Genomic DNA, 446905 nt, shown 5'->3' on the forward strand with positions numbered 1-446905 from the left:
GATCCTGCAGGCACTCGTGAGCATCCTCATCGCCGCCGGACTTTCGCCGCCGGCTGCGATCCTGATCGTCGCCGGCGCCGCCGGCGTGATCGGCCTGGTCCTCTTCCTGATGGGACAGAACCGTCTCGACCCGGCCGGGCTGTCGCCCGACCGCACCTTCAACTCGCTGTCGCGCGACAGCCGCATGGTCAAGGAGACCCTGACATGACATCGAGCGCCCAACTGCAGCGCGAAGCGGACAGCGTCCGCATCGGCCTGGCCGACACGCTGGGCCAGCTGCGCGACGGCATGGCGCCGTCGGCCCTGTCCGGTGAGGTCATCAGCCTGGTCAAGGAAAGCGGGCTATCCCTGGTGAAGAGCCTGACCGACCAGGCACGCGCCAATCCCGTTCCGGCGCTCTTGATCGGTGCCGGACTGACGATGCTCCTGACCCGCACCACGGGCAGCGACGTGATGGGTGCCGCTACCTCCGCGATGAAAAGCGCCGCCGCCACGGGCGCCGAGGCCGCCAGAGGGACCGCGTCCGCAGCGGCCGGTGCGGCCTCGGGTGTCGCTTCGGCAGCGGCCGGTGTGGCTGCTGCGGCGGCCGGCATGGCTTCGGGCGCGGCATCCAAGGCCTCGACCGCCGTCGGCGATGCCGCTGCCCGGATGTCGGATGCGGCGGGCACGGCGGCGCATACCGTCGGCGACGCCGCGCGGACCCTGCGCGATCGCGCGGGCCACACTTTGGCCGACGCGAGTCATGCGGTAACCGATACCATGGCCGATGCGCACCGCCGCGCCGAAGACGGGTATGCGTCGGCCCGCGATTCTGTCGCGAGCGGCGTCGACGCCGGTCGTCACCAGTGGGAGGCCGGCGAGGAACAGGCGCGGGCATTGGCCGAAGAGGCCGAAAGAAAGGCGAGGAAGATGGCTGACGAGGCACGCGACACCGTTTCACGCCTGCTCGACGAGCAGCCCATCCTCATGGCCGCGCTGGCATCGGCGCTCGGCGCCGCCGTCGGCGCCGCTTTGCCGATGTCCAAGACCGAGAAGGATCTCGTTGGGCCGGCGGGTGCGAAGGCGATCAACGCCGGGCGCGACGCGCTGTCGGGCGCCGCGAACGTTCTGCGCCAGGAAGCCTCTTCCGCCGATCTCGGCGGCAAGGTGGGCGCCCTCGCGGACAAGGTCATCGAGAGCGTCGCGAAGGGACCGTCAGAGAAGGGATCGACAGTCAGCGGGTGACGCCGCGCCGGGGAGGAGGCATTGTACGGACCTCCTCCCGATTGCCCCCGAGTTGAATGTCCAAGTCCGTGCCTACGCCGACGAAAACGCCACTGAAGGGCCGCAAGATTCTCATCGTCGAGGACGAAGCGACGATTGCCCTCAATCTGGCCAAGACCATCGAGCGTGCCGGAGGAATTGTCATTGGACCGGTCGCCTCGGTGGCGGCCGCGCACGCCGCGATGGCTGACCACCGGCTAGACGGCGCCCTGCTGGACATTAGGCTGCGCAGCGAGACGTCCTTTCCGCTCGCCGACGTGCTGGCCGCGCTCGGCGTGCCGTTCGTCTTCGTGAGCGGCCTTTCAAGCGCGCTCATGCCTTATACGCATCGCGACAGGCCGCGCTTCGACAAGCCCTACAAGGCCGACGATGTGATCACGGCCCTGGCGAGCCTGCTACCGAAAGCTTCCTAGACACGCCGTCGAGCCAGCGCCGCGCCGGTGCGATCTCGTCGAACACCTTCATGGGCCGCTTTGCGACGGCCGCGGCTCCCAGGATTCGGATCATGTTCTCGGACTGGTCGCGTCTCATGACGACCGCAAGGGCCCCCACCGCGCTCATTTCATGCTGACTGCGGATACGGACGGCAACACCGATCAGCTCTTCGGGGCTCATCGCCGCCCGGCCGCGCGTGCCGTCGATCAGCTTGTCGAAGTTGAGGACGCCGGCGGCTTCGATGCAATCGAAGAAGGCGCGGGCGTCGTCGGCCGTCACGTCGCCCTCCGCCACGATGTCGACCTTGCGGGTCTCCGAGTCGATGGTCCATCGAAGCGGCATCTCAACCCTCCTGCCTCTCCAGCCACCGCCGGGCGGCCCTGACACTACCGAAGAGCCGCATCGGGCGATCGGCGGCGGCCAGGGCGCCCAGCACCCGGGCGAAAGTGTCGCTCTGAACCGGTCCCATGACGATGGCGAGAGGGCCCATGGGACCCGTCAGGTGGTAGCCGCGAATGCGTGCGCCCAGGGAAAGAACCTCCTCCTCGGTCAACGACGAGGTCCCTTCCGTCCCATCGAAGAGCTTCCGATAGTGGTTGGCGCCGGCGGACGCGATCGCCTCGAAATAGGCCTCGAAGTCATGCAGCGTGACCTCGCCCGAGCTCACGCCCGTCACGGTCCGCTGTTCCTGGTCGATGGTGAGGTGAATCGGCACGGCGTTCCCTGGAAACCCTATCGGATGGCCATTCGGAGGAGCAACCTCCCAATGCACGGGGCGTTGACGTGCAAGCCGATCATGAGCAGCAAGCATGTCGCCATCGCACTGGGTGCGCAGGAGTACGAGATCCTACGGGCGATCGCGCGCGGCGAGGGTGGGGCAACGCCTGCCTCGCGCCTCACGTCCACGCAGCGCCTGCGGTTCGAGATGCTGGGATTGATCGAGGACCGCGCGGATGGGGTGCGGTTGACCGCGCGCGGAAAGAGCATGGCAGCAACTCCGGAACGTTTGCCGGCGATCACGAGCGAGGCGGCGCAGGCGACACCCCGCGACCGCCGCGGAAGGCGCCTCGGACTGCGGCGACGTTCTCCATTCTAGACATTCGGCGAGATCGGTCGTCCGTTCAAAGTAGACGTTCGTCGAATAGCGCGATTCGCCCGGACGACGCGATGACTTTTAATGGGTGGAATTCGCAGTCAGAGCGAAAAGGACGCATCCCCTCGCCGGGGACGCGTCCCGGTGGCCCGCCTACCAGTAGGTCGGCACGTTGTAGTACTGATCGACGCGGCGACCGTAGTCCGGCGTCCAGCGGAAATCCTCGTCCATGTCGTAGGTCGGCGCATCCTCGAGGACCTTCTTGTCGAGGTCGACCACATAGCCACCCTTGGTCTCGTCGTAGTTCAGGGTCGACCAGGGCAGCGGATGGTACTTCTCGCCGATTCCGAGGAAGCCGCCGAACGACATCACGGCGTAGATCGCCTTGCCGCTCACCTTGTCGATCATGATGTCGTCCACCGTGCCGAGCTTCTCGCCCTTGCGGTTGTAGACGTCCGTTCCCTCCACCCGGTCGGCGGCGATCAGGGTGTTGGGGCTGATGCGGGTAACGTCGGGCATGGTTCACTCCTTTGCTGCGGTTGACGCTGCGGGGTGAACGTCAGCCTCCGGGCGGAGTTGCCACCGTATCCGGCCACCGCGAGATGATCCGGGTCACGATATCGTCGACCCGCGCCGCCAGGATCCGCTCGCCCTTGAAGGCGCTGGCGCGCGAAGGGTCGCCGGTGGCCGCCGTCTGCTCGAACGGACCGGAGGCGACCAGTGCGGCCATGCGCACGCTGCGCGGCTCGAGCGCCAGCATGACCGAGGTCTCGCGTTCGTCGGCGTGGCCCCCGGCCGGGACATCAAGCCAGGATTCAGCGGCGCGGCCCAGCTGCCGCATGTGCAGCACGAGGAGATCGTCGGCCGCCAGCGTCTCCAGCGGCGCTTCGGTCGAGACGCCGGTGTTGAGCAGCACGATGCGGCGGACGCCCTGCTCGCGCAGGCCGGCCAGCAATTCCCCGAGCAGCGCCAGGAAGGTCCCGACCGAAAGATGCTGGCTGCCCGCGAACGTCGTGAAGGCGGGGTAGTACCCCATGCCCAGGACCGGCGCGACGACGACGGGCAGCCGCTCGAGCAGCCGTTGTCCCAGCGCCCGCGCGGTCACGGCGTCGGTCTTGAGCGGCAGATGGAACCCGTGCGCCTTGGCTGCGGCGCCGATCGGGATCACGACCACGGCGCCCGCCGAGAAGAGCGCCTTCGCTTCCTCCCAGGTGAGGTCCTCCAGCCAGACGCCGGCCGGCCCGCTCACGGGCAGCCTCCCGTCGACGACGGCATCAGCTCTCCCACGGCAGCTTGACGCGCGGTCCCGGTTGCCGGCCGGGAACGATCATGCGGCGCCAGCGCGCGGCCGGCGCCCGGTCGTCGTACAGGATGCGGCCGCCGACCATCGAGACGCCGAGCTGCTGCCACAGCGAGGCGAGGTCCATCGGCTCGGCGCGCGTGAAGTGGCGATCGACCAGCTCGGTCATGACCCGCGTGCCGGTGGCCCGATCGCAGGCGGCTGCGTACTCGCCGAGACCCACGCGACGCGGGCCGTCGAGGCCGCTCGCCAGCGCCCCGGCGAGGCAGTCCTCCAGTCCCATGCGGCCGTCGGTGGCCCGTCGCAGGTCGAGATCGGCCAGCAGCATGAAGATGGCGCCGCCCCAGTAGTTCTGCGCGCCCTGGGCCTGCGCCAGGCCGACCGAGAAGGCGCCCACGCCGCGCGGCATGTTGGCGATCCACTCGTGCCAGACCTCCTCCTCCGTCTTCCAGCCGGCGCGGGCGCGGATGATCGGCTCGACGTAGGTCGCGGCCCCTTCCATGAACCAGGTGCCGCGGCCCCGGGCATCGCGGATGAAGGGCATGCCGGTGTGGATCAGCTCGTGGGTCAGCACCCAGTCTTCGAACAGGATGCGGCGGTCGACGGCGCTGCCGAGCTCGACCATGACGCTCACGCCGCCGCCCGAGACGGTGCGGCCATAGCCGACGCCGCGCCGGCCGGCCATGGGCACCAGCCCCAGCAGTCCCTGTCCTGTCGTGAAGCCGTGCCAGTAGTGCGACTGGGCCTGGGCCGTGCGGGCGACCCAGTCGAAGACGTCGTCGCGGCGGGCAGCGTCGATGCCGTCGAGCAGAGCGACGCGCAGCACGCCGGTGGACGGCGTCGCGCCCGGCCGCATCGAGCCCGGGGCGGCGACCGGCAGCTCGCGGTAGGACAACCGCCCCAGCGCCGAGTAGCCCGCGAAGCGGACGGAGGTGCCGGCCAGCCGCCAGGCATCCCCGACCTTCGGCAGTCCGGCGGCGAACTCGAGGCCGGGTGCGGCGGACATGCGGATGTCGATGACCGGCGGGCGGCCGTAGCCCTGAGGCTCGAGCAGCCAGGCGCCGAGGATGGCCAGGACCCCGTGGCCGCGGGCCACGGCGACCCGGGTGGAATCGACGGAGCGGGCAAAGCCTGAAAGATCGAAGCGGTAGGTCGCCTGCGCGAGCCCGTCGCGCTGGTCGATCCTGAGGTCGTGCACGAAACGCGCCGCCTGGCTCTCGCCGGCCACGAACTCGAGCGGCCGGTCGGCCCGGCAGGCGTAGGCGATGTCGAGCGCCAGGCCCTCACCCTCGGTAAGGCGGCCAGCCACCGTGCAGTCGGGCGCGGCGACCGGCTGGGCGGCGGCAGAGCCTGTCGCGGCCACGGCCAGCAGCGCGGCGAGGACGGCGCGACGAACCATGCCGGAGGCTAGCATGGTCGGGGGCGGCCGCCACGACGGCGCGCGTTCACGTTTTGCGGCGCCGCCACCCGCGCCGCACCGGCTTCCGCGGCATCGCTGCTTGCTGGCCCGTTGGCGGCGATGTAACCATCCGCACAGGGGAACCAACTCCAAAAAGCAGGCATCCAGATGAAGCGCAGACTCCTTCTCGCCGCCACGGCGGCGATGTTCGCCCTGCCGGCCGCGGCCCAGACCAAGTGGGACCTGCCGGCCGCCTACCCGGCCACGAACTATCACTCCGTCAACCTGCAGAAGTTCGCCGACGCGGTGAAAGCCTCGAGCGGCGGCAAGCTCGAGATCGTGGTCCATCCCGGCGCCTCGCTGTTCAAGGCGCCCGAGATCAAGCGCGCCGTGCAGACCGGCCAGGCGCCGATCGGCGAGATCCTTGTGTCGAACTTCGAGAACGAGGATCCGATCTACGGCATCGACGTGATCCCGTTCCTCGCCACCTCCTTCCCCGAGGCGAAGAAGCTGTGGGCCGCGCAGAAGCCCGCGCTGGAGAAGAAGGCGGCCGCCCAGGGCATGATGGTGCTGTTCGCCGTGCCGTGGCCGCCGCAGGGTCTCTACACCAAGAAGGAGATCAACCAGCTCTCCGACATGAAGGGCCTGAAGTTCCGCGCCTACAATCGCGGCACCTCGCGCATCGCCGAGCTGGCCGGCGCGCAGCCGATCACCATCCAGGCCGCCGAGCTCAGCCAGGCGCTGGCGACCGGCAAGGTCGATTCCTTCATCTCGTCGGGCGCGACCGGCGTCGATTCCAAGGTCTGGGAGCAGCTCACGCACTTCTACGACACCCAGGCCTGGCTGCCCAAGAACGCCGTGCTGGTGAACAAGGCGGCCTTCGACAAGCTCGACGACGCCACCAAGAAGGCGGTTCTGGCCGAGGCCGCCAAGGCCGAAGCCGCCGGCTGGGCCGAAGCCGAGAAGCTGGCGCAGGGCTTCCTCGACACGCTGGCCAAGAACGGCATGAAGGTGCAGCCGCCCTCGCCCAAGCTCGCGGCCGAGTACAAGGAGCTCGGCAAGAAGCTCACCGACGAGTGGATGCAGAAGGCCGGCCCCGACGGCAAGGCCGTGATCGGCGCCTACAGCAAGAACTAGGCGGCCGCCGCGTGCGGTCGGCGCTGAGGCGGCTCTACGAGCTGGCGGGGATCGTGGGCGGCATCTTCATGGTGCTGCTCCTCGCCTTCGTCCTCTACTCCGTGGGACCCGGGATCGGGCTCTGGCTCGACCAGACTTTCGGCCTGCCCAATCCCTTCCCCTACGTCGCCCGCTCGGCCGACGAGTTCGCCGGCTACGCCATGCTCGCCTCGGCCTTCCTGGCGCTCGCCTCGACCTTCGGCCGCGGCGAGCACATCCGGGTCACGCTGTTCCTGCAACGGCTGCAGGGCCGGCCGCGGCGGCTGGCCGAGATCTGGTGCCTGGCGCTGGGCAGCCTCCTCTCCGGCTACCTGGCCTGGTTCTCGATCCGGCTGTGCTGGCAGAGCTGGCAGATCGGTGACGTGTCGACCGGCCTGATCGCCTTCCCGCTGTGGATCCCCCAGGTCGGGATGGCGGCAGGTGCGGCGATCTTCTTCCTCGCGGTGGTCGAGCAGCTGGCCGTCGTGCTGGCCGGCGGTGCGCCGATGACCGAGCCGTCGGCCGAAGAAGCCGGCCACCTGGAGCGCTGAACCGTGGGTGGCATCGACGCCCAGATCGCCCTCCTCGCCATCGGCGCGCTGTTCTTCCTGTTCGGCACCGGCGTCTGGATCGGGCTCAGCATGATCGGCGTCTCGATCGCCGTGATGTGGCTGTTCGCGCCGGCCAAGCCGGCCGGCGACGCCATGGCGACGGTGATCTTCTCGGATTCCTCGTCGTGGACGCTCACCGCCCTGCCGCTCTTCATCTGGATGGGAGAGGTGCTGTTCCGAACCGCCATCTCCGAGGAGATGTTCCGCGGCCTGGCGCCGTGGATGGGGCGACTGCCCGGCCGCCTAGTTCACACCAACATCATCGGCTGCTCGATCTTCGCCGCCGTGTCGGGCTCCTCGGCCGCGACCTGCGCCACGATCGGCAAGATGACGGTGCCCGAGCTGCGCCGCCGCGGCTATCCCGAGTCGATCGCCATCGGCAGCCTGTCGGGCGCCGGCACGCTCGGCCTGCTGATCCCGCCGTCGCTGATCATGATCGTCTACGGCGTGCAGGCCGAGGTCTCGATCGCCAAGCTGTTCGCCGCCGGCATCCTGCCGGGCATCCTGCTGGCCGGCCTGATGATGGCCTATGTCGCGGGCTGGTCGCTCACCCACCCGGACCGCATCCCGCCGCCCGATCCGCCGCTGCCCTTCCTGGTCAAGCTGCGCGAATCCGGCGCGCTGATCCCGGTCGTGCTGCTGATCCTGCTGGTGCTGGGCTCGATCTACGCCGGCATCGCCACGGCGACGGAATCGGCGGCGTTCGGCGTGCTGGGCTCCTTTGCCATCGCCGGCTGGCAGCGGCGGCTGACCTGGCGCAACCTTTGGGAAAGTGTGATGGGCGCGACGCGCCTCACCTCCATGATCCTGCTGATCCTGGCCGGCGCCTCGTTCCTCAAGCTCGCCATGGGCTTCACCGGCCTGCCGCGCCATCTCGCCGAGACCATCGCGGCGCTGCACCTGTCGCCCGCCATGCTGATCGTGGCGATCGGCCTGCTCTACATCGTGCTGGGCTGCTTCCTCGACGGCATCTCGATGGTGGTGCTGACGGCCGCCATCGTGCTGCCCATGATCGAGGAGGCCGGCATCGACAAGATCTGGTTCGGCATCTTCATCACCATCGTCGTCGAGATGGCGCAGATCACGCCGCCGGTCGGCTTCAACCTGTTCGTGCTGCAGGGCATGACCGGCAAGTCCATCTTCTGGATCGGGCGCGCCTCCCTGCCCTTCTTCCTGATGATGAACGTCTGCCTGGTGCTTCTCTACCTGTTCCCGGGCCTGGTCGACTGGCTGCCCGGCCTGATGATCAGCGCCCCTCGATAGGCCGCCTTCCTCCGGGGGGGGCCGGCGGATCAGCCGCCCCGTCGTTCATTTCGGCGGCTCGGGCCAGGCCTTCTGCGGTCCGCGCGCCGCCTCGTACCAGCGCGACAGGCGCATCACGCCGCAATCGTCGAAGCGCCGCCCGGCGATCTGCAGGCCGATCGGCTTGCCGTCCTGCGTGTAGCCGCAGTTGATCGAGGCCGCCGGCTGCTCGCTCATGTTGTAGGGCATGGTGAAGGCGATGTGCTCGAGCGGCCGCTTGACGTCGTTGGTCGGCGTCTCCCATTCCGCCGGATAGGTCGGCACCGGCGACACCGGCGACAGGACATAGTCGAACGGTTGGGTCGCCCGCGTCGTCGCGGCCCGGATGGCCATGTAGTTGTTGACGGCGCGGATCACCGTGGCGCCCGAGACGTCGGCACCGCCACGGCACCAGTCGGCGATGAAGGGCAGCACGCTCGCCTGCCTGGCATGGCTGAGGCCCGAGAAGTCGACCCAGCTCCGCACGCGCCAGAACAGGTCCTGCAGGTGCAGCATCTCCGCCGTCAGGAACGGCGCCAGCGGCTCGACGGAGGCGCCGGCGGCGGCGAAGGCCCTGGCCGCGGCCTCGACCGCCGCCCTGACCTCGGCGTCGACCGGCAGGCCGGGGCCGGCGTCGAGATGCAGGCCGATCCGGAGACCCTTCGGCTCGAGCGGACCGGCGGCCCAGTCGATGTCGGCCGGCGGCAGGCTCATGTGATCGCGCGCGTCGGGCCTCGAGAGTTCGGCCATCAGCAGTGCCGAATCGGCGACGGTCCGAGTCATGGGCCCGACGGCGCGGCCGAAGTACGGCGGGTCGACCGGCACGCGCCCGAGGCTCGGCTTCAGGGTGAAGATGCCGTTCCACGAGGCCGGCAGGCGCACCGAGCCGCCGATATCGGTGCCGAGGTGCAGCGGCCCGTAGCCGGCCGCCGCCGCGGCGCCTGCGCCCGCGCTCGAGCCACCGGGGTTCCAGGCGAGGTTCCACGGGTTGCGGGTGAGCGGATGGAACGAGCTGCGGCCCGACGACAGCATGCCGTAGTCGGGCATGGTGGTCTTGGCGAGGATCACGGCGCCCGCCTCGCGCACCCGCGCCGCGGCCGGCGCGTCCTCCGCCGCCGGCACCAGATCGGTCGCCGCGGTGCCGAGCGGCACGGGCACGCCCCGGGTGGCGATGTTCTCCTTGATGGTGATGGGCACGCCGTCCAGCGCCCCCTGCGGCTTTCCCGCCTGCCAGCGCTTCTCGGAGTCGCGGGCGGCCTTGCGGGCGGCGCCGAAGTCGGGCGCATACAGCGCCTTCAGCCGGGGCTCCCAGGCCTCGATGCGGGCGATCGCGCCGTCGACGGCCTCGACCGGAGACATTTTTTTGGATTTGAAGGCGGCGAGCAGCTCGGCCGCCGTCAGGTCATGGATTTGAGTCATGCGGGGAACTTACACGAAATTCCCCCACCGCCCTCTCTGTCTCGTCCCCGTACCGGGACCGGCGCGCGGCCTATGCGTCCTGCAAGACCGGGGCCGCCGGGGCCGGAGCCGGCGCGCTCGCTTCCGGCGGCGCAACGACGCCCAGGAGTCGCAACCGATGCAGGTCGATCCTGCCCGGGCTGCGTGCCCTGGCGAGCTCCACCCGGATGGCTCTGATCAGCTCCGCCTTCAGCTCGGGGTTCTGCGCGAGATAGGGCGGAACCTTGCTGTCGTAGCCGAAATTGATGACCTCGAAGCCGAACTCGTCCTTCTTCCTGATGAATTCGGGGATCTCGTGGACGTTCTCCACGACGATCGTCATGTGCCCCAGGATGATGATCTTCGAGTTCGCTTCCTTCTTCGCCTCGATCATGCGCTGGATGTTGCGGATGACCTTGTCGAAGCGCGAGCCGGCGTTGACGATCTCGTGGATCTCCTTGGTCGCGGCGTTGAGCGAGAACGAGATGATCTTGCAACTGAGCGCGACCTTCCGCGCCATCTCCTCGCTCAGGGCCGTTCCGTTGGTGAGGATCGCCATCTTGGCGCCATGGCCCGCCCAATGATCGATGAAGCGCTTCGCCGACTTCAGGATCAGCGGCTCGCCGCCGAGCAGGGTCACCGTCGGTTCGGATTTCGGAATCTCGATGTTCTTGAGGATGATCTCTTCCGTGATCTCGATGCGACTGTCGTGGTTCTGCGAGCACATGATGCAGCGGATGTTGCACTTCTCGCCGAAGCTCACCATCACCCGCTTCAGGTCCTGGTCGTACTCGTGGTCCACGGCCGGGTCGACGGTGGACGCCTGCGGCAGATTGCAGGTCTTCATGCAGGCGAGCGTTCCGTCCAGCTCCTGGCGGCGGAACTCCTTCAGCCGCTCGCCGCCGTAGATGTCCCTCAGGCTGGTCTTGTAGATGTTGCCGACGACGTCGGGCTGCAGGTGGCAGCAGGGAAAGACATCGCCGTTTTCCTTGATGTACAGGCTGTCATGGACCCAGGCGCATCGCTTTCTGTCGGTCATCAAGCGCTCCGGGGGAGAGTCAATCTCCCGATTCTGGTTGGAATTTGCGCGGCGTGCGTGCTCGGTCTGCGAGCCTAGTCGTCACCGGCATGCGGTTCAAGGTTGAGTCGACGACGCGACGGACGGCGGCGCCGCCCATCCGCTCATCGAGGCGTTCACCTTCGCCGCCCCGTTTCGAGTCGGTCGGCGATGAATTTCGTCAGGACCGGCGCCACGAACAGCACGGCGATCATGCGAACCGTCTGCATCGCCATGACGAAGGACACGTCGACGCTGGTCGAAGCGGCGATGATGGCGATCGAGTCCGACCCGCCGGGGCTGGTCGCCAGGTAGGCGGTGAGCGGATCGACGCCGGCGCCCCAGACCATCAGCACGGCGATGGCGCCGCACAGCGCGATCAGGACCAGGGTCGCGCCGAGGATCAGCGGCAGCACCTTCGCGGCATGGATCAGCAGCGGCCGCGTGAAGCGCAGGCCGACGTTCCAGCCGACGAAGGCATAGCTCGCCGCCAGAAGCCAGGTCGGCAGCTCGATGGTCATCAGCCCGAAGTGCGTCAGCACGATGCCGGCGACCAGCGGCACCAGGAAGGCGCCGGCCGGGATGCGCAGCCACCGCGCGACCAGCGGGCCGATCGCCGCCAGCGCCAGCGTCTCGGCCAGCGACAGCCAGTCGACGGGCGGGAACCAGACGATGGCGCTCGGCGCATGGGCCGGGCTGACGCCGAACAGGCGCGCCACCAGGGCCGCGACGGCGGCCACCAGCACGACGCGCAGATACTGCATGAGAGCGACCAGGCGGGCGTCGGCGCCGTACTCCTCGGACATCAGCGTCATGACCGAGGCGGCGCCGGCGCTGCTGCCCCACAGTCCCGTCGTGCCGGGCAGGAGTTGCAGGCGCGTGATCACCACGCCGAGCAGGCTCGAGGCCGCGACGACCAGCACCACGCCGGCGGTGAACAGGACCCAGTGGCGCAGCACGTCGTCGACGATCGACAGCGGCACCATGCGCGCGATCAGGCAACCGACGATGCCCTGTGCCAGCACGAAGGGTGTCAGCGGAAAGCGCACCTTGCCGCCGCTCGCCGACAGCACGATGCCGGCCAGCAGCGGGCCCAGCAGCAGGGCGGCCGGTGCATGGATCCACAGCAGGAAGCCGCCGAGGCCGACCGACAGCGCGATCAGCACGGCCCAGGGGGCCACCGCACCGCGCCATGACTCGAGCTTACTGGGCAAACTCCTCCGCCTCGCCGTTCATGCCGCGGATCGTCGCCATCAGCTCCGTCGCGGCCGCCGCCAGGCGTGCATCATCCGTGCCGCGCAGCACCAGCGAAACGCTGGGCTTGCCGTCGCGGAATGCAGGGTAGCTGCCGATGTCGAGATCCTCGTAGCGCTTCTGCAGGACGCCCAGTGGCTCGGCGATGATGCCCTCCGGCAGGTTGGTCCGCACGCTGCGTGAGAGGACCGGCGTGCCGCCGACGAGCCGGTGCTTCATCGACTGGAACATCGCCTCGGCCACCTTGGGGATGCCGGCGAACGTGAAGACGTTCTCCATCTGGAAGCCGGGCGCCACCGAGACCGGGTTGTCGACCAGGACGCCGCCGTGGGGCACCCGCGCCATGCGGCGGCGGGCGGGCGTGAACAGGGCCGGGTCGCCGTAGTGGCGGGTCATGCGGGCGACCGCCTCGGGATGCTCGGAGATCCCGACGCCGAATGCCTTGGCGATGGAATCGGCGGTGATGTCGTCGTGGGTGGGGCCGATGCCGCCGGTGGTGAAGACATAGTCGAACGTCCGCCGCACCTCGTTCACGGTGGCCACGATGGTCGCCTCGATGTCGGGGATGACGCGGCATTCGCGGACCTGGACGCCGAGCTTGCCCAGCTCGGTGGCGAGGTACTGGACGTTCGAATCGCGGGTCCGGCCGCTCAGGATCTCGTTGCCGATGACCACGATGCAGGCGGTGACGGTTTTTGTCGGCTCGGACATGCGGCGCTCTTTTTCCTTCTGATTCAGGACATTAGCGGAGGCCCCGCGGGCGGCCAAGCGCCGCCCGGCCTTGTTAGCGCCCATGTCGCATGCCAAATAGGGGTCATGAGCAGCCCCCGCGATTTCGTAGACGACAGCGCCGACTACTGGCGGCGCGACGAGCGCACGATCAAGATTCACGGGCCCGAGGGCTTCGAGGGCATGCGCCGGGCCGGCCGTCTGGCCGCCGAGACGCTCGACTTCATCACCCCGCATGTCCAGCCCGGCATCACGACCGGCGAGCTCGACAAGCTCTGTCACGACTACATCCTGGACCACAAGGCGATCCCGGCCCCGCTGGGCTACCGCGGCTACCCGAAGTCGATCTGCACCTCGATCAACCACGTGGTCTGCCACGGCATCCCGTCCGACAAGCGGCTGCAGAACGGCGACATCGTCAACATCGACGTCACGGTGATCCTGGACGGCTGGTACGGCGACACCAGCCGCATGTTCTATGCCGGCGACGTGGGCGTGAAGGCCCGCCGCCTGTGCGACGTCACCTACGAGGCGATGATGCGCGGCATCGCCGCCGCCAGGCCCGGCGGCCATGTCGGCGACATCGGCCATGCCATCCAGACCTTCGTCGAGGCGCAGCGCTTCTCGGTGGTGCGCGACTTCTCGGGCCACGGGCTCGGCCGCATCTTCCACGACGCGCCCAATATCCTGCACTACGGCAAGCCCGGCACCGGGCCGGTGCTCCGGCCCGGCATGTTCTTCACCGTCGAGCCGATGGTGAACGCCGGCACGTGGCAGGTGAAGATCCTGAGCGACGGCTGGACCGCCGTGACGCGCGACAAGCAGCTCTCGGCACAGTTCGAGCATTCGGTCGGCATCACCGAGACCGGTGTCGAGTTCTTCACCCTGTCGCCGAAGGAGCTGGCCAAGCCGCCCTACGACCTCGGCCAGGACGTCACCGCCGACACGAGGCAGGCCGCCACCGCCTGACGGCGGATCGCACGATCGGCCCGCAACGAGCGGCCCGTCACGAGCGGCTGTAACGCCGGGCCCCGCCGCCTCGTCTCTGGGGCGTGACCCGACGAAAAGAAGCCCGCGACCCCACCGCCGTCGCCCCGCCCCCCGGACTGCGCGAATCGCAATCCCTTGCTGCCGCTCCCCTGGCCCGCGGTCCGCTGGTCCGATGGCGAGGCTGGGATCATCCCAGCCGCATCCGAGACCGCGCACTGGCGCTCGGCATGGAGCCGCTGGCCGACGACGAGTTGCTCGAGCTGCTGCTGCTCTACTCGCTGCCCCGCGTCGAGGCCCGGGCGCTCGCCCGCCGGCTGCTCCAGCGCTTCGGCACGCTGGGAGACGTGCTGGCGGCGGAGGCGGGCCAGCTCGCCGACTTCGACCTCGAACCGCGGACGGTCGTGCATTTCAAGGCGATGCGCGACGCCGCCCGGCGACTGGCCGGCCGCGCGGTGCGCGACCGGCCGGTGCTGACCAACTGGCAGCAGCTCATCGACTATTGCCACGTGGCGCTGGCGCACGAGCTCACCGAGCAGTTCCGCATCCTCTTTCTCGACCGCAAGAACGTGCTGATCGCCGACGAGCGCCAGCAGCGCGGCACGATCGACCACACGCCGGTCTATCCCCGCGAGGTCATCAAGCGGGCGCTGGTGCTGAACGCCGCGGCGCTGATCCTGGTGCACAACCACCCCTCCGGCGACCCCCGCCCCTCACGCGACGACATCGAGATGACGCGCGAGATCAAGGCCGCGGCGGAGACGCTCGGCATCGCCCTGCACGACCATCTCGTGATCGGCCGCAGCGGCCACGCCAGCTTCCGGGGGCTGGGGCTGCTGTGATGATCCCGGCACTCATTCGGCGAATGAACGCCAGCTACGGCTTGAAGCAGTGCTCGCGATGCCATTGGAGGAAATGCGGATGGGGCCGTTCCACGGGCCTAAGGGGTGGACGAGCGTAGCCGTCCTTGTAGACCAGGGAACGTACGCTCTCTTGATCGTTGACGCGCGTCGAGATCAGGATTTCTAGAGTGTCGGATAGTGAGATCAGCCCCCTGTCGAACATCCAATGTGCGGTCCCGGAAAGCGCAAGGCCGTTGCTGACAACGTCAGGGCCATTCTGCTCGACCGGCCGGATATGGGCGGCGTCGACTTCGGCACGACCACCACCGTTTATCAGCCTCAGCCCGGTGACCGCACACCGCTCGTCATAGGCTCGCAGGACTGTCCGACGAAAGATGCGGTCGCGCACGATCCGGGACGAGACATAGCTGATGCGTTCCCGAACCTGTTCCAGCACGGAGGGAGTCTCCATCTCCCGCAAGCCGGGGAATGCAGGAGCGTCGCCGATCCGCGGCAGAAAGGGCGCTTCCTCGCGCAATCCCAGGCCGACGATCCGGTTGAAGTCGCTCGACGAGAGGGGGCGAACCGCCGATTGCGCACGTCCGGAGATCCGGCCCTCGCTGTTGAGGACACCGCGTTCCGTGACCCCTTCGGCGCCACTGAATGGAACAGGGTTGGGAAAATCGAGGTAAGTGCCCGGCTCGATGAGAGCGAGATACATGCCCGGAGTCGCCGTATCCGGGATGACCCGCTCCACCTTCGCAATGGCGAAGTAACCCCGCGTAGCCTCGACCTTCCGCGGCTCGTAGTAGACGATCCAGTCACCGGTACATCCTTCGACGCGCCCGAGGTACTGGCGAGGAAACTGATAACGCTCCGCCGGGCTGTCGTCGTAGATCGAATCCGAACGATGAATGAAAACGCCGAAGCCCATTTCGATACCAGTCCCAGGCAATCGTCGTGGCGAAGGGTCGCAAGCGAGGACCCTGCCGCGCAAGGAGCCCCGTCGCAAGGGCAAGCAAGTCGATGGAAGGAGCCGGACCGACAGGGTTGACTTTGCCCGCCGGGGCCGACTTTGGTGGACCCAGAGACGGCAACGACAAGACGGGGAGACAGCGATGGTTCCGGCCGGCCAGCCCTGCGCGCGGATGGCGCTGCGATGAGCGACGCGCCCACCGACACGTTCGAGCAGAGCGCGGCGGCGCCCTCGCCCTTTCCCGCGATCGCCGACTATGCCTTCCTCTCCGACTGCCACACCGGCGCGCTGGTGGCGCCGGACGGCTCGGTCGACTGGCTGTGCGTGCCGCGCTTCGATTCGCCCAGCGTCTTCGGCGCCCTGCTCGACCGGCAGGCCGGCAGCTTCCGGCTGGGCCCGTTCGGCGTCACGGTGCCCAACGTGCGGACCTACGAGCCCGGCACCAACACGCTGGTCACGACCTGGAACACCGGGTCGGGCTGGGTGGTCGTGCGCGACACGCTCGCCATGGGGCCGCGCATCGGCCCCGACAAGGTCACCCCCTTCACTCGCCCGCCGGCCGACAGCGGCGCCGACCACATGCTGGTGCGCACGGTGCAGTGCATCGACGGCCAGGTCGAGATCGAGCTGGCCTGCGAGCCGGTGGGCGACTACGGCCGCACCGCGTTCGACTGGGCCCTGCTCGACGGCAACAACCAGGTGGCCGACGGCGTCGCCGGCGACGTCAAGCTCCGCCTGCGCAGCAGCATGCACCTCGGCGTCGAGGGCGGCAGCATCCGCGCCCGCCACATGCTGACGACCGGCGAGGAGCTGTTCTGCGTCCTCACCTGGGCCGAGAACTTCGAGGCGCCGGCCACGGTCGACGAGGCCAATGCCCGCATGGTGGCGACGACCCGCTTCTGGCGTTCGTGGCTGTCGCGCGCCCGCATTCCCGACCATCGCTGGCGCTACGCCATCATGCGCTCGGCGCTGGTGATCAAGGGCCTGACCTACATGCCGACCGGCGCCACGGTGGCGGCGCTCACGACGTCGCTGCCGGAAACGCCGGGCGGCGAGCGAAACTGGGACTACCGCTACTGCTGGATGCGCGATTCGACCTTCACCCTGCAGGCGCTGCACTGGCTCAACCTCGACTGGGAATCCAACGAGTTCATGGAGTTCGTGGCCGACCTGGTGCCCAACGAGGACGGCGCGCTGCAGATCATGTACGGCATCGACGGCCGCCGCGACCTCACCGAATCGACGCGCGACGACCTCTCGGGCTATGCCGGCGCCCAGCCGGTGCGCATCGGCAACGGCGCCTTCAACCAGCGCCAGAACGACGTGTTCGGCGCCGTGCTGGGATCGATCCTGCTCCATTCGCGGCGCAGCCAGCGCCTGCCGCGGCGGCTGTGGCCGGTCGTCCAGTCCCAGGCCGAGTGCGCGGCACGGGTGTGGAAGGAGCCCGACCAGGGCATCTGGGAGGCGCGCGGCGCGCCGCAGCACTATGTCTCGTCCAAGCTGATGAGCTGGGTGGCGCTCGACCGCGCCGCCCGGCTGGCGGCGATCCGCGGGGCCCCCGACCTGCAGAAGCGCTGGCAGGGGATCGCCGACGAGATCCGCGCCGACATACTGGCGCACGGCTTCACCGCCGACGGCGTGCTGCGCCAGCACTACGCCACCGATTCGCTCGACGCCTCGACGCTGCTGGCCGCACTGTTCGGCTTCCTGCCCGGCACCGACGAGAGGCTGCGCAAGTCGGTGCTGGGCGTCGCCGACGAGCTCGACGAGCACGGCTTCGTGCTGCGCTACCGCACCGAGGAGACCGACGACGGGCTGACCGGCAAGGAAGGCACCTTCCTGATCTGCTCGTTCTGGATGGTGTCGGCGCTCACCATCATCGGCGAGACGCGGCGCGCGCTGGAGCTGATGGAGCGGCTGATCCGCGCCGGCTCGTCGCTCGGCCTCTACGCCGAGGAATTCGACGTCACGACCGGCCACCACCTCGGCAACTTCCCGCAGGCCTTCTCCCACCTCGCGCTGATCGAGGCGGCGTCGCGCATCATCTTCCAGGAGCGGCTGGGCGAGTTCACCTGAGCCGCCGCCGTCACAGCGGGTCGAGGCGGAAGACGTTGTAGCGCCAGGCGCCGAGATCGATGTAGAGGCCGGGCTCGCGCATCTCGTGCCCGTCGCGCTCGTAGACCTCGTCGCCCATCAGGTCGACGAGCCGGAACGGGCAATCGGGCAGCCCGGCATCCGCCAGCGACAGGCGGCACTGCGCCTGGTGGTCGGAGAAGTTGACCACGACCACGCGCCAGCCGCCGTCCGGCGTCCGCCACAGGCAGGCGACGAAGTCCTGCCAGGTCGGATTGCCGTCCCAGGCGGAGCGCGGCGCGAGCGCCGACCAGGCGCCGTCGCGGAACCCGCCGCCGCGCATGACCCGGAGCAGCCGCTCGTAGAAGGCGGCGACGGCGGCATCGCGCGGCTCGACCGGCCCGCGCCGCAGATGCATCGGGACGTGCACCCGGGCGCCCTCGAACTGCCCCTCGTAGAAGAAGCGAAGGCCGGGCGACAGGAAAGCCACGATGGCGGCGGCCCGGTGGCGCGGCCAGGGGAAGGCCGCGGCGGCGCGGGCCTCGTCATGGTTCTCAAGGAAGCGCGCCAGCCGGTCCTGGTAGGCGGGATCGGCCGCGAGATGGGCACGCAGCGCACCAGCGTCCTCGTGCACCAGCCGGTCGTAGAGGCGCTTGTCGTAGCACCAGTCGAAGCCCTGCTGCTGCAGGGTCCATTCGAGGTCCCAGTAGGCCTCGGCCAGGAAGGCGAAGCCTGGATGGACCTGCCGCGCCGCGGCGATCGCCTTCGGCCAGAAGGGCTCGGCCGACGTGCCCCAGGTCCGCCGGAAGACGTCGGGCAGCAGCAGCATCGCCATGTCGCAGCGCACCCCGTCGCACTGCCGGGCGATCGCCGACAGCACGGCGACCTGGGCCGCCTGCAGCGCGGAGTTGGCGTAGTCGAGCTGCAGCGTGTCCGCCCAGCCGGGATAGTTGGGATCGCGCCCGTGCGCCAGGATGCGCGGGCCGCGCCCGGTGTCGATGCGGCACCAGTTGGCCGGCGCCGCCGCCAGCGCCTCCTCGGTGCCCGCGACGTAGTACTCGGGATGCGACCGGGTCCAGGGATGGTCGAGGGCGGTATGGTTGCCGACGAAGTCCAGCATCAGACGCAGGCCGCGCGCCGCGAGGCGGGTCCGGAAGGCGGCGAGCGCCTCCGCCCCGCCCAGCGCCTCGTCGACCTCGTAGGCCGCCACCGCGAAGCAGGAGCCAGCGATGTCCTCGTCCGACAGGTCGGGAAGCGTCTCCCGGAATTCGGCCCGCCAGCCTGCGTCGCTGCGCGACACCGCCCGGCTGGCGAGGCCGGTCCGCCAGACGCCGAGCAGCCAGATCCAGTCGAAGCCGCGGCGTGCGAAGCCGTCCAGCGTGGCATCGTCGATGTCGGTCAGCGTCACCGGCCGGCCGGCCTCGGCCGACAGACGCTGCAGCCAGACCCGGGTGTTGATCTCGTAGAGCGTCGGATAGCGCGTCGAGACCCGGGCGTCGGGGTCAATCACCGTGCAGCTCGGCGATCATGTTGGCGACCAGGGCGCTCCAGCCGGTCTGGTGCGAGGCGCCCAGCCCGCTGCCGTCGTCGCCGTTGTAGTATTCGTGGAAGAGGATGTGGTCGCGGAAATGCGGATCGCGCTGCATCTTCTCGTAGCGGCCGAACACCGGCCGGCGGCCCGACGCGCCGCGCCGGAAGATGGCGATCAGGCGGTTGCGCAGGTCGTCGGCGATCTCCTTCAGCGTCTTGTGCTGGCCCGACCCGACCGGGCACTCGACGCGGAAGCCGTCGCCGTAGAAGCCGTAGAACTTGTTCAGGCTCTCGATCAGCAGGTAGTTGACCGGCATCCAGATCGGCCCGCGCCAGTTGGAGTTGCCGCCGAACAGGTCGCTGTCGGACTCGGCCGGCACGTAGCGGACCTCGGACCGGTAGCTGCCGTACTCGAAGACATAGGGATGCTCGAGATGGTAGCGCGACAGCGCGCGCACGCCGTAGTCGGACAGGAACTCGTTGGCGTCCAGCACCCGTTCCAGCACCTTGCCGCCGCGGAAGGCGCGCACCATGGCGAGCAGGCGCGTGTCGTCGGCGCCGGGCGTGTTCCAGCGCGACACCAGCGAGGCGAGCTTGGGCCGGTATCGGAGGTACCAGTCGCGCCACCGGGTGAAGGTCGGCATGCGGGTGAGCAGATCGGCCTCGATCGTCTCGACCGCGAAGATCGGGATAAGCCCGACCAGCGAGCGCACCCTGAGCGGCGTCGCCTCGCCGCTGTCGAAGGTCAGCCAGTCGTAGAAGAAGTTGTCCTCGTCGTCCCACAGGCTCAACCCCTCGCCGCCGAGGTTGGTCATGGCGCCGCCGATCATCAGGAAATGCTCGAAGAACTTGGTCGCGATGTCCTGATAGGCGTCGTCCTCCTGGGCCAGCTCGATGGCGATGCGCAGCATGTTCAGGCAGTACATCGCCATCCAAGAGGTGCCGTCGGACTGGACCAGCGAGCCCTTCACCGGCGGCGGCGAGGAGCGGTCGAACACGCCGACATTGTCCATGCCGAGGAAGCCGCCCTGGAAGATGTTCAGCCCGTGCGGATCCTTGCGATTGACCCACCAGGTGAAATTCAGCAGCAGCTTGGTGAAGATCCGCTCGAGGAACTTGCGGTCGCCGCGGCCGCTGCGCCGCCGCTCGTCCTCGTAGAGCCGAAGCGCCGCCCAGGCCTGCACCGGCGGATTGACGTCGCTGAAGTTCCATTCGTAGGCCGGCAGCTGGCCGTTGGGGTGCATGTACCAGGACTGGCACAGAAGGACGAGCTGGCGCTTGGCGTCCTCGATATCGAGATGGGCGAGCGTGACGAGATGGAACGCCCAGTCCCAGGCCGCGAACCACGGGAACTCCCACTTGTCGGGCATGGACAGCACGTCATCCATGTTGGCGTGCGTCCATTCGCGGTTGCGGCCGGACAGGCGCGAACGCGGCGGCCGGGGCTGCGCGGGATCGCCCTCCATCCAGTCGGTCACGTCGTACTTGAAGTACTGCTTGGACCACAGGATCCCGGCATAGGCCTGGCGCTGGATCAGACGCAGGTCGGCGTCCGCGACCTTGGCCTGCAGGACGCCGTAGAACGCATCGGCCTCCGCCTTGCGCGCCTCGACGATGCCGTCGAAGCCGGCGAAGCACGCCGCGTCGATCATGCCGCGGCTCAGGCGGGCGCGAACGACGGCGGCGCCGCCGGCCTGCACGGTCAGGCGATGGATGGCCGCCGCCTTGGTGCCCCGGTGCGAGCCGGTGGCCTCGGCCCGGCCGCCGACCACATAGTCGTTCAGCCCGTCCTTGAAGCGACGTCCCGGCGCGGCCACGCCGTAGAGCTTCGTGACGTTGGTGTCGTTCTCGCAGAACCGGATCTCGTCCGGCGCATCGAAATGCATGGCGTAGGGGCCGAGCTTCTCGTGTGTGACCGCGACATGGTCGCCGACGCGCTCCAGTCCGGGGCGCGCCTTGCCCTCGGCCCAGCTCCAGGTGTTGCGGAACCAGATCTGCGGCAGGACATGGATCGTCGCCGCGTCGGGACCGCGATTGTGCACGGTGATCCGCATGAGTATGTCCTCGGCGTCGGCCTTGGCGTACTCGACCTCGACGTCGAAGTAGCGGTCCTCGTCGAAGATGCCGGTCTCGATGATCTCGAATTCCGGGTGGCGGCGGTCGCGCCGGGCATTCTCCTGGATCAGCTCGTCGTAGGGATAGGCGGCCTGCGGATACTTGTAGAGCATGCGGGCGTAGCTGTAGGTCGGCACCGCATCGAGATAGTAGTAGAGCTCCTTCACGTCCTCGCCGTGGTTGCCCTGGCGATTGGAGAGGCCGAACATCCGCTCCTTCAGGATCGGATCGCGGCCGTTCCACAGCGCCAGGGACAGGCAGACATGCTGGCGCGCGTCGCAGAAGCCGGCGATCCCGTCCTCGCCCCAGCGGTAGGCGCGGCTGCGCGCCTCGTCGTGGGAGAAATAGTTCCAGGCGTCGCCGTCGGCGCTGTAGTCCTCGCGGACGGTGCCCCACTGGCGCTCGCTGACATAGGGGCCCCATTTGCGCCACTTCTGGCGGCGCGCATCGGCCTCCTCGAGGCGCAGTCGTTCGGCATCTTGGTCGGGCATGGCTGGTCTCAGGCGGAAGGGCCGCGCATCAGGTGCGGGCGACCTCGGCGGATGCGCCGAGCTGGCGGATGATCTCTTCCGCGACCTGCCCGGGAGGCGCGTCGATGTCGACCGTCAGAGGATCCTCGTCGGGACCGGGCTCGTCCAGCGCGTCGAACTGGCTCTGCAGCAGGGTCGCCGGCATGAAGTGCCCCTTGCGCCCGGCCAGGCGCTCGGCGATCACCGCGCGGCTGCCGCGCAGGTACACCAGGCGCACCTCGGGCCGGTCGCCGACGACGATCCGGCGGTAGGCCTTCTTCAGGGCCGAGCAGGTGACGATACCGGGCTGCTCGCGGGCGCGCTGGCCGTCGATCCAGGCCGCCACGGCCTCCAGCCAGGGCTGGCGGTCCTCGTCGGTCAGCGGCACGCCGGCATGCATCTTGGCGACGTTCGATTCGGGATGGAGCGAATCGCCCTCCTCGAAGGGCCAGCCCAGCCTGGCCTGCAATTCGCGGGCGATCGTGGTCTTGCCCGAGCCCGAGACGCCCATCAGCACCAGGACCGGCGGGCCGCCGCGATGGCGCCGCGCGGCGTCGAGGCGGCGCACGCCCCCGGCATCGGCGACGAAGACCGAATCGGCGCGGCCGGTGAACAGGCCGCTTTCCACCACCCCCACGATGCCGCCGATGCGCGCCTCCAGCGCCGCCGGATCGGCGATGGCCGGGAACCGGCAGTCGAGGATGCGGTTGCCGCCGTCGGTGACGAAGGGCTCACCGGCCGGCGTCAACCGGAGCGCGGTCCGGGCGCCCAGCGCGTCGAGCGCGGCCTGCGTGACCTCGAGGCCGAAGGTGACGACCTCGACAGGCACCGGCGTATGGGCGCCCAGACGGTCGACCAGCTTGGCGCCGTCGACGACGATGGCCAGCCGCCGGCTGGCGGCGGCCACGATCTTCTCGCGCAGGAGCGCACCGCCCAGCCCCTTGATCAGGTTGAGCGTGCCGCGCTCGACCTCGTCGGCGCCGTCGATGGTGAGATCGATGCGGTGGTGCTCGGCGAAGCTGGTGAGCGGGATGCCACCGGCGCGCGCCTGCGCCGCGGTACGCTCGGAGGTCGGGATGCCGATGAACCGCAGGCCCTCGCGATGGCGGCGGGCCAGCGCCTCGACGGCGAAGGCCGCCGTCGAGCCGGTGCCGAGGCCGACCACCATGCCGTCCTCCACCAGGCCGACCGCGGCCTCGGCTGCTTCGCGCTTCAGCGCGTCGCGTTCGGAATCTGCAGAGGGAGAGCCGCCGCTCATGGCCTGGCCGCCCCCGCCTCGGCACTGCTGCGGATCGCCGCGATGGCGGCGCCGTAGTCCTTGCTGTCGAAGATGGCGGAGCCCGCGACGATCGCGGTCGCCCCCGCCGCGGCAGCCAGGCCGGCGGTCTGGTCGTTCTCGCCACCGTCGACCTCGATCACCGTGTCCAGCCCGCGGGCCGCGCACATCGCCCGCAGCCGGCGGATCTTGGGCAGCATCTCCGGCAGGAAGCTCTGGCCGCCGAATCCGGGATTGACGGTCATCACCAGGATGATGTCGCAGAGATGCAGGACGTACTCGATCATCTCCGGCGGCGTCGCCGGATCGAGCACGACGCCCGCCTTCTTGCCGAGGCCGCGGATCTGGCCCAGCACCCGGTGAAGATGGATGGTCGAGCCGGGCTCGGCCTGGACCAGCAGATGGTCGGCGCCGGCCTCGGCGAAGGCCGCGACGTAGCGTTCGGGCTCGACGATCATGAGATGGACGTTGAGCGGCTTGGCGGTCGAGCGGCGGATCGCGCGCACGACCAGCGGCCCGATGGTGATGTTCGGCACGAAGCGGCCGTCCATGACGTCCACATGGATCCAGTCGGCGCCCGCCGCGTCGACGGCGCGCACCTCCTCGCCCAGGCGGGCGAAGTCGGCCGACAGGACCGACGGCGCGATGAGCACGCGCCCCGCCATCAGCCCTCCCCCGCCGCCGCCCGGTCGACGAACCAGATCAGCTCGCCCACCGGCTTGACCCGAGACGCCGGAACGGTGCTGGTGCCGGCGCGGATCGCCTCGAACATCGCCGTCTTCTCCTTTCCGGCGAGCAGGAAGGCGACCTTGCGGCTGCTGTCGATCACCGGATAGGTCATGGTGATGCGCACTTCCGGCCGGCCGTGCGACACGGCCGCGACCCAGCGCTTGCGTTCCTCCAGCACCGGCTCGCCCGGCAGCAGCGACGCGGTGTGGCCGTCGGGTCCCAGCCCCAGCAGGGTGATGTCGAACAGGGGCCGCTTGGGATCGAGCGTGTCAGCTCCGTAGGCCTGCTGCAGCGTGCGTTCGTAGCGCGCCGCGGCATCGTCCGGATCGCCGTCGGTCGGGATGGGATGGACGCTGGCCGGCGGGATGGGTGCCTTCGACAGCATCGCCTCGTTGGTCATGCGGTAGTTGCTGTCGGGATGGTCGTGCGGCACGAAGCGCTCGTCGCCCCAGTACCAGGCGACGCGATCCCAGGGAAAGCGGTCGCGGAAGCGGTCGGACGCCAGCAGCCCGTAGAGGGCGCGCGGCGTCGAACCGCCCGAGAGCGAGACCCGGAACGGACCGGCGGCGGCCAGCGCCTCGGCGGTCATCCATTCGGCGACGTGGAGGGCCAGCGCGGCTGGATCGGGGAGCGTGTCGACGCGTGCGTCCTTGTTTGCCATGTCGTGCCTCAGGCCAGGTTGCCGAGAATGAAACGCTCCATCGCCTTGGCGAAGCCCTCGTCGTTATGCGAATCGGTCACCGCCGCCGCCTTCGCCTTCACGTCGTCGGGCGCGTTGCCCATGGCGATGGCGAAGCCCGACTTCACGAACATCGGCACGTCGGTCGGCTGGTCGCCGATGGTGGCGATCTCGTCCGCCGGCACGCCGAGATGCGCCGACAGGTAGTCGACGACGGCGCCCTTGTTGGCGTCCCGGTTGGTGATGTCGAGATAATAGGGCTGCGAACGGTTGGCCGTCGCCCTCTCCCCGAAGGCGGCGCGGGCATCGGCCTCGCAGCGCTGGACGCGCTCCAGGTCGTCGCTCACGCCCACGATCTTGGCGACACCCGTGAGGTCGACGCCGACGTCGGCCACGACCCTGGGCTCGAACTTGACCGTCCAGGCCTCGCGCACGACGTGCGGCGCATCGGCCTTGCTGATCAGCCAGTCGTTGCCGCGATAGACCCAGACGTCGAGCCCGTGGCCGCGGATCAGGTCGAGGGCGCGGGCCGCGACGTCCTCGGGCACGGTCTTCTCTTCCAGGATGGAGCGGTCGGGCCGGATGAACAGCCCGCCGTTGAAGCCCGCCGTCGGCGTGTCGAGCTGCAGCGCGTCGAGGATCATCGCCATCCCCATCGGCGGACGGCCGCTGGTGATGGCGAAATGGATGCCCGCCTGCCGCACGCTCCTGACCGCCGCCCTGGCGCGCTCGGTCAGGACCTTCTGCTCGTCGACCAGCGTGCCGTCGACATCGGCCAGCACCAGGGAGATTTTCCGCTTCTCTGCCATAGCACCCTCTGCTTCCCGGTCAGTCGAGTGGCCGCCAGGCGCGCCCGTCGCGCGCCAGCAGCTCGTCGGCGGCGGCCGGGCCGTCGCTGCCGGCCGCATAGTTCCCGAAGTCCTTGGGCGGCGTCGCCGCCCAGGCATCGAGAATCGGCTGCACCGCCGCCCAGCCCGCCTCGATATTGTCGGCACGCTGGAACAGCGTGGCATCGCCCATCATGCAGTCGTACAGCAGCGTCTCGTAGCCGGTGTTCGGCGCCATGTCGAAGTAGGACTTGTAGCCGAAATCCATGCGCACATTGTCGAGGCGCACCGTCGGGCCCGGCCGCTTGGCGGCGAACTCGAGCGCGATGCCCTCGTCCGGCTGGATGCGCACGATCATCCAGTTCGGGTTCATGCGCTCGACATGGGTGCCGCGGAACAGCGTGAAGGGCGCCTGGTGGAAGCGGATGGCGATCTCGGTCCATCGCTGCTTCATGTACTTGCCGGTGCGCAGGTAGAAGGGCACGCCAGCCCAGCGCCAGTTGTCGATCTTGAGCTTCCAGGCGATGTAGGTCTCGGTGGTCGAGGTCGGCGAGACGTCGGGCTCCTGGCGGTAGGCCTTGGCCGGCTGGCCGAGCACGGTGCCGGCGGCATACTGGCCGCGCACCGCGTCGCGCTGGATGCGCTTGGGGGTCATCGGCCGGATCGCCTCGATGACCTCCGCCTTCTTGTCGCGCACCGCGTCGGCGTCGAAGGAGATCGGCGGCTCCATGGCGGTCATGGCCAGGAGCTGGAACATGTGGTTCGGCACCATGTCGCGCATGGCGCCCGTCGCCTCGTAGAACTTGCCGCGATGCTCGACGCCCACCGTTTCCGCGGCGGTGATCTGGACATGGTCGATGTGCTGGCGGTTCCACAGCGGCTCGAACAGGCCGTTGGCGAAGCGCAGCGCCATGATGTTCTGGACCGTCTCCTTGCCGAGAAAATGGTCCATGCGGAACACCTGGTGCTCGTTCAGCGTCTTCAGGATCGAGGCGTTCAGCGCCTTGGCCGAGGCGAGGTCGTGGCCGAACGGCTTCTCGATGACGACGCGCCGCCACTTGCCCTCCGGCTCCTTCGTGAGGTCGGCCGCGCCGAGGGACGCCACCACCGGCCCGAAGAAGCGGTCGGCGACCGCCAGGTAGAACAGGTGGTTGCCGCCGGTCCCCTTCTTCTCGAGCCCGGCCAGGTGCTCGCCCAGCTTCTTGTAGATGTCCGGCGTGGTCAGGTCGCCCTGCAGGTAGGTCATCCGGTCGGTCAGGAACTTCCAGGCCTTGGCGTCGATATGGTCGGCGCTGAACTCGCCGCCGCCCTTGGCGACGAAGCCCTGCATCGACTCCGTCAGGTTCTTGCTCCACTGCTCGGCCGAGATGTCGGCGCGATCGACGCCGACCAGCTGGAAGCCGTCCGGCAGGCGGCCCGAATTGACCAGGTTGTAGAGCGCCGGCACGACCAGGCGCTTGGTGAGGTCACCCGCCGCGCCGAAGATCACCATGGCGCAGGGCGGCGCCTTGGGGGCCTTCTCCATCTGCGCCTGCTTGCCGTCTGCCGGCTTGTCCTGCCTGGTTGCCATGGCCGCGCGGCCTCCTTCCCTGTCCGATGTCACTTGCGTCCGAGCATCTCCAGCGCGGCCTCGACGACCTTCTCCGGCTCGAACCCGTACTTGCGCTGCAGTTCCTTGAGCGGCGCCGAGGCGCCGAACGCCTTCATGCCGATCACGCGGCCCTGGTCGCCGACATAGCGCTCCCAGCCCATGGCCGAGGCCTGCTCGACCGCGAGCCGCAGCTTCACCGCCGGTGGGAGGACCTCCTCGCGATAGGTCTGCGGCTGGTGCTCGAAGACGTCCCAGGACGGCATCGAGACGATGCGCGAGCGCACGCCCTTGGCCGCCAGCGCCTCGTGCGCCTCGACGATCAGCGCCACCTCGCTGCCCGTGGCGATCAGGATGATCTCCGGGTTGCCGTCCTTGGCATCGGCCATCACATAGGCGCCGCGCGAGACGCCCGCCGCCGAAGCATACTTGGTGCGGTCGAAGGTCGGCAGCGGCTGGCGCGACAGCGCCAGCACCGCCGGCTGGTGGCGGAGCTGCAGGATATGGCGATAGGCCTCGACGACCTCGTTGGCGTCGGCCGGGCGCATCACCGACAGGCCGGGAATGGCCCGGAGCGAGATCAGCTGCTCGACCGGCTGGTGGGTCGGCCCGTCCTCGCCGTCGCCCATCGCGTCGTGGGTGAAGACCATGATGGTCGGCAGCTCCATCAGCGCCGACAGCCGGATGGCCGGCCGGGCATAGTCGCTGAAGATGAAGAAGGTGCCGCCGAAGGCGCGGATCTTGGACAGCGACAGGCCGTTCACGATCGCCGCCATCGCGTGCTCGCGGATGCCGAAGTGCAGGTTGCGGCCGCCGTAGCTGCCGGGCTCGAAGTCGCCCGCGCCCGCGAACTTCAGCGTCGTCTTGTTCGAGGGGCCGAGATCGGCCGAGCCGCCGATCAGCCAGGGGACGTTCTGGGCCAGCCTGTTCAGCACCTCGCCCGAGGCATCGCGGCCGGCGATGCCCTTGGCGTCGGCCTTGAAGACCGGCAGGTCGCGATCCCAGCCCTTCGGCAGCTCGCGCCGCTGCATCTGGTCGATCTCGGCGGCGAGCTCGGGATACTTCTTCGCGTAGGCCGCGAGCAGCGCCTCCCATTTCTGCCTTGCCTCGGCGCCGCGCTTGCCGATGCCGGCATCGAACGTCTCCATGACGCCGTCGGGCACCAGGAACTTCGCATCCTCGGGCCAGCCGTAGGCGCGCTTGGTCAACTTGACCTCGTCGTCGCCCAGCGGCTCGCCGTGGGCGGCCGCGGTGTCGACTTTGTGCGGCGAGCCGTAGCCGATGTGGCTGTCGAGGATGATCAGGGTCGGTCGGTCGGTGGTCTTGCGGAAGACCTCGAGCGCATCCTCGATGCGCTGCAGGTCGTTGGCGTCGCCGACCCGCAGCACGTTCCAGCGATAGGCCTGGAAGCGCGTCGCGACGTCCTCTGTGAAGGTGATGCTGGTCTTGCCTTCGATGGTGATGTGGTTGTTGTCGTAGATCCAGCAGAGGTCGCTGAGCTGCAGGTGGCCGGCGATCGACGCGGCCTCCGAGCCGATGCCTTCCATCAGGCAGCCGTCGCCGCAGACGGCGTAGACGTTGTAGTCGAACAGGGCGAAGTCGGGCTTGTTGTAGCGGGCGGCCAGCCACTTGCGGGCGATCGCCATGCCGACGCTGGTGGCGATGCCCTGGCCGAGCGGACCGGTCGTCGTCTCGACGCCCGATACCCAGTGGTATTCCGGATGGCCCGGCGCTTTGCTGTCGAGCTGGCGGAAATGGCGGATGTCGTCGAGCGTCACCGATGGCTTGCCCAGGTTCTCGTAGTCGGCGTTCACCGCCTGGGTGCGGGTCAGGAACAGCATCGACCAGAGCAGCATCGAGGCATGGCCGTTCGACAGCACGAAGCGGTCGCGGTCGGGCCAGATCGGGTCCTTGGGGTCGAAGCAAAGGATCCGGTTCCACAGCGTGTAGACGAGCGGCGCCAGCGCCATCGGCGTGCCGGGATGACCCGACTTCGCCTGCTGCACGGCGTCGATCGACAGGGTGCGGATGGTGTTGATGGCGAGCTGGTCGCGCTCTTCCTGGTTCATGGCCGTGCTCCCCCGCCTCAGCTCCCGGCCTTCTTCTCGACGTGGCCTCCGAACTCGAAGCGCATGGCCGAGAGCAGCTTGTCGGCGAAGTCGGCCTCGCCGCGCGAGCTGAAGCGTTCGTAGAGCGCCGAGGACAGGACGTGCGCCGGCACGCCCTCGTCGATTGCCGCCTTGATGGTCCAGCGGCCCTCGCCGGAATCCGACACGCGGCCCTCGAAGCCGGCGAGCTGCGGATCCTTGATCAGCGCCGAGGCCTGCAGGTCGAGCAGCCAGGAGGCGATCACGCTGCCGCGCCGCCAGACCTCGGCAATGTCCGGCAGGTTGAGGTCGTACTGGTAGTGCTCGGGGTCGCGCAGCGGCGTGGTCTCGGCGTCGATCGCATGGCTGCGCTTGCCGATATTGGCCGCCTTGAGCACGGCCATGCCCTCGGCATAGGCCGCCATCACGCCGTACTCGATGCCGTTGTGCACCATCTTCACGAAGTGACCGGCGCCGTTGGGGCCGCAGTGCAGCCAGCCCTCCTCCGCCGTGCCGCCCGCCTTCTCGCGGCCGGGCGTGCGCGGAATGTCGCCGCGGCCCGGCGCCAGGGTGGTGAAGATCGGCGACAGGCGCTTCACGACCTCGGGCTCGCCGCCGACCATCATGCAGTAGCCGCGGTCGAGCCCCCAGACGCCGCCGCTGGTCCCGACATCGACATAGTGCAGGTCCTTCGGCGCCAGCGCCTTGGCGCGGCGGATGTCGTCGATGTAGTAGGAATTGCCGCCGTCGATGACGATGTCGCCCTTCTCGAGCAACGGCTCGAGCTCGGCGATCGTCTCGTCGACCACCGCCGCCGGCACCATCAGCCAGATCGCGCGCGGCTTGGCGAGCTTCTTCACGAACTCGGCGAGCGAGGCCGCGCCGACCGCCTTCTCCTTGGCCATCTCGGCCACCGTCGCCGCCGAGCGGTCGAAGACGACGCATTCATGGCCGCCCTTCAGCAGCCGGCGCACCATGTTCGCTCCCATACGGCCAAGGCCGATCATTCCCAACTGCATGGCTCACGCCTCCTCGAAGAGATCAACGAATTCCCGGTAACGCGCCGCGATGCGCTCCGCCGCCTGCTGGCGGGTCGCCTTGCCGGCCTTCCAGTCGACCAGCGGGTCCCAGAACACCGTGCGCCCGACGGCGAAGCCGACGAAGCCCGGCACCCTGGCCGCGATGCCCAGCCATTCCCGCACCTTGGCATCGTCCTCGCCGCGGCCGAGCACGATGCAGCCGACCGTGTCGCGGCCGCCCGCCCGCGCGGTGGCCACCACCGCGGCGCAATCCTCGGCGCGGTCGAGGCCCTCGATCTTCCACAGATCGGGCTCGACCCCGGCCGCCTGCAGCTGGGCGATGGCCTCGACCATGAGGTGCGGCCGAAGCTGCAGGTCGTAGGCCTTGCGGTCGCCGGCCAGCCGGTCGAGCTGCGCCTTCTCCGGCGGCACCAGCAGCTCGAACATGAAGCGGCTGCGGCCGGTCCCGGCGAGATGGTCGGACAGCCGCTTCAGCCGCCCGGCCTGACGCCGGTTCAGCGCCGCGTCCCCCTCGGGATTGTAGCGCACCAGCACCTTGCAGAAGGTCGGGTCGAAGGCCGCGATGTGGCTGGCGAAATCCTCGCCATACTCGAAGTCGAATTCTTCCTGGCCGCTCTTCTCGGCCGGGCAGGCCGTGGTGACGCCGTGCCCGGCGGCGGCGCGCAGGATTGCCGCGCCGAACTGCTCGTCGACCAGGATGCCCGCCTTGGCCGCCGGCGCGCCAGCGGCCAGCGCCGCCCGGAAGCCTTCGTAGATGATCATCTTGGCGTCGGCGATCTCGGCGGTCTGCCGGGCGTCGAGCGGTCCACTCCAGCCGAACAGCCCCCGCTTGAAGGAGCCGCGATGGTCGAACGGCAGGATGTAGAGCGGCCGGTCCCAGCCACGAGGCATCAGGCGGCGCCCTTCATCTTGCGGTAGCGCCGGATCAGGGCGTTGGTCGAGCTGTCGTGCGCGAGCGGCGGCTCGCCGGGCGCCTCGAGCTCGGGAATGATCTTCTGGGCCAGCGCCTTGCCGAGCTCGACGCCCCACTGGTCGAAGGAATCGATCTGCCAGACGGTGCCCTGGGTGAACACGCTGTGCTCGTAGAGCGCCACCAGCTTGCCGAGCGTCGCCGGCGTCAGCCGGTCGACCAGGATCGTGTTGGACGGCCGGTTGCCCTCGAACAGGCGGTGCGGCACCAGCCAGTCCGGCGTGCCCTCCGCCTTGACCTGCTCCACCGTCTTGCCGAAGGCCAGCGCCTCGGTCTGGGCGAAGACGTTGGCCAGCAGCATGTCGTGGTGGCGGCCGAGCGGGTTCAGCGTATGGGCGAAGGCGATGAAGTCGCAGGGGATCAGCCGCGTCCCCTGGTGGATGAGCTGGTAGAACGAATGCTGGCCGTTGGTGCCCGGCTCGCCCCAGTAGATCGGGCCGGTATCGTAGTCGACGCGCCGTCCGTCGCGCGTCACGTGCTTGCCGTTGCTCTCCATCGTGAGCTGCTGGAGATAGGCCGGGAAGCGCTTGAGGTACTGCTCGTAGGGCAGCACGGCGACCGTCTGGGCACCGAAGAAGTCGTTGTACCAGACCGACAGCAGGCCCATCAGCACCGGCAGATTGCGCTCGAACGACGCGGTGCGGAAATGCTCGTCCATCTCGTGGAAGCCTGCCAGCATGGCGCGGAAATTGTCCGGGCCGACCGCGATCATGGTCGAGAGGCCGATCGCCGAGTCCATCGAGTAGCGGCCGCCCACCCAGTCCCAGAAGCCGAACATGTTGGCCGTGTCGATGCCGAACTTCTCCACCTCGCCGGCATTGGTCGAGACGGCGACGAAGTGACGGGCGGTGGCCGCCTTGTCGCCGCCCAGGCCGGCGAGGAGCCAGTCGCGCGCGGTGTGCGCGTTGGTCATGGTCTCCAGCGTGGTGAAAGTCTTTGACGATACGATGAACAGCGTCTCGGCCGGATCGAGCCCGAACACGGCCTCGGCGAAGTCCGTGCCGTCGACGTTGGACACGAAGCGGAAGCCCATGTCGCGCTGGCTGTAGTGGCGCAGCGCCTCGTAGGCCATCACCGGCCCGAGGTCCGAGCCGCCGATGCCGATGTTGATGACGGTGCGGATGCGCTTGCCGGTATGGCCGTGCCAGGCGCCGCTGCGCACCCGGTCGGCGAAGGCCGCCATCTTGTCGAGCACGGCGTGCACCTCCGGCACGACGTTCTTGCCGTCATGCAGGATGGTCGCGTCGCGCGGCGCGCGCAGCGCGACGTGCAGCACCGAGCGCTTCTCCGAGACGTTGATCTTGTCGCCGCGGAACATGGCGTCGATGTTGTCGCGCAGGCCCGACTGCTCGGCGAGCTGCATCAGCAGGCCGAGCGTCTCGTCGGTCACGCGGTTCTTGGAATAGTCGAGGAAGACGCCCGCCCCCTCGACCGAGAGCCGCTCGCCGCGCCGGGAATCCTCGGCAAAGAGCTGGCCGAGCGTGCGGCCCTCGATCTCCTTGTGATGCTTCTTCAGCGCCGACCAGGCCGGCCGGTTGCGCAGGATACGGACTTTCATCGTGCTTTCCCTGATCGACGTGACGGAGACGGGTCGGCCGGCTGCGGCGGCGTCAGCCCGCCTTGCGCATGGCGCCCCGTTTGGAATCGATGCGCTCCATCAGGTCGTTCCACGACTTCACGAACGATGCCGCGCCTTCGTCCTGCAGGCGCTTGGCCAGCGCGTCGACATCGACGCCGGCCTTGGCGAAGGCCGCCAGCACCTTCTCGCAGTCGCCGCCGTCGGCGGCCAGCGGCTGGCCGACCTCGCCATGGTCGCCGAACGCCTTCAGCGTGCCTTCGGGCATGGTGTTGACGGTGAAGGGCGAGGCCAGATCCTTGACGTAGAGGATGTCGGAGGCCTTGGGATCCTTGGTCCCGGTGCTCGCCCACAGGAGCCGCTGGGCGCGGCCGCCGACGTTGGCCACGCGCTGGAAGCGCGGCGAATCGAGCAGGTCGCGATAGGCCTTGTAGGTGCGCTCGCCGATGGCGATGCCCAGCTTGTTCACGAGCTCGGCCGGCACCTCCTTGGCCACCGCCACGTCCCAGCGGCTGATGAACACCGAGGCCACCGAGGCGACCGCCGGGTTGAGCCCCTTGGCGATCCGGCGCTCGACGCCGCGCAGGTAGGCGTCGGCCGCGGCGAGGTACTGCTCGCGCGAGAACAGCAGCGTCACGTTCACCGGCACACCGGCGAAGATCGCCTCCTCGATGGCCGGCAGGCCCTCGGGCGTGCCCGGGATCTTGATGAAGAGGTTGGGCTTGCCGGCCCGCTTGTGCAGGTCGAGCGCAGCCTTGAGCGTGCTGTCGGTATCGTGCGCGAGCAGCGGCGAGACCTCGAGCGAGACGAAGCCGTCGACGCCGTCGGTGCGCTCGTGGACGGCCTTGAAGAGGTCGGCGGCGCGCGTCAGGTCGGCCAGCGCCAGCTCGAAGAAGACCGCCTCGCCCGATTGCGAGGCCGGCGCCTTGAGCGCGACGTCCTGGTCGTACATCGCGCTGTTCTTGATGGCGTTCTCGAAGATCGTCGGGTTGGAGGTGAGCCCCGTCACCGACAGCTCGTCGATATAGCGCTTGAGCGTGCCGTTGTTCAGCATGTCGCGCGTGATGTTGTCGAGCCAGAGGCTCTGGCCCAGGTCATGGAGCTTCTTGGTCGGATTCATCCCGTCACCTTCTGGCTGGAGTTCGGCTCGCGCGCTGGCGGTCGCAGCCGCGCGGGGTCGTGGTTGAGCAGATCGCCGATCCGCTCGATCGTGAGATCGGCCGGCGGCAGCGCCGACACGACCTTGGCATCGTGAGCGTAGTGTCCCTGGCGCGGGAACACGGTGGTCACGCGATCCTTCCAGATGTCCTTGACCGCCGAAAGGATGCGCAGCTTGTCGTCGACCAGCACATAGTGGTCGGCGGGAAAGCGGCGCTCGACGTCGAACAGCGCCTCTTCCTTGTGGATGTAGATCAGCACGTTGCCGTCGACCGCGTCGGCGAGGCCGGCATGCTCGACCTTGCGCGGCTGGAACACGACATCGCCGTCCGACAGAAGCACGGTCGTGCCGTGCTCGCGCAGATGCTTCAGCACATCGAGTGCACCGGGATAGAGCTTCCCCGCGAACGGATAGTCGATCAGGTAGTGCGACATGGCGAGCAGCTCGATCTCCGTCGGGTGCTCGACGCGATAACGCTGGAGCGCCCCGATGTAGTCGCGGTAGCCGAGCTCGGTGAAGAGATCCTCGAGGATGCGCCAGTAGCGCTCGCCGGCGGAGGCGCCGTAGGTCTGCTCGATATGTGCGCGCAGGTCCTGCTGGATGGCGTCGTTGTCGAGCAGCGTGTTGTCGACATCGACGAGGAAAACGATCGGATGACGCAGCGCCATGCGAGACCTCCCGGCGTACTGCGGCACGCGGCGACCCGGTGCGCACGACAAGTGACAAGTAAAAGACAAACCACGCCGGAAACAACGCCCCCGACGAGACCCAGCGACCTTTCCGTGAGCCTCGATGTCGGCTCTTTTGTGGCAGCAAGACCGGCAAGCTATGCACTCGATTCCATAGACGCGCAAGCGTCGCATGGAGCAGTATCGCGGCCGTGGCGCGACGACCGCCGCGGTGCGGGCCGGCACGCCGGCGGCAGTCCGAACGGAGCATCGATGGCAGGCAAGATCCATGTCGGAATCGGAGGCTGGACGTTCGAGCCGTGGCGCGGCGTCTTCTATCCCGAAGGCCTCACCCACAAGCGCGAGCTGGAGTATGCCAGCCGTCACCTGACCTCGATCGAGATCAACGGCACCTACTATTCGAGCTTCAAGCCGGCGAGCTGGATCAAGTGGCGGGAGGAGACGCCGGACGGCTTCGTGTTCGCCGTCAAGGCTTCGCGCTTCTGCACCAACCGGCGCGTGCTGGCCGAGGCCGGCGAGTCGATCCAGCGCTTCTTCGCCCAGGGGATCGAAGAGCTTCGCGACCGGCTAGGCCCGGTGAACTGGCAGTTCATGGGCACCAAGAAGTTCGACCCCGAGGACTTCGAGGCGTTCCTCAAGCTGCTGCCGCGCGAGATCGGCAAGCGGCCACTGCGCCATGCGCTGGAAGTCCGTCATGCGAGCTTCAAGGACCCGCGCTTTTACGACCTCGCCCGCAAGTACCGGGCGGCGATCGTGTTCGCCCACGACGACGATTTTCCCGAGATCGACGAGACGACGGCCGACTTCACCTACGCCCGGCTCATGGGGGCCGAGGAGAAGGTCAAGACCGGCTACAAGCCGGCCGACCTCGATGCCTGGGCCAAGCGCGCCAAGGCCTGGGCCCGGAAGGGCGACGCCTTCGTCTACTTCATCTCGGGCGCCAAGGTCCGCAACCCGGCAGCGGCACAGGCGCTCATCGAGCGCGTTTAGCCGGCGGAGCACGAGAAATGGTTCAGGCGTTTCCGGCGGCGTTGCGACTCGAGCAGATCGAAGGCGACGGCGCCTCTCTCCATACCCGCGTCGGCGGCACCGGCCCGGCGATCGTCATGCTGCACGGCTTTGCCGACACCGGCGACATGTGGGCGCCGCTGGCGCAGGCCGTCATCGACCGCCACACGGTCGTCGTGCCCGACCTGCGCGGCATGGGCCTGTCCTCCCAGCCGGCCGGCGGCTACGACAAGAAGACCCAGGGGCGCGACATCGCGCGCCTGCTCGACCGCCTCGGCGTCGACAAGGCCGCTCTCGTGACCCACGACATCGGCAATATGGTGGGCTACGCCTTCGCCGCGCAGTTCCCCGACCGCGTGACGAAGTGGGTCGTCATGGATGCGCCGCTGCCGGGGATCGGCCCATGGGACGAAATTCTCAAGAACCCGCTGCTCTGGCACTTCAACTTCCGGGGACCCGATGTCGAGCGGCTGGTCCAGGGCCGCGAGCGCATCTACCTGGACCGCTTCTGGAACGAACTGTCGGCGACGCCCGCCTCGATCGACGAGGAGACGCGCCGGCACTATGCCGACCTCTACGCGCGGCCGGGAGCCATGCACTGCGCCTTCGAGCAGTTCGCCGCCTTCGCCCGGGACGCCGTCGACAACAAGGAACTCGCCGCCGGCGGCAAGCTCGCGCTTCCGGTCCTGGCGATCGGCGCCGACAAGTCGTTCGGCACCGCCCAGGCCGACGTCATGCGCTTCGTGGCAAGCAACGTCACGGGACAGGTCATCGCCAACTCCGGCCACTGGCTGATGGAGGAGCAGCCGGCGGCCACGGTCGAGGCCATCACCGCCTTCCTGAGCGCCTGAGGCTGAAGGGCGACCGGCCGCACTGGCTTGACGGGCGGGTCGTGACCGCCATATAGTTAACTTTATGGTTAACTATCAGAGCGCGGCGCTCGATCGCACCTTCGCCGCCCTGTCCGATCCAACGCGGCGCGCCCTGCTCGCGCGTCTCGACGAAGAGGACGGGATCACGGTGAGCGAGTTGGCGCGTCCCTTCCCGGTCTCGCTGCCGGCCATCATGAAGCATCTCGACGTGCTGTCGGACGCCGGGCTGATCGAGAAGACCAAGTCCGGCCGGACGGTGACCTGCCAGCTCAGGGCCGAGCCGATGAAGCAGGCCATGACCTGGCTGCAGCACTACGAGCGCTACTGGACCGAGCAGCTCGACCGCCTCGCCGCTTTCCTGGAGGAAGACGATTCATGGCCAGCAAGCCCAGCCTCGCCCTCGAGCGGCGCTTCAAGGCGACGCCGACGCAGCTCTTCGAAGCCTGGACGAAGCCCGAAAAGATGATTCGCTGGTGGGGGGTCACCGACCACCCCAGCACGCCGCGGGCGGAGACCGACCTGCGGGTGGGCGGCCGCTTCCGCGTGCAGTTCCACACGCCCGACGGCGAGCACCAGAGCGTGAGCGGCGTCTACCGCGAGATCGTGCCTGACCGCCGGCTGGTCTTCTCCTGGGCCTGGCAAAGCACGCCGGAGCGGGAGTCCCAGGTAACTGTCGACCTCAGGTCGGACAGCGACGGCACCGTGCTCACCCTCACCCACGAGCAGTTCTTCGACGAGACGGCACGCGACAACCATCGCCGCGGCTGGACGCATGCCCTCGACAACCTCGAAAAGGTGTTCCCGTGACCCTCGACGATTATCGCGCCCCGGTCGGCATGACGGACCCCGGCGCGCGGGCCGGCTTGCTCGACGGGCTTCCGGCCGATGTCGCGACGCTGGCCGGCATCGTGCAGGGCGTCCTCATCCACGAGCATGTCGCGCCGGCCTACGGCGTCACGCTCACGCCGCCGCAGCATGCCCAGGCGCACCAGCGCGGCATCGCGACGGTCCTCGACTGCATCGCCCGCCAGGACAGCCGCGCCCTGCCGCAGGCTCGGCCGGCCGGCGAGCGCGTCGTCGGCGTCTGCCGGCACTTCACGCTGCTCCACGTCGCCATGCTGCGCCGCCAGGGCGTGGCGGCACGCGCCCGCTGCGGCTTCGGCGCCTATTTCCAGAAGGGCAGGTTCATCGACCATTGGGTGACCGAATACTGGTCGGCCGGCGAGGACCGCTGGATCCTGGTCGACGCCCAGCTCGACCGGCAGCAGCGCGACCTGTTCGGCGTCACCTTCGACCCGCTCGACGTGCCGCGCGACCAGTTCCTGGTCGCCGGCGACGCCTGGCGCCTCTGCCGCGACGGCGCCGCCGATCCCGCAACCTTCGGTGTCCTCGACATGTACGGGCTGTGGTTCGTCGCCAGCAACGTCATCCGCGACGTGGCCGCGCTCAACAACCGCGAGATGCTGCCGTGGGACGTGTGGGGCGCCATGACCGCAAACGACGCGGAGATCGACCGCGCCTTCATCGACGGGCTGGCCGACCTGTCCCGCGCCCCCGACGGGCAGGACGAGGCGCTGCGCGCGGCTTACGAGGACCCGCGGGTCGCCGTGCCGGGAACGGTGTTCAACGCCGTGCTCCAGCGGCCCGAACCGGTGGGCTGACGCCAGCGAAATACAGCACGAATGAGCGGAATTTCCCGCTGCCCCGGCCCGGCCGGACTGTTGTAGACTGGCGGTCAACGGAACGCAGGAGGGATCGGATGCCCGCACTTTCGTTGGACCACTGGAATATCTACTGCAAGGACCTCGACGCCACGGTGCGCTTCTACGAGCGCTACGTCGGCCTGACCAACGGCGACCGTCCGCCGTTCCAGTTCCCCGGCGCCTGGATGTACGCCGGTGACAAGGCGATCCTCCACATCGTCTCGGAAACCGACCGCCAGGATCATGGCAGCGGCGCCATCGACCATGTCGCCATCAACTGCTCGGACATCCGCGGCACGATCGACACCATCAAGAAGGACGGGCTGCCGTTCGAGGTGCGCAAGGTGCCGGCCCGTCCGCTGCAGCAGGTGTTCGTGCACGATCCGGACGGCGTGATGATCGAGCTCAACTTCTGGCACGAGGCCGACGTCCCCGAGATCAAGCAGTCCGGGATGGCGCCGGTCTCGCGCGAGGAGCTCGCCAAGAAGCAGCTCGCCGGCGCCAAGTAGGGCGCCCAGCAGGACGAGGCCGCACCGACCGCCGCTCAGTCGAAGGTCGGCGTATCGCGAAGCCGCCGGAGATAGTCCGGCGGCAGCAGGTCGTGCCCGGCCAGGAGATGGGCCAGATAGGCGCGCGTCGGGCGAAGCCCCTCGGCCGTCAGCCGGGCCACGTAGGTGACGGCCTCGACCGTCGTGCCGCTGTCGCCGCGTACCACCGGAACGATCCGCCGCTCGTAATGACCGTCGGCCACGCCCTCGTAGCGATCGAGGATGGCGAAGCCCGCGGGCGGCAGCAGGTTCAGCGTTCCGTGCACGACGTCTCCCGTCGCGGCGACGATGTTGCCGGCGCCCGCGCCCGGCGGCGTGCGGGCCCGCTTGTCGAAGACCAGCCGCCAGCCGTCGAGCCGGCCCGCGACGCGCTCGCCGCACGCCACCTGCCCGGGCCGCAGGCGATCCACGAACAGCCGCTCGGCGCTCATGTTGGAGCCGTAGGCGAAGTACCAGCTCAGGCCACCCGCCATACCCGGATCCCCTCGTCATAGCCGCGGATCGCCATCGGCCCTAGATCGGTCGCGGCACCGGCCTCGATCGGAACGCGGCTGTGCACCGAGCTCGAGACCAGGAGCTGCGACCCGGTCTCCTTGGTGAGCTGCTCGAGCCGCGCCGCCAGGTTCACCGTGTCGCCGATCACCGTGTACTCCTTGCGCTGCGGCGATCCGACCGTCCCGGTGACGGCTTCGCCGAGATGGATGCCGATGCCGATGCGCAGCGCCCATTGCGGCCGCTCGGCGTTCCAGCGCTCGACCGCCGCCAGCATGTCCCGGCCGGCCGCGAGCGCGTTCGACGCCGCGCGCGTATCGGCCAGCGGCGCCCCGAACAGGGCGAGGAAGCCGTCGCCCAGGAACTTGTTGATGATGCCGTTGTGGTGATCGACGATGTCGATCATCCGCGCGAAGAAGTCGTTCAGCAGCGCCACAGTGTCCGCGGCGGGCCGCTGGCGGGACATCGCCGTGAAGCCCCGGATGTCGAGGAACAGCACGCAGACTTCCCGCATCTCGCTCGGCGGCTCGGCCTGCGTGGCCAGCAGCCGTTCGACCACCGCCGGCGACACGTGCTGGCCGAACAGGTTGGTGACGCGGTCGCGCGCGGCACCGGCCAGCACCGCCTTGTCGAACTGCCGGCGAAGGCTCAGCGCCACGATCCCCGCGACGATGCCGCCGACCAGCAGCACGAGGCTGCGGCTGAGATTGTACATCAGCGAGTACTGCGGCTCGTCGGAGAACAGGTCGAGAGGCAGCAGCCAGATCACGAGAAGCCCCTGCTCCACCGCCGCGACCAGCCCGGTCCAGGCCGACAGCCAGAAATCGAGCCGCAGCGTCGACAGCAGGATGAACACGAAATAGAGCAGCGGGGGCCAGAATCCGAAGACCGTCTCGGGCGCCATGTGCCGGCTGAGCTCGAAGATGATCACGCTCGGCAGGCTGGTCTCGATCAGCGCATTGGCGAAGCGCGCAGGCCGGGGGAATTCCCGGCCGGCCGCCGCGCGCCGGCTGAGAACGTACAGGACGACCAGCTCGTAGAGAGCGAAGGGCCCGATCAACGCCAGCGGGGTCCACCATTCGAGGGACCCCTGGAACATCCGCTCGACGAAGCCGGGAACCAGGTTGACCGCGCCCATGGTCGCCGCCAGCAGCGCCACCAGGACCACGGCCAGGACCCGCACGCGCTCGACTTCGTTGCGCACGATCTCGCGAGCCAGCTGCTTGGCATAGCCCTCAGGAAGCGCCTCGGCCATCGCCGACCAGCCTAGAACATTGTCGTTCCAACGGGAATCGGGGCCGCGGACCGGCGTCGCAGAACGGCCCGCCGGACCGCGGCGACCGCCGAGGCTCCACAAGGACCGGCCGGAATGCTAGGAACGGCCATGGCATTGATCGAGGTCGCGCGCGACGTGCAGGGGAAGGCGATGAACCTCGCCCTGCGCATGCCGATTTCGTGGATCAACATCCTGTCGGGCGCTCCCGTCACGGTCGACGGCCGCACGCTCGACGCCCGCACCCAGTGGTTCCTCCAGCTCCTGGCCCGCAACGGCCAGCCGCCGATGCACCTGATGAGCGTCGTCGAGGCGCGCGCCGCCTACGACGCCTTCCTGCCGATCCATGGCGGCCGTCCCGCCCCGGTCGGCGAGATCGTCGACCGCACGATCGCGGGACCTGCCGGGCGGCTGCGCATCCGCCTCTACCGGCCGGCCGGCGCCGTGGCCCGGCTGCTGCCCACCATCCTGTACTTCCATGGCGGCGGCTGGACGATCGGCAGCCTCGAGGGCTACGACCTCGCCTGCCGCTACTTCTGCGCCCGCAGCGGCTGCGCGCTGCTCGCCGTCGACTACCGGCTGGCCCCCGAGCACAAATTCCCGGCGGCGATCGACGACGCGGTGGCCGCCTACGACTGGCTGGCGGCCGAGGCGGTGGGACTGGGGATCGATCCCGACCGCATCGTCGTCGCGGGCGACTCCGCCGGCGGCACGATCGCCACGGTCACCGCGCGCCTGGTGCGCGAGCGGCCGAGGCCACCCTGCCTGCAGTGGCTGATCTATCCGGTCACCGATCTCGCCTGCGACAGCGCCTCCTACACGAGCTGCGGCGAGGGCTTCCTGCTGACGCGCGCTTACATGGAATGGGTGCGCGGCCTCTACCTCGCCAACCCGGCCGAGGTCGACGATCCGCGCGTCTCGCCGCTCAGGGCGGACGACCTCGCGGGCGTCGCGCCGGCCCTGATCTACACGGCCGGCTTCGACCCGCTGCGCGACGAGGGCCGCGCCTATGCCGATCGGCTCTCGGCGGCCGGCGTGAAGACCGTCTACCGCGAGTTCGATTCCCTGATCCACGGCTTCGCCGGCATGCGCGGCGCGTTGCAGGCCGCGGCGCGGGCCATGGACGACATGGTGGCGGGGCTGCGTCACGAGCTGGCGCTCCTGGGGCGATGAGGGCCGACGATGAGCATGAGTGAAGGCGCCCGCGGCGAACCGCGCGAGCGCTCGAGCCGGCGGGAGCAGAACAAGGCCGAGAACCGGACGGCGCTGCTCAAGGCGGCACGGGCCGTGTTCGCCGAGATGGGCAGCGGCGCGGCCAGCGTGCGCGACATCGTGCGGCGCACCGATCTGGCCTCGGGCACGTTCTACAACTACTTCAAGGACAAGGACGAGATCTTCGAGGCCGTGGTCGGCGAGCTGACCGGCGAGTTGCTGAAGCGGCACAATGCCGGCCGGGCGCAGGCCGACAGCGTCGAGGAATTCTTCCGCCGCCATTACGCCGTCTATTTCGACTTCATCGCCGAGGATGCCGAGCTCCTGGCCCTCGCCCAGAAGAACTTCACCGCCATCCGCACCCTGCTCGACAAGCCGGACGTGCGGGCGCTGGCGCTGGCACTGAACGACGACATCCGCTCGGCGATCGCCCGCGGCGTCCTGCCCAATGTCGATGTATCCTACCTGGCCGCGTCGATGGCCGGCGTCGCCTTCGAGATCTCGGTGGTCATGGTGGCGCGCGACCCGGTCGATCCGGCCGCCGCCACCGACTTCGCCACCCGACTGATGATGGGCGGCTTCCAGCACCTGCCCCGCCGGGGCTGAACGCCGCCGGGGCCCATCGCCCCGGCAGCCGCAGCGTGGCGGATCGCAAGCGGGTCGCGGCGCCTACGCGCCCTTCACGATCGTGTTGCTCAGCACGCCGATCTTCTCGATCTCGACCTCGCAGACGTCGCCCGCCTTCAGCCAGGGCTGCGGCTTGCGCGCCATCGCGACGCCCGAGGGCGTGCCCGTGATGATGATGTCGCCCGGATCGAGCGTCATGACCTTGCTCAGCTCGTGCACCAGCGTCGGCACGTCGAAGATCAGGTCGTCGGTGTTGCTGTCCTGCATGACCTTGCCGTTGACGCGGGTCATGATGCGCAGCGGCGCGCCGCCCGGCGGCAGCTCGTCCGGCGTCACGATGTCGGGGCCGAAGCCGCCGGTGCCGTCGAAGTTCTTGCCCAGCGTGAACTGGCCGCCCGACTTGCGCTGCCAGTCGCGCACCGAGCCGTCGTTGAAGCAGGCATAGCCGCCGATCACGCCGAGCGCCTTCTCCTTCGGCACGTTGCGGCACTTGCGGCCGATCACGACGGTGAGCTCGGCTTCCCAGTCGAGCTCCTTGGAATGGCTCGGCACCGGCATCTTGCCGTTGTGCGGCACCAGCGTGTTGTTGAAGCGGCAGAACACCACCGGATAGGCCGGGATCGGGCTGCCGGTCTCCTCGGCATGCTTGCGGTAGTTGAGGCCGATGCAGAGGATCTTGCCCGGCGCCGGGACCGGGCAGAGGTACTTGGCCGACTTCGCCGAGACGGTGGCGCCGGCCTTCGGCTTGGCGCAGGCCTTGGACACGGCGGCCTGCAGCTTCTTTCCGCCCATCAGGATCTCGACGACCGACTTCGGCCCGCGCGGCATCTGCTTGCTGAGGTCGATGATCTTGCCGTCGCCGGTCTTGACGCCGACGGCCGGCTTGCCGCCGCTCATGATGGTGCAAAGTCGCATTGATTCCCCCCTCGAAAGATCGCGTACTCGGTCGGCGCGTAAACTCCTCCCTCCGTCATCGGCGGTCAAGCGCGACACGATTTGCTAGGATCATTCGATGCGATTCCTGCTCGCCCTTCTCGCGATCCTCGTCGCCTCTCCCGCCGCCGCGCAGCTCGTGGTGCCGCTCACCTCGTCCGACGGCCGCGTCGCCTGCACCCAGGGGATGACCGGCATCGGCCGTCCGGCGGCCTGGGAGGCCGTGGCCGACCGCGAGGCGATCGGCGGCTGGGCGCTTGCCGAGACGGCGGCCGACCCCAGCGACCTGCGCTTTCCCCTGTGCGTTTCGGAGCAGGCGGTGACCCGCGACATCGACGCTACCCTGCGCTTCAAGCCCGTGAGCGGCACGCGCGCGCAGGCCGCCGGCCTGATCTTCCGGGCGCTCAGCGCCAACGACTACTACGTGGTCCGGGCCGACGCGCTCGACAACACGGTGCGCCTCTACCGCATGGACGGCGGCAAGCGCAGCCAGCTCGCTGCCAAGGAGGCGCCGGTCACGGCCGGAAAGTGGCACACACTGCAGGTCGTGGCCGTCGCCGACCGCTTCGAGGTCTCGCTCGACGGCAAGAAGCTGTTCGACGCCACCGATCGCAGCCTGCTGCAGCCGGGCGCCATCGGCGTCTGGAGCCAGGCCGACAGCGTCACCCATTTCGGGCCCCTGCTGGTCAGCCCGCCGCCGGCCCGCTGACCAGGAGTTCGCGGACGGCGTGGAGGTCGGTGACGACGCGCGAGCAGAGCGCCGCGATCTCGTCCGTCGACGCGATCAGGTCGGGCACCATCACTGTCATCATGCCGGCCGCCGCGGCCGAGCGGACGCCGTTGTGGGAATCCTCCAGCGCCAGGCACAGTTCCGGCGCGACGCCCAGCCGCTCCGCTGCCCGCAGGAAGGGATCGGGTGCGGGCTTGCCGGCGGCATAGTCGCCGTGCGCCACGATGGCGTGGAAGCGCGGAGCGAGGCCATGGCAGGCGAGGTTTGCCTGCACCGTGGCGTGGGACGACGAGGTCGCGATGGCCCGCGGCAGGCGCCTCTCGTCCAGGAGATCGAGCAGCTCGGCGGCGCCGGCCTTCAGCGCCGGGCCATCGGCCGCCAGCGCCCGGAAGTGCCGGCCCCAGGCGCCGACCAGCGCCTCGAGCGGATAGTCGGCGCCGTAGTGATCGAGCAGGAAGCGGTGGTTGACCTCGCGCGACCGGCCGACCAGCTGCAGGAAGACGTCGTGGCTCATGGCGCAGCCGAGCTCGGCCGCGGCGGTCAGGATCGCGGCGCCGTACAGCGCCTCGGTATCGAACAGCAGGCCGTCCATGTCGAAGACGACCGCGGCGGGCGGGCGGGGCAGGCTCATCGACGGGCCGCGATCAGCGCGTGCGCCAGCTCGACGAAGCCCGCGCCCGAGCGCGCCGTCGTGATCCAGCGCGGCAGCCGCTCCATGTCGGCGGCGAAATCGCGGACGTTGGCCACGCCCACGGCATTGGGGAAGTAGCCGAACATCGGCGCGTCGTTGGGCGAATCGCCGGAGAAGACCCAGCGCGACCGGTCGGCGTCGAGATCGACCCCGAACAGCTCGCCCATCATCAGGCGGCTGGTGGTGAGCTTGTCGTAGTCGCCGAACCAGCCGTTGACGTGGATCGAGCTCACCTTGGCATGGGCGCCGTGCTTCTCGAAGATCGCCACGATGCGATGGATGTCGGCGTGCGGCAGGGGAGCGACGTCCTCGCAGAAGTCGATGGCGAGGTCGGCGGCCCGGTAGGGCTGGTCGGAGGCGATGCCGGCGCCCGGCACCTCGCGCAGCACCTCGGCGCGCACCGTCTCCAGCCGTCGCCGGCCCTCGGCCCGCGTCGCCTCGTCCTGCACGAAGCGGGTCCGCAGCCGGCCGCTGTCGGCATCGTGCCACATCCAGAAGGCGCCGTTCTCGCCCACCACCGCGTCGACCGGCCAGAAGCGGGCGATGTGATCGCACCAGCCGGCGGGCCGGCCGGTCACCGGGATGACGCGCAATCCGGCCGCCTTCAGGGCTTCGATCGCGCCGTAGGCCTCGCCGGTCAGCCGCGACCGGGTCGAGACGGTCTCGTCGATGTCGGTCAGGACGCCCCGGACGGCGGCCAGGACCTCGCGCGCGCACCCGGCCAGGGGCGTCATGGTCTTCTCCATGGCGACACTTCTTAACATGGCGCCGCCCGGCCTTCGGGGCTAAAAGCCCGCCCATGCTTCCCCGCTACACACGACCGCAGATGGCGGCCATCTGGGCGCCCGCCAACCGCTTCCGGATCTGGTTCGAGATCGAGGCGCACGCCTGCGACGCCATGGCGGAGCTGGGGATCGTCCCGGAGGAAGCCGCCCAGGCGATCTGGGAGGGCGGCCGCAAGGCGATGGACGCGCTCAAGGCCGACCCCGACGGCAATGTCGAGAAGATCGACGCCATCGAGCGGGTGACCAAGCACGACGTCATCGCCTTCCTGACCTGGCTCGGCGAGTTCATCGGCCCGTCGTCGCGGTTCGTCCATCAGGGCATGACCTCCTCGGACGTGCTCGACACGAGCTTCGCGGTCCAGCTCACCGAGGCCGCCGACATCCTGCTGGCCGACCTCGACCGCCTTCTGGCGGCCCTCAAGAAACGGGCGCTGGAGCACAAGGACACGCTGACGATCGGGCGCAGCCACGGTATCCATGCCGAGCCCACGACGTTCGGCGTCAAGCTGGCTGGCCACTTCGCGGCCTTCACGCGCAACCGCGCGCGGCTGGTCGCGGCGCGGGCCGAGATCGCCACCTGCGCCATCTCCGGCCCGGTCGGCACCTTTGCGAACGTCGATCCCCGGATCGAGGAGCATGTCGCGGCCAAGCTCGGGCTGGCGGTCGAGCCGGTCTCGACCCAGGTCATCCCGCGCGACCGCCATGCCGCCTTCTTTGCGGCGCTGGCCGTCACCGCCGCCTCGGTCGAGAACCTCGCCACCGAGATCCGCCACCTGCAGCGCACCGAGGTGCGCGAGGCCGAGGAGTTCTTCTCGGCCGGGCAGAAGGGCAGCTCGTCGATGCCGCACAAGCGCAATCCGGTGCTGACCGAGAACCTGACCGGCCTGTCGCGCGTGGTGCGCAGCGCGGTCGTGCCGGCGCTCGAGAACGTGACCCTGTGGCACGAGCGCGACATCTCGCATTCCTCGGCCGAGCGCTACATCGCCCCGGACGCGACGGTGACGCTGGATTTCGCCCTCAATCGGCTCGCCTCGGTGGTCGAGCAGCTCGTGGTCTACGGCGAGCGCATGAAGGGCAATCTCGATTCGCTGGGCGGCCTGGTCTTCTCGCAGCGCGTGCTGCTGGCGCTCACCCAGAAAGGCATGAGCCGCGAGGATTCCTACGCCGCCGTGCAGCGCAACGCCATGGACGCCTGGCGCGGCAACGCCTCGTTCCTGGCGCTGTGCCGCGCCGACAAGGAGATCCGGCAGTTCCTGTCGGACGACGAGCTCGTCGCCCTGTTCGACATGGGCTACCACACCAAGCACGTCGACACGATCTTCGGGCGCGTCTTCGGCTGACGCGCCGTCCGGAGCCTCCCCGGGGTAAGGCTCCCGGAGCCCGCTTCTAGCGGACCTCCTTCATGAGCTGGGCCTTGGCGTCGGTCAGCATGCGCTCGGCCTGACGGCGGATCGTGTGCTCCTCGACCGGATGGCCGGCCGCGGCGAGGTCCGTCATCAGCTTCTCGATGACGTCGCTGTCGCCCGGCTTCTCGAGGTCGGCCATCACGACCTCCTTGGCATAGGTCTCTGCCTCGGCCCCGACCTTGCCCATCAGGCCGGCGGCCCAAAGGCCGAGCAGCTTGTTCTTGCGAGCCGTCGTCTTGAACTGAAGTTCCTGGTCGTGCTCGAACTTCTTTTCGAAGGCTCTTTCGCGATCGTCGAACGTAGTCATGGCCACTCCGGTTTGGCTCGCGTCCGCTATATAGCGACGCGACGGCCGGCTTTCCACCTCCGCGGGGTGGTGGCAATGTCGCCGGCAAAGGGAGGAAAAGGTCTCATGTCCTTGGAAAAGCTGCGGAATTGGGTCGGTCGCACGCAGGTCGCCGAGGATCTGGCGGCGCCTTTTCCCGTGCGCGCGCTGATCGCCACGCTCGACGAGCCCGATCCCGAGCCGCGCGCCGGCGATCCTCTGCCCCCGCTCTGGCACTGGCTCTACTTCCTCGAGGCGGCACCGATGTCGAAGGTCGGCCCCGACGGCCATGCCGAACGCGGCGACTTCCTGCCGCCGGTGCCGTTGCCGCGGCGAATGTGGGCGGGCAGCCGCTTCACCTTCGACGGCCCGCCGCTGAGGATCGGCGAGCCCATCCGCCGGGTTTCGGCGATCAAGTCGGTCGAGCCCAAGACCGGCTCGACGGGCTCCATGGTGTTCGTCACCGTGTCGCACACCGTCTCGGGGCCTGCCGGCACCGCCTTCGTGGAGGAGCACGACATCGTCTACCGCGAGGCCGCCAGGCCGGGAGAGCGGCAGCGCGAGGCCAGGCCCGCGCCGGCCGACGCCACCTGGAGCCGGACGATCGAGGCCACGCCGGTGCTGCTGTTCCGGTTCTCGGCGCTCACCTTCAACGGCCACCGTATCCACTACGACGAGCCCTACGTCACCGGCGTCGAGGGATATCCCGGCCTGATCGTCCACGGTCCGCTGATGGGTCTGGTCCAGATGGAGCTGGCGCGCCGTTCCAGTCCCGGACGCACGCCGGCCAGCTTCGAGTTCCGTGCCCTGGCGCCGGTCTATGCCGGCGCGGCCTTCTCGGTCGGCGCCCGCCGCGAGGCGGACGGATCGCTCTCTACCTGGATCGCCGACCGCAATAGCGGCCTGGCGCAGCAGGGCAAGGCCACCTTCCGCTAGCCGGTGCGACGGCCCGAATGGCATCCGGCCGACGAAAAGGGTTGATTCGGACCGGCGGTTTTGATTCCTTGCCGCGACCGGCCGCATCGGCCGCGTGGCGGAATCCCATCGCCGTGCCCGAATCGATCCTTCCCCTCCCCCGCCTCGGCGGCAGCGCCCTGGAGCGCCAGCTGGCAGCGCAGCGCGCGCGCCGGCCGGCCGACCCGCTCCTGTCGCTGGTGGTGCCCGTCTTCAACGAGGAGGAATCGATCGACCTCTTCCTCGACACGGTGCGGCCGCTGATGGAGCGCGACGGCTTCCGCTTCGAGATCGTGTTCGTGAACGACGGTTCGCGCGACGACACGCTGGCCCACCTGCTCGACCGCGGCATGGGCGACCGGCGGCTGCGGGTCGTCAACCTGTCGCGCAACTTCGGCAAGGAGGCGGCGCTGACCGCCGGAATCGACCATGCCAGGGGCGACGTGATCGTGCCCATGGACATCGACCTGCAGGACCCGCCGGAGCTCATCGAGCCGTTCATGGCGCGCTGGCGCGAAGGCTACGACATCGTCTACGGCGTCCGCAGCCTGCGCGCCTCGGACACGGCGGCCAAGCGCCTGTCGGCGGGCTGGTTCTACCGGGTGTTCAACAGCATGTCGCCGGTGCGCATCCCGGAGAATGTCGGCGATTTCCGGCTGGTCGACCGGCGCGCCGTGGAAGTGCTGCGCCAGCTGCCCGAGCGCAACCGCTTCATGAAGGGCCTGTTCGCCTGGGTGGGCTTCAACGCCGTCGGCGTGTCCTACGAACGGCCGCAGCGGGCGGCGGGCGAGAGCAAGTTCAACCTGTGGCGGTTGTGGAACTTCGCGCTCGACGGCGTAGTGAGCTTCTCGACGGCGCCGCTGCGCGCCTGGTTCTACGTCGGCGTCGTGATCGCCGCCGTCGCGGTGCTCTATGCCGTCTTCATCGTCACCCGGGTATTGCTGTTCGGCATCGACACGCCGGGCTACGCCTCGCTGCTGATCGCCGTCTTGCTGATGGGCGCCATCCAGCTCCTGTCGCTGGGCATCATCGGCGAGTATCTCGGGCGCCTGTTCCTCGAGGTGAAGGGCCGGCCGATCTACGTGGTCGAAGGGGTCTACGAGGACGGGAACGTAAGCCCGCCGGCCGCCTGAGCGCATGGACCTCAAGGAAGAGGACATTCTCGGCGCCGACATCGGCCGCCACTGGTACTACCGCTCGAAAGCCGCCGCCCTGCGCCGCCTCGTCGGGCCCGTGCATCCCCAACGCATCCTCGACGTCGGCGCGGGCTCGGGCTTCTTCTCCCGCCGCCTGCTGGCCTCGACGGCGGCCCAGTCGGCGCTCTGCGTCGACACCGGCTACGCCGCCGACCGCGACGACAGCGAAGCCGGCAAGCCGGTCCTCTTCCGCCGCGAGACGGGCGCGACCGACTGCGACCTCGTGCTGATGATGGACGTGCTGGAGCATGTCGACGACGATCGCGGGCTGCTGCGCCACTATGCCGGCTGCGTGCCGGCGGGCGCGCATTTCCTGGTGACGGTGCCGGCCTTCGGCTTCCTGTGGAGCGGCCACGACGTCTTCCTGGAGCACAAGCGCCGCTACACGCTGCCCGCTCTCGAGACGGCGATGCGCGAGGCCGGCCTCGAGGTCGTGCGCGCCGCCTACTATTTCGCCCTCGTCTTCCCGCTAGCTGCCGCCGTGCGGCTGGCCGCGCGCGGCAGCGACCGTCCGGAGAGCAGCCTCCGGCGCCACGGCGCCGTCGTGAACGGCCTGCTGACCGCGGCCTGCGCCGCCGAGCTGCCGCTCTTTCCCCTCAACCGGCTGGCCGGCCTGTCGGTCTTCGCGCTCGGCCGCAAGCCGGCCTGAAGGTCTTCAGGCCGGGGGACTCAGGCCGCCGCCATCGAGTCCTTGGCGCCGATTCGCCGGCGCCGCGCGTTGATCTCCCGCAGCGTCACCAGCATCTCGTCGGCGACGACGTCGCCCGGAATGCCGTCGCCCTCGGCCTCGAGTTCCTTCATGTCGACCCACACGGCGTAGAGCGGCGCGGTGCGCGACGTGATGATGCCGGCGTGAAGCAGGGTCTTGATCAGGACCCGGAAGATGTTGGTGCTGTCCTTGAGCTGCTCGCGCCGGTCGTTGTCGCTGAACGTCTCCTTGACCGCGTCGCGCACCCACTGCCAGTCGAGCCCGTACTTGGCGTAGATGACCTGCTTCTGCTCGGCGTTGATCAGGTTGAACAGCAGCACCTGGAAGATCTGGGCCGACCAGTCCTCGACCTTGCGGTGCTCCTCCTCGTTGAGATGGCGGATGGTCTTGGCGGCCCACAGCCGGCCGAAGCGGTGGTGGAACGCCTCGTCGCTCATCACGAGCTGCACCAGCCGGCGCAGGACGGGGTCGTTGGTGCGGGCGTTCAGGGTGGCGAACGAGCCCATCGCCAGCCCCTCGATCAGCATCTGCATGCCGACCACCTTCTTGTAGACCTCGGGCGTCGAGACCAGATCGGCGAGGACGCTGGCGATCGTCTTGCCGACCGGCAACGGGTCGCCCCACCGCCGCGCGATGTAGCGCGTGAAGCCGGTGACGTGGCGGGCCTCCTCGCGCGCCTGGTTGGCGGCGTATTCCTGGGCGCCCGGATCGAGCAGGATGTGGCAGAGGCTGGCCGACAGGGACAGCGCGCCCTGCTCGCCGTGCAGCAGGTTGGAGACCGACCAGTGGGTCACGTCGTTGGCGAGCTGGATCTTCTGGCGGTCGTCCAGCCGGTCGGCGACGGCCGAGCGCAGCTCGACGATATTGTCGAGCGGCAGGATCGGCGTCGTCTCGAGGTCGAACGGCTGGTCGAAGTCGATATAGGCCTTGTCGAGAGGGTCCCAGAAATGGTCATGGGTGGCCGAGATGATGGCATCGAACGCGTCGCTGCGGCGGCCGTAGCGCGGCACCTCGAGCATGGCCGGAAAATCCTCGGGGAGGACGGCGTCGTAGGCCTTGTCGTATGTGATTTGCTGGGCCATGTGGGGCCTCCGATCAAAGGTGGAATATGACGCTTGCGTCACCTTTTTCAATGGATTTTTCCCCAATCCCGGCGCATGGGACTTCCGCCATAGTCCGGCCCAATCGGGGGCGGCGTGCGCCGTCCCCCCAGGAGTAGAGAATGTCCCGCCGCCGCCGCATCTACGAGGGCAAGGCCAAGACCTTGTTCGAGGGGCCAGAGCCCGGGACCATCGTCCAGTACTTCAAGGACGACGCGACCGCGTTCAACAACCAGAAGAAGGGCACGATCACCGGCAAGGGGGTGATCAACAACCGCATTTCCGAGTTCCTGATGACCAAGCTCGGGGAGATCGGCGTTCCGACGCATTTCATCCGCCGCCTGAACATGCGCGAGCAGCTCATCCGCCAGGTCGAGATCATCCCGCTCGAGGTCGTGGTGCGCAACGTCGCCGCCGGCTCCTTTGCCCAGCGCTTCGGCCTGGAGGAAGGCACGCAGCTGCCGCGTTCGATCATGGAGTTCTTCTACAAGAACGACGGGCTGAGCGATCCCATGGTCACGGAGGAGCACATCACCGCCTTCGGCTGGGCGACTCCGCAGGACCTCGACGACATCGTGGCGCTGACGCTTCGCATCAACGACTTCCTGTTCGGCCTCTTCCTCGGCTGCGGCATCAAGCTCATCGACTTCAAGATCGAGTTCGGCCGCCTATATGAGGAGGACATGGTGCGGATCGTCCTCGCCGACGAGATCAGCCCGGATTCCTGCCGTCTGTGGGACCTGCGGACGAACGAGAAGATGGACAAGGACCGCTTCCGCCGCGACCTCGGCAAGGTCGAGGAAGCCTACCAGGAGGTGGCGCGGCGGCTCGGCATCCTGATCGACCAGGGGCCGGGCGACGTGCGCGGCCCCACCACATTGCAATAGGACGCTGCGGCAGAGGCGAGATGAAAGCCAGAGTTCACGTAACCCTCAAGAACGGCGTGCTCGACCCCCAGGGCAAGGCCATCGGACATTCGCTCAACCGGCTGGGCTTCCCCGAGGTCGGCGACGTCCGCCAGGGCAAGTTCATCGAGCTCGAGCTCGCCGAGACCGACAGGGAGAAGGCGCGGCAGCGGCTCGACGAGATGTGCCGCAAGCTGCTGGCCAACACGGTGATCGAGAACTACTCGATCGAGGTGCTGGGCTGATGAAGGCCGGCTTCATGTTCCTCTCCCCCTTCGGGGAGAGGCCAGGTGAGGGGGAGCAGCGCGAAAGCCGCCTCCTTCATCACCCCCTCACCCAACCTCTCCCCGAAGGGGGAGAGGAGAATGAGGACGGAGTAGCGCACCCATGAAAGCAGCGGTGCTGGTTTTCCCCGGCTCGAACCGCGAGGGCGACGTCGCCCACGCGATCGAGCGGGTGAGCGGGCGCCGGCCGGAGATGGTCTGGCACGGCGACGGCGACTTCGCCAAGACCGACCTGATCGTCGTTCCCGGCGGCTTCTCCTACGGCGACTACCTGCGCTGCGGCGCCATGGCGGCCCAGTCGCCGGTGATGGCCGAGGTCAGGCGCCGCGCCGCCCAGGGCGTGCCGGTGCTGGCGATCTGCAACGGCTTCCAGATCGTCACCGAGGCCGGGCTGCTGCCGGGCGCGCTGATGCGCAACGCGCACCTGAAGTTCGTGTGCAGCGACGTGCACCTCAGGGTCGAGACGAGCCAGAGCCTGTTCACGAACCGCTACCAGGGCGGCCAGGTGATCCGCGTGCCGGTCGCGCACGCCGAGGGCAACTACTTCGCCGACGACGACACGCTGCAGCGCCTCGAGGATCGCGGCCAGATCGCCTTCCGCTACTGCGCGCCCGACGGCACGGTCGACGGAAGCGGCAATCCCAACGGTTCGATCCGCAACATCGCCGGCATCTTCAACGAGACCAAGACGGTGATGGGCCTGATGCCCCATCCGGAGAACGCGGTGGAGCCGATGTTCGGCGGCACCGATGGCCGGGCGCTGTTCGAAGGCCTGATCGACGCCCTGACATGACCGACGCCGTCACCGCCGCGGAGCGCAATCCGCCCGTCAAGCTTCCCAACGAGCCGGCGATCACGCCGCAGATCGTGGCCGAGCACGGCCTGTCGCCCGACGAATACGAGCGCGTGCTGGCGATCATGGGCCGCACGCCGACCATGGTCGAGCTCGGCATCTTCTCGGCCATGTGGAGCGAGCACTGCTCCTACAAATCGTCCAAGGTCTGGCTGAAGAAGCTGCCGACCACGGCGCCGTGGGTGATCCAGGGTCCGGGCGAGAATGCCGGGGTGATCGACATCGGCGACGGCCAGGCCGCCATCTTCAAGATGGAAAGCCACAATCACCCGTCCTTCATCGAGCCCTACCAGGGTGCGGCGACGGGTGTGGGCGGCATCCTGCGCGACGTCTTCACCATGGGCGCCCGGCCGGTCGCCAACCTGAACGCGCTGCGCTTCGGCGACCCCAGCCATCCCAGGACCCGGCACCTCGTGTCGGGCGTCGTCGCCGGCATCGGCGGCTACGGCAACTGCATGGGCATCCCGACGGTGGGCGGCGAGACCAACTTCCATCCCGCCTACAACGGCAACATCCTGGTCAATGCCATGACCGTGGGCATCGCGCCCAGCGACCGCATCTTCTATGCGGCGGCGGCGGGCGTCGGCAATCCGCTGGTCTATGTCGGCTCCAAGACGGGGCGCGACGGCATCCACGGCGCCACCATGTCCTCGACCGAGTTCAACGAGGACAGCGAGAGCAAGCGTCCCACCGTTCAGGTCGGCGATCCTTTCGTCGAGAAGCTGCTGCTCGAGGCCTGCCTGGAGCTGATGGCGACCGACGCTATCGTCGCCATCCAGGACATGGGGGCCGCCGGCCTCACCTCCTCGTCGTTCGAGATGGCGGCCAAGGGCGGCCTCGGCGTGGTCGTCGAGCTCGACAAGGTGCCGATGCGCGAGACCGGCATGAATCCCTACGAGCTCATGCTCTCTGAGAGCCAGGAGCGCATGCTGATCGTGCTCAAGCCGGGGCGCGAGGCGCTGGCGCGCGCCATCTTCGAGAAGTGGGAGCTTGATTTCGCCGTCATCGGCCACCTCACCGACACGCAGCGGATGGTCCTGTCGTGGCACGGCGACATCGTCGGCAACATCCCGATCCCGCCGCTGGTCACCGAGGCGCCGGTCTACGAGCGGCCCTGGACGTTGACGCCGCTGCCCGCCGTGCTCGATGCCGCCCGCGTGCCGGCGCCTGCGGACTGGAAGACCTCGCTGCTGGCGCTGATGGCGTGTCCCGACCTCGCGAGCAAGGCGTGGATCTGGCACCAGTACGACCACCTGATCATGGGCAACACGGCGATCCGCCCGCAGGACGGCGACGCCGCCCTGGTGCGCGTCAACGGCGGCCACAAGGGCTTGGCCATGACCTCCGACTGCACGCCGCGCTACGTGCAGGCCCATCCCGAGACCGGCGGCCGCCAGGCCGTCGCCGAGGCGTGGCGCAACATCACCGCCGTCGGTGCCCGGCCGCTCGCCGTCACCGACAACATGAACTTCGGCAATCCGCAGAAGCCGGAGATCATGGGCCAGTTCGCCGGTGCCGTCATGGGCATGGCCGAAGCCTGCACCGCGCTCGACTTCCCCGTCGTGTCGGGCAACGTCTCGCTCTACAACGAGACCGAGGGCCGGCCGATCCTGCCGACCCCGACCATCGGCGCCGTGGGCGTCATCGACGACATCGCCAAGGCCGTCGGCTCGCGGCTGACGCAGGCCGGGCTCGGCCTCGTGCTGGTCGGCGAGACCGCAGGCTGGCTCGGTCAGTCGCTCTATCTGCGCGAGGCCTGCGGCCGCGAAGAAGGTGCGCCGCCGCCCGTCGACCTCGCCGCCGAACGCCGCAACGGCGATTTCGTGCGCTCCCAGATCCAGCGGGGCCGCGTCGAGGCCTGCCACGACCTGTCCGACGGCGGGCTCCTGGTCGGGCTCGCCGAGATGGCGATCGCGGGCGGCACCGGCCTGGAGATCGCGCTGCCGGCCGGCGCCGTCCCGCCGCATGCTTTCCTCTACGGCGAGGACCAGGCCCGCTACCTCGTCGCAACGGGCTCGCCCGACGACGTCCTGGAGGAAGCCCGGGCCGCCGGTGTCCCGGCCGTCCTGCTGGGCTATTCCGGCGGCGCCGCGCTCACGATCAAGGATGTGGTCTCGCTGCCGATCGCCGAGATCAAGGCGGCCCATGAGACCTGGCTGCCGACCTACATGAACACCACAGAGTGAAGCAGGAGGACCGCCATGCCGATGGCCGCCAATGACATCGTCCACCTGATCCAGCAGGGCATTCCGGGCGCCGAGGTCGAGATCCAGGATCTGGCCGGCGACGGAGACCACTATGCCGCCACGGTTATTTCCGCTGCTTTCGCCGGCAAATCCAAGATCCAGCAGCACCAGATGGTCTACGCCGCCCTGGGTGGCCGCATGGGCGGTGCCCTGCACGCCCTGAAGCTCACCACCATGGCGCAACGGCCATGAGCGCCCTATATTCGCAGAAGCCCCGCGCCCGGACGTGACCGTCCCTGAGAGGCGCTTCAGGAGATCGACATGAGCGAACCCCAGGTGTTCGACCGCATCCGCGACGAGATCGCCAAGAACGACGTGCTGCTGTTTATGAAGGGCACGCCGGTCTTCCCGCAGTGCGGCTTCTCGGCGGCGGTCGTCGAGGTGCTGAGCGACCTCGGCGTCAAGTTCCACGGCGTCAATATCCTCGTCGACCCGGAACTGCGCCAGGGCGTCAAGGAGTTCAGCCAGTGGCCGACCATTCCCCAGCTCTACGTCAAGGGCGAGTTCGTCGGCGGCTGCGATATCGTGCGTGAAATGCACGAGACCGGCGAGCTGCAGCAGCTGATGAAGGAAAAGGGCGTCACCCTGGCGACGGCCGCCTGAGTCCCGGTCCTACGCGAACGCGTAGGACGCCATCGACAGGTTTCCCAGCGTGAAGCTGCGGTGCAGGGCGCGACCGCGCGCGCCCTCGCCCGCCGCACCGAAGGCCACGGGCAACGGCAGCAGGTGCTCGTCGCTCGGATGGGCCTCGCGGGCATGGGGCGCCCGCGTGCGATAGTCGGCCAGTGCCGCCGCATCGCCTTTCTCCAGCGTGTCCGCCAGCCAGTCGTCGAACGCCCGCGCCCATGGCTCGGGCTCAGAATCGCCCGGTCCGCGCACCAGCGCGCGCAGATTGTGAGTCGCGCTGCCCGATCCCATCACCAGCACGCCCTCGTCCCGGAGCGGCGCGAGCTTGCGGCCGAGCTCGATATGGTGCGCGACGTCGAGGCCCGACTGCACCGAAAGCTGGAAGATCGGAATGTCCGCCTGCGGCCAGGCGAGCTTGGCCGGGACCCAGGCCCCGTGATCGAGCCCGCGATGGGGATCGTGCGCCGCGCCGATCAGGCGGGCGATGCGATCCGCGAGCTGCGGCGCGCCGGGCGGATCGTAGCGCAGTGCATAGAGCGCTTCCGGAAAGCCGTAGAAGTCGTGGATCGTCTCGGGCCGGCGCGCCGTCGACACCGCGGGCACGTCGGTGTCCCAGTGCGCCGAGACGGCGACGATCGCGCTCGGTCGCGGCAGCATGTCGCCCAGCGATGCGAGGAACGCCCGCGCCGGCCGGTCTTCCAGGATCAGCATCGGTGATCCGTGCGACACGAAGATCGTTGGCATGGACATCGCTTTATTCCTCGGGCGTCCCGTGGCAGCCTCTGTGCAATCGGGGTCCTGAATTTGGGAAAGGCAGGTAGCATGTTGCATATTTTACGGAGTTTGGCGCGGCTCACGGCGGTCCTTGCCGTGCTGGCGGCGGTTCCCGCCGGGGCCCAGACGCTGAAGATGGTCGCCCACTCCGATCTCAAGGTGCTGGATCCGATCTGGACGACGGCGTTCATCACCCGCAACCACGGCTACATGGTCTACGACGTCCTGTTCGCCGAGGACGAGAACCTCAAGGTCCAGCCGCAGATGGTGGACAAGTACGAGGTCTCGCCCGACAAGCTGACCTGGACCTTCACCCTGCGCGACGGCCTGGAATGGCATGACGGCAAGCCCGTCACGTCGGAGGACTGCATCGCCTCGATCAAGCGCTGGGGCGCCCGCGATTCGCTCGGCCAGCAGCTGATGAAGTCGGTCGGCGAGCTGAAGGCGGTCAACGACAAGACCTTCACCCTGGTGCTGAAGGAGCCGTTCGGCCTGGTCCTCGAGGCGCTGGGCAAGCCCTCCTCCAACGTGCCGTTCATGATGCCGAAGCGGGTCGCCGAGACCGATCCGTTCAAGCAGATCGACGACTACACCGGCTCGGGACCGTTCATCTTCAAGAAGGACGAGTGGAAGCCCGGCGAGAAGGTCGTCTACGTCAAGAACACCAAGTACAAGCCGCGCTCCGAGCCGCCCTCGATGCTGGCCGGCGGCAAGGTGGTGAACATCGACCGCCTGGAGTGGATCGCCATCACCGATCCGCTGACCGCGGTCAACGCGCTGCAGCAGGGCGAGGTCGACCTGGTCGAAGCGCCGGTGCCCGACCTCTTCCCGGTGCTCAAGGAAGACAAGAACATCGAGCTCTACGGCTGGAACGCGCTGGGCAGCCAGATGATCATGCGTTTCAACCATCTCCATCCGCCCTTCAACAACGTGAAGGCGCGCCAGGCGGCGATGTACGCCATCGCCCAGGAGGACTTCCTCCGCGCCCAGGTGGGCGATCCCGGCATCTACCGCGTGTGCAACGCGCCGCTGATCTGCGGGTCGCCCTACGAGAAGAGCTACGGCGACCTGCTGATCAAGCCCGACTACGAGAAAGCGCGCCAGCTGCTGAAGGAGAGCGGATACGACGGCAAGCCGATCGTGATGATGCAGGCGACCGACCTGCAGTCGGCCAACCAGCTGCCGCCGGTCGGCAAGCAGGCGCTGGAGAAGGTCGGCTTCAAGGTCGACCTGCAGGCGATGGACTGGCAGACCGTCGTGTCGCGTCGTGCCAAGAAGGATCCGCCGGACAAGGGCGGCTGGGACATCTTCTACACGACCACCGTCAGCATCGGCACCGAGAACCCGGCGTCGAACTCCTTCACCAGCGGCGGCTGCGAAAAGGCCTGGTTCGGCTGGCCGTGCGATCCCGAGATGGAGAAGCTGCGGACGGCCTTCGCGCGCGAGACCGACCCCGCCAAGCAGAAGCAGCTGGCGATGGCCGTCTCGGACCGCGTCATGGACCAGGCGACCTACATCGTGCTGGGCCAGTACAAGGCGTTCGGCGCCTACCGCAAGGACCGCATCTCGGGCTGGCTCGCCGGTCCGGTGCCGGTCATGTGGAACATCAAGAAGAAGCAGTAGGAGCACGACGGGTCCGGCTGGCGGCAGCCGGACCCTCAGCTTCCGCCGCCACGATGGTAGCCGCACCGGCGGCTACATCATCCCCGGCTCGCCGAGATCGCTGCCGTCGATCATGCGGCTGTACCGAAACGGATGGGGATCGACGATCGGCGGATCGCCGCTGATCAGGTCGGCCGCGAGCCGGCCGGCCGCCGGGCCGATGCCGAAGCCGTGGCCGCTGTAGCCGGTCGACAGGAAAAGCCCCGGCAGCGGATCGACCGGCGAGATCACGGGAATGCCGTCGGGCGTCGAATCGATCAGCCCGCCCCAGCTCGCCTCGACCTCCAGCCCGGCCAGGGCCGGATAGTTGGCCGCCAGCCGCGTCAGCCCCATCTGCACCAGCGCCGGATCGGCCGGCGGGTCGAGCGTGCGCACGTGCTCGAACGGCGAGACACGGTCGAGCGACCAGCGCTGCAGCGATTCCGGCCCTTCGAAGAAGGACCGTCCGACCGAGATGCTGAGCAGGCTGCGGCGCTTTCGGAAGGTCGGCCAGAACGAGCGGGCATAGAGCAGCCCCTGCGGCGAAAGCTCGAGCAGGCCGCGCCCGCTCAACCCCACCGAATAGCCGCCGTCCAGCCGGCGGCGGATGGTGACATCGGGCATCGACAGGCCACCCTCCACGACCGCGGGCGCCGCGCGCGTGAAGAACGACGTCGAGCGCACGCCGGCCTGCGGCAGGCGCAGGCCGTGATGGCGACAGAACATCGATGTCCAGGCGCCGCCGGCGACCAGCACGGCGCCGGCCCTGATGCGGCCCCGTTCGGTGACCACGCCCGCCACCTTGCCGGCCTCGATGTCGAGGCCGCGCGCGGCGCAGTTCTGGTGGATGGTGGCGCCGCGGCGGCGCGCGCCCTCGGCGATCAGTGGCCCGGCCAGGCCGGGCTCGGCCCGGCCGTCGCTCGGCGAATGCACGCCGCCGATCCAGTCCACGGTGCTGCCCGGCGTCATCGCCCTGGCCTCGGCCGCGCTCAGCACGCGGCTGTGCATCTGGTAGTCGCGGGCCTTCAGCGTCCAGGCCTCCCACAGCGCAAGGTCGGCCGGTCGCGTGGTGACGTAAAGCAGCCCGGTGCGGCGGAAACCCGTGTCGCCGTCGAGCTCGGCGGCGAGCTCGTCCCAGAGCAGCAGGCTCTTCTGCGCCAGCGGCAGCTCGCGCAGATCGCGATGCTGCTGGCGGCACCAGCCCCAGTTCCGGCTGCTCTGCTCGCCGCCGACGACCCCCTTGTCGATCAGCGCGACCGACACGCCCTTCTTCGCGAGGGCATAGGCGGCGGTGCTGCCGGCCATGCCGGCGCCGATCACGACGACGTCGGCCCGGTCGGGCAGCCGGTCGTCACTGGGGATACGCAGAAGCGGCGGGGACATCCGGCAGGTATAGCGCCTGCCGGATGCGGCCGCCGCTGCGTTACGCAGCCTGGGCGACGGGCTGCTCGCGCCAGCGGCGCGCCGACTGGGCGACCCGCTGGCCCAGCGCCTCCATGGTCCGGAAGTCCGAGGCGGCGATGCCCTCGACGCCCTGGTCGGCGTTGGCCTGGGCCATGGCGCCGACCGAGGCGCCGAGCCGGTTGAGATCCTCGGCCGACCCCTTGGAATGGTTGAAGCCCGGCGGCAGGCCGAGCCCCACCCACACCATCCCGTGCTGAAGGGCGAGCGTCAGGAGCTGGTAGAGCGTGTTGTGCTTGTCGCCGTTCCACGACGCCGACGCGGTGAAGCCGGCGGCGAGCTTGTTGCGCCACGCCCCGTCCATCCAGCGCTTGGATGTCCAGTCCTTGAACCTCGCGAACTCGGCCGACACGCCGCCCATGTAGGTCGGGCTGCCGAAGACGATGGCGTCCGCGCCGTCGAGCTCGGCCTGCCGCGCCTCCGCCTCGGCGACGGGGACGAGGCTGACCTGGGTGCCCGCGACGGCCCTCGCGCCCCGGGCGACCGCCTCGGCCAGGGCCTGGGTATGGCCGAAGCCCGAGTGATAGACGATGGCAATGCTGCTCATGACCCTTCCAATCCTTTGGTTCGACTGGAGAAACGGCAATGCCGTTTCCCGAATTCAGTCGGTTACATGTAGTGACTGGAAAGATCTGGGATGCGCTCTATATATTCACCAGTAGGTACCAATTCGTAACCAATCGGATTCTTTTCATGGACGCCACGAACACCCGGACCAAGGAGAGCGCCTCCTGTCCCATGGACTTCATCCTGCGCATGCTGATGGGGCCCTGGACGACGTACATCCTCTACAACCTCAAGACCCACGGGCCGCAGCGCTTCGGCGAGCTGAAGCGTCGCGTCGCGGGGATCTCGGCGAAGATGCTGACCGAGCGCCTGCGCACCCTCGAGGGCGCCGCTCTGGTGCGCCGCGACTACGAGGCGACCATCCCGCCCAAGGTCACCTACTCGCTGACCCGGCGCGGGCACGAGCTCGACGAGGTGATGGGCAAGCTGGCCGAGATCGGCACGCGCTGGGAGGCCGAGGACGCGGCTGCCCGCTCCTCGCGCTCGGCCGAGCTGAAGGCGGCTGAATAAGCAAAGAGTTGCTTCACATCCGCTCCTTCATGATGGCCCGATAAAGGGCTGCCCGGCCGTGGATGTCGATCCTCCCGATAGCATTGAATAGCCGGATCATGAGATCGCATATGCGTGCCTTCGGTTGCTTCTCGAGGCCTTCGAAGGACAGAAGTTCCTCTTGAGTGAAGGGAGGGTCGGCGAGTGCGACGACCTTCCTGTACTCTGCGGCCACCGCTGCCTGGTCGGGCAACGGGTACTTTGCCGCGTCGCTTGTCTTATATGCCGCTAGGACTGCTTTCTGGCCCGCCAATATTGCGGCTTTAACGTGCGGATCGGCGGGATACCTGTTCACGCCTCCAAGGACGTAGTCGGCGCAAGCTTCAGGAGAAACGCTGGCAAAAGCCCGGAGCTCGGGAACGACCTGAGCTCCCCAGGCGGCAAGCGCCTCATCGGACCCATGAATCGCCACCGGCAATATGTGCTTTGCATAGACACTCAGGGCGAGCGCGGTGACGATTTCGGCGAGCTTGGCTCGGTCGTTTTCGTGCTGGCGCAACGCCTCCAACATTTTCGATCGGAATTCACGTTCGATAGTGGGACTAAGGTCGATCATCTCGCCCATGGCCGGATAGCCTGCCACGATCGCCTTGTGAATCTTCGACCACGCGTAGTCGTCACTTGTCGCGACAAGTACGCGCTCGACCAACGGGCGTACGACACCCAAGGCGGTGCCTGGCAGGATGATCGCCAAGATGATGAAGCCGGCGCGAGCCCAGACCGATTGTCCCTTCGTCTTGAGTGCGACAAAGGCCACGGCAGCGGCGATACCGATGATCGTCAGCATTCCCCAGAGGAAAGAGTCGGTCATGGCCCTTCGGCAAGTACGCGCCTTGGCTACTTCGGGACGTTCAGGTGGCCCGGCACGAAGCTGAGGTCGATGAACTTCTTCGGATCGGCGTCGCGCGATACCTGCCCCGTCGACTGCCAGAAGGCGACCTGCTTGTAGATGTCGCCAACGTCGAGCCGCCCCAGGGGATCGATGTAGGGCAGGCCCAGCGCGACGCGTTCCGGCGGCTGCTTCAGGACGCGCGAGAGGATGCCGATCATCTCGTCGTAGTTGGGCCCGGGCACGAGCTTGCCGTTCTCGCGCTTGCCGAACGCCTCGTGATACGCGGCCGCACCGCGCAGGTAGCCGGTCAGGAACTTCTCCACCAGCGGCCGGCGCTCGGCAACGGTCTTGGGCGAGGTGAAGACCGCACCGAGCTGCCAGGGCACCTCGTCGCCCACATAGGCGATCGGCTTGCCGACGCCTTCCGATTCGACCTGGCGGAAGGTCGTGATCGGGAACACCGCGGCATCGACCTGGCCGCCCTTGAAGGCCGCCACCATGTTGGGGATCGACTGCAGCGGCACGACGGTGAGCCGCTTGGTGTCGACGTCGTGCTTGCGCGACACGACCTCCAGCGAATAGTGGACCGACGAGCCGACCGTGGTCACCGCTACGCGCTTGCCCACCAGGTCCTTCACCGAGCGGACGCCGGCATCCCAGGCCGCATTGGTGACCGCGATCACATTCAGCTGGTAGCCCGGCCGCTCGGCGCTCTGAGCCGCCACGACGACCAGGCCGCCCTTGGCGGCGAGATTGTAGAAGCCGGCCGTGAAGGCCGTGACGCCGAGATCGGCGTCGCCCGAGACCACGGCCAGCGGCACCTGGGCCGCAGCCTGGAAATCCTTCATCGACAGGTCGAGGCCCGCTTCCCGGAACCATCCCTTCTCCTGGGCGATGAAGATCGGGCCGGAGGACGACAGGCGGATCAGCGCGATCGACGCCTTGATCAGGTCCTGGGCACGCACGCTCGGCGCAATGGCGGCGGCGGCCAATCCCCCCAGTGCCACCCGGCGGGTAACAGTCTTGCGAAACACGGAAACCTCCCGTTCTTCCTTGGCGCGGAGTATGGTCCGTTTCGTTCATGAATCCCATCGATTGCGACGTCCTGGCGAGCGGCGGCGGAATGGCCGGCACGGTCGCCGCCATCGCCGCCGCCCGACAGGGCGCGCGGACCGTGCTGTTCGAGCGCCACGGCTTCCTGGGCGGCGCCGCGACCGCGGGCGCGGTCGGCCAGTTCGTCGGCTGGGAGACGCGGGCCGGCCGCCGCGTGATCGCGGGCCTCGCCGAGGAGATCGTGCAGCGCCTGCAGGCGCTGGGCGGCAGCTTCGGCCACGGTCACTTCGTGATGTCCACCGGCCATCTCATGGACCGCGTCGAGTACGACACCGAGATCCTGAAGGTCGTGCTCGACGAAATGGCGCACGAGGCCGGCGTGCGCGTGCTGCTGCACGCCCAGCTCGCCCAGGCCGCGCGTCGCGGCCGCGCGATCACGGCCGCGAGCGTCCTCACCAAGGGCGGCCTGCTCGAGATCCGCGCCCGCGCCTTCATCGACAGTTCGGGAGACCTCGACCTGATGGCGCGGGCCGGCGCACCGTTTCTCGAGCTCGAGAGCGGCGAGAGCCTGCAGCCCGCCACGATGATGTTCCGCCTGGGACCGATCGACTTCGCCGCCTTCGACGGCATGACGGCCGAGGCCAAGGCCGACCTCGCCGCCCGCGGCGTGGCCGAAGGCGCCCTGCCGCGGGCCGCCCTGCACTGCAGCCGCGTGCCCGGGACGGACGATGGCTGGTTCAACGTCACCCGCGTCGCCCTCGACGCCAGCGACCCGTTCGCCCTGTCGGACGGCGAGCGCGAAGGCCGCCGCCAGGCGCTGGCCGCCGCCCGCTTCATCGTCGCCGCCGTGCCGGGCTGCGCCGGCGCGCGGCTGGTCTCCTTCGCGCCGCAGCTCGGCATCCGCGAGACGCGCCGCATCGCCGGCCTCGCCACCCTGACCGCCGACGAGCTGCGCCACGGCGCGGAGTTCGTCGACACGATGGCGTTGGGCGCCTACCCGATCGACGTCCATCACACGGGCGACGCCAACATCACCTTCGAGGAGCTGGGGCCCGACCATGTCTACGCCCTGCCCTATCGCATCGCCGTGCCGCGCGGGCTCGACAATGCGCTGGTCGCCGGCCGCGGCCTGTCTGCGACGCACGAGGCGCACGGCGCCATCCGGGTCATGCCGACGGCGATGGCCGTGGCGCAGGCGGTCGGCACCGCCGCCGCCCTGGTGGCGGCCTCCAACCAGCCGACCGCGGAACTCGATCCCGCCACGCTGCGCGAAAAGCTGCGCGCCGCCGGCGCGATCCTCTGACGCCTCTGCGGGGCGCGCCGCTTCCTACTTCTTGGAGACGCCCCAGAAGGTCGTGATGGGCGGCGGGACCGGCCGGGTCTCGATGTTCGAGCGCACCACTCCGACCCCGAACCATTCGCCGAGCGGCACGTGGGTCACGATCTGCATGGCGTAGCGCTGGACCTCCTCGGCCACCGCCTTCTTCTCGGCCTCGGTCGTGGCGGTGACGAACTTGTCGCGCAGCTTCTCCATGCCCTCGTCGCAGGGCCAGCCGGAGCGGGCCTTGTCGCAGGTCGCGGCGAGGTATGGCGTCATCAGGGGATCGAGGATGTCGAGCTGCACCCAGCTCGTGCCGAAGGCGTTCCAGCCGCCTTCGGACGGCGGCCCCTTCTTGGTGGTGAGGCGGGCCACCATGCTCTGCCAGTCCATCGGCTGGACCTCGACCTTGAACCCCGCCTTCTCGAGCTGCGCCTTGGCGACGGGGGCGAGCTGCTTGATGACGCCGAGATCGCTGGGCTGCGGGATGACCACGGGGGTGCCGTCGTAGCCGGCCTCCTTCAGCAGTTCGCGCGCCTTGGCGGCATTGCCCTCGATCAGCCCCTCCATGCCGGCGGTCGTGGCAAGCGGCGTGTCGCAGGTGAACATCGCCTTGCACACCCGGTAGAACCGCTTGTCGCCGATATTGGCCTGCAGGAAGTCCTCCTGGTTCAGGGCATAGGCCACCGCCTGCCGCACCTTCACGTTGTTGAACGGCGGCGTCAGCCAGTTCATGCGAAAGACGTATTGGTTGGACGTCTTGTTGGCGATGACGCGGACGTCCTTGCTCTTCTCCAGAACCGGAAGATGGTCGTAGGAAACGGCCTCCAGCATGTCGATCTCGCCGTTGAGCAGGGCGTTGAGCTGCGTCTCGGCATCGGGGATCCACACCCATTCGACGCGGTCGACGTTCACGACCTTGCCGCCGGCCAGGCCCGAGGCCGGCTCGGGGCGCGGCTTGTACTTCGGGTTCTTGACGTAGACGACCTTCTCGCCCGGCTTCCATTCGTCCTTCTTGAAGATGAAGGGCCCCGATCCGACCGGATCGTCGATCGCCTTGAAGGCGTCCACCTCCGCCAGCCGCTTGGGCATCATGAAGGGCACGACGACCGAGGGCTTGCCGATCGCCTCGAGCAGCGGCCCGAACTTCTGCTTCAGCACGATCTGGAACGTCGCGGGATCGACGATCTTGTACTCCTGCACCGCCTGGGCGAGCTTCTGGCCCATCGAATCGCGCGCCGACCAGCGCTTCAGCGAGGCGATGCAATCCTCGGCGGTGACGGGCGTGCCGTCGTGCCATTCCAGCCCGTCGCGCAGCTTGAAGGTCCAGGTCAGCCCGTCCGGGCTGGTCGTCCAGCTGTCGACCATCTGCGGCTGGACCTTGAGGTTGCCGTCGACCGCGAACAGAGTGTCCCAGATCATGTAGCCGTGGTTGCGCGTGATGTAGGCGCCGCTCCAGATCGGATCGATCGCCTTCACATCTGAGTGCATCACCACCTTGAGCGTCTGCCCCCAGACCGGGGCAGACAGGACGCTCGTCAACGCGACAACAGACGCAACCACCAACCGACGCATGGAACCATCCCCTACATGGAGGATGGAACCTTAGGACGGTTGGGGCCGACCTGTCACCGGATCAACTCAGGAAGCCGAAATACCGCGGCAGGACGAGGACAATCTCCGGCCACAGGATGCACATTGCCAGGGTCACGACCTGCAGCAGCACGAACGGAACGATGCCGCGGTAGATGTGCGCCAGCGTCACTTCCGGCGGCACCGTCGCCTTCATGTAGAATAGCGCGAACCCGAAAGGCGGTGTCAGGAAGGCGGACTGGAGGTTCACGGCGATCAGGATCACGAACCAGACCATGAAGTCCTTGTTTTCCGCGATATGGGGCGTGAATTCGATTCCCTTCAGAATCGGCGCGAAGATCGGCAGGACGATCAGGCAGATCTCCAGGAAGTCGAAGAAGAACCCCATGAAGAAGACCAGGACCATGACGAAGATCAGGATCTCCCACCCCGTGTCGATGCCCGCGGCCGTCAGCAGCTCGGCGACGAGGTCGTCGCCGCCCAGCGCGCGGAAGACGAAGGAGAACAGGGTCGCGCCGAAGATGATGAAGAAGACCAGGCCGTTGGTGAGCGCCGCGCCCTCGATCACTTCCCGCATCATCTTCATGTTGAGGCGGCGGTTCCATGCCGCCAGCAGGAGCGCGCCGGCGCAGCCCGTGCCGCCCGCCTCGGTTGGCGTGGCGAAGCCGCCGAAGATCGAGCCGAGCACGACCATGATCAGGAAGGCCGGCGGCAGGAAACTGCGCAGGACCATCGACGCCAGCTCGCCGGCGGTCTGTGGCCCCTCGTGGGCCTCGAGCGGCGGCGCCTTGCTCGGATTGAAGGCGGCGAAGATGCAGATGTAGACGAGGTAGACGCCGGCCAGCAGCAGGCCGGGAAGAACGGCGGCGGTGAACAGCGTGCCGACCGAGAGGGTCATGATGTCGCCGATGATGACCAGCATGATGCTGGGCGGAATCAGGATCCCCAGCGTGCCGGCCGAGGCGATCGTGCCGACCGAAAGTTCCTTCGAATAGCCGCGTGCGAGCATGGTCGGAAGCGCGATCAGGGTCAGCATGATCACCGAGGCACCGACGATGCCGGTGGTCGCCGCCATGATGGCGCCCATGATGGTGACCGACAGGGCGAGACCGCCGGGAATCCGCCGGGTCAGCACCTGCAGCGCCCTCAGGAGCTCGTCGGCCACGCCCGATTTCTCCAGGATCGTGCCCATGAACACGAACATCGGTACGGCGATCAGCACCTGGTTCTGCACCGCCTGCCCCCAGATCCGGGGGATCAGGCTGCCGAGCTGGGCGGCGCGGAACAGGTCGAAATACATGCCCAGCACGGCGAAGCCGAGCGCGACGCCGCCAAGGACGAAGGCCACCGGGTAGCCCACGAACATGACGACCGTGAGCGCGAGGAACATCAGGATCGAGAGGTGATCGGCAATCCATTCCATGGTCGCCTCCCCTCAATGACTGGTGACGGGCTGGACGGCCCGTTCGGCCAGGTCCGGCGGACCGAACAGCTGGACCAGCTTGCGCATCAGCACCGAGGCGACGGCGAAATCCAGGAGCACGAGGCCGAGGAAGAGCGCGCCCTTCATGATCCAGCGGAAGGGCAGCCCGTTCGGCGCGTCGGACGTCTCGCCCTGCATGAAGGAGACCTCGAAGAACTCGAAGGCGAAGTAGCTTGCGACCAGACAGTAGGGAATGGCGAAGATCAGGATGCCGACGACCTCGAGGATAGCCTGCCGGCGCGGCCCGATATTGGCCGTGAACACGTCGATGCGGACGTGGACGTTGCGGACGTAGCAGTAGCCGAGCCACGACAGGAACAGGAGGCCGTGGAGGTGCCATTCGAGCTCCTGGAGCGGCGTCGAGCCGAACACCGGCAACTGGAACCCGACCTTGCGTGTGACGACGTCGAAGCAGATCACGATCACGAGAGCGACGAACAGCCATCCGAAGAGGTGTGCAACGCGGGCGAGCACTCGATCGATGGCATCACTGATACCAAGCAGGACTTGCATTTCCGTTTCCCCGACTCGACGCAAACCCTCTCGCGGCGGCGCATGCCGGGCGAAGAGGGAGAAGCACTACATTGTTCAAGGGTGGTGCAGACGTGAGAGGCGCGGCCGCATGCGGCCGCGCCCCGTCCCGACTACTTGAGGTAGCCGCGATCCTTCCAGATCGCATATTCCTTGCGGAACTTGCTGAGCGAGTCCCAGGCCTTCTTGAACTCGGGGCTCTTCGCCGCCTGCTCCGCGGCGACCTCGTTCCAGGCCTTCTCGAAGGCGGCCAGCATCTCGGGGCTCCAGGTCTTGAGCTCGACGCCCTTGCTCTGGATCTCGAGCATGGCCTTGGGCTGCAGCGACTCGCCGAGCGCGATGCCCTTCAGGACGGTCTGGTCGCAAGCCGCCTCGACCAGCGCCTTCTGGTGCGCCGAGAGCTGGTCCCACTTGCCCTTGTTGATCATCAGGTCGCCGACCGTCGCCTGCTGGTGCCAGCCGGGGAAGTAGTAGTACTTCGCCACCTGGTAGAAGCCGAGGCTGAGATCCATCACCGGCATGGAGAACTCGGTGGCGTCGATCGTGCCGAGCTGCAGGGCCTGGAAGATCTCGCCGGCCTGCAGGAGCTGCGTCGACACGCCGAGCTTCTGCATGACGTTGGCGCCGAGGCCGAAGAAGCGCATCTTGAGGCCCTTCAGGTCGTCGAGCGTCTTGATCTCCTTGCGGAACCAGCCCGACGCTTCCGGCGGGATGAGATGGCACATCACCGAGTGGATGTTGTACTTTCCGTAGAGCTCCTGCATGAGCTTCTCGCCGCCGCCTTCCTTCATCCAGGCGAGGTATTCGGGAATGCCCGGCCCGAACGGCACGGTCGAGAACACGGCGAACGCGATGTCCTTGCCGGTCCAGTAGCCCGGCGTCGCCCAGGCCGCGTCGAGCGCGCCGGACGATACGGCATCGAAGGCCTGTCCCGGCGGCACGAGCGACCCGGGCTCGAAGAACTTGATGTCGATGCTGCCGGCGGACAGCTTCTTGATCTGGTCAACCGTGTAATTCGCATCCGGCCCCAGGAGAGCCAACGTGGACGCGAAATTCGACTGCATCTGCATGCGGACTTTCTTGTCCTGCGCAGACGCCGAGCCCGCCATCACGGCGAGCGAAGCTGCAACAGCCACACCTCCCAGCTTCCCAATCAAACGCATATTCTTCCTCCCGTTGCGTAAAGCCACGCGAGGGACGTGAGACGTCGATACGCCTACTCTACAAACTCCTTGGAAATAGATGCCTCCGTCCGTCGCTCCCTGAGCCCGGCGGACGTTCGTCGTCCTGCCGGCGACCCGCCGTCGGTGGCGGGCCGATATTGCTTACAACTGCTTTACCGTTGCAGCCGAGCAGCGGAATGTCAATCGACTATGCCAGGCGATAAATCCTGCTCGCCGTACCGTGAAACAGGGCGTTTCTTTCCGATTCCGACGCGCCGCCTGCGAGGCGCTTGAAGGCATTCCACAGCACGCCGTAGCCCGACGTGATCTTGTCGACGGGAAAGTTGCTCTCGAACATGCATCGCTCGGCGCCGAACAGTTCGATGCAGGTTTCCACCCAGGGCTTGAAGGCCCCGGCCAGCTCCTCCGAGGATGGCGGGGCGGGACGCGCATAGAAATCGAACCAGCCCATCGCCATGCCGAGGCCGCCGACCTTCACCGTGACGTTGGGCCGGCGTGCGAGCTCCGCCATCGACTTCTTCCAGGTCGCGAACACCTCGTCGTGCCGCGCGGCATAGGAGGCATAGCCCAGCGGCCCGCCGACATGGTCGAGCACGATCGACGTGCCGGGGAAAGCCGCCGCGAGGTCGGCCACCTCGCCGAGCTGCGGATGGTACGCCCAGGCATCGAAGGTGAGATCGCGCCTGGCCAGCTCGGCGAAGCCCTCGCGCCAGGTGCGATCGGCCATCAGGCCCGGGGTAGGATTGGTACGCGTGGCTCTGATGCCGGGGTCGCTGTCGAGGCCGGTCTGGTAGCGGATGCCGACGAAGCGGCCGTTGCCGGCGGCGATCTGGGCGTCGAACACCGGGCCGGCCTTGGCGCCCAGGCGCAGGTCGACATGGCTCACGATGGCGGCACAGGCCCGCAGGTCGCCGTAGAGGCCGCTGGCGCTCATCGCGGCGACGCCATTGGCGAACTCCGTCTCGCCGGCGCAGCGCAGCTCGGACGGACCGTCCTTGCGGTACATCGAATGGCAGTCGACGAACACGGTGGCGACGATGTTGTGGCCGCTCCGCGTGTCGGCCAGCAGGTCGGGAAAGAGATAGTCGTTGCCCGGCCGCTGCCAGAGATGGTGATGCGGATCGACGATCGGCAGGCCGGGGTCGATTGCCTCCTCGGTCACCTTGGCGACCCAGGCATTGTCGACCGGCACGACGTTGCCCAGCATCGCGGTGGCTGTACTCATCATGTCCTCACAAGGTCGGTTCCCTGTCGATCATTGAGACATGCGCGGCGACCACTTTCCACCCTGCATCGGGAAAGCGGACCCAGGTCTGCATCTGGCGGCCGATCATGTCGTGGCCGCGCACCTTGTAGACGAGCGTGACGGTGGCGACGTCGCGGCCGACGGTGACGATGTCGAGCCGCAGGCGCTTCTCCTTCGTGCCGGGGCCGGGCGGCCGGGCGACCCGGTGGGCATGGATGCGGTCGAAGCCGTAGCCGTGCTCGTAGTTCGCGAGCCGGATCGCATGCGGGCTGTTCCAGAAGGTGGCGTCGAGCACGTCGACATCCTTGTCGATCAGCGCCTGCTCGTAGCGTTCGAACAGGCCGCGGACCTCCTCGACGATCTCCGGGATGTTCGGCGTCATGTCCCTCACTTCTGTCTCTCCCTGGCCGGGTTGCCCACCACCGTGGCGCCCGGCGGCACGTCACGGGTCACGACGGCGCCGGCGCCGACGATGGCATCGTCGCCGACCTTGACGCCCGGCAGGATGATCGCGCCGGCGCCGATCCAGACATTGGCGCCGATCCTGACCGGCCGGCCGAGTTCCAGGCCGGCGCGCCGCTGCGCGGGATCGCGCGGATGATCGGCGGTCAGGATCTGGACGCCGGGCCCGATCTGCGTGCCGTCGCCGATCGTCACCGCGACCACGTCCAGGATCACGCAGTTGAAGTTGAGGAAGACGCCCTTGCCCAGGCGGATGTTGTAGCCGTAGTCGCAGTGGAACGGCGGGCGGACATAGGCGCCCTCTCCCACCTCGGCGAGCAGCTCGCGCAGCAGCGCCGCGTGGTCCCGCTGCGTCCGGGCGATCGAGGCGTTGTAGCGGTCCATCCACTCGGCGGCGCGGCGTGCATCCGCCGCCAGTTCCTCGCCGGTCGCGACATAGAGCTTGCCCGCCAGCATCTTCTGCTTCTCGGTCGCCACCGGCCCTCCCCGCCCGGACGTCAGCCGCCCTTTGCCTCGAGCGCCCGGGCCACCGCGACCAGCGTCGCATCGCTGCCGCGCGGCCCGATGATCGACAGGCCGACGGGCAGGCCGTCGACGGTCGCGCCCGGCAGATTGACCTGCGGATGGCCGGCCAGCCCGCCCTGCGCGCAGAGGCAGGTGATGCGGTCGCGCAGCGGATCCAGCACCGATAGGGGCTGGCCGCGCAGCGGCGCCGGAAATGGCGTCGTCGGCAGGCAGAGGATCGTCCCGGCGGGCAGCAGCCAGGCCATGCGCCCGCGCGCTTCCTGGCGCATCAGGTTGGCCCAGACACGGTCCCCCTCGGGCGTGAGCGATGCCATCACCAGGCCGCGCGCGACCGAGAAGGCGAAGCGCGGGTTGCGCTCGTCCAGCCACTCCCGGAACGTGTTGTAGGCCTCGACCGGCTGCAGGGTGCGCTGCGCCCGGGCCCAGACCGACAGGCCGGGCGGCGCCATGATCTCCTCGCGAGCGGAGCCGACGAGGTCCGCCAGCCTCGCCACCATCGGCTGGAGCGCGGCGGCGACCGCGGCATCGGCGAAGCCGAAGGCGTCGACGGCGATCACCAGCCGGTCCGGCAGCGCGGCTGGAATCTCCTCGCCCAGCAGGACCGAGGAGACGCGGGCGAAGGTGGCGGCGTCGCGGGCGAACCAGCCCGTCGTGTCCGACGTCGGCGCCTGCGGCATCATCCCGGAGACGTCGATCCGCCCGTGCGTCGGACGGATGCCATAGAGGCCGCTGAAGCTCGCGGGCACGCGGACCGAGCCGCCGGTGTCGGTGCCCAGCGCGGTGTCGCACAGCCCTGCGGCGACGGCGGCCGCCGATCCCGAGGACGACCCGCCCGGCACGCGTCCCGGCGCGCGCACGTTGACCGGCGTGCCGTCGAAGGCGTTCTCGCCCAGGATGCCGAGCGAAACCTCGTCGGTGATCGTCTTGCCGATCAGGGTGGCACCGCCGTCGAGCAGGGTCTGCACCGCCCAGGCGTGCCGGGTCGGCACCGGACGGCCGGTCGGCCAGTCGTGATTGCCGCCGCCGGTCGGCACGCCGGCGACATCGAACAGGTCCTTGGCCGCGAAGGTGAGGCCGGCCAGCGGCCCGCCGGCACGACCCTCGACACGGGCTCGCGGCCCGGGGACGAAGGCGCCGATCTCGTCGGGGCTCATCGGCGGACCCGCGCCACGCAGCGCCGCGCAGCGAGCGGGCAATCGACGGGGACGCGCCGCCGCCGGGGCGGCGCGGTGCCGGCAGGGATCATGGGACTACTCCGCGGGGGTTGGGTGAGGCTGGGGGCGACGGCGCCAGGAGAAGCGCATGCCGGTCAGCTTGTCGAACCAGATATAGACCACCGGCGTGATGAAGAGGGTCAGCAACTGGGACACGAGCAGGCCGCCGACCACCGTGATGCCGAGCGGCTGGCGCAGCTCGGCGCCGGCGCCGGCGCCCACTGCGATCGGCAGCGCGCCGAGCAGCGCGCAGGCCGTGGTCATCATGATCGGGCGGAAGCGCAGCACCGCCGCCTCGACGATCGCCTGCTCGGCGGGCGCCCCCTGCGCCCGCCGCTCGATGGCGAAGTCGACCATCATGATGGCGTTCTTCTTCACGATGCCGATCAGCATGACGACGCCGATCATGGCGATGACGCTGAGGTCCATGTTGAACAGCATCAGGATGGCCAGCGCGCCGATGCCGGCCGACGGCAGGCCGGACAGGATCGTGAGCGGATGGATGAAGCTCTCGTAGAGGATGCCGAGGATGATGTAGATCACCAGCACCGCCGCCAGCAGCAGCATGCCCTGGTTGGCCACGGCCTGCTGGAAGACCTGGGCGCTGCCCTCGAAGCTGGTCGTGATGAAGCCCGGCAGGCCGATCTCGACGGCGGCGGCGTTGATGTCGGCGACCGCCTGGCCGAGCGCGACGCCCGGCGCCAGGTTGAAGGAGATGATGACCGAAGGGAGCTGGGCGATGTGGTTGACCGTGAGCGAGGTCGGCTTGTCGCTGCGCTTGGCGACCGTGTCGAGCGGCACCAGCGCGCCACTCGGCGTCCGCACCTGCAGGCGGCGCAGGATCTCGTTGACGTCGGCGTACTTCGGGTCGGCCTCGAGGATGACCTGATAGGTGTCGTCGGGCGCGTAGATGGTGGACACCTGGCGGCTGCCGAAGGCCGAGTAGAGGACCAGGCGGATCTGGTCGACCGACAGGCCCAGCCGCGAGGCCGTGTCGCGGTCGACGTCGATCACCGTCGAGCGCGCCCTCACCTGCAGGTCCGAGTTCACGTCCATGATGCTGGGGATGCGCCGCATGCGCTGTTCCATCTGGGGCGCGAAATCGCGCAGGGCGGCGAGGTCGCTCGACCGCATGCCGAACTGATACTGGGCGCGGGTCTGGGTCGTTCCGAGGTTGATCGACTGGACCGGCTGGAAGAAGACGTTGATGCCGGGAACGGTCGCCGTCGCGCGCCGCAGGCGCGCGATCACTTCCGTGGCGGTGGCGGTCCGCTCCGGCTTGTCGCGCAGCATGATGAACAGGCGTCCGGAGTTCACGGTCGCCGCGGCATTGCCGCCGCCGACGATCGACAGCACCGACTCGACGTCGGGGTCGCGCTTGACGATCTCGGCGAGGGCTCCCTGGCGGGCGACCATGGCATCGAACGAGGCGTCGTCCGGACCGACCGTCGAGCCCGAGATCTGGCCGATGTCCTCCGAGGGGAAGAAGCCCTTGGGGATGGCCTGGAACAGGACGCCCGTCAGCACGAAGGTGCCCAGGGTGATGGCCAGCACCAGCCGCGGCAACGCCACCGTGCGCTTCAGCGCCCAGCCGTAGCCGTCACTCAGCTTGGTGAAGCTCCACTCGAAGGCGCGCAGCAGGAAGTTGTGCTTCTCGTGATGGTCGACCGGCTTCAGCATGCGCGAGCACAGCATCGGGGTAAGGGTCAGCGACACCACGCCGGAGATCAGGATGGCGAAGCTGATGACCAGGCCGAACTCGTTGAACATGCGGCCGACCACGCCGCCCATGAACAGGACGGGGATGAAGACGGCGACCAGCGACAGGGTCATCGACACGATCGTGAAGCCGACCTCCTTGGAGCCCTTGAACGCGGCCTCCATCGGCTTCTCGCCCGCCTCTATGTGGCGGACGATGTTCTCCAGCATGACGATCGCATCGTCGACCACGAATCCCACGGCGAGCGTCAGCGCGAGCAGCGAGATGTTGTCGATCGAGTGGCCGCAAACGTACATCGCCGCGAAGGTGCCGATCACAGAGATCGGCAGCGCGATGGCCGGGATCATGGTCGCCCGGACGCTGCGCAGGAAGAAGTAGATCGCGACGATGACCAGGATGGCGGCGAGGATCAGCGTGAACTCGACGTCCTCGATGGCGTGGCGGATCGGCACCGACCGGTCGGCCAGCAGCTCGATCTCGACGCCCGACGGCAGCTCGGCCTGGATGGCGGGCAGCATCGCCTTCACGCGGTCGACGACCTCGACCGTGTTGCCGTCGGGCTGGCGGTAGACGCCCAGCACGATCGCCCGGGTGCCGTTCAGCCAGCTCGCGACCTTGTCGTTCTCGACGCTGTCGACGGCCGTCGCCACGTCGGAGACGCGCACGGGCGCGCCGTTCTGCCAGGTGACGATGACCGGCATGTAGTCGGCCGCCTTGTTGATCGGACCGGTGGCGTCGAGGATCGAGCTCTGGCGCTGGTCGGCGATGGCGCCGACCGGCTTGCTCGAATTGGCGTTGACCACCGCCGTCTGCAGCTCCTGCAGGGTCAGGCCGCGCACGGCGAGCTGGTCGAGGTTCGCCTGCACGCGCACGGCGTACTTCTGCGAGCCGAAGATCAGGACCTGGGCGACGCCGGGCAGCGTCGAGAGGCGCGGCAGGATCGACCGGTTGGCGAAGGCGTCGATGTCGGACAGGCGCGCCTGCGACGAGCGGAGCGCGAGGAACATCACCGCCCAGTCGGCCGGATTGACCTTGCGGAAGCTGGGCGGCGTCGTCATCTCCGGCGGCAGCCGACGCATGGCCGAGGAGATGGCCGACTGCACGTCGAGCGCCGCGCCGTCGATCGAGCGGTTGAAGTCGAACTGCAGGACGATGGAGGTGTTGCCGAGCGACGAGGTCGAGGTCATCGCCGTCACGCCGGCGATGGTCGAGAACTGCCGCTCGAGGATGGAGGCGACCGAGGCCGCCATCGTCTCCGGGCTGGCGCCGGGAAGCTGGGCGGAGACCTGGATGGTCGGGAAGTCGACGCGCGGGATCGCCGCGACGGGGAGCTGCTTGTAACCGAAGGCGCCGGCCAGGACGAAGGCCGCCATCACCAGGATGGTCATCACCGGCCGGCGGATGCAGAGCGCTGAGAGCATGACCGGTCGTCGACCTTTCTTTCCGCTGGATCAGCCGCGTGGCGGCGCGTTCGCTGTCGTCGCTTCGGGGGCTCCGGGACGGATCACCACGTTGGCGCCGTTCACCAGCCGCAGCTGGCCGTCGACCACGACCTGCTCGCCCGCCGAGAGCCCCTTGGCGATGACCGATTCTCCGTCCTGGGTGCGCTTGATCACGACGTTGCGCAGTTCAGCGACATTGTCCTTCACGACGAACAGGTAGGGCCCGTTCGGGCCGAGCTGGATGGCCGGCGCCGGCACGGCGATGGCGTCGGGCTCGACGCCCAGGATCACCTCGACCTTGACGAACTGGCCCGGCCACAGGCCCTCGTTCGCGTTGGCGATCCGGGCCTTGGCGGTGACGGTGCCGGTGAGCGAGTCGACGGTGTTCTCCAGGAACGCGATCGTGCCCGACTGCCGGGTATCGCCCACCACCGCGTTCACCTTGACGTCGCCCCTGGCCATCGCTGCCCGGATGTCGGGCAGGAAGACCTGCGGAACGGCAAAGGAAACATAGATCGGATCGATCTGGTTGATGGTCGCCAGCGCGCTCGTGGCCGTGTTGTCGCCGACGCGGACGACGGTGCCCGCCTTGCTGGCGATCGAGCCGATGCGGCCCGACACCGGCGCCTTGATCTCGGTGTAGGTTATCAGGGTCATCACGCTGGCCTTGTTGGCCTCGTCGGCGTCGAGCTGGGCCTCGGCGGCCTTGAGCGTGGTGATCGCCGTGTCGCGGCTGACGACCGTGCCCGCGTTCTTGGCAAGCAGCTCCTCGTAGCGCGCCACGTCGCGCCGGGCCTGGGCGACCTGCGCCTGGTCCTTGCGGATCTGCGCCTCGATCTGGCCGAGCTGCGCCCTCAGTGTCCGTGAATCGAGCTCGAACAGCAGGTCACCCTCCTTGACGAGGGCGCCCTCCTCCACCGCGACCTTCATGATCTGGCTGTCGAGCCGCGACTTGATCTGGATCGAGGCAATGGCCTGCACGGTGCCGACCGCCTCCAGGAGGATCGGCATCGCCTTTTTGCTGACCTTCGAGACGACGACCGGAACCGGCCCCCCGGGATTGAGGCGGCCGCGCCGCCCCTGCGGCTGCGCCGAGGCAGCCGGGCTCGCGGCGCCGGCGGAACTCGCGGCGGTGCCCAGGCCCAGGCGCTGCGCGACCTCGTCGCGATAGAGGTAGGCCGCTCCGCCGATCCCACCCACGATCAGCGCGAACACCGCCAGACGGACAATCCGCATTCCAGAAGTCTCCAGACCCCAGCCCCGCACGAGTATAGGCGGCGGCCGCCCCGCGGGACAGACGGAACCGGTCGTCCCGCCCAACCCGAAAGCAAAAAACCCGCCACAGGGCGGCGGGTTTTCGTTGCTGTCGCGGATCGGGTTGCCCGGTCAGCGGCTGTAGTACTCGACCACCAGCGAGGGTTCCATCTGGACCGGATAGGGCACGTCGGCCAGCTTCGGGCCACGCACGTAGGTGCCCTTCATGTCCTTGTGATCGACGGAAACGTACTCCGGCACGTCGCGCTCGGCGGTCTGGGTGGCTTCCAGCACCCGGGCCATCTCCTTGGCCTTGGACGTCAGCTCGATCACGTCATTGTCCTTCACCAGGTAGGACGCGATGTTGACGCGGCGGCCGTTCACTTTGACGTGACCATGGCTCACCAGCTGGCGGCTGGCGAACACGGTGATGGCGAACTTCATGCGGTAGACGACCGCGTCCAGCCGGCGCTCGAGCAGCTCGACCAGGTTCTCGCCGGTGTCGCCCTTGCGGCGCACGGCCTCCGTGTAATAGCGGCGCAGCTGGCGCTCGGAGACCGAGCCGTAGTAGCCCTTCAGCCGCTGCTTGGCCATGAGCTGGAGCCGGTAGTCGGTCGGCTTCTGGCGAGCCTGGCCGTGCTGGCCGGGACCGTATTCGCGCTTGTTGATCGGGCTCTTGGGACGGCCCCACAGGTTGACCCTGAGGCGGCGGTCGATCTTGTACTTCGAATTCTCGCGCTTGCTCACGCGCTCGCTCCATCGTTGTGCGCCCGGCCTGCCCGGCCGATGACGCTGTTGTCCGGATAGGCCTGGGTCCGATCGCCAACCATTGCGGCCGGCCGAAATCGGGGCGGGATGAAGGCCCGGGGGCCCGCAACCACGTTCTCCGGAGAAGGCCGGGAACATACTGGCGGCGGCGGCTTAGTCAAGCCGCCGTTCGGCCAGTGAAATCAACGGGTTAGATCTCGACCAGCACGACCTCGTGGGTGATCTCCGCCGATTTGCGCACCATGGCGGTGGCCGAGCAGTACTTTTCGTCCGACAGGCTGACCGCCCGTTCGATCAGGGAACGGTTCAGGCGGCGGCCGCGCACCGTGTAGACGAGCTTCACCGAGGTGAAGACCTTGGGATGATCCCCGGCCCGCTCGGCGACCAGGGAGACCTCGACGCCCTCGATGTCCTGGCGCTGCTTGCGCAGCATGGCGACGACGTCGATCGCGGTGCAGCCGCCCATGCCCATCAGCAGCACTTCCATCGGCCGCGAGGCGAGGTTGCGGCCGCCGATGTCGGGCGCCCCGTCCATGGTGATCGTGTGTCCGCTGCCGCCCTCGGCGACGAACAGGGCGCCATCGACCCAAGAGACCTTGGCGGTGGTGGAGGCGGAAGGAGGCATCGGGGCTCCGTGAGGGATGCGTGGCGGCGGCGAGCCTACATCCCCCACGGAGCGGTCGGCATCAAGCGGTCAGCAGAAGGCCGGGGCGATCCCGGCCAGCCGCCGGGCACCGGCGGCGGAAAGCCGGCCGACCGTCTCCAGGAAGCGGGGATGGCTCACGCCCGCGCCGATGAAGGTCCAGCGCTGGGCCTGCAACTGCTGCTGTTCGATCCGGGCATGCTCGGCCTCGCCCAGGCGGCGGCCGCCGGCCTTCATCAGGGCCGCGAGGTCGAGCAGCACCTGGCGCTTCAGCTCCTCGTCGAAGAGGGCGACGATCTCGAGATAGCCGTCGAGGGCCTTCGCGATGCCGGGCTCCGGCACGCCCCATGCGAGGTTGGCGACCAGCGCCGCGTCGAACGTGGCGTGCCTTGCTTCCTCCATCCAGTGATGGCGCAGCAGCCGGGCGAAGGGCCGGTCGATGCCGCGCTCGTCGCGGATACAGCCTTCATGGTGGCGCTCGGTCATCCCGTCGAGATGCAGGACGAACAGCGCCACCGACAGCGGCGCGTGCGCCAGCACCGCCCGCGAGAAGGTCTCGGCGGGCCCGACGACGTCGCATTGCGTCCCGAAGCCGTCGCGGACCGCGGCGGCGCAGCGGCGGAAGAGGTCGATGTGCTCGGCTTCCTCGTCGGCAACGCGCTGGAGGGCGCGGCAACGCATCCCGTCGCCGTCGCGGCGTGTGCGGGCCTGGTCTCGCAGGAAGGGCGGGATGACCCCTTCGGCAAGCCCAACGAGGTGGAGGTAGCCATGGCCGCGGATCTGGTTCAGCAGCAGCCGCTCGCGGCCCGACAGGCTGTCCAGCGCATCGACGCGGGCCAGCGACTCGGGCAGGAAGCGCCGGTCAAAATCTGGCCGCTTTTCGCCGCCGATAATGTCCTCGGCGCGCCAGCCGGCGCGCGGCGAAGACGCGAGGGCCGGTGCCGTCGCAGAGATGATGTCGGTTCGCATCGCAGCCTCCAGACGTCGCGTCGTTGCGCGATGGGCAAGATATGAAAGCGAGCCGCACCCGCCACTATCCGCAAACCGCCCGATGTCCCCGGCGTCGCGGATTGCCGCGGACCGTTGCCAAGGAGACACGATGATCCACCGCTCCGTCCTCCCGATCGACGATCGTCCCCCCGCTCCCGACCTCGGCCGCGCCACGCGGTTCATCGACGACCATCTCGACGACGCGCTCAGCGTCGCCACCGTGGCGGCGGTCGCCGGCGTTGCCGGACGCACGCTGCACAAGCGCTTCCTCGACCGCCACGGCACGACGCCGATGCGCTACGTGCGCGACTGCCGCCTGGCGCGGGCGCGGGCGGCGCTGCTGTGCGCCGGGCCGCAGGACAGCGTGACGTCGATCGCGCTCCACTGCGGCTTCCGTCATCTCGGCCGCTTCGCGGTCGCGTACCGCCGGCGCTACGGCGAGACGCCGTCGCAGACGCTGCGCCGCGACCACGCCTGACAGCGGCGTCCGCGTCGCCCGCTATTCCTCGTCGTGCTTGTGCTTGGCGAGGAACTTGATGACGCCGTGGAAGGTGCGGACCTCCTGCTCGGTCATGGCCGCACGCTGCAGCAGGGCGCGCAGGTTGTTGACCATCGCCGGCCGCATCGCCTGGTGGCGCAGGAAGCCCGATTGGTCCAGCGACCGCTCGAGATGGCCGAACAGGTTCTGCAGCTCCTCCTTGGTGGCCGGCCGCGTCGAATGGTCGGACATGCGCTCGACCGGCGAGGCGTCGCCCGCCATCGCCCACTCGTAGGCGACCAGAAGCACGGCCTGCGCGACGTTGAGGGACGAGAATTCCGGGTTGAGCGGGATCGACAGCGCGGTGTCGGCCAGCACGATGTCCTCGTTGACGAGACCCGTGCGCTCGGGACCGAACAGGATGCCGACCCCCTCCCCCGCGGCGATCCAGTCGCGCATCTCGCCGGCGGCATGCCGCGGCGTCACGATGCGCTGGGCGAGCTCGCGGTTGCGCGCGGTCGTCGCCAGCACGCGCTCGAGATCGGCGACGGCCTCGGCCACCGTGTCGAAAACCTCGGCCTGCTCCAGCACCACGTCCGCCCCCGAGGCGGCGCGTTGCGCCTTGTCATTGGGCCAGCCGTCGCGCGGCGCCACCAGGCGCAGGCGGGACAGGCCGCAGTTCAGCATGGCGCGCGCCGCCATGCCGATATTCTCGCCGAGCTGCGGGCGGACCATGATGATCACGGGCGTGGCCGACGGTATCGCGCGGCCCTTCGAGGGACGTCCCATGGGCGCCCTTCTAGAGCATGAGGGCTCGGGCTGGAAACAGCGGCCCGTCGAGCGACCAGTCGGGCGGCTCGTCGGGCGGCCCGTCGGTCGCCTAGCGCGCCAGCATCTGCCGCCGCATCAGGAAGAGCAGCGGGATCACCGCCAGGGTGCAGACGGTCATGACGCGGAAGTCGTTCAGGTACCCGATCATGGCGGCCTGGCGATTGATCTCGGCGTCCCACACCGCGAGCATCTGAGCCTCCGCGCCGGCGCCGGCGCGGCCGAACGGCCAGCCGGCGCTGTAGGGCGTGAGCTGGCCGACCAGCTCGGCGCGGTTCTCCTGCGTGTTGCGCGCCAGCAGCGAGACCAGCACGGCGATGCCGATCGAGGCGCCGAGATTGCGCAGCAGCGCGTTCACTGCCGCGCCCTCGGTGCGCAGCCGGGCCGGCAGGGTGGCGAAGGTGAGCGTGGTGAGCGGCGGGAAGACGAGGCCGAGCCCGAAGCCCAGCAGCACGCCGTTCCACACGATGCGGCTCTCGCTGACCTCCAGCGTGAACAGCGTCATGTCGTGGAGCGACAGCGCGCACAGCAGCAGCCCGATGGCGATCAGCCAGCGCGCGTCGAAGAGGCCGATCAGGCGCGCCGTCAGCATCATCGCCACCATCATGCCGGCGCCGCGCGGGGCGAGCACGATGCCGGTGGTGAACACCGGATAGCCCTTGAGCTGCTGTAGGAAGGGCGGCATCAGCGTCGCCGTCACGATCAGCACGAGGCCGGCCAGCGCCGTGAACACCAGCCCGACCGACAGGTTGCGGTCGCGGAACAGGTCGCGCGACAGGAACGGGTGCTCGTCGGTCAGGACGTGGATCAGGAACATCGCGAAGGCGACGCCGGCCACCAGCGTCTCGACGACGATCTCGATCGAGTCGAACCAGTCGAGTTGCTGGCCGCGGTCGAGCATGAGCTGGAAGCTGCCGATGGCGATGGCGAGGAACGCGAAGCCCAGCATGTCGAACGGCCGAGGCCGGTCCGACAGGCTGTCGCGGACCAGCAGCAGGACGCCGGTGGCGCACATGATGCCGACCGGCAGGTTGACGTAGAATACCCAGCGCCAGGTGAACTGGTCGGTCAGCCAGCCGCCCAGCGACGGGCCGAGGATCGGCCCGACCATGGTCCCGACCCCCCACATGGCCATCGCCTTGCCCTGCTCCTCGCGCGGGTAGGTGTCCATCATGATGGCCTGCGACACCGGGACCAGCGCGGCGCCGAAGCCGCCCTGCAGGGCGCGGAACAGCACGAGCTGGTCGAGCGACTGGGCGGCGCCGCACATCATCGAGACGATCGTGAAGCCGACGACGCAGGTCGAGAGCGTCCGGCGCAGGCCGAACCGCGTCGCGCAGAAGCCGGCGAACGGCGTCATGATGGCCGAGGCCACGATGTAGGACGTCACCACCCAGGAGACCTGCTCCTGCGTGGCCGACAGCGAACCCTGGATCGACGGCAGCGCGACGTTGGCGATGGTGCCGTCGAGCGCGTGCATGATGGTGGCCATCATCACCGTCAGGGTGATCAGGCCCCGCCGGCGGCGGACCGCCGGATCGACCGCGGTCACGGCGCCCCGCTCAAGGCTGGGCCGATGCCGACGCGCTCGACAGGCCCAAGGTCTTGCCGAGGTCGGCGATCAGGCCGCCGAGCGAGCGGCTGTGGCCCGTGTCGATGTCGACCGTCGTGCTCATGCCGACGCGCAGCGGCGGATCGCCCTCGCGGCAGTCGACCGAGATGCGGACCGGGATGCGCTGCACGACCTTGACCCAGTTGCCCGAGGCGTTCTGCGGCGGCAGCACGGCGAACTCCGCGCCGGTCGCCTGCGAGATGCTCGCCACCTTGCCGGTGCAGGCGGCGTCCGGATAGGTGTCGACGTGGATGACCGCCGCCTGGCCCGGCCGGACCTTCGTCAGCTCGGTCTCCTTGAAGTTGGCCTCGATCCACAGGTCGGTGTCGGCCACCACCACCATCACCGGCGCGCCGGCAGTGGCGTAGCTGCCGGGCACCGGCCGCTTGGACACGATGCCGTTGATCGGCGATTCGACCGAGGTCCGCCGCAGCTGCAGCAGCGCCTCGTCGCGGGCGGCGATCATCTGCCTCACCCGCGGATGGTCGTCGGCCTTGATCTTGGGATCGCCGGCCAGCGACGCCTCGATGCGCTGCAGGTCCTCCTGCGCCGCCGAGATGCGCTGGCGCGCGACCTCGAGGCCCATGCGTGTCTCCTCGAGCTTCTGGGTCGAGGCGAACTTCTTCTCGGCGAGGTCGGACTGCCGCTCGAACTCGGCCTGGGCGAAGTTGAGCTGGCTGAGCGCCGCCTTGATCTCCTCGCGCTTGGTCCGCCACTGCGCCCGCAGGCCGCGGATCTCCGCCCGCGTCGTCTCGATCTCGGCGTCGATCTTGGACAGCGCCAGCCGGTAGCTCTGGTCGTCGAGCTTGAACAGGAGCTGGCCGCGCGACACGCGCTGGTTCTCCTGCACCGGCACCTCGACGATGATGCCGCTGAGCTGCGGCGCCACCTGGACCCGGTCGCCCTTCACGTAGGCGTTGTCGGTCGACACGTAGCGACCGGCCGACAGCCAGACGAAGAGGCTGGCGACCAGCACGACCAGGGGCAGCGACCACATGACGGCGCGCGCCAGCACGCGCCGTCCCACCCGCCGTCGCGGGATGGCCGCGACCGGCGGCGGCACCGTCTCCGCAGGGGAACGGGCGTCCAGATGTTCTCCGTCTCTCACCTATATATGGTCTGCCGCGGCCCCAGCCGGGTCAACCGGCGGGCGAAACATGGCTGCTACAGCGGGATGAGATGAGGTGGAATCGCTTGCGATTCCGCCTCATCTCATCCGCGCGCACGAATGTCGCAGGTTGCCGGAGGGCACGATGAGATTGGCTGTTTCCAGCCAATCTCATCGTGCTTTAGGCCGGTTGCGCCGGGTGGGCCCCGTCGCGGAACAGCTTGTAGGTGATGGCGTCGTAGAGCGCGTTGTAGGACGCATCGACGATGTTGGGCGAGACGCCGATGGTCGACCAGCGACGCCGGGAATCGGCGCTCTCGATCATGACGCGCGTGGTCGCCGCCGTGCCGCCCGCGGCGTCGAGAATGCGCACCTTGAAGTCGACCAGCCGCATGTCCTCGAGCTCGGGATAGACCGGCAGCAGGGCCTTTCGCAGCGCAGCATCGAGAGCGTTCACCGGGCCATTGCCCTCGCCCACCTCCATGGCCCGCCGGCCGGCGACGTCGAGCTTCACGGTCGCCTCCGAGAGCGCGATGCGCTGGCCGCGGGCGTTGACGCGGCGCTCGGCCAGCACCCGGAAACTGTGCAGGGCGAAGTAGTCGGGCACGGTGTGCAGCTCATGGCGGGCCAGCAGCTCGAAGGAGGCGTCGGCGCCGTCGTAGGCATAGCCCTCGGCCTCGCGCTCCTTGACGATCTCCAGCAGGCGGCCGACCGCCGGGTCCTTCGGGTCGACCTCGAGCCCGATCTGGCGGAAGCGGGCCATGATGTTGGAGCGACCGGCCTGGTCGCTGACCACGATGATGCGCTGGTTGCCGACCGTCTCGGGGTCGACATGCTCGTAGGTGCGCGGGTCCTTCTCGACCGCCGAGACGTGCAGCCCGCCCTTGTGGGCGAAGGCCCGGGTGCCGACATAGGCGGCGCTGCGGTTGGGCACCACGTTCAGCCGGTCGTCGAGCAGGCGCGACAGGTGGGTGAGCCGCTGCATCGCGCCATCCTTGAGGCCGGTCTCGAAGCCCATCTTCAGGACCAGGTTGGGGATCAGGGCGATCATGTTGGCGTTGCCGCAGCGCTCGCCCAGCCCGTTGATCGTGCCCTGGACCTGTCGCACGCCGGCGCGCACGGCGGCCAGCGTGTTGGCGACGGCGTTCTCGGTGTCGTTGTGGGTGTGGATGCCGAGCCGCTCGCCCGGAATCTTCTTCACCACCTCGCCGACGATGCGCTCGACCTCGTGCGGCAGCGTGCCGCCGTTGGTGTCGCACAGGACCAGCCAGCGCGCGCCCGCCTTCTCGGCGGCGGCCAGGCAGGCCATCGCATAGTCGGGATTGGCCTTGTAGCCGTCGAAGAAATGCTCGGCGTCGAACATCACCTCGTCCATGCGGCCCTTCGCGTAGGCGAGCGAATCGGCGATCATCTCGAGGTACTCGCCGCGATCGACCTCGAGCGCCACGTCGACGTGGAAGTCCCAGGTCTTGCCGACCATGCAGACGTTGCGCGCCCTGGTCTGCAGGATGGCGGCGAGACCGGGATCGTTGGCGGCGCTGCGGCCGGCGCGCCGCGTCATGCCGAAGGCCACGAACTTCGCGCTCTCGAAGGCCGGCGGGTCGGCGAAGAAGCGGTCGTCCGTCGGATTGGCGCCCGGCCAGCCGCCCTCGATGTAGTCGATCCCCAGCAGGTCGAGCTCGCGCGCGATCGCAGCCTTGTCCGCGACGGTGAAGTCGACGCCCTGGGTCTGGGCGCCGTCTCGCAGGGTGGTGTCGAAGAGATAGAGGCGGTTGGACGAGGTCATGGCGGCGGCATCATAGTGAGCCAAACGCGCGGGAGATACGCCGGATGACCACGCCCACCACCATCACCGAACTGCGCTCCTCGCTCCTCAAGGTGCCGTGGCGGGGCGCCGCGCCGGCGGCCGGCATCCTGTCGGCGCCGGTGCGCGACATCTACGTGCTGGAGATCGAGACCCAGGGCGGGCTGATCGGCATGAGCTACCTGATGCCGCTGCGCGGCGGCCTCGAGACTCTCGATGCCTGCATGAAGGAGCTGATCGCCCCGCACGTGATCGGCCGCGACGCGACCGAGGTCGAGGCGATCTGGCAGACGCTCTACCGCAGCAACTTCTGGCTGGGCCGCATGGGCGTCACCGTGTTCGCCCAGAGCGCCGTCGACATGGCGCTGTGGGACATCGTCGGCAAGCGTGCCGGCCTGCCGCTGTTCCGGCTGTGGGGCGCCGCGCGCACGTCGATCCCGGCCTACGGCTCGGGCTGCTTCCGCGGGCTCGGCCGCGACGGCATGATCGCGCGCGCCAAGGAGTTCACCGCGCAGGGCCTCACGGCGATCAAGATGCAGGTCGCGCACATAAGGCCGTGGCGCGAGGACGTGCTGAACGTCAAGGCGATGCGCGAGGCGATGGGCGGCGGCGTCGAGATCATGATCGACGTCAACATGGGCTGGGACGCCGACACCGCCATCCAGGCCGGCCATCGCATCGACGAGTACGATCCCTACTGGCTGGAGGAGCCGGTGGTGGCCGAGGACTTCGCGGGCTACCGCCGCATCGCGGCCGCGCTCAAGACCCGCGTGGTCGGCGGCGAGAGCCACTTCACGCGCAACGACCTGCGACCGTTCTTCGAGACGCAATCCGTCCCCATCCTGCAGCCCGACCCGATGCGCGGCGGCTTCACCGAGCTGCGCAAGATCGCCGCCGCCGCCGAGCCCTGGGGCATCCGCCTCGCCCCGCATCTCTTCCACGAGACCATGGTCCATGTCCTGGCGGCGATCCCGAACGCCAGCTACCTCGAGTACATGGACTGGAACGACGATCTCTGGATCGAACCGATCCTGCCGGCCCGGGACGGCACGATGGCGCCGCCCGAGCGGCCCGGCCACGGCCTCGCCTTCCGGCCCGAGATCCTGAAGGACTGCCGCGTCGGCGGGCAGCGGATGACGGGTTGAGGCGCTTCCGCCGCCGGTTCGGATTCGCATTCGCGCGCGGTCGAGGGAAAGGCTCATAACATTTTGATTCTTCGCGGTTTTCCGGCAGTCTGATCGTCGCGTCCCTGTCGCTCGAATCGCGACACAACGACAAGGCGACGCTCTCCGCAAATAACTCTGGTTATTATACGCGGAAGCGTTGGGCGATCAAGTGCATCGGCAGCGACCAGCGCCGTCGGTCACTTGCACACGTTCCGGATCGCCCGCCATTCGGCGTCGGTGAAGGCGGGCTTCCCGGTCGCCGGCCGGCGCGTCGCCTCGATGCGCTCCTGCGTCGGCGGATGGCTCGACCAGATGCCGGCGGCGGCCGCGCGGTCGGCGGGCTCCTTCTCCATCAGCTGCTCGAAGAAGCTCGACACGCCGTCGGCGCGCAGGCCGAGCGCCTCCAGGAGCTCGATGCCGGTCTTGTCGGCGTCGCGCTCGAAGGCGCGGCCGTTGCGCATGGCCAGCAGCAGATTGCCGCCGGTGGCCAGCGTGCTGACGAGATCGGAGTAGCCGCCGCTTACCAGCCTCACCAGCAGGTCGACGCCGTACTGCCGCCCCAGCCCCTTTACCGAATGGTAGTGCACGACGTGGCCCAGCTCGTGCGCCAGGACGCCGGCCACCTGGTTGCGGTCCCTGGCCCGGTCGATCAGCTCCGAATAGAAGACGAGGATGCCGCCCGGCAGGGCGAAGGCGTTGACCGGGCCGCCCTCGACGACGTGCACCGTGATCGGATGATGGTAGTCGGCGGCCTCCGCCAGGTCGTTGGCCAGCCGGTTGAGCGCCTTGAGCCCGGCCGCGCCGTGGCACTCGTCCTTGTCGGCCACCAGCTCGTCGAACACGCTCTCGCCCAGCGCCGCCTGCAGGCTGTAGGGCAGCAGCGGGGCGGCGTACTCGCTGCCATAGTCGACGGCCAGCCAGAACAGGCCAACCAGGGCAACCAGCGTGGCGCCGAACCCCAGGACGCGCCGCCCGGCCGGCGCCGGCGACTCGGCCAGCGGCGCCAGTTGCGGCACCAGCCCGGCCAGCTCGCGGCGCAGCGCCGGGTCCTCGACGATCAGGCGCGCGTCGGAGCCGCGGCAGGCGATCGGCGGCACCGCCTCGTGCCCGAGGTCGCCCAGCAGCACGATGTCGGCGATCGGCCAGCGCGCCTGGATCGTGGCATCGGCCGAGCGGAACAGCACCAGCTCGGCCGCGGTCGCGCGCACGCTCACCGCATGCACCGCTGCGGTCGTGCCGTCGTAGAAGCGCGCCTGCGTGGCCACCGTCAGATTCCGCTCACGTCGAACATGTCGAGCAGGCCCTCGCCGAAGCGCGGCCCGCGGTCGCCCGGCTGGCCGATCGCCGGGCCGTCGGGCGCGCCGTACAGCCACAGTTCGGCAGCGATCAGCTTCAGCGTGCGGTGCAGCACCCAGGGCCAGCCGAGACCAAGCGTCAGCACGACGATCAGGTAGTTGAGGACCAGGAAGCCCCACATCTGCCGCGTGGTGATGGCGGTGGCGAACAGCACTCCGCCGGCGCGGCTGCGCGCCACCAGGTAGCGGAACAGGTAGGCCTGCCACCAGCAGCGAAGCGGCAGGATCAGCAGGCTGAACAGCAGGTAGACCCCGATCGCAGCCGCCAGGATCACCAGCACGGTGCGCAGGCCGGGCTGCGAGAACAGCGTGCCCAGCTCCTCCTCAGTGAGGCCGAGCCCGCCGAAGGTGCCGCCGATCGCCGCGAACAGCACGCCGGCCGCCACGATCCAGGCCAGGATGTTCAGGAAGTAGTAGCCGATGTAGCGGCCGTAGATGTCGCCGGCATGGCCCGCGAAGGCGAAGGGCAGCGTGCCGAAGCGCACGTTGGAGATCCGCGGCCGCGCCAGGTTCACCGACACGACCGGCGTCAGGAGCTGCGCGACCATGCCGTTGGCGACGGTGAGGAAGGTGGCGAGCATGCCGTAGCGCCAGGCCGAGCCGGCCAGCCCGCAGCGGATGCCGCGCCAGCGCGTGCGCGTCAGCCGGTAACGCAGGCCGGCATAGTGGCCGACATAGGCGAGCGGGAAGCCGAGCACCAGGATCGACAGCGAGAAGGCGTCGAAGACGCCGAACGACGAGAAGGGTCGCTCGTCCAGCAGGTGGACCCAGACCAGGTACATCGCGCCGGCCAGCACCGCGAGCACGCCCAGGACCAGCAGGAAGCCGATCAACAGCTCGATGCCGCGGCCGCGATACTCGAAACGGTCGCCCAGGATGGCGAAGTGGTTCCACAGGTAGCGCCGGATGCGGGTGCGGCCCCAGAAGCGCGACCAGCCGAGCGTGACCAGCATCAGCACGAGGTGGCGCAGGTAGATGGCGTAGAGCTCGCCCAGCCTGCCGTCATAGACCGGCCGGCTGGGCGTGAGGTCCGGCGCCGGCTCGGCCGCCGGCCCGGCGGCCGTCACCGTGGCAGGGACAGGCCGCGCCCAGGGCGAGGACGAATCGCTCACCGGCCGCGGTCCCAGCGGGGCAAAACCGCGGACTCTTTCATGCTGCAATGCAACATCGTTTGAGGTACGCAGTCTAGGGAAACAAGCCGGCAGCCGCCACCATGACCGAAACCGCCCCCGCCAAGCCCCAGCGCGCCAGTCCTCCGAAGGATCGCCCCTGGCTGATCCGCACCTATGCCGGTCACTCCACGGCGGCCAAGTCCAATGAGCTCTACCGCACCAACTTGGGCCGCGGCCAGACCGGCCTGTCGGTCGCCTTCGACCTGCCGACCCAGACCGGCTACGACTCCGACCACCCGCTGGCCAAGGGCGAGGTCGGCAAGGTCGGCGTCCCGGTCAGCCATCTCGGCGACATGAAGACCCTGTTCGACGGCATCCCGCTGGACCGGATGAACACGTCGATGACCATCAACGCGCCGGCGGCCTGGCTGCTGTCGCTCTACATCGCCGCCGCCGAGGCCCAGGGCGTCGAGCGCGCGAAGCTGCAGGGCACGACGCAGAACGACATCATCAAGGAGTACCTGTCGCGCGGGACCTACATCTTCCCGCCCGAGCCGTCGCTCAAGCTGACGGCCGACACGATCGGCTTCACCTATCGCGAGGTTCCCAAGTGGAACCCGATGAACGTCTGCAGCTACCACCTGCAGGAGGCCGGCGCGACGCCGGTGCAGGAGCTCGCCTTCTCGCTGGCCAACGCCATCGCCGTCCTCGACACGGTGCGCGCCCGCGGCCAGGTGCCCGAGGCCGACTTCCCCCAGGTCGTCGGCCGCATCTCCTTCTTCGTCAATGCCGGCATCCGCTTCGTCACCGAGATGTGCAAGATGCGGGCGTTCGCCGAGCTGTGGGACACGCTCACGCGCGAGCGCTACGGCGTCGCCGACGCCAAGCAGCGCCTGTTCCGCTACGGTGTGCAGGTGAACTCGCTCGGCCTCACCGAGCAGCAGCCCGAGAACAACGTCTACCGCATCCTGCTCGAGATGCTGGCCGTGGTGATGAGCAAGAACGCGCGCGCCCGCTCGGTCCAGCTGCCGGCCTGGAACGAGGCGCTCGGCCTGCCGCGGCCGTGGGACCAGCAATGGTCGCTGCGCCTGCAGCAGATCGTGGCCTTCGAGACCGACCTGCTGGAGTACGGCGACATCTTCGACGGCAGCAGCGAGATCGCAGCCAAGGTCGAGGCGCTGAAGGAGGAGGCCACCGCCGAGATGGCGCGCATCGCCGACATGGGCGGCGCCGTGGCCGCCATCGAGGCGGCCTACATGAAGCAGCGCCTGGTCGAATCGAACCTCAAGCGCCTGGCCGCCATCGAGGCCGGCGAGCAGACCGTGGTCGGCGTCAACGCCTACACCGATGCCGAACCCTCGCCGCTGTCGACCGGCGAAGGCGCCATCCTGACCGTCGACGCCGCGGTCGAGCGCGAGCAGATCGAGCGGCTCAGGGCCTGGCGCGCCGGCCGCGACGCCAGCGCCGTCGAGGCGGCGCTGGCCGATCTCGCCGCCGCGGCGAAGGAGGACCGCAACGTCATGCCGGCCTCGATCGCCTGCGCGCGGGCCGGCGTCACGACCGGCGAATGGACCGAGGCGCTGCGCGCGGTGTTCGGCGAGTATCGCGCGCCGACCGGCGTCGCGCGTGCCGTCGGCGTCAGCGACGGCCGCCTCGACGCGACGCGCCGCGAAGTCGATCGGGTGTCGCGGCGGCTCGGCCGGCGCATCAAGATCCTGGTCGGCAAGCCCGGCCTCGACGGCCATTCCAACGGCGCCGAGCAGATCGCCGTGCGCGCCCGCGACTGCGGCATGGAGGTCGTCTACGAGGGCATCCGGCTCACGCCCGAGCGCATCGTCAACGCCGCCCTCGAGGAGAGCGTGCACGTGGTCGGCCTGTCGATCCTGTCCGGCGGCCACGTGTCGCTGGTCGGCGAGGTGCTGGACGGGCTGCGCGCCGCCGGCATCGGCGACGTGCCGGTGGTGGTGGGCGGCATCATCCCGCCGGCCGACGCCGAGGCCCTGGTCGAGGCCGGCGTCGCCCGCGTCTACACGCCCAAGGACTTCGACCTCACCCAGATCATGCGCGACATCGTCACCGTCGTGGACGGCGCCTGGAAGGAAGCGGCCTGATGTCGTCCTGAGCGCAGCGAAGGACCTCATCGCCGCCTGCTGCCGGCATGAGATCCTTCGCTGCGCTCAGGATGACAGAGTGGCTGTCGCGTGCAGCATCGGGTCGACGACGGCGTGGCCCTGGTCGAGGCCGGCGTCGCCAGCGTCGACATGCCCAAGGACTTCGACCTCGCGCCCGCCACTCCGGTGGCGCTCTCCTCATGCCCCTCCCCAAGCTCAGCTTGGGGAGGTGGCCCGAAGGGCCGGAGGGGTCAGGGGCTTCCATGATGCTCATGACCCCTCCGTCCGCTTCGCGGACACTTCCCCACGCTTCGCGCAGGGAGGAATCAAAGGACCGCCTCGGAGTCCTCAGCCCTTCAGCGTGGCTGTCGCGTGCAGCATCGGGTCGACGACGGCATGGCTGAACAGCCAGGCCTCGGCGTGGGCGAGGCTGCCGTCGCGGCGGATCACGCGCGACAGCGCCAGCACGTCGGCCTCGTGCGGGGCCTTGAGCACCGTCACGCTGAGATGGGTGAGCGTCGCCTGCAGGCCGGCGGCGGCGCGCAGCGAGGTGTCGACCAGCGACAGCAGCGCGGCGCTCGACCAGGATTTCTCGCCCGACACGAGGGAGAAGCGCAGGCGAATATCCTGGTCCTGGCATTCCTCGACGAAGACGTCGTGACGGTCGGCTTCCGGCAGGGTCCTGTCGAGGAGCGCCTGCAGTTCTTCTTCGGTCATCGCGGCCAATGTCGCAGAGGCGGCGCACAGTGTCATCCCGAGCGCAGCGCTCGGGATGACAGGTCCGGCTTGGCCGGCTATGTGCCACCGCCATGTCGTTCCTCGACCATATCGCCCGCTGCAACAATGCCGATCTCGGCCAGTTCGAGCCGTGGTTCATCGGCGACCGCCGCGCCGGCTTCCTGCATCGCGACTTCGCGCCGGTCGTCGCGACGCGCCCCGATCTTTTCACCCGCCGCGACGGCGGCTGGCACCTCGCCGCCCGCCTCGACACGCCGGACCGACGCACCGACGCGGTGCGTGCGTTCCTGCTCGAGCTGCGCGACCAGGGACAGTTCGCGAAGCTGTGGCGCGAGGAAGCCTATCCGGTCGGCTGGGCCTTCACCGATCCGCCGCTGATGCTGATGGAGCGCGCTGCCGTCCCGTGGTTCGGCGTGCGCGCCTTCGGGCCGCACATGACGGGCTATGTCCGCCGCCGCGACGGGCTTCACCTCTGGGTGGCGCGTCGTTCCTATTCCAAGCCGACCTTCCCGGGACAGCTCGACAACACGGTCGCCGGCGGCCAGCCGGCGGGCATCGGCCTGCACGACAATCTCGTCAAGGAATGCCAGGAGGAAGCATCGATCCCGCCGGCGCTCGCGCGGCAGGCGCGGGCGGTGAGCTACATCAGCTACCTCAACCAGTCGGGACCGCAGCTCAAGCCCGACCTGATGATGTGCTTCGACCTCGAACTGCCGGACGACTTCACGCCGACGGCGAACGACGGCGAGGTCCATGCGTTCGAGCTCTGGCCCGTGCGCCGCGTGTTCGAGACGGTGCGCGACACGACGGAGTTCAAATACAACTGCAACCTTGTGTTGATTGATTTCTTCGTCCGCCACGGACTGCTGTCGGCCGACGATCCACAGTTCGTCGCCATCGTGTCGGGCCTCAGAAGAGAGTATACTGCGCTCAACGGAATCGGCTGAGCGACGGCACGTCGCTACGAATACGTTGCCGGCTCGGCGCGGACTGGCGAAAGGTGGCAGCCCTCATGCCACGGTGGGTTCGTGTTGCTCTCGCCTCGATCGTTGCCTCGATCCTCGTCGGCACCCTGCCGACCCGGGCACAGGACGGTCACGCCGGCGGCCACGGATGGCGCGGCATCGGCCACACCGAGAACCACGACTGGTACCAGGACCTGCGGCAGCCGGGGACCGGCTACTCCTGCTGCAACGGCTCGACCAGCACGGCGGAGGGCGACTGCCGTCCGACGCGCGCCTATCTCGGCGACGACGGGGTGTGGCGCGCCCTGCTCGACGGACGCTGGGTGCCGATCCCGCCGCGCGTCGTTCTGCAGCAGCTCGCGCCCGACGGACGCAGCCACATCTGCGCCAACAAGAGCGGCATGATCTACTGCTTCCTCGGCGGCTCGCCCAGAAGCTGAGACCCGGCGGCCAGCCGGCCCGGACGAAACGTTCCGCCCTTGCCTTTTGCCCGGCGCGCGTGCGCGTGCGAAGGTAAGGCGAGAGAGCCGAGGGGACAGTGGTGGCGCGGGACGGGCAAGGGCTGGAAGTGAGCAACGCCGGGACAGAGGCGATCGCTTCCCTCGACTTCCTGCGCGACGAGTGGCTGGGCTTCGGCAGCCGGCTGGCCGATTTCGTCGCCGCCGCCGAGCGCGAGGAGCGTTGCGTCCTGCTGCCCGTCCTCGCCGCCAACCTCGTCCTGTCGATGAATTCGACGGAAGGCCGGACGCTGGCGGCCCGCCATCTCGCGCGCGCACGTGCACTCGCCGCCGGCGCCAACGAGCGCGAGCAGGCGTGGCTCGCCGCCACCGAGGCCTGGCTCGCGGGCGAGACCGACCGCAGCCTGCGCCTGCACGAGGACATGGTCGCGCGCTGGCCGCGCGACCTCCTCGCCGGCAAGCTCGGCCAGCTCCACGCCTTCAACGCCGGCGATGCCGAGGCGCTCCTGCGCATCGGCGAGCGCCTGCACGCCGCCGATCCGGAGGGACGCTTCGTCGGCGGCCTCCATGCCTTCGGCCTCGCCGAGTGCCACCGCCTCGATGAGGCGGAACAGGTCGCGCGCCAGGCGATCGACCGCGACCGGCGCGATCCGTGGTGCCACCACGCCGTCGCCCACTGCCTGGAAGCGCGCGGCCGCCTGCTCGAAGGCGTGGCCTTCCTGGAGTCGATGGCCGACACCTGGGAAGGCTGCAACTCCTTCATGTACACCCACAACTGGTGGCACCTCGCGCTGCTCCTGATCGATCTCGACCGCACCGACGAGGCGCTCGACCTGTTCGACAGGCGCATCTGGGGCATCGCCCCCGACTTCTGCGAGGACCAGATCAACGCCGTCTCGCTGCTGGCGCGGCTCGAGCTGCGCGGCATCGACGTCGGCGGGCGCTGGCGTGCCGTCGCGGACCATCTCCGGACGCGGCTGCACGAGCACTACGTGCCCTTCCTCGACCTCCAGTATCTCTACGGCCTCGCCCGCGCCGGCGAGCGCAGCGCCGTGACCGAGATGCTGGCGAGCCTGGAGGACCGCGCCGAGGGGGCGCGGCCGTTCGAGCGCGAGGCCTGGGCCGACGCCGCCGTACCGGCCGCGCACGGCATGGCGGCCTACGCCGCCGGCGACCATGGCGAGGCGGCGCGCCTGCTCGGCCAGGCCATGCCGCATCTCCAGAAGGTCGGCGGCAGCACGGCCCAGCGCGCCCTGTTCGGCGCCATCCATCTCGGCGCCCTACGCCGGGCCGGCTGGAACGATGCCGCGCTCGCCCGCCTGCAGGCCGACGAGCGCGAGCGTCCGTCCGTGCCGTGGACCAAGCGCGCGCTGGGCGACCTCTACCGCCGGGTCGGCCGCACCGAGCAGGCGCTGGCCGCCGAGTTCCAGGCCGAGCAGCTCGCCCGGCGCTACGCCAGGGAGCAACCGACATGAAGGACCTGACCCAGCAGAGCGCGGCCGGGCTGTCGCACCTCTACCGCAAGGGCAAGGCCTCGCCGCTCGAGGCCATGAAGGCCGTGCTGGCCCGCACCGCGACGGTCAACCGCACGATCAACGCCTTCTGCACGGTCGACGGCGACGCCGCGCTCAAGGCGGCGCGCGCCTCGGAGCGGCGCTGGCAGAAGGGCAAGCCGCTGTCGCCGCTGGACGGCGTGCCCGTCTCCATCAAGGAGCTGGTGCGGGTCAAGGGCTGGCCGGCCTCGATGGGCAGCAGGCTCACCGACAAGACGCCGGCTGATGCCGACGCGCCGGCCGTGGCGCGCCTGCGCGAGGCCGGCGCCATCGTCTTCGCCCAGAGCACCAGCTCGGAGTACGGCCACAAGGGCGTGACCGATTCGCCATTGCACGGCATCACGCGCAATCCCTGGAACACGGGCCGCACGCCCGGCGGCTCCTCGGGCGGCGCCGGCGCGGCGGTGGCGGCCGGGCTCGGCCCGCTCGCCATCGGCACCGACGGCGGCGGCTCGGTGCGCATCCCCTCGAGCTTCAACGGCCTGGTCGGGCTCAAGGCGACGTTCGGACGGGTGCCGGCGTGGCCGCCCTCGCTGACCGGCGACCTCGCGAACACCGGCCCGATGGCTCGCACCGCGCTCGACTGCGCGCTGATGATGAACGCGATCGCCCGGCCCGACGCGCGCGACGCCTGGGCCCTGCCGGCCGACGAAACCGACTACGCGCGCAAGCTCGACGGCAAGCTGAAGAAGCTCAAGGTCGGATTCGTGCTGCGCTTCGGCGACCATCCGCTCGACATCGAGGTCGCCGCCCTCGTCACCCGCGCGGCGCGCCAGTTCGAGGCGCTGGGCTGCAAGGTCGAGGAGGTCGAGGCGCCCTTCTCCTACGCCGAGGCCGGCCGCGCCTTCGTCATCCACTGGCTGACCGCCCTGCAGCGGCTGCTGCGGCTCTTTCCCGAGAGCAACCACGACCAGTTCGATCCCAGCCTGCTGGCCGGGGCGAAGGCCGGGCTGCGCTACTCGATGCAGGACCTCGTCGAGGCGCAGGTCACGCGGCGCGAGCTCGCGATCGCCTGGAACCTCTTCTTCGAGAAGTACGACCTGCTGCTGTCGCCGACCGTCGCCGTGCAGCCCTTCGAGGTCGGCAAGAACCTGCCCGACGGGCCGGACGGCAAGGGCAACCCGCTGTGGTCGCCCTACACCTCGCCGTTCAACCTCAGCCGCCATCCCGCCGCTACGGTGCCCTGCGGCACGAGCCGCGACGGCCTGCCGATCGGCCTGCAGATCGCGGCCGCCCACTATGAGGACGGGCTCGTGCTGCGCGCCGCCGCGCGCTATGCCGAGGCCCATCCGCTGAAATTCCCCGTGCTTCCGGAGATGATGTGATGACCGATCTCGCGATGCTGCCGGCCCACCAGCTCGTCAAGCTCTACAAGGCGCGCAAGGCCTCGCCGGTCGAGGCCACCAAGGCCGCGATCGCCCGCATCGAGGCGTTCAACCCGCAGCTCAACGCCTTCCAGCATCTCGATCCCGACGGCGCGCTGCGCGCCGCGCGAGCCTCGGAGAAGCGCTGGAAGAAGGGAGGCAAGCGGCTCTCCGACATCGACGGCGTGCCGATCACCATCAAGGACATGGTGCTGACCAAGGGCCTGCCGACGCGCATGGGCAGCCTCGCGACCGATCCCGACGGGCCGTGGACCGTCGACGCGCCGGCGGCCCAGCGGCTGCGCGAGGCGGGCACGGTGCTGCTCGGCAAGACGACCTCCCCGGAATACGGCTGGAAGGGCGTCACCGATTCCGGCCTGTTCGGCGCCACGCACAATCCCTGGAAGCTCGGCCGCACGCCGGGCGGCTCGTCGGGCGGCGGCGTCGCGGCCGAGGCGGTCGGCATGGGCACGCTGGCCGTCGGCACCGACGGCGCGGGCTCGGTGCGCATTCCCTGCTCCTTCACCGGCCTGTTCGGGCTGAAGCCCACCCAGGCGCGCGTGCCGCTGTGGCCGCCGTCGGCCCAGGGCACCCTGTCCCATATCGGCCCGATGACGCGCACCGTGCGCGACGCGGCGATGATGATGAACGTCATGGCCCGCCCCGATCCGCGCGATCCCTACGGCCGGCCCGACGACGAGGAGGACTACCTCAAGGGCCTCGACAAGGGCGTGAAGGGCCTGCGCATCGCCTACTCGCCCAACCTCGGCTTCGTCGAGAAGGAGAAGATCGACCGCGACGTCGCCGTCGCCGTCGAGAACGCGGCTCGGGTGTTCCGCACGCTCGGCGCCAAGGTGGTCGAGGACTCGCCCGACCTGATGGGGCTCGACCCGCGGCGCATCCTGAACGCCCACTGGCAGTCCAACGTCGCGATCCTGCTCAAGAGCTTCAGCGAGGAGAAGCGCGCGGTCATGGACCCGGGCCTGGTGAAGGCCGCCGAGCACGGCGCCCAGCTCGGCCAGGAGGCCGTGGTGACGGCGATCCACCAGCGCCAGCAGGTCGCCGCGATCCTCAACCAGTTCATGGCGAAGTACGACCTGCTGCTGACGCCGACCATGCCGATGACCGCCTTCGCCGTGAACGAGAACGCGGCCTGGGGCGGCGACGGCGTCGACATCGGCTGGACGCCCTTCACGCTCACCTTCAACCTGACGCGCCAGCCGGCCGCGACCATCCCCTGCGGGCTCGATCGCGAGGGGATGCCGATCGGCCTGCAGATCGTCGGTGGCCATGCCCGCGACGCGCTGGTGCTGCGGGCGGCGGCGGCCTACGAGCGCGTGCGGCCGATCCCGGCGCCGCCGATGGCGCACCAGATCTGACGACAAGGGCCGGGGCGGCCCGCAGCGGCCGGCCTGTCGACGCCGGTCAGCCGATGATCAGTCGACCTGGCCGTAGAGCTTGCGGCACTCGTAGGTGAGCTGGTTGGTGCGCTGGTCGCCGCACGGCTTCTGGCGCTCGAAGTGCAGCGCGATGGCGTAGAAGGCGAAGGCACCGGCGATCCAGACCATGATCGAGATGGTCAGGGCCTTCTCGAACGTCTCGTCGAGCTTGCGGGCGATCCCGCCGGACGGCGACAGCGCCGCGAGCCAGCGGATCGCGACCAGCGTCAGCGGAAAGGTCATGGCGCCGCACGCCAGGAAGAGCAGGAGGATATGCCCGATCGCCATTGCGGCCGGCAAAATGCGTGCGGCGGCCGGACCGGTCAAGAACCTGCGACCGTCTGGCCGCCCGATATATACTCGGCCCCCGCAAGGAGATCGCGATGGCCCGGCTGCAGCGCCGTACCATGATCCAGCTCGGGCTGGGGGGCGGCCTGCTGGCCGGCCTGGCAGGACTGGCCGTCGTCGCCGGGCAGCGCACCGCGCTGGGGCCGACCGACGCCGCCGGCTTCCATCCCGTGCCGTGGCCCTTCGCCGCCGATGCCTGGCCCGACGGGCGGGCGTGGGCGAGCGAGTCCCTCGACGTCTATGTCCGCCTGAAGCAGGGACTGTGCAGCGACTGCGAGACCGGGATCGTGAGCGACGAGGCCGTCGACCGCGCGGTCGACATCGACCGGCTCGATCCGCGCTTCCGGGCCGCCGGGCCGGGCCAGCGCGTCCGCATCACCGACCTGTTCGGTCGCGCCCGCCTCTACCGCCACCGCCGCCGCAACGGCTCGCCGCGTCTCGCCGAAGGCATCGTCGTCGCCTACCGCTGCGATCTCGTCGTCGCCATCGTCGACGGCAACATGGCCGACCCGGCGCTGCGCCGGACCGCGCACCGCTTCCTCGAATCGAACACCGTGCAGGTGTGGGTGAACCGGCTGCTCGAAAGCGGGTGACGCGAGCGCCGCCCCCCGCCTGGCCACGTCCGCCCCTACCGGCCCTGGCCGGCGGCGAGCTTGTCGAAATCCTTCCTCTCGAGCGCCCAGGAGACGGCCAGGCCGACGATCACCGCCCAGAAGGGCGCGCCGATCGAGAAGATCCGCACATTGGCCACCGTCACCAGGAACGTCACCGTGGCGCCGAGCGTGAAGGCGCCGCTGAACGACACCACGAAGGCGCGCTCGAGGACGCGCAGCAGCGCGAGGCCGGCCAGCGTCGCGATGAAGACCTTGGGGGTTGCCAGCATCACCCGGGTGAAGACCGGCGCGAAGAGCCCGAACAGCAGCGCCAGCAGCGAGACCATGACGCCCGCCGCGTAGTGCCTGTCCCTGTCGCCGGCGCTGGAGATGATCGCGTTGACCGGCCCGGTCAGGCAGGTCGACACCGTGCCGAACAAGGCGGCGATCAGGGAGCCCAGGCCGCAGGCTGCCGTGACGGCGTTGACCGGCGGCTTGTGGCCGGCCGCCTCGAGGATCACGAAACCCTGCGCGTTCTGGGCCGCCAGCACCGTGATCGCGAGCGGCAGGACCAGCTCCGCCATGGCGGCCCACGAGAAGGCCGGCATGTGGAGGTTGGGCCGGGCCACGGTGAGGGCCGCCAGCCCCTGCGGGTCGAACGTGCCCGAGAGGGCGATCGCCGCGACGCCGACGATCAGGGCGCCGATCAGCGGCGGCATCAGTCGGCCGATCCGGGCCCACGCCGAGAGAGCCACGAACGCCACGGTCATGGGCGCGGCGATCATGACGCCGTCGCGGATCGCGAAGACCAGGTCGAGGCCGAACTGCAGGAAAACCCCGGCCACCATCGCCATGACGATGGGCATCGGCAACCGGCTCATGCAGGTGCGGACCCAGCCGCTCAGCCCGAGGACGAACATCAGCGCGCCCGTCGCGAAATAGGCGCCGACGACCTCGGCCAGGCTGAGATGGTCGAGCGCCTGGCCGACCAGGATGGTGCCGGGAATCGTCCAGAAGAAGACCAGCGGCTGGCGATAGGCCAGGCAGAAGATCATCGAGATCACGCCGTTGACGACGAAGCAGCCGAACAGCCAGGACTCGACGTCCGACTGGGACAGGCCGCCCCTTGCGCTCGCGGTCAGGATGATCGCGACCGGGGCCGACGCCGCGAAGATGAAGCCGACGATGGCGTTGACGACGTAGACGCCGCGAAAGCTGCCCAGCAGGTGACGCAGGTCGACCGCGAAGGCGGCAGGTCGCTCGAGACTCATGGCGGGACTTGCACGGCGAATGGGAGGGAATACCGACGGTCCAGCCCTCCGGACGTCATCGGAGCGCGGACCTCCAGGTCCGCCTCATGATCATGAGCGGACCTGGAGGTCCGCGCTCCAAAGAAACACGTCGTGCGCCCATGAACCGTCGAACGCCCCTACCCCCAGACCTCGCGCGCGACCTCGACGCAGCGGGCGAGCTTGGCCCATTGCTGGTCCTCGGCCAGCAGGTTGCCCTCCTCGGTGCTGGCGAAGCCGCATTGCGGCGACAGGCAGAGCCGGTCGAGCTCCGTGTACCGGGCCGCTTCCTCGATGCGGCGCTTGAGCTGGTCCTTGCTCTCCAGCTCGCCGGTCTTCGACGTCATCACGCCCAGCACGACCTGCTTGCCCTTGGGCAGGAAGCGCAGCGGCTCGAAGCCGCCGGCGCGCTCGGTGTCGTACTCCATGAAGTAGGCGTCGACGTTCATGCGGTTGAACAGGATGTCGGCCACCCGCTCGTAGCCGCCCTGCGCCATCCAGGTCGAACGGAAGTTGCCGCGGCAGAGGTGCATGGACAGCGTCATGCCGGGCGTGCGCCCGGCGCAGGCCGCGTTCACCAGGTCGGCATAGACGTGCAGCAGGCTCTCGGGATCGTCGCCGCGGCCGCGCAGGTAGTCGCGCTGCGCCTCGTCGCAGAGATAGGCGACATAGACCTCGTCGAGCTGCAGGTAGGTGCAGCCGGCCTCGCCGAAAGCGCGGACTGCCTTGCCGTAGGCCTTCCCGAGATCGTCGAAGAACGGCGCCATCTCGGGATAGGCCGACGTCTCGATCGCCTGCCGGCCGCCGCGATAGTGCAACGCCGTCGGCGACGGGATGGTCATCTTCGCGACCGGCTGGCCGGGCGTCGCGGCCGCGACCTCCTTCAGGAAGCGGAAATGGTCGAGCATGGGATGGCCGGCCGGGAAGTCGATGCGCCCGTGCACGTGCAGTCCCTCGGCCTTGGTCTGGACGCCCTTGAACTGCAGGCCCTGGGCCACGCTCACCAGCTCGACGCCGTCGAGGTGGCTCAGGAAGTCGTAGTGCCACCACGAGCGGCGGAACTCGCCGTCGGTGACGGCCCTCAGCCCGATCCCGGCCTGCCGGGCCACCAGCTTGCGGATCTCGGCATCCTCGACCGCCTTCAGCTCGGCCGCGTCGATCTCGCCGGCCAGCCTACGCGTGCGCGCCGCCTTGACCGGCGCCGTGCGCAGGAGGCTGCCGACCTGGTCGGCGCGGAACGGCGGGGCGGTACGCTGCATTCGGCTCTCCTTGAGGACGAACCGCTAGGCCGCGACGCCGAGCGCGCTGCGGATCGAGGCGTGGAAATGCACGAGCGACGGCTCGTTGCGGCCGTAGACCACTTCGTCGACGGCGCCGGATTCGAAGCCGATCTGCATGCGCTCGCCCAGCGGGAAGTCCTCCTCCAGCACGGTGCGGATGGCGATGTCGCGGTTCTTCTCCCAGTAGGCGTCCGGCTTGTCGGTGTCGTGCGGCTTGTAGATCGCCAGCTCGACCTCGCAGCGCCCGGGATCGTCGCGGTCGGGGAAGGCGCGCCAGACCTCGATATGGTCGACCTGCCAGATCACGATCGTGTTGGGGAAGAGCTGGTAGATCGAGATGACGTGCGGTCGAAAGTTGCGCTCGCCTTCCGGCAGCGGCCGCAGCGCGTCGATCGAGGTGCGGGCGACGCACATGCGGCCGTGCAGGCCCGCACCGTCGAAGGTGCCGACGTTGCCGATGAAGTACGGCGCGATCGTCTTCCGGTGCAGATGCGGGATGTGATAGCCCTCGAGGAACGTGTCGACGGCGAACTTCCAGTTGATGCGCGGCGTCACGCGGTCGACCGAGTGCAGCGGATAGGTCGCGAGATCGAGGGCGGCGAGGTCCTGGGCGATCAGGCCGAGATCGCCGTCGACGTCGAGCGTCGCGCTCTCGCCCTCGGCGAGCGGCGACGGGCGCGCAAACAGCAGGCCGTGGCGCTCGACCGCCGGCAGCCGCACCAGCCCGTGGCCGGCGACATCGAAGCCGGCGAAGCCCACCTTGTCGGTGGTGCCGAGCAGCTTGCCCGCCGTGTCGTAGGTCCAGCCGTGATAGGGGCAGACGAAGGCGCGGGCATTGCCGCAGCCCTGCGCCACCGGGGCGCCGCGGTGGCGGCAGATGTTGGCGAAGGCGCGGACCGTCCCGTCGGCGCCGCGCACCAGCAGCACCGGCAGGCCGGCCACGTCCTCGGCGAGATAGTCGCCGGGCTTCGGCAGGCGCGTCGACAGGCCCATGAAGATCGGGCGCGACCGGAACAGCCGGTCGCGCTCCAGCGCCGCCCGCTCGCGCGAGGCGTAGGCCGATACGCGATTGTGGAAGATCGCGTCGGCAAGGTCGGTCGTGCGGCCGTCGATATGGCCGAGCAGCCGCCTCCCGACGGCCAGTTGTTCTTGCTTGTTCATGGCCCAAGCTTAGTCACATGTCCCTCTCCCCCGCTAGGGCCCTCGCGCGGGAGAGGAGCAGGTTGTTGCGCCGCCGTCAGCGCACGCTCGACCACCGCCGCCGGCGTCATGCCGCTCTCGCGCATCGCGCGGATCGTCATGTCGCGGTCGCGCTTGGCGAAGCGCCGGCCCGACGGATCGGTCAGCAGCGGGTGGTGGGCATAGAGCGGCGGATCGTAGCCCAGCAGGCGCTGGAGCAGGCCGTGGGCGTGGGTCGAGGGCAGCACGTCGACACCGCGCGTCACCAGGGTCACCCCCTGCAGATGATCGTCGACCGTCACCGACAGGTGGTAGCTGGTGGGCGTGTCCTTGCGGGCGATCACGAAGTCGCCCAGCAGCAAAGGCTCGCCCTCGACCCGGCCCAGCGTCTCGTCGACGAAGTGATAGGGTCCGGCCTGCGCGGCCGCGCGCGCCGCGTCGAGCCGCAGGCAGTGCTCCTGCCCCGCGTCCAGGCGGGCACGACGCTCCTGTGGCGTGAGCCGCCGGCAGGTTCCGGGATAGAGGGGGCCGTCCGGTCCCAGGTGCCGGGCATGAGGCGCATGCGCCGACGCCGCGATCTCGCGCTCGATGTCGGCGCGGCTGCAGAAGCAGGGATAGACCAGGCCCATCCGGTCGAGCCGGTCCAGCGCGCGTCCATAGTCGGCGAAATGCTCGGACTGCCGTCGTACCGCGCCGTCCCAGGCGAAACCCAGCCAGGCGAGATCGGCCAGGATCGCCGTCTCGAACGCCCGCTTGCAGCGGCGGATGTCGATGTCCTCGATGCGCACCAGGAAGGTGCCGCCGGCCTCGCGCGCGCGGTGCCAGCCGGTCCAGGCCGAGTAGGCCGAGCCGAGATGCAGCTCGCCGGTCGGGCTGGGGGCAAAACGCGTCACCACGCTCATCTTCGGACGTTACAGCGGCTTCGAGCGGCGTGCTATGCGGAGGCATGGCTTCCGTGACTCTCGACGCCGCCAACCTCAAGAAGGCGATGCGCCACCTGGCGAAAGTCGATCCCGACTTCGCGCGCGCGATCGAGGAGGTCGGCCATCCCGAGCTGCGCGTCGTGCCCTCGGGCTTCGGCGGACTGATGCGCTCCATCGTCGGCCAGCAGGTCTCGGTGCACGCCGCCCGCAGCATCTGGCTGCGCCTCGAGGCGGCCGTGCCCAGCATGGAGCCCGCCACCTTCCTGCTCCTGAGCGACGAGGAGCTGCGCGCGGTCGGCCTGTCGGGCGCCAAGATGCGCTACGGCCGCAGCCTCGCCACCGATATCGTGGCCGGCCGCATCGACTTCGCGGCGCTGGACGGTCTCGACGACGAGGCCGCCATCGCCATGCTCTGCCAGGCCAAGGGCATCGGCCGATGGACCGCCGAGATCTACCTGATGTTCGCGCACGGCCGGCCCGACATCATGCCGGGCCTCGATCTCGGGCTGGTGATCGCCGCCCAGCATCTCAAGAAGCTGCGCACGCGGCCCGATGCCAAGCGCCTCGTCAAGATCGCAGAGCAGTGGCGTCCCTGGCGCAGTGCTGCGGCGCTGCTGCTCTGGCACTATCGCCGCAACATGCCGGACTGGAGCGCCCGCGAGCCCAAGGCGGAACCCGAGAACAAGAAGCCCGCGATCAAGAAGCCCGTGCTCGAGAAGAAGGTGAAGGCGAGATGACCCAGCTCGACGGTCCCAGCCACGGCCCGCAGGCCGGCGGCAAGCCCGGCCACATGGTGATCCTGCTGCACGGCTACGGCGCCGACGGAAACGACCTGATCGGGCTCGCTCCCGTGCTGGCGCCGCTGATGCCCGACGTCGTCTTCCATGCGCCCAACGCGCCCGAGCGCTGCGAGGGCAGCCCGTTCGGCTATCAGTGGTTCCCGGTGTCGCGCCTCGACCCGGCGCTGGCGCTGGCCGGCGCCCGCAGCGCCGCGCCGGTGCTCGACGCCTATCTCGACGACAAGATGGCGGAGCACGGGCTCGACGAAAGCAGGACCTGCCTGGTCGGCTTTTCCCAGGGCACGATGATGGCGCTGCATGTCGGCCTGCGGCGGCCGAAGCCGCTCGCCGGCATCGTCGGCTTCTCCGGCATGCTGGCCGGCCCCGAGGTGCTGCCCGCGGAGATCCGCTCGCGGCCGCCGGTCCTGCTGATCCACGGCGACCAGGACGAGCTGCTGCCCCATGCGCTCAGCGAGCATGCCGCCGAGCTGCTGCGCCAGAACGGCCTCGGCGTCGGCCTGCACATCGCCCAGGGAATCGGCCACGGCATCAACGACAGCGGCCTCTCGCACGCCGCGCGCTTCCTGTTGCAGGCGCTCGACCTGCCGATGCCGGCGCGGTGACGGCAGCGATGGCCGAGGGACTGTGCAAGCCGGGCTTCGAGCGGGTCGCCGAGGCTTTCGAGCGGAACTTCGCCGAGCATGGCGAGGTCGGCGCCTCGGTCTGCCTGACCGTCGGCGGCGAGACGGTGGTCGACCTGTGGGGCGGGATAGCGGACCGCAAGGCCGGGACGCCCTGGACCCGCGACACGGTCTCGGTGGTCTTCTCCTGCACCAAGGGCGCCACCGCGCTCTGCGCCCACGTGCTGGCGAGCCGCGGCGCGCTCGACCTCGAGGCGCCGGTCGCCGAGCTGTGGCCGGAGTTCGCGCAAGGCGGCAAGGAGCGCGTCACCACGCGCATGATGCTCGACCATTCCGCGGCGGTGCCGGCGCTGCGCGACAAGGTGAAGGACAGCGGCCCCTACGAATGGGACTACATGACCGGCCGCCTCGCGGCCGAGGCGCCGTTCTGGGAGCCCGGCACGCGCAACGGCTATCACGGCTTCACCTTCGGCTGGACGGTGGGCGAGATGGTGCGCCGCGCCTCGGGCCGCTCGCTCGGCACCTTCTTCCGCGAGGAGATCGCGGCGCCCCTCGGGCTCGACTTCTGGATCGGCCTGCCGGAGGCGATCGAGCCGCGCGTCGCGCCGGTCATTCCCTACGTCTACAAGGCGAAAGAGGCGAAGACGCCCTTCATGGTCGATCTCTCGACCCGGAAGGACTCGCCGGCGGCGCTGTTCTACTTCAACGTCGGCGCCTGGCACTCGGGCGGCGCCAACAGCCGCGCCGGCCGCGCGGCCGAGATCGGCGCGGCGAACGGCGTCACCCATGCGCGCGGTCTGGCGGGGATGTACGCGCCGCTGGCGACCGGCGGCGGCACGCTGGTCGATGCCGCCACGCTGGCGCGCATGGGCGAGGTCTCGATGGCGACGCACGACGACGCCACGCTGCGCATCCCGACCCGCTTCGCGCCGGGCTTCATGAAGTCGATGGACAACCGCCGGCGCAGCGTCGGCGCCACGCTGTTCGGCCCCGATGTCGACAGCGTCATCCTGGGCAGAGCGGCCTTCGGCCATGTCGGCGCCGGCGGCTCCCTGGGCTTCGCCGATCCCGCCGCCGGCCTGTCGTTCGGCTACACGATGAACCGCATGGGCCCCGGCCTGCTGATGAACGAGCGCGGCCAGTCCCTGGTCGACGCCGCCTACCGCTCGCTGGGCTACAAGGACAAGGACGGCGGGGTGTGGGCGAGGTGACGCGAGCACCGGCGGCACGACCCCGAAAGGTCCCTCGCTTCGCTCGGGATGACAGGCGCCCTGCGATCGACATTCGCTGTCATCCCGAGGGCGAATCCAGAGGGACCTTTCGCCTGTTCCAATGATCCCCGTCCTGCGTCCGTTGAAGGATCCCGCCGTCGCCACGGTGTGGTCCGGACTCGCCGCCTCGACGATCGGCGAGGACCTGTTCCGCGTCGCCGTGGTGTGGATCGCGGCGGAGCAGATCGGCAACGCTGCCGGCTACGTCAATGCTGCCCAGTACGGCGCCATGCTCGCGGTGGGGCTGCTCGGCGCCTCGCTGTTCGACCGCTGGCGCGCCGATCGCGCCATGATGGGCGCGAAGTATGCGAGCGCCCTGCTCGCGCTCCTTCCCGTCGCCGGCTTCTATGTCTGGGGCGTCTCGATCCCGGTGCTGGTGGTCTCGGTCATGGGGCTCGCCGGCCTGCGCATGATCTTCACGCCGGCACTGCAGTCGGCCGTGCCCGTGCTCGTGAAGGACCGCGAGGCGCTGCAGGCCATCAACGGCCTGTTCGACGCGACCTGGCGGCTGGCGCGGCTGATCGGCCCCGTGCTCGCCGCGGTGCTGAACACGCTCCTGCCCGTGATCCATTTCCTGTCGGTGACGGCGCTGGGATTCCTGCTGTCGGGTCTAGCCGTGTGGGCGGTGCGCGACCGCGTCTTCGACCCGGCGAGCAAGCCGCGGCCGGGTCGCGGCGGCTGGCGCGGCGCCTGGGATGCCCTGCTCGACGGGGCGCGGCTGATGACGAGCGAACGCACCACCGGCGCGCTGCTGCTGATCAACGCCCTGGCCAACGGACCGTGGAGCGTCGCCCTGCAGCTCGCCATCGCGCTCATGGTGGTGGAGCACGACCCGCACCTCTTCGGCTTCCATGGCCTGGCGGCGCTCGGCCTGATCGTCGGCGCCACCGGCATGGGCGACGTCATCGGCAACCTGGTGGCGGGCAGCGTCCGCTTCCGCCGACCGCTCTCGACGATGTTCCTGGGCTACGTCGCCATGGGCGCGGGCTTCGCCCTGATCGCGATCGCGGCCTGGGGCCTGCCCAATCCCTGGAAGCTGCCGGCCATGATGCTGGCGGGCCTGGTGGCCGGCTTCGGCGGGCCCTTCTACTTCATCCCGATGATCACCCGCATGCAGACGACGTTCCGCGGCGCCGAGATCGCGCGCGTCTTCCGCCTCAGGCTGGCCGTCATGGCGGGCTCGATGCTGCTCTTCAACCTGGGCGCCACGCCCCTGTTCGACCGGATCGGCCCGACCCATACGGAGTTCTATCTCGGCCTGTTGCTGCTGGCGCTCGGCCTTGGCGGCCACTTCTACTTCCGGCGACGCGAGGGCGACCGGCAGAATTTTCCCGAAAACGTCATCTGATTCCTCTTGCGGGAAACGCTGTGTATTGATAGCGTCCGATGAGTACACGGCGTTACCCTTAACCAGCGACAGGAGCGGCGCCATGGCGAAGCCCTTCCCGACCGACAATCCCTTCCTGCGCGGCTACTACGGCCCGGTGAACACCGAAGCCGATGCGGCCCACCTGCACATCAGCGGCGAGATGCCGAAGGAATTGTGCGGCACGCTCTATCGCAACGGCCCCAACCCGCAGTTCGCGCCGCGCGGCCCGTACCACTGGTTCGGCGGCGACGGCATGATCCACGCCTTCCACATCGAGAACGGCAACGTGGCCTACAAGAACCGCTGGGTGCGCACGCCCAAGTGGGTGCTGGAGAACCAGGAGGGCGAGGGCCTGTCCGGCACCTTCGGCAACCCGCGCTACACGGACCCGCGGGTGATGGCGCTGAACTCGACCATCGCCAACACCAACATCGTCTGGCACGGCGGCAAACTCCTGGCGCTCGAGGAGGCGCACGCGCCGATGTCGCTCGATCCGGCGAGCCTGATGCCGGTCGGCCCCAAGGACGGCGGCTACGAGACCTACGGCGACAAGCTCTGCGGTCCCTTCACCGCCCATCCCAAGCTCGATCCCGTGACCGGCGAGATGGTGTTCTTCGGCTACTCGGCCAAGGGACGCTTCACCAGGGAGGTGAGCGTGCAGAGCGTGACGCAGGACGGCACGATCACCCGCGCCGAGATCCTGGACGGCCCCTTCCCCAGCATGATCCACGACTTCGCCGTGACGCGGAACTGGATCGTCGTGCCGATCTTCCCGCTGACCTCGTCCATGGAACGCGCCATGGGCGGCCTGCCGCCCTTCGCCTGGGAGCCGGACAAGGGCACGCACATCGCCTTCATCCCGCGGAACGGCTCGGTTGCCGACGTGAAGTGGATCACCGCGCCGGCCTGCTACGTCTTCCACCCGATGAACCACTACGAGACCGACGACGGCAAGGTCGTGGTCGACGTCATGAAGTTCGACGTGGCGCCGCTCTTCCCGCTGCCCGACGGCCGGCCGTCGAGCGAGCGCACGCCGCAGGCGCGGCTGTTCCGCTGGACCTTCGATCCGGCGGGCCAGGCCAACACCTTCAAGGAGGAGCAGATCGACGACCGGGCGGGCGAGTTCCCGCGCTTCGACGAGCGCTTCTGCATGAGCGACTACCGTCACGGCTGGATCGTCTCGGGCAACGTCGTCGACACCAAGACCAACGAGCCGCGGCTCGACGGCATCACCCACTACGACCTCAAGACCGGAAAGAGCGCCACCTGGGCGGCCGACGCCGCCGACCGCTGCGGCGAGCCGATCTTCGTGCCGCGCTCGCCGGACGCCGCCGAGGGCGACGGCTGGGTGCTGACCGTGGTCTATCGCGGCGCCGAGGCGCGCTCCGATCTCGCGGTGTTCGAGGCGACCGACGTCGCCAAGGGCCCGGTGGCGCTCGCCCATCTCACCAGCAAGGTGCCGGCCGGCTTCCACGGCAACTGGCGGCCGGGTCCTCTTTAGGATCACGCCTCCCCAGGCAAAGCCTGGGGAGGTGGCGCGAAGCGCCGGAGGGGCCATGAGCAGCACGCTGCTACCCATGCCCCTCCGTCCGCTGCGCGGACACCTCCCCAACTTCGTTGGGGAGGAGGACAGCAGGAGTGCTCACATGATTGTCGTGCACCATCTCGAGAACTCGCGCTCGCAGCGCGTGCTGTGGATGCTGGAGGAGCTCGGCCTCGACTACGAGGTCAAGCGCTACAGCCGCGAGCCCACCCTGCAGGCGCCGGCCGCGCTGCGCGCCGTGCACCCGCTCGGCAAGTCGCCGGTCATCACCGACGGCGACCGCACCCTGGCCGAGTCCGGCGCCATCCTGGAATACCTGGTCGAGACCTACGGCAACGGCCGCTTCGTGCCGCCGGCCGGTTCGCCGGAGAAGCTGCGCTACACCTACTTCCTGCATTACGCCGAAGGCTCGCTGATGCCGCTTCTGTTCATGAAGCTGGTGTTCGGCCGCCTGCCCGAGCGCGTCCCCTGGGCGATGCGGCCGGTGGCGCGCCTGATCTCGGCCGGCGCCGACAAGACGCTGCTGGGGCCGCAGATCGGCACCCACTTCGCCTTCCTCGAAAGCGAGCTCGCCCAGCGCGACTGGTTCGCCGGCGCCGACTTCACCGCCGCCGACGTCCAGATGAGCTTCCCGATCGAGGCCGCCGCGGCCCGCGTCGGCTTCGCCGGCCGGCTGCCGCGCCTGCACGGCTTCGTCGAGCGTCTCCAGGCGCGGCCCGCCTACCGGCGCGCGCTCGAGAAAGGCGGGCCCTACACGCTGCTCAAGTAGCGTGCTACGCCCCCAGTCGACGAACGAACCGAGCTTTCAAGGAGCGAAACCGATGGCCCTGCCGGCACTCTTGCGCGAATCCCTGTCGATACCGGTCGTCGGCGCGCCCCTGTTCATCGTCTCCAATCCCGACCTGGTGATCGAGCAGTGCAAGGCCGGCATCGTCGGCTCCTTCCCGGCGCTCAACGCGCGGCCCAAGGAGCTGCTCGAGGAATGGCTGAAGCGCATCACCTCCGAGCTCGCCGAATACAAGGCGAAGTATCCCGACAAGAAGGTGGCGCCGTTCGCGGTCAACCAGATCGTGCACAGCTCCAACGACCGGCTCGGGCACGACGTCGAGCTCTGCGAGAAGTACAAGGTGCCCATCCAGATCACCTCGCTGCGCGCGCCCGACGACGTGGTGAAGTCGGCCAAGCGCTACGGCTGCCTGGTGTTCCATGACGTGACCAACGTCGCCCACGCCAAGCGCGCGCTGCAGGCCGGCGTCGACGGGCTGATCCTGGTCTGCGCCGGCGCCGGCGGCCATGCCGGCCGCCTCTCGCCCTTCGCCCTGGTGCCCGAGATCCGCCAGTTCTACGACGGCTGCCTGCTGCTCTCCGGCTCGATCGCCAACGGCGCCTCGGTGCTGGCGGCCCAGGCGGTGGGCGCCGACCTCGCCTATATCGGCACGCGCTTCATCGCCACCCGCGAGGCCGGCGCCACCGACGCCAACAAGCAGTGCATCATCGATTCGAGCGGCGAGGAGATCGTCTACACGAACCTCTTCACCGGCGTGCACGGCAACTATCTGAAGCGCAGCATCGCCGCGGCAGGCCTCGACCCCGAGGACCTGCCGGTCGCCGACAAGAGCAAGATGAACTTCGGTTCGGGCGGCAACTCCAAGGCCAAGGCATGGCGCGACATATGGGGCGCCGGCCAGGGCGTCGGCCAGATCTTCGACGCACCGCCGGCCGCCGAGGTCGTGGCCCGGCTGAAGGCCGAGTACGAGGCGGCGCGCGCCGCCCTGTTCGCCGGCGAGCCGGTGCCGACGCGGCTCAAGGAGGCGGCCGAATAGCCGTCCTTTGCCAATGAGGCACGCTCCCTGCTAGGGAACGCCCCGCATGATCCGCCGCCTCTACGACTGGGTGCTCCGGCTCGCCGCCCACCCGCGCGCGCTCTACGCGCTGGCCATCGTCTCCTTCGCGGAAAGCTCGTTCTTTCCCATCCCGCCCGACGTGATGCTGATCCCGATGGTGCTGGCCAACCGGCAGCGGGCCTTCACCATCGCGGCCGTCTGCACGGTGAGCTCGGTGCTGGGCGGCCTGTTCGGATACGCGATCGGCTACTACTTCTTCGAGACGCTGGGCGAATGGGTGGTCCGCGCCTACCATCTCGAGGCCGGCCTCGCCGCGTTCCGCCAGGGCTTCGAGGAATGGGGCACGTGGATCATCCTGATCAAGGGCCTGACGCCCATCCCTTACAAGCTGGTAACCATCGCCTCGGGCGCCGCGCACTTCGACCTCTTCACGTTCGTGTGGGCGTCCATCGTGTCGCGTGGCCTCCGCTTCTTCCTCGTGGCAGCCTTGCTGTGGCGCTTCGGGACGCCGATCCGCGCCTTCGTCGAGGAGCGGCTGACGCTGCTCACCTGGCTGTTCCTGATCGCGCTGGTCGGCGGCTTCGTCGCCGTCCGCTATCTCTTCTAGGCAAGGTCCTTTCCAGGCAAGTTTCATGGCCGTCGCAGACCGTCTTCCGCTTCCCAGCCGGCTCGGCCTGTTCGCCGCGCTGGGCAGCGGCGCGCTGCTGGGCGGCGCCTACTTCTTCCAGTTCGTCGTCGGCCTGCCGCCCTGCGCCATGTGCTACTGGCAGCGCTATCCGCACATGGTGGCGATCGCGGCCGGACTCGCGGCGCTCGCCGCCTTCGCCGCGCCCCGGCTCGCCTTCCTGCTGGCCTGCGTCGCCATCGCCGCCCTCGCGGTCACGGCGGCGATCGGCGTCTTCCATGCCGGCGTCGAGTACCGGTGGTGGCCCGGCCCGCAATCCTGCACCGGCGCGATCCCGACCGGCCTGTCGGCGGAGGAGCTGAAGAAGGCGCTGTTCGGCGCCAAGATGGTGCGCTGCGACGAGATCCCCTGGTCGCTGTTCGGCATCTCGATGGCCGGCTGGAACGCCATCCTGTCGGGCGGGCTCGCGATCGTGCTCGCGACCGTCGCCCTGCGCGAACGGGAGTCCTGGCGATGAAAACCGGCGACACCCGCAATCCCGGCGATCCCGATCCTCGCACGCTGGTCGAGCGCACCATCCGCGTCGACCAGGCGGGCGAATTCGGCGCCGTGCGCATCTACGAGGGCCAGCTCGCGGCACTGCGGCTGACCGGCCGCGCCGGCGGCGAGGCCGGCCGCAAGATCGCCCACATGGCCGCCGCCGAGCGCGAGCACAACCGGACCTTCGACCGGCTGCTGGCCGAGCGCCGCGTGCGGCCGACCGTACTGTCGCCGCTGTGGCACGTCGCGGGCTTCGCGCTGGGCGCGGCGACGGCGCTGATGGGCGAGAAGGCGGCGATGGCCTGCACCGTCGCCGTCGAGGAGACGATCGACGAGCACTACGCCCAGCAGGCCGCGGCGCTGGGCGACGACGAGGCCGAGCTGCGCGCCACGATCGAGAAGTTCCGCGCCGAGGAGATCGAGCACCGCGACACCGCGCTGGCCGCCGGCGCCGAGCAGGCTCCCGCCTATGGGGCACTCACGGCCGCAGTCAGGGCGGGCTCCCGGCTAGCCATCTGGCTGTCGACGCGGTTCTAGACGGCTGCTACTTCCGGTCGTATCGTTGCGGCTTCCGCAATCGGCGGATGGAGGCGACCATGCGTAGCCTGGTGCTCACGATCCTCATCGCCCTGCACGGCACGGCAGCGCTCGCCGAGGACCAGCCGACCGTCTACCGCGGCGCCTGCGACGGATCCGCGGCGGTCAGGCTCGACAAGGATCACTTCGTTGCCGCCAACGACGACGAGAATTCGCTTCGGATCTATCGCTTCGGCAATCCCGCCCCTCTCCCGTCGGTGGTGGATCTGAATGACGCCCTGAAGCCCGATCACAAGAAGGGCAAGTTCAAGGAGGTCGACATCGAGGGAGCGGCACGCATCGACGATCGCATCTACTGGATCGCCTCGCACGGCCGCACCGGCAAGGGGAAGAAGGATCCCTCCCGCCATCGCTTCTTCGCCACGGATGTCATCTTATCGGGCCCGTCGGCACCATCGGTCCTTCCGGCCGCACAACCGTACACTGACCTCCTGAAACATCTCATCAAGCTTCCGAAGCTTGATCTCGATGAGGCTTCCGAGCGCGCTCCCGAGGACGAAGATGGGCTCAACATCGAAGGACTCGCCGCCGCACGCAACGGAGGGCTGCTGATCGGCCTGCGCAACCCGTTACCGAAGGGCAAGGCGATCGTCATTCCCTTCATCAATCCGGACGCCGTCCTCGACCGCGGCGCCGCGCCCGAGTTCGGCAATCCCGAGAAGCTCGATTTGGGAGGACGTGGCATCCGTAGCATCGAGTTCATCGGCGACCGCTATCTCATCGTTGCCGGGCCCTTCGACGATGGCGACCACGATTTCGCGATGTACAGCTGGTCCGGCAAATCCGGTGACCAGCCGCAACCCGCCAGGGCCGTCGCTGTCGGCCCCGTGAGGCAGGAGCTGCTGTTCAGCTTCAAGCCGGAAGCTCTGTTCGCCACGGCGGATGACAAGGTGGCCTACCTGCTGAGCGACGACGGGACCGGCGCCTGCAAGGATGAAAAGGACCCGGGCCGCAGAACCTTCCGCGGGATCGCCGTCCGGCTCGTCGACTAGCTCTGCTCGAGCTCGCTGTCCCAGTACAGGAAGTCGCGCCAGCTCTCGTGCAGGTAGCCGGGCGGGAAGGCGCGTCCGTTCTCCTGAAGCTCCTGCGTCGTCGGCTCCGACGGATGGCGTTGCAGGAACATGCCCGATTCGCGCAGCAGCTGGTTGCCCTTGCGCAGGTTGCACGGGCTGCAGGCGGTCACGACGTTGACCCAGGCGGTGCGGCCGCCGCGCGACTTCGGGATCACATGGTCGAAGGTGAGCTCGTTGGTCGCGAAGTCGCCGCCGCAATACTGGCAATGGAAGCGGTCGCGCAGGAAGACGTTGAACCGCGTGAAGGCCGGCCGCCGCGCCGCCGGCACGTATTCCTTGAGCGCGATGACGCTCGGCAGCCGCATCTCGAAGCTCGGGCTGTGGATCGTGCGCTCGTACTCGGAGATCACGCTGACGCGGTCGAGGAACACCGCCTTGACGGCGTCCTGCCAGGACCAGATGGACAGCGGGAAGTAGGACAGGGGCCGGAAGTCGGCGTTGAGCACCAGCGCGTGGCAAGACTCAAGGCCCGGCGTCACGGCTAGCCTCGCCGCCGCGGAGCGGGTCTACTCGGCAGGTCGATTCGGTCAAGCAGCCGGTCGAACATGCCGCGCATTGTGGCAAGGTTTTCCGAAAACACAACATGTCGGAGCGCGGTTCATCGGAACGCCATCCAACGATAATATCTTCATCATACGAGAAGGAGGATCGCGCCCGTGGACACTCTCACCGCCGACCGTCGCGGCGCTGCCGCGGACTTTCCGCTGCCCGCCGCCGACCTCGAGTCGCTGGGCTTCCGCCGCCAGCAGATCGACCGCTTGGTCGCGCTGATCGAGCGCCACATCGAGGAGGGCCACTATCCCGGCTGCCAGATCGCGCTGGCGCGCCACGGCAGGCTCGCCCTCTTCCGCAGCTTCGGCGACGCCGCGACCGAGCCCGACCGCCGCGCCGCGGCCGACGACACGCTGTGGCTGCTCTACTCCAACACCAAGGTGGTGACCGCCGTCGCGCTGTGGGTGCTGGCCGAGCGCGGCCTGTTCTCCTTCTCCGACCGCGTCGCCGAGCACGTGCCGGAGTTCGCCCGCCACGCCAAGGGCGACATCACGATCCTGCAGACCATCACCCATCAGGCCGGCTTTCCCAACGCCGTCGTCCCGAAGCCGGCCTGGGCCGACCACAAGCGACTGCGCGAGGTCGTGTGCAACTTCGCCCTGGAATGGTCGCCGGGCTCGAAGGTGCACTATCACGGGCTGAGCGCCCACTGGACGCTGGGCGTGCTGATCGAGGCGCTGACCGGCCAGGATTTCCGCGACGTCATCCGCGAGACGGTGGCCGAGCCGCTGGGGCTCGGGCGAGAGCTCTTCGTCGGCCTGCCCGAGGCCGAGTTCGCGCGCGCCGCCGACATGCACGAGCCGGTGCCCCGCGGGCGCGGCCAGGGCCGCGGCATGCGGCGCGACGCCGACGCGAACTCGCCCGAGTGGCGCAAGGGCGGCGCGCCGGGCGGCGCGGGCTACGGCACGGCGCGGGCGATGGCGGCGCTCTACCAGATGATGCTGCAGGGCGGCACGCTCGGCGGCACGCGGCTCGTCTCGCCGCGCACGCTGCAGTACGCGATCCGCAACCACACCGGCGACCGCGTCGACGCCTTCATGGGCATGCCCATGCATCGCGGGCTGGGGCCGCACCTGCGCGGCACGACGGCCAACGTGCGCGGCCTGGGCGGCCTCGCCCATCCCGGCGTGTTCGGGCATGGCGGCGTCGGCACGTCCTACTGCTGGGGCGATCCGGAATCGGGCGTGTCGTTCGCCTACATCACCAACAACCGCATCCCCGATCCCTGGCACAGCCGCCGCCTCGACCTGGTGGCGAACCTGGTGCACGCCGCCATCCTGCCGGACGGTCCGGCCTCCTAGCGGCTGAGCCGCTCGCGCTCGCCCGCCTCGGCGCCGAGCGCGGCGGCGGCCAGGACGAGGGCGGCCGCGGCGAAGGCCAGCACGGCGGCATAGCCGTCGGTCCAGTCGTGCAGCAGGCCGCCGATCCACGCGCCGAGAAAGCCGCCCAGGCCCATGCCGATGCTGATGAAGCCGTAGATGCGGCCGAAGTGCGCGCCGCGATAGCGCAGCGTCGCCAGGGTCGAGATCATCGGCCCGCGCGAGCCCATGCTGCCGCCGAACAGCAGCACGTAGAGCCACAGCCACAGGTCGTCGTCGGGGCCGCGCACCAGGGCGAGCGCGCCGACGCCCAGGATCGAGCAGGCATAGGCCAGCAGCGCCGCCAGCCGCCGGCCGCCGCGATCGGCCAGCCACGAGAAGCCGATCATCCCGAGCGGCGTCAGGAAGCCCGCGACCGCCAATGCCCGCGCCGCATAGGCGCCGTCGAGGCCGCGCTCCAGCAGATAGACCATCGCCTGCGGCACGATGGCGAAGATCCCGAGCGACGTGAGGCCGAACGACAGGGTGAGCGCCCAGAACGGCCAGTCGCGCACCGCATCGCCGAGCGTCGGTCCGCTCGCCTTGCCGCCGCCGGCGCGGACCGGCGCCAGGCCCGGCGCGCCGCGGGCGATCTGCCGCCACGGCAGCAGGAGCAGCAGCGGCACGAAGGCGGCGCTCACCAGCGAGAAGACGGTATAGGCATGACGCCAGCCGTCGGCGGCGATCATGTGCTGCGCTGCCGGCAGGACGACCATGGCGCCGACTCCGGCCGCCGACCAGGCCACCGCCAGCGCGACACCCAGGCGATGGGCCGGGAACCAGCGGCCGAGGAGGGAGGCGCTGAGCACGCCCGACAGCGAGGCGCCGGCGAAGCCCATGACCGCGCCCAGCCCGAGGTAGAGATGCCAGATCTCGGTGGCATGGGCGGCGCTCGCCGTGGCCAGCGCCGCCGCCGTCATGCCGGTCACGGTGAGCGCGCGCAGCCCGAAACGGTCGAGGATCCAGCCGGCGATCGGCGCACCGGTGCCACCCACCAGGAGCGCGAAGCTGTAGACCACGGTGACGGCGCTGCGGCTGGCGTCGAAGGCGCCCTGCAGCGCCGGCACGAAGACGACGAAGGAATCGCTGATCGAGCGGCTCGCCACGCCCAACACGAAACACAGGGCCACCAGCGCCCAGGGCAGGAAGCGACTCATCGGCTTCACCCTTGCATCGCCGGCCGCCGGTCGGCAAGTTTCGCGCCCGCGAAGGAGACATGCGCGTGAACGACACGTTGACCATCGAGCGCCGCTTCAACGGCCCGCGCCTGTCGGGCAACGGCGGCTATGTCGGCGGCCTGCTGGCCGGCCGCCATGCCGAGGCGTTCGGCGGCGACGGCACGGTCGAGATCACCCTGCGCGCACCCATCCCGCTCGACCGTCCGCTGCAGGTCGTCCGCGACGGCGAGGCGCTGATGCTGCGCGACGGCGACACGCTGGTCTGCGAGGCGCGCGCCGGCTCGGTGGCGCATCTCGCGCCGCCGCCCGCGCCCGCCGACTGGGCGGAGGTGATGCGCCGCGGCGAGCAGGGCGGCTCGCCCGAGGACAGCGACTTCCACGACTGCATCGTCTGCGGCCGCAGCCGCGCCGTGGGCGACGGGCTGCGCGTCTTCGGCACGGCGGGCCCGCAGCGCGGCTATTCCCTCTCCTGCTACCTGCCGCACGCCAACCATGCCGACGACACGGGCCGCATCCGGCCCGAATTCGTCTGGGGCGCCCTCGACTGTCCCGGCGCCTTCGCCGCCCAGGATCCCGACGACATGCGGCCGGCACTGACCGGACGCATGACGGCCAGGGTCATCGAACCGCCGCGGGTCGGCGAACGTTGTGCCGTGGTCGGATGGAAGATCGGCGAGGACGGCCGCAAGCTCTACTCCGGCACGGCGCTGTACACGGAGACCGGCCGCCTCTGCGCGCTCGGCACCTGTACCTGGATCGTGCTGCGGAGCTGACGGCCACTGGCCAGGAAGGCCCGGATGCGACTCGTGCTGGTGGGCGGCGGACACGCCCATGTCCATGTGGTGAAGGAATTCGGCGCCCGGCCCGCCGCCGGCGCCGAGCTGGTGCTGGTCGGGCGCGACGTCCGCACGCCCTATTCCGGCATGATCCCGGGGTTCGTGGCCGGCCACTACACGTTCGACGACTGCCACATCGATCTCGCCCGCCTGTGCCGGAGCGCGGGCGTGCGCTTCCTGCACGCCGAGGCGGTCGGCCTCGATCGCGCGCGGCGACAGGTGCTCCTGAAGGAGGGCGATCCCCTGCCCTACGACGTGCTGTCGCTCGACGTCGGCTCCGCCCCCAATCTCGGCGGGATCGACGGGGCCGACGCATGGGCCATCCCGGTGAAGCCGATCGCCGCGCTCGGGCGCCGCTGGCAGGCTTTCCTGGAGGACATCGCCGGGCGGACCGGTCCGCTCGCCATCGTGGTGATCGGCGGCGGCGCCGGCGGCGTCGAGCTGGCGCTCGCGATCGACCATCGCCTGCGCCGCGCCGCCCCCGGCGCGACGCTGCAGGTGTCTCTCGCCACGAAGGGCGAGATCCTGGACGGCCAGGCCGCGGCGGCGCGGCGCCGCCTGCGCGCGATCTTCCGGCGCCGCGGCATCGGCCTGCACGAGCGGGCGGCGGCGCGGCGCATCGAGCGCGACGCGGTGATCCTGGCGGATGGACGGTCGCTCGCCGCCGATGCGGTCTTCGTCGTCACCGAGGCGAGCGCCGCGCCCTGGTTCGCCGATACCGGCCTGCCGCTCGACGAGCGCGGCTTCCTGGCACTCGCCGACACGCTCGCCTCGACCGGCGATCCGCGGATCTTCGCCGCCGGCGACTGCGGCACGGTGCTCGCCCATCGCCGGCCCAAGGCCGGCGTGTTCGCCGTGCGCCAGGGTCCGCCGCTCGCCGCCAACCTGCGCCGTGCTCTGGCCGGCGAGGCGCTGCAGCCCTACGTGCCGCAGCGACGCTACCTCTCCATCCTCGGAACCGGCGACGGCAGCGCCGTGGCGACGCGCGGCGAGTGGGCGATCGAGGGACGATGGATCTGGTGGTGGAAGGATTTCATCGATCGGCGCTGGATGAACATGTATCGTGAGTCGTGAGAAAGACGGGGAACCACGACATGGCAAAGAAGAAGACACTCTCGGACTCGATGGGCGAGGCCGTGACGACGGTCGAGACCGCGCTGGTGAAGGCCGGCCGGCAGGCGGTGGCGGCGGTCAACCGCAGCCTGAAGACCACCAAGAAGACGGCGAAGAAGAAGACCGCGAGCAAGAAGAAGGCGGCGAAGAAGGCCACCAAGAAGGCAGTCGCCAAGACCAAGCGCACCGTGCGCAAGGCCGCGAAGAAGGCCAAGAAGGCGACGAAGAAGGCCGTGAAGAAGGCGAAGAAGGCCACCAAGCGGCGGTAGACGTCGTGACTTGAGCGGCACGGAGTGCCGCGCACCCGGCAAGGATTCAGTGCTGGGGGCGCGCCACTCCGTGGCGCGTCATTGGAGCGCGGACCTCCAGGTCCGCCCATGACCATGATGCGGACCTGGAGGTCCGCGCTCCGACAGCTTCAAAAGCTCGAAGCGGCGAGTCTTCTCGGATGACGAGCCCTAGCCGCGCGCCTTCTTCCACGCCTCGAAGTCGCGCTTGGCTTCGTCGCCGGCGACGGGGAAGAGGCCCTTGAGCGAGCGGCCGCGGGCGACCTCGGCCTCGCAGAACTCCTCGTAGTGATAGGTGTCGAGCGCCTCCTGGGCGACCGCCTCGACGATGTCGGGCGGGATCACCAGCACCGCGTCGCGGTCGCCGACCACGATGTCGCCGGGATAGACGGCGACGCCGCCGCAGGCGATCGGCAGCTGCAGGTCGGCCGGGCGGTGAGCGATGGGGCTGGGCGGCGAGGACGGCCGGCGGTGATAGGCCGGCAGGCCGGTCCGGAACACGCCGTCGGTGTCGCGGAAGCCGCCATCGGTCACGATGCCGGCGGCGCCGCGCGCCTTCAGCCGCCCGACATAGAGGTCGCCGGCCGAGGCCGCCCGCGAATCGCCGCGCGAATCGATCATCAGCACGTGGCCGGGCGGGCATTCCTCCATCGCCTGCGGCTGCACGGTCGAGCGGTTCTTCGAGCTCGGCCCGTCCTTGTCCTCGCGCGACGGGATGAAGCGCATGGTGAAGGCGATGCCGACCAGCTTCGGCTGCTCGGGCCGCAGCGGCCAGACGTCGAACAGGGTCATGCTGCGAAGCCCACGCCGGTTCAGCACGCCGGTGAGCGTCGAGGTTCCGACCCGGGCCAGCGCCTCGGCGAGGTCGGATGAAAGAGCGGTCATGAAGGGTCTCCTCCCGGTTTTGCCGGAGTGTGGCACGGCGGCAGGCGCCGCCGAAACTGTCATGGCCGGGGAGATGTGGCATCATCGCCGGATACAAGGAGCCCCATGCGCGTCGAAATCCTCTGCACCGGCGACGAGATCCTGACCGGCAAGACCATCAACACCAACTACAGCCACATGGCCCGCCGCCTCGGCGAGGCCAGCCTCACCGTCCACTGGGGCACCACGGTCGGCGACGACCGCACCGCCCTGCTGCAGGCCTTCCGACAAGCGGCCGAGCGGGCCGACGCGGTGATCGTGAACGGCGGCCTCGGCCCCACGGTCGACGACCTGTCGCAGGAGGTGGCGGCCGAGGCCTGCGGCGTGCCGCTGGTCCTCAGCGACTACTGGATGACGCGGATGACCGAGAGCTACGCCCGCCGCGGCCGCGTCATGCCGCCGAACAACAGGAAGCAGGCGATGCTGCCGGAGAATGCCGAGTTCATCGACAATCCGATCGGCACGGCCTGCGGTTTCGCCGTCACCATCGGCCGGGCGCGCTTCTTCTTCACGCCGGGCGTGCCGCGCGAGATGCGCCGCATGCTGGACGAGCAGGTGATCCCGCGGCTGCTGAAGCTGGGCGGCATCACCGGCGTGACGAAGCTCAAGCGCTTCCATTCCTTCGGCATCGGCGAATCGCGGGCCGACAACATGCTGGGCGACATGGCGGCCTTCCAGAACGGCGCCATCAAGCTCGGCTTCCAGGCCCACTATCCGCAACTCGAGACCAAGCTCGCGGTGCGCGGCGACAGCGAGGCCGCGGTGGCGGCGACCCTGGCGCCGGTCGAGGCCGAGGTCCGCCGGCGGCTCGGCAACTTCGTGATCGCCGAGGACGACCAGACGCTGGAGGGCGTGGTGCTGGCGGCGCTCAGCGACCGCGGCCATACGCTCGCCACCGCCGAGATGGTCTCGGGCGGCCATCTTGCGTCGCGGCTGGCGCCGCTGCCCGGCGCCGAGCACGTGTTCCGCAGGGGAATCGTGACGCGCGATCCGGGCGAGCTCGGCGTCAACGGCGTCACGGTCGAGGCCGCCGAGGCGGTGAGCCACCGCCTGCGCGAGGAGGGCCGCACCAGCCACGCGCTCGCCCTGCTGATCGACCTCGACGAGGGTTCGGACCGGCCCGACCTCGGCGGCACGATCTGCATCGGCATCGCCGACGATCGCGGCGCGGTCTCCCGCCCACGCCCGCCTGATCGGCGGCCGCGACTGGGTGCGCGCCGGCGCCGTCGAGATGGGACTGGACTGCCTGCGCCGCCACCTGCACGGCCTGCCCGTCGACGAGCGCATCGACTTCGAGCGGCGCTAAGGCGCCATTGGTTCCGCTGCCGGCAGACGCCGTCGTGGTTGCGGCAGGCCGGAGAAAATATCGTCTGCATCCGCGCCCGGCCGCGAGGCGTAAAGAGGACATGCTGACAATTGTCCCCCGTATCGCCGATGCGCTGGAAGGCCTGCTGGCCGTTCTGCTGACGCCGCGCCATGCGCCGGCGCCGGCGACCTACACCTGCGAGTCGCGCTCGCGGGCGGCGGCCGGGCGGGGGCAGGCGGGCTCCCTTTCCCTGCAGATCGCCGTTCTGGCCGCCGCGGCGGTTCCCGTGGCCGCCGGCGCCTGGGGCGTGATCAGCGCGCTCGGCGCCTCCCGCTCTGGGCTGGCCAGCCACGAGCGCTACCTGTCGGGCCTGCTGCTGGCGATCGGGCTCGCCTTCTGGTCGACCTTGCCGGCCATCGAGCGCAAGACCGCGCGGTTCCGCCTGCTGGCGGCGCTCGTCGTGGTCGGCGGCCTGTGTCGCCTCGCCGGCGTCACGACCGGCGATGCGCTTGCCGCGCCGACGGCCGCCGCCCTCGTGATGGAGCTGGCGGTGACGCCGCTGCTCTGCCTGTGGCAGTCGCGCCGAAGCCGCGCGTGACGCCTGCGCCGAAGATGGCGCCCTGCATGGCGTAACCGCTGCCGAACGTCTTGATATGGTTCGCCGAGAGGCGCTGCGAGAGATAGTCGCCGCTGAGCAGGCCACCGAGACACGCCACCGACGCCGTCCGGTCCAGCACCTGACGGCCTACGCCCCGACCGCGGGATCAGGGCGGTGTGACATCCGCCTTGTCCCAGCCCTTGCCCGGATCGAAGCGGTTGATCGCGGCGGCCGCGGCCTCCGTATCAGGACCGAGGTCGCGCTCGTAGACGACGCCGTCCTGGTTGACCATGAAGGTCATCACGCCGGTGTCGTCGTAGACGACCGGCCAGGCGATGACGGCGAAGCCGCCGATCATCCGGCCGTTCACGAGATAGTCGTGGGCGCCGCCCGGCGCGTCGGGTCCCTGGGCGTAGAGCAGGCGGAAGCGATAGCCGTAGTAGCCGTGCGCGTTGCCGTTCTGGCCCCGCGACTGGGCGGTCGCCACCGCCGGCCCCAGCGGGCTCTCGGTCTCGCCCGGCGCCGTCTCCCAGTAGAGACCGTCCTTCCTGCCCGGCGTGCTGAGCAACCGCCGCGCATAGACCGGCGCGCCGACCTTCATCGGATCGAGCTGGGCGTAGTCGCGCTGGGCATCGACGATCGCCAGCAGCGTCTGGATCACCGACAGCTCGTCGCGGCCGATGCGCCGCGCCGTGACCTCGCGGCGGCCGGCCGCGACGTCGTAGCGCCATTCGCCGGCCTGCCGGACGATCGGGATCGGCGAGACCCAGCCGGTCGTGCCGACATGCACGCTCGCAGCGTCGCCGTCGACCACCACCTTGTGCTCCTTGTCCCAGGCCTCGAGAAACTTCTCGCGCAGCCGGTCGTGGTCGTCGGCATCGCCCAGCACGGAATCGAACCAGCCGGGCCCCAGCATGCCGTCGATCGCCGCGCGGTCGCCGCGGCGGATCGCATCGGTCAGCGCATCGGCCGCCGCCTGGGCGGTGGCGAAGCCGCGGAGATGGGCAGGCTGCGCGGTCGCCCCGGCGAACGCCAAGACGACCAGCAGGAGGGCGGCGATGCCGCGGAGCAGCGCGCTCATCGCCGGCCCCCGCGGTGGCCGCCGGCGCGGGGATGGCCCTGCGCCCGCGCCTGCTGGGCGCGGCCGCGCGCGGCCTCGCGGTTGACGCGCTGGCCATGGTCGACGCCGCGGATCGCCCCGCCGCCGTGCGAGACGCCGGCGGCGCGTCCCTTGAGGTCGGGATGCTGACCGGCGGGACGGTTCTGGACACGGTTCTGGATCTGCGGATGGCTGCCGTCGCCCGGGTGCGGCCCGTTCGGCCGGGTCGCCGGATGCGGCGCGTTGGCCCGTGCCGCCGCCTGCTGCCGCACCTGGCCGCCGCCCGCCGGTCCCTGCCTTGCGGGAGCGTCATGCAGCCGGCCGCGGAATTCCTGGCGCTGCGCCGCGTTGGGCGCGTGCTGCCCGTAGCGCTCGCGCGCCGCCGTGCTGCGATAGGCGACGCCCTTGCGATGCCCGGGGTCGTGCTGCCAGGTGCCGTTGCGGACATTGGCGGCGTTGAACGTGCGGTCGATGTTGACCGCGCGGTTCACGTCGACGTTGACGTAGCTGTTGCCACGCCCCCAGTTCCAGCCGCCGAACAGGGCCGAGGTCGCGGCCACGCCGGCGCCGAACAGCAGCCCGCGGGCCAGCGCCGATCCGTAGCCGTAGCCCGCCGGCGGCGGATAGGACACGGGCGGCGCCCCGGGATACGGCCACGTCCCGTAGACCGTGTTGGAATCGTAGGCCGGCACGTAGACGATCTCGGGACTGGCCGGCTCGATGACGATGGTCCGGTCCGCGCCGTCGCCCTGGCTCGTGACCTTCTGCTCCTTGCCGCTCTGGAGCGTGCCGGCATCGGCCGCACGGTTGCGCAGGCGCTGGATGGAATCCGCGACGTCCTGCTGCTGGGCCACCATGGCGTCGCCGATATTCTGCATCCAGTCGAGATGCTCGCTCATCTGCGCCACGACCTGGGGAAAGGCGACCAGCGACTTCACGCTGACGTCCCAGCTCTTGTCCTTCGCCGCGGCAACGGCGGCATCGCCCTTGAGGCCGGGATTGGCCTTCAGCCAGCGGCCGGCATCGACGACCTCGAGCGGATAGCTCGCCGCCATCAGCGTCTGGGCCAGCAGGGGATCGGGATAGAGCGCGATCGGGGCCAGCATCTGGTCGAGCTGCTGGTCAGTGAATGGCTTGTCGGCATCCTGGGCCGCCGCGGGACGGAGCCGCGGCAGGATCAGGGCCGCCGTGATCGCCATCATCATGATGCGACGGTTCATGGCCGTTTCCCCCGTGGCGTCCGCCGGCGATGCAGCCGGTGCGGGACGCGCACCCGAAGATGGGCTCCCGCCTGCACCGCTTCGACGTACAATCAGGCTATCGGTCGATAAGGGCGCCGTATTGGACCGGCCGGCGCCGGCAGACGACCGTGCACCCGCTGGCGACGCCACCGTCGCGGAAGGAGCCATCGTGGACGCGCAGCATGTCATCCTCCTCGCCCTGAAGGTGGCGATCGTGGGCACCGTCTTCGGCTACGGTCTGAAGGCCAGCGCGCGCGATTTCATCGATCTCGCCCGGCGTCCCGGGCTGATGCTGCGGTCGATCCTGGCCGTGCTGGTGATCCTGCCGGTCATCGTCGTCGTGCTGGTGAAGCTGCTCGACCTGCGGACGGCGACCGAAGCGGTGCTGGTGGCGCTCGCGATCTCGCCGGTCCCGCCGCTGCTGCCGCGCAAGCTCACGAAGGCCGGCGGCCTGCCGTCCTACGCGCTGGGGCTGATGATCGTGCTGGCCCTCGTCGCCGTGGTGGCGATCCCGCTCGCCGTCGAGATCCTGGCGCACGTCTTCGACCGGTCGCTGTCGGTCTCGGCCGGCACCATCGCCCGCATCGTGTTCGTGATGATCGTCGTGCCGCTGGCGGCGGGCATGGCCGTGCGCGCCTTCCTGCCGCGCGCGGCGGTCGTGCTGGAAAAGCCGGTGCGCTGGCTGTCGACCCTCCTGCTCGCCGTGGCCGCCCTGCTGCTCTTGGCCGGCAGCGTGGGCGCCGTCCGGCAGGCGCTGGGCGGCGGCACGGCGATCGCCCTGGTCGCCTTCGTCGCGATCGGGCTCGCGGTCGGCCACGTGCTGGGCGGCCCCGAGCCGGAGCACGCGACCGTGCTCGCTCTGTCGACGGCGTCCCGCCATCCGGCCATCGCGCTCGCGATCGCCGCCGTCAACTTCCCCAACGAGCAGTTCGTCGGGATCATCGTGCTGTACCTGCTGCTGAGCGCCGTGGTCTGCCTGCCCTATCTCGCCTGGCAGCGGCGCCGGTCAGGCCCGGCCGACGCGGGCTGAACGCGCGACCGCGCGACGGGCTCAGGTCTTCGCCGCCGCCATGGTCGCGGCTTCGCACCTGCGGGCGGCCTCGCGAAAGGCCTTCAGCGCCGGATGCTTCATGCGGTCGTGCCGCCACATGAGGGCCTGCTCCGTGCACAGCCACGGCGCCGAAAACGGCAGGGGCACGAGGTTGAGTCGCTCGGGCAGCATCGGCAGCGAGGCACGGGCGGCGATCCCGAGCGCGTCGGATCCCGCCACGACATCGCCGATCCCCAGCCAGCTGGTGCACAGGACCGACGGGACGTAGTGCCGGCCGTCGGCGGACAGGGCGCCGAGCGCGGAGGTCGCGGGCAGGTGCAGCGCGATCCGCCGCGGCAGGAGCGGCCCGACCAGGGAATACCGGGCGATATCGTCGATCGTGACCGACGGCCGGGCGACGAGCGGATGACCGGCCCGGCAGACGAACATGCCGGCCCGCCGCGGCAGGCGGCCGACGACGATCTCGTCGTTGCCCTTGAGGTCGCTCGCCTCGCCGACCGCGATGTCGAGCTCCGAAGCCATCAGGGCATCGGGGAGCTGATGCCACGGATGCTCGGTGCTGCGGATGCGGAGCCGGGGATGGGCCGCGCAGACCTCGCCGATCGCCCGGCCGAGCCAGACCTGGGTGGCGAAGGAGCCGGCGCCGATGCGGAACTCGCCGATCTGGAGGCCCTGGAGAAGGGCGACCTCGCGCCTCGCCTCGGCGACTTCCGAGACGATGCGGCGCGCACGGACGAGCGCCACCCGGCCGAACTCCGTGGGAGCGCACTCGCTCTTGCCACGCTCGAACAGGCGCGCGCCCAGCTCGGCTTCCAGGACCTGCAGGGCGCGGGTGAGGGCCGGCTGCGAGATGCCGAGCGAGCGCGCCGCCCGCTGGAAGCTGCGATGGGTATCGAGGGCGAGCGCCATCTCAAGTCGCCGGATCATCCTGCCGTCGGTCTCCCTTCGATGTCGCCCCGGACGATGGTATCGGCCAGGCGCCTGATCGCAAGCCATCCCGGATCGATCCGCCGGGATTGAACGGGACTGAACAATCGGCGCCGCGATCCTGGGCTATCCGCTGCACGGCTGCGGGGCTCGACCAGGGCGATCGGGGCCGAAGCACCAATATCCGCCGAAGCGCCCAACGGTCGCCCGGTCTCTCCGCAGGAAGGTACCACGACGTGAGTATCGCATTCTCTGGCCCGACGTCGCGACGCCGGGTACTCCGCATGACCGCCGGCGGAGCCTGTGCCGCCATTGCCCCGGGCTGCGCGACGCCTGCCCGCGGCCCCGCGCTGCCGCGCGACAAGCTCCTCGAGGCCAGCGTTCTCGGCCTGCCCAACGAACGCTTCTATCCCGTCCTGGGCAGCGAGGCGCTGGCCGCGGAGTTCGTTGCCGCCGGTGAGCGTCAGATGGCTCGGCAGGGCGTCGCTTCCCTCGCCGAGCTGAAGCTGGATCTGCTGGCCGTCTCCGGTGGCGGCGAGGACGGCGCCTTCGGCGCGGGCCTGCTGTGCGGCTGGACCGAGCACGGTGACCGTCCGACGTTCGACGTCGTCACCGGCGTCAGTACCGGTTCCCTGACGGCGCCGTTCGCCTATCTCGGATCCGGCTACGATCCGCAGCTGCGCTATGTCTATACCGGCATCACCGCCGCCGACGTGCTGCGGGAGCGCGGCGTGACGGCGGCGCTGTTCGACGATGCGCTGGCCGACAACGCGCCCCTGTTCCAGACCATATCGCGCGTCCTCGACGACCGGATGCTGCAGGACATCGCCCGCGCCTACCAGTCCGGCCGCCTGCTGCTGATCGGCACCACCAACCTCGACGCGCAGCAACCGGTGATCTGGAACATCGGGGCCATCGCCGCCAGCGGCCATCCCAGGGCGGCCGACACGATCCGGCGCATTCTGCTCGCCTCCGCCGCCGTGCCCGGCGCCTTCCCGCCGACCCTGTTCGACGTGACATCCGGCGACAAGAGCTACCAGGAGATGCACGTGGACGGCGGCGCCTTCGTCCAAAGCTTCCTCTATCCCGCGACCCTGACGACCCAACGCCGGCAGCGGATGGCGGCGCACCGCCCGGTCGCGACCGCAACCGCCTACATCATCCGCAACGGTCGGCTGGACCCCGACTGGGCCGACGTGCGCCGCGAGATGCTGGGCATCACCGGCCGGGCGATCTCCACCATGATCGTGGCCAGCGGCTACAACGACACGGTGCGCATCTACTACACGACCCAGCGCGACAAGGTGGCCTACAACCTCGCCTACATAGGCCCCGACTTCACCGGGAAGCTTCCCAAGCCGTTCGACCAGGACTACATGCGGGCGCTCTACGACTACGGATACCAGCGGGCACGCAACGGCTATCCCTGGGCCAGGAGGCCGCCGCTGGTCGAGTGACCGGCGGCGCAGCGGCTCGTTCGAACATTTTCGTGATCGGCTTGAACGGCCGGGGTCCGCGTGATCTCATCGCCCGCTGCCCGGTTGCATTCGTCGTATGTCGTGCACCGGCAACGGCCACTCGCCGAGCGACAGTTGGCGGTGAAGCGCGCGCGGCGTTCCGCCGGTCTGCTGGCGGCACGGATTACGACACGTCCAGCGTCGCGAAGCTGTTCACGGACAAGGCCGACCGGCGATGGCCCACGAACCGACATCTCGACCACTCGACTGAGGAGGAACCCATGACGCCGATCATCCGCCGCACCCTGCTCGGCCTGCTGGCCGTGGCACCCCTGGCCCACGTCCCCGCGGCCTACGCCGTCGACGCCCTGCCCGATGCCAGTTTCGTGGGCTTCGCGCAGACCGTGAACGACTTCGAGGTCCAGTCGGGCCAGCTCGCGCTCAGCCGCTCGACCGACGAGCGCATCCGCGGCTATGCCACGCGCGCCGTCGCGGAGTATCCCAAGGCGGCGCAGTCGCTGGCCCGCAACCGCAGCGAGGCGGGCGTGACCCTGGCGCCGGACGAGACGGTGCGGAAGATGGCCAACGACGCGATGGCGCGCCTCAACACGCTGCAGGGCGCGGCGTTCGATACCGCCTACGCCAACGCGCAGGTCGCCATCCAGACGGCTGCGGTCGCCCAGTTCGGCGCCTATTCGCAGAACGGCAAGAGCGGTCCCCTGCGCCGCTACGCGCAGGAAGTGCTGCCGCAGTCGCAGAGCTTCCTCGAATACGCCAAGCGCATCGCCGGCGGGCGCTGACGCGCGAGACGACCGGCGCGGCTGCGCCTTGCGCACGGCCGCGCCGGTCGGGCATCCTGCCCGCCATGCGTGCCGCGGAAGCCCTGCCCTGACGCTCTTCCACGGCTGGCGCGTCGTCGCCGTCTGCTTCGTCGTCGCCTCCTTCGGCTGGGGGCTGGGCCTGTTCGGCTCGAGCGTCTACCTCCAGGCGGTCACCGCCGCGCACGGCTGGGCCGTGGCCGAGGTCGCCTCGGCCATCACGCTCTTCTTCCTGGTGAGCGCCGCCGTGCAGCGCACGGTCGGCCGCAGCATCGACCGCTGGGGCCCGCGCCCCGTGCTGGCCCTGGGCACCGTCTCGATCGCGGCCGGCGTCGCGCTGATCGGCCAGGTGCAGGCGCCGTGGCAGCTCTATCCCTGCTTCGTGCTGGTCGGCATCGGCTGGTCGACGCTCTCGACCACCGGCCTCTCGGCGACAGTAGCGCCGTGGTTCGAGCGCCACCAGGGTCGCTCGATCACGCTCGCCCTGATGGGCGCCAGCATGGGCGCGATCGCGGGCGTGCCGCTGCTGCTGCTTGCGCTGGCGCGGCTCGGCCTCGGGCCGGGCCTCGCGACGGCAGCGCTCGTGGCGGCCCTCGTGCTCCTGCCGCTGATCGGCCGGGTGCTGCGCTTTCGCGGACCGGCCGACCTCGGCCTGCGGCGCGACGGCGATGCGCCGGCGCAGCCGGGCACACCGGCCGCCGCGTCCGCTCTCCCGCTTCCGCCGCCGCTCGGCGATCCGTCCGTCAGCCCGCCGGCGGTCCGGCGGGCGCTGCTGTGGAGCGCGGCGGCGGGCTTCGCGCTGGGACTCACGGTGCAGATCGGCTTCATCACCCATCACCTCGCCCTGGCCGCGCCGGCGCTGGGCGCCGCGGGCGCGGGCCTGCTGATCAGCGCCACCGGCGTCACCGCCTTCGCCGGCCGCCTGGTGCTGGCGCGCATCGTCGACCGGGTCGATCCGCGGCGGCTCGCCGCCGTCATCATGCTGGTGCAGACCGCGGCCCTTGCCGCGATCGCCCTCTTCCCCTCCGCCGCCGTGCTGGTCGCGGCGAGCCTGGTCTACGGCTACGGCATCGGCCACGTCACGACGCTGGGACCCGTCGTCGTCCGCCGCGAGTTCGGCGCCGCCGCCTTCGGCGCCACCTACGGCAGCGCCGCCACCGTCATCCAGCTCGTGTCGGCGCTGGGCCCGGCGCTGTTCGGCGTCCTGCGCGATGCCTTCGCGGGCTATGGGCCGGTGCTGGGGATGGCGGCCGCGGGAACCGCGATGGGGGCGGCGGTGCTGATGGGAGGACGGCGGAGCGTGCGGCGCGTTCCGTCGTCTTGACCGGAGCGCGAAGCACGTAGCGATGCAGCGACCCGACGTCAGTTCGTCGGGGGTCGATCCGACTGCCTGGGATTGACCAGCTTGGCTGCGGCCGGCCTTGAACCCGGCGCCTTCGGATCGCCTGCCTTCGGATCGGTCACCTTGCCGTCCACGGCCTTGGCATCCGTCGGCTGGGCGTCCGCTGCCTTCATGTCCGCGGCCGGATCGGCCGGCTTCGGCTCCGCCTCGTGGGCGGCCGAGGACATGTAGAGGTATTCGTCGCCGCCCGCGGCGCGGCCTTCCTTGAAGACGGCGGTGGCGCGAGCACGGTCGCCGGCCTTCCAGAAGGCTTCCGAGACGTCGCGGTAGACGATGCCGGTGGCGCTCGCGCGGATCGCCGGGTCGGTCAGGCTGAGCGCCCCCTTGGCCTGGATGAAGCTGCCCTCCCCGCCCGTCCTGTCGCCGCCCATGATCTGGTAGCCGGCCAGCGCGCCGTAGGCGAGCGCCAGCGTCCCGCAGTTGACGTTGGCGCTGCGCGAGCACTGGTCGGGCCCCGAGAAGCGCTCGACCTCCTTGCGCGCCAGGCTCACCGCCGTCTTCTGGTCGCCGTCCTCGGACGCCTTCAGGGCGGCTTCCTGGTAGGAGGCGCTGGAGCCGGCGCAGGCGGCCAGCAGCGCGGCGCCCGCCCCGATCGCGACAAGGTTCCCCAGCCTCCCGCCGCGGCGGCGGCCCCGGGACGAGCCCGTCATGTCCGTACCTTCAACAGAATCCCCCAGCCCCGCCCCTCCGGTCGCTTCTGCCCCGGAAGATGGCGCGTCGGTCACGTTCGATGGTCCTGGCCACAGGCAATAGAACGCCGGACACGGTCGTGTCTAATGGTCCCGCCTCGACAAGCCGCGCGGCCGGGCGGAAACTCGCCGTCCGACCAGCCGGGAGGGAAACAATGGCCGACATCAAGGACTGGGCCTTCAGCCACGATCTCGCGAGCGACGCCACATGGACGCCGGGACTGCGCGAGATCTTCGAGTACCGCGACCTCGCCATCAAGAGTTCGACCAGGGGCGACTATGTCGCCCACGTCATCCGCCACAACGGCAAGGAGATGAAGGACGAGGTGCAGCAGTGGCATGTCCACGACTGCACCTTCCAGATGGTCTACGTGCTGAACGGCTGGGCCACCTTCGAATATGCCGGCCAGGGCGTGCACACGATCCGCAAGGGCGACTGCATCAACCAGCGCCCGGGCATCCCCCATCGCGAGATCGCCTGCTCGGACGATTTCGAGGTGCTGGAGATCGTGGCGCCGGCCGACTTCAAGACGCGGGTCGTGGACGCGCCGCCGGAGAGCCGGCAGGCGGCCGAGTAGACGCCGTTTTCAACGGAGCACGGTGCCGCCGCCCAGGCCGCGCTGACACGGCGCGCGTTACGCGAAGGGAGCTCGATCATGGAGCTGACACGCCGACGGACGATGCGTCTGGTGCCGGGCGCCCTGGTTTCGGCCGGGCTCGCCGGAGGAGCCGTGATGGCGTCGCCATGGCGGCCGGCGTTCGCCCAGGCCGATCCCCTGCCCTCGTGGAACGACGGCGCCGCGAAGCGGTCGCTCCTCGATTTCGTCGCCCGCACGACGGCACCGGGCGGCGCCGACTTCGTGGCGGCGCCCGAACGGATCGCGGTGTTCGACAATGACGGCACGCTGTGGACCGAGCAGCCCTTCTACTTCCAGGCCGCCTTCGCCATCGACCAGGCGAAGGCGATGGCGCCGCAGCATCCCGAGTGGAAGGACAGGGAGCCGTTCCGCTCGGTCCTGGCCGGCGACATGGCGGGACTGGCCGCGACCGGCGAGAAGGGCCTGCTCGAGCTGCTGGCCGTCACCCATGCCGGCATGACCGTCGAGCAATTCAACCGATCGGTCACCGACTGGATCGCGACCGCGCGGCATCCGAAGTTCGGCCGGCCCTACACCGACCTGATCTTCCAGCCGATGCTCGAGCTGATGGCGCTGCTGCGCGCCCACCAGTTCAAGACCTACATCGTCTCGGGCGGCGGCATCGAGTTCATGCGGGCCTGGACCGAGAAGGTCTACGGCATCCCGCCCGAGCAGGTCGTGGGTTCCTACGGCGTCGTGAAGCTCGAGCGCCGCGACGGCCAGCCGGTGCTGGTCAAGGAGAAGGCCGTCGACTTCATCGACGACGGACCGGGCAAGCCGGTCGCCATCAACCACTTCATCGGCCGCCGCCCGGTCCTCGCCTTCGGCAACTCCGACGGCGACCTCGAGATGCTGCAGTACACGGCCGCCGGTTCCGGCCCGCGCCTCATGGGCCTGGTCCACCACACCGACGCCGGGCGCGAGTTCGCCTACGACCGGCAGAGCCACTTCGGGAAGCTCGACAAGGCGCTCGACGAGGCCCGGCAGCGCGGCTGGACCGTGGTCGACATGAAGGCCGACTGGAACACGGTCTATCCCTTCCAGAAGAAGTGAGCGCCAGGAACGTGTCCATGAGCGAACCTGGAGGTCCGCGCTCCAAAGACGCGCCACGGCGTGGCGCACTCCGTGCCGCTCGGGGGTCTTGCTACGCCTGTAGGACGCCGAGGCCCTTGAGCCGATCGATCTCGGCGGCCGAGTAGCCGGCGTCGCGCAGCACCGCCTCGGAATGCTGGCCGACCGCGGGCGCGCGGGCCGGGGCGACCTTGGTCTCGCCTTCGACGTGGAAAGGGCTCGACACGGTGAGGCCGGCGCCGTCGGCGAAGGGCACCAGGGCGCCGATGAGGCGGGACTGCGGATCGTCGCCGGCCTCGTCGACGGACGCGACCGGGCCGAAGGTGACGCCCGCCTTCTCGAGGATCGGCCGCCACTCGGCGAGATCGCGGGTGGCGAAGATCCGCTCGAGGATCGTCGTCAGCGCCGGCGCGTTGGCGCGGCGCTCGGCCTGGGTGGCGAAGCGCGGATCCTCGGCCAGGTGCTCGGCGTCGATCGCCTTCAGGAAGCTCGCGAGCTGGCGGGCCTCGTTGTGCAGGGCCATCAGGAACCAGCGGCCGTCGCGGCAGCGATAGTGGTTGGCGAGCGCGCTCGGCGTCGCGCGCCGCGGCGGCCGGTGGGCAACATGCTCGCCGAACAGGCGGTTCTGCACATAGCAGCCGTTGGCCCACAGGCCGTTCTGCAGCAGCGAGGTCTGGGCGACGCCGCCTCGTCCCGTCTTCTCGCGGCGATAGAGTGCGGTCACGATGGCGGCGTAGAGCGCGGTCGCGGTCGGATGGTCGCCCATGCCCGGCATCGACCGCACCGGCTCGGTGTCGGGCGTGGCCCGCACCATGTCCATCAGCCCGGTGCGCGCCCAGTAGGCGGTGGCGTCGAAGCCGGTGCGGCCGGACTCGGCACCGACCTCGCCATAGGCCGTCATCGAGCCGTAGATCAGCCGCGGGTTGACGGCCAGCAGATCGGCGGCGGCGATCTTGAGTCGTTCGCGCACCGGCAGCGGGAAGTTTGTGATGAAGATGTCGGTGGTGGCGAGCAGCCGGTGCAGCACGGCGAGGCCGTCGGCCTGCTTGAGGTCGATGGCGAGGCTGCGCTTGTTGCGGCTGGTGAGCTGCCACCAGTAGTCGGTGGTCCTGCCCGGCACGGGTGGCGAGCCCCGCCACGGATCGCCGGCGCCGGGCGGCTCGAGCTTGATCACCTCGGCGCCGAAGTCCGAGAGGATCGTGGCTGCGGCCGGCCCGGCGATCCAGCTCGCGCAGTCGATCACCCGCAGCCCGGAAAAAATGCCCTCAGCCATCCGTCGCCACCTTCCTCGTCGCCGGGTCTCGCCTAACGCCCCGGACCCTCCTACGCTCTGCCGGCAGGATCGGAGAACCGGCCGCCTCAGGAGGACGCCCATGGCTACAGCCTATCTCATCGTTCGGGCAAGACTGGTGCACCTGTCCGACCGCGAACGGCTCGACGCCTGGTACGGCAAGGAGCACCTGCCCAGCGCTTTCAAGGGCTTCAAGGCGCGCCGGGCGTGGCGCTGCTGGAGCAGGACCAACCCGCTGGTGCACATCGCGCTGTACGAGTTCCCCAGCGTCGAGGAAGCCGAGGCCATCCTCGATTCGCGGGCGCTGGCCGAGCAGATCGCCGAGTTCGACCGCGCCTGGCCCGGCGTCACCCGCACCCGCGAGATCGTCGAGGTCGCCGACGAGCTGACGGCCGCAGCCGACGCCTGACGCCCGAGCACCTGACGCTTGACCCCGGGACTTGAAGATTCCTCTCGACTGCCCCACATAAGTCTTATTAAGATATATCTTAGTCATATCCAAACACGTCAAGAAAGGACGCAATGAGATCCCATCATCACTCCCACGGCCGGCCGTCCGGCCCGCACGGTCACCGCCACGGCCATCGCCACGGGCGCGGCGGCTGGGGCGAGCGCGAGGACGGGCAGGGCCGCCGCCGGCGCCTGTTCGACGCCGGCGAGCTTCGGCTCGTGCTGCTGCGGCTGATCGCCGAGCAGCCGCGCCACGGCTACGAGTTGATCCGCGCCATCGAGGCGCAGACCGGCGGCAGCTACGTGCCGAGCCCCGGCGTGGTCTACCCGACCCTGTCGGTGCTCCAGGACATGGGCCAGATTGCCGAGGCCGAGGCCGAGGGCGCGCGCAAGCCGTTCGCCGTCACGGCCGAAGGCGAGGCCGAACTCGGCGAGCGCAAGGACGATGTCGAGGCGCTGATGGCGCGCCTGTCGCAGCTCGCCAGCGAGCGGCGGCATACCGAGCACGGGCCGGTGCGGCGCGCCGTCGAGAACCTGCGCAATGCGCTGCGCTACCGTCTCGAGCGCGACGACGTGCAGGCCGAGACCGTGCACGAGGCCGCCGCCATCCTCGACGAGGCCGCGCGCCGCATCGAGCGCCTCTGATCCCCCAACCGAAAAGAACCAGGACCATGACGCATTCCCACGTCCGCGTGCCGACGGCGCACGCCAGCCGCTACCTCCAGCAGCTCTGCAAACACTGGAGCCACAATCTCGCCGTCTCGTTCGACGAGCGGCAGGGCACGGTGACCTTCCCGCGCAACGCGCGCGGCGCCGACTGGCCGGCCGATGCGACGCTTCGCCTGCAGGCCCATGAAGAGGGGCTGGATTGCGACCTCGAAGCGAGCTCGGACGGCCAGCTCGAGGCGCTGAAGGGCGCGGTGGCCCGCCATCTCGACCGCTTCGCCTTCCGCGAGGCGCCGCTCGCCTTCGACTGGCGCGACCGCTGACCCTGGCCGTCACGGGGCGAGGCCCGGCCGCACCCGCATGCCGTTCAAGAGCAGCAGAATGGCGAAGGCCGCCACGCTCAGCCCGCCGAGCAGCGCGAACGTCACCGGTGCACCGATGCGGGCCATGAGTTCCGCCAGGATCGGCGGAGCCAGGGCATTGATCAGGTTCATCGGCAAGGCGATGGTCGCCATCGCCGCGGCATAGTCGGCCTTCCGGAAGAACACGAGCGGCATCGTGGCCCGTGCCACGGCGAAGGCCCCGCTCCCCACGCCGAACAGCGCGAGATAACCCGCGACGGACAGCGTCCCGGCTCCACCGATCCAGATTGCCACGAGGCCCAGCGGGATCATCGCTCCCGAGACGATCGCGGTCGACAGCCCGTCCCATCGCCGTCCGCCCAGGAGATCGATCAGGCGGCCGCCGACCTTGGCGACGCCGAGGAGCGACGCAATCGCCACCGCGCCGGCCAAATCCATGCCCATGGCTTGCAGTAGCTGAATGCCGACGGCCTCGATGCCGAAGGTGACGAAGCTGTTGAGGGCGATGGCGGCGACCAGCAGGACGAACACGCGACCGGTGCGGCGCCGTCCCTCCGGGGGGACCGTTTCCGTCGAGCCTTTGGTCTCCGGCAGACAGAGCCGGGTCATCGGACAGATCGCCAGGACCATGATCGCGGCGTAGATCAGCGCGACCCCGCGCCATCCGACCAAGCCGCCAAGGAAGCCGGTGATCGGCCAGAAGACACTGCCGGCAAGGCCGGTCACCAGCATCAGGGTCCCGATCAGGGTGCGCGCCCGATCCTCGGCATAGTCCGCGACATAGGCGTAGGCCGAGGTCGTCAGGAACAGGGCGCCACCCACACCCGTCAGCGCCCAGGCCCCCCAGAACAGCGCGATGCCCGGCGAAACCGCGAGGAGCGCGAGCCCGAGACCGATCGTGCCGGCTCCTGCCGCCATGACCTCGCGCGTTCCGAAGCGACGGAAGGCGCGGCCCGCCCAGGGCGCCGCGAGTCCCATCGTGACGTACATCACCGAGGTCCCGAGAAACACCGAGGGCAGAGAGCATCCGAATGTCGCGGCGACCCGCGGCGCCATCACCGGCAGGAGCCCGACCATGCCCCAGCCGGCGATCTGGGTCAGCGCGAGGATGAACAGGACAGGAAGGTGACGCGGCATCGTGCGGTCGTAGGCCGGCAATATGACAGACCCGACTCGCAGATGCGAATAATTCGCAGTGCCTGTTGATCGATCCGCCGGTCGCGCAACAACCTCAGGACGGGCGTGTCTGCGCCAGCCTGAGCGAGTCGAGGAAGCGCGTCGCCGCGGCCCGCGAGGCCGGGTCCTTCTTGGCCGTGACCAGCAGGCGGTAGAGGCGATCCTTGACGATGTAGGTGCGCATCATGACGGCGGCACCCTGGGCGTCCTCGATGTCGAGCGCGTAGCCGTCCCAGCCCTGCAGGGCGACGGGCTCGTCGCGCACGTAGGTGAACTTGGCGCGCGGGAACGCCTTCTCGGCCTCGCCGCGGCCGAGGTCGCGGGCCATCTGCCTGCTGTCCTGCTTGGAGAACCAGCCGGGCGAGTAGTCGACATAGTCGAAGTCGAACATCTCGCCGTCGCGCTTGGACGACCAGGAGAGCCGCTCGGAGGCATGGCCCTGCTCCTTCTCGGCGGCGCGGCTTTCCTTGACCGGCGACGGCATCTCGATGCGGAAGCTGAGGTCGCGGCCGACCACGGTCTGCCAGGCTTCCGACGGGTCGGCGGTCTGGGCGGCGGCGGGCCGGGTGACAGCGGGCAGGGCCGCCGACAGGAGGGCGAGGACGAGGAGACGGCGCTTCATGATTTGGGTACGAGATCCTTTCGGCCGGACCATTCCCAGGCGAGGCCGGTGCGGGAGACGCCGAGCAGCAGCCCGTGCAGTTCCCTGGGATGCACCCAGCCGCCATCGGGATCGGTGGCCGCGTCGTCGCCGCGCGGCGTGTAGCGCGCGTCGGCCTCGAGCAGGCGGTCCCGGATGGCCGGCCAGTCGTGCGTTTCGACATAGCACATGTAGAGCGAATCGCCGTGCTTCTTCACGAAGCGTCCCATCGCCTGGACGTCGTCGGTCGCCTGGCTGAGCTCGATGCGGTCGAGCCGGTTGGGCGGATCGAACAGGGTGAGCGTGCCGACATAGCCGAAGCGTTCGCTGCCGATCTCGCTGAAGCGCGACGGGTCGAGGCCGAACAGGCCGGCATAGACGGCGGCGACGCGACGCCAGTCGCTGGCCAGCGTGTTGGTCGTCTCGTAGAGGAACGAGACCGGCCCGACGCGCGGCCGGTAGGTGCTCCCGGAGATCACGAGGGGCAGGCCGAACGTCGTGTCGGGCGCCAGGTAGAGCTGCTCGCCGTCGCGGTCGTAGGCGACGCCCAGCCCCTGCCAGCGCCGCGCCATGCCGTCGAGATCGGCGGTGCAGTAGCCGGCGGTCATGAGCCCCTCGCCGCGCCGCGCGAGGAAATCCTGCGCCAGTCCCGCGCCGTCGGGTTCGCACAGCTCGAACTCGCTTTCGCCCACGGCCAGCACGGTCCGCCGGGCCGCAAGATGGCGGCTGTGGTCACGGCGCGCCACCTCGGCACCGAGCAGCCGCCCGAAGCGCTGGGCCGCCCGGGCCGCATCCTGCACGGCGATCTGCACGCGGTCGCAACGGTCGAGCATTGCCCGACGATAGCTCAGTAGGCGTGGTCGCGGAACAGCGGCGCGAAGGAGCCCTTCCACTCGCCCTGCCACTTGGCCAGCAGCTCGTCGGCCGGCGCCAGGCCGCTGGCCACCGCGCGGTCGAGCGGCGCGAGATAGGTCGTCTCGTCGTTGCCCTCGGCATCGAGCCGCTTGCGCGCCCTGAGCCCGGCATGGGCGATCTCGACGACCTCGCGCGCCCATTCGGCGAGCGGCCGGTCGCGGAAGACGGTGGCGAGGCCGCTGCGCGGCGTCTCGGCGCGCAGGAAGTCGTGCTCGGCGCTGGTCCAGTCCTTCACCAGGTCCCAGGCCGCGTCGAGCGCCGTCTGGTCGTAGAGCAGGCCGACCCACAGGGCCGGCAGGGCGTTGAGCGCGGGCAGCGGACCGGAATCGGCGCCGCGCATCTCGAGGTAGCGCTTCAGGCGCACCTCGGGGAACGCGGTGGTGACGTGGTCGGCCCAGTCGTTGACGGTCGGCAGCTCGCCCGGCCGCGCCGGCAGCCGGCCCTTCATGAAGTCGCGGAAGCTCTGGCCCGACGCGTCGATGTACTTGCCGTCGCGGTAGACGAAGTACATCGGGACGTCGAGCATGTAGTCGGCATAGCGCTCGAAGCCGAACCCGTCCTCGAACACGAAGGGCAGCATGCCGCAGCGATCGGGATCGGTGTCGGTCCAGATGTGGCTGCGATAGCTCTTGAAGCCCGAGTCCCTGCCCTCCTTGAACGGCGAGTTGGCGAACAGCGCGGTCGCGAGCGGCTGCAACGCCAGCGAGACGCGGAACTTCTTCACCATGTCGGATTCGGAATCGAAGTCGAGGTTGGTCTGCACGGTGCAGGTGCGCAGCATCATGTCGAGGCCGAGCTTGCCCTTCTTCGGCATGTAGTCGCGCATGATCTTGTAGCGGCCCTTGGGCATCCAGTGCATGTCCTCGCGCGTCCATTGCGGCGCGAAGCCGAGCCCGATGAAGGCGGCGCCGATCTCCCCCGCGACCTCCTTGACCTCGTCGATGTGCTGGGCGTTCTCGGCCGCCGTCTCGTGCAGCGTCTCGAGCGGCGCGCCGGACAGTTCGAGCTGGCCGCCCGGCTCCAGCGTGATGTTGGCCTTGTCGCGCTGGAGCGCGATGATGTTGTTGCCCTCGGTCATCGGCTCCCAGCCGAAGCGCGTCATGCCCTCGAGCATGGCGCGGATGCCGTCGCTGCCGTCATAGGCCAGCGGCTTGAGGCGCGCGTTGAAACCGAACTTCTCGTGCTCGGTGCCCATGCGCCACGCGGCGCGCGGCTTGTTGCCGGCCGCGAAGTATTCGATCAGCTGCCGCCGATCCTCGATCGGCGCGCCGCCGCCCGACGGTGGTGCGGACATAGAACTCCACTCCTCGCTCACCCCGCAGCCTCGGCCGGGAGCGGTGCGGCCGCATGAGCAAAACTCACGCGAGCACGCGCCTGGTTCATGACATTCGATTCCCCGTCTCCCACACGTCCGGGGGCGAGCGCAAGCGGTCAGAGGGCGACGCGGGATGTGCGATAATCGGCCTTGAGTCGGGGTGTCGGGCGCTGCCAGTCGCCGACCAGCGCCTGCCAGCAGGTGAGCGCCGCCAGCGCCGCGGTGTCGGCGCGCAGGATGCGCGGCCCGAGGCCGACCGCCATAACATCGCTTATGCGACGCAGGTGCGCGAGCTCGCCCGAGTCGAAGCCGCCCTCGGGCCCGATCAGGATCGCCCATGGCGCGGCGCGCGCGGCGGCATCGAGGCCGGACAGCGCCGTGGCGATCGGCGGACCGCCGCCGGTCTCGTCGCACACGAGCAGCCGGCGGCCGGCCGGCCAGCCGTCGAGCAGGGACGCGAGCGCCGCCGGCGGCCGCACCTCCGGCACGCTCAGCCGCTCGGTCTGCTCGGCCGCCTCGACGGCGTTGGCGCGCAGGCGCTCGACGTTGACGCGTTCGACGATCGTGTGGTGCGTCAGCACCGGCTGCAGCACGGCGACGCCGAGTTCGGTCGCCTTCTCCGCCACGTAGTCGATGCGCGCGCGCTTCAACGGCGCGAAGCAGAGCCACAGGTCGGGCTCGACGGCCTGCTCGCGCGTGCGCTCGCCGACGCGAGCGACCGCCGCCTTGCGGCCGCGGGCCTCGAGCGTCGCCCGCCATTCGCCGTCGCGCCCGTTGAACAGCAGCAGCGGCGCGCCGTCGGCGCGGCGCATGACGTGGCGCAGGTAGTGCGCCTGCGCCTCGTCGAGCGCCACGTCGAGGCCGGCCGCGAGATCGGCGTCGACGTGGAGGCGCGAGAGGCTCATGGAGTTTGCCGGACCATCGCGGCATGATGCCGCCATGACCGCCGAGCGGACAACCGGCTTCACCGACATCGATCACGGCCACTGGTCGCTACGCTACCTGCCGCCCTGGATGCGGCCCTACGGCCGGCTGGCGCGCTGGGACCGGCCGATCGGCATCTGGCTGCTGATGCTGCCGTGCTGGTGGTCGGCGGCGCTCGGGGCCGCGCCCGAGTGGGCGCGCCTCGCCGGCTGGATGGCGCTGCTGGCGCTGGGCGCGCTCGCCATGCGCGGCGCCGGCTGCACCTGGAACGACATCGTCGACCGCAAGGTCGACGCCCGGGTCGAGCGCACGCGCGGCCGGCCGCTGCCCGCCGGCGAGGTCACGGTGCGCAACGCCCTGATCTGGATGGTGCTGCAGGCGCTGGTCGCCGCCGTCGTCCTGTTCAAGCTGAACAAGTTCGCGGGGCTCGTCGCGCTCCTCTCCCTGGTCCTGGTCGCGATCTACCCGACCATGAAGCGCTTCACCTACTGGCCGCAGGTTATCCTCGGGCTGGCCTTCAACTGGGGGGCGCTGGTGGGCTACGCGGCCGTCACGGGAACGCTGTCCTGGGCCACGTTCGCCCTCTATGTCGGCGGCGTCGCCTGGACGCTGGTCTACGACACGATCTACGCCATGCAGGACCAGCGCGACGACGCGATCGTGGGCGTGCGCTCGACCGCCCGCCGCTTCGCCGCAGCGCCGCGGCGCTGGCTCACCCTGTTCGCGGCGCTGGCGATGGCGGCGTGGACGGCAGCGGGCCTGCTCGGCGGGCTGCAGGCCGGCTACTTCGTGCTGCTGGCCGGGGTCGGCCTGCACCTCGTCTGGCAGATCGCGCTGCTCAAGCCGAACGACCAGGCCGACTGCCTGATGCGCTTCAAGTCGAACGCCTGGCTCGGCCTGCTGCTGACCGCCGCGGTGATCGCCGGCCACGCGGCGTGATGGCCCGCCTGCCGGCCGAGCCCGAGGCCTTCATCCGGGCCAATACCGCTCTCGAGGCGCCGGCCATGGTGCCCGAGTTCCAGCTCTGGCTGGCCAGCGAGTATGTGCCGATCTGGCAGGCCACCGAGGCCTGGCTGGAGGAGCAGAACGTCGACCCGCCCTACTGGGCCTTCTGCTGGCCGGGCGGCCAGGCGGTCGCGCGCTACCTGCTCGACAATCCGCACGAGGTGCGCGGCAAGCGCGTCGTCGACTTCGCCGCCGGATCGGGCGTGGCGTCCATGGCCGCGGTGCGGGCCGGCGCGGCCTCGGTGGTGGCCAACGACATCGACGCGCTGTCGCTGGTCGCCACCCGCCTCAATGCCGAGGCCAACGGCCTCCGCCTCGCGGTGAGCGCCGAGGACTGGCTGGCCGCGGCCGAGGGCGAGCCCGAGGCCGACGTCGTGATCGCGGGCGACGTCTGCTACGAGCGCGAGATGTCGGCGCGGGCGCTGGCCTGGCTGCGCGGCCATGCGCGGCGCGGCCGGCTGGTGCTGCTGGGCGACCCCGGCCGCAACTACTTCAGCGCCCAGGCTCTGGAGGAACGCGCGCGCTACGAGATCCCGACCTCGCTGCAGCTCGAGAACCGGGGGATGCGGGAAACCGTGGTCTGGCGGGTCCTGCCCCATCCCTGAGCGGTCCTTCCCCGCCGCCACATTTCCTTAACTGTTCTTTCACAACCATTTCGGGCTATCACGTCCGGGCATGCCAAAGGCAACCATCGGGCCTCAGGATTTCGCGGCCCTGTACGAAGGCTTCACCGCTCCGGTGTCGCGCTTCGACTGTGGCCGAAAGTGCGCCGGCCTGAACGGCGGCGAGCCGGTCTGCTGCTCCACGCAGAACGCCGTGCCGGTCGTGCACAAGGTCGAGTTCGACCTGCTCAAGACCCGCACCGACCTGTGGTCGAAGTTCAAGCCCTACGACTATGCCACCAAGCAGATCGTGGCCGAGCTCACCAGCGACTGCATGGCCGTGCACTGCAAGGGCGTGCGCTTCTGCGAGCGCGACAACCGCACCATCGCCTGTCGCGGCTTCCCCTTCTATCCCTACATGACCCGCCAGAAGCAGTTCGTCGGCATCGGCACCTACTGGGTGTTCGAGGACCGCTGCTGGATGATGTCGAACCTCGAGATCGTCGACCGGACCTTCGTCGAGCAGTTCGTGGCGACCTACGAGGCGCTGTTCGTGAAGGACCACAGCGAATTCACGACCTATGTCGATTTCTCGGCCTCGGCCCGGCGCGTCTATTCGCGCTGGAAGCGGAAGATCCCGCTGCTCGGCCGGCAGGGCGAGCTGCTGATCGTCGAGCCGTCGACCGGCGAGATCCGTCCCGGCACGCGCAAGGACTTCCCGAAGGTCGCGCCCTTCCGCAACGAAAGGGAGTATCGTGCCGCGATCAAGGAAGCGGGCGGCGAGGTCCCGGCCGGAGGGCTGCGTCCCGCCTGACCCGCACGGGAGTAGCGCATGATGCGACGTACGGGACTGTTCCTCCTCCTCGCCCTGCTCGCGGGCCCCGCGGCGGCCGAGGACATCGGCTCGGTCGGCTATCGCTTCAAGTGGCTCGGGCCCAACGACAAGATCGTCATCCAGGCTTTCGACGATCCCGACGTTCCGGGGGTCACCTGCTACATGTCGCACGCGCGCACCGGCGGCATCAAAGGCGCGATCGGGCTGGCCGAGGATCCGGGCGAGGCCTCGATCGCCTGCCGCCAGGTCGGCCCGGTCGACGAGAGCCGGCTCGCCAAGCTCGAGAGCCCGCACGAGGTGTTCAGCGAGCGCGCCTCCTTCATCTTCAAGTCGACGCAGGTGACGCGCTTCTGGGATGCCAAGCGGCGGGCCCTGATCTACCTCGTCTACACCGACCGCATCATCGAGGGCAGCCCGCGCAACTCGATCAGCGTGGTGCCGCTCGGCGAGCGCTGATCGCCGCCCCCTGCCGGGAAGGCCTCGGCGGTGGAGACTTCAGCGGTAGAGGCCTAGCGATAGAGAAACGTCCCCAGCAGCACCCAGCGCGCCGCGTCGGGGTGTCCGCGCCGCACGGCGAGCGGCGTCGTGTAGTGCCAGAACGGCAGGCGATAGGCCGTCACGGTCGGCGGCCCGGCCACCGGCACGATCTCGCTGAAGTGACCGGCCCGGCTGTAGACCAGCCACTGGTGCGCGACGCCGGGATCGCTCAGCCCGACATGCAGGTCGATGTACCCGCCCCGCGCGTCCCGGTTCTCCGGATGGTGGTCGTTGTGCGGCCCGGCATAGTCGCCGGCCCCGTAGCGCAGCACCTGCAACCCCCACCCGGCGGCCAGCCGGCGGCCGGCCAGCGCCTCGGCGAAGGCGCGGAACGAGGCCGAACGCATCATGCGCACCAGGCCGATCCGCTCGGCTGCCTTCACGCCGGGCTCGCGCCGACTCTCGAAGTAGACCGTGGAGGCCCGGCTGGTCTTGGGCAGGAGCTCGGCATAGTCGTGGCGCATCTCCGAGATCGTCTCGGGCGGAATGGGCCTCGCCATGCGTTCCATCGAATCCGCCAGCGCCTGCTGCAGCACGCGGCGCACGCGCTCGGCGCGGGCGCGGTCGAGCAGGTCGGTGCGCGCCAGGAAGCGCGTCCGCGGCTGGGCGAGAGCGCCGCACAGCGGATGGCTGCCCGCCAGGACGCGCCGGCCGGCGGCGCTCAGCAGGTCCTCGAACTCGGCCGGGATCGCCGCGGCGATCGCGGTCCGCGCCCGGCGGCTCACGCGAGGTGCCGCTCGGCCTCGGCGATCCATTGACGGTCGGCGGGATCGAGCCTGCTCAGCTGTCGTCCGTAGGTCTTCACGGCGTCTCTGAACGCCTCCTCGGCAAGGGCCCGGTCGCCCAGGGCCTTCATCATCAGCCCATAGCGGACCTGGGCCTCCGGTCCAAGCGCGTAGCCGATCAGCGCGCGGTACTCGTCGGCCGCCTCGCGGGTGCGGCCAAGCATTTCCAGGTTGCGGGCGTAGAGCATGTGGCCCTCGCGCGACTGGTAGCCCGGGTTGTCGCGCTGCAGGGCGTCCAGTGCATCCAGCGAGTCCTGGAAGTCGCCCCGTCCGAAGAGGGCGCGGGACAGGCCGATCAGGAGGGCGGGATCGCTGGCCAGCGGGCCGACCAGCGCCGAGCGATACAGGCCGACGGCGTCGTCCCACTGTCCCCGCCGCACGCATTCCTCGGCGAGCCGGCGCTTGTTCTCGGCGGTGTCGGCGGTCTCGAGATTGGCGGCATGCGCGCGCAACCGCCGATCGGGGTCGAGCGTGTCGACGACCCGGGTTGCCGTGGTGCGCGCCAGGCGGCTGTCGCGGGCAGCCGGCAACACTTCCAGCAGCAGGTAGGCGACCGAGCCGATGCCCGGCAGCATCACGAGGATCAGCAGCCAGTAGTTGATGCGGCCGGTCTTGATGGCGTGGAAGATGCAGCCGAAGTAGAGAAGCGCGCCGAGGATGCCCAGGATCGGCATGTTGCAGCCCTTGGTGGTTGGCGCCGATCTAGCACGCCGTCCGGTTGTATTGAACCGATTTGATTCGGTCGGGCATGACCACTATGGAACGCGCCATGCCCTATGCCTCGCTGCGGGACTTCGTCGCCCGGCTGGAACAAAACGGCCGGCTGGTCCGCGTCGCCGCACCCGTGTCGCCTCACCTCGAGATGACGGAGATCCAGACCCGGCTTCTGGCCGAGCAGGGGCCGGCGGTGCTGTTCGAGAACGTGGTGCGGGCCGACGGCACGCGCTCCGACATCCCGGTCCTGGTCAACCTGTTCGGCACGGTCGAGCGAGTCGCCTGGGGCATGGATCGCGAGCCGGCGCAGCTCCGGCAGGTCGGCGAGACGCTGGCCTTCCTGCGCCAGCCCGAGCCGCCGGGCGGCTGGCGCGAGGCGCTCGACATGCTGCCGCTGCTGCGCACGGTGATGGCGATGAAGCCGCGCACGGTGGGCTACGGTCCCTGCCAGGACGTGGTGCTGACCGGCGACGACATCGACCTCGGCCGCCTGCCCGTCCAGACCTGCTGGCCGGGCGAGCCGGCGCCGCTGATCACCTGGCCGCTGATCGTCACCCAGGGGCCCGATCCCAAGGGAGACCGTCAGGACAACTTCAATCTCGGCATCTACCGGCTGCAGGTCACGGGGAAGAACACGACCCTGATGCGTTGGCTGAAGCATCGCGGCGGCGCCCAGCATCACCAGCGCTGGAAGGGCGCGGGCAAGCGCGAACCGCTGCCGGTGGCGGCCGTGATCGGCGCCGATCCCGGCACCATCCTCGCCGCCGTGACGCCGGTGCCCGACACGCTGTCGGAATACCAGTTCGCGGGGCTTCTCCGCGGAAAGAAGGTCGACCTGGTCGACTGCAAGACCGTGCCGCTCAAGGTGCCGGCCGAAGCCGAGATCGTGCTCGAGGGCCATGTCAGCCTCGACGACTACGGCGACGAAGGCCCCTACGGCGACCACACCGGCTACTACAACAGCGTCGAGCGCTTCCCGGTGTTCACCATCAGCGCCATCACCATGCGGCGCCAGCCGATCTACCTCTCGACCTTCACCGGCCGGCCGCCCGACGAGCCCAGCGTGCTGGGCGAGGCGCTGAACGAGGTGTTCATCCCCCTCTTCCAGCAGCAGTTCCCCGAGATCGTCGACTTCTGGCTGCCCCCCGAGGGCTGCTCCTACCGCATCGCCGTGGTGTCGATGAAGAAGGCCTATGCCGGCCACGCCAAGCGCGTGATGATGGGCGTGTGGAGCTATCTCCGGCAGTTCATGTACACCAAGTGGGTGATCGTGGTGGATGCCGACATCGACGCCCGCAACTGGAAGGACGTGATGTGGGCGCTGTCGACACGCATGGACCCGGCGCGCGACATCACGGTGATCGAGAACACGCCGATCGACTATCTCGACTTCGCCTCGCCGGTCTCGGGGCTGGGCTCCAAGATCGGCCTCGACGCGACGGACAAGTTCCCCGGCGAGACCAACCGCGAGTGGGGCCGGCAGATCCGGATGGACCAGGCCGTGGTCGACAGGGTCGACGCCAAGTGGGGTGAGCTGGGGTTGCCGGGCAGCGGGAAGAAGATCTGGCGTTAGGTCGAACAACGTCTAGCGCATGCCAGGGATTACCGACTCGGCCACGAGCCGCCGCCCGACCGCGGCATCCTCTTCCGACGCCCCGCGCGTGGCGCCGCTGATCGCCACCTTGTCGAGGCCCAGCGCCGCGAGCTCCTTCAGGCGTTCGACGCAGCGCTCGGGCGGACCGACGATGGCCATGCGGTCGACGAAGTCGTCGGTGAGGGTCGTGGCCTGGCGTGAATCTCCCCGCGTATGGGCCTTCATGTCGTAGTTGCTGATCAGCTTCTCCAGCACCTTCTGGTCGCCGGCCGAGGTCGGCACCTCGGTCTTGCCGTGCATCACCGCGAAGCGCGCGAAGGTCGTCAGCCCGCCGCGCACCAGGCTGCGCGCCACGGCGATGTCGGGGTGGCAGCCGAGGTTGAGGTAGGCGCCGAAGGCCAGCGCCGCGGGATCGAGGCCGGCGTCGCGGCGCGCCTTGCGCGCAAGCTCGATGCCCCAGCGCAGGCGGTCGACGTCGGCGCCCAGCGCGAACATCACGCGGTCGGCGTGGCGCGCGGCCATGGCGATCACCTTGGGGCCGCTCGCCGCCACCTCGACGGGCACCTTGGGCCCGCCGGCGATCCAGGCGATGCGGCTCGCGGGCGGCGCGTCGTGCAGGTGCAGGCCCGACAGCGGCGGCGCCACCTCGGGCGGGATGTCGATGTCCGCGAAGTCGACGGAGTCGCCCGCGAGATAGGCTTGGAGCTGGACCAGGTAGCGCTCGAACGGCGCCAGCCGGGCCGGCGCGCGGCCGAGATGGGCGAGTGCCGAGTCGCCGCGGCCGATACCCAGCACGGCGCGGCCGCCCGACACGCGGTTGACGCTGGTGATGGCGGTCGCGGTCGCCGCGGCATGGCGCGTCACCGGATTGGTGACGCCGGTGCCCAGCCCCAGCCGCGTGGTGGCGGTCGCCGCCAGGGCCAGCGCGACATAGGGGTCGCCCGACAGGTTCTGCGAATCGACCACCAGCATTCCGTCCCAGCCGGCCGCCTCGATCTCGCGCGCGCTGCGGGCCGCGCCGCGTGCCGACGCCACCGTCGTCATCCAGAGCTGCACCTTGTTCCTCCCCCGTTGCGGACTACCGCCGCAGCAGCGCCCACAGTACCACCGCATCGATGGCGAGGTGCAGCGCGACGGTGAGCGGCAGGCGCAGGACCATGCCGTCCGACGCGAAGGCCTGCGCCAGCTGCGGACTGGCGAACGAGAAGGCTTTCGCCTTGGCACGGATCTCGTCGCGCACGCCGGTCACCAGACGGGTCGCCGGCAGCAGGACGCCGAGGTTGGCGAGGAAGAACACACCGGCGCCTATCGCCAGCGCCGTGCTCTGCGAGGCATCGAGCCCGCGACCCGAAGCGAACAGCCATCCCCCCATGGCCAGGATCGCCACCGACCAGTAGGTCCAGTAGGCGTTGATGCGGCTCTCGAGCCGCTCGTGCAGATCAAGAAGGTCCTTGAGTTCCACGCCTTGTCCCTCCGTGCTATTGCCGCCTCCGGCTTTAATGTAAACTGGCTTAACATGGGCTGGAAGAAACGGGAGCGCGAGCCGCGGGGTTACCATCATGGCAACCTGCGCGAGGCGCTGATTCAGGCGGCGCGCGAGCTGATCGCCGAGAAGGGCCCCGCCGGCTTCACCTTCGCCGATGCCGCCCGCTCGGCCGGCGTCAGCGCCGCCGCCCCCTATCGTCACTTTCGCGACCGCGAGGCCCTGCTGGCCGACGTTGCCCGCGAGGGCTTCCAGCGCTTCGAGGCCATGCTCGCGACCGGCTGGGCCGGCGGCAAGCCCGATCCGCTCACCGCCTTCCAGAATGTCGGCAAGGCCTACCTCGCCTTCGCCAGGGCCGAGCCCGCCTACTATGCGGCGATGTTCGAATCGGGCCTGCCGCCCGACCTCAACGCCGACTTGCGGGCCGCGGGCGACCGCGCCTTCGGCGTCCTGCGCACGGCGGCCGACGCCCTTGTCGCCCTGCTGCCGCCGGGCAAGCGTCCGCCCGCGCTGATGATGAGCCTGCATGTCTGGGCGATGGCGCACGGCATCGCCTCGCTGTTCGGCCGCGGCGACGCCGGCCGGCGCTCCCTGCCGATGACGGCCGAGGAGCTGCTCGAATCGCAGATGCTGATCTACCTGCAGGGGCTCGGGCTCTCCGAAAAAGTCTGAGCGGCCCTTGACTCCCCGAGCCAGAATACCCAATGTAAATGTCGTTAACATTTACATCCGTTAACACCGCAAACGAGGGAGCCCCGCCATGACGGGCCTGATGGAAAGACTGGACGACCTGCCCAAGCCTGCCTGGATCGCCCTGGTGGTTCTCGGCTTCATCGTGTTCTGGCCGATCGGGCTGGCCCTTCTCATCTACCTGAAATGGAGTGGACGCATGTTTTGCTCTCGCCACGGCCGCTACGGCCAATGGTACGGGCCGGAAGGCCGCGAAGCGCGTCGCGAGGCGCGCGAGGAATGGCGGGCCTGGAAGCGCCGCCATCGCTGGGGCGGACAGGGCAGCGGCAACGTCGCCTTCGACGAGTATCGCGAGGAGACGATCCGCAAGCTCGACGAGGAGCAGCGCGAGTTCCGCGACTTCCTCGATCGGTTGCGCGCCGCCAAGGACCGCGCCGAGTTCGACCAGTTCATGGCCGAGCGCCGCAACCGCCCGACCTCCCCCGAGCCGCCGGCCCCCTCTCCCTCCGCCTGATCGCCGGCGCCTCACGAACCCCTCCCGACGCAAGCCGGGAGGGGTTTTTCGTTGCGCGCGGCCTCAGGCCGTCTTCGTCGCGCCCGACTTCAGCATCGCGTCGATCTCGGCGGCCGTGTAGCCCGCCTCGCCCAGCACCTCGACGCTGTGCTCGCCCAGGCGCGGCTGCAGGCGCGTCACCTCCGGCTGGGTCTTGCTGAAGCGCGGCGGGATGTCGGGCATGCGCAGCCGGCCTTCGGTCGGATGGTCGACCTCCTTCCAGAAGCCGGTCGCCTCGAGCTGCGGATCGACGAACAGATCCTCCAGCGTGTTGACCGGGCCATGCGGCACGTTCGAGGTCTTGAGCAGCGCCACCCATTCGGCGTTGGTCCGCGTGGCGCAGATCTCGGCCAGCGTCGCATAGTAGTGCTCGACATTCTTCAGCCGGTTGGCGAGCGAGGTGAAGCGCGGATCCTTCACAAGATCCTCGCGTCCGATCAGGCCGCAGAACTCGCGCCAGTGGCCGTCGGTGTAGGGCAGCAGCGCGAAGTAGCCGTCCTTCGACGGATAGGGCCGCCGCTCCTTGTTCAGCACGCGCTTGTAGCCCGCCGATTCGAGCGACGGCCGGAACGTCTCGCCGTAGAGATGCTCGACCATGACGAAGGACACCAGCGTCTCGTACATCGGCACCTCGACCGACTGTCCCTTGCCGGTGCGCTCGCGCGCGAACAGCGCCGCGAGCAGCGCCGACACGACGCCGTTCGAGCTGGTCTTGTCGGCGACGATGGTCGGCAGGAAGCGCGGCTGCCCCGCCACCACCGTCTGCAGCGCGGCAAGGCCCGATCCCGCCTGGATGATGTCGTCATAGGCCGCCTTCGGCCCCATCGGGCCGGCAGCGCGGTAGCCGTAGGTCGCGAGATAGACCAGCCGCGGATTGATCTTCTCGAAGGCCTCGTACTCGACACCGAGCCGCTTGGCGGGCTCGGGACGGTAATTGTGCATCAGCACGTCGGCGGTCTCTGCCAGCTTGAACAGCGCGTTGCGCCCGGCCTCCTGCTTGAGGTCGAGCACGATCGAGCGCTTGGAGCGATTGCAGCCGAGATAGAAGGCCGCCATGCCGGGATTGCGCGCCGGGCCGAGCTGGCGCGTCGTGTCGCCCTCGGGCGGTTCGATCTTGATGACGTCGGCGCCGAGATCGCCGAGCTGCTGTGCCGCCCAGGGACCCAGCACGACGGTCGTGCAATCGAGAATCCGGACGCCGGCCAACGGACCCGCCATGAACGCTTCCTCTCCCAGAATGGTTGCCGCGCTCTAGCATACACGATGGCGGGCGGGCCACAGATCGGTCACTGCCGCCGCCGCGGATGCCGGATGGATGTCGAGCGTATGCCTTCATGTCGGGAGAACGCCGCATCGTCTCCCCGAAAAAACTGGAGGGTCTCATGCGTGGATTTGCCTGGAATACCGTACTGGCCGCCCTGCTCGCGGGCGGCAGCCTGCTGGCGGCCGGTGCGGCCCATGCCGGCGACCGCTGGGACAAGCGGGACCGCTGGGATCGTCACCACCACCACGATCGCGGCTGGCACAAGGGCTGGCACAAGGGCGGGGGCCCGCGTCGCGTCATCGTCGAGCGCGAGCCGGTGATCATCGAGCGGACCCGCGTCGCGCCGGTCTACGTGGCGCCTCCGATGATGCCGTCCTACGGCTATGGCCCGCCGATGGACCCGAGCGTGAACTTCAATTTCAGCTTTCCGATGCGCTGACCGGGGACGGTCCCGCCCCGCACGCTCCGCCGGATGGTCCCGCCATCCGGCGGTTGACTCCTGCCCGCGCCCCCCTATTGTGGCGCCCATGCTGCGACTGACGACGCTTCGACTTATTGGCTGATCCGCCGCCCCGGACCCAGGGAAACCTGGAAAGGGGCCCTGCGGATCGCTCGTCGTTCGTCTCGATCACCCACCAGTCGCCGCCAGCCTTCCCGCTTCCATCGCAGTGTTTGCCCAACAGCCCTTTGGCGTGCGCGGCGCGAGGAGTTCCACAATGTCATCCCAGAAACCCATGATGCCGACCGCGGGCGAGAAGTACGTTCCCTTCAAGCCCATCGACCTGCCGAACCGACAGTGGCCGTCCAGGGTCATCACCAAGGCGCCGATCTGGTGCGCGGTCGACCTGCGCGACGGCAACCAGGCGCTGATCGAGCCGATGGACTCGGACCGCAAGACGCGGATGTTCAAGCTGCTCTGCGAGATGGGCTTCAAGGAAATCGAGGTCGGCTTCCCGGCGGCGTCGGAGACCGACTTCGACTTCGTGCGCGAGCTGATCGAAAAGAAGATGATCCCGGACGACGTCACCATCCAGGTGCTGACGCAGAGCCGGCCGGAGCTGATCGAGCGCACCTTCGAGGCCTGCCGCGGCGCCAAGCGCGCCATCGTCCATCTCTACAACTCGACCTCCACGCTGCAGCGCCGCGTCGTGTTCGGCCTCGACTATTCCGGAATCATCGACATCGCCGTCTCGGGAGCGAAGCTCGTCAAGCAGCTGGCCGATGCCGATCCCGACACCGAATGGGTCTACGAATATTCGCCGGAGAGCTTCACCGGCACCGAGCTCGAGTTCGCGCGCGACATCTGCGCTGCGGTCTGCGACGTCTACCAGCCGACGCCCGAGAAGAAGGTCATCATCAACCTGCCGGCGACGGTGGAGATGGCCTCGGCCAACGTTTATGCCGACCAGATCGAGTGGTGCCATCGCAACTTCAAGTACCGCGATTCGATGATCCTCAGCCTGCATCCGCACAACGATCGCGGCACCGGCGTGGCGGCGGCCGAGCTGGGCTACATGGCGGGTGCGGACCGCATCGAGGGCTGCCTGTTCGGCAACGGCGAGCGCACGGGCAACGTCGACCTGGTCACGCTCGGCCTCAACATGTTCACCCAGGGCGTCGATCCAGAGATCGACTACTCGAACATCAACGAGATCCGCCAGACGGTCGAGTACTGCAACCAGCTGCCGGTCCATCCGCGCCATCCCTATGGCGGCGACCTCGTCTTCACCGCCTTCTCGGGCTCGCACCAGGACGCCATCAACAAGGGCTTCAAGGCGCTCGATGCGTCGAACAGCAAGGTCTGGGAAGTGCCCTACCTGCCAATCGACCCGGCCGACCTCGGCCGCAGCTACGAGGCGATCATCCGGATCAACAGCCAGTCGGGCAAAGGCGGCATCGCCTATATCCTGAAGACCGACTACGGCATCGACATGCCGCGCCTTCTCCAGGTCGAGTTCTCCAAGGTGATCCAGCAGATCGCCGACGAGACCGGCAAGGAGATCCAGCCGGCGTTGATCTGGGACACGTTCCGCAAGGAATATCTCGAGCGGACGACGCCGGTCGAGTTCTTCAGCCACACCACGGTTCCCGAGCCCGGCCATCCGGACGTCCGGCTGATCGACGCCAAGGTGCGGTTCAACGGCGAGGAGCGCAGCGTGACCGGCCGCGGCAACGGCCCGATCGCCGGTTATGTCGACGCGCTGGCGCAGAACTGCGGCGTCGGCATCCGCGTGCGCGACTATCATCAGCACGCGACCGGCGCCGGCTCGGACGCCCAGGCCGTGAGCTTCATCGAGGCCGAGACCAGCGACGGCCGCGTCCTCTGGGGCGTCGGCATGGACGCCAACATCGTCACGGCATCGCTCAAGGCCGTGACCTCGGCCGCCAACCGCGCGGTCGCGCACTGAGCGGGCGCCGGCCTTCGACGGCCGGGTACGCCCGGCCGCCGAAGACGGCTATGCTGGCGGCGTGTCGATGATCCGTCATGGCGCCGCGCCGCGGCCCGCCGCGAATGCCAACCTGGCCCTGCCGCCGGATCCCTCCTCGCCCCTGCGGCGCCAGGAAGGTCCGGCGATGCGGGCGGTGCGCCACGTCTGGAACGTCGCGATCTCGCTCATGCTGGGGGCCATGGTCGGCCTCGTCGGCCACTCCTTCGCGGCCGATGCGCTCGGCCGGCTGTGGCCCGAGGCGAGCTTCGTCGCGGACTTCGCCCGCGCGCTGTTCTGGACGCTCGGCATCGGCGCGTCGGGCATCCTGTTCTTCTCCTACTATCTCGACGACACGGGGCGTTAGCGCGTAGAACCGCGCCATGGCCAAAGCGAAGAAACCCGCTCCCCGCAAGCCCGCCGCCCGCAAGGCGGCCGCACCGAAGACCGCCCCCCGGAAGGCGGCGCAAAAGTCCAGGAAACCTGCAGGCCGCACGCGCGCGCCGGCGGCGCCCGATCCCAACCTGCTGGCCGATCTCATGGGCTGGGCCAAGGCGGCCGGCGCGGACGCCGCCGACGCGCTCTACGTCAACGGCGAATCGATCTCGGTCGCCCAGCGCATGGGCAAGCAGGAAAAGCTCGAGAGCAGCGAGGGCCGCGACCTCGGCCTGCGCGTCTTCGTCGGCCGGCGCCAGGCGTTCGTGTCGACCACCGACTTCTCGCCCGACGCGTTGCGCACGCTGGCCGGCCGCGCCGTCGACATGGCGAAGGCCGTTCCCGAGGACCCGGTGTGCGGCATCGCCCCGGAAGAGCTGCTGGCGACCGACTGGCCCGACCTCGACCTCGACGACAGGCGCCGCCCGTCGGCGCGCAGCCTGCTCGCCATGGCCGCCGAGGCCGAGGATGCCGCCCGCGCCGTCAAGGGCGTCACCAATTCGGAAGGCGCCGAGGCGGGCTGGGGCCGCACGACGGTCGTGCTGGCCGCCAGCAACGGCTTCTCCGGCTCGTACCGGCGGGGCGGCTATTCTCTTTCCTGCTCGGTGCTGGGCGGCGAGGGCACGGGGATGGAGCGCGACTACGAGTGGTCGAGCGCCGTTCATCTCGAGGACCTGATGGCGCCGGCCACGGTCGGCCGCAACGCCGGCAAGTTCGTCGTGCGCCGCCTCAACCCGCGCAAGGCGAAGAGCGCCCGCGTGCCCGTCGTCTACGATCGACGCGTCTCCGGCGGGCTGCTCGGCCACCTTGCCGGCGCCATCAACGGGCGCGCGGTGGCACGCGGCACGTCCTTCCTCAAGGACATGATGGGCAAGAAGATCTTCGCCAGCGGCATCCGCATCCTCGACAACCCGCTGCGCAAGCGCGGCCTGGGCAGCCGGCCGTTCGACGCCGAGGGACTGCCGACGAAGCGGTATGCGGTGATCGACGACGGCCGGCTCACGACCTGGATGCTCGACCTCGCGGCCGCCCGCCAGCTCGGATTGAAGCCCACCGGCCATGCGGCGCGCGGCATCTCGGGGCCGCCCTCGCCCACCACCTCGAACTTCTACCTCGAGAAGGGCAAGGCGAGCGTCGCCGAGCTGATCGGCGACATCAAGAGCGGACTGTACATCACCGACCTGATCGGCTTCGGGGTCAACGGCGTGACCGGCGACTACAGCCGCGGCGCGTCGGGCTTCTGGATCGAGAACGGCAAGCTCGCCTGGCCCGTCAGCGGCATTACCGTCGCCGGCAATCTCAAGGACATGTTCCGCCGCCTGACGCCGGCCAACGACCTCCAGTTCAAGAGCTCGACCAACGCGCCGACGGTGCGAATCGAGGGGCTGACCGTCGCGGGCTCATGATAGTGTTGGACATGTTTCGCCTGTCCCGCCGGTTCGCGATTGCCCTCGCCACGACGTCCTCCGTCCTGGCCAGCCCCGTCCTCGCGCAGAGCGACTTTGCGTCCTGCCTGCAGGACATCAAGGCCGAGGCCATGCGGCAGGGCGTGGACGGCTCCGTCGCCGACCGCGCCTTCCAGGGCCTGACCCCCGACCGCAAGGTCGTCGACCTCGATTCGCGCCAGCCGGAATTCTCGCTGACCTACGCCAAGTATGTCGGCAACTCGGTGTCGGCCGACCGCATCGCCCGGGGCCAGCAGCGGCTGGCGCAGAACCGGTCGATCCTCGACACGCTCCAGGGCCAGTACGGCGTGCCGCCGCAGTACATCATGGCGTTCTGGGGCATCGAGACGAACTACGGCGGCTACATGGGCGATTTCCTGGTCGTCCGCTCGGTGGCGACGCTGGCCTGCATGACCAAGCGCCGCGAGTTCTTCAGCAACGAGACGGTGCAGGCCCTGCGCATCCTGTCGCTGAACCACATGACCAGCCCGCAGATGCGCGGCTCGTGGGCCGGCGCCATGGGCAACATGCAGTTCATGCCCTCGACCTTCATGAAGTGGGGCGTCGACTACGACCGCAACGGCCGCATCGACCTGTGGCACAGCCTGCCGGACGCCTTCGCCTCGGCCTCGAACTTCCTGCGCGGCATCGGCTGGAAGCCCGGCCTGCCGGCTGCCGAGGAGGTGTTCCTGCCCCAGGGCTTTCCGCTCGACCAGGCCGACACGACGATCGAGAAGCCGGTGAGCGCCTGGGCGGCCATGGGAGTCCGGAAGGCCGGCAACGCCGCGCTGCCGACCGTCGACGCGCCGTCGTCGATCCTCCTGCCGGCCGGCTTCCGCGGTCCCGCCTTCATCCTGTATCCCAACTTCAAGGCAGTGATGAACTGGAACCGCTCGACGCTCTATGCGCTGGCGGTCACCATCCTGGCGCAGCAGATCGCGGGCGGCCCGCCGGTGATGCAGATGCCGCCCGCCGACGACGAGCCGCTGTCGCGCGAGACCGTGATCGACATGCAGAACCGGCTGGCACGGCTGACGCTGTATACCGACGAGATCGACGGGCTGCTCGGCCCCAAGACGCGGTCGGCGGTGCGCCTGTACCAGAAGCGGATCGGCATGCCGGCGGACGGCCATCCGACGCCGGAGTTCGTGCGCCGCCTGCAGCAGCAGCGCTAGAGCGGCTGGCGATAAATCGGGACCGCGCAGGCGGTCGCGATTGTCGGAAACGCCTCAAGTCGGACAACCCCGCCTTCGGCATCGAGCGTTCGGCCGATCCCGACCGAACGCTCCATGCTCTCGTCCCGCTCAGGCGGACCGATACCCGCGTACGGCAGCGCGACCGCGCCGGGCGACCGACCGCAGCAGCCGCTCGGCCGACCGCGCGGGCTTGGTGAGCGCCCGCACCATGGACGGGCGCTTCTCGCAGTAGAACTTGCCGTCGCCGGCCTCGAGCACGAGGTTCTTCTCGTGGGCGAAGCGATGGACGGCGCGCACCACCCCCGGCCAGCCGGGCGCGTAGTCGTCCCCGAAGATGGCGCCGCCGTCGACCACCAGGTCGTAGAACAGCGCCAGGTCGAAGTAGACTTCCTCCTCCTCGTGGCCGGCATCGATGTAGAGCGCGTCGAAGGTCACGCCGAGCCGGCGCAGGACGCGCGCCGCTGCGGTCGAGGTGATTGGGAAGGGCGAGATCGCGTCCTCGGCGCCGGCGCTGCGCACGTTGTGGACGAACTGGCTGAAGAGGTTGGGATAGCCGCCGGTCAGCCGCAGGTGGGTCCTGAGGTCGGGCTCGAGCCACAGCGTGTCGTTGGATCCGAGCCAGGTGTCGATGCAGACGAAGTGGGTGTCGAGGCCGAGCTCGCGGGCGAGCGCGTGCATGTGCAGGACAGAGGCGCCCTTCCAGGTGCCGATCTCGCAGACCATGCGCGGGCGGTGGCGCTCGAAGACCTTGCGGAAGATCGGATGGTCGGAGTGCCAACCCTGAAGATCGACCGACCGGTCCGGTGGAATATCCGAATAGCAGCTGCCATCGATGCCAATGGCCGCCAACGGCCGGACCTTCTGCGGACCCAAGATCGCCTGCTCTCCCCAACTGGACGGGACAATGTCAGCCCGGACCCGGTGCGTCCAGCCGCATGCGCGCAACGAGCTTCCGTGGACGCCGGCCGGAGCCGCGCGGCGGCCGGCGGAGAGGGCCGATCAGGCCGGCTGCAGCAGGCGCACCGTGGCCCGGCTCAGCCCGATCGAGACCGGCAGGGTGAGCGCGTTGTCGCCGTCGATCTGGACCGGCTGGGCGCGACTCTCGCCGGCGTCGCTCAGCACCGAAACCCTGACCTCGCGGCCGGCGATCACGCGGTAGCCGGTGGCGCGCGGCAGGCAGCCCATCAGGAGGGCGAGCCCGTAACGGAAGGTCTGCGACCGCCCCCAGCGCTCGAACAGGCAGACGTGCAGCAGCGGCTTGTCGAGCGCCGCCTGCGGCGCGACCACGTAGGGCCCGGCATAGTGGCGGCTGTGGGTCACGATCACGGATGACGCCTCGTGGCGCACGCCGTCGATCTCGACGGCATAGCGCACCGGCTTGTAGCGCCGCGCCTCGATCAGGGACCGCCAGACATAGGCGGCCTTGCCCCAGCGCCTCTTCAGGGGCGGGCTGACGCCCGCCACCACCTTGGCGTCGAAGCCAGCGCCGGCCATCAGCGAGAAGCAGCGCGCGTCGGCCTCGTGGACGGCCTCGCCGGGCTGGATCGCCAGCGCCCGGCCGGCCACGATCGTGCGGGCGAGCTCGGTCGCCGAGGAGCCCAGCCCCAGCTCCTGGGCCAGCACGTTGGCCGTCCCCAGGGGAACGATGGCGACGGCCGGCCCCTCGGCGGCACGGCCCGCCAGCCCGTTGATCACCTCGTTGATGGTGCCGTCGCCGCCGGCCACCGCGATCACCCGGTAGCGCCCGGCATCGCAGGTCGCCGCCAGCCGGCGCGCGTCGCCGGCCGCGCGGGTTTCGACGAGGTTGACCGTCCAGCCCTCGGCGCGGACATGTGCCGCCACCGCCTCGACCAGTCCCCGGCGACGCCGGCCGGCCGTCGGATTGACGATCAGCAGCAGGTGGTTCGAAGCAACGACGTTCATCGAAGGGTCACACTCGATTCACGGCTACGCAACCGGTCACATACACAATCCGCTGCGTCCCGTGCAATCGCGCACGACAGATTTTGTGCCGACCGGCCCCTTATCCACATGACCGTCATCGAGCGCCACACGCAACCTGCCCGCCACCGGACCATCTTCCTGTCCGACATCCATCTCGGCACGCGCGGCTGCCAGGCCGAGTTGCTGCTCGATTTCCTGCGTCGCAACGAGAGCGAGACGCTGTACCTCGTCGGCGACATCGTCGACGGCTGGCGGTTGAAACGCTGGTGGTACTGGCCGCAGGCGCACAACGACGTCGTTCAGAAGATCATGCGCAAGGCCCGCAAGGGCACCAACGTGATCTACATCCCCGGCAACCACGACGAGGCGGCACGGCAGTACTGCCAGCTCACCTTCGGCGAGGTGCGGGTCGAGGAAGAGGCCATCCACACCCAACCCGACGGCCGCAAGCTGCTGATCATCCACGGCGACCAGTTCGACGGCATCGTCCGCTACGCCCGCTGGCTCGCAATCCTGGGCGACTGGGCCTACAACGTGGCGCTGCGCATCAACACGACCTTCAACTGGGCCCGCCGACGGCTCGGCCTCCCTTACTGGTCGCTGTCGGCCTACCTCAAGCACAAGGTCAAGAACGCGGTCCAGTTCATCGACAACTACGAGCAGGCCGTGGCGAGCGAGGCGCGGCGCCGCGGCGTCGACGGCGTCGTGTGCGGCCACATCCACCACGCCGAGATCCGGACCATCGACGGCATCCTCTACTGCAACGACGGCGACTGGGTGGAGAGCTGCACGGCGCTCGTCGAGGACTTCGAGGGCCGCCTGCGCATCGTGCGCTGGGCCGAGGAAGTCGCCCGCCGCGACGCCGTGCTGCCGCGCTTCGAGCCGCAGCCGGCCCGGTTGGCGGCGGAGTAGACGCTTGCGCATCGCCATCGTCTCCGATGCCTGGCGGCCGCAGATCAACGGCGTGGTGCGCACGATCGAGACCGTCGCCCAGCTGCTGCGCGCTGCCGGCCACGATGTCGAGGTCTTCGGTCCGGACCGCTTCCGCACCCTGCCCTGCCCGACCTATCCCGAAATCCGGCTGTCGCTGTTCCCGGGCGCACGGCTTTCGCACATGCTGAAGCTCTATGCGCCCGACGCCATCCATCTCGTGACCGAAGGACCGCTGGGCTGGGCGGCGCGCAGCTTCTGCCTCGCCCGCAACATCCCGTTCACCACCGCCTACCACACGCGCTTTCCCGAGTACGTGCATGCGCGCATCCGGCTGCCGGTGTCCTGGAGCTACGCCTTCGTGCGCCGCTTCCACGCCCCGTCGGCGGCGGTGCTGGTGGTCGCCCAGTCGATCCGCGACGAACTCGCCGCCCGCGGCTTCCGCAACCTCGTGCCGTGGTCGCGCGGCGTCGACATCGCGGCCTTCCGGCCGCGGCCGCACAACCCGGCGGCCGGGGAGCGGCCGATCTGGCTCTATGCCGGCCGCGTGGCCATCGAGAAGAACATCAAGGCCTTCCTCGACCTCGAGCTGCCGGGCACGAAATGGGTGGTCGGCGGCGGCCCGCAGCTCAAGGAGCTGAAGCGGCGCTACAAGGACGTCCGCTTCTTCGGATCGGTCGACACCGAGGAGCTGAGCGAGCGCTACGCCGAAGCCGACTGCTTCGTCTTCCCCAGCCGCACCGACACGTTCGGCCTGGTCATGGTCGAGGCCCTGGCCTCCGGCGTGCCGGTGGCGGGCTATCCGGTGCCGGGCCCGATGGATGTCGTCACCGTGCCGGGCGTCGGGGCGATCGACGAGGACCTGCGCACGGCCTGCCTCGCCGCCGTCAACGGCGATCCCGAGGCCTGCCGCCGCCACGCCGAGACCTTCACCTGGGAGCGCTGCGCCACGCAGTTCCTCGATACGCTGCGCCCGATCGCGCGCAGCGTGTGGCAGCCCCTGAAGCGGCGCGTGCTGCCGGACGCCGCGGCGTCCTGAGGCGGCGGCCCGACCGCCATTGACCTCCGCTCCGGCCCCTCCCATGTCGGAGGCAACGGAGGACGGCATGGCGGCTCTCAACCACATCATCGTTCCGGCCCGCGACAAGAACGCCTCGGCGGCTTTCCTGGCGGGCATCCTGGGCCTCGAGGTCGGCGACCCGTGGGGACCGTTCCGGCCGGTCCAGACCAGCAACGGCGTGACGCTCGACTTCGTCGATTCCGGGGACGTGCGGACCCAGCACTACGCCTTCCTCGTCGACGACGCGGAATTCGATTCGGCGTTCGGGCGGGTGAAGAAGGCCGGCATCGCCTTCTACGCCGGCCCGCACAAGGAGGGGCCGGGCGAGATCAACCGTCACTGGGGCGGCCGCGGCGTCTATTTCGAGGATCCCGACGGCCACCTGCTCGAGCTGATCACCAGGCCCTACGGCAAGCTCGACCAGCTCGCCTCCGGCTGACGGAAGCCGCCATCGAACCTACTGGGCGGCACGCGTGCCGGCCATGACGCCGGCGCGGCCGGGTCCCGGCGGAGTCTCCTGGATGCCGCAGGCCGGGGCGCCCACCGGCTCCTGCACCTCGACGAAGCGCATGTCGCCCGGCGACACCGGCATCGAGAAGGAGCCGCCGCCGTTCGGGCCGCGGCACCGCAGGACATGCCAGCCCGGGCCCAGCTCGACGCGGGCCCAGGTCATGGGCCCGAGCTGGCTGACCATCTGGGGACCGACCCCCACGTTGATCGCCGGCCCGACCGTCGCGGGATAGTAGAAATAGACCGCGCCGAGGCCGGCCGGCGCCGGATTGAACTGCTTGCCGGCGATGTCCTGTCCGGGCGACGCCGTCGCAACCTCCGTCGCCGCGCAGCCGCCGAGGCCCACGATCATGGCAAGAGTGCCGAGCGCGCCACGATACACCTGGAACATGGTCTCAACCGTTCGGCGGCTCGCCGGCCTTGATCCACGCCTGGTAGAGCTTCTTCGTCTCGTCATTGGGCGGATAGGTGCCGGGGATCGGGATGCCCTGCGAGACACGGATGGCGACGAACTTCTCCAGCCGCTCCTGCTCGAAGGAATCGCGCGCCACCTCGTCGGCGAGATGGCGTGGCACGACGATGGCGCCGTCCTCGTCGGCGACGATGACGTCGCCGGGATAGACCGGCACGCCGCGGATGCCGACGGGCGCCTGGACCTCGACCGGATGCAGGTGGTTCATGCTGGGCGGCGCGGCGGCCGCCGAGCAGTAGACCGGGAAGCCGTCGATCCTGGAGATCACCGGCGTGTCGCGCATCGCGCCGTCGCTCAGCACGCCGGCGACGCCGCGCACCTTCAGCCGCAGCGCCAGGATGTCGCCGATCGTGCCCGACCTGGTGTTGCCCTCGGTGCCGATCACCAGTACCGCGCCGGGCGGCGTCTCCTCGATCGCGGCGCGCTGGGCCGACGGCGGATCGGCGGGCGTCGGCGGCTTGTCGAGGTCCTCGCGACCGGGAATGTAGCGCAGCGTGAAGGCGGGCCCGACCAGGCGGGTCGCCTTGGGATTGAGCGGATGCACGCCGCTGATCGACGTGTTGCGGAAGCCGCGCTTCAGCATCTGCATCGAGACGGTGGCCGTGCTGGCATACAGGAAATTCTTGGTCGTCTCGGCCGACAGCGGCTCATGGCTCATGGTGTTCCCCCGAAAGTGACTTTCATCCCGAGGGCGAGACCCGAGGGACCTTGCTTGCCCCGCAAGGGTCCCTCGCTTCGCTCGGGATGACAACATTCAGTTCATCGGGGCTGGTGCGTCACAGCAGCGAGCCCTGGCTGCCGCCGCCGTCGCGGCGGCGCGGGGGTCCGGCCGATCGCGGCGCCGCGGCGGCAGCGCCGTCGGTGACCCGGGCGCCGATGCGGCCGTCGGCGAACTCGATGGCGAGCGTATCGCCGGCCCGGGTCTGCGCCGCCGCGAGCACCGGATGCCCGTCCTGGTCGCGCACCAGGGCGAAGCCGCGCTGCAGCACCGAGCGGAACGAGTAGCTCTCGAGAAGTTGGCCGAGCTGGTCCAGCCGGCGCTCGCCGCCTTCGATCAAGGCGGCGCCGCAGCGCTGCAGGCGTCCGGCATACTGCTCGATGCGATCGGCGCTGCGGTCGATCTTCTGGCGGGTATCGCCGACATACCGGCGCATGGCGCCTTCCAGCACGCGGGATTCGGCAGCGAGCGCCTGCTGCTTGGCGATCAGGACGGCAACCGGGCTCGCCAGCCGGGCCGCCGCCAGCGCGTGCTCGCGCCGCTCGACCAGCCGGTGCATGGCGAGCGCCAGCCGCTCGCCGCCGACGTCGAGGCGCTGCTGGCGCTCCTCGATCAGCCGCAGCGGGTCGCCCAGCCCGCGTGCCAGACCGCTCACCGCCAGCCCCGCCTCGCGCAGCAGCCGGTTCATGCAGGCCATGGTGCGCTTGCCGAAGTCGAGCGTCTGGGTGAGCAGGTCGGCCCGCACCGGCACGGCCATCTCGGCCGCCGCGGTCGGGGTCGGCGCCCGGCGATCGGACACGAAGTCGATCAGGGTCGTGTCGGTCTCGTGGCCGACGGCGGAGATCAGCGGGATGGTCGACGCCGCGGCGGCCCGCACGACGATCTCCTCGTTGAAGGCCCAGAGGTCCTCCAGGCTGCCGCCGCCGCGCGCCACGATCAGCACGTCGGGTCGCGGCACGGCGCCGCCCTCGGTCAGGCGGTTGAAGCCGGCGATGGCGGCCGCCACTTCGCCGGCCGCCTTGTCGCCCTGCACCGCGACCGGCCAGACCAGCACGTGACGCGGGAAGCGGTCGGAGAGGCGATGGAGGATGTCGCGGATCACCGCCCCCGATGGCGAGGTCACGACGCCCACGACTTCGGGCAGGAACGGCAGCGGGCGCTTGCGGTCGGCGTCGAACAGGCCCTCGGCCGCGAGCTTGCGCCGGCGATCCTCGAGCAGTTTCAGCAGCGCGCCCTCGCCCGCGAGCTCCAGCCGGTCGACGATGATCTGGTAGCGCGACGAGCCGGCGTAGGTCGTGAGCCGGCCGGTGGCGATCACCTCCAGCCCCTCCTCGATGCGCAGGCCGAGGCGCGGGATGGTGCCCTTCCAGCAGACGCCGTCGATCACGGCGTTCTCGTCCTTCAGCCGGAAATAGCAGTGGCCGGAGCGGGGAAAGGACGGCTGGCTGATCTCGCCGCGCACGCGCACGCGCGGGAAGGCCTGCTCGATCTCGCGCTTCAGCGCGAACGACAGTTCCGAGACGCTGAACTCCGGAACGTTGCTCGCAACCTGCTCGGACGCCGTCGATTCCATGGGCGCGACGCTACACCCGCGCGTCGATGCGGGCGAGCGGACCCTTCCAGGACAGCAGCTTCGCGTCGGACGTCACGAGCCTTGCCTTGAGCCTCAACGCCGTCGCGACGATGAAGCGATCCGCCGGATCCGCATGGAGATCGGCGAGAGCAACCGATTCGATCGCGACCTCGCCATCCAGGGGAACCTCCTCGATGCCAAGCTGGAGGGCATCGATGCGCCACTGGTCGACGGATTTTGCCAGCACGACGCGGTTCTTCGCGACCAGAACGGCAACCTCCCAGACCGATGCGGCGGAGATCATCACGCGGCTCGTGCGCAACGCCTCATCGATGCTCTCGACCGCCCGAGGCCCAATGCGGTCATTGCGCTCCAGCAGCCAGAGAAGCGCGGTGGTATCGAGGACGACGCTCAATCCTTGAGCACCTCCCATTCGACGTCGGGCGGCTCATCGAGATCGCCCAGCACCTTCACCGAGCCCCTCATGGCCCCAAGGAGCGTCGCCGGCTTCTGGACAAACGGCACGATCTCCGCGACCGGCTTGCCATTCTTGGTGACGATCACCCGCTCGTGGGTGGCCGCGACCTCGTCCAGCACGCCCAAAAACTTCGCTTTGCACTCCGAGGCTTTCATGGTTTTTGTCATGGCTGAACCTGCGATGTGACCATGGTCATGACCAATGGTCATATTGCCGGAAAGAGCCGTGATTTCAAGGGGGTGGCAATGCGGGTCCTCGTGGTGGGCGGCGGCGGCCGCGAACATGCCCTGTGCTGGGCCCTCTCGGCCTCCCCGCTGTGCACGAAGCTCTTCTGCGCGCCCGGCAATGCGGGCATCGCCCAGGTCGCCGACTGCGTCGCCGTCGCGGCCGAGGACATCGCCGGCCAGGTCGAGCTCGCCCGGCGGGAGAAGATCGATTTCGTCGTGGTCGGACCGGAGGTGCCGCTGTCGATGGGGCTGGCCGACCGGCTGGCCGAGGCCGGCATCAAGGTCTTCGGCCCCTCGCAGAAGGCCGCCCAGCTCGAAAGCTCCAAGGGCTTCACCAAGGACCTGTGCCGCCGGCACGGCATCCCGACCGGCGCCTACGAGCGCTTCACCGATGCCGACCGGGCCGCCGCCTACATCGAAGCGCAGGGCGCGCCCATCGTCGTCAAGGCCGACGGGCTGGCCGCCGGCAAGGGCGTGGTCGTCGCCGAGACGGTGGCCCAGGCGGTCGAGGCCGTGCGCGACATGCTGTCGGGCAACCGCTTCGGCGCAGCCGGCGCCTCGGTGGTGATCGAGGAGTTCCTGGTCGGCGAGGAGGCGAGCTTCTTCGCCCTGTGCGACGGCGAGCACGCGCTGCCGCTGGTCGGCGCCCAGGACCACAAGCGCGCCTTCGACGGCGACAAGGGCCCGAATACGGGCGGCATGGGCGCCTACTCGCCGGCGCCGGTGTTCGACGCCGCCATGCAGCAGCGCACGATGGACGAGATCATCCGGCCGACCGTGCGCGCCATGGCCGAGGCCGGCATGCCGTTCAGGGGCGTGCTCTATGCCGGCCTCATGATCACCGCCCAGGGGCCGAAGATCTTCGAGTACAACTGCCGCTTCGGCGATCCCGAATGCCAGGTTCTGATGATGCGCCTGAAGTCGGACCTGCTGCCGGCGCTGATCGCCTGCGCCGACGGCGGGCTCGGGCATTTCGACCTGCGCTGGTCGGCCGACACGGCGCTCACCGTGGTCATGGCGGCCCGGGGCTACCCCGACTCCTACGGCAAGGGCAGCGAGATCCGCGGCCTCGAGGCGGCGGCCAAGGTTCCCGGCGTCCAGATCTTCCATGCCGGCACGACGTTCGGCGGCGATGGACGGAAGGTGCTGGCCAACGGCGGCCGGGTGCTGAACGTCACCGCCATGGCACCCACCGTGCAGGAAGCGCGGGATCGCGCCTATGCCGCCGTCGACCGGATCGACTGGCCGGAAGGCTTCTGCCGGCGCGATATCGCATGGCGGGCCATCGAGCCGCGCCCGTGACAGGCCGCGCGTCCCGGCGCTAGTTTCGATCCATGCCTGACGCCCCCGACCTTTCGCAGCGCCTCCTGGCGCAGCTTCGCTTTCCCTGCGGCGACGTTCCCGAGCCCGGCGAGATCAAGAACGTCGCCCCCGGCATCTACTGGCTGCGCATGCCGCTGCCCTTCCAGCTCAACCACATCAATCTGTGGCTGGTCGACGAAGGCGACGGCTGGACGATCGTCGACACCGGCATCAACACCGAGGCGACTCGCGGCCTGTGGGAGACGATCTTCGCCGACCGTCTGGCCGGCAAGCCGGTGACGCGGGTCATCGCCACCCACCTCCATCCCGACCATGTCGGCTTGGCCGGCTGGCTGTGCGAGCGCTGGGGCGCCTCGTTCTGGATGACGCTCGGCGAGTACATGAGCGCCATGGCCGCCCGCAACGACTTCGTCGAGAACGAGGACATGCGCGCCGCCCATCTGGCGCGCAACGGCGTGCCGGCCGAGCGCATCAGCCTGTTCCACCGCCACAAGGGCGGCTACGCCAAGGGCGTGGTGCCCCTGCCCTCGACCTTCCAGCGGCTCATCCACGCCCATCCGATCACCATGGCCGGGCATCGCTGGGACGTCATCGTCGGCCGCGGCCACGCGCCCGAGCACGCCTCGCTCTGGTGCCCCGAGCTCAACGTGCTGATCGCCGGCGACCAGGTCCTGCCCAAGATCAGCACCAATGTCGGCGTGTGGCCCAACGAGCCGCGCGCCGACGCGCTGACCTGGTTCCTCGACGGCTTCTCCCGCTTCCGCCGCCTGCCGGCCGACGCGCTGGTGCTGCCCAGCCACGGGTTTCCCTTCGTCGGCCTGCACACGCGTCTCGACCAGCTCGTGGCCCATCACGACGCGCGCCTGAACGACATGACGGCGGCCATCGCCCATCGCGGCGCCGAGGGTGCCACCGGCTGGGACATGGTGCCTGTCCTGTTCCCGCGGCACCTCGACAACAACCAGATCGTGTTCGCCTTCGGCGAGACGCTGGCCCATCTCCACTGCCTGGAGACGCGCGCCCGCGTGCGGCGAGAGGTCGTCGACGGCGTGCACCGCTTCGTGGCCCTCGTCGATCCCAACGTCCAGCCGCCGGCCGACGACAGCGACGCCGAGGTCATGGATATCGGCCCGACGTAGACGGCGCCGACCTCCTCCTCTCCATGCGTGTCGATCTGTTCGATTTCGCGCTGCCGGACGACCTGATCGCCCAGCGGCCCGTCCAGCCGCGCGACGCCGCGCGGCTGCTCGACGTCACGGCGGACGGGCTGCACGACCGCACGGTCCGCGACCTGCCCGGCCTCCTGCAGCGCGGCGACCTGATGGTGTTCAACGACACGCGGGTGATCCCGGCGCGGCTGAGGGGCGTGCGACGCGGCACGGCGGGCCGCCAGGACGTCGCGGTCGAGGTGCTGCTGATCCGCGACCTCGGCGCCGGCCGGTGGCTGGCCTTCGCGCGCCCGGCCAAGCGCCTGCGGCCGGGCGACGGGCTCGCGTTCGGGGATCTGGGCGCCGCCGTCGAAGCCAAGAAGGACGACGGCTCGATCGTGCTCGCCTTCGAGGCGACCGGTCCGTCCTTCGCGGAAACGCTGGCGACCACGGGCACGGTGCCCCTGCCACCCTATATCCGCGGCGGCGTCGCCGACGGACAGGACCGTGCCGACTACCAGACCCTGTTCGCCCGCCGCGACGGATCGGTGGCCGCGCCGACAGCCGGCCTGCATTTCACGCCGGACCTCATGGCTGCGCTGGCCGAGGCCGGCATCGGCTCGGCCGGCGTGACGCTGCATGTGGGCGCCGGGACCTTCCAGCCGGTCCGCGTCGACGACACTGACCGGCACGCCATGCACGCCGAATGGGGCGAGGTGCCGGCGGCGACCGCCGACGCCATCGCCGCGACGCGCGCCGCCGGCGGCCGCATCGTGTCGATCGGCACGACGGCGCTGCGCCTGCTCGAAACCGTGGCGCGCGACCACGATGGCGCGGTCGCTCCCTGGACGGGCGAGACCGACATCTTCATCACGCCGGGCTTCCGCTTCCGCGCCGTCGACCTGCTGCTCACCAACTTCCATCTGCCGCGCTCGACCCTGTTCATGCTGGTCTCCGCCTTCGCCGGGCTGGAGCGCATGCGGGCCGCCTATGCGCATGCGGTGCGCGCGCGTTACCGCTTCTATTCCTACGGCGATTGTTGTCTGTTGCGGCGATGACGCTTTCCTTCGAGCTCGCGGCGACCGACGGCACGGCGCGCCGCGGACGGATCACGACCGCCCACGGCACGATCGAAACGCCCGCCTTCATGCCGGTCGGCACGGCGGGCACCGTCAAGGCCATGCTGCCGCGGTCGGTCGCCGAGACCGGCGCCGAGATCGTGCTCGGCAACACCTACCACCTGATGCTGCGGCCCGGCGCCGAGCGCGTCGCCGCCCTGGGCGGGCTGCACCGCTTCATGAACTGGCCCGGCCCGATCCTGACCGATTCCGGCGGCTTCCAGGTCATGTCGCTGAAGGAGTTGCGCAAGCTCGATCCCGACGGCGTGACCTTCAAGTCGCCGATCGACGGCGCCAGCCATCGGCTCACTCCCGAGCGCTCGATCGAGATTCAGAACCTGCTCGACGCCGACATCACCATGTCGTTCGACGAATGCACCAGCTGGCCCGTCGCCGAGGACGTGGCCGCAGCGTCCATGCGCTTGTCGATGAAATGGGCGGAACGCGGCCGGCGCGCCTTCGTCGAACGGCCGGGCTACGGCCTGTTCGGCATCGTGCAGGGCAGCACCTTCCCCGACCTGCGTGTCGAGAGCGCGAAGGCGCTGACCGGCATCGGCTTCGATGGCTACGCGATCGGCGGGCTCGCCGTCGGCGAAGGACAGGAAACGATGTTCTGTGTCCTCGACGTGACCATCCCGATGCTTCCCCAGGATCGGCCGCGCTACCTGATGGGCGTCGGCCGGCCGGCCGATATAGTGGGCGCCGTGAAGCGCGGAATCGACATGTTCGACTGCGTCCTGCCGACCCGCGGCGGACGCACGGCCCAGGCCTTTACACGTCGTGGCGAGCTCAACCTGCGCAATGCGCGGCACCGCGACGACCCGCGTCCGATCGACGAGCATTGCGCCTGCCCGGCCTGCCGCGACCACAGCCGGGCCTATCTGCACCACCTGATCAGAAGCGAGGAGATCCTCGCCGCCATGCTCCTGACCTGGCACAACCTGCAATATTTTCAGGACATCATGCGCGGCCTGCGGGGCGCCATCGAAAGCGGCTCGCTCTCGGCCTGGATCGCCGCCTTCGAGGACGAGCAGGCGCGCGGGGACATCCAGCCATTATGACGGAGCGTAGACGATGCCGAACGAGGCGCTGATCGTCATCGACGTGCAGAACGACTTCTGCGAGGGCGGCGCGCTGGCCGTCCCGGGCGCCGGCGCGGTGATCCCCCTGGTCAATCGCCTGATCGGGCGGTTCGATCACGTGGTGCTGACGCAGGACTGGCATCCGCCGGGCCATGCCTCGTTCGCCAGCGCGTGGTCGGACGCGCAACCCTTCGCCACCGCGCAGTTCACCTACGGTCCCCAGACCCTGTGGCCGGACCATTGCGTCCAGGGAACGCCGGGGGCGGCATTCCACCCCGAGCTCGACGTCACGAAGGCCCAGATGGTCGTGCGCAAGGGCTTCCACCCCGGCATCGATTCCTACTCGGCCTTCCGCGAGAACGATCGCATGACGCGCACGGGACTGGACGGCTACCTGAAGGCGCGCGGCTTCACGCGCCTGGTGATGTGCGGCCTCGCCCTCGACTATTGCGTGGCCTGGTCGGCGATCGACGCCCGGCAGGCCGGCTTCGACGTCGCGGTCGTCCAGGAGGCCACGGCCGCCATCGACCTCGACGGCAGCAAACGCCGCATGCTGACCGAAATGCGTCAGGCGGGGATCAACCTCACCCTTACCGCCTGACCGGTCCGTCGCGGCGCGTCAGACGCGCTCGAGCGCCAGCGCGATCCCCTGGCCGACGCCGATGCACATCGTGCACAGCGCCCGCTTGCCGCCCGTGGCCTCGAGCTGGTTGAGCGCGGTGATCATCAGACGGCCGCCCGAGGCGCCCAGCGGATGGCCAAGCGCGATGGCGCCGCCGTTCGGATTCACGTTCTCCGCGTCGTCGGGCAGGCCGAGCTGGCGCAGCACGGCCAGCGCCTGGGCGGCGAATGCCTCGTTGAGCTCGACCACGTCGAAATCGCCGATCGCCATGCCGAGCTTGGCCAGGAGCTTCTGCGTCGCCGGCACCGGGCCGATGCCCATCACGCGCGGCGGCACGCCGGCCGACACGGCGCCCAGGATGCGCGCGCGCGGCACCAGGCCGTTCGCCTTGGCCGCGGCTTCCGAGGCGATGATCATGGCGCAGGCGCCGTCGTTGATGCCCGAGGAATTGCCCGCCGTGACCGAGCCGCCCTCGCGGAACGCCGCCGACAGCTTGGACAGGGTCTCCATGGTCGTGTCGCCGCGCGGATGCTCGTCCTTCGAGACGACCGACTCGGTCTTGCCCTTCTTGACGCAGATCTCGACGATCTCCTTGTCGAAGAAGCCGCGGTCCTGCGCGGCCTTGCAGCGGCGCTGGCTACGGTAGGCGAAGGCATCCTGGTCGGTGCGGCTGATCTGGTGCTCGGTGGCGACATTCTCCGCCGTTTGTCCCATCGGATCGATGCCGTAGGCGGACTTCATCTTGGGATTGACGAAGCGCCAGCCCAGCACCGTGTCCTCGAGCTTCATGCTGCGATCGAACGGACCTTCCGGCTTGCCCATGACGTAGGGCGACCGCGTCATGCCCTCGACGCCGCCGGCGATCATCATGTCGGCCTCTCCGAGCTTGACCGCGCGTGCCGCGTGGCCCGCGGCCTCGAGGCCCGAGCCGCACAGGCGATTGACGGTGGCGCCCGCCACCTCGACCGGCAGGCCTGCCAGCAGGCCGGCCATGCGCGCCACGTTGCGGTTGTCCTCGCCCGCCTGGTTGACGCAGCCATAGATCACGTCGTCGACCGAGCCCCAGTCGACACCGGCATTGCGCTTCATCAGCGCCTTGATGGGATGGGCGGCGAGGTCGTCGACTCGCACGGCGGCGAGGCCGCCGTTGTAGCGACCGACGGGGGTGCGAATGGCGTCGCAGATGAAGGCTTCGGTCATGCGGGCTACTCCGGGCACGTTGCTCCTGCCCGGTTAGCATCCGGCCCCGGCGCTCGCCAGTGCAGGTTCGGCAATTCCTACGGGCGGAACCGGCGCGCAAAGACGGCGTGCTGGGCGTAACCGCGGAACGGCCGGTCGAAACGCGCCAGGCGACCCTCGGCGGGCGCCAGGATCCGCAGCTCGGCCTCCAGCTCGTCGCGCGGACGAACATGGAAACCGCGCAGCCAGCGCCGCAGGCCCGCCCGGAAGAACGCCGGCAGGCGCTCCTGGCCGCCGAAGTCGACGATGTGGAGCTCGCCGCCCGGCTCCAGCCAGGCCAGAGAGCGGCGCAGCGCCGCGCGCCATTCCGGAATCATCGACAGGCTGTACGACAGGAAGATGCGCGAAAAGCCCGGCTCGCCGAACAGCAGGGCCGGGTCGAACGCCGTCGCATCGCCGCGCGCCAGCACGATGCGGCCCTCAAGGCCGGCGCGCCGGACCTCGCGGCGCGCGGTGGCCAGCATCTCGGCCGACAGGTCGAGACCGTAGAAGCGCGCCTGCGGCCAGGCGCGCGCGGCAGCGACGAGATTGCGGGCCGTGCCGCAGCCCACTTCCAGGACCCGCCCGCCGGCGGACGGGGCCAGGCCGTCGATCAGCCGGTCTCGGCCCAGCAGGTAGTACTTGCGCGTGATGTCGTAGAAGTGGCGCTGCCGGCGATAGATGCGGTCCATCAGGACCGCTTCGGCGGCGCCCATCTCAGTCGGCGAGGACGTAGAGATGGAAGCCACCGTAGATCGCCGAGCGATCGCGTTCGGTGAAGGCCCGCGAGCGGCTTTCCTCGTAGCGCCAGCGCGCCAGCAGCGTCGGGTCGAGGCGGCCGGGCAGCAGCGAGGGCTCGGCGGCGGTGCGGAAGATCACCCGCGCGCCCGGCCGTGCCGTGCGCGTGATCTCCGCCCACAGCGCATCGAGCTGGCCGTCGGTCATCCAGTCCTGGGCATCGAGCAGCACGTAGCGGTCGCGCGAGGCGTCGGGGCAGCCGGCGAGATACTCGGTGATCGACCGGTTCATCACCTCGACGCGGCCGGCGCGGCTGCGCACGGCGTGGAAGTTCTCGCGCCGCAGGTAGGGCGGCAGCGGCCCGCTGGCATTGTCGGCATAGGCGCGGCCGAAGGCCTGCCACGCGAAGTAGTTGTCCTCGAGGCTGAAGCCGCAGGCCAGCCGCTCGACGCGTGCCCGCAGCACGTCGCGCATGGGGCTGCCGCCGGCCAGGGCCTCGTACTGAGCCGGCGGAATGCCGAGCCCGTAGAGGGACAGGCGGTTGTCGGTCGCCCAGCGCACCGCCGGCTTGTCGAACAGCGGCGCCAACATGGTCTCGAAGAAATGGCGCTGCTCCTCGAGCGTGCGTGCGCTGAGGAGCTGCCGCAGGTCGACGCCGTAGAGGCGGGCGGCGGCATGGCTGAAGCCGATGAAGCGGCCCAGCACGCCGTGGCGATAGGCGTTGCGCGCGAACATCGAGATGCGGCGGCGTCCGCCCTGCTGGAGGCTGCGACCCCCCCAGTAGGCGCGGCTGGCGGCATCGAGATGCGGCGCGACCAGCCTGTCGTAGGCCGAGACATTGGCCGCATCGTCGGCCGCCCCGAAGAAGCGGTAGAAGTCCTGCCACGTGGCGAGGCGCGCCGCGGCGGTGAGCTTCAGGCGATTGAGCGCCACGTGGGCGAGGCTGAGATCGAGCGCCGTGATGCGCGCCGGATCTGCGGTCAGGTACGAGAGGACGTTGCAGCCGCCCGAGGCGATGGCCACGACATGGCTGTCGGGCCCCAGCTCGAGGGCCTCGAGGTCGATCTCGGGGTCTTCCCAGATCTGGGCGTAGACGAGACCGCGGAACAGCCGCTCGAACAGCCGCTCCAGCATGCCTTCGCGGGACAGCACGCGATGACGACGGACCGCCTGCTGGAGGCGAACATGGCTCTCGGCCCGCGAATAGACCAATCCAACGACCTCGACCGATTCAACCTGTGAATCATACGCAGCCTCGGTGCCAGTTTGATGACAGGAGCCACCGCGACCACTTGACGGGATGACCGGTTAGAGAGACGGTTGCGGCCATGACCGCTCAGGCCTTCGCCGTCTTCGATTCGCCGATCGGCCCCTGCGGCATCGCGTGGAATGGGCGGGGCATCGTCGGCTTCCACCTGCCGGGGGCCACCGAGGCACGCACGCGCGCCCGGCTGAGCCAGCGCTTCGCCGATGCCGCCGAAGCGCCGCCGCCGCCGGGCGTGCAGCGCGTCATCGATCGTGTCCTGGCGCTGCTCGCGGGCGAGGCGGTCGATCTCTCCGACGTGCCGATCGTGCTCGACGGCGTGCCCGACTTCCATCGCCGGGTCTACGACGTCGCGCGCGCCATCCCGCCCGGCCGCACCATGACCTACGGCGAGATCGCCCGGCGCCTCGGCGCGCCGCACGACTCGCGCGAGGTCGGCCAGGCGCTGGGCCGCAACCCCATCGCCGTGATCGTGCCCTGCCATCGCGTGCTGGGCGCCGACGGACGCATGGGCGGCTTCTCCGCGCCGGGCGGCGTCGCCACCAAGCGGCGCATCCTCGAGATCGAAGGCGCGGCGGCACTCGGCGCCGGACCTCTGTTCGCCGCGCCGCCGGCGCGATGACGGATTTCGCCTTCTCGCCACGACGCGCGATCACCCACCTCCGCCGGGCCGACCCCGCGCTTGCCGCCGTGATCGACTCCGTGGGTCCGTTCCGCCTCGAGCTGAAGGCGTCGCGCAGCCTGTTCGGTGCGCTGGCCGAGGCGATCGTCTACCAGCAGCTATCGACCAAGGCCGCCGCCACCATCTACGGCCGGGTCGAGGCGCTCTTTCCGCACGCCAGGAGCGGCTTCACGCCAGCCGATATCGCCGGCGCCACCGACGAGTCGCTGCGCGGCGTCGGCCTGTCGCGCGCCAAGCTGCTGGCCCTGCGCGACCTTGCCCGGCGCGTGGCCGATCGCGAATTACCGACCCTGGAGGAGGCAATTCTCCTCGACGACGAGGCGCTGATCGCCCGCCTGGTCGCGGTGCGCGGCATCGGCCGCTGGAGCGCCGAGATGTTCCTGATGTTTCGCCTCGGACGTCCCGATGTCCTGCCGGTCGACGACTACAGCCTGCGCAAGGCCTACGCCGCCGTCTTCCGCAAGCGCAAGCTTCCCTCGCCCGAGACCCTGCAGAGAGCGGGCGAAAAATGGCGCCCCTATCGCACGGTGGCGAGCTGGTATCTCTGGCAGATGCTGAACGGCAATTCGCGACCCAAGAGCGCAAGCCCGCCATGACGCCGCCAGCCACTGGAGTGACACGATGGCCATGACATAATCGCGTCATGGCCCTTCCCTTCTCGAACACCGTCGACCGCACTCTCGAACGCCTGCGCAGCGCCTTCGTCGACACCGCCCGCGGCGCCCGCGAGGCGGTCGGCGCGCCGCTCCGGCCCGACCTTCCCGACGACGACATGCCCCGCCTGCGCAGTCGCATCGATGCCTGCCTCGCGGGCAAAGGCGGCGACACGGCGCGGCGGGCCCGCGCCGCGGCGCTGGGTCAGGCCTACCTCTCGCTGTCGGCCGCCGGCCGCAAGAAGTTCCTGCTCACGCTGGCTCACGAATACGGGCTCACCCGCGAATCCGCCCAGGAGGCCGTCGAGCGATGGCGCGCGTCCAAGGAGCCGCCGCGGGCCCTGCGCCGTGCCCTCGAACCCCCGGCGGTGCGCCTGCTGCGCGAGTTCGTCGGCGTGCCGCAGGGCGTGAAGTTCGTCGTCGACCTCAGGGCCGAACTGCTGGCGATGGGCAAGACCGACGCGGCGGCGCGGGCGCTGAGCGAGGACCTGCGACCTCTGCTCGGCGACTGGTTCGACGTCGGCTTCCTCGACCTCGTGACCATCGACTGGAAGGCCCCGGCCGCCCTGCTCGAGAAGCTCGTGGCCTACGAGGCGGTGCACGCGATCCGTTCGTGGCGCGACCTCAAGAACCGGCTCGACTCGGATCGCCGCTGCTTCGCCTTCTTCCATCCGCGCATGCCCGACGAGCCGCTGATCTTTGTCGAGGTGGCGCTGGTCGACGGCATGGCCGGCAACATCCAGCGCCTGCTCGACGCCAAGGCGGAGACCAGCGATCCCGAGGATGCCAACACGGCGATCTTCTACTCGATCTCCAACTGCCAGCAGGGGCTGGCCGGCATCAGCTTCGGCAACTTCCTGATCAAGCGCGTGGCCGAGCACCTGGCCCGCGAGCTGCCCAACATCAAGGATTTCGCCACCCTCTCGCCGATCCCGGGCCTGCGCCATCACATCGACGGCCGCCTGAAGGCCGAGGGCGATTCGGCGCTGACGCCGGCGGAGATCGCCTCGCTGGTGCCGGTCACCAACGAGGCGGCCGGCGCCGCCGCCGTCCGCACGCTGCTCGACCGGCCGAGCTGGTGGGAGGTGCCGGCGATCAACAAGGCGCTGAGGCCGATCCTGTCGCGCATGGCCGCGCGGTTCCTCACCGCCACCGACGGCCGCGGCCGCGCGCTCGATCGCGTCGCCCATTTCCATCTCGGCAACGGCGCCGTCGTCGAGCGCCTGAACTGGCTGGCCGACACCAGCGCCAACGGCCTGCGCCAGTCCTATGCCATGATGGTGAACTACCGCTACAAGCTGGGCGACGTCGATGCCAACCACGCGGCCTACGAGGCTGGCAAGGTCGTGGCCAGCCGCGAGGTCCGGGCGCTGGCGCGCGCCAGCTAGGCTAGCCGCAAAGGAGGAACCCGGCGGGTCGCCGGGTTGAAGCGGCGACGGCGCCTGCTACCCTGCCCCGCACGACGCAGCGGAGGGCGGCCATGAATCGCTTCTTCCTCGACACGCGCGAGCTCGGTTTCGAGCCGCCCCAGCGGGCGTTTGCCCGCTTCGACCAGTCCGAGCCGGTCGAGACGACGGAGGCCGACGAGGCGCTGGTCGCGTTCGAGGCGGTCGATGCCGACTGGCTCCGCCACGCGCCGGCCTTCGAGCCGGCCGCTCCCCCAGCGTTCAGCCGGCGATGGGCAGCCTACTGGCGCCATATCGCGGAACCCACGAGGCCGCCGGACGATCCCTATGCGGAGACGCCGATCTTCCGCCTGGAGACGACGATCGGGCGCGACCGTCCGCTGTTCGACGAGCTGGCGAAATACGGGCACGAGCCGCGATGGAAGATGTTCGAGCGCGCGCCCGACGGCCCGTACGAGGTCGACGTCTTCGGCGGCCTGTTCACCGCCCCGATCGCGGCGCGCTACCACGTCCACGACGTGCCGCAGCCGACCGAGGCGCTGCTCGACATCGTCTTCGACATGGACACGTGGCCGGACGCCACCGACGACGATATCGAGAACGCCCTGCGCAGCAGCGCCGCGGCGGACTACCTGGCGGTCTACGACATCGGCCAGGGATCGGCGAACGGACTGCTCGACGGGTCGCGGGAGCCGCGCCTCTACTTCGATCTTGGCTGCGGGGTCTACCGCAACGCCCACACGACGCCGACGCCCCTGCGCTACTGCTGGTCTGCCGACCCGCCGATCGTGCTGTCGCACTGGGATTCGGACCACTGGGCCGGTGCGAACAAGGACACCAACGCACTCGGCCGCACCTGGATCGCCCCGCGCCAGAAGATCGGTCCGATCCATTCCGGCTTCGCCAACGGCATCCTCCAGGCCGGCGGCAGGATCCTCGTCTGGGGCCCGACGGGCGCCGCCACGATCACGGTCGGCGGCAGCGGCCGGCCGGTGTCGATCTCACGCTGCACCGGCTCCGGCCGCAACGGCAGCGGCCTCGCCGTGACGGTGGAGGACACGCACACCAACCAGGGCTGGCTGCTCACCGGCGACGCCGGCTACCACGAGCTACGCCAGCCGCCGGCGGCCAACCTGTCGGCCGTCGTGGTGCCGCATCACGGCGCGGACATGGGATCGCGCAGCCAGCCGCCGTCCCCCGGCGCGGCCGCCGCCTACCAGCGGCTGCTCTACTCGTTCGGCGACGGCAACCGGCACGGCAAGACCGGCGTCCAGCATCCCACCGCCAACGCCGTGAACGTCCATCACGCTGCCGGCTGGCATCACGGGACCTGGCAGGGCACGGCCGCTCCCGGACACACCGTCGCCGGCCACGACGTCGTGGCGACGGCCGCCCACCAGGCCGGGCATCTCGGCGGCGTGATCGTCGGCTGGTCCGCCGCGCCCAATCTCTCGGCCGCGCACTGCGGCGCGGTCCTCGGCACGCCCGCGACCTGCAGCCTTTCGCTCGACCAGAATTGACGGGCTACTTGTTCAGGTACTCGAGCTTCAGCCCGGGCCGCGGCCACTCGAAGCTGACCAGCTTGCCGGTCATCGACAGGGTGGCGAAGGCCGTGCGCAGATCCTTGCCGCCGAAGCAGACGTTGGTGACCATCGGGTCGGGCAGCTTGAACTGCGTCACCGACTGGCCGTCGGGCGAGATGTCGGAGACCGCGCCGGTGATCAGCGTGGCGACACAGATGTGACCGGCCGAATCGACCGCGAGCGAGTCGAACATCTGGTAGCCGCCGAGTCCCGCGATCACCCGGCCCTTCTCGCCGCGATAGGGACCGTTGGCCGACTTGATCTCACCCGGCGCCGACAGGTCGAAGGCCCAGCAGCGCGCCGTCGGCGTCTCGACGACGTAGAGCGTCTTGCCGTCGGGCGACAGGCCGCAGCCGTTGGGCCGCTCGAGCGGAAAGATCTTCTCCTCGATCTTCGAGCCGTCCGCCTTGGCGTAGTAGACCGCGCCGCGGTCGCTGTCCCGCTCGCGCGTCTTGCCGAGGTCGGTGAACCAGAAGCCGCCGGCGTCGTCGAACACCAGGTCGTTGGGACCATTCAGCTTCTTGCCGTCGCAGGAATCGTAGAGCGTCTCGAACTTGCCGGTCTCCGGATCGACCACCTGGATGGAGCCGCCCTTGTAGTCGTCCGGCTGGGTGCCCGGGAACAGACGGCCGTCCGGGCGCTCGATCCAGTTGAAGCCGCCATTGTTGGTCACGTAGATCCTGCCCTTGGGGCCCATCGCGGCGCCGTTCGGGCCGCCGCCCAGCGTGGCGATCACGTGCTGCTTGCCGTCGGGCATGACGCGGGTCAGCGTCTGACGCGCGATCTCGACCAGGATCACCGAGCCGTCGGGCATGGCCACCGGGCCTTCGGGGAAGCGCAGGCCCGAGGTGATCTCCTTGTGCGGCGTGGTCATGCGGGTCTCCTCCCCTGCTTTCGTTGCGTCTATCGGCCCTTGAAGGCGGGCTTGCGCTTGGCGAGGAAGGCCGCGACGCCTTCCCTGAAATCCTCGCTGCGGCCGAGCTCGCGCTGGAAATCGCGCTCGAGGTCGAGCTGGCGGTCGAGCGGCTGGCCGGCGGCGCGGTTCATGGCCTCCTTGATGCGGGCGAGCGACAGGGTCGGCCCGTCGGCCAGCCGGCGCGCCACCTCGGTGGCGGTCGCCATCAGCGCATCGTCGTCGACCACGTCCCAGATCAGGCCCCAGTCGCGGGCCTGCTGGGCGTCGATCTTCGGCGCCAGCATGGCGAGCGCGCGCGCCCGCTGCTCGCCCACCAGCCGCGGCAGGAACCAGGTGCTGCCGCCGTCGGGCAGCAGGCCGATGCGGGCGAAGGCCTGCAGGAAGCTCGCCGATTTCGCGGCGATCGCGATGTCGGCGGCGAGCGCGAAGCTCATGCCGACGCCGGCCGCCGGACCGTTGACCGCCGCCACGATCGGCTTGGGCATGGCGCGCATCAGCCGGATTACCGGATTGAAGAACTTCTCGAGGGCCGAGCCGGAATCCGACGCCTCGCCGCTGCCGCGGTCGGGATCGCTCAGGTCCGCGCCGGCGCAGAAGCCGCGGCCGGCGCCGGTCAGCAGAACGGCCCGCACCTGGGAGTCGGCGGCCAGGGCCTCCCAGCAGTCCTTGAGCTCGGCGATCATGCGGCGCGAGACGGCGTTCAGCTTGTCCGGCGCGTTCAGGGTGAGCGTCGCCAGCCCGTCGTCGCGGGCCACCAGGATCGTGGAATAGCTCATCGGCTCAGCATCCCTTGAAGGCGGGCGGACGCTTGGCGAGGAAGGCGGCGACGCCTTCGCGGAAGTCGGCGCTGCGGCCGAGCGCACGCTGGCTGTCGCGCTCGAGGTCGAGCTGCTGGTCGAGCGTGTTGGTGGCGGCGGCGCCGATCGCCTTCTTGATCGCAGCATAGGAAAGCGTCGGCCCCGCCGCCAGCTGGCGCGCGATCTTGAGGGCCTCGTCCATCAGCGCGGCATCGTCGACGGCACGCCAGATCATCCCCATGCGCTCGGCCTCCTCGGCCGGCACCGGGGCACCCAGCATGGCGAGCGCACGGGCGCGGGCGTCGCCCACCGTGTGCGGCAGGAACCAGGTGCCGCCGAGATCGGGGATCAGCGAGATGCGCACGAAGGCCTGGTCGAAGCGGGCCGAGCGGGCCGCCAGGACGATGTCGCAGGCCAGCGCCAGGTTGGCGCCGCCGCCCGCCGCCACGCCGTTGACGGCGCAGACGATCGGCTTGGGCAGCTCGCGCATGGCGCGGATCATGGGATTGAAGATGCGGTCCATGTTGGCGCCGAGATCGGGCGGCTCGGCCGCCTTCGAATCGACCGTGCCGCCGCCCGCCAGGTCGGCCCCGGCACAGAAACCGCGGCCGGTGCCCGTCAGCAGCACGGCGCGGATGTCGGCGTCGTCGCGGGCGCGCGCCAGCTCGCGGTTCATCGCCTCGATCAGCCCGTTGCTCATGGCGTTCAGCCGGGCCGGGCGGTTCAGGACAAGGGTGAGGATGCCGCTCTCGAGGACGGCGATGACGGGTGTTCTGTCCATGCGGGAGACTTACATGCCGGGCGCCGGCCGCGCCATCCGGTCGCGTCGCATCGCGGCACGCCCTCCCGTATCGAAAGATTCCATGGCCAAGATCCTGATCCTCGTCGGCACCGAATCGGGCAATGCCCAGATGGTGGCCGATGCGCTGAAGCCGGTGCTCGAGCAGGCGGGACACACGGTCGACGTCAGCGAGACGGCGGTCGCCGCCGCCGACCTGGTGAGCCACGAGGTGCTGCTGGTGGTCTGCGCCACCCACGGCTCGGGCGACATCCCGACCAACATCCTGCCGCTGGCCGAGACGCTGGAGCGCGAGCGCCCGGACCTCTCGGGCCATCGCTACGGCGTGATCGCGCTGGGCGACATGACCTACCAGGACACGTTCTGCGGCGGCGGCAAGAAGATGGACAAGGTCTTCGAGCTCTGCGGCGCGCGCCGGCTCGGCGACCGTCTGGAGGTCGACGCCTCGACCCAGCCGCTCCCCGACGAGGAGGCGCTGGGCTGGGTCGAGGGCTGGAAGGTCCTGGTCTGAGCATCCGCGCCGGCGCGGTCAGTCCGGCAGGGTGAAGATCTCGGCGGGCTGGGGAATGCCGCGCAGGCGATGCTTGCCCAGCGACTTCAGGGACACCATGCAGGCGTCGTTGAACTCGGCCGAGGCGCAGACCGGCACGCCCAGCGCCTTGGTCAGGCCCTCGAGCCGCGAGGCCCGGTTCACGGCCGGACCGATGACCGTGAAGTCGAGCCGGTCCTCGGTGCCGACATTGCCGAAGGTGACCGGCCCGACATGCAGGCCGACGCCGAAGCGCACCGGCTCGCGGCCGGCGGCGGCGCGCGCCTCGTTGGCGGCGGCGACGTCGCCGATCAGCCGCCGGGCGGCCGCCACCGCCTGGCCGGTGACGATCGGCAGGAACAGCGCATCCTCGGCGGGGAAATAGGCCATCACGCCGTCGCCGATGAACTTCAGGATCTCGCCGCCGTTGGCCGCCAGCGCATCGCCCACGAGCTGGAGGTAGTTGTTCAGCAGGTCGAGCATCTCGCCGGCCGGCATGCGCTCGTTCATGCCGGTGAAGTCGCGCAGGTCGGAGAACCACAGGACGGCGTTGATCTCCTCACCCTCGCCACGGCGGATCATGCCGTTCAGCACGCGATTCCCGACCTGATGGCCGAGATAGGTGTTGGCCACCGTCTCGGCGACGCTGTGCTCGATGTGCATCTCGACGATGGCGCCGATCAGGTCGACCAGCCGCGCGAGGTCGGCCACGTCCTCGTCGGTGAAGCCCGGCCGACTGTCGGTGGCGAAGGTCATGACCGGCACCGGCCCGTCGCGGCGGATGCGCATCGGCATGGCGAGATAGTCGATGCCGCCCTCGGCCTTGAGCTCGTGCAGCACGATGTGGTCGGCGTCGGTGATCTCGTCGAGGCGATGCCGCACCGTCTTGCCCTGCTCGCGCGCCGCCTGCATGGGGCTGCCGATATAGGCCGGCGTGAACTGGATGCCGTAGCGCCGGGCGATCTCCTGCACCGGCTCGCCGCGCCGCCACATGAAGCCCATGGCCTGGAGCTGGGGATGGATGAGCTGCAGGCCGATATAGGCCCGCCAGACCGGGATGCCGACCGCCTGGATGCGCTGCATCAGCTGCTCGAGGAAGGAAGCCGGACGGCGCACCAGCCGGCCGTCGCGCGCCAGCCACTCGGCGACCGGCGCCAGCCGGTCGCCCACGGACAGGCCGGCGTTCAGGAGCCCACCACCGCCGCCACCTCTTCCGTCGAGGTCCGATAGACCTTGCTGTTCGAGAGGTCGGCGATCCGGTCGATGTTTTCCGCCACGTCCTCCGGCGTCGGCGCCCGGCCTTCGATGCGCACGCCCGGCGCCTCGCGATACTCGATGCGCGCGAAGAAGCCGGCGCCGGCGCTCCAGATCTCGCCGGTGCGCTGGCACTGCTCGGAGCAGAGATAGGCGACCATGGGCGAGACGTACTCGGGCCTGATCTTCTCCAGGACCTCCGGCGTCAACAGGCTCTCCGTCATGCGGGTGCCGGCGACCGGCGCCAGCGCGTTGACCAGCACGTTGTACTTCTGGCCCTCCAGCCGGAGCGAGTTCATGAAGCCCACGACCGCGAGCTTGGCGCCGCCGTAATTGGCCTGGCCGAACGTGCCGTAGATGCCCGAGTTCGACGAGGTGACGACGACGCGGCCATAGGCCTTGGCGCGCAGGATCGGCCAGGCCGCATGGGTCACGTAGGCGGTGCCGAGGAAGTGCACCTTCACGACGAAATCGAAATCCTCGATCGTCATGTTGTGGAAGGTCTTGTCGCGCAGCACGCCGGCATTGTTGACGACGATGTCGAGCGTGCCGAAGGAATCGACGGCGGTCTTCACGATGTTGGCGGCGCTGGCCGGTTCGGCGACCGAATCGTAGTTCGCCACCGCGACGCCGCCGGCCGCCTTGATCTCGTCGACGACCTTGTCGGCCGCGGCGTGCCCACCGCCCTTTCCGTCCACCGCCCCGCCGGGATCGTTCACCACCACCTTGGCGCCGCGGCTGGCCAGCAGCAGCGCATGGGCGCGGCCGAGGCCGTTGCCGGCGCCCGTGACGATGGCGACTCGATTGTCGAAGCGGATGGTCATTCTCTGGCTCTCCAATGTTGGACTCTCGCGGCGGTTTTCAACCCGTGTCCCGCCGTCCCGACACCGCGCGACCGGCGCGGCTCTTTTTCAACCCTTCTGCAGGATCACGACCGAGGCGACGGCCTCCTCCATGCCGATGACGCCGCCGCCATTCTCGGCCAGGGCGATCTCCGCACCCTCGACCTGGCGCGGCCCGGCCTCGCCGCGCAGCTGGGTCGCCAGCTCGGCCAGCATGGAAAGACCGGTGGCGCCGACCGGATGGCCCTTGGACACGAGCCCGCCCGAGGTGTTGACCGGCAGCGTGCCGCCCGGCCCCGTGGCGCCCGATTCGACGAAGCGGCCGCCCTCGCCCTCCGGGCAGAAGCGCAGCATCTCGCACTGGTAGATCTCGCAGAAGCTGGTGGCGTCGTGGACCTCGGCGACGTCGATGTCCTGCGGTCCCAGCCCGGCCATCCTGTAGGCCTTGTCCGAGGCGGCGCGGGTCAGACCGGGCTCGTCGAGCTTCCGGTACTTGCCGCCGGCGAAGCCGACGCCGGCGATTCGCACGGCGCGCTCGCGCACCGCCGCCGGCAATTTCTCCAGATAGTCCTTCGAGCAGAGCAGCGCCGCCGCCGCGCCGTCGCCGATCGGCGCGCACATGGCGCGGGTCAGCGGATAGGAGACGGGGCGGTCCTGCAGCACCGATTCGGTGGTCATCTGGAAGCGGTACTGGGCCTTGTCGTTCAGTGCGCCGTAATTGTGGTTCTTGGCGGCGCCGGCGGCGATCTGCTCCTGCGTCGTGCCGTACTTCCACATGTGCCACTTGGCCTGCATGGCATAGGTGTCCATGAAGATCGTGCGGTCGTCGCCCGGCGCGAACTTCGAGCCCACCATCTCGCCGACGCGGTTCATCTCCTCGACCAGCCGGTCGTGCTGGCTGGTAATGTAGCCCTGATTGAACAGGCCGGCGGTCCGCTCGGGCGCGTCGGGGCTGAACAGCTTCTCGATGCCGATGGCGAACGACAGCTCGTGGGTGCCGGCCAGCACGTCCTTCCAGGCGCCCATGAAGGCGGTCGAGGCGGTGGCGCAGGCATTCTCGACGTTGAACATGGGGACCCGCTCGGGGAACAGGCCCTCCTCGACGAGGGGCTGAAAGAGCGCTTGGGCACGGATCGAGTTCTGGCCCCAGAAGCCCATGCCGCAATTGCCCATCCAGCCGGCCTCGATATCGGCACCGGTCTTCATGCCGGCATCGGCCAGGGTGCCGAGATAGGCCTCGCGGGCGAGGTCGCCGAAGCTCATGCCGGGGTGCTTCTTGAAGGCCGTCGTGTAGGCGCCGATCACATAGACATCACGCATGAGCGTTCCCTCGGTTGGCTTTCGCGGCATTTGAGCGTATCCAAACAGCCTAATCCAGAGCATCGAGCGTTCGGTCGGAATCGGCCGGACGCTCGATGCCGAAGGCGAGGCCTGTCCGACTTGATGCGTTTCCGATAAATCGGGAGCGCGCGGGCGGTCCCGATTAATCGCAAGCCGCTCTAGGAGAACCGACATGGCCGTCGCGGCCCAGGCAAAGCCTCCCCAGGTCGACGTCACCATCGCCGAGCTGAAGCAGATTTTCGGTGACCGGCTGAGCACCGCCCCGGCCGTGCGCGAGCAGCACGGCAAGGACATTTCCTTCCACGAGGCGCATCTGCCCGACGCCGTGGTCTTCGTGGAGTCCGCCGAGGAGGTGCAGCAGGTCGTGCAGCTCTGCGCCCGGCACAAGACGCCGATCATCGCCTTCGGGACGGGCACGTCGCTGGAAGGCCATATCAGCGCGCCCAACGGCGGCATCTCGCTCGATCTCAGCCGCATGAACAAGGTGCTGGCGGTCAACGAGGCCGATCTCGACGTGGTCGTGCAGCCGGGTGTCACCCGCAAGCAGCTCAACGAGTACATCCGCGCCACCGGCCTGTTCTTCCCGATCGACCCCGGCGCCGACGCCTCGATCGGCGGCATGACCAGCACCCGCGCCTCGGGTACCAATGCCGTGCGTTACGGCACCATGCGCGAGAACGTCCTGTCGCTGCAGGTCGTCACCGCCGACGGCCGGCTGATGCGACTCGGCCGCCGCTCGCGCAAGTCGAGTGCGGGCTACGACCTCGTGAAGCTGTTCGTGGGATCGGAGGGCACGCTCGGCATCATCACCGAGATCACGCTCCGCCTCTACGGCATCCCCGAATCGATGGTGTCGGCGACCTGCGCCTTCGACACGCTCGAGGGCGCGGTCAACACCGTCATCCAGACCATCCAGTCGGGCATCCCGGTGGCGCGCATCGAGCTGATGGACACCGAGACGGTCGACACGGTGAACAAGTATTCCAAGCTCGACCTGCCGCTGAAGAGCACGCTGATGCTGGAGTTCCACGGCACCGAGGCCGGCACCCGGGAGCAGGCCGAGATGGTGCAGGCGCTGGCCGAGGAGAATGGCGGCGGCCACTTCGCCTGGACCAGCCAGGCCGAGGAGCGCAGCAAGATGTGGCAGGCCCGCCACGACGCGGCGTGGGCCGCCAAGGCGGCCAAGCCCGGCTGGGGCATGTGGGCGACCGACGTCTGCGTGCCGATCTCGCGGCTGGCCGAATGCATCCTCGAAACGCAGAAGGACATCGTGGCGAGCGGCCTCTATGCGCCCATCGTCGGCCATGTCGGCGACGGCAACTTCCATCTCACCATGATGGTCAATCCCGACGACCCGACCTACCTCGGCCGCGCCGAGGGGCTGAACGACCGCATGGTGGCGCGCGCCCTGGCGCTGGGCGGCACCTGCACCGGCGAGCACGGCGTGGGCATCGGCAAGATCAAGTTCCTCTACGAGGAGCATGGCGAGGCGATGTCGCTCATGCGCTCGATCAAGAAGGCGCTCGACCCGGACAACATCATGAACCCGGGCAAGATCATGGGGCCGATCAATTGAAGCTCCACGAGGAGTTTCCGGTCGGCAGTATGACATGATCGGGCAATAATAACTATTGTTATTATCTTAGCTTTTTTCGCACCGCACAGGCCCGCGGAGAGATGCCGGCACTGCCGGCACCCTGCGCCCGGCATCGCCCTCTCACACGTCGAGTCGATAGAACGCGGCGGCATTCTTCCAGAAGAAGCGGTCCCGATCGGCCGGTGATCGATCGCCGAGCATCCGGTCGAGCGAGCGGACGAGCGTGTCGTAGTCGATCCTGAGGCCGGCCACCGGGAAGTTGCTCGCGAACATGCATCGCTCGATGCCGAAGATCGCGATCGCGTCCGTCACGACGCGGCGGTTGGACTCGTACTCCCAGGCGCTGTCCTTGAGGCCGAACTCCGAAACCTTCACGTGGACATTGGGCTCGCGGGCCAGCACTTCCATGGCCCGCCGCCACGCCGCGAGCCCTTCCTCGCTGCGATCCCAGGGAAAGCCGGTATGGTTCAGCACGATCGGCACGCGCGGGAACTGCCGCGCCACCGCGGCAGCTTCGACGAGATGCCAGAACGGCACGCGCAGGTCCCACGACAGGCCGTACTTCTCGAGCAGCGCGAAGCCGCGCAGCCAGTCGTCGTCCTGCATGGTTCCCGGCGCCCCGGGGGTCGCGGCATCGGGGCGAAGCGCCGTCACGGGCTTGGACCGGATTCCCCGCACGAGCGGGAACTGCGCCTGCGCGGCGATGATCTCCTCGGCATCGGCGGTGTGGAACCAGGCGTGCGCGACGATGGCGCCGGGAAAGCCGAAACGCGCGCTGATCCCGGTCAGCCACTCGGTCTCGGCGACCTGGCGGGAGCGGTCCATCTCGGCCTCGCAATGCACCGTCGTCAGGACGTTGTGCGCCTCGCAATCCCGCAGATAGTCCGCCGGCAGATAGTCCCGCCGCAGCGCGTCGTACGGCCCCAGGAAGAAATGAGGCTCCGGCTGGTCGCTGAGGAACGGGTAGCGATTGGCCTCGAGGTCCCACAGGTGATGGTGCGCGTCGATGAGCGTGACCGCCCCTGGCGCCGCGCTCCATCGGCCGCTGATCGTCTTCATGGCGTCTGCCCCTCCCGCCGCGCCGCCCGCACGAGCAGGCCCAGCATGCGCGAGAGTCGGCCCGACGTCACACCCGCAGGGCCCTCTCGAACGCAAAAAGGGCCGGCGATCGCCGGCCCTTCCGCTTGCAGGCCAGCGGCCTCAGAGGGCGGCCTGGACCATGATCTCGACCTTGAGCGCCGGATTGGCGAGCTTGGCCTCCACGGTCGCGCGGGCCGGTGTGTTGCCGGGCGACACCCAGGCGTCCCACACCTCGTTCATCTGGCTCCAGGTGCCGATGTCGGTCAGCCAGATGTTGGCCGACAGGATCTTCGACTTGTCGGTGCCGGCTTCCTTCAGGAAGTGGTCGATCTTGTCGAGGATCTGCTTGGTCTGGCCCTTGACGTCGGCCTTGGTGTCGTCGGCGGTGAGGCCGGCGAGATAGACCGTGTTGCCGTGGACCACCGCGCTCGACATGCGGGGACCGGCGTTGACGCGCTTGATGCTCATGTATCTCTCCTCCAGCGAAAACGGCGCCGACCATAGGGCAGTTTCCCGGGCGGTGGAACCGAACAAACCTCGGCCCTACACTGAGAGAATGGAGGGGAGATGAGCAAGGAAATCCGCGGCATGCTCCTGGGACTGTGCATCGTGATCCTGGCGGTCGCGGCCTATGTCCTGAGGGATCGGCCGGCCAGGCCGACGGAGGCGCCGGGCGGTCCGGCGCCGACGAGCCAGCGCCCCTCGCCGTAGCGGCGGACAGGTGTTCCCGCTCGCCGCCAGACGAGCCTCCCCGCTCAGGATGCAGACTGCATGGGCGGCTGCGGCGTCTCCGTTGCCTGCCATTGCCGGGGATTGTCGTTGGCCGGCAGGCGCTTGCCGCTCCGGCGCATCGCCCTCTCGACCGCCGCAATCAGCCGGGCGCGGTCGACCGGCTTTTCGACGATTGGACGATTTCTGTGCCGCTCGGGTACCTCCCGCCAGGGATCCGGCGTGAGCATCACGAAGGGCACGTCCGCCAATGCCAGCAAGTCCGACGCCGGCAGCGGAAACCGTCTGTCGATATCGAGATCGACGATGGCGCAGTCGAGCGGTCCGCGCTCGATCAGCCGCTGGATGTCGGCGAGAGCCACCGCCGGGCCGATGACCCGGAAGCAGGCTTCGAGCAGCACTTGCTGCAGTTCGAGCGCCATCATCGCCTCGTCCGAGACGACCAGGATCTTGCCACGCGGCAGGTCCGCGGCAGCAAGCGCGGCGCGAGCCCACGCAGGCGGGACCCTGCCGCAGGGCGATGGCTGGACCTGGAGGGCGTCCCCTGCCCAGGAGAATTGCCGGTTCCACCTACTGCCCATCGTGGAAGCGGCAGACGCGAAAGTCATATCTCACCTCCTCTTGGAAATGCGGCGAAGGAAGCAGCCGGACGCCGCCGTCGGCGCCCGGCCAGGAGCGGGAGCTATTGCTGAATGATGGTGCGTGGGGCTGCCTGCGCCTCGATCCGGATCGGCCGCGGCTTCTTCTCCTCGGGCAGCTCGCGCTGCAGGTCGATGGTCAGAAGCCCGTTGAGCAGCCGCGCTCCCGTCACCTTGACGTGGTCGGCGAGCTGGAAGCGCCGCTCGAAGTCCCGGCCGCCGATACCGCGATAGAGGTACGCGGCGCCGTTGTCGCGGCTCGGCTGGCCCTTGCCGGTCACCAGAAGCTCGTCCTCCTTCTGAGTGACGTTGAGCTCGGCTTCGGTGAAGCCGGCAACCGCCATCACGATGCACCACGCATCATCGCCGGACTTCTCGATGTTGTAGGGCGGATAGCCGCTGTGGGCGGGCTGGGCTGCCATCGAGTCCAGCATGTCGAAGATGCGGTCGAAGCCGACCGTGGCGCGATAGTAGGGAGCGAAATCGAAGTCGGTACGCATTGTCATCCTCCTCTTGAGCGATGGTTTGCGACCGGCCCCCGCAGGGCGGCCGGCCTTGCGAGGCGAGCCCCCGCGGGCTCGCCGATGTCGATCTAGGAAGGCGCCGTCGGCCGTCAAGTCCCCTGCATCGGACCGCCGTCATTGCGGTCGGCCATACCAGTAGGACGATTCGGCCGCGGCGGGAGCGACGATCGGCAACGACGTGACCGTCGTCGTCTGCCAGGCCTGCAAGGCCTGGGCGCCGGCGAGGACGATGAGCGCAGCCGCCACGAAGATGGCCGCCAAACCTGCGAACAGATGCATGCGCGCGTCGGCACGGAAGCGGAGGGAGCCCCCGTGAAGGCTCCCTCCCGTCCCCCGCTGCCGCCTCCCCTCGTGCTCAGAAGGCCGAGCCGGCTGCGCCGCCCGCCACCCCGCCCTTGTCCTCGGGCCTGGGAGCGTCGGCGACCAGGGCTTCCGTGGTGATCAACAGCGACGCAACGGATGCGGCATCCTGCAGTGCAGTGCGCACCACCTTCGCCGGGTCGATCACGCCCGCCGCGACCATGTCCTGATACTCGCCAATGGCCGCGTTGTAGCCCCAGCCGTACTCGTTCCGATCGAGCAGCTTGCCGACGACCAGCGAGCCGTCCTCGCCGGCATTGACCGCGATCTGCCGCGCCGGCACCTGGATGGCGCGGCGCACGATCTCGACGCCGGCGCGCTGGTCGTCGTTGGCCGTACGGACCTTGTCGAGCGCCTTGGTGGCGCGCAGCAGCGCCACGCCACCGCCCGGCAGGATTCCTTCCTCGACGGCCGCGCGAGTGGCGTGCAGCGCGTCGTCGACGCGATCCTTCCTTTCCTTGACCTCGACTTCCGTGGCGCCGCCGACGCGGATGACCGCGACGCCGCCGGCGAGCTTGGCCAGCCGCTCCTGCAGCTTCTCGCGGTCGTAGTCGGAAGTGGTCTCCTCGATCTGCGCCTTGATCTGCGCGACACGGCCGTCGATGTCCTTCCTGGCCCCGGCGCCCTGCACGATCGTGGTGTTGTCCTTGTCGATCATCGCCTTCTTGGCCCGACCCAGCATCTCGAGCGAGACGTTCTCGAGCTTGATCCCGAGATCCTCGGAGATGCAGGTTCCCCCGGTCAGAATGGCGATGTCCTCCAGCATGGCCTTCCGGCGATCGCCGAAACCCGGTGCCTTGACCGCCGCGACCTTGAGTCCGCCGCGCAGCTTGTTGACCACCAGCGTCGCCAGCGCCTCGCCTTCGATCTCCTCGGCAACGATCAGCAGCGGCTTCCCTGTCTGCACGACCGCCTCCAGCACGGGCAGCATGGCCTGCAATCCGGTGAGCTTCTTCTCATGGATCAGCACATAGGGGTCTTCGAGCTCGACCCGCATCCTGTCGGGGTTGGTGACGAAATAGGGCGACACGAATCCGCGGTCGAACTGCATCCCCTCCACTACTTCCAGCTCGGTCGCGAGGCTCTTGGCCTCCTCGACGGTGATCACGCCGTCATTGCCCACCTTGGCCATCGCCTCGGCGAGCTGGCGGCCGATCTCGGCGTCGCCGTTGGCGGATATGGTGCCGACCTGGGCAATCTCGTCGTTCCTGGTCACCTTGCGCGCGTGAGTCCTGAGGTCCTCGACGACCGCGGAGACAGCGAGATCGATGCCGCGCTTGAGGTCCATCGGATTCATGCCGGCGGCCACCGATCGGGCGCCTTCCCGGACGATGGCCTGGGCGAGGACCGTCGCGGTCGTGGTGCCGTCGCCAGCCAGATCGTTGGTCTTGCTCGCGACCTCGCGCACCATCTGGGCGCCCATGTTCTCGAACTTGTCGGCGAGCTCGATCTCCTTGGCGACCGTGACGCCGTCCTTGGTGATGCGCGGCGCGCCGAAGCTTTTCTCGATCACGACATTGCGCCCCTTGGGGCCGAGCGTGACCTTGACCGCATTGGCGAGGATGTCGACGCCGCGCAGCATCCTGTCGCGCGCTTCCGTCGAGAACTTCACTTCCTTGGCTGACATCTGACCCTTGCCTCCTTTCTCGGGTACGGGATGCGTAACTGGTTGGAGAGACTCAAGCGGCGCGGCGAAGGGCAGGCTTCTTGTCGAGCACGCCCATCACGTCGCTTTCCTTCATGATGAGAAGCTCCTCGCCGTCGATCTTGACCTCGGTGCCCGACCACTTGCCGAACAGGATGCGGTCGCCGGCCTTCAAGTCCATGGCGATGAGCTGGCCGTGTTCGTTGCGCGCGCCGGGGCCGACGGCGACGACTTCGCCTTCCATCGGCTTCTCCCTGGCCGTGTCGGGGATGATGATGCCGCCGGCCGTCTTCTCGTCGGCCTCGAGTCGGCGCACGACGACACGGTCGTGCAGCGGGCGGAGATGCATGCAAATCCTCCTGGTGCAGAACAATGGTCATGTGTGCCTCGACGGCGGTCGCCGCCGGGGCAGAAGGCGATCTAGAAATCCGTTCTGGGGGCTTCAAGGTTCTGCCACAAAATTTTTAGGCGCCGCCGGGAACTCACGTCGGAGGCGCCATTCCGGTTACTGAAGCCAGGTTCGAGACGCTGCGCCGGAACGGTGGGACCGTCGTCTGGCAGGGTCACTTGAAAGGCCGCCACCATCGACCAAATCGCCGTCGACGGTCTTCCGTCCGGAAGACCGTTTTCGTGCATTCAAGGACGAGGAGCATGGGCACCGACGAGATCTGGATGGGCCGGCCGATCGACGACATGACCCGGGACGAGCTCGCCGCTGCGCTCAAGGCGGCATCGCGTCTCCTGCGCTCGGCGCCGCCGGTCGACCGGCCGGAGATGACTGTCAGGCAGACAGGGGGCGGAACGACGGTTGGGCGGGCCTTCAACTGGGCGTTCATGCCCGCCGGGCACTTGTGGACCGAGGAGGATCGGGCGGCCATCCAGTGCCGGCTGGATGCGTTCGCGGGGAGCCATGGCCTGGACGGCGCGACCGTCCATTTCGCTCCCGATCGGCTCGATGTCGAGGTTCCCCGACCGCTCGCGGTCGAACAGGTCTGGGCTCTCCAGCAATGGCTGGAGGCCGAGGGCGAGACGCTCGACGTCAGCCAGGTGCCTTGAGGTCAGCCGCGATCCCCCTTTGGCCGGACGAGCCAGCGCCCCCCCGCCCGGCCCCCCGGGGCCCTAGATCGCGGCCACCACCATGATCTCGACCTTCATCTTCGGATCGTTCAGCCGGGCCTGGACGGTGGCGCGGGCCGGAGTCTGGCCGGGCACGACCCAGGCGTCCCAGACTGCGTTCATGGCCGCGAAGTCGGCGATGTCGGCCAGCCAGATCACGGCCGACAGGATCTTGGTCTTGTCGCTGCCGCCCCTGGCCAGCAGCGAGTCGATCTCGGCCAGGGCCTGCTTCACCTGACCCGCGAGATCGAGCGAGGTGTCCTCCGGGATCATGCCCGAGAGGTACAGGCGACCGTCGTGGACCGTGGCCTCGCTCAGCCGCGGGCCGGGATCGATGTGGACGACGGTGGTGCTCATGGCGAAGGTCTCCGGTCGATGGCGATGATGTGGATCGGCGCTTCGTGGCCGACGATGGGCTGCAGGCCGAGATCGCGGCAGCGCGCCCTGATCTCGTCCGGCAGGGGATTGGAGCGCTCCGCCTCGTCGAGCGCCTCGCGGCTCAGCAGGATGCCGGCGTGGAATTCGCGGGTCATGTTCTCCAGCCGGCTGGCGACGTTCACCGTGTCGCCGAGCGTCGTGAACTCGAGCCGATCGGCGATGCCGACATTGCCCTGGATGACCGGTCCCCAGTGCAGGCCGATGCCGACCGTGGTCGCGGCCTTGCCGAGGTCGATGCGCTCGTCCTTCCACTGGTCGATCATGTCGAGGATCTCGACGGCGCAGAACAGCGCGTCGCGCGCCGCATAGGGCGCCTTCTCGGGCGCGCCGAAGACGGCCATCAGCCCGTCGCCCAGGAACTTGTCGATCGAGCCGTCGTGCTGGAAGACCACCGGCACGATGCGCCGGTGGAAGGCGCGGATCACCGTGATCACCCTCTCCGGCGTGACGGCCTCCATCCGCCGCGTCGAGCCGATCACGTCGACGAACATCACGGCGGCGTCCTGGGCGCGGCCGGCGCCGAGGCCGCGCGTGTCTGATGCCAGCCGCTCGACGATCTTGGGCGAGAAGTAGCGGCCGAGATTGGCGCGCTCGGTCTCGGCCAGCACGGCGCGCTCGACATGGCGCCGGGCCCGCCAGATCGCGGCAGCGATCAGCCCGGTGGTGATGGCCAGCAGCACGAGCTGGTTGACCATGAACAGCAGCGGGTCGATGCCCTGCACCTCGGTGAGCTGCCGCAGCAGCGACAGCGCGTCGGGCGCGGTGAAGCCGCGGAAGGAATCGACATGCTCGGCCGAGTGCAGCACGAAGCCGAAGGAGGCGAGCTGGCCCACGAAAGAGGCGGCGCCGGCCACCAGCACGACCCTGACCGAGAAGGTGAGTGCGCTCGCCGCGACATAGGCCGCGAGGTAGAGGAAGGCGGAGCGCCGCAGCCAGGACTGGAGCGCCCAGTCGTACCAGTTCGTCTCGGGATAGTGGGTCGCCAGCACGATGATCGCCACGTCGACGACGGCGCAGACGCCCTGGATCGCCAGCATGTGACGGCTGTTGCGCGTCGCGTAGCCCAGCCAGCCGACCAGGAAGAAGACGGCGATGGCGGCCAGCAGGAAGGGCAGCCGCCCCCACGACGAGGACAGCACCACCCAGATGAAGACCACGCCGAGCGCCAGCACGCGCGCCTTGAAGGCGAAGGCGAAGCCGGAAAGCTCCTCCTCGTGGAGGCGTTGCAGCCAGCCCGGCGTCGCCCGAGGGTCCGGACCATTGGGGTCGTTCGACACGGGCCGGACCCTAGAGCTTGAGGCAGAGAATTGCACGCGGACTGTCGCGCGATGACACATGGTGCGAATCTCGCGCTGCGTCGTTGAAGGCTCTTGCCCGCGTCGGCGGGAAGTCGGAAGAACATGACTTGCAGCGTCCGCCGTCCGCGCGTCATCCGTCCTTGAACCCGGCAGCCATGATCGCACCGCTCAGCCTGACGAATGTCATCAGCCTCCTGTCCGCAATCATCTGCCTGTCGATGATCGCCAGCCAGACGACCGGGCGGGTGCAGAGCGTATCCCGCCTCGCTCTTCCACCGGCACTGGCGGTTGTCGTCGCCTTGATCCTGCTCGCTGGCGTGTTCGATGCCGGCTTCGTCAGCGACGGCCTGTGGGTCATCGGCGCGATCGTGGGCTTCATTCTCGGGCGTGTGCGTGGACAGATGCTGTCGATGGAAATCCTCCCTGCCGCCCGGTCGATCCGCGCCGCCCAGACGGCCGACAATCTCGTCGCGGCGCTCATGTTGCTCGCGCTCACGTCCACCGACTTCATCTCGGCCGCGCTGCGGCACCCCCTGCTTCAGCCCGGCCTGGTCGCGATCGGCGGCGCCGTCTGCGCGGGCTTCCTCGCGGGGCGCTTCCTGGCGATCGCCCTGCGGGCCGATCCGGTCGCCCGCCTGAGGAAGGGCCTGCGATAGGGGCCGTTCGGCCCAGTCCGGCCCCTCGATCCATTCCGTCCGGCAGACGAAACAACCTTTCGCACGCGCTTCGCCAGCCCATTGTCCGCGCCATCGGGTTACAGTCGGGCAGGAGGCACAGTGCATGACCGATGAAGAGGCCGGCCGCGTTCGCGACTTCGTGGGCTACGGACGCCATCCGCCCGACCCGCGCTGGCCGGGCGGCGCGCATGTCGCGGTCAACTTCGTCATCAATTACGAGGAGGGTGGCGAACGGTCCGTGCCCGACGGCGACCCGGCCTCGGAGGCCGCCCTGACCGAAGGGTCGACCGCCACCTTCGCCGGCCGCGACCTCGGCGCGGAGAGCATGTTCGAGTACGGCAGCCGCGCCGGCTTCTGGCGGCTCCATCGCATGTTCACGCGGCGCAACCTGCCCTGCACCGTGTTCGCCATCGCCCGCGCGCTCGAACGCAATCCCGAAGCCTGCGCCGCCATGCGCGAGGCGGGCTGGGACGTCGCGGGCCACGGCTACCGGTGGGAAATGCACGCCACCATGGCGCCGGACCACGAGAGGAAGCAGATCGAGCTGGCGACGGAGAGCATCACGCGTACCATCGGCACGCGGCCGGCCGGCTGGTACAGCCGCTATGCGCCGTCGATGCAGACGCGCAACCTGCTGCTCGACGCCGGCTACGAGTACGACAGCGATTCCTACGACGACGAGCTCCCCTACTGGCTGAAGGTGGGAAGCCGCACCCAGCTGATCGTCCCCTACTCCATCACCCACAATGACGTGCGCTTCCAGCGCCAGGGCATGACCTCGGGCGACGAGTATCTCGCCTACATCAGGAATGCCGTGCAGTGCGTGCTGGAGGAGGATCCGCCGTGCATGCTGAGCTTCGGGCTGCACAACCGCATCATCGGCCATCCCGGCCGCGCGCTCGGGCTCGCCCGGGTGCTGGACTGGCTCGCCGACCAGCCCCGTGTCTGGGTGACGCGTCGCGTCGACATCGCCCGGCACTGGCGGAAGGTGCACCCTCAACCAGCGTAAAGTGTCATCCTGAGCGCAGCGAAGGATCTCATGGCGCCCGCCAACGCCATGCCGGTCGAAATGGCATGAGGTCCTTCGCTGCGCTCAGGACGACAGGAAAGGAAGACGTATGACCATCCGCCGCCCGCTCGACGGCATGCTCGTCCTCGATCTGGGGCAGATCTACAACGGTCCCTATTGCGGCCTGCAGCTGGGCTTCATGGGCGCCCGCGTGCTCAAGATCGAGCCGCCGGAAGGCGACGTGGTGCGCCGGCGCAAGCGCGAGGTCGAGCCGTGGCCGCTGGTCATGCTGAACTCGAACAAGGAGTCGGTGGTCCTCGACCTCAAGCAGCCGCGCGGCAAGGAACTGTTCCTCGAGCTGGTCGCGAAGGCCGACGTGCTGATCGAGAACTTCGCCGCCGGCGTCATGGACCGGCTGGGCCTGGGCTACGAGACCCTGCGCAAGCTCAATCCCCGCCTGGTCTATGGCGGCAGCTCGGGCTTCGGCCTCGACGGACCCTATCGCGACCTCGCCGCCATGGACGTCACCATCCAGGCGATGAGCGGCATCACCAACGCGACCGGCGACGCCGACGGGCCGCCGACCAAGGCGGGCGCGGCGGTCTGCGACTTCCTGGCCGGCATCCATCTCTGCGCCGGCATCCTGGGGGCGCTGGTCCAGCGCGAGCGCACCGGGCAGGGCCAGAGGGTCGAGGTCGCCATGCACGAGGCGGCCGTCACGGCGCTCGCCTCGGCGATGGGCGCGGTGATGGACGGCGACACCGGCGTTCCCGACCGCACCGGCAACCGCCATCCCGCGCTCGCCATGGCGCCCTACAACACCTATCCCTGCAGCGACGGCTACGTCGCGATCTTCACGGCGGCCGAGCGCCACTGGCATTCGATGTGCGCCATGCTGGGCCGCCCCGAGCTGGCGAGCGATCCCGAATTCGGCAACACCGTGGCGCGGGCGAGGAACATGGCCGCGATCGACGACATCGTCGGCGCCTGGACGATCGGGCGCACCAAGGACGAGGTGGTGCGGCTCCTGAACGACGCCCACGTGCCCTGCGCGCCGGTGAAGACGGCCCGCGAAGTGTCGACCGACCCGCACCTCGAGGCGCGCGGCTACTGGGTCGACGTCGATCACCCGCGCCGCGGCCGCACCCGTGTGCCGATCTCCGCCATCCGCCTGCACGCCGGCGGCAGGCCCGAGATCCGCAGCCCGGCGCCGACGCTGGGCCAGCATACCGAAAAGGTGCTGACCGACCTGCTCGGCCTGAAGGCCGCCGAGCTGGCCGAGCTCAGGGCCGCCCGGGTCACCGAACCGGTGACGGCGAAGAAGAGCTAGTCTCGTCGGACCGCGGGGCACCGGGCCCGCTCTTGTCATCCTGAGCGAAGCGAAGGATCTCATGCCAGTTGTTGAACTGGCGGCGATGAGGTCCTTCGCTTCGCTCAGGACGACAGATATGAGCCGGCCAGAGGGGGGATGCAGGAGGAAACCTTCGCGGTTCGCCCCCACGCCTAGCCTTTCCCCTAGGGGAGAGAGGAACATGATTGCTGCACCTGCGGCAATGAACGCCTAACCCGGGACTTCCATCGTGGCGCGGTCATGATTCATGCTCTTCTCCCAGATCATCGGGGCCAATGACCAAGTCAAGCAGGCGAGTTCGATGTACTGGGTCGTTCAGGACAAGATGCGAGAGAGCGGCGGGGATCGAACCTTGCGGGAATTGCTGCCGCGCTGGGGCATTCCGCACAGCTATCACGACGTCGTTCCAATCGTTGGCGAACTGCGTCCGGATGTGAACCCCGAAGGAAACGTGATCGTGATGGGCTCATACTCGATGCGTCACGCCGCGAAGGCGAAAGGTTGGATTCCGGGCTGCTTCGATGTTGGACATATCACGCACGACGACTACCTGGCCCGGTGGGGCGACGACCTTCTGAACGCCTCGGCACGGGTGTGTCGGTTCGAGGATGCGCCGAGGCACATCATGGACGAATTCTTCGTTCGGCCGACGATAGACTCAAAGGCATTTGCTGGTCAGACCTACAGCCGGGAAGAGTTCATGAGCTGGCACGCGAAGGTCATGGCGCTCAACGATCCCGGCGCGTTCGTGCTGCCCGATACCGAGATCATCATCGCCCCGATCAAGGACATCGCCCATGAATATCGATGCTGGATCGTGGACGGCCGGGTCGTCACGAGTTCGTTGTACAAGCGCGGCGACGATCAGCATCAGGTCCTGATGCAAGGACGCATCGATGACGAGGTCATCGACTACGCCAGCAAGTTCGCGGCGGGGAGCTGGCAGCCGAACCGCGCCTACGTGCTCGACCTGTGCCTATCGTCGAGTCGACCCCGCGTTCTGGAGGTCAACACACTGAATGCTTCGGGGTTCTACGCCGCCGATATCGCCAAGCTGGTCCAAGCCCTCGAAGCAATGGTCTTTTGAGAGGGGACTTCGCCTTCATGTTCCTCTCCCCCAAAGGGGGAGAGGAACATGAAAAGAAGTCAGGAGCGTTCGCGGATGTCGGAGAACTTAATCTTCGGCGACTTCTCGGCGATGTAGCCAAGCTCCCAGGCGTTGCGCGCCAGGAAGACGGGCGAGCCGTCGCGGTCCTCGGACATGCCGCCGCGGTTGGCGGCCATGAAGGCCTCGAGGTCGGCCTTGCTCTCGGCGGAGATCCAGCGCGCCGTCTCGAAGGGCGCCGGCTCGAGGTCGATCTTGACCTGGTACTCGGCCTCGACGCGGGTCTTCAGCACGTCGAGCTGCAGCTCGCCGACCACGCCCACGATATGGTCGCCGCCGATGACCCGGCGGAACACCTGGGTGACGCCCTCCTCCGCCAGGTCGTCGAGCGCGCGGCGGAGCTGCTTGGACTTCATCGGGTCCTCCAGCCGCACGCGGCGCAGGATCTCGGGCGCGAAGTTGGGGATGCCGGTGATCTTCACCGTCTCGCCCTCGGTCAGCGTGTCGCCGACGCGCAGCACGCCGTGGTTGGGCACGCCGATGATGTCGCCCGGCCAGGCCTCGTCGACGATCTCGCGCTCGCGGGCGAAGAACAGGATCGGCGAGTTCACGGACAGGGTCTTGCCGGTGCCCATCTGGGTAAGCTTCATCCCGCGGCGGAACTTGCCGCTGCACAGGCGCAGGAAGGCGATGCGGTCGCGGTGGTTGGGGTCCATGTTGGCCTGGACCTTGAACACGAAGCCCGCCACCTTGGGCTCGGTCGGCTCGATGGCGCGCGGCTCGGCCGGCTGCGGCCGCGGCGGCGGCGCCCAGGCGGCCAGCGCGTCGAGCAGCTCGCGGACGCCGAAATTGTTGTACGCGCTGCCGAAGAACACCGGCGACAGATGCCCGGCGCGATACGAGTCGAGGTCGAACGCCGGGTAGCCCGCCCGCACCAGCTCGACCTCCTCGGCCAGCCGCGGATCGTCGATCGTGTAGTTCTCGATCACTTCGCCGATGCGGTCGCGGTCCTTCGAATCGAACACCAGCATGCGGTTGCGCGCGAGGTCGTAGGTGCCCTTGAAGGCCTGGCCCGAGCCGGTCGGCCAGGTCATGGGCGCGACGTCGAGCGCCAGGGTCGAGGCAATCTCGTCGAGGAGCTCGATCGGGTCCTTGGCTTCACGATCCATCTTGTTGATGAAGGTGACGATCGGCACGTCGCGCAGGCGGCAGATCTCGAACAGCTTGCGCGTGCGCGCCTCGATGCCCTTGGCGGCGTCGATCACCATCACCGCCGAATCGACGGCGGTCAGGGTGCGGTAGGTGTCCTCGGAGAAGTCCTCGTGGCCCGGCGTGTCGAGCAGGTTGAAGACGGCGCCGCCATACTCGAAATGCATCACCGAGGTGGTGACCGAGATGCCGCGCTGCTGCTCGATCTTCATCCAGTCCGACCGCGCGCGCCGGGCCTCGCCGCGCGCCTTCACCGCGCCAGCGACGTGGATGGCGCCGCCGAACAGCAGCAGCTTCTCGGTCAGCGTCGTCTTGCCGGCGTCCGGATGCGAGATGATCGCGAACGTGCGCCTGAGGCCGGCGGGATGGCCGGCCAGGCGGGCGTCGGCAGCGGGAAGGACGGTGGAATCAGGCACTTCGGCGGTTTCCGGCAGGGGTGCGAGGGGGTAGCCGAGGCAGCCCGGAGCGTCAACCTCACGCGCCCTGCGTCGCCTGGCCCTTCACCAGCAGCCCGTCGACGAACACATCGGCCAGCCGCAGTACCGTCTCCTGCCAGTCCGGCCGGTCGTAGGCGTAGCAGAGACCGATCAGCGCATGGAGCAGGTCCTCCGGCCTGACGTCACGGCGGACCTGCCCCGCCGCGGCCGCCCGCGCCAGGATCGTGCCGACCGCGCCGGACAGGCGCTGCGAGGAATAGGCCCAGAGATCGGAGCGGCCGTCGGCGACCAGCGCCAGCGCCGCCAGCATGCCCTTCTTGGTGGCAACCAGTTGCACGATCGCCCGTATCCATCGCCGCAGGGCATCGACAGGCGGCACCTCTTTCGCCAGGCTCTCGGCGAGAGCCGCGAGTTCCTCGACCTCGTGCCGGTAGACGGCCTCGAACAGCGCGTCCCGGGTCGGGAAATGCCGGTAGAGCGTGCCGATTCCCACTCCGGCGCGCCGGGCCACCGCTTCGAGGCTGGCCTCCGGGCCGCCGGCGCCCAGCACCCGGGCGGCGGCCTTGAGCAGCCGCTCCCGGTTGCGGACCGAATCCGCCCGCGGCTTGCGCGCCGCTTTCTCTTTTCGCACGGCCTTCACGACGAGGTCCCCGAGCCGCCCTTGAAAACGGAGGGTGCCTCCACATATTTTCCGGATCGGGCCACCGCGGGGCCGTCCTTGCCCCTGCGACACCACCAACACCGATGGGAGCTACAACGTGTCATTCCCCCTCACACTAACGGTGAATGGCGTGAAGCGGAACGTCGTGCTCGACGATCCGCGCGTCACCCTTCTCGACCTGCTGCGCGAGCGACTCGATCTCACGGGCACCAAGAAGGGATGCGATCGCGGCCAGTGCGGCGCCTGCACGATCCTGGTCGACGGACGGCGGGTCAACGCCTGCCTGGCGCTGGCCGTCAGCCACGACGGTGCGGAGATCAAGACGATCGAAGGTGTCGCCGAGGGCGAGCGCCTGCATCCGGTGCAGGCGGCCTTCATCGAGCATGACGGCTTCCAGTGCGGCTTCTGCACGCCGGGCCAGATCATGAGCGCGCTCGGCCTGATCGCCGAGGGCCAGGCCGGCAGCGACCCCGAGCGGATCCGCGAGGCGATGAGCGGCAATCTCTGCCGCTGCTCGGCCTATGCGGGAATCGTCGAGGCCGTGCTCGACGCGCAGAAGAAACTGGCCGAGGGCAGCCGCAGGAGCGCAGCATGAAGAGCTTCGACTATGTCCGGCCGACGACCGTCGCCGAGGCCATCGCCGCCATGGCATCGCCCGGCGCTGCCTTCCTTGCCTCCGGCACCAATCTCCTCGACCTGATGAAGACCGGCGCCGCACGCCCCGGGCGGCTGGTCGACATCACCCGCCTCGCCGGCCTCGACCGGATCGAACGCCTCGCCGACGGCGGGTTCAGGATCGGCGCACTGGTGCGCAACGCCGACCTCGCACACGACGCCGCCTTCTTCCGGGCCTTCCCGGCCGTCGCCGAGGCGCTTCTGTCCGGCGCGTCGGCGCAACTGCGCAACGCCGCCACCGTCGGCGGCAACCTGATGCAGAAGACGCGCTGCGCCTACTTCTACGACCCGGCCAGTGCCTGCAACCGGCGCGACCCGGGCTCCGGATGCGACGCGCTCGAGGGCGAGAACCGGCTGCACGCCGTGCTCGGCTGGAGCCCGTCCTGCATCGCCGTGCACCCGTCCGACTTCTGCGTGCCGCTGGTGGCGCTCGATGCCGCCGTCGAGATCGAGGGACGCGACGGAAGGCGCGAGATCGCGCTCGAGGCGCTCCACCGCCTGCCCGGCGATGCGCCGGCGCGCGAGACCGGGCTGGCCCCCGGCGAGCTGGTGACGGGTCTGCACCTTCCGGCGAGTGCCGCTGCCTTCGCAAGCCACGCCCGCTATCTCAAGCTGCGCGAGCGGACGTCCTATGCCTTTGCCGTCGTCTCGGCGGCGGCGGCGCTCGACATCGAGGACGGCACCATCCGCGCGGCGCGGCTGGCGCTGGGCGGCGTCGCGGCCAAGCCGTGGCGCGCCCGCGCCGCCGAGCAGGACCTGGCCGGCGCCAGCCCCGGGCCGGCCGCCTTCCGCCGCGCCGCCGAGGCGGCGCTCGCCGATGCCCGGCCGTCCGGCGACAACGGCTTCAAGATCGAGCTGGCCCGCCGCCTCGTCGCGCGCGCCCTGTCGCTGGCCGCACGCGGCACGCCGCAGCGCCTGCCGGCGCTGCCCGGCTCGCCCTTCTCCTCCCACCCCGGAGCTGTCTCGTGACCCTTGCCCCTACGCCCGCCGCCCTGCCCGCGTCGTCGCCGCACGTCCGCCACGGCTCCAGCATCGGCCAGCCGCTGACGCGCCGCGACGGCTTCCTCAAGGTCACCGGGCAGGCGCGCTACGCGGCCGACCATCATCCGCCCGGACTGCTGCATGCCGTCATCGCCGTCAGCACGATCGCGCGCGGTCGCGTGACGGCGCTCGACGTCGCGGCGGCCAAGGCCCATCCCGGCGTCGTCGAAGTCATGACGCCGGCCAACCGGCCGCCGCTGGCGCTCGACCCCGACGCCAAGAACGATCCGTTCATGTTCAAGCTCGAGCTGCTGCAGGACGACCGGGTGCGGTATCCCAACCAGGCGATCGCCGTGGTGATCGCCGAGAGCCTGGAGGCGGCGACCGAAGGGGCCGCGCTGCTGGCGCCGCGCTATGCGGCCGAGCCGGCGCGCGTCGGCTTCGGTGACAGCGAGCCCTACGTCCCGCCGGCGGTCGGCATGGGCATGCCGGCCGAGGTCCACCACGGCGACGTGGCGGCGGGCCTGGCGGCGGCGGCCACGCGCGTGGAGGCGACCTACGACACGCCGACGCAGTACCACAACGCCATCGAGCCGCACGCGGTCGTGGCGACCTGGGACGGCGACCAGCTCTCGCTCGACATGCCGAGCCAGGGGCTCGAGCTGGCGCGCGGCCGGCTGGCCGGGCTGCTGGGCTTGGCACCGGAGAACATTCATATCCGCAGCCCGTTCCTCGGCGGCGGTTTCGGCTCGAAGGGATTCGCCTCGGGCCCGCAGGTGCTGGGCATCCTGGCGGCCAGGCTGGTCGGCCGACCGGTCAAGCTGGTGCTGCGCCGCGACCAGATGTACGGGCCGGTCGGCCATCGCTCGCCGACGCGTCAGCGGCTGCGGCTCGGCATGACGAAGGACGGTTCGCTGAGCGCGCTGGAGCATCGTGCGACGGTGACGACCAGCACGTACGACGACTTCTACGAGCCGGCCGCCGGCATCTCGCACGCGCTCTACGTCAGCCCGGCGATCGCGACGGCCTACCAGGCCGTGCGCCTCGACACGGCCACGCCGACCTTCATGCGGGCGCCCGGCGAAGCCACCGGATCGATCGCGCTGGAAAGCGCCATCGACGAGGCGGCCGCCGCCTGCGGCATGGACCCACTCGCCTTCCGACTGCGCAACTATGCCGAGGTCGAGCCGATCTCGGGCAAGCCCTTCTCCTCGAAGGCGCTGCGCGAGTGCTATGCAAGAGGCGCCGAGCGCTTCGGCTGGGCGGGCCGGCCGCAGCCGCCGCGCCAGATGCGGGACGATGACGGGTTCCTGGTCGGCTGGGGCGTCGGCACCGCGATCTTCCCCGCCTTCATGTTCCAGGGACATGCGCGCGCCGTCATCCGCCGCGACGGCAGCGGGCTGGTCGAGACCGGCGCGCACGACATGGGCCAGGGCGCGTGGACGGCGCTGGCGCAGATCGCCGCCGACGGGCTCGGCCTCGACCTCGAGCGGGTCGAGTTCCGCTCCGGCTCCTCCGACCTGCCCGATGCCGGCCTCGCCGGCGGCTCGTCGCACACCGCGACCGCGGGCCTCGCCATCCACAATGCCGGCGGCGACGCGATCGCGAAGCTCGCCGCGCTGGCGACCGGCGACCGGCGATCGCCACTGTACGGCGCCGGCAATGCCGGCGTGATCGCCCGCGACGGACGCCTGCACCGCCGCGACGACGAGTCCAGGAGCGAGGCCTATGCCGACATCCTGGCGCGCGCCGGGGTCGACAGGATCGAGGGGAACGGCAGCGGCGCCGCCGACCCCGCCAGCCAGGAGCAATGGTCGATGCATGCGCACGGCGCGGTGTTCGCCGAGGTCAAGGTCGATCCCGAGCTCGGCCAGATCCGCACGACCCGGCTGGTCGGCGCCTTCGCGGCTGGCCGGGTGATCAACCCGCGCCTGGTGCAGAGCCAGTACCATGGCGGCATGATCTGGGGCGTGTCCTTTGCCCTGCACGAGCATGCCATCATCGATCGCCGGTCGGGCCGCGTGCTGAACGCCGACCTCGCCGAGTATCACGTACCGGTCAATGCCGACATCGCCTCGCTGGAGGCCCTGCTGGTGCCCGAGGAGGACCGCCACGTGAACCCGCTGGGCATCAAGGGCGTGGGCGAGATCGCCATCACCGGCACGGCCGGCGCCATCGCCAACGCGGTCTGGCACGCCACCGGCGTGCGCGTGCGGCGCTTCCCGATCAAGCTCGAGGACCTTCTGGCCGCCGGCGCCTGAGCCGGCTGCCCCGTCGCGAGAAAGGGATCCGTGGTCCCGCGGTCCGCTCGTCAGTCGCTCAGGCGGTCCGCTCGACTTCCTGGGCCGTCGGGACACGGCCCTCGGGCGTGAGCGCGTCGACCACCTGCGGCAGCCGCTCGCTCAAGCCGGCCAGCAATTCCTCGCGCGACAGGCCGGTGCGCTCGCTGAGAAACGCAAGCTGCTCCGCGGTCAGCACCTTCGAGAGGTCGTTCGGCGAGACCTGCTGGTTGGGGCCGCGCGAGACCCACGAGTCGACCGTGTCGGCCTTTCCCGCGCCCTGGAACTGACGGACGAGGTCCATCAGACCGCCGGTCAGCAGCGCGCCGATCACGCCCTTGGCCGTCGGTCCGCCCGTCGCCGACGGCTGGAAGAAATCGCGCAACCTGTCGGCAAAGTCGGGCTCGGCGGCGGCCGTCTGGCCCGCCTTTTCCGGCCTGCCCGCCGTGTTCAGCTTGCGGTAGGCCAGAAGGCCCAGCACCGCCATGGCGATGGGAGACAGGCGTCCCGAGGAGGTGGAGCGGCCGCCGCCGAGGATGTCGAGCAAGCCCATGGGACGTCCCTTTCGCGCAGATGTTCGAGGTCGAAGCGCGGCTCAACGTCGTGCCTGCGCAATCGTTGCCTTCGCCGCTCTTCTGCCCCATTTCCGCCGCGTCGTTTCCACAACCCGAGAGCGACTGCGCATAAAAGCCCAAATCCGGTCGAAAAAACCGCCAATGCCGCATCCGACAATATTGTCAATGTCTTGGATCGCAACGCTCAACCAAAACCTGCGTTGGCTGACAGAGGGCGTTGAAAAACGCCGACAGTGCGAAAGAACCGGAGCATCAGTCATGGATCGCTTTGCCCTCGAACACAATCTTCGCGACGCGATCGCGCGGGTCGCGGCGGGACAGCGGGCGTTGATGGAGCAGCGCGCGCAGATTCGCGAGCTCGAGCGGAACGGCTTCGACGCCTCGCCGGCGCGGGCCCTGCTGCAGGTCTACCAGCAGTCGCAGGAGATGAACCTCTTCGACCGCACTCGCCTCGCCGGCCTGATGGAGATGGCGCTCAGCGACACGTCGACGTCCGACTACGACGATCGCGATCTCTTCGAGGACGATTTTCAGACCTACCGTCAGGCGGCCTAGCCGCCACCGAAACCTGGGCCCGCAGGGGCACATGGCGGAGGGACCTTGCCCACGACGTTTCCCCCCAACGCGTCGGAGCAAGGTCCCTCGAGTCGTCCGGCGGTTGAGGTCCGGCGGCGAGGGCGATGAAATCCTTCGCTGCACTCAGGACGACAGACGGCGCGCGGCAGTCGCGTCTCCTGATTCCGGCATGACGATCAGATCCGTGTCCTCAGGCGGCGGCGCTCCCGCCTGCGTCAGGAGGCAATGCACCTGCCCGCGATGATGGGTCTGGTGATTGAAGAAGTGAGTCACGAACCGCCAGCATGGCCCGCTCCTCGTGCCTCCGCCGCTGGCGACGTAGCTCAGGTCGGCGGCGAGCCAGTCGTCGCTCAGCGAGATCGCCCATCGCTCGATCTCGTCATCGAGCGCCTGCCGCAAAGCCCGGAGTTCCTGCCATTCCTCATAGAGCGAGGCCGAATCCGGAATGCCGACCGTTGGTTTCGGCCGGGCGGTGAAACGGCTGAGCCATAGCTGGTCGGCCCAGGCGAGATGGCTCAGCGTTCCCTGGATCGACCCGAAGAACGCGCCGCGCTCACGGCGGCGCTCGGCGTCGGAAAGGCGATCGGCCGCGGCGTAGAGGCTGCCGTTCTGCCAGCGGCCGTACCGCGCGAGAAGGCGGGCGTAGTCCGCGTCGATCATGCCTGCCAGGCCGCCGCGCGGTCGAGCAGGCGGCGGGCGCGGATGACGATCGGCAGGTCGATCATGGCGCCCTCGAAGGCGACGGCCCCCGCGCCTGCCGCGGCGGCGGCGTCGAAGGCGGCGATCAGCCGGCGGGCGCGGTCGATCTCGGCGGCCGAGGCGCCGTATTCCTCGTTGATGATCGGCACGTGGGCGGGGTGGATGCAGGCCGCCGTGGTGAAGCCGAGTGCCCGGCCGCGCCTCAGGCCCTCGCGATAGGAGACGAGGTCGTCGATCTTCGCGAGCTGGCCCATCGAGCCCATCGGCAGGATGCCGGCCGCCCGCGCCGCCGCCAGCCCCTGCATGGCGAAGACGTACATGCTGTCGGCCGAGGGCGTGGCGCCGAGCTCGGTCGCCATGTCCTCTCCGCCCACCGACATGCCGGCCATGCGCGGCTCGGCGGCGATGGCGAAGAGATGCGGCAGCGCGGCCGGCGATTCGATCAGGACGAGGAAGCGGGTGTGGCCGACCTCCATGCCGAGCGCCTCCTCGCGCGCCGTCACCAGCTCGGCCAGCAGCCGCACATGCTCGGGACCCATCACCTTGGGCAGCATCAGCGCCGCGACGCCCGGCATCACGGCCGCGGCGATGTCGGGCACGGCAAGCTCGAGCGGGCGGTTGATGCGCACGACGACGTCGGCGCCGCCCTGCGCCACGCGCGGCACGGCGGCGGCGATGGCCGCCCGCGCCTCCTCCTTGTGCGCCGGCAGGATCGAATCCTCGAGGTCGAGGATCAGGGCGTCGGCGCCGCGGGTATGGGCCTTGGCGACGAAGCGCTCGGCCGTCACCGGCACGAACAGCAGGGATCGCCACGCGGGAAGAGGCCGGGCCATGAAATCACTCCTTCGATCTGTGCGGCCGGGAGACTACACGCATCGCCCGTGGGCGGGCAGCGTGGAGGCTGCGGCGTCGCTGCCCTGCGAAAGGACGGGCGACGATGCGCAAAGCTCTCTAACATGCCGCCATGGACACCGAACGCCTGAAGCCCTTCGTCGACGCCTTCTGGGAGGACTCGATCCTCCCCTCGATCACCGAGTACATCCGCATCCCCAACAAGTCGCCGGCCTTCGATCCGCAATGGGTCGAGCACGGCTACATGGAGGATGCCGTCACGCTGATGGAGGGTTGGGCGCGCCGTCACCTCGAGGCCTTTCCCGGCGCCACGCTGGAGGTCGTTCGCCTGCCCGGCCGCACGCCGCTCATCTTCATCGACGTGCCCGGCGACAACGACGACACGGTGCTGCTCTACGGCCATCTCGACAAGCAGCCCGAGATGGTCGGCTGGGCCGAGGGCATGGGCCCGTGGATCCCGGTGCGCAAGGACGACAAGCTCTACGGCCGCGGCGGCGCCGACGACGGCTATGCGATCTACGCCTGCTTCGCCGCCCTGCTCGGCCTGCGCGAGCAGAAGGTGCCGCGCGCGCGCTGCGTCATCATGATCGAGGGCTGCGAGGAATCCGGCAGCTACGACCTGCCCTTCTACGTCGACCACCTGATCGACCGGATCGGCGACCCGTCGCTGGTCGTCTGCCTCGACTCCGGCTGCGGCGACTGGGACCGGCTGTGGCTCACCACCTCCCTGCGCGGCATCGCCTCTGGCACGCTCACGGTGCGCGTGCTGACCGAGGGAGTCCATTCGGGCGACGCGTCGGGGATCGTGCCCTCCTCCTTCCGCATCCTGCGCGGGCTGCTGTCGCGGCTGGAGGACGAGGCGACCGGCGAGTTCAAGCTGCCGGACCTCTACGTCCAGATCCCGCCGCAGCGCATGGCCCAGGCCGAGGCGGCGGCGCGCGTGCTGGGCAAGGAGGTCTACACCAAGTTCCCCTTCGCCGGCGCGACGCGGCCGATGGTCGACGATCTCGGCCAGATGGTGCTGAACCGCACCTGGCGGCCGCAGCTCGCGACGGTCGGCATGGACGGCTATCCGACGCCCGGCAATGCCGGCAACGTGCTGCTGCCCTTCTCGACGGCCAAGCTCAGCGTGCGCACGCCGCCGACCCTCGACGCCAGGCAGGCAGTGCAGGCGATCAAGAAGGCGCTGGAAGCCGATCCTCCCTATGGCGCCACCGTCGAGTTCGACGCCGGCGAAGGCGGCCAGAGCGGCTGGCACGCGCCGCCGCTCGCGCCGTGGCTGGAGACGGCTGTCGGCCAGGCCTCGCAGGAGGCGTTCGGCCAGCCGGCCGCCTACATGGGCGAAGGCGGCACCATCCCCTTCATGGGGATGCTGGGCGAGAAGTTCCCCAACACGCAGTTCGTCATCACCGGCGTGCTCGGCCCGCACTCGAATGCCCACGGGCCCAACGAGTTCCTGCACATCCCGACCGGCAAGCGCGTGACCGTCGCGGCGGCGCGCCTGATCGCGGCGCACTACGAACGAAAGAAGTCATAGGCAAGATCGTCGTCCCGACCGGAGCGAAGCGAAGCGGAGGGACCTCGTCTCGACGATTGGATGCAGGATTGTCGAACGAAGGTTCCTCCGCTGCGCCTCGTTTCGCTCGGCTGCGGTCGGAACGACGGCATCAGTGCACCGCCCCTTCGGTCAGCGCTGCAGCTCCTCGCGCAGCATCTCGAGTTCCAGCCATTCCGTCTCGGCCGCGTCGAGCTCGGCCTGGGCCGCCTCGAGGCGCGCGGTGCCGGCGGTGAACGCCTTGGGATCGCGCGCATAGAGCCCGGGGTCGGCGAGCGTGGCGCCGATCGTCGCCATCTCGGCCTGCAGGGCCTCGATCTTCCTGGGCAATTCGGCGAGCTGGCGCTCGCGCTTGTAGCCCAGCCGCTGCTTCGGCGCCGCGGCGGCGGCCGGGGACGGCGACCTCTCCTTGCGGGACGGCGCGGTCGCAGCCGCGGTAGGCGGCGCTGGGCGCGGGCCGCGCTGGACAAGGTAGTCGCTGTAGCCGCCGGCATACTCGATCGCCGAGCCGTCGCCTTCGAGGGCGATGGTCGAGCTCACCAGGCGGTCGAGAAAGTCGCGGTCGTGGCTCACCAGCAGCACGGTTCCGTCATAGTCCGACAGCGCCTCCTGCAGGAGATCGAGCGTGTCGGCATCGAGGTCGTTGGTCGGCTCGTCGAGGACCAGCAGGTTCGACGGCGCGGCCAGCGCCTTGGCCAGCAGCAGCCGGTTGCGCTCGCCGCCCGAGAGCGTGCGCACCGGCTGGCGCGCCTGCTCGTCGCGGAACAGGTATTCGCGCAGGTAGCTCATCACGTGCATCGGCCGGCCGCGCACCGACAGATGGTCGTTGCGGTCGGCCAGGATCTCCCACGGCGTCTTGTCGGGATCGAGGGCGACGCGGCGCTGGTCGATCACCACCGGCACCAGGTTGGCGCCGAGCTTGACCGAGCCCGTGTCGGGCGCCAGCTCGCCGATCAGCATGCGCAGCAGGGTCGTCTTGCCCGCGCCGTTGGGACCGATCAGGCCCACCCGGTCGCGGCGGAAGATGCGGGTCGAGAAGTCGCGCACGATGGTGCGCTCGCCGAAGCGCTTGGAGATGTGGCGGGCGGTGATGGCGAGGGCACCCGACTGCTCGGCCGGGCCGGCTTCGATGCTGGCGCGCCCGGTCGGGCCGATCTGATCCCGGCGCTGCTTGCGCAGCTCGTTGAGCTGGCGCAGCCGGCCCTCGTTGCGGGTGCGGCGGGCGCGGATGCTCTTGCCCGCCCATTCGGTCTCGCGCTCGATCAGCCGGTCGAGCTTGTGCCGCTCGGTCGCCTCGCGTTCCAGGATGCCGGCCGACCATTCGTCGAACGCGGCGTAGCCTTGGTCGAGGCGGCGCACGATGCCGCGGTCGAGCCACAGCACCGCGCGCGCGAGGTTGGCGAGGAAACGCCGGTCGTGGCTCACCAGCACGTAGGCGCCCTTCCAGGCGCCGAGCTTCTCCTCCAGCCATTCGATGGTCGGCAGGTCGAGATGGTTGGTCGGCTCGTCGAGCAGAAGCACATCGGGTTCGCCGACCAGGGCGCGGGCGAGCGCCGCGCGGCGCGCCTCGCCGCCCGACAGCTCGGCGGGATTGCGCCCGCCGTCCAGCTTCACGTCGTCCAGGATCGCCGCCACCCGCCAGTCCGCCGGCCCGAGCGCATCGGGAAGCGCGGCGGCGACATAGTGACCGACCGTGGGATGGCCGCTGAAGTCCGGCTCCTGCGGCAGGGTCGCGACGGTCGCCCCGGGCTGGGCGAAGCGCGTGCCCGAGTCGGCGATCGGCACCCCGGCCAGGATGCGCAGCAGAGTCGACTTGCCCGCGCCGTTGCGGCCGACGAGGCACAGGCGCTCACCGGGCGCGATGCCGAGATCGACGCCGTCGAGGATCGTCTGGTCGCCCAGCGAGTAGCGGATGCCGTCGAGGGCGAGGAGCGGAGGAGCAGCCATCGTCGAGGCGGCTACATGACCGAACCTGTCCACATCGGCAAGGGCAAGTCTCAGGGTAAAGTCGCGCGCATCCTGCGGGCCGTGCAGGCGGCGGCAGTGGAGGCGAAGCATGGTGATGGGACTGACGACCGGCCTTTGGGTCAGCGCGCAGGTGCGGATCTGCGATCGCGCCTTCATCCCGGCCACCGTCGTGCGCCGCGGCGATCCCGACGTCGGCACCGTGCTGCTCAAGCTCAACCGCTTCGAGGCCGGCGTCACCGTCTATACGCAGGCGAGCTCGATGGACGAGGGCGGCGCGTGGAGTCGCGGCACCGGCCCCACGCCCGTGACCGAAGCCGAGGCCGATGCCTACATCGCCCGACAGGTGGCGCGCGATCCCGACGTCTGGGTGCTCGAGATCGAAGACCGCAAGGGCGCCTACGTGCTCGACGGAAAGATCGTGTAGGGCGGTCGCCGACTTCGTCGCGCACGACGTCGTTGCGGCGCGGCGCGCCGCCAAATCGTCACGACTCAAGGTGGGCTTTGCCACAGATCGCTTCGCCGTCGGCGCGTACGAGTCGCGCCAGGCGTGACGATGCGACGACGGCAGGAGCCTTCGGCATCGAGTGATGCATCGGCGAACGTTGTCGGCGCCCGGCACCGCCCGCATGGTCCGATCGGGACCATGCATCGTCCTCAAACGACGGAGCCTCTCATGACCAAGGACAACGTTGCGGAAATCCAGCTCGTTCGCGATGGCATGCAGCCTGTGCTGAAGGTCACCGTGCCCAAGGGCACGCGCCTGGTCGATACCGTGAAGCTGCAGCCCGCCTTGTCGGACATCCTCGGCAAGCTCAAGGGCTGCCTGCCGTGCAATTCCGGCGTGCCGATCTGGTTCCACGAGCGCGAGGAGATCGAGAACCTCGCGAAGATCGACCTCGAAACCATGAAGCGCATCTGACGCGAGGCATCATGCGCCCCGCCGTCGAGACTTCCCGCATCGCGCGCCCCGGGGTCATCCACCCCGGGGCAGGAGCGTGCCGCGATCCCCGACCGCAGACCGGCCGGGCGGGCGTCGGGCTGCTGTTCAACGGCGCGCTCGGCGACCTGCTCGAGGTCGAGCCCGACGCCGTCGACTTCCTGTCGATCATCCCGGAACGGTTCTGGCAGGATTTCGGCCGCAACCGGCCGGACCGGTTCGCGCCCCTGCCCGACGAGGTCGAGCTGCTCGACCGGCTGGCGTCGCGCCACCGGCTGGTGGCGCACGGCGTCGGCCTGTCGATCGCCAGCGGCTCGACCTTCGACGTCGACCATGTGCTGCAGCTCGCGGCCTGGCATCGCCGCTACCGCTTCGCCTGGATCAGCGAGCACCTGTCGGCGGTGCGCGTGCGCACCGAGGAGACGCCCGACCATCATGCCGGCCTCACCCTGCCGCTGGCCTGGGATCACGATCTGCTCGACCTGCTGAGCGAGCGCGTGGCGCGCGTGCAGGACATTCTGGGCGCCCGGCTGCTGCTCGAGAACGGCGTGGTGCACACGCCGGTCCCCGGCAGCGACATGAGCGAGGAGGAATTCCTCAACGCCCTGGTCCGGCGCACCGGCTGCGGCCTGCTGCTCGACCTGCACAACCTGCACGTCAACGCGGTCAATCTCGGCCTCGACCCCGACCGCTTCCTGGACGGGCTCGACCTCGACGCCGTGGGCGAGATCCATGTGGCGGGCGGCAACCGGCTGTTCGGCGCCTATCTCGATTCCCATGCCGGCGCCTGCCCGGGCGAGGTCTGGCGGCTGCTCGACCGCGTGGCGCCGCGCTGCGCGAACCTCGAAGGCGTGACCTTCGAGTTCCACGAGACCTACTTCCCCGGCCTCGGCGCCGACGGCGTGCGGGGCGAGCTGCAGCGCATGCGCGCCGCAGTCAACGGATGAGGCCATGCCATGTCGATCGCAGACTTCCAGCGCGCCTTCGCCGACCTGATCGCTTCCCCGTCGCGCTGCCTCAGGCTGCGCGACGGGGCCGACGACGCCTTCGCCGGCTATGAGCTGACCGCTCTCGAGCGGCTGCGGCTCGGGGCGATGGCGCGCGACGAGGCGATGTCGGTCAACTGCTCGCTCTACCGCGTCAACCGCCTGATCCCGGTCTATTCGGTGCTGCCCCACTCCTGCCGGCTGCTCGGCGACCGGCTGATGGTCGAGCTCGAGGCCTTCTGGGCGGCCTCCCGGCACGCCACCCTGCAGTATCGCTGGGAAGCCTGGCGCTTCGGCCTGTGGCTGCAGCGCCGGATCGACGCCGGCCTGCTGCCCGGCGGGCCGGTGGAGGACGCGATCTGCCTCGAGATGGCGATCTTCGATACCCAGGCCGCCTCGCGCGACGGCGCCGACGCCTCGGCGCGACGCCGGATCGTGCGGCTGCGCCACGAGCCCGAGGCCCTGCTCGACCCGGCGCTGGCGCCCGACGAGCTGGTGCCCTCCGGCGACGAGATCGCCGTGCTGGTCGACGCCAGCGGCCCGCATCTCGCGGTCGGACGGGTGTCCCGCGACGGGATCGCGGCGTAGGGCCGCGAGGCCGGCCGGGCGCTACTGCGCCGGCAGGACGCTCAGCGGGTCGACCGTCTTGCTGCCGCCGCGGCGGACCTCGAAGTGCAGGCGCGGGCTGGCCACGCCGCCGGAATCGCCGGCCTTGGCGATGACCTGGCCCTTGGAGACCTTGTCGCCCTTCTTGACCAGCAGCGCCTCGTTGTTGCCGTAGGCGGTGATGTAGCCGCCGGGATGCTGCACCAGCAGCAGGTTGCCGAGATGGGCCACGTCGCTGCCGGAGTAGATCACGGTGCCGCCGTCGGCAGCCTTCACCGAGGCGCCGGTCGTGGCCTGGATGTCGATGCCGTCGCTCTTCTGCCCGCCGGGCGCGCTGCCGTAGGGCGTGATGACCTTGCCGTGCAGCGGCCAGGCGAAGCGCGGCGGCGTCGCCGCGACGGTGACGCTCTTGGCCTCGGGAGGCTTGGCCTCCACGGTCTTCGTCTCGCGCGGGGCGAGCGGCGTCGGCTCGCCGGCGGCGGGCGCCGGCGCGGCGGATTTCGGCGGCTCGCCGCGACCGGGCGGCGGCGCCAGCGCCTCGCGCTTGACCGGTCCGGGCGGCGTGGCCGCCGGCGTCGCGCCGCCGGTATTGTCGGCGACGAAGCGCGCGCCCGGCAGCTCGAGGTACTGGCCGGGCTTCAGCGTATAGGGCGGCTTCAGCTTGTTGCGGTCGATGATGGCGTGCTCGGACACGCCATAGCGCTGCGACACGCTGGCGACCGTGTCCTTCTCGTTCACGACGTAGACCGGCACCGCACCGGGCCCGGCGCCGGAACCGGGATACTCGATGGTGCCGCCGGGGGTGCCGAAGGGATTGGAGCAGGCGCCGAGCGCGACCGAGAGCGCCGCCATTGTACCCAGCGTGCGCATCCAGCCGGCCCATCGCGAGGGGAAGCGAGGGGCTGTCTTCATGAACCCATTCTACTGCATTCGGATTCCGGCGGGAATCGGGCTGCCGCGATTAGTTGGGGCCGATTCGCGGCCGCTGCCGGCGCTCGTCGCGCGGGCTCTCAGGCGGCGTTGATGGCGGCGAAGGCCTCGAACGCGTCCTCGACGAGGCTGACATGGTGCAGCATGGCGGCGTGGGCCGCCGCGGCGTCGCCCGAGACGATGGCGCGCACGACCGCCTCGTGCTCCTGGTTGGAGCGCAACAGGCGGCCTTCCATCCAGAACTGCGCGCGCCGGAACGGGCCGACCCGGCGGCGCAGGCTCATCGCGTACTCGGCGAGCGGCGCGTTGTGGGCACCGGCGTAGATCGCCTCATGGAAGGCGATGTTGGCATCGGAATAGGCGTCGCGGTCGCCGGCCTTGGCCAGCGCCATCATGGCCTCGTGGCGGGCCTGCAGGCGGCGGCGCTCGATCGGCGTCATGCTGAGCGCCGACAGGCGGGCGCAGGTCGCCTCCATCTCGGCCATGGCGACGAACAGGCTCTCGACCTGGTCCGGCGTGGCCTTGGAGACCACGGCGCCCTTGCGCGGGCGCATGTCGATCAGGCCGCTGGTCGCGAGCTGCCGCAGCGCCTCGCGCACCGGCGTACGCGACACGCCGTGCTGCTGCGCCAGCCCAGCCTCGTCCAGGCGCTCGCCGGGCTTCAGGCTGCCGTCGAGAATGCCGTCGGCGATGGCGCTGGCGAGCTTCTCGGCAAGGGTCGGATTGTCCGCTTGCATCCTCGGTCCTGCATACAAGATCGATGCCAACGTAGGCAAATGTGCGCCAGACTGCTCATATCGAGTGCAATTCCGCCCGATTGCATGCAATTCGGGCGGGCCGTCACGCCTCCGTCAGGATGGCCAGCGCCTGGGAATAGGCCACTTCGGCCCGCGCCTTGAGCTCCGGCAGGGTGCAGCTGCCGATCGGGTGCTGGACCTTGGCGAAGGGATAGTCGGGAATCCCCAGCACGCGCGCGATGTTGCGCGCGGTGACCTCGAAGGGAGTGGTGCAGATCACCACCGCCCGCTTGCCGAGCTGCTCGAAGCTGATGCCGTCGTGCAAACTGCACGTTGAGCAGGAGCCTCAATCCCCCAGGCCGGTGATGAGGAAGTCGACCTCCGGCGCGACCTGGACCAGCGTGTTCGAGGGTGCCGGGGCGCTGGCGTTCTTCTTCGAGGCCAGGCGATGGATGGTGCAGCCGTGGCGCTGCACGAAGAGCTGGGCGACCTCGTTCAGCATCTCCTCGGCGTTGAGCTTGCCGTTCTCCAGGATGCCGATCCGCGCGCCGTCGAGGCGGGCGAGCGCGGCGGCCCGCGTGCGCTTGCGCGTCGCCATGGTCGCGGTCGGGGCGTAGAGCTGCATGGATCGTCCTCCTATTTGGCGTTGGCCAGCGGCCGGATGGCAGCGTGCTGCATGATCGAGCCACGGCCGCGGCTCCACGACGGCAGGAAGCAGGAATGCCCGCCGGCATCGCCGCCGCCCAGGGTGATCAGGATGTCGTCCGGCCCGAGGCCGCGATGGAAGAAGCCGGGCTCGGCCAGCGCATGCGCGCGCTCGCCGTGCTGGGCATCGTACTCGCGGTCGCGATGCTTGCCGACGCCCTTCATGCCCTCGACCGAGCGGCGCGCCGCCGCGAACAGGAACTCCTGCGCCCGCCGCCGCGTCCAGCCGGCGGCGGCGAGGATCTGCATGTGCTCCGGCGCCAGGATCACCACGCTCTGGCCGAGGGTGATGCAGCCGTAGTTGGCCATCGTGTCGGCCACCGAGCCCAGCACCTGCTCCGGCGTGTTGCCGCCGTGGTTCTCGATGTTGCAGAAGCCGCCCGCCGCATAGACGGTGACGCTCGACGTCCCCTCCGGATAGCCCTGCTCGCGGCAGAGCGGCGGCCAGGGATTGCCGCGCATCCGCTCGGCGGCGCACAGGCTGTACTTGCCGGGATTGCCCTGGGTGGACTTGTCGGAAATGCCCGGGATCATCTGGAAGACGTTGCGCAGGATCAGGCGCACGGCGCGGCCGATGCTGGCGTTGGGCCGGTTGCCGGGGCCGAACAGGTTCACGTCGGCGTTCATGCCGATCTCCTCGCCGACCGGACCGCTCACCAGCACCAGCGGCGCCGAGCCGCCGGTGCTGGCGGTCGAACCGTGGAAGTTGAAGTCCGGCCGGTTCATCGCCTCGAAGGCCGCGACCAGCACCGGGAAATACGCCGGCAGGCAGCCGGCCATCACCGCGTTGACGGCGGCGGCGTGCAGCGACAGTTCGAGGCCGGTCGCGGGATGCGTGGCGATGACGGTGGCGGCCGGCCGGTCGTCGGCCGCGAGCATGGCGTGCACGCGATCGACCTGCGGCGGCACGACGGGCAGGCCGTCGGTCCAGCCCTGGTCGAAGCAATAGTCGATGGCGGCGAGCAGGTCGTCCGGCACCTCGTGGATGCGGGCTGCTGCGGCGGGCATTCCCTGATCTCCCCGTTGTTGCGGTGAAATCCTAGGGCCGCCCGGACTCGGTGTCATCCGAGCGTAGCGAGGGACCTTGCGGTCCAGGAAAGGTCCCTCGCTTCGCTCGGGACGACAGTCGTCATCGCCCGGTGCGAAGACTATCCCTGCCCCAGCTCCGGGAGCGCGCCCGGGACCAGCGGCACGAAGCGCACCGGCATCAGCGTGTCGCGCTGCAGGCCGCGCTCGCTCTTGACGATGCGCTCGACCACCTGCGCCGTCGGATCGCGGCCGACCGGGACGATCAGGATGCCGCCCATCGCCAGCTGGTCGATCAGCGCCTGCGGCCGCTCCTCGGCGGCGGCCGTCACGATGATGCGGTCGAACGGCGCCTGGGCCGGCCAGCCCTTGCTGCCGTCGCCGATGTCGAACACGACGTTGAAGATGCCGAGATCGATCAGCCGCTTCTCGGCCTCGCGCGACAGCGGCTTGAAGCGCTCGATCGTGTAGACCCGCCGCGCCAGCTTGGCGAGGATCGCGGCCTGGTAGCCCGACCCGGTGCCGATCTCGAGCACCTTCATGCGCGGGCCCACGCGCAGCGCCTCGGTCATGGCGGCGACCACCAGCGGCTGGCTGATCGTCTGGCCGAAGGAGATGGGCAGCGCCGTGTTCTCCCACGCCCGCTCCGAGAAGGCCGGCGTCACGAAGCGCTCGCGGTCGACCGCGGCGATGGCGCCGAGCACGCGCTCGTCGGAGATGCCCGACTGCTGCAGCTCGGCGATCAGGCGCTGCATGGCCGGGACGTTCATCGCGCCCCTCAGTCCGAAGCGGGATCGGCGGCGAACTGCGCGGCGAGCTTGCGCCGCGTCGCCTCGTGCGTGAGGTCGAGATGCAGCGGCGTCACGGAGACGTAGCCGGCGCGCACCGAGGTGAGATCGCTCTCCTCGTCGTGCTCGTGCTCGCCCGGCGCATAGGCGATCCAGTAGTAGGTGCCGCCGCGCGGGTCGGTGCGCTCGACGATGTGGCCGCCGAAGCCGCGCACGCCCTGGCGGGTGACGCGCACGCCCTTGACCGAAGACGGCGCCACGTCGGGGAAGTTGACGTTGATCAGCACGTTGCGCGGGATGCCCATGGCGAGCACGCGGCGGGCGACGTCGGCGCCGAACTCCGTCGCCGTCTCCCAGCGCGGTCCCTGGGGATGGGTGTAGGGCTGGCTGAAGGCGATCGAGGGGATGCCGAGCAGGCAGCCCTCCATGGCGCCGGCGATGGTGCCCGAATAGGTCACGTCGTCGGACATGTTGCCGCCGCGGTTGACGCCCGACAGGACGATGTCGGGCTTGCGGTCCTTGAGCAGATGCTTGACGGCGAACAGCACGCAGTCCGTCGGCGTGCCTTCCAGCGCGAACTTGGTCGTGGTGAGCTGGCGGGCGCGCACCGGATGGGTGAGCGACAGCGAATGGCCGGCGCCGCTCTGGTTGTACTCGGGCGCCACCACCCAGACGTCCTGCGAGAGCTGGGTGGCGATGTCGATCATCGCCTCCAGCCCGGGCGCGTTGATGCCATCGTCGTTGGTGACCAGGATGCGCTTGCGCGCGATGTCTGCAGCCTTCATTTCCGCGCCGCCGCGGGCGCCGGCAGCGCCGTCAGCCCGCCCATGTAGGGAAGCAGCGCCTCGGGAATGGTCACCGATCCGTCCTCGTTCTGGTAGTTCTCGAGCACCGCGATGAGGGTGCGGCCGACGGCCAGGCCAGACCCGTTCAGCGTATGCACGAAGCGTGTCCCCTTGCCTTCCTTCGGGCGGAAGCGCGCATTCATGCGCCGCGCCTGGTACTCGCCGCAGTTCGAGCAGCTCGAGATCTCGCGATAGGCGCTCTGGCCGGGCAGCCAGACCTCGATGTCGAAGGTCTTCCGCGAGGCCGGGCCCATGTCGCCGCCGCACAGCACGATGGTGCGGAACGGCAGGCCGAGACGCTTCAGAACCTCCTCGGCGCGGCCGGTCATGCGCTGATGCTCGGCATCGGACTGTTCGGGCGTGGTGATGCTGACCAGCTCGACCTTGGGGAACTGGTGCTGGCGGATCATGCCGCGCGTGTCCTTGCCGGCGGCGCCCGCCTCGGAGCGGAAGCAGGGCGTGAAGGCCGTGAAGCGCAGCGGCAGGTCCTTCTCCTCGACGATGGTGTCGTTCACCAGATTGGTGAGCGGCACCTCGGCGGTCGGCACCAGCCAGAAGCCGTTGTCGGTGTGGAACATGTCCTCAGCGAACTTCGGCAGCTGGCCGACACCGTAGGCGGCGGCGTCGCGCACCAGCAGCGGCGGGTTGACCTCGGTGTAGCCGCCCTCTTCCGAGGTATGCAGGTCGAGCATGAACTGGGCGATCGCCCGCTCCAGCCGCGCCAGGTGCTTCTTCAGGAACACGAAGCGCGCACCCGAGATCTTCGCGGCCGAGGCGAAGTCCATCATGCCCGTGGCCTCGCCCAGCGCGACATGGTCCTTGGGCTGGAAGGCGAAATTGCGCTGGCTGCCGACGCGGCGCAGCTCGACGTTGCCGGTCTCGTCGGTGCCGTCGGGAACGTCGTCGAACGGCAGGTTGGGCAGGACCTCGAGACGGTGCGTCAGCTCCTCGTCCAGCCGCTGGGCCTCGGCCTCGCCCGTCTTCAGGGTCGTCTCCAGCGCGGCGACCTCGGCCATCAGCGCGTCGGCGGGCTCGCCCTTGGCCTTGGCCTGGCCGATCTGGCGGCTGAGCGCCTTGCGTCGGGCTTGGGCAGTCTCGCTCTCGGAGATGGCGGCGCGGCGGCGCCTGTCGATCTCGAGCAGCTCGGCCGAGAGCGGCGGCAGATTTCGCTTCTTCAGGCCGGCGTCGAAGGAAGCGGGGTTCTCGCGGATGAATCGGATGTCGTGCATGGGTCAGCCGCCGGCCGCGTCGGCCTGGTTCTCGGCCTCCTCGGCCTTGCGGTCCTCGGCGGCGCGCCGCTTCTCGATCGAGCGGCCGATGATGATGCTGATCTCGTAGAAGGCGAGCAGCGGCACGGCGAGCGCGATCTGGCTGATCACGTCGGGCGGCGCCAGCACGGCGGCGATGACGAAGCAGACGACGATCGCATAGCGCCGCTTGGAGCGCAGGCCGTCCGTGGTGACGATGCCGACCCGGACCAGGAGGGTGAGCAGCACCGGCATCTCGAAGGCGAAGCCGAAGGCGAAGACGAGCTGCAGCACGCGCTCCAGATAGTCCGAGGAGCGCAGCGTCTTCTCGATGTCGGGCGGCACGTACTGCGTCAGCATGAAGTTGATCACGTACGGCATCACCACGTAGTACATGACCACGCAGCCGGCATAGAACATGAACGGCGTCGCCACCAGGAACGGCAGGAACGCGCGCTTCTCCTTGCGGTAGAGGCCGGGCGCCACGAACAGCCAGATCTGCACGGCGATCAGCGGGAAGCCCACGATCAGCGACACGAAGGCCGACAGCTTCACCGTGACGAAGAAGAACTCGAAGATGTCGAGGACGACGACCTTGTAGCCGTCGCTCATCGCCGGCTGGATCAGGAACGAGAAGATCGGCTTGGCGAAATAGAACGTGATGAAGAAGACCGCCAGGAAGCCCAGCAGGGCGTAGATCAGCCGCTTCCGCAGCTCGACCAGGTGGTCGAGCAACGGCATCGGCTTGTCGTCTTCGGGTCCGTCGTGAACTTCGGTCAAGGCAGGCGCTCGGAGCGTGAGGGCCGGGTTATGCCGCCCTTTGAGGGGCAATTCAAAGCGCTAATTGGCGCCTATCCGGCGGCGACGGCCTTGGCCGGCTTCTCTTCCGGCGGTGGCGACGCCTCGGCGACGGGCGCCGGGACCGACTCGGGCGGCGTGTCGACGGAGACTTGCGTCTCCGCGGGTGCCTCCGCGACGAGGGAAGCCGGTTCCGCCGCGGGCTGCGGCTCGGCGGCGATCTGCGGCGCCGATTCCGGTTCGGCCAGCGGATTGTCGAACAGGCTCTTGCCCTCGGCGATGGCCTTCTCGCCCTCGGCCATCCCTTCCTGGATCGCGCTCTTGATCTCGCGCGTCGGGTCGAGCGACTGCAGGTCGAGACCGGGCGCCGATTCGAGCTGCTTCTTCACCTCGTCCAGCTCGGACTGGCGCACCATCTCGTCGACATGGCCACGGAATTCCGCCGCCATCCCGCGCGCCTGGGACATCCACTTGCCCCAGCTGCGCAACAGGCTCGGCAGCTCCTTGGGGCCGATCACGACCAGCGCGACGATGGCGATGACAAGGAGCTCCGGACTGTCGATACCGAACATCGGCGTGCAAGGCCTTCGTCAGGGCGACGAGGTCGGCCCCTCCCTCAGACCTTCGCGGCGTTGTCCTGATGATGGACCTGGCCGTTCGGCGGGGTCGTCGTGGTCTGGGCCGAGATCGGCTTGGCGGCGTCGCCGGGCTGGCCGGCCTGCTGCGGAGGAGTCTCCTCGCCGCTGCCGCCGACGCCCTTCTTGAAGGCCGAGAGGCCCTTGCCGAAGTCGCCCATCAGCTGCGAGATCTTTCCGCGACCGCCGAACAGTAGCAGCACGACGGCCAGCACGATCAGCCAGTGCCAGATGCTGAAGCTACCCATCTTGAAATGCTCCCAAAAACGTTTGCTGTCGGCGCCGCCCGATTATGGCACCTCGCCGGAAGGCCCGGCAACCTGTCGAATAAGGCGCTTTAGAGGCCTAGCGACCCGATTCGTCGGCAGCGAGAGGCTCGTCTGCCTCGTCGTCTCCCGGTTCGAGCGGAAGATCGGGCTCTTCAGGACGGAATATGGGGGGCTGGACGCGCGGGTCCAAGAGGCCGGCGGCCTTCAGTTCCTCCTGGCCCGGCAGGTCGTCGAGACCCGACAGGCCGAAATGCTCGAGGAAGAAGTCGGTCGTGCCCCACGTCACGGGCTTGCCCGGCGCGCGCCGGCGCCCCATCGGCCGGATCCAGTTCTGCTCGAACAGCAGATCGAGCGTGCCCTTGCTCAGGCCGACGCCGCGCACCTGCTCGATCTCGGCGCGCGTCACCGGCTGGTGATAGGCGATGATGGCCAGCGTCTCGACCGAGGCGCGCGACAGTTTGCGCGTCACCGGCCGCTCGATCTTGAGCTTCTCCGACAGGTCCGGCGCGGTGCGGAACGCCCAGCCGCCGGCGACCTGCACCAGATTCACGCCCCGCCCGGCATACATCTCGGCAAGGTCGGCGAGCAGCCGCCTCACGTCGGCGTCGTTGGGCAGCCGGTCGGTCAGCTCCTTCTCGTCGAGCGCCTGCGCGCCCGCGAAGATCAGCGCCTCCAGCAGCCGCAGATGCTGCGCATGGTCGGGCGAGACGACGTCGGTGACGCCCCCGGCCGGCGCCGCGGCCGCTTCGGGCGCAGCTTCGGCCACACCTTCGGTCGACGCTTCGGTCATCCCTTCGGTTTCGGGATTTGCCGGAGCTTCGGCGGCCTCGTCGGTCGGTTTCTCGGTTTCCTGCTCGGACATGGGTCCGGTCACCCCTGCTCGGTACGCCTGCGAAAGAAGATCGGGCCGAAGCGCTCGGTCTGGCGGATCTCGACCGATCCGTCCTTTGCCAGCTGGAGGCCGGCGACGAAGGTCGAGGCCATGGCCGACCGGCGCCGGCTGGGATCGGTGAGGCCGGCCGGCAGGAAGGCCTCGAGCGACTGCCAGTCGATCGCGATGCCCAGCATGCGGCCGAGCCGCTCCGCCGCCTCCTCGACCGAGAAGAACTGCATCGGCTCGATCTGGTAGGTGTCGGCGTCCTTGGGCTTGAGCTGGTGGCCGTAGGCGGCCAGCAGATCGTAGAGCTTCACGTCCCAGACGGCGCGACGCACGACCACGACGCCCTCGGGCTGGCCGCGCGAGAAGACGTCGCGGCCGAGCTGCGGGCGGGCCATCAGGCGAACGCCGGCCTCCTGCATGGCCTCCAGCCGGCGCAACTGCCATTGCAGGGCGTCGGCCATCTCCTGGCCCGAGGGCTCCTCGCCGGGCGGCGGCTCGGGCAGCAGCAGGCGCGACTTGAGGTAGGCCAGCCACGCCGCCATCACGAGATAGTCGGCCGCCAGCTCCAGCCGCATCCGGCGGGCCTGGCCGATATGGGCCAGATACTGGTCGACCAGCGCCACCATCGAGATGCGCCGGAGATCGACCTTCTGGTCGCGCGCCAGGGTGAGCAGGAGGTCGAGCGGACCCTCGAACCCCTCGAGGTTCACGATCAGCTCGCCCTCGCCGGGCGCGATCACGTCGGGACCGGCGGTGGCGAAAGTGTCGGCGGCGGGGCTCTGGGCGTCGCTCATGCAAGACCCGTTTAGTCCAGCGACGGCGGCCCCCGCCACTGTATTTGGCCGAGCCTTATCCCCATTCGGGCAGCAGCCCGGCCAGCCGTCGGGCGGCTTCCGCCGGTCCGGAGGTGCCGGGTGCCGCGCGATGGCGGTCGAGGCAGGCGCGGCCGTCGGCCAGGCGCCGGGCGGCCGCCGGGGTCATCGGACCGACCCGGCCGGCGATATCGGTCATCTCGTCCCGGCGACCGTTGCAGTGGAGGGCGATGTCGCAGCCCGCCGCCAGCGACCGTTCCGCCCGCTCGCCGAGCGACCCGCCCAGCGCCTGCATCGACAGGTCGTCGGACAGGAGCAGGCCGTCGAAGCCGATATGGCCCCTGATGATTTCCTTCACGCCATGTGCCGATACCGTGATGGCGGCGTGCGGATCGATTGCGTCGAACAGGAGATGCCCGGTCATTGCCCAGGGCAGGTCGGCCAGCAGGGCGAAGGGCCGGAAGTCGGTGCGCTCCAGCTCCTGGCGGGATGCCGTCACGCGCGGCAGCGCCTCGTGGCTGTCCACGGTGGCTCGGCCGTGTCCCGGAATGTGCTTCACGATGGGCATCACGCCCTCGTCCATCAGCCCCTCGGCGGCCGCCCGGCCGAGTGCGGCGACCGCCTCCGGCCGGTCCGAATAGGCCCGGTCGCCGATCACGGCGTGGGTCTCGGGAAAGGCGATGTCGAGCACCGGCAGGCAATCGACGTCGACGCCGATGGAGGCACAGTCCGCCGCCAGCAGGCGCGAATTGAGGCGGGTCGCCTCGAGACCGCGCTCGGGATCCCGGTGATAGAGGTCGCCGAGCAGGCGGGCCGGCGGCGCCTTGCGCCAGTGGGGCGGCCGCAGCCGCGCGACACGCCCGCCCTCCTGGTCGATGAGCACCGGCGCGTCGGCCCGCCCGACGGCCGCGCGCAGGTCGTCGGTCAGCCGGCGCGTCCGTTCGGGCGTGTCGACGTTGCGGGCAAACAGGATGAAGCCCAGCGGATCGGCGTCGCGGAAGAAGGCGCGCTCCTCAGCCGTGAGGTCGGGGCCGGCGCAACCGAAGATGACGGCTTTGGCTGGGCTCATCGACGCGTCGCCATGGGGTCCCGGCGCGCCGGCTAGCGCGCCGGCGGCACCGTCACGCAGTCGGCCTTGCGGCTCTTCAGCTTGCTGCAGACGCTTTGCGCCTGCTTCTCGTCGAGCGGCCCGGCCTGCACCCGATACCAGGTCCCGCGGTCCCCGAGATCGACGCGCACCGCCTGCATCCGAAGGTTGGCCATGACGTCGCCGTGCGCGCTCTGCAGGCGCGCCCAGGTCGACTTCGCCTGGTCCTCGTTCTTGACCGACGCCACCTGGACGCGCCAGCCGCCGGTCGGACCCGAGAGGTTGTCGATCAGGCTGGCGATGCTGGGACCCGCCTCGGTGGTCGGCGCGGGCGTGGTCGCCGCTGCGGCGGGCGCTTGCGCGGGCGTCGTCGAGACGACCGCGGGCGTCGCCGCCTGCAGCGGCGTCGGGGTCTTGGCGACTTCGGTGTCGGGCGGCTTGGGCGCCGCCAGCGTGGGCAGGCCGTTGGCCGGGAGGCTCGGGACCACGGGCCCCGGCAGCAGCTTCTCGGGCTGGGTCGGGACCGTCCCCGGCGCCAGCCGGTTGAACACTTCCTTATCCTGGTTGGGCACGACCAGGCCGCCGGGATTGTCGGGCTTCACCCGGGACGGCGTCTCGGGGGCCTGCACCACCAGGGGCTCGAGGCCGCGACCGCCGGCCCGGACGTCCTGGTTGTGCGCCCACCAGACGACCGAGCCGAAGCTCGCGATGGCGGCGACCGAGACCATGACGGTCAGGATCTGGCCGCGCCGTCGGTTGACGCGCATCAGCAGAGAATCGCGCGGCGGCGGCGGAATCGACTCGGGTTCGTGCGCGACGGGCCTCGGCGGCGGATCGAGCCGCATGGCCACCGACTCGTTGGGTCGGTAGATCGTTGGACCGTCGCCGGAGGGGGACCGGCGGATAGGCATGTTCTTATCTCATTTCCTCGACGGGTGTTACGCCGAAGACCTTAAGACCCGATCCTATCACAAATCCGATTCCCTGTACCAACGCCAGACGCGCCCGCGTGAGTTCGGCGTCGCCTTCGACGACGAAGCGCAGGCCCGGCTCCTCGCGGCCGCGGTTCCAGTGGGCATGGAAGGCGGCGGCGAGGTCGTAGAGGTAGAAGGCCAGCCGATGCGGCTCGTGGGCGGCGGCCGCGGCCTCGACCTGGCGCGGCCACTGGGCGATCAGGCGCACCAGGGCGAGCTCGCCGGAATCGGCGAGGCGGTCGAGAGGCGCCTCCGCCAGCCCGTCGGTCGAAACGCCGGCGGCCAGCGCCTGGCGCATCACCGAGCGGGTGCGGGCGTGGCCGTACTGGACATACCAGACCGGGTTGTCGCGTGACTGTTCGGTGGCCTTCACCAGATCGAAGTCGAAGGCGGCGTCGTTCTTGCGCGTCAGCATGGTGAAGCGCACGACGTCGGGCCCGACCTCGTCCAGCAGGTCGCGCAGGGTGACGAAGGTGCCGGCACGCTTGGACATGCGCACCAGCTCGCCGTTCTTCATCACCCGGACGAGCTGGCAGAGCTTGACGTCGAGCGCGCCCTTTCCCTCGGTGATGGCGCTGACCGCCGCCTTCATGCGCTTGACGTAGCCGCCGTGATCGGCGCCCCAGATATCGATCATGTCGGCGAAGCCGCGCCGGAACTTGTCGTGGTGATAGGCGATGTCGTTGGCGAAATATGTCCAGCTTCCGTCCGACTTCTTGAGCGGACGGTCGACGTCGTCGCCGAACTTCGTCGCCCGGAACAGCGTCTGCTCGCGGTCCTCCCAGTCGTCGGGCTTCTGGCCCTTGGGCGGTTCCAGCCGGCCCTGGTAGATCAGGTCCTGACGGCTCAGCTCCTGGAAGGCGCGCTCGACCGCGCCCGAATCGACCAGCGCGCGCTCCGAGGAATAGACCTCGATCTCGACGCCGAGCGTGGCGAGGTCGGCCTTGATCTCGGCCATCAGGGTCGAAACGGCGAAGTCGCGCATCGCCGGCAGCCAGTCCGACTCGGGCCGGTCGATCCAGCGCGCGCCGTCGCGCCGGGCGATCGCCGCGCCAACGTCCTTCAGGTACTCGCCGGGATAGAGGCCCTCGGGGATGGTGCCGATCGCCTCGCCCAGCGCCTCGCGGTAGCGCAGGTAGGTCGACTGGCCGAGCTTGTCGACCTGCGCCCCGGCATCGTTGATGTAGTATTCCTTGGTGACGGCATAACCCGCCTTGGCCAGCAGGTTGGCGAGCGCATCGCCCACCACCGCGCCGCGGGCATGGGCGACGTGCAGCGGCCCGGTCGGGTTGGCCGAGACGTACTCGACATTGACCCTTGCCGCCTGCCCCATCGTCGAATCGCCGTAGGCGAGCCCCGCCTGCAGACAGTCGCGCAGCCGGTCGCGCCAGAAGCCGTCGGCCACCTTGAGGTTGATGAAGCCCGGTCCCGCCACCGATCCCTCGATCACGTCGGGATTGGCCTTGAGGCGCGCAAGCAGCGGCTCGGCGATGTCGCGCGGCTTCTTCTTCGCGGCCTTGGCCAGGACCATCGCGGCGTTGGTGGCGATGTCGCCATGCGCCGGATCGCGCGGCGGTTCCGCGGTGATGGCGGAGAAGTCGAGCGCATCGGGCAGGTCGCCGGCCGCCTGCATGGCCCTGAGCGCGGCCTCGACCTCACCGATGAAATGGCGGTAGGGATTCATGGGCGGGGTATTGCCTATTCAGGGAATTTTGTCACCCGGCCCCCTTTGTCGTCCTGAGCGAAGCGAAGGCCTGCCCTCAGCATCGTCGAAGGGACCTCATTGCCGTTCGCAATCGGCATGAGATCCTTCGCTTCGATCAGGATGACGGCGGGGGTGTCTTCAGCACCACCACGCCGGCTTGCCTCAGTTGTAGAGATCGAACAGCCGGCGGTGCTCGTCGAGGGCGTAGCGGTCGGTCATGCCGGCGATGTAGTCGGCGACGATGCGCGCCCGGGCCGGCCGCTCGGCGGCCTCGGCGCGCTCGCGCCACGGCGGCGGCAGGCAGTTGGGCTCGGCGAACAGGAGCCCGAACAGGTCCATGACGACGCGGCGGGCCTTGGAATGCGAGCGGTTGAGATGCCAGTGTTCGTACATGCGGCCGTACAGGAACTTCTTCACCGTGCGGTCGGTCTCGGCCATCGACTCCGAGAAGGCCGCGACCGGCCGTCCCAGGGCGCGGATGTCGGCGACCGTGCTGGGTTTGGCCTCGGCCAGCCGCCGCCGCGTCTCGGCCAGCACGTCCTCGACCATGGCGTTGATGACGCGCCGCACCGCCTCGTGGATCAGCCGCGTATCGTCGAGGCCGGGATAGCGCCCCTCGACCAGGGTGAACATCTCGCCGACCAGCGGCAGGCCCTTGAGGTCGGCGATGCCGAACAGGCCGGCGCGCAGCCCGTCGTCGATGTCGTGGTTGTTGTAGGCGATGTCGTCGCTCAGCGCCGCTATCTGCGCCTCCGGCCCGGCATGGCCGTAGAGCTCGAGGTCATGGTCGCTGCAGTACTCGACGATGGCGGCCGGCAGGTCGTCGAGGGTACGGCCGTCCTTCAGCAGCGGGCCGTTGTGCTTCACCGCCCCTTCGAGCGTCTCCCAGGTGAGGTTCAGCCCATTGAACTCGGCATAGCGCTCCTCGAGCTTGGTCAGGATGCGCAGGGTCTGGGCATTGTGGTCGAAGCCGCCGAACGGCTTCATCGCCGCGTGCAGCGCCTCCTCGCCGGCATGGCCGAACGGCGTGTGGCCGAGATCGTGGGCCAATGCCACCGCCTCGCCGAGATCCTCGTCGAGATGCAGGGTGCGGCAGATCGAGCGGGCGATCTGCGCCACTTCCAGCGAATGGGTCAGCCGGGTCCGGTAGTGGTCGCCCTCGTGATAGACGAAGACCTGGGTCTTGTGCTTCAGCCGGCGGAACGCCGTCGAATGGATGATGCGGTCGCGGTCGCGCTGGAAGGGGCTGCGGCTGGCCTCGGGCTCGGCGTGCAGCCGCCCGCGGCTCTGCCAGGGCAGGCTCGCATAGGGCGCCAGCGCCTCGCGTCGCCACAACTGCTCGGCCACTCCGCGACCCTCCCTGAAGGCGTGCGGCGCGGTTGTACGCTGTCCCAACCGCCGCAACAACCGGCGGCGATTCAGGCGGCGTGCCTATTTCACGAGAGTGACGGGCACCTTCACGTGGGCGATGACATCCTGCGCCACCGAGCCCAGCAGAACCCCGGCAAGGCCGGTATGGCCGCGCGTGCCGAGCACGACCAGCCCGGCGCCAAGCTTGTCGACGAAGTCGCTCACGACCTCGCCCTGGCGGCCGACGCCGATATGGACCTTGGCCGTCACCCCGGCGTTGCGCGCGAGCGCCTCGGCCGAATCGAGGCACTTGCTGCCTTCCTCGCGATGATGGGCGGCGATCTGCTCGCGCGACACGAAGGTGGCGATGGCGCCGCCGAGGTTGGGCTGGACATTCAGGAGATGGAGCTCGGCGGCGAGCCCGGCCTCGACCAGATCGAGCGCGTGCCGGACAGCGCGGTCGGAGGTCGCCGAGCCGTCGACGGCAACCAGGATCGACTTCATCTTCGCCATGATCCTACTCCTTCCCGTCGGCCGCGAGATCGACCGGCGCGGCGTGACGCCGGGCGCGGGCGCGCCGCTGCAGCCAGTAGCCGACCACGACGGTGATCACCGCGCCGCCGATCTCGAACACGGTCTTGGCGTGCGGGATGGCCGCCGCCAGCTGTTCGGCATAGGCCGGATCGGTGGCCACGACTTCGCCCGAGATATAGCCCAGCAGCGCACCGCCGGCGATCACGATGATCGGAAAGCGGTTCAGCAGAAGCATGATCAGCGTCGCGCCGAAGATGATCAGCGGGATGCTGATGATCAGGCCGAGCACGATCAGGGTCGCGTCGCCGTGCGCCGCCGCGGCGATCGCGATGGCATTGTCCAGGCTCATGACGGCGTCGGCGATGACGATGGTTCGCACCGCGCCCCACAGCGATCCGGAGGCCTTGACCCCGTCGCCGTCCTCCTCTTCCTCGCCCTGGACCAGCTTGATGCCGATCCACAGCAGCAGCAGGCCCCCGGCCAGCTTCAGGAAGACGATCTTCAGGAGCTGGTCGACGATCAGGACGAAGACGATTCGCAGGATGATGGCGCCGGCGCTGCCCACCAGGATGGCCGGCTTCTGATGCCGCTTTTCCAGGTTGCGGCAGGCCAGGGCGATGACCAGCGCGTTGTCGCCGGACAGCAGGATGTTGACCAGGATGATCTGGAGCAGGCCGCTCCAGAAGACGGGCGTCAACTCGATTCCCATGATCCCGTCTGCTCCGTGTACCCTGCGCGACCGACCTTCTTTGCGCCGGGCAGAGGTGTTAGTGCAGCGCCTGACGCCGGGCAAGCCAAACCGGACAGGACAGGGGGACCAGATCGCATGGCGAGTGGCGCGGGATACAACAGGATGTTCCCCGTCTCATGGACGGAGCTGCATCGGGACGCCCGGGCCCTGGCCTGGCGGCTGGCCGACCTCGGGCCGTTCAAGGGCGTCGTGGCCATCACCCGTGGAGGCCTGGTGCCAGCCGCCATCGTCTCCCGCGAGCTCAACATCCGGCTGATCGACACGATCTGCTGCTCCACCTACGACCGCATGGAACGCGGCGCCAAGGTCGAGCTCCTCAAGGGCTCGATGGCCGAGCAGGACCAGGGCGAGGGCTGGCTGCTGGTCGACGACCTGGTCGATACCGGGGTCACCGCCCGCGCCGTGCGCGCCCGGCTGCCCAAGGCCCATTTCGCCACGGTCTATGCAAAGCCGTCCGGGCGGCCCACGGTCGACAGCTTCATCACGGAGGTGAGCCAGGACACCTGGATCCTTTTCCCCTGGGATCAGGAGGCTGTGATGGCCAAGACGATCGTCGAGCTGAAGGGTACGCAGTGATGGGGCACGCCCTGCCGATGGAGGTCACGCTGTCATCCCGAGCGCAGCGAGGGACCTTTCCCGTGGCCCAAGGGTCCCTCGCTGCGCTCGGGGATGACAGTTTTCGGAGACTGACATGAAGTGCTGGACCCTCCCCGCCGCCAAGGGCATCGACTCGCTCAGCCTGGCCGAACGGTCCGATCCGGCGCCCGGCCCGCGGCAGGTGCTGGTCCGCGTGCGGGCGACATCGCTCAACTACCGTGACCTGATCACGGTCGAGGGCCAGTACGCCCGCGCCGCGCCCAAGCCCGACCTGATCCCGCTGTCGGATGGCGCCGGCGAGGTGGTGGCGACCGGGCCCGGGGTCACCCGCTTCAAGCCCGGTGACCGGGTCGCCGGCTGCTTCATGCAGCGCTGGGTCGGCGGGACCATCGACGCGGCGGCGCAGGCCTCGGCCATGGGCGGCGCCATCGACGGCATGCTGACCGAGCTCGCGGTGCTGGAAGAGGACGGGACCGTCCGCCTGCCGGACCACCTCGGCTTCGAGGAGGGCGCCACCCTGCCCTGCGCGGGCGTCACGGCATGGAACGCGCTGGTCGAGATCGGTGGGCTCAAGGCCGGCGAGACCGTGCTGGTGCTGGGCTCGGGCGGCGTGTCGGTCTTCGCCCTGCAGTTCGCCCGCCTGTTCGGCGCCCGCGTCATCGCGACCTCGGGCTCCCCGGCCAAGGCCGAGCGCCTGAAGGCGATGGGCGCCGAAGCGGTCATCGACTATCGCGCCACGCCCGACTGGGACCGGGAAGTGATGCGGCTGACCGGCGGCCGCGGCGCCGACATCACGGTCGAGGTCGGCGGCGCGGGCACGCTGCCGCGCTCGTTCCTGGCCACCCGCCTGGCCGGCCGGATCGCCGTCATCGGCCTGCTGACCGGCCAGGGCGCCGAAGTCGATCCCATGCCGATCCTGCGCCGCAACCTGCGCGTCCAGGGCCTCTACGTCGGCAGCCTGCAGATGTTCGAGGCCATGAACCGCGCCATCGCGGCCGGCGGTCTCCGGCCCGTCATCGACAAGGTGTTTCCTTTCGCCGAGGCGAAGGCGGCCTATCGCCATCTCAAGAGCCAGAACCATTTCGGCAAGATCGTCATTTCTCATGGGTAAGTTCGTCATCCCGAGCGTAGCGAGGGACCTTTAGGACCTCAGGAAAGGTCCCTCGCTACGCTCGGGACGACAGCAGTGCAGGAGAGCCAATGCAGAACCTCTGGTCCGACAGCGACGCGAAAGACGCCATCGCCCGCCACGCCGCCAAGGGAATCGGCGAGGACCTGGCGCTGCGCGTCTACACGACGCGGCTGCTGGGCGGCGAGCCGCGCCTGGTGCTGCACGGCGGCGGCAACACCTCGGTGAAGACCAGGGTCGCCGACATCACCGGCCAGCCGGTCGAGGTCCTGTGCGTCAAGGGCAGCGGCTGGGACATGGGCACGATCGAGGCGCCCGGCCTGCCGGCGGTGCGCCTGGAGCCTCTGCGCGAGCTGGTCGGGCTGCAGGCGCTGAGCGACGAGGACATGGTGAACGTCCAGCGCTGCAACCTGCTCGACGCGAAGTCGCCCAACCCGTCGGTCGAGACGCTGCTCCACGCCTTCCTGCCGCACAAGTTCATCGACCACACCCATTCCAACGCCGTGCTGGCGCTGACCGACCAGCCCGACGGCGAGGCGCTGGCGGCCGACGTGTTCGGCAAGCGCGCCGCGCTCGTGCCCTACGTCATGCCGGGCTTCGCGCTGGCCAAGAAGACCACCGAGATCGCGGCTGCCCATCCCGACGTCGAAGGGCTGGTGCTGCTGAAGCACGGCATCTTCTCGATGGGCGCGACGGCCGAGGAAGCCTATGGCCGCATGATCGACCTCGTGACGCTCGCCGACCAGCGCCTCGCCAAGGCGACGCGCAGGATCTTCCCCGGCGCTGCGTTGCCGTCGCGGATCGCGCCCGTGGCCGAGGTGGCGCCGATCCTGCGCGGGCTGATCGCGCTGCCGTCCAGGGACGGCGGCCGCGAGGCGGCCAGGCGCTTCGTGCTCGAGTTCCGCACGGGGCCGGAGATCCTGGCCTATGTCGGCGGCAAGGAGGTCGCGCGCTACAGCCAGCAGGGCCCGGTGACGCCCGACCACGCCATCCGCACCAAGGGCGTGCCGCTGGTCGTGCCGGCGCCGGAGGCCGGGAAGCTCGAGGCCTTCAGGACGGAGGCGAAGGCGGCGCTCGATCGCTACGTCGCCGACTATCACGCCTATTTCCAGCGCCACAACGTGCGCCAGATGCCGGGCAAGACGGAGCTCGATCCCCTGCCCCGCGTCGTGCTGGTGCCGGGTCTCGGCCTGTTCGGCCTCGGCAACACGTCGAAGGACGCGAAGATCGCCGCCGACCTCGCCGAGACCACGGTCGAGGTCGTCGCCGACGCCGAGCGCCTGGGCACCTACGAATGCATCCCCGAGCCCGACATCTTCGATATCGAGTACTGGTCGCTGGAGCAGGCCAAGCTCGGCGCGGCCGCCGAGAAGCCGCTCGCCCGGCGCGTCGCCGTCGTGACCGGCGGCGCGTCCGGCATCGGCGCGGCGACGGCGGCGGCGCTGGCCCGCGAGGGCGCCGAGGTCGTGGTGCTGGACCGCGACGTCGCAAAGGTGAAGGGCGTGGCCATCGCCTGCGACGTCACCAGCCCCGACGCGGTGCGCGCCGCCTTCGACACGGTGGCCGCGACCTACGGCGGCGTCGACATCCTCGTGTCGAACGCCGGCGCGGCCTGGCAGGGCCGCATCGGCGAGGTCGACGACAAGGTCCTGCGCGAGAGCTTCGAGCTGAACTTCTGGGCGCACCAGAGCGTGGCGCAGAACGCCGTGCGCGTGATGCGCGCCCAGGGGCTGGGCGGCTGCCTGCTGTTCAACGCCTCCAAGCAGGCGGTGAATCCGGGCCCCGACTTCGGTCCCTACGGGCTGCCCAAGGCGGCGACGCTGTTCCTCAGCCGCCAGTACGCGCTCGACCATGGCGGCGACGGCATCCGCTCCAACGCCGTCAACGCCGACCGCATCCGCTCGGGCCTGCTCACCGACGAGATGATCGCCGAGCGGTCGAAGAAGCGCGGCCTGAGCGAAGCCGACTACATGGGCGGGAACCTGCTCGGCCTGGAGGTCACGGCCGACGACGTGGCCGAGGCCTTCGTCGCCTTGGCCAAAGCACGCAAGACCACGGGTGCGGTCGTCACGGTCGATGGCGGAAACATTGCCGCGGCGCTGAGGTGACGGTCAATCCGGCAGGCCGGCCTTGCGCAGACCATCGCCCAGCCGATCGCAGTCCGCCGCCCTTGCGAACGGCAGGCGGTCCAGGGAGGCGACCGTGGTGTCCGGCATGACCCGCCTCAAGTCCGCGCACACGGCCCTCGCCTCGGCGAGCCTGCCGGTCTGGGCCAGGCTCGCCGCGTAGACCATCAGCCCGAGCCACCACTCCGGAAGGAGCTGAACGGCGAGAGCGGCGTTCTCGATGGCCGGCGCGTGATGCGAGGCGAGGTACTGCGCCAGGGCGAGGCCGAAATAGCGATGGGGATTGAGCGGGTCGCCGGGGTTGATCCTGAGCGCGAGCTGATTGTTGGCGATGGATTCGTCAGGCTTGCCGCCCCACGCCAGCACCGTACCCAACGTGCCATAGGCCAGCGAAAAGCTCGGGTTGATGTCGAGCGCACGCTGCAGGGACACTACCGCACGTTCGTGCTGCCTCGCCATCAGATGCGCCAGCCCCAGCACCCAGTGCGAGTACTCGTCGGCGTCCTCGGCGACAACGGCGCGCTGGGCGAACGTCATCACGCGTTCGGCCGCCGCCTGGTCCCAGGGTATGTGGCCGCGATAGGCTTGATGCCACGTCGCCGCCGCGAGCAGCCGGCAGGCCTCGCCATTGGCCTGATCGGCCTCCAACGCCCTCTCGGCGCCGGCGATCGCCTCGCTCAATCCGGCGGCGGTGGCCCGATACAGCCGCTCCCACGAGCGTGCCAAATTTCCGACCGGGGCCGCCGGGCGGGACGCCACCCTGCCCCCGCTGACGATCAGTTGCACCTGGACCGACGCGATGACGCATCGGGACAGGTCATCCTGCAGTTCGAACGAGCCGCCGCCGCGACGGTCGAACGTCGCCGCCCAGAGCTGGTGACCGGTCGACGTCTCGGTGAGCTGCACGGTGAGTCGCAACCTGTCGTCGGCCTTGCGAATCCTGCCGCTGACGACGTAGTTCACTTGAAGCTCGCGACCGACGGTCGGCACGTCGATCGCCCGGGCCTTGTAGGTGAACATCGTGCTGCTGGCGATGACCCAGAGGGCGCGGATGCGGGACAGGCCCGTGATGACGTCCTCCGTCAGTCCGTCGGTGAAGCGCGCGAGATCGGCATCGGCGTCTCCGCCAACGGCCTCGAGGGGCAGCACGGCGATAGATGGGCGTGATTCCGGCGCTGCCGGATTCACGGCCTCCGCTTCGCCGGCGGCCGTGGCGCTCGCCGCCGGCGTCACCGGAACGTCAATCACGTAGCCACGCCGCGGCACGGTCCTGACGATCCGTGGGCCACCCTTGCCGAGCGCTCGACGAACCTCGCTGATGCACTGCGCCAGCGACTCGTCACTGACGGCCACACCGGGCCACACTGCCTGCATCAGCTCGTCCTTGCCGACAACTCGGCCGGCCTGCTCCAGCAGGTGGCGAATGACGTCGAAGCTCTTGGGGCGCAACGCTATCTCGCCGCCGGGTCCCAACAGCCGCGACCTTGCCGTGTCGAGCGTGAAATCGTCGAACTGGAGCAGCTTGGTCACCTTCGTCCGGCCGAAACGGCGGGCGACTACACCCTCCGGAAAGTTTCAGGCAAATTTAAGCAACTCCTGAACACGCCTTCAAGACGGCCACCCGCGCCGCTTGTATCTGCCTCGCCCGCACCCGGTGCCCCCGGGAGGGCGAAGACGAACGATGGAGCTGGACCATGATTGCGCTTTCCGAATTCTCGTGCCCGGTCGACGCGGGCGTCGTCCTGCGCGGCGTCCAGAGTCGCGGCACCGACGGTGACCCGTTGATCCTTCTGCACGGCTACAGTGATTCCTGGCGGTCCTATTTGCCTCTGATGCGCGAGCTGCCGCCGTCGATGCGGCTGGTGGCGTTCTCGCAGCGCGGCCATGGTGACTCTTCGAAGCCGACGGCAGCCTACGGGACCGAGGTCATGGCGCGCGATGTCGCGCGCGCGATGGACCAGCTCGGCATTGCCCGCGCCGTTGTCGTCGGCCATTCCATGGGCAGTTTGGTTGCCCAGCGCTTGGCCCAGGACCACGCCGACCGGGTGAGCCGGCTCGTGCTGATCGGCGCCTTCGCCTCGCTCAAGGGCAATGTAGGCGCCGAGGCCCTGTGGCGCGATGCGATCTCGACCATGTCCGATCCGGTGCCTCCGTCGTTCGCCCGCGAATTCCAGTCGAGCTGTCTTGCCCGGCCGGTGCCGGACGAGTTCCTGTCGGAGGTTGTCGCGGAGAGTCTCAAGCTTCCGGCGCATGTCTGGCGGAGCGCCCTCGCGGCCGTATTGAGCGAGGACCGAAGCCACCTGCTCGGTCGGATCGCCGCCCCGACCACGATCATCTGGGGCGACCGCGACGCCTTCTGCGGCAAGGCCGAACAGGAACGGCTGGCGCGATCGATCCCCGACGCGCGGCTGGTCGTCTACGAGGGCACCGGCCATGCGCCCCACTGGGAAGAGCCGGCGCGCGCCGCGGCGGACCTCGTGGCGACGGTATCGGCCTCCGCCACCCCACGGGCGGCAGCCTGACGAACCCACCGCCTTTTCCGGCGGATCCACTTCAGCACAGAACACAACGGAGTTTGCAATGATCAAGGACCTGCAGGGACATGCGCTCTCTGGCGCGACCGCCGATGCGGCAGCCGCCTACGAGGGGGCCGTCCAGGCCTTCAATCTCTTCCAGGGCGATCCAATGGCACTGCTGGAGCAGGCCATCGAGGCGGCCCCCCGCTTCGTCATGGCGCATGTCTTCAAGGCGCATCTGCTCAACCTGTCGACCGAGCCGGCGGCCGTGGCTCAGGCGCGGGCGATCGTCGCCGAGGTCAAGGCGATGCCGCTCAACGACCGCGAGACCGCACACGTGGCGGCGCTCGGCCATCTCGTTGCCGGCAACTGGACCGCCGGCGCAGTCGCGCTCGACCACCACAGCATGCGCTTTCCGCACGACCTCGTGGCATTGCAGGTCGGCCATCAGGCGGACTTCTTTCGTGCCAATGCCCGGAATCTGCGGGACCGCATTGCCCGCGCCCTGCCCGCCTGGTCGAGCGACATTCCGGGCCATTCGATCCTGTTCGGCATGTACGCCTTCGGCCTCGAGGAGTGCGGCGACTACGCTCGGGCCGAAGAGGCCGGCCGGCAGGCGGTAGCCCTGCAGCCCCTCGACTGCTGGGCGCACCATGCCGTCGCGCATGTCATGGAGATGCAGGGCCGCGCCGAGGATGGCATCGGCTGGATGGTGTCTCGCGAGCCCTACTGGTCGGGCGATGCCAACTTCTTCAAGGTGCACAACTGGTGGCACCGGGCGCTGTGCCACCTCGATCTCGGACAAATCGACCAGGTGCTGGCGCTGTATGACGGGCCGATCCGCAAGGATCGCAGCGCCGTCGCCGTCGATCTGATAGATGCGACCGCGCTGCTGTGGCGGCTGCATCTGTCGGGCCACGATGTGGGCGATCGATGGGGAGAGCTGGCGACGGCCTGGGACGACCATGCCGATGCCACCACCTATCCGTTCAACGACTGGCACGCCGTCATGGCCTATCTCGGCGCCGGTCGCCTCAAGGATGTCGCCCGCATCGCCAGGATCTACCATGAAGGAGCGGCAACCGGGCGCGAGGCTGACGCCTGGGGACGCGCCACGGCGCGGCCGCTGGTCGAAGGGTTCAACGCGTTCTGGCACGGCGACCATCGCACCGCGGTCGAGCTTCTGCATGGCGCCCGGTTCATCGCCAACGGCTTCGGCGGCAGTCACGCCCAGCGGGACATCATCGACTGGACCCTGATCGAAGCGGCGTTGCGAGGCGGCCTGCCGGAAGTCGCGGAAGCGTTGGCCCACGAACGACTCGCCACCAAGCCTCGCAGCCCCGTCAACCTGGCTTTCCTGGCCCGCAGCCAGCGGTCGAGCAACGCGCACCCGAAGGCCGCCTGAACAGGCCGGGCGACCGCCGGCCATCCCGCCCTGCGCATCGCAGGCCCGGATGTCCGGCGGGCCGTCCGACCGCTGCAGCCCAGACCTGCGGTATCGGCCTTTCGCGACGCGCGCATCTGTTGTTCACTTCGGCTGGTGCAGTTCGATCCGATCACTCGCCATATCGGCGCCCGCATGACGGGAATTGACGCGCGTCGTCCGCTGACGCCGCCCGAAGTCGCCGCCATCGAGGCGGGTCTGGACAAGCATGCCGTCCTCGTGCTGCCGGGCCAGGACATCACTGACGAGCAGCAGCTCGCCTTCACAGCCAACTTCGGCGCCTTCCAGGAGGGCGCCAACTCGACCGAGCGCCGCCACGAGCTGCGCCTCGACCCGGCCTTCGCCGACGTCTCCAACCTCGACCGGTCGGGCCGCCGCCTCGACCGCGACGATCGCCGGCGCATGGCCTCGCTAGGCAACCGGCTCTGGCATTCCGACGCCTCGTTCCGCGTCGTGCCGGCGCGCTACTCGATCCTGAGCGGCCGCATCGTCGTCACCAAAGGCGGCAACACCGAGTTCGCCGACATGCGCGCCGCCTACGACGCGCTCGACGATGCGACCAGGGCCGAGGTCGAGGACCTGGTCTGCGAGCATTCGCTGATCTTCTCGCGCGGCCAGCTCGGCTTCGAGAACTACAGGGACGAGGAGCTCGCGGCCATGAAGCCGGTGCGCCACCGTCTGGTGCGCACCCATCCGGTGACCGGGCGCAAGTCGCTGTTCCTGTCGGCCCATATCGGCGGCATCCTGGGCTGGCCGCGTCCCGAGGCGATGGCCTTCGTGCGCGACCTGATGGAGCACGCAACCCAGCCCGTTTTCGTCTATGCGCATCGCTGGACCCAGCACGACCTCGTCATGTGGGACAACCGCACGACCATGCACCGCGTGCGCCGTTTCGACGACCTGAACAGCGTACGCGACCTGCGTCGCACGACCACCAGAGGTGACGGCCCGACGGCCGAACAGGAGGCTGCATGACCGTCCTTCCCAAGCGCCGCGTCGGCAAGACGGAGCTCGAGGTCACCACGCTGGGGCTGGGCGGCGCGCCGCTGGGCGGCTTCCGTGCCACCATCCCGGACGCCGAGGCGCTGGCGCTCGCCGATGCGGCGTGGGACGGCGGCGTGCGCTTCTACGACACCTCGCCGTTCTACGGCTATGGCCGCAGCGAGCTGCGCATGGGCGCGGCGCTGCGCGAGAAGCCGCGTGGGGAGTTCGTGCTCTCGACCAAGGTCGGCCGCGTCCTGCATCCGATGAAGCCCGGCGAGAAGAAGCCGCCCGAGTTCCGCGAGAACGGCCTGCCCGGCTTCGCGCCGGTGTTCGACTACAGCTATGACGGCGTCATGCGCTCGCTGGAACATTCGCACCTGCGGCTGGGACTGGCGAAGATCGACATCGCGCTGATCCACGACGTCGACTTCTGGACGATCAAGGACCGCGCGATCCTCGACGAGCGCTTCAAGACGGTCATGGACTCGGGCTTCAAGGCGCTCGATGAGCTGCGGAAGGCGGGCGTCATCGGCGCGATCGGCGTCGGCATCAACGAATCCGACACCAGCCTGCGCTTCATCCAGGCCGGCGACTTCGACTGCATGCTGCTGGCCGGCCGCTACACGCTGCTCGAGCAGGGCGGTCTGGCCGAGTTCCTGCCGGAGTGCGTGAAGCGCGGTGTCTCGGTCATCCTGGGCGGGCCGTACAATTCCGGCATCCTGACCGGCGGCGTGCAGCCCGGCGCCACCCATGACTACGCGCCGGCGCCGTCGGCGCTGATCGACAAGGCGCAGAAGATCGAAGCCGTGTGCCGCCGCCACGGAGTCGAGCTGGGCGCGGCGGCGCTGCAGTTCCCGCTGTTCCACCCGGCCGTCTGCTCGGTCATTCCCGGCGCGCTCGGCGTGGCGGAGGTGAAGCAGAACATTGGCCGCCTGTCGGCGCCGATCCCGGCCGAGCTGTGGAGCGAGCTGAAGCGAGAGAAACTGCTCGAGGCCGGCGCACCGACGCCGAACTGACCTCAGCCGGGCGCGGCGGAAACGACCAGGGCGCGGATGCGGCCCTCGACGGGACCGCGCCCGAACCGCTGCTCGAGCGCCGCCGTCGCATGACCGGTGGCCTCCTCGAGGCGCGCAGCATCGCGCGCCTCGATCTCGGTGCGCAGCGGCGTGCCCTGGCACAGGGCGACGGCGACATCGCGGGCCGAGGATGCCCGGCTCACGGCCTCGACCCGGATGTCGGCGAATCCGGCGGCGGCGACATCGTCGCGCAAGCGCTGCGGATCGTGATAGCCGTGCGGCGTCCGCGCCATGAAGCGCGGCGGATCGTCGGGAAAGACCTCGGCCAGGGCAGAGGTGGCGACGTCGGTGAACTGGTTCACCGAGATCGAATCCCAGACGCTGAACAGCAGGCGGCCCTGCGGCCGCAGCACCCGACGGGCCTCGCGGTAGCCCTGCACCCGATCGGGGAAGAACATCACGCCGAACTGGCAGGCGACGACGTCGAAGCTCGTATCGGGAAGACCCAGCGACAGCGCATCCGCCTGCTGCCAGGTGACGGCACCCGCCGATTGCCGCCGCGCCGCGAGGTCGAGCATCGGCTGGTTGAGGTCGGTCGCGACGATCCGGGTCGCCGGCGGCAGCACCGCCGCCAGCGCCCGCGTCAGCACGCCCGTGCCCGCCGCCGTTTCCAGGACATCGCTCGGGGCTCGCGCCGCAACCCGGCGCGCGAGATCCGCCGCGAAGGGCTCGAAGAGCATCGGCACCATCAGGCGGTCGTAAATTTCGGGAATCGAACCGGCGAACACTTTGTCGGTGGCAACCATCGGTCGCTCCGTCACCTGGTCCTCGAATGCCTGATACTATCGCGGCGGAGGAACGACATGAAGATCATCGACGCCCAGATCCACATCTGGTCACAGACCGTGACCCCACCCAGCGGCCTGCATCGCAAGGTCGAGACGTTCACCGCCGAGGAGGCGCTGAAGGAGATGGACGAGGCCGGCGTCGACGCCGCCCTGATCCATCCGCCCTACAGCTGGGATCCGACCTCCAACCAGCTCGCGCTCGACGCGGCCCGGAAGTACCCGGACCGGTTCGCGGTGATGGGCCAGTTCGACTTCGACGATCCCGAGAGCCGCGAGAAGATCCGGACCTGGCGCCAGCAGCCCGGGATGATGGGGCTGCGCTGGGCCCTGCTCTATCCCGACCAGCAGAAGGCCCTGCACGAGGGCAAGCTCGACTGGGTGTGGCCGGCGGCGGAAAAGGCGGGCGTCCCCGTCGCCACCATGGCCGGGCTCTTCCTGCCGCAGTTCCGCCGGATCGCCGAAGGCCATCCGAAGCTGAAGCTGATCATCGACCATTGCGGCCTGCTGCGCCTCGAGAAGGACGAGGCAGCCTTCGGCAACCTGGACGAACTCTGCGCGCTGGCCCGGCTGCCCAACGTCGCGGTCAAGGCAACCGGCGCGCCTGGCTACTCGACGCAGAGCTACCCGTTCCGCAACCTGCACGACGGGCTGCACCGCATCTTCGACGCCTATGGCCCGGACCGCTTCTTCTGGGGCACCGACATCACCCGCATGCCCTGCAGCTACCGCCAGTGCGTGACGATGTTCACCGAGGAGCTGCCGTGGCTGAAGGGCCGCGACCTCGAGAAGGTGATGGGCCGCGGCCTCGCCGCCTGGATCGGCTGGGACTACCGGTTCGACTGACGCCTACTGCGCGACCGGCAGGATCCGGCCGCGGATCTCGCCGTCGGGATACTGCGTGGTGAGGATGGTCACGGACCAGCGGCCGGCCAGGACCTCGGCGGCCTGCTCGTCGGTCAGGGTGACCCCGTCGCGGATCGTGTAGTCGTAGATCGGTATGTTGATCGGCGCACCGCGGGGGCCATTCGGGTCCATCGGCGCCGGTCCCTGCAGGTATCCCATGGTCATGGGGCTGCTCAGCCCCACGAGGTTCATGCGGTATTCCAGCACCTTGGTCGATGGCCGGTACGTCGCCTCGAACCAGCCGCTGGCGCGGCTCTGCGTCGGCGGCACCTCGTTCGCGCCGTAGAGAGTGGCGCGCAGCTCCGTCTTCGGCACGCGCGGCTCGCCCATGTAGAACGAGCAGGACGCCGCCAGCAGCAGGCCGAGGACGAGGACCGGACGGACGACAGCGGACATGCGGCGATGAAGCTCCCCTGCCCAACATACGCAGCGGAGAGCGCGAGCCTCCCTCGCCGACGGGCGGGACCACTGTAGCCGCGGACTGACCGACTGTCGCAGTCCGCGCGGCGTCCCGAACGGCCTGCCTTCGCCCACCCGGCCGCCTTCGGACGTGCCGTATCGCTGGGCAAACCAGGGGGACTGGCCGGGCGGACGGCACAGGAGGATGATCCGGTTCAGGAGGAACGCGCCCATGAAATACGACGTCATCTCCGCCGATGGCCATGTCGACCTGATCTGGCTGCCCCCCGACCTCTTCACGGCCAACGCCTCGGCGGCCTTCAAGGACCGCATGCCGCACGTCGTCGACGGACCGAAGGGCCCCGAATGGGTGAGCGCCAAGGGCGCCAAGTTCGGGCTGATGAACGGCATGGGCTCGGCCGGCCGGGAGTACGTCCCGGGCGTCATCCACCGCTCCGACCGCATGGCCTCGACCGGCCTCTACGACGACGGCAGGAAGGGCATCCGCCGCCTCACCGAGCCCGATCTTCGCCTCAAGGACCAGGACCGCGACGGCGTGCAGGCAGAGGTCCTCTATGGCGTCCTGGGCTCGAGCGGCCGGCTCAACGACCCCGAGGCGGCGTTGGAGATGCTGCGCATCTACAACGACTGGCTGCACGATTTCTGCAAGGCCGCGCCCGATCGGCTGATCGGCCTGGCCAACATTCCCAACTACGACATGCAGGACTCGGTGGCCGAGGCAATGCGCTGCGCCAAGCGCGGCGTGCGCGGCTTCGACATCGCCAACCGGCCTGACATGACACCGCTGTGGGACGAGCACTGGGAGCCGCTGTGGAAGTTCGGCCACGAGACCGGCATTCCCCTGCACTTCCACACGATCGGCGGCCGCTCGCCCGACACCAGCCAGATGCCGCACCACATCGTCCGCCGCGTCCAGGCCGCGCACATCACCAACTTCCAGATGCACATGAGCTACATGCTGATGTCGCTCATCTATTCCGGGGCGCCGGAACGCTATCCCAACCTCAAGATCGTCATCGGCGAGGCGGGGCTGGGCTGGATCCCCTACGTGCTGCAGCACATGGACCTCGAATGGGAGGACCAGTTCCAGGACCTCGACCTCAAGATGAAGCCGAGCGAGTACTGGCACCGGCAGTTCTTCGCGACCTACCAGACCGATCCGGTCGGCATCCGCCTGCTCGACCTCCTGGGCGAGGACAATGTGATGTGGGGCTCCGACTATCCCCATCCCGACGGCATCTGGCCGGATTCGCAGGAGTTCCTGGGCCGCGAGCTGTCGGGCGTCAGCCCCGAGGCCCGCCGCAAGATCACGCGCGACAATGCGATGACGCTCTATCGCCTGGGAAATTGAGCACGATGTCCTGCTCCTCTTCCCCCTAGCGGGGGAGAGGAACTTGAGCCATGACATCGAGTGCCCGTCATGAGCCCGCGCCTGCGCATCGTCCTCCTCACCGTCTTCGCCATGCTGGCCTTCGCGGGCAACTCGCTGCTGTGTCGGGCGGCGCTGCGCGACACGACGATCGACGCGGCGAGCTTCACCGCCATCCGCCTCGCCTCCGGCGCCGTCGTCCTGGTCATCCTGCTCCGGCTGCGCGGCCGGCGCCCGCTCGAGGGCGGCAGCTGGCCGATGGCCGCCATGCTGTTCGCCTATGCCGCCTTCTTCTCCTTCGCCTACCGCGAGCTGACCGCCGCGACCGGCGCCCTGCTGCTGTTCGGCGCCGTCCAGCTCACCATGATGGGATGGGGACTGTGGCGCGGCGAGCGCATCGCCGGCCTGCGGCTGGCCGGGCTCGTGGTGGCGGTCGCCGGCCTGGCCGGGCTGCTGCTGCCGGGCCTCGCCGCGCCGCCGCCGCTGGCCGCCGCCCTGATGCTGGCGGCCGGCATCGCCTGGGGCATCTATTCGCTGCTCGGACGGGGCGCCGGCGAGCCGGTCGCGGCGACCGGCGGCAATTTCCTGCGCTCGGTGCCCTTCGCCGCCGCCCTGATCCTGACGGCCTTCGGCCGCGAGACCGTCGACCATGCCGGGCTCGCCTACGCCGTGCTCTCGGGGGCCGTGACCTCGGGCCTGGGCTACGTCCTGTGGTACGCGGCGCTGCCGGCGCTCGCCGCCACGACCGCCGCCATCATCCAGCTCAGCGTGCCGGCCATTGCGGCCCTCGGGGGAGCAGTGCTACTCGCCGAGCCGCTCACGACGCGGCTGCTGCTGTCGTCGGTGGCGGTCCTGGGCGGCATCGCGCTCACGATCCGAAGGAAGGGTTGAAGAAGAACATGTTCGAAGTCGCCGAGCGTCTGCGCAACGTCAAGGTGTCGGCCTCGGCCGCCATGACCCGGAAGGTGCGCGAGATGCGCGCCCAGGGCGTGAAGATCGTCGGCCTGTCGTCGGGAGAGCCCGACTTCCCGACGCCGCCGCACGCCATCGAGGCGGCGCACAGGGCGGCGCTGGCCGGCGACACCAAGTACCCGCCGCAGGACGGGGTGAAGCCCCTCAAGGAAGCGATCCAGCGCAAATTCAAGCGCGACAACAATCTCGACTATGCGATCGACGAGATCATGGTCTCCAACGGCAGCAAGCAGATCATGTACGACGCGCTGATGGCGAGCGTGAACCCGGGCGACGAGGTGATCATCCCGGCGCCCGGCTGGATCTCCTATGCCGACCAGGCGACGCTGGCCGGCGCGAAGCCCGTGCCGGTGTCCTGCCCCGAGAACAACCAGTTCAAGCTGCGCGCCGCCGATCTCGATGCGGCGATCACGCCCAGCACCAAGTGGGTCGTGCTGAATTTCCCGAACAATCCCACGGGCGCCGTCTGCTCGCGCGCCGAGATGCGCGCGATCGCCGACGTGCTGCTGGCCCATCCCCACGTCTTCGCCATGGCCGACGACGTCTACGAGCACCTGACCTATGACGATTTCGGCTTCTGCACGCTGGCCGAGGTCGAGCCGAAGCTCAGGGACCGCACGCTGACGGTGAACGGCGCCTCCAAGGCCTATGCCATGACCGGCTGGCGTGTCGGCTTCGCCGGCGGCCCCCGGCCGATGATCGCCGCGATGACCAACATGCAGGGGCAGATCGGCTCCGGCATCTCGACGATCAGCCAGGCCGCCGCCACCGCCGCGCTCGACGGGCCGCAGGAACTCCTGAAGGAGCGCGCCGCCGACTACCAGAAGCGGCGCGACGAGGTCGTCGACATGCTGCGCCAGGCGAAGGGCCTGACCTGCCACAAGCCCGAAGGCGCCTTCTACGTGTTCCCCAACATGGCGGGCTGTATCGGCAAGACCACGCCGGCCGGCCGGACGATCGCGAACGACACCGATTTCGTGACGGCGCTGCTCGAGGAGAAGCACGTCGCAACGGTGCAGGGCGCGGCCTACGGCATGAGCCCGTACTTCCGCATCTCCTACGCCACGGACATCGCCAGCCTGCGCGAAGGCTGCCGGCGCATCCAGGAATTCTGTGCGGATCTGAAGTAGGAAAAAGGGCCGGCCGGGGGCCGGCCCTTTCGCAGGGCCGCCCTAACGGGCAAGCGCCGCCTGGGTCGTGAGCTCGCGGACCGCGGCAACCTGGTTGCGCAGGTTGATCTTGCGGCCGCACAGCGGCCAGTGCCACGGCTCTTCGAGATCGAAGATCATGTACTTCGCGAGCGATGCGGCACGATCGTAGTCGTGCGCGAGCTCAGCCGCTTCCGCGCGGCTGAGCTGCGTGCCGTCCCGCTTCATCTGATAGGAGATGACGGTCGGCAGGCTGAACTGCAGGCGCCCCAGATAGGCGCCGCGCCCGCCGCGGATCGGACGGTCGGACGGTCCCCACCCGCCGCTCTCGCAATGCGCGAGTTCGCGGATGATCTCTTCCTTGCGATCGTCGATCGCCTTCTGCTGAAGGTCGACCGGCGGCTCGAAGCCCGATGTCTTGGGCGGTGTTCCTCCCAGGATGTTCTGGCATCCCGAGACAAGGAGCGCGGCGGCAACGAGGCCTGCGCCAGTGGTGATGGATCGTTTGATAGTCACAACCCGCCCTTGCTGCCACGATTCCGACGCCGACGTAAACCCTTTGTCGCCATGATTCACATGCGCCCTGCAGGTCGGTCAAAATGAGAACACCGCGCGAACCTGCAGCCGTGCGAACCGCGCCGCGGATTCCGATCGCGGCAAAAAACTGTTTGAGCGTGGTGACTTATCGCTTCGCGCTGAAATCGCGAACGAGCGAGCGAACCGTCAACCGACCTGTCGCGAACGTCCCTGCCAGTACCGGGCACGAAGAATTTTTTTGTCGACTTTTCCCACGGCGGTCAGGGGAAAGCTGTCGACGAACTCGATCTGCTTGGGCGCGTGCGTGCTTCCCTTGCGGTCCTTCACGAGCTGAACGAGCGCCTCGGGCGCAGGCCGCGCGCCCGGCCGCGCGACGATCAGGGCGGCAACCGCTTCTCCCCACTTCTCGTGCGGCACGCCGATCACCGCTGCCATCGCGACGTCGGGATGCGACGACAGCACGTCCTCGACCTCGCGCGGAAAGACGTTGAAGCCGCCGGTGACGATCATGTCCTTCTTGCGATCGACGATGTAGAGATAGCCACGCTCGTCGGCGCGCGCGATGTCGCCGGTGTGCAGCCAGCCGCCGGCAAATGCCTCCTCGGTCTGCTCCGGCCGCTTCCAGTACCGCTCCATGGCGTGCGGCGCGCGCACGCAGATCTCCCCGGCCTCGCCCGGCGCCACCTCGCGATTGTCTTCGTCGCGCAGCGTGACACTGCAGCTCGCCACGGGAAAGCCGCAGGACGCGAACAGCTCCGGCCGCGACGCATCATGATCGGCCTTGCGCAGCACGCTCACGGGATAGCACTCGGTCTGGCCGTAGAGCTGGCTGAATACGGGGCCGATCCGCTCCAGCCCTTCCAAGAGTCGCGTCGGCGACATCGGCGAAGCGCCGTAGAGGATCAGCTCGAGGGACGAGAGGTCGGTCCGGTCGAGCCGCGGATGATCGAGCGCGACGTAGACCATCGTCGGCACCATGAGGGTGCAGTTGATGCGCTCCCGCTCGATGGTGGCCAGGAACTTCTCCGGCTCGAAGCCCCTGAGCAGATGGATGGTCCCGCCCTTCAGCAGCGACGGCACGACCTTGGTGCCCGAGACGTGGGTGATCGGCGCGGCCGCGAGATAGCGCGGCACGGCGGGCAGCTCGAAATCCGACGCCACGGCGAGCGTCATGGCGGCGGTCGAGCGGTGCCGCCGGATCGCCCCCTTGGACTTGCCCGTCGTGCCGCCGGTGTAGTTGATGACGGCGAGGTCGTCGGCATCGGCGAGATCGACCGGCGTGGCGCTGCCGACGCGCTCGGCGCTGGCCACGAGATCGCGGCCGAAGTCGGCCCGGCCCATGGTGAGCACGACCGTGAGCGCGCCGGCACGGGCCGCGAGCTCGGCCCCGCGCGCGGCGTGCGTGGCGGGGTCGACGACGAGAACGGTGGCGCCGGCGTCATCGATGACGTCGAGATGGTCGTCGAGGGCGCCCAGCGGGTGAAGCCAGGTCGTCACAAGGCCGAGTCCGGACGCCGCCACGCCGGCGCACCAGCTTTCGGCACTGTTGGCGCTGAGCAGCGCGACCGTCTGCCCCTTGCGCAGCCCGGCCGCCGCCATCGCCGCCTGCAGCCGGCCAATGAGATCGTAGGCGCCGCGATAGGTCAGGCCGCCCCCGTCCCAGACGAAGGCGAGCCGTTCGGGAAAGCGCGCCAGCGCACGCAGGACCATCGTCGTGCCGGTGGGACTGCCGGCGATCACCTGGCTCATGGGGCCGCTTGTAGCACGGCCCGCCCCGCTCCGGAGGGGCCCCTATCTCAGGCGGCCGTCCGCGGGGCCGTCCCCGCCGGTTCGCCGCGCAGCCGGTCGATGCCCAGCCACTTCATGAGCAGGCGCTCGTAGGCCGGCTCGCCGGCCCCGCTCCGCACCTTGTGCAGGAAGTACTTCTCGAACCCGATCTTCGCCGCATGAACCCAGTAGCCGCGCGAGGACCAGTTGACGTTGCGCGGCGGGATCTGCGGCAAGGCCACGAATGCCACGCCGTCATTGCCGAAGTCGGCGAGGCAGACCGCGTTCCACGACGCCTCGCGCACCGGCGCCTCGCCCTCGATCAACGCGGCGATGTTCTCGGCCGTGGCCGTCACCATGGACTCGATCATGTAGCCGGTCTTGGGCACGCCGACCGGCACCGGCGTCTGCTCGTACGGCGGGATGGCGATGCAGACCCCGACGCCGAACACGTTCGGGTAGGTGGGATTGCGCTGCTTGCGGTCCGTCAGGACGAAGCCGCGCGGGTTGGCGAGTCCTGCCGCGCCCTTGCCGTCGTCGCCCATCAGGCAGGGCACGCCGCGGAAGGCCGGGATCATCATGGTCAGCCGCGACGGCAGGCTGTGCTGGCGCACCACGCTGCCATCCGCGCCAACCTCCGTGCACTCCACCTTGTCGGCGCCGATCGAATCGACGCGGGCATTCGTCACCCACTTGATGTCGTGATCGCGCAGCACCGATTCGAGCAGGCCCTTGGTGTCGCCGACGCCACCGAGGCCGAGATGGCCGACATAGGGCTCCGACGTGACGAAGGTGATCGGCACGCGATCGCGAATCCGGCGGCGGCGCAGGTCGGTGCTGAGCATCAGCGCGAACTCGTAGGCCGGACCGAAGCAGGAGGCGCCCTGGACGGCACCGACCACGATCGGCCCGGGCTCGGCGCAGAAGGCGTCCCAGCGCTCGGCTGCCCGGGCGGCATGGTCGACGTGGCAGATCGAGATCGTGTTGGCTTCGGGCCCGAGGCCCGGAATCTCGTCGAAGGCGAGCGCCGGCCCGGTCGCGATCACCAGGTAGTCATAGGAAATCCGGCGGCCATCATTGAGCTCCAGCGCATTCTCGCCGGCCAGCACCCGCCGCGCGCCGACCGACTCGAAGCCGATCGCCAGCCGCGCGAGCGTCGACGGCAGGTGGACCTTGATGTCGTCCGGCCGGCGCCAGCGCAGCGCCACCCACGGATTCGACGGGACGAAATGGAACCACTCGGAGTCCGAGACGACGACGAGCTCAGCCTTCCGTCCGACCTTGGTGCGCAACTCGTAGGCCATCGAGATGCCGCCGATGCCGGCGCCGAGCACAACGATCCTGGGCATGCGCTCCTCCATTCGTCGTTGGGCGCAGGATGGCCATCCGGCCGATCTGCGCATTGATGTGCATCAATTTGCCTCGGGCCCGGTCACGTCATCGTCGGGCCATGGACAGTCGCGAGCCACCGAACACGGATGCCGCGCCGGCGGCGGCAGCCTCTGCGTCAGTCGAACGCGCACCCCGCCTTCAGGCCGAGTCGCTTGAAGATGATGGCGGCTGGGCAGAAGCCGGTGAACGACGCCTGCAGCAGGTTGAGGCCGACGAAGGCCGTGAACAGCAGCCAGTAGGGGCTGTACAGAACGGCGAGCACCAAGCTCAGCAGGATCATGATGCCCGCGAGGGCCATTACGGCACGATCGATCGACATAGGGTCCTCCTTCCTTTCTCAGCGACGGCGCGCCGGCCGGCAAAAGACGTCGTGCAGGACCTCGATCAGTCTCTTCACGCCGCTGTCGGCCAGCGAATAGTAGATGGTCTGGGCCTCGCGCCGCGTCGTCACCAGCTTGGCGTCGCGCAGCTTGGCGAGATGCTGGGACAGAGCCGACTGGCTGATCCCTGCGATCCGCTCGAGCTCGCCGACCGAACGCTCGCCCTCGACAAGCTCGCACAGGACGAGCAGCCGGCTCTCGTTGGCCACCGACTTCAGGAAATCGGCCGCGTCGGCGGCGCGCTCCTTCATGGCTTCTATATTCATGCTTGCTAAATTAGTTTTCTCTCATATATGTGTCAAGTCCCTTTCGCCGGCAGGCGAGAGGGCACGCAGAGAGGAACGGAGAATGATCCGCACATCCGTCGTCGCCGTCCTGGTCCTGGTGGCCGGCCTGTCCGCCGCGCTGGCCGCCGACCAGACGGTCGTCCGCCGCGAGGTCGACGACCGCAAGGCGGTCATCGCCACCATCGAACCGATCCGCGAGCTGCGCGCCCGGGCGCGCATCGGCGGCACCATCACCAAGCTCACGGTGCGCGAGGGCGACCGCGTCGCCGCCGGCGATCAGGTGGCCCTCGTGGTCGATCCCAAGCTGCTGCCCCAGCTGCAGGCGCTCGACTCGCGCATCCGTGCGCAGGAGGCGGCGCTGGACCAGGCCCAGATCGACTACGGCCGGATCCAGCAGCTGCGCGCCTCGGGCACGGTCTCGCAGGCTCAGCTCGACCAGGCGCGGACCCGCCTCGACGTCGCCGAACGGACACTGCAGGCCCTGCGGTCGGACCGCGAGGTGGTCGAGCAGCAGTCGACCGAAGGCGCCGTACTGGCGCCGGGCGACGGGCGCGTCCTCTCGGTCCCGGTGGCGGTCGGCAGCGTCGTGCTGCCCGGCGAGACCCTCGCCACGCTCGCGACCGACAACTACATCCTCCGCCTGCAGCTTCCCGAGCGCCACGCCCGCTTCCTCAAGGCCGGCGACACGATCCTGGTCGGCTCGCGCGGCCTGCAGGCGCAGGACCGCGAGGTCCTCCGGAAGGGCCGGGTCGTGCTCGTCTATCCGCAGATCGACCAGGGACGGGTGATCGCCGACGCGATCGTCGACGGGCTGGGCGACTACTTCGTCGGCGAGCGCACCCGGGTCTATGTCGCGACGGGCCGGCGCGCGGCGCTGGTCGTGCCCGAGGACCATGTCTACCGCCGCTTCGGCGTCAGCTACGTGAGGCTCGCCGACGGCACCGAGGTGCCCGTGCAGACCGGCCTGCCGGTCGACGGCGGAATCGAGATCCTGGCGGGCGTCAAGGAAGGCGACGCGCTGGCCCGCCCATGAAACCCGGACTCTCCGGCGCGCTGACCCGCGCCTCCATCGACTCGCCCCTGACGCCGCTGCTGCTGCTCGTCTCCCTGGTCATGGGCGCGCTGGCCCTGTTCGCGCTGCCGCGCGAGGAGGAGCCGCAGATCAGCGTGCCGATGGTCGACATCATCGTCACCGCCAACGGCTACAAGGCGGCCGACGCGATCGAGCTCATCACCAAGCCGCTCGAGGACATCGTCAAGGGCATCAACGGTGTCGAGCACACCTATTCCTTCACCCAGGACGACACCGTGCTGGTCACGGCGCGCTTCTACGTCGGCACCGACGAGGACGACGCGCTGCTGCGCATCCACGAGAAGATCCGCGCCAACATCGCCGACCTCCCCAAGGGGATCCCGGAGCCGCTGATCATCGGTCGCGGCATCAACGACGTGGCGATCCTCACCCTGACGCTCGAGCCCAAGCCCGCCGCCGCCGAGCGCTGGACAGACAACGGCCTGTTCCAGATCGCCGACGAGCTGCGGCACGAGCTGGTCAAGGTCGACGACGTGGGGCTGAGCTACATCGTGGGCGGCAGCCCCAACCAGATCCGCGTCGAGCCCGACCCGGAGCGCCTGGCGCTCTACGGCGTCACCCTCAACCAGCTGGTCGACAAGGTCGCCAACGCCAACCGCTCCTTCCTGGTCGGCGCCTTTCGCCAGCTCGACAAGAACACGCCGGTCGTGGCCGGCCAGACGCTGCAGGGCGTGCCGGACATCGGCCTCCTGCTCCTGACCTCGCGCGACGGCCGGCCGGTCTACGTCAAGGACGTGGCGACGGTCGTCGTGGGCGCGGCCGAGACCGGCCATCGCAGCTGGAACCTCACGCGCACCGCGTCCGGCGAGCTCGAGCGCCGGCCGATGGTGACGGTGGCCTTCGCCAAGCGGCGCGGCGCCAATGCCGTCACCGTCGCCGACCACCTCCTCGAACGCCTGAAGACCGTGCAGGGCCGCCTCGTGCCCGACGACATCTCGGTGACCGTCAGCCGCAACTACGGCGAGACGGCGACCGAGAAGGCCGACGAGCTGCTCTTCCACCTGGCGCTGGCCACCGTCTCGATCGTCCTGCTGATCACCGTCACCATCGGCTGGCGCGAGGGGCTCGTGGTGCTGGTGGTGATCCCCACCACCATCCTGCTGACGCTCTTCGCCTCCTGGCTGATGGGCTACACGATCAACCGCGTCAGCCTGTTCGCGCTCATCTTCTCGATCGGCATCCTGGTCGACGACGCGATCGTGGTGGTCGAGAACATCGTCCGGCACTGGCTGGCGAGGCCCGGCGCCGATCTCAAGGAAACCGCGGTCGAGGCCGTGGCCGAGGTCGGCAACCCGACCATCGTGGCGACGCTCACCATCATCGTGGCGCTGCTGCCCATGATGTTCGTGAGCGGGCTCATGGGTCCCTACATGAGCCCCATCCCGGCCAATGCCTCGATGGCCATGCTGTTCTCCTTCTTCGTCGCCGTCATGATCACGCCCTGGCTGCTCTATCGCCTGGCCGGGCGGCACTTCGCGCGCGCCGCCGCCGGCGGCCACGCGGGACACGCCGAGGTCGGCGCGCTCGGGCGCTTCTATCTTCGCGCCGCGCGCCCGCTGCTCGCGGGCCGGCGGCGCGCGCCGGTGTTCCTTGCCGTCGTCGCCGTCGCCACGGCCGCCGCCTGCGTGCTGTTCGCGACCCGGGACGTGACGGTCAAGCTGCTGCCCTTCGACAACAAGTCGGAACTGCAGGTCGTGGTCGACCTGCCGCCGTCGAGCACGCTGGAGGAGACCGAGCGGTTCCTGATGGCCGCCGCCGAGCGGCTGAAGGACCTGCCCGAGCTGACGTCGCTCCAGCTCTATGCCGGCACCGCGGCGCCGTTCAACTTCAACGGCCTGGTCCGGCACTACTACCTGCGGAGAGACCCGGCGCAGGGCGACCTGCAGGTCAACCTGCAGCCCAAGGGCGAGCGCGCCCGCGCCAGCCATGCCATCGCCCTCGACGTGCGCCAGCGCCTGACGGCCCTGCCCCGACCGGCCGGCACCCGGCTCCGGGTGGTCGAGGTGCCGCCGGGCCCGCCCGTCCTGGCGACATTGCTGGCGGAGGTCTACGGGCCCGACGAGGCGTCGCGGCGCGAGACGGCGCGCCGCGTGCGCCAGGCCTTCGAGAAGGTGCCGTTCGTCGTCGACATCGACGACACGTTCACCCCGCCCGGCGAGCGCCTGCGCTTCTCGATCAACCACGAGAACCTCGAGTTCTACGGCGTCGAGGAGCAGGCGGTTTACGACACGATCGCCGCCCTGATCGGCGGCGTGAAGGTCGGCTACTCGCAGCGCGGCAAGGGCGCCAAGCCGATCGAGATCGCGGTGCGCCTGCCGCGCAGCGCGGAGTGGCTGGGCGAACGGATCCTCAGCACGCCGCTCCCCGCCGGCGGCACCCGCCAGCGCGGCGCCAATGTCGAGCTGGGCGATGTCGTCACCGTCGAGCGCGAGCCCGCCTCCTACACGCTGTTCCGCCGCGACGGCCGGTTCGCCGAGATGGTCCAGGCCGAGGTGGCGGGCCGCTTCGAGGCGCCGATCTACGGCATGCTGGCGGTCGAGGACGAGATCGCCCGCCTCGACTGGGGCAAGGGCGGCCCGCCGGCGTTCCGCTACCACGGCCAGCCGACCGACGAATCCAGGTCGACGCTGCTGTGGGACGGCGAATGGGAAGTGACCTACGTCACCTTCCGCGACATGGGCGCGGCGTTCGGCGTCGCCATCCTCGGCATCTATCTGCTGGTAGTCGCCCAGTTCGGCTCCTACCGCCTGCCGCTGGTCATCCTGACCCCGGTGCCGCTCACGCTGATCGGCATCGTGCTGGGCCACTGGATGCTGGGCGCGGCCTTCACCGCGACGTCGATGATCGGCTTCATCGCGCTCGCCGGCATCATCGTGCGCAACTCGATCCTGCTGGTCGACTTCATCCAGCACCGGCGGGCGGAGGGCGTCGCCCTGCGCGACGCGCTGCTCGAGGCGGGCGCCATCCGCTTCAAGCCGATCTTCCTCACCGCAGCGGCGGCGATGATCGGCGCGGCCTTCATCCTCACCGACCCGATCTTCCAGGGCCTGGCGATCTCGATGGTCTTCGGCCTCGCCTCCTCCACCGCGCTCACGGTGCTGGTGATCCCGGCGATCTACGTCTGGCTGCGCGACGACGGCAAGCCCGTCTCCGGCGCATGACCCGAAGGCTGATCACCGTCCAGGCAACGTCGCGACCGTTCTGGCATTATCGTCAACCCCACCGAGGTGCGCCGTGACCGATTCCGTCATCGTCCCCTGCCCCGCCTGCAACACGCTGAACCGCGCGCCGCGCGACAAGCTCGCCGCCGGGAGCGGCAAGTGCGGCCAGTGCGGCGCGCCGCTCTTCGAGGGCCATCCGCTGGCGCTCGACGCCGCGAGCTTCGACACTCATGCCGGCAAGGGCGACGTCCCCCTGCTGGTCGACTTCTGGGCGCCGTGGTGCGGCCCCTGCAAGGCGATGGCGCCGCAGTTCGAGAAGGCGGCCGGCCGGCTCGAGCCCGGCGTGCGCCTGGCCAAGGTCAATACCGACGAGCAGCAGGCGCTGGCCAGCCGCTTCCGCATCCAGGGCATCCCGACGATGGTGCTGATGCACCGCGGCCGCGAGATCGCGCGTCAGTCGGGCGTGATGGATGCCGGCCGCATCGAGAGCTGGGTGCGCGGCGCGCTCGGCGGCTGAGGGCCTCGCCGCCACATCTCCGGCGCGCGCCCGTGCGCCGCGCACCGGACGGCGACGGACCTCGTTCAGCCCTTGGCCGGATGCACCTTCATCCAGTGGCGGGCGATCTCTTCGCGGGTCGCCACCCAGACCTTTGGCTTGGAGGCGACATAGTCCATGAAGCGCGCCAGGGTGGCGGCCCGGCTCGGCCGCCCGCCCAGCCGGCAGTGCAGGCCGATCGACATCATCTTCGGGAAGCGGGCGCCTTCGGCATAGAGCAGGTCGAAACTGTCCTTCATGGCCTGCAGCCAGCCGTCGCCCGCCGTGAAGCCCGGCGGCACGCCGAACTTCATGTCGTTGACCTCCAGCGTGTAGGGGATCACGAGATGCGGCTGGCCCTCGACGCGCAGCCAGTAGGGCAGGTCGTCGTTGTAGGAATCGCTCGAGTAGAGGAAGCCGCCGTGCTTGATGACGGCCGGCAGCGTGTGCATGCCGAAGCGGCCGGTGTACCAGCCGACCGGCGGCTTGCCGGCGCTGTCGGTGATGGCCTTCACCGCCTTCTTCATGTGGTCGAGCTCCTGCTCGAGCGTGAAGTCCTTGTAGTTGATCCAGCGGTAGCCGTGGCTCGCCACCTCGTGGCCGGCGGCGGCCATCGCCTTGCCAGCGGCGGGGTTCAGCTCGAGGGCGCGGCCGACCGCCCAGGAGGTGAAGCGCATGTTGCGCTCGGCGAACAGGCGCAGGATGCGCCAGAAGCCGGCCCGGCTGCCGTACTCGTACATCGACTCGGTCGACAGGTCGCGTCCGCCCATGATCGGCGGGTTGCCCGGCGTCTCGGTCAGGAAAACCTCGGAGCCCGCGTCGCCGTTCAGGATCGTGTTCTCGCCGCCTTCCTCGTAGTTCAGGACGAAGCTGACCGCGATGCGGGCCTCGCCGGGCCACTGCGGATCGGGCGTTTCGGCACCGTAGCCGACGAGATCGCGGTCGAGGAAATTGTGCATGCCAGGGCCTCCCGTTGAAGCGCGACTATGGGGCCGCTATAGACCGGCCAACAAGAGGAGTGGATGCATGAGCGGTGCCAAGGGCGGCGCCAGGGCGGTGCGCGAGGATCGCCTGTGGCAGCGGCACGCCGACATGGCAAAGCTGGGCGGGACGGCAAAGGGCGGCGTCAATCGCCAGGCCCTGTCGGCCGAGGATGCGGCAGCGCGCAACCTGCTCGCCTCCTGGGCACATGCGCGCGGCTTCTCGGTCTTCACCGACGCCATCGGCAACCTGTTCGTGCGCCGCGAAGGCGCGGACGCCACGGCCGTGCCGGTGATGAGCGGCTCGCACATGGACAGCCAGCCGACCGGCGGCCGCTTCGACGGCATGTACGGCGTGCTGGCGGCGTTCGAGGCGCTGGAGGCGATGGAGGATGCCGGCGTGAAGACGCGACGCCCGGTGATCGCCGTCGCCTGGACCAACGAGGAGGGCTCGCGCTTCCAGCCCGGCGCCATGGGCTCGGCGGTGTTCGCCGGCCGCTATGCTCTGGACGACATGCTGGCCGCGAAGGACTGGGAGGGCATCGCGCTGCGCGACGCGCTCGCCTCGACGCTGGCTGCCGCGCCGGCACCGATGCGGCCGGGCAAGCCCGGCTTCGCGGTCGCGGGCTATGTCGAAGCCCATATCGAGCAGGGTCCGCGGCTCGAGAACGAGCACAAGACGATCGGCGTCGTCACCGGCATCCAGGGCAGCCGCCGCTACATCGTGCAGGTCGACGGCGAGGAGGCGCATGCCGGCACGACGCCGCGCGCCGCGCGCAAGGACGCCTTCGCCGCCGCCACGCGCATGGCGGCGGCCATGTATGCCGCCACCGCCGACGAGGGCGACACGCTGCGCTTCACGATCGGCCGCGTCGAGGTCCATCCCGGCTCGCCCAACACGGTCCCGGGCCGGGCCGGCTTCACCATCGACCTGCGCCATCCGTCCGACGAGATACTCGAGGCGCAGGAAAAGGCGCTGCACGAGATCGTCGCCCGCGAGGCGGCACCCTGCGCCGCGCGCATCGAGCGCGTCACCAACGTGGCGCCGACCGATTTCGACCCGGCCGTGATCGACCTCGTGCGCGCCCGGGCCAAGGCGCTGAAGCTCCCGAGCATGGACATGCCCTCCGGCGCCGGCCACGACGCCATGCACATCGCCACCCTCTGCCCCGCTGGCATGATCTTCGTGCCCTGCGAGCGCGGCATCAGCCACAACGAGATCGAGAACGCCACCCCGGGCGACCTCGCCGCCGGCACCAGGGTGCTGGTCGCGGTGCTCGAGGAACTGGCCAATCGCTGAAGCCCCTGTCACCCCGAGCGCAGCGAGCGGCCTTGAGGCCATGAGCAAAGGTCCCTCGCTGCGCTCGGGATGACAGCGGTGTCGTCACATCAAGAAAGCCGACCGCAAGGAAGATCATGCCCAGGAAAATCGATTCCGATCTCGTCGCCATCCTGTCCGACCTGATCGCGCTGCCCAGCCCCTACCCGCCCGGCACCTCCGTCGAGATCTGCGCCTATGCCGCCAGGCGCCTGAAGAAGGCGGGCTACAAGGTCGAGATCGCGGCCAAGACCAAGGGCGTCGACAACGTCGTCGCCCGATTGAAGGGTAAGGCGAAAGGACCGGTGGTGGCCTTCAACGCCCATGTCGACACGGTGGGCGTGGGCGAGCGCGCCAACTGGAAGAGCGATCCGTTCAAGGCCCTGGTCAAGGGCGGGCTGGTCTACGGGCTGGGGGCCGGCAACTGCAAGGGCAGCATGGCGGTGCAGCTCTGGCTGGCCGAGGAGATCGCGCGCCGCGGCGGCCCGCAGAAGGGCGAGCTCGTCTTCACCTTCGTGGCCGACGAGGAGAATCTCGGTCCCGACGGCATGGCGTTCCTGCGCCAGACCGGCAAGGTGCGGCCCGACGCGCTGATCCTGGGTGCGCAGACCGAGAACAACCTGATCGTCGCCGAGCGCGGCGTCATGTGGGCGAAGATCACGACCAAGGGCAAGGCCGCGCATGCCGGCAACCCGGCCGGCGGCGACAACGCCATCCTGCGCATGATGCGCCTGGTCGGCGCCCTGCAGGCGCACTACGACAAGGTGCTGCCGAAGCGCGTCTCGGGCGCCATGAAATCGACGGTGAACGTCGGCATGTTCCACGGCGGCCACAACACCAACGTCGTGCCCTCGGCCTGCACGGTCGAGATCGACCGTCGGCTGCTGCCCGACGAGAAGGTCAAGGACGCGTTCCGCGAGCTGAAGAAGGTGGTCGACTCGGTCGGCGAGCCGAAAGCCATGTACGCCGTCGAGTTCCTGACCGGCACCAACGGCTTCTTCGCGCCCGAGAACGGCCAGGCGGTGGCGGCCTTCGAGGCGGCGGTGAAGCAGTGCGCCGGCCGCAAGGTGAAGTTCCTCAATGCCACCGGCGTCAGCGACGGCCGCTATTACGCCGACGACGGGATCGAGATCATCAACTTCGGCCCCGGCTCCGGCGCCCAAGGCCATGCCGCCAACGAATCCGTCCCGATCAAGGCGATGGTCGAGGCGGCGGAGATCCAGCTCGAAGTGGTGCAGCGGCTGACCGGCATTGGCCGCTGACGGCGCGGCCCGTTCGAGAATCACTCACCCTGAATCGACCCCGAGATTCCGGGTGGAGCCCACGGCCGGCGGACGCTAGGTTGCCGGGTCTCGAACGGGCAAGGGGAGAGGGTCAGGATGACGGTTGTGTGGGCACGGCGATTCGCCCTGGCTGCCTTCTGCGTGGTCAGTGTCGCGGCAATCGACGTCAGCGCGCACGTCCGCACACCCGACTATGGCCAGCTCGGCCGTCCAATCGACACCGTGCTGCCTGCACCGGAGAGCGCCGGCCCCCTGGAGCGCCGCGCCGAGGCGAAGACCACCCCCGCCGTGTCCGGCACCGGCTGCACCTTCTCGCGCGGCAGCGAAGGAACCCTGGGCGACGGACTGTCGACTGCCGGCCTGTTCGGGCCGCCGCCGATCGCCGAGCTCGACCTCGCGAGTGCGCAGGCGGCCGGATTGACCAGCCAGGAGATGATCGTCGCGCTGGCGGCGGTCGCGACCTCCTTCCCCGTCATCCGCGTCGCCCACGGAACGACGCGCGACGGCGTCCCCTGCCCGCTCTATGTCTCCGTGGAAACGGAAGACGGCCCGCCGCGAATGCTCTGGCGGTACACGCCGGACGACGAGCCCGAAGGCTGGTTCGACGAGGATGGGCGACGCCTGGGCGGACCCGCCCTCGCGGCGCCGCGACCGGGCTCGCGCCTGTCCTCGCCGTTCGGGCCGCGCCGCTACTACGGGCGTGCGTCGGGCAGCGGCTTCCACAACGGCATCGACTACGAATCGCGCATCGGGCAGCCGATCCTCGCCGCGGCCGACGGCGTCGTCGAGCTCCGCGGCCCGCACTTCGAGTACGGCCTCACCGTCAAGATCCGCCATGCGGCGCACTTCACGACGCTCTACGCCCACATGGCGCGCTTCGCCACGAACCTCGCCGTGGGCACGCGGGTGCGCAAGGGCGAGATCATCGGCTATGTCGGCATGACGGGACGCTCGACCGGCGCGCATCTGCACTTCTCGACCATCGTCAACGGCAAGTTCACCGATCCCGCGCCCTACCTGTCCGATCGCGGCCCGCGCGCGCTGAAGCCTCGCGCCCTCGTCGGCTTCCGCCAGTGGCAGGACGACGTGCGCGCCGCGGCGCAGGAGATACGCGGCCGCGAGCGTCGCCCGCCCGTCCAGGACGACGGCTGGACGAGCCGGATGTGATCTGCGGCGCCAGGAGCGCGAGGCGTTTTCCGGCATTTCCGGCATTTCCGACAGGGAGCCTTGTGGTTCCCTGACATCACGCCCCCAAGGGATTGGGGCTTCTCCGCCCTCCAACGATTGAGACCACCCCCGAGCCCGAACCGTCCGGACGCGAGCGGCCGGACGGCAGCCGCGCGCCGGCTGTTCCCGATCTCGCTACCGATCGACGATGAATAGAACGGCGGCGCGCAGAAGCGGCGCGCCGATCGGATACTATAACTTACGTATAGGTCGATCAAGCACTACAGTATAGATCGGCTAGCCTCGTCCTCGCAACGCGACGCTCACCGGCGCATCCGGAAACCCGTTGAGAGAGCCCGACAGACAAGCCAAGCTCGCGTCTTCCAGGGAGAATCGCCATGCCGATCTACGAACGCGGGAAGGTCCGCATCCACTACGAGGAGATGGGCTCGGGCTTTCCGCTGCTGGTGATCCCGGGCGGCGGGCTGAACGCCACGGTCGCGGGGCTGGACACGAGCCATCCGTTCAACGCGATGAAGGAATTCGCCGGCGACGGATTCCGCTGCATCGCCGCCGACCTGCGCAACGCCAATCCCGGCCAGTCGTCGGGTCCGCTCGAGATCGACCGGCCGTGGGATGCCTTCACCGACGACCATATCGGCCTGATGGACCATCTCGGCATCGGCCGGTTCATGGTGCTGGGCTACTGCATCGGCCAGCCCCTCATCTGGAACCTGATCAAGCGTGCGCCGGACCGCGTCGTGGCCGCCGTGCTGACCCAGCCCAGCGGCCACCGCCCCGAGCTGCCCGACCAGTTCTACCAGAACAACATGAACAACTGGGGCCCGGCCTTCGTCGAACGCCGCCCCGACGTCACGATCGACCAGGTGAGCCAGTTCCTGGCCAGGATGTACCGGGCCAACGCCGATTTCGTGTTCACCGTGAGCCGCGACTTCGTGCGCAGCTGCCGGATCCCGATCCTGGTCCTGCCCGACGACATCCCGCCGCATCCCTACGCCGTGGCGATGGAGGTGGCGATGCTGGCGCCCAACTCGCAGGTCAGCCTGTACCCCTGGAAGGACGTGCCGGAGAAGATCCCGCTGGCGGTGCGCCACATCCGGATGTTCCTCAAGGCCAACCGACCGGCAGCGGCAACGATGGAGCAGCGGGCGGCGGCGGACTGACGCCGCCGATCAGGGCGCCGGCTTCACCCGGCCGCCCTTGTCGACGATCACCTGCAGCGTCTCTCCCTCGCGCGTCGCTCGGGCGTGCCACAGCCCGCTGCTGTCGCGCGACAGCTCGGCCACCTCGGTGTAACCCAGCCGCTCGAGCTTCGTGCGGATCACGTCCAGCTCGGTCGCTTCGGCCCCGGATTCGATCGGCTTGACCGCGAGCGGATCGGCCGGCGGCTTCTGGTCGGACTGGGCCGCGGCCGCGCCGGCCAGTGCGAGCGTCGCGAGAACGGTGAGAAATGCCTTCATGGAGGGCTCCCGGATATGACGAGCAACGCCGCTCTCATCGGGACGTTGCTTGCGCCATCTCGCGGCCGCGCGGATTCTCCCGTCGGTTGCTTACCTCCCATTCCTCTCCCGTGCTAAACTTAATTATGGCCGACAGTCCCGAGAACCTGGCTCTTACCCAGCTCCGCGCCATTCGGGGCGACATTTCGGATGTCCAGAGCACGCTGGGCGACATCAGACGGCGCCTGGCCAATCTCGAGAGTGGCCAGGCCTCGATCATCCAGCATCTTGGCAACCTCGCCGCAGCGGATGCCCAGCAGCAGCTTGCCACGGACGGCCTGACTGAGCGGCTGGTCCGGATCGAACGCCGCCTCGACCTGCGCGACGCGTAAGGAGAATCGGCTTAGGCGTCTGAATGGAGAGACGACCCTGTTAAAGAGTCGAGTGCTCTCTTGAAGCGATCGCGTCGCGCCACGGTCAAATCGGCTTCAAATTGCCCGCTCGCCATTCCTTCAGAACCATCTTCGCGTCGAACTCCATGTGGCTTTCGGGTCCGGACGCAACTTGCTCAAGCACGGGAATGGCGAGCTCCGCCCGTATTGGAAGAAGACTCGTGGCTGACGCGACCCTCACCCAGCCATTTGAATGGGCGAGCAACGCAGACAAGGGTTCCTCGCCCCGGTCGGAGCTGCGGCGTACTTTCCGATCGCCTTGGTCATGCGGTCAGCGGCTGCATTGCCTCGCTTGAAGTCGCCACTTTCCGTGCAACGACCATGTTCGATGGCGTCTGCGGCAAAGCGCTCTGCCCAATCGGCCATGGATCGCTCCGGCCCGTTGACCTTCTTCACGCCGTCCTGTCCGCCTTCAGCCCCAGCTTCTTGATCGTCTCCTCGCGCATCACGAACTTCTGGATCTTGCCGGTGATGGTCATCGGGAATTCCGGCACGAACTCGATGTAGCGCGGGATCTTGTAGTGGGCGATCTCGCCCTTGCAGAAGTCGCGAATCTCCTCGGCCGTGGCGGTGCTGCCCTGGTGCAGCTTGATCCAGGCGCAGATCTCCTCGCCGTAGCGCGCGTCCGGCACGCCGATCACCTGCACGTCCTGGATCTTGGGATGGCGGTAGAGGAACTCCTCGATCTCGCGGGGATAGACGTTCTCGCCACCCCTGATCACCATGTCCTTCAGCCGGCCGACGATGTTGACGTAGCCTTCCTCGTCCATGGTCGCGAGGTCGCCGGTGTGCATCCAGCCGGCATCGTCGATCGCCTCGGCGGTCTTCTCCGCGTCGTTCCAGTAGCCCTTCATCACCGAGTAGCCGCGGGTGCAGAACTCGCCGGTCTCGCCGCGCGGCACCGCCCGGCCCTCGCCGTCGACGATCTTGATCTCGATGTGCGGCAGCACCTGGCCCACGGTCGAGACGCGGCGCTCGACCGGATCGTCGGTGGCGCATTGCGTCGACACCGGCGAGGTCTCGGTCATGCCGTAGGCGATGGTGACCTCGCCCATGTGCATCTGGCTCTGCACCTTCTTCATCACCTCGATCGGGCAGGGCGACCCCGCCATGATGCCGGTGCGCAGGCTCTTGAGGTCGAAGCTCGCGAACTCGGGATGGTCGAGCTGGGCGATGAACATGGTCGGCACGCCGTAGAGCGCCGTGCAGCGTTCCTCGGCGACGGCCTTCAGCGTCGCCAGCGGATCGAAGGCCTCGGCCGGATAGACCATGGTCGAGCCGTGGGTGAGGCAGCCGAGATTGCCCATCACCATGCCGAAGCAGTGGTAGAGCGGCACGGGGATGCACAGCCGGTCGTCGGGCGTGAGCTTCAGCCCCTCGCCGACGAAGTAGCCGTTGTTCAGGATGTTGTGGTGGCTGAGCGTGGCGCCCTTGGGATGCCCCGTCGTGCCCGAGGTGAACTGGATGTTGATGGCGTCGTCGAACTGCAGGCGGGGCGCGATCTCGGCCAGCTTCACGCGTTCGGCATTGCCGCCGGCGCCCGCGACGTCGTCGAAGTTCAGCATGCCCGGGGTCTTCTCGGCGCCGAGCCGGATGACGTGCTTCAGATGCGGCAGCTTCCCCGCCTTCATAAGGTCCGAGGTGATCTCGAGATAGTTCGAGGTCTTGAGCGCCGGCGCCAGGATCAGCGCCCGGCACTCGACCTTGTTCATCGCGTATTCGAGCTCGGCGCGCCGGTAGGCCGGATTGACGTTGACCAGCACCAGGCCCGCCTTGGCGGTGGCGAACTGCGCCAGCGTCCATTCGTAGCGGTTGGGCGCCCAGATGCCGACCCGGTCGCCGCGCTCGAGGCCGAGCGTCAGCAGGCCAGCCGCAAGGTCGTCGACCCGCCGCCCCAGCTCGCCCCAGGTCCAGCGGATGTCCTGGTGCTTGACCACGAGCGCCTCGCGGTCGCGGTGGGTCTCGACGGTGCGGTCGAAGAAGGCGCCGATGGTCTCCCCGATCAGCTTCTTGGTCGACACGCCGTGATCGTAAGAGATTTTGGGCGTAGCGTGAGCTTTCGTCATGCCAGGGAGCTTAGCCCTCCATGGCAGATTTGAAATCATGAAACTCGACTTCGTCACCGTGGACGTCTTCACCGACCGCCCCTTCGGCGGCAACCCGCTGGCCGTGCTGCCCGACGCGCGCGGCCTCTCGACCGGGCAGATGCAGGCCATCGCCGCCGAGTTCAACCTGGCCGAGACGACCTTCGTCCTGCCGCCCCGGGATCCCGGCCACACGGCCGAGGTGCGCATCTTCACGCCCCGGGCCGAGATGCCGTTCGCCGGCCATCCCAATGTCGGCACCGCCTTCGTGCTGGCGCGCCGGGGCACCTGCCACGGCCGGCCGGTCACGGGCGACCGGCTGGTCTTCGAGGAGAAGGCAGGGCTGGTGCCGCTCGACCTCACCCGCGAGAAGGGTGCCGTGGTGGCCGCGCGGCTGGCGGCGCCGGTGCCGCTGGCCCTGGGCGAGGAGATCGCGCCCGAGATCGTGGCCGCGATCTGCGGGCTCGAGCCCGGCGACATCCGGACGGCGACGCACCCCCCGGTGATCGCCTCCTGCGGCAACAACTTCGTGTTCGCCGAACTTTCCTCGCGCGCGGCGCTGGCCCGCGCCGCGGTGCGCACCGACCGGATGGCCGAGCACCTGCCGATGGCCCGCGCCGTCGGCGTCCATCTCTACGTGCCGGCGCGCGAGCACGGCGTCGAGATCCAGTCGCGCATGTTCGCACCGCTCTACGGCGTGCCCGAGGACCCGGCGACCGGCAGCGCCAACGTCGTGCTCGCCGGCCTGCTGGCGCATTTCCGGCCGGAGCAGGACCTGACGCTCGCCACCACGATCGGCCAGGGCTTCGACATGGGCCGGCCGAGCCTCCTCGACGCGGCGGCGGAAAAGAAGGGCGGGACGGTGGTCGCGACCTATGTCGGCGGCCGCTGCGTGCCGATGATGGCGGGGACGATCGACCTCGGGTGAGCGCGGTGGAGACACCGGGTCAGGACGCGGCCCCCGACGACGGCAGCCTCACCTCGGCTGGCGCAGGGCGGCGACGGTATCGGCGATGCCGGTCAGCCGGGCGTTGTCGGCGATAGCGCGGATGCGCGCTTCCAGCGTCGCGAGAGAGCGGTCCAGGTCGCAGCCCGCGCGGACGAGCCACTTCATGTTGTCGAGCTGATACTCGATCTCGAGCGCCTCGGTCACGTAGGCTTCGCGGGTGCGGTCGATCTTCGCCGCCTGGGCCTGCAAGGCGCCGGCATAGGCCTCGCAGACCGCAGCGGCATCGAGATCGAGCTGCCACAGGGTCTCCAACTCGGGCAGGCGGCCTTCCCGCAGCAGCGTCGCGGCATCCCGATTGCGGCTCGTCACCGCGCGCGCCCCCTGGAGCGCACGCTCGAAATAGGAACTGCCCGGCGCCAGGAAGTCGAGCCACTCCGCCAGCGGCGAGTCGGGCCCGAGCTTCACGAAGCGGGCTTCCTCGGCTTCGGCGGCTTCGCGGCCGCGCCGCGCCATGTCCTCTTCGTACCGGCGCTGCTGCTCGGCCCGTGCCGCATCGCGCTCGGGGTTGGGCATCGTCTCGATCCAGCCGATCGCCAGCGGCACCGCCGTCAGCAGCAGGATCGCGCCGCCCAGCACGGCACCGGTCGCCGCCGGCGGCAGGACGCCGTGCGCGGCCGGCAGGCGGGCCCACAGCGCGTAGAGCGCCAGCAGAGGCGGCAACAGGAACGGAGCCGCCATCAGCCAGCGGCCGCGCTCGCCGGCATAGGTCGTCGCCACGGCGGCGGCGACCGCAGACAAAGGCAGGAGAATCACGACCGCCGCCGCTGCCCAGAACGGCAGGCGGCCGTTGAACCAGGCCAGCACGAACAGGCCGGCCAGCACGAGCCACAGCAGGAAGCCGATGACGGCCGCGAAGCCCATTGCCATGCCGCGGCCGGCCGCATCGGTCCCGCGCAGCCCGGTCAGGTTCGCGGTCATGCCGACATAGAGAAAGGCCGCGACCAGCAGCAGGACGATGGTTCCGTAAGGTATGCGCACGCGATCTTCCCGCTGGCTGGAGCGACGGTCGCCGGGACGGCTCATGTTCCCAGCGGCAGCGCGGCGCCCTGCTTCACGGTGCGCAGCGCGAAGGAGCTGCGGATCTGGGCGATGCCCGCGATCTTGGTGAAGTCCATGACGAAGCGCTCGTAGGCTTCGAGGTCGGGCACGACGATCCGCAGCAGGTAGTCGCTGTCGCCGGTCATCAGGTAGCATTCCATGACCTCCGGCCGGGCGGCCGCGGCCCGCTCGAAGGCCTGCAGGGCCTTCTCGACCTGGGTCGACAGCGACACGCTCATGAAGACGTTGACCGCGAGGCCGACCGACTTGGCGTCGACCTGCGCGGCATAGCCCTTGATGACTCCCGCCTCCTCCAGCGCCTTGACCCGCCGCCAGCACGGCGAGGAGGACAGGCCGACCTGCTGGGCGAGGTCGGCGTTGCTCAGGCGGCCTTCCTTCTGCAGCCGGCCGAGGATGCGCCGGTCGATCGCATCGAGGGAGATCATTGCTCCAATTTCCTCCCTTTGGCGCAATTCTACCCTATACAGCGGATTTCGGGGGCCGAACGCAAGGATATTCCCCGGGTTCGGGCGTATGCCCTCAGCATGACGACCATCGCTCCCGTGCACCGTCTGAGGCTCCTGCGCGAGCTGGAGCGCAAGGTCCTGTGGCTGAGCGCCTGGACCATCCACCATGCCAACCATGTGCGGCCGAACCGCGACGGGCTGAAGGTCGGCGGCCACCAGGCCTCCTGCGCCTCGCTCGCCACGGTCATGACGGCGCTCTACTTCTCGGTGCTGAAGCCCGAGGACCGGGTCGCCGTGAAGCCCCACGCCTCGCCGGTGTTCCACGCCATCCAGTACCTGTTCGGGCATCAGACCCAGGAGAAGCTCGAGCGCTTCCGCGGCCTGGGCGGCGCGCAGTCCTATCCGTCGCGCACCAAGGACGTCGACGACGTCGACTTCTCGACCGGCTCGGTCGGGCTCGGCGTGGCGATGACCCTCTTCTCCTCGCTGGTGCAGGACTATGTGCGGCTGAAGGAGCTGGGCGACGGCAAGCGCCCCACCGGCCGCATGGTGGCGCTGGTCGGCGATGCCGAGCTCGACGAGGGCAACATCTTCGAGGCCCTGCTCGAAGGATGGAAGCACGACGTACGGAACCTCTGGTGGGTGATCGACTACAACCGCCAGAGCCTGGACGGCGTGGTCAACGACCGGCTGTTCGGCCGCATCGGCGAGATGTTCGAGCTGGTCGGCTGGCGGGTCATCACGCTGAAGTACGGCAAGCTGCTGGAGACGGCCTTTGCCCAGCCCGACGGCGAGCACCTGCGGCAGTGGATCGACGACTGTCCCAACTCGCTCTACTCGGCGCTGGTCTTCAAGGGCGGCGCCGGCTGGCGCGAGGCGCTGACCCGCGACCTCAACCAGTATCCCGGCATCCGCCGCATCCTCGACCAGCACGACGACGACTCTCTGCACCGGCTGATGACCAACCTCGCCGGCAACGACATGCAGGCCGTGCTCGACACGTTCGAGGGCGTCGAGGGCGACCAGCCGACCTGCTTCATCGCCTACACGATCAAGGGCCAGGGCCTGCCCTTCGCCGGCCACAAGGACAATCATTCCGGCCTGATGACCCTCGACCAGATGGCGGGCTTCAAGAAGGGCATGGCGATCGAGGACGGCCGCGAATGGGACCGCTTCGCCGGCCTCAAGGCGACGCCGGACGAGCTGCAGGCCTTCCTCGACGCCGCGCCGTTCAATGCCGAGGGACGGCGCCGCACCGAGGCGCCAATCGTGCCGCTGCCGGCCGCGCTGCCGCGGCCGGCCGACCGCGAATCGAGCACGCAGGCGGGCTTCGGCAAGATCCTGAACGCCATTGCCGCCGAGGACAGCGAGCTCGCGCGCCGCATCGTCACCACCTCGCCCGACGTCACGGTCTCGACCAACCTCGGCGCCTGGGTGAACCGGCGCGGCCTGTGGGGCCATGCCGAGGCCGAGGACGTGTTCCGCGAGCTCAAGGTCGTGTCGGCCCAGCTGTGGCGCAAGACGCCGCGCGGCCAGCACATCGAGCTCGGCATCGCCGAGAACAACCTGTTCATCCAGCTCGCGGCGATGGGGCTCAGCCACCAGCTCTTCGGCGCCCGCCTGCTGCCGATCGGCACGCTCTACGATCCCTTCATCGCCCGCGGCCTCGATGCGCTGAACTACGCCTGCTACCAGGATGCGCGCTTCATGATCGTGGCGACGCCGTCGGGCGTGACGCTGGCGCCCGAGGGCGGCGCGCACCAGAGCATCCACACGCCGCTGATCGGCATCGGCCAGCCCGGCCTGCTCAGCTACGAGCCGACCTTCGTCGACGAGCTGTCGGTCATCATGCGGCACGGGCTCGACTACATGCAGCAGGACAAGGGCGGCTCGGTCTACCTGCGCCTGTCGACCCGCAGCCTGCCGCAGCCGCAGCGCACGCTTTCGCCCGCCGAGGAGGCCGACATCGTGGCCGGCGGCTACTGGTACGCGGCGCCGGAGCCCGGCGCGGACGTGGCCATCGTGGCGATGGGCGCCGTCACGCCGGAAGCGATCGAAGCCCACGCGAGCGTGGCGCGGGACTTCGCCGGCGCCGGCCTGGCTGTGCTGACCTCGCCCGACCGCCTGCACGCCGACTGGCTTTCCGCCCAGCGCGAGCGCGGCCGTACGGCGGGCCGGGTCGACCGCAGCCCGAGCCCGATCGAGCGCCTGCTCGCTCCCCTGTCGCGCGACGCCCGCCTGGTCACCGTCCTCGACGGCCATCCGCTGGCGCTCAGCTGGCTGGGCTCAGTGCGCGGCCAGCGCACGATCCCGCTCGGCATCGAGGCGTTCGGCCAGTCCGGCGACATCCCCGACCTCTACCGCTCCTACCGGCTCGACGCGGCGGCGATCGTCGACGCGGTGGCGCGGGGCATTTAGGCCCCGACGTCGTCTCGCTTTACCTTGCCGGCCCTCATCATACCGGGCATATTACCGGTTATAGTGGAGGCCGACATGGGAAAGACGTCCCAGCACCGCGCCGTCGACAACTACCGCAAACGCCTGACGAAGCAGGGCATGGCTCGCTTCGAGGTCGTGGGCCGGGTGTCCGATCGCGAACTGATCCGCTCCGTGGCCCGACAGTTGGCCGCAGGAGGCGAGGAGGCCGACCGCCTGCGCGCAGCGGTCGAGCGGACGATCTCGGGAGAGGCCGACCGGAAAGGCGGCATCCTGAAGGCGCTGCTGGCATCGCCGCTGGCGGGGACCGACCTCGACCTGACCCGGCCGCGCGAAGAAGGACGCAAGATCGACCTTTGACGCGATACCTGCTCGACACGAACATCATCAGCAACCTCACGAAACCCGCCCCGTCCTCCTCGCTCATCGCCTGGATGGCCGAGCAGGCCGACGGCGACCTCTTCATCGCCTCGCTCACCCTTGCCGAACTGCGCCGAGGCATTCTGGAAATGCCGGCGGGCAAACGACGCGACCAGCTCGACGCCTGGTTCGACGGCCCGGAGGGGCCGCAGGCCCTCTTCAGGGAGCGCATTCTGTCCTTCGACGAGAAAGCCGCCCTCGCCTGGGCCCGGTTGATGGCCGACGGCAGGGCGACCGGACGGTCGCGCAGCGGCCTCGATGCGATCATCGCCGCCGTCGCCGACGTCAACGGCTGCACCATCGTCACGGACAATGAGAAGGATTTCCCCGGCCTGGAGATCATCAATCCGATCCGTGGCCCGGTCTGACGGTCGGGCAGCAACCTTCGGAATCCCTCCAGCTTGACCTGAGCTCCTTCAGCCCCCTATCTCCGGGCGCATGAAGGTCGACGGCACCCCCTACCGCACGATCTGGCTCGGCGCCGACGGGACGACCGTGCAGGTGATCGACCAGACCCTCCTGCCCCACCGGTTCGTCGTGCGTGACTGGCGCACCATGCAGGACGCCGAGCGCGGCATCCGCACCATGATCGTGCGCGGCGCGCCGCTGATCGGCGCGGCGGCGGCCTATGGCATGGCCCTTGCGATGGCAGCCGAGCCGTCCGACGCCATGCTCGCCCAAGCCTACGACACGCTGCTCGCCGCCCGCCCGACCGCCGTCAACCTGCGCTGGGCCCTCGATGACCTGCGCGCGCTGCTGGCGCCCCTGCCCGCGTCCGAGCGGCGCGAGGCGGCCTACCGTCGCGCTGCGGAGATCTGCGACGAGGATGCCGAGATCTGCCGCCGCATCGGCGAGAACGGGCTCGGCCTGATCCGCGAACTCAAGCCGCGCGGCGATCGCCTGCAGGCGCTCACCCACTGCAATGCCGGCTGGCTGGCCACCGTCGACTGGGGCACGGCGCTGGCGCCGATCTACCAGGCGCACAATGCCGGCATCCCCATCCACGTCTGGGTCGACGAGACGCGGCCGCGCAACCAGGGCGCCAGCCTGACGGCCTGGGAGCTCGCCAAGCACGGCGTGCCGCACACGGTGATCGCCGACAATGCCGGCGGCCACCTGATGCAGCGCGGCCAGGTCGACTTCTGCATCACCGGCACCGACCGCACGACGCGCCGCGGCGATGTCTGCAACAAGATCGGCACCTACCTGAAGGCGCTGGCCGCCCGCGACAACGGCGTGCCCTTCTATGTCGGCCTGCCCTACCCGACCATCGACTGGACGCTCGACGACGGCGTCGACATCCCGATCGAGGAGCGCAGCGCCCGCGAGGTCTCCCACATCGCGGGCCGCACCGCGGCGGGCGAGGTCGTCACGGTCGACGTGCTGCCCGAGGGCAGTCCGGCGGCCAATCCGGCCTTCGACGTCACCCCGGCCCGGCTGGTCACCGCGCTGATCACCGAGCGCGGCGTCTGCGCGGCCAGCGAAGCGGGCCTCCTGTCGCTCTATCCCGAACAAGCCCGGGCGGCGTGACCCTCACGCCGGCCGCCCGGGCAACCGCCGGGCTCGGCTTCACCCAGATCGTCGGCTGGGGCACCACCTTCCTGATGCCGGCGGTGCTGGGCCGCCAGATGGGCGACGATCTCGGCATCTCGAGCGAGATCGTGTTCAGCGGCATCACCGTGATGTTCGGCATGGGCGCGGTCTTCTCGCCGCGCATCGGCCGCGTGATCGATCGCACGGGGGCCCGCCTGATGATGGCGGCCGGCTCCGTCGTCTACGCGCTGTCGCTGGCCGCGCTCGCCTACTCGCAGGGCATGGTTTCCTACCTCCTGTGCTGGGCCGGGCTGGGGATCGCCTCGACCCTGGCGCTCAGCACGCCCTCCAGCATCGCCCTGGCCCAGGTCGCCGGGCCGGGCGCCCGCCGGGCGATCGGCATGCTGGCCATCATCGGCGGCTTCGCCTCGACGGCGTTCTGGCCGCTCACCGGCGCGCTCGACGTCGCGGTCGGCTGGCGCATCACCCTGCTGATCTACGCCGGCATCCATCTGGTCGGCTGCGCACCGGTCCATCTGCTGGTGCTGCCGAGCCGGCCGCCGACCCATCCCGTCGCCGCCACGGCCGCGCCGGCGCCGACCGGGGTGCCGCCCGAGCACCAGTCGCGCGTCTACCTGCTCCTGGCGCTCACCCTCACCAGCGGCGCCTTCGTGTTCACCGGCGTCATGGTCCACATGATCGAGATCCTGCGCGGGCTCGGCCACGCGCCGGCCGTGGCGGTGTTCCTGGCGTCGATGATCGGGCCCACCCAGATCACCATCCGGCTCTTCGAGCTGCTGTTCGGCCATCGCTACTCGATCATGAACTCGGCGGTGTTCGGCTCGGCCATGCTGACCGGCGGACTGGCGCTGGCGCTGCTCGACGGCAGCAGCTTCGTCGTCGCGCTGGTCTGCGTGGTGGCCTACGGCTTCGCCAACGGCCTGAAGGCCGTGCAGCGCGCCACGCTGCCGCTGGCCCTGTTCGGCCGCAGCCAGTTCGGCGCCTACATGGGACGGCTCGCCCTGCCGCAGGGCATCGTCTCCGCCTCGGCACCGCCCATCCTGGCCTTCGCGATGGCCAACTACGGCACCTCCGGCGCGCTCTGGCTCACCTTCGCGGCCGCCTCGGTGTCGCTCGTCACGATGGTCCTGCTGGCCCGGCTGGCGCGCGCGATCCGCTGACTCAGACGGAAGCCGCACTCCGCAGGACCATCCCCGGTCGCGCCAGGCTGTCCTCGCCGTTCTCCTGGATCGTCTGGCCGTTGACCAGCGTCGCGACATAGCCCTGCGCCTTCTGCATCAGCCGCGCGGCGCCCGTCGGCAGGTCGTGCACGAGATGCGGCCGCTCGAACGACAGCGCATCGAAGTCGATCAGGTTGACGTCGGCCCGGAAGCCCGGCCGCAACTGTCCGCGGTCGCGCAGGCCGAACAGCCGGGCGGTGTCCGCCGTCTGCTTGCGGACGACGAGCTCCAGCGGCAGCCGGGGACCGCGCGCGCGGTCGCGCGCCCAGTGGGTCAGCATGAAGGTCGGCATGCCCGCGTCGCAGATCACCGTGACATGGGCGCCGCCGTCGCCGGCGCCGATCACGCTGCGCGGATCGGCCAGCATCTCGCGATGGGCATCGAGATTGCCGCGTGCATAGCCCAGCAGGTGGTAGCTGATCATGCCGCTGCCGTCGTTCGACAGGAGGATGTCCAGCGCGACCTCGCGCGGGTCGCGCTGCTCGCGGGCGGCGATCGCCTGCACGGAGCTCTCCGGATGGGGCTCGTAGTCGACGAGCTCGTCGACCCGGTACATGTATGGCCAGGGATTGCGGAACAGGCCCTGATACTCCTCGTTGCCGTCGCGCGGCCGTCCTTCGGGCGGGCCGATCGTGGCCTCCTGCGCCACCTGCCGCCGCAGGGCCGGGTCCTCGGCCAGGCGGCGCAGCATCTCGGCGCGCGGCAGCGCCTGGAGGGCCTTCAGGGTCGGCGAGCCGTGAAAGGGGTGGAATCGGCTGGCGAGCGAGAGAAGCGAGCCCGTGCTGCGCCCGAACACCTGCGGCACGACATGCGCGCCGTGGCGCTCCGCCGCCGCGCAGGCGGCGAACTGATCGCGCCACGATTCCGGCCGGACCATGTTCTGCGGGCAAAGGAAGGTCACCGTCACGCCGAGTCGCGCCGACATGTCGTTCATCCAGGCGATCTCGGTGTCCTGCGCGGCGAGATCGTCGCCCGTCAGCCCGGCCGGCGCCACCTGGACCAGCCCGTGACCGCTGCCCGCCACCGCCGTGCACAGCGCCTCGAGCTCGTCGAGGGCGGCGAAGGTGCCGGGCACGCGCTCGCCGTCGATCGCGCGATGAACCAGGGTGCGGGAGGTCGACAGGCCGAAGGCACCCGCCGCCTGCGCCTCGCCGACCAGGTCTGCCATGGCCCGGAGGTCCTCGGCGCTGGCCGCCTGGTTCCGCGCCCCGCGCTCGCCCATCACATAGGCCCGCAGCGCGCCGTGCGGCAGCATGGCCCCGACATTGAGCGCGTGCCGCCGCCGCGCCAGCGCTCCCATGTATTCCGGGAAGCTCTCCCAATCCCACTGGATGCCGTCGGCAAGGGCGGTGCCGGGAATATCCTCGACACCTTCCATCAGCCCGATCAGCCAGCCGCGCTTCTCCGGCCGGACCGGGGCGAAGCCGACGCCGCAATTGCCCATGACGACCGAGGTGACGCCGTGCCAGAACGAGGGCGCGAGCTGCGAATCCCAGGTCACCTGGCCATCGTAGTGGGTGTGGATGTCGACCCAGCCCGGCGTGACCAGCAGGCCGTCGGCCGGCAGCGTGCGCCGGGCCGGGCCGGTCAGCCGGCCGACCTCGACGATACGGTCGCCGGCGATCGCCACATCGGCGGTACGCGACGGCGATCCTGTGCCGTCCACGACAGTCCCGCCCTTGATAAGCAAATCGTACATGCGTCCTCCGTCAACTCTCGTCCCGGACCCGGTGCGCTCAGGAAATCGACAGGCCGCCGTCGACGACGATGTCGGCGCCCGTGACGTAGGACGCCGCATCCGAGGCGAGGAACAGCACCGCCTGCGCCACCTCCTCGACCCTTCCCTCTCGCCCCAGCGGCACGTTCGCGACCAGGCGCGCCCGCCAGGCCGGATCGACGGACCGGGCGGTGCGCATCGGCGGCATGACCCCCGGATGCACGGCGTTCACGCGGATGCCGTCGGCGGCATAGCGCAGCGCCGCCGAGCGCGTGAGGCCGACGATCGCCGCCTTCGAGGCGCCGTAGCCCGGATGAAGGCCGGCCTGGCCGCGAAAGGCGGCGATGGATCCGATGTTGACCACCGCGCCGCGCTTGCGCCGCTGCATCAGCGGCGCGACGTGGCGCAGGCCGAGGAACGCGCCGCGCGCGTTGACGGCCATCAGCCGATCCCATTCCTCCTCGAGCATCGGCTCGGCGGCGCCGATGGTGCTGATGCCGGCATTGTTCACCAGGATGTCGATCGGGCCGAGGCTCGCCTCGACGCTTTCCGCGGCGCGCCGCCACGCCGCGCCGTCCGTCACGTCGAGCGGCAGGAACACGGCCCGGCCGCCGGCAGCGGTTATGGACTCGGCCACGGCCCGTCCCGGCGTCTCCAGCATGTCGGCGACGGCGACCGCCGCACCCTGTTCGGCGAACAGCCGAGCCTGGGCTGCGCCCATGCCGCCGGCGCCGCCACTCACCAGGGCCACCTTGCCGGCCAGCGCCGCCGTCACGCCGCTTCGCCTTTCCAGCGCAGCAACAGCGCCTCGGCGCGCACGACCACGAAGTTCAGCCCCAGGCCGATCATGGCCAGCACAAGGATCGTGCCCAGCACGCCTTCGGCCCGGAAGCTTGCGGCATAGAAGGCGATGCGCTGCCCCAGCCCCATGCGGGCCGAGATCATCTCGCCGACGACCACGGCCAGGAGCGAATAGACCACGCCGAGCCGCAGGCCGCCGAAGATCGACGGCACCGCGCCCGGCAGCATCACCTTCCAGAAGAGCTGGCGGTCGGTGGCGCCCAGGGCCCGCATGGTCACGATCAACTCGCGGTCGAGCGAGCGGATTCCTGCCTCGGTGTTCAGCATCAGGATGAAGAACACCAGGCTCACCGACAGCGCGATCTTCGATCCCTCGCCGACCCCGAACCAGATGATGAACATCGGCGCCAGCGCCACCCGCGGCAGGACGTTCAGGATCGTCAGGAAGGGATTGCTGACATCGGCCGCGAAAGGGAACTGCATGCGCACGATGCCGGCGGCGATTCCCGCCGCGGCGCCGAGGGCGAAGCCCGCCAGCGTCTCGCGCAGCGTGACGAACACGTGCGGCCAGATGCTGCCGTCCCTCACCTCCTCGGCGAGGAACTGCGCGATGGCCCGGGGCTGCGAGAAGAAGAACGGATCGATGAGCTGCGCATCGACCGCCCACTGCCAGGATCCCAGGAAGACCGCGAGGACCAGCGCCCGCGTCGTCCAGACCCAGGCGGTCCGCCGGCGGCGGCGCGACAGGCGGTCGGCCTCGCTCCGCGCCAGCGTGTCGAGGACGCGGTCGGCACTCTCGGCATGGACGCTCATGGCGCGGCCTCCCCCGCCTTCAGGGCCTGCCAGACCTGCTCGCTGAGCTTCAGGTAGTGGCTGTCGAAGCGGATGCGCTCGGGATCGCGCGGCCGCGGCAGGTCGATCGTGATGTCGGCCTGAATGCGTCCGGGACGGCGGGTCAGCACGATCACGCGGTCGGAAAGCGCGACCGCCTCGGCGAGGTCGTGGGTCACGAACAGGACGGTCTTGCGGTCGCGTTCCCAGATGCGCAGGAACTCGCCCTGGAGCATCAGCTTCGTTTGGGCGTCCAGCGCCGCGAAGGGCTCGTCCATCAGCAGCGTGTCGGGATCGACGGCCAGCGTGCGGGCGATGGCCACGCGCTGGCGCATGCCCTGCGAAAGCTGCCACGGATAGGCGTGGCCGAACGACTTCAGCCCGATCATCTCGAGAAGACGGGTGCCGACCGAGGCGCGCTCAGCCGCCGACACGCCGCGCAGCTCGAGCCCGACCTCGATGTTGCTGCGTGCCGACCGCCAGGGCAGCAGGCCGTCGCGCGCGAACATGTAGCCGGTGCGCCGCGAGGGTCGCAGGATGCGCTCGCCGTTGACCGTCACCGTGCCGGCCACCGGCTGGAGCAGGCCGGCCGCCATGTTGAGGATCGTGGTCTTGCCGCAGCCGCTCGCCCCGACCAGGGCGATGAACTGGCCGCGCGGCACGTTGAACGACACATTGTCGAGGGCGAGCATCGGCTTGCCGTCGGGTGTCGGGAAAGCGTGCGAGACGCCTTCGACCGTGATGGCGAGGTCGAGCGTGGCGCTCGTCGGCAAAACGGCGTCCATGCCGGCCTAGGTCCGTGCGTCCCTGCCGCCCAGCGCGCGGTCGGCAAGGTCCGCCGGCGCCTCGCGGCCGACATCGGTGAAGGCCCGCTTCACGGCCTCGACGCTGGGCGCAAAGATCGTCCTGCGGTTCTCCCGCGCCCAGTCGTTGGAGGCGACGAGAGAGGTCAGCGAGTCCTGGAACTGCGGCATGACATAGCGCGCGAAAAGCTCGTAGCTGCGCATCGTATCCTCGCGGTTCGCCCATTCGTGGGCGCGGAACAGCACCCCGCCGAACCCGCCCCCGCTCAGGCCGTGGAGCCTGCGGATACCACGCGCCACCAGATCGGGCGACCCGACCAGCGTCGTTCCCATCTTCACGCCATCGCGCAGCGGATCGTCGGACCGGCCCGCGGGACGGCCGAGCGTGCGATCGAAATAGTCGAGCGTCTCGGCGCGCTCGCCGCGGCGGACCTGCGCCAGGGCGGCCTCGTCGTCCTCGCCGACATGGACGTTCACGACGATGCGCCACCTGGCCCGGCTCATCGACTTGCCGTGCTCGGCCGCCGTGTCCTCGGCGATCTGCCATTGCCTGGCCAGCGCCTCGGGACCGCCCGGCAATCCGGCGCCGATCGACAGAACGCCCAGCCCGTGCCTGCCCGCCGCCATCATGCCGAACGGCGTGATGGTGCTGGCGACGACGATGGGGAAATGTGGCCGCGTATAGGGCGCGAGGTGGAGGCGCGCCTCCTTGAGCTCGAACCAGTCGGTCCGGGCGGTCACCGGCTCCTTGTTCATCAGCAGGCGCATGATGACGTCGAGCGCCTCTTCCATGCGCTTGCGCTGCAGCTCCGGCGGGATGTTGAGCATGTAGGCGTCGGAGGTGAGCGCCCCCGGCCCGCAGCCCAGCATGGCGCGGCCGCGGGTCATGTGGTCGAGCTGCACGAAGCGGTTCGCGACCATCAGGGGATTGTGATACGGCAGGCTGGTCACGCCCGAGCCCAGCATGATGCGCCGGGTCCGCGCCGCCGCCGCCGCGATCATCAGCTCGGGCGAGGAGACCAGCTCCCAGCCGGCCGAATGATGCTCGCCGATCCAGACCTCGTCGTAGCCCAGCCGATCGAGCCACTCGATCAGCTCGAGGTCGCGCTCGAGGGCGAGAGTCGGGTTCTCGCCCAGGCGGTGGAACGGCCCCAGGAAGATGCCGAATTTCATGGCCTCGTCCGTCATCGGACCGCTCCTTCCCGTCGTTTCGTCAGTGCAGGTACTTCTTGGCGCCGGACCACGCGAGCTGCTCGCAGGTCTGGACCTGATCCGGCTTGATCAGGCCGTTGTCGACCTGGAACTTGCCGACATTCTCGGTGCCCTTGCAGTTGAACTTGACGTCGAAGGCCTTGCCCAGACGCGTCAGCACGCCCTTCATCTGATCCGGCGTCAGCGCCTTGTTGTACTTGGCCCAGACCGCGGCGACCTTCTCGGCATTGGCGGGATCGCGCACGAAAGCGATGGCCTCCTCCTGCGCCGCCTGGAAGCGCTTCATCATCTCCGGGTTCTTGTCGGCATGAGCCTTGGTCGTGTGATAGACGCTCGACGTCCAGGTCGCGAACTCCGGGATCGTCTTGTCGACCAGCAGGTCGAGCAGCACCTTGCCGCCCAGGTTCTCCAGCACGGTCTGCACCGGCTCGATGGCCATCACCGCGTCGAGCTGGCCCGCCTTGAAGGCGGCAACGGCATCCGGGCCCAGGCCGACGGCGAGGAAGGTGGCATCCTTCTCCGGATCCATGCCGGCGTCCTTGAAGAAGCGGCGCGCGAAATTGTGGCCGTCGGAGCCGATGGCCGGGACGCCGATCTTCTTTCCCTTGAGGTCGCGGATCATCGCCGGATAGCCGGCGGCCTTGCTGGGCGTCGGCACGTCCTTGTTGGTGATGACCGTCCAGACATGGGCCGGATAGTTGTCGATGATCGCCACCAGGTCGCGGCCGCGGCTGTTCACCAGCATCATGTTGCCGGGGCTGTTGCTCATCAGGTCGACGGCACCGCTGAACAGAGCCGCCGTCGCCTCGGGGGCGGCGCGGAAATCCATCAGCGAAACGTCGAGCCCGTGCTTGGCATAGATGCCGAGATCCTTGGCGACGTAGGCGGGCACCGCGACCAGCGACCCGGTATAGACCGCGACGTTCGCCTTCATCGGCTGGGCCGACACGGCCGTCGGCAGCAGTCCCAGGGCCGCCACGGCGGCCAGCATCGTTCTTCTTCTCATCGTTCTTCCTCCCGTGCTTCTTGCGTCAATTGCCATCATCCAGGCGCACCGCACCCTCCCGCGCCAGCGCCTCGATCTCCTGTCCGGTGAAACCCGCGCCGCGCAGGATCTCGCGCGTGTCGCGGCCGAGCCGCGGCGCCGGAGTCACCGGCGCCGAGTCCAGTCCGGTGAATCCCTTGCCGAGCTGCAGGAACATGTCGTCGAGCCGTTCGACGCCGAGGTCGACATGCCGGCCTGCCTGCGCCTCGTTCAGGAACTCGCCCATGCGCCGCACCCGGGCCGCCGGCACGCCCGCCGCGTTCAGCCCTTCCTCGAGGGTTGCCGCGTCGCGACGGGCGAAGGCGGCATCGAGCCGCCGCCCCAGCTCGGCGGCGTCGACAGGCACGACATTCGACGTGGCGCCGTCGCCGACCTGCGTCACCAGCGCGGGATCGTCCGCCACGCCGACCAGGCCCAGGGCGTCGCACAGCGCCGCGAACTGCCGCCGCGTGTTGGCGGCCACTGCCAGCCAGCCGTCGCGGCAGCGGAAGGTCGCGGCTCCCGGCGAGCCGCTGAAGCCGCGGTTGCCGGGACGCGGCCCGTCCCGCTCGGTCGACAGGACCCGGCTGGCCAGCGGCCGCATGAGCTGCACCGCGGCCTGGGCGAGCGAGGTATCGATGTGGCTGCCGACATTCTCGCGGCCGCGACGATGCAGCGCCGCCAGCACCGAGAGCGCTCCCAGCATGCCGGTGGCGATGTCGACGACCGGAAATCCGACCTTGGTCGGCGGATCGTCCTCGCCGCCATTGGCCATCATCATGCCGGTGAGCGCCTGCACGACCTGGTCGTAGGCGCCATAGCGGCTCCACGGCCCTTCCTGGCCATAGCCCGAAATCGACAGGTAGACGATGCGCGGGTTGACGGCTCGCACGGCCGCATAGTCGAGGCCGAGCCGCGCCGCCGTGCCCGGGCGGAAATTCTCGATGAAGACGTCGGCATCCCGCGCCAGGTCCAGCAGGAGGTCGCGCAGTCGGGGCTGCTTGAGATCGATGGCAAGCGACGTCTTGCCGGCGTTCAGCGTGGCGAAGGTGTTGGCCATCGTCTCGCGGCCCGGCTCGACGTAACGCATGACGTCGGGCGCTCGCGGGTTCTCGACCTTGAGCACATGGGCGCCCAGGGCGGCGAGGTACATCGACGTCACGGGGCCGGCGATCACGTGGCTGAGATCGATCACCCGGACGTCGGAGAGGCTCTGCGAGGCCATTCGTTTCCTTCCCTGGCCCCGAGGCTAGGGAACTCACTGATAATGCTGTAATACCGTTTTTGGATATCGTGATATCGGATGCCTATCACATGGACCATCTGAGGCTGCGCGCGCTCACGCTCGTGGACATGCTGGCGGAGACCGGGTCGCTGCATCAGGCGGCGCGACGGCTCAACACCTCGCAGCCCGCCCTGTCGGTGATGCTGCAGGAAGTCGAGCGCACGCTGGGCGGACGGCTGTTCGAGCGTTCGCGCCGGGGCCTCGTCCCGACCGAGCGCGGCGACCATATGATCCGCCAGGCGCGCCTCATGCTGGCCGACCTGCGCCGCATCCAGAGCGAGTTCGCCGCCGGGGACGATGGGCAGGCCCTGCTGCGCATCGGGGCACTGGCGCTGGTGATGCTCGAGATCGTGCCCCGGGCGCTCGCGCAGCTGCGGCAATCGCATCCCGGCATCCGCGCCGAGTTTCATGAGGGTGCGGCTTCCGACCTTCTCGCGACCCTGGCCGACGGTGGGCTCGACCTCGTGGTCGGCCGGATGCTGCCCGAGTTCGCGGTCAACCAGGACCTGGTGCCGTCGTTCCTGTTCACCGAATCCTTCTGCATCGTCGGGGGCAGCCATCATCCGCTGGCGAACCGGCGCAGGATCTCCTGGCAGGATCTCGAGGCCGCCGACTGGATCGAGGCGCCCAGGCACACCGCCCTGCACGATTTCTTCGCCGAGGCCTTCCTGCGGCGCGGCCTTCGCCCGCCCCGGCCGATCTACCAGTCGGCCTCGTACGCCTCCTGCGTTGCCATCCTCTCCGCATCGGACTGCCTGATGCTGGTGCCCCGCGAGGTCGGCCGCCATTTCGCCGGCCAGCGCCGCGTCACCATCCTGCCGGTGCGGATCGACGAGGGGTCCTTTGCCTTCTCCCTGATCACCCGCAAGTCGCGGGCGAGCACGCAGGCAATGCTGGCGTTCGAGGCCAGCGTGCGACAGGCTGTGCGCGGCAGGAGTCGCTCATGACCTTCGTCCGCCTCTCCATCGTCGCCCATGTCGGCTGGCTCGAGTTCGATCGCCCACCCGTCAACGCCTTCACGCGCGAGATGGTGGAGGAGACGCACGACGCGATCGCCGCCGCCCTCGCCGATCCCGGCGTCCGCGTCGTGGTGCTGGCGAGCGCGGTCGACCGCTACTTCAGCGCCGGCGCCGACCTGAACGTCTTCAAGGGCATCGGCCGCGACGGCATGCGGCAGTGGGCGACGCGCTGCCACGACATCGTGCGGCTGCTGCGCGGCTCGCCCAAGCCGCTGCTGGCCGCCATCAACGGCACCGCGGTCGGCGGCGGGCTGGAGATGACGCTGCACTGCGACCTGCGCTTCGCCGCGCGCGACGCCCGGCTCGGCCAGCCCGAGATCAACATCGCCTTCATCCCGCCGATCGCCACCACCCAGGCGCTGGCCCGCCTGATCGGCCGGCCGCGCGCCATCCGCTACCTCTTCGAGGGCGGCCTGGTGCCGGCCACCGAGGCGCTCGCCTGGGGCCTGGTCGACGAACTGGTCGAGCCGGCAGCCCTGCGCGCGCACGTCCAGGCCTATGCCGGGTCGCTGGCCGGCAAGTCGCCGAGCGCGCTGGCCGCGATCCGCCGGACCGTCACCCTGGGCGGCGGCATGGGTTTCGACGAGGGCATGGCCTACGAGATGGAGACGGTCGTCAACCTTGCCGGCACACCGGACTTCGAGGAAGGCGTCGACGCCTTCCTGGCCAAGCGCAAGCCAACCTGGAAGACACAATGACCGCTATTGCCCCCGTCGAATCCCTGGACATCCAGATCATCGTCGACAACGTCACCGATTCGCTGTCGTCGGTGCCGTCCTTCATCGAGACGGAGACGGCCGGCCTGGCGCGACGGCGCGGCGGCGCCTGGGTGCTGGGCGGCGGCTGCCTGTGCTGCGCCGCGCACGGACTGTCCTGCCTGCTCACGATCAGGAGCGGAGGACGGAGCCACTCGGTGCTGTTCGACACCGGGCCGGAGGATCGCGTCTTCGAGCAGAACGTGTCGCGCCTCGGCCTCGACCTCGGTCCCGTCGAGGCGATGGTGCTGAGCCACGGCCACTGGGACCATGCCGGCGCCATGCTGCGCGCGCTTCAGATCGCGCGCGACCGCAACGGCGGGCGCCGCATTCCCTGCTACGTCCATCCCGACATGTTCCGCAGCCGCGCCGCCCGGCTGCCGGACGGCTCGTTCCGGCCGATGGAGGACGTGCCGTCGGTCGCCGAGCTGGAGGCGCAGGGCGGCACGGTCGTGTGCACGCGCGAGCCGCAGTCGGTCGCGGGCGGCACCGTCTTCGTGAGCGGCGAGATCCCGCGGCGCACGCCGTTCGAGACCGGCCTGCCCGGCCAGCATCGCCGCACCGAGGACGGCACGGGCTGGGAACCCGACGAGCTGCTGATCGACGAGCGCTTCGTGGCGGTGAACGTGCAGGGCAAGGGACTGGTGGTCCTGTCGGCGTGCAGCCATGCCGGCGCCGTGAACGTGCTGCACCACGCCCGCGACTGCTTCCCCGGGGTGAAGCTGCACGCCGTGCTGGGCGGCCTGCACCTTTCGGGCACCAACGAGCGGGTGATCCCGCAGACCGTCGAGGCGCTGCAGGGCTTCGGCCTCGACGTCGTCGCCGCCGGCCATTGCACCGGCTGGCGCGCCATGACGGCCCTCGCCAACGCCTTCGGCGAGGGAAAGCTCACGCCGCTGGCGGTCGGCAAGCGGCTGAGGTTCTAGCAACGGGACCGCCTCACCCTGCTCCTCCGGGTGAGGTCATGGTCACGCCGGGAAGATGTCCTTGCGCACGATGGCGTGGACGCCCCAGTTGCCGTCGACGACCTGGGTGATGCCGAAGTCGACCGCGATCGACATCAGGCTGATCGCCTCGTCCTCGGTCAGCCCCTTCGCCGTCATGAGGAAACGCCGCATCTTGCGGAACGCATCGCGCATGGCGAGGTCGATGGAGGAGCGGCGGAAGATCTCGGCCTGGGCGTCGGGCCCGAGCTCGGCCAGGTAGTTGGGATGGCTGAAACCCTGCAGCACCCATTCGTCCGCGGTCTCGATCATCGGGAAGTCGAGCCCCTCGAGCGGCGTGCCCTCGAGCGCGTTCGCCTTGTGCAGCACGAGCTGGAAGGTGCCGGTCAGCGAGCATTCGATGGCGGTACCGCAGAGCTCGGAATCGCCCTGCGAGGCGTGCGGATCGCCGACCGAGAGCAGCGCGCCCGCCACCGACACGGGATAGTAGACCGAGGCGCCCTTGCCGATGCGCCAGTTGTCGATGTTGCCGCCGCTGTAGGAGGGCGGCACCGAGTTGACCGCTTCGGCCTCGCGCGGCGCCACGCCCATGACGCCGAAGTGCGGCCGCACCGGCACGCGCACGCCCGCGAGCACGCCCCAGTCGCGGACCGTCGTCGCGTGGTCGACCGGCAGGCCGGGATAGTCGATGGTCGGGTGGCGGCCGCCGGCCGGATCGACGATCTCGGGCCAGCGGAAGCTGTAGAGCGCCCGCGCCCAGTTGCGGGCGCCGGTGGCGTCGAGCTCGTAGATGGTCACGACCTCGCGCGTCTCGCCGGTCAGGAAGTCGTTGTAGTGGTAGCCCCAGTTGGCCGCGGCGTTGCTGCCGAAGGCGAGGCCGCGATAGTCCGGGTTGGCGCTCGGCCGCAGCGCCACGTCGAGGATCCGGACCTCGAGCACGTCGCCGGGCTCGGCGCCCTCGACCAGCACCGGGCCGGTGCAGATGTGGACGCCCAGCCCCTTGCCGTCATCCTCGCCGGCCCCGCGGCGCATCACGCCCTTGCGATCCTTCGTCCACAGATAGACGCTCTCCGCGCCCGGATCGCCCGCGATCATGCGCTCGTGGTCGTCGCTCGCCTGGTGGGTCAGGGTCTCGATGGTGACGAGGTCGCCGGTCCGGACCTCGAGCTGCGGCCGCAGGCTGCGGCTGAAATAGCCCCAGTGCACCGTGTCGGCATTGGCCGGCAGGTGATGGTGCCGCGTCGCGGCCGATGCGGGCCGGGGCAGGCCGAGGCCGCCCGCCGCGAGGCGGGCCGCGCCGCCATTGGCCGCGAAGCGGCTGGCGAGGAAGGCCCGGCGCTCGCGGGCCAGATCCTCGGCGAAGCGGCGGTGATGGGCCTCGAAGGCCGGGCAGGTCGGATCGTCGCCCCGGCACATCTCCGTCAGCGCTTCGCCAGGAGGTCGATCTCGACCATGGCGCCGCGCGCCAGCCCGGTGACGCCGATGCAGGTCCGTGCCGGCCGGCGGTCGGCCGGAAAGTAGCCGGCATAGACCTCGTTCATGCGCGGATAGTTGGCCTCGAAGTCGGTGATGTAGACCCGGGCGCAGACGACATGCTCCAGCCCGAGCTTGAGCCCCCCGAGGACGATCTTGAGGTTCTCCATGACGCGCACCGTCTGACCTTCGATATCCGGCGCCAGCGGCCGGGAATCGTCGTCGGGCCAGGTCGGCATCTGGCCGGTGATGAAGCACCAGCCGTCGGCCTCGACGGCATGGCTGAACGGCGCCACCGGCGTCGGTGCGCCGGAGGCCATGAAGAACAGCGGTGGGCTCATGTTTCCTTCGTGCCCTCGCCGGCAGCAAGAGGCATGCCACGGGCCTGCGCCTTGCGCGCCTCGGCCTTTTCGCGCCGGTCGCGCCCCTGGGCCAGCAGGCGCTCGCGCTCGGCCGGATCGACCCGGCCGTAGCGGCCCCGCCACTCGGGATCGCCCTTCCAGGCGACGGGCGCCACGACGGTCGTCCGCGGTCCCTCTGCCGACACGAGCAGGTCGAGTGCGGCGGCGACCACGGTGCGCTGGACGTCGCGTCGCCACGGCGGGCCGCAGGGATTGCCGAGCGGAAAGTCGGTGAAGACGAAGCGCGGCACGCCGCAATGCTCGACGATGTCGCGGGCGGAGCCGACGATTACCGTCGGCAGGCCGTTTTCCTCCAGATGACGGGCGACCAAACTCACGGTTTGGTGGCAGACGGGTCAAAGCGGGCAGAGCAAGGCGGCGTCGGCGCCGTCGTCGCGCAGGCGCGCCAGCACCTGCGGCGCGTCCTCGGCCAGGGTCTTGCGCTGGCTGTACTCGGTCGGCACGCCGTGGAAGTGGGCCGCAAGGCCCGCGATGCGCCCCTCCTCCGCCAGAGCCGCGGCGGTCTCGATGGGCAGGAAGCTCTCGCGGTCGCGCGTATGCGTCGATTCCTTGTCCCAGGCGAGATTGTCGGTGAAGAGCTCGCGCGGCGGCTCGGCGACCGGGCCCGACCAGACATGCCGGATGCCGCGACGGTCGCGATTGGACAGGCCCGGCGGACTCGCGGTCGTGACCAGCCCGATCCGCAGCGCCGCCAGGGGCCTCGACGGGCGGACGAAGGGCACGTCCTCGTACGACGCCCAGACATAGTCGGTGGCGTAGCCGAGCGCGCGGTAATAGTCGCGCGTCCGGTCCATGTAGCGGACGGGTTCCTGGCCCTGGGTCATGGCGGCGGCTTCCTCCGCCGCCATGCTAGCGCCGCGTTGCCAGCGCTGGAAGCGGGGCCCTCAGGCGGCTTCGGCCTTGGCCGCCTGACCCGGATAGTCGGCGTCGAGCACGAACGGGTACGGCCCCTCGAACCGGCCGATCGCGACGCCGTGCGACACCAGCCCCGACTGCGGCGACCAGACGTGCAGGTCGAACCCCGGCGGCTCCATCATGAAGGTCGCCGGGCTGCCGTCGGGCACCAGGTCGAGCGTGACCTGGTGGGCCGTGCTCGGGGCCACCGAGGCAATGGTGCCGGCCCAGCGTGTCGTGATCGGCCGGTGGTGATGGCCGCACACGACGCGCTCGATATTGTCGAAGCGACGCAGGACCGCCGCCATCGCCTGCCCGTCGCGGCAGTTGATGCGGTCCATGTCGGCAAGGCCCGTGCTGAAGGGCGGGTGGTGCATGAAGACGATCGTGGGGCGATCGCGTTCCTCGCCCAGCCGGCCCTCCAGCCACGCCAGCCGGGCGCGGCACATCTCGCCGTGCCCCTGCCCCGGCACCACCGTGTCGAGGCCGATCAGGCGGACGGCGTGCCCGTCGATCGTGTAGTGCAGGAAGCCGTCGTCGTTGCGGAGGTACCCGTCGGAGCCGAACTCGGCGAACAGCTCGGCGCGGCGGTCGTGGTTGCCGGGCACCAGGTAGACCGGCATCGACAGCGGCTCGAGGATGTCGCGCAGGACGGCGTACTCCTCGGCCAGCCCGCAGTCGGTGAGATCGCCGGTGGCGATCACCAGGTCGGGCTTGCGCGGCAGGGACTCGATGGTGGCGACCGCCGCCTCGAGCATGGCGTTGGTGTCGACCCGCTCGTAGGCGACGCGCCCGCGCGGACGGATGTGCAGGTCGGTGATCTGGGCGATCATCATGGTGGGGACTCCTTTCTGCTGAACCTCCTCTCCCCCGCCAGGGGGAGAGGTTGGGAGAGGGGGCTACGCACATCGATTCCCCCTCTCCTGGCCTCTCCCCCTGGCGGGGGAGAGGAACATGAAGGTGAGGGCAGTTACGGCAGCTTGAGAGAGGTCTGCTCGACATAGGGCCGCATGATCTCGTCCGCCTTCTTCTGGGCGTCCTTGACCACCTGGTCGGCCTTCTTCTTGCCGTTCATCATGGCCTGGATCTCGTCCTCCAGCGCCTTGCGCACGGCCACGGTCTGGTAGGTCGCGAACCACGGCTTGGCGAAGGGGAGCTGGTCGAGGGCGACCTTGGCATCGGGATTCTTGGCGATGAACTCCTTCATCTCCGGCGTGTCGTAGGCCGACTTGCGCGGCGCGAAGTAGCCGGTGAAGCGGCTCCAGCCACCGATCGTGTCGGGCGTGGTCAGCCACTTGATGAACTTCCAGCCGGCCTTCCTGCTCTCCTCGCTCTGGCCCGCGAACATCACCAGCGACGCGCCGCCGATCGGGACGGCGTTGCGCACGTTCCTGGGCACGAAGGCGACATTGTACTGCTGCTTCATGTTATCGCGGATGAACGAGAGCGAGCCGGTCGACAGCATCACCATCGAGGCCTTGCCGGCGAAGAAGGCGGTCGAGACGCCGCCCGCCTCGGTGACGCCCTGCGGCATGACCTTGTGCTTGAAGATCAGGTCCTCGACGAACTGCGCGGCGCCCAGCATCGAGGGCTGGTCGTAGTAGACCTCCCCGCCGTAATCCTCGTTGAAGTAGCGGCCGCCGTTGGACATGGAGAGCGCCTCCATCAGCCAGCCGAGATAGTCGTAGCCGCCCGGCATCAGGAAGCCGGACCGGCCGTCCTTGGTGAGCTTCTTGGCGGCGTCGACGAACTCGGCCCAGGTGCGCGGCGGCTTGGCCGGGTCGAGGCCGGCCTCCTTGAAGTGGTCGACGTTGTAGTAGAGGAGCGGCGTCGAGTTGTGGAAGGGCACGCCGTAGAGCTCGCCGTCGACGATGGCGTTGGCATGCAGGGCCGGCCAGAAGTCCTTGAGGAACTCCTCGCGCGTCGTCTCGTCGGCCTTGAGCATCGGCTCCAGCGAGACGATGTCGCCCGACAGCTTGAGGTCGACGGTGAAGTTGGCGCTCATCAGCACCACCGCCGGAGGCTTGCCGGCCTTGGCGGCGGCCTGGGCCTTGAGCTTGGTGTCGTCGTAGCCGCCGGTGTAGGAGGCGACGACCTCCACTTCCTTCTGGCTCGAATTGTAGAGCTTGACGAGGCGCGTCATCTCGCGCGCCAGCTTGCCCTCGACCGGCACGGGGAAGAAGAAGTCGATCTTGGTCTGCGCCGCGGCCGGCAGGCCAACGGCAGCCAGCGAGAGCGCCAGCGCCCCCGCACCCAGACGTCGAAACATGGTCATCGTTATGCCTCCTAGCCTTTCACGCCACTGAACACGAAGCTGTCGACGAAGCGCCGCTGGAAGGCGACGAACGCCAGCGCCAGCGGTGCCATGACGAGGAGCGTGCCGGCCGCGAGCACGCCCCATTCCTTGCCGCCCTCGGCGCCGCGCGTGAACGCCGCGAGGCCGATGGTGAGCGTCTGGTTGTCGGGAGAGCTGATCACCATCAGGGGCCACAGGAACTCGTTCCAGTGGGCGGTGACCGAGACGATGGCGAAGGCGATCAGGCCGGGCTTGGCCATCGGCAGCAGCACGTACCAGACGATCGCCCACCATGGCGCACCGTCGATCGCGGCCGCCTCCTCGAAGTCGCGCGGCAGGGCGAGGAAGGTCTGGCGCATCAGGAAGGTGCCGAAGGCCGACGCGAAGTACGGCGCCATGACGCCCGGCAGCGAATCGTAGAGGCCGAGATCGACCACCGTCGTCAGGTTCGGGACGATCAGCGCCGGCGGCACCAGCATCAGCTGCAGCAGGAAGCCGTAGAACAGCAGGTCGCGGCCCGGGAAGCGCAGCCGGGCGAAGGCATAGCCGGCCAGGCTGACGGTGACGCACTGCACGGCCAGCACGCCAACCACCACGATCAGCGTGTTGACGTAGTAGAGGCCGAAGTCGCCCGCCTCGAGGGCATAGCGCACGTTCTCCAGCGTCGGCGTGGTGCCGGGCCAGAGCGATGCCATGTCGGCCGAGCCCGCCCCCTCGGGCCGGAAGGCGGCGACCAGCATCCAGAGAAACGGGCTCGCCCACAGGAAGGCGACGGCGCTGAGCAGCGCGGCCAGCAGCGCCGCCGGCAGGAGCTTGCGCCACCGCCGGGCGGGCGCGCGCCGGATGGCGAGAGGCTCAGCCATGACCGCCTGCCCCGCGCTCCAGGATGCGCAGCGAGCCGAGCGACAGGGCGAGCAGCGCGGCGACGCTCACCAGGGTGGCCGCAGCCGCCCGTCCGTAGTCGAAGTTCTCGTGCGCCGACTGGAAGATGTAATAGAGCAGCAGGTTGGTGGCGTTGGACGGCCCCCCGCGCGTCAGCACGATCACATGGTCGACGTTGGTGAGGAGCTGGATCAGCGCAATGACCACGACGAAGGCCGTGGTGGGCGCCAGCGCCGGCAGGATGACGAAGCGCAGCCGCTGCCAGGCGTTGGCGCCGTCGATCATCGCCGCCTCGACCGTGTCGCGCGGCACGTTCTGCAGGCCCGCGATATAGAAGAGCATGTAGTAGCCAGCGTTCTTCCACACGGTGAGGCCGATCACCGACCACAGCGCAATGTCCGAATCGCCCAGCCAGTTCGGCCCCTGCAGGCCGATCTTGCCGAGGTAGTAGTCGAGCAGGCCGACGCCGGGCAGGAAGATGAAGAAGAACAGCGACGCGGCCGCCACCAGGGGGACTAGAGACGGGAAGAAGAAGACCGTGCGCAGGACGGACGAGAACCGCGTCGAGCGCTGGACGGCGAGCGCGAAGGCGAGCGCCAGGACCAGCGTCGGCACCAGCACGCCGACCGCGTAGACGAGGTTGTTCAGCGCGGCCTGCCGGAAGGCCGGATCGGCGAACAGCTTGGCGAAGTTGCCGAGGCCGACGAAATGGGCGGCCGCGCCGGTGCCGTGCGGCTTGTCCCACAGCGATTCGACCAGCACCCGCAGCACCGGCAGGTAGGTAAACAGGGCCAGGAACAGGAGCGAGGGCGCCAGCAGGACATAAGGCAGCAGCCGCAGCTTTCGCCGCCGCACGGACAAGGCTGTCCCCGGCTGGACGCCGTCGATGATTGCGGACGCGCCGGCCAAACTCATGGGCCGCTGCATAGGCAGGCCGCAACACGGTCCCGTTACGGAACGGCTACGTCTGCGTGACGGTCGGCGGCTCCGTGGGGATAATGGGCCATGCCTTCCCTCCATCCGCTGGTCCTGGGCTTCCTGGTGGCCCTGGGTGTCGGCCTGCTCGTCGGCATCGATCGAGAGCGTCACAAGGGCGACGGACCCACACGCCATCCCGCCGGGCTGCGCACCTTCACGCTCGCCTCGCTGCTCGGTGCGACGGCGATGGCGGCCGGCGGCGGCCTGCTGCTCGTCGCCGCCACCCTGGGGATGGCCGGCTTCGCCGGCCTGTCCTACTGGCGGGCGCGCGACAACGATCCCGGGCTGACGACCGAAACGGCCCTGATCCTGATCACCGTGCTGGGCGGGCTTGCCGTTTCCCAGCCCCAGTTCGCGGCCGGGCTCGGCGTCGTGGTCGCCGTGCTGCTGGCCGCCCGAACCGCCCTGCACCGCTTCGTGCGCTCCGTGCTGACCGAGCGCGAGCTGCGCGACCTGCTGGTCTTCGCCGGGGCGACGCTGGTGGTGCTGCCGCTGCTGCCCGACCATCCGATCGGCCCCTATGCGGCGCTCAACCTGCGCACGGTGTGGACGATCGTCGTGCTGGTGATGGCGGTGAGCGCGCTGGGCTACGTCGCCGTCAGGCTCGTCGGGCCGCGCTACGGGCTCCCACTGGCCGGGCTGGCCTCCGGCTTCGTGTCCAGCAGCGCCACCATCGCTGCCATGGGCACGCGCGTGGCGACCGATCCGAAGCTGATGAAGCCGGCCGTCGCCGGCGCCGTCCTGTCGTCGGTCGCCACCGTCGTGCAGCTCGCCATCCTGGTCGCCGCCACCAACATGGCGAGCCTCGAGGCGCTGGCGCCGCCGCTGATCCTGTCGGGCGCCGCAGCCGCGCTCTATGGCGGCGCCTTCACGCTCTGGGCGCTGCGGCAGAGCACGGCCGGCCACGAGGCGTCCGGCCATGCCTTCAGCCTCACGACGGCGCTGAGCTTCGCCGCCATCCTCGCCGTCGTCCTGCTGGTGGCGGCGGCGGCGGAAGACCTGTTCGGCCAGACCGGCGTGCTGGTGGCAGCGGCCGTGGCGGGTTTCGCCGACACGCATTCCGCCGCCGTGTCGGTCGTGTCTCTGGTGGGCGACGGCCGCATCGGGCCGCCGCAGACCGTCGTACCCGTGCTGGCGGCCTTCACCACCAACACCGTCACCAAGATGGTGCTCGCCGTCGCCGCCGGCGGCCGCGCCTTCTCGCTCTACGTCATCCCCGGCCTGCTGCTCATGCTGGCGGCGGCCTGGGCCGGCGCCTGGCTGGCCGGCGAGCTCTTGCTCTGAGCCGCCTCAGGCGGGGCGAACCTCGATCTGGCGCGCCCGCTCCGGGCCATGCGCCGACTTGCCGATCTGCAGCGTCAGCACGCCGCGCGCGAAGCTGGCCGAGATGTCGTTGCGATCGGCATCCGACGGCAGGGTGAAGGCGCGCGTGAAGGCACCGTAGCTGCGCTCGGAGTAGTGCGTCTTCTCGTCCAACCGCTCGACATGCTTCTCGCCGGACACGGTGAGCATGTCGTCCTCGACATGGACCTTGACGTCGCCGAGGTCGAGGCCCGGCAGCTCGACGGTGATCGTGTAGGTGCGTCCGTTCTCCTGGACCTCGACCTTGGGCGCATGCTCGACGGTGCGCAGCGCGCGCGGCATGCCGTTCGCCGCCGGCTCGAGCAGGCCGAACGACCATGCCCGCATCATGCGGTTGAACAGCTGGTCGAAGTCGCCGCCGAACGGCGTGAAGGGATTGGGCGTCAGGGCCTTGGGCAGGTTCTCAGCCATCGCAGTCCTCCTTCGGAAGAGACCACCCGCATGTAGGGACCGTCGATGACAATGCCATCACCCGCGGCCGCGCGACCGCGACATTCACGCAAACTTAACCGCAGCGGCGAGCAGGGCCTCGTCCTGGCCGAACCCCGCGACCAGCGACAGGCCTAGCGGGCAGCCGTCCCCGCTCGCCAGCGGCAGGCTGACTGCCGGCAGGCCGGCATGGCCCGCCACCGAGCCCAAGGTCAGGGCGGCCTCGTAGAAGCGTCCGGCGGCCTCGCCGCGCAGGAAGCGCAGCGGCGCGATCGATGGCGCGGCCGGCAGGAGCAACATGGTCCCCGCCGGCAACAGTTGCCGGAGACGAAGCGTCGTGTCGCGCCGCCACGCCGACCAGCGGGCGCCCTCCTCCTTCGTAAGCGTGCGCACGCCCTCGAAGCGCGGCCGGATGGTCTCGCCGAACGTCGGGCGGCTGGCCAGGAAGTCGCTCAGCGACTGCGCGATCTCGAGACCCTGCAGGGTGGCGTAGGCCTCGAGGAAGTCGCCCGGCCGGCCGGCGAAGACCTCGACGGGCTCCAGCACACCCAGCGAATGCGCCGCCGCTGCCAGGGCCGCAGCCGCCGTCGGCTCGGCGAGCGCGAAGGCATCGGCGGCGAACAGCAGCCGGACCGGCCCGGGCGTCGCGACCGCCGTTTCCAGGAGGCAGTGCGCCGCGTCCTGCAGCGGATGCGCCGCGCGGGCCAGCAGGCCGACCGTATCGTAGCTCGGGGCGAAGGGAACGACGCCGTCCAAAGGCAGCCGGCCGTGGCTCGGTCGCCAGCCGCAGAGACCACAGAAGCTCGCCGGCACGCGCACCGAGCCGCCGGTGTCGGTGCCGAGGCCGAGATCGGCGAGCCCCGCCGCTACCGCGACGGCGGAGCCGCTCGACGACCCGCCGGGCAGGCGGTCGGGCGCGCGCGGATTGACCGGCGTACCGTCGTGGACGTTCTCGCCCTCCAGGCTGAAGGCGAGCTCGTCGGTGACGGTCTTGCCGACCAGCTCGGCGCCCGCCGCGAGGAGACGGCTGACGACCGGCGCCGATTGCCGGGCGGGTGCCCGGCGGCGGGCCCAGTCGGGATTGCCGCCGCCGGTCACGTGTCCGGCCACGTCGATCAGGTCCTTGACGACGAAGGTCAGTCCGGAGAGCGGCCCCCGGGCCAGCGGCGCCGATCGTGCCCGGGGACCGGGAACGAAGGCGCCGTAGTCGTTCATGCTCGCGCGCGCGCCACCGACGACATCAGCGCAACGCCTCCACGATCGTGTCGGTCGGCGCGGTCCAGCCGACGATTCCGCCCTGGGCGCGGATCATGGCCAGCGTGGCGGCCTTGAATTCCGGGAAGTAGCTCTCGGTCGCGTCCTCGGCCAACAGGCACTCGTAGCCGCGATCGTTGGCCTCCCGCATCGTCGTCTGGACGCAGACCTCGGTGGTGACGCCGGCGAAGACGAGATGGCGCACGTTGTGACGGCGCAGGATGTCGTCGAGCGGCGTGGCGTAGAAAGCGCCCTTCCCCGGCTTCAGCAACACGGCCTCGCCCGGCCGGGCCGCCAGCTCGGGCACCAGATCGTTGCCCGGCTCGCCGTCGACCAGGATGCGGCCCATCGGTCCCTTGTCGCCGATCTTGAGCGTGCCGCCGCCGCGAGTCCGCTTGGACGGCGGGCAGTCGGCGAGGTCGGGCCGGTGGCCCTCGCGCGTATGGACGATCGGAAGCGAGGCGGCCCGGAAGCCGTCGAGAAGACGCCGCACGGTCGGCACGATCGCCGCCAGCGGCCGCACGTCGTTGCCGAGCACCGAGCCGAAGCCGCCCTCCTCGATGAAATCGCGCTGCATGTCGATCACGATCAGCGCCAGCCGACCCGGCGGGAAGGCATAGTCGTAGGGCTGGGCGGCGATCACGCTCATGGTGTTACTTCCCGCGCTGGAACGGCAGGGTGAGCGCCGTCGGCGGCTCGAGGCGGCCGACCACGCCCGCCACCGCCAGCAGCGCCAGCAGGTAGGGCAGCATCAGCAGAAAGGCCGTCGGCACGTTGATGCCCGCGGCCGGCAACTGGAACTGGAGCGCCGTCGCGGCGCCGAACAGCAGGCAGGCGGCGATCGTGCGGCCGACGGTCCAGCCGCCGAAGATCACCGCCGCCAGGGCGAGATAGCCCGCGCCGTTGGTCATGTTCTCCGTGAAGGTATGGATGTCGGCGATCGAGATGAAGGCGCCGGCCATGCCGGCCATGAAGCCGGTGATCAGCACCGCCTTCCAGCGCGTGGCGGCCACCGAAATGCCGGCCTTGTCGGCGCTGCGCGGCTCGTCGCCGACGGCGCGCACCGCGAGGCCGAACGCCGTGTGGTTCAGCATCGCCCAGATCAGCACGATCATCGCCAGGCCGACATAGACGATGACCGACTGCTGGAAGAAGGCCGTGCCGGCGAACGGCAGGTCGCTCAGCCCCGCCACCGCGAGCTTGGGCAGGCCGGGGATCTCCTCGCGCGACAGGCCGCCGAAGATGATGCGGTAGAGGAGCGTGGTGGCGCCGAGTGCCAGGATGTTGAAGCCGATGCCGACCACGAGCTGGTTGGCGCGCAGATTGACGCTGAGCCAGGCCTGCACCGCCGAGAGCGCCAGCGAGGCGGCGATGGCGCAGGCGACGCCGAAATAGGGGTTGCCGGATGCCCAGGAGCCCAGCGCCCCGAAGAACGCGGCGGTCAGCATCATGCCCTCGAGGCTGAGGTTGAGCACGCCGGCCCGCTCCGACACCAGCTCGCCGCTGGCCGCCAGCATCAGCGGCATGGCGAGCCGCAGCGTCGAGGCGATGAAGATGGCGAGGGTCTCCTCCATCAGCGGCCTCCCTGCAGCTTCTCGACCAGGATCACCGATCCTGCGACGGCGATCACGATCAGTCCCTGGATGACCAGCGTCAGCGCCGCCGGTACGCCGGCCATGATCTCCATGGAAATGCCGCCCGACCGCAGGAAACCGAAGAACAGCGCGCCGGCCAGCACGCCAACGGTGGAGCCGCGCGACAGGAGGCCGACGACCAGGCCGTCGAAGCCGTAACCCGACGAGAACCCGGCCTTCAGGTAGTACTGCTCGCCCTGCAGCATGATCGCCCCGGCCAGTCCGCCGAAGGCGCCGGCCAGCGCCAGGGCGACGACGAGCAGGACGCCGCCCGGCATGCCGGCGCGCCGGGCCGCCAGCTCGTTGAGGCCGATCGCCCGCAGCTTGAGGCCGAAGGTCGAGCGCTGCAGGACGATGGCGGTGAGGAGCGCCAGCACGACGCAGATGACGACGCCGATGTGCAAGGGCGAGGACGGGTCGCCGGTCAGGCTGGGCAGCTTGACCGAATCGGGGATCGGCAGCGACTCGGGCAGCGTCGCCGAGTTGGTCTGCGGCTGGCGCAGCAACGTCGTCGACTGGACGCACCAGTAGACCATGAGCAGGGCGACGAAGCCCAGCAGCAGCGTGCTGATCACTTCGTTGGTGCCGAAGCGCACCTTCATCACGCCGGCGATGCCGCCCCACGCGGCGCCGGCCAGCGTCCCGCCCAGCAGCGGCACGATCACCGCGAGACCGAACGGCAGATCGGCGACCGCCGGCCACAGGCCGAGCGCCGTGGCGGCGATGCCGCCCACCGCGATCTGGCCCTCGCCGCCGACGTTGGTGAGGTTCGCGCGGAACGCCAGGATGAAGCCGAGGCCGACCAGGGCCAGCGCGACGGCGCGGTTGATCGAGGCGCCGATGGCGAAGGCGTTGCCGAAGGCACCGTCGAGGAAGGCCTCGATCGCGTCCGGCACCGACTTGCCGCTGAGCGCGATCAGCAGGAGGCCGACCGCCATCGAGCCGACGACGGCGAAGAACGGCATGGCCACGCCGACGAGGCGCCGCCGGTCGGACAGCGAGGCGGCGAGCGCCGTCATGCCATCTCCTCCTCCGGGATCTGGCCCGACATCAGGGCGCCGATCGAGGCGCGTTCGCTCATCTGGGCGGCCCGCTGGCCGACCAGCCGGCCGCGGTAGAGGACGACGATGCGGTCCGCGACGGCGATCAGTTCGTCGAGCTCGCTGGAAACCAGCAGCACGCCGACGCCGCGCCGGGCGGCGGCGCGGATCTGGCGATACACCGCCTCGACGGCGCTGACGTCGAGGCCGCGCGTCGGCTGCGCCGCGACCAGCGCCACCAGCGGATCGAGGGTGAGCTCGCGCGCCAGCACGGCCTTCTGCTGGTTGCCGCCGCTCAGGCCGGAGAAGGCGACCTCCGGGCCGGCGGCACGCACGTCGAAGGTGCGCATCTGGGCGCGCGCCGCCTCGTTCAGGGCGCCGCGCTGCAGCAGTCCGAACCGGGTGAACCGCCCGAGCTTGTTCAGGAACATGTTCTCCGCCACCGACATGGCGGTGACGCAGGCCACGGCATGGCGGTCCTCGGGCACGATGCCCCCACCGGCCGCGGTGACGGCGGCGGCGCCACCGTGAGTGAGCTCCTGGCCGCCGATGAAGAAGCGTCCTTCGGTCGGCGCCAGCAGGCCGGCCAGGACCATGCCGAGCTCGGTCTGCCCGTTGCCCTCGACACCGGCCAGCCCCACCACCTCGCCCGGCCGGATCTCCAGGGTGAAATTGTCGAGACGCACGGCGCCATGGCGGTCGTGGACCGTGATGCCGTCGCAGACCAGGGCGAAGCTCGGCGCGTCCCCGGCCGGCTGGTCGGCGGGCGCCTCCTCGGTCTCGGCCAGCGCGACGTCGAGAGGCTTCAGCTCGCGGCCGACCATGGCATGGACCAGCGCGCCCATGTCGGCGTTCCGCATGCTTTCGTCGGCGACCAGGCGGCCCGTGCGCAGGACGGCGACGCGATCGGCGACGCGGGCGATCTCGGCAAGCTTGTGGGTCACGAGGATGACGGCGCGGCCGGAATCGGCGACGCGACGGCAGATGTCGAGCAGGGCGCCGATCTCGCCCGGCGGCAGCACGGCGGTCGGCTCGTCGAGCACCAGCAGACGGGGATCGCGCATCAGGCATTTCACGATCTCGGCCCGCTGCCGTTCGCCGACCGAGAGCTCGCCGACGACGGCATTGGGATCGAGCGTGAAGCCGAAGCTCTCGGCGATGTCGCGGATGCGGGCAGCGAACTCGGGCCGCTTCAGCACGCCCCTGACCTGGCCCAGCATCAGGTTCTCGACCACGGTCATGCGCGGCACCAGGCTGAAATGCTGGTGCACCATGGCGATGCCCTTCTCGAGGGCCTCGGCGGGGCTGGCGGGCGCCCATTCGGCGCCGCCGAAGGTCATGCTGCCCTGGGTCGGCTCATAGACCCCGAAGATCAGGTTGCAGAGCGTCGACTTGCCCGCGCCGTTCTCGCCCAGCAGGCACTGAACCGTGCCCGCGTGGACGTCGAGGCCGACACCCTCCAGCGCCTGCAGGGTGCCGAAGCGCTTGCCGAGACCGTCGAGCGACAGCAGTGGCGGTTGGGCTGCCCCATCCATTGCCGCAGCCTCGCCGGGGCCTAGGAGTCGAGGACCTTGATCTTCTTGGACAGCAGGTCCTTCTTGATCGCCTCGAGCTTGGCCTTCTGCTCGGGCGTGGCCTTGCAGATGATCATGTCGGACGCAGCCGGTCCCATGGCGAGGCCGAACGGCTTGAACTCGGGCTTCCAGGTGCCGGCGACGACCTGCTCGATGGCGTACTGGACCTGGAAGCCGACGCCTGTCACCGAATAGGCAATATAGAGCGGGTCGGTGCCGCAGCGGTCGGTGTAGCCGCCGATCAGGTGCGTGCCCTTCTCGCGCGCCGCCTGTTCCATGCCGCGCAGGCCGAGGTTCAGGATGTGGTAGTGGATGTCGGCGCCCTGGGCGATGGCGGCCAGCGTCGCCTCCTTGGCCTTGGCGACATCGTCGAAGTCGCCGGTATAGCTCTCGAAGTACTTGATGTTCGGGTTGATGTACTTGGCGCCGTTGCCGAACTCGATGCCGGCATTCTTGATGGCCGGGATCTCGAGGCCGCCGACATAGGACACGGCGCCGGTCTTGGACAGCATCGCGGCCGCCGCACCGGCGGCAAAGGCGATCTCGGCCTGGCGCACGTCGTAGCCCGAGACGTTGTCGGGCTTCTTGGGATCGGCATTTCCGCCGATGATCGCGAACTTCACCTTCGGGAAGCGCGGCGCCACCTTGAAGACCGAAGCCTGGGTCTGCCCGCCGACGCCGATCACCAGGTCGTTCTTGCCGGCGAGCGCGACCAGCACCTGCTCCATGTCGCCGAACTTCACGTTCTCGATGAACTGGACCTTGACCTTGTCGCCGAGCTTCTTCTCGGCCGCCTTCATGCCGTCGTAGCCGGATTCCATCCAGCCCTTGTCGGACTTCGAGCCGGGAATGAGCACGCCGACCTTGAGCGGGCCGGCGGCCAGCGCCGGTGCGCCCAGCCCTCCCAGCATCACGAGGCCGGCGGCGCCGGCGGTCCCTGCCAGAAATGCTCGACGATCGATGGTGCGCATGGTTCTCCTCCCGCCCCGGCAATGACTCCCCGGAGGCATAGAGGCAATCCGCGTGCCAAGTGGCAGAGAACTTGCTTTCCTCGCGGCATCACCAAGCCCGATCGGGAGAGACAATGGCCAAGACTCTGCATCCTTTGGGGGCTCCCCGCGCCGGCTACGCCTGGGGGGCCAATGCCCACGAAGTGGACATGGCACTGCCCACGGCGCGACCGCGGCCGCTCAGGATCTCTGCAGCGCCGCAGAACGTCGTCGTCGACCTCCGGCGCACCGCCATGGTGGTGATCGACATGCAGAACGATTTCTGCGCGCCGGGCGGGCTGGTCGACTATCTCGGCGTCGACGTCACGCCCGACCGAAAGCCGATCAAGCCCCTGCAGAAGCTGCTGCCGGCGCTGCGCAAGGCCGGCGTGCCCATCATCTGGGTGAACTGGGGCGTGCGTCCGGACCGCGCCAACATGCCGCCCAACCAGCTCCACCTCTACAAGCCGACCGGCAGCGGGGTCGGCCTCTGCGAGCCGGTCCCGGGCAAGGGTTCGCCGGTGCTGCAGAAGGATTCCTGGGCGGCGGCCGTGGTCGACGAGCTCGAGCAGATGCCCGAGGACATCCTGGTCGACAAGCACCGCATCAGCGGCTTCTGGGACACGCCGCTCGATTCCATCCTGCGCAATCTCGGGACGCGCACGGTGCTCTTCTCGGGCGTCAACACGGACCAGTGCGTGCTGCATTCGCTGACCGACGCCAACTTCCTCGGCTATGGCTGCGTCATGGTCGAGGATTGCTGCGGCACCACCTCGCCCGACTTCTGCACCGAGGCGACGGTGTGGAACGTCAAGAAGTGCTTCGGCTTCGTCACCGATTCGGGGAAGATCCTGCGGGCCCTGAAGAAGTAACGAAGCGTTTGCGCGACATCGTCCTGCTGCCCGGCTTCATGTGCGACGAGGACCTGTGGACCGACATGGTCCCGGGCCTCGGCGCACTGGGCCGGCTCCACTACGGGAACGTCTACGAGGACGACACGCTCGAAGGCATGGCGCGGCGCGTGCTCGCCGCCGCGCCACCGCACTTCGTGCTGGTCGGCTTCTCGATGGGCGGCTTCGTCGCCCGCGTGCTCGCGCTGATGGCGCCGGAGCGGGTGAGCGGCATCGCCTTCGTCGCTTCCTCGGCGCGCGGCTACACGGACGAGGAGATCGAGCGGCGCAAGGCGGGCTTCCGGCCGGGCGACCGGCCGCCGCGCGACGCCGCCGCACCGACGACGGCCATGGCCCTGCATCCCGACCGCGAGACGGATCCGGTCCTGGTGGAGCGTTTGCGCGCCATGCAGCGGCGGCTGGGGCGCGCGGTGCGGGCACGGCAGGCGGGCCTGGTGCGTCCCGACGGCTATGCCGACCTCGCGCGCATCGCCTGCCCTGCCCTGGTCGTGGCCTGCCGCCAGGACCGGCTGCGCACCCTGGCCGAGGTCGAGCGCATGGCCCATTGCCTGCCCCGGGCATGCTTCGCCGTGATCGAGGATTGCGGCCACATGGCACCCCTCGAACGGCCGCACGAGCTGACGGCACTGCTGGCAAGCTGGATTGCCGACACGGACGAACCAGCCCCGACCGCCGGGACATGAGGTAATTTCGGGGATCGGCCCGCTTGAACGCGGCCGTCCCCGCGCCATCTGGTCGGGACAGGATCCCCCATCATGACCGAAGCCCAATCGCTCCTCGCAGTCCTGCGGCAATCGGCCGATGCCGACTGCGTTTCGGCGTTCGAGCGCCTGCTCCGCGACGCACCCGACTGGCGGCTCGCCCGCATCAATGCGCTCGACTTCGCGCGGCGCGAGGGGCTCGACGAGGAACGCGTCATCACCGCCTTCCTGCACGCCGCGCAGATCGGCCTGTTCGACATGTCGTGGAACGTGCTCTGCCCGAGCTGCGGCGGCGTGCTCGATGCCAACGCCTCGCTGCGCACCGTGCGGTCCGAGGACTATCACTGCGCCTTCTGCAATCTCGACAACGAGCCGACGCTGGACGACCTGGTCGAGGTGACCTTCACCGTCAATCCCCGGGCCCGTCGCATCGGCGCCCACAGTCCCGACGAGCTCCCGATCTGGGAATACTATCGACAGGTCTTCTGGGGCAGCGGCGTCGACCTGCCCGACGAGGGGCTCGACGCCGCGGCCCAGAAGCTCACGCTCGACTCCGTGGAACTGCCGGCCGGCGACAAGGCGATCCTCTCCCTGCAGCTTCCGGCCGGCTTCGTCATCGTGCTCGAGCCCGTGTCCCACACCGCTCAGTTCGTCGACATCAAGGGCGAGCCGACTGACGAGCGGCAGAACGTGACCCTGGCCTACAACAACCTGCGGGCCACCACGTCGAAGATGGAGCTGCGGCCGGGTCCGCTGCGCCTGTCGCTGGACAACCGCACGGCCGCGCGCGTGCTGCCGACGATCTGGTTCGTCGACGGCAGGTTCGAAGCCTTCGCCGGCAAGCGGCGGCCGCATCTCACCGCCAAGCGGCTTCTGTCCAACCAGACCTTCCGTGACATCTACCGGACCGACACGATCGACGTCGACCAGCGGCTCAAGATCACCAGCCTCACCTTCCTGTTCACCGACCTCAAGGGCTCGACCGAGCTCTACGAGCGGGTCGGCGACCTCGTCGCCTTCGACCTGGTGCGCGAGCATTTCCGCACGCTGAACGAGATCGTGGCCGACGAGGGCGGCGCCGTCGTCAAGACGATCGGCGATGCGGTGATGGCCACCTTCCTGACGCCCGATCACGCGCTCGGCGCGGCGCTGCGCATGCGCGAGGCCATGCGCCGGCTGAACACGAGCCACGGGCGGGAGGACCTGCTGCTCAAGATCGGCATCCACGAAGGGCCCTGCCTCGCCGTCAACCTGAACGAGCGACAGGACTATTTCGGCCAGACGGTGAACATCGCCTCTCGGGTCCAGGGCTTGGCGACCTCGCGGTCGATCCTGGCCACGGCACCCGTGATCCAGAACCCGCGCAGCGTCTCCCTTTTGGACGCAAGCGGCCAGGCACCGATGGCGCAGAGCCAGCCCCTGCGCGGTATCGCGGCAGAGGTCGCGGTCTACGAGATCCCCTGAAGCGGCGGCCGCTCAGGCCGCTTCCTGGCCGCCGAGATAAGCGTCGCGGATGCGGGGATCGGCGCGCAGTTCGGAGGCCGGTCCGTCGAGGATGATCCGTCCGGTCTGCAGCACGTAGGCGTGGTGGGCGATCTCCAGCGCCAGGCTGGCATTCTGCTCGACCATGAAGACCGTGGTCCCCTCGCGGTTGATGGTCGCGATCAGGTCGAGGACGCGATCGACCCAGAGCGGGGACAGGCCCATGGTGGGCTCGTCCATGCAGATCAGCCTGGGCCGCCCCATCAGGGCCCGGGCCATCGCCACCATCTGCTGCTCGCCGCCCGACAGCGTGCCCGCGCGCTGCGTCAGCCGCTCGGCAAGCTTGGGGAACTGGGTCAGCACGCGGTCGAGATCCTCGGCGATCGCCTTCTGGTCCTTGCGGCTGAAGGCACCCATCAGCAGGTTCTCGCGCACCGTCATGTCGCCGAACAGCCGGCGTGCCTCCGGCACCGAGCCGACGCCGCGGCGCACGATCAGCGGGGTCCGCAGGCCGGTGATCGGCTCGCCGTTGAAGCGTACGGTGCCCGAGGCCGGCTTCACCAGCCCGAGCAGGATCTTCATGGTCGTCGACTTGCCGCTGGCGTTGCCGCCCAGCAGGCAGACGATCTGGCCGCGGCCGACCGTGAAGCTCAGGTCGAAATGGACCTGGACCGGCCCGTAGAAGGTGTTGACCTGTTCGACCGACAGCAGCGGATCGACGGCCGGCGCCGCGGTCGCGCTCATTGCGCGGCCTCCGCGGCAGCGGCTTCCTCGCCCTGGGCGGTGCGGCGATGGCCGAGATAGGCCTCGATGACCGCGGGATCGTTGCGCACCTCCGACGGCAACCCGTTGGCGATCACCGTCCCTTCGTCCATGACGACCACGCGATCGGAAAGCTGCATCACCATGTCGAGCTTGTGCTCGATCAGCAGGATGGTCTGGCCCGACCGCTTGAGCTCGCCGATCAGCGCCTGCATCTCCGCCGTCTCCGTCTGGTTCATGCCGGCCGTCGGCTCGTCGAGCAGCAGCAGGCGCGGCCGCAGCGCGAGCGCCCGCGCGATCTCGACCCGGCGGCGGTTGGCGTAGGACAGGCTGTAGGCCGGATTGTCCTTGCGCGGCACCAAGCGGTCGCCGAACCGCGCCAGGATCGCCATCGCCTCCTCGCGAACCCGCCGCTCCTCCTCCTTCACCGAACCCGGCCGGACCAGAGCCAGCGTCAGCTCGGCCAGCAGCTCGGGCAGGAAGAGCGGCCAGGACCAGGATGGGCGCACCGCGCGGAAGCGCACATGGGCGCCGACCAGCACGTTGTCGAGCACGCTCAGGTTGGCGAAGACGCGGCCGTGCTGGAAGGTCCGGGCCACGCCCAGCCCGGCCAGCCGGTCGGGCGGCAGGCCGGTGATGTCGCCGCCGGCGAGGCGGACAGAGCCGGCATTGGCCTCGTCGAGGCCCGTCACGAGATTGAACAGCGTCGTCTTGCCCGCGCCGTTGGGGCCGATGATGCTCACGAACTCGCCCTCGCCGACGTCGAGGTCGACGGCATTGACGGCGGTGAGGCCGCCGAAGCGCCGGGTCAGCCCGCGGACCTCGAGCAGCGGCGTCAGGGCGGGGCCGGTCATATCGTCCCCATCAGACCCTGCGGCCGGAAGCGGACCAGCAGCAGCAGCACGAGGCCGTAGATCAGCACGCGATACTCGGCGGCGACGCGGAACACCTCGGGCAGGCCGACCAGCAGCACCGAGCCGACGATCGCGCCGATCACGTTGCCCATGCCGCCCAGGATCACGATGGTGAGCGCCAGGATCGAGAGCTGCGAGTTGAAGGTCTCGTGGTTGATGTAGGAGTAGATGTGCGCCGTGATGCCGCCGCTCACGCCGGCAGCGAAGCCGCCGACGATGAAGGCCAGCGACTTGTAGCGATCGAGCCGGATGCCGTAGGAGCGCGCCGCCACGTCGTCGTCGCGGACCGCCCGCAGCACGCGGCCGAGATGCGAGCCCAGCAGCCGGAACTGCAGCGCCGCCAGCACCACGACGGCGCCGAACGTGAACCAGTAGACCGAGCGGTTGGTGTCGAGCTCCATGCCGAACAGCGACAGTGACGGTATGCCCGAGATTCCGATCGGGCCGCGGGTCAGCCCCTCCCAGTTGAGGATGACGAGGCTGACGATCTCGCCGATCGCCAGGGTGGCAATCGAGAGATAGTGGCCGCGCAGCCGGAACGACGGGAAGACGAGGATGGTGCCGAGGGCGGCCGTGATGAGGCCGGCCATCAGGATCGACATGGTTACGGGCATGCCGAGGTCGATCGACAGCAGCGCCGAGGCATAGCCGCCGATCGCCAGCAGCGCCGCATGGCCGAGCGAGATCAGGCCGACCGTCCCGGCGATCAGGGTCAGGCTGAGCCCGAGCAGTCCGTACAGCCAGGAATTGATCAGTGTCTGCAGGACATAGGGATTGGACACGACCAGCGGCAGCGCGGCCAGCGCCACCGTCAGCCCCAGCAGCGCCGTCAGCGGCACGTTGAACGGCTTGCTGGGCGCGATGAAGGTGCCGGTCATCGGTTCCGGCGGCATCTGGCGCCGGCCGGCGAACAGGCCGTTCGGCCGCCACACGAGCATGGCGACGAGCAGGATGAAGGCGAAGAGGTTGCGGTAGCTGGTGCCGAACAGCGCGATTCCGTAGCTCTCGACCAGCCCCAGCAGCACGCCGCCCGCGATCGCGCCCGGCACGTTGCCCACGCCGCCGACGACCTGCGCGACCACGCCCTTCAGCGTCGCCTGGAAGCTCATCGCGGGATCGATGTAGTTGTAATACATGCCGACCAGCAGGCCGCTGATGCCGCCCAGCGCCGAGGCGATGGCGAAGACGATGCGGTGCACGGCGTCGACGTCGACGCCCATCTGCTGGGCCGCATCGCGATCCTGAGCGGTCGCCCGGACCGCCCAGCCCAGCCGCGTGAAGCGCAGGAAGCAGAACAGCAGGCCGGCGCTCACGATGCCGATGCAGGCGATCAGGAGGTCGAGCGCGCCCACCGTGCCGGAACCGATCGCGAAGCGCCGTTCCAGCAGCTCGCTGGGCAGCGCCCGCGGGTCCGGCGAGAAGACCAGCAGCACGACCTGGTCGAGCACGAAGCTGAGGCCGATCGTGGCGAGCAGCGGCGCGATGTGGGGCTGGCCCTGCAGCGGCCGCAGCCCGAACCGCTCGATGCCGAGACCCAGCAGCGCCCCGACCGCGAGCGCGATCAGGATGGTGAGCGGCAGCGGCGTTCCGAAGCGCGTCACCGCCACGAAGCCGGCATAGGCGCCCACGACGTAGACGGAGCCGTGGGCGAAGTTGATGAGCCGGCTGACGCCGAAGATCAGGGCGAGACCGACCGCCAGCAACGCATAGATGTTGCCGATGATGACGCCGTTGATCGTGTAGTCGAACCAGGACCCCACGATGTCCTCCGCTGTGGCGTCAGCGGACCGCCGTCCCGCCTTCCCACAAGGTGAATCGGCCGTCCTTGACGACCAGCTCGACGTTCTTCGCCCCGGTCACCCGGCGGGTGGCCGGATCGAAGGTCGACTTGCCGAATATGACGCTCGGCACGTCCTTCACCTTGGCCAGCCCGTCGTGGATCGACTTCCGGTCGGCGCCGAACTCGCGCATCACCTGGGCCATCAGGATCATCGTGTCGTAGGCATAAGCGTTGAAGGCGTCCGGTTCCTTGTTGTACTTCGCCTTGAACTTGCTGACGAAGTTGCGCACCTGCGGCCGCGGATCGTCGGGGAAGTAGCGGGAGGCGGTGAAGATGCCCTCGACGGCGTCGCCGCCCAGCTCGATGAACTTGGGCGAGTAGACCGAGCTCGCGGCCACGGTCGGCAGGTTGAGTCCGGCCTGCTTGAGCTGGCGGGCGATCAGCGCCGCGTCCGAATAGTAGGAGATCAGCATGATGCCGTCGGGCTTGGCGTCGCGCACGCGCACAAGGGTGGAGCGGAAGTCCTTCTCGTCGGGCAGGTAGCCCTCGGTGGCGACGATCTCGGCGCCCATGTCCTTGGCCGCCTGGACGAAGATGTCCTTGCTGGTGCGACCCCAGTCGGTGTTGAGGTGCAGGACGGCGATGCGCTTCAGGCCGAGCCGCTTGACGGCATAGGCGGCACTGAGCGGCTGCTCGTCGGCCTGGCTGACCGAATTGCTCCACATGTAGTCGCCACCCTTGGTGAAATCGGGATGGGAGTTCGTGAAGCCGAACTGGACGAGCTTCGCCCTCTGGTAGATCGGCGACGCCGCCATCGAGGCCGGGCTGGAGAAGTCACCGAGCTCGGCAACGATCTTGGGATTGGCGACGAACTTCTGGGCGACCGCCACGGACTGGCGCGGATCGCTCTGCGTGTCCTCGAAGACGTAGGCGAGCGGCCGTCCCTTGATGCCGCCCGAGCCGTTGATCTCGTCGAGCGCGAGGTCGAAACCCTGCTTCCACTGGGCGCCGTACTGGGCGTTGGGACCGGTCAGCGGACCGCTGACGCCGAGAAGGATGGGTTCGCCCTTGGCGGGCTCCGCGTGCACGGCCGGAGCCAGCGCAAGGGCGAGAAGCGCCGCGGCGGCGCCGAGGCTGGATCGACGATTGGCTACGAACATGACGACCTCTCGAGAGTGGCGGTCCAGGGCGAGCCGGCGGACCGGAAAGGAGTGCCGAACGTTGCAGAGGTGTCATTACCGGCAAAGAGAATGTTCCCGTCGACGATCAGGATCGTGAAATCACATCCGGTCGCCGTGCAATGACATCGGGAAAAATCAATGCACGGATTGTACCAGCCGGCGCCCGCAGCCTTCAGTTGCGTCGCTGGCGCAGCGCGTCGACGATGGCGACGAGGCGATGTCCCTGCGGGGTCGCCGGGTCGAGGAGCTGGTCGCGCGGGGTCGTCTCGGCCAGACGGCTCAGCTCCATCAGGGCGCGCACATGCTGCCGGCGCGTCAGGCGATGCTGGCTCGAACGGTGTCGGAAGAACAGACGGAACATCTGTCCCTCGCCCATCAGGTAGCCGAGCTCGGTGGCCGTCACGTAGATCAGGAAGCAGGTGAAGATCCAGATCTGGATCGCCGCGAAGCGATGCCATGTGAAATCATTCAGCGCCGCCTCGAAGGCCTGCGCGAAGCCGCGGTCGTCGAGCGCGATGCGGATGAGCCGCTCGACCAGGCGCACGATCAGCACAACCAGCGAATAGAAGATCGTCTTGTAGAGGATCGGCTGGATCAGCGGCGCGCCACGGAAGCGGTCGATCACCCTGATCTTGTTGGCGACCAGCACCGCCTTGCCCACGATCAGGCCCGTCGTGGTCGCCAGCAGGAAGCCCGAGAGGGTGAACCAGTAGTCGTGGATCAGAAGGTTGGTCGTGAACACGATCAGGTTGAACGCGATCAGGAAGTAGAGCGTCGGCGGCAGGACCTCCGCCACCAGATGGCCGAAACCGTGCACGATCCGCCGTCCGATGCTCACATCCGCCCCCCGTCGACGACGAAATTCTGCGCCGTCACCAGCCGGCTGTCGTCGGCGGCCAGCCACAGGACCATGCGGGCGATGTCCGGCGGGTAGAGCTTCTCCTTCAGGCACTGGACCTTCATCAGGTCGGCCTCGCCCTCCGGCGTCAGCCAGAGATCGATCTGTCGCTGCGTCATGATCCAGCCCGGGGTCACGATGTTGAGGCGGATGCCGTCGCCGCCGAGGTCGCGGGCGAGGCCGCGCGTCATGCCGACCACCGCCGCCTTCGCCGCCTCGTAGACCGACAGGCGGGGCGCCATGGCGTGGTAGCTCACCGAGCTGAAGTTGACGATCGAGCCGCCGCCTGCCGCCTTCATCCCGGGCACCACGGCCTGGATGGCGAAGTACTGATGACGCAGGTTGACTGCGATCCGCTCGTCCCAGAAGTCGGGCGTGACGTCGGCGATCAGGTGGCGGTCGTCGCGCGCGGCATTGTTGACCAGCACGGTGAAGGGCCCCAGCCGGCCCGCGAGCTCGGCGATCGTCGCCTGGTAGGCGGCCACGTCGCGCACGTCGCAGCGTTTGAACGCCGGGGCCGGAAGGCCGGCTGCGGCCATCCTGTCGACGAGCGCCATCGAGGCAATCTCGTCGATGTCGACGAAGGCGACGCGCGCGCCCTGCCCGGCGAAGTGCTCGACGATCGACGCGCCGATGCCCGAACCGCCGCCGGACACCAGCACCGCACGGTCTTTCAGGCTGGGATAGGTGGCGAAGGCGTTCATGGCTTCCTCACAGCGACGAAAGGCGGAAGACGATGGTACCGGCCAGCGTGGCGCCGGCCGCGAGCAGGGCGCCGGCGACCTGGCCGTTGGCATGGCTCGCCGGCTCGACGCAGAAGTATGAACGATCGGCCGGGGTGTAGACCACGGCATGCCGGAACGGTGCCGACGCCTCGATCGCCAGCCGCAGCCGCCGGCCCGGCCAGGTGATGGCCGCATGGCCGTCCCAGCCCGCGAAGCAGTTGTCGATGCCGAGCTCGACGGCCCGCGACTCGGCAAAGTTCCACGCGGGAGGAACCGCGACCTGCTCCGTCGGCAGCACCTCGGCATCGGCCAGCCAAACGGCCTCCGCGCGGAAGGCAAGCGTCGTATCTTCATCGCGCCGGAAGAACGGGTGGAGACCCAGGCCCGCCGGCACCGGCCGATCCTCCAGATTGTCGATGGCGAGCCGCAGGCTGAGCGCCGTCGGGTCGAGCCGCACGGACTGGTGTGCCCGGTAGCGGAACGGCCAGCCCGCGCTGCCGTCATGATCGAGCACCAGCTCGGCCGAGGTCTCATCCGCGCGCGCGACCTGCCAGGCGCATGCCCAGCCGTCGCCGTGCATCGGATGACGGACGCCTGGCCAGTTGCAGGGCAGATGATAGGCCTTTCCGTCAACCCGGAGATCTCCGTTGGCGATCCGGTTGGAGAAGGGCACCAGCGGAAAGCAGGGCGATTCCCGGCCGGCCTCGCGCTGGAGGGCCGCTGCCGGCATCGGCCGCAGGATGTCGCGGCCATCGAGGTGGAACCGCACGATCGAGCCGCCGGCCCGGGGCGCGAGGTCGACCCCGAGAGAGCCAGCGCGAAGCGACAGGAGCGTCATGCGATGCCTCTAGCGGCAACCGGACGGGCATGCCAGCCCCGCTCCCGACGCCTTGCCGCCCAAGCGCCTCCCTGCCCCGCGCGACAAGGCATGGCCTCTCCGTAGCGCACTCCCTATGATCCGGCGCCCTGGCTTATCATCAACAAAGGAAACGCCGTCATGAACGCAGGAAACCCACTGAAAAAGCGCCTCAAGGAAGGCAAGGCCGTCGTCAACGCGTGGCTCGCCATCCCCAGCGGCTTCTCGGCGGAGACCATGGCGCAATGCGGCTGGGACAGCGTGACGGTCGACATGCAGCACGGCGTGCAGGACTACCATTCGATGGTCGCCTGCTTCCAGGCGATGGACAAGTATCCGGTGACGCCGCTGGTGCGCGTGCCGTGGAACGAGCCCGGCATTGTCGGCAAGGTCCTCGACGGCGGCGCCTGGGGCATCATCTGCCCGATGGTGAACAACGTCGCCGAGGCCAAGGCGCTGGTGTCCTACGCGCTCTATCCGCCCAAGGGCAAGCGCAGCAACGGACCGATCCGTGCCGGCGCCTACGGCTCGGCCACGCCCTACCAGGCGACGGCCAATGACGAAGTTCTGGTCATCCCGATGATCGAGACCCAGGAGGCGATCGACAATATCGACGCCATCCTCGACGTGCCCGGCATCAGCGGCATCTATGTCGGCCCGTCCGACCTCGGCCTGTCGCTCGGCCTGGTGCCCAAGCTCGACCGCGACGAGCCGCAGGTCCTGGCGATCTACGACAAGCTGGCGGCGGCAGTGAAGAAGCGCGGCCAGTTCGCCGGCATCCACAACGCCACGGCGAGCTACGCCGCCAAGATGATCGGCAAGGGCTTCCAGTTCGTCACCATCGCCAACGATTCCGGCCTGATGGCCATGGCCGCCCGCGCCGCCGTCGCCCAGACCCGCAAGGAAGCGGGCGCGGTCGCCGACAAGTAGGCGTGCGCTTCGCCAACGCCACGCTGGCCGACGGCAGCCGGCACGACGTCGAGGTCGCGGACGGGCGGATCACCGCCCTCCCCGCCGCCTCGGGCCGGCCGGCCGCCGGCGACGACATCGACCTCGGCGGCGCCCTCCTCCTGCCGCCGCTGGTCGACGGCCACATCCATCTCGACAAGACGCTGCTCGGCCTGCCGTGGGTGCCCAACCAGTCGGTCGGCAACCGGGTCGCCGACCGCATCGAGGCCGAGCGCCGCGTGCGGGCGGCGCGCACGGTGCCGGAATCGGAAACCGGCGCCAACCTGGTGCGGCAGGTCGTGGCCCGCGGCACGCTGCACATGCGGAGCCACGTCGACATCGACAGCCAGCTGGGGCTGCGCAACCTGCACGAGATACTGAAGGTCCGCGAGCGGTTCGCCGGCCTCGTCACGATCCAGATCGTGGCCTTCCCGCAAAGCGGCATCCTGCGCTCGCCGGGCACCGCCGAGCTGCTGGACGCGGCCATCGCCGAGGGCGCCGACCTGCTGGGCGGCCTCGACCCGGTCGGCATCGATGGCGACCTCGACGGCCATCTCGACGCGCTGTTCGCCATCGCCACCCGTCGTGGAGTCGGCATCGACCTTCACCTGCACGACGGCGGCGAAGGCGGCATCGCCCAGATGGTCGCCATCGCCGAGCGCACGCGCGCCGCCGGCCTCGCCGGCAAGGTCGCGATCAGCCATGCCTTCGCCCTGGGATCCGTCCCCCTCGATCGGGCGGCGCGGACGGCCGATCTCCTTGCCGAGGCCGGAATCGCCATCATGAGCCACGGCCCGGGCGGCGCCACGATCCCGCCGCTCACGCTGCTGCACGAGCATGGCGTGCGAGTCTTCGGCGGCTCCGACAATATCCGCGACGCCTGGTCGCCGTTCGGCAACGGCGACATGCTGGAACGCGCCATGATGATCGGCTACCGCGCCAGCTTCCGCCACGACGCGGAGCTCGCCTTCGCCCTGGACATGGTGACGAATGCGGCCGCGTCGGTGCTCGGCGTCGCGCCCTATGGGATCGTCCCTGGCGGGCCGGCCGACTTCGTCGTCGTCGAGGCCGAGACCGTGGCCGAGGCCGTCGCCGCCCGGCCAACCCGGAAGCTGGTCGTGAAAGCCGGTCGCGTCGTCGCGCGGGATGGCGTACTGGTCCCCTGAATCGGGGGTTGCCATGGCGCCGCGTCAGGCCGTGCTCGGGATGGAGCGGGCCGCCTTCTTCTACGGGTCGAAGCCGGTCTTCCGCGGCATCACCTTCCTGCTCGACGGGGCGCGCACCGCCCTGGTCGGCGAGAACGGCACCGGCAAGTCGACCCTGCTGAAGTGCCTGACCGGCGAGCTCGAACTCAATGGCGGCAAGGTCGTACGCTCGCGCGGCCTCCGGCTGGGCAGCGTGCCGCAGGACGTGCCGCCGGGCCTCGCGGACCGGACCGTGCGCGACGTCCTGCAGCACTCGCTGGCCCGCGTCGGCCTCGATGACGACTGGTGGCGCATCGACGTGCTCCTGGACGAGATCGGCGTCGAGGCGGCCATCCTCGACCGCGCCTTCGGCGACCTGTCCGGCGGCTGGCAGCGGCTGCTGCTGATCGCGGCCGCGGCGCGGCTGGAAGAGCCCGACATCCTGATCCTCGACGAGCCGACCAACCATCTCGACCTCGCCAACATCGCCACGCTGGAGCGCTGGCTCACGGTCGACTTCCCCGTGCCGATGCTGATCGTGAGCCACGACCGCGCCTTCCTGAACCGGGTCACCGAGCGCACGCTGTTCCTGCGCAGCGACGGCATGCACGCCTTCAAGACCAGCTTCAGCCTCGCCCGCGAGGAGCTGCTGCAGCGCGACGCGACCGCCGCCGCGCGGGCCCGGCTGGAGGAGCGCGAGATCAAGCGCCTCGAGCAGGCCGCCGCGCGCTACAAGGTCTGGGCGGTCAAGAATCCCGACCTCAACAAGCGCAAGAACGCCGTCGAGACCCGCATCGCCCGCATCGAGAAGGATCGCACCCAGACCTATGTGGCGCGCGAGCGACGGCTGGAGCTCGGGGACGGCGACATCGATGCGCGGGTGGCGCTGCGCCTGGCCGGCCTCACGGTGACGGCCCCGGGAAGCGACCGGAAGCTGATCGCCATCGACCGGCTGGCGGTCGCGGCCGGCGACCGGATTGCCCTGCTCGGCGTCAACGGCGCCGGCAAGTCGACGCTGCTGTCGGCGCTGGCGCGCGCCTTCGATCCCGAGCTCGAGCACTACGACAGCCTGTCGCCGGTGCGCTTCAACCCGGGCTGCCGCCTGGTCTACTTCGACCAGACCATGCGCGACCTGCCGCTCGACACGTCGCTGCTGGACTACGTGCTGGAGGCGCCGGGCATCACCGAGAAGGACGCCATCCGCCAGCTCGCCGGCGCGGGCTTTCCCTTCGCCAAGACGCCCGAGCCGATCTCGATCCTGAGCCACGGCGAGCGGGCGCGCCTGGTGTTCCTCAAGATGAAGCTGCTGCGTCCCAACTTCTACCTGCTCGACGAGCCGACCAACCATCTCGACATCGAGGGCCAGGAGGATCTCGAGGCGCAGCTCGAGCAGGGCGAGGTGTCGTGCCTGTTCGTCAGCCACGACCGCTACTTCACGCGCACGGTCGCGACGCGTTTCCTCGAGATCCGCAAGGGCCGGCTGGTCGAGGTCGAGGATCCCGAGTCCTTCTTCGAGGGCCAGGCGGCGTAGCGGCATTGAGCGGCACGGGGCCCATCGCTGAAGCGGGACGAATTGGTCGTCTCATTGCTGGGGGCGCGCCACTCCGAGCTTGTGAAGCTATCGGAGCACGCCCGAGCAGCGACAATCGGGTTCCTCTCTCCCTGACGGGCAGGGCTATCGCATTTGATCAATTTCTCCGTCATCCCGAGTGGAGCCGCCCGAAGGGCGGCGAAGTCGAGGGACCCTTTTTTCGAGTTGCTTCCGCAAGAACAGGTCCCTCCGCTCCGCCTCCCTTCGGCTACGCTCAGGGCAGGCGCTACGCTCGGCTTCGGTCGGGATGACGGGGTCTTGCAGTCATATGCGATAGCCCTGCCCGCCAGGGGGAGAGGAGCATGAGGAAGATGCGTTCTTTCGCTGCCCGGGCGGCACGCCGCTCCGATACCTCACATACTCTCCGCGGCGCCCCGATGGCTTCAAAACCTCTCTGCCGCACTCGAGGATTGTCGACAAGAAGACGCGCCGCGGAGTGGCACGCCCCCAGCAAGATGGGGATTGATCTGAGGTCATGGCGCTTTAGTTTGGCTGGCAATTCGACCGGGAAGGAACGAGTCCTTGGCTGAGCATCCGCCCGTCCGGCGCATGATCGTCGGCATCACCGGCGCCTCGGGCACGGCCTACGGGATCTGCGTGCTGCAGGCCCTGCGAGCGCTCGGCGTGGAGACCCACCTGGTCGTCTCCAAGGCCGGCGACCAGACGCGCGCCCTCGAGACCGATCTCTCCGCCGAGGCGCTGCGGGCACTCGCCGACAAGGTCCATGCGCCGGGGGACATCGGCGCGGCGATCGCCAGCGGATCGTTCCAGACCATGGGCATGATCGTCGCCCCCTGCTCCGTTCGCACGCTGGGCGAGATCGCCACCGGCGTGACCTCGACCCTCATCTCGCGCGCCGCCGACGTCTGCCTGAAGGAGCGCCGCCGGCTCGTCCTGATGTTCCGCGAAACGCCGCTCCATGCCGGCCATCTCCGCAGCATGCTGGCCGTCACCGAGATGGGCGCCATCGTGGCGCCGCCGCTGCCGGCCTTCTATGCCCGGCCCCGCACGGTCGACGACATCGTCACGCATTCCGTCGCGCGGGCGCTGGACCTGTTCGGGCTCGATACCGGGACCTTTCCCCGCTGGCGCGACGCGGCCCCCCGACGTCGCAAGCGAACGGAGTGACCGCCACGATGGACCTGCCGCTCGACGACCGTCTGCAGCTCGGCGTGCAGACCATCCACCGCCGCACGGAGCCGGCCACGGCGCCCTGGCTGCCGACCATCGACGAGATGGCGGAGCTGGTCGGCCTGGTCGACCGCTGCTTCTACGATTCGATGTGGGTCGGCGATCACGTGGCCTTCACGATCGCCATCTTCGACCCGCTGCTGCAGCTGGCGCAGGCCGCCGTCGTCAGCCGGCGCCTCACCTTCGGCACCGGCGTCTACCTGCTGCCGCTGCGCCATCCGACCCCGGTCGCCAAGCAGGTCGCCACCCTCGACCACCTGACCGAAGGCCGGTTCATCTTCGGTGTCGGCGTCGGCGGCGAGTTCCCCAAGGAGTACGAGGCCTGCGGCGTGCCGATCGGCGAGCGCGGCGCGCGCCTGAGCGAAAGCGTCGCTGTCCTGCGCGCACTCTGGACGGGCGAGCCGGTCTCGCATGCCGGCCGGTTCTTCACCTTCGAGGGGGTCCGGATGCTGCCGCCGACGCGGCGGCCCGGCGGACCGCCGATCTGGGCCGGCGGCCGTACCGACGCCGCCCTGCGGCGGGTCGCCCGCCGGCTCGACGGCTGGATGTCCTATGTCGTCACCCCCGAGATGTTCCGCGACGGGCTGGCGAAGATCGCGACGGCCGCCGCCGAGGCCGGCCGGGTTTTCGAGCGCGGCTTCGGCACGTCGCACCTCCTGTTCACGCGGATCGACGACAGCTACGAGAAGGCGCTCGACGCCGCGACCGTGTCGCTCAGCCAGCGCTACGCGATGGACTTCCGCAAGGCCGCCCAGCGCTACTGCGCGCTCGGCACGCCGCAGCAGGTGGCCGAGACCGTCCAGCGCTTCCACGCGGCGGGCGCCCGCCACATCGTCCTCGACTTCGTCGGGCCCTACGAGGAGCGCGACCGCCAGATCGAGCGCTTCGCCGCCGAGGCGATGCCGCTGCTGGCGGACCTGCGCGGACCGCGCCAGCCGGGAGCGTGATAACCTAGACTAGCTGACGATCTCGCCGCGGAAGGCCCAGCGGGTCATGCGCTTCTCGACCATGGCACAGACCGCGTACATCAGCACGCCCATGATGGCGATCGCAAACAGGCCGGCGAAGGTCGTGGGCGCATCGTTGCGGGCGCTGGCCGACAGCATCAGGAAGCCGATGCCGTTGTTGCCGCCCACCGTCTCGGCGATCACCGAGCCGATGAAGGCGAGCGTGATCGCGACCTTCAGGCTGGCGAACAGGTAGGGCATGGCGCGCGGGATGCCGACCTTGGTCAGGATCTCGGTCCGCGAGGCGCCGAGGCTGCGCAGCACGTCGCGCATCTCGGGCTCGATGGTGGCGAGCCCGGTCGCGACGTTGACCACGATCGGGAAGAAGCTGATGACGAAGGCGGTGATGACCGCGGGCAGCGAGCCAACGCCGACCCAGATCATCAGGATCGGCACCAGCGCCACCTTGGGGATGGCGTTGAAGGCGATCAGCAGGGGATAGAGGCCGGAGTAGATGAAGGGCGAGGCGCCGATCGCCAGGCCGAGCAGGAAGCCCGCCGGCGATCGGCCAGCAGGAAGCCCCACCACCGTCGTCCACAGCGTGTCGAAGCAGTAGGCCATCAGGATGTCGAAGCGGGCGACGAACACGGCGAAGACGCGGGTCGGCCGCGGCAGGATGATCTCCGGGATGTCGAAGACGATGCAGGCCAGCTCCCAGACGATCAGCAACCCGGCCAGGAACAGCCAGGGCATCGCGTGCTTCAGTATCTCGCGCTGCAGGCCCGTCCACGGCGCGTGCTCCTGGTGGATGCGGTCGCGCAGCTCGTGGACGATGTCGACGAAATGCGGCTCGAAGGTCGTGGCCAGCGTGCGCGGCCGCGGGATGTCGATCCGGCGCGTGAGCACGATGCGGCCCGGCCGCCGGCTCATGACGTAGACCGTGTCGGCGAGGAAAACCGCCTCGCGCAGGTCGTGCGTCACCAGCACGCCGGTGAACCGCTTCTCCATCCACAACGCCTGCATGACGCCCCACAGCTCCTCGCGGGTGAAGGCGTCGAGCGCGCCGAACGGCTCGTCCAGCATCAGGAGCTCGGGCTCGTGGATCAGCGCGCGGCAGAGGTTGGAGCGCTGCTGCATGCCGCACGAGAGCTGCCACGGGAAGCGCCGCGCGAAGTCGGTCAGGCCGACCGTCTCCAGGAGCGCCATCGCCCGCTGCTCGTACTGGGCGCGGTGGCGGCGGAAGCGCCGCTTGTGCGGCTCGACCACCTCCATGGGCAGCAGGATGTTGTCCATGGTGGTGCGCCACGGCATCAGCGTCGGGGTTCTGGAAGGCCATGCCGACACCCTTGATCGGGCCGGTCACCTTCTGGCCGGCGACCCGCACCTCGCCCGAGGAGGGCGGCAGCAGGCCGGTGACCAGCTTCATGATGGTCGACTTGCCGCAGCCCGACGGCCCGACGACGGCGATGAACTCGCCCTTGTCGATGCCGAACGTGGCATCGGCCAGCGCGAGCGTCGTTTCCTTGCCCAGACGATAGGTGAGGCTGACGCCCTGGAGGTCGACGAAGGCCATCTAGTTCGACGTCATGCTCCTCTCCCCCGCGAGGGGGAGAGGAAGGGTGAGGGGGTTGCGCACGATCCTCGAAGCCCCCTCACCTGACCTCTCCCCCGGAGGGGGAGAGGAACATGAAGGGAGCGACAGATGTCACGACCTACTTCGTGACCATGCGGTCGGCCTTGGGCGGCAGGTACTTGTCGGTGAAGACCTTGTCCGGCGCCGGCGGCGTCTGCAGGCCGAAGGCCTCCGACACGAGCTTGACCGACTTGGCGAAGCGCTCCGGCTGGACGTCACCCATGCCGTTGGCCTTGACGTAGGGCGTCAGCACGTTGGTCTGCAGCGAAAGTTGCAGGCGCTCGAGCTCGAGCGCCTCATCGATCAGCGGATCGCGCTTCTTGGCCGCGGCGATGCCGACCTTGTTGTCGGCGATGACGTCCTTCCAGCCCTTCAGCGTCGCACGGATGAAGCCCTTCACCGCCTTCTCGTCCTTGGCCATGTCGGGCGAGATCACGATGCCGTTGCCGTAGACGTCCATGCCGTAGTCGACGTAGCGCATGGCGACGATGTCGTCGAACTTCACGCCGCGCGCCTTGAGGTCGAGCATCGACGAGAAGTAGTGGCCGGAGATGAAATCGACCGTCCCCTGCACCAGGCTCTGCTCACGCAGCTGCGGCGTCAGGTTGACGTGCTCCCACTTGGTGATGCCGTTGATCTTGGCGAAGGCCGGGAACAGGCGGAAGGAGGCGTCGAAGACCGGGGCGCCGAGCTTCTTGCCCTCGAGGTCCTTGGGCCCCTTGATGCCGCTCTTCTTCAGCGCATAGACGCCGAAGGGCGCGAAATCGTAGGCCATGAAGACGCACATGACCTCCTTGCCGGGGTTCTTGGCGTTGTACTCGATGGTGGCGTTCACGTCGGCGAAGCCGATCTGGTAGGCGCCGGTGGCGACGCGCTGGACCGCGCCGGCCGAGCCCTGGCCGGGATCCATGGTGACGTCGAGACCCTCGGCCTTGTAGTAGCCCTTCTCGAGCGCCACGAGGAAAGGCGAGGTCGGGCCCTGGAAGACCCAGTCGAGGGTGAACTTGATCGGCGTCTGCGCGGCGGCCGGCAGGCTCCCCAGCGCCAGGGCGACGGCCGCCGCCCCGCCCAGCCATTTGGCGAATTTGCTCATGATTGCCCTGTCCCTTCGAGAGGTTCCCCGTGCCGCGACTCTTAGGCGGACGCATCGGCGCCGCCAAGGGGGGATCAGGCAGATTCTATGCCACGGTTCGCGTCAGCCTTCCGCCGTCGCCTGGACGGCGGCGAAGGCCGGCCGGGCGTCCTCGATGCCCGCCTGCTGGGTGGCAACCAGCCGCGCGAACGCGCCGCCGCGCGCCATCAGCTCCTGGTAGCTGCCCTGCTCGGCGATGCGGCCGTGCTCGAACACGACCACCAGGTCGGCGTCACGGATGGTCGACAGCCGGTGGGCGATCACGAAGGTCGTGCGCCCCTGCATCAGGATCTTTAGCGCCTTCTGGATTCGCGCCTCGGTCACCGAATCGAGAGCGCTGGTCGCTTCGTCCAGGATCAGGATCGGCGGGTCCTTGAGCAGCGCCCGCGCGATCGCCAGCCGCTGGCGCTCGCCGCCGGACAGCGTCATGCCGCGCTCGCCCACCATGGTGTCGTAGCCGCCGGGCTGCCGCATGATGAACTCGTGCGCCTCCGCCAGCCGGGCCGCCTCCTCGAGCTCAGCCTGCGTCGCCTCCGGCTTGCCGATGCGGAGGTTGTCGGCGATCGAGCGGAAGAACATCGTGCTGTCCTGGAAGACGACGCCGATGTTGCGGCGGAGCGATTCGAGCCGGATGTCGCGATGGTCGACGCCGTCGACGCGGATCACGCCCGACTGCGGATCCCACATGCGGTGCAGCAGCGACAGCGCCGTGCTCTTGCCGGCACCGGTCGGGCCGACGAAGGCGACGGTCGTCCCCGCCGGAACGTTCAGCGAGAAGTGGACGAGCGCCGGCCGCTTGCCGTCGTAGGAGAAGTTGACGTCCTCGAAGGAGACGTCGCCGCGCGCCCGGCCGATGTCGCGGCCCGCGGGATTGTCGGGCACGGTCGACTGTGAATCGAGGACGCGGAAGAAGTCCGCCAGTGCCGGCATCTGGAAGAAGACGCGGCTGACGAAACCGGAGGCCTGGTCCATGCGGCTTATCAGCAGGGTGGCGAAGCCCATGAAGCTCACGATCTCGCCGACGCTGGCCTCGCCGCGGGTATAGAGCCAGGTGCCCAGGACGAAGATCAGGATGACGGTGACGGTGGACGCCGCCCGCGTCAGGACCGTGAGGAAGGCCCACCAGTTCAGCACCGGGTACTGGGCCGCCAGTGTCTCGCGGATGATGCGGTGCATCTCCCCCGTCTCGACGGCGAGGCGCACGAAGCTCTGGATGAGATGGATGTTGCCCAGCGCGTCTCCGGCCCGGCTGGCCAGCTCGCTGTGGCGGTCCTCGACCGCCTGCTGCAGGCGGTCGGTCCGGCCGACCACCCAGGCATTGGTGACGGCAAAGAAGATGATCAGGACGATCAGCAGCAGGCCGAGCCGCCAGTTCATGAACATGCTGAGCGGCAGCATGACGAACAGGGCGACGAAGGTCGCGAGGTTCTCGCGGAAGAAGGACAGCCAGATGCCGAACAGGTGGTCGACGCCGGTCAGCATCACCTTCAGCAGTCGTCCCGAGTGCTGGGCGTGGTGGAAGGCGAAGGGCAGCACCAGCACGTGCTCGAAGAAGGTGGCCATGGCGCCCAGGCGGCGGCGGTGCGCCATCCGGTCGGCCTGCAGCGAAACCACGATGTTGGCCAGGATTCCGCCGAGGCCGACAACCGTCCACAGGATCAGCAGCTGCTTGGCCTGGTCCCAGAGCTCGACGTTGGTCTTGTCCCTGGCGTTCGCCAGCAGGTCGACGACCTTGCCGAACAGGACCGGCTCGTAGAACTGCAGGCCCGCCACCGCGATGTTGGCGAGCGCCAGGCCGATCGCCATCCAGCGCTCGGCCCGCAGCAATCCGATGACCCGGCCATAGACTCGGAGGAATTCCATCGGACGGCCGCAGCGGGCTCCCGGCGGTCGCTACCGCGCCGCCTGTTCGCCGAGGAACGACTCGACGGTGCGGACGAAGAAGCTGATGCCGAACGGGATGGCGAGATCGTTGAAGTCGTAGCGCGGGTTGTGGAGGCTCACCGCTTCCGGCCCGCCGCCGTTGCCCAGCATGACCATGGCGCCGGGCACCTGCTCCAGCATGTAGGAGAAGTCCTCGGCGCCCATGCTCGGGCGGGCGTCGTCGCGCACCGCATGGTCGCCGCAGACGCCCGCCGCCACGCCCAGCGCGAAGCGCGTGCGCTCGGCGTCGTTGACGGTCGGCGGATAGCCCGGCCGATGCTCGACCTCGATCTTGACGCCGTGCATCTGCTCGGCGCCGCGGCAGATCTCGTCGATGCGACGCTCGACCAGCGCGCGGTTGGCCGGGGTCGTGGTCCGCGTCGTGCCGCCGATATGCACGTCGGCCGGAATGACGTTGTAGGCCGATCCCGCCTTGAAGAAGCCGACGGTCACCACCGCCGCGTCGTGCGGGTCGATGTTGCGGCTGACGATGCTCTGCAGCGCCAGCACGATGTTGGCGCCGACGACCATCGGATCGACGGCGAGATGGGGATGCGCGGCGTGGCCGCCCTTGCCGGTGATGCGGATGTCCCAGCGATCGGCCGCCGCGAGCAACGGGCCGGGCCGGCTGACGATATGGCCGAGCGGCACGCCGGGCTTGTTGTGGATGGCGAACACGGCGTCGCACGGGAATTTCTCGAACAGCCCGTCGCGGATCATCTCGCGGGCGCCGCCGCCGCCCTCCTCGGCCGGCTGGAAGATCAGGTGGACGGCGCCCTCGAAGTCGCACTTCTCGCTCAGCACCTTGGCCGCGCCCAGGAGCATCGCCGTGTGGCCGTCATGGCCGCAGGCGTGCATGCGGCCGGCATTCTGCGAGCGGTGCTCGAATTCGTTGTGCTCGTCCATCGGCAGGCAATCCATGTCGGCGCGCAGGCCGATGGATTTCAACGAATTGCCCTTGCGCAGAGTTCCGACCACGCCGGTCTTGCCCAGGCCCCGCGTGACCTCGTAGCCCCATTCGGCGAGCCTCGAGGCGACGATGTCGGAGGTCCGCGTCTCCTCGTAGGCGAGCTCGGGATGGGCATGGATGTCTCGGCGGATGGCGGCGATCTCTCCCTGGATCTCGAGGGCGCGCGGCAGGACAGGCATTCGGTACTCCGGTTGGAACGGCCCGCATCTTAGCCCAAAGTGACGCGATGTTGTCCCTGCAGGAAGTCGAAGCGGCCGCGCCGGCCGTCTATGCCGCCATGCCGCCGACCGCGCAGTATCCTTGGCCGCTGCTTGCCCGCCGCACGGGGTGTGAGGTCTGGGTCAAGCACGAGAACCACACGCCCATCGGCGCCTTCAAGGTCCGCGGCGGGCTGGTCTATCTCGACCGCCTGAAGCGCGACCGTCCGGGTCTCCCGGGGGTCGTCAGCGCCACCCGCGGCAACCACGGGCAGAGCATCGCGCTGGCCGCCGGGCGGGCGGGCGTCCCCGCCATCATCGTCGTCCCGCTGGGGAATTCGGTCGAGAAGAACGCGGCCATGCGCGCCTTCGGGGCCGAGCTCGTCGAGGCCGGCCACGACTTCGATGCCGCCCGCGACGTCGCCCGGGCGCTGGCCGAGGAGCGCGGCCTCTTGATGGTGCCCTCCTTCCATCGCGACCTGGTGTGCGGCGTGGCGACCTACGCGCTCGAATTCTTCCGGTCCGCGCCGCCCCTCGACACGATTTACGTCCCGATCGGGCTTGGGTCTGGCATCTGCGGCGTGATTGCCATGCGCGACGCCCTCAGCCCCTCGACCCGGGTGGTCGGCGTGGTCTCCACCGAGGCGCCCGCCTATGCCCTCTCCTTCGCCGCCGGCAAGGTCGTGCCGACCAACAGTGCCGACACGATGGCCGACGGCATGGCGGTTCGCGGCCCGGATGCCGAGGCGCTCGAGGTCATCCTGAAGGGCGCCGACCGCATGGTGCAGGTGAGCGACACCGAGATCGCCGCCGCCATGCGCTTCTACTACGAGGACACGCACCAGCTCGCCGAAGGCGCCGGCGCGGCCGCGCTCGCCGCCCTGATGCAGGAGCGCGAGCGCATGGCGGGCAAGCGGGTCGGCCTCGTGCTGAGCGGCGGCAATATCGACCGGCCGCTCTACCTGCGCCTGCTGGGCGACGGCTGAGGAGCCGGCAGCCGGGCCGCCGGCGCCCAGGCGAGGTCGTTCTTCACCGCCTGCATGATGAACGACGAGCGCGTGCCCCGGACTCCCGGCATGCGCAGCAATGCCTTGAGGGCGAAGTCGCTGAAGCTCGCGAGGTCGGGGGCGAGGATATGCAGCAGGAAATCCATGTCGCCGGTCACGGCATAGCAGGCCACCACCTCCGGCCGGGCCCTGACCTCGGCCTCGAAGGCCGCGACGACCTTCTCGGAATGATCGTCCAGCGTCACCTGGACCAGCGCCTGCAGGCCGAGCCCCATCGCCGGCGGCGAGACCAGGGCGGCATAGCGCTCGATCACGCCTTCCTCTTCCAGGCGCTTCACCCGGCGCTGGCAGGGCGTGGCCGACAGGCCGACCCGGTCCGCCAGGTCGACCATCGGCAGCCGGCCCTCGGCCTGAAGGGCGGCGACGATGCGTCTGTCGATATCATCCAGGAGCATCTTAGGCATTTTCTCCAAGGAATGGGGTTCGGTTGGAGAATATCACCCGCTGACATCCTCCAGAAGCGCAACTTCGCCGGGATTCCCTACGGGTCCCCTCCCCATATTGAAGGCATGAACATCGCGCCCCTCGAGAACCTCCGCGGCGACTATGCCGGCATGGCGACCGACTGGACGGTGGCCCAGGACCTCGACCGCTATTCGGCCGAGGACCAGGCGGTATGGCGGCTGCTGGTCGAGCGCCAGACGGCGCTGGCGAAGGAGCATGCCTGCGACGAATTCCTCGACGGGCTCGCGGCGCTCGGCATCGGCGACACCATCCCCGACTTCGACGCGGTGAACGCACGGCTCGAGGCGCTGACGGGCTGGCGCATCGTCGGCGTGCCCGGCCTGATCCCCGACGCGGCGTTCTACGACCACCTTGCCCATCGGCGCTTCCCCGTCACGGTCTGGATCCGCAGCCGGGCCGAGCTCGATTATCTGGTCGAACCCGATCTCTTCCATGACTTCTTCGGCCACGTGCCGCTGCTCGGCAATCCCGTCTTCGCCGACTACATGCAGCTCTACGGCCAGCGCGGCGTGGAGGCCGGCGACAAGGTCGCCCGGCTGGCCCGCCTCTACTGGTACACGGTGGAGTTCGGCCTGATCCGGACGGAAAAGGGTCTCAAGGCCTACGGCGCCGGCATCCTCTCCTCCGCGGCCGAGGTCCAACATGCGATCGGGAACCCGGCCGTCGAGCGCCTGCCGTTCGAGGCCGCGACGGTGATGCACCGGCCCTACGAGATGGACAAGCTGCAGAATACCTACTTCGTGCTCGACGATTTCCGCCAGCTCTTCGAGGCGGCGCAGACCCGCATCGCCTGACGCGACGGGCTCAGGAGTCGGTCACGACCAGGCCGTCGACGGCGACCACGCCCTCGCCGGCGCGTTTCACCAGCAGCGGATTGATCTCGGCTTCCGACACCGCCGCGAAGTCGGCATGGGCGAGGGTCGAGAAGGCCGTGATCGCCTTCGCCAGCGCATCGACGTCGCCCTGCGGCAGGTTGCGATAGCCGCGGATCACCGCCAACCCCTTCACCGCCGCGACCATCTCGCGAGCCTCGGCCTCGTCCACGGGGGCGAGCCTCGTCGCGGCGTCCTTGTAGATCTCGGCCAGCACGCCCCCCAGACCGACCGTGACCGTCGGGCCCACCAGGGGATCGCGGCGGAAGCCCAGGATCACCTCGGCGAGGCCGCGCTCCATCTTCTGGACCAGGAAGCCCTCCAGGCGCGCCGAGGGATTGTGCGCCTTCACCCGCCGCTCGATCTCGCGCGCGGCCAGGGCGGCCGACTGGCCGTCGGTTAGCCCCAGCGCCACGCCGCCGGCCTCGGTCTTGTGGGCGATGTCGGGCGACAGGATCTTGAGAGCCACCGGGCCGCCCACCTCCGTCACCGCGGCGGCGACGCGACGCGCATCGGGCACGGCGAGTGCTCCGGCCACCGGCACGCCGAGGGCCGCAAAGAACTCGGCCGCCCGCCGTTCGTCGAAGCCGGCGGCCTGCCCGGCCTGCAGCGCGCCGAGGGCAGCTGCGGACGGCGGCGCGAGCGCGGGGACAGACTGCGGGGCGGGCCGCATCAGGCAGACGGCCATCGCCTCGGCGCAGGATTCGGGCTGGCGGAAGGCGGGCACGCCGGCCGCCGTCAGGAGCGCGAGCGACTTTTCGGCCGCCGGCGTCAGCGACACCGCAAAGGGCTTGGCCGAGCGCGCGAACTTCACGAGGGGCTCGACGGCGAGCTCGGGATTGAACTGGGCGGAGGAGCCGACGACGAAGATCACCGCATCGTTGGCGTCGTCGGCCAGCAGGCGCTCGATCGTGCCCGACACGATCTCGGGCTTGGCACCGGCCAGCGTCAGGTCGACCAGCTTGCCCTCGCCGGCCGCGATGCCGAGCGGCCGCAGCCAGTCGACCAGCCCCTGCGGCGGCCCGGCGATGTCGAGCCCGGCCATCGCCATGTTGTCGACCACCATGGCCGCACCGCCGCCCGTCGTCGTGGCGACGGCGACGCGCCGCCCCCCGGCCGGCGGGCGGTCGACCAGCAGCGCCGGCACCTCGATCAGCGATTCGAACATCGACACGCGCGCGATGCCGTGGCGCCGGCAGAAGGCGTCGAACGTGGCGTCCGACCCGGCGATCGCGCCGGTATGCGACTTCGCCAGCTCCTGGCCGATGTCGGAACGGCCAAGCTTGTAGGCGACCACGGGCTTGCCGGCAGCGTGGGCGCGCCGGGCGGCCCGGGCCAGCCGGTCGCCATCGCGCAGGGTCTCCATGAACAGCAGGATGGCGCGCGTCCTGGGGTCGTCGACCAGCAAGTCGGCGATCTCGCCGACCGCGAGGTCGACCTCGTTGCCGACCGAGATCAGCCGCGAGAAGCCGATGCCGCGGGCATCGGCCCGCGACAGCAGCGCGCCGATCAGGCTGCCGCTCTGGCTGACCAGCCCCCACTCGCCGCCGCGCAGCGTCTCCATGGCGAAGGCGGCGTTGGCGGTGAGCGCCATCGGCGGCCGCGTGCTGACGGTGCCGATACTGTTGGGCCCGACCAGCCGGATCCCGGTCTCGGCCACGATGCGCACCAGGGAATCCTGCAGGCTGGCGCCCGCCGCCCCGGCATCCGCGAAGCCGCCGGCCAGGATCGACGCCACCTTCACCCCGCGCCGGCCGCAGGCCGCCAGGGCGTCCACGGCGGCCTTGCCGTTCAGCAGGATATAGGCGTGGTCGATCTCTCCCGGGATGGCGTCGAGATTCTTGTAGGCCTTCTCGCCCAGGATCTCGTCGCGCGACGGGTTGACCGGCAGGATCTCGCCCGCGAACCCGTGCTTGCGCAGGAAGCGCTGCGGCCGCGAGGTCGTCTTGCCGACGTCGGCGGACGCGCCGATGAGGGCGATGCGGCTGGGCTCGAACAGGGCCTTGAACAGATCGGTCATGCCGCGACTTAGAGCACACCTGTCATGCCGAACGAAGCGACGGACCTTTCGCGTTGCAGTAGAGGCCCCTCGCTTCACGCGGGACGGCGGTGGATATAGTGGGCGCATGTTCACCCGCCGTACGCTCATCGCCGCGTCCCTCGTCGCCACCCTCCCCGCCCATGCGGACACGTGGCCCTCCAAGCCCATCAGGCTCGTCGTACCCTACGCGCCCGGCGGCACCACCGACGTCATCGCCCGCGTCGTCGCCGAATCGCTCGGCAAGCGGCTGGGCCAGAACATCATCGTCGAAAACAAGCCCGGCAAGGGCGCCATGGTCGGCACGGCGCTGGTCGCCAAGGCACCGCCCGACGGCTACACGCTGCTGATGTCGGTGATCTCCGGCCTGTCGATCTCGCCCACGCTCTACGGCGGCGGCGACTTCGACCCGATGGCCGACTTCGTCCACATCTCGATCGCCTCCCGCAATCCCAGCGTCCTGGTCGTCAACCCGGGATTCAAGGCCAGGACCTTCCAGGAGTATGTCGAGATCGCCAAGGCCGAACCGGGCAAACTCGCCTATGCGACGTCGGGCGCCGGCTCGAGCAACCACCTGCTGGGGGCGCAACTGCAGCAGGTGATCGGCGCGGCCCTGGTCCACGTGCCCTATCGCGGCGCCGGCCCGGCGATGGTCGACACGATCAGCGGCACCGTGCCGTCGATGTTCGATTCCCTTCCGTCCGCTGCGCCGCACATCAAGGCGGGCAAGGTCCGGGCGCTGGCCGTCAGCAGCGAGGAGCGCAGCCCGGCCTTCCCCGACGTGCCGACCATGAAGGAGCTCGGCTATCCCGACATGATCTCCTATTCGTGGTTCGGCATCTCGGCGCCCGCGAAGACGCCGCAGCCGATCGTCGACCGCCTGGCCGCCGAGATGCAGGCCGTGCTGAAGGAGCCGGCCGTCGTCAAGCGCTGGGAGGAGATCGGCGCCGAAGCCAGCACGATGACGCCCGCCGAGGTCACCCGCTTCATCCAGAGCGAGATCGACAAGTGGACGCCGGTGGTGAAGTCTACGGGCGCCAAGCCGGAGTGATCCGGCCGACCGACAGCCGGAGGAAGCCGCAATGACCATCCGCCGCGTGACATCGCCCGACGTCCCCGAGCCGCCGCCCGAGCGCTGGTCTAACTGCCTGGTGGTCGACGGCATCGCCTACGTCTCCGGCATGACCGCGCGCGGTACCGATCCCAAGGTCCTGGCCGGCATGGACGAGTACGAGCAGGCCAAGCTGATCTTCGGCAAGATCAAGGGCATGGTCGAGGCGGCCGGCGGCGCCATGGCGGACGTGGTGAAGGTCACGATCTACGTCACCGACATCGCGAACAACACCAAGGTCTGGGCGGCGCGACGCGAGTTCTTCACCGGCGACTTTCCCGCCTCGACCCTGGTCGAGGTGAGCGCGCTCGCGGCGCCCGAGATCCTGGTGGAGATCGAGGCCATCGCCCATATCGGCAAGGGCAAGCGCTAGGCCGGGCGGCGAATGACGGCGACGGGACTGCGCCAGCGGCTCGAGGAGCTCTATTTCGGCAGCGACCGGCGCGCGCGCCGGTTCCGCTACGGCCTGATCGTCTTCGACATCGTCACCATCGCCGTCTTCCTCGTTTCGTCGGTCGCCGGCGAGGCCTGGTGGATGATCCCGCTGGACCTCGTGATCGCGCTCGCGCTGCTGGCGGACCTCGTCGCCCGGACGTGGATCGAGAAGGAGCGCCTGCGGCACCTGATGAGCCTGTCGACGGCGGCCGACCTGGTGGTGATCGTCTCGCTGCTGCTGCCGTTCTTCGTCGAGAACCTGGCGTTCCTGCGCATCGCCCGCGCGCTCCGGCTTCTGCGCTCCTATCATCTGCTGCGCGACCTGCGGACCGATTCGCCGTGGTTCCGCCGCCATGAGGACGTGATCCAGCGGACCGTCAACCTCTGCGTCTTCATCTTCATCGTGACGTCCTTCGTCTACGTCACCCAGCACCTGATCAATCCGAAGATTGCGACCTACGTCGACGCGCTCTACTTCACGATCACCACGCTCACGACCACAGGCTTCGGCGACATCACCCTCGAAGGGGCGGCCGGGCGGATCCTGGCGGTGATCATCATGGTGGTGGGTGTGGGCCTCTTCCTGCACCTGCTGCAGGCCATCTTCCGCCCGCCCAAGGTCCGGCAGGAATGTCCCGACTGCGGCCTGCTGGTGCACGACATCGACGCCGTGCACTGCAAGCATTGCGGCAAGCTCCTCCACATCGAGACCGAAGGCGCCGTCTGACGCCTCCGGCCACCTGGCTCAGGCGGCCTTGATCTCGCGCTCGTTCTTCAGGGCCCGCACGGTCTGGCGCAGGGCATGGACGGTCTTCTCGATCTCCGCCCCGCCATGGGTCGCCGACACGAAGCCGCCCGGCGCGCCCATGATGTCGACGCCGTGGCTCATCAGGCCCATGCGGATCTTGCCGGCGAGCGCTCCCGACTTGGCGCCCTTCAGCTTGGCGAAGCCGAGCTTCAGCGGGTCGAAGGTCGCCGGATCGACAACCTCTCCGGTCGGATTGGGATAGATCAGGAAGGTCGAGGACTGGCCGTAGATGCCCCAGGGCACGCTCTCCTCGACCAGCACCTGGCGCAGCGCGGCGCGCAGCTCGGCGGCCGTGCGGTTGGCCTTCTCCGCCAGATCCTCGTCGCGCACCAGCGACAGCGCCGTCACCGCCGCCGCGGCCGACAGCGGATTGGCGTTGAAGGTGCCGGGATGGGCCACCTTGTCCTTCTTCTTGGCCGCCGCGGCCGCGAAGTCGATCTGGTCGAGCAGCTCGCGCTTGCCGGCGACCGCACCGCCGGGCAGGCCGCCGGCCACGATCTTGGCCAGGATGCAAAGGTCGGGCGTGACGCCCAGCGCCTTCTGGGCGCCGCCCGACGACCAGCGGAAGCCGGTGATCACCTCGTCCATCAGCATGACGACGCCGCGGCGCGCGGTGACCTCGCGGATCGCCTCGACGAAGCCCGGCGGCAGCGGCACCTGGCCCCACGACGCGCCGGACGGCTCGAACATGACCGCGGCGATGTCGTCGCGCGCCTCGAGCAGCTTCACGGTCGGGCCGACATCGTCGGCCGGCATCAGGATCGACAGGTCGGTGACGCTCTGCAGGACGCCCGGCGCCGACGAGCCGTCATAGTGCGAGGTGGCGCCGCCGGCCACGTGGTCGTGCCAGCCGTGGAAATGGCCGACGAAGCGGACGATCTTCTCCTTGCCGGTGAGCGCCCGGGCGAGGCGGATCGCCATGTGCGAGGCCTCGGTGCCGGAGGCCGTGAACCGCACCTTCTCGGCCGAGGGGATCAGCTCGCAGACCAGCTCGGCCCAGCGCACCTCGAACTCGTGGCTCGAGCCGTAATGGGTGCCGAGGTCCATCTGGCGCTTCACCGCCTCGACGACCGCCGGATGCGAATGACCCAGCAGCATGGCGCCGTGGCCGCCGAAATAGTCGACATACTCGTTGCCGTCGACGTCCCATTTGCGCGGTCCCGCCGCCTTGGCGACGTGGATCGAGTAGGGGTCGAGGTAGCGGGCGTCATGGGTGATGCCGCTGGGCAGCACCTTGCGGGCCCGCTCGAACAGGGCGCCCGACCCCGGCGTCCGGGCCTTGTAGTCGGTCACGATGGCGGAATTGGTCGGCGCGGTGGTACTCATTTGCCCTCAAATAGCTAATGCCAGAGCATCGCAAGCCGCGCTTGCGCCGCCAAGGGCGGCGGCCCTAAGTTCCCGGACTTTTTTGCACCCCGGAGCCTCCCGTGAACGCCAAGCCGCGCGGCCGCCAGTTTTTCAACAATCCCGGCCCGACCAACATTCCCGACCGCGTCCTGCGGGCGATGGACCGTCCGGTGATCGACTTCCTGTCCGAGGAATTCGTGGCCATCCAGCATGCCTGCCATGCCGGCGTGAAGCGGGTCATGAAGACCGACCAGACGCTCTACATGTACACCGCCACCGGCCATGGCGCCTGGGAAGCGGCGATCTGCAACCTGTTCTCCCCGGGCGAGAAGATCCTGATGATCGAATCCGGCTACTTCTCGGAGAGCTGGTCGCAGATGGGCAAGAATCTCGGCCTCGAGGTCGAGACGCTGGCCGCCGACTGGCGCAAGGGCCTCGACGTCGGAAAGCTCGCCGAGCGGCTGGCGCAGGACAAGGGGCACGAGATCAAGGCGGTGCTGGCGGTGCACAACGAGACGGCGACCGGCATGTTCCTGCCGATGCCCGAGATCCGCCGCGCGCTCGACGAGACGCGCCACCCGGCGTTGCTGCTGTCGGACACGATCTCCTCGCTGGTCAGCCTCGAGTACAAGATGGATGCCTGGGGCATCGACATCACGGTGGGCGGGAGCCAGAAGGGCCTGATGCTGCCGACCGGCATGTCGATGACGGGCGTCAGCGCCAAGGCGCTGGACGTGGCGCGCAAGTCCAAGATGCCGCGCCACTACTTCAACTGGAACCTGATGAACGGCCGCCAGCCCCAGGGCTTCGTCGGCACCGCCCCGGTCCACATGTTCTTCGGCCTCCAGGAATCGCTGAAGATGATCGAGGAGGAAGGTCTCGACGCGGTGATCGACCGGCACTCGCGGCTGGCCGAGGCCACGCGCGCGGCGGTGCGGGCCTGGGGCGCCGACGGCAAGGGCCCGCAGCTCTACTGCCAGTCGCCCGACCGGCTCTCGAACTCGGTGACGACGGTGATGATGCCCGAGGGCGTAAGCTCCGATCCGATGCGCAAGATCGCCATCGACCGGTTCAACCTGTCGCTCGGCGGCGGTCTCGGCCCGCTGGCGGGGAAGGTCTTCCGCATCGGCCATCTCGGCGACCTCAACGAGCCGATGCTGCTGGGCTGCCTGGCCACCACCGAGCTCGCCATGAAGGCGGCGGGCGTGCCCTTCGCGTCGGGCGGCGTCGACGCCGCGGTCGCCTCGCTGGCGGCCTGATCTCTCAGAAGGCGGGCTTGCGGCCCGCCACCGCGGCGATCAGCGCTTCCGGCCTGATCGCCGACAGCGCCGTGCCCCGCATCACCGTGGGCACGATCGACAGTCCCTCGACCTTCTCGAAGGAAGCCGTCTTCGGATTGAAGGCGTGGAGCTGGCCCTCGGTGAAGTTGAACCACCAGCCGTGCAGGGCGAGCGTCCCCGCCTCGACCCGTTCGGCGATCCAGCGGTAGCCCATCAGGTTGCTCAGGCTGTTCAGCACGGCGCCCTGCTCGACGGCGCGCGTGATCTCCTCGCGCGGCCGGCCCTCGAGCTCGCGCACCGCGAGGTCGCGGACCTCCTGGGCGATCGCCGTCCAGGTCGAGAGATAGTCGTAGCTGGCATAGATGCTGTCGCGTCCGTCGACCAGCGCGCCGATGCCGCCGCACAGCGTGTGGCCGAGGATCACGATGTGCTCGACGCCCAGGCCGCGCACGGCGAACTCGATCGCCGACGAGGTGCCGTGGTGGCGCTCGTCCGGCGGATACTGCGCCGGGGGCACCATGGCCGCGACGTTGCGCACCGTGAAGATGTCGCCGGGCTTGGTCTGGGTCAGGATCCCGGGGTCGACGCGCGCGTCGGCACAGGCGACGATGAGGATCTTCGGCGACTGCCCTTCCTTGGCGAGCCGCTCGTAGAGTTCGCGATGCTCGGGCCAGTAGCCCAGCCGGAAATCGGCAAATCCCTTGAGAAGTCGTTCCAACGCCATGGGCTCTCGCTTACGATGCCGGAAAGGACCGCGGCAAGGTGAAATGACGGAAGAGCTGCTCTACGACGCACGGGACGATATCGGCTGGGTCACGTTCAACCGGCCCAGGGCGCGCAATGCCCTCACCTTCGCCATGTACGAGGGACTGGCCGAGATCTGCGCCCGCGTCGGTCGGACCCGCGAGGTCAAGGCGCTGGTCGTCACCGGCGCGGGCGACAAGGCCTTCGCCGCCGGCACCGACATCGCCCAGTTCCAGGACTTCGAGGGCGGCGACGACGGCATCGCCTACGAGCGCAAGATGGACCGCATCCTGGAGACGGTCGAACGCTGTCCCGTGCCGACGGTCGCCGCGATCGCCGGCTTCTGCACCGGCGGCGGGGCGGCCATCGCCGCGGTCTGCGACCTGCGGCTGGCGACGCAGAATGCCCAGTTCGGCTTCCCCATCGCCCGCACCCTGGGCAACTGCCTGTCGATGGCGAACTATGCCCGGCTGGCCGCCCTGATCGGGCCGCAACGGGTCAAGGAGGTCATCTTCCTCGCCAGGATGATCGACGGGCCGACAGCCCTGCAGATCGGCCTGGTGAGCGAGCTCGTGGCCGATGCCGCGGCGCTGCAGGCCCGGGCGCAGGAGGTCGCGCGAACCCTGGCCGGCCATGCCCCGATCACCCTGCAGGTGACGAAGGAGGCGCTGCGCCGACTGCAGGCACGCCTGGGAGACGACGATATCGACGATCTCATCAGACTGGCCTACGGTAGCGCCGATTTTCGCGAAGGCATGGCGGCCTTTCTGGCCAAGCGGACGCCGAAATGGTCGGGGACATGACCCGGCCCGACACAGGAGGAATGTGATGACTCGAATCGGGACAACCTTGGCTGCTCTGGGACTGTGCGTTGCCGCCGCCGCCTGCCAGAGCCCGCAGCAGAAGGTCGCCAACAAGGAAGACATGATGATCGCCGCCGGCTTCAAGTTCGTGCCGGCGAACACGCCGCAGCGCCAGATGTCGTTCCGGCAGCTGCCGCCGCACAAGTTCTCGCGACAGATCCGTGACGGCCGCGTGTTCTACGTCTATCCCGATCCGACGGTTTGCGTGTGCCTCTATGTCGGCGATCAGAACGCCTATGCGACCTACCGCAAGAACGTGTTCGACAAGAATCTGGCCGACGAGCAGCAGATGACCGCCCAGACCATGGAGATGAACGACTGGGATTGGGGTCCCTGGGGCGGCTGGCCGTACGGCTGGTACTACTGATCGAATCGGTCTCGAAACAGCCCGGAGCGGGCAATAACATTGCACGCTCCGGGCGCTCATCACATCTTGTGCTTGAAACTTCCCCAGCTGGGTCGGCGTTGTTTCATCACGCATCCCGCGAAAGGAGGCTTTGACATGCACAAGTTCGGCATTGCCGCCCTGGCTGGCGGTCTGTTCCTGGCGCCGCTGATGGCCGCCAACGCCCAGGACGTGAATCTGGCCTACGCCACCGGCGAGCCGCGCTCGGAGTACATGGTGTTCCTGGAAAAGGGCAATCAGGTGCCGCTTTCGGCATCGGTGCTGCTGCAGCCGGCCGTGGTGGCGGCGCAGGCCGGCCAGACCGTCCATGTCTCGGGCAAGCTCGATCAGGCCCAGGTGGTCAAGAACGAGCTGATCCGCGAGGGCGCGCCCGCGCACAAGGTGCTGGTGGCCCGCGAGCCGGTCGAGCCGCTGCCCAGGCCGGCGGATTCGATCGCCAGCCCGGCGGACCGCAAGGTCGACATCAAGTTCTAGACCACGGCGTCAGAACGATGCCTCGACACTCCCCTGCCCCGGGAACTCGCCGCGAGCGCGGGTTCCCGGGGGGAAGTAACGAAGCCCAGTCCACGAGCCCGTTGTGATCGCCTGGCCCTTCGCGATCCCGCCCCGGCGGCGGACAGCGTGATCGATCATCCAGGCCAGCGGGCGCACCGGATCGATCGCCCCAAGCCCGCCGATCTGCTCGACGACGGGCTTGTCGTCGATCACCAGCCGGACAGGCAGCGTCGCCCAGTCGAGCGCTTTCCAGTTCCCGATCGAATCGCCGACCACCAGCGCGTGGTTCATCTGGTTGTCGGCCAGCAGCCACTCCGCGTCGGCCTTCTGGAAATCCGCGAGCCGCGTGTCGACGATCTCCATGCCGACGAAGGCGTCGCCGACCGCGGCGAGCGCTTCCTCGCGGCCGACCGGCGCCTCGCGCGGCGCGATGTCGGCGACGATGTGGAACGAGATCTCGACCTCGACGCCGATCATGTGCATTGCCCGCCCGTCGAAGCGGCCCGGTGACGGCACGAGAGCGCCGGCGAGGAGCGGCGCCGGATTGGGCTCGGCCGTAGGCGTGCGCGCACCCACCTTCCAGCCGGCGATCGGACCCGTCGCCCGCGCCACCCCGTCCTGGATGGCATAGACCGCATCGCGGTCCGGCAGGGCGAACGGCGGCGTCACCTGTCGGCCGCTTCGCCGCGCCTCGAGAAGCGCCTGCACGGCGTGGGAAATGTCGGACGTCATGCTAAGCTCGCGGCAAACGAAAAGACCGGAGGGACAATGCCCTACGCCAGCGGGCGCGTCATTCACGATGCCGATGCGCACATCATGGAGTTGCCCGGCTTCCTCGAGGACCATCTCGAAGCGCGGCATCGCGCCAGCGTCTCCGACGCGGTCCTCTTCCCGCGGCGCGAGGGCTTCCACAGCCATCTCGGTCCCGAGCACAAGGCCGGCGGCGGTGCCGATGCCGCCGCGTTCGACGAGACGCAGCTCATGCTCGCCAAGAACTGGGATGCGCTGGGCGCGTCGGCGCGGCAGGACAGGCCGCGGTCGATCGACCTGTTGGGCTTCGCCAGCCAGCTCATGTTCACGACGGCGCTGCTCAACTACTCGTCGGTGCTCGAGGGCGGCCGCGACGTCGAGCTGACCTACGCCGTCGCCCGCGCGCACACGCGGCACATGGTCGAGTTCTGCTCGGTCGACCGGCGCCTGCTGGCGACGGGCTACGTGCCGCTGGTGGATTTCGAGCGCACCGCACGGGCCGCCCGCGAGGCGATCCAGCTCGGCGCGAAGGCGCTGATGATCCCGTCGCGGTGCCCCGACGAACATTCGCCGAGCCACATCGGCTTCGATCCGCTGTGGTCCGTCGCCCAGGAGGCCGGCCTCCCCATCGTCTTCCACGTCGGCGGCGGCGGAAAGCTGCTGGAGGACGCGTGGTTCAACAACGGCCTGCCGCCGGTCCCCGACTTCCACGGCGGCGACGACAACTTCAAGTCGATCGACTACATGGCAATCGCCTATCCGCCGATGAAGGCACTGACCGCCCTCGTCGTCGACCGCGTGCTCGACCGCTTCCCAAACCTGAAGTTCGGCGTCATCGAGCAGGGCGCGTCGTGGGTGCCGGGCTGGATGCGCAACATGGATTCCGCGCACAACGCCTTCTACAGGAACGAGGAGCGGCTGCAGAAGATGTCGCTCAAGCCGAGCGAGTTCGTGCGCCGGCAGGTGCGCGTCACCCCCTATCCTCACGAGGATACCGGCTGGATCATCGCCAATGCCGGCGACGAGGTCTGCCTGTTCTCCTCGGACTATCCGCACGTCGAGGGCGGCCGCCATCCCATCAAGCGCTTCGAGGCCTCGATGGCGGCGGCCGGCATCGACGAAGCGCAGAAGCAGCGCTTCTACTGCGACAATTTCATCGACCTGATGGGCGCGGGCCTGGCGCCCGAGCTGAGGGCCGCAGCATGAAGACCTACGACACCCTGCTGACCGAGCGTACCGGCCCGGTGCTCACGATCACGACCAACCGGCCCGACGTGCTGAACGCGCAGAGCCGCATCCTGCTGGCCGAGCTCGACGACGCCTTCCTGCGCGCCGCCGACGACCCGGCCGTGCGCGTCATCATCCTGGCCGGCGCCGGCAAGCACTTCTCGGCCGGCCACGATCTCGGCAGCCCGCAGGAGATGGAAGACCAGAAGAAGACGCCGCTCGAGCCCGGCTTCCGCGGCGAGTATCGCCGGCTGTGGGAGCGCTTCTTCGAGAACACGATGCGCTGGCGCGACCTGCCCAAGCCCACGATCGCCCAGGTCCAGGGCTACTGCATCATGGGCGGCATGATGATCGCGTCGGCCTGCGACCTCATCATCGCCAGCGAGGACGCCCAGTTCGCCGACCGGGCCGTCAAGTGGGGCGGCAGCCACGTGCAGTACTTCTCGATGCCGTGGGACTTCGGGCCGCGCAAGACCAAGGAGTATCTCTTCACCGGCCGCTTCATCGGCGCCGCCGAGGCCGAGCGGGCCGGGCTGGTCAACCGGGTGGTGCCGCGCGAGAAGCTCGCCGAGGAGACGATGGCGCTCGCCCAGGAGATCGCCGGGCGCGATCCCTATGCGCTGAAGCTCGCCAAGGCGTCGGTCAACGAGACGCTCGACGCCCAGGGCTTCAAGGCCGCGATGGAGAACGCCTTCAAGAACTACATGCTCACCATCCCGCATCGCATGGAGATGGGCACCTACGGTCCGGCCGCCCGCGAGAAGGCGCCCAAGGACCGGTTCGCGGTGCTGAACAAGAAGGCGGCGTCGTCCTGAGCGCAGGCGAAGGACCTCATCGCCGCTTGCCACGGCACGAGGCCCTTCCCTTCGGCTCCGCTCAGGGCAGGCGCTGCGCTCAGGAGGACATCAGGCCGCCCGCTTCTGCCGTTCGGCCATCTCGACGCTCATCGCCTTGGCCACCGAGGGACGCTGCAGATGCTTCTGGTGGTAGGCGGCGAGTGCCGGCCACTGGGACAGGTCGACCTTCAGGAACACCGCCCAGTTCAGCATCGTCACCAGATAGGCATCCGCCACGGTGAACCTGTCCCCGACGAGATGGTCGCCGGTCGCGAGCTTGCCCGCCAGATGGGCGAAGGTCGGCTCGATCAGCGCCCGCGCCGCCGCCTTGGTGGGCTCGGCCGAAGCCGGATTGAAGATGTTGTAGAAGATCCGCTTGTGCAGCTCGGTCGACAGGTAGTTCAGCATGTCGATCAGCTCGTAGCGCTCGACGCTGCCCCAGGCCGGCACCAGTCCGGCTGCGGGCGCGGCGTCGGCGAGGTACTGCAGCACCGACGGGCCCTCGTTCAGGATGCGGCCATCGTCCAGCCGCAGCGCCGGGACATAGCCCTTGGCCGAGATCTGGTAGTAGTCGCCGCCGTCGTCGGTCTTCTTGTTCTCGACGAAGCGCACCTTGACGGGCAGACCCGCTTCCAGCGCCGTGATATGCGAGGCGAGCGAACAGGCCATGGGTGAGGCGAACAGTTCCATCGCGTCCTCCTTTGTTTTATGCGATGCAGTACAGAAATACAGGGTCGCCCCGATCGTCAAGGCAAATCATGCGAACCGGTACAGAAATAACGAAACGCTCACGCGGCCGCCCGCGCGGCTTCATTCCCTCGGAAGTACTTGACCGCGTGCGCGGCGTGTTCCTGGGAAAGGGATTCTCCGGCGCGTCGCTCGACGAGCTGGCCGCCGCCGCCGGACTCAACCGTCCGAGCCTCTACGCCGCCTTCGGCGACAAGGAGCAGCTCTACATCGCCACGCTGCGCTTCTATGGCGAGAAGAGCATCGAGGGCCTCGACGGCATCCTGGGCGGCAAGGGCACGATCCAGCAACGCCTGGCCAGGGTCTACTCCGCCGCGATCGACCTCTACACCGCGCCGCCGCACCGGCCGGGTTGCATGATCGTGGGCACTGCCGCCGTCGAATCGCCCAGCCATCCGAAGATCGCCGCCGCGGCCGCCGGGCTCCTGGCCGACATCGAAAAGAGCCTCGAGCGCGGCTTCGCCGCCAGCGATCTCCCTGCCGCGCCCACGCCGGCCGCCCGGGCGCGAATGGCCGGCGCGATCCTGTATGCCATCGCCATCCGGGCGCGGCTCGGCGCCAAGGCCTCGGACTTGAAAGCCTTCGCCAGCTCGATGGTGCCCACGATCTGCGGTTGACGACGTGGTAGGGTGGCGAGGATGACGACCGACGCCTACCCGTGGAGCGCGGGCTTTCGTTCCTTCGAGGAAGAACTCGACTACCGGATCGAGGATGTCGAGGGCCAGGTGCCGGCGACCCTGCGGGGCACGCTGTTCCGCAACGGCTCGGGACGCAATGAGCTGGGCGGGAACTGGTTTCCCCACTGGTTCGACGGTGACGGCATGATCTCCGCCCTGCGCTTCGGCGACGACGGCATCCGTTTCCGCAACCGCTACGTCCGCACCGAAAACTACCGCGACGAGACGGCAACCCGCGGCATCCGGCACCGCGGCTTCGGCAAGATGCGGCCCGGCGGGGCCTTGGCCAACGCCTTCCGCCTGCCTGCCAACGTCTCCAACACCTCGGTGGTGATGGACGGCGATCGCCTTCTGTCGCTGTGGGAGGGCGGGCCGCCCACCGTCCTGGATCCGGGAACTCTCGAGACGCGCGGCGTCGAGACGTTCGGCGGCAAGGTCGAGGCCTTCTCCGCCCATCCCAAGCGCGACCCCGACACCGGCGAGCTCTTCAACTTCGGCGTCGACTACGGTGCCAGATGCACACTCACTCCCTATCGCCTCGCTGACGGGAAACTCACGGCACTGCCGAAAATCACGCTGCCCTACGCGGTGATGAACCACGACTTCGTGCTGACCAGGAACTACCTGGCCTTCTGCATCGGGCCGATCCTCTTGACGCCTCTCTCCTTCCTGCTCGGCCTGAGGAGCTTCGACGGCGCGCTGCACTGGGCGGGCGGCAAGCCCACCCTGATCCTGCTGGTCCCGCGCGATGGCGGGCCCTCGCGCATCGTCGAGACCGGCGCCTTCTTCCAGTTCCACTTCGCCAATGGCTACGAGGAGGATGGCGAGCTCGTGCTCGATCTCTGCCGCTATCCCGACTACCTGACGATCGGCCAGTCGCTGCGCGACTACTGGAAGTCGGAATGGCCGGCGCGCGGCACGGCGACCCTGGTTCGCCTCCGGGTCGACCTTTCGACCGGCAGGATCGAGAGCCGAACCTTCGACACCGGCACCGCCAACGAGTTCCCCGTCGTCAACCCGGCCTTCGTCGGCAAGCGTCATCGCTACGCTTACATCGCCTGCAACCCCGCCGACCGTACGCACGGCCTGCAGCAGCAGCTCGCCCGGGTGGATTGCGAGACCGGCGCCGTCGCGCGCCACGATTTCGGGCCGGACGGCTACCCCGGCGAGCCGTTCTTCGTCCCCGCACCGGGCGGAGCGGAGGACGACGGCGTGATCGTCACCCTGGTTTTCGATGCCGGGCGCGATCGCACCGACGTCGTCGGCCTCGACGCCCGCGACTTGTCGTCCAAGCCACTGTTCACGGCACGGCTGAAGCATCACGTGCCGTTCATGCTGCACGGCACGTTCACACCCAGGCTTTTCGACTAGAGCGACATGAGATGGAGTGAAACCGCTTTCGATTCCCCTTCTCCGTCGCCGCCCATTGCCGTCACGGTCTGCGGCTATCGATCCCTGAGCTTGGGATCGATCGCATCGCGCAGGGCGTCGCCGAACAGGCTGATGCCCAGCACCGTCAGCATGATCGCCAGCCCCGGGAAGACCGCGATCCACGGAGCCGTGGTGGCGTATTCTTCCGCCCCGCCCTGCAGCATCAGGCCCCAGGCCGGCACCGGCTCCTGCACCCCCAGCCCGAGGTAGGACAGCGAGGCCTCGGCGAGGATGGCCTGGCCGACGAACGCCGACAGCAGGATCAGGAACGGTGCCACGACGTTGGGCACCATGTGGCGCAGGACGATCCGGGCATGGCCGAAGCCCAGCGCACGGGCGGCATCGACGTAAGGCACCTCGCGCACCGCCAGCGCCGAGGCGCGCACGACGCGGCCGCAGCGCGGCACGAGCGGGATGGTGATCGCGACGATGACGTTGAACACGCCGGTCCCGAACACCGCGACGACGGCCAGAGCCAGGATGATCAGCGGGAACGCCATCATCACGTCGAGCAAGCGCTGGAACAGGAGATCGAACCAGCCGCCGAAATAAGCGCTGCTGACGCCCAGCACCAACCCGATGCCGCCGCCCATGAAGGCGGCACTGAAGCCCACGATCAGGGCGGTGCGCGCGCCGAACACCAGGCGGGAGAAGATGTCGCGCCCGAGCTGGTCGGTGCCGAGCCAATGGACCAGGCTCGGCGCCTCCATCATGGCGCTGAAGTCGTTCTCCTCCGGATCGAACGGCGCGATCCAGGGAGCCAGCACGCCGGCCATAAACATGATGACGACGATCGCCAGGCCGAAGGTGCCGAGCGGCTGGCGCCGCATGAAGTCGAGCGCCCGTCGCCAGGGCGTCCGCCTGGGGCCGAGCGGCTCGTCGACCGGTCCGGCGACGGAAGTGGGAGCGGCGATCGTCATGAACGGACCTTCAGGAGAAGCGGATGCGCGGGTCGAGCCAGGCATAGAGCAGATCGACGACGAGATTGGTGATGACGAAGATGATGACCACCAGCATCACCAGGGCCTGGGTCAGCACGTTGTCCTGGTTTTGCACTGCCTGCACGAACAGGCGGCCGATGCCGTTCAGGTTGAACACCTGCTCGGTGACGACCAGCCCGCCGATCAGGAAGGCGAACTCGATGCCGATCAGGGTCACCACCGGCAGGAGCGCGTTCTTGAGGGCATGGCGGTTGACGATGATCTGCTCGAGCAACCCCTTCGACCGGGCGGTGCGGATGTAGTCCTCGCGCATGACCTCGAGCATGGCCGAGCGCGTCATGCGCATGGTGACCGCCGAGTAGCGATAGCCGACCGTGATCGCCGGCAGCAGGACCATCGAAAGGTTGCGGATGGGATCCTGCCAGAAGGACACGTATTGGATGGGTGGCATCCAGGCCTTGCCGGTCGCGAGGTAGGTGATGTCGAGCACCAGGACCAGGGACATGATGCCGAGCCAGAAGGACGGCGTGGCGATGCCGGCAATGGCCACCATGCGCACCACATGGTCGAGCCAGGTGTTCTCGCGCAGGGCGGAGACCGTGCCGAGCGGGATGGCGATCGCCACGGCGATGACCGTAGCCATCACGGCAATCTGCAGCGACACCGGGAGGCGGGCTGCGATCTCGTGCACGACGGGCTGGCCCGACCACATCGAGATGCCGAAATCGAAGGTGACATAGCTTCCCAGGAAATCGAGAAACTGCACTATCAGAGGATCGTTCAGCCCGAGCTGCTGTCGACATGCCTCGACGGACGCCGGGTCGACGTGCGCGCCGCCCGAGCCGAGGCGAATGACGCAGACATCGCCCGGGATCAGCCGCATCAGCACGAACACCAGAGCGGCGGCCCCCACGAGCGTGGGGACCGCCAGGAGAAGCCGCTTCACGATGTAGCGGTACATGGAAAGGCTACTCGTCCAGCCAGACGTTCGCGAGATCCTGGTTGAGATAGTGGCTCGGGCTGATCTTCCAGCCCTTGACGTAGGACCGCGCCGGCACGATGCGGTACCAGTAGGGAGCCACGATGGCATGTGCCTCGGTGTCCAGCGTGTGCTTCTCGAAGGCCCGCATCGCGGCGCGCTGCTCCTTGGGATCTGTCGCCGCGAGCATCGTGTTGTAGAGCTCGATCGACTTGGGATCGTCGTAACCACCGTAGCTTTCCGGATAGACCTTCTGCGGCAGGTACTTCCCGGTATCGAGCGGCGGATTGACCACGCTCTGGCAATTGGCGTCGACGACCACGTCGAAATTGCCGGTGCGCATGGCCTGGAACCACGGGCCGGTCGGGACGACCTTCTGCTCGACCTCGAGCCCGATCTTCTTCCATTCACCGATCAGCCAGGTACCGACGAACTTGTACGGTTGATCGACGTTGCGGTTGACCAGCTCGAACTTCAGCCCCTCGGCGCCGGCTTCCTTGAGGAGGCGCCGGGCCTCGGCCCGGGATTTCTCGATGTCCGGCCAGTAGCCGGCGAGTTGCTGCAGCTCCTCCTTGGTCGCCGCCAGCGGCGACCCCGGAAAGACGATGCCGCCGACGGTACGGACGATGGCGATCTTGCTGAGCGCCGGCGCCCCCTTCCACTGGTCGACCGCCAGGGCCAGCGCCCGTCGCACGCGGACGTCGTCGAACGGCTTCTTCTTGTGATTGGGCGTGATGATGTTGCCGCAGTTCCAGTCGCTGTCCTGGACCACGATGTCCTTGCCCGCTTCCTTGACGAGCTCGTCGCGGGCCGACGGCGGCATCCCACGGAACTCGATGGCCGCCCGGTTGCCGCGAATCGCATCGACCCGGACCGACTGCTTGGCCGCGAAGATCCCCTCGATGGCGTCGAGGTAGGGCTGGCCCTTGTGATAGTAGTCCGGATTGCGTTGGCCCTTGATCGATTGGCCGATGGCATAGGAGACGAACTTGAACGGGCCCGAGCCCATGATGTTCTTCTCGTACCAGTGGGGGTCCTTGTCGATGATCTCCTTCTTGTAGATCCAGGTGAAGGGATCGGCGAGCGCCGGCAGGAAGGCCGCGGATGGTCTCTTGAGGCGGAATACGACGGTGGTGTCGTCGGGCGCCTCGATCTTGTCGACCATCGAATAGTAGCTGACCCGGGCACTGGTCACGCCCTTGGGCGGGAACACGATCTTGTTCCAGCTCGCCGCGACGTCGCGCGCGGTGAGCCTGCTGCCGTCGTGGAACTTGACGTCCGGACGGATCTTGAAGGTGTAGGTCTTGCCGCCGTCGGCCGGCTTGGGCAGCTCGGTACAGAGGTCGCACACGAACTCCGTCGTCGAGGCCGGATTGTCCGGCGGCACGCGGATCAGCACGCTGTAGTACGGCGCGACGGCATGGACCGTGGCGAAGGTCGTCTCGCGATGGCCGTCGAAGCTCGGCGACGCGTCGGCGGAGATCATGTAGGTGAGAGTGCCGCCCTTCTTGGGGGTCTGCGCTCCCGCGGGAGCCGCCGCCATCACAGCGGCGAGCGCCAGCCCGGCCGTGCCTAGTAGAGTACGCACGTGCATCGCCTCCTCCTTTGCAACTTGTTTTCTGTCGTTTCCTTTCTCGTACGCCCGACGCTTACGCTCCGTGGTTACTGGACTTCGCTGCAAGCCACCCAATGGCGTGGCCGCAACTCCCGCAGTGGCGGCCTTGCCTGACGGCAGCCGTCGACCGCCAGCGGACAGCGCGGATGGAAGACGCAGCCGGATGGCGGGTTGATCGGACTCGGCACCTCGCCGCGCGTCGGCTGGAACGCCCGGCTCGCCTCGATCCGTGGGTCGGGGATCGGCACGGCCGACAGCAACGCCTGCGTGTAGGGATGCATCGGGTTGTCGAACAACTCATCGCTCTCGGCCATCTCGACGATGCGCCCCAGATACATCACGGCCACGCGCTGACAAAGGTGGCGCACGACCGACAGGTCGTGGGCGATGAACAGGTAGGTCAGATGGAAGCGCGCGCGCAGATCCTCGAGCAGATTGACGACCTGGGCCTGGATCGACACGTCGAGTGCAGACACCGCCTCGTCGCAGACGATGAATTCGGGGTCGAGCGCCAAGGCTCGCGCAATGCCGACCCGCTGGCGCTGGCCGCCCGACATCTCGTGCGGATAGCGATCGGCGAACTTCGGATCGAGCCCGCAGACGGAGAGCAGCTCGCGCACCCTGTCGCGGCGTCGCGCCGCTTCGGGCTCGATCCCGTGCACCTTGATCGGCTCGGCGATGATGTCGCCCACCTTCATGCGCGGATTGAGCGAGCTGTAGGGGTCCTGGAAGATGACCTGCACGCGGCGCCTCAGCGCCGTCAGCTCGCGCCGCTCCATTCGATTGATGTCGCGTCCGTCGAACAGGATCTCGCCGGCGGTCGGCGTCTCGAGGCGCAGGATGCAGCGTCCTGTCGTGGTCTTGCCGCAGCCGCTCTCACCGACGAGGCCCAACGTCTCGCCGCGCCCGATGGCGAAGTCGATCCCGTCGACCGCCTTGACGTCGCCGATCCTGCGCGAGAACACGATTCCCTCGGAGATCGGGAAGTGCATGGCGAGCCCGCGCACCTCGAGCAGCGGCTGCGGGGCGGCGGCCGTCATGCCGCAACTTCCCGGGCCGGGCCATCACGCATCGCGACGTCCTGGATCGTGGCGAGCTCGGCGCTGCGGAAGCAGGCCGAGAGATGGCCGCCATCGCCGACCGGCGCCAGCGGCGGCTGCGCCGCGGCGCATTGCGCGACCGCGAACCGGCAGCGCGGCCGGAAGGCGCAGCCGCCGTCGAGCCGGGTCAGGTCGGGCGGCTGGCCCTCGACCGGATCGAGCCGGGCGCGGCGCGGCTGGTCGAGCCGCGGCACCGAGCGCAGCAGGGCCATCGTGTAGGGATGGCGCGGATCGTGGTAGATGGCGTCGGCACTGCCGGCCTCGACGATGCGCCCGGCATACATGACGTTGACCCGGCTGGCGTAGCGCGCGACCACGCCGAGATTGTGGGTGATGACGATCTGCGCCACGCCGAGCTTCAAGGTCAGGGACTTCATCAGCTCGAGGATCTGCGCCTGGATCGTCACGTCGAGCGCCGTGGTCGGCTCGTCGGCGATGATCAGCTTGGGACTGCAGGCCAGCGCGATGGCGATCATCACGCGCTGGCGCATGCCGCCCGAGAGCTGGTGCGGGTACTGCTTCAGCCGGCGCGCCGGATCGGCGATGCCGACCATGGACAGCAGCTCGAGCGCACGGGACCCGGCGGCGGCGCGATCGGCACCCTGGTGCTGCTCCAGCGTCTCGGTGATCTGGCGGCCGATCGTGAGCACGGGGTTGAGCGACGTCATCGGCTCCTGGAAGACCATGCCGATGTCGCGTCCGCGGACCTCGCGCATCTCGGCGTCGGACAGGCCGAGAAGGTCGGTGCCGCCGAACAGGATTTGGCCGCCGGTGATGCGCCCAGGCGGATCGGGGATGAGGCGCAGGATCGACAGCGCCCCCACCGACTTGCCGGAGCCGCTTTCGCCCACGATGGCGACGGTCTCGCCCCCTTCGACCGTGTAGGAGATCCCGTCGACCGCGCGCACCACGCCCGCTCCCGTGCGGAACTCGGTATGGAGATCCTTCACCTCCAGCAATGGCGGCATGCGGTCCGTCTCCCTGGCCGGGTTGCACCAGCGTGCACGACTCCCACAGGCCACTTCTTCCCGTGAAGGCCTCGATTGCCGGCGGAATGTCCCTACGCGAAAGCCTGTTTCCTCATCGAGCGATCCGCCCTGAGTTTCCTCAGCGACGACGCAGCCTCTTTCGGGCTGCAAAAATGCTACGGGACCGCGGCACGCGATGCAAGCCGCGCCGCGCGACGAGGCGCGGCGCGAACAAGGCATTTTCTAGGCGGAAGCGGTCGACGCCGGTGCGTGCGGACGCGCCGCCAGCGCCGCGGCGATCGCCAGCGCGGCCAGCGCCGCGAACAGGACGAGCGAGGCCGTGTAGTCGGCGGTGAGATCGCGCAGCGCGCCTGAGGCGAGCGGGCCGGTGGCCTGGGCGATCACCTGCATCGACAGCGCCACGCCGCGGATCGCGCCGTAGCTCTCACGGCCGAAATAGTCGGCCCAGGCCATCGGCAGCAAGGTCATGATGCCGCCGATGCCGAGCCCGAACAGACCGGCGAACAGATAGGCAGGGATGGCGGCAGCGACACCGACAAGTCCCGCTGTCCCCAATGCCAGCAGGGCCGCAGCGCCCGACAGGGCGAAGCGCACGGGCCAGCGACGCGGCAGGAAGCCGATGCCGAAGCTCGCCACCGAGGACATGGCCGAGAAGAAGCCGATCACGGTCGCCGCGACCATCGGCGAGAGGCCGACCTCGATCAGGTGCGGCGCCTGGTGCAGGCTGACCCCGGCCTGAACGGGGAAGACCAGCACGGTGTAGAGCGAGAGCAGCCAGAAGGCGCGGGTCCGCATGGCCTCGGCCCGGCTGTAGCGCGGCTCGGGCGCGGCCGCGGCCGCTGCGGCGGCCGACAGCCTGTCCGGCACCAGGCCGACATCCTCCGGCCGGCGCACGAGGAAGAGCCACACCGGCAGGAAGCCGACGGCCAGCACCGTGATGCCGATGGCGATCCAGCCGCGCCGCCAGTCGCCGTCGTGCATGGCGAGCTGGGCGATGATGGGGAGGGCGACCAGCCCGGACATCTGCGCCAGGGTGGCGATCGACGTCGCGCGGGCGCGACGCGCCACGAACCAGTTGTTGATCGCGCCGTAGAGGCCGAGCTCGAACGGCCCCGCCCAGACCATGCGCGCGAAGCAGAACAGCAGATAGAAGACCAGCAGCGACTGGGTGAGCGAGAGCGCCATGGTGGCGAGGCCGGTGCTGAGCACGGCGAGGCAGAGGATCAGGCGGGCACCGCGCCGGTCGAGGATCGGTCCGAGGGCCGGCGACACGAAGGCGGCGAGCACGCCGCCCAGCGACACCGCCCCGGCCATCTCGGTCCGCGACCAGCCAAACGTATCGGTCATCGGCACGACGAACACCGAGAGGACGGCCACCGCCGGCCCCTGACGCGCGAAGCCGGCCAGGCAGATGCAGGCCAGCACGATCCAGCCGTAGAAGAACGGCAGGCGTGGCACGAGAAGGCGCGGAAGAAGGGGCGGCCGCATCGACCCTCCCATTTCGGACCATCGGCGGCAGCCCGACAACCCCTATGGCGGCGACCGCATCGAGGGCCGAAAGGCCACCCCTGCTCCGGTCAGCGGCCGTGCGAGCGCGCGTAGGCGTTGCGCTCCGGCGGCCGCCAAGCCGCCAGCGCGCCCTCCCGCGGCCGGTAGATCTCGACCTTGAGCGGATGGCAGCGTGCGGCGTCGCTGGAATGGCTCGAGCCGCAGTCGCCGCCCGGGCAGGCCGACAGCGCGCCGAGCAGGTCGATCTCGGCGAACAGTTCGAGGAAGTCGCCGGGCCGCACCGGGCTCGCCTTCATGAAGTAGCGATGCGCGTCGCGCGTGAAGCCCGTGCACATGAACACGTTCAGCACGTCGTGGACATGCGGCTCGGCCTCGGCGAGCGGCAGGCCGCGATGGTCGGCCAGCGCGCGGGTCAGGTTGGAATGGCAGCAGTGATGGTAGTCGTCACCGCCCAGCAGGCGCTGGGTGTAGGGATCGCAGCGCGTGCCGATGACGTCGTGCACGCCGGCGCCGTCGGCGTCCCAGCCGTACCAGTCGAGCGTGTCGTGCGTGATCGTCGCCAGCGGCCGCAGATGCGGCAGGCTGCTCCACAGGCGATCGCCGGTGCCGACATGGGTGGCGTGCAGCGCCCGCGTCTTGCCGCTGAAGAAGCGCTCGGAGAGATCGCTTGCGTTCCACAGGTTGAGGTCGCCGACCTGCGGCCCCTCGATGCTGACGATGCGGAAGAAGTGCCCGGCCGGCACCTCGAAGGTGCGCGCCTCGCGCGGCGGCACGATCGTCTCGGCGATCCGGGTCATGCCCTCGCGTGCCGACCGGTAGAGCGCGAGGTCGCAGGGTGGGACCCTGTCGACGGCGTAGCAGACGATCGCGGGCGCCGCGCGGCGCCGGTCGGCATCGTCGGGAGGCTGGGTCTGCGGCGGCATTTTCACGGTTCGCTCCGAGGCGGCGGGTCCGGTACAAGCGGTTTAGGACGGCAACACGCTCGAGGAAACCGCCATGACCTACTCCATCGCCGGCCGTTGCCCCCGCTCGGGCATGCTGGGTGCCGTCGTCACCACCTCGTCCATGGCGGTCGGCAGCCGCTGCGCCTGGGCCGAGGCAGGGGTCGGCGCCGTCCTGACGCAGCACCGCACCGACCCCCGCCTCGGCCCCCGGCTGCTCGAACGGCTGCGCGGCGGCCAGTCGCCCGAAGAGGCCGTGCGGGCCCTCGAGGCCCAGGAAGACGGGCTGGGCTGGCGACAGCTCGCGGTGATCGATGCCGGTGGCCGCGCTGCGTTCCTCAACGGGGCGATGATCGCGTCGGTGCACAAGGGCCGGGTCGGCCACGATTGCGTGGCCGCGGGCAACATCCTGCGCACCACCGCCGTCGTCGACGCCATGATCGAGAGCTTCGAGGAGCACGGCGATCAGCCGCTGCCGGAGCGCCTGCTGCGCGCCATCGAGGCGGGCAATGCGGCCGGCGGCGAGCTGAAGCAGGTGAAGTCGGCGGCCCTGCTGGTCATGCACCGCGAGAGCTTCGCCTATGTCGACCTGCGCGTGGATCTGAGCCCCCGGCCGCTCGAGGAGCTGCGTTTCCTGTGGGAGCTCTACCAGCCGACCGCCGACGAGTATGTCGGCCGCGCGCTCGATCCCGGCGCCGCGCCGCGCGCGATCTGATGGCCGGCACCCGGCGCATCGTCATCTGCGGCGGAGGCGCCATCGGCTGCGCGATCGCCCTGTTCGCCAGCCGCCGCGGCGCGCACTGCACCGTCGTCGAGCGGCACGCGGTGGCGGGCGCGGCTTCCGGCAAGTCGGGCGGCTTCCTGGCGTTCGACTGGTGCCGCGGCACGCCGCTGGATCGCCTCGCGCGACGCAGCTTCCAGCTCCATGCCGAACTCGCCGACACGTTGGGCAATCCCTGGGGCTATCGCCGCCTCACCACGTTCGCGGGCCACGCCCACGCCCGCAATGAGGGCGGAGGTGACGGACCCTTGTCGTGGCTGTCGGCGGGTGTCGCGCTTTCCGGCGAGATCGGTTCGACGGACACCACGGCGCTGGTCGAGCCGCATTCCTTCACGGCGGGCCTCCTCCAGGCCGCCGGCTATCACGGCGCCGTCCTGCGCCCGGGAACGGTCGTCGATCTCGTGCGCGACGACGACGGGACCGTAAGCGGCGTCCGGCTGGAGGACGGCGAGACCGTCGACGGCGACGCGGTGGTGATCGCCATGGGCCCGTGGTCGATCCTGGCGACGCTCTGGTTGCCCCTGCCGGCCGTGTACGGCTTCAAGGGCCACAGCCTCGTCTTCCGGACCGCGCAGCCCCTTCCTCCGGAGGCGCTGTTCCTCGAATACCGGGAAACCGGCGGCGAGCTCCTGACACCCGAGATCTTCCCCCGGGCCGACGGCACGACCTGGGCGTGCGCCGTCTCGAGCACCGCGTCCCTGCCGCTCGATCCCGCCGCCGTCGGCCCCGACGCGGGCGCCCACGCCCGACTCGAGACGCTGTGCCGCTCGATCTCGCCCGCCCTCGCCGGCGCCGAGATCGTGAGGCGCCAGGCCTGCTTCCGGCCGGTCACCGATGACGGCCTGCCGCTGATCGGCGCGGTGCCGGGCGTTCCCGGCGCCTATGTGGCGACCGGGCACAGCGTCTGGGGCATGCTGAACGCGCCGGCCACCGGCGAGGCGATGGCCGAGCTGATGATCGACGGCCGGACGAGCCGCGTCGACCTCAGCCCGTTCGCGCCGGGCCGCCTGCCCGCCTTCGACGCGGCGAGGCTCCGCACCGCATCGCGGTGAGCCTCGGCTGCGTCAGCGCCGCGTTTCCCGCGCCGGCGGCAGGCAGCACAGCATGGCCTTCAGTCCCGTCCAGTAGGCGTCGACATTGTCCTTGTCGATGATGCGCGTCGGCAGGATGACCCGCCCGTCGGGCGGGATGGCGGACTTGCGGCCCTCCATGTAGCGGGCCAGCGCGGTCATGCCGAGATAGCCCCATTCGTAGGCCTGCTGCACGACGGTGCCGACGATCGTTCCGTCCTTCACCCCGCCCAGGGTGACCGGGTCCTCGTCGAAGGCCACGATCCTGACGCGCCCGAGCTGGCCCGCCGCCCGCACCGCGTCGAGGATGATCGGCGCGTTGTAGTCGTAGAAGCCGACCATGCAGTTGATGTCGGGCCGGGCCAGCGTGTCCGCGACGTTGCTCCGGGCGCGGGCGTGGTCGAAATCGTCCGCGAGCACGTCGACCAGCTCGACGTTCGACCCTTTCAGCGCCTCCCGGACCCCGGCGATGCGATCGGCCGCATTCTCGACCCGCAGCAGGCCGATGAAGCCCATGCACTTGCCGCCGCCCGGCAGTGCCCTGCGCAGCAACTGGCCGGCCTGCTTGCCGGCCTGGACATTCGACGATCCGAAGTAGGCGACCCGCTTGCTGCTGGGAGCGTCGCTGTCGGTGGTGAACAGGGTGGCCTGCCCGGCGATGCGGTCGAGTGTGCCGACCATGTCCTTGGTGTCGACGGGACTGACGACGATGCCGGAGACCCCTGCCCCGACGAGCTCGTCGAGCAGGCGCGTCTGCGCGGCGACCGTCGGCTCCTTCAGATACCGGAAGACGAGCCTGTAGTTCGGCAGTTCGCTCTGCGCCTTGCGGACGCCGGCCTCCGCCGGGCGCCAGAAATTGGTGCTGCTGTTGGTGACGAAGGCGAGCGTCGTCTTGTCCGGCGTCTCGGCGCCCGCGGGAAGAGCGCAGACTGCCGCCGCGGCGATGGCCAGGAACAGCTTTCTCACGATCGTCCTCCTCTCGGCGCGAACGTCACCCAGCTACAATAGGCGCTCGGGGACACTCGGGACAGGGCGGCAACCGATTTCAGTCCGGCCGACACGCACGCCGGTTCGGGGAAAGACGATTGTGGAGCCATCGGCGCGGCGGCATAGTGCGGCGAAGCAAAATTGCAGATGGCATCGGCAGAGCCGGCATTTCTGACCAACCACAGGGCGGCGGGCGAGCGGGAACGATGGCGCTCCAATCCACGAGCGGAAGCAATCCATGAGCGATGCGGCGGCGGCGGCGCGCCCGGCGGCCGGCAAGGGCGTCTCGGGACGGTTCAAGGAGCCGGCGCTCAAGGGCCTCAACACTTCCGACCAGTTCGACCAGCGCATCCGGGTGATTCCGCCGGCCACGCGCCTGCTCGCCGCCTCGACCGCCATCGTCTGCGTCGCCGCGCTGATCTGGGCGGTGTTCGGATCGATCCCGACGCGGGTCATCGGGCGTGGCGTGGTCCTGTCGGATCAGGAAGGAAACTTCTCCATTGCCGCGATCGCCGCGGGCCCCGTGGTCGAGATGCTCGTGAAGCCGGGAGACCACGTCGTCGCCGGCCAGCCGATCGCCATCATCGAGCAGAAGCTGCTGCTCACCCGCATCGAGAGCGCCCTGGCGGAGGTCGAGCGACTGGAGGCGAATCTCGCCCTGCTGCGGACGGCCAATTCCGCGCAGATCGCCAGCAGCGACGAGGCCGCCGAGCGCCAGCTGGCGGCGATCGCCGAGCAGGTTGCCGCCAACGAGGTGCGCCGCGACCGGCTGCGCGAGCTCGTCGCCGCCTACAGCGGCCTGCGCGGCCGGGGCATGATCTCCCAGAGCGAATTCATCGCCAAGCAGGAGCAGTACGACCTGACCGCACTCGAGCTGGCCAACGCCAGGGCGAGGAAGGTGGAGGTCGAGCTGGCGGCGGCCACCAAGCGCGACACGCTTGCCGACGTCGAGCGGCAGAAGCAGGCCGAGATCGATCTCAGGAAGGCCGGCGTCGATCGCCTGCGCGTCGAGATGGAGGTCGGCTCGTTCATCAGGTCGCCGATCAGCGGCATCATCCGCGAGATCCGCCGCGGCCGGGGCGACGTCGCCGCCGCCGGATCCGTCGTGGCCACGGTCGGGCCGGACCGGCAGACCGACTTCCACGTGATGGCCCTGCTGAGGGGCAAGACGCGAAAGCGGGCGGCGCCGGGCATGGAGGCGCACATCGTGCCCGACAGCATCAAGAAGGAAGAATACGGCTCGATGAAGGGGCGCGTGACCGCCGTCTCCGACGAGGACGTCTCCCTCGAGCATGTCGACCAGATCGTCCACAACGACCAGCTCACCAAGAACCTGTTCGGCGACGAGCCGGCGCTGCTCGCCTCCATCGAGCTGTTCCCCACCAGGGACAATCCCAGCGGCTTCGAATGGTGGAGCGGGACCGGGCCTCCCTACAAGATCACGGCCGGCTCCGTCGCCACCGTCGACATCATCGTCGAGCGGGTAAGACCGATCACCCTGATCATTCCGGCGCTGCGCAAGCTGCTCAGCATCGAGGGATGACGCTGCGGCTCCTCTTCTGGAAGCGCCGGGTCCGAACGCCAACCGTCTTCCAGATGGAGGCGGTGGAGTCCGGCGCGGCCGCGCTCGGCATCGTGCTCGCCTATCACGGAAGGCGCGTGCCGCTCGAGGAGCTGCGCGCCGCCTGCGGCGCCTCGCGCGAAGGCAGCAAGCCCGAGGATCTCATCCGGGCGGCGAAAGGCTACGGCCTCGAGACGGTCAGCGAGAACCGGCAGGCGGAGGAGGTCCTGCGTGGCCCCTTCCCGGTGATCGTGCCGTGGAACGTCGATCAGTTCGTCGTGGTCGAGGGCACCTCCGGAAGCAAGGTGCACCTGAACGACCCCGCGACCGGTCCGCGCGACGTGGCCCGCAAGGAGTTCGGCGACGGTTTCAGGGGCGTCTCCCTGCGGTTCCGCAAGGGGGCCACCTTCCGCCGCGGCGGCGCCGAACCCGGCCTGGCGGCCAAGCTGGGCCGCCGCCTGCAGGGGCTGAGCGGCACGATCGGCTTCATCGCCTGGATCAGCCTCATGCTGGTGCTTCCCGGCCTGATCGTCCCGGCCATGACCGCCGTGTTCGTCGACAATATCCTGATCCGCCAGTTCGAGGGCTGGCTCGGCCCGATGCTGATCGGGCTGGGCGCCACGGCGGTGATCAACATCGCCCTGCGCTGGCTGCAGGGCGTCTCCCTGCTGCGCCTCGAGCTGCGGCTCGCCCTGGAACAGTCGGCGAAGTTCGCCTGGCACGTGCTCAGCCTCCCCATCTCCTTCTTCTCCCAGCGTTTCACGGGAGATCTCGCGAGCCGGGTCGAGGCGAACGACAGGGTGGCCACCCTCCTCGCCCGCGACTTCGGCAACACGGCCGCCGGCTGCCTGACGGCGGCCTTTCTGGGCACCGTGATGATCTTCTACGATACGGTCCTGGCCGCAATCGTGCTCGGCGGAGCCGCCCTCAACATCGTCGGCCTTCAGGTGCTCCGTCGTTCGCTGTCGGACATCGCGCTCCGCCTGCAGACCGAGCAGGGCAAGCTCTTCTCGACATCCGCGGTCGGCCTGCAGGCGATGGAGACGCTCAAGGCGACCGCCGGGGAGGACGCCTTCTTCTCGAAGTGGGGCGGCTACCACGCCCACGCCATCAATTCCGAGCAGAGGCTGGCGATGCTGCAGGGCGCCATATCCCTGCTGCCGGCCATGCTGCTCAGCCTGACGTCCGCCGCCGTGCTGGGCGTCGGCGCGCTGCGCGTGATCGACGGGCATCTGAGCATCGGCATGCTCGTCGCCTTCCAGGGCCTGCTGATCACCTTCTCGGCGCCGATCCAGGACCTGGTCGGCGTCGCCGGCAAGGTACAGCAGGCCTCGGCCGACCTGTCGCGGCTCGACGACGTGCTGCACCACAAGCGCGACTGGCGCTTCACCGAGGAACCGGAGGCGCCGCCCGGCGCACGGGCCGCCGGTCGCCTGTCCCTGCACGGCGTGAGCTTCGGCTACAGCAGCTCGGGGCCGCCGCTGATCGAGGATTTCCATCTCGAAGCCGAGGCCGGGCAGTGGGTGGCGCTGGTGGGCGAGTCCGGCAGCGGCAAGTCCACGCTGGGCAAGCTCGTCACGGGCCTGTTCGAGCCGCAGGAAGGGCAGATCCTGATCGACGGCTACAGCCTGCGCTCCTGGGGACGCGAACGCCTGTCCAACATCGTCGCGTCGGTCGACCAGGACATCCGCCTGTTCAGCGGCACGGTGCACGACAACGTCACCCTGTGGGACGACACCGTCGAGCACGGCCGCCTGGTCGCGGCCGTCGACGATGCGGGCCTGACCTCCGCGGTCCAGAATCTCTCCGGAAGCTTCCAGGGAATCATCGAGGAAGGCGGCCGCAACCTCAACGGCGGCCAGCGCCAGCGCGTCGAGATCGCGCGCGCCCTGGTCCGCGAACCGGCCGTCCTGGTGCTCGACGAGGCGACCGCCGCCCTCGATGCCGCGAGCGAGCACGAGATCCTCACGGCGGTGCGCCGTCGCGGCATGACCTGCATCCTCGTGGCCCATCGCCTGAGCACGATCCGCGACTGCGACGAGATCATCGTGCTCGAGCGCGGCAAGGTGGTCGAGCGCGGGAACCACGCCTCGCTGATGGCGCAGGCCGGCGCCTACGCGCGCCTGATCCACGCCGAGCTCGCGACATGAACACGCCGGACTTCCCCGGCATCGTGACGCGGTCCGTGGAGCTCGCGACGCTCGCCGCCCCGGCGCGCCTGGCGCGGGCCTCGCGGCTCTATGCGATCGTCGTCGACGCCGACGGCACGGCCGGCCGGCGGCATTTCGTGGCGGAGCTGCCGGCGGGCGCGGCCGTCTTCGCCGTCGCGGCCCCCGGCGTGTCGTTCGTGCTGGTCGAGCAGGGCGCGCCGGACGCCGAAGCCATGCTCGCACCCGGCCCTCTCGACGCGGCCGCCCTCGACGCCTGGCACGGCGCCCTGCTGTCCTGGCCGGGATTCGCCCGCAGCGGCAGCGACGCCGCCCTGATGGTCGCGGGCGAGGACCGGACCCTGGAGGCAGGCGCCGTGGTCACGGCGCGCGAGGTCGTCTGGCTGCGGGCGCAATCGCCCCTGCTGCGCTACCCGGCGATGGCCGGGAATGCACCGTCGGCGGCCCAGTCCCTCCTCGTCCTCGCGGACCAGATCCTGGTCGAGGCGATCGAGGCCGGCGCGGTCCGCGCGCTCACGTCGGCATCGCTCCTCGCCGAATGCGCCCCGGCGACACTGGGCGCACCGTCTTCGGTGCTGGCCGTCCGCATCGCCGCTTCGCTGCTCGAGGACGACGCGGCCATGGCCCGGCGAGCCGAAGAGCGCCTGGCCCGCGACCAGACCGAGGTCTCCCTCGCCCTGCAACGCCTGAGCGACGCGGCGGCCCTGCGTCCCGCGCCCGTCGCGACCGCGACCGCGGGCGGGATCCCGGACCCGCTGACCGGCGCGCTCAAGATCATCGCCGAACAGGAAGGCTTCGATCTCCATCTTCCCCAGGACGACGATCGTACCGCGTCGGTGATCGATCGCCTGGAGCGGTTCGCCAACGGCAGCGGGTTCAGGTTCCGTCCGATCGCCCTGGACAGCGACTGGTGGAAGGAGGAAGGGCCTTCCTTCCTGGCCATCGAGGCGGCCGGCGAGCGGCCGCGGCCGGTCGTCTGGAGGCGCCGGCGCTGGCGTCTCGTCGACCCCCAGACGCGGGCCGAGACCGTCATCGACCAGGCGGTGGCCGCCACGCTGCTGCCGCGCGGCTACATGGTCTATCCGGTGCTCCCCGATCGCGTCACGCCGCGCCAGATCTGGCAGTTCACCGCGTTCGGCGCGCGGGGCGACATCGCCCGGCTGATGGTCGGCGCGGCGGCCGCGGTGCTCTCGAGCCTCCTGGTCCCGGTCGCCACCGGGGCGGTGCTGGGCTTCGCGGTTCCCGACGGCCGGACATCGCTGCTGGGCGACATGATGATCCTGATGGTGGCGGCCTCGATCGGCAATGTCGGGTTCCAGATCGTGCGGGCGGTCGCCATGACCCGGCTCGGATCCTACATCGACCGACGCCTCCAGCCGGCGGTCTGGGACCGCGTGATGCGCCTGCGGACGTCGTTCTTCCGAGGCTATTCCGTCGGCGATCTCACGATGCGCATCCTCGGGATCGACACGATCCGCCGCATCGTCGCCGGCACGACCCTCAACGCTCTGATCGGCGGCGTCTTCTCGGTGGCGAACCTCGGCGTCATGCTGATCTACGACGCCTCGCTGGCCGCCTTCGCCCTCCTCTACACGCTGGTGGCCGCAGCCTTCCTGTTCTTCCTCGGCCGCCGGAAGATGCGTCTCGACCGGCTGGTCCTGGAGCGCAAGGGCGTCGTCACCGGCCTGCTGATGGAGATCCTGGGCGGCATCGCGAAGCTGCGCGTGGCCGCCGCCGAGCTGCGCGCCTTCTCGCGCTGGTCGAGCGCCTTTGCCGAGCAGCGCGCCCTCGACGGCCGCTCCGGACTGGTCGGCTCCTGGCAGATCGTCACCTCGACCAGCCTGCCCATCCTGGGCACGCTCTGCGTCTTCGCGATCGCGGCGGGCGGCGACCATCTCGTCGAGGTCGCGGCGTTCGCGGCCTTCAACAGCGCCTTCGCCCAGTTCACCGCCGCCATCCTCAACCTCGCCTCCTCGCTCAATCTCGCGATCTCGGCGGTGCCGCTCTTCGCCCGTATCCGGCCGGTCTTCGAGGCCCCCCTCGAGGTCGACGACAGGCGCGCCGATCCCGGCCCCCTGAAGGGCCACGTCGCCGTCCGGAACCTGTCCTTTCGCTACGACAAGGACGGGCCCTGGACGCTCGAGGGCATCGACTTCGAGGCCCGCCCGGGCGAGAGCGTGGCGATCGTCGGGCCATCGGGCTCGGGCAAGTCCACGCTCCTGCGCCTGCTCCTCGGCTTCGAGACTCCGGACCGCGGCAGCGTCTTCTTCGACGACAAGGATCTCGAGACGCTCGACCTGCGCCTCGTCCGCCGCCAGATCGGCACCGTGCTGGAGACGGCCGGCCTGGTGCCGGGAACGATCTTCGAGAACATCGCGGGCAGCGCACCGATGGACCGCGAGCAGGTGATGGAAGCCACGCGGCTGGCCGGCCTCGAACGAGACATCGCCGCCATGCCGCTGGGCCTCGACACGCTCGTCACCGAGGGTGGCGGGCAGCTCTCGGGCGGCCAGCGGCAGCGCGTGATGATCGCGCGCGCACTGGTCAACCGCCCCCGCGTGATCTTCTTCGACCAGGCGACCAGCGCACTCGACAACCGTACCCAGGCGATCGTCGGCCGCAGCCTGGCGGCGATGAACGCGACGCGCGTCATCATCGCCCACCGGCTGAGCACCATTCGCGGCGCCGATCGCATCGTGGTCCTTGAGAAGGGGCGGGTCGCGGAAACCGGAACGTTCGACGAGCTGGTGGGCCACGACGGCGCGTTCCGCCGGCTGGTCCAACGCCAGCTTCTGTAACGGTCCTACGGCCGTCTCGGCGCCGCCGCGGGGCGTCAGGCCGGGAAGCAGATTGTCCGGATTTCGAAGCTCTGGCGCGGCGCCGCGTCGGGGCCGCTGGTCGGGTCGGCAAAGGCTGCGTGAGGCGTGAAGCGCGCGCCCGAGCGCCGGGAATCGCAGATCTTGAAGATCAGCACCTCGTCCGGCTGCATGCGCGGGAACCGGTACCAGCAGTGCGCCGGATTGTAGGCGAGGTTGTAGCCGCCCTTGGACAGGATCGTCGCGCCGACCGAATAGCGCGTCTCCATGGGAATGAAGTCGCCGTCGTCGACGCTCGCGGCGTCGCATACGGCGAGCGGCATGCGCTCGATCGGTGCGATCGGACGCCAGACGTTGACGCTGACGAAGCGCCGCCGAAGCAGCTCTTCCGCGCGATCCGGCGCGAGCTCGCCGATATGGGCCCGGATGCCCGCCTCGTCGAAGTCGACATGGGCGCCGGCGCTGATGGCGGGGCCGCCCCGGCCGTAGTCGCGCGCCGCGCCGGGCCCGCGGCCGCGCGCCAGCACGGCGGGATCGTCCGACCGCAGGACCGGGCCGAACACCAGCACCTCGTCAGCGCCGATCACCTCCCGCAGCATCGCCTGGATCTCCGGGACATAGACTGTCTCGACCTCGGTCTGGTCGAAGAAATCCGTCATCGCCGTCGGCCGGCGCAGCAGCACGACCCCGTTGCGGTCGAGCGAGAGCGGCGGATCGGCCAGCCGTCCGTCGCGGACCGCCACCGGCCGCGGATCGAGCACGAAGTTGGTCTTCGAGTAGTCCGACAGGTCGAGGACGGCGGTCCCATCCGGCTCGGCCTCCCGCCGGTCGTGATAGTTGATCGTCGCTTCGATCTCGGCACCAGCCATCGGGCGGCTCCCCACGCGGCCGTTCGATGGGCCGACGCGATTATGTCGCCGGCCCCTCGGCGCGACAACGGTCCCGCGCCGAGGTCCAGCCACTCGATGGACGTTGAAGTTTGCCGCCCCGCCCTCGAAACTGGCCCTCGATGCAGCAGGAGACGAGGCGATGAGCCGGCAGGAGATCGAGCGCTTCGCGACCGATCTGAAATCGAATGCGGCCCTTCGTGCCGAGGCCGAGGCCGTGCAGGCCGGAGCGTCCAACGGATTCCTGCTTGCGACCGCCGTGTCGTTCGCGGCACGCCGCGGCTATCGCTTCACCGTCGAAGAGGCGAAGGCGCACACGAGAGAACGCGCGCAGGCGGTCGGCCGGACTCTCGATGACGCCGAGCTCGACGGGCCGTCGGGAGGACCCTGCTGGTACTGGTCGATCCTGCTGGTCGGCGAGCAGGGCCAGTCGGCTTTCGACCACGGACGATACTGGTCGGTCGGGCCGCTGCGGACCTGACGGCCGGCCTCACGGGACCGGCCGGCAGAGAAGCTGGAGCGTGTGATCGCGCCACTTGTACTCGTCCAGGATCTCGAAGCGGCAGACGCGCAGCAGGGCCCGGAAGGCGTTGTCGCTGTAGAAGAACCAGTTCGGGCCGCAGCTCAGCTCGCCGTCTTCCACGTACTGCGGGGCCTCGCGGTGGTCGGGCCGCGGCGACATGTGGTCGATGTCCTTCCAGCCGGGATGTGCGCCGAACCTGTCCTGGTAGTGCTTGCCGATCACCCTGCGCTCGGCCTCGGTCATCGCCGGCAGGAACACGACGCCGCAATCGGGCAGCGCCACGGTGCCGAACTCGTTGGTCACCTTGCCCGGAAACGTGATCGTGTTGGTGATCAGATGCTCGCCGACGATGGCGCGAAGCGCCCATAACGCATCCGGCGGGGACGCGAGGTGGTAGAGGATGCCGGTGCTGTACACGACGTCCACCTGTCCCAGGCGCGTCAGGCTCTCCCGCGAGCGTATGTCCAGGTCCCCCACTTCCCTGAAGGCGGGCAGTCCCAGCAGCGCGCACTTCTGGCGGAAGAGGTCCCATTCGAAGTAGGTGGTGGGCATGATGTCCGCCATCGCGCAGGACCGGGCGCCCACCCGGTGGGCGAAGGTGACGCGTTCGTTGGTGGCCCTGTGGCCGATGCCGCCGATGTCCATGAACGACTTGCCCGGAACGACGCGGGCAATCCACTCGTCCGTCCGGTCGCGGGGCTCGATCGTGGTCTTCATGTCCCGTCCCTTCGGCTACGGCGCGCTGGCTTCGTCGAGCGCGGCCAGCGATTCCTCGTCGAGCGTCAGCCGCGGCGCCGCCAGCACCTCCCCGAGCTGATCCAGGTTCGTGGCGCTCACGATCGGCGCGGTGATCGACGGCCGATGGAGCAGCCAGGCGAGCGCCACCGTGGCGCTGCTCGCTCCATGCTTCCGGGCCGCCGCGTCGACCGCCTTCAGGATGCCGAAACCCCGGTCGGTCGCATACTTGCGGACGGTCTGGCTGGACCCCCGGACGCTCTTGCCGAAATCGGTGTCCGACCGGTACTTGCCCGTGAGGAAGCCGGCGGCCAGCGGATAGTAGGGAATGACGCCGATCCCCTGGCGTCGGCATTCCTCCTCCAGGGCGCCTTCGAACAACGGCCGCTCGAGCAGGTTGTAGTGCGGCTGCAGGCTCTGGTAGGCGGGCAAGCCGTTCTCGGCGGCGATCCTGGCGGCCTCCGCCAGCCGGGCCGCGTCATGGTTGGACGCGCCGATGTGGCGGATCTTGCCTTCCCTGATCAGCGCGCCATAGGTCGAGAGCGTCTCCTCCAGCGGCACCTCGTGATCGTCCCGGTGCGACTGGAAGAGGTCGATATAGTCGGTGCCGAGACGCGCGAGCGAATTCTCGACCGAGGACCTCAGGCGGTCCCGCGAGAGGACGGTGCATTTCGTGGCGATCTGAAGCCTTTCCCGCTTGCCGGGGTTCCTCCTCAGCCAGGTGCCGATGAAGGTTTCCGACCGGCCCCATTCGCTGTTCGGCGCCCAGTAGGTGTAGCTCTCGGCCGTCTCCACCAGCGAGAAGCCGGCATCGACGAACGCATCGAGGAGCCGATGGGTCATCGCCTCGTCGATCGTCCAGCCGAACACGCTGCCGCCGAGCGCGATCGGCAGGAACTCCAGCGTGCTGTGGCCCAGTCGGCGCTTCTTCATGATCCCAGCCCTCGCCGGTCGCCGTCGGCCGCAGGGCCGCCGGCGGCCCTCTATTTTGTGACCTCGAACACCATCGATTCCAGTCGCAGGAAGCCCGCCGGCATGCGCCCTTCGTTCTCGAGGTCGCGCAGGCAGTCGACGGAACTCTCCTGCAGGCCGCACTTCCGCAGGTCGGAGAATCCGGCGAGCCGCAGAGACTGAACGAGGGTCTTCTCGTCGTAGATGAAGGTGTGTCCCCAATCCCGCACGAAATTGTTGATCAGGAAGGTCACGTTGGTCGGATCGGGAATGCCCGGCGTGTTCGTTTCGGCGGCCCAGCGAATGTAGGCCTCCTGCAGCGGAGACTTGTCCGGCCGGCGAAGGTCGAGCAGGAAATCGAGATCGGGCGTGGAGACCCGAAGCACGCCCCCGGGCTTCAGCACCCGCCGGCATTCGCGCAGCATGCGGAGGCCGGCCGCATGGGAAATGTGCTCGATCATGTGCTCGCTGAAGACGTACTCGAACGTCTCGTCCGCGAACGGGAAGCTCCGCGAGGCGTCGAACCAGTAGACGGGAAGCGCGGGGTCCTGGATGTAGGTATCGGCGTTCAGCCATCCTGGGAGGATGTGCCTGCCGCATCCGACGTGAAGCTTCGGCGCCGCCGTCCGCGACAGGTAATCGCGCAGGAGCCGCTGGTTGCGGTGATGCTGGACGAGCCGCTTCGCGATCCTCATCGGCTGCCCGTCCCCGGGCGAGAGGCAGACGGCAACGGCGTCATGTCAGGATCCGGCTCAGGATGCCGCACAGGGTCTCGCGATTGTGCGCCGCCTGGCGTCGCGCCGCTTCCTGCGTGCGTTCGCGGAGCTGTGCGTAGGCCGCCTCGCTCAGGGTCCGGGCGGCGGCGAGGCCGGCGGCGAGATCCTCGCCCGGATAGCAGACCATGAAGCCGAGATCGAACCGTCGGGCGATCGCCTCGTGGACGATCATCGGAACGCCGAGGCCGAGCGACAGGGGGATCGCAGCCGGCGTCCGCGTCCGATAGTCCCCGGCTGAGATGCGGTCGTCGACAAGGGGCAGCAGAAACCGGCTTCGGCGCAGCCGGTCGACGAAGTCGCCGTAGGACAGGTAGCCGGTGAAGCGGACCCTGTCCTCGAGGCCGCAGGCCGCGAGGTCCCGGATCAGGCGCGCCATGTTGGGATCGGCAGTGGCATATCGGCTGCCGCCGAGGACGAGCACGCTTTCGCCCGGCGCCAGGTGCGCGCAGGCGCTGAGAAGCGAGGAGACGGCCTTGCTCCGGTAGTCGATCGATCCCGCGAAGACGAACTCGTCGGGCGGCGGCGGCGGCGCCGGCCCGTCGTGAGGCACGAACGGCACGATCCAGGAAACGCCGGGGCAGCGTGGCCGAAGAGCCTCGGCGGCCTGGCGCGAGAAGGTGAGGATCGCATGCCGCCCCGAGCGCGTATGGCGGGCCAGGTCGGTGCGCACGGGCGGGCGGCGGCGCAGCGCCATGCCGTTCGGCCCCCGATAGGTCGCGCCGCGGTCGGTGCTGGCGAAGACCAGCCGGCGCCCGTCCTCCCACAGGACCAGACGGCTGCCCTTCCGCATCCAGCGGCGCTTCCGGCGCAGCCGGCCCTGCCAGTAGAACGTGCCGTCGGGAAAGAGATTGAGCGTTCCCCAGCCGGCGGCGTGCCGGCCGTCGAAGCTCGCCTCCGGGCGGCGTCCGGCCCACTGGACGGGATCGTGCACGACGCTGATCGACGGCCGGCCCGTCCGTTCCACCAGCTCCAGCCCCGGCAGCGGCCGGAACATGTCGAGCCGGTTGTAGCCCACGTGCATCAGGGTGCCGATCACCACCAGGTCGTAGCGGTCGAAGGGGATGTCCCCCAGGCGCTCGACCGGCAATCGTCGGATCCCGAGCATCGCCAGGGTCTCGAGATGCCCGGGCGTGTCCGGGCAGGCGATATCCACCGCGTAGCCGAATTCGCCGAGCAGGTTCACCCAGGCGGGAAAGACTTCCCAGTGATAGGGACAGCACTCGATCAGCAGGCAGGATGGCAAGGTGTGAAATCCCCCCCCCGACCCCGAAGGCGGCCTCAGCCGGCGGGCGACGCGGCACCGCCCAGCTCGGCGATGCGGCGCCTCACCGTCCGTTCGGCGTCCCGGCCGGCCGGCGTGAACTCGATGCCCTCTTCCCCCCAGAAAAACTGGTGGCGATGGAGGCGCTTCAGGGACAGTCTCGCGTCGATGTTGGCGATCGGAACGCGGGCCGCCAGCGCCAGCCTCACGTAGAGATCCCAGTCCTCGTTGGAGGCCAGGCTTTCGTCGTAGCCTCCGACCGCGCGCACCCGTTCTTTCCGGAACATCACGGAGCTGTGGAACAGGGGGCATCTGTATTCCTTCAGGTCGCGCACGATCGCCGCGTAGTCGAGCGGAAGCAGGTCCTCCCCGATCGCCTTTCCGTCGCCGTCGATGAAGGGACGGTAGCGCGATCCCACGAGCGCAACCTCGTCGTTGCCATCGAGAAAGGCGACCTGCTCCCGAAGCCGGTGGGGGAGTGCCACGTCGTCGGCATCCAGGACCGCAACGTAGGGCGAGGCGCAGGTCTCGATGCCGAGGTTGAGCGCCCTGGCGCGTCCCAACCGGCCACCGTGGACGACCCGCAGGCGCGGATCGCGGAAATCGCCGAGGATCCGCGGCGTGTCGTCGGTCGATCCGTCATCGATGACCACGACCTCGAATTCCTCGGCGGCCTGAGCCAATGCGCTTGCGACGGCGGTCTGCACGTAGGTCTGGCCGTTGAATACCGTCATCAGCACTGACGCGCGCACGATGCTCCCCCGAGACATTCGCTGCCTGTCCGGCCGCAACTCGACAGGCGCCCCAGTCTAATGGACCCGTCCGGCAAAGACGAGCGACGACCGGCGACGACAGCGCGAGGCAACGGGCTACCGTCCCGGACGGCACCCGGCTAAGGTCCGGCCGGAGCCCAGCACAGGAGGTGGCTCTGCGTCCGCAGATCCTCGTGTTCACCTATCACAAGACCGGCACGGTCCTGTTCGAGAAGGTCCTGCGTGCCGTCGCGGCACGCTTCGACCTGACGGTTGCCCTGCATTTCGGCCGGGTGGAGAAGGTCGATCCCGCCGTGGACATCGTTCTCCTCGGCCACTCGCTGGTCGGTCCCGACTTCGCCGGTCGGCCGTTCCGCGCGGTACGCATCGTCCGCGACCCGCGCGACATCTGGGTGTCCGGGTACCTCTACCACCGCCGCTGCCGGGAGGAGTGGTGCACCAACACGGACTTCGACGTCAGCTCTCCCATCACCTATCCGCGCGTCGACTACTCCGTCGAGCACTACCCCGAGAGCTGGAAGAGCGCCTACCTGGCCGGCCTGGGTGGCAAGTCCTACCAGGACAATCTGCTCGAACGCGATCGCGAGGCCGGCCTCGCCTTCGAGCTCGCCGGCTACACCGGCTGCACGCTCGACGCCATGCGGGGCTGGCGACTGGACACGCCCGACCTGCTGGAAGTGCAGCTCGAAGCGTTGACGGCCGATTTCGACGCCGTGCTCGGCACGGTCTTCAGGCATGTCGGATTCACCGAGGACGAGTGCGCCCAGGCCATTGAGCTGGCGCGCCCGCACGACGTCGCCCGGATGAGCGACGCCGCGGTCGCGGAGAACCGCCACATTCATTCCCGCGCGCTCTCGAAGTGGCGCGACTTCCTGTCCGCCGCCGAGGTCGACGCCTTCGAGCGACAGCACGGAGACCTGATCACCCGGCTCGGCTATCCGCTCGGGGGCCGCGCGGGATGACCGACAGATGTCGCGATCACGCGACCATGTCCCTCAGCTCCGGCAGCAGCCAGAGCGGTCGCTCGCCACGGGCGACGCGCAGCACATTGTCGAAGCCGTTGCGCGTCTGACGGATTCGCGTCTCGCGGCTGGCACCGGCGAGATGCGGCGACAGCACGACATTGTCCAGCGACAGGACCGGCTCGTCGGCCGGCGGCGGCTCCTGCGGGAACACGTCGAGCCCGGCCCCCGCGATGCGACCCGTCGTGAGGGCCTCGTGCAGGGCGGCAAGGTCCACCACCGGGCCTCGGCCGCAGTTGATCAGGATCGCATGCGGCTGCATCTGCGCCAGCGTCCGGGCGTTGATCATGTTGCGGGTCAGGGAGGTCAGCGGCACGTGGCAGCTCACGATGTCCGACGTGGCCAGCAACTCCGGCAAGAGCCGATAGCGCACGTTCCGCGAATCCTCCTCGTCCTCGCCCAGGCGCACGAGATCGTTGTACTGGACCTTCATGTCGAAGCCGCGGCCGGCGATGCGGGCGACGCGCTTGCCGATCGTGCCCAGACCGATGATGCCGAGCGTCCGGCCGTGCATCTCGTGGAAGGTCGGCATCGGCTTGTTCCCGAGCCACAGTCCCTTCGACGTGAGGTCGTGCTGCAGGATCAGGCGCCGATAGACCGCGAGGATCAGCAGGATCGTGTGCTCCGCGACGGCGCGGGAATTGGCCCCGCCGTTGTTGCAGACCGGCACGGCGGCGCGCCGCGCCGCCTCCAGGTCGACATGGTCGTACCCGGCGCTGAGAAGCTGCACCAGCTTCAGGCGCGACGCGGTCCGGTAGAAGCCGTCATCCATCCCATGGACGTTGCCCACCAGGTACTCCGCCTCGGGCAGCGCCGCCGTGTAGGCCGGCGTGAACTGCGGCGCGATGACCAGCTCGAAGCCCTCGGGCGCCATCTCCGCGGCGTGGCGGTCGAGCCCGTCCATGACGGTGGTGAAGAGGATCTTCGGCAGCATGGTTGCTTGCTCCTCACGGGCAGGAGCTTCCGGTCTCCTGCATTGGCCGGGCTTTGCGCGATCAGAAGATCCTGACGCCGTGCAGGGCCTGGAAGCGCCTTGCATCCTCCCAGACATTCACCAGCGGCTCGCCCTTGATGTTCAGCGACGTGTTCAGGAGCATGGGGCAGCCGGTCCTGTCGTGGAAGCACGACAGGAGATCGTAGAGCAGCGGATGCTGCTCGCGGCGGACGGTCTGCACCCGGGCCGTATTGTCGAAGTGGGCGATCGCCGGGAAGAGGTCGGGCCGCCTGACCGGCGCGACGAACTGCATGTAGGGCGATTCCGTCACCGGCATGTCGAAATACCGGTCGGCGTGCTCAGCCATGATGACCGGCGCGAACGGACGAAACGGTTCGCGCTTCTTGATGCGGTTGACGCGGTCCTTGGTCTCGGGGCCGCGCGGATCGGCCATGAGAGAACGGTTTCCCAGGGCGCGGGGACCGAACTCGGCGCGTCCGTTGGCGACGCCGATCACCTCCCCTGCCGCGAGAGCGGCCGCGACCTCGGCCTGGGGGAATGGCCGGTCGATGTTCTCGCCCAGGTACGGATGGGTCCAGTTCAGGTGGCGGCGGGTGAAGGCCGCCACCGCGCCCAGCGAAGAACCGGCATCGCCGGGATTCGGCATGATCCAGATCCGGTCGAACGCGCCGTCGCGCGCGATCTTGCTGTTGGCCACGCAGTTCAGCGCCAACCCGCCCATCAGCACGAGGTTCGGGCTGCGGACGCGGCCGGCGAGCCAGCGCACCAGGCCGACCAGATAGTCCTCCGTGATGGCCTGGATCGAAGCCGCGATATCCCAGTTGTCCGTGATGTCGGGGCGCCACCAGCGAACCCCGCGATGAACGTTCGCCTTCAGCCGGAAGTCGGGCGCCTGCCTCTCGCGGATGAAATCCTGATCGATCAGGTCGACGTAGCGCGGCTCTCCGAGGGCCGCGGCGCCCATCAGGATGTATTCCTCCTCGTTGGGCTTGAAGCCGATCCGCTGCGTGAAGGCGGAATAGAGCAGGCCCAGCGAGTGGGGATAGCGCTGCCCCCAAAGACGCGTCAGGTGTTGGCCCTGCCCTTCCCAGGCGCTGATCGTGCTCCATTCACCGATCGCGTCGACGACGAGCACGGCCGCATGCTCGAACGGGCTCGTGAAGAAGCCGGCGGCCGCATGGCTCTGGTGATGGCCGACGTAGCGGACCGGCGCCGTCAGGCCGTGGCGGCCGAGATAGGCCGCCCCGTCGGCGCGCCACACATGCTCGTGCTGTCCGGCGTAGAGCTTGCGGCTGCGCTTGAGCAGCGGCCGCTCGTACCAGACGATTTGATCCGGCTCGCCCCAGCGGCGCGCCGCTGCGATCAGGTCGGGATGCAGGTGGGCGTCGTTCTTCACCCGGCTGTAGCGCTCGGCGTGGGAGGCGAACAGGATCTCGCTGCCGTCGACCACGCTCAGCGAGGCGTCGTGCTCGTTGGCCGAGATGCCCCAGACCGGCATGTCAGTAGATGAAGGGATCGCGCTTTTGAAGCCGCTTAACCTTGCGGCGGAACTGCCAGCGCTCGTACACGAACTGGAAGGGCCGGAGAAGCCAGCGAACGATCGTCATGCCGTTTGTCCTGCACCGAAGCCGCGGCCGAGGATGAACTCCGCCGCCGCCAGGCCGAAGGCCCGGTTCGAGAGTGGACCGGGATGCATGCCGTCGCGCGCGAGGTCGCGCTTCAGCGAATCTTCCGTCGCCTTCGGTCCATAGGCGGGAAAGGGCCGGTCGATCATGTTATCGACGCGCACGTACTTCGCGGTCTGCGCCAGCGGCGGCCAGTCCTGGGGACCGTTCTTGCTCTGCCAGACCCAGGGCACGCCGTGCAGCGTCGCGACGGCATCGATGAGACTGTGCTGGCGGGCGAAATCCATGAAGTCGTTGGAATCGCTCTGGAGCTCGAGAAAGGCGCGATGGAGGGAACGGCCCTCGTCCGGTACGTAGGTCGGCAGGAGTGCCATCCGGTAGCCGAACTTGGGAAAGATGGTCCGCCGCGACAGGTCCGAGAAGAGCACGACGAGGAAGTCTGGCTTCAGGATCGGCAGGATCTGGTGCACGACCATCGCGAAGAAGTCGTTGCCGTGGGCCCCGTAACCGAAATTGTGCTGTTCCACCGGCTCGCCGAGCGCCTCCTCGAGATGACGCGTCGCGACGCTCGTCCAGACATCCTCGTAGGGAAGGCCGATGCCCATCGTGTACGAGCAGCCGACGAACATGATCTTCTTGTTGGGCGACGCGGGGTCGATCTCGCGCGAGCGCCAGCCATGGGCATTCGTCCGGTAGGTGATCCGCACGTCCTTGTAGACGCCCGACGCCCGGCCCGCCGTATCCGCGGGCACCCACAGCAGCTCGCTGCTCGCGGGGATGGCCTTGGTCGAGACGTCCGGAAGTTCGCCCCTCAGCCAGAAGCGGCCTGCGCGCTCGTTCTCCTCGATCCCCCGAAAATACTCGAACGCCATCGTTCTCCCCGAAGACATCCGCCGTCCGGTCGCTCCAACCGCACTCTAGTCGACCCGGACCGCAGCGATCAATCAGCCAGCCCTTGGCGATGGACGAGGTCGTTGGCCCGTGGCCATTCGTCTTGCAGCGTCTCCGACACTTGCTGCAAGATGCCCGCCCTTCCTTCCGGCAGCGACGGTACGGCCATTGTACGTTCTGGGCATCAGCGGTTCCCCCTTTCTCGCCCAGGATCCTGTGAGGTTCGATCCGATCTGGTGGCACGACGCCGCCGCGGTGCTGCTCAAGGACGGTGCGGTCGTCGCCGCCATCGAGGAAGAACGGCTCAGCCGCGAGAAGCACACCAGCCGTTTCCCGCAATTGGCCATCGCGGCCTGCCTCGCCGAGGCCGGCATCGGCCTGCGTGACGTCGACTGCGTGTCCTACTATGCGGGAGAGCGCCACGCGCGGGGCTGCCTCACGGCCGTTTCCGCCAGCAATCCCGGCATCGTCGACACCGACCCGGTATCGGTGCTGCGCGATTCGCTGCGGCGCGCCGTCGGGGTCGAGTACGCGGGGCCCATCGAGCTCGTCAACCACCACAAGGCGCATGTCGCATCCGCCCATCGCCTGTCCGGCTGGTCCGATTGCCTGGTCGTGACGGTGGACGGCCGCGGCGACCAGGAAGCCGGCATGGTGACCGACGTGCGGGACAATCGCTGGGACGTGCTGCTGGAGCTGCCGATCGCGGAATCGCTCGGCCTCTTCTACGAGCAGCTGATCTGGTACATCGGCTACTGGCGCTTCGAGGAATACAAGGTGATGAGCCTTGCCTCGTACGGCGACCCTGCAACCTACCGGAAGTTCTTTCGCGGGCTCTACGACCTGCTGCCCGACGGTCGCTTCAGGGTGTCGCTGGGGAACGAGGCGACCGACATATACGACCATTTCCAGCCGCGCCGCCGCCATGAGCCCATCGCCCGGAAGGACATGGACTTTGCCGCCGGCTTGCAGGAAGCGCTCGAGGACATGATGGGCCACCTGCTGCGGCACTATCGCGCCGTCACCGGCCAGCGCCGGCTGGCGATGGCGGGCGGCGTGGCCCTGAACTGCGCCATGACCGGCCGCCTGCTGATCGAGAACGGCTTCGAGGAGATTTTCGTGCAGCCGGCCTCGAACGATGCGGGCTGCGCCCTCGGCGCCGCCCTCCATTCGACGCGGTGGGGCGATCGCCCGGCCGCGCCGCAGATGGCGCACTGCTATTGGGGCCCGGCGTTGCCCGGCCCCGACGAAATCGAAAAGTCGGTCGGTGCGTGGGACGGTGTCGTCAGCGGCCGTCGGATGTCGGAGCCCTTCGACGAGGTCGCGACGCTGCTGGCGGACGGCGCCATCATCGGCTGGGCGCAGGACCGGATGGAATTCGGTCCCCGCGCGCTCGGCAACAGGAGCATCCTGGCCGACGCACGGTTCGCCACGGCGACCCGGCGGATCAACAGCGTCATCAAGAAGCGCGACAATTTCCAGCCCTTCGCTCCGTCGGTCCTGGAGGAGGAGCTCCACATCTACTTCGAGTTGCCGCCGCAGGTCCGCGCACTGCCCTTCATGGTCTTCACGGCGAGGGTCAAGCCCGCCTATCGCGAGAAGCTCGGCGCCATCACCCATGTCGACGGCACGGCGCGGGTCCAGACCGTGTCGCGCCAGCACAATCCCCGCTACTGGTCGCTGATACGGGCGGTCGGCCAGCGCACCGGCTTTCCCATCGTGCTGAACACCTCGTTCAACAACCAGGCCGAACCGATCGTGCATTCGGTGGAGGACGCGCTGGCCTGCTTCGTCAGCACGGACCTCGACTATCTGGTGCTCGAGGACCTGCTGGTCGCCAAGCGGGCCGATCGGACCGACGCGCTCTGGAACTATCGCCTCGACCTCGGGCCGATGTACGAGCCCTGGCATCGTCCGGGCACGAACGAAACCCACGAGCTGCGCCACACCGTTTCTGGAACGAGCCGACCCATCTCGCCCGGCCTGTTCGCGCTTCTCTCGGGCCCGGACGGCGGGACGATCGCCGGGCGTGCCGAGGCGGCCGGGCTGACGGCGTCCCGGTCCGCGCTCATGAGCGAGCTCATGGCGCTCTGGAATGCGCGCATCGTCGGCCTGTCGCCCGCTGGCGGGCCGAGCGGATCCCGGGCCAAGCCGTCGCGATGACGATGGCGACCGGCCGCGAGGGAAAGCCTCCCAACGTCGTCGTCGTGCTCTGCGACCAGCTCCGCAGCTTCGCCGTGGGCTCCTGGGGCAACGCGTTCGTCCGGACCCCGCATATCGATGCCCTGGCATCGACCGGATATCGCTTCGAGCTCGGCGTCACCAACTGTCCCGCCTGCACGCCTGCCCGCTCGACCCTGCTGGCAGGCCAGCATGCCCGGACCTGCGTCGGCTCCCGGATCAACGAGATGCAGCCCAACGGGACGATCCTCGGCCGCGACGACCGCGCGAAGTTCCCCGACACGACTCTGGCGGAGGCGTTCCGCAACCTCGGCTACCGGACGGCCCAGATCGGCAAGTGGCACGTCGACACGAGGCCGTCGCGGCTGGGGTTCGAGCGCAGCCTGATCGTGCGCAACACCTACAGCAAGGGCGACTTCATCCGCGACGAGGGCGAGCCGTTCGGGGTGCCGGGCTTCACGGCGGACTACGAACTGGCGGAGGCCCGGCGTTTCTTCAGTGAAGCCAGGACGGAACCCTTCTTCCTCTTCTACAACATCCTGTCGCCGCACATGCCGCTGCTCGACGTCCCGTACCGGTATTCGCGCCTATACGATCCGGCCCGGGTGCCGCTGCGGGACAATGTCACGCGCAACGGCCGGCTGCCGGCCGACGAGCGGTGGTTCCAGATCTACATGTGGGAGACCTTCCACGACCAGGCCTCCCGGCCGGTCACGGCGACGGCGATGCCCGACTTCACGATCCGGGACCTGACGGCCCTGTACTACGGTTCCGTCACCTGGACCGACGACCTTCTCGGCGAGCTGATGGCGTCGCTGCGGGAGAACGGGCTGGAGAACGACACGATCGTGGTCTTCGCGTCGGACCATGGCGACATGCTCGGCAGCCACCACCTCTGGGACAAGGGTCAGGTCGCCGAGGAAGCCATCCGGATTCCGATCGTGTACCGCTGGCCGGGCGGCATAAGGCCGGGTGCCAGCCGGACCCGGCTGACCTCGCTGATGGACGTGATGCCGACGCTGCTCGACCTGTGCGGCGGCGCCATCCCCGGCCATGTCCAGGGTCGGAGCCAGGCGCGGCTCCTGCGCGGCGCGCCGGACGAGGACGACCCCGAGGACAATGTCGCGGTGATCGAATCGCCGCTCCGCGAGCTCGCCATCCGGACGCCGACGCATCTCTATGCGGTCGCCATGGCCGAGGACGACAGCGGCGTCGAGAGCGATGCGTACCTGTTCTTCGACCTGAGGGACGACCCGTTCCAGCGGCGCAACCTGGTCCGCACGAACGAACAGGCGGGTCTGGCGAGGACGCTGCGCGACAGGCTTGTCCAGTGGGACCGCACGACGCCGCGCCTGGCCAACCTCGACTACCGCCCCTTCGGAGGCCGGCCGAGCGCCTGGGCGTCCTAGCGCGCTACCGCTCAGGGAACCAGGCGCGCAGGCCGGCGATCCGCCGCGCCAGGAAGAGCGCGCGGACGGCGCGCCCGGGCTGAACCTGGCGGAGCCGCTCGGAAGCGAATCGCGAGAGCGCGGCCGCGAAGATCTGCCGGGCGTCGTGGTTCGCGGACTCCTTCAGGAGGGTGCCGAAGCGGCGGGCGACCTCGGGATGATCGACCAGGCCCTCGATCGCGAGGTCGAAGCGGATGAACCTGCCGAGGGCGCGGCGACACAGGTCGCGCTCCACCGGGTCGAGCGGAGCGCCCGGCAGCGTCTCGACCAGGGCCTGCCGCAGGTCGACCAGGGCCTCTTCCCAGAGGGCGAGGCGGGCCATCACGCAGGCGCGCTGCAGCAGGGCGCGGCGCCGGCGCGACGCATCGAGCTCCCCAGCGCCGAGGCTGCGCGGCAGGTACTCGGCGAGAGCGAGTTCGCCCCGCAGGCGCAGGTGGATGGCGCGGTTCTCCTCGACCCAGTAGCGGCTGCGATGCTCGGCCGGGAAGAGGCCGCCCGGCCGGCCGCGCAGTCCGCCATGCTGGCGGAACAGGAAGCTCGGCGTGTCGAGACGCCGGCCATGGAAGCGGCGTGTCAGGCGCAGGTTGATGTCGTAGTCGTCGCACAGGTTGAGACGGTCATCGAACAGGCCGATCTCGCGATAGCAGCGCGTCCGCACGAGCATGGCCTGCAGCTGCATGAAGTTCTGCTCGAGCATGCGCGAGAACATCTCGTCCTCGCTCACCTCCGGCATCGGCAGCGGCCCCTTCTGCTCGACGCTGCCGTCCGGGTGGGTCTGAAGGATCAGGCAGCCGGAATAGGTGAAGTCGACCTCCGGATGGGCCTCCAGGACGGCGAGGTGACGCTCGAGGCTCTGCGGGACGGCGATGTCGTCGTCGTCGAAGACCCAGAGATACTCGCCGCGGACCTGCGCCATCGCCTGGTTCACCGCGCGCGGCCGGCCGGTGTTCTCCTGGTCGATCACCTCTATGCGCCCGGCGTAACGCCGCAGGAGCTCGGGCGTCGCATCGGTCGAGCCGTCGTTCACCACGATCACCTGGGCCGGCGGCACCGTCTGGCCGAGCACGCTGTCCAGCGTCTCGCCGAGAAAGTGGGCCCGGTTGCAGGTGGGGATGATGGTCGTGACGGTGGGAGAGCGCATCTCGGTCGGACGGGCAACGGGCCGTGGAAAGCGGAGGCCGCACGGCCGCCCCGCTAGCGGCAGGCGGCGGGAATCACTCCCAGAGGTCGAGCCCCAGCAGCTTCCGGCCGAGCGGGGTCAGGTGCGCGGGCGGCCCGAGCTCGCGCGGATCGAGGCCCAGGCCGGAGGGACCGACCCGCCGTTCCCACTGCGCGATCCTCTGGTGCCGCAGCTTGTCGTACATCTCGATCTTGGGATCGTCGACGGAATGCTGGTCGGAGATCTCGTAGCCGGCCGGCGCGCACAGGATGTACTGCGCGAGCCGCGGCCGGCTGCTTCGGTTGACTCCCGAGCCGTGCGGCAGGGCGCGGTGCCAGATGATGAGGTCGCCGGCCCTTGCCTCGATCGTCCGCACCGCCTGCCAGTCGAGCGCCGGCGGCGCGTTGACGTCGCGTTGCTCCAGCGGCTGGCGCGACCACTCGATGGTCTGGCGGTGCATCCCGGGAATGCAGTGAAAGCCGCCATGGTCGGCCGTGCTGTCCGACAGGCACAGGACGCCCTGGATGCCGAACTTCACGGGACTCTCCTTGAGATCGAGGTCCCAGTGGAGGAAGGGCGGATAGTCCCAGTCGGGATGCTCGGGGCGGACCGGCGGCTTCATGGACGCACGGTCGAGACTCACCCAGAGCTTCCGGGTCTTCCACAACTGGCAGAACGCTCCGTAGACCCGCGGGCTCTGCCGATTGTCCCACAGCGCCTGGTGCTGGTGCATCTGCACCAGCCCGTCGGGCGAGTGCGGCGGCCGGTACCAGTCGTCCGGCCGGGCGGGGTCCATGCCGAGGAACTTCCAGATCGCCTCGACGGCGGCGGCAACCTGCTCGGCCGGGACCGCGTCCCGCAGGATGACATAGCCCTCGGTCTCGAAATGCTCGAGATCCTCGGCCGAGAAGACGTCGCCGCCGGCGGGGCCGCCCGTCATGCCTTCACCGTCTCGTCGACAGGCTCGGCCGGCCGGGCCCGAGGTTCGCTCAGAGTCTTGCTCTGGGGCTGGCTCTGAGGCTTTTGCTGGAACGAGGGTACGGTGGAGTTGGTGACGAGGATCGAGTTGAGGTCGGGCCGGATCTCGTGCTCGAAGTCCGCGTACCGGTTCTTGAAGCACCAGGTGCAATGCTCGTGATACGGATGATCCTCGCGCCGCGCGAGGTGAGCCGCCCGGAGGGACACGAGCGGCGGGCTGTTCCAGATCTCCTCGAACGGCTTCTCGAGCATGTTGCCCGAGGTGAGGTCGTCCCGACCGATGAGATGGTCGCAGAAGCCGACGTCGCCGGCATAGGTGATGTAGGTGTACATCCAGGGGTGGATGCAGCGGTCGAGCAGGCGGTCCTTCAGCACCAGGTTCGTGGTCATCGCGCTGCCGAGCTGCAGAGTGATGCCGTAGCGGTTGGCCTGTGCCCGGAGCCGATCGAAGATCGGCGGGATCGCCGCCTCACTGTGGTCGAGATGCTTGGGATCGCTCGGCCAGCAGGCGATCGGGATCATGTGCACGCGCCCGACCCCCAGCTCGTGAGCCCATTTCAGCAGTTCCTCGAGATTGCCGAGGCTGCGCGAGCTGACCGTCACCGTCAGATAGACATGGTCGGGGTCGTTGCCGTGGACGTCGCGCCAATGGACGAGCGATTTCAGCGACTGCTCGATGGGCTCGATGTTGCAGCCGCGCAGCTCCTTCAGAAGCCCGTTCTCGGTCGCGTCGACCGAGATGCCGACCCAGGCGCGGTGGCGCATCAGGTGGCGCCAGACGTCCGGCTTGCGGATCGTGCCGTTGGACAGGACGCGAAGCTGGACGCCGGGCTGCGCGAAGCGCTCGACGATCGGCAGGAAGTCCCGCCGCAGCAGGCTCTCGCCCCAGCCGCGCAGGTCGACGACGCGCGCCGTCGGCAGCAGCTCCTCCTCGACCCGGCGCAGCACGGCCTCGCTCATGTCGAGGCTTCGGTCCTTCATCATGCCGGACCGGCACATGCTGCAGGCCAGGTTGCAGCGTCGCGTGAGCTCGAGGAACAGGATGTTCGGCAGGCCCCGCATCGTCGTGATGCCGTTCGCGAGCTCGCGCTCGAGGATCCTGCTGTTCTGCTCGCGCAGGTCGTCGCGCACCGGCTCCGCCAGGCTCCAGGGACGGAGCTGCACCGGCTCCTCGCTGGCCAGCTGGCGTACCCGGCCGATGCCGACGCGGCCCCGGTTGGCCACGAGTTCGCCCCGGGCGATCTTCTCGACGCTGAGCCGGTAGTGGTCGAGCAGCGTTCCCTTGGTCGAGCCCCAGTCCCGCCCGATATCCTTCACCCGGGTGAAGGCGATCCGTTCCCTGTTCTCGTGCTCGATGCAGTTCAGGAACCGCCGGTCGATCGGCGCACACCTGTATTTGCGCTGCCAGAGACGATTGTAGAGATCGAGGTCCTCGTATCCCCAGGCGACCATGTCCTCGTCGTAGCCGCCGGAATCGAGGAACGCCTGGCGGCGGACGGCCATGCGGCCCGTCCAGCCGTGATCGCCGACGATCGGGGTGAAGATCCCGTCCTCGTAGTCGCAGCCCACGAGCAGGTCCTTGTCCTGCATCTGCTCGTCGATGTAGCGCGCATAGCCCTCGCCGGTGAAATTGTCGGCGTCGACATTGCAGATGATCTCGCCCCGGCACAGGCGTGCGCCCATGTTGCGCGAGTGGCTGAAGCTGAAGAACTGCGCGTGGTCGTAGCGGTAGTAGACGACCCGTCCGGTCGCGACATGCTCGGCGAGCTCGGTCTCGACCCAGTTGGCCAGATCATCGGGCGAGCTGTAGTCGAGCAGGACGAACTCGAGGCTGGGATGATCGGCGTTCCAGGCGAGGTTCTTCGTCAGCGTCTGCTTGAGGTGATGAAGCCGCCCCATGCAGACCGTGAAGAACGACAGTTTGGGCGCCGCCGAACCGGGCGCGACGACGGAAGCGGACCGTTGCGTCATGCGGTGGTCCGCAGCCGCACGTATCCTCGCCTTCGCAAGACAGGATGGGGGGCGGAAAGGCCGGCTTGCCGACTCCGCCGAAGGCGGGTCGTTCCGGCGACGCAGCGCTTGCTCCAGGCAGCGCGGGCGTTGTCCTTGTGCGCAGTGGTGGGCAAATGTGCTCCCCGTCGTGGGTCATTCTTGTTGAAGGACGATCTTGCGTCAACCCGAAGGGATGACCGTCGTCTCTTTCGACACACTTACATTCTGAAGGCCGACTGCGGTTGAATGAATGATCGACCATCGACCGTGCCCCGCGGGACGCGGAGTCTGGTTGCATGGGCGTCTTCTTCACACGCGGCGATTCTCCTCGTCGCGACATCCCGACCTGCTCCGCGAGGCCGACATGGAAAATTCCATCCATCGCGGCTAGGTTGAGGGGAATGAGGATCGGTTTCGACGGCGTGCTGCGCCGGGAGTCCTGGCGGGCCTGCAGGTGGCCGGATTCGCGGCCGTTGGGGCGACGAATGTCCGGACCATGATGCTCCTTCTCCAGGACGGCGGGCATCTCCAGCAGGAATTCGACCTGCTGGACGCCGGTGGCGGCTGGGTCGCGCGCGTCGTCGGCCGGCCGGATGGAACCGTCGCGGTAGAGCCCGACCCCTTTGGGATTTCGGGCTCCTGGAAGCGCGAGGACACGGCCCTCGGCATCGTCGATGCGTCGGGAGCGACCGTCGCCCGCTTCGTGTCGCAGGGACTGGACGGCCGCAGCCGGCGGCTGTTCTGGGGCGCGGTCAAGGTGGGCCCGCACTGGCTGGAGCACTGCCTGCGCGTCCGCACGAGGCCCTTGCCCAGAATCTCCCTGTGCACCACCAGCCGCAACCGTCTCCACCATGTGCGCGAGACGTTGCCCCGCAACATCGCCGACAATCGCGACTATCCGAACCTCGAGTTCGTGCTGCTCGACTACAATTCCAGCGACGGGCTCGGCGACTGGGTCAGGCGGGAGCTTGGCGACGAGCTCGCCTCCGGACGGCTGACCTACTACCTCGCTCCGCAGCCGACGCACTTCCACGCCACGCATTCGCGCAACATGTCGATCCGACTTGCCGGCGGCGACATCGTCTGCGTCGTCGACGCGGACAATTACACGGGACGGGGATTTGCCGCCTACCTCGCCGACCAGGTGGAGCCGGACAATTTCCTGATCGGCTGCCGCATGGAAGACGACGAGTTCATGGTGGTCGACGACGAAGGCTGCGTCGGGCGATATGCGCTGTACAAGTCGACCTTTCTCGACGTCGGCGGCATGGACGAGGCCCATGTCGGCTGGGGCTACGACGACATGGACCTGTTCCGTCGTCTGATGGCGAAAGGCTACCGCTGCCAGTCGATCGAGCCGCGCTACGCCCGGTGCATCCCCCACGGCGATGCCGAGCGCAGCCGCGAGCTCCACTATCGCGATATCGGCCGCGACAAGGCGGGCGGAGACGGCAGTGTCTGGGTGAACGCTCGGCGCAGCCAGGCCAACATCGCGGCGGGCCGCATCGTGCTGAACGACGGCAGCGTCGGCTGCGGAGAAGTGATCCGGAACTTCGGCGAGGCGACGATCACCGTCCGGGCGATCGGCGAGGCCCCGGTGTCGGCGGACTGAGCCCGAGGCGGGGCATGAGGCGACGGGTCTTCCTCAACGGCCTCCTCCTCACCCCGGTTGGCGACGCCCTGGCCGCAGATCCGGCCCCGACCCTGCGCGAAACCCCGATGTTCGCCGGCCAAGTGGCTGCCGGCAGCCTGCCGCCGGTCGCCCGGCGGATTCCCCTGCAGCCGCTCGTGGTCAGAAGCTTCGCCGGCGAGGATGGGCCCGGCCGTCCCGGCGGCGATCTCACCATGCTGGTGACGGGCGCGCGCGACACCGCGCTGATGACGATCTACAGCTACACGCGCCTGATCGTGCACGACGCCTCGTTCGCCCTCCGGCCCGACATCCTCGAGAGCTACGACGCCCGCGAGGGCCGCATCTTCACCTTCAGGCTCCGGGCCGGCCATCGCTGGTCCGACGGGCATCCTTTCACGACCGAGGATTTCCGCTTCTACTGGGAGCACATGGCCCTCGACGCCGAGCTGTCGCCCTTCGGCCCGCCGGACGAACTCCTGGTCGAGGGCCGGCCGCCCACCGTCGAGATCGCCGACGACCGGACCATCACCTACCGCTGGGACCGGCCGAATCCGTACTTCATCGAGAGCCAGGCGCGCCCGGCCCCCCTCTTCCTGTACGCGCCCGCGCACTACCTGAAGAAATTCCATCCCCGCTTCGGCGCTGCCGGCGGAAGCACCGAAGGGCCCAGGCCCGGCGCGCCGGGTCGCAGCTGGGCGGCTGCGTTCCAGCGCGCCGCATCGATGTTCACCGACGACAATCCCGATCTGCCCACGCTCAATCCCTGGGTGCTGACCACGGCGCCGCCGACGGAGCGCTTCGTCTTCGAGCGCAATCCCTACTTCCACCGCATCGATGCGATCGGCCAGCAGCTGCCCTATGCCGACCGCGTCGTCTTCGCCGTGACGGCGCCCCGGCTGATCCCGGCCCGGGCCGGTCTCGGCGAGGCGGGCCTGCAGGCGCGCTACCTGCGGCTGGGCGACTACGGCTTCCTGCAGACCAGCGCCCGGCGCTCGGGAGTCACCGTGCGGCTCTGGGAATTCGGCTCGGGCTCCCAGCTCGCCCTCTATCCCAACCTCAACGCCAGCGACGCCACCTGGCGCGGCCTGCTGCGCGACGTTCGGCTGCGCCGGGCGCTGTCGATCGGGATCGATCGCGAGGAGATCAACCAGGTCGTCTTCTTGGGCCTCGCGACCCCGTCGAACAACACGGTCATGCCGCGCTCGACGCTGTTCCGGCCGGAATACGCCACGCGCTGGGCGAACCACGACCCCGGAGCGGCCGGCCGTCTCCTCGACGAGCTCGGCCTCGACCGGCGCGCCGGCGATGGCATCCGCCTGCTGCCGGACGGAAGGCCGGCGATCATCGTGGTCGAGAACCAGGGCGAGGGGACCGAGGAGGCGGATGTGCTGAAGCTGATCGCCGACCAGTGGCGGCGGATCGGCCTCCGGATGATCGTGAAGCCGCAGACCTTCGAGAATTTCTGGCTCCGCCTCTCGTCGGGCGAGGCGATGATGACGGCCTATGGCGGCCTGTTCACCGCGGTTCCCGGTCCCGATTCGAGCCCGCGCGAATTCGCGCCGACCTCGCAGGGCGGGCTGCAATGGCCCAAGTGGGGGATGTATGTCGCCTCGCGCGGCAAGCAGGGCGAGCCGTGCGACCTGCCGGCGGCCCGCGGCCTGCTCGACGACCTGCGCGACTGGGAGCGCGCCGCCGACGAGGCCGGCCGGCGCAACGCCTGGCGGCGGATCCTCGAGACCACGGCCGAGCAGGTCTTCACCATCGGCACCGTGAACGGCAGCCGCCAGCCGGTCGTCGTCGGGCCCGGCGTCCGCAACGTGCCGCGGGACGGGTTCTACGCCTGGAACCCCGGTGGCTATTTCGGTCTCTACCGGCCCGAGACGTTCTGGCTCGCGCCGTAGGCCCGAACGCCAAAAAGCCGCCCCCGAAGGGACGGCCTTTTTTTTGCGGATTGGTTGCGGGGGCAGGATTTGAACCTACGACCTTCAGGTTATGAGCCTGACGAGCTACCGGGCTGCTCCACCCCGCGGCAAATCCTTGCGCGTCTTGTTTGATATCGTCACGGAAAGAGAGGTCCTGTGCGCTTGGAAGACCTGGCAGCGACCTACTCTCCCGTGTCTTAAGACACAGTACCATTGGCGCTGAAGGTTTTCACGGCCGAGTTCGGAATGGGATCGGGTGTACCCCCTTCGCTAGAGCCACCAGGTCGTCGAAGCGCACAGTCTGAAAGTCTCGGGCATCAAGGCCGGCAACGGATGTCGACCGCTGCACGGAACGAATGAGATCAAGCCGATCGAGCTATTAGTACCGCTAAGCTGAATGCATCACTGCACTTGCACATGCGGCCTATCAACGTGGTGGTCTACCACGGCTCTCAGCGAGACCTAGTTTCGAGGCGGGTTTCACGCTTAGATGCTTTCAGCGTTTATCCCTTCAGTACATAGCTACCCAGCGCTGCGACTGGCGTCACAACTGGTACACCAGAGGTACGTCCATCCCGGTCCTCTCGTACTAAGGACGGCTCCTCTCAAGTCTCGAACACCCACAGCAGATAGGGACCAAACTGTCTCACGACGTTTTGAACCCAACTCACGTACCACTTTAATCGGCGAACAGCCGAACCCTTGGGACCTGCTCCAGCCCCAGGATGTGATGAGTCGACATCGAGGTGCCAAACACCACCGTCGCTGTGGACGCTTGGGTGGTATCAGCCTGTTATCCCCGGCGTACCTTTTATTCGTTGAGCGATGGCCCACTCACGCGGAACCACCGGATCACTATGACCGACTTTCGTCCCTGCTCGACTTGTCAGTCTCGCAGTCAGGCGGGCTTGTGCCATTGCACTCAACTGCCGATTTCCGACCGGCATGAGCCCACCATCGCGCGCCTCCGTTACTCTTTGGGAGGCGACCGCCCCAGTCAAACTACCCACCATGCAGGGTCCCGGATCGGGATGACCGACCGCGGTTAGACATCAAAGATCAAAAGGGCGGTATTTCAAGGTTGCCTCCACCCGAGCTAGCGCCCGAGTTTCAAAGGCTCCCGCCTATCCTACACATCCAATCTCTAATGCCACTGCAAAGTTGTAGTAAAGGTGCACGGGGTCTTTCCGTCTAACTGCGGGTACCCCGCATCTTCACGGGGAATTCAATTTCGCCGAGCCGGTGTTGGAGACAGCGGGGAAGTCGTTACGCCATTCGTGCAGGTCGGAACTTACCCGACAAGGAATTTCGCTACCTTAGGACCGTTATAGTTACGGCCGCCGTTTACCGGGGCTTCGATTCAAGGCGTGAACCTCTCCTCTTAACCTTCCGGCACCGGGCAGGCGTCAGACCCTATACTTCGCCTCACGGCTTAGCAGAGCCCTGTGTTTTTGTTAAACAGTCGCCACCCCCTGGTCTGTGCCCCTCCGTCGAGACCGACGGAGGCCCCCTTATCCCGAAGTTACGGGGGTAAATTGCCTAGTTCCTTCAACACCGTTCCCTCAAGCGCCTTGGTATACTCTACCAGTCCACCTGTGTCGGTTTAGGGTACGGTCCATACGCTGGAGTTATTTCCTGGAACCCCTCCGCCGCCCCAGCATTCGCCAACGAGCTGGGGCCACTTATGGGATCCGTCACTTCCAGCGGGCCCAGGAATATTGACCTGGTTCCCATCGGCTACGGCTGTCGCCCTCGCCTTAGGGGCCGGCTAACCCTGCGCGGATTGACCTTGCGCAGGAACCCTTGGACTTTCGGCGGAAGCGTCTCTCACGCTTCTTATCGCTACTCATGTCAGCATTCTCACTTCCGATACCTCCAGGAGCCCTCACGGGTCTCCCTTCACAGGCTTACGGAACGCTCCGCTACCACTCTTTCGAGTCCGCAGCTTCGGTGCATGGCTTTAGCCCCGGTACATCTTCGGCGCAGGCTGGCTTGTTTAGACCAGTGAGCTATTACGCTTTCTTTAAAGGATGGCTGCTTCTAAGCCAACCTCCTGGTTGTTATGGCCTTCCCACATCCTTTCCCACTTAGCCATGACTTGGGGACCTTAGCTGGCGGTCTGGGCTGTTTCCCTCTCGACGACGGACCTTAGCACCCGCCGTCTGTCTGCCGCGCTGTACTCGCCGGTATTCGGAGTTTGGTTAGGTTTGGTAAGACTTTGGATCCCCCTAGCCCATCCAGTGCTCTACCCCCGGCGGTAATCACGCGACGCACTACCTAAATAGTTTTCGCGGAGAACCAGCTATTTCCGAGTTTGGTTGGCCTTTCACCCCTAATCACAGGTCATCCGATACCTTTGCAACGGTAACCGGTTCGGTCCTCCAGCGCGCGTTACCACGCCTTCAACCTGCCCATGACTAGATCACCCGGTTTCGGGTCTACTCCGTGCAACTAAGCGCCCTATTCAGACTCGCTTTCGCTGCGCCTACACCTATCGGCTTAAGCTTGCTGCACAGAGTAAGTCGCTGACCCATTATACAAAAGGTACGCCGTTAGCCTTGCGGCCTCCGACTGTTTGTAGGCGTTCGGTTTCAGGTCTATTTCACTCCCCTTGTCGGGGTGCTTTTCACCTTTCCCTCACGGTACTTGTTCACTATCGGTCACTGAGGAGTACTTAGGCTTGGAGGGTGATCCCCCCGTGTTCAGACAGGATTGCACGTGTCCCGCCCTACTCGAGGATGCAATCGCTTTCTACCCGTACGGGGCTATCACCCGCTATGGCCACCCTTTCCAGAGTGTTCCGGTTCTTACGACTGCATCACTGGCCTAGTCCGCGTTCGCTCGCCACTACTAGCGGAGTCTCTGTTGATGTCCTTTCCTCCAGGTACTGAGATGTTTCAGTTCCCCGGGTTCGCCTCGTCGACCTATGGATTCAGTCGACGATCATCCTGATGGATGGGGTTTCCCCATTCGGAAATCTTCGGATCAAAGTGTGCTGGCAACTCCCCGAAGCTTATCGCAGCCTGCCACGTCCTTCATCGCCTCTCAGTGCCAAGGCATCCGCCAAACGCCCTTGTTGTGCTTAATCTCACGTTTTGTCAGCGAAACGGCGATCTTGCGATCGCCTCGCGCCAAGCAATCGAAATTGCTTAGCACTGTTTCGGCTCGTTCCGTGCAGGGGACGACCCCCGTCACGACGGCCCTTTTACCCATTCCTTCCACTCTGCCTAGGCGACAGAGCGAGGAATATCTAGACTTTCAGACCTCTCTTCCGATGAACGATGTCAAAGAACAATCGACGCCGCCAAGCGGCGCGAAGCTCTATGCGCATGGCTTCAAGAGCCAAGCGTGATGATGGTGGAGGCAGACGGGATCGAACCGACGACCTCCTGCTTGCAAAGCAGGCGCTCTCCCAACTGAGCTATGCCCCCGTTTGAGCGTGCGGCCGGCGCGATCTGACTTCATCTGCCGGCGCGAACCGGCCACACCCGAAGGAAGAGCCGATCGCGCGACTTGGTGGGCCAGGGAGGATTTGAACCTCCGACCTCACGCTTATCAAGCGCGCGCTCTAACCAGCTGAGCTACTAGCCCAATTCGGGCAGACGAAGCGACGGACACTCGATCGTTCCCGTGAGGAAACGACCAGGCTCCGTCTCGCCAAGTACCATCATAGGAAAGGGATGCGACAGCGGCGGCGACTGCGGCTTGAGAAACCGCAGCTCCAGAGTGTCAAAGTAAGACCGGAATTGCTTCTGGTCTTCCTTAGAAAGGAGGTGATCCAGCCGCAGGTTCCCCTACGGCTACCTTGTTACGACTTCGCCCCAGTCATTGATCCTACCGTGGCCGGCTGCCTCCTTGCGGTTAGCGTACCGTCTTCGGGTAGAACCAACTCCCATGGCGTGACGGGCGGTGTGTACAAGGCCCGGGAACGTATTCACCGAGGCATGCTGATCCTCGATTACTAGCGATTCCAACTTCATGCACTCGAGTTGCAGAGTGCAATCCGAACTGAGACGGTTTTTTAGGATCGGCTCCGGCTCGCGCCATCGCATCCCATTGTCACCGCCATTGTAGCACGTGTGTAGCCCAGCCCGTAAGGGCCATGAGGACTTGACGTCATCCCCACCTTCCTCCGGCTTGTCACCGGCAGTTTCTCCAAAGTGCCCAGCATAACCTGATGGCAACTGGAGACGAGGGTTGCGCTCGTTGCGGGACTTAACCCAACATCTCACGACACGAGCTGACGACAGCCATGCAGCACCTGTGCGGACTCCGGCCGAACCGAAGGGAGCGTCTCTGCTCCCGGCGAGTCCCATGTCAAGGGCTGGTAAGGTTCTGCGCGTTGCGTCGAATTGAACCACATGCTCCACCGCTTGTGCGGGCCCCCGTCAATTCCTTTGAGTTTCAACCTTGCGGCCGTACTCCCCAGGCGGGGTGCTTAACGCGTTAGCTGCGACACTGACGAGCAAGCTCGCCAACGTCTAGCACCCATCGTTTACGGCGTGGACTACCAGGGTATCTAATCCTGTTTGCTCCCCACGCTTTCGAGTCTTAGCGTCAGTAACCGTCCAGATAGCCGCCTTCGCCACTGGTGTTCTTCCCAATCTCTACGTATTTCACCACTACACTGGGAATTCCACTATCCTCTCCGGTCCTCTAGTCGCCCAGTATCAAGTGCATTTCTTGAGTTGAGCTCAAGGCTTTCACACCTGACTATGACAACCGCCTACACTCGCTTTACGCCCAGTAATTCCGAACAACGCTAGCCCCCTTCGTCTTACCGCGGCTGCTGGCACGAAGTTAGCCGGGGCTTATTCTGCGGGTACCGTCATCATCGTCCCCGCCAAAAGAGCTTTACAACCCGAAGGCCTTCATCACTCACGCGGCATGGCTGGATCAGGGTTGCCCCCATTGTCCAATATTCCCCACTGCTGCCTCCCGTAGGAGTCTGGGCCGTGTCTCAGTCCCAGTGTGGCTGATCGTCCTCTCAGACCAGCTACCGATCGTCGCCTTGGTGAGCCATTACCTCACCAACTAGCTAATCGGACGCGGACTCATCTTTTGGCGATAAATCTTTATCCCGTAGGAACCATCCGGTATTAGCCCCAGTTTCCCGGGGTTATTCCGAACCAAAAGGCAGATATCCACGCGTTACTCACCCGTGCGCCACTCGTGTATTGCTACACGCGTTCGACTTGCATGTGTTAAGCCTGCCGCCAGCGTTCGTTCTGAGCCAGGATCAAACTCTCAAGTTTAACGTGCTCCTTGTTCCGATCTGGGAAGACCGGAGGAGCGAGATCCCGTCACTAATTACCGCCCGACCCTCTGAGCGAACCCATGAGGTCGGGCTTCGAACTAGCGACGGCAGAAACATCTGCACCCAAGCTCCGAGGAGCCCGGCGCTGACGTCCGCCGCCGCTGGCGTATCCCTTTCCAAACAGACGATGCATAGAGCGCACGACCCTGGGGGTCGAGACCTTCCGGTGGGCGGGAGTACTTGGGTCGCGAAACCCTCCGTCGCAAGTACGCGCGACGTTTTTTTGTACACCCCGTTCGCCGTGGGAGCCGCGCTTATATGGGCCGCCCTTTGGGGTGTCAAACGCAAAATTGCAAATCTCTTACGGGGATCCGGAACCGGCCCCTAAGCCCTTCAAACCTATAGTATTTCTTGCCCCTGAGCACGCTTTCCGGCATCAATATCTTGAGATTCTGAACGATCCACCGACAGGAAAAAATCCTGCGGCGGCCCCTCAATCCAGGGCGAGGACCGGCCATACCGGCCCCGCGATAGGTCAACGGTCATGACGGATTCCCCCCTCCCGTCGGACCGGCCGGAAGTCCGCAAAAACCAGTCTTTTGCGGTGTTCCGGCCTGTCCTCCTTGCCATCGGCGCCGTGGGCCTCGGCCTCGGCGCCCTGGTGCTTACCCACAGATCCGGGCCTGAAATGGCCGGCGCGCCGCCGCCGCCGCCCGATTTTTCGCCCCCGCCGGCCGCCGCGCTGCCCCCGGCCGCCCCCTCGGTCTTCCCCCCGGTCGCCATCGTCCTGGCCGATCCCGAGCCGGCGCCGCCGCCGTCCGAGGCCGATTTCCGGGCCGCGGGCCTCGGCAGCCTCGATCTCAAGGGCTTCCAGATGAAGCCGCCGGAACTGCCGCCCGAGCCCGAGCCGCCGGCCAACGATCCCTACGAGCTCACGCTCCGCCTCGAGCGCGGCGACACGGTCGAGAAGATGCTGGCCGACATCGACGTCCCCGAGGCCGACCGCCAGCAGATCGCCGAGCGCCTGCACGGGCTCCTGAAGAAGCGCCGCCTGCCGGCGGGCGAGTCGATCGAGCTGGTGATGCAGACCGTGCCCGAGCAGCCCGACGCGCCGCGCGTGCTGTCGCTCTCCGTCCGCCCCCAGCCCGAGCGCGAGTATCTGATCACGCGCAAGGACGACGGCAGCTACGAGGGCGAGGAGAAAATCTACAAGGTCAGCCCGCGCATCGTGCGCGTGGAGGGCGAGCGCCACGGCTCGCTGCAGCAGAGCGGCATGAAGGGCGGCGCGCCGGCGCAGGCGATGATCGAGTTCATCCGGGCGCTCTCCTTCGACGTCGACTTCCAGCGCGAGCTCAAGGAAGGGCAGAAGTTCACCGTGCTGCTCGAGCAGCTCGTGACCAGCGACGGCCGCGTCACCCATCCGGGCCGGCTGCTGGCCGGCGAGCTGCGCCTGCTGAAGCGAACCGTCACGGTGATCCGCTACCGGCCGCAGGGCGGCGCCGAGGGTTTCTACACCCCCCAGGGCGAGAGCGTGGTGAAGGCGTTCCTGCGCACGCCGATGGACGCCTCGAAGATCACCTCCCGCTTCGGCATGCGCGAGCATCCGATCATGGGCTTCAGCGCGCTGCACACCGGCGTCGACTTCGCGGCGCCGCCGGGCACGCCGATCCTCGCCGCCGGCACCGGCAAGGTCACGATGGCCGGCCCCAACGCCGGCTACGGCCTCTACGTACGGTTGCAGCACACGAGCGACGTCGCGACGGCCTACGCCCACATGTCGCGCATCGGCCCGGGCATCAAGCCCGGCGTCTCGGTGCGCCAGGGCCAGGTGATCGGCTTCGTCGGATCGACCGGCATGTCGACCGGCCCGCACCTGCACTACGAGTTCCTGCGCGCCGGCCGCGCGGTCAATCCGCTGGCCCAGAAGTTCGCCATGCGCGCCACCGTCGGCGGCAAGGACGCCGCCCGCTTCCGCACGCTGGCCAAGCACTACCAGGCGCAGTTGAAGAACGCGCCGGTTGCAGCAGAGGCCAGGCCGAAGCCGAAGGACAAGGAACCGGCGCAGCTCGCGAAGACGAACTGAGTCGGAGTCGGGTGCGCGCCGCTCCGGCCGCGGCCACGCTACCGATGGCAAAGCCGGCCTCCCGGCAACGGTACGACCTGAACGGACGAGGCGAGGATGTCGGAACCCGAGACGTCGATGGTCATCTGCAGGACGGCGGCGATCGGCTTGCGCAGTTCCTCGGGCACGGGCGCAGGAAAGAGCATGCCGAGCTTCGCGACGCACCTGGCCCAGACGGAGAGCTCGACCTCGCAGCGAGTCGGATCGGCCTTCGAGCCGCCAGAAGGCGTGCAGGTCATTCCAAGGTGCGCAAGATAGTCGGGGCCCTGTGAGCCCGGGTGAGCCTTGCGAAAATCAGCGAGGCCCAGGCCGATTTGCCGGCTCCTCCAGGCCTGTGTGTTGTTCCAACTGTTCGTCCCGTCTCCCTGAAAGTTGTTGACGCGACCCCACGCGATCAGCGTTTCGCGTTGCTTCGAGCCCGATGTCTCATCGGCGACCTTCAGCGCACAGCAGTTCCCCCACACCAGTTCATCATCGGGGTAGGTACAGCCAGCGCCGAGAACGGCGACCAGCAGTGCCATCGTCAGCGACCTGCGATGTCTGGCCGCGCGCTCGGGCCGATTCAAAACAACCCGCCTTTCGGGATCGGCAGGCCGTTCTTCCTGAGTATCTGGTCGATCTCCGGCTGCCGCAGAAGCCGGTTCTCGATCCCGGGTGCCATGTAGGGCATGCCTGGAAGGCGGAGGCCCATCGCCTCGACCAGCGTTCGGCTGACCGAATTGCTGTTGCCTGCGATGACGTCCGGGATGGGCGCATCGACGTCTCGCGGACCGTTGAGATCGCTTCCCCAAAAATTGTACGTCAGGCCTCTTCGATTAATCTCATCGTGTACACTCCTGGCTGCCTGCCATCGGGCTGTCGCTTCATCGTATGGCCCCCGCCAAAGCGTCTTTTCCGGTTGCCCCTCGCGGTACAACCCTTGGCGATCGTCGGGAACGACGGTCAGATAGTCGCTGCTGCGCCCGACCTCCTTGAACTCGTCCTTCTTTGGATCCTGCGCGAGGCCGTGAAATTGGCCTGCGATGTTTCCATCGTCGTCGTAGAAGACAAGATAGTTGTGCGCGAAGGGACTGTGGCCGACCTCCAGGACGTACTGTCTCAGGGCAATCGATGACATGGCTTGCCTCCTTCGACCGAATCGATGCGGGCCCACGTCCCGAGCTTCCTGCCAGTGTTTTCGGTTGCATTACCGGTCGTTTACGCTACTTCGACAACCGACCGTCGGTTGCATCGTGCGCCAACGGCCGCTCCTTCTTTTGGTGACACCCCACAGGCGCCCACTGACGTGGCGTCGCGAGAGCGCGGCAGCGTGAGGTGAACTCGACCATCGTCCCAGACGCGCGCGCTCGCTGGCGGCACCGAGCAGGGCGATGTCGGCGAGCGGGTCTGGAGACGGGTCGATCGGCGAGTTGTGCCAGCTCCGACAGCGCCGATTGCGCAGCCAGAAGATGCAGGCCTGCACGCTGGGCGGATAGTGGATGGTGTGGGCCACCGGCGCCGGCGCGCCGGCAACGATGACCGTGCGCTCGACGTGAGATTACCTTCCCTGGCCAAGCTGACGATTCCGCGCTTGAACCTGAAAACCCATATGAGGTTGGGTGAGGAGGTGATGCACGAGAGAGTCTTCACGTCGCCCCTCACCTCGCCTCTCTTCCCCGAGGGGGAGAGGAATATGAGATGCGTCACACCACATACCGCCTCAGCCGCTGGAGCTTCTCCTCGACGCGGCGGTCCTCGGCGGCGTCGCGTCGGAACACGGGCCAGGCGAAGGTGAGCGCCAGCGCGTCGCCATCGTCGGGCGAAGCGAGGCCCCGTCGGCGCATGTCGTCCTTCTTCTCGAGCAGGATGGCATCCGAGGCGTCGTAGCCGTAGTCGACTGCGGTGAGGTCGGCAGCGAGCGCGCGATCGTCCGGCAGGCAACCCACCCTGCACCAGTCCTTCATCGTGCCCCACATCTCGGCGCGCTTGTTGGCGTAGCGCACCCCGGCCTCGACGCCGTCGCCGCGGTCGGCCCGACCGCCGAAATCGACGCCGCGCACGGTCGAGCAGCCGAGCTGGGCGAGGCGGTCGACGACGCCCCAGCCGATGCCGGTGCCGTCGACGAACACGGCGTCGGGCGAGTGGGCGTTGACCAGCTCCATGACGCGGCCCGCCGTCACCATGAGGTCGGGGATGCGGAACTTCACCGCCGGGATCGAACGGGCATCGAGCCCGCGGCGGAAGCGGATCACCGTCTGGTCGCCGCCGTGGCGGGCGATGTCGACGCCCATGACGAGGGCGGTGTTCCATTCCGGCGGCAGCGGGCGCTCGATCGCCTGCCGGACGCGCTCGCCGTCGATGAACTGAAGGGTACCGGCGCGCGGGAACTCGCCTTTCACGCGCACGCGCACGAAGTCGCTGTCTTCGCCGTAGTCGGCCACCCAGGTCGCGATCTGCGCCTTGTTGGTCATCGACACCGAACGCGAATCGATCTGCTGCGGCTGCCAGCGATGGGCGAAGCGGCCGCCGGCGAAGCACTCGCGAAAGCGGCCGGTGGTGCGCGTGGGATTGCCGAAGGCGAGCCAGAAGAGATCCGTGTCGGCGTCGGTCAGTGCGCCCTCGATCGTCTCCCAGACGCCGTCGGCGATCGACGAGGCCTCGTCGAACAGGGCGAAGGCGCGCCGGCCCTTGTTGTGCAGGCCCGCGATCGCCTCGGTGTTGTTCTCCGACCAGGTGATGGCATCGACGCGCCAGGTGCGGTCGCGGCCGGGGCGCGCGGAATGGAGCGACGTCGCGGTGTAGGTGAACCAGCTCCTGTTGACCGAGAGCGCATGCCACTTGGCGAGCTCGGCCCAGGTCTTGGTGCGAAGCTGGCCCTCGGTGTTGGCGGTGACGACACCGCGCGTGTCGGGCACCGTCGACAGCGCCCACAGGACGATCCAGGCAACCAGCGCCGACTTTCCGATGCCGTGGCCCGACGCGACCGCGAGCCGGACGGCTTCGACGGGCGACCTGTCGCGCTCGTCGAGGCGCCGCCCCAGTGTCGCCAGCACCTCACGCTGCCACGCTTCGGGGCCGCTCTCGCCCGCAAGCGCGGTGCCCGCCTTCCCCCAGGGGAAGGCGTGGAGGACGAAGCCGAGGGGATCGAAGCGATAGAGGCCCAGCCTGTCCGAGAGCCGCTTCCGGGAGCCGCCGCCGGGGAAATCAACGACCGTCATGAGAGGCACCGCCCGGCGTCAGATCGTCCCGAGGGGCCTCATCGTGAGGGGCGCCGTCCGGAAGCTGGTCGTGCGGCGAGGCGCGCGAGCGGCGCACGCTCTCGCTCGCCGCCTCGAGGCGGGCAATGTCGTCGATGCCGTCATCGTCCGCGCCGCCGGAGCCCGGCGAGCCGCGCCAGGTCGCGCGGCGGCGGTTGCGCAGCCAGAAGATGCAGGCCTGGGTGTCGGGCGGGAAATAGACGTTGGTCTCGAAATCCTTCGGCTCGCCGCGATAGAGCGCCGTGCGCTTGACCTTGCGCTCGAAGCCGGTGGCGCGGGCATAGAGGCCGGACGCCACCTTGGCATCGGCGGCGACGCGGCCGCTCTTCACCGCCGCCTCGAACTCGGGCTGGCCCGCAATCCAGTTGTCGATCGTGCGCCGCGTCACGCCGAAGAACGCGCCCAGCTCCTCGTTGGTGGCGCCGAGCAGGCAATAGTTGCGGGCCTGCTTGCAGAAACCGGGCCGGTAGGCGGTGGGGCGGCCGATGGCGTTCATGGGAGAATAATAACTTAAGTGCTTGATCAGTTCAAGCCTCTCACTCGCCGGACGATCAAGGCCGGGTTTTTTCGCACCGCCAGGAAGTGGCGAAAACACTGCGTGGACTGTGATGCCTTGTCACTCGCCAGCACCCGCCGGGTGCACGAGCCGCCGGCAGACAATGACTTTAGTTCTGCCCCTCCGCCCCGTCTCTTTCCATTGTCGCTTGAATAGCCTTTTCCAAAAGGCCATTCTAGCCAGATGCAGAAGGTCAGCATCACCGAAGCCAAGAACAACCTCAGCAAGCTGATCGACAGTCTGGCGAGCGGATCGTCCGTGCTGATCGTCGACCGGGGGCGCCCGGTGGCCCGCCTCGAGCCCGTGACCTCGGGAGTCGCACCCGACGAACGGCTGGCGCGGCTGGTCCGTGCGGGCATCGTTCGGCCGCGGTCGGCAAAGCCCGCGCGCTCGGCGCTTTCGAGCCCGCCGCCCCAGGCGAAGGCAGGTGCCTCCGCGCTCGCCGCCCTGCTGGACGAACGCCGCGAAGGGCGTTGAGGGCGCCGTGAAATTCTGGGACGCCTCGGCGCTGGTGCCGCTGCTCGTGGCCGACGCGACGACGCGGGCGATGCAGGCGCTGGCGGTCCGGGATCCCGACATGCTGGTCTGGTGGGGATCGCGCGTGGAATGCGTCTCCGCGCTGGCGCGGCTGGAGCGTGAAGCCGCTCTCGATCGGCGGCAGGCCGGGGCGGCGTATCAGCGGATGGATGAGCTGGCCCGCGGTTGGCACGAGATCGGACCGGGCGAGATCGTGCGGGAAACCGCCCTTCGCTTCCTGCGCGTGCATCCGCTTCGCGCCGCCGATGCCTTGCAGCTTGCGGCGGCGTTCGTCGCCGCCGAGAGCCGACCTTCGGCCCTGGAGGTCGTCATTCTGGACGACCGCCTTGCGGAGGCAGCGCGCAAGGAGGGCTTTGTCCTGGTGGCGGAGTGAGCGGTCATCGCAGAACCCCGATCAGGCCGCCCAACGCGCAGACAACGCCTCCGCCTGACGCAGGACTGTCTGGACGGCTGCGTCCTGAAGATCAGGGGGAAAGCCGTGCTTCCGCAGAATGCGCTTCACCAGGACGCGCATCCGCGCGCGCGCGCTTTCGCGATGCGACCAGTCCACGGAGACGCTGCCTTTCAGGCTCACAAGGAGTTCGTGGGCAATCACCTTGAGGGAATCATTGCCCATCGCTTCGATGGCACTCTCGTTTTCCGCCAAGGCGTCATAGAAGGCGATCTCGTCCTCGGAGAGTCCTTCCTCCTCGCCCCGCCGATGGGCGGCCCGGACCTCCTTGGCGAGTTCGATCAGCTCCTGGAGCACCTCGACGGTGCTGATGGCGTTCGTATGGTATCGCGCGATGGCGGCTTCCAGGCGCTCCGAAAACCGTTTGGTCTCGACGATGTTGGTCCTGCTCCGCGAGCGGATTTCGTCGTTCAGCAGCTTGCGCAAAGCCTCCAGAGCGAGGTTCTTCTTCTCGAGCTGCTGGACTTCGGCCAGGAACTCATCCGACAGGATCGATATGTCGGGCGTGGTGATCCCGGCGGCCGCAAGAATATCGACGATCTCGGTCGAGACGACGGCGCGATCCAGGATCTGCTGGATCGCGAAATCCCGATTGGAAGCACCGGTTCCAGCGCCGCCGGCCGACTTGACGAGCGCGACCCGGACCGCCTGAAAGAAGCCGACCTCGTCCCGGATGGCCCGTGCCTCGTCGCTCGCCGAGGCCAAGGCGAATGCCTTGGACAGCGCAAGCACGGCGTCCTGATAGCGGCGGTTCTCGCGCCGCTTCCCGTCGTCGGTCGTCTCCTTGGCCGCGGCCTCATGCTGGCGCCCGAGTATCCACTCGATGGCTTCCGCCAGAACCACGAGGCGCTCATGCGCCGTACCGGACAGACCGCGTGCGTAGTCGAAGCCGTGATACATCGCCTTCACGACTTCGTACTTCTCGACCAGAAGTGCGACCGCTTCCGCCTCGTCGATCCCGGTCTGGCGCCGATCCGAACCCGAATACTGGCCCAGCGCATTCTTGAGGTTCTGCGCGATCCCGATGTAATCGACCACCAGACCCGCCGGCTTGTCGCGGAACACGCGGTTCACGCGGGCGATCGCCTGCATCAGTCCATGGCCCTTCATGGGCTTGTCGACGTACATGGTGTGCATCGACGGCGCGTCGAAGCCGGTCAACCACATGTCCCGAACGATCACCAGCTTGAGCGGGTCGTTCGCGTCTTTCGCGCGCTTTGCCAGAAGGTCGCGACGCGCCCTGGTGCCGATATGGGCCTGCCAGGCCGGGGGATCGGCGGCCGAGCCGGTCATCACCACCTTGACCGCGCCCGTCGCCTCATCGTCGCTGTGCCAATCCGGCCGCAGGGCAACGATGTGATCGTACAGCGCGACGCAGATGCGCCGGCTCATGCAGACCACCATTGCCTTGCCGTCCATGGCGGCGACGCGATCCTCGAAATGGCGGACCAGGTCGTCGGCGACCATCGCGAGCCGCTTCTCGGAACCGACCAGCGCCTCCACTGTCGCCCATTTGCGCTTGATGCGCTCCTGCTCGGTTGTCGCTTCGTCTTCGGTCAGCTCCTCGATTTCGGCATCGATCTTCGGCTTTTCCTTCTCGGGAAGCTCGATGCGCGCCAGTCGGCTTTCGTAGTAGATCGGGACGGTCGCGCCGTCTTCGACCGCCCGGCTGATATCGTAGATATCGATGTACTCGCCGAAAACAGCGGGCGTGCTCACATCGCCCTGTTCGATCGGCGTTCCGGTAAAGCCGATGAACGACGCCTTGGGCAGGGCATCGCGGAGATACTTGGCGAAGCCATAGGAGATTTCGCCCGTCTTCTGCTCGACCTTGGCGCGGAAGCCGTATTGGCTCCGATGCGCCTCATCCGCGATGACGACGATATTCCGGCGGTCGGACAGCATTGGGTAGGTAGTCTCGCCGGCCGCAGGAGAGAATTTCTGGATGGTGGTGAAGATCACGCCGCCCGACGCGCGATTGAGCGCGGATCGTAGATCATCGCGGCTGTCGGCCTGGATCGGCGTCTGCCGGATCAGGTCGCGGCACATCGAGAACGTTCCGAACAACTGGTCGTCCAGATCGTTCCGATCCGTGATGACGACGATCGTGGGGTTCTCCATTTCCGGGAGACGGACGAGTTGTCCGGCATAGAAAGCCATCAGCAGGCTCTTGCCCGAGCCCTGCGTGTGCCAGATGACGCCGATCCTCTTGTCTCCCTTCGGATAGTTCTCCACTCCCGGAAGGCCATAGGCCGAGGGGGCCTCGGCGAGTTCGCGCTTCCTGGAAGAGCCGCCCGGCGTCTCGTTGTTCAGGGCAAGCGCCCGGACGGTCGAGGCGACAGCGCGCTTGACCGCGTGAAACTGGTGATAGCCTGCGAGAATCTTGGAAATTCCCGACCCCGTCTCGCCGAACACGGTGAAATCGCGGACGAGATCGAGAAAGCGTTGCCGCTCGAAGATCCCTTCGATCAGCGTGGTCAGCTCCGGCTGGCCCTTTGCGGCGATCACCTGGCCATCGGTCGTGCGCCACGGCATGAAACGCTCCTGATCGGCCGTAAGCGATCCGATGCGCGCGGTAATGCCGTCAGAGGTCACCATGACCGCGTTCGAGCGAAACAGGGACTCGATCTGTGCCTTGTAGGTTTGAAGCTGGTTATAGGCGCCAGAGAGCGTCGCGCTTTCGCCGCCAGGCGCCTTGAGTTCGATGACGCCAAGGGGCAGGCCGTTGACGAAAACCACGATATCGGGCCGCCGCTCGACCCCACCCGCAATCACCGTGAACTGGCTGGTGGCGATCCAGTCGTTCGCGGCCATATCGTCGAAGTCGATCATCCGGACCTTGTCTCCGCGGATCGTCCCGTCGTCGCCGAAGAACTCGACATCGACGCCTTCGACCATCAGCCTGTGAAGCCGGCGGTTCTCCTGAGTCAGCGAGGGATGTTCGGTCGCCAGGACCTTCCGCAGCGCATCGCCCCTGGCTTCCGCCGGGATGCCCGGATTGAGCCTTTCGATCGCAGCAGTCAGCCGCTTCTGCAGGACGACGTCGGCGTAGGCTTCGCGTTCTGGTACCCTGCCGTCCGGGCCGATGTCCGCGTCGCGCAGAACGACGTAGCCGAGCGCAGACAGGCGGTCGAGGACGAGTTGCTCGATATCGGCCTCCGAAAGATAGGCCATCAGGTGGCCTCCGCGTCGCGCGACGCAACCACCCTGGCTTCCCGGCAGGCGTTCAGAACGAGCTTGTAGGCCTCGCGATCGACCCCGAACAAGAGCCGCGAGGGCTCGATCGCCAATGGAACCTCCTCGCCGTCCGGAAGAACCGCAACGACGTGAAGGAGCCCATCTTCGTCAGATTGGGCCCGAAGCGACACGAGTGCGTCGATGATGGCGTTTGCCACCTCAAACCGCTCGTAGGGCTCGGACGTCCTCACAGGGTCCGGTTCTCGTTCCAGATAGGCTTCGTGGAGGAACGTCACGATGGCATCGGCGGCGAGCATGGCTGACCGGCGATGATGCGCCGATAGTTTGGCAATGAAGCCGTCCTTGCCGTGACTGACCGTACCGGCTTCGTTGCGCAGGACGCGAAGTGTCTCGGTCAGCCTGTTGTGCTGCTTGATCAAGTCCGAGAAGGCGCGGTGGCGCACGGCGCCCAGATTCAGCAGCCGCGTGGCGACACCGACCAATTGCCCGAGCGGCGTATCGGTGGCTTCCGGCTTGAGCGGCGCTACCGGGTCGTCGAGTTCCTCGATCAGAACGCGGCAGGCGCATTCGACAAGGCCCTTGGCCGCGTCGATAGAGGCGTCACTCTCCTCGTTGAACTCGCGTTCCAGCGCGGCAAAGGTCTCCTGAAGCATCGGCGCGTGCTTCCAATGCACGCAGAAGGCGCGGATGCCGGGATACCAGTCGGCGCTCACGCAGCCCTCGGTGTCGGACCCAAAACGAACCGCGCCCGTTCCCTTCGGAGCATCTCGTAGGGACTGATACAGGCCAGACCCAGCCCAATGCAGGCGTTCGGTATCTTGATCTTGCGCGTCGACTCCGACGGGACCTCGTGGGTCACGACAACGAAGCCATGCGCCAGCGCGTGGGCGACCAGCCAGTAGTCGGCGACCTGAAGAAAGGTCGCGATGGCCGCCGCCTCGTAGGTCTGGCTCGTGGCCCAGGCGGTGACGCGGGCAAGGGCCGGCACGACAGGATCGTCCGGCGGCAGAAAGAAGGCGCGACCACGCGCGGCCGCCCAATCGGAAAGATCGTCCGCGCCCGCCTGCAATTCGTCGCCGACCTTGTCGATGCTGGCGACCCGTCCGGCAGCGTTCTGCCCGATCAGCCACTCCCAGAAAGCCGGGCAGAAATCGAAGCCGTAATGCAGGTTCTTGGCCTGGATGAAGATGTTCGTGTCGAGCAGGAAGCGGGTCATCCCATCACCCCCGCTTCGCGGCCGATATTGTTGAACGTCTCCGTCTTCGACACGCCGAGCATGCGGAAGGCGTCGCGATAGAGCGTCTGGCCTTCCAGCGTGCTTTCCACCAGCGCGCGCGCAAACCGTCGGCTGACCCGCGAAAGCGTCGTGCGATAGAAATCACCGCCGCCGGAGCCGGCGCCGGCAAGCTCCCGCAGGCGCGCACGCTCGCTTGCCCAGGCGCGATCGAATGCCGGCCGATCGAGCGCGCCCGCGTCGAGCAGCCGGCGCAGGACGACGAGGGTACTGACCTTGAACTGCCGGGCCAGCCGCGCCAGCGACCGGTCCAGTGGCTCATCCCGCTGCAGTGCCGGACGCAGGGCTGAAAGCGGCACGAGCAGCTCGGCCGCGACCGCATTGCACCACACCTCCTCGCGGCGATGGCCCGTGAGCGGAGCGGCGCTCGCGTCCGACACCGCCGAGGCGCCGAGCCAGAGATGCGCCAGCTCGTGCGCCAGCGTGAACATCTGGCCGGACTTCGTGTCCGCCCCATTGATAAACACCAGCGGCGCGCGCGTGTCAGCCAGCGCAAAGCCGCGAAACTCCTCGGGGTCAAGCGTGCGGCGATTGTTGCTCCCCACCACCCCGCTCACCATCACCAGCACGCCGAGCCGGTCGGCCTGGCCGATGAACAGTCGCAAGGCCTCTTCCCACGTCCGGCATTCGGCTCTCGCAGCCAGATCGAATCCGAGCGCCCGCGCCATGCGGGCGGCAACGTCCTCCGGGCGCTCCCCGACGGCGGCGCTGCCGACGAAGTCCACCTCGGGCAGGCGCACCGTCAGCGCGAACTCGCGGTACCAGCCCTGCCGTTCCTGGCAGGCATACAGCATGTCGAGCAGGTCGGCGCTGGCGCGACGCACGCCACGCCCGTCAAGCGTGCGGAAGTCCGGGATCGGCAAGGGCTCCGACGGCGGCGCGGGAAGGAACAGATAGCCGATGGGAACGTGAACGGCGTGAGCGAAGGCCTCCAGTTGCTTGAGCGTCGGCCGCGTCTCGCCTTTTTCCCACGCGCTCAACTTCGGAAAGCGGCCGAGCAGTAGGTCGGCCTCGACAATACCGGCCCGCTCTCGTGCCCAGCGCAACAGCTCGGGGCGGACGGCGACGCGCGTCACGGCAATGGTCCGTCAGTGTAGGTGACCCAGGGGACAGGCCGCAGGCTCGCCCGCGGCTGCTGGTCACCGCCTGCCGTGGTCCATGTGGCCGTCGAGAGGTCCGTGTCGACGGGAGCCTTCCGATGGATCGACTGAAATTGTCGGCCGAACACATCCTCGTATTCCAGCCAGATTTCCCACGGCTTGCCCGCCAGCATCGCGAAATCGGCTTGATTGAAGCGCTCGTGGATCGGGAACGGCACGAGAAGCGGCTCGGTCTTGCTGCCCCAACTCTCACCCGCGCCTAGCGGCGACAGTTCCCAAGGTTCCGAGGTCCAGCCGTTCATGTCCGGGAACCGGAACTTGAGCCGCAATTTCACGGCTGGACCAACGCCGACGTTCCGGAGGACACACCTGATCGCGACGGTCCCGCAAGACGGGTTCTCCGCGGCGGGCGATATCACTTCGAGCAATTCCCCGCGCCGGTTCCATGCATCGACGCCACTGCAGGGCGCGAGAAGGCAAACCGGCTTGAACCGATTGCGGTGTTGGCGTTCGGTATCCTCACGCTGTCGCTGACCTTGGCGGATGACACGGAAGGTGACTATCGCCAAAGCGATGGTGCCGCCAGCGGTCAACATCACCCAGGCATCCGCCCATTCGTGGAGGAATGTGAGAATGGGCTGGAGAAACTGCATGGGCCTAGCGCGCCTTGGCGAGACGATGCTCGACGGCCGCCGAAGCCTCACGCACCCGCACCTCGCCCGACATCAACTTGGGTAGAAGCAGGTCGCGGGTGGAGGCGAGAATGCCGGACTCGGCACGGTTGGCCAGTATACGGCCGAGAAGTGGTTCGACCTGTTCGGCAAATCGAGAAAATAGAAGATTCGAGCCGAGTAGAACCTGTCTGCCCAGCAACGCTGGCGGCGATACCCGTTGATGACTTTTCGACGTTCCTGTGGCCATTGACTGCAACATGGTCCGGAACGACGGTTCAGTGAACAGTCCAAACAAGAGCGATGGGGCAAAATTCGCCTTTGGCGTGAAGACAAGGAATTCGGTAGAGCAAATCTGCCTTTTCCCGGTAGCTTTCTGAGGTAGCCAAACACGCTCAATCTCAGGGTTCAGCTTCGAAAGCAAGATCGCCCCTTCCGGAACCAGTGTCTTGTTGCTCTTAATGGCTCCGCCTCGATCTTGGCTTGGCACTTGGCCCACGTCATAGGACGGGAGGCTAAAGTGCTCGAAGGTCTCATCGGGACTACTTGCTGGCGTTACTGAAGCGGTATGCTGAGTTGCCAACATGTCGAGCGAATAACCAGTCCAACCCTTCGGCTTGCCGTTGGCGTCGAGACTTTCCGGAAAGAGGGACCAGATGTCCGGGACGAGGTAGGGCGCCCGGCCTTCCATCTTGGCGCGCGTCGGGCCGAAATCGACAAACCAGTCCTTGAAGATCGCCCGCGCCATCGCCTCCAGCGTCTCATTCATCCGCCGGTTCAACTCGATCTTGTCGTCGAGCGCGCCTAGCAAACCTCCGATCCGTTTCTGTTGGAGCAAATCCGGATAGGTGATTGGTACCGATCGAAGTGCCTTCTGACTGATGCCCAGCACGGTCGTCCCCGTCGCGTAGCTCGCCAGGATAGCCTGCTGGGTAGGAGAGGTCAGAAGATAGCGAAGGAACTTATTGTCGAGCTTGTTGGGCTTTCCACGCAGGCATATGATACGTTGACCAAGCGCATACTGAACGGTTTCTTCGTCAAGTTGTATAACTTCGCCCATTGGCGCTTCGGTCGTCATTACGATATCGCCGATGCGTGGAAGCCCTCGAATCATCCATTTCGGATAGTAGTCCAACGCAATTTTCTGCTCGATTGGCCTCAAAAGGCCCGTCGTCTTAACCACCTTTGCGGAAAGGACGGGAATCCCGTTCTCCGACTTCGGAGGGCTCTTACCTCGGTAGTCGAGGAGAGTTTCCAAACACTCATCGAGAGGCGATGTCTGCCATTCACGCATCGGGAACCACACGCGCAAGTTTGGCGCGGATAGTGCCAGTCAGCTTGTCCGCCAGAGCGAACTGCTCCTCCAGGCTTGCTTGCAGCGATGCAAAGCGCTCGACGAAGGAAACTTCACTTTTTTCAACACCAGCTGCGCCAACATAGCGTCCCGGCGTCAGCACGTGGTCGTGCTCCTCGATCTTCTCCAAGGTCGCCGCCTTGCAGAAACCCGGCACATCCGCATAAGGACCCGCGTCGTCCTCGCCCCGCCAAGCATGATAGGCCTGCGTGATCTTCTCGATGTCATCGTCCGAGAACTCTTTGCGCGTGCGATCCACCATGTGGCCGAGCTTGCGGGCGTCGATAAACAAGATTTCGCCACGCCGATCCCGCAGCTTCGCGTCGCGCGCAACGCCGTTCGACTTGTCGCGGGCGAGAAACCAAAGGCAGACCGGAATCTGCGTGGAATAGAAGAGCTGGCCCGGCAGCGCCACGATGCAATCGACGACACCGGGCGCACCGCCTACCCCCTCGACCAGCGCATGGCGGATCGCGTCTTCGCCGTTCTGCGTGGAAGACATGGAGCCGTTGGCCAGCACTACGCCGGCGACACCCGCCGGCGCCAAGTGATGCACGATGTGCTGCAACCAAGCGAAGTTGGCATTGCTGGCCGGCGGCATGCCATAGCGCCAGCGCACGTCCTCGCGCAGCCGGTCGCCGCCCCAATCGGAAATATTGAACGGCGGGTTGGCCAGTACGAAATCCGCCTTCAGGTCGCGCAGCTCGTCCTTGTGGAAGCTGCCATCGCTGTTCCACTTGATGTCGGCATCGATGCCCCGCACGGCCAGGTTCATCTTGCACAGCCGCCACGTCGTGTAGTTCGACTCCTGGCCGTAGACGGCGATGTCGCCGATGCGCCCGCCATGCTCCTCGACGAAGCGCTCCGATTGCACGAACATGCCGCCCGAGCCGCAGCATGGGTCGTAGACGCGGCCCTTGAACGGCTCGATCATGCCGACCATCACCCGCACGACGGAGCGCGGCGTGTAGAACTCGCCGCCGCGCTTGCCCTCCGAGCCGGCGAACTGGCCGAGGAAGTACTCGTAGACGCGGCCCAGCACGTCGCGCGCCTCGCCCTTTTCCTGGCCGAGCGCGATCCCCGAGATCAGGTCGATCAGCTCGCCGAGCATCACGGCGTTGAGCGCGGGGCGGGCATAGTCCTTCGGCAGGACGCCCTTCAGGCTCTCGTTGTCCTTCTCGATGGCGATCATCGCCTCGTCGATCAGCTTGCCGATGGCGGGCTGCCGGGCGTTCGCCTGAAGATGCGACCAGCGCGCGGTTGGCGGCACCCAGAAGACGCGGTCGGCGGCGTACTCGTCGCGATCCTCGGCGCCGTCCGGATACTCCGCGAGCAGCGCGGCGCGCTTCGCCTCGAAGCTGTCGGAGATGTGCTTGAGGAAGATCAGGCCGAGCGTGACGTGCTTGTAATCCGACGGCTCCATGTTGCCGCGCAGCTTGTCGGCGGTCTTGAACAGCTCGGCCTCGAAGCCGAGGTCGCCGCCGTTGCCGTTCGCCCGTCTGGCCGCCGCCGGCGCCCGAGCCGGAGCTGGTGGCTTCTCCTGCAGGGGTTCCGCTTTTGCGGCACCGCCGAGCGACACCGAGCCGCCGCGTCCCCGGCCGGGAATGACGATGCCATCGGTGACCAGTTCTCCCTTCACGGCGGCATACGTGGCCTCGGTCCAGCCGAGCTCGTCGCGCAACCGGCCGTTACCGGCCGAGCCTCCAAGCTCGGTCAGGATGGCGACGAACCGGTCGCGGAGCGATTGCCTGGCCACGAATTTTCTCTCCCCAATGCTCGCCACCAGCGGGCTGTGAGGCCGTGCCAGACCGCGCGATCGCCCAGCCGCGAAGCAGCCCCCGAAGAGGCAATTTAGCGGCAACCCTTGCGGGTGGCCACGCGAATTGGGAATTCGACGGCAATGTTGCCGGTCGAGGCTGGATCGCGGCTGAAGGGCTCGTCAAGGGGTTCGATGAGGGGCTCCGACCCCTCCGTCGGCGAAGACGCCGCCACCTCCCCAACTTCGTTGGGGAGGAAGGGGCTCTCTCAGTGAAACGAACGACGACGTCGCCGCTTGGCACTGGCATGAGATCCTTCGCTGCGCTCAGGATGACGGGCGGCGGGGCCGAGGCGCACGCCCAAAGGCGACTTCGTGAGGCGCGTGTTCGAAACGGGCAGCAAAAAGGGCGCGACCTCAGTTGCGCCCTTGAAAGATTTTGTGATTGGGTTTCACGAACCGTCGTAGCCCCCTCTCCTGTTCCTCTCCCCCTCGCGGGGGAGAGGAACAGGAAAGAGGAGCATGGGATGACGGAAGCCGGTCAGTCGTCGGCCGCCTCGCTCATCACGCGCTGGCCGCCGACCGAGAGCTCGCCGTTCTCGACGGCGACCTTGACGGTCTCGCCGTCCTTGATGCGGCCCTCGAGGATCTGCGTCGCCAGCGGGTTCTGCAGGCTGCGCTGGATCACCCGCTTCAGCGGCCGGGCGCCGTAGACCGGGTCGTAGCCGCGGTTGGCCAGCCACTGCAGGGCCTTGCCGTCGAACTCGAGGTCGATCTTGCGATCGGCCAGCAGCTTGCGCAGGCGGCCGAGCTGGATCTCGACGATGTCCGTCATGTGCGCCCGGCTCAGCCGGTTGAACAGCAGGATCTCGTCGAGCCGGTTCAGGAACTCCGGCCGGAAGGCGCGGCGCACCTCCTCCATCACCTGCTCGCGCACCGTCTCGGCGCTCTCGCCGTCCTTCAACGCCGCCAGGTGGGCGCTGCCGAGGTTGGAGGTGAGCACGATCAGCGTGTTCTTGAAGTCGACCGTGCGGCCCTGCCCGTCGGTCAGGCGACCGTCGTCCAGCACCTGCAGCAGCACGTTGAACACGTCCGGGTGGGCCTTCTCGACCTCGTCGAACAGGATCACCTGGTAGGGCCGGCGCCGCACCGCCTCGGTGAGCACGCCGCCCTCGTCGTAGCCGACATAGCCCGGCGGGGCGCCGATCAGGCGGCTGACGGCGTGCTTCTCCATGAACTCGCTCATGTCGATGCGCACCATCGCCTGGTCGTCGTCGAACAGGAACTCGGCGATCGCCTTGGTGAGCTCGGTCTTGCCGACGCCGGTGGGGCCGAGGAACAGGAACGAGCCGATCGGCCGGTTGGGGTCCTGCAGGCCGGCGCGCGCGCGGCGCACCGCGTCGGCGACCGCCCGCACGGCATCGTCCTGGCCGACCACGCGCTTCGTGATCTGCTCCTCCATGCGGAGCAGCTTGGAGCGCTCGCCCTCCAGCATCTTGTCGACCGGCACGCCGGTCCAGCGCGACACGACGGCGGCGATGTCCTCGGGCGTGACCTCTTCCTTGACACCCTTGCCGCCCTGGACCTCGTGGCCCTCGGCCTCCTTGAGCTTCTTCTCGAGGTCCGGGATCACGCCGTAGGCCAGCTCGCCGGCGCGGCCGAGCTCGCCCCTGCGCTGGGCGATCTCGAGCTCGGAGCGCGCCTTGTCGAGCTGCGCCTTGATGCTCTGCGAATCGGCCAGCTTGTCCTTGGCCGACTTCCACTGGGCCGTCAGCTCGGCGGACTTCTGCTCGAGGTCGGACAGTTCCTTCTCCAGCCGCTCCAGCCGGTCGCGCGAGGCCTGGTCGCTCTCCTTCTTGAGCGCCTCCCGCTCGATCTTGAGCTGGATGATGCGCCGGTCGAGCTCGTCGAGCGCCTCGGGCTTGCTGTCGACCTGCATGCGGATGCGGCTCGCCGCCTCGTCCATGAGGTCGATCGCCTTGTCCGGCAGGAACCGGTCGGTGATGTAGCGGTTGGAGAGCGTCGCCGCGGCCACGATCGCCGAATCGGCGATGCGCACGCCGTGGTGCAGCTCGTACTTCTCCTTGATGCCGCGCAGGATCGAGATCGTGTCCTCGACCGTCGGCTCGGCCACGAACACCGGCTGGAAGCGACGCGCCAGCGCGGCGTCCTTCTCGATGTGCTTGCGGTACTCGTCGAGCGTGGTGGCGCCGACGCAGTGCAGCTCGCCGCGCGCCAGCGCCGGCTTCAGCATGTTGGAGGCGTCCATCGCGCCGTCCGCCTTGCCGGCGCCGATCAGCGTGTGCAGCTCGTCGATGAAGACGATGATGTCGCCCTCGGCCGAAGAGATCTCCGACAGGACGGCCTTCAGCCGCTCCTCGAACTCGCCGCGGTACTTGGCGCCGGCGACCATGGCGCCGAGGTCGAGCGCCATCAGCTTCTTGCCCTTCAGCGCCTCCGGCACGTCGTCGTTGACGATGCGCAGCGCCAGGCCCTCGGCGATGGCGGTCTTGCCGACGCCGGGCTCGCCGATCAGCACGGGGTTGTTCTTGGTGCGGCGGCTGAGCACCTGGATGGTGCGGCGGATCTCCTCGTCGCGCCCGATCACCGGATCGAGCTTGCCGTCGCGGGCGACCTGGGTGAGGTCGCGGGCATACTTCTTCAGCGCGTCGTAGCTGCCCTCGGCCGACGCGGAATCGGCGGTGCGGCCCTTGCGCAGGTCGGCGATCGCCGTCTCGAGCGCCTGCGGCTTCAGGTTGCCCTTGGCCAGCGCGTCGGCGGCCTCGGTGCCCTTGGCCAGCGCCAGCGCCATCAGCATGCGCTCGACGGTGACGAACGAGTCGCCCGCCTTCTCGGCGATCGCCTCGGCCTGGTCGAACACGCGCGCGGTCTCCGGCGCCATGTAGATCTGGCCGGCGCCCTGGCCCTCGACCTTGGGCTGCTTGGCGAGGTTGGCCTCGACGGCGCGATGCACCGCGCGCGAATCGCCGCCGGCCGACGTGATCAGGTTCGCCGCAAGGCCTTCCGGATCGTCGAGCAGCACCTTCAGCAGATGGTCGGGAACGAGCCGCTGGTGGCCTTCGCGCAGCGCCAGCATCTGGGCGCTCTGCAGGAAGCCCCGCATGCGGTCGGTGTACTTCTCTTGATTCATCTCTCTACCCTTTCATTCGCGCCCCCGTTATCGGCGGGCGAAAGAGCGGACCCCCTGATGAGGCATCCTGGTGCCGATATGGTGCGGCTTCGGGGGCTTGCAAGACCGGATCGCGCGTATGGCTTTCATCCGTAACGATGTCGGAGTATGAGCGCCGCCGACACGATCTGGATCAAGAAAACGGAGAGGATTCCATGTCCGGCGGCCACGGCCACGTCGACACGTCCAACAAGAGGATCGCCCTGCTGGTGGCCATCCTGGCGGCGCTGCTGGCCATCTCCGAGATGGGCGGCAAGAGCTCGCAGACCAATGCGCTGGCCAGCCACATCACGGCCTCCAACCTGTGGAACTTCTTCCAGGCCAAGACCATCCGCCAGACGACGCTGCGCACGGCGGCCGAGGAAGCCGAGGCGACCTACAAGGACGGGCCGCAGGCCATGCCGGCGGCCCTGAAGGCGCAGACCGAGCGCTGGCGCCAGGCCGCGCAGCGCTACGAGACCGAGCCCGAGACCGGCGAGGGCCGGCGCGAGCTGATGGCGCGGGCCAAGGTCAACGAGGCGCACCGCGACACGTCGCTGGCCGCCTACCACATGTTCGAGTACGGCTCGGCGGCCTTCCAGCTCGCCATCGTGCTGGCCGGCGCGGCGGCGCTGACGTCGGTGGGCTGGCTCACGGTGATGGCGCTCGGCCTCGGCGTCTTCGGCCTCGGCTTCACCGTGCTGGGCTTCGTCGCCCCGACCCTGCTCCACCTGCCGTGAACTCCGGGAGCGGAGGTTCTGGGCAACGCGGTCGAGCTCGTGGCCCATGACCCCTCCGCCCGCTCGCGCGGGCACCTCCCCACGCAAGGCGTGGGAGGAGGAGGATGACGGACGCTGCTCTGCCTTCGGGTTCCTCCTCCCCAGCGAAGCTGGGGAGGTGCCCTCGTCTGCGAGGGCGGAGGGGTCGTGGGGTCTACATGGAAACGCCCGGCGGCGGGGCCGTCGGGCGTTGTGCAAGTTCGTCGGAAGGGGCCGGTCAGCCGCGGCGGCTGGCGGCGGGCGTGAACTCGGGGACGTCCGGCTGGTCGTCGGCGGCCGGGTCGTTGCCCGGCGCCGGGTTGCGACCGGCCTGCAGGAAGGCGACGCCGCCGAGGCCCGGCTCGCTGTCGCCCCGCTCGTCGTGACCCTGGTCGTCGCGACCCTGGCCGCGCTCGCCCGGGGCATGGCCGTTGCCGTTCGCCTGCGGGTGCTGCCCGCCCTGGCCGCCACCCTGCTGCTGCGGCGCGCCGGCATTCTCCTCGCCGCCTTCGCCCCAGCCCTGGTTGTTGCGCTGCGGGTTGAGGCCGCCGATCGACTGGATCACGCGGAAATAATGGTCGGCATACTGCCAATAGGCCTCGGCCAGGATCCGATCGCCTGACGCGGCCGCCTCGCGGCCGAGCGCCTGGTACTTGTCGAACACCTGGTGGGCGTTGCCGCGGACCCGGACGTCGGGACCGCTGCTGTCGAAGATCTGGTTGCGATTGGGCGGGCGGTTCGGATTGTGATGCTGCTTGTGATGGTGGCCGCCGCCACCGCCGCCGCCACCACCACTGCGACCGCCACGCGACCGCTGACGATTGTTTGGTCTCATTAACCCAAGGCCAGTTGCATGCCGGACGGAGTTGTTTGTTTCTGCCCTCTGCCCTTCCCGGGCGCCGTCGCGGCCAAATATCAGAGGGATGGTTGCCCGGGGCCACCGATCGGCCCGGACGAAGCCCCCCCAAGGGGCTAAGCGGAACGTAGTCTCATTCGACCCGCTTGCCAACCCCTAATGCTTGAAGGAGGCCACCCGTTGCACCCCGGCCAGATCTTCCCAGGGGTCCTCGGCCGAGAACCCGGCGGCCCGGAAAATCTCCGTGATCGCAGGGACTTGGCCCATGCCCGCCTCGACCAGGATGCGACCGCCCGGAACAACCAGGCGGTCCGCCCCCGCCGCGATGGCGCGATAGGCGTCGAGCCCGTCGGGCCCGCCGTCCAGCGCCTGGCGGGGCTCGTAGCGGGCGACCTCCGGCATCAGCCCCTCGATCGCCGCCGCCTCGATATACGGCGGGTTGGAGACCAGAAGGTCGAACGGGCCGCCCAGCGCCTCGGTCCAGCCGGGCTGGCGCCAGTCGCCGGCGAGCAGGCGGGCCCGCGCCGCCACCCCGAGGGACGCGGCATTGTCCCGGGCCACGGCCAGCGCCGGCGGCGACGCTTCGAGCCCAACGCCGGCGGCCGCGGGAAACTCGCGCAGCAGGGTCAGGAGCAGGCAGCCCGATCCCAGGCCAAGGTCGAGGACGCGCCAGCGACGGCCGCGGTCGGCCAGCAGGGCGAGCGCCGCCTCGATCACCGTCTCGCTGTCCGGCCGCGGCACCAGCACGTCCGGCGTGACCCGGAACGGCAGGCCCCAGAACTCGCGCTCACCCAGGATATGGGCCATCGGCTCGCGCCGGACCCGGCGGGCCAGCAGGGCGCGGAAGGCCTCGACAGCGGCCGGCGGCGCCTCGTCCCGCCCCCGCGCGACCAGCTGCTCGGTCGACAGGCCGGCGGCGCGGCCGAGCAGGAGTCGGGCCTCGAAGCGGACATTGTCGAGACCGGCGGCGGCGAGCGCCGTGGCGGCGTCGCGCAGCAGCCCGTCGTAGGTGGCGCTCAGGCGGCGAGCTCCGCCAGCCGGCCGGCCTCGTCGTCGGCGATCAGCGCGTCGATGATCTCGTCGAGGCCGCGCCCCTCCATGACCTGGTCGAGCGTGTAGAGCGTCAGGTTGATGCGGTGGTCGGTGACGCGGCTCTGCGGGAAGTTGTAGGTGCGGATGCGCTCGCTGCGGTCGCCGCTGCCGACCTGCCCCTTGCGGTCGGCGGCCCGGGCGTCCTCGCGCCGCTGCCGCTCGGCGTCGTAGAGCCGGGCGCGCAGGATCTTCATCGCCTTGGCCTTGTTCTTGTGCTGGCTCTTCTCGTCCTGCTGGCTGACGACGATGCCGGTCGGCAGGTGGGTGATGCGGACCGCCGAATCGGTGGTGTTGACCGACTGGCCGCCCGGCCCGGAGGCGCGGAAGACGTCGATGCGCAGGTCCTTTTCGTCGATCCGGACGTCGAACTCCTCGGCCTCCGGCAGGACGGCGACGGTGGCCGCCGAGGTATGGATGCGGCCCGAGCCCTCGGTCGCCGGCACGCGCTGCACGCGATGCACGCCGGATTCGAACTTGAGGCGGGCGAAGACGCCGCGGCCCGAGACCGTCGCGAAGGCCTCCTTGAAGCCGCCGATGCCGGTCTCCGACAGTTCCATCACCTCGAAGCGCCAGCCGTGCTCGGCGGCATAGCGCTGGTACATGCGGAAGAGATCGGCGGCGAACAGGGCCGCCTCCTCGCCGCCGGTGCCGGCGCGGATCTCGACGATGGCGTTCTTCTCGTCGGCTGCGTCCCGGGGCAGGAGCATGCGCTTCACGGCGCGCTCGAGCTCGGGCAGGCGCTTCTTCAGCGACGCCACCTCCTCCTCGGCCATCGCCTTCATGTCGGGGTCGGCCATCATGGTCTCGGCCTCGCGCAGCTCGTCCTCGGCCTTGCGCCACTGGCTGATGGCGTCGACCAGCGGGCCGAGATCGGCATATTCCTTGGAGGCGGCGACGAACTTCTGGGAATCGAGCGCGCCGCCCGACAGCGCCGCCTGCAGCTCGGCATGGCGGGCTGTGATCTGGTCGAGTTTCTGCAGCAGCGACACGCCGGCCTCACGCCTTCAGGGCGGCGGCAAGACCCTCGAACGCCACCTCGCGCTGCTCGCCGCTGTCGAGGTCCTTGAGCTGCGCCATGCCGCGGGCGAGCTCGTCGTCGCCGATGATGATGGCGGCCCGTGCGTTCAGCTTGTTGGCCCGCTGCATGCGCCGCTTCATGTTGCCGCGATAGTCCTGCTCCACGGCGATGCCGAGACCGCGCAGCGTGCGGGCGATGCCGAGCGCCTTCGCCTCGGCCGCCGGCCCGAGCGGCGCGATCACGACCGGCCGGGGCAGCGGCGCCGGCTCGTTGCACAGCATCATCAGCCGCTCGATGCCGCCCGCCCAGCCGATGCCGGCGGTCGGCGGCCCGCCCAGCTCGGCGATCAGCCCGTCGTAGCGGCCGCCGCCCAGCACGGTGCCCTGGGCGCCGATGTGCGTGGTCACGAACTCGAAGGCGGTGTGGGTGTAGTAGTCGAGGCCGCGCACCAGCGCGGGATCGACCTCGAAAGCGACGCCGGCCGCGGCCAGCCCGTCCTTCACGGCGGCAAAGAAATCACGGCTTGCCGGGTTCAGGTGGTCGGCGAAGGACGGCGCGCCGGCATTGATCGCCCTGTCGCCCTCGTCCTTGCTGTCGAGGATGCGCAGCGGGTTGCGCTCGAGGCGGCTGCGCGAATCCTCGGAGAGGCCGGCCAGGTGTCCCGAATAGTAGTCGACCAGCACCTTGCGGTAGGCGGCGCGGCTCTCCGGGTCGCCGAGCGAGTTCAGCTTCAGCACGCAGCGTTCGAGGATCCCCAGCCGGTCGAGGATGTCGGCCGCCACCGTGATGACCTCGATGTCGGCGCCGGGCTCGGGCGCCCCCAGCACCTCGAGGTCGATCTGGTGGAACTGGCGCTGGCGGCCCTTCTGCGGCCGCTCGTAGCGGAACATCGGCCCGGCCGCGAACAGCTTGAGCGGCAGCTGCTGTCCGAGCTCGCCGTTGGACACGAAGGCGCGGCAGATGCCGGCCGTGTATTCCGGCCGCAGCGTCAGCGATTCGCCGCCGCGATCCTGGAACGTGTACATCTCCTTGGAGACGACGTCGGTCGTCTCGCCGATGCCGCGGGCGAACAGCTCGGTGAACTCGAACACCGGCGTCGCCATCTCGCGGTAACCGTAGAGGCGGGCGACGTCGCGCGCACTGTCGACGACATGCGCGAACCGGCGGAACTCGTCCGGTAGGAGATCGTGCGTGCCACGCACGGGTTGCATCTTGCTCACGGGAAAGCCTCGGAAGGATCGTCGAAGAAGGAAGGCGGGAAGCGCTACTCGGCGGCGACCCGGTGTCGCTCGGCCTCGGCCGCCTTGCCGGCCTCGATCTCGGCCGCCTTCTTCTCGATCAGCCCCGCGAGATGCTCGACGATATCGGCATCCTTCAGCCGGTGATGGGGCACGCCGGCGATGTAGACCTGATGGGTGCCGCTGCCGCCGCCGGTGAAGCCGATGTCGGTCTCGCGCGCCTCGCCGGGCCCGTTGACCACGCAGCCGATCACCGACACCGTCATCGGCGTGGTGATGTGCGCCACGCGCTTCTCCAGCGCCTCGACCGTGCGGATCACATCGTACTGCTGGCGCGCGCAGGACGGGCAGGAGACGATGTTGACGCCGCGGTGGCGCAGGTTCAGCGCCTTCAGGAGCTCGAAGCCGACGCGGACCTCCTCCTCCGGCTCGGCCGAGAGCGAGACTCGGACCGTGTCGCCGATGCCGGCCCACAGGAGCGCGCCCAGGCCGATCGACGACTTGACCGTGCCGGTGCGCAGCGCGCCGGCCTCGGTGACGCCGATGTGCAGCGGGTAGTCGCAGGCGTCGGCCAGCTGCTGGTAGGCGGCGACCGCCAGGAAGACGTCGGACGCCTTCACGCTGATCTTGAACTCGTGGAAGTCGTGGTCCTGCAGGATGCGGGCATGGTCGAGCGCGCTTTCGACCATCGCCTCAGGACAGGGCTCGCCGTACTTTTCCAACAGGTCCTTCTCCAGCGAACCGGCATTGACGCCGATGCGCATGGAGCAGCCATGGTCCTTGGCGGCCTTCACCACCTCGCGCACGCGGTCGGCGCTGCCGATATTGCCCGGGTTGATCCGCAGGCAGGCCGCGCCGGCATCCGCCGCCTCGATGGCGCGCCGGTAGTGGAAATGGATGTCGGCAACGATCGGCACCTTCGAGGCCTTGACGATGGCCGGCAGGGCCGCCGTGGACTCCTCGTCGGGACAGGAGACGCGCACGATGTCGACGCCCGCCTCCTCGGCGCGGCGAATCTGGGCGATGGTCGCGGCGGCATCGGCGGTCAGCGTGTTGGTCATGGTCTGGACCGTGATCGGCGCATCGCCGCCCACGGCCACCGAACCGACCATGATCTTGCGCGACTTGCGGCGCGCGATGTCGCGATAGGGCCTGATGCTCATGCCGGCAATGTAGTCCCGGGCGCGCGCCTTATCCAGCCGACGCTTGCGCCCCGACGATCTCAGCCGGACGGTCGCAGACGGACTGTCGTAGGCAAACTGTCACAGAACGGTCAGCGCGGGCCGGCGGGCCGATCGGCTCCGCCGGTTCGACGCGAGGGGTGCGCGCTCAGCGCGCCGTGACGATGCGGTAGGCGATGCCGGCGGGGACGACGTAGCTTTCCCCGGCCCGGACATAGGTCTGGGCCAGGACGTCGCCGTTGGGCGCCCGCAGCTCGATCCAGCTGTTCGCGCGCACGCTGACCGGCGTGTCGACCCGGACCGGCTGGCTGGCGGCAGCGGCGGCCTCGGCGGCGGGCGACCGCGCCGTCGCCTCCTCGACCGGCGGGGCGGCCGGGGTCGGCGCCGGAGCGGCGCTCACCGGAGGCTTCTCGGGAGCCGGCGGCTGGGCGGCCTGCGCCTGGCCGATGGCCGGCACGTTGACCGGCGGCGGCGGCGGGGGCACGGCGATGACCACGGGCGGCGCGAGCGGCGCAGCCTGCGGCGCGGCCGGCGGCGGCGAGGCGGCAGCATCGCGGCGCGGCGCCGGCCAGACCTCGGCCGGGGCGCTGGCGGGGCCGCGCGCCTCCTGCGGCGGCGGGGGCGGGAAAGAGGCCGGCGCCGTCGTGCCCGTGCCGGTTGCCGGGGCGGCGGCGGGCGCCGGCGCCTCGGCGGTCGTGGTCGCGGCCGGCGGCGAAGCCAGCAGGCGATCGGGAACCGGCGGGACCTTCTCGGCGACCACGGCCTCCTCGCGCGGCAGGTAGTGCCACGCCGCGTAGCCGGCGGCGAAGACCAGCAGCACCGTCAGGACGGCGAGGCCGATCGGCGCGCGGCGATCCACGACCGGGAAGTCGGCCGGCAGCGCGACCGGGCGCTTGATCGGCACCGCGCCGGACAGGTGGTAGGCGGTCAGGACCTTGTCGGGCTCGAGCCCGACATGCGCGGCATACGCGCGCAGGAACGCGGGCACGTAGGCCGCGCCGGGCAGCTTGTCGAAGCGACCTTCCTCGATCGCTTCGAGATGCGCGCGACGGATGCGAAGGCTCTTCTCGACTTGCGACAGATCGAGGCCGCGTGCTTCGCGCTGATCGTGCAGCAGTCGGCCAACCGCGCGGCCCGGGGAAGCCTCGCGTTCCATTGCCCGCCAATCAATATGATCCGGCATAATTTCCCCTGCAGTTCCCCTCACGGCGAGTTTTAGCAGAGGCCCTCTGACAGGGCAAAACCGATTCGAGTTTTTCGAGTCAGATTTCGATCGCGTGGTCGGCGGCGAAGAGGCGAAGCGTCTCTCGCAGCGGACGATCCGGTTGCGCGAGCGTCGCCGTCATGAAGGCCGTCGCCTCGTCGAGATCGAGCGAACGGACCATCGCCTTGACCGGACCGATGGCGCCCGGCGCCATCGACAAGGAGCGCACGCCGATCGCCAGGAGCGCCAGCGCCTCGACCGGCCGGCCGGCCATCTCGCCGCAGACGGACAGGTCGACCCCGGCGGGGCGGGCCTTCTCGACCACAAAATGTAGCAGTCTCAGCAGCGCGGGCGACAAGCTGTCGTAGCGTCCGGCCAGGCGCGCGTTGCCGCGATCGGAAGCGTAGAGGAACTGCAGAAGGTCGTTCGTGCCGACCGAGACGAAGTCGATATGGGGCAGCAGGCTGTCGAGCTGCCAGGCCAGCGCCGGCACCTCGAACATCACGCCGACACGCAAACGTTCGGGCAACGCCAGTCCGCGCCGGCGCGCGCGCTCCACCTCGAGGTCGAGCAGACGACGCGCGCTCACGAGTTCGCCGACCTCGGCGATCATCGGGAACATCACCGACAGCGGACGACCGTTCGCCCCCTGCAGCAAGGCACGCAACTGACGACGCAGCATCGCCGGCCGATCGAGGCCGATGCGGATCGCGCGCCAGCCCATCGCGGGATTCTCGTCGCCGAACGCGCCGACATAGGGCAGCACCTTGTCGCCGCCGACATCGAGCGTGCGGAAGACGACGGGCCGGCCGTCGGCGACGTCGAGCACCCGGCTGTACAGCCAGGTCTGGGCGTCGACGTCGGGAAATTCCGAACGCACCATGAACGGAATCTCGGTCCGGTAGAGGCCGACACCGTCGGCGCCGGTATCCTCGAGGTGCTGCATGTCGATCAGCAGGCCGGCGTTCATGTTCAGCGACACGCGCGCCTGGTTGCGCGTGACCGGCGGAAGATCGCGCAGCGCCGCATACTTCCGGCGGCGGGCGGCGCGCACGTCGAGGGCATCGTGGATACTCTGCAGCACGTCCTCGGTCGGCCGGACCAGCACCTGGGCATTGTCGCCGTCGACCACGATCGGGTCCCCCGGCTCGACCCGGGACAGGACGTCGGGCGCGCGCCCCACGACCGGAATGTCCAGCGCCCGGGCGACGATCGCGACATGGCTGAGGGCCGAGCCCTCCTCGAGGACCAGCCCGCGCAGCCGGGTCCGGTCGTAGTCCAGCAGCTCGGCCGGGCCCATGTCGCGGGCGACGATGATCATGTCGTCGGGCATGGCCGCGGGGTCGGCGGCGCCTCGGCCCGACAGGCGCATCAGCACGCGGTTGGTCAGGTCCTGGAGGTCGCTCAGCCGCTCGCGGATATAGGGGTCGGTCGACTGGCCCAGCCGCGCCCGCACGTCGTCGAAGGCGCGCTGGACCGCGGCCTCGGCCGTCAGGCCGGAAGCCACCGCCTCGCGCACGCGCTCCAGCCAGCCGCGGTCGTCGATGAACATCCGGAACGTCTCGAGAATCTCCCGCTGCTCGCCCGACTGCATGTCGTGCGCCTCGAGCATGCGGTCGACGTCGGCGCGCACGCCGTGCGCGGCCTCCTCGAAGCGCTTCGCCTCCTGGCCGACATCCTCGGCCACGACCTTCTGGATGATGATTCGCGGTTCGTGCAGAACGGCGCGGCCGATGGCGACCCCGGGGGTGAGCTGCACGCCGTCGACGCGCAACGGGAGCAGGCCGAGCCCGTCGACCTGCTGGACCTCGTTGGGGCTGACGAAGTGGCCCGCCGCGATCAGCTCGGCCAGGACCATGGCGATGGTCTGGAGCGTCTCGACCTCTTCGTCGTCGTACTGGCGGCGGGTGCGGTTCTGGACGACCAGGACGCCGAGCACCCGGCCGGCCCGCACGATCGGCACGCCGGCCAGCGAGTGATAGATCTCCTCGCCGGTCTCCGGGCGGTAGGCGAACTGCGCATGGGCCTGCGCATCGGCGAGCGTCAGGGGGCGCTTGTGCGCGGCGATGTCGCCGACCAGGCCCTCGCCGACCCGAAGCCGGGTGCGGTGCACGGCCGAGGGGTTCAGTCCCTGGGTAGCGAAAAGCTCCAGCACCTCGCCGGCGCGCAGCAGGTAGATCGAGCAGACCTCGGCCACCATCTCGTTGGCGACCAGGCGCACCACCTCGCCCAGCGGATCGGCGATTGAGTCGGCATGCGCCATCGTGTCCCGGAGCCGCTTTAGGAGCATTCGCGGTCCGGCCAAAGGAGTTGTCCTCTCCATGGTCAGACCGCTGGATGCTCGTGTCGGATGACGACGAAGCGGCGGCGGGTCGTGCGCGCGCGACGGCGCCAGGCCAGCGGGGTCACGTCCCGGCAGGCGTCCCGGCAGGCCAGAAGGGCGTGCTGCGCGCGCATGCCGGGCTTATAGCAAGAGCAGCGCCGAACTGCCTAGAGTTGTTCCCGGCAGCCGGCCCGTCGGTGACGGCACAGCCGTCACGCCGCAGCCGTGCCGTCAGGCAGCCGTGACGTCAGGCGGCGTCGAGGTCGTAGGCGGTGTGCAGGGCGCGCACCGCGAGCTCGGTGTACTCGGCGGCCACCAGCACGCTGATCTTGATCTCGGAGGTCGAGATCACCTGGATGTTTATGCCCTTGGCCGCCAGGGTCTCGAACATCTTGAGGGCGACGCCGGCATGGCTGCGCATGCCGACGCCGATCACCGAGATCTTGGCGACGTTGGTGTCCGACTTGATCTCCTGGAACTTCAGGTCGGTCTTGGCGCGCTCCAGCCGTTCCACCGCCCGCGCCAGGTCGACGCGCGGCACGGTGAAGGTGATGTCGGTCGAACTGCCGTCGAGCGACACGTTCTGCACGATCATGTCGACGTTGACGTTGGTGTCGGCCAGCGGTCCGAAGATCGCCGCCGCGACGCCCGGCCGGTCGGCGACGCGCGTCACCGTGATCTTGGCCTCGTCCTTGGAGAAGGCGATGCCGCTCACGACGGATTTCTCGAGTCCCTGGGCCATGATCTCTTCCTCGTCCACAACCATCGTGCCCGGCAGGTCGCTGCCCAGGGCGGCGTCGAACGACGACAGGACCTGCACGCGCACGTGATGGTTCATCGCCAGCTCGACCGAGCGCGTCTGCAGGACCTTCGAGCCCTGCGACGCCATCTCCAGCATCTCCTCGTACGTCACCTGGTCGATCTTGCGCGCCTTCTCGACGATCCTGGGATCGGTCGTGTAGACGCCGTCGACGTCGGTGTAGATGTCGCAGCGATCGGCCTTCAGCGCGGCGGCCAGCGCCACCGCCGACGTGTCCGAGCCGCCGCGCCCCAGGGTCGTGATGCGCCCGTCCGGCGACAGTCCCTGGAAGCCCGGCACGATCGGCACCTCGCCCGCCGCCATCGCCCTGCCCATGGCCGTCGTGTCGATGTCGACGATGCGCGCCTTCTCGTGCGCCGCGTCGGTCCGGATCGGGATCTGCCACGACACCCACGAGCGCGAGCGGACGCCGATCTGCTGCAGCGCCATGGCCAGCAGGCCGATCGTGACCTGCTCGCCGGTCGCCACCACGACGTCGTACTCGCGCGAATCGTAGAGCGGCGCGATCTCGTTGACCCATTTCACGAGCTGGTTGGTCGCGCCGGACATGGCCGAGACGACGACCGCCACCTCGTTGCCGCGCTCGACCTCGGCCTTCACCTTGCTGGCGACATTCTTGATGCGATCTGTGTCGCCGACGGACGTGCCGCCGAATTTGAGAACGATGCGCGCCATGGACCTGCTCGAAAGCGGGGTATAGACACCGTCAGCACCAATCGGGTCAAGGGCAGCGATCAGGGGCCAGGGGCAGGATGAGCGATCTTGCGCAGGATGCCGGGCAGACCACCGTCGATCCCGGCGAGATCGAGCGATTCTCACGGATCGCCGCCGAATGGTGGGACCCGGCCGGCAAGTTCGCGCCGCTGCACCGGCTGAACCCCGTCCGGATCGGCTACGTACGCGACCGGGTGGCCCGCCACTGGCAGCGCGATCCCCTCTCGGCCGGCGCCCTCTCGCCGGGGCCGCTGTCGGGCCTGTCGCTGCTCGACATCGGCTGCGGCGGCGGCCTGATCAGCGAGCCGATGGCGCGGTTGGGCGCCGAGGTCACCGGCATCGACGCCGCCGAGCGCAACGTCGCGGTGGCGGCGCTGCACGCCGAGGGCCAGGCGCTCGCCATCGATTATCGCCCGACCACAGCCGAGGCGCTGGCGGCGACCGGCGCGCAGTTCGACGTCGTGCTGGCGCTCGAGATCGTCGAGCACGTGGCCGACGTCGACCTCTTCCTCTCGTCCTGCGGGCGGCTGGTGAAGCCAGGCGGGCTGCTATTCCTGTCGACGCTGAACCGCACCGCCAAGGCCTGGGCGCTGGCGATCGCCGGCGCGGAGTACGTGCTGGGCTGGCTGCCGCGCGGCACGCACGACTGGCGGAAGTTCCTGAAGCCCTCGGAAGTGGTGCGCCGCCTGTCCGCCGGCGGCATCGAGACCGAGGAGATCGTGGGCGTCGTCTACAGCCCGCTCAGCCGCGCCTGGTCGCTGAACAAGCGCGACCTCGACGTGAACTACATGCTGTATGGGACCAAACCGTCATCCTGAGCGCAGCGAAGGATCTCATGCCGGTTGCAGGCGGCGATGAGGTCCCTTCGACGATGCTCAGGGCAGGCCTTCGCTGCGCTCAGGACGACAACGACATTCAGTTCCCGCGCGGGATCCAGGGCAGGCGGCCGAATTCGATGCCCTCGTCGGCCAGGGCCTCGGCCTCCGCCTCGCTGGTCTCGCCGTAGATGCCGCGCTTGTCGCTCTCGCCGTAGTGAATCTTGCGCGCTTCCTCGGCGAACTTGTCGCCGACATGCTCGCAGTTCTTCTCGACCTCCGCCCGCACCTTGAGCAGCGCCTCGCGCAGTTCCTTGGGCATGTGCCTGGCGAGGGCCGCCATCTGCTGCTGCTCGGCCGAGGGCGCCGCCGGGGCCGCCGCAGCCGGCTGCTCCGCCTCGACCTGCGTCGCCCCCTTGCCGCTCCCCTTGCCGAGGCGCGGCGCCATGGGCGCGCGCGCGACCTTGGCGCTGCCGCAGACGGCGCAGCCGATCAGCGACTTCTTCTCCTGCCGCTCGTAGGTCTTGCTGTCCTTGAACCAGCTCTCGAATTCGTGGCCTTTGGCGCAGCGCAGTCGATATAGGATCATGAAATCACTGACTTTTCCGACAACTTGGCACTCCCCGAGAGGGAGTGCCAGAGATGATGGGGTTTGATCGTGGCCGACGCAAGGGGGACGCCGTCTCCATGGATCGTCCAGTGGGCCGGGCTGGTTCCCGCCGGGGCGACCGTTCTCGACGTGGCGGCGGGCGGCGGACGGCATGCCCTCTTCTTCGCCGACCGCTTCCATCCGGTGACGGCGATCGACCGCGACACGAGCGCGCTGCCGGAGCGGGCGGACATGGAAAGGATACAGGCCGATCTCGAGGACGGATCACCCTGGCCCCTGCCTTGGCCCCAGCCCGGCCGCCGGTTCGGCGCCGTGATCGTCACCAACTACCTGCACCGGCCGCTGTTCCCCGCCCTGCTGGAGGCCGTCGATCGCGGCGGCATCCTGCTCTACGAGACCTTCATGGCCGGCAACGAACGGTTCGGGAAGCCGAGCCGGCCGGAGTTCCTGCTGAAGGATGGCGAGCTGCTCGAGCTCGTGCGCGGGCGCTTTTCCGTCGTCGCCTACGAAGCGCGCCTGATCAGCGAGCCCCGGATGGCGATGGTCCAGCGCATCGCCGCGCGCCGCCTCTAGAAGGAAAAGCGCGCGCGGGCCGGAGCGGCTATTCGGCGGCCCTGGCCACCGCCGGCTTGTGCAGCGCCGGCTCGGCATAGGTGCGGTCGTGTTCCAGCGACGGCACCATGCGGCGCGCCTCGGCCGCCTTGGCGAGGTCGATGTCGGCGACCACGAAGCCGGCCGTCTCGCCGCCGGCATCGGCCAGCACCTCGCCCCACGGCGCGACCGCGATCGAATGGCCGTAGGTCTTGCGGTTGGAGCCCTTGTGGGTGCCGACCTGGGCCGGCGCGAAGACGAAGCAGCCGGTCTCGATGGCGCGGGCGCGCAGCAGCGTGTGCCAGTGCGCCTTCCCGGTCGGGACGGTGAACGAGGACGGGATCGCCAGCATCGTGGCGCCGGCATGGGCCAGCGCGCGGTAGAGATAGGGAAAGCGCAGGTCGTAGCAGATCGTCATGCCGAGCACGCCCCACGGCGTCTCGGCCAGCACCGCGCGCTCGCCCGGCCGGAAGGTCGAGGATTCGCGGTAGCTCTCGCCGCCCGCCAGCTGGACGTCGAACATGTGGATCTTGTCGTAGCTCGCGACGATGCCGCCCGACGGCTCGATCAGGTAGGAGCGATTGCGGATCTGCTCCTCGCCGGGAACGCGCACATGGATGGAGCCCAGCAGGAACCAGGCGCCGGTCTCGCGCGCGGCGGCGCGCGCCGCCGCCAGCATGCCGTGCGCGTCCTCGGTCTCGGCCTTCTGCAGGGTCTCGGTCCGGTTGGCGCCGATCAGGCCGGTATTCTCCGGCGTCATGACGAAGTCGGCGCCGGCGTCGCGGGCCAGCCGCACCTGCTCGCGCACGAAGGCCACGTTCTCGGCCATGTCGTTGCTGACGTTGGTCTGGATCAGGCCAGCCTTGAACGTGGAGGACATCGTCTTCTCCTCAGCCCGGCTGGGCCAGCATTGCGTCGAGCTTGCCGGCCTGCTCCAGGGCGGCAAGCTCGTCGGAGCCGCCGACATGCTCGCCGTTGATGAAGATCTGCGGCACCGTGTGGCGCCTGGCGCGCTCGCGCATCTCGGTGCGCTTCTTGTCGTCCATCATGACGTCCATTTCCTCGTAGGCGACGCCCTTGCTGTCGAGCAGGCCCTTGGCCCGCGCGCAGTAACCGCAGAACGGCGTGGTGTAGATCTCGATCCTGGCCATCACGGAACCTCTTTCGCTCACTATACCGCCGCGCGGACGACCCGCGCCAGCGTCAGCACGTCAACGCTCCGGGCGCCGGCGCGCTGCAGGGTGCGGGCGCAGGCTTCGACCGTGGCGCCGGTGGTCAGCACGTCGTCGACCAGCAGAACCGACTTGCCCGACAGCGTCCCCGACCATCGCGGATCGACCGCGAAGGCCCGGGCGACATTGGCCCGTCGTTCGGCACCGTCGAGGCCGCCCTGCGATCCCGTCCAGCGGCGGCGATGCAGCAGGTCGGGCACCAGCCGGGCCCGGACCGCGGCCGGCGCCGCCGCCAGGGTGGCGCGCGCCAGGAGCTGCGCCTGGTTGTAGCGGCGCATCAGCAGGCGCCGCCAATGAAGCGGCACCGGCGCCACGATGTCGGCCTCGGCGAGCAGCGGCGCGCCGGCCCGCGCCATCCAGGCGCCGGCCGCGCGGGCCATGTCTGTGCGATCGCCGTGCTTCAGCGGCAGGACCAGGCGGCGGCTGCGCTCGTTGTAGGCGAGCGCCGCCCGGGCCCGCCGGTAGCGCGGCGGCCGCAGGCTGCAGGCGGCGCAGAGCGCGCCGGCGCTGGCGGAGTCGCCGAAGGGCAGGCCGCACTGCGCGCACTGGGGCGCGGCGATGAAGGAGAAGCCCGGCCAGCACGCGCCGCACAGGCCGCCCGTCGTCTCGACGATCTCGCCGCAGGCGAGGCAGAGCGGCGGCAGCACGGCATCCACGATCGTGCGCCCGGTACGGGCGCAGAGATGGACGAAGCCGGACCGCAGCATGGCCGGGATTGGGCCGGGCAATTGCGCCCACAGGATGGCGGCTCCCCTACCGATCCGGACGCTTTGGCCTTACATACGGCCTGTGACGGGCCCCGACCCTCTGCTGGTCTTCGACCGCGCCGTGCTGCGCCGGCGCCGCGAACGCGCGGCCGCCGCCTGGCAGCCGCACGCCTTCCTCAAGAAGGAGATCGCCGCGCGCCTCGTCGAGCGTCTCGACGACGTGCGCCGCAGCTTTCCCCTCGCCCTCGACCTCGGCACGCATGGCGACGAGATCGCCGCCGCGCTCGCGGGCCGGCCCGCCGTGGAGCGGCTGGTGAGGGCCGATCTCGGCCTCGGCTTCGCGCGGCAGGCGGCGGGCTCGGCCGTGGTCGCGGACGAGGAATGGCTGCCCTTCGCACCGGCGAGCTTCGACCTCGTGCTGAGCGCGATGGCGCTGCACTGGGTCAACGACCTGCCGGGAACGCTGATCCAGATCCGCCGCATCCTGCGGCCCGACGGGCTGCTGATGGGCGCGATGCTGGGCGGCGCCACCCTGTGGCAGCTCCGCCAGGCGCTGGCCGCCGCCGAGAGCGAGGTCGATGGCGGGCTGAGCCCGCGCGTCTCGCCGTTCGCGGGCCTCGCCGACGCCGCGGGCCTCCTGCAACGCGCCGGCTTCGCACTGCCCGTGGCCGACAGCGAGACGATCGAGGTGGAGTATGACGGCGCCCTGGCGCTGATGCGCGACCTGCGCGCCATGGGCGAGAGCAACCTCGTCGTCGAGCGCCGGCGCGGCTTCACGCGGCGGGCGACGCTGGCGCGCGCCGCGGCGATCTACGAGGAGCGCTTCGCCGCGCCGTCGGGCCGCGTATCGGCGAGCTTCGAGGTACTGTACCTGCACGGCTGGGCGCCCCACGAGTCGCAACCCAAGCCGCTGCGGCCGGGAGCCGCCGGGCGGCGCCTCGCCGAGGCGCTGGGCGGCGTCGAGATGAGCGCCGGCGAGAAAGCGGAGCGGAGCTGACATCGTGCCAGCCGTGAAACTGTCGTTTGCCGAGCTGATCTCGGAAGGCGTGGGCGGGTTCTTCGCCAACGTCCGCCTGTTCTTCCACCTCGTGACCATTCCCTGGATCCTGTCGATCGCGATCCGGGCGGTCGGCGAGCTGCTGACCGACGATTCGCCGCTGTCGGTGCTGGCGGAAAAGGCCGCGGACGTCTTTCCGACGGTCATGTTCATGGTGGCCTGGCAGCGCGTCATCCTGCTCGGCCCGCACCGGCTGGAGCGCCTGCCGGGCCTCGGCTGGTCGCCGCGCGAGACCGCCTACCTGCTGCACCTGATCAAGGTCGCCGGCATGACCTTCCTGCTCGTCGCGGCCTTCATCTATACGGTGTGGCCGCTCGATCCCCAGGCGCTCCGCGCCGGGGCGGGTGCCGATCCCGAGATGGCCCGCCGCTACTCGCTGGCCGGGCCGCTGGCCGGCGGCTTCATCGTGTCGATGCTGCTGGCGCTGCGCGTGAGCTGGGGTCTGGCGGCCACCGCCGTCGACGTGCCGTTCGCGCCGCGCCAGTCCTGGGCCTACAGCCGCGGCAACGCCTGGACCATCGTCGGCGCGCTCTTCCTCACCTACTTCGCCGGCGCCTTCGCCACCGGCATGACCGCGCTGTTCGTGCACGGCGCGATGCGCGGACTGTTCGGCGCCCGCGAGGCGGCGGCGGTCGTGAGCTGGACGGCGGCGATCCTCGTCTCCTATGCCGCGACCGGCGTCACCGTGTCGGTCCAGGCCGTCATCTTCCGCCGCCTCCTGGCCTGGCGCGAGGGTTCCTCGCTGCCGGCCGTCGCCGGCTCACAGTAGGTCGCGCAGCAGGCCGACCAGGGGCAGGTCGGCCGGCGGCATCGGATAGCGCCCGAGCTCGGCCGGCCGCACCCATTTCAGCGCCTGGCCCTCCCGCGGTTGCGCCAAGCCGTGCCACTTGCGGCAGGCGAAGACCGGCATCAGCAGGTGGAACTTCTCGTAGCCGTGGCTGGCGAAGGCGATGGGGGCGAGGCAGCTCGTCGCCGTCTCGATGCCGAGCTCCTCGCGCAGTTCGCGCACCAGCGCCTGCTCGGGCGTCTCGCCGGGATCGACCTTGCCGCCGGGGAACTCCCAGAGGCCGGCCATCGACTTGCCCTCGGGCCGCTGGGCGATCAGCACCCGGCCGTCGACGTCGACCAGCGCCACCGCGGCGACCAGCAGCAGCGGCCGGTCGCCGAGCGGCGGCGGGCCGCCCGGACACTCCGCGTCGAAGGATGGGCTCAAGAGCGGGAGCTCAGGAACGGTAGCTGCCGTTGATGTCGATGTAGCCGTGGGTCAGGTCGCAGGTCCAGACCGTGGCCCGGCCGCGGCCGATGCCGAGATCGATGTCGATCACGATGTCGGTGCCCTTGATGTGCTTGGCGACCGGCGTCTCGTCGTAGCCCGGCACGACCTGGCCGCCGTCGGTGATCCTGACGCCGCCGATCGAGATCCGGAGCTTGTCGCGGTCGGCGCGCTCGCCCGACTTGCCGACGGCCATGACGATGCGGCCCCAGTTGGCGTCCTCGCCGGCGATCGCCGTCTTGACCAGCGGCGAGTTGGCGACGGCGAGGCCGATCTTGCGCGCGGCGCCGTTCGACGAGGCGCCCCCGACATTGATCGTCACGAACTTGGTGGCGCCCTCGCCGTCGCGCGCCAGGAGCTGCGCCAGGTCGATCAGCACCTCGTCCAGGGCGCGCTTGAAGTCGACCAGCACGGGATCGTCGGCCTCCTCGACGGGCGAATGCCGCGCCGCCCCGGTGGCGACCATCAGCAGCGTGTCGCTGGTCGAGGTGTCGCCGTCGACGGTGACGCAGTTCAGGGACTTGTCGGCGGCGTCGGACAGGAGCTTCTGCAGCACCGGCGCCGGCACCTTGGCGTCGGTGAACACGAAGCCCAGCATGGTCGCCATGTCGGGGGCGATCATGCCGGAGCCCTTGAGGAAGCCGTTGATGGTGACGGTGCGCTCGCCGATGCGGGCCTGCCGCGTCGCGAGCTTGGGGAAGGTGTCCGTCGTCATGATCGCGCCGGCGGCGGCCGACCAGCCGTCCTCGCGCGCGCCCTTGAGCAGGGCCGGCACCACGGCGGCGATCTTCTCCCATTCGAGCGGCTGGCCGATCACGCCGGTCGAGGCCATGAAGACCTCGTTGCGCGGACAGCCCAGCGCCTGGGCGACGGCCCGCGTGCTCTCCTCGACCGCCTTGTCGCCGAGCTTGCCGGTGAAGGCGTTGGCGTTGCCGGCGTTGACCACGACGGCGCGCACCTTGCCGCGCGACAGGTTCTTGCGGCACCAGTCGACCGGGGCCGACGAGGTCTTGGAGCGCGTGAGGACGCCCGCGATCGTGGCGCCGGCCGGCACGACGGCCAGCATGACGTCGTCACGATCCTTGTAGCGCACGCCGGACGCGGCGGCCGCCAGCTTCACGCCCGCGATGCGAGGCAATGTCGGCGTCGTTTTCGGCGCGAGCGGCGATTGGGCGTGCTTGACGGCCATGAGACTCCCCTTGCGGACGACCGGGCCCGGTCGGTCCGAAGGCGGAGCCTACACCAGAAACGTCCTAAAAAGTGAGTTCTACTTGCTCGGCTTGGTCGGTGCGGGCGGGGCTGCGGGCTTGGCCGGCGCCGCCGGCTTGTCCGTCGCGGCCTCCGGCTTGGTGCCGTCGATGTTGAACTTCTCGAGCTTGGCGTCGGCCCGCAGCTTGTCGATCTGGGCGGTGACGACCTCCCGCGCCATCTCCTCGCGCAGCTGGTCGGCCAGCTCCTCGAAGGCCGGCGGCGGCGCCTGGCGCCGGTCCTCGACCTTGATGACGTGATAGCCGAACTGCGTCTTCACCGGCGTCTCGGTGAGACCGTCCTTCTTGAGCGCGAAGGCGGCGTCGGCGAACTCCTTCACCATGTCGGACTTCTTGAACCAGCCGAGATCGCCGCCCTCCGCGCCCGAGGCCTTGTCGGTCGACTTCTCCTTGGCGAGCTTGTCGAAAGCGGCGCCCTTCTTGAGCTCGGCGATCAGGGCCTTCGCCTCGTCCTCGGTGGCCACGAGGATGTGGCGGGCCCTCACCTCCTCTTCCGGCGGCATCGCCTTCAGGCGCTCCTCGTAGCGCTTCTGGAGCTTCTCCTGCGTGACCTGCCGGGCGATCTCGCGCTGGATCCAGAAGTCCTGCAGCACCTGGTCCTCGACGAAGGCCATGCGCTTCTTGAACGCCGGATCGTCGTTGACCTTGTTCTTCTTGCTCTCCTGGACGACCAGCTTGCTGTCGATCAGCCGGTCGAGCAGGGCCGGGAAGACCGCCTGCAGCGGCATGTTGCGGTATTGTTGCGGCAGCGACTGCTGGGCCACCTCGAGGTCCGACAAGCGGATGGGCTGGCCGTTCACGGTGGCGACCACCGGATCCTTCAGCGGCTGGGGCGCCGCGGCGGGCGGCTTGGCCGGCGGCTTCTGCTGCTGGGCGGCCGCCTGCGAAGCCAGGGCGGGGAGCGCGGCGGCGGCGACTGCGCAGGACAGCAGGACCGAGCGCAGGGAACGCAACCGATGGCTCATGACAGGCTCCGGAAAACTGGTCTTGTTGACGAATTTCAAGGCGAAGTCCTTTACACAGGCCCAATCGGCGCCCGCAAGCGTTGCCCCCCGGCTCAGGCGCTGAATGACGGGGGATTGCGGCACTTTTTCGTGAGCAGGGTGTCGGCGGTTGGGCTTGGACCGGCCTGAATGACCACCGCGGGATGCCGCAGCCCGGCCGGGGGGCGCTCGCGTTGACACTGGCGGGAGCGCTCTCTATCTCTGACCGGGACGGCGGGCCGCAGCGCCCGCCTAAGTCTTTACAATATCGAGGTTTTCATGCTGGCGGCGCTCGCCCGAAGCCTGTTCGGCACAGCCAATGACCGCATCGTCAAAGGCCTCGACAAGCCGGTCGCCAGGATCAACGCGCTGGAGCCGGACCTCGTCAATCTCTCGGACGAGGAGCTGCGCGGCAAGACCACCGAGTTCCGCGACCGCATCGCCAAGGGCGAGACCCTCGACGACCTCCTGCCCGAAGCCTTCGCCGTCGTGCGCGAAGGCGCCAAGCGCGCGCTCGGCCAGCGCCACTTCGACGTGCAGCTCAAGGGCGGCATGGTCCTGCACCAGGGCAAGATCGCGGAGATGAAGACCGGCGAAGGCAAGACGCTGGTCGCCACCCTGCCGGTCTACCTCAACGCCCTCGAGGGCAAGGGCGTGCACGTCGTCACCGTCAACGACTACCTCGCCCGCCGCGATTCCGAATGGATGGGCCAAGTCTACCGCTTCCTCGGGCTCACGGTCGGCGTGATCGTGCACGAGATGGACGACGACCAGCGCCGGGCCGCCTATGCCTGCGACGTCACCTACGCGACCAACAACGAGCTGGGCTTCGACTACCTGCGCGACAACATGAAGTTCCGCCTGGACGCCATGGCGCAGCGGCCCTTCAACTTCGCCATCGTCGACGAGGTCGATTCGATCCTGATCGACGAGGCGCGCACGCCGCTCATCATCTCCGGCCCCGCCGAGGATTCCTCGGAGCTCTATCGCCGCGCCGACACGGTGATCCCGCGCCTGAAGGCCGATTCCTACGAGAAGGACGAGAAGAACCGCACGGTCGTGCTGACCGACGCCGGCGTCGAGCAGGTCGAGGAGATCCTGCGCGGCGACGGGCTGCTGCCGGAGGGCATCAGCCTCTACGCGCCGACCCAGGTCACGGTGCTGCACCATGTCACCCAGGCGCTGCGCGCGCACAAGCTGTTCACGCGCGACGTCGACTACATCGTCAAGGACGGCCAGGTCGTCATCATCGACGAGTTCACGGGCCGCATGATGGCCGGCCGGCGCTACTCCGAGGGCCTGCATCAGGCGCTCGAGGCCAAGGAGCAGGTCGAGATCCAGCGCGAGAACCAGACGCTGGCCTCGATCACCTTCCAGAACCTGTTCCGCATGTATCCCAAGCTGGCCGGCATGACCGGCACGGCGATGACCGAGGCGGCCGAGTTCGCCGAGATCTACAGGCTCGAGGTCGTGGAGATCCCGACCAACGTGCCGGTCGCCCGCAAGGACGCCGACGACGAGATCTACCGGACGCTGGCCGACAAGACGCGCGCCATCGTCAAGCTGATCGAGGACTGCCGCACGCGCCAGCAGCCGATGCTGGTCGGCACCGTGTCGATCGAGAAGTCGGAATCGCTGTCGGAGGAGCTCAAGAAGGCGCGCATCCCGCACAGCGTGCTGAACGCGCGCTTCCACGACCAGGAGGCCGAGATCGTCGCCCAGGCCGGGCGCCCGGGGTCGGTCACCATCGCCACCAACATGGCCGGCCGGGGCACCGACATCCAGCTCGGCGGCAACGTCGACATGCTGCTGCGCCACGCCGAGGCCGAGATCGCGGCGAAGTTCCCCGACGAGGCGGCCCGCAAGGCCGAGCTCGAGCGCGTGACCGCCGAGATCAAGGCGCAGGTCGCCGCGGATCGCGAGGTCGTGCGCGCCGCCGGCGGCCTCTACGTGGTCGGCACCGAACGCCACGAGAGCCGGCGCATCGACAACCAGCTGCGCGGTCGCTCGGGCCGCCAGGGCGACCCCGGTGCGTCCAAGTTCTTCCTGTCGCTGGAAGACGACCTGATGCGCATCTTCGGCAACAACAAGGTGCTCGACTGGGTCCAGAAGAAGGGCATGGCCGACGACGAGGCGCTGACCCATCGCTGGCTCAACAAGGCGCTGGAGACGGCGCAGGGCAAGGTCGAGGCGCGCAACTTCGAGATCCGCAAGAACCTGCTGCGCTTCGACGACGTCATGAACAGCCAGCGCAAGGAGATCTACAAGGAGCGCATCGAGCTGATGGGGACGGAGGACGTCTCCGACACCGTCGCGGGCATGCGCAACGACGTGATCGACGGGCTGGTGGCGCGGACGATCCCCGAGGGCCAGTACGCCGAGCAGTGGAAGATCGGCGAGCTCAAGGAGGAGGTGCAGCGCCTGTTCGGGCTCGACCTTCCGATCGAGGCCTGGGCCAAGGAAGAGGGCATCGCCGAGGAAGAGATCCGGTCGCGGCTGAACGACGAGGTCGAGCGCCTGTTCGCCCAGCGCGCCGCGCAGTACGGGCCGGAGGTCTGGCGCCAGGTCGAGAAGAGCGTGCTGATGCAGCTGTTCGACCAGAGCTGGAAGGAACACCTGCTGCATCTCGACCATCTGCGGCAGGGCATCGGCCTGCGCGCCTACGGCCAGAAGGATCCGCTGAACGAATACAAGCGCGAGGCCTTCAACCTGTTCAACGACCTGCTGACCGGCCTGCGCGAGCAGGTGGTGAGCCTGCTGGCGACGCTGCAGCTGCGCATGGAGCCGCCGCCGATGCCGGAATCACCGACCGGCCTGCACGAGGTGCACGAGGATCCGCAGCTCGCCGCGGCGATGAGCGACGATCCGGCCTTCGACCCGGCCGATCCCGACGGCGGCGGCGTCGCCACGCTGCACCGGCCGCGGCAGACGGCGCGCGTTGCCGTCGACCCGAACGATCCCGCCACCTGGGGCAAGGTCTCGCGCAACGCCCCCTGCCCCTGCGGCTCGGGCAAGAAGTTCAAGCACTGCCACGGGCGGGTCTAGGAGCGGCAGGAGACAGGCTTCTTCCAGCCGGTCTCTTCACGCCCTGGACCCGTCAAACGAACCCGATCCAGCGGCCGGCGATCAGCACCGATAACCAGAGGATCGCCGACCCGGCAGCGGCCACGCTCACGCCCGGGTGGATGCCGCCGTCAGCGAAGGCCCGCCGGAAGTGGCGGTTGCGGTGCTGCACCACGATGTTGACGAGCGCCAGGCCGAGCAGCGCCGCCTTGCAGACGAAGGCGGCGTTGCCGAGATACTCCGCAGGCTTCACCGTGAACAGCCAGAGGCCGGTCAGCAGCGCGAGCACGAGCCCGGCCGCCGCGGCACGCGACAGGAACGGCCCGATCACCGCCAGCGGAACGTGGCGGAAGAATCCGAGCAGACGCAGGTCGAGCGGCAGGATGGCGCCGACCAGCAGGCCGACGCCGAGGATATGGAGGGCGTTGACCAGCAGATAGGCGATGCCCGAGCGCTGCAGCAGGACGGCGCCGGGCCAGGATCCCAGCCACTCGACGAGTTGCGCCACCGGCGACGCCCGGCTCAGTTGGTGCGGATGCGCTCCGGGTACATGTCGTAGTTCTTGCCGGCGATCGTGATGCGCACTGCCTTCATCTGCCTCTTGCCCTTGTCCTTGTGGCGATTGCCCAGGATCACGATCGCATCGCCGACCTTGGCGGAGGCCGCGGAGAAGCCCGACCGCTCCGTCTGGTTGGGGTTCCCGAGATCGATCTGCCAGGACACGCCCTCGGTCGTCTTGACCTGCAGCGAGGGATGAGGCGGCGCCATGGAGATCGAGACGATCGTACCCTTGAGCTCGCTCTGCTGGTCCTCGGCCCACGACCAGCCGTGATGGGCCAAGGCCGGGAGGGGCAGGCTCGCGACCGCGCCGCCCAGGACGAGCCGCGCGACGCTGCGCCGGCGGAAGCGGCCGCCCGTGATTGCAGTTGGCATCTTCTCCTCCATGAGGAACGCGAAGGCGGCGATCCTCATCCCCGCATTCCGTCTTGTCGAGCGCCCCCGGTTGACCGGATATAATGTTATAATATAACTATCCAGCGAGGCAGTGCAGCCGAAGGGGAGAGTGACGATGCGGTGTCTGTTGGGATGGTCCTCGATCTGCGGCCTGTTCGCCGGCATGGCCTCGGCATCGGCGCAGACGGAGCCCGCGCCCGCGCCGCCGGCCTCGTCACAGTCCCTTCCGGGAATCACCGTGACGGCGACCAAGATGGACGAGGAGCGCAGCGCCATCCTGCCGAGCCTCGGCGCCACCCAGTACGATTTCAGCCGCACGGCGATCCAGAACACGCCCCAGGGCGAGAACGCGCCGCTCAACCAGGTGCTGCTGCGCGCGCCCGGCGTCGTCCAGGACGGGTTCGGGCAGATCCACGTACGCGGCGACCATGGCAGCCTGCAGTACCGGCTCGACGGCGTGCAGCTGCCGGAAGGCCTGGCGCTGTTCAGCCAGATCCTGTCGCCGCGCTTCGCCAACTCGCTCTCGCTGCTCACCGGCGCGCTGCCGGCGCAGTATGGCCTGCGAACCGCCGGCGTCGTCGACATCGGCGTCAAGTCGGGCACGACCAACCCCGGCGCCGAACTGTCGTTCATGGGCGGCTCCTACAACTGGGTGCAGCCATCGGGAGAGTATGGCGAACGCAGCGGCAACATCGACTATTTCGCCACCGGCCAGTACCTCAGCAACGGCATCGGCATCGAGAACCCGTTCTCGGCGTGGACGCCGATCCACGACCAGACCTCGCAATGGTATGGGCTCACCAAGGTCACGGGTATCGTCGACGAGAACACGCGGCTCTCCTTCATCGGCGGCGGCGTCAACGCGAGCTACCAGATCCCGAACAACATCAACCAGGTCCCAGAGTTCACGGTGTTCGGCAACTCGACCTGGAACAGCGCGATCCTCGACCAGCGCCAGTGGGAGAGCACCTACTTCGGCATCGCCTCGCTGCAGAAGACCTACGAAACCTTGAACATGCAGCTCTCGGGCTTCGCGCGCTATTCGCAGCTCAACTACCAGCCCGACGCGATCGGCGACCTGCTCTACAACGGCGTCGCGCCGTGGGCGCAGCGCGACAGCTTCGCCACCGGCGTGCAGGCCGACGCGAGCTGGAAGGTCGCGCCGCGGCACACGGTGCGCGGCGGCTTCCTGGTCCAGCGCGAGCGCGTCACGAGCTTCGCGCAGGTCAACACGCTGCCGCTGGTGCCCGATCCGAGCGATCCGACGGCCGACCCCATCCCGGGCGACACGCCCGTCGGCCTCACCGACTCCGCCGACCTCACGGGCTGGACCTACAGCGTCTATCTGCAGGACGAATGGAAGGTGCTGCCGTCGCTGACCGTGAACGCCGGCCTGCGCTTCGATGCCATCACCAGCCCGCGCAGCGAGAACCAGCTCAGCCCGCGCATCAACGTCGTCTGGGAGCCCACGCCGGAGATCAGCCTGCGCGCCGGATACTCCCGCTACTTCGTTCCCGTGCCGCTGAACCAGGTCTCGGCGGCCTCGCTCGCCGCGCGCGCCGGCACGGTCATCGCCCCCGAGGTCCTGACCAACGATCCGGCTCGCGCCGAACGCTCCGACTACATCGATGTCGGCCTGACGGTGAAGCCAATCGAGGGCCTCACCATCGGCTTCGGCGGCTTCTACAAATGGGCGGAGAACTACATCGACAAGGGCCAGTTCGGCGCACCGATCTTCCAGACCGCCTTCAACTATTCGAACGCACAGGTGCGCGGCTTCGAGCTTTTCGCCAGCTACGACAAGGGCCCGTGGTCGCTCTACGCCAACCTCGCCTGGTCGCAGGTCAACGCCATCAACATCACCTCGGCCCAGTTCAACTTCGAGCAGGCGGAGCTGGACTACATCGCCAGCAACTGGATCTTCGCCGACCACAACCAGAGCTGGACCGGCTCGGCGGGCGCGGCCTACGTGTTCAACATGGGCAGCGACTGGGCGACGCGGGTTTCCGCCGACGTCCTCTACGGCAACGGCCTGCGCCAGACGCTCGTGACGCCGAACGACACCGCGCTGCCGGCCTACGCCACGCTCAACCTGTCCGTGACCCAGCGCCTGCCGATCGCCGGCAGCCAGGGAACCAATGTCCGGTTCGACGCGATCAACGTCACGGACGGCCAGTACCAGCTCCGGACCGGGACCGGCGTTGGCGTCGGAGCCCCCCAGTTCGGCATGCGGCGGGCCTTCTTCGTGACCCTTTCCCAGAGGTTCTGACCGGGGACGCCCGGACACGAGGCGCTACCGGACACGGGGCGTTAACGGAAACGACATGATTCCGGCGGGCCGGACGTGATAAAGCCCTGGCCATGCTCGACTCACCGCTTCCCTTCGTCGTGTCGCTGAAAGGCGGCTCGAACTTCCGCGACCTCGGCGGCTATCGCACCGCCGACGGCGGCACCGTGCGGCCGCGCACGGTCTTCCGCTCCGCCCATCTCGGCACCCTCACCGACGAGGACCGCACGACCCTGGGCGGCCTCGGCGTCCGCACCATCGTCGACCTGCGCGGCGTCAGCGAGGCGGCGGAGACGCCGCACTGCATCGACGGGCTCACGTGCCGGGTCGTCGGCGCGCACATCGAGCCCGGTGTCGGCGACCGCATCCGCGGCGCCGTGGCCGATGGCACGGCCAGCCCTCACCTGATGATGCAGTACCTGACCGACCACTATCGCGACTATCCGCGACGCTGCGCCCCGGGCTTCCGTACCCTGTTCGGCACGCTGAGCGACGGCGAGCATCGCCCGCTGGTCTTCCACTGCACCGCCGGCAAGGACCGCACGGGCTTCGCCTCGGCGCTGCTGCTCACCCTGCTGGGCGTCCCCTGGGAGACGGTGATCGAGGACTATCTGCGCACCAACGAGCTGTGGACCGGCCATATCGGCCGTTACCCCGAACTCGACATCGACACCCGCGCCGCCATCATCGAGGCGCGCACGCCCTATCTCGAGGCGGCCTTCGCGGTGGTCCGCGACGATTTCGGCAGCGCCGAGAGCTTCGCCGAGAAGGCGCTCGGCCTCGACGCGGCGGCGCGCGAGCGGCTGAAGGCCGAGCTGCTGGAGTGATCCGCCGGACCGCCGACCGCGCGGTCGGCCGAAGCCATTGCTCATGAGACGGGCCGGGAGGTCCCCGGTCCGCTATCATGAGCCGATGGACGACACGCGCCTCGACACGCCCGAACCCTTCAAGGTCGACATTCCCGAGCGTGCGCTGATCGAGCTGGACGAGCGCCTGCGGCGGTGGCGGCCGCCGGTTTCCATAGCCGACGGCGGGTCCTGGGCATCGGGCACGGACCCGGCCTTCCTGGCCGATCTCGTCGACCACTGGCGCCACGGCTACGACTGGCAGCGCTGCCAGGAAGCGATCAACCGGTTTCCCAACTACCGGGTCGATATCGGCCGACAGCGCCTGCACTTCATCCGCGAGCCCGGCACCGAGGTCGAGGGCGCGCCGCGACCGCTGCCGCTGGTGGTGACCCACGGCTGGCCGGGATCGATCGTCGAGTTCCTCGAGATCATCGACCCTCTCGCCCATCCCGAGGCGCATGGCGGCGACCCGCTGGACGCTTTCGACGTGATCGTGCCCTCGCTCCCCGGCTACGGCTTCTCCGGCCCGCCGGTCCGCGCCGACGGCACGACCGGCCCGATCGGGCCGCGCGCGATCGCCGGCCTGTGGCACCGGCTGGTGCACGAGACGCTCAACTACCGCCGGCCCTACGGCGTGCAGGGCGGCGACTGGGGCGCCGTCGTCTCCTCGTGGGCCGCCTTCGACCATCCCGCCAGGGACGAGCCGGACGGCTGGCGGTCGGGCGTGCTCGGCCTGCATCTCAACATGATGGGGCTGCGGCCCGGCATCGATCTCGCCACCGCCGCGCTCGGCGCCGACGAGAAGGCCTGGCTCGCCCGGGTGCGCGGCGAACGCGACGAGAAGACGGCCTACCAGCGCATCCAGGCGACGCGGCCGCAGACGCTGGGCGTGGCGCTGGCCGATTCGCCGGTCGGCCTCGCCGCCTGGATCGTCGAGAAGTTCCAGGCCTGGAGCGACTGCGGCGGCGACCCTCTGAAGCGCTTCCCGATCGACCTGCTGCTCGACAATGTGATGGTCTACTGGCTGACCGGCACGGCGGGCACCGCGACCTGGCTCTATCGCGGCGCCGCCGAGCAGACGCCGCGCGGCCTGCCCGCCGGCCAGCGCGTCGAGGTGCCGACCGGCTTCGCGGCCTTTCCGGCCGACCTCTCCCCGCCGCCGCCGCGCGACTGGATCGAACGGGCCTACGACCTGCGCCGCCACACCGTGATGCCGAGCGGCGGCCATTTCGCCGCCCTCGAGGAACCGCAGCGCCTGGTCGAGGACATCCGCGCCTTCTTCCGTCCGCTTCGCTTCGGCGCGGCGAACGACTGAGGCGCGATGACATTCTGTCGACTCATCGCTTGGGGGCGCGCCACGGCGAGGTTGTGAAGCTATCGGAGCGCGGACCTCCAGGTCCGCATCAGGTCATGAGCGGGCCTGGAGGCCCGCGGTCCAGAAGAGCATGACGTGCCTCGGGAGTGGCGCGCCCCTGGCAGCGAAAGAACGCGCCCTTCCTCATGCTCCTCTCCCCCGCCAGGGGGAGAGGTTCGGTGAGGGGGCTGGAGGCAGCCTTCGATCCCCCTCTCCTAGCCTCTCCCCCTGGCGGGGGAGAGGAACCCGATTGTCTCTACCCGAGCGCCCTCCGATAGCTTCACAACCTCGGAGTGGCGCGCCCCCAGCGAAATGGTGATGGACCTCAAGTCATCGCGCTATGGTCCAAGCGCGCGGCGCCGCGTCAGGCGAGCGTCGCCGTCGCTTGCGCCGCGATCGTGCCCTTGGGCGTCACCGTCCAGAGCTCGGCGCCGTTGCCGTCGGCCGTCGGCCGGCCGATGACGTCGAACGGCGCGGTATCGAACAGCGGCGCCCGCGCCCGCACGGTGAAGGTCTTGATCGTCCGGCCCGGCATCGAGTCGCGTAGCAGGTCGAGCAGGCACTGCTGGGCGAAGGGCCCGTGCACCACCAGGCCGGGATAGCCCTCGACCTCCATGCAGTAGGGCTTGTCGTAGTGGATGCGGTGCGGGTTGAAGGTGATCGCGGAATAGCGGAACAGCATCACGGAGTTGGGCGTGATGGTGCGCCGCCAGGCCGCGTCGGCGGGCGCGGCGTCGCGCACCGGCACGCCGGCCTTGGCACCCGACTTCACCTCCTCGCGGAACACCGTGTTGGCGTCCTCGGTCAGCGCCAGGCCGCGCGGCGTGAAGATGCGGCGCGTCTGCGTGGTGACGATCAGGGCGCCCGTGCTGCCCTGGCGGAGCTGGATGTCGCTGAACTCGGTCTCGCGGCGCAGCCTGTCGCCCACGCGAATCTCGCCGTCGAAGGTGAAGGTCGAGCCGGCATACATGCGCCGCGGCATCGGGATCTCCGGCAGCACGCCGCCGGTGAAGGCCGCGCCATCCTTGCCGAGCTGCGCCGGGCGCGCATGCGAATGCAGGTAGAGGAGATGCCAGCCCGGCGCGATCGGCTCGCCCTCGGCCGGCACCTTGTCGGGACGATCGAAGGTGGCGATCATCGCCTTGATCGGCGCCTGGGTGACGACGTCTTCGTCCTCGATCTTGCGGCCGAGCTGCTTCTTCAAAGGTTCGATGTCTATGGTCATGGCGCTTCCTCTTCTCTGCGCTGCAGGGTAGCCAATCCAGCGATGATCCGCGCCGCCCGTCCGGAAGAAATCGCGCTTCTGCCGCACATCGAAAACGCGGCGGACCAACGCTACGCGCGCGTCGGGCTGCCGCGTGTCCTTGCCATGCCGCCGGCCAGCATCGCATCGCTCGAGGCGGCGCGGCGCGACGGATGCCTGTGGGTCGCGACCTCGCGGTTGAACAGGGTTGCCGGCTTCGCCCTGATGAAGTTCCCCGGAGGCACGGCCTGGCTCGACCAGCTCTCGGTGCTGGCGCGCTGGCAGGAACGGGGGATCGGCACCGCGCTGATCGATCGGGCGGCGCAGGAAGCGCGTCGCCGCGGTTACGACGCGCTCTATCTTTCGACCTATCTCGACGTGCCGTGGAACGCGCCGTTCTATGCGCGGCGCGGCTTTGAACCGGTGCCGCGCGGCACCTGGCCTTCGGCCTTCCGCCGGCAGTTCTCGATCGGGAACAGCCAAGGCCACCCGCCGTGGCGCCGCGCGATCATGAGCCGACCGACCTGACCGACTCTATTCCGCGGCGACGGCCAGCCCCATCTGCTCGCAGGTCGGTGCCACGTCGGAGACGGTGGCGCGGCGCATGTCGCGGGCGAAGCGCTGGTCGTCGAAGTCCATGCCGCGATGCATGGTGCAGCGATCGTCCCAGATCACGAGGTCGTTCACCCGCCAGCGATGCGAATAGACGAACTGGCGCTGGGTGGCGTGCGCCGTCAGCTCGTCGATGAGCCGGCGCGCCTCGGCGTCGTCCATCCCCCGGATCGCGCCAGCGTGGCTTGCGATGTAGAGGCTCATGCGGCCGGAATCCTGCAGCCGGCGCACCAGGACCTGCGGCACCGGCCGGAAGGCCTCGCGCTCTCCCTCGTCGAAGTCGCTGAAGCCCAGACGGGCGCGCGAGGTCATGATCGAATGCTCGGCCACCAGACCGTCGATGCGCCGCTTCGTGGCTTCCGGCAGCGCGTCGTAGGCCGCGCGCATGTCGGCGAACTCGGTCTGGCCGCCGATCGGCGGAATCGAGCGCGCGTGCAGCATGGAGCAGTAGGCCGGCACGCGCTTGAACGACGAATCGGTGTGCCACAGCCGGTTGCCGAGATTGTAGAGCCGCTGGCGGTCGTCGCTCTTCAGGATGCGGTTCTCGGCATCGAGATTGCCGACATCGGCCATGTTCTCGTGCAGCCGCAGCTTGTGGTCCTTGCGCGCCTTGAAGACCGTCGTCTCGAGCGGCCCGAAGTGGCGCGCGAAATCGAGCTGGCTGTCGTCGGTGAACGTCTGGTCGGGGAAGACCAGGACGGCGTAGCGGGTGAAGGCGGCGCGGATGGCGGCGAGATCGTCGGCGGCGAGCGGCCGGCCGAGCACGACGTCGCCCACCTCGGCCGCGAAATCCGGCGTGATCGGCTGGACGGTGATGGCCACGGGCTTCCTCCTAAGTGTCCCGGTTCCGGGATCGTGGGCAATTGGACCACCGAACGGCCGCCGCCGCAATCCGACCTCGCGGCGGGAGCGCAGGGCGGACGGGACGTCGCATGCGACCGCCTTGGCCGCGCCGCCGGCAGGGGAATCCCGCTATACTGGAGCATGATCGAAAAGCAGGAAGTCCAGGAGATCTTTCCCACGCCACTCTGGATCGTGGATCTCCAGCCCCTGGCCGCCGCCGCCCTCAACGCGTCGCTCAAGGCCGAGATCGAGCGCATGATCGCGCCGCGGCCCAAGATCCCCGCCGGCAGCAACTGGCAGACGCCGCAGGACCTGCACACGAAACCGGCCTTCGCCGAGTTCGTGAAGCTGATCGAGACGGCAGCACGCGGTGTCGCCCGCTTCCTCCAGGTCGACCAGTATCCGATGGGCATCACCGGCTGCTGGGCCAACGTCAATCCGCCCGGCGCCTACCATCCGATGCACCACCATCCCAACAACTACCTGAGCGGCGTCTATTACGTCGCGGTGCCGCCCGGTTCGCAGATCATCTTCCAGGATCCGCGCGGCCAGGCGTCGATGATCATGCCCAAGCCGCGCCAGTACACGAAGCTGACGGCCAACGGCGCCAACGCCCAGAGCCGCGAGGGAAGGCTGGTAATGTTCCCGTCGTGGCTGAAGCACACCGTGCCTGCCAACGACGGCCATACCGACCGTATCAGCATCTCGTTCAACCTGATGTTCCGGAATTTCAGCGAGACCATGGCGGCGCCGCTGTGGGACGCGACGGCCGGCAAGGACAGGAAATAGGTCGCGGGTCCTAGAGCCCCTTCCGCCCCATCTCCAGGAACTTATCCTGGCGGCGCTGGCGCAGCGCATCCGCATCGAGCTCCGCCAGCTCCGCCAGCGCCTGGGAGACGACCTTGCCGACGACGTCGATCGTCTCGTCGGCGCCGCGATGGGCGCCGCCCATCGGCTCGGGGATCACGTCGTCGATCACGTCGAGCTTCTTGAGATCGGCCGCCGTCACCTTCATGGCCTCGGCCGCCTCCTGGGCATTGGCGTTGGAACGCCACAGGATCGACGCGCAGCCCTCGGGCGTGATGACCGAATAGACCGAGTTCTCCAGCATGTAGATGCGGTCGGCCGAGGCGATCGCGAGCGCGCCGCCCGAGCCGCCCTCGCCGATCACGACGCTGACCAGCGGCACGCCGAGCGACAGGCAGGTGTCGATCGAGCTGGCCACCGCCTCGGCCTGGCCGCGCGCCTCGGCATCGATACCGGGATAGGCGCCGGGCGTGTCAACCAGCGTCACCACGGGCAGCCGGAACCGGTCGGCGAGCCTCATCAGGCGCTGCGCCTTGCGATAGCCCTCGGGGCGCATCATCCCGAAATTGTGCTTGATGCGGGAATCCGTATCGTCGCCCTTCTGCTGGCCCAGGACCAGGACGCTGCGGCCGTCCAGCCGGCCGACGCCGCCCACCAGCGCCGCGTCCTCGCCGAACGCCCTGTCGCCGGACAAGGGCGTGAAGTCCGCAATCAGGCGGTCGATGTAGCGCTGCGCGTGCGGCCGCTCGGCATGCCGCGCCACCTGCACGCGCTGCCAGGGCGTCAGCTTGGCGTAGGTCGCGCGGAGCTGCTTCTGCACCTTTTCCTGCAGGCGCATGACTTCCTCGGCGATGTCGACATCGCCCGAGTTCGGCAGGTGCCGGAGCTCGGCAATCTTGCTTTCGAGCTCCGCGATCGGCTTCTCGAAGTCCAGATACGTGGTCATTGATTGTCTGGTGTCGCGCGACGCCGGAGGCCTGTCAACCGGCCCGCCCGCCCCCGCCGGAGCCGCGGCGGCGGCGCGCCAGCGGATGCTTGTCCTGCACCAGCGCCCGCAGCCTCTCGTCCAGGACATGCGTGTAGATCTGCGTCGTGGCGATGTCGGCGTGGCCCAGCATGAGCTGGACGCTGCGAAGGTCGGCGCCGCCCTCGAGCAGGTGGCTGGCGAAGGCGTGCCGCAGCACGTGCGGCGATACGCGCGCCGGATCGATTCCCGCCGCCAGCGCCGCCTCCTTCAGGAGCTGCGCAAAACGCTGCCGGGTGAGATGGCCGGTCCGGCCGCGCGAGGGAAAGAGGAAGCGCGACCGCGCCTCCGGCTCGAGCCGCGCCTCACGGACCGGCAACCAGGCCACGATCGCCAAGCGCGCGGGATCCGACAGCGGCACGACGCGCTCCTTGTCGCCCTTGCCACGGACCACCAGCACGGTGGGATCGCGCTCGACGGAGGCCAGCGGCAGGGTCACGAGCTCCGACACGCGCAGGCCGGTGGCGTAAAGGATCTCCAGCAGGGTCGCCATGCGGTCGAAATCGTCGTCGCGCCGCGACGCCTCGATCAGGCGATCGACCTCGTCGCGCGTCAGCACCTTGGGCAGCGGGCGCCCGAGCCGCGGCGCATCGAGCGTGCTCGACGGATCGCCCTCGCGCATCCCCTCGGCGAGGAGGAAGCGGAAGACCTGGCGCATCACCGACAGCCGCCGGGCCACCGTCCGGGGGGTCATGCCGACATAGTCGAGCGACTTCAGGTAGGCCCGCAGCGCCTCGACATCGGCATCGACCAGCCGGCGCTTGCGGCGCGCCAGGAAAGCCTCGAGATCGCGCAGGTCGGCGGCATAAGCCAGCACCGTGTTGCGCGAGGCTCCCCGCTCGGCCGTCAGCATCTCCAGGAAGGTCTCGGCCGCGCGCGACAGCGGGACCGGCGGCTTCTTCTTCATCTCCCGGGGGCCGCGGCCGGTCGTCGTCGCGAGCGCGGACAGGCTCGCCCGGATCCCGTTTCGGCAAGCCTGCTCCGTCCGGCCGATTTGCGCCCGGCGGACCGGGCTCTAGCGCGCGAACCGCTCATTGGGGACGGGGACCTCGAAATGCCTCATCGGCGGCCGGGGTTCGATGACGACGAGTGCGACGATGCCCGCGACGACCAGGCCGAGCAGGATCACGAAGATCGTCGGCCCGATCCTGACGGTGGGCACGCTGAATCGGTTTCGGGAACGGAACGATGGCACGCGATCAACCTAACCCGTCCCCGCCCCGAGCGGCAACGCCGGCCGGGTGACCAAGCCGGGCTCGCTTGAAACCGCGGGCGGAATGGGCGACATGCAGGGTGCCGGAAGCAGCATGGACGCCCGTTCACCCCTATCGCCACCGCGCACCATCGCCCTCGTCGGGCTGATGGGCGCCGGAAAGAGCGCCATCGGCAAGCGTCTCGCGAACCGGCTCGGTCTGCCGTTCGTCGACGCCGACGACGAGATCGAGCGCGCGGCCGGCTGCTCGATCGCCGAAATCTTCGAGAAGTACGGCGAGGCGGAGTTCCGCGCCGGCGAGCGGCGGGTCATTGCGCGCCTGCTCGAGAGGCCGCCGCTCGTCCTGTCGACCGGCGGCGGCGCCTACATGGATCCCGAGACCCGCGACCTGATGCGCAGTCGCGCGCTGACCGTCTGGCTGCGCGCCGAGCTCGACGTGCTGTTCGAACGCGTGCGAAAGCGCGGCCATCGGCCGCTGCTGCGGCAGGGCGATCCGAAGGAGGTTCTCGCGCGCCTGATGAACCAGCGTTATCCGATCTATGCCCAGGCCGACATCGTCGTCGATTCGACCGCGCAACCCGCCGACCGCACCACCGACCAGGTCCTCGAAGCCGTACGCGCCCATCTGGAGGCCGAGCAGGCACCGGCATGACCAACGCCGCCTCCCCGCGCCGCATCCGCGTCGACCTCGCCGGCCGCGCCTATGACATCCTGGTCGGCCCCGGCCTGATCGATCGCGCCGGCGAGCTGAGCCGCCCGCTGCTGGCCGCGCCCAAGGTCGTCATCGTCAGCGACGACACGGTGGCGCCCCTCTACGCCGATCGGCTGGCCGCCTCGTTCGCCGCCGCGGGCGTCGCGGCCTCGCTGGCCACCGTTCCCGCCGGCGAGGGCAGCAAGGATTTCGCCGCCTTCGGCCGGCTCATGAACGAGCTGCTCGACCGGCGCCCGGACCGGCGCACCACGCTGGTGGCGCTGGGCGGCGGCGTCGTCGGCGATCTCACCGGCTTCGCCGCCGCGGTGCTGCTGCGCGGCGTCGACTTCATCCAGGTGCCGACCACGCTGCTCGCCCAGGTCGATTCCTCGGTCGGCGGCAAGACCGGCATCAACACGCGCCACGGCAAGAACCTGGTCGGCGCCTTCTACCAGCCGCGCCTGGTGCTGGCCGACACCGACGTGCTCGACACGCTGCCGCGGCGCGAGCTGCTGGCCGGCTATGCCGAGGTCGCCAAGTACGGGCTGATCGACGATCCCGGCTTCTTCGACTGGTGCGAGGCCAACGGGACCGCGCTGCTGGCCGGCGATGCCGCCCGGCGCACCCACGCCATCGAGCAGAGCTGCCTCGCCAAGGCCCGCATCGTCGCCGCCGACGAGCGCGAGACGGCAGACCTGCGCGCCCTCCTCAACCTCGGCCATACGTTCGGCCATGCCCTCGAGGCCGAGACGGGATTCGGCGCGGACCTGCTGCACGGCGAGGCGGTGGGCACCGGCATGGCGCTGGCGTTCGATTTGTCCGCGCGGCTGGGCCTCTGCCCGCCGGCCGACGCCGAGCGCGTGCGGCTCCATCTCGGCGATGTCGGCCTGCCCCTGCGGCTGCGTGCGATCGGCGGAGACAACCGGCGCGCCTGGGATTCCGGGCGCCTGATCGACCATATGCGGGGCGACAAGAAGGCCGAGGACGGCCGCCTGACCTTCGTGCTGGCCCGGGGCATCGGCGGGGCGTTCGTGAGCCGCGACGTCGACGAGGCGACCTTGCGCCGGCTGCTCGACGACGCCATCGCCGCCTGACGCCCGGAACGGCTGCGGCGGCATGGAAACCGACCTTCACCTCGACCTGCCGATCGCCGTCGCCGCGCCGCTCGTGGTGCTGTGCCTGGCGCTCGGCGCCTACATGTCGGCGGCGGAGACGGCGATCACCGGCACCTCGCGACCGCGCATGCACCGCCTGGCGCAGCAGGGCAACAAGCGCGCCGCCATCGTGAACCAACTGCTCGACCGCAAGGACGAGGCGGTCAGCGCCGTGCTGCTGGGCAACAGCGTCGTCAACATCCTCTCGGCCTCGCTCACGACCGCCGTGCTGACGGCGCTGTTCGGCGCGGCCGGCATCGTCTACGCCACCGTCGCCGTCGGCATCATGGTGGTGATCTTCGCCGAGGTCATGCCCAAGACCTGGGCGCTCCTGCGCGCCGATCGCGTGGCGCTGGTGCTGGCGCCGTCGATCGTTCTCACCCTCGCCGTGCTCGGCCCGATGGCGCGGGCGGTCGCCTGGGTCTCCCGCTTCTTCCTCAACCTGCTCGGCGTGCGCGTCGACCGCATGCCCGACGCCACGGAGCACGACGACGTGCTGCGCGGCGCCATCGAGCTGCACGGCCACGGCCAGGCCGACGAGGCGGCGCCGGAAGAGAAGGCGATGCTGCGCTCGGTACTGGAGCTCGGCGACCGGACCGTGGGCGACGTCATGACCCATCGCGGCAACGTCGTGCTGATCGACGCCGACCAGCCGCTCGAGGCGATCGTCGACCAGATGCTGTCGGCGCCCTACACGCGCCTGCCGGTGTTCCGCGGCGACCCCGACAACATCCTGGGCGTCGTCCACGCCAAGGATCTCTTCCGGGCCGTCAAGGCAGCGGGCGATCCCAAGGCGGTGTCGCTCGAGAATGTGATGACGGCGACCTGGTTCATTCCCGAATCGACCACCCTGTTCGACCAGCTCCAGGCCTTTCGCGCGCGTCACGAGCATTTCGCCATCGTCGTCGACGAGTACGGCGCACTGCGCGGCATCGTCACCCTCGAGGACATCATCGAGGAGATCACCGGCGACATCGAGGACGAGCACGACGCGATCAAGCGGGGCGTGGTCCGGCTCGAGGACGACAGCCTGCTCTGCCAGGGCGACGTGCCGATCCGCGACCTCAACCGGGAGTTCGGCTGGGGCTTGCCCGAGGACGTTGCCATCACCATCGCCGGGCTGGTGCTCCACGAGGCCCGCCGCATCCCCGAGGTCGGCCAGACCTACGCCTTCCACGGCTTCCGCTTCGAGATCCTGAAGCGCGAGGGCACACGCATTGCCGAGTTGCGAATCATGCCCCCGCTGGTCATACAGGCCGCCACGATCTGAGTTTCACCGGAGAGGACATGCCATGCCGCTATCGCCACCGGTCGGGCGACAGCATCTGCACACGCGTCGCGTCACCTGCCAGGGCTTCTTCCGCGAGGACGGGCTGTGGGACATCGAGGGCCGCATCACCGACGAAAAGACCTACGAGCATCCCAACGAATGGCGCGGCCCGCTCAAGGCCGGCGACTTCGTGCACGACATGTCGATCCGCCTGACGATCGACCACCGCTTCACCATCGTCGACGTCGAGGCGGTCACCGACAAGTCGCCCTACCAGGTCTGCAGCGGGATCACGCCGGACTTCAAGAAGCTGATCGGCCTGCGCATCGGCGGCGGCTTCCATCGCCAGGTCCGCGAGCGGCTGGGCGGCGTCCACGGCTGCACCCATATCGTCGAGCTGCTGGGCCCGGTGGCGACGACCGCCTTCCAGACCGTGTCGTCGCGCAAGGCGCGCGACCTCTCGCTGGCGCACCGCGTCAAGATCGGCAAGCCGCCCAAGCCCGCCGATCCCGCGAAGCCGCCGTCGAAGCCGTACGTCGTCGACACCTGCCACGCCTGGGCCGCGGACGGGGCGGTCGTGAAGCGCTGGGCGCCCCAGTTCTACACCGGTCCCGATGCCGAAGCGGTGCGCGCCGCCGCCGCCGGCAAAGAGATCGAGATGGATGGCTGAAGCGATGCTGTCATCCCGAGGGCGAAGCCCGAGGGACCTTTGGTGCCTCAGAAAGGTCCCTTCCCTTCGACGTCGCTCAGGGCAGGCGCTACGCTCGGGATGACACGGTGCGATCATCCTCCGCCGGCGTCAGCGTCGTCAGCGCCAGCGCGTGCAGGCCGGCATCCAGCTCCTCCTTGAGCGTGGCGTAGACCAGCCGCTGGCGCGCGACCCGGTTCTTGCCCTCGAAGGCCGCGGACACGATCTCGACCCGAAAGTGGGTCTCGCCGCCTTCGCGCCAGCCGGCATGGCCGTGATGGCGGGAGGATTCGTCCTCGATGGCGAGGCGCACCGGCGCGAAGGCGCTCCGCAGCTTGTTGTCAATCGCCGTCGCAACCTTGCCCATCGCCTGCCTCTCTTGCCCGTCCAAACCGTTGAACACATATTAGCGCGATGGCCCGACGGCGAGCGAAACCCTTGGCGGCGGAGAACGGCGCAGCGACGCACCAGCGCGTCTGCGAGGCGCCGGGCTGCCTACTGGGCGGCGAGTTCCGGGCACCGCGGGCGCGCGACCGGCTGAACGAGTACCGCTGGTTCTGTCTCGAGCACGTGCGCGAGTACAACAAGAACTGGGACTATTTCGCCGGCCTCGACGCCAACCAGATCGAGGCCCACATCCGCGCCGACACGACCTGGCGCCGGCCGGTCTGGCCGCTGGGAACGCGGCGCAACCGCGGGCCCTATGTCCACATCACCGACCCGTTAGACCTGGCCGGCGACGCGGGCGTGGCCGAGCGGCTGCCGCCCAAGCCCGATGGCAGCGAGCAACTGACCCCGGCGGAGCGGACCGCCATGGGAATTCTTGAACTTTCGTGGCCCCTTACCCGGGCCGCCGTGAAATCTCGTTACAAGGAACTGGTGAAGATCCACCATCCCGACGCCAACGGCGGCGCCCGGGAAGCCGAGGAGCGGCTGAAGGAGATCAACGCGGCCTATTCCACTCTGCGGGCGTCGGAAAACCTCCTGGCGGAGTGATCCGGCCTCAGGCGGGGCAAAGGGGGCAATTGGTCGCTTGCGGTGCACAATCGAGCCTGCGAGACTTGTTTTTGGCCCGCAATTTGGCGGGCTTTGTTTTGTAGGACAGATGATGGCCTCTACGACAACCGCGGCCCGCCAGAACGTGTCGGGCATGCCGGACATCAAGATTTCCGCGCGCCAGGTCTTCGGCATCGACACCGACATGGAAGTGCCGGCCTTCAGCCAGCCCACCGAGTACGTGCCCGAAGTCGACGACGCCTACCTCTTCGACCACGACACGACGATGGCGATCCTCGCGGGCTTTGCGCACAACCGCCGCGTCATGGTCCAGGGCTATCACGGCACCGGCAAGTCGACCCATATCGAGCAGGTCGCGGCCCGCCTCAACTGGCCCTGCGTGCGCGTCAACCTCGACAGCCACATCAGCCGTATCGACCTTATCGGCAAGGACGCGATCGTGCTGCGCGACGGCAAGCAGATCACCGAGTTCCGCGAGGGCATCCTGCCGTGGGCGCTGCAGAACCCGACGGCGCTGGTGTTCGACGAGTACGATGCCGGCCGCGCCGACGTGATGTTCGTGATCCAGCGCGTGCTCGAGGTCGAGGGCAAGCTCACCCTGCTCGACCAGAACAAGGTGATCCGCCCTCACCCGGCCTTCCGCCTGTTCTCGACCGCCAACACGGTCGGCCTCGGCGACACGACCGGCCTCTATCACGGCACGCAGCAGATCAACCAGGGCCAGATGGACCGCTGGTCGATCGTGACGACCCTGAACTACCTGCCGCACGACCAGGAAGTCGACATCGTGCTGGCCAAGACGCCGTTCTACGACAACGACGAGGGCCGCAAGATCGTCTCGGCGATGGTCGCGCTGGCCGACCTCACGCGCGCCGGCTTCATCGCCGGCGACATCTCGACCGTCATGTCGCCCCGCACGGTGATCACTTGGGCCGAGAACGCCCGCATCTTCGGCGGCGACGTCGGCTTCGGCTTCCGTCTCACCTTCCTCAACAAGTGCGACGAGGTCGAGCGCAGCACGCTCGCCGAGTACTATCAGCGCTGCTTCGGCAAGGAACTGCCGGCGTCGAGCGGCAAGGGCGGCAAGCTGCACTGACGAGGGGCCCGATGGCCAAGGACTCAACGCCGCTCGAGGAATTCCGGCGCGTCACCGCCACCACCATGCGGGCGGTGTCGCGCAACGAGGTCAACGTCTCCTTCGTGCCGGACGGCGGCTCGCTGCTGGGCAACGAGGCGCGCATCACGGTGCCCGCCCGCGACCTGCCGGTCGAGGATGTCAGCCGCGTGCGCGGCGAGGCCGATTCGATGGCGCTCCGCCTGCGCCACCACGACCGCAAGACCCATCTGCGCCGCGTGCCGCGCGGCGAGACGGCCCGCGCGATCTTCGATGCCGTCGAGCAGGTCCGCGTCGAGGCGCTCGGTGCCCGGCGCATGGCCGGCGTCGCCGACAACCTCAGCGCCCTGTGGCGGCAGCGTTCCGACCAGCGCGGCCATGCCCGCATCAAGTCCAAGGACGACGCGCCGATCGCCGACGTGATCGGCCTGATCGCCCGCGAGCAGCTGCTCGGCACGGCCCCGCCGGAGAGCGCCAAGGCGATGGTCGACATGTGGCGCGCCGACGTCGAGGCGCTGGCCGGCCGCGACTTCCAGAAGCTGCGCGATTCGCTGGCCAACCAGGAGGCCTTCGCGCGTGCCGCGCGGCAGCTCATCCGCGACCTCAAGCTCGGCGACGAGACCGCCGACCTGCAGGACGAGGACGACCAGGAATCGCAGGACCAGGAGAACGCGGACGGCCAGTCGAACGAGACCGGCGACGACCAGAGCGATTCCAGCGAGACCCACGGCTACGGCGCCCAGGGCGAGGAGACCGAGGACGCTTCCGAGCAGGAGGACGCCTCGGAGACCGTCGCCGACCAGGCGCAGACCGAGATGCAGATGGGTTCGGGCGACGAGGAGGAGCCGGGCCGGGCCGAACGCCCGTGGCTGCCGCCGGGCGCGCTCAACAACGAGCCGGCCGGCCAGCAGTACCACGCCTACACGCTGAAGTTCGACGAGATCGTCGAGGCCGAGCAGCTCTGCGACGCCGAGGAGCTCGGCCGCCTGCGCAACCATCTCGACCAGCAGCTGTCGCACCTGCAGGGCGTGATCGGCAAGCTGGCCAACCGCCTGCAGCGCCGGCTCATGGCGCAGCAGAACCGCTCCTGGGACTTCGACCTCGATGAGGGCACGCTCGACGCCGCGCGCCTGGCGCGAATCGTCGCCAATCCCATGCACGCCCTCTCCTTCAAGAAGGAGAAGGAGACGAACTTCCGCGACACGGTCGTGTCGCTGCTGATCGACAATTCCGGATCGATGCGCGGCCGTCCGATCACGGTGGCGGCGATGAGCGCCGACATCCTGGCGCGCACGCTGGAGCGCTGCGGCGTCAAGGTCGAGATCCTGGGCTTCACGACCCGCGCCTGGAAGGGCGGCCAGAGCCGCGAGCAGTGGCTCGCCGCCGGCAAGCCGGCCAATCCGGGCCGCCTCAACGACCTGCGCCACATCATCTACAAGCCGGCCGACGCGCCCTGGCGGCGGGCCCGCAAGAACCTCGGCCTGATGCTGCGCGAAGGCATCCTCAAGGAGAACATCGACGGCGAGGCGCTGCTGTGGGCACACAACCGCCTGCTGCCCCGCCCGGAAGAACGCAAGATCATGATGGTGATCTCCGATGGCGCGCCGGTCGACGATTCGACCCTGTCGGTGAACCCGGGCAACTACCTGGAGCGCCACCTGCGCGACGTCATCGACTGGATCGAGACGCGTTCGCCCGTCGAGCTCATCGCCATCGGCATCGGCCACGACGTCACGCGCTACTATCGTCGCGCCGTCACCATCGTCGACGCCGACCAGCTCGGCGGCACGATGATGGAGCAGCTCGCCTCGCTGTTCGACGAGGAGGACCAGCAGAGCGTGCGCAACGCCCGCGAGCAGCGGCGCGGCGGCTCGAAGGGCTCCGGAAAGTCCGGCCGGCGCGCCGCCTGACGGTGCGCGCCGCCTTCCACTCCCTGCTGGTCGCCGGCCTCCTGGCCGCCTGCGCCGGCAGCTCGCCGCCGCCGGCCGTCGCCCAGGACCAGCCGCTCGAGATCGGCAGCAGCTCGCTGCCGCTCAAGATCGATGAGCCCGCCGCCCGCAAGGTCGGGCGCCTGGTATGGCGCGGCGGCGTGACGATGACCGCGAATTCCCGCCGTTTCGGCGGCTGGTCCGACCTGCACATCACGGCCGACGGCAAGCGGCTGACCTCGATCTCCGACGAAGGTGCCTGGCTCACCGCCACCATCGAGTATGACGGCGATGCGAACCTGGCCGGATTGAGCGATGCGCGGATCGGCCAGCTCCTGGCCCTCGACGGCCGGTTCATCGCCAGCAAGCCCGAGGCCGATGCCGAGGCGATGGCGCGGCTGCCCGACGGCTCCTGGCTGGTCGCCTTCGAGCGCAACCATCGCCTCTGGCGCTACGACAGCCTGACGGCGACGCCGCAGCCCGTCGCAGGACCGCCCGACATCGGCCGGCAGCCCTCGAACGGCGGCATCGAGGCCATGACGGTCCTCGACGACGGACGGATCGTGATGCTGAGCGAGGAATACAGCCGCCGGCCGGGCACCGTGGCGGGCTGGATCGCCGAGCCCGCGCCGGGCGGCGGCTATCGCTGGTCGAGCTTCGACTATGCCGAGATCCCCGACTTCCATCCGACGGCGCTCACGCGGCTTCCCGACGGCTCCCTGGCCGTCGTCGAGCGCGCCTTCGACATGGCGCGCGGGGTGCGCTGCCGCGTCATGCGCTTCGACGCCGCCCAGCTCGTTGCCGGCGGCACGGTACGGGCCGAGGAGCTGGCGCGCCTCGCCTCACCCTATGCGGTGGACAATCTGGAGGGCCTGGCCGCGACACGCGGCGCCCGCGGCGAAACGCTGCTGTGGCTGATCTCGGACGACAACTTCAACCCGCTCCAGCGCAACATCCTGCTGCTGTTCGAGCTGGCGCCGTGACGGCCTGAGCCGCGCGTCGCGCGGCGGAGCGGAGGAATCCCCTTTGGGGAGCAGGCGAGGACCTCGCCTGCGACTCTCGGCAGGCCGCTAGGCGGCCGCCTTGGCGTCCTTCTTGGCCTTGGCCGAGCTGACGCGGCGCTTCAGCGCCTTCATCTCGGGGCTGAGCTTGCTGTCGTTGGTGCCCAGCAGGTAGGCGTCGATGCCGCCATTGTGCTCGATGGTCTTGATGCCGCGCGGCGTCAGGCGCAGGCGCACCGAATGGCCGAGCGCGTCCGACAGGACCGAGGCGACCTGCAGGTTGGACATGAACCGGCGCCGGGTCTTGTTGTTGGCGTGGCTCACATTGTTGCCGTATTGCACGGACTTGCCCGAGAGGGCGCAACGACGAGGCATGGCGGCTTCCGCTGGAAAAAACGATCCCGCCAGAGGGCGGGAAGGCGGGCTTTTTAGGGGCCGGGGCCCCGCCCGTCAACTGGGCGCTGAGGCCGGCCCGAGGCTCAGGCGAACCAGTCGACGACCCGCTCGCTGATATCCTCGACCTGGTCCTCGGGAATCACCCGGCCGCGCGCCGAGATTCCCGCCTGGTGCACGGTTTCCGGGTCGCCCGACACCAGGGGATGCCACCAGTAGAGGTCCTGCTTCTGGTGGACCAGCCGGTAGCCGCAGGTCTTGGGGAGCCAGTCCATCTTGGCCACCACGGATGGGGTGAGCTGGATGCAGTCCGGGACGATCTCCTTGCGGTTCCGGTAGTCGCGGCAGCGCGCGGTCTTGGGGTCCAGGAGGCGGCAGCACGTGTCGGTCTGGGCGAGTTCGCCGGTCCCCTCGTATTCGAGCTTGTTGACGCAGCACATGCCGCAGGCGTCGCAGAGCGATTCCCATTCCTGCTTGCTCATCTGCGCCAGCGTCTTGCGCTTCCAGAACGGCAGCGGCTCGGCGGCAGCGGCGGCCCGGCGGGCGCGGCGAACGAAGGACTTAGCGGCCATGGAAAGCCTTTAGCATGGACCGGGCCGCCGCGGCGGGTGTCGCGCGACCGGCCTCGACGTCGCGCTCGAGGCCCGGCACCAGGCGCCTGACCTCGGGATGGCGCCGCAGCTCGGCCAGGAGGGTCTCGCCGACTTCGTTCCACATCCAGGTCCGCGCCTGCTCGGCCCGCCGCCGCGCCAGTCCCTTGTCCCCCACGGCGGCGCGGAAGCGCTCGACCGTGTCCCACACCGCCGCGACGCCCTCGCCGCCCAGGGCCGACGCGGTCGTGACCTCGGGCGTCCACCCTGCCGTCGGCGAGCGCAGCATGCGCAGCGCGTGCTGATAGTCCGCGGCCGAGCGGCGCGCCGTCGCCAGGAGGTCGCCGTCGGCCTTGTTGACGACGATCAGGTCGGCCAGCTCGATCACGCCGCGCTTGATGCCCTGGAGATCGTCGCCGCCCGCCGGCAGCAGCAGGACGATGAACATGTCGACCATGTCGGAGACGGCGGTCTCCGACTGGCCCACGCCCACCGTCTCGACGATCACCGTGTCGAAGCCCGCCGCCTCGACCAGCAGCATGGTCTCGCGCGTGCGCCGCGCGACGCCGCCCAGCGTCACGCCCGCCGGCGAGGGCCGGATGAAGGCCTCCTGCCGCCGCGACAGTTCCTCCATGCGCGTCTTGTCGCCCAGGATCGAGCCGCCGCCGCGCTTGGACGAGGGATCGATCGCCAGCACCGCCAGCGACCGGCCGCGCTCCAGCAGCGACAGGCCGAAACGCTCGATGAAGGTCGACTTGCCGACGCCCGGGACGCCGGTGATTCCGAGGCGCACCGACCGGCCGGTGTGCGGCAGCAGCGCCGCCAGCAGCGCGTCGGCGCGCTCGCGATGATCGCTGCGCGTCGATTCCACGAGGGTGATGGCCTGGGCCAGCGCCCGACGGTCGCCCGCCAGCAGGGGCGCGAGCAGCGGATCGGCGGCCGTGTCGGTCCGGGCGGCGGGCACGCTCATCCCGCCTGACTTATCAGCGGCCCCGGTGGAATGCCAGCAAGGCGGCGATGCCGGCGATGGCGTAGAACACCGCGAGCGTCCAGCCGAGCCCGGGATCGCCGACCGCGTCCATCGCCGCGCCGGCCAGCGGCCGACCGATGAGCCCGCCCAGGATGTAGAGCATGCTGAAGGCGGTGTTGGCGCGGGCGATGTCGCCGCCGCCGAAGCGCTGCCCGAGCAGCGCCAGCCCGACCGGATAGATCGAGAAGGACAGGCCGCCCCACAGGCCGATCACGGCGATCACGGCGAGCGACTGCGCCGGCACGGCGGCGAGCAGCAGCACCAGCGCCATGCTGGCCAGGGTGCAGCCGGCGAGCACGCCACGGCGGTCGAAATGGTCGGCCATCCAGCCGATCGGCCACTGCAGGATCACGTTGCCGATCACGAAGGTCGAGAGCCAGAGCGCGCCTGTCTCGGCCGCGACGCCGGCGCCGACCGCGTAGACCGGCAGGAAGCTGAACGCGACCTGCTCGCCGAGGCCGCAGGCGAAGCCCGCCAGCATGGCGAGCGGCGCGGCCGCGACGACCTGCAGGTAGTTGCTGTCGGCATGGTGCTCGATGCGCGGCGCCGTCTTCCAGTAGGGAAGCAGCGGCACCGCCACCAGCAGGGCAAGCGCGGCGCAGGTGAGGAAGGGCCGCGGCCCGTAGACGCCCACGACCTGCAGCAGGAACGGGCCGAGCGCCAGGCCGAGCGCGACCAGGATGGCATAGACCGCCATCACCCGGCCGCGCCGCTTCTCCTCGACGACCACGTTCATCCAGATCTCGCTCACCACCCAGGGCACGCCGCCGACCACGCCGTGCAGGAAGGTGAGGACGAACCAGGCCGCGACACTGTCGGTGAGCGTGTAGGCGACCGTGAGCATGGAGCCCGACACGACGGCCGCGATGATGAAGGGAACGGCGCCGAGGCGGGCGGCCAGGCGGGGAATGTACGGCGCCGTCGACAGCATGCCGACGGCCCAGGCCGCGGCGACGATGCCGATGGTGAGCTTGTCGACGCCGCGCCGCTCCAGGGCGAGCGGCACCAGCGGCAGGGCGACGCCGGCCTGCAGGCCGATGGCGGCACAGGCGGCGAAGACCGGCAGCAGGGTCCGCCAGGGGCTGGCGGCCGCCGAGGCGTGGCTAGTCGGCGACACGGAGATGACCCTCGCTGCGAAGCGACGCGGCCTCCTCCGCCTGCGCCTCCACCTGCCGCTCGGCCTGCAGGGCCGCCTCCTGCTGGCGACGCCACATGTCGGCATAGAGGCCGTCGTTGGCCAGCAGATCGGCGTGCCGCCCGCGCTCGACGACACGGCCACGGTCGAGGACGACGATCTCGTCGGCGTTGATGATGGTGGACAGGCGGTGGGCGATGACCAGCGTGGTGCGGCCGCGGCTCACCTCCTCCAGCGAGCGCTGGATCTCCTGCTCGGTGCGGGTGTCGAGGGCGCTGGTCGCCTCGTCGAACAGCAGGATGCGCGGATCCTTGAGGATGGTGCGCGCGATCGCCACGCGCTGCTTCTCGCCGCCCGACAGCTTCAGCCCGCGCTCGCCCACCGTGGTGTCGTAGCCCTGCGGCAGGCTCTCGACGAAGTCGTGGATGCGCGCCAGCCGGGCGGCCCGCTCGACGTCCTCGCGCGTGCAGTCGGCCCGGCCGTAGCAGATGTTGTAGAAGATCGTGTCGTTGAACAGGACGGTGTCCTGCGGCACGACGCCGATCGCCGCCCGCAAGCTCGACTGCGTGACCTCGCGGATGTCCTGGCCGTCGATGCGGACGCTGCCGGAGGCGACGTCGTAGAAGCGGAAGAGGATGCGGGAGATGGTCGACTTCCCCGCCCCGCTCGAGCCCACGATGGCGACGGTGCTGCCCGGCGCGACGCGGAAGCTGACGTCGCGCAGGATGGGCCGGCTGGCCTCGTAGTGGAAGTCGACATGGTCGAACACGATCTCGCCGCCGGCGGCCACGAGCGGCGGCGCGCCCGGCCGGTCGGCGATCTCGGCCCTGACGTCGAGCAGGCCGAACATCTTCTCCATGTTGACCAGGGCGTTCCTGATCTCGCGATAGGCGAAGCCCAGCATGTTGAGCGGCTGGTAGAGCTGGATCAGGAAGGCGTTGACGGCGACGAAGTCGCCGATGGTCATCGTCCCCGCCTTGACCCCGTATCCGGCCATGGCCATCACCGACACCAGCCCGAGCGAGATGATCGCGCCCTGGCCGACGTTCAGCAGCGACAGCGAGCGGTTGGACTGGATGGCCGCGATCTCGTAGCGGCGGCGGCCGACGTCGAAGCGGCGCGCCTCGTGCTCCTCGTTGCCGAAGTACTTGACCGTCTCGTAGTTCAGCAGGCTGTCGATGGCGCGGGCATTGGCCTCGGTGTCGGCATCGTTCATGCGGCGCACGAACAGGATGCGCCACTCCGACAGCCACACCGAGAAGGCGATGTAGCCGCCGACCGCCGCCAGGGTCACCGCGGAGTACCGCCAGTCGTAGAGGCTCCACAGGACGATGCCGACGAGCACGATCTCGAACAGGGTCGGCAGGATGTTGAAGACCGTGAAGCGGATCAGGAACTCCATCCCCCCGGTGCCGCGCTCGATGACGCGGCTCAGCCCGCCGGTCTGGCGTTCCAGGTGAAAGCGCAGGGACAGTGCGTGCAGGTGACGGAAGACCTCGAGCGCGAGGTTGCGGACCGCCCGCTGGGACACCGGCGCGAAGAGGGCGTCACGGAGCTCCCCCAGGCCCTGCGCGAGGATGCGCGCCGCGCCGTAGGCCACGATGAGCGCGATCGGGACGGCCACCAGCTGGGCCGCCGGCTCGCCCAGGGCATCGACGGCCTGCTTGTAGAGCACCGGCACGTAGACGTTGGCGACCTTGGCGGCCACCAGCAGGGCCATCGCCAGGACGACACGGAACCGCAGGCCCGGTTCACCCTTTGGCCATAAATGCCGGCCAACTACACGCAGCACCGCCCAGGTGCGCGTGAAGCCGAGCAAGGGAACGCCGTCGGAGGCGGGAGGCGACATGGGCGAAAATTGCCTTGTTCGGCGCGCAAGTTCAGTGGCGTGGGAAGCGACGGCCTTCTATCGTGCCCGGAAGGCCGGCGTAACCCCCCGCAGGGAAAGGAAATCATGAGATTTCGTAGGGCCATTGTTGCCGCAGCCGCGATCCTCGCGGCCACGCCCCTCGCCGCCGCCCAGGACGCCCGCAAGATCCAGATCGCCTACGAGATCACGTTTGCCGGCATCACCGGGTTCCGCATCGACGTCACCGCCCGCTTCAACGGGGCGAGCTACGACGTCGAGACCAGCACCTACAAGGAAGGGATGCTGAAGGCGATCACCATGAACTATATCGGCCGCAACCGTGCGTGGGGCGGCTTCTCGACCCGCGGCGCGCAGCCGGCGGCCGGGTCGCTGTCGATCAGCGTCGACGGCAAGCCGCGCACGTGGCTGGCCCAGTACGGGGCTTCGGGCTTCCTGCAGGAGACCCATACGCCGGTGTGGAAGCCGACGCCGCAGCAGACGATCAGCGAGGCCGACCGACAGGGCTCGCTCGATCCCCTGACAGCGGCGCTGAGCGTCGGCCTGGCGGGCGACGCGGCCTGCGACAGGACGGTGCGGTCCAACGACGGCAAGCGCCGCATCGACGTCATCCTGCACAAGGTGGGCATGGAGCCCGCGGCGTCGACCGGCATCCCCGGCGCCCGCGGCGATGTCCTGGTCTGCGACATCTACACCAAGCGGATCTCCGGCGAGTTCGAGGAAGCCCCCAAGGAGGCCGAGACCGATCGCGAACGGCCGGTGCGCATCTGGCTGGCGCGCTTCGACGACACGCCGATCCGCTATCCCGGCAAGCTCGAGGCCCACACATTCTTCGCCACGATCCGCGGCCGTATCCTGTCGTTCCAGGAATCCCCGCTCACCCCCGAAGAGATCCGGGGGATGCGCCGCTAAAGCATGATGAGATTGGCTGGAAACAGCCAATCTCATCATGCCCTCCTGCAACCTACGACATTCGCGCGCGCGGATGAGATGAGGTGGAATCGCAAGCGATTCCACCTCATCTCATCCCGCTGTAGCGCGATGCCCTGAGATCAAACACGATCTTGCCGGGGCGGCCTTCCGAGGTTTTGGCGCTATCGGAGCGGATGTCGTCGGCTTCAGCCTGGTTCAAGCCGCGCGCTTCTGGCCGCGGCTGCGCAGGATGGCCAGGATCTCGGCCGCCGCCGCCGGGATGTTGGTGCCCGGCCCGTAGATGGCGGCCACGCCGGCCTTCTTCAGGAACTCGTAGTCCTGGGCCGGGATGACGCCGCCCACCACCACCAGCACCTCCGAGCCGCCCTGCCTGGCGAGCTCCTCGATGAGCTGCGGCACCAGCGTCTTGTGGCCGGCCGCCTGGCTCGACACGCCGATCACGTGCACGTCGTTCTCGATCGCCGCCCGCGCCGCCTCGGCCGGCGTCTGG

432 protein-coding genes, 3 tRNA genes, 3 rRNA genes and 1 pseudogene (2 of these 439 cut by a window edge) are annotated in these 446905 nt (G+C 69.1%); 192 read left to right on the forward strand and 247 right to left on the reverse strand.

Features of this window, described 5'->3' with window-relative positions; genetic code table 11:
- The 3 genes in view from ACO073_RS23700 to ACO073_RS23710 are tightly spaced (at most 56 nt apart) and all read left to right on the forward strand, a layout consistent with a single transcriptional unit that may run on beyond the window.
- Positions 1 to 208: the 3' portion of a phage holin family protein gene (locus ACO073_RS23700; protein ID WP_422000845.1), read on the forward strand. The gene continues 191 nt to the left of window position 1, outside the view; the window shows 208 of its 399 coding nt (coding positions 192-399); the start codon falls outside the window, past its left edge; the stop codon is at positions 206 to 208.
- Positions 205 to 1224: a hypothetical protein gene (locus ACO073_RS23705; RefSeq protein WP_422000847.1), complete on the forward strand. Its 1020-nt coding sequence runs from the start codon at positions 205 to 207 to the stop codon at positions 1222 to 1224. The genes ACO073_RS23700 and ACO073_RS23705 overlap by 4 nt, the downstream gene beginning before the upstream one ends.
- Positions 1225 to 1280: 56 nt before the next feature.
- The gene (locus ACO073_RS23710; RefSeq protein ID WP_422000849.1) at positions 1281 to 1676 is read left to right on the forward strand and encodes a response regulator; all 396 of its coding nucleotides are present in this window, start codon (positions 1281 to 1283) and stop codon (positions 1674 to 1676) included.
- Here ACO073_RS23710 and ACO073_RS23715 read toward each other — a convergent pair.
- Complete coding sequence (locus tag ACO073_RS23715; protein WP_422000851.1) at positions 1639 to 2040, reverse strand: STAS/SEC14 domain-containing protein; 402 nt, start codon at positions 2038 to 2040, stop codon at positions 1639 to 1641. The genes ACO073_RS23710 and ACO073_RS23715 overlap by 38 nt on opposite strands.
- A 1-nt stretch (position 2041) precedes the next feature.
- Positions 2042 to 2413, reverse strand: a complete 372-nt coding sequence (locus tag ACO073_RS23720; RefSeq protein WP_422000852.1) for a hypothetical protein — start codon at positions 2411 to 2413, stop codon at positions 2042 to 2044.
- A gap of 81 nt (positions 2414 to 2494) precedes the next feature.
- Between ACO073_RS23720 and ACO073_RS23725 the strand changes: the two genes are divergently transcribed.
- Positions 2495 to 2794 carry a hypothetical protein gene (locus ACO073_RS23725; RefSeq protein WP_422000854.1) on the forward strand — a complete coding sequence of 100 codons (300 nt, stop codon included), beginning with the start codon at positions 2495 to 2497 and terminating at the stop codon, positions 2792 to 2794.
- Positions 2795 to 2944: 150 nt separating this feature from the next.
- On the opposite strand, the gene ACO073_RS23730 is transcribed toward ACO073_RS23725, so the two are convergent.
- From ACO073_RS23730 to ACO073_RS23740, 3 genes are read right to left on the reverse strand one after another with little or no spacing between them, the layout of a single operon-like run.
- Complete coding sequence (locus ACO073_RS23730; protein WP_422000855.1) at positions 2945 to 3310, reverse strand: PRC-barrel domain-containing protein; 366 nt, start codon at positions 3308 to 3310, stop codon at positions 2945 to 2947.
- A 40-nt stretch (positions 3311 to 3350) separates the two neighbouring features.
- Positions 3351 to 4040, reverse strand: coding sequence for a creatininase family protein (locus ACO073_RS23735; RefSeq protein ID WP_422000857.1), 690 nt, complete (start codon positions 4038 to 4040; stop codon positions 3351 to 3353).
- A 25-nt stretch (positions 4041 to 4065) separates the two neighbouring features.
- Positions 4066 to 5490: a hypothetical protein gene (locus ACO073_RS23740; protein WP_422000859.1), complete on the reverse strand. Its 1425-nt coding sequence runs from the start codon at positions 5488 to 5490 to the stop codon at positions 4066 to 4068.
- Positions 5491 to 5658: 168 nt separating this feature from the next.
- On the opposite strand from ACO073_RS23740, the gene ACO073_RS23745 reads away from it, so the two are divergent.
- From ACO073_RS23745 to ACO073_RS23755, 3 genes are read left to right on the forward strand one after another with little or no spacing between them, the layout of a single operon-like run.
- The gene (locus tag ACO073_RS23745) at positions 5659 to 6627 is read left to right on the forward strand and encodes a TRAP transporter substrate-binding protein (protein ID WP_422000860.1); all 969 of its coding nucleotides are present in this window, start codon (positions 5659 to 5661) and stop codon (positions 6625 to 6627) included.
- A gap of 11 nt (positions 6628 to 6638) precedes the next feature.
- Complete coding sequence (locus tag ACO073_RS23750; RefSeq protein WP_422000862.1) at positions 6639 to 7196, forward strand: TRAP transporter small permease; 558 nt, start codon at positions 6639 to 6641, stop codon at positions 7194 to 7196.
- A 12-nt stretch (positions 7197 to 7208) separates the two neighbouring features.
- A complete protein-coding gene (locus tag ACO073_RS23755) occupies positions 7209 to 8519 on the forward strand; it encodes a TRAP transporter large permease (RefSeq protein WP_422002202.1) in 1311 nt (436 codons plus the stop codon).
- Between the two features lie 45 nt (positions 8520 to 8564).
- Here the strand turns inward: ACO073_RS23755 and ACO073_RS23760 are convergent, their stop codons facing one another.
- The 4 genes from ACO073_RS23760 to ACO073_RS23775 all read right to left on the reverse strand — a co-directional run bounded on the left by ACO073_RS23760 (position 8565) and on the right by ACO073_RS23775 (position 12996).
- The gene (locus ACO073_RS23760) at positions 8565 to 9956 is read right to left on the reverse strand and encodes an amidase (RefSeq protein WP_422000863.1); all 1392 of its coding nucleotides are present in this window, start codon (positions 9954 to 9956) and stop codon (positions 8565 to 8567) included.
- A 70-nt stretch (positions 9957 to 10026) separates the two neighbouring features.
- Positions 10027 to 11013, reverse strand: a complete 987-nt coding sequence (locus ACO073_RS23765; protein ID WP_422000865.1) for a radical SAM protein — start codon at positions 11011 to 11013, stop codon at positions 10027 to 10029.
- A 155-nt stretch (positions 11014 to 11168) separates the two neighbouring features.
- Entirely contained in the window at positions 11169 to 12212 is a 1044-nt protein-coding gene (locus ACO073_RS23770) for an AbrB family transcriptional regulator (protein WP_422000867.1), read from the reverse strand.
- A 22-nt stretch (positions 12213 to 12234) separates the two neighbouring features.
- Positions 12235 to 12996, reverse strand: a complete 762-nt coding sequence (locus ACO073_RS23775) for a competence/damage-inducible protein A (protein WP_422000869.1) — start codon at positions 12994 to 12996, stop codon at positions 12235 to 12237.
- A 105-nt stretch (positions 12997 to 13101) separates the two neighbouring features.
- Here ACO073_RS23775 and map point away from each other — a divergent pair, with 105 nt between their 5' ends.
- Entirely contained in the window at positions 13102 to 13983 is an 882-nt protein-coding gene (gene map, locus ACO073_RS23780) for a type I methionyl aminopeptidase (RefSeq protein ID WP_422000870.1), read from the forward strand.
- Between the two features lie 83 nt (positions 13984 to 14066).
- Entirely contained in the window at positions 14067 to 14843 is a 777-nt protein-coding gene (gene radC, locus ACO073_RS23785) for a RadC family protein (RefSeq protein WP_422000872.1), read from the forward strand.
- 34 nt (positions 14844 to 14877) lie between these two features.
- Here the strand turns inward: radC and ACO073_RS23790 are convergent, their stop codons facing one another.
- Positions 14878 to 15777 carry an HNH endonuclease gene (locus ACO073_RS23790; protein WP_422000874.1) on the reverse strand — a complete coding sequence of 300 codons (900 nt, stop codon included), beginning with the start codon at positions 15775 to 15777 and terminating at the stop codon, positions 14878 to 14880.
- Between the two features lie 225 nt (positions 15778 to 16002).
- On the opposite strand from ACO073_RS23790, the gene ACO073_RS23795 reads away from it, so the two are divergent.
- Positions 16003 to 17895 (forward strand): glycoside hydrolase family 15 protein, encoded by a 1893-nt coding sequence (locus tag ACO073_RS23795; protein WP_422000876.1) that lies wholly within the window; start codon positions 16003 to 16005, stop codon positions 17893 to 17895.
- A 10-nt stretch (positions 17896 to 17905) separates the two neighbouring features.
- Here the strand turns inward: ACO073_RS23795 and ACO073_RS23800 are convergent, their stop codons facing one another.
- From ACO073_RS23800 to ACO073_RS23860, 13 genes are read right to left on the reverse strand one after another with little or no spacing between them, the layout of a single operon-like run.
- Positions 17906 to 19402 carry an alpha-amylase family glycosyl hydrolase gene (locus tag ACO073_RS23800; protein ID WP_422000878.1) on the reverse strand — a complete coding sequence of 499 codons (1497 nt, stop codon included), beginning with the start codon at positions 19400 to 19402 and terminating at the stop codon, positions 17906 to 17908.
- Entirely contained in the window at positions 19395 to 22028 is a 2634-nt protein-coding gene (locus tag ACO073_RS23805) for an MGH1-like glycoside hydrolase domain-containing protein (RefSeq protein ID WP_422000880.1), read from the reverse strand. Before ACO073_RS23805 ends, ACO073_RS23800 begins: the two co-directional genes overlap by 8 nt.
- 28 nt (positions 22029 to 22056) lie before the next feature.
- Positions 22057 to 23304, reverse strand: coding sequence for a ribose-5-phosphate isomerase RpiA (gene rpiA, locus ACO073_RS23810; RefSeq protein ID WP_422000882.1), 1248 nt, complete (start codon positions 23302 to 23304; stop codon positions 22057 to 22059).
- Positions 23301 to 23987, reverse strand: a complete 687-nt coding sequence (gene rpe, locus ACO073_RS23815; protein WP_422000884.1) for a ribulose-phosphate 3-epimerase — start codon at positions 23985 to 23987, stop codon at positions 23301 to 23303. Before rpe ends, rpiA begins: the two co-directional genes overlap by 4 nt.
- On the reverse strand, positions 23987 to 24712 hold the full coding sequence (gene pgl, locus ACO073_RS23820) for a 6-phosphogluconolactonase (RefSeq protein ID WP_422000886.1): 726 nt from the start codon (positions 24710 to 24712) through the stop codon (positions 23987 to 23989). The genes rpe and pgl overlap by 1 nt, the downstream gene beginning before the upstream one ends.
- Positions 24713 to 24720: 8 nt before the next feature.
- The gene (locus ACO073_RS23825; RefSeq protein ID WP_422000887.1) at positions 24721 to 25539 is read right to left on the reverse strand and encodes a Cof-type HAD-IIB family hydrolase; all 819 of its coding nucleotides are present in this window, start codon (positions 25537 to 25539) and stop codon (positions 24721 to 24723) included.
- Between the two features lie 19 nt (positions 25540 to 25558).
- Positions 25559 to 27127, reverse strand: coding sequence for a glucose-6-phosphate dehydrogenase (gene zwf, locus ACO073_RS23830; RefSeq protein WP_422000889.1), 1569 nt, complete (start codon positions 27125 to 27127; stop codon positions 25559 to 25561).
- A 29-nt stretch (positions 27128 to 27156) separates the two neighbouring features.
- Positions 27157 to 29214, reverse strand: coding sequence for a transketolase (gene tkt / locus ACO073_RS23835; protein WP_422000890.1), 2058 nt, complete (start codon positions 29212 to 29214; stop codon positions 27157 to 27159).
- A gap of 17 nt (positions 29215 to 29231) precedes the next feature.
- Positions 29232 to 30251, reverse strand: a complete 1020-nt coding sequence (gene gnd, locus ACO073_RS23840; protein ID WP_422000891.1) for a phosphogluconate dehydrogenase (NAD(+)-dependent, decarboxylating) — start codon at positions 30249 to 30251, stop codon at positions 29232 to 29234.
- 3 nt (positions 30252 to 30254) lie between these two features.
- On the reverse strand, positions 30255 to 31163 hold the full coding sequence (locus ACO073_RS23845) for a 2-deoxy-5-keto-D-gluconate 6-phosphate aldolase domain-containing protein (protein WP_422000892.1): 909 nt from the start codon (positions 31161 to 31163) through the stop codon (positions 30255 to 30257).
- Positions 31163 to 32800: a glucose-6-phosphate isomerase gene (gene pgi, locus ACO073_RS23850; RefSeq protein WP_422000894.1), complete on the reverse strand. Its 1638-nt coding sequence runs from the start codon at positions 32798 to 32800 to the stop codon at positions 31163 to 31165. Before pgi ends, ACO073_RS23845 begins: the two co-directional genes overlap by 1 nt.
- 52 nt (positions 32801 to 32852) lie before the next feature.
- A complete protein-coding gene (gene tal, locus ACO073_RS23855) occupies positions 32853 to 33938 on the reverse strand; it encodes a transaldolase (protein WP_422000896.1) in 1086 nt (361 codons plus the stop codon).
- Positions 33935 to 34645: an HAD family hydrolase gene (locus ACO073_RS23860; RefSeq protein WP_422000898.1), complete on the reverse strand. Its 711-nt coding sequence runs from the start codon at positions 34643 to 34645 to the stop codon at positions 33935 to 33937. Before ACO073_RS23860 ends, tal begins: the two co-directional genes overlap by 4 nt.
- A gap of 273 nt (positions 34646 to 34918) precedes the next feature.
- Here ACO073_RS23860 and ACO073_RS23865 point away from each other — a divergent pair, with 273 nt between their 5' ends.
- The 6 genes from ACO073_RS23865 to ACO073_RS23890 all read left to right on the forward strand — a co-directional run bounded on the left by ACO073_RS23865 (position 34919) and on the right by ACO073_RS23890 (position 38758).
- Positions 34919 to 35656, forward strand: coding sequence for a DUF72 domain-containing protein (locus ACO073_RS23865; RefSeq protein WP_422000899.1), 738 nt, complete (start codon positions 34919 to 34921; stop codon positions 35654 to 35656).
- 17 nt (positions 35657 to 35673) lie between these two features.
- Positions 35674 to 36525: an alpha/beta fold hydrolase gene (locus tag ACO073_RS23870; RefSeq protein ID WP_422000901.1), complete on the forward strand. Its 852-nt coding sequence runs from the start codon at positions 35674 to 35676 to the stop codon at positions 36523 to 36525.
- A 64-nt stretch (positions 36526 to 36589) separates the two neighbouring features.
- Positions 36590 to 37012, forward strand: a complete 423-nt coding sequence (locus ACO073_RS23875; RefSeq protein ID WP_422000903.1) for an ArsR/SmtB family transcription factor — start codon at positions 36590 to 36592, stop codon at positions 37010 to 37012.
- Positions 36922 to 37353 carry an SRPBCC family protein gene (locus ACO073_RS23880; RefSeq protein WP_422000905.1) on the forward strand — a complete coding sequence of 144 codons (432 nt, stop codon included), beginning with the start codon at positions 36922 to 36924 and terminating at the stop codon, positions 37351 to 37353. The genes ACO073_RS23875 and ACO073_RS23880 overlap by 91 nt, the downstream gene beginning before the upstream one ends.
- Entirely contained in the window at positions 37350 to 38207 is an 858-nt protein-coding gene (locus ACO073_RS23885) for a transglutaminase-like domain-containing protein (RefSeq protein WP_422000907.1), read from the forward strand. Before ACO073_RS23880 ends, ACO073_RS23885 begins: the two co-directional genes overlap by 4 nt.
- Positions 38208 to 38305: 98 nt before the next feature.
- Complete coding sequence (locus ACO073_RS23890; RefSeq protein WP_422000909.1) at positions 38306 to 38758, forward strand: VOC family protein; 453 nt, start codon at positions 38306 to 38308, stop codon at positions 38756 to 38758.
- 35 nt (positions 38759 to 38793) lie between these two features.
- On the opposite strand, the gene ACO073_RS23895 is transcribed toward ACO073_RS23890, so the two are convergent.
- Positions 38794 to 39270, reverse strand: a complete 477-nt coding sequence (locus ACO073_RS23895) for a gamma-glutamylcyclotransferase (protein WP_422000910.1) — start codon at positions 39268 to 39270, stop codon at positions 38794 to 38796.
- Entirely contained in the window at positions 39255 to 40544 is a 1290-nt protein-coding gene (locus tag ACO073_RS23900; protein ID WP_422000912.1) for an adenylate/guanylate cyclase domain-containing protein, read from the reverse strand. Before ACO073_RS23900 ends, ACO073_RS23895 begins: the two co-directional genes overlap by 16 nt.
- A 129-nt stretch (positions 40545 to 40673) precedes the next feature.
- Between ACO073_RS23900 and ACO073_RS23905 the strand changes: the two genes are divergently transcribed.
- On the forward strand, positions 40674 to 41735 hold the full coding sequence (locus ACO073_RS23905) for an alpha/beta hydrolase (protein ID WP_422000913.1): 1062 nt from the start codon (positions 40674 to 40676) through the stop codon (positions 41733 to 41735).
- A 9-nt stretch (positions 41736 to 41744) separates the two neighbouring features.
- On the forward strand, positions 41745 to 42380 hold the full coding sequence (locus ACO073_RS23910; RefSeq protein WP_422000915.1) for a TetR/AcrR family transcriptional regulator: 636 nt from the start codon (positions 41745 to 41747) through the stop codon (positions 42378 to 42380).
- Between the two features lie 63 nt (positions 42381 to 42443).
- Here the strand turns inward: ACO073_RS23910 and ACO073_RS23915 are convergent, their stop codons facing one another.
- The gene (locus tag ACO073_RS23915) at positions 42444 to 43298 is read right to left on the reverse strand and encodes a fumarylacetoacetate hydrolase family protein (protein ID WP_422000917.1); all 855 of its coding nucleotides are present in this window, start codon (positions 43296 to 43298) and stop codon (positions 42444 to 42446) included.
- Positions 43299 to 43413: 115 nt separating this feature from the next.
- Between ACO073_RS23915 and ACO073_RS23920 the strand changes: the two genes are divergently transcribed.
- Positions 43414 to 44043, forward strand: coding sequence for a family 16 glycoside hydrolase (locus ACO073_RS23920; protein WP_422000919.1), 630 nt, complete (start codon positions 43414 to 43416; stop codon positions 44041 to 44043).
- Here ACO073_RS23920 and ACO073_RS23925 read toward each other — a convergent pair.
- The gene (locus tag ACO073_RS23925) at positions 44021 to 44695 is read right to left on the reverse strand and encodes an HAD family hydrolase (RefSeq protein ID WP_422000921.1); all 675 of its coding nucleotides are present in this window, start codon (positions 44693 to 44695) and stop codon (positions 44021 to 44023) included. The genes ACO073_RS23920 and ACO073_RS23925 overlap by 23 nt on opposite strands.
- Positions 44692 to 45501 carry an HAD-IIB family hydrolase gene (locus ACO073_RS23930; protein WP_422000923.1) on the reverse strand — a complete coding sequence of 270 codons (810 nt, stop codon included), beginning with the start codon at positions 45499 to 45501 and terminating at the stop codon, positions 44692 to 44694. The genes ACO073_RS23925 and ACO073_RS23930 overlap by 4 nt, the downstream gene beginning before the upstream one ends.
- A 53-nt stretch (positions 45502 to 45554) precedes the next feature.
- Between ACO073_RS23930 and purB the strand changes: the two genes are divergently transcribed.
- Positions 45555 to 46880, forward strand: coding sequence for an adenylosuccinate lyase (gene purB, locus ACO073_RS23935; protein ID WP_422000925.1), 1326 nt, complete (start codon positions 45555 to 45557; stop codon positions 46878 to 46880).
- Positions 46881 to 46926: 46 nt separating this feature from the next.
- Here purB and ACO073_RS23940 read toward each other — a convergent pair whose 3' ends face one another.
- Positions 46927 to 47253, reverse strand: a complete 327-nt coding sequence (locus tag ACO073_RS23940) for a DUF1476 domain-containing protein (protein WP_422000926.1) — start codon at positions 47251 to 47253, stop codon at positions 46927 to 46929.
- 105 nt (positions 47254 to 47358) lie between these two features.
- On the opposite strand from ACO073_RS23940, the gene ACO073_RS23945 reads away from it, so the two are divergent.
- The 3 genes from ACO073_RS23945 to ACO073_RS23955 all read left to right on the forward strand — a co-directional run bounded on the left by ACO073_RS23945 (position 47359) and on the right by ACO073_RS23955 (position 50070).
- A complete protein-coding gene (locus ACO073_RS23945) occupies positions 47359 to 48207 on the forward strand; it encodes an FAS1-like dehydratase domain-containing protein (protein WP_422000928.1) in 849 nt (282 codons plus the stop codon).
- A 113-nt stretch (positions 48208 to 48320) separates the two neighbouring features.
- Positions 48321 to 49358, forward strand: coding sequence for a glycosyltransferase family 2 protein (locus ACO073_RS23950; RefSeq protein WP_422000930.1), 1038 nt, complete (start codon positions 48321 to 48323; stop codon positions 49356 to 49358).
- 4 nt (positions 49359 to 49362) lie between these two features.
- Positions 49363 to 50070: a class I SAM-dependent methyltransferase gene (locus tag ACO073_RS23955; RefSeq protein ID WP_422000932.1), complete on the forward strand. Its 708-nt coding sequence runs from the start codon at positions 49363 to 49365 to the stop codon at positions 50068 to 50070.
- A 20-nt stretch (positions 50071 to 50090) separates the two neighbouring features.
- On the opposite strand, the gene ACO073_RS23960 is transcribed toward ACO073_RS23955, so the two are convergent.
- Positions 50091 to 51212, reverse strand: a complete 1122-nt coding sequence (locus tag ACO073_RS23960) for a ferritin-like domain-containing protein (protein ID WP_422000933.1) — start codon at positions 51210 to 51212, stop codon at positions 50091 to 50093.
- A 140-nt stretch (positions 51213 to 51352) separates the two neighbouring features.
- Between ACO073_RS23960 and purC the strand changes: the two genes are divergently transcribed.
- The 6 genes from purC (at position 51353) to grxD (ending at position 56121) form a co-directional block, all read left to right on the forward strand.
- Complete coding sequence (gene purC, locus ACO073_RS23965; RefSeq protein WP_422000934.1) at positions 51353 to 52117, forward strand: phosphoribosylaminoimidazolesuccinocarboxamide synthase; 765 nt, start codon at positions 51353 to 51355, stop codon at positions 52115 to 52117.
- A 20-nt stretch (positions 52118 to 52137) separates the two neighbouring features.
- Complete coding sequence (purS, locus tag ACO073_RS23970; protein WP_422000936.1) at positions 52138 to 52380, forward strand: phosphoribosylformylglycinamidine synthase subunit PurS; 243 nt, start codon at positions 52138 to 52140, stop codon at positions 52378 to 52380.
- Positions 52381 to 52522: 142 nt separating this feature from the next.
- Positions 52523 to 53212: a phosphoribosylformylglycinamidine synthase subunit PurQ gene (gene purQ / locus ACO073_RS23975; RefSeq protein ID WP_422000938.1), complete on the forward strand. Its 690-nt coding sequence runs from the start codon at positions 52523 to 52525 to the stop codon at positions 53210 to 53212.
- Positions 53209 to 55458 carry a phosphoribosylformylglycinamidine synthase subunit PurL gene (gene purL, locus ACO073_RS23980; protein WP_422000940.1) on the forward strand — a complete coding sequence of 750 codons (2250 nt, stop codon included), beginning with the start codon at positions 53209 to 53211 and terminating at the stop codon, positions 55456 to 55458. Before purQ ends, purL begins: the two co-directional genes overlap by 4 nt.
- A gap of 15 nt (positions 55459 to 55473) precedes the next feature.
- Entirely contained in the window at positions 55474 to 55710 is a 237-nt protein-coding gene (locus tag ACO073_RS23985) for a BolA family protein (protein WP_422000942.1), read from the forward strand.
- Positions 55711 to 55779: 69 nt separating this feature from the next.
- Positions 55780 to 56121, forward strand: coding sequence for a Grx4 family monothiol glutaredoxin (grxD, locus tag ACO073_RS23990; RefSeq protein WP_422000944.1), 342 nt, complete (start codon positions 55780 to 55782; stop codon positions 56119 to 56121).
- A 9-nt stretch (positions 56122 to 56130) separates the two neighbouring features.
- On the opposite strand, the gene ACO073_RS23995 is transcribed toward grxD, so the two are convergent.
- Complete coding sequence (locus ACO073_RS23995) at positions 56131 to 56895, reverse strand: DODA-type extradiol aromatic ring-opening family dioxygenase (RefSeq protein WP_422000946.1); 765 nt, start codon at positions 56893 to 56895, stop codon at positions 56131 to 56133.
- 93 nt (positions 56896 to 56988) lie between these two features.
- Between ACO073_RS23995 and ACO073_RS24000 the strand changes: the two genes are divergently transcribed.
- Entirely contained in the window at positions 56989 to 58542 is a 1554-nt protein-coding gene (locus tag ACO073_RS24000) for an ABC transporter substrate-binding protein (RefSeq protein WP_422000948.1), read from the forward strand.
- Positions 58543 to 58614: 72 nt separating this feature from the next.
- On the opposite strand, the gene ACO073_RS24005 is transcribed toward ACO073_RS24000, so the two are convergent.
- Both ACO073_RS24005 and ACO073_RS24010 read right to left on the reverse strand, forming a co-directional pair.
- A complete protein-coding gene (locus tag ACO073_RS24005) occupies positions 58615 to 59943 on the reverse strand; it encodes an NAD(P)/FAD-dependent oxidoreductase (protein ID WP_422000949.1) in 1329 nt (442 codons plus the stop codon).
- A gap of 40 nt (positions 59944 to 59983) precedes the next feature.
- Positions 59984 to 60568, reverse strand: coding sequence for a flavodoxin family protein (locus ACO073_RS24010; protein ID WP_422000951.1), 585 nt, complete (start codon positions 60566 to 60568; stop codon positions 59984 to 59986).
- Between the two features lie 146 nt (positions 60569 to 60714).
- On the opposite strand from ACO073_RS24010, the gene ACO073_RS24015 reads away from it, so the two are divergent.
- Entirely contained in the window at positions 60715 to 61098 is a 384-nt protein-coding gene (locus ACO073_RS24015) for a winged helix-turn-helix transcriptional regulator (RefSeq protein WP_422000953.1), read from the forward strand.
- 13 nt (positions 61099 to 61111) lie between these two features.
- On the opposite strand, the gene ACO073_RS24020 is transcribed toward ACO073_RS24015, so the two are convergent.
- Together ACO073_RS24020 and ACO073_RS24025 are read right to left on the reverse strand one after the other, a co-directional pair.
- Positions 61112 to 61924 (reverse strand): hypothetical protein, encoded by an 813-nt coding sequence (locus tag ACO073_RS24020; RefSeq protein WP_422000955.1) that lies wholly within the window; start codon positions 61922 to 61924, stop codon positions 61112 to 61114.
- A gap of 50 nt (positions 61925 to 61974) precedes the next feature.
- Positions 61975 to 63003, reverse strand: coding sequence for an ABC transporter substrate-binding protein (locus ACO073_RS24025; protein WP_422000957.1), 1029 nt, complete (start codon positions 63001 to 63003; stop codon positions 61975 to 61977).
- A gap of 47 nt (positions 63004 to 63050) precedes the next feature.
- Here ACO073_RS24025 and ACO073_RS24030 point away from each other — a divergent pair, with 47 nt between their 5' ends.
- Positions 63051 to 64325, forward strand: a complete 1275-nt coding sequence (locus ACO073_RS24030; protein ID WP_422000959.1) for an FAD-dependent oxidoreductase — start codon at positions 63051 to 63053, stop codon at positions 64323 to 64325.
- A 24-nt stretch (positions 64326 to 64349) separates the two neighbouring features.
- Here the strand turns inward: ACO073_RS24030 and ACO073_RS24035 are convergent, their stop codons facing one another.
- From ACO073_RS24035 to ACO073_RS24095, 13 genes are all read right to left on the reverse strand, one after another.
- Entirely contained in the window at positions 64350 to 65882 is a 1533-nt protein-coding gene (locus tag ACO073_RS24035; protein ID WP_422000961.1) for an ABC transporter substrate-binding protein, read from the reverse strand.
- A 94-nt stretch (positions 65883 to 65976) separates the two neighbouring features.
- Positions 65977 to 67356 (reverse strand): TRAP transporter large permease, encoded by a 1380-nt coding sequence (locus tag ACO073_RS24040; RefSeq protein WP_422000963.1) that lies wholly within the window; start codon positions 67354 to 67356, stop codon positions 65977 to 65979.
- A gap of 12 nt (positions 67357 to 67368) precedes the next feature.
- Positions 67369 to 67929 carry a TRAP transporter small permease subunit gene (locus tag ACO073_RS24045; RefSeq protein WP_422000965.1) on the reverse strand — a complete coding sequence of 187 codons (561 nt, stop codon included), beginning with the start codon at positions 67927 to 67929 and terminating at the stop codon, positions 67369 to 67371.
- Between the two features lie 131 nt (positions 67930 to 68060).
- Positions 68061 to 69017 (reverse strand): TRAP transporter substrate-binding protein, encoded by a 957-nt coding sequence (locus ACO073_RS24050; RefSeq protein ID WP_422000967.1) that lies wholly within the window; start codon positions 69015 to 69017, stop codon positions 68061 to 68063.
- Between the two features lie 301 nt (positions 69018 to 69318).
- On the reverse strand, positions 69319 to 70356 hold the full coding sequence (locus ACO073_RS24055; protein ID WP_422000969.1) for an amidohydrolase family protein: 1038 nt from the start codon (positions 70354 to 70356) through the stop codon (positions 69319 to 69321).
- A 7-nt stretch (positions 70357 to 70363) separates the two neighbouring features.
- Positions 70364 to 70759 carry an AtzH-like domain-containing protein gene (locus ACO073_RS24060; RefSeq protein WP_422000971.1) on the reverse strand — a complete coding sequence of 132 codons (396 nt, stop codon included), beginning with the start codon at positions 70757 to 70759 and terminating at the stop codon, positions 70364 to 70366.
- A gap of 5 nt (positions 70760 to 70764) precedes the next feature.
- Positions 70765 to 71295 (reverse strand): sugar O-acetyltransferase, encoded by a 531-nt coding sequence (locus tag ACO073_RS24065; protein ID WP_422002203.1) that lies wholly within the window; start codon positions 71293 to 71295, stop codon positions 70765 to 70767.
- Between the two features lie 41 nt (positions 71296 to 71336).
- Entirely contained in the window at positions 71337 to 72518 is a 1182-nt protein-coding gene (locus ACO073_RS24070; RefSeq protein WP_422000973.1) for an amidase, read from the reverse strand.
- A gap of 96 nt (positions 72519 to 72614) precedes the next feature.
- Positions 72615 to 75719, reverse strand: a complete 3105-nt coding sequence (locus tag ACO073_RS24075; RefSeq protein ID WP_422000975.1) for an efflux RND transporter permease subunit — start codon at positions 75717 to 75719, stop codon at positions 72615 to 72617.
- A gap of 30 nt (positions 75720 to 75749) precedes the next feature.
- Entirely contained in the window at positions 75750 to 76976 is a 1227-nt protein-coding gene (locus ACO073_RS24080; RefSeq protein ID WP_422000976.1) for an efflux RND transporter periplasmic adaptor subunit, read from the reverse strand.
- Between the two features lie 150 nt (positions 76977 to 77126).
- Positions 77127 to 77741, reverse strand: a complete 615-nt coding sequence (gene rpsD, locus ACO073_RS24085) for a 30S ribosomal protein S4 (RefSeq protein ID WP_422000978.1) — start codon at positions 77739 to 77741, stop codon at positions 77127 to 77129.
- 211 nt (positions 77742 to 77952) lie between these two features.
- Complete coding sequence (locus ACO073_RS24090; RefSeq protein WP_422000980.1) at positions 77953 to 78387, reverse strand: OsmC family protein; 435 nt, start codon at positions 78385 to 78387, stop codon at positions 77953 to 77955.
- A gap of 69 nt (positions 78388 to 78456) precedes the next feature.
- Positions 78457 to 79374, reverse strand: coding sequence for a hypothetical protein (locus ACO073_RS24095; protein ID WP_422000982.1), 918 nt, complete (start codon positions 79372 to 79374; stop codon positions 78457 to 78459).
- 130 nt (positions 79375 to 79504) lie between these two features.
- On the opposite strand from ACO073_RS24095, the gene ACO073_RS24100 reads away from it, so the two are divergent.
- Positions 79505 to 79873: a helix-turn-helix domain-containing protein gene (locus tag ACO073_RS24100; protein WP_422000984.1), complete on the forward strand. Its 369-nt coding sequence runs from the start codon at positions 79505 to 79507 to the stop codon at positions 79871 to 79873.
- A 21-nt stretch (positions 79874 to 79894) separates the two neighbouring features.
- Here the strand turns inward: ACO073_RS24100 and ACO073_RS24105 are convergent, their stop codons facing one another.
- From ACO073_RS24105 to cimA, 4 genes are all read right to left on the reverse strand, one after another.
- Entirely contained in the window at positions 79895 to 80662 is a 768-nt protein-coding gene (locus tag ACO073_RS24105) for an RNA methyltransferase (protein ID WP_422000986.1), read from the reverse strand.
- Positions 80663 to 80753: 91 nt separating this feature from the next.
- On the reverse strand, positions 80754 to 82253 hold the full coding sequence (locus ACO073_RS24110; RefSeq protein WP_422000988.1) for a DHA2 family efflux MFS transporter permease subunit: 1500 nt from the start codon (positions 82251 to 82253) through the stop codon (positions 80754 to 80756).
- Between the two features lie 10 nt (positions 82254 to 82263).
- Positions 82264 to 83421 (reverse strand): HlyD family secretion protein, encoded by a 1158-nt coding sequence (locus ACO073_RS24115; RefSeq protein ID WP_422000990.1) that lies wholly within the window; start codon positions 83419 to 83421, stop codon positions 82264 to 82266.
- A gap of 181 nt (positions 83422 to 83602) precedes the next feature.
- Positions 83603 to 85207, reverse strand: a complete 1605-nt coding sequence (gene cimA, locus ACO073_RS24120; protein ID WP_422000992.1) for a citramalate synthase — start codon at positions 85205 to 85207, stop codon at positions 83603 to 83605.
- Positions 85208 to 85251: 44 nt separating this feature from the next.
- Between cimA and ACO073_RS24125 the strand changes: the two genes are divergently transcribed.
- Positions 85252 to 86370 (forward strand): mandelate racemase/muconate lactonizing enzyme family protein, encoded by a 1119-nt coding sequence (locus ACO073_RS24125; RefSeq protein WP_422000994.1) that lies wholly within the window; start codon positions 85252 to 85254, stop codon positions 86368 to 86370.
- A gap of 218 nt (positions 86371 to 86588) precedes the next feature.
- Here ACO073_RS24125 and ACO073_RS24130 read toward each other — a convergent pair whose 3' ends face one another.
- Together ACO073_RS24130 and ACO073_RS24135 are read right to left on the reverse strand one after the other, a co-directional pair.
- On the reverse strand, positions 86589 to 87656 hold the full coding sequence (locus ACO073_RS24130; RefSeq protein WP_422000996.1) for a M48 family metallopeptidase: 1068 nt from the start codon (positions 87654 to 87656) through the stop codon (positions 86589 to 86591).
- Positions 87657 to 87658: 2 nt separating this feature from the next.
- The gene (locus ACO073_RS24135; protein WP_422000998.1) at positions 87659 to 88858 is read right to left on the reverse strand and encodes a YjgN family protein; all 1200 of its coding nucleotides are present in this window, start codon (positions 88856 to 88858) and stop codon (positions 87659 to 87661) included.
- A gap of 101 nt (positions 88859 to 88959) precedes the next feature.
- Here ACO073_RS24135 and ACO073_RS24140 point away from each other — a divergent pair, with 101 nt between their 5' ends.
- Entirely contained in the window at positions 88960 to 90969 is a 2010-nt protein-coding gene (locus ACO073_RS24140) for a methylmalonyl-CoA mutase family protein (protein WP_422001000.1), read from the forward strand.
- Positions 90970 to 91317: 348 nt separating this feature from the next.
- On the opposite strand, the gene ACO073_RS24145 is transcribed toward ACO073_RS24140, so the two are convergent.
- Positions 91318 to 91686, reverse strand: a complete 369-nt coding sequence (locus ACO073_RS24145) for a hypothetical protein (RefSeq protein WP_422001002.1) — start codon at positions 91684 to 91686, stop codon at positions 91318 to 91320.
- A gap of 92 nt (positions 91687 to 91778) precedes the next feature.
- Here ACO073_RS24145 and ACO073_RS24150 point away from each other — a divergent pair, with 92 nt between their 5' ends.
- From ACO073_RS24150 to ACO073_RS24170, 5 genes are all read left to right on the forward strand, one after another.
- The gene (locus ACO073_RS24150) at positions 91779 to 92654 is read left to right on the forward strand and encodes a DUF4743 domain-containing protein (RefSeq protein ID WP_422001004.1); all 876 of its coding nucleotides are present in this window, start codon (positions 91779 to 91781) and stop codon (positions 92652 to 92654) included.
- A 65-nt stretch (positions 92655 to 92719) separates the two neighbouring features.
- Positions 92720 to 93112: a hypothetical protein gene (locus ACO073_RS24155; RefSeq protein WP_422001005.1), complete on the forward strand. Its 393-nt coding sequence runs from the start codon at positions 92720 to 92722 to the stop codon at positions 93110 to 93112.
- 128 nt (positions 93113 to 93240) lie between these two features.
- The gene (locus ACO073_RS24160) at positions 93241 to 94605 is read left to right on the forward strand and encodes a hypothetical protein (protein ID WP_422001007.1); all 1365 of its coding nucleotides are present in this window, start codon (positions 93241 to 93243) and stop codon (positions 94603 to 94605) included.
- Positions 94602 to 96008 (forward strand): amidase, encoded by a 1407-nt coding sequence (locus tag ACO073_RS24165; RefSeq protein WP_422001009.1) that lies wholly within the window; start codon positions 94602 to 94604, stop codon positions 96006 to 96008. Before ACO073_RS24160 ends, ACO073_RS24165 begins: the two co-directional genes overlap by 4 nt.
- Positions 96008 to 97426: an amidase gene (locus tag ACO073_RS24170; RefSeq protein ID WP_422001010.1), complete on the forward strand. Its 1419-nt coding sequence runs from the start codon at positions 96008 to 96010 to the stop codon at positions 97424 to 97426. The genes ACO073_RS24165 and ACO073_RS24170 overlap by 1 nt, the downstream gene beginning before the upstream one ends.
- 57 nt (positions 97427 to 97483) lie before the next feature.
- On the opposite strand, the gene ACO073_RS24175 is transcribed toward ACO073_RS24170, so the two are convergent.
- A complete protein-coding gene (locus ACO073_RS24175) occupies positions 97484 to 97774 on the reverse strand; it encodes a hypothetical protein (protein WP_422001012.1) in 291 nt (96 codons plus the stop codon).
- A gap of 95 nt (positions 97775 to 97869) precedes the next feature.
- Here ACO073_RS24175 and ACO073_RS24180 point away from each other — a divergent pair, with 95 nt between their 5' ends.
- Positions 97870 to 98427, forward strand: a complete 558-nt coding sequence (locus ACO073_RS24180) for a hypothetical protein (protein ID WP_422001014.1) — start codon at positions 97870 to 97872, stop codon at positions 98425 to 98427.
- Between the two features lie 35 nt (positions 98428 to 98462).
- On the opposite strand, the gene ACO073_RS24185 is transcribed toward ACO073_RS24180, so the two are convergent.
- From ACO073_RS24185 to gluQRS, 4 genes are all read right to left on the reverse strand, one after another.
- The gene (locus ACO073_RS24185) at positions 98463 to 99698 is read right to left on the reverse strand and encodes a benzoate/H(+) symporter BenE family transporter (protein ID WP_422001015.1); all 1236 of its coding nucleotides are present in this window, start codon (positions 99696 to 99698) and stop codon (positions 98463 to 98465) included.
- Positions 99699 to 99856: 158 nt separating this feature from the next.
- Positions 99857 to 100975, reverse strand: coding sequence for a 5-methyltetrahydropteroyltriglutamate--homocysteine S-methyltransferase (locus tag ACO073_RS24190; RefSeq protein ID WP_422001017.1), 1119 nt, complete (start codon positions 100973 to 100975; stop codon positions 99857 to 99859).
- A 24-nt stretch (positions 100976 to 100999) separates the two neighbouring features.
- Complete coding sequence (locus tag ACO073_RS24195) at positions 101000 to 102157, reverse strand: aromatic ring-hydroxylating oxygenase subunit alpha (RefSeq protein WP_422001019.1); 1158 nt, start codon at positions 102155 to 102157, stop codon at positions 101000 to 101002.
- Positions 102154 to 103077, reverse strand: a complete 924-nt coding sequence (gene gluQRS, locus ACO073_RS24200) for a tRNA glutamyl-Q(34) synthetase GluQRS (protein ID WP_422001020.1) — start codon at positions 103075 to 103077, stop codon at positions 102154 to 102156. The genes ACO073_RS24195 and gluQRS overlap by 4 nt, the downstream gene beginning before the upstream one ends.
- 44 nt (positions 103078 to 103121) lie before the next feature.
- Between gluQRS and ACO073_RS24205 the strand changes: the two genes are divergently transcribed.
- From ACO073_RS24205 to ACO073_RS24255, 11 genes are all read left to right on the forward strand, one after another.
- A complete protein-coding gene (locus ACO073_RS24205) occupies positions 103122 to 103835 on the forward strand; it encodes a DNA-3-methyladenine glycosylase family protein (RefSeq protein ID WP_422001022.1) in 714 nt (237 codons plus the stop codon).
- On the forward strand, positions 103832 to 104500 hold the full coding sequence (locus tag ACO073_RS24210; protein WP_422001023.1) for an alpha/beta hydrolase: 669 nt from the start codon (positions 103832 to 103834) through the stop codon (positions 104498 to 104500). Before ACO073_RS24205 ends, ACO073_RS24210 begins: the two co-directional genes overlap by 4 nt.
- Entirely contained in the window at positions 104497 to 105729 is a 1233-nt protein-coding gene (locus ACO073_RS24215; RefSeq protein ID WP_422001025.1) for a serine hydrolase domain-containing protein, read from the forward strand. The genes ACO073_RS24210 and ACO073_RS24215 overlap by 4 nt, the downstream gene beginning before the upstream one ends.
- Positions 105730 to 105850: 121 nt before the next feature.
- Entirely contained in the window at positions 105851 to 107137 is a 1287-nt protein-coding gene (locus ACO073_RS24220; RefSeq protein WP_422001027.1) for an MFS transporter, read from the forward strand.
- A gap of 82 nt (positions 107138 to 107219) precedes the next feature.
- Complete coding sequence (locus ACO073_RS24225; RefSeq protein WP_422001028.1) at positions 107220 to 108659, forward strand: carotenoid oxygenase family protein; 1440 nt, start codon at positions 107220 to 107222, stop codon at positions 108657 to 108659.
- A 145-nt stretch (positions 108660 to 108804) separates the two neighbouring features.
- A complete protein-coding gene (locus ACO073_RS24230) occupies positions 108805 to 109470 on the forward strand; it encodes a glutathione S-transferase family protein (protein WP_422001030.1) in 666 nt (221 codons plus the stop codon).
- Between the two features lie 52 nt (positions 109471 to 109522).
- Positions 109523 to 110524 carry an NAD(P)H-dependent flavin oxidoreductase gene (locus ACO073_RS24235; RefSeq protein WP_422001032.1) on the forward strand — a complete coding sequence of 334 codons (1002 nt, stop codon included), beginning with the start codon at positions 109523 to 109525 and terminating at the stop codon, positions 110522 to 110524.
- 46 nt (positions 110525 to 110570) lie between these two features.
- The gene (locus ACO073_RS24240; protein WP_422001034.1) at positions 110571 to 111152 is read left to right on the forward strand and encodes a YqaA family protein; all 582 of its coding nucleotides are present in this window, start codon (positions 110571 to 110573) and stop codon (positions 111150 to 111152) included.
- Between the two features lie 25 nt (positions 111153 to 111177).
- Positions 111178 to 111687: a disulfide bond formation protein B gene (locus tag ACO073_RS24245; RefSeq protein WP_422001035.1), complete on the forward strand. Its 510-nt coding sequence runs from the start codon at positions 111178 to 111180 to the stop codon at positions 111685 to 111687.
- On the forward strand, positions 111684 to 112247 hold the full coding sequence (locus ACO073_RS24250; protein ID WP_422001037.1) for a demethoxyubiquinone hydroxylase family protein: 564 nt from the start codon (positions 111684 to 111686) through the stop codon (positions 112245 to 112247). Before ACO073_RS24245 ends, ACO073_RS24250 begins: the two co-directional genes overlap by 4 nt.
- 59 nt (positions 112248 to 112306) lie before the next feature.
- Positions 112307 to 113299 carry a DUF3616 domain-containing protein gene (locus ACO073_RS24255; protein WP_422001039.1) on the forward strand — a complete coding sequence of 331 codons (993 nt, stop codon included), beginning with the start codon at positions 112307 to 112309 and terminating at the stop codon, positions 113297 to 113299.
- On the opposite strand, the gene ACO073_RS24260 is transcribed toward ACO073_RS24255, so the two are convergent.
- The gene (locus tag ACO073_RS24260; protein ID WP_422001041.1) at positions 113296 to 113859 is read right to left on the reverse strand and encodes an HNH endonuclease; all 564 of its coding nucleotides are present in this window, start codon (positions 113857 to 113859) and stop codon (positions 113296 to 113298) included. The genes ACO073_RS24255 and ACO073_RS24260 overlap by 4 nt on opposite strands.
- 177 nt (positions 113860 to 114036) lie before the next feature.
- Between ACO073_RS24260 and ACO073_RS24265 the strand changes: the two genes are divergently transcribed.
- Complete coding sequence (locus tag ACO073_RS24265; RefSeq protein WP_422001043.1) at positions 114037 to 115233, forward strand: serine hydrolase domain-containing protein; 1197 nt, start codon at positions 114037 to 114039, stop codon at positions 115231 to 115233.
- Here the strand turns inward: ACO073_RS24265 and ACO073_RS24270 are convergent.
- The gene (locus ACO073_RS24270; protein WP_422001044.1) at positions 115230 to 116447 is read right to left on the reverse strand and encodes an MFS transporter; all 1218 of its coding nucleotides are present in this window, start codon (positions 116445 to 116447) and stop codon (positions 115230 to 115232) included. The two genes, ACO073_RS24265 and ACO073_RS24270, sit on opposite strands and share 4 nt — an antisense overlap.
- 65 nt (positions 116448 to 116512) lie before the next feature.
- On the opposite strand from ACO073_RS24270, the gene ACO073_RS24275 reads away from it, so the two are divergent.
- The 3 genes from ACO073_RS24275 to ACO073_RS24285 are packed head-to-tail and all read left to right on the forward strand — an operon-like array spanning position 116513 to position 118686.
- Positions 116513 to 117241, forward strand: coding sequence for a hypothetical protein (locus ACO073_RS24275; protein ID WP_422001046.1), 729 nt, complete (start codon positions 116513 to 116515; stop codon positions 117239 to 117241).
- A gap of 24 nt (positions 117242 to 117265) precedes the next feature.
- A complete protein-coding gene (locus ACO073_RS24280) occupies positions 117266 to 118378 on the forward strand; it encodes an FAD-dependent oxidoreductase (protein WP_422001047.1) in 1113 nt (370 codons plus the stop codon).
- A gap of 20 nt (positions 118379 to 118398) precedes the next feature.
- Positions 118399 to 118686, forward strand: coding sequence for a hypothetical protein (locus ACO073_RS24285; protein WP_422001049.1), 288 nt, complete (start codon positions 118399 to 118401; stop codon positions 118684 to 118686).
- A gap of 189 nt (positions 118687 to 118875) precedes the next feature.
- On the opposite strand, the gene ACO073_RS24290 is transcribed toward ACO073_RS24285, so the two are convergent.
- Positions 118876 to 119589 carry a ribonuclease activity regulator RraA gene (locus ACO073_RS24290; RefSeq protein WP_422001051.1) on the reverse strand — a complete coding sequence of 238 codons (714 nt, stop codon included), beginning with the start codon at positions 119587 to 119589 and terminating at the stop codon, positions 118876 to 118878.
- A gap of 105 nt (positions 119590 to 119694) precedes the next feature.
- Between ACO073_RS24290 and ACO073_RS24295 the strand changes: the two genes are divergently transcribed.
- Entirely contained in the window at positions 119695 to 121041 is a 1347-nt protein-coding gene (locus ACO073_RS24295; protein WP_422001053.1) for a CinA family nicotinamide mononucleotide deamidase-related protein, read from the forward strand.
- Positions 121035 to 121532, forward strand: coding sequence for a DUF4345 domain-containing protein (locus ACO073_RS24300; protein WP_422001054.1), 498 nt, complete (start codon positions 121035 to 121037; stop codon positions 121530 to 121532). The genes ACO073_RS24295 and ACO073_RS24300 overlap by 7 nt, the downstream gene beginning before the upstream one ends.
- A gap of 166 nt (positions 121533 to 121698) precedes the next feature.
- Here the strand turns inward: ACO073_RS24300 and ACO073_RS24305 are convergent, their stop codons facing one another.
- Together ACO073_RS24305 and ACO073_RS24310 are read right to left on the reverse strand one after the other, a co-directional pair.
- Positions 121699 to 122613 carry a DUF2950 domain-containing protein gene (locus ACO073_RS24305; RefSeq protein ID WP_422001056.1) on the reverse strand — a complete coding sequence of 305 codons (915 nt, stop codon included), beginning with the start codon at positions 122611 to 122613 and terminating at the stop codon, positions 121699 to 121701.
- Complete coding sequence (locus ACO073_RS24310; RefSeq protein ID WP_422001058.1) at positions 122610 to 123851, reverse strand: DUF3300 domain-containing protein; 1242 nt, start codon at positions 123849 to 123851, stop codon at positions 122610 to 122612. Before ACO073_RS24310 ends, ACO073_RS24305 begins: the two co-directional genes overlap by 4 nt.
- Positions 123852 to 124041: 190 nt before the next feature.
- On the opposite strand from ACO073_RS24310, the gene ACO073_RS24315 reads away from it, so the two are divergent.
- Positions 124042 to 124902, forward strand: coding sequence for a bile acid:sodium symporter family protein (locus tag ACO073_RS24315; protein WP_422001060.1), 861 nt, complete (start codon positions 124042 to 124044; stop codon positions 124900 to 124902).
- A gap of 21 nt (positions 124903 to 124923) precedes the next feature.
- On the opposite strand, the gene ACO073_RS24320 is transcribed toward ACO073_RS24315, so the two are convergent.
- Positions 124924 to 125850, reverse strand: a complete 927-nt coding sequence (locus ACO073_RS24320; protein WP_422001061.1) for a LysR family transcriptional regulator — start codon at positions 125848 to 125850, stop codon at positions 124924 to 124926.
- A 284-nt stretch (positions 125851 to 126134) separates the two neighbouring features.
- On the opposite strand from ACO073_RS24320, the gene ACO073_RS24325 reads away from it, so the two are divergent.
- The 3 genes from ACO073_RS24325 (at position 126135) to ACO073_RS24335 (ending at position 129449) form a co-directional block, all read left to right on the forward strand.
- On the forward strand, positions 126135 to 127307 hold the full coding sequence (locus ACO073_RS24325) for a patatin-like phospholipase family protein (protein ID WP_422001062.1): 1173 nt from the start codon (positions 126135 to 126137) through the stop codon (positions 127305 to 127307).
- Positions 127308 to 127588: 281 nt separating this feature from the next.
- Positions 127589 to 128107, forward strand: a complete 519-nt coding sequence (locus tag ACO073_RS24330) for a DUF4142 domain-containing protein (RefSeq protein ID WP_422001064.1) — start codon at positions 127589 to 127591, stop codon at positions 128105 to 128107.
- A 28-nt stretch (positions 128108 to 128135) separates the two neighbouring features.
- Positions 128136 to 129449, forward strand: a complete 1314-nt coding sequence (locus ACO073_RS24335) for an MFS transporter (protein WP_422001066.1) — start codon at positions 128136 to 128138, stop codon at positions 129447 to 129449.
- A gap of 38 nt (positions 129450 to 129487) precedes the next feature.
- On the opposite strand, the gene ACO073_RS24340 is transcribed toward ACO073_RS24335, so the two are convergent.
- Positions 129488 to 130177 carry a hypothetical protein gene (locus ACO073_RS24340; RefSeq protein ID WP_422001068.1) on the reverse strand — a complete coding sequence of 230 codons (690 nt, stop codon included), beginning with the start codon at positions 130175 to 130177 and terminating at the stop codon, positions 129488 to 129490.
- Positions 130178 to 130371: 194 nt separating this feature from the next.
- On the opposite strand from ACO073_RS24340, the gene ACO073_RS24345 reads away from it, so the two are divergent.
- Entirely contained in the window at positions 130372 to 130794 is a 423-nt protein-coding gene (locus tag ACO073_RS24345; protein WP_422001069.1) for a cupin domain-containing protein, read from the forward strand.
- A gap of 78 nt (positions 130795 to 130872) precedes the next feature.
- Positions 130873 to 131907 carry an HAD family hydrolase gene (locus tag ACO073_RS24350; protein WP_422001071.1) on the forward strand — a complete coding sequence of 345 codons (1035 nt, stop codon included), beginning with the start codon at positions 130873 to 130875 and terminating at the stop codon, positions 131905 to 131907.
- Positions 131908 to 131998: 91 nt separating this feature from the next.
- Here the strand turns inward: ACO073_RS24350 and ACO073_RS24355 are convergent, their stop codons facing one another.
- A complete protein-coding gene (locus ACO073_RS24355; protein WP_422001073.1) occupies positions 131999 to 133198 on the reverse strand; it encodes a CaiB/BaiF CoA transferase family protein in 1200 nt (399 codons plus the stop codon).
- Between the two features lie 100 nt (positions 133199 to 133298).
- On the opposite strand from ACO073_RS24355, the gene ACO073_RS24360 reads away from it, so the two are divergent.
- The 3 genes from ACO073_RS24360 to ACO073_RS24370 all read left to right on the forward strand — a co-directional run bounded on the left by ACO073_RS24360 (position 133299) and on the right by ACO073_RS24370 (position 134655).
- Positions 133299 to 133625: a hypothetical protein gene (locus ACO073_RS24360; protein ID WP_422001075.1), complete on the forward strand. Its 327-nt coding sequence runs from the start codon at positions 133299 to 133301 to the stop codon at positions 133623 to 133625.
- A 113-nt stretch (positions 133626 to 133738) separates the two neighbouring features.
- On the forward strand, positions 133739 to 134311 hold the full coding sequence (locus ACO073_RS24365) for a PadR family transcriptional regulator (RefSeq protein WP_422001077.1): 573 nt from the start codon (positions 133739 to 133741) through the stop codon (positions 134309 to 134311).
- A gap of 26 nt (positions 134312 to 134337) precedes the next feature.
- Positions 134338 to 134655: a DUF2218 domain-containing protein gene (locus ACO073_RS24370; RefSeq protein ID WP_422001079.1), complete on the forward strand. Its 318-nt coding sequence runs from the start codon at positions 134338 to 134340 to the stop codon at positions 134653 to 134655.
- Positions 134656 to 134664: 9 nt separating this feature from the next.
- Here ACO073_RS24370 and ACO073_RS24375 read toward each other — a convergent pair whose 3' ends face one another.
- The 5 genes from ACO073_RS24375 to ACO073_RS24395 all read right to left on the reverse strand — a co-directional run bounded on the left by ACO073_RS24375 (position 134665) and on the right by ACO073_RS24395 (position 139645).
- Positions 134665 to 135831 carry an MFS transporter gene (locus tag ACO073_RS24375; RefSeq protein ID WP_422001081.1) on the reverse strand — a complete coding sequence of 389 codons (1167 nt, stop codon included), beginning with the start codon at positions 135829 to 135831 and terminating at the stop codon, positions 134665 to 134667.
- A gap of 94 nt (positions 135832 to 135925) precedes the next feature.
- Positions 135926 to 136492 carry a hypothetical protein gene (locus ACO073_RS24380; RefSeq protein ID WP_422001083.1) on the reverse strand — a complete coding sequence of 189 codons (567 nt, stop codon included), beginning with the start codon at positions 136490 to 136492 and terminating at the stop codon, positions 135926 to 135928.
- Entirely contained in the window at positions 136489 to 137343 is an 855-nt protein-coding gene (locus tag ACO073_RS24385; protein WP_422001084.1) for a VOC family protein, read from the reverse strand. The genes ACO073_RS24380 and ACO073_RS24385 overlap by 4 nt, the downstream gene beginning before the upstream one ends.
- Before the next feature lie 14 nt (positions 137344 to 137357).
- On the reverse strand, positions 137358 to 138719 hold the full coding sequence (locus ACO073_RS24390; protein WP_422001086.1) for a glutamate--cysteine ligase: 1362 nt from the start codon (positions 138717 to 138719) through the stop codon (positions 137358 to 137360).
- A 137-nt stretch (positions 138720 to 138856) separates the two neighbouring features.
- Positions 138857 to 139645 (reverse strand): 16S rRNA (uracil(1498)-N(3))-methyltransferase, encoded by a 789-nt coding sequence (locus ACO073_RS24395; protein WP_422001088.1) that lies wholly within the window; start codon positions 139643 to 139645, stop codon positions 138857 to 138859.
- Positions 139646 to 139679: 34 nt separating this feature from the next.
- Here ACO073_RS24395 and ubiA point away from each other — a divergent pair, with 34 nt between their 5' ends.
- The 4 genes from ubiA to ACO073_RS24415 all read left to right on the forward strand — a co-directional run bounded on the left by ubiA (position 139680) and on the right by ACO073_RS24415 (position 142562).
- Positions 139680 to 140603 (forward strand): 4-hydroxybenzoate octaprenyltransferase, encoded by a 924-nt coding sequence (ubiA, locus tag ACO073_RS24400; protein ID WP_422001089.1) that lies wholly within the window; start codon positions 139680 to 139682, stop codon positions 140601 to 140603.
- Positions 140603 to 141274 (forward strand): class I SAM-dependent methyltransferase, encoded by a 672-nt coding sequence (locus ACO073_RS24405; RefSeq protein WP_422001091.1) that lies wholly within the window; start codon positions 140603 to 140605, stop codon positions 141272 to 141274. The genes ubiA and ACO073_RS24405 overlap by 1 nt, the downstream gene beginning before the upstream one ends.
- A gap of 70 nt (positions 141275 to 141344) precedes the next feature.
- On the forward strand, positions 141345 to 142085 hold the full coding sequence (locus ACO073_RS24410; protein WP_422001093.1) for a hypothetical protein: 741 nt from the start codon (positions 141345 to 141347) through the stop codon (positions 142083 to 142085).
- Between the two features lie 21 nt (positions 142086 to 142106).
- On the forward strand, positions 142107 to 142562 hold the full coding sequence (locus ACO073_RS24415) for a CreA family protein (protein WP_422002204.1): 456 nt from the start codon (positions 142107 to 142109) through the stop codon (positions 142560 to 142562).
- 53 nt (positions 142563 to 142615) lie between these two features.
- On the opposite strand, the gene ACO073_RS24420 is transcribed toward ACO073_RS24415, so the two are convergent.
- Together ACO073_RS24420 and ACO073_RS24425 are read right to left on the reverse strand one after the other, a co-directional pair.
- Positions 142616 to 143368, reverse strand: coding sequence for a hypothetical protein (locus tag ACO073_RS24420; RefSeq protein WP_422001095.1), 753 nt, complete (start codon positions 143366 to 143368; stop codon positions 142616 to 142618).
- On the reverse strand, positions 143365 to 144102 hold the full coding sequence (locus tag ACO073_RS24425; RefSeq protein WP_422001096.1) for a tetratricopeptide repeat protein: 738 nt from the start codon (positions 144100 to 144102) through the stop codon (positions 143365 to 143367). The genes ACO073_RS24420 and ACO073_RS24425 overlap by 4 nt, the downstream gene beginning before the upstream one ends.
- A 95-nt stretch (positions 144103 to 144197) precedes the next feature.
- Between ACO073_RS24425 and ACO073_RS24430 the strand changes: the two genes are divergently transcribed.
- Complete coding sequence (locus tag ACO073_RS24430) at positions 144198 to 145715, forward strand: UbiD family decarboxylase (protein ID WP_422002206.1); 1518 nt, start codon at positions 144198 to 144200, stop codon at positions 145713 to 145715.
- Positions 145716 to 145727: 12 nt separating this feature from the next.
- Here ACO073_RS24430 and ACO073_RS24435 read toward each other — a convergent pair whose 3' ends face one another.
- Both ACO073_RS24435 and ACO073_RS24440 read right to left on the reverse strand, forming a co-directional pair.
- Positions 145728 to 146792 carry an LLM class flavin-dependent oxidoreductase gene (locus ACO073_RS24435; RefSeq protein WP_422001098.1) on the reverse strand — a complete coding sequence of 355 codons (1065 nt, stop codon included), beginning with the start codon at positions 146790 to 146792 and terminating at the stop codon, positions 145728 to 145730.
- A 22-nt stretch (positions 146793 to 146814) separates the two neighbouring features.
- A complete protein-coding gene (locus ACO073_RS24440; RefSeq protein WP_422001100.1) occupies positions 146815 to 147198 on the reverse strand; it encodes a hypothetical protein in 384 nt (127 codons plus the stop codon).
- Positions 147199 to 147252: 54 nt separating this feature from the next.
- On the opposite strand from ACO073_RS24440, the gene ACO073_RS24445 reads away from it, so the two are divergent.
- Together ACO073_RS24445 and ACO073_RS24450 are read left to right on the forward strand one after the other, a co-directional pair.
- The gene (locus tag ACO073_RS24445; protein WP_422001102.1) at positions 147253 to 147891 is read left to right on the forward strand and encodes a TetR/AcrR family transcriptional regulator; all 639 of its coding nucleotides are present in this window, start codon (positions 147253 to 147255) and stop codon (positions 147889 to 147891) included.
- Between the two features lie 88 nt (positions 147892 to 147979).
- Positions 147980 to 148423 carry a DUF2852 domain-containing protein gene (locus ACO073_RS24450; RefSeq protein ID WP_422001103.1) on the forward strand — a complete coding sequence of 148 codons (444 nt, stop codon included), beginning with the start codon at positions 147980 to 147982 and terminating at the stop codon, positions 148421 to 148423.
- 63 nt (positions 148424 to 148486) lie between these two features.
- Here the strand turns inward: ACO073_RS24450 and ACO073_RS24455 are convergent, their stop codons facing one another.
- The gene (locus tag ACO073_RS24455) at positions 148487 to 149680 is read right to left on the reverse strand and encodes a CaiB/BaiF CoA transferase family protein (protein ID WP_422001105.1); all 1194 of its coding nucleotides are present in this window, start codon (positions 149678 to 149680) and stop codon (positions 148487 to 148489) included.
- Positions 149681 to 149844: 164 nt separating this feature from the next.
- Here ACO073_RS24455 and ACO073_RS24460 point away from each other — a divergent pair, with 164 nt between their 5' ends.
- The 5 genes from ACO073_RS24460 to ACO073_RS24480 all read left to right on the forward strand — a co-directional run bounded on the left by ACO073_RS24460 (position 149845) and on the right by ACO073_RS24480 (position 155207).
- Positions 149845 to 150165 carry a hypothetical protein gene (locus ACO073_RS24460; protein WP_422001107.1) on the forward strand — a complete coding sequence of 107 codons (321 nt, stop codon included), beginning with the start codon at positions 149845 to 149847 and terminating at the stop codon, positions 150163 to 150165.
- A 277-nt stretch (positions 150166 to 150442) separates the two neighbouring features.
- On the forward strand, positions 150443 to 152134 hold the full coding sequence (gene leuA, locus ACO073_RS24465; protein WP_422001108.1) for a 2-isopropylmalate synthase: 1692 nt from the start codon (positions 150443 to 150445) through the stop codon (positions 152132 to 152134).
- 61 nt (positions 152135 to 152195) lie between these two features.
- Entirely contained in the window at positions 152196 to 152519 is a 324-nt protein-coding gene (locus tag ACO073_RS24470; RefSeq protein WP_422001110.1) for a hypothetical protein, read from the forward strand.
- A gap of 16 nt (positions 152520 to 152535) precedes the next feature.
- Positions 152536 to 153993 carry a TldD/PmbA family protein gene (locus ACO073_RS24475; RefSeq protein ID WP_422001112.1) on the forward strand — a complete coding sequence of 486 codons (1458 nt, stop codon included), beginning with the start codon at positions 152536 to 152538 and terminating at the stop codon, positions 153991 to 153993.
- Positions 153994 to 154004: 11 nt separating this feature from the next.
- The gene (locus ACO073_RS24480; RefSeq protein ID WP_422001114.1) at positions 154005 to 155207 is read left to right on the forward strand and encodes a lytic murein transglycosylase; all 1203 of its coding nucleotides are present in this window, start codon (positions 154005 to 154007) and stop codon (positions 155205 to 155207) included.
- 129 nt (positions 155208 to 155336) lie between these two features.
- On the opposite strand, the gene ACO073_RS24485 is transcribed toward ACO073_RS24480, so the two are convergent.
- Together ACO073_RS24485 and ACO073_RS24490 are read right to left on the reverse strand one after the other, a co-directional pair.
- Entirely contained in the window at positions 155337 to 156077 is a 741-nt protein-coding gene (locus tag ACO073_RS24485) for a class I SAM-dependent methyltransferase (RefSeq protein WP_422001115.1), read from the reverse strand.
- 150 nt (positions 156078 to 156227) lie between these two features.
- On the reverse strand, positions 156228 to 157151 hold the full coding sequence (locus ACO073_RS24490; RefSeq protein WP_422001117.1) for a diacylglycerol/lipid kinase family protein: 924 nt from the start codon (positions 157149 to 157151) through the stop codon (positions 156228 to 156230).
- 108 nt (positions 157152 to 157259) lie between these two features.
- Between ACO073_RS24490 and ACO073_RS24495 the strand changes: the two genes are divergently transcribed.
- From ACO073_RS24495 to ACO073_RS24505, 3 genes are all read left to right on the forward strand, one after another.
- Entirely contained in the window at positions 157260 to 158084 is an 825-nt protein-coding gene (locus tag ACO073_RS24495) for a UDP-2,3-diacylglucosamine diphosphatase (protein WP_422001119.1), read from the forward strand.
- Between the two features lie 4 nt (positions 158085 to 158088).
- Entirely contained in the window at positions 158089 to 159141 is a 1053-nt protein-coding gene (locus ACO073_RS24500) for a glycosyltransferase family 4 protein (protein WP_422001121.1), read from the forward strand.
- Between the two features lie 67 nt (positions 159142 to 159208).
- Positions 159209 to 159601: a VOC family protein gene (locus tag ACO073_RS24505; protein WP_422001122.1), complete on the forward strand. Its 393-nt coding sequence runs from the start codon at positions 159209 to 159211 to the stop codon at positions 159599 to 159601.
- Positions 159602 to 159619: 18 nt separating this feature from the next.
- Here ACO073_RS24505 and ACO073_RS24510 read toward each other — a convergent pair whose 3' ends face one another.
- The 5 genes from ACO073_RS24510 to ACO073_RS24530 form a co-directional block, all read right to left on the reverse strand.
- Positions 159620 to 160063, reverse strand: coding sequence for a hypothetical protein (locus ACO073_RS24510; RefSeq protein WP_422001124.1), 444 nt, complete (start codon positions 160061 to 160063; stop codon positions 159620 to 159622).
- A gap of 4 nt (positions 160064 to 160067) precedes the next feature.
- Positions 160068 to 160802: a ribonuclease activity regulator RraA gene (locus ACO073_RS24515; protein ID WP_422001126.1), complete on the reverse strand. Its 735-nt coding sequence runs from the start codon at positions 160800 to 160802 to the stop codon at positions 160068 to 160070.
- A 118-nt stretch (positions 160803 to 160920) separates the two neighbouring features.
- Positions 160921 to 162435, reverse strand: coding sequence for an exodeoxyribonuclease VII large subunit (gene xseA, locus ACO073_RS24520; protein ID WP_422001128.1), 1515 nt, complete (start codon positions 162433 to 162435; stop codon positions 160921 to 160923).
- A gap of 10 nt (positions 162436 to 162445) precedes the next feature.
- The gene (locus tag ACO073_RS24525) at positions 162446 to 162850 is read right to left on the reverse strand and encodes a type II toxin-antitoxin system VapC family toxin (protein WP_422001130.1); all 405 of its coding nucleotides are present in this window, start codon (positions 162848 to 162850) and stop codon (positions 162446 to 162448) included.
- Complete coding sequence (locus ACO073_RS24530) at positions 162847 to 163197, reverse strand: type II toxin-antitoxin system Phd/YefM family antitoxin (protein ID WP_422001131.1); 351 nt, start codon at positions 163195 to 163197, stop codon at positions 162847 to 162849. Before ACO073_RS24530 ends, ACO073_RS24525 begins: the two co-directional genes overlap by 4 nt.
- Between ACO073_RS24530 and purD the strand changes: the two genes are divergently transcribed.
- Genes purD through pncA form a run of 5 tightly spaced genes read left to right on the forward strand, consistent with a single transcriptional unit; the run spans position 163159 to position 168412 of the window.
- On the forward strand, positions 163159 to 164442 hold the full coding sequence (purD, locus tag ACO073_RS24535; RefSeq protein ID WP_422001133.1) for a phosphoribosylamine--glycine ligase: 1284 nt from the start codon (positions 163159 to 163161) through the stop codon (positions 164440 to 164442). The two genes, ACO073_RS24530 and purD, sit on opposite strands and share 39 nt — an antisense overlap.
- Before the next feature lie 32 nt (positions 164443 to 164474).
- Positions 164475 to 165602 carry an MBL fold metallo-hydrolase gene (locus tag ACO073_RS24540; protein ID WP_422001134.1) on the forward strand — a complete coding sequence of 376 codons (1128 nt, stop codon included), beginning with the start codon at positions 164475 to 164477 and terminating at the stop codon, positions 165600 to 165602.
- A gap of 23 nt (positions 165603 to 165625) precedes the next feature.
- Positions 165626 to 166669, forward strand: coding sequence for a tRNA preQ1(34) S-adenosylmethionine ribosyltransferase-isomerase QueA (gene queA / locus ACO073_RS24545; RefSeq protein WP_422001136.1), 1044 nt, complete (start codon positions 165626 to 165628; stop codon positions 166667 to 166669).
- On the forward strand, positions 166666 to 167790 hold the full coding sequence (gene tgt / locus ACO073_RS24550) for a tRNA guanosine(34) transglycosylase Tgt (RefSeq protein WP_422001138.1): 1125 nt from the start codon (positions 166666 to 166668) through the stop codon (positions 167788 to 167790). The genes queA and tgt overlap by 4 nt, the downstream gene beginning before the upstream one ends.
- A 13-nt stretch (positions 167791 to 167803) precedes the next feature.
- Positions 167804 to 168412, forward strand: a complete 609-nt coding sequence (gene pncA / locus ACO073_RS24555) for a bifunctional nicotinamidase/pyrazinamidase (RefSeq protein ID WP_422001140.1) — start codon at positions 167804 to 167806, stop codon at positions 168410 to 168412.
- An 18-nt stretch (positions 168413 to 168430) separates the two neighbouring features.
- Here pncA and pcaF read toward each other — a convergent pair whose 3' ends face one another.
- The 3 genes from pcaF to ACO073_RS24570 all read right to left on the reverse strand — a co-directional run bounded on the left by pcaF (position 168431) and on the right by ACO073_RS24570 (position 171541).
- Positions 168431 to 169633: a 3-oxoadipyl-CoA thiolase gene (gene pcaF / locus ACO073_RS24560; RefSeq protein WP_422001142.1), complete on the reverse strand. Its 1203-nt coding sequence runs from the start codon at positions 169631 to 169633 to the stop codon at positions 168431 to 168433.
- A gap of 77 nt (positions 169634 to 169710) precedes the next feature.
- On the reverse strand, positions 169711 to 170367 hold the full coding sequence (locus ACO073_RS24565; protein ID WP_422001144.1) for a class I SAM-dependent methyltransferase: 657 nt from the start codon (positions 170365 to 170367) through the stop codon (positions 169711 to 169713).
- Position 170368: 1 nt separating this feature from the next.
- Positions 170369 to 171541 (reverse strand): DUF3419 family protein, encoded by a 1173-nt coding sequence (locus ACO073_RS24570; RefSeq protein ID WP_422001146.1) that lies wholly within the window; start codon positions 171539 to 171541, stop codon positions 170369 to 170371.
- A gap of 176 nt (positions 171542 to 171717) precedes the next feature.
- Here ACO073_RS24570 and ACO073_RS24575 point away from each other — a divergent pair, with 176 nt between their 5' ends.
- The 4 genes from ACO073_RS24575 to ACO073_RS24590 all read left to right on the forward strand — a co-directional run bounded on the left by ACO073_RS24575 (position 171718) and on the right by ACO073_RS24590 (position 175914).
- Positions 171718 to 172275 (forward strand): methylated-DNA--[protein]-cysteine S-methyltransferase, encoded by a 558-nt coding sequence (locus ACO073_RS24575; RefSeq protein WP_422001148.1) that lies wholly within the window; start codon positions 171718 to 171720, stop codon positions 172273 to 172275.
- Complete coding sequence (locus tag ACO073_RS24580; RefSeq protein WP_422001150.1) at positions 172272 to 172931, forward strand: DNA-3-methyladenine glycosylase family protein; 660 nt, start codon at positions 172272 to 172274, stop codon at positions 172929 to 172931. The genes ACO073_RS24575 and ACO073_RS24580 overlap by 4 nt, the downstream gene beginning before the upstream one ends.
- A gap of 47 nt (positions 172932 to 172978) precedes the next feature.
- Complete coding sequence (locus ACO073_RS24585; protein WP_422001152.1) at positions 172979 to 174376, forward strand: malonyl-CoA decarboxylase domain-containing protein; 1398 nt, start codon at positions 172979 to 172981, stop codon at positions 174374 to 174376.
- A 92-nt stretch (positions 174377 to 174468) separates the two neighbouring features.
- Complete coding sequence (locus ACO073_RS24590; protein WP_422001154.1) at positions 174469 to 175914, forward strand: hypothetical protein; 1446 nt, start codon at positions 174469 to 174471, stop codon at positions 175912 to 175914.
- A 4-nt stretch (positions 175915 to 175918) separates the two neighbouring features.
- Here ACO073_RS24590 and ACO073_RS24595 read toward each other — a convergent pair whose 3' ends face one another.
- Genes ACO073_RS24595 through ACO073_RS24605 form a run of 3 tightly spaced genes read right to left on the reverse strand, consistent with a single transcriptional unit; the run spans position 175919 to position 178471 of the window.
- Positions 175919 to 176851 carry an SMP-30/gluconolactonase/LRE family protein gene (locus tag ACO073_RS24595; RefSeq protein ID WP_422001156.1) on the reverse strand — a complete coding sequence of 311 codons (933 nt, stop codon included), beginning with the start codon at positions 176849 to 176851 and terminating at the stop codon, positions 175919 to 175921.
- 29 nt (positions 176852 to 176880) lie between these two features.
- Entirely contained in the window at positions 176881 to 177669 is a 789-nt protein-coding gene (gene paaG / locus ACO073_RS24600) for a 2-(1,2-epoxy-1,2-dihydrophenyl)acetyl-CoA isomerase PaaG (protein ID WP_422001157.1), read from the reverse strand.
- Positions 177670 to 177673: 4 nt separating this feature from the next.
- Positions 177674 to 178471 carry an enoyl-CoA hydratase-related protein gene (locus tag ACO073_RS24605; protein WP_422001159.1) on the reverse strand — a complete coding sequence of 266 codons (798 nt, stop codon included), beginning with the start codon at positions 178469 to 178471 and terminating at the stop codon, positions 177674 to 177676.
- An 82-nt stretch (positions 178472 to 178553) separates the two neighbouring features.
- Between ACO073_RS24605 and ACO073_RS24610 the strand changes: the two genes are divergently transcribed.
- Positions 178554 to 179000, forward strand: coding sequence for a flavodoxin domain-containing protein (locus tag ACO073_RS24610; protein WP_422001160.1), 447 nt, complete (start codon positions 178554 to 178556; stop codon positions 178998 to 179000).
- A gap of 18 nt (positions 179001 to 179018) precedes the next feature.
- Here the strand turns inward: ACO073_RS24610 and ACO073_RS24615 are convergent, their stop codons facing one another.
- The 3 genes from ACO073_RS24615 to ACO073_RS24625 all read right to left on the reverse strand — a co-directional run bounded on the left by ACO073_RS24615 (position 179019) and on the right by ACO073_RS24625 (position 182434).
- Positions 179019 to 180188: an adenylate/guanylate cyclase domain-containing protein gene (locus ACO073_RS24615; RefSeq protein ID WP_422001162.1), complete on the reverse strand. Its 1170-nt coding sequence runs from the start codon at positions 180186 to 180188 to the stop codon at positions 179019 to 179021.
- A gap of 14 nt (positions 180189 to 180202) precedes the next feature.
- Positions 180203 to 181096, reverse strand: a complete 894-nt coding sequence (locus ACO073_RS24620; RefSeq protein WP_422001163.1) for an SDR family oxidoreductase — start codon at positions 181094 to 181096, stop codon at positions 180203 to 180205.
- 87 nt (positions 181097 to 181183) lie between these two features.
- Positions 181184 to 182434: a thiolase family protein gene (locus ACO073_RS24625; RefSeq protein WP_422001165.1), complete on the reverse strand. Its 1251-nt coding sequence runs from the start codon at positions 182432 to 182434 to the stop codon at positions 181184 to 181186.
- Positions 182435 to 182627: 193 nt separating this feature from the next.
- Between ACO073_RS24625 and ACO073_RS24630 the strand changes: the two genes are divergently transcribed.
- The gene (locus tag ACO073_RS24630; protein ID WP_422001167.1) at positions 182628 to 184031 is read left to right on the forward strand and encodes an FAD-binding oxidoreductase; all 1404 of its coding nucleotides are present in this window, start codon (positions 182628 to 182630) and stop codon (positions 184029 to 184031) included.
- Positions 184032 to 184172: 141 nt separating this feature from the next.
- On the opposite strand, the gene ACO073_RS24635 is transcribed toward ACO073_RS24630, so the two are convergent.
- Both ACO073_RS24635 and ACO073_RS24640 read right to left on the reverse strand, forming a co-directional pair.
- Positions 184173 to 185111 (reverse strand): amidohydrolase family protein, encoded by a 939-nt coding sequence (locus ACO073_RS24635; protein ID WP_422001169.1) that lies wholly within the window; start codon positions 185109 to 185111, stop codon positions 184173 to 184175.
- A gap of 141 nt (positions 185112 to 185252) precedes the next feature.
- A complete protein-coding gene (locus tag ACO073_RS24640) occupies positions 185253 to 185600 on the reverse strand; it encodes a RidA family protein (RefSeq protein ID WP_422001171.1) in 348 nt (115 codons plus the stop codon).
- 99 nt (positions 185601 to 185699) lie between these two features.
- On the opposite strand from ACO073_RS24640, the gene ACO073_RS24645 reads away from it, so the two are divergent.
- On the forward strand, positions 185700 to 185843 hold the full coding sequence (locus tag ACO073_RS24645) for a hypothetical protein (protein ID WP_422001172.1): 144 nt from the start codon (positions 185700 to 185702) through the stop codon (positions 185841 to 185843).
- 44 nt (positions 185844 to 185887) lie between these two features.
- On the opposite strand, the gene ACO073_RS24650 is transcribed toward ACO073_RS24645, so the two are convergent.
- From ACO073_RS24650 to groES, 5 genes are all read right to left on the reverse strand, one after another.
- Positions 185888 to 186283, reverse strand: coding sequence for a hypothetical protein (locus ACO073_RS24650; protein ID WP_422001174.1), 396 nt, complete (start codon positions 186281 to 186283; stop codon positions 185888 to 185890).
- Positions 186284 to 186543: 260 nt separating this feature from the next.
- Positions 186544 to 186999: an Hsp20 family protein gene (locus ACO073_RS24655; RefSeq protein WP_422001176.1), complete on the reverse strand. Its 456-nt coding sequence runs from the start codon at positions 186997 to 186999 to the stop codon at positions 186544 to 186546.
- Positions 187000 to 187137: 138 nt separating this feature from the next.
- Positions 187138 to 187302 (reverse strand): hypothetical protein, encoded by a 165-nt coding sequence (locus tag ACO073_RS24660; RefSeq protein WP_422001178.1) that lies wholly within the window; start codon positions 187300 to 187302, stop codon positions 187138 to 187140.
- Between the two features lie 76 nt (positions 187303 to 187378).
- Complete coding sequence (gene groL / locus ACO073_RS24665) at positions 187379 to 189010, reverse strand: chaperonin GroEL (protein ID WP_422001180.1); 1632 nt, start codon at positions 189008 to 189010, stop codon at positions 187379 to 187381.
- A 52-nt stretch (positions 189011 to 189062) separates the two neighbouring features.
- Positions 189063 to 189377: a co-chaperone GroES gene (gene groES, locus ACO073_RS24670; RefSeq protein ID WP_422001182.1), complete on the reverse strand. Its 315-nt coding sequence runs from the start codon at positions 189375 to 189377 to the stop codon at positions 189063 to 189065.
- 302 nt (positions 189378 to 189679) lie between these two features.
- On the opposite strand from groES, the gene ACO073_RS24675 reads away from it, so the two are divergent.
- Positions 189680 to 190084 (forward strand): hypothetical protein, encoded by a 405-nt coding sequence (locus tag ACO073_RS24675; RefSeq protein WP_422001184.1) that lies wholly within the window; start codon positions 189680 to 189682, stop codon positions 190082 to 190084.
- Between the two features lie 63 nt (positions 190085 to 190147).
- On the opposite strand, the gene ACO073_RS24680 is transcribed toward ACO073_RS24675, so the two are convergent.
- Together ACO073_RS24680 and ACO073_RS24685 are read right to left on the reverse strand one after the other, a co-directional pair.
- Positions 190148 to 190501: a RidA family protein gene (locus tag ACO073_RS24680; protein ID WP_422001186.1), complete on the reverse strand. Its 354-nt coding sequence runs from the start codon at positions 190499 to 190501 to the stop codon at positions 190148 to 190150.
- Positions 190498 to 191859, reverse strand: coding sequence for an adenylate/guanylate cyclase domain-containing protein (locus tag ACO073_RS24685; RefSeq protein WP_422001188.1), 1362 nt, complete (start codon positions 191857 to 191859; stop codon positions 190498 to 190500). Before ACO073_RS24685 ends, ACO073_RS24680 begins: the two co-directional genes overlap by 4 nt.
- Positions 191860 to 192035: 176 nt before the next feature.
- Between ACO073_RS24685 and ACO073_RS24690 the strand changes: the two genes are divergently transcribed.
- From ACO073_RS24690 to ACO073_RS24705, 4 genes are all read left to right on the forward strand, one after another.
- Entirely contained in the window at positions 192036 to 192536 is a 501-nt protein-coding gene (locus ACO073_RS24690) for a hypothetical protein (protein ID WP_422001190.1), read from the forward strand.
- Between the two features lie 124 nt (positions 192537 to 192660).
- Positions 192661 to 193566, forward strand: coding sequence for a polysaccharide deacetylase family protein (locus ACO073_RS24695; RefSeq protein WP_422001192.1), 906 nt, complete (start codon positions 192661 to 192663; stop codon positions 193564 to 193566).
- Between the two features lie 109 nt (positions 193567 to 193675).
- Positions 193676 to 194896: a CaiB/BaiF CoA transferase family protein gene (locus ACO073_RS24700; protein WP_422001194.1), complete on the forward strand. Its 1221-nt coding sequence runs from the start codon at positions 193676 to 193678 to the stop codon at positions 194894 to 194896.
- Between the two features lie 268 nt (positions 194897 to 195164).
- Positions 195165 to 196004 (forward strand): ATP-grasp domain-containing protein, encoded by an 840-nt coding sequence (locus ACO073_RS24705; RefSeq protein WP_422001196.1) that lies wholly within the window; start codon positions 195165 to 195167, stop codon positions 196002 to 196004.
- 59 nt (positions 196005 to 196063) lie between these two features.
- Here ACO073_RS24705 and ACO073_RS24710 read toward each other — a convergent pair whose 3' ends face one another.
- Positions 196064 to 197647, reverse strand: a complete 1584-nt coding sequence (locus tag ACO073_RS24710; RefSeq protein ID WP_422001198.1) for a peptide chain release factor 3 — start codon at positions 197645 to 197647, stop codon at positions 196064 to 196066.
- Positions 197648 to 197705: 58 nt separating this feature from the next.
- On the reverse strand, positions 197706 to 198308 hold the full coding sequence (locus ACO073_RS24715) for a TetR/AcrR family transcriptional regulator (RefSeq protein ID WP_422001200.1): 603 nt from the start codon (positions 198306 to 198308) through the stop codon (positions 197706 to 197708).
- Positions 198309 to 198426: 118 nt separating this feature from the next.
- Between ACO073_RS24715 and ACO073_RS24720 the strand changes: the two genes are divergently transcribed.
- Genes ACO073_RS24720 through ACO073_RS24730 form a run of 3 tightly spaced genes read left to right on the forward strand, consistent with a single transcriptional unit; the run spans position 198427 to position 202246 of the window.
- Positions 198427 to 198924, forward strand: a complete 498-nt coding sequence (locus tag ACO073_RS24720; RefSeq protein ID WP_422001202.1) for a (2Fe-2S)-binding protein — start codon at positions 198427 to 198429, stop codon at positions 198922 to 198924.
- Entirely contained in the window at positions 198921 to 199973 is a 1053-nt protein-coding gene (locus ACO073_RS24725; protein WP_422001204.1) for an FAD binding domain-containing protein, read from the forward strand. The genes ACO073_RS24720 and ACO073_RS24725 overlap by 4 nt, the downstream gene beginning before the upstream one ends.
- A complete protein-coding gene (locus ACO073_RS24730; protein ID WP_422001206.1) occupies positions 199970 to 202246 on the forward strand; it encodes a xanthine dehydrogenase family protein molybdopterin-binding subunit in 2277 nt (758 codons plus the stop codon). The genes ACO073_RS24725 and ACO073_RS24730 overlap by 4 nt, the downstream gene beginning before the upstream one ends.
- 58 nt (positions 202247 to 202304) lie before the next feature.
- On the opposite strand, the gene ACO073_RS24735 is transcribed toward ACO073_RS24730, so the two are convergent.
- The gene (locus ACO073_RS24735; protein WP_422001208.1) at positions 202305 to 202817 is read right to left on the reverse strand and encodes a YidB family protein; all 513 of its coding nucleotides are present in this window, start codon (positions 202815 to 202817) and stop codon (positions 202305 to 202307) included.
- 280 nt (positions 202818 to 203097) lie between these two features.
- Between ACO073_RS24735 and ACO073_RS24740 the strand changes: the two genes are divergently transcribed.
- The gene (locus ACO073_RS24740) at positions 203098 to 203394 is read left to right on the forward strand and encodes a hypothetical protein (RefSeq protein WP_422001210.1); all 297 of its coding nucleotides are present in this window, start codon (positions 203098 to 203100) and stop codon (positions 203392 to 203394) included.
- 144 nt (positions 203395 to 203538) lie between these two features.
- Here ACO073_RS24740 and ACO073_RS24745 read toward each other — a convergent pair whose 3' ends face one another.
- Entirely contained in the window at positions 203539 to 204075 is a 537-nt protein-coding gene (locus ACO073_RS24745; RefSeq protein WP_422001212.1) for a DinB family protein, read from the reverse strand.
- A complete protein-coding gene (locus ACO073_RS24750) occupies positions 204072 to 204947 on the reverse strand; it encodes an HpcH/HpaI aldolase/citrate lyase family protein (protein ID WP_422001214.1) in 876 nt (291 codons plus the stop codon). The genes ACO073_RS24745 and ACO073_RS24750 overlap by 4 nt, the downstream gene beginning before the upstream one ends.
- A gap of 131 nt (positions 204948 to 205078) precedes the next feature.
- On the opposite strand from ACO073_RS24750, the gene ACO073_RS24755 reads away from it, so the two are divergent.
- On the forward strand, positions 205079 to 206503 hold the full coding sequence (locus ACO073_RS24755; protein WP_422001216.1) for a M20 family metallopeptidase: 1425 nt from the start codon (positions 205079 to 205081) through the stop codon (positions 206501 to 206503).
- Between the two features lie 150 nt (positions 206504 to 206653).
- Here ACO073_RS24755 and ACO073_RS24760 read toward each other — a convergent pair whose 3' ends face one another.
- Positions 206654 to 208468, reverse strand: a complete 1815-nt coding sequence (locus ACO073_RS24760) for an ABC-F family ATP-binding cassette domain-containing protein (protein ID WP_422001218.1) — start codon at positions 208466 to 208468, stop codon at positions 206654 to 206656.
- A gap of 109 nt (positions 208469 to 208577) precedes the next feature.
- Between ACO073_RS24760 and ACO073_RS24765 the strand changes: the two genes are divergently transcribed.
- The 4 genes from ACO073_RS24765 (at position 208578) to ACO073_RS24780 (ending at position 211000) form a co-directional block, all read left to right on the forward strand.
- Complete coding sequence (locus ACO073_RS24765) at positions 208578 to 208913, forward strand: DUF1491 family protein (RefSeq protein WP_422001220.1); 336 nt, start codon at positions 208578 to 208580, stop codon at positions 208911 to 208913.
- Between the two features lie 249 nt (positions 208914 to 209162).
- Positions 209163 to 209408, forward strand: a complete 246-nt coding sequence (locus tag ACO073_RS24770) for a hypothetical protein (protein ID WP_422001222.1) — start codon at positions 209163 to 209165, stop codon at positions 209406 to 209408.
- A gap of 11 nt (positions 209409 to 209419) precedes the next feature.
- On the forward strand, positions 209420 to 210373 hold the full coding sequence (locus ACO073_RS24775) for a DUF692 domain-containing protein (protein WP_422001224.1): 954 nt from the start codon (positions 209420 to 209422) through the stop codon (positions 210371 to 210373).
- Between the two features lie 9 nt (positions 210374 to 210382).
- Complete coding sequence (locus ACO073_RS24780) at positions 210383 to 211000, forward strand: hypothetical protein (RefSeq protein WP_422001226.1); 618 nt, start codon at positions 210383 to 210385, stop codon at positions 210998 to 211000.
- 21 nt (positions 211001 to 211021) lie between these two features.
- On the opposite strand, the gene ACO073_RS24785 is transcribed toward ACO073_RS24780, so the two are convergent.
- From ACO073_RS24785 to ACO073_RS24870, 18 genes are all read right to left on the reverse strand, one after another.
- The gene (locus ACO073_RS24785) at positions 211022 to 211930 is read right to left on the reverse strand and encodes a peptidoglycan DD-metalloendopeptidase family protein (protein ID WP_422001228.1); all 909 of its coding nucleotides are present in this window, start codon (positions 211928 to 211930) and stop codon (positions 211022 to 211024) included.
- 98 nt (positions 211931 to 212028) lie between these two features.
- Positions 212029 to 212685 (reverse strand): GntR family transcriptional regulator, encoded by a 657-nt coding sequence (locus tag ACO073_RS24790; RefSeq protein WP_422001230.1) that lies wholly within the window; start codon positions 212683 to 212685, stop codon positions 212029 to 212031.
- 103 nt (positions 212686 to 212788) lie between these two features.
- The gene (locus tag ACO073_RS24795; protein ID WP_422001232.1) at positions 212789 to 213310 is read right to left on the reverse strand and encodes a UGSC family (seleno)protein; all 522 of its coding nucleotides are present in this window, start codon (positions 213308 to 213310) and stop codon (positions 212789 to 212791) included.
- A gap of 11 nt (positions 213311 to 213321) precedes the next feature.
- Positions 213322 to 214398, reverse strand: a complete 1077-nt coding sequence (locus ACO073_RS24800; RefSeq protein WP_422001234.1) for a hypothetical protein — start codon at positions 214396 to 214398, stop codon at positions 213322 to 213324.
- 140 nt (positions 214399 to 214538) lie between these two features.
- The gene (locus tag ACO073_RS24805; protein WP_422001235.1) at positions 214539 to 215186 is read right to left on the reverse strand and encodes a protein-L-isoaspartate(D-aspartate) O-methyltransferase; all 648 of its coding nucleotides are present in this window, start codon (positions 215184 to 215186) and stop codon (positions 214539 to 214541) included.
- 8 nt (positions 215187 to 215194) lie between these two features.
- Positions 215195 to 215989 carry a 5'/3'-nucleotidase SurE gene (gene surE / locus ACO073_RS24810; protein ID WP_422001236.1) on the reverse strand — a complete coding sequence of 265 codons (795 nt, stop codon included), beginning with the start codon at positions 215987 to 215989 and terminating at the stop codon, positions 215195 to 215197.
- A complete protein-coding gene (gene serS, locus ACO073_RS24815; protein WP_422001238.1) occupies positions 215986 to 217278 on the reverse strand; it encodes a serine--tRNA ligase in 1293 nt (430 codons plus the stop codon). Before serS ends, surE begins: the two co-directional genes overlap by 4 nt.
- Before the next feature lie 3 nt (positions 217279 to 217281).
- Positions 217282 to 218037, reverse strand: a complete 756-nt coding sequence (tatC, locus tag ACO073_RS24820; protein WP_422001240.1) for a twin-arginine translocase subunit TatC — start codon at positions 218035 to 218037, stop codon at positions 217282 to 217284.
- A gap of 110 nt (positions 218038 to 218147) precedes the next feature.
- Positions 218148 to 218666 (reverse strand): Sec-independent protein translocase protein TatB, encoded by a 519-nt coding sequence (gene tatB, locus ACO073_RS24825; RefSeq protein WP_422001242.1) that lies wholly within the window; start codon positions 218664 to 218666, stop codon positions 218148 to 218150.
- A gap of 44 nt (positions 218667 to 218710) precedes the next feature.
- A complete protein-coding gene (locus ACO073_RS24830) occupies positions 218711 to 218977 on the reverse strand; it encodes a twin-arginine translocase TatA/TatE family subunit (protein WP_422001244.1) in 267 nt (88 codons plus the stop codon).
- A gap of 97 nt (positions 218978 to 219074) precedes the next feature.
- On the reverse strand, positions 219075 to 219788 hold the full coding sequence (gene scpB, locus ACO073_RS24835; RefSeq protein WP_422001245.1) for an SMC-Scp complex subunit ScpB: 714 nt from the start codon (positions 219786 to 219788) through the stop codon (positions 219075 to 219077).
- An 80-nt stretch (positions 219789 to 219868) separates the two neighbouring features.
- Positions 219869 to 220672, reverse strand: a complete 804-nt coding sequence (locus ACO073_RS24840) for a segregation and condensation protein A (protein WP_422001247.1) — start codon at positions 220670 to 220672, stop codon at positions 219869 to 219871.
- 55 nt (positions 220673 to 220727) lie between these two features.
- Complete coding sequence (gene nagZ / locus ACO073_RS24845) at positions 220728 to 221759, reverse strand: beta-N-acetylhexosaminidase (protein WP_422001249.1); 1032 nt, start codon at positions 221757 to 221759, stop codon at positions 220728 to 220730.
- A 32-nt stretch (positions 221760 to 221791) separates the two neighbouring features.
- Positions 221792 to 222544, reverse strand: coding sequence for an SPOR domain-containing protein (locus ACO073_RS24850; protein ID WP_422001250.1), 753 nt, complete (start codon positions 222542 to 222544; stop codon positions 221792 to 221794).
- A 148-nt stretch (positions 222545 to 222692) separates the two neighbouring features.
- The gene (gene argS / locus ACO073_RS24855) at positions 222693 to 224435 is read right to left on the reverse strand and encodes an arginine--tRNA ligase (protein ID WP_422001252.1); all 1743 of its coding nucleotides are present in this window, start codon (positions 224433 to 224435) and stop codon (positions 222693 to 222695) included.
- 183 nt (positions 224436 to 224618) lie between these two features.
- Entirely contained in the window at positions 224619 to 225803 is a 1185-nt protein-coding gene (locus ACO073_RS24860; RefSeq protein WP_422001253.1) for a deoxyguanosinetriphosphate triphosphohydrolase, read from the reverse strand.
- A gap of 84 nt (positions 225804 to 225887) precedes the next feature.
- Positions 225888 to 226319, reverse strand: coding sequence for a universal stress protein (locus ACO073_RS24865; RefSeq protein ID WP_422001255.1), 432 nt, complete (start codon positions 226317 to 226319; stop codon positions 225888 to 225890).
- Between the two features lie 4 nt (positions 226320 to 226323).
- A complete protein-coding gene (locus ACO073_RS24870; protein ID WP_422001257.1) occupies positions 226324 to 227049 on the reverse strand; it encodes a TerC family protein in 726 nt (241 codons plus the stop codon).
- Positions 227050 to 227193: 144 nt separating this feature from the next.
- On the opposite strand from ACO073_RS24870, the gene gpt reads away from it, so the two are divergent.
- The 3 genes from gpt to ACO073_RS24885 all read left to right on the forward strand — a co-directional run bounded on the left by gpt (position 227194) and on the right by ACO073_RS24885 (position 230925).
- Entirely contained in the window at positions 227194 to 227667 is a 474-nt protein-coding gene (gene gpt / locus ACO073_RS24875) for a xanthine phosphoribosyltransferase (RefSeq protein ID WP_422001258.1), read from the forward strand.
- 115 nt (positions 227668 to 227782) lie between these two features.
- Positions 227783 to 228799, forward strand: coding sequence for a zinc-dependent alcohol dehydrogenase family protein (locus ACO073_RS24880; RefSeq protein WP_422001260.1), 1017 nt, complete (start codon positions 227783 to 227785; stop codon positions 228797 to 228799).
- A gap of 89 nt (positions 228800 to 228888) precedes the next feature.
- Positions 228889 to 230925: a bifunctional aldolase/short-chain dehydrogenase gene (locus ACO073_RS24885; RefSeq protein ID WP_422001262.1), complete on the forward strand. Its 2037-nt coding sequence runs from the start codon at positions 228889 to 228891 to the stop codon at positions 230923 to 230925.
- A gap of 3 nt (positions 230926 to 230928) precedes the next feature.
- On the opposite strand, the gene ACO073_RS24890 is transcribed toward ACO073_RS24885, so the two are convergent.
- Positions 230929 to 232473, reverse strand: coding sequence for a winged helix-turn-helix domain-containing protein (locus ACO073_RS24890; RefSeq protein ID WP_422001264.1), 1545 nt, complete (start codon positions 232471 to 232473; stop codon positions 230929 to 230931).
- 164 nt (positions 232474 to 232637) lie between these two features.
- Here ACO073_RS24890 and ACO073_RS24895 point away from each other — a divergent pair, with 164 nt between their 5' ends.
- From ACO073_RS24895 to ACO073_RS24910, 4 genes are all read left to right on the forward strand, one after another.
- Positions 232638 to 233465, forward strand: a complete 828-nt coding sequence (locus ACO073_RS24895) for an alpha/beta fold hydrolase (RefSeq protein WP_422001265.1) — start codon at positions 232638 to 232640, stop codon at positions 233463 to 233465.
- A 58-nt stretch (positions 233466 to 233523) separates the two neighbouring features.
- The gene (locus tag ACO073_RS24900; RefSeq protein ID WP_422001266.1) at positions 233524 to 234864 is read left to right on the forward strand and encodes a tetratricopeptide repeat protein; all 1341 of its coding nucleotides are present in this window, start codon (positions 233524 to 233526) and stop codon (positions 234862 to 234864) included.
- 132 nt (positions 234865 to 234996) lie between these two features.
- Positions 234997 to 235878, forward strand: a complete 882-nt coding sequence (locus tag ACO073_RS24905) for a TauD/TfdA dioxygenase family protein (RefSeq protein WP_422002208.1) — start codon at positions 234997 to 234999, stop codon at positions 235876 to 235878.
- Positions 235875 to 236903 (forward strand): aldo/keto reductase, encoded by a 1029-nt coding sequence (locus tag ACO073_RS24910; RefSeq protein WP_422001268.1) that lies wholly within the window; start codon positions 235875 to 235877, stop codon positions 236901 to 236903. The genes ACO073_RS24905 and ACO073_RS24910 overlap by 4 nt, the downstream gene beginning before the upstream one ends.
- 2 nt (positions 236904 to 236905) lie before the next feature.
- Here ACO073_RS24910 and ACO073_RS24915 read toward each other — a convergent pair whose 3' ends face one another.
- Entirely contained in the window at positions 236906 to 237709 is an 804-nt protein-coding gene (locus ACO073_RS24915; protein ID WP_422001269.1) for a class I SAM-dependent methyltransferase, read from the reverse strand.
- A gap of 57 nt (positions 237710 to 237766) precedes the next feature.
- Here ACO073_RS24915 and ACO073_RS24920 point away from each other — a divergent pair, with 57 nt between their 5' ends.
- Positions 237767 to 238594, forward strand: coding sequence for an amidohydrolase family protein (locus ACO073_RS24920; RefSeq protein ID WP_422001270.1), 828 nt, complete (start codon positions 237767 to 237769; stop codon positions 238592 to 238594).
- A gap of 3 nt (positions 238595 to 238597) precedes the next feature.
- On the opposite strand, the gene ACO073_RS24925 is transcribed toward ACO073_RS24920, so the two are convergent.
- Positions 238598 to 239050 (reverse strand): CHRD domain-containing protein, encoded by a 453-nt coding sequence (locus tag ACO073_RS24925; RefSeq protein WP_422001272.1) that lies wholly within the window; start codon positions 239048 to 239050, stop codon positions 238598 to 238600.
- Between the two features lie 235 nt (positions 239051 to 239285).
- On the opposite strand from ACO073_RS24925, the gene ACO073_RS24930 reads away from it, so the two are divergent.
- From ACO073_RS24930 to ACO073_RS24940, 3 genes are all read left to right on the forward strand, one after another.
- Positions 239286 to 240425 (forward strand): amidohydrolase family protein, encoded by a 1140-nt coding sequence (locus ACO073_RS24930; RefSeq protein ID WP_422001274.1) that lies wholly within the window; start codon positions 239286 to 239288, stop codon positions 240423 to 240425.
- A gap of 69 nt (positions 240426 to 240494) precedes the next feature.
- Entirely contained in the window at positions 240495 to 241334 is an 840-nt protein-coding gene (locus ACO073_RS24935; protein ID WP_422001275.1) for an EamA family transporter, read from the forward strand.
- Positions 241335 to 241342: 8 nt separating this feature from the next.
- The gene (locus tag ACO073_RS24940; protein ID WP_422001277.1) at positions 241343 to 242545 is read left to right on the forward strand and encodes a pyridoxal phosphate-dependent aminotransferase; all 1203 of its coding nucleotides are present in this window, start codon (positions 241343 to 241345) and stop codon (positions 242543 to 242545) included.
- Between the two features lie 42 nt (positions 242546 to 242587).
- Here the strand turns inward: ACO073_RS24940 and ACO073_RS24945 are convergent, their stop codons facing one another.
- The 5 genes from ACO073_RS24945 to ACO073_RS24965 all read right to left on the reverse strand — a co-directional run bounded on the left by ACO073_RS24945 (position 242588) and on the right by ACO073_RS24965 (position 246905).
- On the reverse strand, positions 242588 to 243139 hold the full coding sequence (locus ACO073_RS24945) for a hypothetical protein (protein WP_422001279.1): 552 nt from the start codon (positions 243137 to 243139) through the stop codon (positions 242588 to 242590).
- Between the two features lie 147 nt (positions 243140 to 243286).
- On the reverse strand, positions 243287 to 244849 hold the full coding sequence (locus tag ACO073_RS24950; RefSeq protein ID WP_422001280.1) for an AMP-binding protein: 1563 nt from the start codon (positions 244847 to 244849) through the stop codon (positions 243287 to 243289).
- A 47-nt stretch (positions 244850 to 244896) separates the two neighbouring features.
- Positions 244897 to 246216, reverse strand: a complete 1320-nt coding sequence (locus ACO073_RS24955) for an NAD(P)/FAD-dependent oxidoreductase (RefSeq protein WP_422001281.1) — start codon at positions 246214 to 246216, stop codon at positions 244897 to 244899.
- 158 nt (positions 246217 to 246374) lie between these two features.
- The gene (locus ACO073_RS24960; RefSeq protein ID WP_422001283.1) at positions 246375 to 246578 is read right to left on the reverse strand and encodes a YgaP family membrane protein; all 204 of its coding nucleotides are present in this window, start codon (positions 246576 to 246578) and stop codon (positions 246375 to 246377) included.
- An 18-nt stretch (positions 246579 to 246596) separates the two neighbouring features.
- On the reverse strand, positions 246597 to 246905 hold the full coding sequence (locus ACO073_RS24965) for an ArsR/SmtB family transcription factor (protein ID WP_422001285.1): 309 nt from the start codon (positions 246903 to 246905) through the stop codon (positions 246597 to 246599).
- Positions 246906 to 246987: 82 nt separating this feature from the next.
- Between ACO073_RS24965 and ACO073_RS24970 the strand changes: the two genes are divergently transcribed.
- The 3 genes from ACO073_RS24970 (at position 246988) to trxC (ending at position 251697) form a co-directional block, all read left to right on the forward strand.
- Positions 246988 to 247959 (forward strand): efflux RND transporter periplasmic adaptor subunit, encoded by a 972-nt coding sequence (locus ACO073_RS24970; protein WP_422001287.1) that lies wholly within the window; start codon positions 246988 to 246990, stop codon positions 247957 to 247959.
- Positions 247956 to 251180 (forward strand): efflux RND transporter permease subunit, encoded by a 3225-nt coding sequence (locus tag ACO073_RS24975; RefSeq protein ID WP_422001289.1) that lies wholly within the window; start codon positions 247956 to 247958, stop codon positions 251178 to 251180. Before ACO073_RS24970 ends, ACO073_RS24975 begins: the two co-directional genes overlap by 4 nt.
- Before the next feature lie 73 nt (positions 251181 to 251253).
- Positions 251254 to 251697 (forward strand): thioredoxin TrxC, encoded by a 444-nt coding sequence (gene trxC, locus ACO073_RS24980; protein ID WP_422001290.1) that lies wholly within the window; start codon positions 251254 to 251256, stop codon positions 251695 to 251697.
- A 65-nt stretch (positions 251698 to 251762) separates the two neighbouring features.
- On the opposite strand, the gene puuE is transcribed toward trxC, so the two are convergent.
- Positions 251763 to 252674, reverse strand: a complete 912-nt coding sequence (gene puuE / locus ACO073_RS24985; RefSeq protein WP_422001292.1) for an allantoinase PuuE — start codon at positions 252672 to 252674, stop codon at positions 251763 to 251765.
- A 67-nt stretch (positions 252675 to 252741) separates the two neighbouring features.
- Between puuE and ACO073_RS24990 the strand changes: the two genes are divergently transcribed.
- The 4 genes from ACO073_RS24990 (at position 252742) to ACO073_RS25005 (ending at position 257647) form a co-directional block, all read left to right on the forward strand.
- The gene (locus ACO073_RS24990; RefSeq protein ID WP_422001294.1) at positions 252742 to 253995 is read left to right on the forward strand and encodes a Zn-dependent hydrolase; all 1254 of its coding nucleotides are present in this window, start codon (positions 252742 to 252744) and stop codon (positions 253993 to 253995) included.
- 116 nt (positions 253996 to 254111) lie between these two features.
- Positions 254112 to 255275, forward strand: a complete 1164-nt coding sequence (locus ACO073_RS24995) for a M20 family metallopeptidase (RefSeq protein WP_422001296.1) — start codon at positions 254112 to 254114, stop codon at positions 255273 to 255275.
- Positions 255276 to 255392: 117 nt separating this feature from the next.
- The gene (locus tag ACO073_RS25000; RefSeq protein WP_422001297.1) at positions 255393 to 256463 is read left to right on the forward strand and encodes a M23 family metallopeptidase; all 1071 of its coding nucleotides are present in this window, start codon (positions 255393 to 255395) and stop codon (positions 256461 to 256463) included.
- 398 nt (positions 256464 to 256861) lie between these two features.
- Positions 256862 to 257647 carry an alpha/beta fold hydrolase gene (locus tag ACO073_RS25005; protein ID WP_422001298.1) on the forward strand — a complete coding sequence of 262 codons (786 nt, stop codon included), beginning with the start codon at positions 256862 to 256864 and terminating at the stop codon, positions 257645 to 257647.
- A gap of 9 nt (positions 257648 to 257656) precedes the next feature.
- Here the strand turns inward: ACO073_RS25005 and ACO073_RS25010 are convergent, their stop codons facing one another.
- The gene (locus ACO073_RS25010; protein WP_422001300.1) at positions 257657 to 257944 is read right to left on the reverse strand and encodes a hypothetical protein; all 288 of its coding nucleotides are present in this window, start codon (positions 257942 to 257944) and stop codon (positions 257657 to 257659) included.
- Between the two features lie 125 nt (positions 257945 to 258069).
- Here ACO073_RS25010 and ACO073_RS25015 point away from each other — a divergent pair, with 125 nt between their 5' ends.
- Positions 258070 to 258315 carry a hypothetical protein gene (locus ACO073_RS25015; RefSeq protein ID WP_422001302.1) on the forward strand — a complete coding sequence of 82 codons (246 nt, stop codon included), beginning with the start codon at positions 258070 to 258072 and terminating at the stop codon, positions 258313 to 258315.
- 452 nt (positions 258316 to 258767) lie between these two features.
- Here ACO073_RS25015 and ACO073_RS25020 read toward each other — a convergent pair whose 3' ends face one another.
- Entirely contained in the window at positions 258768 to 260441 is a 1674-nt protein-coding gene (locus tag ACO073_RS25020; RefSeq protein WP_422001303.1) for an AMP-binding protein, read from the reverse strand.
- Between the two features lie 37 nt (positions 260442 to 260478).
- Between ACO073_RS25020 and ACO073_RS25025 the strand changes: the two genes are divergently transcribed.
- Entirely contained in the window at positions 260479 to 261387 is a 909-nt protein-coding gene (locus tag ACO073_RS25025; protein WP_422001304.1) for a PhzF family phenazine biosynthesis protein, read from the forward strand.
- A 48-nt stretch (positions 261388 to 261435) separates the two neighbouring features.
- Here ACO073_RS25025 and ACO073_RS25030 read toward each other — a convergent pair whose 3' ends face one another.
- Positions 261436 to 262446 carry a hypothetical protein gene (locus tag ACO073_RS25030; RefSeq protein WP_422001306.1) on the reverse strand — a complete coding sequence of 337 codons (1011 nt, stop codon included), beginning with the start codon at positions 262444 to 262446 and terminating at the stop codon, positions 261436 to 261438.
- A 41-nt stretch (positions 262447 to 262487) separates the two neighbouring features.
- Positions 262488 to 262952 carry an Lrp/AsnC family transcriptional regulator gene (locus ACO073_RS25035; RefSeq protein WP_422001308.1) on the reverse strand — a complete coding sequence of 155 codons (465 nt, stop codon included), beginning with the start codon at positions 262950 to 262952 and terminating at the stop codon, positions 262488 to 262490.
- Between the two features lie 99 nt (positions 262953 to 263051).
- On the opposite strand from ACO073_RS25035, the gene ACO073_RS25040 reads away from it, so the two are divergent.
- The 5 genes from ACO073_RS25040 (at position 263052) to ACO073_RS25060 (ending at position 268543) form a co-directional block, all read left to right on the forward strand.
- Positions 263052 to 265391 carry a transketolase gene (locus ACO073_RS25040; protein ID WP_422001310.1) on the forward strand — a complete coding sequence of 780 codons (2340 nt, stop codon included), beginning with the start codon at positions 263052 to 263054 and terminating at the stop codon, positions 265389 to 265391.
- Between the two features lie 24 nt (positions 265392 to 265415).
- The gene (locus tag ACO073_RS25045; protein ID WP_422001311.1) at positions 265416 to 265769 is read left to right on the forward strand and encodes a hypothetical protein; all 354 of its coding nucleotides are present in this window, start codon (positions 265416 to 265418) and stop codon (positions 265767 to 265769) included.
- Positions 265766 to 266197, forward strand: a complete 432-nt coding sequence (locus ACO073_RS25050; protein ID WP_422001313.1) for a PIN domain-containing protein — start codon at positions 265766 to 265768, stop codon at positions 266195 to 266197. The genes ACO073_RS25045 and ACO073_RS25050 overlap by 4 nt, the downstream gene beginning before the upstream one ends.
- A 70-nt stretch (positions 266198 to 266267) precedes the next feature.
- Positions 266268 to 267359, forward strand: a complete 1092-nt coding sequence (gene mtnA / locus ACO073_RS25055) for an S-methyl-5-thioribose-1-phosphate isomerase (RefSeq protein WP_422001315.1) — start codon at positions 266268 to 266270, stop codon at positions 267357 to 267359.
- Positions 267356 to 268543, forward strand: a complete 1188-nt coding sequence (locus ACO073_RS25060) for an MFS transporter (protein WP_422001316.1) — start codon at positions 267356 to 267358, stop codon at positions 268541 to 268543. The genes mtnA and ACO073_RS25060 overlap by 4 nt, the downstream gene beginning before the upstream one ends.
- Position 268544: 1 nt before the next feature.
- On the opposite strand, the gene ACO073_RS25065 is transcribed toward ACO073_RS25060, so the two are convergent.
- Genes ACO073_RS25065 through ACO073_RS25095 form a run of 7 tightly spaced genes read right to left on the reverse strand, consistent with a single transcriptional unit; the run spans position 268545 to position 276216 of the window.
- A complete protein-coding gene (locus tag ACO073_RS25065; protein WP_422001318.1) occupies positions 268545 to 270302 on the reverse strand; it encodes an N-acyl-D-amino-acid deacylase family protein in 1758 nt (585 codons plus the stop codon).
- A gap of 37 nt (positions 270303 to 270339) precedes the next feature.
- On the reverse strand, positions 270340 to 271095 hold the full coding sequence (locus tag ACO073_RS25070; protein WP_422001319.1) for an SDR family NAD(P)-dependent oxidoreductase: 756 nt from the start codon (positions 271093 to 271095) through the stop codon (positions 270340 to 270342).
- Positions 271092 to 271934: an ABC transporter permease gene (locus tag ACO073_RS25075; RefSeq protein ID WP_422001321.1), complete on the reverse strand. Its 843-nt coding sequence runs from the start codon at positions 271932 to 271934 to the stop codon at positions 271092 to 271094. The genes ACO073_RS25070 and ACO073_RS25075 overlap by 4 nt, the downstream gene beginning before the upstream one ends.
- The gene (locus ACO073_RS25080) at positions 271931 to 272737 is read right to left on the reverse strand and encodes an ABC transporter ATP-binding protein (protein WP_422001322.1); all 807 of its coding nucleotides are present in this window, start codon (positions 272735 to 272737) and stop codon (positions 271931 to 271933) included. The genes ACO073_RS25075 and ACO073_RS25080 overlap by 4 nt, the downstream gene beginning before the upstream one ends.
- A 6-nt stretch (positions 272738 to 272743) precedes the next feature.
- Positions 272744 to 273943, reverse strand: a complete 1200-nt coding sequence (locus ACO073_RS25085; RefSeq protein ID WP_422001324.1) for an LLM class flavin-dependent oxidoreductase — start codon at positions 273941 to 273943, stop codon at positions 272744 to 272746.
- Between the two features lie 25 nt (positions 273944 to 273968).
- Complete coding sequence (locus ACO073_RS25090; RefSeq protein WP_422001325.1) at positions 273969 to 274973, reverse strand: ABC transporter substrate-binding protein; 1005 nt, start codon at positions 274971 to 274973, stop codon at positions 273969 to 273971.
- A gap of 25 nt (positions 274974 to 274998) precedes the next feature.
- Positions 274999 to 276216 (reverse strand): CaiB/BaiF CoA transferase family protein, encoded by a 1218-nt coding sequence (locus tag ACO073_RS25095; protein WP_422001327.1) that lies wholly within the window; start codon positions 276214 to 276216, stop codon positions 274999 to 275001.
- A gap of 89 nt (positions 276217 to 276305) precedes the next feature.
- Here ACO073_RS25095 and ACO073_RS25100 point away from each other — a divergent pair, with 89 nt between their 5' ends.
- From ACO073_RS25100 to ACO073_RS25110, 3 genes are read left to right on the forward strand one after another with little or no spacing between them, the layout of a single operon-like run.
- Entirely contained in the window at positions 276306 to 277223 is a 918-nt protein-coding gene (locus ACO073_RS25100) for a LysR family transcriptional regulator (RefSeq protein ID WP_422001328.1), read from the forward strand.
- Positions 277220 to 277993, forward strand: a complete 774-nt coding sequence (locus ACO073_RS25105; protein WP_422001330.1) for an enoyl-CoA hydratase/isomerase family protein — start codon at positions 277220 to 277222, stop codon at positions 277991 to 277993. The genes ACO073_RS25100 and ACO073_RS25105 overlap by 4 nt, the downstream gene beginning before the upstream one ends.
- Positions 277990 to 278976, forward strand: coding sequence for an MBL fold metallo-hydrolase (locus ACO073_RS25110; protein WP_422001331.1), 987 nt, complete (start codon positions 277990 to 277992; stop codon positions 278974 to 278976). Before ACO073_RS25105 ends, ACO073_RS25110 begins: the two co-directional genes overlap by 4 nt.
- Positions 278977 to 279018: 42 nt before the next feature.
- Here ACO073_RS25110 and ACO073_RS25115 read toward each other — a convergent pair whose 3' ends face one another.
- From ACO073_RS25115 to ACO073_RS25150, 8 genes are all read right to left on the reverse strand, one after another.
- Entirely contained in the window at positions 279019 to 280410 is a 1392-nt protein-coding gene (locus ACO073_RS25115) for an acetamidase/formamidase family protein (RefSeq protein ID WP_422001333.1), read from the reverse strand.
- A gap of 5 nt (positions 280411 to 280415) precedes the next feature.
- Complete coding sequence (locus tag ACO073_RS25120) at positions 280416 to 280808, reverse strand: RidA family protein (protein ID WP_422001335.1); 393 nt, start codon at positions 280806 to 280808, stop codon at positions 280416 to 280418.
- Positions 280805 to 281206, reverse strand: coding sequence for a hypothetical protein (locus ACO073_RS25125; RefSeq protein WP_422001336.1), 402 nt, complete (start codon positions 281204 to 281206; stop codon positions 280805 to 280807). Before ACO073_RS25125 ends, ACO073_RS25120 begins: the two co-directional genes overlap by 4 nt.
- Positions 281207 to 281224: 18 nt before the next feature.
- Positions 281225 to 281713 (reverse strand): hypothetical protein, encoded by a 489-nt coding sequence (locus tag ACO073_RS25130; RefSeq protein ID WP_422001337.1) that lies wholly within the window; start codon positions 281711 to 281713, stop codon positions 281225 to 281227.
- Positions 281714 to 281773: 60 nt separating this feature from the next.
- Positions 281774 to 282619, reverse strand: a complete 846-nt coding sequence (locus ACO073_RS25135; RefSeq protein ID WP_422001339.1) for a phosphodiesterase — start codon at positions 282617 to 282619, stop codon at positions 281774 to 281776.
- A gap of 134 nt (positions 282620 to 282753) precedes the next feature.
- Positions 282754 to 284058, reverse strand: coding sequence for an ABC transporter substrate-binding protein (locus tag ACO073_RS25140; protein WP_422001341.1), 1305 nt, complete (start codon positions 284056 to 284058; stop codon positions 282754 to 282756).
- 11 nt (positions 284059 to 284069) lie between these two features.
- Positions 284070 to 284942 carry a carbohydrate ABC transporter permease gene (locus tag ACO073_RS25145; protein ID WP_422001343.1) on the reverse strand — a complete coding sequence of 291 codons (873 nt, stop codon included), beginning with the start codon at positions 284940 to 284942 and terminating at the stop codon, positions 284070 to 284072.
- Positions 284935 to 285876 carry a carbohydrate ABC transporter permease gene (locus ACO073_RS25150; RefSeq protein ID WP_422001344.1) on the reverse strand — a complete coding sequence of 314 codons (942 nt, stop codon included), beginning with the start codon at positions 285874 to 285876 and terminating at the stop codon, positions 284935 to 284937. Before ACO073_RS25150 ends, ACO073_RS25145 begins: the two co-directional genes overlap by 8 nt.
- 90 nt (positions 285877 to 285966) lie before the next feature.
- Between ACO073_RS25150 and ACO073_RS25155 the strand changes: the two genes are divergently transcribed.
- Positions 285967 to 287223, forward strand: coding sequence for an MgtC/SapB family protein (locus tag ACO073_RS25155; RefSeq protein WP_422001346.1), 1257 nt, complete (start codon positions 285967 to 285969; stop codon positions 287221 to 287223).
- Positions 287224 to 287229: 6 nt separating this feature from the next.
- Here the strand turns inward: ACO073_RS25155 and ACO073_RS25160 are convergent, their stop codons facing one another.
- The 7 genes from ACO073_RS25160 to ACO073_RS25190 form a co-directional block, all read right to left on the reverse strand.
- Positions 287230 to 287712, reverse strand: coding sequence for an Hsp20/alpha crystallin family protein (locus tag ACO073_RS25160; protein WP_422001348.1), 483 nt, complete (start codon positions 287710 to 287712; stop codon positions 287230 to 287232).
- 84 nt (positions 287713 to 287796) lie between these two features.
- Complete coding sequence (locus ACO073_RS25165) at positions 287797 to 288945, reverse strand: amidase (RefSeq protein WP_422001350.1); 1149 nt, start codon at positions 288943 to 288945, stop codon at positions 287797 to 287799.
- Between the two features lie 25 nt (positions 288946 to 288970).
- Complete coding sequence (locus ACO073_RS25170; protein WP_422001352.1) at positions 288971 to 289633, reverse strand: cysteine hydrolase family protein; 663 nt, start codon at positions 289631 to 289633, stop codon at positions 288971 to 288973.
- 4 nt (positions 289634 to 289637) lie between these two features.
- Positions 289638 to 290558: an ABC transporter permease gene (locus ACO073_RS25175; RefSeq protein WP_422001354.1), complete on the reverse strand. Its 921-nt coding sequence runs from the start codon at positions 290556 to 290558 to the stop codon at positions 289638 to 289640.
- Positions 290558 to 291637, reverse strand: coding sequence for an ABC transporter permease (locus tag ACO073_RS25180; RefSeq protein WP_422001355.1), 1080 nt, complete (start codon positions 291635 to 291637; stop codon positions 290558 to 290560). The genes ACO073_RS25175 and ACO073_RS25180 overlap by 1 nt, the downstream gene beginning before the upstream one ends.
- Complete coding sequence (locus ACO073_RS25185; protein WP_422001356.1) at positions 291634 to 293193, reverse strand: ABC transporter ATP-binding protein; 1560 nt, start codon at positions 293191 to 293193, stop codon at positions 291634 to 291636. Before ACO073_RS25185 ends, ACO073_RS25180 begins: the two co-directional genes overlap by 4 nt.
- 20 nt (positions 293194 to 293213) lie before the next feature.
- Entirely contained in the window at positions 293214 to 294203 is a 990-nt protein-coding gene (locus ACO073_RS25190; RefSeq protein ID WP_422001357.1) for a BMP family protein, read from the reverse strand.
- 113 nt (positions 294204 to 294316) lie between these two features.
- Between ACO073_RS25190 and ACO073_RS25195 the strand changes: the two genes are divergently transcribed.
- From ACO073_RS25195 to ACO073_RS25205, 3 genes are all read left to right on the forward strand, one after another.
- Positions 294317 to 295093 (forward strand): cysteine hydrolase family protein, encoded by a 777-nt coding sequence (locus tag ACO073_RS25195; protein ID WP_422001359.1) that lies wholly within the window; start codon positions 294317 to 294319, stop codon positions 295091 to 295093.
- Between the two features lie 8 nt (positions 295094 to 295101).
- Positions 295102 to 295815 carry an alpha/beta fold hydrolase gene (locus ACO073_RS25200; protein ID WP_422001361.1) on the forward strand — a complete coding sequence of 238 codons (714 nt, stop codon included), beginning with the start codon at positions 295102 to 295104 and terminating at the stop codon, positions 295813 to 295815.
- A gap of 72 nt (positions 295816 to 295887) precedes the next feature.
- Positions 295888 to 297297: an adenylate/guanylate cyclase domain-containing protein gene (locus ACO073_RS25205; protein ID WP_422001363.1), complete on the forward strand. Its 1410-nt coding sequence runs from the start codon at positions 295888 to 295890 to the stop codon at positions 297295 to 297297.
- A 12-nt stretch (positions 297298 to 297309) separates the two neighbouring features.
- On the opposite strand, the gene ACO073_RS25210 is transcribed toward ACO073_RS25205, so the two are convergent.
- From ACO073_RS25210 to ACO073_RS25240, 7 genes are all read right to left on the reverse strand, one after another.
- Entirely contained in the window at positions 297310 to 298059 is a 750-nt protein-coding gene (locus ACO073_RS25210; RefSeq protein WP_422001365.1) for an ABC transporter ATP-binding protein, read from the reverse strand.
- Positions 298056 to 298931 (reverse strand): ABC transporter ATP-binding protein, encoded by an 876-nt coding sequence (locus tag ACO073_RS25215; RefSeq protein WP_422001367.1) that lies wholly within the window; start codon positions 298929 to 298931, stop codon positions 298056 to 298058. The genes ACO073_RS25210 and ACO073_RS25215 overlap by 4 nt, the downstream gene beginning before the upstream one ends.
- Entirely contained in the window at positions 298928 to 300751 is a 1824-nt protein-coding gene (locus ACO073_RS25220; RefSeq protein ID WP_422001369.1) for an ABC transporter permease, read from the reverse strand. Before ACO073_RS25220 ends, ACO073_RS25215 begins: the two co-directional genes overlap by 4 nt.
- A gap of 19 nt (positions 300752 to 300770) precedes the next feature.
- On the reverse strand, positions 300771 to 301931 hold the full coding sequence (locus ACO073_RS25225) for an ABC transporter substrate-binding protein (RefSeq protein ID WP_422001370.1): 1161 nt from the start codon (positions 301929 to 301931) through the stop codon (positions 300771 to 300773).
- A 193-nt stretch (positions 301932 to 302124) separates the two neighbouring features.
- Complete coding sequence (locus ACO073_RS25230; RefSeq protein WP_422001372.1) at positions 302125 to 302790, reverse strand: hypothetical protein; 666 nt, start codon at positions 302788 to 302790, stop codon at positions 302125 to 302127.
- Positions 302787 to 303554 (reverse strand): SDR family NAD(P)-dependent oxidoreductase, encoded by a 768-nt coding sequence (locus tag ACO073_RS25235; RefSeq protein ID WP_422001374.1) that lies wholly within the window; start codon positions 303552 to 303554, stop codon positions 302787 to 302789. Before ACO073_RS25235 ends, ACO073_RS25230 begins: the two co-directional genes overlap by 4 nt.
- Positions 303555 to 303561: 7 nt before the next feature.
- Complete coding sequence (locus ACO073_RS25240) at positions 303562 to 304413, reverse strand: aldose 1-epimerase (RefSeq protein WP_422001376.1); 852 nt, start codon at positions 304411 to 304413, stop codon at positions 303562 to 303564.
- Between the two features lie 159 nt (positions 304414 to 304572).
- On the opposite strand from ACO073_RS25240, the gene ACO073_RS25245 reads away from it, so the two are divergent.
- The 5 genes from ACO073_RS25245 (at position 304573) to ACO073_RS25265 (ending at position 310292) form a co-directional block, all read left to right on the forward strand.
- Positions 304573 to 305361, forward strand: coding sequence for an HpcH/HpaI aldolase family protein (locus ACO073_RS25245; protein WP_422001378.1), 789 nt, complete (start codon positions 304573 to 304575; stop codon positions 305359 to 305361).
- A gap of 2 nt (positions 305362 to 305363) precedes the next feature.
- Positions 305364 to 306545 carry an amidohydrolase family protein gene (locus ACO073_RS25250; protein ID WP_422001380.1) on the forward strand — a complete coding sequence of 394 codons (1182 nt, stop codon included), beginning with the start codon at positions 305364 to 305366 and terminating at the stop codon, positions 306543 to 306545.
- 13 nt (positions 306546 to 306558) lie between these two features.
- Positions 306559 to 308094: an ABC-F family ATP-binding cassette domain-containing protein gene (locus ACO073_RS25255; RefSeq protein WP_422001382.1), complete on the forward strand. Its 1536-nt coding sequence runs from the start codon at positions 306559 to 306561 to the stop codon at positions 308092 to 308094.
- Positions 308095 to 308703: 609 nt separating this feature from the next.
- A complete protein-coding gene (locus tag ACO073_RS25260; RefSeq protein ID WP_422002210.1) occupies positions 308704 to 309282 on the forward strand; it encodes a UbiX family flavin prenyltransferase in 579 nt (192 codons plus the stop codon).
- Positions 309279 to 310292, forward strand: a complete 1014-nt coding sequence (locus ACO073_RS25265; RefSeq protein WP_422001384.1) for an LLM class flavin-dependent oxidoreductase — start codon at positions 309279 to 309281, stop codon at positions 310290 to 310292. Before ACO073_RS25260 ends, ACO073_RS25265 begins: the two co-directional genes overlap by 4 nt.
- Positions 310293 to 310301: 9 nt before the next feature.
- Here the strand turns inward: ACO073_RS25265 and ACO073_RS25270 are convergent, their stop codons facing one another.
- The 5 genes and pseudogenes from ACO073_RS25270 to ACO073_RS25290 form a co-directional block, all read right to left on the reverse strand.
- Positions 310302 to 311045, reverse strand: coding sequence for an ABC transporter permease (locus tag ACO073_RS25270; protein ID WP_422002211.1), 744 nt, complete (start codon positions 311043 to 311045; stop codon positions 310302 to 310304).
- A gap of 54 nt (positions 311046 to 311099) precedes the next feature.
- Positions 311100 to 311865 (reverse strand): annotated as a pseudogene (locus ACO073_RS25275) (ABC transporter ATP-binding protein); the annotation flags it as partial.
- 139 nt (positions 311866 to 312004) lie between these two features.
- Positions 312005 to 313018, reverse strand: coding sequence for an ABC transporter substrate-binding protein (locus ACO073_RS25280; RefSeq protein WP_422001386.1), 1014 nt, complete (start codon positions 313016 to 313018; stop codon positions 312005 to 312007).
- Between the two features lie 102 nt (positions 313019 to 313120).
- The gene (locus ACO073_RS25285; RefSeq protein WP_422001388.1) at positions 313121 to 314920 is read right to left on the reverse strand and encodes a glucan ABC transporter ATP-binding protein/ permease; all 1800 of its coding nucleotides are present in this window, start codon (positions 314918 to 314920) and stop codon (positions 313121 to 313123) included.
- Between the two features lie 30 nt (positions 314921 to 314950).
- Complete coding sequence (locus tag ACO073_RS25290) at positions 314951 to 316129, reverse strand: M20 aminoacylase family protein (RefSeq protein WP_422001390.1); 1179 nt, start codon at positions 316127 to 316129, stop codon at positions 314951 to 314953.
- A gap of 47 nt (positions 316130 to 316176) precedes the next feature.
- Between ACO073_RS25290 and ACO073_RS25295 the strand changes: the two genes are divergently transcribed.
- Entirely contained in the window at positions 316177 to 317133 is a 957-nt protein-coding gene (locus ACO073_RS25295; RefSeq protein WP_422001392.1) for a threonine dehydratase, read from the forward strand.
- Here ACO073_RS25295 and ACO073_RS25300 read toward each other — a convergent pair.
- The gene (locus ACO073_RS25300; RefSeq protein ID WP_422001393.1) at positions 317106 to 317609 is read right to left on the reverse strand and encodes an Lrp/AsnC family transcriptional regulator; all 504 of its coding nucleotides are present in this window, start codon (positions 317607 to 317609) and stop codon (positions 317106 to 317108) included. The two genes, ACO073_RS25295 and ACO073_RS25300, sit on opposite strands and share 28 nt — an antisense overlap.
- Positions 317610 to 317723: 114 nt before the next feature.
- On the opposite strand from ACO073_RS25300, the gene phhA reads away from it, so the two are divergent.
- A complete protein-coding gene (gene phhA / locus ACO073_RS25305) occupies positions 317724 to 318473 on the forward strand; it encodes a phenylalanine 4-monooxygenase (protein ID WP_422001395.1) in 750 nt (249 codons plus the stop codon).
- A gap of 10 nt (positions 318474 to 318483) precedes the next feature.
- Here phhA and ACO073_RS25310 read toward each other — a convergent pair whose 3' ends face one another.
- The gene (locus ACO073_RS25310; RefSeq protein ID WP_422001397.1) at positions 318484 to 320571 is read right to left on the reverse strand and encodes an acetate--CoA ligase family protein; all 2088 of its coding nucleotides are present in this window, start codon (positions 320569 to 320571) and stop codon (positions 318484 to 318486) included.
- A 106-nt stretch (positions 320572 to 320677) separates the two neighbouring features.
- On the opposite strand from ACO073_RS25310, the gene ACO073_RS25315 reads away from it, so the two are divergent.
- The 3 genes from ACO073_RS25315 to ACO073_RS25325 are packed head-to-tail and all read left to right on the forward strand — an operon-like array spanning position 320678 to position 322862.
- Positions 320678 to 321640 carry a Bug family tripartite tricarboxylate transporter substrate binding protein gene (locus ACO073_RS25315; protein WP_422001399.1) on the forward strand — a complete coding sequence of 321 codons (963 nt, stop codon included), beginning with the start codon at positions 320678 to 320680 and terminating at the stop codon, positions 321638 to 321640.
- A gap of 31 nt (positions 321641 to 321671) precedes the next feature.
- Positions 321672 to 322073, forward strand: coding sequence for a RidA family protein (locus ACO073_RS25320; protein ID WP_422001401.1), 402 nt, complete (start codon positions 321672 to 321674; stop codon positions 322071 to 322073).
- A 12-nt stretch (positions 322074 to 322085) separates the two neighbouring features.
- Positions 322086 to 322862 (forward strand): potassium channel family protein, encoded by a 777-nt coding sequence (locus ACO073_RS25325; protein WP_422001402.1) that lies wholly within the window; start codon positions 322086 to 322088, stop codon positions 322860 to 322862.
- A gap of 18 nt (positions 322863 to 322880) precedes the next feature.
- Here the strand turns inward: ACO073_RS25325 and ACO073_RS25330 are convergent, their stop codons facing one another.
- On the reverse strand, positions 322881 to 324269 hold the full coding sequence (locus tag ACO073_RS25330) for an aspartate aminotransferase family protein (protein WP_422001403.1): 1389 nt from the start codon (positions 324267 to 324269) through the stop codon (positions 322881 to 322883).
- A 101-nt stretch (positions 324270 to 324370) separates the two neighbouring features.
- Here ACO073_RS25330 and ACO073_RS25335 point away from each other — a divergent pair, with 101 nt between their 5' ends.
- Positions 324371 to 325549, forward strand: coding sequence for a pyridoxal-phosphate-dependent aminotransferase family protein (locus ACO073_RS25335; RefSeq protein ID WP_422001405.1), 1179 nt, complete (start codon positions 324371 to 324373; stop codon positions 325547 to 325549).
- 4 nt (positions 325550 to 325553) lie between these two features.
- Here the strand turns inward: ACO073_RS25335 and ACO073_RS25340 are convergent, their stop codons facing one another.
- Positions 325554 to 326294, reverse strand: a complete 741-nt coding sequence (locus tag ACO073_RS25340) for a carbonic anhydrase (protein ID WP_422001407.1) — start codon at positions 326292 to 326294, stop codon at positions 325554 to 325556.
- Between the two features lie 43 nt (positions 326295 to 326337).
- Between ACO073_RS25340 and ACO073_RS25345 the strand changes: the two genes are divergently transcribed.
- The 3 genes from ACO073_RS25345 to ACO073_RS25355 all read left to right on the forward strand — a co-directional run bounded on the left by ACO073_RS25345 (position 326338) and on the right by ACO073_RS25355 (position 328057).
- The gene (locus tag ACO073_RS25345; protein ID WP_422001409.1) at positions 326338 to 327117 is read left to right on the forward strand and encodes an enoyl-CoA hydratase/isomerase family protein; all 780 of its coding nucleotides are present in this window, start codon (positions 326338 to 326340) and stop codon (positions 327115 to 327117) included.
- 46 nt (positions 327118 to 327163) lie between these two features.
- Positions 327164 to 327544 (forward strand): hypothetical protein, encoded by a 381-nt coding sequence (locus ACO073_RS25350; RefSeq protein ID WP_422001410.1) that lies wholly within the window; start codon positions 327164 to 327166, stop codon positions 327542 to 327544.
- Between the two features lie 135 nt (positions 327545 to 327679).
- Positions 327680 to 328057 (forward strand): hypothetical protein, encoded by a 378-nt coding sequence (locus tag ACO073_RS25355; protein ID WP_422001411.1) that lies wholly within the window; start codon positions 327680 to 327682, stop codon positions 328055 to 328057.
- Positions 328058 to 328066: 9 nt separating this feature from the next.
- On the opposite strand, the gene ACO073_RS25360 is transcribed toward ACO073_RS25355, so the two are convergent.
- Positions 328067 to 328810: a 2-keto-4-pentenoate hydratase gene (locus ACO073_RS25360; protein WP_422001413.1), complete on the reverse strand. Its 744-nt coding sequence runs from the start codon at positions 328808 to 328810 to the stop codon at positions 328067 to 328069.
- Between the two features lie 36 nt (positions 328811 to 328846).
- Between ACO073_RS25360 and ACO073_RS25365 the strand changes: the two genes are divergently transcribed.
- The gene (locus ACO073_RS25365; protein WP_422001415.1) at positions 328847 to 330034 is read left to right on the forward strand and encodes an amidohydrolase family protein; all 1188 of its coding nucleotides are present in this window, start codon (positions 328847 to 328849) and stop codon (positions 330032 to 330034) included.
- Positions 330031 to 330870 carry an enoyl-CoA hydratase gene (locus tag ACO073_RS25370; RefSeq protein ID WP_422001417.1) on the forward strand — a complete coding sequence of 280 codons (840 nt, stop codon included), beginning with the start codon at positions 330031 to 330033 and terminating at the stop codon, positions 330868 to 330870. Before ACO073_RS25365 ends, ACO073_RS25370 begins: the two co-directional genes overlap by 4 nt.
- A gap of 90 nt (positions 330871 to 330960) precedes the next feature.
- Here the strand turns inward: ACO073_RS25370 and ACO073_RS25375 are convergent, their stop codons facing one another.
- Positions 330961 to 331581, reverse strand: coding sequence for a glutathione binding-like protein (locus tag ACO073_RS25375; protein WP_422001419.1), 621 nt, complete (start codon positions 331579 to 331581; stop codon positions 330961 to 330963).
- Positions 331582 to 331727: 146 nt separating this feature from the next.
- Between ACO073_RS25375 and ACO073_RS25380 the strand changes: the two genes are divergently transcribed.
- Together ACO073_RS25380 and ACO073_RS25385 are read left to right on the forward strand one after the other, a co-directional pair.
- Entirely contained in the window at positions 331728 to 332255 is a 528-nt protein-coding gene (locus tag ACO073_RS25380) for a TetR/AcrR family transcriptional regulator (RefSeq protein ID WP_422001421.1), read from the forward strand.
- A gap of 21 nt (positions 332256 to 332276) precedes the next feature.
- Complete coding sequence (locus ACO073_RS25385) at positions 332277 to 333686, forward strand: carotenoid oxygenase family protein (RefSeq protein ID WP_422001423.1); 1410 nt, start codon at positions 332277 to 332279, stop codon at positions 333684 to 333686.
- A gap of 74 nt (positions 333687 to 333760) precedes the next feature.
- Here ACO073_RS25385 and ACO073_RS25390 read toward each other — a convergent pair whose 3' ends face one another.
- The 7 genes from ACO073_RS25390 to ACO073_RS25420 all read right to left on the reverse strand — a co-directional run bounded on the left by ACO073_RS25390 (position 333761) and on the right by ACO073_RS25420 (position 341802).
- A complete protein-coding gene (locus ACO073_RS25390) occupies positions 333761 to 334666 on the reverse strand; it encodes an ABC transporter permease (protein WP_422001425.1) in 906 nt (301 codons plus the stop codon).
- A gap of 10 nt (positions 334667 to 334676) precedes the next feature.
- Complete coding sequence (locus tag ACO073_RS25395; RefSeq protein WP_422001427.1) at positions 334677 to 335648, reverse strand: ABC transporter permease; 972 nt, start codon at positions 335646 to 335648, stop codon at positions 334677 to 334679.
- 7 nt (positions 335649 to 335655) lie between these two features.
- Complete coding sequence (locus ACO073_RS25400) at positions 335656 to 337260, reverse strand: ABC transporter substrate-binding protein (RefSeq protein ID WP_422001429.1); 1605 nt, start codon at positions 337258 to 337260, stop codon at positions 335656 to 335658.
- Between the two features lie 68 nt (positions 337261 to 337328).
- On the reverse strand, positions 337329 to 338321 hold the full coding sequence (locus ACO073_RS25405) for an ABC transporter ATP-binding protein (protein WP_422001431.1): 993 nt from the start codon (positions 338319 to 338321) through the stop codon (positions 337329 to 337331).
- Positions 338318 to 339349: an ABC transporter ATP-binding protein gene (locus ACO073_RS25410; RefSeq protein WP_422001433.1), complete on the reverse strand. Its 1032-nt coding sequence runs from the start codon at positions 339347 to 339349 to the stop codon at positions 338318 to 338320. The genes ACO073_RS25405 and ACO073_RS25410 overlap by 4 nt, the downstream gene beginning before the upstream one ends.
- Before the next feature lie 243 nt (positions 339350 to 339592).
- Entirely contained in the window at positions 339593 to 340858 is a 1266-nt protein-coding gene (locus ACO073_RS25415; RefSeq protein ID WP_422001435.1) for an MFS transporter, read from the reverse strand.
- Positions 340859 to 340947: 89 nt separating this feature from the next.
- Positions 340948 to 341802: an urea carboxylase-associated family protein gene (locus ACO073_RS25420; RefSeq protein WP_422002213.1), complete on the reverse strand. Its 855-nt coding sequence runs from the start codon at positions 341800 to 341802 to the stop codon at positions 340948 to 340950.
- Positions 341803 to 341875: 73 nt separating this feature from the next.
- Here ACO073_RS25420 and ACO073_RS25425 point away from each other — a divergent pair, with 73 nt between their 5' ends.
- The gene (locus ACO073_RS25425; protein WP_422001436.1) at positions 341876 to 342535 is read left to right on the forward strand and encodes a DUF1028 domain-containing protein; all 660 of its coding nucleotides are present in this window, start codon (positions 341876 to 341878) and stop codon (positions 342533 to 342535) included.
- Positions 342535 to 343653, forward strand: a complete 1119-nt coding sequence (locus tag ACO073_RS25430) for an NAD(P)/FAD-dependent oxidoreductase (RefSeq protein ID WP_422001438.1) — start codon at positions 342535 to 342537, stop codon at positions 343651 to 343653. The genes ACO073_RS25425 and ACO073_RS25430 overlap by 1 nt, the downstream gene beginning before the upstream one ends.
- A 12-nt stretch (positions 343654 to 343665) precedes the next feature.
- Here ACO073_RS25430 and ACO073_RS25435 read toward each other — a convergent pair whose 3' ends face one another.
- Entirely contained in the window at positions 343666 to 344637 is a 972-nt protein-coding gene (locus tag ACO073_RS25435) for a substrate-binding domain-containing protein (RefSeq protein WP_422001440.1), read from the reverse strand.
- A 259-nt stretch (positions 344638 to 344896) separates the two neighbouring features.
- Here ACO073_RS25435 and ACO073_RS25440 point away from each other — a divergent pair, with 259 nt between their 5' ends.
- From ACO073_RS25440 to ACO073_RS25450, 3 genes are read left to right on the forward strand one after another with little or no spacing between them, the layout of a single operon-like run.
- Positions 344897 to 346201, forward strand: coding sequence for an NHLP bacteriocin system secretion protein (locus ACO073_RS25440; RefSeq protein WP_422001442.1), 1305 nt, complete (start codon positions 344897 to 344899; stop codon positions 346199 to 346201).
- The gene (locus ACO073_RS25445) at positions 346198 to 348369 is read left to right on the forward strand and encodes an NHLP family bacteriocin export ABC transporter peptidase/permease/ATPase subunit (RefSeq protein WP_422001443.1); all 2172 of its coding nucleotides are present in this window, start codon (positions 346198 to 346200) and stop codon (positions 348367 to 348369) included. The genes ACO073_RS25440 and ACO073_RS25445 overlap by 4 nt, the downstream gene beginning before the upstream one ends.
- Positions 348366 to 351185 (forward strand): NHLP bacteriocin export ABC transporter permease/ATPase subunit, encoded by a 2820-nt coding sequence (locus tag ACO073_RS25450; RefSeq protein ID WP_422001445.1) that lies wholly within the window; start codon positions 348366 to 348368, stop codon positions 351183 to 351185. The genes ACO073_RS25445 and ACO073_RS25450 overlap by 4 nt, the downstream gene beginning before the upstream one ends.
- Positions 351186 to 351220: 35 nt before the next feature.
- Here the strand turns inward: ACO073_RS25450 and ACO073_RS25455 are convergent, their stop codons facing one another.
- Complete coding sequence (locus ACO073_RS25455; RefSeq protein WP_422001447.1) at positions 351221 to 352072, reverse strand: CmcJ/NvfI family oxidoreductase; 852 nt, start codon at positions 352070 to 352072, stop codon at positions 351221 to 351223.
- 160 nt (positions 352073 to 352232) lie between these two features.
- On the opposite strand from ACO073_RS25455, the gene ACO073_RS25460 reads away from it, so the two are divergent.
- Positions 352233 to 352571, forward strand: coding sequence for a Nif11-like leader peptide family natural product precursor (locus ACO073_RS25460; protein WP_422001449.1), 339 nt, complete (start codon positions 352233 to 352235; stop codon positions 352569 to 352571).
- A 9-nt stretch (positions 352572 to 352580) separates the two neighbouring features.
- Here the strand turns inward: ACO073_RS25460 and ACO073_RS25465 are convergent, their stop codons facing one another.
- Genes ACO073_RS25465 through ACO073_RS25485 form a run of 5 tightly spaced genes read right to left on the reverse strand, consistent with a single transcriptional unit; the run spans position 352581 to position 357127 of the window.
- The gene (locus ACO073_RS25465; protein ID WP_422001451.1) at positions 352581 to 353330 is read right to left on the reverse strand and encodes a hypothetical protein; all 750 of its coding nucleotides are present in this window, start codon (positions 353328 to 353330) and stop codon (positions 352581 to 352583) included.
- A gap of 15 nt (positions 353331 to 353345) precedes the next feature.
- Complete coding sequence (locus tag ACO073_RS25470; RefSeq protein WP_422001453.1) at positions 353346 to 354281, reverse strand: aldo/keto reductase; 936 nt, start codon at positions 354279 to 354281, stop codon at positions 353346 to 353348.
- A gap of 50 nt (positions 354282 to 354331) precedes the next feature.
- The gene (locus ACO073_RS25475; RefSeq protein WP_422001454.1) at positions 354332 to 354994 is read right to left on the reverse strand and encodes a class I SAM-dependent methyltransferase; all 663 of its coding nucleotides are present in this window, start codon (positions 354992 to 354994) and stop codon (positions 354332 to 354334) included.
- Positions 354995 to 355034: 40 nt separating this feature from the next.
- A complete protein-coding gene (locus tag ACO073_RS25480; RefSeq protein ID WP_422001456.1) occupies positions 355035 to 356318 on the reverse strand; it encodes a hypothetical protein in 1284 nt (427 codons plus the stop codon).
- A 35-nt stretch (positions 356319 to 356353) separates the two neighbouring features.
- Positions 356354 to 357127, reverse strand: coding sequence for a glycosyltransferase family 2 protein (locus ACO073_RS25485; RefSeq protein WP_422001458.1), 774 nt, complete (start codon positions 357125 to 357127; stop codon positions 356354 to 356356).
- A gap of 131 nt (positions 357128 to 357258) precedes the next feature.
- Here ACO073_RS25485 and ACO073_RS25490 point away from each other — a divergent pair, with 131 nt between their 5' ends.
- A complete protein-coding gene (locus ACO073_RS25490; protein ID WP_422001460.1) occupies positions 357259 to 358071 on the forward strand; it encodes a hypothetical protein in 813 nt (270 codons plus the stop codon).
- 16 nt (positions 358072 to 358087) lie between these two features.
- On the opposite strand, the gene ACO073_RS25495 is transcribed toward ACO073_RS25490, so the two are convergent.
- The 3 genes from ACO073_RS25495 to ACO073_RS25505 all read right to left on the reverse strand — a co-directional run bounded on the left by ACO073_RS25495 (position 358088) and on the right by ACO073_RS25505 (position 361583).
- Complete coding sequence (locus tag ACO073_RS25495; RefSeq protein WP_422001461.1) at positions 358088 to 359065, reverse strand: 2-hydroxyacid dehydrogenase; 978 nt, start codon at positions 359063 to 359065, stop codon at positions 358088 to 358090.
- 61 nt (positions 359066 to 359126) lie between these two features.
- Positions 359127 to 360584 carry a carbamoyltransferase gene (locus ACO073_RS25500; RefSeq protein WP_422001462.1) on the reverse strand — a complete coding sequence of 486 codons (1458 nt, stop codon included), beginning with the start codon at positions 360582 to 360584 and terminating at the stop codon, positions 359127 to 359129.
- Positions 360585 to 360689: 105 nt separating this feature from the next.
- Positions 360690 to 361583, reverse strand: a complete 894-nt coding sequence (locus ACO073_RS25505; protein ID WP_422001464.1) for a hypothetical protein — start codon at positions 361581 to 361583, stop codon at positions 360690 to 360692.
- 235 nt (positions 361584 to 361818) lie between these two features.
- On the opposite strand from ACO073_RS25505, the gene ACO073_RS25510 reads away from it, so the two are divergent.
- Entirely contained in the window at positions 361819 to 363765 is a 1947-nt protein-coding gene (locus ACO073_RS25510) for a carbamoyltransferase (protein WP_422001465.1), read from the forward strand.
- Positions 363762 to 365192 carry a sulfatase-like hydrolase/transferase gene (locus ACO073_RS25515; RefSeq protein ID WP_422001467.1) on the forward strand — a complete coding sequence of 477 codons (1431 nt, stop codon included), beginning with the start codon at positions 363762 to 363764 and terminating at the stop codon, positions 365190 to 365192. Before ACO073_RS25510 ends, ACO073_RS25515 begins: the two co-directional genes overlap by 4 nt.
- A gap of 4 nt (positions 365193 to 365196) precedes the next feature.
- On the opposite strand, the gene ACO073_RS25520 is transcribed toward ACO073_RS25515, so the two are convergent.
- The 3 genes from ACO073_RS25520 to ACO073_RS25530 all read right to left on the reverse strand — a co-directional run bounded on the left by ACO073_RS25520 (position 365197) and on the right by ACO073_RS25530 (position 369339).
- On the reverse strand, positions 365197 to 366372 hold the full coding sequence (locus ACO073_RS25520) for a glycosyltransferase (RefSeq protein WP_422001469.1): 1176 nt from the start codon (positions 366370 to 366372) through the stop codon (positions 365197 to 365199).
- Positions 366373 to 366445: 73 nt separating this feature from the next.
- Complete coding sequence (locus tag ACO073_RS25525) at positions 366446 to 367330, reverse strand: phytanoyl-CoA dioxygenase family protein (protein WP_422001471.1); 885 nt, start codon at positions 367328 to 367330, stop codon at positions 366446 to 366448.
- Positions 367327 to 369339 carry an SPASM domain-containing protein gene (locus ACO073_RS25530; protein WP_422001472.1) on the reverse strand — a complete coding sequence of 671 codons (2013 nt, stop codon included), beginning with the start codon at positions 369337 to 369339 and terminating at the stop codon, positions 367327 to 367329. Before ACO073_RS25530 ends, ACO073_RS25525 begins: the two co-directional genes overlap by 4 nt.
- 517 nt (positions 369340 to 369856) lie before the next feature.
- Here ACO073_RS25530 and ACO073_RS25535 point away from each other — a divergent pair.
- Both ACO073_RS25535 and ACO073_RS25540 read left to right on the forward strand, forming a co-directional pair.
- Positions 369857 to 370972: a glycosyltransferase gene (locus ACO073_RS25535; RefSeq protein ID WP_422001474.1), complete on the forward strand. Its 1116-nt coding sequence runs from the start codon at positions 369857 to 369859 to the stop codon at positions 370970 to 370972.
- Between the two features lie 14 nt (positions 370973 to 370986).
- Entirely contained in the window at positions 370987 to 372894 is a 1908-nt protein-coding gene (locus ACO073_RS25540) for an ABC transporter substrate-binding protein (protein ID WP_422001475.1), read from the forward strand.
- A gap of 51 nt (positions 372895 to 372945) precedes the next feature.
- Here ACO073_RS25540 and ACO073_RS25545 read toward each other — a convergent pair.
- From ACO073_RS25545 to ACO073_RS25570, 6 genes are all read right to left on the reverse strand, one after another.
- Positions 372946 to 373022 (reverse strand) — tRNA-Met (locus ACO073_RS25545).
- Positions 373023 to 373084: 62 nt separating this feature from the next.
- A 5S ribosomal RNA gene (gene rrf, locus ACO073_RS25550) occupies positions 373085 to 373199 on the reverse strand.
- A gap of 74 nt (positions 373200 to 373273) precedes the next feature.
- Positions 373274 to 376003: ribosomal RNA gene (locus ACO073_RS25555) — 23S ribosomal RNA — on the reverse strand.
- 267 nt (positions 376004 to 376270) lie between these two features.
- Positions 376271 to 376346: transfer RNA gene (locus tag ACO073_RS25560), tRNA-Ala, on the reverse strand.
- A gap of 83 nt (positions 376347 to 376429) precedes the next feature.
- Positions 376430 to 376506 (reverse strand) — tRNA-Ile (locus tag ACO073_RS25565).
- Positions 376507 to 376681: 175 nt separating this feature from the next.
- Positions 376682 to 378170: ribosomal RNA gene (locus ACO073_RS25570) — 16S ribosomal RNA — on the reverse strand.
- The 16S, 23S and 5S rRNA genes sit together here with 3 tRNA genes alongside, the layout of an rRNA operon.
- 606 nt (positions 378171 to 378776) lie before the next feature.
- On the opposite strand from ACO073_RS25570, the gene ACO073_RS25575 reads away from it, so the two are divergent.
- Complete coding sequence (locus ACO073_RS25575) at positions 378777 to 380255, forward strand: M23 family metallopeptidase (RefSeq protein ID WP_422001476.1); 1479 nt, start codon at positions 378777 to 378779, stop codon at positions 380253 to 380255.
- Between the two features lie 38 nt (positions 380256 to 380293).
- Here ACO073_RS25575 and ACO073_RS25580 read toward each other — a convergent pair whose 3' ends face one another.
- From ACO073_RS25580 to ACO073_RS25595, 4 genes are all read right to left on the reverse strand, one after another.
- Positions 380294 to 380815, reverse strand: coding sequence for a hypothetical protein (locus ACO073_RS25580; protein ID WP_422001478.1), 522 nt, complete (start codon positions 380813 to 380815; stop codon positions 380294 to 380296).
- Between the two features lie 41 nt (positions 380816 to 380856).
- Complete coding sequence (locus ACO073_RS25585) at positions 380857 to 381411, reverse strand: hypothetical protein (protein WP_422001479.1); 555 nt, start codon at positions 381409 to 381411, stop codon at positions 380857 to 380859.
- A gap of 565 nt (positions 381412 to 381976) precedes the next feature.
- On the reverse strand, positions 381977 to 383491 hold the full coding sequence (locus tag ACO073_RS25590) for a terminase (RefSeq protein WP_422001481.1): 1515 nt from the start codon (positions 383489 to 383491) through the stop codon (positions 381977 to 381979).
- Positions 383478 to 384026 carry a hypothetical protein gene (locus ACO073_RS25595; protein WP_422001482.1) on the reverse strand — a complete coding sequence of 183 codons (549 nt, stop codon included), beginning with the start codon at positions 384024 to 384026 and terminating at the stop codon, positions 383478 to 383480. Before ACO073_RS25595 ends, ACO073_RS25590 begins: the two co-directional genes overlap by 14 nt.
- Before the next feature lie 243 nt (positions 384027 to 384269).
- On the opposite strand from ACO073_RS25595, the gene ACO073_RS25600 reads away from it, so the two are divergent.
- Together ACO073_RS25600 and ACO073_RS25605 are read left to right on the forward strand one after the other, a co-directional pair.
- Entirely contained in the window at positions 384270 to 384563 is a 294-nt protein-coding gene (locus ACO073_RS25600) for a type II toxin-antitoxin system Phd/YefM family antitoxin (protein WP_422001484.1), read from the forward strand.
- A gap of 7 nt (positions 384564 to 384570) precedes the next feature.
- A complete protein-coding gene (locus ACO073_RS25605; RefSeq protein WP_422001486.1) occupies positions 384571 to 384996 on the forward strand; it encodes a hypothetical protein in 426 nt (141 codons plus the stop codon).
- Between the two features lie 21 nt (positions 384997 to 385017).
- Here ACO073_RS25605 and ACO073_RS25610 read toward each other — a convergent pair whose 3' ends face one another.
- From ACO073_RS25610 to clpB, 8 genes are all read right to left on the reverse strand, one after another.
- Positions 385018 to 388248: a type I restriction endonuclease subunit R gene (locus tag ACO073_RS25610; protein ID WP_422001488.1), complete on the reverse strand. Its 3231-nt coding sequence runs from the start codon at positions 388246 to 388248 to the stop codon at positions 385018 to 385020.
- Positions 388248 to 388985: an abortive infection family protein gene (locus ACO073_RS25615; RefSeq protein WP_422001490.1), complete on the reverse strand. Its 738-nt coding sequence runs from the start codon at positions 388983 to 388985 to the stop codon at positions 388248 to 388250. The genes ACO073_RS25610 and ACO073_RS25615 overlap by 1 nt, the downstream gene beginning before the upstream one ends.
- Positions 388982 to 389488, reverse strand: a complete 507-nt coding sequence (locus ACO073_RS25620) for a DUF4411 family protein (RefSeq protein ID WP_422001492.1) — start codon at positions 389486 to 389488, stop codon at positions 388982 to 388984. The genes ACO073_RS25615 and ACO073_RS25620 overlap by 4 nt, the downstream gene beginning before the upstream one ends.
- On the reverse strand, positions 389485 to 390642 hold the full coding sequence (locus ACO073_RS25625) for a helix-turn-helix domain-containing protein (protein WP_422001493.1): 1158 nt from the start codon (positions 390640 to 390642) through the stop codon (positions 389485 to 389487). Before ACO073_RS25625 ends, ACO073_RS25620 begins: the two co-directional genes overlap by 4 nt.
- Complete coding sequence (locus tag ACO073_RS25630; protein WP_422001494.1) at positions 390639 to 391319, reverse strand: hypothetical protein; 681 nt, start codon at positions 391317 to 391319, stop codon at positions 390639 to 390641. Before ACO073_RS25630 ends, ACO073_RS25625 begins: the two co-directional genes overlap by 4 nt.
- A 4-nt stretch (positions 391320 to 391323) precedes the next feature.
- On the reverse strand, positions 391324 to 392631 hold the full coding sequence (locus ACO073_RS25635) for a restriction endonuclease subunit S (protein WP_422002215.1): 1308 nt from the start codon (positions 392629 to 392631) through the stop codon (positions 391324 to 391326).
- Positions 392624 to 394147, reverse strand: coding sequence for an N-6 DNA methylase (locus tag ACO073_RS25640; RefSeq protein WP_422002217.1), 1524 nt, complete (start codon positions 394145 to 394147; stop codon positions 392624 to 392626). Before ACO073_RS25640 ends, ACO073_RS25635 begins: the two co-directional genes overlap by 8 nt.
- A gap of 841 nt (positions 394148 to 394988) precedes the next feature.
- Positions 394989 to 397598 carry an ATP-dependent chaperone ClpB gene (gene clpB / locus ACO073_RS25645; protein ID WP_422001496.1) on the reverse strand — a complete coding sequence of 870 codons (2610 nt, stop codon included), beginning with the start codon at positions 397596 to 397598 and terminating at the stop codon, positions 394989 to 394991.
- 194 nt (positions 397599 to 397792) lie between these two features.
- On the opposite strand from clpB, the gene ACO073_RS25650 reads away from it, so the two are divergent.
- Positions 397793 to 398356: a DUF4337 domain-containing protein gene (locus ACO073_RS25650; RefSeq protein WP_422001498.1), complete on the forward strand. Its 564-nt coding sequence runs from the start codon at positions 397793 to 397795 to the stop codon at positions 398354 to 398356.
- Positions 398357 to 398612: 256 nt separating this feature from the next.
- On the opposite strand, the gene ACO073_RS25655 is transcribed toward ACO073_RS25650, so the two are convergent.
- The 8 genes from ACO073_RS25655 to ACO073_RS25690 all read right to left on the reverse strand — a co-directional run bounded on the left by ACO073_RS25655 (position 398613) and on the right by ACO073_RS25690 (position 408781).
- Positions 398613 to 399209 carry a DUF4167 domain-containing protein gene (locus tag ACO073_RS25655; RefSeq protein ID WP_422001500.1) on the reverse strand — a complete coding sequence of 199 codons (597 nt, stop codon included), beginning with the start codon at positions 399207 to 399209 and terminating at the stop codon, positions 398613 to 398615.
- Positions 399210 to 399386: 177 nt separating this feature from the next.
- On the reverse strand, positions 399387 to 400250 hold the full coding sequence (gene prmC, locus ACO073_RS25660; protein ID WP_422002219.1) for a peptide chain release factor N(5)-glutamine methyltransferase: 864 nt from the start codon (positions 400248 to 400250) through the stop codon (positions 399387 to 399389).
- The gene (gene prfA / locus ACO073_RS25665) at positions 400247 to 401311 is read right to left on the reverse strand and encodes a peptide chain release factor 1 (protein ID WP_422001501.1); all 1065 of its coding nucleotides are present in this window, start codon (positions 401309 to 401311) and stop codon (positions 400247 to 400249) included. Before prfA ends, prmC begins: the two co-directional genes overlap by 4 nt.
- 7 nt (positions 401312 to 401318) lie before the next feature.
- On the reverse strand, positions 401319 to 402551 hold the full coding sequence (gene hisS, locus ACO073_RS25670; RefSeq protein ID WP_422001503.1) for a histidine--tRNA ligase: 1233 nt from the start codon (positions 402549 to 402551) through the stop codon (positions 401319 to 401321).
- A 53-nt stretch (positions 402552 to 402604) separates the two neighbouring features.
- Positions 402605 to 403741, reverse strand: coding sequence for a flavodoxin-dependent (E)-4-hydroxy-3-methylbut-2-enyl-diphosphate synthase (ispG, locus tag ACO073_RS25675; protein WP_422001504.1), 1137 nt, complete (start codon positions 403739 to 403741; stop codon positions 402605 to 402607).
- A gap of 166 nt (positions 403742 to 403907) precedes the next feature.
- Positions 403908 to 404915 carry a helix-turn-helix domain-containing protein gene (locus ACO073_RS25680; RefSeq protein WP_422001506.1) on the reverse strand — a complete coding sequence of 336 codons (1008 nt, stop codon included), beginning with the start codon at positions 404913 to 404915 and terminating at the stop codon, positions 403908 to 403910.
- Positions 404916 to 405021: 106 nt separating this feature from the next.
- Complete coding sequence (gene ptsP / locus ACO073_RS25685; protein WP_422001508.1) at positions 405022 to 407226, reverse strand: phosphoenolpyruvate--protein phosphotransferase; 2205 nt, start codon at positions 407224 to 407226, stop codon at positions 405022 to 405024.
- A 307-nt stretch (positions 407227 to 407533) separates the two neighbouring features.
- A complete protein-coding gene (locus tag ACO073_RS25690) occupies positions 407534 to 408781 on the reverse strand; it encodes an aspartate kinase (RefSeq protein WP_422001510.1) in 1248 nt (415 codons plus the stop codon).
- 77 nt (positions 408782 to 408858) lie between these two features.
- Between ACO073_RS25690 and ubiG the strand changes: the two genes are divergently transcribed.
- Positions 408859 to 409638: a bifunctional 2-polyprenyl-6-hydroxyphenol methylase/3-demethylubiquinol 3-O-methyltransferase UbiG gene (gene ubiG, locus ACO073_RS25695; RefSeq protein ID WP_422001512.1), complete on the forward strand. Its 780-nt coding sequence runs from the start codon at positions 408859 to 408861 to the stop codon at positions 409636 to 409638.
- A gap of 97 nt (positions 409639 to 409735) precedes the next feature.
- Here ubiG and ACO073_RS25700 read toward each other — a convergent pair whose 3' ends face one another.
- Entirely contained in the window at positions 409736 to 410224 is a 489-nt protein-coding gene (locus ACO073_RS25700) for a DUF1178 family protein (protein ID WP_422001514.1), read from the reverse strand.
- Positions 410225 to 410293: 69 nt separating this feature from the next.
- Here ACO073_RS25700 and ACO073_RS25705 point away from each other — a divergent pair, with 69 nt between their 5' ends.
- A complete protein-coding gene (locus tag ACO073_RS25705) occupies positions 410294 to 410818 on the forward strand; it encodes a class I SAM-dependent methyltransferase (protein ID WP_422001516.1) in 525 nt (174 codons plus the stop codon).
- Between the two features lie 28 nt (positions 410819 to 410846).
- Here the strand turns inward: ACO073_RS25705 and ACO073_RS25710 are convergent, their stop codons facing one another.
- From ACO073_RS25710 to ACO073_RS25720, 3 genes are read right to left on the reverse strand one after another with little or no spacing between them, the layout of a single operon-like run.
- Positions 410847 to 411716, reverse strand: coding sequence for a carbon-nitrogen hydrolase family protein (locus ACO073_RS25710; RefSeq protein WP_422001517.1), 870 nt, complete (start codon positions 411714 to 411716; stop codon positions 410847 to 410849).
- 10 nt (positions 411717 to 411726) lie between these two features.
- Entirely contained in the window at positions 411727 to 411987 is a 261-nt protein-coding gene (gene grxC / locus ACO073_RS25715; RefSeq protein ID WP_422001519.1) for a glutaredoxin 3, read from the reverse strand.
- A 20-nt stretch (positions 411988 to 412007) separates the two neighbouring features.
- Positions 412008 to 412775: a ComF family protein gene (locus ACO073_RS25720; RefSeq protein WP_422001521.1), complete on the reverse strand. Its 768-nt coding sequence runs from the start codon at positions 412773 to 412775 to the stop codon at positions 412008 to 412010.
- An 82-nt stretch (positions 412776 to 412857) separates the two neighbouring features.
- On the opposite strand from ACO073_RS25720, the gene ACO073_RS25725 reads away from it, so the two are divergent.
- Positions 412858 to 413772: a methyltransferase domain-containing protein gene (locus tag ACO073_RS25725; RefSeq protein WP_422001522.1), complete on the forward strand. Its 915-nt coding sequence runs from the start codon at positions 412858 to 412860 to the stop codon at positions 413770 to 413772.
- A gap of 4 nt (positions 413773 to 413776) precedes the next feature.
- Positions 413777 to 414601, forward strand: coding sequence for a hypothetical protein (locus ACO073_RS25730; RefSeq protein ID WP_422001524.1), 825 nt, complete (start codon positions 413777 to 413779; stop codon positions 414599 to 414601).
- Here ACO073_RS25730 and mutT read toward each other — a convergent pair.
- The 3 genes from mutT to ACO073_RS25745 all read right to left on the reverse strand — a co-directional run bounded on the left by mutT (position 414593) and on the right by ACO073_RS25745 (position 417338).
- Positions 414593 to 415045, reverse strand: a complete 453-nt coding sequence (mutT, locus tag ACO073_RS25735) for an 8-oxo-dGTP diphosphatase MutT (protein WP_422001526.1) — start codon at positions 415043 to 415045, stop codon at positions 414593 to 414595. The genes ACO073_RS25730 and mutT overlap by 9 nt on opposite strands.
- 10 nt (positions 415046 to 415055) lie before the next feature.
- Positions 415056 to 416294, reverse strand: coding sequence for a bifunctional glutamate N-acetyltransferase/amino-acid acetyltransferase ArgJ (argJ, locus tag ACO073_RS25740; RefSeq protein ID WP_422001528.1), 1239 nt, complete (start codon positions 416292 to 416294; stop codon positions 415056 to 415058).
- Positions 416295 to 416372: 78 nt separating this feature from the next.
- Positions 416373 to 417338 (reverse strand): peptidylprolyl isomerase, encoded by a 966-nt coding sequence (locus tag ACO073_RS25745; RefSeq protein WP_422001530.1) that lies wholly within the window; start codon positions 417336 to 417338, stop codon positions 416373 to 416375.
- 297 nt (positions 417339 to 417635) lie between these two features.
- On the opposite strand from ACO073_RS25745, the gene secA reads away from it, so the two are divergent.
- Complete coding sequence (gene secA, locus ACO073_RS25750) at positions 417636 to 420401, forward strand: preprotein translocase subunit SecA (RefSeq protein WP_422001532.1); 2766 nt, start codon at positions 417636 to 417638, stop codon at positions 420399 to 420401.
- Positions 420402 to 420453: 52 nt separating this feature from the next.
- On the opposite strand, the gene ACO073_RS25755 is transcribed toward secA, so the two are convergent.
- Both ACO073_RS25755 and ACO073_RS25760 read right to left on the reverse strand, forming a co-directional pair.
- On the reverse strand, positions 420454 to 420927 hold the full coding sequence (locus ACO073_RS25755) for a DUF6644 family protein (RefSeq protein WP_422001534.1): 474 nt from the start codon (positions 420925 to 420927) through the stop codon (positions 420454 to 420456).
- A gap of 14 nt (positions 420928 to 420941) precedes the next feature.
- A complete protein-coding gene (locus tag ACO073_RS25760) occupies positions 420942 to 421352 on the reverse strand; it encodes a DUF6152 family protein (protein WP_422001535.1) in 411 nt (136 codons plus the stop codon).
- A gap of 136 nt (positions 421353 to 421488) precedes the next feature.
- Here ACO073_RS25760 and ACO073_RS25765 point away from each other — a divergent pair, with 136 nt between their 5' ends.
- The 3 genes from ACO073_RS25765 (at position 421489) to ACO073_RS25775 (ending at position 425823) form a co-directional block, all read left to right on the forward strand.
- On the forward strand, positions 421489 to 423642 hold the full coding sequence (locus tag ACO073_RS25765) for a TonB-dependent receptor (RefSeq protein WP_422001537.1): 2154 nt from the start codon (positions 421489 to 421491) through the stop codon (positions 423640 to 423642).
- Between the two features lie 92 nt (positions 423643 to 423734).
- Positions 423735 to 424487: a tyrosine-protein phosphatase gene (locus ACO073_RS25770; RefSeq protein WP_422001539.1), complete on the forward strand. Its 753-nt coding sequence runs from the start codon at positions 423735 to 423737 to the stop codon at positions 424485 to 424487.
- A gap of 85 nt (positions 424488 to 424572) precedes the next feature.
- Positions 424573 to 425823, forward strand: coding sequence for an epoxide hydrolase family protein (locus ACO073_RS25775; protein ID WP_422001541.1), 1251 nt, complete (start codon positions 424573 to 424575; stop codon positions 425821 to 425823).
- Between the two features lie 403 nt (positions 425824 to 426226).
- Here ACO073_RS25775 and ACO073_RS25780 read toward each other — a convergent pair whose 3' ends face one another.
- A complete protein-coding gene (locus ACO073_RS25780) occupies positions 426227 to 427087 on the reverse strand; it encodes an FAS1-like dehydratase domain-containing protein (protein WP_422001543.1) in 861 nt (286 codons plus the stop codon).
- Positions 427088 to 427129: 42 nt separating this feature from the next.
- Between ACO073_RS25780 and ACO073_RS25785 the strand changes: the two genes are divergently transcribed.
- Positions 427130 to 427633 (forward strand): GNAT family N-acetyltransferase, encoded by a 504-nt coding sequence (locus ACO073_RS25785; RefSeq protein ID WP_422001545.1) that lies wholly within the window; start codon positions 427130 to 427132, stop codon positions 427631 to 427633.
- Between the two features lie 6 nt (positions 427634 to 427639).
- Here ACO073_RS25785 and ACO073_RS25790 read toward each other — a convergent pair whose 3' ends face one another.
- Complete coding sequence (locus ACO073_RS25790) at positions 427640 to 428539, reverse strand: TauD/TfdA dioxygenase family protein (RefSeq protein WP_422001546.1); 900 nt, start codon at positions 428537 to 428539, stop codon at positions 427640 to 427642.
- A gap of 162 nt (positions 428540 to 428701) precedes the next feature.
- On the opposite strand from ACO073_RS25790, the gene ACO073_RS25795 reads away from it, so the two are divergent.
- Positions 428702 to 429349 carry a 2OG-Fe(II) oxygenase family protein gene (locus tag ACO073_RS25795; RefSeq protein WP_422001548.1) on the forward strand — a complete coding sequence of 216 codons (648 nt, stop codon included), beginning with the start codon at positions 428702 to 428704 and terminating at the stop codon, positions 429347 to 429349.
- 10 nt (positions 429350 to 429359) lie between these two features.
- Here ACO073_RS25795 and ACO073_RS25800 read toward each other — a convergent pair whose 3' ends face one another.
- From ACO073_RS25800 to ACO073_RS25810, 3 genes are all read right to left on the reverse strand, one after another.
- Complete coding sequence (locus tag ACO073_RS25800; protein ID WP_422001549.1) at positions 429360 to 430313, reverse strand: acetyl-CoA carboxylase carboxyltransferase subunit alpha; 954 nt, start codon at positions 430311 to 430313, stop codon at positions 429360 to 429362.
- A gap of 34 nt (positions 430314 to 430347) precedes the next feature.
- Positions 430348 to 431298, reverse strand: coding sequence for a site-specific tyrosine recombinase XerD (locus tag ACO073_RS25805; protein ID WP_422001551.1), 951 nt, complete (start codon positions 431296 to 431298; stop codon positions 430348 to 430350).
- Positions 431299 to 431406: 108 nt separating this feature from the next.
- Positions 431407 to 431553, reverse strand: coding sequence for a hypothetical protein (locus ACO073_RS25810; RefSeq protein WP_422001552.1), 147 nt, complete (start codon positions 431551 to 431553; stop codon positions 431407 to 431409).
- Between the two features lie 79 nt (positions 431554 to 431632).
- On the opposite strand from ACO073_RS25810, the gene ACO073_RS25815 reads away from it, so the two are divergent.
- Genes ACO073_RS25815 through ACO073_RS25830 form a run of 4 tightly spaced genes read left to right on the forward strand, consistent with a single transcriptional unit; the run spans position 431633 to position 435389 of the window.
- Positions 431633 to 432256 carry a shikimate kinase gene (locus tag ACO073_RS25815; protein ID WP_422001553.1) on the forward strand — a complete coding sequence of 208 codons (624 nt, stop codon included), beginning with the start codon at positions 431633 to 431635 and terminating at the stop codon, positions 432254 to 432256.
- Entirely contained in the window at positions 432253 to 433389 is a 1137-nt protein-coding gene (aroB, locus tag ACO073_RS25820) for a 3-dehydroquinate synthase (protein WP_422001555.1), read from the forward strand. The genes ACO073_RS25815 and aroB overlap by 4 nt, the downstream gene beginning before the upstream one ends.
- Before the next feature lie 22 nt (positions 433390 to 433411).
- On the forward strand, positions 433412 to 434719 hold the full coding sequence (locus ACO073_RS25825; protein ID WP_422001556.1) for an HlyC/CorC family transporter: 1308 nt from the start codon (positions 433412 to 433414) through the stop codon (positions 434717 to 434719).
- Between the two features lie 22 nt (positions 434720 to 434741).
- Positions 434742 to 435389, forward strand: coding sequence for a DUF2889 domain-containing protein (locus tag ACO073_RS25830; protein WP_422001558.1), 648 nt, complete (start codon positions 434742 to 434744; stop codon positions 435387 to 435389).
- 88 nt (positions 435390 to 435477) lie between these two features.
- On the opposite strand, the gene ACO073_RS25835 is transcribed toward ACO073_RS25830, so the two are convergent.
- Positions 435478 to 435774, reverse strand: coding sequence for a BolA family protein (locus tag ACO073_RS25835; RefSeq protein WP_422001559.1), 297 nt, complete (start codon positions 435772 to 435774; stop codon positions 435478 to 435480).
- Positions 435775 to 435821: 47 nt separating this feature from the next.
- Between ACO073_RS25835 and ACO073_RS25840 the strand changes: the two genes are divergently transcribed.
- The 4 genes from ACO073_RS25840 (at position 435822) to ACO073_RS25855 (ending at position 440449) form a co-directional block, all read left to right on the forward strand.
- Positions 435822 to 436403: a J domain-containing protein gene (locus ACO073_RS25840; protein WP_422001561.1), complete on the forward strand. Its 582-nt coding sequence runs from the start codon at positions 435822 to 435824 to the stop codon at positions 436401 to 436403.
- Between the two features lie 109 nt (positions 436404 to 436512).
- A complete protein-coding gene (cobS, locus tag ACO073_RS25845) occupies positions 436513 to 437520 on the forward strand; it encodes a cobaltochelatase subunit CobS (RefSeq protein WP_422001562.1) in 1008 nt (335 codons plus the stop codon).
- A gap of 11 nt (positions 437521 to 437531) precedes the next feature.
- Positions 437532 to 439448, forward strand: coding sequence for a cobaltochelatase subunit CobT (gene cobT / locus ACO073_RS25850; protein ID WP_422001564.1), 1917 nt, complete (start codon positions 437532 to 437534; stop codon positions 439446 to 439448).
- A 2-nt stretch (positions 439449 to 439450) separates the two neighbouring features.
- Entirely contained in the window at positions 439451 to 440449 is a 999-nt protein-coding gene (locus ACO073_RS25855) for an esterase-like activity of phytase family protein (RefSeq protein WP_422001566.1), read from the forward strand.
- Positions 440450 to 440536: 87 nt separating this feature from the next.
- Here the strand turns inward: ACO073_RS25855 and rpmB are convergent, their stop codons facing one another.
- The 5 genes from rpmB to ACO073_RS25880 all read right to left on the reverse strand — a co-directional run bounded on the left by rpmB (position 440537) and on the right by ACO073_RS25880 (position 445464).
- A complete protein-coding gene (rpmB, locus tag ACO073_RS25860) occupies positions 440537 to 440842 on the reverse strand; it encodes a 50S ribosomal protein L28 (protein WP_422001568.1) in 306 nt (101 codons plus the stop codon).
- A 104-nt stretch (positions 440843 to 440946) separates the two neighbouring features.
- Positions 440947 to 441432, reverse strand: coding sequence for a YcgN family cysteine cluster protein (locus ACO073_RS25865; RefSeq protein ID WP_422001570.1), 486 nt, complete (start codon positions 441430 to 441432; stop codon positions 440947 to 440949).
- The gene (meaB, locus tag ACO073_RS25870) at positions 441422 to 442420 is read right to left on the reverse strand and encodes a methylmalonyl Co-A mutase-associated GTPase MeaB (protein WP_422001571.1); all 999 of its coding nucleotides are present in this window, start codon (positions 442418 to 442420) and stop codon (positions 441422 to 441424) included. Before meaB ends, ACO073_RS25865 begins: the two co-directional genes overlap by 11 nt.
- A 13-nt stretch (positions 442421 to 442433) precedes the next feature.
- The gene (locus ACO073_RS25875; RefSeq protein ID WP_422001573.1) at positions 442434 to 443597 is read right to left on the reverse strand and encodes an MFS transporter; all 1164 of its coding nucleotides are present in this window, start codon (positions 443595 to 443597) and stop codon (positions 442434 to 442436) included.
- Positions 443584 to 445464 carry an ABCB family ABC transporter ATP-binding protein/permease gene (locus tag ACO073_RS25880; RefSeq protein WP_422001575.1) on the reverse strand — a complete coding sequence of 627 codons (1881 nt, stop codon included), beginning with the start codon at positions 445462 to 445464 and terminating at the stop codon, positions 443584 to 443586. Before ACO073_RS25880 ends, ACO073_RS25875 begins: the two co-directional genes overlap by 14 nt.
- Before the next feature lie 105 nt (positions 445465 to 445569).
- Here ACO073_RS25880 and ACO073_RS25885 point away from each other — a divergent pair, with 105 nt between their 5' ends.
- Positions 445570 to 446394, forward strand: a complete 825-nt coding sequence (locus tag ACO073_RS25885) for a DUF3108 domain-containing protein (protein WP_422001577.1) — start codon at positions 445570 to 445572, stop codon at positions 446392 to 446394.
- A 216-nt stretch (positions 446395 to 446610) separates the two neighbouring features.
- Here the strand turns inward: ACO073_RS25885 and scpA are convergent, their stop codons facing one another.
- Positions 446611 to 446905 carry the final stretch of a methylmalonyl-CoA mutase gene (gene scpA, locus ACO073_RS25890; protein ID WP_422001579.1) on the reverse strand. It continues 1862 nt past the right edge of the window, so only the last 295 of its 2157 coding nucleotides appear in the window; its start codon lies beyond the right edge, outside the window; its stop codon occupies positions 446611 to 446613.

Origin of the sequence: Reyranella sp. (genome assembly GCF_965229815.1) — a bacterium.
Classification (GTDB): domain Bacteria; phylum Pseudomonadota; class Alphaproteobacteria; order Reyranellales; family Reyranellaceae; genus Reyranella.

What these genes read in the sequence shown, in the direction of transcription:
- ACO073_RS25720 (WP_422001521.1), bottom strand. Translation starts at nt 412,775, where the DNA reads ATGCTGCGGTCCGGCTTCGTCCATCTCTGCGCCCGTACCGGGCGCACG.
- ACO073_RS25175 (WP_422001354.1), bottom strand. Translation starts at nt 290,558, where the DNA reads ATGGAGGAGACCCTCGCCATCTTCATCGCCTCGACGCTGCGGCTCGCC.
- ACO073_RS23825 (WP_422000887.1), bottom strand. Translation starts at nt 25,539, where the DNA reads ATGGCAGAGAAGCGGAAAATCTCCCTGGTGCTGGCCGATGTCGACGGC.
- ACO073_RS25450 (WP_422001445.1), top strand. Translation starts at nt 348,366, where the DNA reads ATGAACACGCCGGACTTCCCCGGCATCGTGACGCGGTCCGTGGAGCTC.
- ACO073_RS24195 (WP_422001019.1), bottom strand. Translation starts at nt 102,157, where the DNA reads ATGAACAAGCAAGAACAACTGGCCGTCGGGAGGCGGCTGCTCGGCCAT.
- ACO073_RS24205 (WP_422001022.1), top strand. Translation starts at nt 103,122, where the DNA reads ATGGCTTCCGTGACTCTCGACGCCGCCAACCTCAAGAAGGCGATGCGC.
- ACO073_RS24425 (WP_422001096.1), bottom strand. Translation starts at nt 144,102, where the DNA reads ATGCCGATCCTGGGCATCCTCGGCGCGCTTCTCTACTTCGGCTGCATC.
- ACO073_RS24660 (WP_422001178.1), bottom strand. Translation starts at nt 187,302, where the DNA reads ATGCATCTGTTCGCAGGTTTGGCGGCCATCTTCGTGGCGGCTGCGCTC.
- ACO073_RS24295 (WP_422001053.1), top strand. Translation starts at nt 119,695, where the DNA reads ATGCGCGTCGAAATCCTCTGCACCGGCGACGAGATCCTGACCGGCAAG.
- ACO073_RS25065 (WP_422001318.1), bottom strand. Translation starts at nt 270,302, where the DNA reads ATGTACGATTTGCTTATCAAGGGCGGGACTGTCGTGGACGGCACAGGA.
- ACO073_RS24805 (WP_422001235.1), bottom strand. Translation starts at nt 215,186, where the DNA reads ATGAACGTCCCGGCCATGCAGCGCCTGATCGCCGAGCTGCAGCAGTCG.
- ACO073_RS24885 (WP_422001262.1), top strand. Translation starts at nt 228,889, where the DNA reads ATGCAGAACCTCTGGTCCGACAGCGACGCGAAAGACGCCATCGCCCGC.
- argS (WP_422001252.1), bottom strand. Translation starts at nt 224,435, where the DNA reads ATGAATCCCTACCGCCATTTCATCGGTGAGGTCGAGGCCGCGCTCAGG.
- ACO073_RS25290 (WP_422001390.1), bottom strand. Translation starts at nt 316,129, where the DNA reads ATGCCTGTCCTGCCGCGCGCCCTCGAGATCCAGGGAGAGATCGCCGCC.
- ACO073_RS24655 (WP_422001176.1), bottom strand. Translation starts at nt 186,999, where the DNA reads ATGCGTACCGACTTCGATTTCGCTCCCTACTATCGCGCCACGGTCGGC.
- ACO073_RS25215 (WP_422001367.1), bottom strand. Translation starts at nt 298,931, where the DNA reads ATGACCGGCCCCGCCCTGACGCCGCTGCTCGAGGTCCGCGGGCTGACC.
- ACO073_RS25525 (WP_422001471.1), bottom strand. Translation starts at nt 367,330, where the DNA reads ATGACGGGCGGCCCCGCCGGCGGCGACGTCTTCTCGGCCGAGGATCTC.
- ACO073_RS24930 (WP_422001274.1), top strand. Translation starts at nt 239,286, where the DNA reads ATGAAATACGACGTCATCTCCGCCGATGGCCATGTCGACCTGATCTGG.
- ACO073_RS23875 (WP_422000903.1), top strand. Translation starts at nt 36,590, where the DNA reads ATGGTTAACTATCAGAGCGCGGCGCTCGATCGCACCTTCGCCGCCCTG.
- ACO073_RS24910 (WP_422001268.1), top strand. Translation starts at nt 235,875, where the DNA reads ATGACCGTCCTTCCCAAGCGCCGCGTCGGCAAGACGGAGCTCGAGGTC.
- ACO073_RS25885 (WP_422001577.1), top strand. Translation starts at nt 445,570, where the DNA reads ATGAGATTTCGTAGGGCCATTGTTGCCGCAGCCGCGATCCTCGCGGCC.
- queA (WP_422001136.1), top strand. Translation starts at nt 165,626, where the DNA reads ATGCGTGTCGATCTGTTCGATTTCGCGCTGCCGGACGACCTGATCGCC.
- ACO073_RS24345 (WP_422001069.1), top strand. Translation starts at nt 130,372, where the DNA reads ATGGCCGACATCAAGGACTGGGCCTTCAGCCACGATCTCGCGAGCGAC.
- ACO073_RS25075 (WP_422001321.1), bottom strand. Translation starts at nt 271,934, where the DNA reads ATGAGCGTCCATGCCGAGAGTGCCGACCGCGTCCTCGACACGCTGGCG.
- cobS (WP_422001562.1), top strand. Translation starts at nt 436,513, where the DNA reads ATGATGGCCTCTACGACAACCGCGGCCCGCCAGAACGTGTCGGGCATG.
- ACO073_RS24480 (WP_422001114.1), top strand. Translation starts at nt 154,005, where the DNA reads ATGTTTCGCCTGTCCCGCCGGTTCGCGATTGCCCTCGCCACGACGTCC.
- ACO073_RS25495 (WP_422001461.1), bottom strand. Translation starts at nt 359,065, where the DNA reads ATGCTGCCGAAGATCCTCTTCACCACCGTCATGGACGGGCTCGACCGC.
- ACO073_RS24925 (WP_422001272.1), bottom strand. Translation starts at nt 239,050, where the DNA reads ATGTCCGCTGTCGTCCGTCCGGTCCTCGTCCTCGGCCTGCTGCTGGCG.
- argJ (WP_422001528.1), bottom strand. Translation starts at nt 416,294, where the DNA reads ATGGCCGTCAAGCACGCCCAATCGCCGCTCGCGCCGAAAACGACGCCG.
- ACO073_RS24620 (WP_422001163.1), bottom strand. Translation starts at nt 181,096, where the DNA reads ATGACCATCCGCTTCGACAATCGAGTCGCCATCGTCACGGGCGCCGGC.
- ACO073_RS24830 (WP_422001244.1), bottom strand. Translation starts at nt 218,977, where the DNA reads ATGGGTAGCTTCAGCATCTGGCACTGGCTGATCGTGCTGGCCGTCGTG.
- ubiG (WP_422001512.1), top strand. Translation starts at nt 408,859, where the DNA reads ATGAGCGATCTTGCGCAGGATGCCGGGCAGACCACCGTCGATCCCGGC.
- ACO073_RS25170 (WP_422001352.1), bottom strand. Translation starts at nt 289,633, where the DNA reads ATGAGCGTGATCGCCGCCCAGCCCTACGACTATGCCTTCCCGCCGGGT.
- purS (WP_422000936.1), top strand. Translation starts at nt 52,138, where the DNA reads ATGAAAGCCAGAGTTCACGTAACCCTCAAGAACGGCGTGCTCGACCCC.
- ACO073_RS24490 (WP_422001117.1), bottom strand. Translation starts at nt 157,151, where the DNA reads ATGAACGTCGTTGCTTCGAACCACCTGCTGCTGATCGTCAATCCGACG.
- purD (WP_422001133.1), top strand. Translation starts at nt 163,159, where the DNA reads ATGCGGGTCCTCGTGGTGGGCGGCGGCGGCCGCGAACATGCCCTGTGC.
- ACO073_RS25120 (WP_422001335.1), bottom strand. Translation starts at nt 280,808, where the DNA reads ATGAGCCCACCGCTGTTCTTCATGGCCTCCGGCGCACCGACGCCGGTG.
- tatC (WP_422001240.1), bottom strand. Translation starts at nt 218,037, where the DNA reads ATGCCGTTGCTCGACCACCTGGTCGAGCTGCGGAAGCGGCTGATCTAC.
- ACO073_RS25330 (WP_422001403.1), bottom strand. Translation starts at nt 324,269, where the DNA reads ATGAGTACCACCGCGCCGACCAATTCCGCCATCGTGACCGACTACAAG.
- tkt (WP_422000890.1), bottom strand. Translation starts at nt 29,214, where the DNA reads ATGAACCAGGAAGAGCGCGACCAGCTCGCCATCAACACCATCCGCACC.
- ACO073_RS24785 (WP_422001228.1), bottom strand. Translation starts at nt 211,930, where the DNA reads ATGAAGACAGCCCCTCGCTTCCCCTCGCGATGGGCCGGCTGGATGCGC.
- ACO073_RS24960 (WP_422001283.1), bottom strand. Translation starts at nt 246,578, where the DNA reads ATGTCGATCGATCGTGCCGTAATGGCCCTCGCGGGCATCATGATCCTG.
- ACO073_RS24150 (WP_422001004.1), top strand. Translation starts at nt 91,779, where the DNA reads ATGTCGTTCCTCGACCATATCGCCCGCTGCAACAATGCCGATCTCGGC.
- ACO073_RS23715 (WP_422000851.1), bottom strand. Translation starts at nt 2,040, where the DNA reads ATGCCGCTTCGATGGACCATCGACTCGGAGACCCGCAAGGTCGACATC.
- ACO073_RS25415 (WP_422001435.1), bottom strand. Translation starts at nt 340,858, where the DNA reads ATGCGGCCGCCCCTTCTTCCGCGCCTTCTCGTGCCACGCCTGCCGTTC.
- ACO073_RS25145 (WP_422001343.1), bottom strand. Translation starts at nt 284,942, where the DNA reads ATGGCTGAGCCTCTCGCCATCCGGCGCGCGCCCGCCCGGCGGTGGCGC.
- ACO073_RS23940 (WP_422000926.1), bottom strand. Translation starts at nt 47,253, where the DNA reads ATGACTACGTTCGACGATCGCGAAAGAGCCTTCGAAAAGAAGTTCGAG.
- ACO073_RS23760 (WP_422000863.1), bottom strand. Translation starts at nt 9,956, where the DNA reads ATGACTCAAATCCATGACCTGACGGCGGCCGAGCTGCTCGCCGCCTTC.
- mtnA (WP_422001315.1), top strand. Translation starts at nt 266,268, where the DNA reads ATGAAGGTCGACGGCACCCCCTACCGCACGATCTGGCTCGGCGCCGAC.
- ACO073_RS23995 (WP_422000946.1), bottom strand. Translation starts at nt 56,895, where the DNA reads ATGTCCATGCCAACGATCTTCGTGTCGCACGGATCACCGATGCTGATC.
- ACO073_RS24430 (WP_422002206.1), top strand. Translation starts at nt 144,198, where the DNA reads ATGCCCTATGCCTCGCTGCGGGACTTCGTCGCCCGGCTGGAACAAAAC.
- ACO073_RS25025 (WP_422001304.1), top strand. Translation starts at nt 260,479, where the DNA reads ATGAAACTCGACTTCGTCACCGTGGACGTCTTCACCGACCGCCCCTTC.
- ACO073_RS23945 (WP_422000928.1), top strand. Translation starts at nt 47,359, where the DNA reads ATGTCCTTGGAAAAGCTGCGGAATTGGGTCGGTCGCACGCAGGTCGCC.
- ACO073_RS23905 (WP_422000913.1), top strand. Translation starts at nt 40,674, where the DNA reads ATGGCATTGATCGAGGTCGCGCGCGACGTGCAGGGGAAGGCGATGAAC.
- rpmB (WP_422001568.1), bottom strand. Translation starts at nt 440,842, where the DNA reads ATGCCTCGTCGTTGCGCCCTCTCGGGCAAGTCCGTGCAATACGGCAAC.
- ACO073_RS24840 (WP_422001247.1), bottom strand. Translation starts at nt 220,672, where the DNA reads ATGAGCGACGCCCAGAGCCCCGCCGCCGACACTTTCGCCACCGCCGGT.
- ACO073_RS25255 (WP_422001382.1), top strand. Translation starts at nt 306,559, where the DNA reads ATGGCGCCGCGTCAGGCCGTGCTCGGGATGGAGCGGGCCGCCTTCTTC.
- ACO073_RS24965 (WP_422001285.1), bottom strand. Translation starts at nt 246,905, where the DNA reads ATGAATATAGAAGCCATGAAGGAGCGCGCCGCCGACGCGGCCGATTTC.
- ACO073_RS25710 (WP_422001517.1), bottom strand. Translation starts at nt 411,716, where the DNA reads ATGTCCTCCACGTTCAAGGCTGGCCTGATCCAGACCAACGTCAGCAAC.
- ACO073_RS25505 (WP_422001464.1), bottom strand. Translation starts at nt 361,583, where the DNA reads ATGGCGTTCGAGTATTTTCGGGGGATCGAGGAGAACGAGCGCGCAGGC.
- grxD (WP_422000944.1), top strand. Translation starts at nt 55,780, where the DNA reads ATGAGCGAACCCCAGGTGTTCGACCGCATCCGCGACGAGATCGCCAAG.
- ACO073_RS24900 (WP_422001266.1), top strand. Translation starts at nt 233,524, where the DNA reads ATGATCAAGGACCTGCAGGGACATGCGCTCTCTGGCGCGACCGCCGAT.
- ACO073_RS24595 (WP_422001156.1), bottom strand. Translation starts at nt 176,851, where the DNA reads ATGACCACGCCGCACAAGGAGATCACCTCGGGCCTGCGCTTCCCCGAA.
- ACO073_RS25425 (WP_422001436.1), top strand. Translation starts at nt 341,876, where the DNA reads ATGACCTACTCCATCGCCGGCCGTTGCCCCCGCTCGGGCATGCTGGGT.
- ACO073_RS25010 (WP_422001300.1), bottom strand. Translation starts at nt 257,944, where the DNA reads ATGAAGGCATTTCTCACCGTTCTCGCGACGCTCGCACTGGCCGGCGCG.
- ACO073_RS23985 (WP_422000942.1), top strand. Translation starts at nt 55,474, where the DNA reads ATGCCGATGGCCGCCAATGACATCGTCCACCTGATCCAGCAGGGCATT.
- cimA (WP_422000992.1), bottom strand. Translation starts at nt 85,207, where the DNA reads ATGACCTCGTCCAACCGCCTCTATCTCTTCGACACCACCCTGCGAGAC.
- ACO073_RS25395 (WP_422001427.1), bottom strand. Translation starts at nt 335,648, where the DNA reads ATGTACCGCTACATCGTGAAGCGGCTTCTCCTGGCGGTCCCCACGCTC.
- ACO073_RS24610 (WP_422001160.1), top strand. Translation starts at nt 178,554, where the DNA reads ATGGCCAAGATCCTGATCCTCGTCGGCACCGAATCGGGCAATGCCCAG.
- ACO073_RS25105 (WP_422001330.1), top strand. Translation starts at nt 277,220, where the DNA reads ATGACCTTCGTCCGCCTCTCCATCGTCGCCCATGTCGGCTGGCTCGAG.
- ACO073_RS24790 (WP_422001230.1), bottom strand. Translation starts at nt 212,685, where the DNA reads ATGCAAGCGGACAATCCGACCCTTGCCGAGAAGCTCGCCAGCGCCATC.
- ACO073_RS23790 (WP_422000874.1), bottom strand. Translation starts at nt 15,777, where the DNA reads ATGGGCTTCGGCGTTTTCATTCATCGTTCGGATTCGATCTACGACGAC.
- ACO073_RS25140 (WP_422001341.1), bottom strand. Translation starts at nt 284,058, where the DNA reads ATGACCATGTTTCGACGTCTGGGTGCGGGGGCGCTGGCGCTCTCGCTG.
- ACO073_RS23930 (WP_422000923.1), bottom strand. Translation starts at nt 45,501, where the DNA reads ATGGAGAAGACCATGACGCCCCTGGCCGGGTGCGCGCGCGAGGTCCTG.
- ACO073_RS24740 (WP_422001210.1), top strand. Translation starts at nt 203,098, where the DNA reads ATGGATCGCTTTGCCCTCGAACACAATCTTCGCGACGCGATCGCGCGG.
- ACO073_RS25880 (WP_422001575.1), bottom strand. Translation starts at nt 445,464, where the DNA reads ATGTCGCCTCCCGCCTCCGACGGCGTTCCCTTGCTCGGCTTCACGCGC.
- ACO073_RS25210 (WP_422001365.1), bottom strand. Translation starts at nt 298,059, where the DNA reads ATGAGCGCGACCGCGGCGCCGGCCGTCGATCCGCTGCTGTCGGTCGAA.
- ACO073_RS24585 (WP_422001152.1), top strand. Translation starts at nt 172,979, where the DNA reads ATGGCCCTTCCCTTCTCGAACACCGTCGACCGCACTCTCGAACGCCTG.
- ACO073_RS24450 (WP_422001103.1), top strand. Translation starts at nt 147,980, where the DNA reads ATGACGGGCCTGATGGAAAGACTGGACGACCTGCCCAAGCCTGCCTGG.
- ACO073_RS24405 (WP_422001091.1), top strand. Translation starts at nt 140,603, where the DNA reads ATGGCCCGCCTGCCGGCCGAGCCCGAGGCCTTCATCCGGGCCAATACC.
- ACO073_RS25375 (WP_422001419.1), bottom strand. Translation starts at nt 331,581, where the DNA reads ATGGAACTGTTCGCCTCACCCATGGCCTGTTCGCTCGCCTCGCATATC.
- ACO073_RS25865 (WP_422001570.1), bottom strand. Translation starts at nt 441,432, where the DNA reads ATGGCCGCTAAGTCCTTCGTTCGCCGCGCCCGCCGGGCCGCCGCTGCC.
- ACO073_RS24680 (WP_422001186.1), bottom strand. Translation starts at nt 190,501, where the DNA reads ATGAGCACCACCGTCGTCCACATCGATCCCGGCCCGCGGCTGAGCGAG.
- ACO073_RS24725 (WP_422001204.1), top strand. Translation starts at nt 198,921, where the DNA reads ATGAAGAGCTTCGACTATGTCCGGCCGACGACCGTCGCCGAGGCCATC.
- ACO073_RS23870 (WP_422000901.1), top strand. Translation starts at nt 35,674, where the DNA reads ATGGTTCAGGCGTTTCCGGCGGCGTTGCGACTCGAGCAGATCGAAGGC.
- ACO073_RS24245 (WP_422001035.1), top strand. Translation starts at nt 111,178, where the DNA reads ATGGCCGTCGCAGACCGTCTTCCGCTTCCCAGCCGGCTCGGCCTGTTC.
- ACO073_RS25085 (WP_422001324.1), bottom strand. Translation starts at nt 273,943, where the DNA reads ATGACGGACGAGGCCATGAAATTCGGCATCTTCCTGGGGCCGTTCCAC.
- ACO073_RS25460 (WP_422001449.1), top strand. Translation starts at nt 352,233, where the DNA reads ATGAGCCGGCAGGAGATCGAGCGCTTCGCGACCGATCTGAAATCGAAT.
- pgi (WP_422000894.1), bottom strand. Translation starts at nt 32,800, where the DNA reads ATGAAAGTCCGTATCCTGCGCAACCGGCCGGCCTGGTCGGCGCTGAAG.
- ACO073_RS25775 (WP_422001541.1), top strand. Translation starts at nt 424,573, where the DNA reads ATGGACGACACGCGCCTCGACACGCCCGAACCCTTCAAGGTCGACATT.
- ACO073_RS24220 (WP_422001027.1), top strand. Translation starts at nt 105,851, where the DNA reads ATGATCCCCGTCCTGCGTCCGTTGAAGGATCCCGCCGTCGCCACGGTG.
- ACO073_RS23795 (WP_422000876.1), top strand. Translation starts at nt 16,003, where the DNA reads ATGAGCGACGCGCCCACCGACACGTTCGAGCAGAGCGCGGCGGCGCCC.
- ACO073_RS24280 (WP_422001047.1), top strand. Translation starts at nt 117,266, where the DNA reads ATGCGACTCGTGCTGGTGGGCGGCGGACACGCCCATGTCCATGTGGTG.
- pncA (WP_422001140.1), top strand. Translation starts at nt 167,804, where the DNA reads ATGCCGAACGAGGCGCTGATCGTCATCGACGTGCAGAACGACTTCTGC.
- ACO073_RS25040 (WP_422001310.1), top strand. Translation starts at nt 263,052, where the DNA reads ATGACGACCATCGCTCCCGTGCACCGTCTGAGGCTCCTGCGCGAGCTG.
- aroB (WP_422001555.1), top strand. Translation starts at nt 432,253, where the DNA reads ATGACCAACGCCGCCTCCCCGCGCCGCATCCGCGTCGACCTCGCCGGC.
- ACO073_RS25475 (WP_422001454.1), bottom strand. Translation starts at nt 354,994, where the DNA reads ATGAGGATCGCGAAGCGGCTCGTCCAGCATCACCGCAACCAGCGGCTC.
- ACO073_RS24630 (WP_422001167.1), top strand. Translation starts at nt 182,628, where the DNA reads ATGGCCGTCGCGGCCCAGGCAAAGCCTCCCCAGGTCGACGTCACCATC.
- ACO073_RS24625 (WP_422001165.1), bottom strand. Translation starts at nt 182,434, where the DNA reads ATGCGTGATGTCTATGTGATCGGCGCCTACACGACGGCCTTCAAGAAG.
- rpiA (WP_422000882.1), bottom strand. Translation starts at nt 23,304, where the DNA reads ATGAGCGGCGGCTCTCCCTCTGCAGATTCCGAACGCGACGCGCTGAAG.
- ACO073_RS25300 (WP_422001393.1), bottom strand. Translation starts at nt 317,609, where the DNA reads ATGCTCCTGGATGATATCGACAGACGCATCGTCGCCGCCCTTCAGGCC.
- ACO073_RS25405 (WP_422001431.1), bottom strand. Translation starts at nt 338,321, where the DNA reads ATGACGGCCGCCGCCCCGCAGCCGCTGCTCGAGGTGCGCGGGCTCGCC.
- meaB (WP_422001571.1), bottom strand. Translation starts at nt 442,420, where the DNA reads ATGAGCGTGCCCGCCGCCCGGACCGACACGGCCGCCGATCCGCTGCTC.
- ACO073_RS23845 (WP_422000892.1), bottom strand. Translation starts at nt 31,163, where the DNA reads ATGCCTCGTGGCTGGGACCGGCCGCTCTACATCCTGCCGTTCGACCAT.
- ACO073_RS23740 (WP_422000859.1), bottom strand. Translation starts at nt 5,490, where the DNA reads ATGGTTCGTCGCGCCGTCCTCGCCGCGCTGCTGGCCGTGGCCGCGACA.
- ACO073_RS24760 (WP_422001218.1), bottom strand. Translation starts at nt 208,468, where the DNA reads ATGGCTGCTCCTCCGCTCCTCGCCCTCGACGGCATCCGCTACTCGCTG.
- ACO073_RS24990 (WP_422001294.1), top strand. Translation starts at nt 252,742, where the DNA reads ATGAGCGGTGCCAAGGGCGGCGCCAGGGCGGTGCGCGAGGATCGCCTG.
- ACO073_RS24530 (WP_422001131.1), bottom strand. Translation starts at nt 163,197, where the DNA reads ATGTTCGCGGCCGCCGCCGCCCACCACGAGGACCCGCATTGCCACCCC.
- ACO073_RS25130 (WP_422001337.1), bottom strand. Translation starts at nt 281,713, where the DNA reads ATGACCCAGGGCCAGGAACCCGTCCGCTACATGGACCGGACGCGCGAC.
- ACO073_RS25115 (WP_422001333.1), bottom strand. Translation starts at nt 280,410, where the DNA reads ATGTGCCGGGGCGACGATCCGACCTGCCCGGCCTTCGAGGCCCATCAC.
- cobT (WP_422001564.1), top strand. Translation starts at nt 437,532, where the DNA reads ATGGCCAAGGACTCAACGCCGCTCGAGGAATTCCGGCGCGTCACCGCC.
- ACO073_RS24870 (WP_422001257.1), bottom strand. Translation starts at nt 227,049, where the DNA reads ATGGGAATCGAGTTGACGCCCGTCTTCTGGAGCGGCCTGCTCCAGATC.
- ACO073_RS24165 (WP_422001009.1), top strand. Translation starts at nt 94,602, where the DNA reads ATGAAGGACCTGACCCAGCAGAGCGCGGCCGGGCTGTCGCACCTCTAC.
- ACO073_RS24155 (WP_422001005.1), top strand. Translation starts at nt 92,720, where the DNA reads ATGCCACGGTGGGTTCGTGTTGCTCTCGCCTCGATCGTTGCCTCGATC.
- ACO073_RS25680 (WP_422001506.1), bottom strand. Translation starts at nt 404,915, where the DNA reads ATGGAACGCGAGGCTTCCCCGGGCCGCGCGGTTGGCCGACTGCTGCAC.
- ACO073_RS25355 (WP_422001411.1), top strand. Translation starts at nt 327,680, where the DNA reads ATGCACAAGTTCGGCATTGCCGCCCTGGCTGGCGGTCTGTTCCTGGCG.
- ACO073_RS23775 (WP_422000869.1), bottom strand. Translation starts at nt 12,996, where the DNA reads ATGTCCGAGCCGACAAAAACCGTCACCGCCTGCATCGTGGTCATCGGC.
- ACO073_RS24290 (WP_422001051.1), bottom strand. Translation starts at nt 119,589, where the DNA reads ATGACCGCTCTTTCATCCGACCTCGCCGAGGCGCTGGCCCGGGTCGGA.
- ACO073_RS23955 (WP_422000932.1), top strand. Translation starts at nt 49,363, where the DNA reads ATGGACCTCAAGGAAGAGGACATTCTCGGCGCCGACATCGGCCGCCAC.
- ACO073_RS25285 (WP_422001388.1), bottom strand. Translation starts at nt 314,920, where the DNA reads ATGGAATTCCTCCGAGTCTATGGCCGGGTCATCGGATTGCTGCGGGCC.
- gpt (WP_422001258.1), top strand. Translation starts at nt 227,194, where the DNA reads ATGTTCCCCGTCTCATGGACGGAGCTGCATCGGGACGCCCGGGCCCTG.
- ACO073_RS25830 (WP_422001558.1), top strand. Translation starts at nt 434,742, where the DNA reads ATGCCGCTATCGCCACCGGTCGGGCGACAGCATCTGCACACGCGTCGC.
- xseA (WP_422001128.1), bottom strand. Translation starts at nt 162,435, where the DNA reads ATGGAATCGACGGCGTCCGAGCAGGTTGCGAGCAACGTTCCGGAGTTC.
- ACO073_RS25610 (WP_422001488.1), bottom strand. Translation starts at nt 388,248, where the DNA reads ATGGCCTATCTTTCGGAGGCCGATATCGAGCAACTCGTCCTCGACCGC.
- groL (WP_422001180.1), bottom strand. Translation starts at nt 189,010, where the DNA reads ATGTCAGCCAAGGAAGTGAAGTTCTCGACGGAAGCGCGCGACAGGATG.
- ACO073_RS24340 (WP_422001068.1), bottom strand. Translation starts at nt 130,177, where the DNA reads ATGACGGGCTCGTCCCGGGGCCGCCGCCGCGGCGGGAGGCTGGGGAAC.
- ACO073_RS25745 (WP_422001530.1), bottom strand. Translation starts at nt 417,338, where the DNA reads ATGAGCCATCGGTTGCGTTCCCTGCGCTCGGTCCTGCTGTCCTGCGCA.
- ACO073_RS24100 (WP_422000984.1), top strand. Translation starts at nt 79,505, where the DNA reads ATGATCCACCGCTCCGTCCTCCCGATCGACGATCGTCCCCCCGCTCCC.
- ACO073_RS25540 (WP_422001475.1), top strand. Translation starts at nt 370,987, where the DNA reads ATGAGGCGACGGGTCTTCCTCAACGGCCTCCTCCTCACCCCGGTTGGC.
- ACO073_RS24690 (WP_422001190.1), top strand. Translation starts at nt 192,036, where the DNA reads ATGATCGCACCGCTCAGCCTGACGAATGTCATCAGCCTCCTGTCCGCA.
- ACO073_RS24880 (WP_422001260.1), top strand. Translation starts at nt 227,783, where the DNA reads ATGAAGTGCTGGACCCTCCCCGCCGCCAAGGGCATCGACTCGCTCAGC.
- ACO073_RS24225 (WP_422001028.1), top strand. Translation starts at nt 107,220, where the DNA reads ATGGCGAAGCCCTTCCCGACCGACAATCCCTTCCTGCGCGGCTACTAC.
- pcaF (WP_422001142.1), bottom strand. Translation starts at nt 169,633, where the DNA reads ATGACCGAAGCCTTCATCTGCGACGCCATTCGCACCCCCGTCGGTCGC.
- ACO073_RS24705 (WP_422001196.1), top strand. Translation starts at nt 195,165, where the DNA reads ATGCTCTTCTCCCAGATCATCGGGGCCAATGACCAAGTCAAGCAGGCG.
- ACO073_RS24105 (WP_422000986.1), bottom strand. Translation starts at nt 80,662, where the DNA reads ATGGGACGTCCCTCGAAGGGCCGCGCGATACCGTCGGCCACGCCCGTG.
- hisS (WP_422001503.1), bottom strand. Translation starts at nt 402,551, where the DNA reads ATGCAACCCGTGCGTGGCACGCACGATCTCCTACCGGACGAGTTCCGC.
- ACO073_RS24750 (WP_422001214.1), bottom strand. Translation starts at nt 204,947, where the DNA reads ATGGCCCGGCCTCTTCCCGCGTGGCGATCCCTGCTGTTCGTGCCGGTG.
- ACO073_RS24975 (WP_422001289.1), top strand. Translation starts at nt 247,956, where the DNA reads ATGAAACCCGGACTCTCCGGCGCGCTGACCCGCGCCTCCATCGACTCG.
- purQ (WP_422000938.1), top strand. Translation starts at nt 52,523, where the DNA reads ATGAAAGCAGCGGTGCTGGTTTTCCCCGGCTCGAACCGCGAGGGCGAC.
- groES (WP_422001182.1), bottom strand. Translation starts at nt 189,377, where the DNA reads ATGCATCTCCGCCCGCTGCACGACCGTGTCGTCGTGCGCCGACTCGAG.
- ACO073_RS25110 (WP_422001331.1), top strand. Translation starts at nt 277,990, where the DNA reads ATGACCGCTATTGCCCCCGTCGAATCCCTGGACATCCAGATCATCGTC.
- ACO073_RS24175 (WP_422001012.1), bottom strand. Translation starts at nt 97,774, where the DNA reads ATGGCGATCGGGCATATCCTCCTGCTCTTCCTGGCGTGCGGCGCCATG.
- ACO073_RS25020 (WP_422001303.1), bottom strand. Translation starts at nt 260,441, where the DNA reads ATGACGAAAGCTCACGCTACGCCCAAAATCTCTTACGATCACGGCGTG.
- ACO073_RS25590 (WP_422001481.1), bottom strand. Translation starts at nt 383,491, where the DNA reads ATGACGGTCGTTGATTTCCCCGGCGGCGGCTCCCGGAAGCGGCTCTCG.
- ACO073_RS24230 (WP_422001030.1), top strand. Translation starts at nt 108,805, where the DNA reads ATGATTGTCGTGCACCATCTCGAGAACTCGCGCTCGCAGCGCGTGCTG.
- ispG (WP_422001504.1), bottom strand. Translation starts at nt 403,741, where the DNA reads ATGAGCATCAGGCCCTATCGCGACATCGCGCGCCGCAAGTCGCGCAAG.
- ACO073_RS24320 (WP_422001061.1), bottom strand. Translation starts at nt 125,850, where the DNA reads ATGATCCGGCGACTTGAGATGGCGCTCGCCCTCGATACCCATCGCAGC.
- ACO073_RS25780 (WP_422001543.1), bottom strand. Translation starts at nt 427,087, where the DNA reads ATGACCATAGACATCGAACCTTTGAAGAAGCAGCTCGGCCGCAAGATC.
- ACO073_RS25180 (WP_422001355.1), bottom strand. Translation starts at nt 291,637, where the DNA reads ATGACGGCGCTCGCCGCCTCGCTGTCCGACCGGCGGCGCCTCGTCGGC.
- ACO073_RS25315 (WP_422001399.1), top strand. Translation starts at nt 320,678, where the DNA reads ATGTTCACCCGCCGTACGCTCATCGCCGCGTCCCTCGTCGCCACCCTC.
- ACO073_RS25370 (WP_422001417.1), top strand. Translation starts at nt 330,031, where the DNA reads ATGAAGACCTACGACACCCTGCTGACCGAGCGTACCGGCCCGGTGCTC.
- ACO073_RS24045 (WP_422000965.1), bottom strand. Translation starts at nt 67,929, where the DNA reads ATGCAAGTCCTGCTTGGTATCAGTGATGCCATCGATCGAGTGCTCGCC.
- ACO073_RS25620 (WP_422001492.1), bottom strand. Translation starts at nt 389,488, where the DNA reads ATGACCCGCTTCCTGCTCGACACGAACATCTTCATCCAGGCCAAGAAC.
- ACO073_RS24170 (WP_422001010.1), top strand. Translation starts at nt 96,008, where the DNA reads ATGACCGATCTCGCGATGCTGCCGGCCCACCAGCTCGTCAAGCTCTAC.
- ACO073_RS25500 (WP_422001462.1), bottom strand. Translation starts at nt 360,584, where the DNA reads ATGCCGGTCTGGGGCATCTCGGCCAACGAGCACGACGCCTCGCTGAGC.
- ACO073_RS24395 (WP_422001088.1), bottom strand. Translation starts at nt 139,645, where the DNA reads ATGAGCCTCTCGCGCCTCCACGTCGACGCCGATCTCGCGGCCGGCCTC.
- ACO073_RS25090 (WP_422001325.1), bottom strand. Translation starts at nt 274,973, where the DNA reads ATGAGAAGAAGAACGATGCTGGCCGCCGTGGCGGCCCTGGGACTGCTG.
- ACO073_RS24590 (WP_422001154.1), top strand. Translation starts at nt 174,469, where the DNA reads ATGAATCGCTTCTTCCTCGACACGCGCGAGCTCGGTTTCGAGCCGCCC.
- ACO073_RS25765 (WP_422001537.1), top strand. Translation starts at nt 421,489, where the DNA reads ATGCGGTGTCTGTTGGGATGGTCCTCGATCTGCGGCCTGTTCGCCGGC.
- ACO073_RS23765 (WP_422000865.1), bottom strand. Translation starts at nt 11,013, where the DNA reads ATGACCGACAGAAAGCGATGCGCCTGGGTCCATGACAGCCTGTACATC.
- ACO073_RS25390 (WP_422001425.1), bottom strand. Translation starts at nt 334,666, where the DNA reads ATGACGATCGCCGCTCCCACTTCCGTCGCCGGACCGGTCGACGAGCCG.
- tal (WP_422000896.1), bottom strand. Translation starts at nt 33,938, where the DNA reads ATGAATCCGACCAAGAAGCTCCATGACCTGGGCCAGAGCCTCTGGCTC.
- ACO073_RS25240 (WP_422001376.1), bottom strand. Translation starts at nt 304,413, where the DNA reads ATGACGCTCCTGTCGCTTCGCGCTGGCTCTCTCGGGGTCGACCTCGCG.
- ACO073_RS25080 (WP_422001322.1), bottom strand. Translation starts at nt 272,737, where the DNA reads ATGGACGCCGTTTTGCCGACGAGCGCCACGCTCGACCTCGCCATCACG.
- ACO073_RS24800 (WP_422001234.1), bottom strand. Translation starts at nt 214,398, where the DNA reads ATGCCCGCCGCAGCAGCCCGCATCCACGAGGTGCCGGACGACCTGCTC.
- ACO073_RS24125 (WP_422000994.1), top strand. Translation starts at nt 85,252, where the DNA reads ATGACCACGCCCACCACCATCACCGAACTGCGCTCCTCGCTCCTCAAG.
- ACO073_RS24270 (WP_422001044.1), bottom strand. Translation starts at nt 116,447, where the DNA reads ATGAGTCGCTTCCTGCCCTGGGCGCTGGTGGCCCTGTGTTTCGTGTTG.
- ACO073_RS24505 (WP_422001122.1), top strand. Translation starts at nt 159,209, where the DNA reads ATGGCGGCTCTCAACCACATCATCGTTCCGGCCCGCGACAAGAACGCC.
- ACO073_RS25630 (WP_422001494.1), bottom strand. Translation starts at nt 391,319, where the DNA reads ATGCAGTTTCTCCAGCCCATTCTCACATTCCTCCACGAATGGGCGGAT.
- ACO073_RS23915 (WP_422000917.1), bottom strand. Translation starts at nt 43,298, where the DNA reads ATGAGCGGCGGCAAGCCGGCCGTCGGCGTCAAGACCGGCGACGGCAAG.
- ACO073_RS24210 (WP_422001023.1), top strand. Translation starts at nt 103,832, where the DNA reads ATGACCCAGCTCGACGGTCCCAGCCACGGCCCGCAGGCCGGCGGCAAG.
- ACO073_RS24185 (WP_422001015.1), bottom strand. Translation starts at nt 99,698, where the DNA reads ATGAGTCTCGAGCGACCTGCCGCCTTCGCGGTCGACCTGCGTCACCTG.
- scpB (WP_422001245.1), bottom strand. Translation starts at nt 219,788, where the DNA reads ATGACCGAAGCGTCGACCGAAGGTGTGGCCGAAGCTGCGCCCGAAGCG.
- ACO073_RS24515 (WP_422001126.1), bottom strand. Translation starts at nt 160,802, where the DNA reads ATGAGCCATGAGCCGCTGTCGGCCGAGACGACCAAGAATTTCCTGTAT.
- ACO073_RS24235 (WP_422001032.1), top strand. Translation starts at nt 109,523, where the DNA reads ATGGCCCTGCCGGCACTCTTGCGCGAATCCCTGTCGATACCGGTCGTC.
- ACO073_RS25515 (WP_422001467.1), top strand. Translation starts at nt 363,762, where the DNA reads ATGACGATGGCGACCGGCCGCGAGGGAAAGCCTCCCAACGTCGTCGTC.
- ACO073_RS23705 (WP_422000847.1), top strand. Translation starts at nt 205, where the DNA reads ATGACATCGAGCGCCCAACTGCAGCGCGAAGCGGACAGCGTCCGCATC.
- ACO073_RS24575 (WP_422001148.1), top strand. Translation starts at nt 171,718, where the DNA reads ATGACCGCTCAGGCCTTCGCCGTCTTCGATTCGCCGATCGGCCCCTGC.
- ACO073_RS24895 (WP_422001265.1), top strand. Translation starts at nt 232,638, where the DNA reads ATGATTGCGCTTTCCGAATTCTCGTGCCCGGTCGACGCGGGCGTCGTC.
- ACO073_RS24865 (WP_422001255.1), bottom strand. Translation starts at nt 226,319, where the DNA reads ATGGCGAAGATGAAGTCGATCCTGGTTGCCGTCGACGGCTCGGCGACC.
- ACO073_RS24605 (WP_422001159.1), bottom strand. Translation starts at nt 178,471, where the DNA reads ATGGACAGAACACCCGTCATCGCCGTCCTCGAGAGCGGCATCCTCACC.
- rpe (WP_422000884.1), bottom strand. Translation starts at nt 23,987, where the DNA reads ATGGCGGGGCGCGTGCTCATCGCGCCGTCGGTCCTGTCGGCCGACTTC.
- ACO073_RS24285 (WP_422001049.1), top strand. Translation starts at nt 118,399, where the DNA reads ATGGCAAAGAAGAAGACACTCTCGGACTCGATGGGCGAGGCCGTGACG.
- ACO073_RS24475 (WP_422001112.1), top strand. Translation starts at nt 152,536, where the DNA reads ATGGCCAAAGCGAAGAAACCCGCTCCCCGCAAGCCCGCCGCCCGCAAG.
- ACO073_RS24310 (WP_422001058.1), bottom strand. Translation starts at nt 123,851, where the DNA reads ATGAACCGTCGCATCATGATGATGGCGATCACGGCGGCCCTGATCCTG.
- ACO073_RS24015 (WP_422000953.1), top strand. Translation starts at nt 60,715, where the DNA reads ATGGACGCCACGAACACCCGGACCAAGGAGAGCGCCTCCTGTCCCATG.
- gnd (WP_422000891.1), bottom strand. Translation starts at nt 30,251, where the DNA reads ATGCAGTTGGGAATGATCGGCCTTGGCCGTATGGGAGCGAACATGGTG.
- ACO073_RS25410 (WP_422001433.1), bottom strand. Translation starts at nt 339,349, where the DNA reads ATGCCGCCATTGCTGGAGGTGAAGGATCTCCATACCGAGTTCCGCACG.
- ACO073_RS24540 (WP_422001134.1), top strand. Translation starts at nt 164,475, where the DNA reads ATGCCTGACGCCCCCGACCTTTCGCAGCGCCTCCTGGCGCAGCTTCGC.
- ACO073_RS25470 (WP_422001453.1), bottom strand. Translation starts at nt 354,281, where the DNA reads ATGAAGAAGCGCCGACTGGGCCACAGCACGCTGGAGTTCCTGCCGATC.
- ACO073_RS24920 (WP_422001270.1), top strand. Translation starts at nt 237,767, where the DNA reads ATGAAGATCATCGACGCCCAGATCCACATCTGGTCACAGACCGTGACC.
- purC (WP_422000934.1), top strand. Translation starts at nt 51,353, where the DNA reads ATGTCCCGCCGCCGCCGCATCTACGAGGGCAAGGCCAAGACCTTGTTC.
- ACO073_RS25530 (WP_422001472.1), bottom strand. Translation starts at nt 369,339, where the DNA reads ATGACGCAACGGTCCGCTTCCGTCGTCGCGCCCGGTTCGGCGGCGCCC.
- ACO073_RS24030 (WP_422000959.1), top strand. Translation starts at nt 63,051, where the DNA reads ATGAATCCCATCGATTGCGACGTCCTGGCGAGCGGCGGCGGAATGGCC.
- ACO073_RS24255 (WP_422001039.1), top strand. Translation starts at nt 112,307, where the DNA reads ATGCGTAGCCTGGTGCTCACGATCCTCATCGCCCTGCACGGCACGGCA.
- ACO073_RS24460 (WP_422001107.1), top strand. Translation starts at nt 149,845, where the DNA reads ATGCGTGGATTTGCCTGGAATACCGTACTGGCCGCCCTGCTCGCGGGC.
- ACO073_RS25520 (WP_422001469.1), bottom strand. Translation starts at nt 366,372, where the DNA reads ATGCGCTCTCCCACCGTCACGACCATCATCCCCACCTGCAACCGGGCC.
- phhA (WP_422001395.1), top strand. Translation starts at nt 317,724, where the DNA reads ATGAACATCGCGCCCCTCGAGAACCTCCGCGGCGACTATGCCGGCATG.
- ACO073_RS25795 (WP_422001548.1), top strand. Translation starts at nt 428,702, where the DNA reads ATGATCGAAAAGCAGGAAGTCCAGGAGATCTTTCCCACGCCACTCTGG.
- gluQRS (WP_422001020.1), bottom strand. Translation starts at nt 103,077, where the DNA reads ATGAGCGTGGTGACGCGTTTTGCCCCCAGCCCGACCGGCGAGCTGCAT.
- ACO073_RS24645 (WP_422001172.1), top strand. Translation starts at nt 185,700, where the DNA reads ATGAGCAAGGAAATCCGCGGCATGCTCCTGGGACTGTGCATCGTGATC.
- ACO073_RS24695 (WP_422001192.1), top strand. Translation starts at nt 192,661, where the DNA reads ATGACCGATGAAGAGGCCGGCCGCGTTCGCGACTTCGTGGGCTACGGA.
- ACO073_RS25770 (WP_422001539.1), top strand. Translation starts at nt 423,735, where the DNA reads ATGCTCGACTCACCGCTTCCCTTCGTCGTGTCGCTGAAAGGCGGCTCG.
- ACO073_RS24300 (WP_422001054.1), top strand. Translation starts at nt 121,035, where the DNA reads ATGCTGACAATTGTCCCCCGTATCGCCGATGCGCTGGAAGGCCTGCTG.
- ACO073_RS25650 (WP_422001498.1), top strand. Translation starts at nt 397,793, where the DNA reads ATGTCCGGCGGCCACGGCCACGTCGACACGTCCAACAAGAGGATCGCC.
- tgt (WP_422001138.1), top strand. Translation starts at nt 166,666, where the DNA reads ATGACGCTTTCCTTCGAGCTCGCGGCGACCGACGGCACGGCGCGCCGC.
- ACO073_RS24390 (WP_422001086.1), bottom strand. Translation starts at nt 138,719, where the DNA reads ATGTCCGCACCACCGTCGGGCGGCGGCGCGCCGATCGAGGATCGGCGG.
- ACO073_RS23865 (WP_422000899.1), top strand. Translation starts at nt 34,919, where the DNA reads ATGGCAGGCAAGATCCATGTCGGAATCGGAGGCTGGACGTTCGAGCCG.
- ACO073_RS25655 (WP_422001500.1), bottom strand. Translation starts at nt 399,209, where the DNA reads ATGAGACCAAACAATCGTCAGCGGTCGCGTGGCGGTCGCAGTGGTGGT.
- ACO073_RS24145 (WP_422001002.1), bottom strand. Translation starts at nt 91,686, where the DNA reads ATGACCGAAGAAGAACTGCAGGCGCTCCTCGACAGGACCCTGCCGGAA.
- map (WP_422000870.1), top strand. Translation starts at nt 13,102, where the DNA reads ATGAGCAGCCCCCGCGATTTCGTAGACGACAGCGCCGACTACTGGCGG.
- ACO073_RS24065 (WP_422002203.1), bottom strand. Translation starts at nt 71,295, where the DNA reads ATGCTGGCGGGCAAGCTCTATGTCGCGACCGGCGAGGAACTGGCGGCG.
- ACO073_RS25835 (WP_422001559.1), bottom strand. Translation starts at nt 435,774, where the DNA reads ATGGGCAAGGTTGCGACGGCGATTGACAACAAGCTGCGGAGCGCCTTC.
- ACO073_RS25150 (WP_422001344.1), bottom strand. Translation starts at nt 285,876, where the DNA reads ATGAGTTTGGCCGGCGCGTCCGCAATCATCGACGGCGTCCAGCCGGGG.
- purL (WP_422000940.1), top strand. Translation starts at nt 53,209, where the DNA reads ATGACCGACGCCGTCACCGCCGCGGAGCGCAATCCGCCCGTCAAGCTT.
- ACO073_RS24380 (WP_422001083.1), bottom strand. Translation starts at nt 136,492, where the DNA reads ATGAAGCGCCGTCTCCTCGTCCTCGCCCTCCTGTCGGCGGCCCTGCCC.
- ACO073_RS24510 (WP_422001124.1), bottom strand. Translation starts at nt 160,063, where the DNA reads ATGTTCCAGGTGTATCGTGGCGCGCTCGGCACTCTTGCCATGATCGTG.
- ACO073_RS25280 (WP_422001386.1), bottom strand. Translation starts at nt 313,018, where the DNA reads ATGAGCAAATTCGCCAAATGGCTGGGCGGGGCGGCGGCCGTCGCCCTG.
- ACO073_RS24850 (WP_422001250.1), bottom strand. Translation starts at nt 222,544, where the DNA reads ATGCGCGTCAACCGACGGCGCGGCCAGATCCTGACCGTCATGGTCTCG.
- ACO073_RS25360 (WP_422001413.1), bottom strand. Translation starts at nt 328,810, where the DNA reads ATGACGTCCGACATTTCCCACGCCGTGCAGGCGCTTCTCGAGGCGCGG.
- ACO073_RS24735 (WP_422001208.1), bottom strand. Translation starts at nt 202,817, where the DNA reads ATGGGCTTGCTCGACATCCTCGGCGGCGGCCGCTCCACCTCCTCGGGA.
- ACO073_RS23890 (WP_422000909.1), top strand. Translation starts at nt 38,306, where the DNA reads ATGCCCGCACTTTCGTTGGACCACTGGAATATCTACTGCAAGGACCTC.
- ACO073_RS25160 (WP_422001348.1), bottom strand. Translation starts at nt 287,712, where the DNA reads ATGGCTGAGAACCTGCCCAAGGCCCTGACGCCCAATCCCTTCACGCCG.
- ACO073_RS24080 (WP_422000976.1), bottom strand. Translation starts at nt 76,976, where the DNA reads ATGCGGATTGTCCGTCTGGCGGTGTTCGCGCTGATCGTGGGTGGGATC.
- ACO073_RS24385 (WP_422001084.1), bottom strand. Translation starts at nt 137,343, where the DNA reads ATGCTCGACCGTTGCGACCGCGTGCAGATCGCCGTGCAGGATGCGGCC.
- ACO073_RS24495 (WP_422001119.1), top strand. Translation starts at nt 157,260, where the DNA reads ATGACCGTCATCGAGCGCCACACGCAACCTGCCCGCCACCGGACCATC.
- ACO073_RS24700 (WP_422001194.1), top strand. Translation starts at nt 193,676, where the DNA reads ATGACCATCCGCCGCCCGCTCGACGGCATGCTCGTCCTCGATCTGGGG.
- ACO073_RS25035 (WP_422001308.1), bottom strand. Translation starts at nt 262,952, where the DNA reads ATGATCTCCCTCGATGCGATCGACCGGCGCATCCTCGGCCGGCTGCAG.
- nagZ (WP_422001249.1), bottom strand. Translation starts at nt 221,759, where the DNA reads ATGAGCCCAGCCAAAGCCGTCATCTTCGGTTGCGCCGGCCCCGACCTC.
- ACO073_RS25185 (WP_422001356.1), bottom strand. Translation starts at nt 293,193, where the DNA reads ATGGATGGGGCAGCCCAACCGCCACTGCTGTCGCTCGACGGTCTCGGC.
- purB (WP_422000925.1), top strand. Translation starts at nt 45,555, where the DNA reads ATGCTTCCCCGCTACACACGACCGCAGATGGCGGCCATCTGGGCGCCC.
- ACO073_RS24915 (WP_422001269.1), bottom strand. Translation starts at nt 237,709, where the DNA reads ATGGTTGCCACCGACAAAGTGTTCGCCGGTTCGATTCCCGAAATTTAC.
- serS (WP_422001238.1), bottom strand. Translation starts at nt 217,278, where the DNA reads ATGCACGACATCCGATTCATCCGCGAGAACCCCGCTTCCTTCGACGCC.
- ACO073_RS25205 (WP_422001363.1), top strand. Translation starts at nt 295,888, where the DNA reads ATGACCGAAGCCCAATCGCTCCTCGCAGTCCTGCGGCAATCGGCCGAT.
- ACO073_RS24325 (WP_422001062.1), top strand. Translation starts at nt 126,135, where the DNA reads ATGACCGCCGGCGGAGCCTGTGCCGCCATTGCCCCGGGCTGCGCGACG.
- ACO073_RS25000 (WP_422001297.1), top strand. Translation starts at nt 255,393, where the DNA reads ATGACGGTTGTGTGGGCACGGCGATTCGCCCTGGCTGCCTTCTGCGTG.
- ACO073_RS25400 (WP_422001429.1), bottom strand. Translation starts at nt 337,260, where the DNA reads ATGCACGTGCGTACTCTACTAGGCACGGCCGGGCTGGCGCTCGCCGCT.
- ACO073_RS24765 (WP_422001220.1), top strand. Translation starts at nt 208,578, where the DNA reads ATGGTGATGGGACTGACGACCGGCCTTTGGGTCAGCGCGCAGGTGCGG.
- ACO073_RS25270 (WP_422002211.1), bottom strand. Translation starts at nt 311,045, where the DNA reads ATGCCCTGGCTGTTCCTGGCCGGGTTGCTGATCGTCTGGGAGCTGGCC.
- ACO073_RS24935 (WP_422001275.1), top strand. Translation starts at nt 240,495, where the DNA reads ATGAGCCCGCGCCTGCGCATCGTCCTCCTCACCGTCTTCGCCATGCTG.
- ACO073_RS23900 (WP_422000912.1), bottom strand. Translation starts at nt 40,544, where the DNA reads ATGGCCGAGGCGCTTCCTGAGGGCTATGCCAAGCAGCTGGCTCGCGAG.
- ACO073_RS24240 (WP_422001034.1), top strand. Translation starts at nt 110,571, where the DNA reads ATGATCCGCCGCCTCTACGACTGGGTGCTCCGGCTCGCCGCCCACCCG.
- ACO073_RS23960 (WP_422000933.1), bottom strand. Translation starts at nt 51,212, where the DNA reads ATGGCCCAGCAAATCACATACGACAAGGCCTACGACGCCGTCCTCCCC.
- ACO073_RS24020 (WP_422000955.1), bottom strand. Translation starts at nt 61,924, where the DNA reads ATGCTGACGATCATCGGTATCGCCGCTGCCGTGGCCTTTGTCGCACTC.
- clpB (WP_422001496.1), bottom strand. Translation starts at nt 397,598, where the DNA reads ATGAATCAAGAGAAGTACACCGACCGCATGCGGGGCTTCCTGCAGAGC.
- ACO073_RS23805 (WP_422000880.1), bottom strand. Translation starts at nt 22,028, where the DNA reads ATGCCCGACCAAGATGCCGAACGACTGCGCCTCGAGGAGGCCGATGCG.
- ACO073_RS24040 (WP_422000963.1), bottom strand. Translation starts at nt 67,356, where the DNA reads ATGGAATGGATTGCCGATCACCTCTCGATCCTGATGTTCCTCGCGCTC.
- ACO073_RS25430 (WP_422001438.1), top strand. Translation starts at nt 342,535, where the DNA reads ATGGCCGGCACCCGGCGCATCGTCATCTGCGGCGGAGGCGCCATCGGC.
- tatB (WP_422001242.1), bottom strand. Translation starts at nt 218,666, where the DNA reads ATGTTCGGTATCGACAGTCCGGAGCTCCTTGTCATCGCCATCGTCGCG.
- ACO073_RS24445 (WP_422001102.1), top strand. Translation starts at nt 147,253, where the DNA reads ATGGGCTGGAAGAAACGGGAGCGCGAGCCGCGGGGTTACCATCATGGC.
- ACO073_RS24060 (WP_422000971.1), bottom strand. Translation starts at nt 70,759, where the DNA reads ATGACGCCGAACATCCCGGAGATCGTCGAGGAGGTCCGCGGCCTGTTC.
- ACO073_RS25800 (WP_422001549.1), bottom strand. Translation starts at nt 430,313, where the DNA reads ATGACCACGTATCTGGACTTCGAGAAGCCGATCGCGGAGCTCGAAAGC.
- ACO073_RS23860 (WP_422000898.1), bottom strand. Translation starts at nt 34,645, where the DNA reads ATGGCGCTGCGTCATCCGATCGTTTTCCTCGTCGATGTCGACAACACG.
- ACO073_RS24635 (WP_422001169.1), bottom strand. Translation starts at nt 185,111, where the DNA reads ATGAAGACGATCAGCGGCCGATGGAGCGCGGCGCCAGGGGCGGTCACG.
- ACO073_RS25635 (WP_422002215.1), bottom strand. Translation starts at nt 392,631, where the DNA reads ATGCGTGAATGGCAGACATCGCCTCTCGATGAGTGTTTGGAAACTCTC.
- ACO073_RS24780 (WP_422001226.1), top strand. Translation starts at nt 210,383, where the DNA reads ATGTCGATCGCAGACTTCCAGCGCGCCTTCGCCGACCTGATCGCTTCC.
- ACO073_RS24940 (WP_422001277.1), top strand. Translation starts at nt 241,343, where the DNA reads ATGTTCGAAGTCGCCGAGCGTCTGCGCAACGTCAAGGTGTCGGCCTCG.
- ACO073_RS25295 (WP_422001392.1), top strand. Translation starts at nt 316,177, where the DNA reads ATGTTGTCCCTGCAGGAAGTCGAAGCGGCCGCGCCGGCCGTCTATGCC.
- ACO073_RS24010 (WP_422000951.1), bottom strand. Translation starts at nt 60,568, where the DNA reads ATGAGCAGCATTGCCATCGTCTATCACTCGGGCTTCGGCCATACCCAG.
- ACO073_RS25420 (WP_422002213.1), bottom strand. Translation starts at nt 341,802, where the DNA reads ATGCCGCCGCAGACCCAGCCTCCCGACGATGCCGACCGGCGCCGCGCG.
- ACO073_RS24640 (WP_422001171.1), bottom strand. Translation starts at nt 185,600, where the DNA reads ATGAGCATCAAGCGCGTCAACGCCGGTCCCCGCATGTCGAGCGCGGTG.
- ACO073_RS24190 (WP_422001017.1), bottom strand. Translation starts at nt 100,975, where the DNA reads ATGCAGCGTACCGCCCCGCCGTTCCGCGCCGACCAGGTCGGCAGCCTC.
- ACO073_RS25005 (WP_422001298.1), top strand. Translation starts at nt 256,862, where the DNA reads ATGCCGATCTACGAACGCGGGAAGGTCCGCATCCACTACGAGGAGATG.
- surE (WP_422001236.1), bottom strand. Translation starts at nt 215,989, where the DNA reads ATGAAGGCTGCAGACATCGCGCGCAAGCGCATCCTGGTCACCAACGAC.
- secA (WP_422001532.1), top strand. Translation starts at nt 417,636, where the DNA reads ATGCTGGCGGCGCTCGCCCGAAGCCTGTTCGGCACAGCCAATGACCGC.
- ACO073_RS25840 (WP_422001561.1), top strand. Translation starts at nt 435,822, where the DNA reads ATGGCCCGACGGCGAGCGAAACCCTTGGCGGCGGAGAACGGCGCAGCG.
- ACO073_RS25445 (WP_422001443.1), top strand. Translation starts at nt 346,198, where the DNA reads ATGACGCTGCGGCTCCTCTTCTGGAAGCGCCGGGTCCGAACGCCAACC.
- ACO073_RS24675 (WP_422001184.1), top strand. Translation starts at nt 189,680, where the DNA reads ATGGGCACCGACGAGATCTGGATGGGCCGGCCGATCGACGACATGACC.
- ACO073_RS25245 (WP_422001378.1), top strand. Translation starts at nt 304,573, where the DNA reads ATGAACGCAGGAAACCCACTGAAAAAGCGCCTCAAGGAAGGCAAGGCC.
- ACO073_RS25365 (WP_422001415.1), top strand. Translation starts at nt 328,847, where the DNA reads ATGCCCTACGCCAGCGGGCGCGTCATTCACGATGCCGATGCGCACATC.
- ptsP (WP_422001508.1), bottom strand. Translation starts at nt 407,226, where the DNA reads ATGGCGCATGCCGACTCAATCGCCGATCCGCTGGGCGAGGTGGTGCGC.
- ACO073_RS24415 (WP_422002204.1), top strand. Translation starts at nt 142,107, where the DNA reads ATGCGACGTACGGGACTGTTCCTCCTCCTCGCCCTGCTCGCGGGCCCC.
- ACO073_RS23710 (WP_422000849.1), top strand. Translation starts at nt 1,281, where the DNA reads ATGTCCAAGTCCGTGCCTACGCCGACGAAAACGCCACTGAAGGGCCGC.
- ACO073_RS24755 (WP_422001216.1), top strand. Translation starts at nt 205,079, where the DNA reads ATGGACACCGAACGCCTGAAGCCCTTCGTCGACGCCTTCTGGGAGGAC.
- ACO073_RS25600 (WP_422001484.1), top strand. Translation starts at nt 384,270, where the DNA reads ATGCAGAAGGTCAGCATCACCGAAGCCAAGAACAACCTCAGCAAGCTG.
- ACO073_RS24650 (WP_422001174.1), bottom strand. Translation starts at nt 186,283, where the DNA reads ATGGCGCTCGAACTGCAGCAAGTGCTGCTCGAAGCCTGCTTCCGGGTC.
- ACO073_RS24775 (WP_422001224.1), top strand. Translation starts at nt 209,420, where the DNA reads ATGCGCCCCGCCGTCGAGACTTCCCGCATCGCGCGCCCCGGGGTCATC.
- pgl (WP_422000886.1), bottom strand. Translation starts at nt 24,712, where the DNA reads ATGGCAAACAAGGACGCACGCGTCGACACGCTCCCCGATCCAGCCGCG.
- ubiA (WP_422001089.1), top strand. Translation starts at nt 139,680, where the DNA reads ATGACCGCCGAGCGGACAACCGGCTTCACCGACATCGATCACGGCCAC.
- ACO073_RS25585 (WP_422001479.1), bottom strand. Translation starts at nt 381,411, where the DNA reads ATGTCATCGATTGCCCTGAGACAGTACGTCCTGGAGGTCGGCCACAGT.
- ACO073_RS24580 (WP_422001150.1), top strand. Translation starts at nt 172,272, where the DNA reads ATGACGGATTTCGCCTTCTCGCCACGACGCGCGATCACCCACCTCCGC.
- ACO073_RS25195 (WP_422001359.1), top strand. Translation starts at nt 294,317, where the DNA reads ATGGCCAAGACTCTGCATCCTTTGGGGGCTCCCCGCGCCGGCTACGCC.
- ACO073_RS25345 (WP_422001409.1), top strand. Translation starts at nt 326,338, where the DNA reads ATGACGGAAGAGCTGCTCTACGACGCACGGGACGATATCGGCTGGGTC.
- ACO073_RS25340 (WP_422001407.1), bottom strand. Translation starts at nt 326,294, where the DNA reads ATGGCGTTGGAACGACTTCTCAAGGGATTTGCCGATTTCCGGCTGGGC.
- ACO073_RS23910 (WP_422000915.1), top strand. Translation starts at nt 41,745, where the DNA reads ATGAGCATGAGTGAAGGCGCCCGCGGCGAACCGCGCGAGCGCTCGAGC.
- ACO073_RS24955 (WP_422001281.1), bottom strand. Translation starts at nt 246,216, where the DNA reads ATGCCCAGGATCGTTGTGCTCGGCGCCGGCATCGGCGGCATCTCGATG.
- ACO073_RS23730 (WP_422000855.1), bottom strand. Translation starts at nt 3,310, where the DNA reads ATGCCCGACGTTACCCGCATCAGCCCCAACACCCTGATCGCCGCCGAC.
- ACO073_RS24970 (WP_422001287.1), top strand. Translation starts at nt 246,988, where the DNA reads ATGATCCGCACATCCGTCGTCGCCGTCCTGGTCCTGGTGGCCGGCCTG.
- ACO073_RS23725 (WP_422000854.1), top strand. Translation starts at nt 2,495, where the DNA reads ATGAGCAGCAAGCATGTCGCCATCGCACTGGGTGCGCAGGAGTACGAG.
- ACO073_RS25190 (WP_422001357.1), bottom strand. Translation starts at nt 294,203, where the DNA reads ATGCGCACCATCGATCGTCGAGCATTTCTGGCAGGGACCGCCGGCGCC.
- ACO073_RS25095 (WP_422001327.1), bottom strand. Translation starts at nt 276,216, where the DNA reads ATGGCCTCGCAGAGCCTCTCCGACGTCCGGGTGATCGATCTCAGCCAC.
- ACO073_RS24365 (WP_422001077.1), top strand. Translation starts at nt 133,739, where the DNA reads ATGAGATCCCATCATCACTCCCACGGCCGGCCGTCCGGCCCGCACGGT.
- ACO073_RS25580 (WP_422001478.1), bottom strand. Translation starts at nt 380,815, where the DNA reads ATGGCACTGCTGGTCGCCGTTCTCGGCGCTGGCTGTACCTACCCCGAT.
- ACO073_RS24565 (WP_422001144.1), bottom strand. Translation starts at nt 170,367, where the DNA reads ATGGGCGCCGCCGAAGCGGTCCTGATGGACCGCATCTATCGCCGGCAG.
- ACO073_RS24950 (WP_422001280.1), bottom strand. Translation starts at nt 244,849, where the DNA reads ATGAGCCAGGTGATCGCCGGCAGTCCCACCGGCACGACGATGGTCCTG.
- paaG (WP_422001157.1), bottom strand. Translation starts at nt 177,669, where the DNA reads ATGAGCTATTCCACGATCCTGGTGGCCCGCGACGACGGGCTGGCGACG.
- ACO073_RS25385 (WP_422001423.1), top strand. Translation starts at nt 332,277, where the DNA reads ATGACGACCGACGCCTACCCGTGGAGCGCGGGCTTTCGTTCCTTCGAG.
- ACO073_RS25165 (WP_422001350.1), bottom strand. Translation starts at nt 288,945, where the DNA reads ATGAACGACTACGGCGCCTTCGTTCCCGGTCCCCGGGCACGATCGGCG.
- ACO073_RS25310 (WP_422001397.1), bottom strand. Translation starts at nt 320,571, where the DNA reads ATGACCGATCTGTTCAAGGCCCTGTTCGAGCCCAGCCGCATCGCCCTC.
- zwf (WP_422000889.1), bottom strand. Translation starts at nt 27,127, where the DNA reads ATGGCAACCAGGCAGGACAAGCCGGCAGACGGCAAGCAGGCGCAGATG.
- ACO073_RS24250 (WP_422001037.1), top strand. Translation starts at nt 111,684, where the DNA reads ATGAAAACCGGCGACACCCGCAATCCCGGCGATCCCGATCCTCGCACG.
- ACO073_RS25320 (WP_422001401.1), top strand. Translation starts at nt 321,672, where the DNA reads ATGACCATCCGCCGCGTGACATCGCCCGACGTCCCCGAGCCGCCGCCC.
- ACO073_RS23895 (WP_422000910.1), bottom strand. Translation starts at nt 39,270, where the DNA reads ATGGCGGGTGGCCTGAGCTGGTACTTCGCCTACGGCTCCAACATGAGC.
- ACO073_RS24745 (WP_422001212.1), bottom strand. Translation starts at nt 204,075, where the DNA reads ATGATCGACGCGGACTACGCCCGCCTTCTCGCGCGGTACGGCCGCTGG.
- ACO073_RS24770 (WP_422001222.1), top strand. Translation starts at nt 209,163, where the DNA reads ATGACCAAGGACAACGTTGCGGAAATCCAGCTCGTTCGCGATGGCATG.
- ACO073_RS24095 (WP_422000982.1), bottom strand. Translation starts at nt 79,374, where the DNA reads ATGCGAACCGACATCATCTCTGCGACGGCACCGGCCCTCGCGTCTTCG.
- ACO073_RS24375 (WP_422001081.1), bottom strand. Translation starts at nt 135,831, where the DNA reads ATGCCGCGTCACCTTCCTGTCCTGTTCATCCTCGCGCTGACCCAGATC.
- ACO073_RS25700 (WP_422001514.1), bottom strand. Translation starts at nt 410,224, where the DNA reads ATGATCCTATATCGACTGCGCTGCGCCAAAGGCCACGAATTCGAGAGC.
- puuE (WP_422001292.1), bottom strand. Translation starts at nt 252,674, where the DNA reads ATGCACAATTTCCTCGACCGCGATCTCGTCGGCTACGGTGCCGAAACG.
- ACO073_RS24995 (WP_422001296.1), top strand. Translation starts at nt 254,112, where the DNA reads ATGCCCAGGAAAATCGATTCCGATCTCGTCGCCATCCTGTCCGACCTG.
- ACO073_RS25825 (WP_422001556.1), top strand. Translation starts at nt 433,412, where the DNA reads ATGGAAACCGACCTTCACCTCGACCTGCCGATCGCCGTCGCCGCGCCG.
- ACO073_RS25805 (WP_422001551.1), bottom strand. Translation starts at nt 431,298, where the DNA reads ATGAAGAAGAAGCCGCCGGTCCCGCTGTCGCGCGCGGCCGAGACCTTC.
- ACO073_RS24370 (WP_422001079.1), top strand. Translation starts at nt 134,338, where the DNA reads ATGACGCATTCCCACGTCCGCGTGCCGACGGCGCACGCCAGCCGCTAC.
- ACO073_RS25465 (WP_422001451.1), bottom strand. Translation starts at nt 353,330, where the DNA reads ATGAAGACCACGATCGAGCCCCGCGACCGGACGGACGAGTGGATTGCC.
- ACO073_RS24305 (WP_422001056.1), bottom strand. Translation starts at nt 122,613, where the DNA reads ATGAGCGCGCTGCTCCGCGGCATCGCCGCCCTCCTGCTGGTCGTCTTG.
- ACO073_RS25760 (WP_422001535.1), bottom strand. Translation starts at nt 421,352, where the DNA reads ATGCCAACTGCAATCACGGGCGGCCGCTTCCGCCGGCGCAGCGTCGCG.
- ACO073_RS24350 (WP_422001071.1), top strand. Translation starts at nt 130,873, where the DNA reads ATGGAGCTGACACGCCGACGGACGATGCGTCTGGTGCCGGGCGCCCTG.
- ACO073_RS25325 (WP_422001402.1), top strand. Translation starts at nt 322,086, where the DNA reads ATGACGGCGACGGGACTGCGCCAGCGGCTCGAGGAGCTCTATTTCGGC.
- ACO073_RS24055 (WP_422000969.1), bottom strand. Translation starts at nt 70,356, where the DNA reads ATGAGTACAGCCACCGCGATGCTGGGCAACGTCGTGCCGGTCGACAAT.
- ACO073_RS24360 (WP_422001075.1), top strand. Translation starts at nt 133,299, where the DNA reads ATGGCTACAGCCTATCTCATCGTTCGGGCAAGACTGGTGCACCTGTCC.
- ACO073_RS25260 (WP_422002210.1), top strand. Translation starts at nt 308,704, where the DNA reads ATGATCGTCGGCATCACCGGCGCCTCGGGCACGGCCTACGGGATCTGC.
- ACO073_RS25595 (WP_422001482.1), bottom strand. Translation starts at nt 384,026, where the DNA reads ATGAACGCCATCGGCCGCCCCACCGCCTACCGGCCCGGTTTCTGCAAG.
- ACO073_RS24330 (WP_422001064.1), top strand. Translation starts at nt 127,589, where the DNA reads ATGACGCCGATCATCCGCCGCACCCTGCTCGGCCTGCTGGCCGTGGCA.
- grxC (WP_422001519.1), bottom strand. Translation starts at nt 411,987, where the DNA reads ATGGCCAGGATCGAGATCTACACCACGCCGTTCTGCGGTTACTGCGCG.
- ACO073_RS24075 (WP_422000975.1), bottom strand. Translation starts at nt 75,719, where the DNA reads ATGCTCTCAGCGCTCTGCATCCGCCGGCCGGTGATGACCATCCTGGTG.
- ACO073_RS24070 (WP_422000973.1), bottom strand. Translation starts at nt 72,518, where the DNA reads ATGAGCCCCGACGAGATCGGCGCCTTCGTCCCCGGGCCGCGAGCCCGT.
- ACO073_RS24455 (WP_422001105.1), bottom strand. Translation starts at nt 149,680, where the DNA reads ATGGCGGGTCCGTTGGCCGGCGTCCGGATTCTCGATTGCACGACCGTC.
- ACO073_RS24005 (WP_422000949.1), bottom strand. Translation starts at nt 59,943, where the DNA reads ATGTCCCCGCCGCTTCTGCGTATCCCCAGTGACGACCGGCTGCCCGAC.
- ACO073_RS25225 (WP_422001370.1), bottom strand. Translation starts at nt 301,931, where the DNA reads ATGTTCGTAGCCAATCGTCGATCCAGCCTCGGCGCCGCCGCGGCGCTT.
- ACO073_RS25535 (WP_422001474.1), top strand. Translation starts at nt 369,857, where the DNA reads ATGATGCTCCTTCTCCAGGACGGCGGGCATCTCCAGCAGGAATTCGAC.
- ACO073_RS23920 (WP_422000919.1), top strand. Translation starts at nt 43,414, where the DNA reads ATGCGATTCCTGCTCGCCCTTCTCGCGATCCTCGTCGCCTCTCCCGCC.
- ACO073_RS25785 (WP_422001545.1), top strand. Translation starts at nt 427,130, where the DNA reads ATGATCCGCGCCGCCCGTCCGGAAGAAATCGCGCTTCTGCCGCACATC.
- ACO073_RS23745 (WP_422000860.1), top strand. Translation starts at nt 5,659, where the DNA reads ATGAAGCGCAGACTCCTTCTCGCCGCCACGGCGGCGATGTTCGCCCTG.
- leuA (WP_422001108.1), top strand. Translation starts at nt 150,443, where the DNA reads ATGTCATCCCAGAAACCCATGATGCCGACCGCGGGCGAGAAGTACGTT.
- ACO073_RS25100 (WP_422001328.1), top strand. Translation starts at nt 276,306, where the DNA reads ATGGACCATCTGAGGCTGCGCGCGCTCACGCTCGTGGACATGCTGGCG.
- ACO073_RS24410 (WP_422001093.1), top strand. Translation starts at nt 141,345, where the DNA reads ATGCCAAAGGCAACCATCGGGCCTCAGGATTTCGCGGCCCTGTACGAA.
- ACO073_RS24090 (WP_422000980.1), bottom strand. Translation starts at nt 78,387, where the DNA reads ATGCCTCCTTCCGCCTCCACCACCGCCAAGGTCTCTTGGGTCGATGGC.
- ACO073_RS25155 (WP_422001346.1), top strand. Translation starts at nt 285,967, where the DNA reads ATGCCTTCCCTCCATCCGCTGGTCCTGGGCTTCCTGGTGGCCCTGGGT.
- ACO073_RS25690 (WP_422001510.1), bottom strand. Translation starts at nt 408,781, where the DNA reads ATGGCGCGCATCGTTCTCAAATTCGGCGGCACGTCCGTCGGCGACACA.
- ACO073_RS24050 (WP_422000967.1), bottom strand. Translation starts at nt 69,017, where the DNA reads ATGCAGATGCAGTCGAATTTCGCGTCCACGTTGGCTCTCCTGGGGCCG.
- ACO073_RS23880 (WP_422000905.1), top strand. Translation starts at nt 36,922, where the DNA reads ATGGCCAGCAAGCCCAGCCTCGCCCTCGAGCGGCGCTTCAAGGCGACG.
- ACO073_RS25135 (WP_422001339.1), bottom strand. Translation starts at nt 282,619, where the DNA reads ATGATGATCGCCCAGATCACCGACCTGCACATCCGTCCGCGCGGGCGC.
- ACO073_RS25015 (WP_422001302.1), top strand. Translation starts at nt 258,070, where the DNA reads ATGGCCGACAGTCCCGAGAACCTGGCTCTTACCCAGCTCCGCGCCATT.
- ACO073_RS25455 (WP_422001447.1), bottom strand. Translation starts at nt 352,072, where the DNA reads ATGGCTGGTGCCGAGATCGAAGCGACGATCAACTATCACGACCGGCGG.
- ACO073_RS23925 (WP_422000921.1), bottom strand. Translation starts at nt 44,695, where the DNA reads ATGAGCCTGCCCCGCCCGCCCGCCGCGGTCGTCTTCGACATGGACGGC.
- ACO073_RS24355 (WP_422001073.1), bottom strand. Translation starts at nt 133,198, where the DNA reads ATGGCTGAGGGCATTTTTTCCGGGCTGCGGGTGATCGACTGCGCGAGC.
- ACO073_RS24140 (WP_422001000.1), top strand. Translation starts at nt 88,960, where the DNA reads ATGACCGAAACCGCCCCCGCCAAGCCCCAGCGCGCCAGTCCTCCGAAG.
- ACO073_RS25235 (WP_422001374.1), bottom strand. Translation starts at nt 303,554, where the DNA reads ATGAACGCCTTCGCCACCTATCCCAGCCTGAAAGACCGTGCGGTGCTG.
- ACO073_RS24180 (WP_422001014.1), top strand. Translation starts at nt 97,870, where the DNA reads ATGGCCCGGCTGCAGCGCCGTACCATGATCCAGCTCGGGCTGGGGGGC.
- ACO073_RS25440 (WP_422001442.1), top strand. Translation starts at nt 344,897, where the DNA reads ATGAGCGATGCGGCGGCGGCGGCGCGCCCGGCGGCCGGCAAGGGCGTC.